At 68.8% G+C, this 461373-nt stretch carries 419 protein-coding genes, 1 tRNA gene, 6 pseudogenes and 1 riboswitch (2 of these 427 running past the window's edge); of the genes and pseudogenes, 187 read left to right on the plus strand and 239 right to left on the minus strand.

Features of this window, described 5'->3' with window-relative positions; translation table 11 throughout:
• The 7 genes from ABTV10_RS20345 to ABTV10_RS20375 form a co-directional block, all read right to left on the minus strand.
• Positions 1-785: the 5' portion of a sensor histidine kinase gene (locus ABTV10_RS20345; protein ID WP_433606935.1), read on the minus strand. 424 nt of this gene lie to the left of the window's left edge; 785 of the gene's 1209 nt are visible here — the first part of the coding sequence; it begins with the start codon at positions 783-785; its stop codon lies off the left edge, out of view.
• Positions 786-977: 192 nt separating this feature from the next.
• Positions 978-1724: a phosphoglyceromutase gene (locus tag ABTV10_RS20350; protein ID WP_433606937.1), complete on the minus strand. Its 747-nt coding sequence runs from the start codon at positions 1722-1724 to the stop codon at positions 978-980.
• 163 nt (positions 1725-1887) lie between these two features.
• Complete coding sequence (locus tag ABTV10_RS20355) at positions 1888-2217, minus strand: transglycosylase family protein (RefSeq protein WP_433606939.1); 330 nt, start codon at positions 2215-2217, stop codon at positions 1888-1890.
• 412 nt (positions 2218-2629) lie between these two features.
• A complete protein-coding gene (locus ABTV10_RS20360) occupies positions 2630-3184 on the minus strand; it encodes a type III secretion system chaperone family protein (protein ID WP_433606941.1) in 555 nt (184 codons plus the stop codon).
• On the minus strand, positions 3181-4521 hold the full coding sequence (gene mshA, locus ABTV10_RS20365) for a D-inositol-3-phosphate glycosyltransferase (RefSeq protein ID WP_499029758.1): 1341 nt from the start codon (positions 4519-4521) through the stop codon (positions 3181-3183). The genes ABTV10_RS20360 and mshA overlap by 4 nt, the downstream gene beginning before the upstream one ends.
• Positions 4522-4546: 25 nt before the next feature.
• Entirely contained in the window at positions 4547-5440 is an 894-nt protein-coding gene (locus ABTV10_RS20370) for an alpha/beta fold hydrolase (protein ID WP_499029761.1), read from the minus strand.
• 22 nt (positions 5441-5462) lie between these two features.
• The gene (locus ABTV10_RS20375; protein ID WP_499029763.1) at positions 5463-6650 is read right to left on the minus strand and encodes an MFS transporter; all 1188 of its coding nucleotides are present in this window, start codon (positions 6648-6650) and stop codon (positions 5463-5465) included.
• Between the two features lie 121 nt (positions 6651-6771).
• Between ABTV10_RS20375 and ABTV10_RS20380 the strand changes: the two genes are divergently transcribed.
• Both ABTV10_RS20380 and ABTV10_RS20385 read left to right on the plus strand, forming a co-directional pair.
• Positions 6772-7545 (plus strand): PIG-L family deacetylase, encoded by a 774-nt coding sequence (locus ABTV10_RS20380; protein WP_499029765.1) that lies wholly within the window; start codon positions 6772-6774, stop codon positions 7543-7545.
• 54 nt (positions 7546-7599) lie between these two features.
• Positions 7600-8619 (plus strand): tocopherol cyclase family protein, encoded by a 1020-nt coding sequence (locus ABTV10_RS20385; protein WP_499029767.1) that lies wholly within the window; start codon positions 7600-7602, stop codon positions 8617-8619.
• 23 nt (positions 8620-8642) lie between these two features.
• On the opposite strand, the gene ABTV10_RS20390 is transcribed toward ABTV10_RS20385, so the two are convergent.
• The gene (locus ABTV10_RS20390; RefSeq protein ID WP_499029769.1) at positions 8643-9893 is read right to left on the minus strand and encodes an ROK family protein; all 1251 of its coding nucleotides are present in this window, start codon (positions 9891-9893) and stop codon (positions 8643-8645) included.
• Positions 9894-10280: 387 nt separating this feature from the next.
• On the opposite strand from ABTV10_RS20390, the gene ABTV10_RS20395 reads away from it, so the two are divergent.
• The gene (locus ABTV10_RS20395; protein ID WP_499029771.1) at positions 10281-11030 is read left to right on the plus strand and encodes an SDR family NAD(P)-dependent oxidoreductase; all 750 of its coding nucleotides are present in this window, start codon (positions 10281-10283) and stop codon (positions 11028-11030) included.
• A 9-nt stretch (positions 11031-11039) separates the two neighbouring features.
• A complete protein-coding gene (locus ABTV10_RS20400; protein WP_499029774.1) occupies positions 11040-12059 on the plus strand; it encodes a DUF2804 domain-containing protein in 1020 nt (339 codons plus the stop codon).
• Positions 12060-12069: 10 nt separating this feature from the next.
• Here ABTV10_RS20400 and ABTV10_RS20405 read toward each other — a convergent pair whose 3' ends face one another.
• The 8 genes from ABTV10_RS20405 to ABTV10_RS20440 form a co-directional block, all read right to left on the minus strand.
• Entirely contained in the window at positions 12070-12216 is a 147-nt protein-coding gene (locus tag ABTV10_RS20405; RefSeq protein ID WP_433606959.1) for a hypothetical protein, read from the minus strand.
• A gap of 11 nt (positions 12217-12227) precedes the next feature.
• Positions 12228-13124 carry a WXG100-like domain-containing protein gene (locus tag ABTV10_RS20410; protein ID WP_499029776.1) on the minus strand — a complete coding sequence of 299 codons (897 nt, stop codon included), beginning with the start codon at positions 13122-13124 and terminating at the stop codon, positions 12228-12230.
• Positions 13124-13438, minus strand: a complete 315-nt coding sequence (locus ABTV10_RS20415; protein ID WP_499029778.1) for a WXG100 family type VII secretion target — start codon at positions 13436-13438, stop codon at positions 13124-13126. The genes ABTV10_RS20410 and ABTV10_RS20415 overlap by 1 nt, the downstream gene beginning before the upstream one ends.
• Positions 13431-13955, minus strand: coding sequence for a YbaB/EbfC family nucleoid-associated protein (locus ABTV10_RS20420; protein WP_499029781.1), 525 nt, complete (start codon positions 13953-13955; stop codon positions 13431-13433). The genes ABTV10_RS20415 and ABTV10_RS20420 overlap by 8 nt, the downstream gene beginning before the upstream one ends.
• 76 nt (positions 13956-14031) lie before the next feature.
• Entirely contained in the window at positions 14032-14790 is a 759-nt protein-coding gene (locus tag ABTV10_RS20425) for an ESX secretion-associated protein EspG (RefSeq protein WP_499029783.1), read from the minus strand.
• Between the two features lie 186 nt (positions 14791-14976).
• The gene (locus ABTV10_RS20430) at positions 14977-15792 is read right to left on the minus strand and encodes an alpha/beta fold hydrolase (RefSeq protein ID WP_499029785.1); all 816 of its coding nucleotides are present in this window, start codon (positions 15790-15792) and stop codon (positions 14977-14979) included.
• Positions 15793-15893: 101 nt separating this feature from the next.
• On the minus strand, positions 15894-17081 hold the full coding sequence (locus ABTV10_RS20435) for a L,D-transpeptidase (RefSeq protein WP_499029787.1): 1188 nt from the start codon (positions 17079-17081) through the stop codon (positions 15894-15896).
• A gap of 83 nt (positions 17082-17164) precedes the next feature.
• Positions 17165-18259: a UDP-N-acetylmuramate dehydrogenase gene (locus tag ABTV10_RS20440; RefSeq protein ID WP_499029789.1), complete on the minus strand. Its 1095-nt coding sequence runs from the start codon at positions 18257-18259 to the stop codon at positions 17165-17167.
• A 23-nt stretch (positions 18260-18282) separates the two neighbouring features.
• Here ABTV10_RS20440 and ABTV10_RS20445 point away from each other — a divergent pair, with 23 nt between their 5' ends.
• From ABTV10_RS20445 to ABTV10_RS20455, 3 genes are read left to right on the plus strand one after another with little or no spacing between them, the layout of a single operon-like run.
• A complete protein-coding gene (locus tag ABTV10_RS20445; protein ID WP_499029791.1) occupies positions 18283-18783 on the plus strand; it encodes a DUF2505 domain-containing protein in 501 nt (166 codons plus the stop codon).
• A 48-nt stretch (positions 18784-18831) separates the two neighbouring features.
• Positions 18832-19338, plus strand: coding sequence for a DUF2505 domain-containing protein (locus ABTV10_RS20450; RefSeq protein WP_499029793.1), 507 nt, complete (start codon positions 18832-18834; stop codon positions 19336-19338).
• Between the two features lie 5 nt (positions 19339-19343).
• On the plus strand, positions 19344-20123 hold the full coding sequence (locus ABTV10_RS20455) for a hypothetical protein (protein ID WP_499029795.1): 780 nt from the start codon (positions 19344-19346) through the stop codon (positions 20121-20123).
• Between the two features lie 7 nt (positions 20124-20130).
• On the opposite strand, the gene ABTV10_RS20460 is transcribed toward ABTV10_RS20455, so the two are convergent.
• Entirely contained in the window at positions 20131-20742 is a 612-nt protein-coding gene (locus tag ABTV10_RS20460) for a type IV toxin-antitoxin system AbiEi family antitoxin domain-containing protein (RefSeq protein ID WP_433606981.1), read from the minus strand.
• A gap of 113 nt (positions 20743-20855) precedes the next feature.
• Here ABTV10_RS20460 and ABTV10_RS20465 point away from each other — a divergent pair, with 113 nt between their 5' ends.
• Complete coding sequence (locus ABTV10_RS20465) at positions 20856-21629, plus strand: LmeA family phospholipid-binding protein (protein WP_499029797.1); 774 nt, start codon at positions 20856-20858, stop codon at positions 21627-21629.
• A 28-nt stretch (positions 21630-21657) separates the two neighbouring features.
• Here ABTV10_RS20465 and deoC read toward each other — a convergent pair whose 3' ends face one another.
• Positions 21658-22338, minus strand: a complete 681-nt coding sequence (gene deoC / locus ABTV10_RS20470; RefSeq protein ID WP_499029799.1) for a deoxyribose-phosphate aldolase — start codon at positions 22336-22338, stop codon at positions 21658-21660.
• Positions 22339-22538: 200 nt separating this feature from the next.
• Here deoC and ABTV10_RS20475 point away from each other — a divergent pair, with 200 nt between their 5' ends.
• The 3 genes from ABTV10_RS20475 to purU all read left to right on the plus strand — a co-directional run bounded on the left by ABTV10_RS20475 (position 22539) and on the right by purU (position 25270).
• Positions 22539-23411, plus strand: coding sequence for a TIGR03619 family F420-dependent LLM class oxidoreductase (locus ABTV10_RS20475; protein WP_499029802.1), 873 nt, complete (start codon positions 22539-22541; stop codon positions 23409-23411).
• A 111-nt stretch (positions 23412-23522) separates the two neighbouring features.
• Positions 23523-24365, plus strand: a complete 843-nt coding sequence (locus ABTV10_RS20480; protein WP_499029804.1) for a class I SAM-dependent methyltransferase — start codon at positions 23523-23525, stop codon at positions 24363-24365.
• A gap of 17 nt (positions 24366-24382) precedes the next feature.
• Positions 24383-25270, plus strand: a complete 888-nt coding sequence (gene purU / locus ABTV10_RS20485) for a formyltetrahydrofolate deformylase (RefSeq protein ID WP_499029806.1) — start codon at positions 24383-24385, stop codon at positions 25268-25270.
• A gap of 15 nt (positions 25271-25285) precedes the next feature.
• Here the strand turns inward: purU and ABTV10_RS20490 are convergent, their stop codons facing one another.
• From ABTV10_RS20490 to ABTV10_RS20500, 3 genes are all read right to left on the minus strand, one after another.
• On the minus strand, positions 25286-26317 hold the full coding sequence (locus ABTV10_RS20490) for an alpha/beta fold hydrolase (protein WP_499029810.1): 1032 nt from the start codon (positions 26315-26317) through the stop codon (positions 25286-25288).
• Between the two features lie 16 nt (positions 26318-26333).
• Positions 26334-27095, minus strand: coding sequence for a MerR family transcriptional regulator (locus ABTV10_RS20495; RefSeq protein WP_499029812.1), 762 nt, complete (start codon positions 27093-27095; stop codon positions 26334-26336).
• An 89-nt stretch (positions 27096-27184) separates the two neighbouring features.
• Positions 27185-28135: an AurF N-oxygenase family protein gene (locus tag ABTV10_RS20500; protein ID WP_499029813.1), complete on the minus strand. Its 951-nt coding sequence runs from the start codon at positions 28133-28135 to the stop codon at positions 27185-27187.
• A gap of 243 nt (positions 28136-28378) precedes the next feature.
• On the opposite strand from ABTV10_RS20500, the gene ABTV10_RS20505 reads away from it, so the two are divergent.
• Positions 28379-28954, plus strand: coding sequence for a DUF7822 domain-containing protein (locus tag ABTV10_RS20505; protein ID WP_499029815.1), 576 nt, complete (start codon positions 28379-28381; stop codon positions 28952-28954).
• Here ABTV10_RS20505 and ABTV10_RS20510 read toward each other — a convergent pair whose 3' ends face one another.
• The 4 genes from ABTV10_RS20510 to ABTV10_RS20525 all read right to left on the minus strand — a co-directional run bounded on the left by ABTV10_RS20510 (position 28955) and on the right by ABTV10_RS20525 (position 32120).
• Positions 28955-29248, minus strand: a complete 294-nt coding sequence (locus ABTV10_RS20510; RefSeq protein ID WP_433606999.1) for a DUF2516 family protein — start codon at positions 29246-29248, stop codon at positions 28955-28957.
• A gap of 101 nt (positions 29249-29349) precedes the next feature.
• Positions 29350-30195 carry a heparin-binding hemagglutinin gene (locus tag ABTV10_RS20515; RefSeq protein ID WP_433607001.1) on the minus strand — a complete coding sequence of 282 codons (846 nt, stop codon included), beginning with the start codon at positions 30193-30195 and terminating at the stop codon, positions 29350-29352.
• Entirely contained in the window at positions 30188-30670 is a 483-nt protein-coding gene (locus ABTV10_RS20520; protein WP_499029818.1) for a helix-turn-helix domain-containing protein, read from the minus strand. Before ABTV10_RS20520 ends, ABTV10_RS20515 begins: the two co-directional genes overlap by 8 nt.
• 103 nt (positions 30671-30773) lie before the next feature.
• Entirely contained in the window at positions 30774-32120 is a 1347-nt protein-coding gene (locus ABTV10_RS20525; protein WP_499029821.1) for a DUF445 domain-containing protein, read from the minus strand.
• 116 nt (positions 32121-32236) lie between these two features.
• Between ABTV10_RS20525 and ABTV10_RS20530 the strand changes: the two genes are divergently transcribed.
• The 4 genes from ABTV10_RS20530 (at position 32237) to ABTV10_RS20545 (ending at position 35711) form a co-directional block, all read left to right on the plus strand.
• The gene (locus ABTV10_RS20530) at positions 32237-32965 is read left to right on the plus strand and encodes a TetR/AcrR family transcriptional regulator (protein ID WP_499029823.1); all 729 of its coding nucleotides are present in this window, start codon (positions 32237-32239) and stop codon (positions 32963-32965) included.
• Positions 32966-33016: 51 nt separating this feature from the next.
• Positions 33017-33361 (plus strand): DUF4873 domain-containing protein, encoded by a 345-nt coding sequence (locus tag ABTV10_RS20535; RefSeq protein ID WP_499029825.1) that lies wholly within the window; start codon positions 33017-33019, stop codon positions 33359-33361.
• A 73-nt stretch (positions 33362-33434) separates the two neighbouring features.
• Complete coding sequence (locus tag ABTV10_RS20540) at positions 33435-34808, plus strand: ABC1 kinase family protein (protein WP_499029827.1); 1374 nt, start codon at positions 33435-33437, stop codon at positions 34806-34808.
• Positions 34809-34847: 39 nt separating this feature from the next.
• Positions 34848-35711 carry a polyphosphate kinase 2 family protein gene (locus ABTV10_RS20545; protein WP_499029829.1) on the plus strand — a complete coding sequence of 288 codons (864 nt, stop codon included), beginning with the start codon at positions 34848-34850 and terminating at the stop codon, positions 35709-35711.
• Between the two features lie 16 nt (positions 35712-35727).
• On the opposite strand, the gene ABTV10_RS20550 is transcribed toward ABTV10_RS20545, so the two are convergent.
• Positions 35728-35949: a hypothetical protein gene (locus tag ABTV10_RS20550; RefSeq protein ID WP_499029831.1), complete on the minus strand. Its 222-nt coding sequence runs from the start codon at positions 35947-35949 to the stop codon at positions 35728-35730.
• Between the two features lie 99 nt (positions 35950-36048).
• Positions 36049-37089, minus strand: a complete 1041-nt coding sequence (locus tag ABTV10_RS20555) for an NAD(P)-dependent alcohol dehydrogenase (RefSeq protein WP_499029833.1) — start codon at positions 37087-37089, stop codon at positions 36049-36051.
• A 186-nt stretch (positions 37090-37275) separates the two neighbouring features.
• On the opposite strand from ABTV10_RS20555, the gene ABTV10_RS20560 reads away from it, so the two are divergent.
• The gene (locus ABTV10_RS20560; RefSeq protein WP_499029835.1) at positions 37276-38766 is read left to right on the plus strand and encodes an endoglycoceramidase I; all 1491 of its coding nucleotides are present in this window, start codon (positions 37276-37278) and stop codon (positions 38764-38766) included.
• A gap of 73 nt (positions 38767-38839) precedes the next feature.
• On the opposite strand, the gene metE is transcribed toward ABTV10_RS20560, so the two are convergent.
• The 5 genes from metE to ABTV10_RS20585 form a co-directional block, all read right to left on the minus strand.
• Positions 38840-41128: a 5-methyltetrahydropteroyltriglutamate--homocysteine S-methyltransferase gene (metE, locus tag ABTV10_RS20565; RefSeq protein WP_499029837.1), complete on the minus strand. Its 2289-nt coding sequence runs from the start codon at positions 41126-41128 to the stop codon at positions 38840-38842.
• A 115-nt stretch (positions 41129-41243) separates the two neighbouring features.
• Entirely contained in the window at positions 41244-42140 is an 897-nt protein-coding gene (locus ABTV10_RS20570; protein WP_499029839.1) for a 3-hydroxybutyryl-CoA dehydrogenase, read from the minus strand.
• Between the two features lie 91 nt (positions 42141-42231).
• The gene (gene aceA, locus ABTV10_RS20575) at positions 42232-43521 is read right to left on the minus strand and encodes an isocitrate lyase (RefSeq protein WP_433607023.1); all 1290 of its coding nucleotides are present in this window, start codon (positions 43519-43521) and stop codon (positions 42232-42234) included.
• A 437-nt stretch (positions 43522-43958) separates the two neighbouring features.
• Positions 43959-44759 carry a hypothetical protein gene (locus tag ABTV10_RS20580; RefSeq protein ID WP_499029841.1) on the minus strand — a complete coding sequence of 267 codons (801 nt, stop codon included), beginning with the start codon at positions 44757-44759 and terminating at the stop codon, positions 43959-43961.
• 352 nt (positions 44760-45111) lie between these two features.
• The gene (locus ABTV10_RS20585) at positions 45112-45750 is read right to left on the minus strand and encodes a hypothetical protein (protein WP_499029843.1); all 639 of its coding nucleotides are present in this window, start codon (positions 45748-45750) and stop codon (positions 45112-45114) included.
• A gap of 180 nt (positions 45751-45930) precedes the next feature.
• Between ABTV10_RS20585 and ramB the strand changes: the two genes are divergently transcribed.
• The 7 genes from ramB to uca all read left to right on the plus strand — a co-directional run bounded on the left by ramB (position 45931) and on the right by uca (position 55958).
• Complete coding sequence (gene ramB, locus ABTV10_RS20590; RefSeq protein WP_433607029.1) at positions 45931-47340, plus strand: acetate metabolism transcriptional regulator RamB; 1410 nt, start codon at positions 45931-45933, stop codon at positions 47338-47340.
• Between the two features lie 208 nt (positions 47341-47548).
• On the plus strand, positions 47549-48817 hold the full coding sequence (urtA, locus tag ABTV10_RS20595) for an urea ABC transporter substrate-binding protein (RefSeq protein WP_499029845.1): 1269 nt from the start codon (positions 47549-47551) through the stop codon (positions 48815-48817).
• A 34-nt stretch (positions 48818-48851) separates the two neighbouring features.
• Positions 48852-49736, plus strand: coding sequence for an urea ABC transporter permease subunit UrtB (urtB, locus tag ABTV10_RS20600; protein ID WP_499029848.1), 885 nt, complete (start codon positions 48852-48854; stop codon positions 49734-49736).
• On the plus strand, positions 49733-50824 hold the full coding sequence (urtC, locus tag ABTV10_RS20605; protein WP_499029850.1) for an urea ABC transporter permease subunit UrtC: 1092 nt from the start codon (positions 49733-49735) through the stop codon (positions 50822-50824). Before urtB ends, urtC begins: the two co-directional genes overlap by 4 nt.
• Positions 50821-51624 (plus strand): urea ABC transporter ATP-binding protein UrtD, encoded by an 804-nt coding sequence (urtD, locus tag ABTV10_RS20610; protein ID WP_499029852.1) that lies wholly within the window; start codon positions 50821-50823, stop codon positions 51622-51624. Before urtC ends, urtD begins: the two co-directional genes overlap by 4 nt.
• A gap of 2 nt (positions 51625-51626) precedes the next feature.
• Positions 51627-52319: an urea ABC transporter ATP-binding subunit UrtE gene (gene urtE / locus ABTV10_RS20615; RefSeq protein ID WP_499029854.1), complete on the plus strand. Its 693-nt coding sequence runs from the start codon at positions 51627-51629 to the stop codon at positions 52317-52319.
• Between the two features lie 39 nt (positions 52320-52358).
• Complete coding sequence (gene uca, locus ABTV10_RS20620) at positions 52359-55958, plus strand: urea carboxylase (RefSeq protein WP_499029857.1); 3600 nt, start codon at positions 52359-52361, stop codon at positions 55956-55958.
• Here uca and ABTV10_RS20625 read toward each other — a convergent pair.
• Positions 55948-57594, minus strand: coding sequence for a class I adenylate-forming enzyme family protein (locus ABTV10_RS20625; protein WP_499029859.1), 1647 nt, complete (start codon positions 57592-57594; stop codon positions 55948-55950). The genes uca and ABTV10_RS20625 overlap by 11 nt on opposite strands.
• Positions 57595-57726: 132 nt before the next feature.
• Positions 57727-58470 carry a TetR/AcrR family transcriptional regulator gene (locus ABTV10_RS20630; protein ID WP_499029861.1) on the minus strand — a complete coding sequence of 248 codons (744 nt, stop codon included), beginning with the start codon at positions 58468-58470 and terminating at the stop codon, positions 57727-57729.
• A gap of 151 nt (positions 58471-58621) precedes the next feature.
• Here ABTV10_RS20630 and ABTV10_RS20635 point away from each other — a divergent pair, with 151 nt between their 5' ends.
• The 3 genes from ABTV10_RS20635 to ABTV10_RS20645 all read left to right on the plus strand — a co-directional run bounded on the left by ABTV10_RS20635 (position 58622) and on the right by ABTV10_RS20645 (position 61606).
• Positions 58622-59224, plus strand: coding sequence for a carboxymuconolactone decarboxylase family protein (locus tag ABTV10_RS20635; RefSeq protein WP_499029863.1), 603 nt, complete (start codon positions 58622-58624; stop codon positions 59222-59224).
• 27 nt (positions 59225-59251) lie between these two features.
• Positions 59252-59953, plus strand: a complete 702-nt coding sequence (locus ABTV10_RS20640) for a GTP pyrophosphokinase (protein WP_499029865.1) — start codon at positions 59252-59254, stop codon at positions 59951-59953.
• A 366-nt stretch (positions 59954-60319) separates the two neighbouring features.
• Positions 60320-61606, plus strand: coding sequence for a trypsin-like serine peptidase (locus ABTV10_RS20645; protein WP_499029868.1), 1287 nt, complete (start codon positions 60320-60322; stop codon positions 61604-61606).
• A gap of 630 nt (positions 61607-62236) precedes the next feature.
• Here ABTV10_RS20645 and ABTV10_RS20650 read toward each other — a convergent pair.
• Entirely contained in the window at positions 62237-63094 is an 858-nt protein-coding gene (locus tag ABTV10_RS20650; protein ID WP_499029870.1) for an SDR family oxidoreductase, read from the minus strand.
• Between the two features lie 118 nt (positions 63095-63212).
• On the opposite strand from ABTV10_RS20650, the gene ABTV10_RS20655 reads away from it, so the two are divergent.
• Both ABTV10_RS20655 and ABTV10_RS20660 read left to right on the plus strand, forming a co-directional pair.
• On the plus strand, positions 63213-63602 hold the full coding sequence (locus tag ABTV10_RS20655; RefSeq protein ID WP_499029873.1) for a winged helix-turn-helix transcriptional regulator: 390 nt from the start codon (positions 63213-63215) through the stop codon (positions 63600-63602).
• A 20-nt stretch (positions 63603-63622) separates the two neighbouring features.
• Entirely contained in the window at positions 63623-63877 is a 255-nt protein-coding gene (locus ABTV10_RS20660) for a hypothetical protein (protein WP_499029875.1), read from the plus strand.
• Positions 63878-64120: 243 nt separating this feature from the next.
• Here ABTV10_RS20660 and lpdA read toward each other — a convergent pair whose 3' ends face one another.
• A complete protein-coding gene (gene lpdA, locus ABTV10_RS20665) occupies positions 64121-65521 on the minus strand; it encodes a dihydrolipoyl dehydrogenase (protein ID WP_433607059.1) in 1401 nt (466 codons plus the stop codon).
• 150 nt (positions 65522-65671) lie between these two features.
• Positions 65672-65824, minus strand: a complete 153-nt coding sequence (locus ABTV10_RS20670; protein ID WP_499029877.1) for a hypothetical protein — start codon at positions 65822-65824, stop codon at positions 65672-65674.
• Between the two features lie 802 nt (positions 65825-66626).
• On the opposite strand from ABTV10_RS20670, the gene ABTV10_RS20675 reads away from it, so the two are divergent.
• Complete coding sequence (locus ABTV10_RS20675) at positions 66627-68672, plus strand: prolyl oligopeptidase family serine peptidase (protein ID WP_499029879.1); 2046 nt, start codon at positions 66627-66629, stop codon at positions 68670-68672.
• 65 nt (positions 68673-68737) lie between these two features.
• Positions 68738-69799: an alpha/beta hydrolase gene (locus tag ABTV10_RS20680; protein ID WP_499029882.1), complete on the plus strand. Its 1062-nt coding sequence runs from the start codon at positions 68738-68740 to the stop codon at positions 69797-69799.
• Between the two features lie 85 nt (positions 69800-69884).
• Here the strand turns inward: ABTV10_RS20680 and ABTV10_RS20685 are convergent, their stop codons facing one another.
• Both ABTV10_RS20685 and ABTV10_RS20690 read right to left on the minus strand, forming a co-directional pair.
• The gene (locus ABTV10_RS20685; RefSeq protein ID WP_433607067.1) at positions 69885-70007 is read right to left on the minus strand and encodes a hypothetical protein; all 123 of its coding nucleotides are present in this window, start codon (positions 70005-70007) and stop codon (positions 69885-69887) included.
• 127 nt (positions 70008-70134) lie between these two features.
• The gene (locus ABTV10_RS20690; RefSeq protein ID WP_499029885.1) at positions 70135-70971 is read right to left on the minus strand and encodes an alpha/beta hydrolase family protein; all 837 of its coding nucleotides are present in this window, start codon (positions 70969-70971) and stop codon (positions 70135-70137) included.
• An 81-nt stretch (positions 70972-71052) separates the two neighbouring features.
• Here ABTV10_RS20690 and ABTV10_RS20695 point away from each other — a divergent pair, with 81 nt between their 5' ends.
• Together ABTV10_RS20695 and ABTV10_RS20700 are read left to right on the plus strand one after the other, a co-directional pair.
• Complete coding sequence (locus ABTV10_RS20695; protein WP_499029889.1) at positions 71053-72003, plus strand: TIGR03621 family F420-dependent LLM class oxidoreductase; 951 nt, start codon at positions 71053-71055, stop codon at positions 72001-72003.
• Positions 72004-72082: 79 nt separating this feature from the next.
• Positions 72083-72283 carry a PspC domain-containing protein gene (locus tag ABTV10_RS20700; RefSeq protein WP_127915458.1) on the plus strand — a complete coding sequence of 67 codons (201 nt, stop codon included), beginning with the start codon at positions 72083-72085 and terminating at the stop codon, positions 72281-72283.
• 123 nt (positions 72284-72406) lie between these two features.
• Here the strand turns inward: ABTV10_RS20700 and ABTV10_RS20705 are convergent, their stop codons facing one another.
• The 4 genes from ABTV10_RS20705 to ABTV10_RS20720 all read right to left on the minus strand — a co-directional run bounded on the left by ABTV10_RS20705 (position 72407) and on the right by ABTV10_RS20720 (position 78876).
• The gene (locus tag ABTV10_RS20705; protein ID WP_499029892.1) at positions 72407-75448 is read right to left on the minus strand and encodes an NACHT domain-containing protein; all 3042 of its coding nucleotides are present in this window, start codon (positions 75446-75448) and stop codon (positions 72407-72409) included.
• A gap of 129 nt (positions 75449-75577) precedes the next feature.
• Positions 75578-77203 (minus strand): chaperonin GroEL, encoded by a 1626-nt coding sequence (gene groL, locus ABTV10_RS20710; RefSeq protein WP_433607072.1) that lies wholly within the window; start codon positions 77201-77203, stop codon positions 75578-75580.
• A 260-nt stretch (positions 77204-77463) separates the two neighbouring features.
• Entirely contained in the window at positions 77464-77985 is a 522-nt protein-coding gene (locus tag ABTV10_RS20715) for a DUF6764 family protein (protein ID WP_433607074.1), read from the minus strand.
• Positions 77986-78096: 111 nt separating this feature from the next.
• Complete coding sequence (locus ABTV10_RS20720; protein WP_433607076.1) at positions 78097-78876, minus strand: HAD-IIA family hydrolase; 780 nt, start codon at positions 78874-78876, stop codon at positions 78097-78099.
• Positions 78877-79071: 195 nt separating this feature from the next.
• Here ABTV10_RS20720 and ABTV10_RS20725 point away from each other — a divergent pair, with 195 nt between their 5' ends.
• The 3 genes from ABTV10_RS20725 (at position 79072) to ABTV10_RS20735 (ending at position 81185) form a co-directional block, all read left to right on the plus strand.
• Positions 79072-79539 carry an SRPBCC family protein gene (locus ABTV10_RS20725; protein ID WP_499029897.1) on the plus strand — a complete coding sequence of 156 codons (468 nt, stop codon included), beginning with the start codon at positions 79072-79074 and terminating at the stop codon, positions 79537-79539.
• Positions 79540-79632: 93 nt separating this feature from the next.
• On the plus strand, positions 79633-80346 hold the full coding sequence (locus ABTV10_RS20730) for a phosphatidylserine decarboxylase (protein ID WP_499029900.1): 714 nt from the start codon (positions 79633-79635) through the stop codon (positions 80344-80346).
• Positions 80347-80393: 47 nt separating this feature from the next.
• Positions 80394-81185, plus strand: a complete 792-nt coding sequence (locus ABTV10_RS20735; protein WP_499029904.1) for a CDP-alcohol phosphatidyltransferase family protein — start codon at positions 80394-80396, stop codon at positions 81183-81185.
• Between the two features lie 78 nt (positions 81186-81263).
• Here the strand turns inward: ABTV10_RS20735 and ABTV10_RS20740 are convergent, their stop codons facing one another.
• The gene (locus ABTV10_RS20740) at positions 81264-82136 is read right to left on the minus strand and encodes an endonuclease domain-containing protein (RefSeq protein WP_499029907.1); all 873 of its coding nucleotides are present in this window, start codon (positions 82134-82136) and stop codon (positions 81264-81266) included.
• 166 nt (positions 82137-82302) lie between these two features.
• Between ABTV10_RS20740 and ABTV10_RS20745 the strand changes: the two genes are divergently transcribed.
• From ABTV10_RS20745 to ABTV10_RS20755, 3 genes are read left to right on the plus strand one after another with little or no spacing between them, the layout of a single operon-like run.
• On the plus strand, positions 82303-84477 hold the full coding sequence (locus tag ABTV10_RS20745) for an AAA family ATPase (protein WP_499029910.1): 2175 nt from the start codon (positions 82303-82305) through the stop codon (positions 84475-84477).
• 21 nt (positions 84478-84498) lie between these two features.
• Positions 84499-85839 carry a hypothetical protein gene (locus tag ABTV10_RS20750; RefSeq protein ID WP_499029913.1) on the plus strand — a complete coding sequence of 447 codons (1341 nt, stop codon included), beginning with the start codon at positions 84499-84501 and terminating at the stop codon, positions 85837-85839.
• Between the two features lie 10 nt (positions 85840-85849).
• On the plus strand, positions 85850-87205 hold the full coding sequence (locus tag ABTV10_RS20755; RefSeq protein ID WP_499029915.1) for a hypothetical protein: 1356 nt from the start codon (positions 85850-85852) through the stop codon (positions 87203-87205).
• A gap of 60 nt (positions 87206-87265) precedes the next feature.
• Here ABTV10_RS20755 and ABTV10_RS20760 read toward each other — a convergent pair whose 3' ends face one another.
• Positions 87266-87688: an NUDIX hydrolase gene (locus tag ABTV10_RS20760; protein ID WP_499029918.1), complete on the minus strand. Its 423-nt coding sequence runs from the start codon at positions 87686-87688 to the stop codon at positions 87266-87268.
• Between the two features lie 211 nt (positions 87689-87899).
• Between ABTV10_RS20760 and ABTV10_RS20765 the strand changes: the two genes are divergently transcribed.
• From ABTV10_RS20765 to mnhG, 6 genes are read left to right on the plus strand one after another with little or no spacing between them, the layout of a single operon-like run.
• On the plus strand, positions 87900-90719 hold the full coding sequence (locus ABTV10_RS20765) for a Na+/H+ antiporter subunit A (RefSeq protein ID WP_499035227.1): 2820 nt from the start codon (positions 87900-87902) through the stop codon (positions 90717-90719).
• The gene (locus ABTV10_RS20770) at positions 90719-91276 is read left to right on the plus strand and encodes a Na(+)/H(+) antiporter subunit C (RefSeq protein WP_433607096.1); all 558 of its coding nucleotides are present in this window, start codon (positions 90719-90721) and stop codon (positions 91274-91276) included. Before ABTV10_RS20765 ends, ABTV10_RS20770 begins: the two co-directional genes overlap by 1 nt.
• Positions 91273-92874 carry a Na+/H+ antiporter subunit D gene (locus ABTV10_RS20775; RefSeq protein WP_499029921.1) on the plus strand — a complete coding sequence of 534 codons (1602 nt, stop codon included), beginning with the start codon at positions 91273-91275 and terminating at the stop codon, positions 92872-92874. Before ABTV10_RS20770 ends, ABTV10_RS20775 begins: the two co-directional genes overlap by 4 nt.
• Positions 92871-93443 (plus strand): Na+/H+ antiporter subunit E, encoded by a 573-nt coding sequence (locus ABTV10_RS20780; RefSeq protein WP_499029924.1) that lies wholly within the window; start codon positions 92871-92873, stop codon positions 93441-93443. Before ABTV10_RS20775 ends, ABTV10_RS20780 begins: the two co-directional genes overlap by 4 nt.
• Positions 93440-93700, plus strand: coding sequence for a monovalent cation/H+ antiporter complex subunit F (locus tag ABTV10_RS20785; protein WP_433607102.1), 261 nt, complete (start codon positions 93440-93442; stop codon positions 93698-93700). The genes ABTV10_RS20780 and ABTV10_RS20785 overlap by 4 nt, the downstream gene beginning before the upstream one ends.
• Positions 93697-94038 (plus strand): monovalent cation/H(+) antiporter subunit G, encoded by a 342-nt coding sequence (gene mnhG / locus ABTV10_RS20790; protein WP_127915443.1) that lies wholly within the window; start codon positions 93697-93699, stop codon positions 94036-94038. The genes ABTV10_RS20785 and mnhG overlap by 4 nt, the downstream gene beginning before the upstream one ends.
• Before the next feature lie 19 nt (positions 94039-94057).
• Here mnhG and ABTV10_RS20795 read toward each other — a convergent pair whose 3' ends face one another.
• The 5 genes from ABTV10_RS20795 to napA all read right to left on the minus strand — a co-directional run bounded on the left by ABTV10_RS20795 (position 94058) and on the right by napA (position 98423).
• Positions 94058-95377 carry a phosphatase PAP2 family protein gene (locus tag ABTV10_RS20795; protein ID WP_499029927.1) on the minus strand — a complete coding sequence of 440 codons (1320 nt, stop codon included), beginning with the start codon at positions 95375-95377 and terminating at the stop codon, positions 94058-94060.
• 33 nt (positions 95378-95410) lie between these two features.
• Positions 95411-96529: a glutamate--cysteine ligase gene (locus ABTV10_RS20800; protein WP_433607107.1), complete on the minus strand. Its 1119-nt coding sequence runs from the start codon at positions 96527-96529 to the stop codon at positions 95411-95413.
• A gap of 128 nt (positions 96530-96657) precedes the next feature.
• Positions 96658-97365, minus strand: a complete 708-nt coding sequence (gene sodC, locus ABTV10_RS20805) for a superoxide dismutase[Cu-Zn] (protein WP_499029930.1) — start codon at positions 97363-97365, stop codon at positions 96658-96660.
• Positions 97366-97427: 62 nt separating this feature from the next.
• Entirely contained in the window at positions 97428-98012 is a 585-nt protein-coding gene (locus ABTV10_RS20810; RefSeq protein WP_499029933.1) for a LytR C-terminal domain-containing protein, read from the minus strand.
• A gap of 84 nt (positions 98013-98096) precedes the next feature.
• A complete protein-coding gene (gene napA, locus ABTV10_RS20815; protein ID WP_433607113.1) occupies positions 98097-98423 on the minus strand; it encodes a nucleoid-associated protein NapA in 327 nt (108 codons plus the stop codon).
• Between the two features lie 244 nt (positions 98424-98667).
• Here napA and ABTV10_RS20820 point away from each other — a divergent pair, with 244 nt between their 5' ends.
• The 3 genes from ABTV10_RS20820 to ABTV10_RS20830 are packed head-to-tail and all read left to right on the plus strand — an operon-like array spanning position 98668 to position 100320.
• On the plus strand, positions 98668-99273 hold the full coding sequence (locus ABTV10_RS20820) for a peptide deformylase (RefSeq protein WP_499029936.1): 606 nt from the start codon (positions 98668-98670) through the stop codon (positions 99271-99273).
• Entirely contained in the window at positions 99260-99505 is a 246-nt protein-coding gene (locus ABTV10_RS20825) for a putative acetyltransferase (protein WP_499029939.1), read from the plus strand. The genes ABTV10_RS20820 and ABTV10_RS20825 overlap by 14 nt, the downstream gene beginning before the upstream one ends.
• 14 nt (positions 99506-99519) lie before the next feature.
• Positions 99520-100320 carry an exodeoxyribonuclease III gene (locus tag ABTV10_RS20830; RefSeq protein WP_499029941.1) on the plus strand — a complete coding sequence of 267 codons (801 nt, stop codon included), beginning with the start codon at positions 99520-99522 and terminating at the stop codon, positions 100318-100320.
• 11 nt (positions 100321-100331) lie between these two features.
• Here the strand turns inward: ABTV10_RS20830 and ABTV10_RS20835 are convergent, their stop codons facing one another.
• From ABTV10_RS20835 to ABTV10_RS20845, 3 genes are all read right to left on the minus strand, one after another.
• Positions 100332-100667 (minus strand): GNAT family N-acetyltransferase, encoded by a 336-nt coding sequence (locus ABTV10_RS20835; RefSeq protein ID WP_499029944.1) that lies wholly within the window; start codon positions 100665-100667, stop codon positions 100332-100334.
• A gap of 99 nt (positions 100668-100766) precedes the next feature.
• Positions 100767-101126 carry a GNAT family N-acetyltransferase gene (locus ABTV10_RS20840; protein WP_499029947.1) on the minus strand — a complete coding sequence of 120 codons (360 nt, stop codon included), beginning with the start codon at positions 101124-101126 and terminating at the stop codon, positions 100767-100769.
• Positions 101127-101472: 346 nt separating this feature from the next.
• Positions 101473-101655, minus strand: coding sequence for a hypothetical protein (locus ABTV10_RS20845; protein WP_499029950.1), 183 nt, complete (start codon positions 101653-101655; stop codon positions 101473-101475).
• Between the two features lie 231 nt (positions 101656-101886).
• Between ABTV10_RS20845 and thiD the strand changes: the two genes are divergently transcribed.
• Positions 101887-102738 carry a bifunctional hydroxymethylpyrimidine kinase/phosphomethylpyrimidine kinase gene (gene thiD, locus ABTV10_RS20850; protein ID WP_499029953.1) on the plus strand — a complete coding sequence of 284 codons (852 nt, stop codon included), beginning with the start codon at positions 101887-101889 and terminating at the stop codon, positions 102736-102738.
• Positions 102739-102747: 9 nt separating this feature from the next.
• On the opposite strand, the gene ABTV10_RS20855 is transcribed toward thiD, so the two are convergent.
• The 9 genes from ABTV10_RS20855 to thiO form a co-directional block, all read right to left on the minus strand.
• Positions 102748-102933, minus strand: a complete 186-nt coding sequence (locus ABTV10_RS20855; RefSeq protein ID WP_433607128.1) for a hypothetical protein — start codon at positions 102931-102933, stop codon at positions 102748-102750.
• A 73-nt stretch (positions 102934-103006) separates the two neighbouring features.
• Positions 103007-103876: an adenylate/guanylate cyclase domain-containing protein gene (locus ABTV10_RS20860; protein WP_499029956.1), complete on the minus strand. Its 870-nt coding sequence runs from the start codon at positions 103874-103876 to the stop codon at positions 103007-103009.
• Between the two features lie 52 nt (positions 103877-103928).
• On the minus strand, positions 103929-105386 hold the full coding sequence (locus ABTV10_RS20865) for a M20/M25/M40 family metallo-hydrolase (RefSeq protein ID WP_499029959.1): 1458 nt from the start codon (positions 105384-105386) through the stop codon (positions 103929-103931).
• Between the two features lie 103 nt (positions 105387-105489).
• The gene (locus tag ABTV10_RS20870) at positions 105490-106242 is read right to left on the minus strand and encodes an ABC-2 transporter permease (protein WP_433607134.1); all 753 of its coding nucleotides are present in this window, start codon (positions 106240-106242) and stop codon (positions 105490-105492) included.
• Complete coding sequence (locus ABTV10_RS20875; protein ID WP_433607136.1) at positions 106239-107195, minus strand: ABC transporter ATP-binding protein; 957 nt, start codon at positions 107193-107195, stop codon at positions 106239-106241. The genes ABTV10_RS20870 and ABTV10_RS20875 overlap by 4 nt, the downstream gene beginning before the upstream one ends.
• A gap of 110 nt (positions 107196-107305) precedes the next feature.
• Positions 107306-107848: a pentapeptide repeat-containing protein gene (locus ABTV10_RS20880; protein WP_433607138.1), complete on the minus strand. Its 543-nt coding sequence runs from the start codon at positions 107846-107848 to the stop codon at positions 107306-107308.
• A gap of 157 nt (positions 107849-108005) precedes the next feature.
• The gene (locus ABTV10_RS20885; protein WP_499029964.1) at positions 108006-108755 is read right to left on the minus strand and encodes a thiazole synthase; all 750 of its coding nucleotides are present in this window, start codon (positions 108753-108755) and stop codon (positions 108006-108008) included.
• A gap of 1 nt (position 108756) precedes the next feature.
• On the minus strand, positions 108757-108966 hold the full coding sequence (gene thiS / locus ABTV10_RS20890; protein WP_499029967.1) for a sulfur carrier protein ThiS: 210 nt from the start codon (positions 108964-108966) through the stop codon (positions 108757-108759).
• Between the two features lie 11 nt (positions 108967-108977).
• Positions 108978-110045, minus strand: a complete 1068-nt coding sequence (gene thiO / locus ABTV10_RS20895) for a glycine oxidase ThiO (protein ID WP_499029970.1) — start codon at positions 110043-110045, stop codon at positions 108978-108980.
• Positions 110044-110166, minus strand: a riboswitch (TPP riboswitch). It overlaps the preceding gene by 2 nt.
• A 26-nt stretch (positions 110167-110192) precedes the next feature.
• Between thiO and thiE the strand changes: the two genes are divergently transcribed.
• Complete coding sequence (gene thiE, locus ABTV10_RS20900; RefSeq protein ID WP_499029973.1) at positions 110193-110885, plus strand: thiamine phosphate synthase; 693 nt, start codon at positions 110193-110195, stop codon at positions 110883-110885.
• A gap of 20 nt (positions 110886-110905) precedes the next feature.
• On the opposite strand, the gene ABTV10_RS20905 is transcribed toward thiE, so the two are convergent.
• Positions 110906-111322, minus strand: a complete 417-nt coding sequence (locus tag ABTV10_RS20905; RefSeq protein WP_499029976.1) for a hypothetical protein — start codon at positions 111320-111322, stop codon at positions 110906-110908.
• 26 nt (positions 111323-111348) lie between these two features.
• Entirely contained in the window at positions 111349-112590 is a 1242-nt protein-coding gene (locus ABTV10_RS20910) for a glycosyltransferase 87 family protein (RefSeq protein ID WP_499029979.1), read from the minus strand.
• 240 nt (positions 112591-112830) lie between these two features.
• On the opposite strand from ABTV10_RS20910, the gene ABTV10_RS20915 reads away from it, so the two are divergent.
• Together ABTV10_RS20915 and ABTV10_RS20920 are read left to right on the plus strand one after the other, a co-directional pair.
• Positions 112831-113232: a hypothetical protein gene (locus ABTV10_RS20915; protein ID WP_499029982.1), complete on the plus strand. Its 402-nt coding sequence runs from the start codon at positions 112831-112833 to the stop codon at positions 113230-113232.
• 177 nt (positions 113233-113409) lie between these two features.
• Positions 113410-113820: a pyridoxamine 5'-phosphate oxidase family protein gene (locus ABTV10_RS20920; protein ID WP_499029985.1), complete on the plus strand. Its 411-nt coding sequence runs from the start codon at positions 113410-113412 to the stop codon at positions 113818-113820.
• A gap of 39 nt (positions 113821-113859) precedes the next feature.
• Here ABTV10_RS20920 and ABTV10_RS20925 read toward each other — a convergent pair whose 3' ends face one another.
• A complete protein-coding gene (locus ABTV10_RS20925; RefSeq protein WP_499029988.1) occupies positions 113860-114699 on the minus strand; it encodes an NUDIX hydrolase in 840 nt (279 codons plus the stop codon).
• Between the two features lie 155 nt (positions 114700-114854).
• On the opposite strand from ABTV10_RS20925, the gene ABTV10_RS20930 reads away from it, so the two are divergent.
• Genes ABTV10_RS20930 through ABTV10_RS20940 form a run of 3 tightly spaced genes read left to right on the plus strand, consistent with a single transcriptional unit; the run spans position 114855 to position 119460 of the window.
• Entirely contained in the window at positions 114855-116210 is a 1356-nt protein-coding gene (locus ABTV10_RS20930; RefSeq protein ID WP_499029991.1) for a GlnX family signal transduction membrane protein, read from the plus strand.
• Positions 116207-117187 (plus strand): glutamate ABC transporter substrate-binding protein, encoded by a 981-nt coding sequence (locus ABTV10_RS20935; RefSeq protein ID WP_499029994.1) that lies wholly within the window; start codon positions 116207-116209, stop codon positions 117185-117187. The genes ABTV10_RS20930 and ABTV10_RS20935 overlap by 4 nt, the downstream gene beginning before the upstream one ends.
• A gap of 23 nt (positions 117188-117210) precedes the next feature.
• Complete coding sequence (locus ABTV10_RS20940; RefSeq protein ID WP_499029997.1) at positions 117211-119460, plus strand: serine/threonine-protein kinase; 2250 nt, start codon at positions 117211-117213, stop codon at positions 119458-119460.
• A 228-nt stretch (positions 119461-119688) separates the two neighbouring features.
• Here the strand turns inward: ABTV10_RS20940 and ctaD are convergent, their stop codons facing one another.
• From ctaD to pta, 3 genes are all read right to left on the minus strand, one after another.
• Positions 119689-121437 (minus strand): aa3-type cytochrome oxidase subunit I, encoded by a 1749-nt coding sequence (ctaD, locus tag ABTV10_RS20945; RefSeq protein WP_499030000.1) that lies wholly within the window; start codon positions 121435-121437, stop codon positions 119689-119691.
• Positions 121438-121521: 84 nt separating this feature from the next.
• Complete coding sequence (locus ABTV10_RS20950) at positions 121522-122712, minus strand: acetate/propionate family kinase (protein WP_499030003.1); 1191 nt, start codon at positions 122710-122712, stop codon at positions 121522-121524.
• The gene (gene pta, locus ABTV10_RS20955; protein ID WP_499030006.1) at positions 122709-124805 is read right to left on the minus strand and encodes a phosphate acetyltransferase; all 2097 of its coding nucleotides are present in this window, start codon (positions 124803-124805) and stop codon (positions 122709-122711) included. The genes ABTV10_RS20950 and pta overlap by 4 nt, the downstream gene beginning before the upstream one ends.
• Positions 124806-124844: 39 nt before the next feature.
• Between pta and ABTV10_RS20960 the strand changes: the two genes are divergently transcribed.
• Positions 124845-125354, plus strand: coding sequence for a nitroreductase/quinone reductase family protein (locus tag ABTV10_RS20960; RefSeq protein WP_499030008.1), 510 nt, complete (start codon positions 124845-124847; stop codon positions 125352-125354).
• Between the two features lie 6 nt (positions 125355-125360).
• Here ABTV10_RS20960 and ABTV10_RS20965 read toward each other — a convergent pair whose 3' ends face one another.
• From ABTV10_RS20965 to ABTV10_RS20980, 4 genes are all read right to left on the minus strand, one after another.
• The gene (locus ABTV10_RS20965) at positions 125361-125963 is read right to left on the minus strand and encodes a suppressor of fused domain protein (RefSeq protein ID WP_499030010.1); all 603 of its coding nucleotides are present in this window, start codon (positions 125961-125963) and stop codon (positions 125361-125363) included.
• Positions 125964-126011: 48 nt separating this feature from the next.
• Positions 126012-127007 carry a glucose-6-phosphate dehydrogenase (coenzyme-F420) gene (gene fgd / locus ABTV10_RS20970; RefSeq protein ID WP_499030012.1) on the minus strand — a complete coding sequence of 332 codons (996 nt, stop codon included), beginning with the start codon at positions 127005-127007 and terminating at the stop codon, positions 126012-126014.
• Between the two features lie 92 nt (positions 127008-127099).
• Positions 127100-127600, minus strand: a complete 501-nt coding sequence (locus ABTV10_RS20975) for an RDD family protein (protein ID WP_433607173.1) — start codon at positions 127598-127600, stop codon at positions 127100-127102.
• Positions 127597-128325: a hypothetical protein gene (locus ABTV10_RS20980; RefSeq protein ID WP_499030015.1), complete on the minus strand. Its 729-nt coding sequence runs from the start codon at positions 128323-128325 to the stop codon at positions 127597-127599. Before ABTV10_RS20980 ends, ABTV10_RS20975 begins: the two co-directional genes overlap by 4 nt.
• A gap of 149 nt (positions 128326-128474) precedes the next feature.
• Here ABTV10_RS20980 and ABTV10_RS20985 point away from each other — a divergent pair, with 149 nt between their 5' ends.
• Both ABTV10_RS20985 and ABTV10_RS20990 read left to right on the plus strand, forming a co-directional pair.
• Positions 128475-129473 carry an alpha/beta hydrolase gene (locus ABTV10_RS20985; protein ID WP_499030018.1) on the plus strand — a complete coding sequence of 333 codons (999 nt, stop codon included), beginning with the start codon at positions 128475-128477 and terminating at the stop codon, positions 129471-129473.
• 14 nt (positions 129474-129487) lie between these two features.
• Positions 129488-130285, plus strand: a complete 798-nt coding sequence (locus ABTV10_RS20990; protein ID WP_499030020.1) for an HAD-IIA family hydrolase — start codon at positions 129488-129490, stop codon at positions 130283-130285.
• 11 nt (positions 130286-130296) lie between these two features.
• Here the strand turns inward: ABTV10_RS20990 and ABTV10_RS20995 are convergent, their stop codons facing one another.
• The 5 genes from ABTV10_RS20995 to ABTV10_RS21015 form a co-directional block, all read right to left on the minus strand.
• Positions 130297-131439 carry a serine hydrolase domain-containing protein gene (locus ABTV10_RS20995; protein WP_499030022.1) on the minus strand — a complete coding sequence of 381 codons (1143 nt, stop codon included), beginning with the start codon at positions 131437-131439 and terminating at the stop codon, positions 130297-130299.
• Positions 131440-131583: 144 nt separating this feature from the next.
• Positions 131584-132879 carry a bifunctional adenosylcobinamide kinase/adenosylcobinamide-phosphate guanylyltransferase gene (locus tag ABTV10_RS21000; protein WP_499030024.1) on the minus strand — a complete coding sequence of 432 codons (1296 nt, stop codon included), beginning with the start codon at positions 132877-132879 and terminating at the stop codon, positions 131584-131586.
• 79 nt (positions 132880-132958) lie between these two features.
• On the minus strand, positions 132959-134182 hold the full coding sequence (locus tag ABTV10_RS21005; RefSeq protein WP_499030026.1) for an O-succinylhomoserine sulfhydrylase: 1224 nt from the start codon (positions 134180-134182) through the stop codon (positions 132959-132961).
• Entirely contained in the window at positions 134179-134625 is a 447-nt protein-coding gene (locus ABTV10_RS21010) for a rhodanese-like domain-containing protein (RefSeq protein ID WP_433607183.1), read from the minus strand. Before ABTV10_RS21010 ends, ABTV10_RS21005 begins: the two co-directional genes overlap by 4 nt.
• A 98-nt stretch (positions 134626-134723) precedes the next feature.
• On the minus strand, positions 134724-135146 hold the full coding sequence (locus ABTV10_RS21015; protein WP_499030028.1) for an Rv0361 family membrane protein: 423 nt from the start codon (positions 135144-135146) through the stop codon (positions 134724-134726).
• Between the two features lie 312 nt (positions 135147-135458).
• Here ABTV10_RS21015 and ABTV10_RS21020 point away from each other — a divergent pair, with 312 nt between their 5' ends.
• Complete coding sequence (locus ABTV10_RS21020; RefSeq protein WP_499030030.1) at positions 135459-136823, plus strand: FAD-dependent oxidoreductase; 1365 nt, start codon at positions 135459-135461, stop codon at positions 136821-136823.
• Between the two features lie 88 nt (positions 136824-136911).
• Here the strand turns inward: ABTV10_RS21020 and ABTV10_RS21025 are convergent, their stop codons facing one another.
• The 3 genes and pseudogenes from ABTV10_RS21025 to ABTV10_RS21035 form a co-directional block, all read right to left on the minus strand.
• Positions 136912-137766: an IS3 family transposase gene (locus ABTV10_RS21025; protein ID WP_499028888.1), complete on the minus strand. Its 855-nt coding sequence runs from the start codon at positions 137764-137766 to the stop codon at positions 136912-136914.
• On the minus strand, positions 137763-138092 hold the full coding sequence (locus ABTV10_RS21030) for a transposase (RefSeq protein ID WP_499035126.1): 330 nt from the start codon (positions 138090-138092) through the stop codon (positions 137763-137765). Before ABTV10_RS21030 ends, ABTV10_RS21025 begins: the two co-directional genes overlap by 4 nt.
• Before the next feature lie 33 nt (positions 138093-138125).
• Positions 138126-138254 (minus strand): annotated as a pseudogene (locus ABTV10_RS21035) (hypothetical protein); the annotation flags it as partial.
• A 101-nt stretch (positions 138255-138355) separates the two neighbouring features.
• On the opposite strand from ABTV10_RS21035, the gene ABTV10_RS21040 reads away from it, so the two are divergent.
• Complete coding sequence (locus tag ABTV10_RS21040; RefSeq protein WP_499030032.1) at positions 138356-139099, plus strand: amidohydrolase family protein; 744 nt, start codon at positions 138356-138358, stop codon at positions 139097-139099.
• 6 nt (positions 139100-139105) lie between these two features.
• Here the strand turns inward: ABTV10_RS21040 and ABTV10_RS21045 are convergent, their stop codons facing one another.
• Together ABTV10_RS21045 and ABTV10_RS21050 are read right to left on the minus strand one after the other, a co-directional pair.
• Entirely contained in the window at positions 139106-139816 is a 711-nt protein-coding gene (locus tag ABTV10_RS21045) for a GAP family protein (protein WP_499030035.1), read from the minus strand.
• A complete protein-coding gene (locus ABTV10_RS21050) occupies positions 139806-139988 on the minus strand; it encodes a hypothetical protein (RefSeq protein WP_499030037.1) in 183 nt (60 codons plus the stop codon). The genes ABTV10_RS21045 and ABTV10_RS21050 overlap by 11 nt, the downstream gene beginning before the upstream one ends.
• A gap of 109 nt (positions 139989-140097) precedes the next feature.
• Here ABTV10_RS21050 and ABTV10_RS21055 point away from each other — a divergent pair, with 109 nt between their 5' ends.
• Together ABTV10_RS21055 and ABTV10_RS21060 are read left to right on the plus strand one after the other, a co-directional pair.
• Complete coding sequence (locus ABTV10_RS21055) at positions 140098-141330, plus strand: sensor histidine kinase (RefSeq protein ID WP_499030039.1); 1233 nt, start codon at positions 140098-140100, stop codon at positions 141328-141330.
• Positions 141327-141983 (plus strand): response regulator, encoded by a 657-nt coding sequence (locus tag ABTV10_RS21060; RefSeq protein WP_499030041.1) that lies wholly within the window; start codon positions 141327-141329, stop codon positions 141981-141983. The genes ABTV10_RS21055 and ABTV10_RS21060 overlap by 4 nt, the downstream gene beginning before the upstream one ends.
• A gap of 18 nt (positions 141984-142001) precedes the next feature.
• Here the strand turns inward: ABTV10_RS21060 and ABTV10_RS21065 are convergent, their stop codons facing one another.
• Together ABTV10_RS21065 and purT are read right to left on the minus strand one after the other, a co-directional pair.
• On the minus strand, positions 142002-142484 hold the full coding sequence (locus tag ABTV10_RS21065) for a DUF456 domain-containing protein (protein WP_499030044.1): 483 nt from the start codon (positions 142482-142484) through the stop codon (positions 142002-142004).
• Entirely contained in the window at positions 142481-143695 is a 1215-nt protein-coding gene (gene purT, locus ABTV10_RS21070; protein WP_499030047.1) for a formate-dependent phosphoribosylglycinamide formyltransferase, read from the minus strand. The genes ABTV10_RS21065 and purT overlap by 4 nt, the downstream gene beginning before the upstream one ends.
• Before the next feature lie 41 nt (positions 143696-143736).
• Between purT and ABTV10_RS21075 the strand changes: the two genes are divergently transcribed.
• Positions 143737-144162, plus strand: coding sequence for a hypothetical protein (locus ABTV10_RS21075; RefSeq protein ID WP_499030049.1), 426 nt, complete (start codon positions 143737-143739; stop codon positions 144160-144162).
• Here ABTV10_RS21075 and ABTV10_RS21080 read toward each other — a convergent pair.
• Both ABTV10_RS21080 and ABTV10_RS21085 read right to left on the minus strand, forming a co-directional pair.
• Positions 144159-144875, minus strand: a complete 717-nt coding sequence (locus ABTV10_RS21080; RefSeq protein WP_499030051.1) for an alpha/beta fold hydrolase — start codon at positions 144873-144875, stop codon at positions 144159-144161. The two genes, ABTV10_RS21075 and ABTV10_RS21080, sit on opposite strands and share 4 nt — an antisense overlap.
• A gap of 4 nt (positions 144876-144879) precedes the next feature.
• Positions 144880-145260: a VOC family protein gene (locus tag ABTV10_RS21085; protein WP_433607203.1), complete on the minus strand. Its 381-nt coding sequence runs from the start codon at positions 145258-145260 to the stop codon at positions 144880-144882.
• Between the two features lie 128 nt (positions 145261-145388).
• Between ABTV10_RS21085 and ABTV10_RS21090 the strand changes: the two genes are divergently transcribed.
• Positions 145389-146489: a CaiB/BaiF CoA transferase family protein gene (locus ABTV10_RS21090; protein WP_433607205.1), complete on the plus strand. Its 1101-nt coding sequence runs from the start codon at positions 145389-145391 to the stop codon at positions 146487-146489.
• Positions 146490-146558: 69 nt separating this feature from the next.
• Here ABTV10_RS21090 and yczR read toward each other — a convergent pair whose 3' ends face one another.
• Positions 146559-148049, minus strand: coding sequence for a MocR-like transcription factor YczR (yczR, locus tag ABTV10_RS21095; RefSeq protein WP_499030054.1), 1491 nt, complete (start codon positions 148047-148049; stop codon positions 146559-146561).
• Positions 148050-148085: 36 nt separating this feature from the next.
• On the opposite strand from yczR, the gene ABTV10_RS21100 reads away from it, so the two are divergent.
• The 4 genes from ABTV10_RS21100 to ABTV10_RS21115 all read left to right on the plus strand — a co-directional run bounded on the left by ABTV10_RS21100 (position 148086) and on the right by ABTV10_RS21115 (position 151566).
• A complete protein-coding gene (locus tag ABTV10_RS21100) occupies positions 148086-148316 on the plus strand; it encodes a hypothetical protein (protein WP_499030056.1) in 231 nt (76 codons plus the stop codon).
• Between the two features lie 131 nt (positions 148317-148447).
• Positions 148448-149710: a helix-turn-helix transcriptional regulator gene (locus ABTV10_RS21105; protein WP_499030059.1), complete on the plus strand. Its 1263-nt coding sequence runs from the start codon at positions 148448-148450 to the stop codon at positions 149708-149710.
• 138 nt (positions 149711-149848) lie between these two features.
• A complete protein-coding gene (locus ABTV10_RS21110) occupies positions 149849-150937 on the plus strand; it encodes an S-(hydroxymethyl)mycothiol dehydrogenase (RefSeq protein WP_499030061.1) in 1089 nt (362 codons plus the stop codon).
• Positions 150934-151566 carry an MBL fold metallo-hydrolase gene (locus ABTV10_RS21115; RefSeq protein ID WP_499030064.1) on the plus strand — a complete coding sequence of 211 codons (633 nt, stop codon included), beginning with the start codon at positions 150934-150936 and terminating at the stop codon, positions 151564-151566. Before ABTV10_RS21110 ends, ABTV10_RS21115 begins: the two co-directional genes overlap by 4 nt.
• Before the next feature lie 63 nt (positions 151567-151629).
• Here the strand turns inward: ABTV10_RS21115 and ABTV10_RS21120 are convergent, their stop codons facing one another.
• A complete protein-coding gene (locus tag ABTV10_RS21120; RefSeq protein WP_499030066.1) occupies positions 151630-152241 on the minus strand; it encodes a CG0192-related protein in 612 nt (203 codons plus the stop codon).
• Between the two features lie 358 nt (positions 152242-152599).
• Here ABTV10_RS21120 and ABTV10_RS21125 point away from each other — a divergent pair, with 358 nt between their 5' ends.
• Complete coding sequence (locus tag ABTV10_RS21125) at positions 152600-154108, plus strand: TROVE domain-containing protein (protein WP_499030069.1); 1509 nt, start codon at positions 152600-152602, stop codon at positions 154106-154108.
• A 78-nt stretch (positions 154109-154186) separates the two neighbouring features.
• Here the strand turns inward: ABTV10_RS21125 and ABTV10_RS21130 are convergent, their stop codons facing one another.
• The gene (locus tag ABTV10_RS21130) at positions 154187-155476 is read right to left on the minus strand and encodes an adenylosuccinate synthase (RefSeq protein WP_433607221.1); all 1290 of its coding nucleotides are present in this window, start codon (positions 155474-155476) and stop codon (positions 154187-154189) included.
• Between the two features lie 297 nt (positions 155477-155773).
• Here ABTV10_RS21130 and ABTV10_RS21135 point away from each other — a divergent pair, with 297 nt between their 5' ends.
• The gene (locus tag ABTV10_RS21135; protein WP_499030072.1) at positions 155774-156448 is read left to right on the plus strand and encodes a hypothetical protein; all 675 of its coding nucleotides are present in this window, start codon (positions 155774-155776) and stop codon (positions 156446-156448) included.
• A 26-nt stretch (positions 156449-156474) separates the two neighbouring features.
• A complete protein-coding gene (locus ABTV10_RS21140; RefSeq protein WP_499030074.1) occupies positions 156475-157251 on the plus strand; it encodes a site-2 protease family protein in 777 nt (258 codons plus the stop codon).
• Positions 157252-157313: 62 nt separating this feature from the next.
• Here the strand turns inward: ABTV10_RS21140 and ABTV10_RS21145 are convergent, their stop codons facing one another.
• From ABTV10_RS21145 to ABTV10_RS21160, 4 genes are all read right to left on the minus strand, one after another.
• Entirely contained in the window at positions 157314-157619 is a 306-nt protein-coding gene (locus ABTV10_RS21145) for a chorismate mutase (RefSeq protein ID WP_499030076.1), read from the minus strand.
• 60 nt (positions 157620-157679) lie between these two features.
• Entirely contained in the window at positions 157680-158594 is a 915-nt protein-coding gene (locus tag ABTV10_RS21150; protein ID WP_499030078.1) for an aminotransferase class IV, read from the minus strand.
• Positions 158587-159717, minus strand: a complete 1131-nt coding sequence (locus ABTV10_RS21155; protein ID WP_499030081.1) for a VanZ family protein — start codon at positions 159715-159717, stop codon at positions 158587-158589. The genes ABTV10_RS21150 and ABTV10_RS21155 overlap by 8 nt, the downstream gene beginning before the upstream one ends.
• 109 nt (positions 159718-159826) lie before the next feature.
• The gene (locus tag ABTV10_RS21160) at positions 159827-160783 is read right to left on the minus strand and encodes a helix-turn-helix transcriptional regulator (RefSeq protein WP_499030083.1); all 957 of its coding nucleotides are present in this window, start codon (positions 160781-160783) and stop codon (positions 159827-159829) included.
• Between the two features lie 62 nt (positions 160784-160845).
• Between ABTV10_RS21160 and ABTV10_RS21165 the strand changes: the two genes are divergently transcribed.
• Positions 160846-161310: a pyridoxamine 5'-phosphate oxidase family protein gene (locus ABTV10_RS21165; protein WP_499030086.1), complete on the plus strand. Its 465-nt coding sequence runs from the start codon at positions 160846-160848 to the stop codon at positions 161308-161310.
• Positions 161307-162230 (plus strand): SDR family oxidoreductase, encoded by a 924-nt coding sequence (locus ABTV10_RS21170; protein ID WP_499030088.1) that lies wholly within the window; start codon positions 161307-161309, stop codon positions 162228-162230. The genes ABTV10_RS21165 and ABTV10_RS21170 overlap by 4 nt, the downstream gene beginning before the upstream one ends.
• A gap of 7 nt (positions 162231-162237) precedes the next feature.
• On the opposite strand, the gene ABTV10_RS21175 is transcribed toward ABTV10_RS21170, so the two are convergent.
• The 3 genes from ABTV10_RS21175 to ABTV10_RS21185 form a co-directional block, all read right to left on the minus strand.
• Positions 162238-163173: a cation diffusion facilitator family transporter gene (locus ABTV10_RS21175; protein ID WP_499030091.1), complete on the minus strand. Its 936-nt coding sequence runs from the start codon at positions 163171-163173 to the stop codon at positions 162238-162240.
• A 61-nt stretch (positions 163174-163234) separates the two neighbouring features.
• Positions 163235-164380, minus strand: coding sequence for an FUSC family protein (locus ABTV10_RS21180; RefSeq protein WP_499030093.1), 1146 nt, complete (start codon positions 164378-164380; stop codon positions 163235-163237).
• A complete protein-coding gene (locus ABTV10_RS21185; protein WP_433607241.1) occupies positions 164367-164783 on the minus strand; it encodes a DUF3151 domain-containing protein in 417 nt (138 codons plus the stop codon). The genes ABTV10_RS21180 and ABTV10_RS21185 overlap by 14 nt, the downstream gene beginning before the upstream one ends.
• A 92-nt stretch (positions 164784-164875) precedes the next feature.
• On the opposite strand from ABTV10_RS21185, the gene ABTV10_RS21190 reads away from it, so the two are divergent.
• Positions 164876-165412, plus strand: coding sequence for an Rv0361 family membrane protein (locus ABTV10_RS21190; RefSeq protein WP_499030096.1), 537 nt, complete (start codon positions 164876-164878; stop codon positions 165410-165412).
• A 107-nt stretch (positions 165413-165519) separates the two neighbouring features.
• Here ABTV10_RS21190 and fbaA read toward each other — a convergent pair whose 3' ends face one another.
• On the minus strand, positions 165520-166557 hold the full coding sequence (gene fbaA / locus ABTV10_RS21195; RefSeq protein ID WP_499030099.1) for a class II fructose-bisphosphate aldolase: 1038 nt from the start codon (positions 166555-166557) through the stop codon (positions 165520-165522).
• A 177-nt stretch (positions 166558-166734) separates the two neighbouring features.
• Here fbaA and ABTV10_RS21200 point away from each other — a divergent pair, with 177 nt between their 5' ends.
• Positions 166735-167472, plus strand: a complete 738-nt coding sequence (locus ABTV10_RS21200; RefSeq protein ID WP_499030101.1) for a VTT domain-containing protein — start codon at positions 166735-166737, stop codon at positions 167470-167472.
• A gap of 2 nt (positions 167473-167474) precedes the next feature.
• Positions 167475-168137: a DedA family protein gene (locus ABTV10_RS21205; protein ID WP_499030103.1), complete on the plus strand. Its 663-nt coding sequence runs from the start codon at positions 167475-167477 to the stop codon at positions 168135-168137.
• Between the two features lie 7 nt (positions 168138-168144).
• On the opposite strand, the gene ABTV10_RS21210 is transcribed toward ABTV10_RS21205, so the two are convergent.
• The 5 genes from ABTV10_RS21210 to ABTV10_RS21230 all read right to left on the minus strand — a co-directional run bounded on the left by ABTV10_RS21210 (position 168145) and on the right by ABTV10_RS21230 (position 173537).
• Complete coding sequence (locus ABTV10_RS21210) at positions 168145-169266, minus strand: glycoside hydrolase family 76 protein (RefSeq protein WP_499030105.1); 1122 nt, start codon at positions 169264-169266, stop codon at positions 168145-168147.
• Between the two features lie 34 nt (positions 169267-169300).
• Entirely contained in the window at positions 169301-170008 is a 708-nt protein-coding gene (locus tag ABTV10_RS21215) for a TrmH family RNA methyltransferase (protein ID WP_499030107.1), read from the minus strand.
• 581 nt (positions 170009-170589) lie between these two features.
• Entirely contained in the window at positions 170590-171396 is an 807-nt protein-coding gene (locus ABTV10_RS21220; protein WP_499030109.1) for an SDR family oxidoreductase, read from the minus strand.
• 54 nt (positions 171397-171450) lie between these two features.
• Positions 171451-172608 carry a hypothetical protein gene (locus ABTV10_RS21225; RefSeq protein ID WP_499030111.1) on the minus strand — a complete coding sequence of 386 codons (1158 nt, stop codon included), beginning with the start codon at positions 172606-172608 and terminating at the stop codon, positions 171451-171453.
• A complete protein-coding gene (locus tag ABTV10_RS21230; RefSeq protein WP_499030113.1) occupies positions 172608-173537 on the minus strand; it encodes a metal-dependent hydrolase in 930 nt (309 codons plus the stop codon). Before ABTV10_RS21230 ends, ABTV10_RS21225 begins: the two co-directional genes overlap by 1 nt.
• A 158-nt stretch (positions 173538-173695) precedes the next feature.
• Between ABTV10_RS21230 and ABTV10_RS21235 the strand changes: the two genes are divergently transcribed.
• The gene (locus tag ABTV10_RS21235; protein WP_499030116.1) at positions 173696-174337 is read left to right on the plus strand and encodes a TetR/AcrR family transcriptional regulator; all 642 of its coding nucleotides are present in this window, start codon (positions 173696-173698) and stop codon (positions 174335-174337) included.
• A 26-nt stretch (positions 174338-174363) separates the two neighbouring features.
• Positions 174364-174810, plus strand: a complete 447-nt coding sequence (locus ABTV10_RS21240) for a hypothetical protein (protein ID WP_499030118.1) — start codon at positions 174364-174366, stop codon at positions 174808-174810.
• On the opposite strand, the gene ABTV10_RS21245 is transcribed toward ABTV10_RS21240, so the two are convergent.
• Positions 174807-175544, minus strand: a complete 738-nt coding sequence (locus tag ABTV10_RS21245; protein WP_499030120.1) for a lysoplasmalogenase family protein — start codon at positions 175542-175544, stop codon at positions 174807-174809. The two genes, ABTV10_RS21240 and ABTV10_RS21245, sit on opposite strands and share 4 nt — an antisense overlap.
• Before the next feature lie 189 nt (positions 175545-175733).
• Here ABTV10_RS21245 and ABTV10_RS21250 point away from each other — a divergent pair, with 189 nt between their 5' ends.
• On the plus strand, positions 175734-176180 hold the full coding sequence (locus ABTV10_RS21250; RefSeq protein WP_499030122.1) for a MarR family winged helix-turn-helix transcriptional regulator: 447 nt from the start codon (positions 175734-175736) through the stop codon (positions 176178-176180).
• 28 nt (positions 176181-176208) lie between these two features.
• On the plus strand, positions 176209-177456 hold the full coding sequence (locus ABTV10_RS21255; protein WP_499030124.1) for an MFS transporter: 1248 nt from the start codon (positions 176209-176211) through the stop codon (positions 177454-177456).
• An 82-nt stretch (positions 177457-177538) separates the two neighbouring features.
• Here the strand turns inward: ABTV10_RS21255 and ABTV10_RS21260 are convergent, their stop codons facing one another.
• The 4 genes from ABTV10_RS21260 to galT form a co-directional block, all read right to left on the minus strand.
• Positions 177539-178093, minus strand: coding sequence for a nuclear transport factor 2 family protein (locus ABTV10_RS21260; protein ID WP_499030126.1), 555 nt, complete (start codon positions 178091-178093; stop codon positions 177539-177541).
• A gap of 114 nt (positions 178094-178207) precedes the next feature.
• Positions 178208-179359 carry a PucR family transcriptional regulator gene (locus ABTV10_RS21265; RefSeq protein ID WP_499030129.1) on the minus strand — a complete coding sequence of 384 codons (1152 nt, stop codon included), beginning with the start codon at positions 179357-179359 and terminating at the stop codon, positions 178208-178210.
• A 154-nt stretch (positions 179360-179513) separates the two neighbouring features.
• Positions 179514-180692, minus strand: coding sequence for a galactokinase (gene galK, locus ABTV10_RS21270; protein WP_499030131.1), 1179 nt, complete (start codon positions 180690-180692; stop codon positions 179514-179516).
• Positions 180689-181804, minus strand: a complete 1116-nt coding sequence (gene galT, locus ABTV10_RS21275) for a galactose-1-phosphate uridylyltransferase (protein ID WP_499030132.1) — start codon at positions 181802-181804, stop codon at positions 180689-180691. Before galT ends, galK begins: the two co-directional genes overlap by 4 nt.
• A 152-nt stretch (positions 181805-181956) precedes the next feature.
• Here galT and ABTV10_RS21280 point away from each other — a divergent pair, with 152 nt between their 5' ends.
• Entirely contained in the window at positions 181957-182478 is a 522-nt protein-coding gene (locus ABTV10_RS21280) for a hypothetical protein (protein WP_499030134.1), read from the plus strand.
• A 92-nt stretch (positions 182479-182570) separates the two neighbouring features.
• On the opposite strand, the gene pyrE is transcribed toward ABTV10_RS21280, so the two are convergent.
• From pyrE to ABTV10_RS21325, 9 genes are all read right to left on the minus strand, one after another.
• The gene (gene pyrE / locus ABTV10_RS21285; RefSeq protein ID WP_499030136.1) at positions 182571-183104 is read right to left on the minus strand and encodes an orotate phosphoribosyltransferase; all 534 of its coding nucleotides are present in this window, start codon (positions 183102-183104) and stop codon (positions 182571-182573) included.
• A gap of 91 nt (positions 183105-183195) precedes the next feature.
• Positions 183196-183708, minus strand: a complete 513-nt coding sequence (locus tag ABTV10_RS21290; protein ID WP_499030138.1) for a LemA family protein — start codon at positions 183706-183708, stop codon at positions 183196-183198.
• Between the two features lie 153 nt (positions 183709-183861).
• Positions 183862-184566, minus strand: a complete 705-nt coding sequence (locus ABTV10_RS21295) for a TtfA family protein (RefSeq protein WP_499030140.1) — start codon at positions 184564-184566, stop codon at positions 183862-183864.
• A 53-nt stretch (positions 184567-184619) separates the two neighbouring features.
• Positions 184620-185477 carry a DUF5666 domain-containing protein gene (locus tag ABTV10_RS21300; protein WP_499030142.1) on the minus strand — a complete coding sequence of 286 codons (858 nt, stop codon included), beginning with the start codon at positions 185475-185477 and terminating at the stop codon, positions 184620-184622.
• A 93-nt stretch (positions 185478-185570) separates the two neighbouring features.
• Positions 185571-186155 carry a TetR family transcriptional regulator gene (locus tag ABTV10_RS21305; RefSeq protein ID WP_433607284.1) on the minus strand — a complete coding sequence of 195 codons (585 nt, stop codon included), beginning with the start codon at positions 186153-186155 and terminating at the stop codon, positions 185571-185573.
• Positions 186139-187722, minus strand: a complete 1584-nt coding sequence (locus ABTV10_RS21310) for a DHA2 family efflux MFS transporter permease subunit (RefSeq protein WP_499030144.1) — start codon at positions 187720-187722, stop codon at positions 186139-186141. Before ABTV10_RS21310 ends, ABTV10_RS21305 begins: the two co-directional genes overlap by 17 nt.
• 157 nt (positions 187723-187879) lie before the next feature.
• The gene (locus tag ABTV10_RS21315) at positions 187880-188290 is read right to left on the minus strand and encodes an SgcJ/EcaC family oxidoreductase (RefSeq protein WP_499030147.1); all 411 of its coding nucleotides are present in this window, start codon (positions 188288-188290) and stop codon (positions 187880-187882) included.
• A gap of 114 nt (positions 188291-188404) precedes the next feature.
• Positions 188405-189439: a sigma-70 family RNA polymerase sigma factor gene (locus ABTV10_RS21320; protein WP_499030150.1), complete on the minus strand. Its 1035-nt coding sequence runs from the start codon at positions 189437-189439 to the stop codon at positions 188405-188407.
• A gap of 13 nt (positions 189440-189452) precedes the next feature.
• Positions 189453-189839 (minus strand): RNA-binding S4 domain-containing protein, encoded by a 387-nt coding sequence (locus tag ABTV10_RS21325; RefSeq protein WP_499030153.1) that lies wholly within the window; start codon positions 189837-189839, stop codon positions 189453-189455.
• Positions 189840-190108: 269 nt separating this feature from the next.
• On the opposite strand from ABTV10_RS21325, the gene ABTV10_RS21330 reads away from it, so the two are divergent.
• Positions 190109-191743, plus strand: coding sequence for a flavin-containing monooxygenase (locus tag ABTV10_RS21330; RefSeq protein ID WP_499030155.1), 1635 nt, complete (start codon positions 190109-190111; stop codon positions 191741-191743).
• Positions 191744-191801: 58 nt separating this feature from the next.
• On the opposite strand, the gene ABTV10_RS21335 is transcribed toward ABTV10_RS21330, so the two are convergent.
• Both ABTV10_RS21335 and clpB read right to left on the minus strand, forming a co-directional pair.
• On the minus strand, positions 191802-192644 hold the full coding sequence (locus ABTV10_RS21335) for an aldolase/citrate lyase family protein (RefSeq protein ID WP_499030157.1): 843 nt from the start codon (positions 192642-192644) through the stop codon (positions 191802-191804).
• Between the two features lie 133 nt (positions 192645-192777).
• On the minus strand, positions 192778-195330 hold the full coding sequence (clpB, locus tag ABTV10_RS21340) for an ATP-dependent chaperone ClpB (RefSeq protein ID WP_499030160.1): 2553 nt from the start codon (positions 195328-195330) through the stop codon (positions 192778-192780).
• 301 nt (positions 195331-195631) lie between these two features.
• Between clpB and ABTV10_RS21345 the strand changes: the two genes are divergently transcribed.
• From ABTV10_RS21345 to ABTV10_RS21360, 4 genes are all read left to right on the plus strand, one after another.
• Positions 195632-196795: an FAD-binding oxidoreductase gene (locus ABTV10_RS21345; RefSeq protein ID WP_499030162.1), complete on the plus strand. Its 1164-nt coding sequence runs from the start codon at positions 195632-195634 to the stop codon at positions 196793-196795.
• A gap of 203 nt (positions 196796-196998) precedes the next feature.
• Entirely contained in the window at positions 196999-198216 is a 1218-nt protein-coding gene (locus ABTV10_RS21350) for an ABC transporter substrate-binding protein (RefSeq protein WP_499030164.1), read from the plus strand.
• A gap of 159 nt (positions 198217-198375) precedes the next feature.
• A complete protein-coding gene (locus ABTV10_RS21355) occupies positions 198376-199143 on the plus strand; it encodes an FAD-binding oxidoreductase (protein WP_499030165.1) in 768 nt (255 codons plus the stop codon).
• Positions 199144-199267: 124 nt separating this feature from the next.
• On the plus strand, positions 199268-202669 hold the full coding sequence (locus ABTV10_RS21360) for a protein kinase domain-containing protein (RefSeq protein WP_499030167.1): 3402 nt from the start codon (positions 199268-199270) through the stop codon (positions 202667-202669).
• Positions 202670-202679: 10 nt separating this feature from the next.
• Here the strand turns inward: ABTV10_RS21360 and ABTV10_RS21365 are convergent, their stop codons facing one another.
• The 4 genes from ABTV10_RS21365 to ABTV10_RS21380 form a co-directional block, all read right to left on the minus strand.
• A complete protein-coding gene (locus ABTV10_RS21365) occupies positions 202680-204257 on the minus strand; it encodes an AMP-binding protein (protein WP_499030169.1) in 1578 nt (525 codons plus the stop codon).
• A 138-nt stretch (positions 204258-204395) separates the two neighbouring features.
• Positions 204396-205220 (minus strand): SDR family NAD(P)-dependent oxidoreductase, encoded by an 825-nt coding sequence (locus ABTV10_RS21370; RefSeq protein WP_499030171.1) that lies wholly within the window; start codon positions 205218-205220, stop codon positions 204396-204398.
• Positions 205221-205228: 8 nt separating this feature from the next.
• The gene (locus ABTV10_RS21375) at positions 205229-206062 is read right to left on the minus strand and encodes a mycofactocin-coupled SDR family oxidoreductase (protein WP_499030174.1); all 834 of its coding nucleotides are present in this window, start codon (positions 206060-206062) and stop codon (positions 205229-205231) included.
• The gene (locus tag ABTV10_RS21380; protein ID WP_499030176.1) at positions 206062-206862 is read right to left on the minus strand and encodes a mycofactocin-coupled SDR family oxidoreductase; all 801 of its coding nucleotides are present in this window, start codon (positions 206860-206862) and stop codon (positions 206062-206064) included. Before ABTV10_RS21380 ends, ABTV10_RS21375 begins: the two co-directional genes overlap by 1 nt.
• Before the next feature lie 292 nt (positions 206863-207154).
• Between ABTV10_RS21380 and ABTV10_RS21385 the strand changes: the two genes are divergently transcribed.
• From ABTV10_RS21385 to lipP1, 5 genes are all read left to right on the plus strand, one after another.
• Complete coding sequence (locus ABTV10_RS21385; protein ID WP_499030179.1) at positions 207155-208336, plus strand: 3-ketosteroid-9-alpha-monooxygenase, oxygenase component; 1182 nt, start codon at positions 207155-207157, stop codon at positions 208334-208336.
• A gap of 34 nt (positions 208337-208370) precedes the next feature.
• Positions 208371-209552, plus strand: a complete 1182-nt coding sequence (locus ABTV10_RS21390) for an acyl-CoA dehydrogenase family protein (protein WP_499030182.1) — start codon at positions 208371-208373, stop codon at positions 209550-209552.
• Between the two features lie 44 nt (positions 209553-209596).
• Positions 209597-210529, plus strand: a complete 933-nt coding sequence (gene bphC / locus ABTV10_RS21395) for a biphenyl-2,3-diol 1,2-dioxygenase (protein ID WP_433607323.1) — start codon at positions 209597-209599, stop codon at positions 210527-210529.
• 200 nt (positions 210530-210729) lie between these two features.
• On the plus strand, positions 210730-211521 hold the full coding sequence (locus tag ABTV10_RS21400; RefSeq protein WP_433607325.1) for an IclR family transcriptional regulator: 792 nt from the start codon (positions 210730-210732) through the stop codon (positions 211519-211521).
• A gap of 23 nt (positions 211522-211544) precedes the next feature.
• Positions 211545-212480: a LipP1 family hormone-sensitive lipase gene (gene lipP1, locus ABTV10_RS21405; protein ID WP_499030186.1), complete on the plus strand. Its 936-nt coding sequence runs from the start codon at positions 211545-211547 to the stop codon at positions 212478-212480.
• Between the two features lie 29 nt (positions 212481-212509).
• On the opposite strand, the gene ABTV10_RS21410 is transcribed toward lipP1, so the two are convergent.
• Positions 212510-213214: a PadR family transcriptional regulator gene (locus tag ABTV10_RS21410; protein ID WP_499030188.1), complete on the minus strand. Its 705-nt coding sequence runs from the start codon at positions 213212-213214 to the stop codon at positions 212510-212512.
• A gap of 150 nt (positions 213215-213364) precedes the next feature.
• Between ABTV10_RS21410 and ABTV10_RS21415 the strand changes: the two genes are divergently transcribed.
• Positions 213365-213616, plus strand: coding sequence for a hypothetical protein (locus ABTV10_RS21415; protein ID WP_280759874.1), 252 nt, complete (start codon positions 213365-213367; stop codon positions 213614-213616).
• 122 nt (positions 213617-213738) lie between these two features.
• Here ABTV10_RS21415 and ABTV10_RS21420 read toward each other — a convergent pair whose 3' ends face one another.
• From ABTV10_RS21420 to dnaK, 10 genes are all read right to left on the minus strand, one after another.
• A complete protein-coding gene (locus ABTV10_RS21420) occupies positions 213739-214443 on the minus strand; it encodes an IclR family transcriptional regulator (protein WP_499030190.1) in 705 nt (234 codons plus the stop codon).
• Complete coding sequence (locus ABTV10_RS21425) at positions 214440-214583, minus strand: hypothetical protein (RefSeq protein WP_499030192.1); 144 nt, start codon at positions 214581-214583, stop codon at positions 214440-214442. Before ABTV10_RS21425 ends, ABTV10_RS21420 begins: the two co-directional genes overlap by 4 nt.
• 99 nt (positions 214584-214682) lie before the next feature.
• Positions 214683-215402 carry an ABC transporter ATP-binding protein gene (locus tag ABTV10_RS21430; protein WP_499030194.1) on the minus strand — a complete coding sequence of 240 codons (720 nt, stop codon included), beginning with the start codon at positions 215400-215402 and terminating at the stop codon, positions 214683-214685.
• Positions 215402-217225: a branched-chain amino acid ABC transporter ATP-binding protein/permease gene (locus tag ABTV10_RS21435; protein ID WP_499030197.1), complete on the minus strand. Its 1824-nt coding sequence runs from the start codon at positions 217223-217225 to the stop codon at positions 215402-215404. Before ABTV10_RS21435 ends, ABTV10_RS21430 begins: the two co-directional genes overlap by 1 nt.
• A 2-nt stretch (positions 217226-217227) precedes the next feature.
• A complete protein-coding gene (locus ABTV10_RS21440; protein ID WP_433607337.1) occupies positions 217228-218085 on the minus strand; it encodes a branched-chain amino acid ABC transporter permease in 858 nt (285 codons plus the stop codon).
• Positions 218086-218128: 43 nt separating this feature from the next.
• Positions 218129-219346, minus strand: coding sequence for an ABC transporter substrate-binding protein (locus tag ABTV10_RS21445; protein ID WP_499030199.1), 1218 nt, complete (start codon positions 219344-219346; stop codon positions 218129-218131).
• Between the two features lie 974 nt (positions 219347-220320).
• A complete protein-coding gene (locus tag ABTV10_RS21450; RefSeq protein ID WP_433607341.1) occupies positions 220321-220728 on the minus strand; it encodes a heat shock protein transcriptional repressor HspR in 408 nt (135 codons plus the stop codon).
• Between the two features lie 33 nt (positions 220729-220761).
• Positions 220762-221928, minus strand: coding sequence for a molecular chaperone DnaJ (gene dnaJ / locus ABTV10_RS21455; protein WP_433607343.1), 1167 nt, complete (start codon positions 221926-221928; stop codon positions 220762-220764).
• Positions 221929-221962: 34 nt separating this feature from the next.
• On the minus strand, positions 221963-222535 hold the full coding sequence (gene grpE / locus ABTV10_RS21460) for a nucleotide exchange factor GrpE (protein WP_499030201.1): 573 nt from the start codon (positions 222533-222535) through the stop codon (positions 221963-221965).
• Positions 222532-224373 (minus strand): molecular chaperone DnaK, encoded by a 1842-nt coding sequence (dnaK, locus tag ABTV10_RS21465; RefSeq protein ID WP_499030203.1) that lies wholly within the window; start codon positions 224371-224373, stop codon positions 222532-222534. The genes grpE and dnaK overlap by 4 nt, the downstream gene beginning before the upstream one ends.
• A gap of 249 nt (positions 224374-224622) precedes the next feature.
• Here dnaK and ABTV10_RS21470 point away from each other — a divergent pair, with 249 nt between their 5' ends.
• Positions 224623-225225, plus strand: coding sequence for a hypothetical protein (locus tag ABTV10_RS21470; protein ID WP_499030206.1), 603 nt, complete (start codon positions 224623-224625; stop codon positions 225223-225225).
• On the plus strand, positions 225198-226637 hold the full coding sequence (locus ABTV10_RS21475) for a phytoene desaturase family protein (protein ID WP_499030208.1): 1440 nt from the start codon (positions 225198-225200) through the stop codon (positions 226635-226637). The genes ABTV10_RS21470 and ABTV10_RS21475 overlap by 28 nt, the downstream gene beginning before the upstream one ends.
• Here the strand turns inward: ABTV10_RS21475 and ABTV10_RS21480 are convergent.
• From ABTV10_RS21480 to ABTV10_RS21515, 8 genes are all read right to left on the minus strand, one after another.
• The gene (locus ABTV10_RS21480) at positions 226634-227536 is read right to left on the minus strand and encodes an STM4011 family radical SAM protein (protein ID WP_499030210.1); all 903 of its coding nucleotides are present in this window, start codon (positions 227534-227536) and stop codon (positions 226634-226636) included. The two genes, ABTV10_RS21475 and ABTV10_RS21480, sit on opposite strands and share 4 nt — an antisense overlap.
• Positions 227537-227538: 2 nt before the next feature.
• Entirely contained in the window at positions 227539-228906 is a 1368-nt protein-coding gene (locus tag ABTV10_RS21485; RefSeq protein ID WP_499030211.1) for an STM4012 family radical SAM protein, read from the minus strand.
• Positions 228903-229727, minus strand: coding sequence for an STM4013/SEN3800 family hydrolase (locus tag ABTV10_RS21490; protein ID WP_499030213.1), 825 nt, complete (start codon positions 229725-229727; stop codon positions 228903-228905). Before ABTV10_RS21490 ends, ABTV10_RS21485 begins: the two co-directional genes overlap by 4 nt.
• Positions 229711-230805 carry an STM4014 family protein gene (locus ABTV10_RS21495; RefSeq protein WP_499030216.1) on the minus strand — a complete coding sequence of 365 codons (1095 nt, stop codon included), beginning with the start codon at positions 230803-230805 and terminating at the stop codon, positions 229711-229713. Before ABTV10_RS21495 ends, ABTV10_RS21490 begins: the two co-directional genes overlap by 17 nt.
• Positions 230802-231758: an STM4015 family protein gene (locus ABTV10_RS21500; RefSeq protein WP_499030218.1), complete on the minus strand. Its 957-nt coding sequence runs from the start codon at positions 231756-231758 to the stop codon at positions 230802-230804. Before ABTV10_RS21500 ends, ABTV10_RS21495 begins: the two co-directional genes overlap by 4 nt.
• 36 nt (positions 231759-231794) lie before the next feature.
• On the minus strand, positions 231795-233345 hold the full coding sequence (locus ABTV10_RS21505) for a dynamin family protein (protein ID WP_499030221.1): 1551 nt from the start codon (positions 233343-233345) through the stop codon (positions 231795-231797).
• A complete protein-coding gene (locus ABTV10_RS21510) occupies positions 233342-235162 on the minus strand; it encodes a dynamin family protein (RefSeq protein ID WP_499030223.1) in 1821 nt (606 codons plus the stop codon). Before ABTV10_RS21510 ends, ABTV10_RS21505 begins: the two co-directional genes overlap by 4 nt.
• Positions 235163-235310: 148 nt before the next feature.
• Positions 235311-237884, minus strand: coding sequence for an IniB N-terminal domain-containing protein (locus ABTV10_RS21515; RefSeq protein ID WP_499030225.1), 2574 nt, complete (start codon positions 237882-237884; stop codon positions 235311-235313).
• Between the two features lie 295 nt (positions 237885-238179).
• Between ABTV10_RS21515 and ABTV10_RS21520 the strand changes: the two genes are divergently transcribed.
• The 4 genes from ABTV10_RS21520 (at position 238180) to ABTV10_RS21535 (ending at position 245442) form a co-directional block, all read left to right on the plus strand.
• On the plus strand, positions 238180-239952 hold the full coding sequence (locus tag ABTV10_RS21520) for an Hsp70 family protein (RefSeq protein ID WP_499030227.1): 1773 nt from the start codon (positions 238180-238182) through the stop codon (positions 239950-239952).
• 3 nt (positions 239953-239955) lie between these two features.
• Positions 239956-242490 (plus strand): LuxR C-terminal-related transcriptional regulator, encoded by a 2535-nt coding sequence (locus ABTV10_RS21525; RefSeq protein WP_499030229.1) that lies wholly within the window; start codon positions 239956-239958, stop codon positions 242488-242490.
• Positions 242491-242572: 82 nt separating this feature from the next.
• Positions 242573-243955 carry a S1 family peptidase gene (locus ABTV10_RS21530; RefSeq protein ID WP_499030231.1) on the plus strand — a complete coding sequence of 461 codons (1383 nt, stop codon included), beginning with the start codon at positions 242573-242575 and terminating at the stop codon, positions 243953-243955.
• A 152-nt stretch (positions 243956-244107) separates the two neighbouring features.
• Complete coding sequence (locus tag ABTV10_RS21535; RefSeq protein WP_499030233.1) at positions 244108-245442, plus strand: S1 family peptidase; 1335 nt, start codon at positions 244108-244110, stop codon at positions 245440-245442.
• An 81-nt stretch (positions 245443-245523) separates the two neighbouring features.
• Here the strand turns inward: ABTV10_RS21535 and ABTV10_RS21540 are convergent, their stop codons facing one another.
• Entirely contained in the window at positions 245524-245934 is a 411-nt protein-coding gene (locus tag ABTV10_RS21540; protein WP_499030235.1) for a hypothetical protein, read from the minus strand.
• A 479-nt stretch (positions 245935-246413) separates the two neighbouring features.
• Here ABTV10_RS21540 and ABTV10_RS21545 point away from each other — a divergent pair, with 479 nt between their 5' ends.
• On the plus strand, positions 246414-249404 hold the full coding sequence (locus ABTV10_RS21545) for a heterodisulfide reductase-related iron-sulfur binding cluster (protein WP_499030237.1): 2991 nt from the start codon (positions 246414-246416) through the stop codon (positions 249402-249404).
• Between the two features lie 119 nt (positions 249405-249523).
• On the opposite strand, the gene ABTV10_RS21550 is transcribed toward ABTV10_RS21545, so the two are convergent.
• The 4 genes from ABTV10_RS21550 to ABTV10_RS21565 all read right to left on the minus strand — a co-directional run bounded on the left by ABTV10_RS21550 (position 249524) and on the right by ABTV10_RS21565 (position 253394).
• Positions 249524-249787, minus strand: a complete 264-nt coding sequence (locus ABTV10_RS21550; RefSeq protein ID WP_433607380.1) for a DUF1876 domain-containing protein — start codon at positions 249785-249787, stop codon at positions 249524-249526.
• 141 nt (positions 249788-249928) lie between these two features.
• Complete coding sequence (locus tag ABTV10_RS21555; RefSeq protein ID WP_499030239.1) at positions 249929-250960, minus strand: aldo/keto reductase; 1032 nt, start codon at positions 250958-250960, stop codon at positions 249929-249931.
• A 1-nt stretch (position 250961) separates the two neighbouring features.
• The gene (locus ABTV10_RS21560) at positions 250962-251402 is read right to left on the minus strand and encodes a MerR family transcriptional regulator (RefSeq protein ID WP_499030242.1); all 441 of its coding nucleotides are present in this window, start codon (positions 251400-251402) and stop codon (positions 250962-250964) included.
• 42 nt (positions 251403-251444) lie between these two features.
• Positions 251445-253394: a S9 family peptidase gene (locus ABTV10_RS21565; RefSeq protein WP_499030245.1), complete on the minus strand. Its 1950-nt coding sequence runs from the start codon at positions 253392-253394 to the stop codon at positions 251445-251447.
• 48 nt (positions 253395-253442) lie between these two features.
• On the opposite strand from ABTV10_RS21565, the gene ABTV10_RS21570 reads away from it, so the two are divergent.
• The 3 genes from ABTV10_RS21570 to ABTV10_RS21580 all read left to right on the plus strand — a co-directional run bounded on the left by ABTV10_RS21570 (position 253443) and on the right by ABTV10_RS21580 (position 256839).
• Complete coding sequence (locus ABTV10_RS21570) at positions 253443-253853, plus strand: TIGR03668 family PPOX class F420-dependent oxidoreductase (protein WP_499030247.1); 411 nt, start codon at positions 253443-253445, stop codon at positions 253851-253853.
• Positions 253854-254024: 171 nt separating this feature from the next.
• Entirely contained in the window at positions 254025-255278 is a 1254-nt protein-coding gene (locus tag ABTV10_RS21575) for a pyridoxal phosphate-dependent aminotransferase (RefSeq protein WP_499030249.1), read from the plus strand.
• Positions 255279-255516: 238 nt separating this feature from the next.
• Positions 255517-256839, plus strand: a complete 1323-nt coding sequence (locus ABTV10_RS21580; RefSeq protein WP_499030253.1) for a YibE/F family protein — start codon at positions 255517-255519, stop codon at positions 256837-256839.
• A 9-nt stretch (positions 256840-256848) separates the two neighbouring features.
• Here the strand turns inward: ABTV10_RS21580 and ABTV10_RS21585 are convergent, their stop codons facing one another.
• The gene (locus ABTV10_RS21585) at positions 256849-257997 is read right to left on the minus strand and encodes a DUF7159 family protein (RefSeq protein ID WP_499030255.1); all 1149 of its coding nucleotides are present in this window, start codon (positions 257995-257997) and stop codon (positions 256849-256851) included.
• 95 nt (positions 257998-258092) lie between these two features.
• Between ABTV10_RS21585 and ABTV10_RS21590 the strand changes: the two genes are divergently transcribed.
• A complete protein-coding gene (locus tag ABTV10_RS21590; protein ID WP_499030258.1) occupies positions 258093-258608 on the plus strand; it encodes an arsenate reductase/protein-tyrosine-phosphatase family protein in 516 nt (171 codons plus the stop codon).
• A gap of 184 nt (positions 258609-258792) precedes the next feature.
• Complete coding sequence (locus ABTV10_RS21595; RefSeq protein WP_499030260.1) at positions 258793-259827, plus strand: alpha/beta hydrolase; 1035 nt, start codon at positions 258793-258795, stop codon at positions 259825-259827.
• A gap of 87 nt (positions 259828-259914) precedes the next feature.
• Here the strand turns inward: ABTV10_RS21595 and ABTV10_RS21600 are convergent, their stop codons facing one another.
• Together ABTV10_RS21600 and ABTV10_RS21605 are read right to left on the minus strand one after the other, a co-directional pair.
• Positions 259915-261327, minus strand: a complete 1413-nt coding sequence (locus tag ABTV10_RS21600; protein ID WP_499030261.1) for a tyrosine-protein kinase domain-containing protein — start codon at positions 261325-261327, stop codon at positions 259915-259917.
• 58 nt (positions 261328-261385) lie between these two features.
• Complete coding sequence (locus ABTV10_RS21605) at positions 261386-280117, minus strand: non-ribosomal peptide synthetase (protein ID WP_499030264.1); 18732 nt, start codon at positions 280115-280117, stop codon at positions 261386-261388.
• A gap of 582 nt (positions 280118-280699) precedes the next feature.
• Between ABTV10_RS21605 and ABTV10_RS21610 the strand changes: the two genes are divergently transcribed.
• Positions 280700-282097 carry a DUF4012 domain-containing protein gene (locus ABTV10_RS21610; RefSeq protein WP_499030267.1) on the plus strand — a complete coding sequence of 466 codons (1398 nt, stop codon included), beginning with the start codon at positions 280700-280702 and terminating at the stop codon, positions 282095-282097.
• 45 nt (positions 282098-282142) lie between these two features.
• Here ABTV10_RS21610 and ABTV10_RS21615 read toward each other — a convergent pair whose 3' ends face one another.
• The 10 genes from ABTV10_RS21615 to dcd form a co-directional block, all read right to left on the minus strand.
• The gene (locus ABTV10_RS21615; RefSeq protein WP_499030269.1) at positions 282143-282931 is read right to left on the minus strand and encodes a polysaccharide pyruvyl transferase family protein; all 789 of its coding nucleotides are present in this window, start codon (positions 282929-282931) and stop codon (positions 282143-282145) included.
• A 39-nt stretch (positions 282932-282970) separates the two neighbouring features.
• Positions 282971-284233, minus strand: a complete 1263-nt coding sequence (locus ABTV10_RS21620; RefSeq protein WP_499030271.1) for an O-antigen ligase family protein — start codon at positions 284231-284233, stop codon at positions 282971-282973.
• Positions 284234-284344: 111 nt separating this feature from the next.
• Positions 284345-285571 carry a glycosyltransferase gene (locus ABTV10_RS21625; RefSeq protein ID WP_433607406.1) on the minus strand — a complete coding sequence of 409 codons (1227 nt, stop codon included), beginning with the start codon at positions 285569-285571 and terminating at the stop codon, positions 284345-284347.
• Complete coding sequence (locus tag ABTV10_RS21630) at positions 285568-286608, minus strand: polysaccharide pyruvyl transferase family protein (RefSeq protein ID WP_499030274.1); 1041 nt, start codon at positions 286606-286608, stop codon at positions 285568-285570. Before ABTV10_RS21630 ends, ABTV10_RS21625 begins: the two co-directional genes overlap by 4 nt.
• 49 nt (positions 286609-286657) lie before the next feature.
• Positions 286658-288148 (minus strand): lipopolysaccharide biosynthesis protein, encoded by a 1491-nt coding sequence (locus ABTV10_RS21635; RefSeq protein WP_499030277.1) that lies wholly within the window; start codon positions 288146-288148, stop codon positions 286658-286660.
• Between the two features lie 2 nt (positions 288149-288150).
• Positions 288151-289260, minus strand: coding sequence for a glycosyltransferase (locus ABTV10_RS21640; RefSeq protein WP_499030279.1), 1110 nt, complete (start codon positions 289258-289260; stop codon positions 288151-288153).
• Positions 289196-289672: a glycosyltransferase gene (locus ABTV10_RS21645; RefSeq protein ID WP_499030281.1), complete on the minus strand. Its 477-nt coding sequence runs from the start codon at positions 289670-289672 to the stop codon at positions 289196-289198. The genes ABTV10_RS21640 and ABTV10_RS21645 overlap by 65 nt, the downstream gene beginning before the upstream one ends.
• Before the next feature lie 595 nt (positions 289673-290267).
• A complete protein-coding gene (locus ABTV10_RS21650) occupies positions 290268-291593 on the minus strand; it encodes a UDP-glucose dehydrogenase family protein (protein WP_499030283.1) in 1326 nt (441 codons plus the stop codon).
• Positions 291594-291697: 104 nt separating this feature from the next.
• The gene (locus tag ABTV10_RS21655) at positions 291698-293158 is read right to left on the minus strand and encodes a sugar transferase (RefSeq protein ID WP_499030285.1); all 1461 of its coding nucleotides are present in this window, start codon (positions 293156-293158) and stop codon (positions 291698-291700) included.
• 811 nt (positions 293159-293969) lie between these two features.
• On the minus strand, positions 293970-294557 hold the full coding sequence (gene dcd, locus ABTV10_RS21660; RefSeq protein WP_433607420.1) for a dCTP deaminase: 588 nt from the start codon (positions 294555-294557) through the stop codon (positions 293970-293972).
• Between the two features lie 139 nt (positions 294558-294696).
• Here dcd and ABTV10_RS21665 point away from each other — a divergent pair.
• Positions 294697-294770 (plus strand) — tRNA-Gly (locus tag ABTV10_RS21665).
• Between the two features lie 103 nt (positions 294771-294873).
• Here the strand turns inward: ABTV10_RS21665 and ABTV10_RS21670 are convergent.
• The gene (locus ABTV10_RS21670; protein WP_499030288.1) at positions 294874-295734 is read right to left on the minus strand and encodes a haloalkane dehalogenase; all 861 of its coding nucleotides are present in this window, start codon (positions 295732-295734) and stop codon (positions 294874-294876) included.
• Positions 295735-295943: 209 nt separating this feature from the next.
• On the opposite strand from ABTV10_RS21670, the gene ABTV10_RS21675 reads away from it, so the two are divergent.
• Entirely contained in the window at positions 295944-296567 is a 624-nt protein-coding gene (locus ABTV10_RS21675; RefSeq protein WP_499030290.1) for a TetR/AcrR family transcriptional regulator, read from the plus strand.
• 265 nt (positions 296568-296832) lie between these two features.
• Here ABTV10_RS21675 and ABTV10_RS21680 read toward each other — a convergent pair whose 3' ends face one another.
• Positions 296833-297849, minus strand: coding sequence for a barstar family protein (locus tag ABTV10_RS21680; protein ID WP_499030292.1), 1017 nt, complete (start codon positions 297847-297849; stop codon positions 296833-296835).
• A gap of 645 nt (positions 297850-298494) precedes the next feature.
• Between ABTV10_RS21680 and ABTV10_RS21685 the strand changes: the two genes are divergently transcribed.
• The 5 genes and pseudogenes from ABTV10_RS21685 to ABTV10_RS21705 all read left to right on the plus strand — a co-directional run bounded on the left by ABTV10_RS21685 (position 298495) and on the right by ABTV10_RS21705 (position 303346).
• On the plus strand, positions 298495-298716 hold the full coding sequence (locus ABTV10_RS21685) for a hypothetical protein (protein ID WP_499030294.1): 222 nt from the start codon (positions 298495-298497) through the stop codon (positions 298714-298716).
• A gap of 1305 nt (positions 298717-300021) precedes the next feature.
• On the plus strand, positions 300022-300150 hold the full coding sequence (locus ABTV10_RS21690; protein WP_499030296.1) for a hypothetical protein: 129 nt from the start codon (positions 300022-300024) through the stop codon (positions 300148-300150).
• A 964-nt stretch (positions 300151-301114) separates the two neighbouring features.
• On the plus strand, positions 301115-301717 hold the full coding sequence (locus ABTV10_RS21695; RefSeq protein ID WP_499030299.1) for a hypothetical protein: 603 nt from the start codon (positions 301115-301117) through the stop codon (positions 301715-301717).
• A gap of 297 nt (positions 301718-302014) precedes the next feature.
• Entirely contained in the window at positions 302015-302230 is a 216-nt protein-coding gene (gene rpmE, locus ABTV10_RS21700) for a 50S ribosomal protein L31 (protein WP_499030301.1), read from the plus strand.
• Between the two features lie 116 nt (positions 302231-302346).
• Positions 302347-303346 (plus strand): annotated as a pseudogene (locus tag ABTV10_RS21705) (IS481 family transposase).
• Positions 303347-303421: 75 nt separating this feature from the next.
• On the opposite strand, the gene ABTV10_RS21710 reads toward ABTV10_RS21705, so the two are convergent.
• Positions 303422-304171, minus strand: a complete 750-nt coding sequence (locus ABTV10_RS21710) for a phosphotransferase family protein (protein ID WP_499030304.1) — start codon at positions 304169-304171, stop codon at positions 303422-303424.
• A gap of 277 nt (positions 304172-304448) precedes the next feature.
• Here ABTV10_RS21710 and ABTV10_RS21715 point away from each other — a divergent pair, with 277 nt between their 5' ends.
• Together ABTV10_RS21715 and ABTV10_RS21720 are read left to right on the plus strand one after the other, a co-directional pair.
• A complete protein-coding gene (locus ABTV10_RS21715) occupies positions 304449-304775 on the plus strand; it encodes an SdpI family protein (protein WP_499035228.1) in 327 nt (108 codons plus the stop codon).
• 658 nt (positions 304776-305433) lie between these two features.
• Positions 305434-305982: a GNAT family N-acetyltransferase gene (locus ABTV10_RS21720; protein ID WP_499030306.1), complete on the plus strand. Its 549-nt coding sequence runs from the start codon at positions 305434-305436 to the stop codon at positions 305980-305982.
• Between the two features lie 24 nt (positions 305983-306006).
• Here ABTV10_RS21720 and ABTV10_RS21725 read toward each other — a convergent pair whose 3' ends face one another.
• Positions 306007-306474 carry a CGNR zinc finger domain-containing protein gene (locus ABTV10_RS21725; protein ID WP_499030308.1) on the minus strand — a complete coding sequence of 156 codons (468 nt, stop codon included), beginning with the start codon at positions 306472-306474 and terminating at the stop codon, positions 306007-306009.
• Here ABTV10_RS21725 and ABTV10_RS21730 point away from each other — a divergent pair.
• The 6 genes and pseudogenes from ABTV10_RS21730 to ABTV10_RS21755 all read left to right on the plus strand — a co-directional run.
• A pseudogene (locus tag ABTV10_RS21730) lies at positions 306461-306640 on the plus strand (VOC family protein); the annotation flags it as partial. The gene ABTV10_RS21725 and the pseudogene ABTV10_RS21730 overlap by 14 nt on opposite strands.
• Positions 306641-306796: 156 nt before the next feature.
• Positions 306797-306955, plus strand: a complete 159-nt coding sequence (locus ABTV10_RS21735; protein WP_499035247.1) for an SRPBCC family protein — start codon at positions 306797-306799, stop codon at positions 306953-306955.
• Between the two features lie 292 nt (positions 306956-307247).
• Positions 307248-308033, plus strand: coding sequence for a class I SAM-dependent methyltransferase (locus tag ABTV10_RS21740; RefSeq protein ID WP_499030310.1), 786 nt, complete (start codon positions 307248-307250; stop codon positions 308031-308033).
• 649 nt (positions 308034-308682) lie between these two features.
• Entirely contained in the window at positions 308683-309621 is a 939-nt protein-coding gene (locus ABTV10_RS21745) for a hypothetical protein (protein WP_499030312.1), read from the plus strand.
• 265 nt (positions 309622-309886) lie between these two features.
• On the plus strand, positions 309887-310012 hold the full coding sequence (locus ABTV10_RS21750) for a hypothetical protein (RefSeq protein WP_499030315.1): 126 nt from the start codon (positions 309887-309889) through the stop codon (positions 310010-310012).
• Between the two features lie 292 nt (positions 310013-310304).
• A pseudogene (locus ABTV10_RS21755) lies at positions 310305-310507 on the plus strand (integrase core domain-containing protein); the annotation flags it as partial.
• A gap of 305 nt (positions 310508-310812) precedes the next feature.
• Here the strand turns inward: ABTV10_RS21755 and ABTV10_RS21760 are convergent.
• Positions 310813-311871, minus strand: coding sequence for an IS110 family RNA-guided transposase (locus ABTV10_RS21760; protein ID WP_499030318.1), 1059 nt, complete (start codon positions 311869-311871; stop codon positions 310813-310815).
• A 333-nt stretch (positions 311872-312204) separates the two neighbouring features.
• Entirely contained in the window at positions 312205-312591 is a 387-nt protein-coding gene (locus ABTV10_RS21765; RefSeq protein WP_499030320.1) for an HsmA family protein, read from the minus strand.
• Between the two features lie 1148 nt (positions 312592-313739).
• On the opposite strand from ABTV10_RS21765, the gene ABTV10_RS21770 reads away from it, so the two are divergent.
• Positions 313740-314132, plus strand: coding sequence for a hypothetical protein (locus ABTV10_RS21770; RefSeq protein WP_499030323.1), 393 nt, complete (start codon positions 313740-313742; stop codon positions 314130-314132).
• Between the two features lie 172 nt (positions 314133-314304).
• Here ABTV10_RS21770 and ABTV10_RS21775 read toward each other — a convergent pair whose 3' ends face one another.
• Positions 314305-314751: a MarR family transcriptional regulator gene (locus tag ABTV10_RS21775; protein ID WP_499030325.1), complete on the minus strand. Its 447-nt coding sequence runs from the start codon at positions 314749-314751 to the stop codon at positions 314305-314307.
• A gap of 107 nt (positions 314752-314858) precedes the next feature.
• Between ABTV10_RS21775 and ABTV10_RS21780 the strand changes: the two genes are divergently transcribed.
• From ABTV10_RS21780 to ABTV10_RS21795, 4 genes are all read left to right on the plus strand, one after another.
• Complete coding sequence (locus ABTV10_RS21780) at positions 314859-315926, plus strand: substrate-binding domain-containing protein (protein ID WP_499030327.1); 1068 nt, start codon at positions 314859-314861, stop codon at positions 315924-315926.
• A gap of 81 nt (positions 315927-316007) precedes the next feature.
• Positions 316008-316643, plus strand: coding sequence for an AmiS/UreI family transporter (locus tag ABTV10_RS21785; protein WP_499030329.1), 636 nt, complete (start codon positions 316008-316010; stop codon positions 316641-316643).
• A 39-nt stretch (positions 316644-316682) separates the two neighbouring features.
• Positions 316683-317720 (plus strand): aliphatic amidase, encoded by a 1038-nt coding sequence (locus ABTV10_RS21790; protein WP_499030331.1) that lies wholly within the window; start codon positions 316683-316685, stop codon positions 317718-317720.
• Positions 317721-317734: 14 nt separating this feature from the next.
• On the plus strand, positions 317735-318787 hold the full coding sequence (locus ABTV10_RS21795; RefSeq protein WP_499030333.1) for an AAA family ATPase: 1053 nt from the start codon (positions 317735-317737) through the stop codon (positions 318785-318787).
• A 91-nt stretch (positions 318788-318878) separates the two neighbouring features.
• On the opposite strand, the gene ABTV10_RS21800 is transcribed toward ABTV10_RS21795, so the two are convergent.
• Positions 318879-319736 carry a hypothetical protein gene (locus ABTV10_RS21800; RefSeq protein ID WP_499030336.1) on the minus strand — a complete coding sequence of 286 codons (858 nt, stop codon included), beginning with the start codon at positions 319734-319736 and terminating at the stop codon, positions 318879-318881.
• A 117-nt stretch (positions 319737-319853) separates the two neighbouring features.
• Positions 319854-320870: a UdgX family uracil-DNA binding protein gene (locus ABTV10_RS21805; protein ID WP_499030338.1), complete on the minus strand. Its 1017-nt coding sequence runs from the start codon at positions 320868-320870 to the stop codon at positions 319854-319856.
• On the opposite strand from ABTV10_RS21805, the gene ABTV10_RS21810 reads away from it, so the two are divergent.
• On the plus strand, positions 320801-323131 hold the full coding sequence (locus tag ABTV10_RS21810; protein ID WP_499030341.1) for an arylsulfatase: 2331 nt from the start codon (positions 320801-320803) through the stop codon (positions 323129-323131). The two genes, ABTV10_RS21805 and ABTV10_RS21810, sit on opposite strands and share 70 nt — an antisense overlap.
• A 77-nt stretch (positions 323132-323208) precedes the next feature.
• On the opposite strand, the gene ABTV10_RS21815 is transcribed toward ABTV10_RS21810, so the two are convergent.
• A complete protein-coding gene (locus ABTV10_RS21815) occupies positions 323209-323817 on the minus strand; it encodes a TetR/AcrR family transcriptional regulator (protein ID WP_499030343.1) in 609 nt (202 codons plus the stop codon).
• A gap of 92 nt (positions 323818-323909) precedes the next feature.
• Here ABTV10_RS21815 and ABTV10_RS21820 point away from each other — a divergent pair, with 92 nt between their 5' ends.
• Both ABTV10_RS21820 and ABTV10_RS21825 read left to right on the plus strand, forming a co-directional pair.
• Positions 323910-325112, plus strand: a complete 1203-nt coding sequence (locus tag ABTV10_RS21820) for an MFS transporter (protein ID WP_499030346.1) — start codon at positions 323910-323912, stop codon at positions 325110-325112.
• Positions 325113-325238: 126 nt separating this feature from the next.
• Positions 325239-325673: a hypothetical protein gene (locus ABTV10_RS21825; protein ID WP_499030348.1), complete on the plus strand. Its 435-nt coding sequence runs from the start codon at positions 325239-325241 to the stop codon at positions 325671-325673.
• Between the two features lie 11 nt (positions 325674-325684).
• Here the strand turns inward: ABTV10_RS21825 and ABTV10_RS21830 are convergent, their stop codons facing one another.
• The gene (locus ABTV10_RS21830; protein WP_499030350.1) at positions 325685-326068 is read right to left on the minus strand and encodes a winged helix-turn-helix transcriptional regulator; all 384 of its coding nucleotides are present in this window, start codon (positions 326066-326068) and stop codon (positions 325685-325687) included.
• An 83-nt stretch (positions 326069-326151) separates the two neighbouring features.
• On the opposite strand from ABTV10_RS21830, the gene ABTV10_RS21835 reads away from it, so the two are divergent.
• Positions 326152-326562, plus strand: a complete 411-nt coding sequence (locus ABTV10_RS21835; protein ID WP_433607476.1) for a RidA family protein — start codon at positions 326152-326154, stop codon at positions 326560-326562.
• Between the two features lie 43 nt (positions 326563-326605).
• Here ABTV10_RS21835 and ABTV10_RS21840 read toward each other — a convergent pair whose 3' ends face one another.
• Together ABTV10_RS21840 and ABTV10_RS21845 are read right to left on the minus strand one after the other, a co-directional pair.
• Positions 326606-327010: a DUF1801 domain-containing protein gene (locus tag ABTV10_RS21840; protein ID WP_499030354.1), complete on the minus strand. Its 405-nt coding sequence runs from the start codon at positions 327008-327010 to the stop codon at positions 326606-326608.
• Between the two features lie 130 nt (positions 327011-327140).
• Positions 327141-328391 (minus strand): S1 family peptidase, encoded by a 1251-nt coding sequence (locus ABTV10_RS21845; RefSeq protein ID WP_499030356.1) that lies wholly within the window; start codon positions 328389-328391, stop codon positions 327141-327143.
• 336 nt (positions 328392-328727) lie between these two features.
• Here ABTV10_RS21845 and ABTV10_RS21850 point away from each other — a divergent pair, with 336 nt between their 5' ends.
• The 3 genes from ABTV10_RS21850 (at position 328728) to ABTV10_RS21860 (ending at position 331038) form a co-directional block, all read left to right on the plus strand.
• Entirely contained in the window at positions 328728-329033 is a 306-nt protein-coding gene (locus tag ABTV10_RS21850) for a hypothetical protein (RefSeq protein WP_499030359.1), read from the plus strand.
• Between the two features lie 57 nt (positions 329034-329090).
• The gene (locus ABTV10_RS21855; protein WP_433607484.1) at positions 329091-329258 is read left to right on the plus strand and encodes a hypothetical protein; all 168 of its coding nucleotides are present in this window, start codon (positions 329091-329093) and stop codon (positions 329256-329258) included.
• A 385-nt stretch (positions 329259-329643) separates the two neighbouring features.
• Positions 329644-331038: a WS/DGAT/MGAT family O-acyltransferase gene (locus tag ABTV10_RS21860; RefSeq protein WP_499030361.1), complete on the plus strand. Its 1395-nt coding sequence runs from the start codon at positions 329644-329646 to the stop codon at positions 331036-331038.
• Positions 331039-331053: 15 nt separating this feature from the next.
• Here ABTV10_RS21860 and ABTV10_RS21865 read toward each other — a convergent pair whose 3' ends face one another.
• Together ABTV10_RS21865 and ABTV10_RS21870 are read right to left on the minus strand one after the other, a co-directional pair.
• Complete coding sequence (locus ABTV10_RS21865; protein ID WP_499030363.1) at positions 331054-331278, minus strand: hypothetical protein; 225 nt, start codon at positions 331276-331278, stop codon at positions 331054-331056.
• Positions 331279-331313: 35 nt separating this feature from the next.
• Positions 331314-332069, minus strand: a complete 756-nt coding sequence (locus ABTV10_RS21870; protein WP_499030366.1) for an HNH endonuclease family protein — start codon at positions 332067-332069, stop codon at positions 331314-331316.
• 176 nt (positions 332070-332245) lie between these two features.
• Between ABTV10_RS21870 and ABTV10_RS21875 the strand changes: the two genes are divergently transcribed.
• On the plus strand, positions 332246-333190 hold the full coding sequence (locus tag ABTV10_RS21875; RefSeq protein WP_499030368.1) for an aldo/keto reductase: 945 nt from the start codon (positions 332246-332248) through the stop codon (positions 333188-333190).
• 61 nt (positions 333191-333251) lie between these two features.
• Here ABTV10_RS21875 and ABTV10_RS21880 read toward each other — a convergent pair whose 3' ends face one another.
• On the minus strand, positions 333252-334268 hold the full coding sequence (locus tag ABTV10_RS21880) for a beta-ketoacyl-ACP synthase III (protein WP_499030371.1): 1017 nt from the start codon (positions 334266-334268) through the stop codon (positions 333252-333254).
• Between the two features lie 354 nt (positions 334269-334622).
• On the opposite strand from ABTV10_RS21880, the gene ABTV10_RS21885 reads away from it, so the two are divergent.
• The 6 genes from ABTV10_RS21885 (at position 334623) to ABTV10_RS21910 (ending at position 341728) form a co-directional block, all read left to right on the plus strand.
• Positions 334623-335741: a glycoside hydrolase family 183 protein gene (locus tag ABTV10_RS21885; RefSeq protein WP_499030374.1), complete on the plus strand. Its 1119-nt coding sequence runs from the start codon at positions 334623-334625 to the stop codon at positions 335739-335741.
• Between the two features lie 90 nt (positions 335742-335831).
• The gene (locus ABTV10_RS21890) at positions 335832-336266 is read left to right on the plus strand and encodes a nuclear transport factor 2 family protein (protein ID WP_499030377.1); all 435 of its coding nucleotides are present in this window, start codon (positions 335832-335834) and stop codon (positions 336264-336266) included.
• A gap of 150 nt (positions 336267-336416) precedes the next feature.
• Positions 336417-337034: a class I SAM-dependent methyltransferase gene (locus ABTV10_RS21895; RefSeq protein ID WP_499030379.1), complete on the plus strand. Its 618-nt coding sequence runs from the start codon at positions 336417-336419 to the stop codon at positions 337032-337034.
• A 104-nt stretch (positions 337035-337138) separates the two neighbouring features.
• A complete protein-coding gene (locus ABTV10_RS21900; protein WP_499030381.1) occupies positions 337139-338974 on the plus strand; it encodes an acyl-CoA dehydrogenase in 1836 nt (611 codons plus the stop codon).
• A 166-nt stretch (positions 338975-339140) separates the two neighbouring features.
• Complete coding sequence (locus tag ABTV10_RS21905; protein ID WP_499030383.1) at positions 339141-339833, plus strand: hypothetical protein; 693 nt, start codon at positions 339141-339143, stop codon at positions 339831-339833.
• A gap of 2 nt (positions 339834-339835) precedes the next feature.
• On the plus strand, positions 339836-341728 hold the full coding sequence (locus ABTV10_RS21910) for a YhgE/Pip family protein (RefSeq protein ID WP_499030385.1): 1893 nt from the start codon (positions 339836-339838) through the stop codon (positions 341726-341728).
• A gap of 5 nt (positions 341729-341733) precedes the next feature.
• Here ABTV10_RS21910 and ABTV10_RS21915 read toward each other — a convergent pair whose 3' ends face one another.
• Both ABTV10_RS21915 and ABTV10_RS21920 read right to left on the minus strand, forming a co-directional pair.
• On the minus strand, positions 341734-343818 hold the full coding sequence (locus ABTV10_RS21915; RefSeq protein WP_499030387.1) for a VanW family protein: 2085 nt from the start codon (positions 343816-343818) through the stop codon (positions 341734-341736).
• Between the two features lie 276 nt (positions 343819-344094).
• Positions 344095-345432, minus strand: coding sequence for an acetyl-CoA C-acetyltransferase (locus ABTV10_RS21920; RefSeq protein WP_499030389.1), 1338 nt, complete (start codon positions 345430-345432; stop codon positions 344095-344097).
• Between the two features lie 167 nt (positions 345433-345599).
• Between ABTV10_RS21920 and ABTV10_RS21925 the strand changes: the two genes are divergently transcribed.
• Positions 345600-346946: a 3-oxoacyl-ACP reductase gene (locus ABTV10_RS21925; RefSeq protein ID WP_499030391.1), complete on the plus strand. Its 1347-nt coding sequence runs from the start codon at positions 345600-345602 to the stop codon at positions 346944-346946.
• On the plus strand, positions 346946-347818 hold the full coding sequence (locus ABTV10_RS21930) for a MaoC/PaaZ C-terminal domain-containing protein (RefSeq protein WP_499030393.1): 873 nt from the start codon (positions 346946-346948) through the stop codon (positions 347816-347818). Before ABTV10_RS21925 ends, ABTV10_RS21930 begins: the two co-directional genes overlap by 1 nt.
• 47 nt (positions 347819-347865) lie before the next feature.
• On the opposite strand, the gene ABTV10_RS21935 is transcribed toward ABTV10_RS21930, so the two are convergent.
• Positions 347866-348183 (minus strand): MerR family transcriptional regulator, encoded by a 318-nt coding sequence (locus tag ABTV10_RS21935; protein ID WP_499030395.1) that lies wholly within the window; start codon positions 348181-348183, stop codon positions 347866-347868.
• Positions 348184-348371: 188 nt separating this feature from the next.
• Positions 348372-348746 (minus strand): hypothetical protein, encoded by a 375-nt coding sequence (locus tag ABTV10_RS21940; RefSeq protein WP_499030397.1) that lies wholly within the window; start codon positions 348744-348746, stop codon positions 348372-348374.
• 411 nt (positions 348747-349157) lie between these two features.
• Between ABTV10_RS21940 and ABTV10_RS21945 the strand changes: the two genes are divergently transcribed.
• Both ABTV10_RS21945 and ABTV10_RS21950 read left to right on the plus strand, forming a co-directional pair.
• Positions 349158-349304, plus strand: a complete 147-nt coding sequence (locus ABTV10_RS21945; RefSeq protein WP_499030399.1) for a hypothetical protein — start codon at positions 349158-349160, stop codon at positions 349302-349304.
• 73 nt (positions 349305-349377) lie between these two features.
• Positions 349378-349677 carry a WhiB family transcriptional regulator gene (locus ABTV10_RS21950; RefSeq protein WP_433607517.1) on the plus strand — a complete coding sequence of 100 codons (300 nt, stop codon included), beginning with the start codon at positions 349378-349380 and terminating at the stop codon, positions 349675-349677.
• Between the two features lie 62 nt (positions 349678-349739).
• Here ABTV10_RS21950 and ABTV10_RS21955 read toward each other — a convergent pair whose 3' ends face one another.
• Both ABTV10_RS21955 and ABTV10_RS21960 read right to left on the minus strand, forming a co-directional pair.
• Positions 349740-350336, minus strand: a complete 597-nt coding sequence (locus tag ABTV10_RS21955; protein ID WP_433607519.1) for a TetR/AcrR family transcriptional regulator — start codon at positions 350334-350336, stop codon at positions 349740-349742.
• Between the two features lie 86 nt (positions 350337-350422).
• Positions 350423-351604: a glycoside hydrolase family 3 N-terminal domain-containing protein gene (locus tag ABTV10_RS21960; RefSeq protein WP_499030402.1), complete on the minus strand. Its 1182-nt coding sequence runs from the start codon at positions 351602-351604 to the stop codon at positions 350423-350425.
• 131 nt (positions 351605-351735) lie between these two features.
• On the opposite strand from ABTV10_RS21960, the gene ABTV10_RS21965 reads away from it, so the two are divergent.
• The 4 genes and pseudogenes from ABTV10_RS21965 to ABTV10_RS21980 form a co-directional block, all read left to right on the plus strand.
• A complete protein-coding gene (locus tag ABTV10_RS21965) occupies positions 351736-352203 on the plus strand; it encodes a universal stress protein (protein WP_499030405.1) in 468 nt (155 codons plus the stop codon).
• A 55-nt stretch (positions 352204-352258) separates the two neighbouring features.
• Positions 352259-353398, plus strand: a complete 1140-nt coding sequence (locus tag ABTV10_RS21970) for an isochorismate synthase (RefSeq protein ID WP_499030407.1) — start codon at positions 352259-352261, stop codon at positions 353396-353398.
• Positions 353399-353436: 38 nt separating this feature from the next.
• Positions 353437-353610, plus strand: a complete 174-nt coding sequence (locus ABTV10_RS21975; RefSeq protein WP_499030409.1) for a DUF2613 domain-containing protein — start codon at positions 353437-353439, stop codon at positions 353608-353610.
• 127 nt (positions 353611-353737) lie between these two features.
• Positions 353738-356983, plus strand: a pseudogene (locus tag ABTV10_RS21980) (alpha-(1->3)-arabinofuranosyltransferase domain-containing protein); the annotation flags it as partial.
• An 863-nt stretch (positions 356984-357846) separates the two neighbouring features.
• Here the strand turns inward: ABTV10_RS21980 and ABTV10_RS21985 are convergent.
• Positions 357847-359046, minus strand: coding sequence for an acyltransferase family protein (locus ABTV10_RS21985; protein WP_499030412.1), 1200 nt, complete (start codon positions 359044-359046; stop codon positions 357847-357849).
• A gap of 205 nt (positions 359047-359251) precedes the next feature.
• Between ABTV10_RS21985 and pgfA the strand changes: the two genes are divergently transcribed.
• The gene (gene pgfA / locus ABTV10_RS21990) at positions 359252-360394 is read left to right on the plus strand and encodes a cell envelope lipid trafficking protein PgfA (RefSeq protein WP_499030415.1); all 1143 of its coding nucleotides are present in this window, start codon (positions 359252-359254) and stop codon (positions 360392-360394) included.
• Between the two features lie 153 nt (positions 360395-360547).
• On the opposite strand, the gene ABTV10_RS21995 is transcribed toward pgfA, so the two are convergent.
• Positions 360548-361759 carry a polysaccharide biosynthesis protein gene (locus tag ABTV10_RS21995; protein WP_499030417.1) on the minus strand — a complete coding sequence of 404 codons (1212 nt, stop codon included), beginning with the start codon at positions 361757-361759 and terminating at the stop codon, positions 360548-360550.
• A 32-nt stretch (positions 361760-361791) separates the two neighbouring features.
• Here ABTV10_RS21995 and ABTV10_RS22000 point away from each other — a divergent pair, with 32 nt between their 5' ends.
• The gene (locus tag ABTV10_RS22000) at positions 361792-363567 is read left to right on the plus strand and encodes an MmpA family trehalose lipid delivery protein (protein ID WP_499030420.1); all 1776 of its coding nucleotides are present in this window, start codon (positions 361792-361794) and stop codon (positions 363565-363567) included.
• Here ABTV10_RS22000 and ABTV10_RS22005 read toward each other — a convergent pair.
• Entirely contained in the window at positions 363484-364722 is a 1239-nt protein-coding gene (locus ABTV10_RS22005; RefSeq protein WP_499030423.1) for a glycosyltransferase family 4 protein, read from the minus strand. The genes ABTV10_RS22000 and ABTV10_RS22005 overlap by 84 nt on opposite strands.
• 137 nt (positions 364723-364859) lie before the next feature.
• Here ABTV10_RS22005 and ABTV10_RS22010 point away from each other — a divergent pair, with 137 nt between their 5' ends.
• The 3 genes from ABTV10_RS22010 (at position 364860) to ABTV10_RS22020 (ending at position 368169) form a co-directional block, all read left to right on the plus strand.
• The gene (locus tag ABTV10_RS22010) at positions 364860-365639 is read left to right on the plus strand and encodes a class I SAM-dependent methyltransferase (RefSeq protein WP_499030425.1); all 780 of its coding nucleotides are present in this window, start codon (positions 364860-364862) and stop codon (positions 365637-365639) included.
• A 108-nt stretch (positions 365640-365747) separates the two neighbouring features.
• Positions 365748-366635, plus strand: coding sequence for an ROK family protein (locus ABTV10_RS22015; protein WP_499030427.1), 888 nt, complete (start codon positions 365748-365750; stop codon positions 366633-366635).
• 85 nt (positions 366636-366720) lie between these two features.
• A complete protein-coding gene (locus tag ABTV10_RS22020; RefSeq protein ID WP_499030430.1) occupies positions 366721-368169 on the plus strand; it encodes an aldehyde dehydrogenase in 1449 nt (482 codons plus the stop codon).
• A 105-nt stretch (positions 368170-368274) separates the two neighbouring features.
• Here the strand turns inward: ABTV10_RS22020 and ABTV10_RS22025 are convergent, their stop codons facing one another.
• The 6 genes from ABTV10_RS22025 to ABTV10_RS22050 all read right to left on the minus strand — a co-directional run bounded on the left by ABTV10_RS22025 (position 368275) and on the right by ABTV10_RS22050 (position 374302).
• Positions 368275-369723 carry an aldehyde dehydrogenase family protein gene (locus ABTV10_RS22025; protein WP_499030432.1) on the minus strand — a complete coding sequence of 483 codons (1449 nt, stop codon included), beginning with the start codon at positions 369721-369723 and terminating at the stop codon, positions 368275-368277.
• A 110-nt stretch (positions 369724-369833) separates the two neighbouring features.
• On the minus strand, positions 369834-370355 hold the full coding sequence (locus ABTV10_RS22030) for a flavin reductase family protein (RefSeq protein ID WP_499030434.1): 522 nt from the start codon (positions 370353-370355) through the stop codon (positions 369834-369836).
• A 13-nt stretch (positions 370356-370368) separates the two neighbouring features.
• On the minus strand, positions 370369-370677 hold the full coding sequence (locus ABTV10_RS22035; RefSeq protein WP_433607547.1) for an EthD family reductase: 309 nt from the start codon (positions 370675-370677) through the stop codon (positions 370369-370371).
• Between the two features lie 13 nt (positions 370678-370690).
• Complete coding sequence (locus ABTV10_RS22040) at positions 370691-371920, minus strand: styrene monooxygenase/indole monooxygenase family protein (protein ID WP_433607549.1); 1230 nt, start codon at positions 371918-371920, stop codon at positions 370691-370693.
• Between the two features lie 163 nt (positions 371921-372083).
• Positions 372084-372998 carry an AraC-like ligand-binding domain-containing protein gene (locus ABTV10_RS22045; RefSeq protein ID WP_499030436.1) on the minus strand — a complete coding sequence of 305 codons (915 nt, stop codon included), beginning with the start codon at positions 372996-372998 and terminating at the stop codon, positions 372084-372086.
• Positions 372999-373063: 65 nt separating this feature from the next.
• Positions 373064-374302, minus strand: coding sequence for a styrene monooxygenase/indole monooxygenase family protein (locus ABTV10_RS22050; RefSeq protein ID WP_499030438.1), 1239 nt, complete (start codon positions 374300-374302; stop codon positions 373064-373066).
• A gap of 100 nt (positions 374303-374402) precedes the next feature.
• On the opposite strand from ABTV10_RS22050, the gene ABTV10_RS22055 reads away from it, so the two are divergent.
• From ABTV10_RS22055 to ABTV10_RS22065, 3 genes are all read left to right on the plus strand, one after another.
• Entirely contained in the window at positions 374403-375098 is a 696-nt protein-coding gene (locus tag ABTV10_RS22055) for an IclR family transcriptional regulator (protein ID WP_499030440.1), read from the plus strand.
• 53 nt (positions 375099-375151) lie between these two features.
• The gene (locus ABTV10_RS22060; RefSeq protein WP_499030442.1) at positions 375152-376111 is read left to right on the plus strand and encodes a cation diffusion facilitator family transporter; all 960 of its coding nucleotides are present in this window, start codon (positions 375152-375154) and stop codon (positions 376109-376111) included.
• 70 nt (positions 376112-376181) lie between these two features.
• Entirely contained in the window at positions 376182-378185 is a 2004-nt protein-coding gene (locus ABTV10_RS22065; RefSeq protein ID WP_499030444.1) for an APC family permease, read from the plus strand.
• A 42-nt stretch (positions 378186-378227) separates the two neighbouring features.
• On the opposite strand, the gene ABTV10_RS22070 is transcribed toward ABTV10_RS22065, so the two are convergent.
• Positions 378228-378899, minus strand: a complete 672-nt coding sequence (locus ABTV10_RS22070) for a hypothetical protein (protein WP_499030446.1) — start codon at positions 378897-378899, stop codon at positions 378228-378230.
• A gap of 110 nt (positions 378900-379009) precedes the next feature.
• Entirely contained in the window at positions 379010-379864 is an 855-nt protein-coding gene (locus tag ABTV10_RS22075) for an SDR family oxidoreductase (RefSeq protein ID WP_499030449.1), read from the minus strand.
• 104 nt (positions 379865-379968) lie between these two features.
• Between ABTV10_RS22075 and ABTV10_RS22080 the strand changes: the two genes are divergently transcribed.
• Positions 379969-380610, plus strand: a complete 642-nt coding sequence (locus tag ABTV10_RS22080; RefSeq protein WP_499030452.1) for a TetR/AcrR family transcriptional regulator — start codon at positions 379969-379971, stop codon at positions 380608-380610.
• A gap of 117 nt (positions 380611-380727) precedes the next feature.
• Here the strand turns inward: ABTV10_RS22080 and epsC are convergent.
• The 6 genes and pseudogenes from epsC to ABTV10_RS22110 form a co-directional block, all read right to left on the minus strand.
• A pseudogene (epsC, locus tag ABTV10_RS22085) lies at positions 380728-381237 on the minus strand (serine O-acetyltransferase EpsC); the annotation flags it as partial.
• A gap of 14 nt (positions 381238-381251) precedes the next feature.
• Positions 381252-382184, minus strand: a complete 933-nt coding sequence (cysK, locus tag ABTV10_RS22090) for a cysteine synthase A (protein ID WP_499030455.1) — start codon at positions 382182-382184, stop codon at positions 381252-381254.
• Between the two features lie 227 nt (positions 382185-382411).
• Positions 382412-384241, minus strand: coding sequence for a phosphoenolpyruvate carboxykinase (GTP) (locus tag ABTV10_RS22095; protein ID WP_499030457.1), 1830 nt, complete (start codon positions 384239-384241; stop codon positions 382412-382414).
• 290 nt (positions 384242-384531) lie between these two features.
• Complete coding sequence (locus tag ABTV10_RS22100; RefSeq protein ID WP_499030460.1) at positions 384532-384837, minus strand: DUF6802 family protein; 306 nt, start codon at positions 384835-384837, stop codon at positions 384532-384534.
• Positions 384838-384869: 32 nt separating this feature from the next.
• Positions 384870-386303 (minus strand): hypothetical protein, encoded by a 1434-nt coding sequence (locus ABTV10_RS22105; RefSeq protein WP_499030463.1) that lies wholly within the window; start codon positions 386301-386303, stop codon positions 384870-384872.
• The gene (locus tag ABTV10_RS22110) at positions 386300-387001 is read right to left on the minus strand and encodes a hypothetical protein (protein ID WP_499030465.1); all 702 of its coding nucleotides are present in this window, start codon (positions 386999-387001) and stop codon (positions 386300-386302) included. Before ABTV10_RS22110 ends, ABTV10_RS22105 begins: the two co-directional genes overlap by 4 nt.
• A 216-nt stretch (positions 387002-387217) precedes the next feature.
• Between ABTV10_RS22110 and trmB the strand changes: the two genes are divergently transcribed.
• Genes trmB through ABTV10_RS22125 form a run of 3 tightly spaced genes read left to right on the plus strand, consistent with a single transcriptional unit; the run spans position 387218 to position 391352 of the window.
• On the plus strand, positions 387218-387994 hold the full coding sequence (trmB, locus tag ABTV10_RS22115; RefSeq protein WP_499030467.1) for a tRNA (guanosine(46)-N7)-methyltransferase TrmB: 777 nt from the start codon (positions 387218-387220) through the stop codon (positions 387992-387994).
• Positions 387991-388683 (plus strand): NYN domain-containing protein, encoded by a 693-nt coding sequence (locus tag ABTV10_RS22120; protein WP_433607576.1) that lies wholly within the window; start codon positions 387991-387993, stop codon positions 388681-388683. Before trmB ends, ABTV10_RS22120 begins: the two co-directional genes overlap by 4 nt.
• 11 nt (positions 388684-388694) lie before the next feature.
• Complete coding sequence (locus tag ABTV10_RS22125; RefSeq protein WP_499030469.1) at positions 388695-391352, plus strand: MMPL family transporter; 2658 nt, start codon at positions 388695-388697, stop codon at positions 391350-391352.
• Positions 391353-391355: 3 nt separating this feature from the next.
• Here ABTV10_RS22125 and ABTV10_RS22130 read toward each other — a convergent pair whose 3' ends face one another.
• Both ABTV10_RS22130 and ABTV10_RS22135 read right to left on the minus strand, forming a co-directional pair.
• A complete protein-coding gene (locus tag ABTV10_RS22130; RefSeq protein WP_499030472.1) occupies positions 391356-392033 on the minus strand; it encodes a DUF1707 SHOCT-like domain-containing protein in 678 nt (225 codons plus the stop codon).
• A gap of 15 nt (positions 392034-392048) precedes the next feature.
• Positions 392049-393281 (minus strand): AI-2E family transporter, encoded by a 1233-nt coding sequence (locus tag ABTV10_RS22135; RefSeq protein ID WP_499030474.1) that lies wholly within the window; start codon positions 393279-393281, stop codon positions 392049-392051.
• A 131-nt stretch (positions 393282-393412) separates the two neighbouring features.
• Between ABTV10_RS22135 and ABTV10_RS22140 the strand changes: the two genes are divergently transcribed.
• Both ABTV10_RS22140 and ABTV10_RS22145 read left to right on the plus strand, forming a co-directional pair.
• A complete protein-coding gene (locus ABTV10_RS22140; protein WP_499030477.1) occupies positions 393413-394906 on the plus strand; it encodes an adenylate/guanylate cyclase domain-containing protein in 1494 nt (497 codons plus the stop codon).
• A 28-nt stretch (positions 394907-394934) separates the two neighbouring features.
• Complete coding sequence (locus ABTV10_RS22145; RefSeq protein WP_499030479.1) at positions 394935-396050, plus strand: lysylphosphatidylglycerol synthase transmembrane domain-containing protein; 1116 nt, start codon at positions 394935-394937, stop codon at positions 396048-396050.
• Between the two features lie 12 nt (positions 396051-396062).
• Here the strand turns inward: ABTV10_RS22145 and ABTV10_RS22150 are convergent, their stop codons facing one another.
• A complete protein-coding gene (locus ABTV10_RS22150) occupies positions 396063-396746 on the minus strand; it encodes a FadR/GntR family transcriptional regulator (protein ID WP_499030481.1) in 684 nt (227 codons plus the stop codon).
• Positions 396747-396914: 168 nt separating this feature from the next.
• Between ABTV10_RS22150 and ABTV10_RS22155 the strand changes: the two genes are divergently transcribed.
• Positions 396915-398639, plus strand: coding sequence for a 2-isopropylmalate synthase (locus tag ABTV10_RS22155; protein ID WP_499030483.1), 1725 nt, complete (start codon positions 396915-396917; stop codon positions 398637-398639).
• Positions 398640-398777: 138 nt separating this feature from the next.
• Here ABTV10_RS22155 and paaI read toward each other — a convergent pair whose 3' ends face one another.
• Together paaI and paaZ are read right to left on the minus strand one after the other, a co-directional pair.
• Positions 398778-399239: a hydroxyphenylacetyl-CoA thioesterase PaaI gene (paaI, locus tag ABTV10_RS22160; RefSeq protein WP_499030486.1), complete on the minus strand. Its 462-nt coding sequence runs from the start codon at positions 399237-399239 to the stop codon at positions 398778-398780.
• Positions 399226-401265, minus strand: a complete 2040-nt coding sequence (gene paaZ / locus ABTV10_RS22165) for a phenylacetic acid degradation bifunctional protein PaaZ (RefSeq protein WP_499030488.1) — start codon at positions 401263-401265, stop codon at positions 399226-399228. The genes paaI and paaZ overlap by 14 nt, the downstream gene beginning before the upstream one ends.
• 286 nt (positions 401266-401551) lie before the next feature.
• Here paaZ and ABTV10_RS22170 point away from each other — a divergent pair, with 286 nt between their 5' ends.
• The 9 genes from ABTV10_RS22170 (at position 401552) to paaK (ending at position 409245) form a co-directional block, all read left to right on the plus strand.
• Positions 401552-402280, plus strand: coding sequence for an enoyl-CoA hydratase/isomerase family protein (locus tag ABTV10_RS22170; protein WP_499030492.1), 729 nt, complete (start codon positions 401552-401554; stop codon positions 402278-402280).
• Complete coding sequence (locus tag ABTV10_RS22175; protein WP_499030494.1) at positions 402277-403131, plus strand: 3-hydroxyacyl-CoA dehydrogenase family protein; 855 nt, start codon at positions 402277-402279, stop codon at positions 403129-403131. The genes ABTV10_RS22170 and ABTV10_RS22175 overlap by 4 nt, the downstream gene beginning before the upstream one ends.
• A gap of 43 nt (positions 403132-403174) precedes the next feature.
• Positions 403175-403966: an enoyl-CoA hydratase-related protein gene (locus tag ABTV10_RS22180; protein ID WP_499030496.1), complete on the plus strand. Its 792-nt coding sequence runs from the start codon at positions 403175-403177 to the stop codon at positions 403964-403966.
• Positions 403967-404047: 81 nt separating this feature from the next.
• Positions 404048-405001 (plus strand): 1,2-phenylacetyl-CoA epoxidase subunit PaaA, encoded by a 954-nt coding sequence (gene paaA, locus ABTV10_RS22185; RefSeq protein WP_499030498.1) that lies wholly within the window; start codon positions 404048-404050, stop codon positions 404999-405001.
• A complete protein-coding gene (gene paaB / locus ABTV10_RS22190; protein ID WP_499030500.1) occupies positions 404998-405303 on the plus strand; it encodes a 1,2-phenylacetyl-CoA epoxidase subunit PaaB in 306 nt (101 codons plus the stop codon). The genes paaA and paaB overlap by 4 nt, the downstream gene beginning before the upstream one ends.
• Positions 405304-405345: 42 nt before the next feature.
• Entirely contained in the window at positions 405346-406263 is a 918-nt protein-coding gene (gene paaC / locus ABTV10_RS22195) for a 1,2-phenylacetyl-CoA epoxidase subunit PaaC (RefSeq protein WP_433607602.1), read from the plus strand.
• Between the two features lies 1 nt (position 406264).
• Entirely contained in the window at positions 406265-406789 is a 525-nt protein-coding gene (gene paaD / locus ABTV10_RS22200) for a 1,2-phenylacetyl-CoA epoxidase subunit PaaD (RefSeq protein WP_499030502.1), read from the plus strand.
• Positions 406790-406791: 2 nt separating this feature from the next.
• Positions 406792-407889, plus strand: a complete 1098-nt coding sequence (gene paaE, locus ABTV10_RS22205) for a 1,2-phenylacetyl-CoA epoxidase subunit PaaE (RefSeq protein WP_499030504.1) — start codon at positions 406792-406794, stop codon at positions 407887-407889.
• A 60-nt stretch (positions 407890-407949) separates the two neighbouring features.
• Positions 407950-409245, plus strand: a complete 1296-nt coding sequence (gene paaK / locus ABTV10_RS22210) for a phenylacetate--CoA ligase PaaK (RefSeq protein ID WP_433607608.1) — start codon at positions 407950-407952, stop codon at positions 409243-409245.
• Positions 409246-409320: 75 nt separating this feature from the next.
• Here the strand turns inward: paaK and ABTV10_RS22215 are convergent, their stop codons facing one another.
• The 3 genes from ABTV10_RS22215 to ABTV10_RS22225 all read right to left on the minus strand — a co-directional run bounded on the left by ABTV10_RS22215 (position 409321) and on the right by ABTV10_RS22225 (position 411479).
• Positions 409321-409863: a TetR/AcrR family transcriptional regulator gene (locus ABTV10_RS22215; RefSeq protein WP_499030506.1), complete on the minus strand. Its 543-nt coding sequence runs from the start codon at positions 409861-409863 to the stop codon at positions 409321-409323.
• Positions 409864-410111: 248 nt separating this feature from the next.
• Entirely contained in the window at positions 410112-410894 is a 783-nt protein-coding gene (locus ABTV10_RS22220) for an SDR family NAD(P)-dependent oxidoreductase (RefSeq protein ID WP_433607612.1), read from the minus strand.
• Positions 410895-411479, minus strand: a complete 585-nt coding sequence (locus tag ABTV10_RS22225) for a cupin domain-containing protein (protein ID WP_433607614.1) — start codon at positions 411477-411479, stop codon at positions 410895-410897.
• A gap of 108 nt (positions 411480-411587) precedes the next feature.
• On the opposite strand from ABTV10_RS22225, the gene ABTV10_RS22230 reads away from it, so the two are divergent.
• The gene (locus tag ABTV10_RS22230) at positions 411588-412490 is read left to right on the plus strand and encodes a LysR family transcriptional regulator (protein ID WP_433607616.1); all 903 of its coding nucleotides are present in this window, start codon (positions 411588-411590) and stop codon (positions 412488-412490) included.
• Positions 412491-412518: 28 nt separating this feature from the next.
• On the opposite strand, the gene ABTV10_RS22235 is transcribed toward ABTV10_RS22230, so the two are convergent.
• From ABTV10_RS22235 to ABTV10_RS22245, 3 genes are read right to left on the minus strand one after another with little or no spacing between them, the layout of a single operon-like run.
• Positions 412519-413427 (minus strand): LysR family transcriptional regulator, encoded by a 909-nt coding sequence (locus tag ABTV10_RS22235; protein ID WP_433607618.1) that lies wholly within the window; start codon positions 413425-413427, stop codon positions 412519-412521.
• A 57-nt stretch (positions 413428-413484) separates the two neighbouring features.
• Positions 413485-414018 (minus strand): 2,4'-dihydroxyacetophenone dioxygenase family protein, encoded by a 534-nt coding sequence (locus tag ABTV10_RS22240; protein WP_499030511.1) that lies wholly within the window; start codon positions 414016-414018, stop codon positions 413485-413487.
• A 43-nt stretch (positions 414019-414061) separates the two neighbouring features.
• Positions 414062-415120 carry a 2,3-butanediol dehydrogenase gene (locus tag ABTV10_RS22245; protein ID WP_499030514.1) on the minus strand — a complete coding sequence of 353 codons (1059 nt, stop codon included), beginning with the start codon at positions 415118-415120 and terminating at the stop codon, positions 414062-414064.
• Between the two features lie 314 nt (positions 415121-415434).
• Between ABTV10_RS22245 and ABTV10_RS22250 the strand changes: the two genes are divergently transcribed.
• Positions 415435-415989: a YceI family protein gene (locus ABTV10_RS22250; protein ID WP_433607624.1), complete on the plus strand. Its 555-nt coding sequence runs from the start codon at positions 415435-415437 to the stop codon at positions 415987-415989.
• Between the two features lie 71 nt (positions 415990-416060).
• Here ABTV10_RS22250 and ABTV10_RS22255 read toward each other — a convergent pair whose 3' ends face one another.
• From ABTV10_RS22255 to ABTV10_RS22275, 5 genes are all read right to left on the minus strand, one after another.
• Positions 416061-416816 carry a GntR family transcriptional regulator gene (locus ABTV10_RS22255; RefSeq protein WP_499030517.1) on the minus strand — a complete coding sequence of 252 codons (756 nt, stop codon included), beginning with the start codon at positions 416814-416816 and terminating at the stop codon, positions 416061-416063.
• Positions 416813-417592, minus strand: coding sequence for a tryptophan synthase subunit alpha (gene trpA, locus ABTV10_RS22260; protein WP_499030520.1), 780 nt, complete (start codon positions 417590-417592; stop codon positions 416813-416815). Before trpA ends, ABTV10_RS22255 begins: the two co-directional genes overlap by 4 nt.
• Positions 417579-418757 carry a tryptophan synthase subunit beta gene (gene trpB / locus ABTV10_RS22265; RefSeq protein ID WP_499030523.1) on the minus strand — a complete coding sequence of 393 codons (1179 nt, stop codon included), beginning with the start codon at positions 418755-418757 and terminating at the stop codon, positions 417579-417581. Before trpB ends, trpA begins: the two co-directional genes overlap by 14 nt.
• 35 nt (positions 418758-418792) lie before the next feature.
• Positions 418793-420247, minus strand: a complete 1455-nt coding sequence (rox, locus tag ABTV10_RS22270; protein WP_499030525.1) for a rifampin monooxygenase — start codon at positions 420245-420247, stop codon at positions 418793-418795.
• A gap of 105 nt (positions 420248-420352) precedes the next feature.
• Complete coding sequence (locus ABTV10_RS22275; RefSeq protein ID WP_499030527.1) at positions 420353-422527, minus strand: phosphocholine-specific phospholipase C; 2175 nt, start codon at positions 422525-422527, stop codon at positions 420353-420355.
• 178 nt (positions 422528-422705) lie between these two features.
• Here ABTV10_RS22275 and ABTV10_RS22280 point away from each other — a divergent pair, with 178 nt between their 5' ends.
• The 4 genes from ABTV10_RS22280 to ABTV10_RS22295 all read left to right on the plus strand — a co-directional run bounded on the left by ABTV10_RS22280 (position 422706) and on the right by ABTV10_RS22295 (position 425551).
• The gene (locus ABTV10_RS22280) at positions 422706-423170 is read left to right on the plus strand and encodes a DoxX family protein (RefSeq protein WP_499030530.1); all 465 of its coding nucleotides are present in this window, start codon (positions 422706-422708) and stop codon (positions 423168-423170) included.
• 10 nt (positions 423171-423180) lie between these two features.
• Positions 423181-423558 carry a DUF3054 domain-containing protein gene (locus ABTV10_RS22285; protein ID WP_499030532.1) on the plus strand — a complete coding sequence of 126 codons (378 nt, stop codon included), beginning with the start codon at positions 423181-423183 and terminating at the stop codon, positions 423556-423558.
• Between the two features lie 78 nt (positions 423559-423636).
• On the plus strand, positions 423637-425109 hold the full coding sequence (locus tag ABTV10_RS22290; RefSeq protein ID WP_499030534.1) for a peptide MFS transporter: 1473 nt from the start codon (positions 423637-423639) through the stop codon (positions 425107-425109).
• Between the two features lie 37 nt (positions 425110-425146).
• Positions 425147-425551: a PaaI family thioesterase gene (locus tag ABTV10_RS22295; protein WP_499030536.1), complete on the plus strand. Its 405-nt coding sequence runs from the start codon at positions 425147-425149 to the stop codon at positions 425549-425551.
• Positions 425552-425599: 48 nt separating this feature from the next.
• Here the strand turns inward: ABTV10_RS22295 and ABTV10_RS22300 are convergent, their stop codons facing one another.
• Genes ABTV10_RS22300 through ABTV10_RS22335 form a run of 8 tightly spaced genes read right to left on the minus strand, consistent with a single transcriptional unit; the run spans position 425600 to position 435644 of the window.
• A complete protein-coding gene (locus ABTV10_RS22300) occupies positions 425600-426835 on the minus strand; it encodes a lipase family protein (RefSeq protein ID WP_499030538.1) in 1236 nt (411 codons plus the stop codon).
• Positions 426836-426894: 59 nt separating this feature from the next.
• Positions 426895-428055: an acyl-CoA dehydrogenase family protein gene (locus ABTV10_RS22305; RefSeq protein ID WP_433607647.1), complete on the minus strand. Its 1161-nt coding sequence runs from the start codon at positions 428053-428055 to the stop codon at positions 426895-426897.
• 7 nt (positions 428056-428062) lie between these two features.
• Positions 428063-428947 (minus strand): amidohydrolase family protein, encoded by an 885-nt coding sequence (locus ABTV10_RS22310; protein ID WP_499035230.1) that lies wholly within the window; start codon positions 428945-428947, stop codon positions 428063-428065.
• 48 nt (positions 428948-428995) lie between these two features.
• Entirely contained in the window at positions 428996-429952 is a 957-nt protein-coding gene (locus tag ABTV10_RS22315) for a 3-hydroxyacyl-CoA dehydrogenase NAD-binding domain-containing protein (protein ID WP_499030541.1), read from the minus strand.
• Entirely contained in the window at positions 429949-431922 is a 1974-nt protein-coding gene (locus tag ABTV10_RS22320) for an acetoacetate--CoA ligase (RefSeq protein ID WP_433607651.1), read from the minus strand. The genes ABTV10_RS22315 and ABTV10_RS22320 overlap by 4 nt, the downstream gene beginning before the upstream one ends.
• Complete coding sequence (locus ABTV10_RS22325) at positions 431922-432719, minus strand: crotonase/enoyl-CoA hydratase family protein (RefSeq protein WP_499030545.1); 798 nt, start codon at positions 432717-432719, stop codon at positions 431922-431924. The genes ABTV10_RS22320 and ABTV10_RS22325 overlap by 1 nt, the downstream gene beginning before the upstream one ends.
• 1 nt (position 432720) lies before the next feature.
• On the minus strand, positions 432721-434277 hold the full coding sequence (locus tag ABTV10_RS22330; RefSeq protein ID WP_499030547.1) for an acyl-CoA synthetase: 1557 nt from the start codon (positions 434275-434277) through the stop codon (positions 432721-432723).
• Complete coding sequence (locus ABTV10_RS22335; RefSeq protein ID WP_499030549.1) at positions 434277-435644, minus strand: MFS transporter; 1368 nt, start codon at positions 435642-435644, stop codon at positions 434277-434279. Before ABTV10_RS22335 ends, ABTV10_RS22330 begins: the two co-directional genes overlap by 1 nt.
• Before the next feature lie 172 nt (positions 435645-435816).
• Here ABTV10_RS22335 and ABTV10_RS22340 point away from each other — a divergent pair, with 172 nt between their 5' ends.
• Entirely contained in the window at positions 435817-436659 is an 843-nt protein-coding gene (locus ABTV10_RS22340) for a PaaX family transcriptional regulator (protein ID WP_499030551.1), read from the plus strand.
• 18 nt (positions 436660-436677) lie between these two features.
• On the opposite strand, the gene ABTV10_RS22345 is transcribed toward ABTV10_RS22340, so the two are convergent.
• The 4 genes from ABTV10_RS22345 to ABTV10_RS22360 all read right to left on the minus strand — a co-directional run bounded on the left by ABTV10_RS22345 (position 436678) and on the right by ABTV10_RS22360 (position 440382).
• A complete protein-coding gene (locus ABTV10_RS22345) occupies positions 436678-437277 on the minus strand; it encodes a histidine phosphatase family protein (protein WP_499030553.1) in 600 nt (199 codons plus the stop codon).
• 128 nt (positions 437278-437405) lie between these two features.
• Entirely contained in the window at positions 437406-438143 is a 738-nt protein-coding gene (locus ABTV10_RS22350; RefSeq protein WP_499030555.1) for an SDR family NAD(P)-dependent oxidoreductase, read from the minus strand.
• Entirely contained in the window at positions 438140-439171 is a 1032-nt protein-coding gene (locus ABTV10_RS22355) for a phosphotransferase family protein (protein ID WP_499030557.1), read from the minus strand. The genes ABTV10_RS22350 and ABTV10_RS22355 overlap by 4 nt, the downstream gene beginning before the upstream one ends.
• Complete coding sequence (locus ABTV10_RS22360) at positions 439168-440382, minus strand: acyl-CoA dehydrogenase family protein (protein WP_499030559.1); 1215 nt, start codon at positions 440380-440382, stop codon at positions 439168-439170. The genes ABTV10_RS22355 and ABTV10_RS22360 overlap by 4 nt, the downstream gene beginning before the upstream one ends.
• Positions 440383-440575: 193 nt before the next feature.
• On the opposite strand from ABTV10_RS22360, the gene ABTV10_RS22365 reads away from it, so the two are divergent.
• A complete protein-coding gene (locus ABTV10_RS22365; RefSeq protein WP_499030561.1) occupies positions 440576-441634 on the plus strand; it encodes a M48 family metallopeptidase in 1059 nt (352 codons plus the stop codon).
• Between the two features lie 16 nt (positions 441635-441650).
• On the opposite strand, the gene ABTV10_RS22370 is transcribed toward ABTV10_RS22365, so the two are convergent.
• Positions 441651-442262, minus strand: coding sequence for a TetR/AcrR family transcriptional regulator (locus ABTV10_RS22370; RefSeq protein ID WP_433607671.1), 612 nt, complete (start codon positions 442260-442262; stop codon positions 441651-441653).
• 143 nt (positions 442263-442405) lie between these two features.
• Between ABTV10_RS22370 and ABTV10_RS22375 the strand changes: the two genes are divergently transcribed.
• Positions 442406-443335: a VOC family protein gene (locus tag ABTV10_RS22375; RefSeq protein ID WP_499030562.1), complete on the plus strand. Its 930-nt coding sequence runs from the start codon at positions 442406-442408 to the stop codon at positions 443333-443335.
• A 16-nt stretch (positions 443336-443351) separates the two neighbouring features.
• Here ABTV10_RS22375 and ABTV10_RS22380 read toward each other — a convergent pair whose 3' ends face one another.
• The 4 genes from ABTV10_RS22380 to ABTV10_RS22395 form a co-directional block, all read right to left on the minus strand.
• A complete protein-coding gene (locus tag ABTV10_RS22380; protein WP_499030563.1) occupies positions 443352-443816 on the minus strand; it encodes a MarR family winged helix-turn-helix transcriptional regulator in 465 nt (154 codons plus the stop codon).
• A 67-nt stretch (positions 443817-443883) separates the two neighbouring features.
• On the minus strand, positions 443884-445566 hold the full coding sequence (locus ABTV10_RS22385; protein WP_499030565.1) for an NTF2-like N-terminal transpeptidase domain-containing protein: 1683 nt from the start codon (positions 445564-445566) through the stop codon (positions 443884-443886).
• Positions 445567-445698: 132 nt separating this feature from the next.
• A complete protein-coding gene (locus ABTV10_RS22390; protein WP_499030567.1) occupies positions 445699-447447 on the minus strand; it encodes a penicillin-binding transpeptidase domain-containing protein in 1749 nt (582 codons plus the stop codon).
• A 47-nt stretch (positions 447448-447494) separates the two neighbouring features.
• Positions 447495-448523 (minus strand): beta-ketoacyl-ACP synthase III, encoded by a 1029-nt coding sequence (locus tag ABTV10_RS22395; RefSeq protein ID WP_499030569.1) that lies wholly within the window; start codon positions 448521-448523, stop codon positions 447495-447497.
• An 87-nt stretch (positions 448524-448610) separates the two neighbouring features.
• Between ABTV10_RS22395 and ABTV10_RS22400 the strand changes: the two genes are divergently transcribed.
• Both ABTV10_RS22400 and abmR read left to right on the plus strand, forming a co-directional pair.
• Complete coding sequence (locus ABTV10_RS22400; protein WP_499030572.1) at positions 448611-449231, plus strand: TetR/AcrR family transcriptional regulator; 621 nt, start codon at positions 448611-448613, stop codon at positions 449229-449231.
• Positions 449232-449273: 42 nt separating this feature from the next.
• Positions 449274-449846, plus strand: a complete 573-nt coding sequence (abmR, locus tag ABTV10_RS22405; RefSeq protein ID WP_499030574.1) for an ATP-binding transcription factor AbmR — start codon at positions 449274-449276, stop codon at positions 449844-449846.
• Positions 449847-449912: 66 nt separating this feature from the next.
• Here abmR and ABTV10_RS22410 read toward each other — a convergent pair whose 3' ends face one another.
• Complete coding sequence (locus ABTV10_RS22410; protein WP_499030576.1) at positions 449913-450419, minus strand: beta-class carbonic anhydrase; 507 nt, start codon at positions 450417-450419, stop codon at positions 449913-449915.
• 260 nt (positions 450420-450679) lie between these two features.
• Between ABTV10_RS22410 and ABTV10_RS22415 the strand changes: the two genes are divergently transcribed.
• From ABTV10_RS22415 to ABTV10_RS22435, 5 genes are all read left to right on the plus strand, one after another.
• Positions 450680-452287, plus strand: a complete 1608-nt coding sequence (locus tag ABTV10_RS22415) for an ABC-F family ATP-binding cassette domain-containing protein (protein WP_499030578.1) — start codon at positions 450680-450682, stop codon at positions 452285-452287.
• 113 nt (positions 452288-452400) lie between these two features.
• The gene (locus ABTV10_RS22420) at positions 452401-453126 is read left to right on the plus strand and encodes an energy-coupling factor ABC transporter permease (RefSeq protein ID WP_499030580.1); all 726 of its coding nucleotides are present in this window, start codon (positions 452401-452403) and stop codon (positions 453124-453126) included.
• Positions 453123-453470, plus strand: a complete 348-nt coding sequence (locus tag ABTV10_RS22425; RefSeq protein ID WP_499030582.1) for a PDGLE domain-containing protein — start codon at positions 453123-453125, stop codon at positions 453468-453470. Before ABTV10_RS22420 ends, ABTV10_RS22425 begins: the two co-directional genes overlap by 4 nt.
• Position 453471: 1 nt before the next feature.
• On the plus strand, positions 453472-454233 hold the full coding sequence (cbiQ, locus tag ABTV10_RS22430) for a cobalt ECF transporter T component CbiQ (protein ID WP_499030583.1): 762 nt from the start codon (positions 453472-453474) through the stop codon (positions 454231-454233).
• Complete coding sequence (locus tag ABTV10_RS22435) at positions 454230-455000, plus strand: energy-coupling factor ABC transporter ATP-binding protein (protein ID WP_499030586.1); 771 nt, start codon at positions 454230-454232, stop codon at positions 454998-455000. Before cbiQ ends, ABTV10_RS22435 begins: the two co-directional genes overlap by 4 nt.
• On the opposite strand, the gene ABTV10_RS22440 is transcribed toward ABTV10_RS22435, so the two are convergent.
• The 7 genes in view from ABTV10_RS22440 to hypF are tightly spaced (at most 25 nt apart) and all read right to left on the minus strand, a layout consistent with a single transcriptional unit that may run on beyond the window.
• A complete protein-coding gene (locus tag ABTV10_RS22440; RefSeq protein WP_499030589.1) occupies positions 454951-455748 on the minus strand; it encodes a DUF6390 family protein in 798 nt (265 codons plus the stop codon). The two genes, ABTV10_RS22435 and ABTV10_RS22440, sit on opposite strands and share 50 nt — an antisense overlap.
• Entirely contained in the window at positions 455745-456875 is a 1131-nt protein-coding gene (hypD, locus tag ABTV10_RS22445) for a hydrogenase formation protein HypD (RefSeq protein WP_499030591.1), read from the minus strand. The genes ABTV10_RS22440 and hypD overlap by 4 nt, the downstream gene beginning before the upstream one ends.
• A gap of 25 nt (positions 456876-456900) precedes the next feature.
• Positions 456901-457173 (minus strand): HypC/HybG/HupF family hydrogenase formation chaperone, encoded by a 273-nt coding sequence (locus tag ABTV10_RS22450; RefSeq protein ID WP_433607701.1) that lies wholly within the window; start codon positions 457171-457173, stop codon positions 456901-456903.
• 18 nt (positions 457174-457191) lie between these two features.
• Positions 457192-458283, minus strand: a complete 1092-nt coding sequence (gene hypE, locus ABTV10_RS22455; protein ID WP_499030594.1) for a hydrogenase expression/formation protein HypE — start codon at positions 458281-458283, stop codon at positions 457192-457194.
• A 3-nt stretch (positions 458284-458286) separates the two neighbouring features.
• On the minus strand, positions 458287-458991 hold the full coding sequence (locus ABTV10_RS22460; RefSeq protein WP_499030596.1) for a D-sedoheptulose-7-phosphate isomerase: 705 nt from the start codon (positions 458989-458991) through the stop codon (positions 458287-458289).
• Positions 458988-459740: a hypothetical protein gene (locus ABTV10_RS22465; protein ID WP_499030598.1), complete on the minus strand. Its 753-nt coding sequence runs from the start codon at positions 459738-459740 to the stop codon at positions 458988-458990. The genes ABTV10_RS22460 and ABTV10_RS22465 overlap by 4 nt, the downstream gene beginning before the upstream one ends.
• Positions 459737-461373, minus strand: the 3' portion of a protein-coding gene (gene hypF, locus ABTV10_RS22470; protein ID WP_499030600.1) for a carbamoyltransferase HypF. The gene runs 733 nt beyond the window's last position; the window shows 1637 of its 2370 coding nt (coding positions 734-2370); the start codon falls outside the window, past its right edge; it ends in the stop codon at positions 459737-459739. Before hypF ends, ABTV10_RS22465 begins: the two co-directional genes overlap by 4 nt.

A 461373-nucleotide genomic window follows, 5' to 3' on the forward strand; every position in this document is an offset into this window, starting at 1 on the left:
ACCTCGAGCCCGCTCGGGGCGTCGGCGTGGACGGTGATCTCGGCGGCCTCGGCGGCCACCGTGGAGCGGCGCAGCGCCTCGGCGACGACGTCGTCGACCTCGACCACGTCGAGGTCCGGCAGCTTCTCCGCGCCCTGCAGTCGCGACAGCGCGATCAGTTCGGTGACCATGTTGCCCAGCCGGTGCGACTCGCTGAGCACGCGCTGACCGAAGTAGCGCACCGACTCCGGGTCGTCGGCGGACTCGAGCAGCGCCTCCGCGAGCAGGCCCATCGCCCCGACCGGCGTCTTGAGTTCGTGGCTGACGTTGGCGACGAAGTCGCGGCGCGTGGCCTCCATGCGGACCTGCTCGGAGTCGTCGTCGGCGAACACCACGACGAACCGGCGGTCCTCCTCGCTCAGCAGTCGCGCGACGCCGCGGACGGCCATCTTGTCGCGCCCGCGCTGCGACGTGCGCAGCGTGAGGTCCACCTCGACCGGCTCACCGGTCTCGAACACCTCGGTGGCCGCGACCCACGCCCGGTCGTCGATCATCCGGTTGCGCACCAGACCCAGTTCCTCCGCGCGCGGGTTGACCAGGACGACGTCGTTGAACGTGTCGACGACGGCGATCCCGCTGTCGGAGGTGCGCACGATCAGGTCGAGGACCTGCGAGAGGGTCAACCCGGCCTGGGACTGCTGGCGTCGTGCCCGACGGGCGACGAGGCGGGGAACGAGAACCGCACCGACGAGGAGGCCGGCGACAGCGGTCGCGACGGCCAACAGCACGGCCTGAACAACAGTCACACGAGAATCGTACGTTCGACCAACCCTGACCCGAAGCCGGGTGTGACCGTTTTCCCGCACGTCACAGGCCCGAGAACTGGAGTTTTCCGCTCGTTCACCATCTGTTTGCGATATCCGTCGAACCCCCGGAAACGGCGAAGGCCGGCACGGATCGGCGATCCGTACCGGCCTTCGAGCCGCGCAGGCGAGGGACTACTTGGCGCCCTGGTTCGCCACGGCGGCGGCACCGGCCGCGGCGGCCGCCGGGTCCAGGTACGTGCCACCGGGGTTCAGCGGCTTGAGGTTCTCGTCCAGGTCGTAGCGCAGCGGGATACCCGTCGGGATGTTCAGGCCGGCGATGTCCTCGTCGGAGATGCCGTCGAGGTGCTTGACCAGTGCGCGCAGCGAGTTGCCGTGCGCGGTGACCAGGACGGTCTTGCCCGCCTTGAGATCGGCCGCGATGGTGTCCTCCCAGTACGGGACGAGGCGCTTGACGACGTCGAGCAGGCACTCGGTCAGCGGGACCTCGGGCAGATCGGCGTAGCGCGCGTCCTGGTCCTGGCTGTACTCGCTGCCGGCCTCGATCGGCGGCGGCGGGGTGTCGTAGCTGCGACGCCACAGCATGAACTGGTCCTCACCGAACTCGGCCTTGGTCTGGGCCTTGTTCTTGCCCTGCAGCGCACCGTAGTGACGCTCGTTGAGGCGCCAGTCCCGCACGACCGGGATCCAGTGCCGATCGCACGCGTCGAGGGCGAGGTTCGCGGTGCTGATCGCCCGACGCAGCAGCGAGGTGTAGAGAACGTCCGGGAGCAGGTTGTGCTCGGCGAGCAGTTCACCGGCACGCTTGCCCTCGGCCATGCCCTTGTCGGTCAGGTGCACGTCCACCCAGCCGGTGAACAGATTCAGCGCGTTCCATTCGCTCTCGCCGTGGCGGAGCAGCACAAGTGTTCCGGTACTCATGGGGTCAATCCTGGCATGTGCGACTCGCTCGCGGTCCACCCACTCCGACCCTGTGCCCGGCACAACTCCGGCGGAACAGCTGAAGGGACCCTCCGTGCGCTCGGAGCGCTCGAAGGGTCCCTTCAGCTGTCGACGGGGGCTCAGCCGAGCCCGGCCGTCAGGCTCAGAGGTACTGGCCACACACCGGCCACGCACCGCGGCCCTGGCCGGCCAGCACGTTCTCGGCGACGCGGATCTGCTCGGCGCGGGAGTTCTCGTGCGCCATGCCGGAGCCGCCGTAGGCCTGCCAGGTGCTGGCGGTGAACTGGAGACCGCCGTAGAAGCCGTTGCCGGTGTTCGCGGCCCAGTTGCCGCTGCTCTCGCACTGCGCGACGGCGTCCCAGTTGCCGGACGCGGCGCTGGCGGTGCCGGTGCTCAGCGCGAGCGGTGCGGCGACGAGGGCGGCGGTGGCGGCGACGGTACCGATGGTGCGCTTGACGTTGAACTTGGCCATGTGGGGATGGATCCTCTCCGTGTCGGCGACGAGGCGGCCGGCGGACGACGTGACGGTCGATCCGGGCTCTGGATGGGCCTCGCCTCTGCCCCTCATAGGTCTTGCAAATTCCGATCCCGCGGGGCAGATCAGCGGTGGCGGGTCGGCGTCTTACGTGTCTTGCTCCCGATGTCGTGTGTCTCGGGCTGGTTACAACCGTAGGAGCCCATCACGGAAAGGTCACGGGTGGATTTTCTGAGACGGCCGTACGCGAAAATGGCCATGAGCAGGTAAAATCGGCAGCTCAGTGGTGATGAATCGCGGAAGGCTACCCGCGTCGTTGCATATCCGTTACGTGACCCGGATCACACCGAATGAGTGAACGCGCTCACGAAATCTCGGCCGGATAACGCCGCTACCGACTCGTGCGACGTCAGCGAGACCCGGCGGGAGGACCCCACGTCGGGGCGCCGGAAGTCTCGTCGAGCTCGTCGACGAGGTGCTTGAACGGCTCGAGATTCGTCAGCGACTCGCCGCGCGAGACCCGCCACGCCCACTCCCGCTTGATGGCGGTCGCGAAGCCGAGCTCGAGCAGCACGTTGAAGTCGCCGTCCGCGGCCTCGAGGACCTGCCCGAGGACACGGTCCAGCTCGTCTCCGGTCACGGCGTGCGTGGAGATGCGCCCCACCAGGTAGATGTCACCGATCTTGTCGATCGTGTAGTGCACGCCGTACAGCCTGCGGTTGCGGCGCAGCAGGTACTTGTAGACGCCCTCGAAGTTCTCGTCGGGCTTGCGGCACACGAACGCCTCGACGCGGACGCCGTGATTGCCGACCGTGAGCAGCGTCGAGGTCTTGAGCTTGTGCTCGCCCGGCAGCTCGACGACGAACTGGTTCTCGCCCCGGCGGCTGTACTCGAGTTCCCGCTCCTTCAGCGCCGCGTCGATGACGTCCGCGATGCCGTTCGGGGTCCGGTCCGGTTCGCTCATGCCCGCACTCCGCTCGTCCGGCGCAGCTTCCACAGCCCGCGCGACCTGCGCGGCGAGAACTCGCCGCTCTCCCCCGACACCCGCTGGTACCTGGCGGTGGCGGCCCGGTAGCTGGCGAGCAGCGCGTCCGCGGTGTGTTCCCACGAGAAGTTCTCGGCGTGCCGGGTGGCCCGGGCCGCCAGTTCGTCGAGCCGATCCGGCGCCGTCACCAGGGACTGCAGCGCCGACGCCCAGTCGTCGGTGCGGTGGCCCTGCACCAGCAGACCGGTCTGCCCGTCCCGGACGGCCACGCCGAGCCCGCCCACGTCGGCGGCGATCACCGGCGTTCCGCACGCCTGCGCCTCGATCGCGACCAGGCCGAAGGATTCCGAGTAGCTGGGCACCGCGACCAGATCGGAGGCCCGATAGACGTCGGCCAACCGGTCCGGCGGCTGCGGCGGCAGGAACGTCACGCGTGCACGGATGCCGAGCGTGTCAGCCAGTTCGATCAGCGACTCGGGGCGCTCGAGGCCCGTGCCGGACGGGCCGCCGACCACCAGCACGCGCAGCGGCAGCCCCGATTCCCGCGCCATCACCTCCGCCGCCGCCCGCAGCAGGACGTCGGGGGCCTTGAGCGGCTGGATCCGGCCGACGAACGTCACGATGGTCTCGGACGGGTCCAGACCGAGCGCGGCGCGGGCCTCGAGCCGGTCACCGGGCCGGTACCGGGCGAGGTCGGCGCCCGGTGCGACGACGTCGATCTTGCTCGGCGAGGCGCCGTAGATGGAGGTGAGCTGCGCGGCCTCGTCGGTGGTGTTGGCGGTGAGCCGGTCGGCCTCCGCGACCACCTGCTGCTCGCCGATCTGCCGGGCCGCCGGCTCCGGGGTGTCGCCGTCGGCGAGGGACGCGTTCTTCACGGCCGCGAGCGTGTGCGCGGTGTGGACGAGCGGCACGCCCCACCGGTCCCGGGCGAGCCAGCCGACCTGACCCGACAGCCAGTAGTGCGAGTGCACGAGGTCGTAGTAGCCGGGCTCGTGCCGGACCTCCTCGCGCAGCACACCCGCCGCGAACGCGCACAGCTGCGTGGGCAATTCGTGCTTGTCGAGGCCCTCGTACGGGCCGGCGGCGATGTTGCGGACGCGGACACCCGGCGCCGCCTCCTGGACCACCGGGGTGGCCGACGACGTCGCCCGGGTGAAGATGTCGACCTCCACGCCACGACGCGCGAGTTGGATCGCGGTCTGCAGCACGTACACGTTCATTCCGCCCGCGTCACCCGTGCCAGGCTGTGCCAGCGGCGACGTGTGTACGGAGAGAACGGCGACCCGTCGGGGTCCCGCGCTGTGCTTGGGTGTCACGCGTCCATACTGCCCTGTCGCTCGGTCAGGGGGTAATTGCGGCCGACACGTTCTCGCCGACCGGGACACCGTCGCCGATGCCGGCCCCGACCCCGTCGACGAAGGCCCGCACCTCGCCGACGAACCGCTGCGGATCCTCGACGAACGGGCCGTGCCCGCACCCCTCCCAGTACGACGCGGTCGCGCCGGGGACGAGCGCCGCAGCGTGCTCACCTGCGGCGACGTCGACGACGGTGTCGGCGGTGCCGTGCAGCACCAGCGTGGGGACGTCCAGCGAGCGCAGCAGGTCGTCGTGGCTGGCGGCACGGGAGAACAGTGCCGCCCGAACCCGCGGCGGAGTCGACAGGCTGGCACCTAACAGCGCCTGCGACCACGCGCCCTTGCCGGACGCGTCGTCGATCGGGCCGGTGAGGGCGGACCCGAAGCTTCCGAGCGCCGCGATCGCGGTGGACGGGTCCTCGGCCATCGCGGCGGGGATGGCGGCCCGCATCGCCGAGCCCACCTTGCCGCCCGCCTCGCCGCGGCCGATGCTCGTGATGGCACCGACGAACACGACGCCGTCGACCGCCGCCGTGCCGTGCGCGGCCAGGTAGTCGCAGATCACCAGGCCGCCGTAGGACCAGCCCAGCAGGACCGCCCCGGAGGTGACGCCCTCGGCCGCCAGGACCGCGTCGACGTCGGCGGCCCAGTTCGCCGGATCGTCGTAGCCGGACGCCGGGGCGTCCGAGTAGCCGTGCCCGCGCAGGTCGACGGCGATCACCCGGTGGTGCTCCGCCAGGTCGGCGAGCACGCCCTCACCCCAGCAGCGCGACGACTGCGCCCAGCCGTGGATCAGGACGAGCGGACGCGCCTGCGCACTGCCGAACGTTCGATAGACGAGGGTGGTGCCGTCGGCACTGGGGGTTTCGCGAATCGCCATGCGGTCACCCTAGGGGGATCCGTCACTCGGTACCGCGCGAGCGGTGCGCCACGTACGCCCCGCCTGCGACGATGCACGCGGTGAGCCCGGCGGCCACGGCCACGGCGAAGCCCGCGCGGGTCCCGAACGCGTCGATCATCTGACCCGCGACCGCCGACCCGACGGCCACGCCGACCCCGAGCCCGGTGACGGTCCACGTGATGCCCTCGGTCAGCTTGGCGTGCGGAACCACCGATTCCACCAGCGTCGTCGCGACGATCATCGTCGGCGCCACCGAGATGCCGGCGAGCGCGAGCACCCCCGTCAGGGTGAGGATCGAGTCGACCAGCAGCAGCGGCCAGAGCAGGACCGCGACTGCGCCGGTCGCGAACACCAACTGGCGGCGCAGCGCCGCCCCCGGACGCAGCGCACCGAACACCACGCCCGCGACGGCGGACGCACTCGCGAACAGCGCGAGCGCGATCGTCGCGGCGGCCGCGGCGCCACGCTCGGTCGCGAACGCGATGCTCGTGACGTCGACGGAGCCGAAGATCGTGCCCATCGCGAGCATCACCGCGACCAGCACCCACATCGCCGGGATGCGGACGACGGATCCGCCGCTGTGTTCGGTGCGGTCGAGCACGGCGGGTTCGGTGCCGCGCTGCGCGACCAACGCGAAGGTGCCGACCACGAGGAGGATCAGTGCCAGCAGCGGTCCTGCCTCCGGGAACACCGACACCGACAGGCCCACCGAGATCACGGGGCCGGCAATGAAGCAGACCTCGTCGAGCACGGACTCGAACGCGAACGCCGTGCGCAACTGCGGCTGTCCGCGGTACAGCGCCGTCCAGCGAGCGCGGACCATCGCGCCGATCGTCGGCATGCACCCGGCTGGGATTGCGAGCAGGAACAGCACGACATCGGGGGTGCCGAGCCGCACGCACAGCAGCAGTGCGGCCAGGGCGCACGCGCTGACCGCCGACGCCGCCGGCAGGACCCTGCGCTGGCCGTAGCGGTCGACGGCCCGCGAGACGATCGGGGTGATCGCCGCGTACGCGAGCGCGAACACCGCCGACAACGCGCCGGCCAACCCGTAGTCGCCGCGCAGCTGCGACAGCATCGTCACGATGCCGATGCCGACCATCGCGATCGGGAGGCGCGCGACGAAGCCGGCCGCGGAGAAGGCGGCGGCGCCGCGGGCGGAGAAGATCTCCCGATAGGTGCCGATCATCGGCGGTCCAGACTCCTCACGCGTCCTCGAAGGGGCGCGGATGCCGTCCTCCTGTGGCCAGATGTGCGAACAGTTTCGCACCCTTGCTCGACGGCGGTGTCCGCGTGTAAGGATTCAGCTCATGAGCGTTCTGGTCTGTTTCCACGCCCACCCCGACGACGAGGTGTTCGTGACGGGCGGGGTGATGCGTCAGGCCGCCGACGCCGGACACCGCGTCGTCGTGGTCACCGCCACGGACGGCGCTCTGGGCGAGGTGCCCGACGGCCTGCTCGTCGACGGCGAGACCCTCGCGCAGCGCCGTCGACGCGAACTCGAGGCGTCGACGAGCGTGCTCGGCGCGCACCGCGTGGTGATGCTGCACTACGCAGACTCCGGCATGGCCGGGACGCCGGAGAATGCGAACCCGGCCGCGTTCTGCAACGCCGACGTCGAGGCCGCCGCGGAGCGGCTCGCGGCGGTCCTGCGCGAGGAGGCCGCGGACGTGCTGACCATCTACGACCCCAACGGCGGCTACGGGCACCCCGATCACGTCCAGGTCCACCACGTCGGGGTGCGGGCGGCCGAACTGGCCGGAACCCCGCACGTGTACGAGGCCGCGCTCAGCCGCGACCACATCCGCCGCCTGATGCAGGCCAACCCCGAGTGGTCGGAGGACGCCGCGCCGCCGGATCTCGACTCGATCGGGCTGTCGGACGCGGAGATCACCACGATCATCGACGTCAGCGCCGTGATCCCCGCCAAACGCGCCGCGATGTTCGCGCACGAGACGCAGATCGGCGATTTCGGCCCGTTCCTGCAGATGCCCGAGGAGATGTTGCAGGCGGCGTTCGGGGTGGAGTGGTTCCGGCGCCGCGGCGCCCCGGACGGACTGGCCGAGACCACGCTCCCGCTGTAGCCGATTACCACCGACCGCCTGCGGATTCGTCGGGCGGGGGCCTAGCATCGCGACATGCCCGGCCTCCTCGCCCGCTACCGGCGGACCGGCGCCGACCTGCCGTTCGGCGATCCGCTCGCGGCGCACGGCGTCGCGATGGAGGGGTACTTCTGGCGGTTCACGCAGCGCGACACGGGGCGCGTGCTGATCGCACTCGCGGGCATCAATCGCGCCGACGACGGCTGCTGGGCCACGCTCGGACTGGCCGCTCATCCCGGCGGATTCCTGCGCACGGCAGCGCATCCGGTCGCGGGCGCCGCCACCGACCGACTCGGCGCGTTCGCGGGCGACGCCTTCCGCGGCACCGCGGACCACCTGCGCGTCGACCTCGGTCCGGGTGCCCGGCTGGAGGTGCAGATCAGTGATCCCGCACCGTGGCCGCGGCGACGCCTGGGCGGGTCGGGCCTGTTCCACGTCGTGCCGGGACTCAACCAGTACTGGCATCCGTGGCTGCTGGGCGGGCGCGCCCGGGGGTGGGCCGACGTGGACGGTGACCGGTGGGACCTCGACGGCGCCCAGGTGTACGGCGAAAAGAACTGGGGCAAGGCCGGTTTCCCGGACTCGTGGTGGTGGGGCCAGGCGCAGGGCTTCGACGATCCCCGCGTGTGCGTGGCGTTCGCCGGCGGCGACGTCACGGCGGGACCGCTCAGAACCGAGGTCACCTCGGTGGTCGTCGCGCTGCCGGACGGCACCGTGGTGCGACTGGCCAACCCGATCACCGCGCCGATCCGCGCGCGGGTGGAAGACGGGACCTGGCGGCTCGGCGGCGGCAGTCGCCGGTGGTCGGTCGACATCGAGGGCCACGCCCCGCTGTCCGGTGCGCGCGTCCTGCCGGTGCCGCTGCCCGCGCAGCGCCGGAACATTCCGGGCGCGTTGGAGCACCTCGCCGGGACGCTACGCGTCACGGTGCGCCGCGACGACCGGTGCGTACTGTCCGGCGAATCCCACCTGGCCGGGCTCGAGTGGGGCGGGATTACGCGGGCACACGACGAACTCCGTCGGCGGGAGACCCGCGGCGGGGGCGCGCAGAACTGAAGGCCCGCCCCGGCCGCGTGGGCTCACACCAGGACGGTCGCCTTCCGCATGGCCACCAACGGATTCGAGTACAGCGAGCTGAGCGAGACGACCGCGGCCGCGTGCTCCTGAACCCGGTTGCCGAACCCCGTGATGCGCACGTCGGAGCTGCCCGCCCGGGACGCGCTCGACAACGCCTGCGCCACATGCGGAACGGCCTCGGGGTAGTCGGTGAACGCCTGCCCGCCGAGGATCACGCGGTCGGGGTTGAACAGGTCGCGCAGCATCGCCACCGCCCGCCCCAGGGTCCGCGCCCGGTCAGCGAGGATGTCCTGTGCCGCAGCCGATCCCGCACGTGCTTCCCGGTACAGCGCGGCGATCGGCGGCAGATCGTCGCCCGCCGGCAGCACACCCGCCCGCTGCGCCGCACGCAGCACACCCCGGTCGCTCACCGCGGCCTCGAGGCACCCCGTGGCACCGCAATCGCACGGCACCGTCGAATCGGTGGGCAGGTGCGCGACGGAGCCGGGACCGGCCGCGGGTGTGTGCACCTTCCCGTCGAGTGTCAGTGCGAGACCGACCGTTTCACGCGCATAGAAGTACAGGCCACTGCCGCGCGCCTCCGCGTTGTCGGCGCGTTGCGGGGTGAGCAGCAGTTCGGAGGCGGCCATCGCCTCGACGTGCGCCGCCACCGATACCGGCAGTCCGAAGCCGCCGCCGACGACGTCACCGACACGGGCCCCGGTCCACCCGAGGCGCGCGTGGTCGACCACACCGGAGTCGGGGTCGACCCGGCCGCCGAGCGCGACACCCACCCACAGGGGGCGTCGACGGTGCCAGCGGGCCGCGAAGCCGCGCGCGCTGGCGGTGATCGTCGCGAGCGCCGCGTCCGACGCGCCGCGCGGGGTCGGGATCTCCACCGCACCGAGGACTCGTCCCCGCAGGTCGGAGGCGATCACGCTGGTGACGATCGCCCCGATGTGGATGCCGACGGTCAGGTGCTGCTCGTGGTCGACCTCGAACGGTATGCGGGGGCGGCCGATCGCCCCGGAGACGGCCAGGTCGGGACGTTCGCGCAGCAACCCGGCGGACAGCATCGCCGACACATGCCGGTTGACGGTCGCGATGCTCGCCCCGGATGCCCGGGTGGCGTCGTCGCGGTAGATGGGTCCGCCCGCGGCCGCTGCCCGGAACACCGCGGCGGCCGGGCCGTCGGCGATGCCCAGGGTGGGAGGGACGATGCGCGGTCGGACGGTGGGACGCGCGGGTCTCGCGGTGGAGGTACGAGCGGTCACGGATCTCGTTCGGGGTGCGTGGGGTGCTGCGGTGAGCATGCGATGGTCCTTGCCTCGTCCCGCTGGGGGACGGCTGTCGACGCGGTCGGGGGACGCGCTGCCGACGGGAGATCGACTCCGACGCGGAGATCGGGCGATCAGGGTGATACAGGGTGTGAGCAGCGCAGAATCAGCGGCGAGAGATACGGCAGGGACAACAGAGTTCCCGCGGGTGCGGCAGCCGAGAACCCAACGCGGCGGTCACATAGGTGACCCGCGGGGCGGAGGTGGCGCCGGACGACATGTCGATCAAGCTAGCATCCGCTTGCCCCGTCCACCCAGCCCGCGCCCAGTGACGCGGCCGGGTCGGCCCCCGTACGGCCGCCATGCCGGCACTACGATCAGCCCATGAGCCTGTCACCGGACACCCGCGTCGCCGTCGTCACCGGAGCCAGCTCCGGCATCGGGGAAGCCACCGCCCGCACCCTCGCCACGCAGGGATTCCACGTCGTTCTCGGCGCCCGCCGACTCGACCGCCTCGAGGAGATCGCCGCGGAGATCGGGGGGACGGCACTCGAGCTGGACGTGACCGACGACGATTCGGTGGACGCGTTCTGCGCGGTCCTCCCCCGCGTCGACGTGCTCGTCAACAACGCCGGCGGCGCGAAGGGGCTGGCCCCGGTCCTGGAGGCGGATCTCGACGACTGGCGGTGGATGTGGGAAACCAACGTCCTCGGCACCCTGCGGATGACGAAGACGCTGCTGCCCAAGCTCATCGAGTCCGGTGACGGGCTGATCGTCACGGTCACGTCGGTCGCGGCGTTCACCGCCTACGACAACGGCTCGGGTTACACCTCCGCCAAGCACGCACAGGCGGTGCTGCACCGCACGCTGCGCGGCGAACTGCTCGGCAAGCCGGTTCGCCTCACCGAGATCGCCCCCGGCGCGGTGGAGACCGAGTTCTCCCTGGTGCGCTTCGACGGCGACGAGGAGCGGGCCGCGAAGGTGTACGAGGGCATCACGCCACTGCTCGCGCAGGACATCGCCGAGATCGTCGGCTTCGTCGCGTCCCGCCCGCCGCACGTGAACCTGGACCAGATCATCGTCAAGCCGCGCGATCAGGCCGATTCGGGACGTTTCCACCGGACCACCGGCTAGCCTCGCGGCATGCAGCACCGATTGCAGCCGGGAGAACTCCTCGACGCGAACGGCCGCCTCGCCGAGGCCGGTTGGGCGACCGCCGAGGTCCGCCGGTACGACCGGGCAGCGATCGCGGCACCGTCGTGGCGGGTGAAGGAGTGGGACTACTACTGCGTCCTCACCCCGGACCACGGGCTGGCGCTGACGGTCGCGGACAACGGCTACATGGGTCTGCTGGGAGTCTCGTGGCTCGACTTCGGGTCCCGGCGGGAGGTCACCGAGAACGTGCTGCTGCCGTTCCCGATGGGCCGGATGGGCCTGCCTTCCAGTGCGGATCGCGGCGACGTCGTCGTCGACCATCGGAAGGTGCGAATCGCGTTCCGGCACGTCGCCGGCGGCCGTGTCCTGACAGTCGACTACCCGGGTTTCGACGGCGGCCGCGGACTGCGCGGTGAACTGCATCTCGCGCAGCCACAGACGGATCGCATGGTGATCGCGACTCCGTTCCCGAAGGCCCCCAAGGCGTTCTACTACAACCAGAAGATCAACTGTCTTCCGGCGAGCGGCGAGATCACCGTCGGGACGGACACTGTCGCGTTCGATCCGGACTCCGCGTCGGGGGTATTCGACTGGGGTCGGGGTGTGTGGACGTACGACAACGTCTGGTACTGGGGGTCGGCGTCGGGTGTCGTCGACGGTCGGCCGTTCGGCTTCAACATCGGATACGGGTTCGGCGACACGTCCGCGGCGAGCGAGAACACGGTGTTCGTCGACGGCGTCGCGCACAAGCTCGATCAGGTGACGTTCCACCTCCCCGACGGGACCTACGACGGCGCGCCGTGGAAGTTCAGCAGCAACGACGGCCGGTTCGAGATGACGTTCGAGCCGATCCTAGATCGTTGCGCCGCAGTGGATTTCACGGTCCTGCGGTCCATTCAGCACCAGGTGTTCGGACGCTTCACCGGGCACGTGGTCCTCGACGACGGCAGCCGGGTCACGGTCACCGACCTCCTCGGGTTCGCCGAGGAGGTCCGCAACCGCTGGTGATCGGGCGGGCTCACCACTCCTGGACGGTGGAGGTGGGTTCGGGGTCACCGGCGAGTTTCGCCGCGTGCTCCCGGTTCGCCTGACGCACCCGGTACACCGAGTGCCCGACCAGCGCGACGGACAGGGGCAGGCAAACGAGCAGGACAGCCTGAATCACGGGAATCCCTCCTAGTTCATGTTGAGCGAGCTGGGGGGTGCGGCGCTCGGTTCCGGGCGCCGGACGCCGTCCCGCGCGCCGTCGACGGCCTCGGTGACCGCCCCCTTCAGCACACCCTCCACCGTCACGTCCTCGCCCTTGGCGGCGTCGCCGGCAGCGGTGCCGATCCCGCCCACGCCGAGATCCACGGCCACCCCGGCCGCGGCCTTGCCCCCGGTGTTCCCGATACGGTCGAGGAGCAGTCCTCCCGCCCCGTCCTTGCCGATCAGTCCACCGACGGCGCCCTCGGCCGCGGCACCCAAGGCTTCCTTCCCGAGCGCTCCGAGGTCGAGGCCGTCCCGGTTCCCCTCCATGACCTGCAGCAGCTGGACACCGCCCGCGATCGCCACCTCCTTCACGACGCCGATCAGGACCTCCTCGGCGACGTTCTGCAGGAGCTTCATCAGGATCTGCCGGACCGCGAGCTGGGTGGCCAACTCGGCGGCCGGAATGGCGGCGGCGCTGGTGCCGAACGTCGCCACCGCCGTCGCGGCCAGCGCCGCAATCTCCGTGGCCAGGCTGACGAGCGCGCCGATGATCATCAGCTTCGCGTGTTCCACCTCGGCCGCTGTCGCCTCGCAGGCGTCGGCGAGCTGTCGACACACCTCGGCGAGCTGCTCTACGACACCGTCGCTGCCGCCGACCGTCTGCCAGTGCGAGGCCATCGCCTCGTTCACCGCGCCGCCCAGGCCCGCACGAGCCAGTTCCATCGCATGGGAACCGGTGGCACCGATCTGCTGGACGTCGACCGCGGTGACCGCCCAGGCATCCGAGAGCCGACGCAGTGACGTCTCGTCGGCTTCGGGCCAGTCCTGCCCCACCACGACGGACGCGACCGTCCGCAGCGGACCCGGAATCTCGATGCCCATCAGCGGCCGCCGCCGAGCGTCCGGGAGAATCCGCTGTCCGTCATATCGAAAGCCGTTGCGGTACTGCGCAGTCCCCCGGCGATTCCGGCAAGGACATCGGTGAGGTTCCGCATCGCGGCGAGGGCTCCGTCCATGCCGGGGAGGTACTGGGCCGCGAACGTGGCTCCGGTCGAGTCGGATCCCCAACTCGCACCCTCCGCGTCGAGGACCGCCGCCAGTTGACGCTGCCGGTCGACGAGATCGTCGACAGCGCGATCGAATAGCGGTGCTGCCGAACGGACCTGGTCCACCTCGATCCACATCGAATCACCCACGATGCGCCTCCCGCATGATCGGAGCCCGCCAGTCGTGCAGGTCGTCGGAGTCCGACACCTCCGGAGATGTGGGGGCGGGGGTGAAATGAGTCGCGACCGTCGGCATGAGGTGGCGGATGCTCGGGGAGCCGGGCACCAGGTCCGGAAGATCCGGGATGCCTGCGGCCAGCGCGGTGACCGGTGCCATCAGTTCCGCGACCCGGGCACGGACATCGGCGGTCGCCGCACGCGCGGCCGCGCTGAACGATTCGCCGAGTCGGTCGGGGGTGGTGCGGGTGAAAGCGGCGGGCCCCACCCGCACCGACACGACCGCGCCCGCCGCGTCGACCGTCACCCGGACCAGACCGTCCGGAGATTCAGCCTCCGCCGTGGTGTGCGCGACGGCCCCCTGCGCCGCCGCGAGCGCCGCGCTCTGCGCCTGGAACCCCTCGAGCATCGCGTCCACCTGCGCACGCAGCGCGGAGTTGCTGTGCCGGAGTTGCCGACGCGCTTCCTCTCGAATGCCGTTGTCGGTCATCGATCCCCCTCCCGTTCGTCCCCTTCGCTGGAGTAGACGCGGGCGGGAGGGATTCGGTTCCATCGAATTCGAGGGGTCAGTAAGCCTTCTCGCGCGCACGAATTCCAGCGACGAGCCGCGAGATCTCGACCGCGAGCTCGGAACCGGATACCGGCGTCACCACGACACCGGCCGTCTCGCGGAGGCAGTAGCGGCCGTCCCCGTCGAAGTCGAGCCAGTGCAGTCCGATGCCGTCGGTCGTGGGCCGACTGTCGTACGCGACGCCGGCGAACGCGGTGATCTCGCCGATTCCGGTGCGCGGCCGCCGCAGCAGGCCCAGTGCGTCGTCCCGGATGCGGGTGGAGCCGGCGGAGACGAGGAGCGGACCGGTGCCCGACTCCAGATCGCTGCGACGGAACCGGATCGCGGGACGCGCCCCGGCGGGCACCACGGGTAGGGCGGCCGCGATCGCGTTCGGTATCCGCGCCGGATCCATGCCGTGTACCAGCACGTCGCCTCCGGTGTCGACGTCGGGCCCCGACAACTGGATCGCGAGTGTCCCGGTGGCTCCGCGGATTCCGGCGTGCATGCGGATCATGCTGCCGCTCGCCGCGCCGACCAACCCGGACACCTCGATCCGGACGTCGGGTTCGGCGAGGACCGAGAGATGGCGGTGCAGCGACTCGGTCATCCGCGGCACCCACGACTCGGCCGCCGCCCGACGCTGCCGGTCCAGGTCGTCCTGCGTGTCCGCGACCGGACGGAAGCGCAGCGGGTACGGCAGGCGGTCGCGGCCGAGTCGGGTCCACAGGACCTCGAACTCGAGTCCGGTGAACCGCCAGCTGGCGCCGCTCATCGCCCGATCACCGGCGGTATCCCGTCAAGGCGCACTTCATCCCCCATCACTCCTCCCCGAGTGCACGACATCGGCCACTGACAATAGACGCGCCGAGTCGGCGAACGGTTCCGTCGGCCTGAGCGCCCATTCCTTCGAACTCGACGCGGGATTCCGCCGCCGCGGAAGAAGAATGGGCGCCCAGGCTCACACCACCTCGGACGCGGCCCGCCCGATCACGTCCGCGACCGGCCCGGGACGGGACACCAGGACGGCGTGCGAGGCGCCGGGAATGTCGGTGATCTGCGCGCCCGCCCGCTCGGCCATGAACCGCTCCGACGCCGGCGGGATCACCCGGTCCTCGCCGGGGATCACCGCCCACGTCGGTAGGTTCCGCCACGACGGATCCTGCGTCGGTTCGAGGTTCGCGACCACCGCGATCGAGCGCTGGTGCGCGAGCATCTCGGCGGCCGTCGCGTCCGAGACGTCCTGGCAGAACGCCGCATGGAAGCGGCTCGATTCGATGTAGCCGTCGAGGTTCTTGCCGACCGGATTGGTCGGGTCGTCGACGACCGCCACCTGCAGTGTCGGCGGCACCAACTGGCTGCCGGGGAACGTGAGCGGGTTCAGCGCCGCCATCGCGGGCTCACCCTGATCGGGCGCGAACGACGCAACGTAGACCATGCCGACCACGTTGGGCGCATGGGTATTGGTGATGACGACACCGCCGTACGAATGCGCGACCAGCAGCACCGGCCCCGGGATGTCGGCGAGTACCTTCTCGATCGCCGCCGAGTCATAGGCCGGTCCGCGCAACGGATTCGACGGCACCACGACGTCGTAGCCGCGGCCACGCAGTTCGGCGGCCACCGGGTCCCAACTGGTGGTGTCGGCGAACGCGCCGTGCACGAGCACGAGCGTCGGCATCGATTGCGCGGCGGCCGGCGACACTCCCACCGACAGCACCGCTGCGAGTGCGAGCACGCACATCGCCGTCAACGTCCGAATCGTGCGCATTCCCATGATGGGCTCCTCGCGTCGGAAGTCCTCGGATACTCCCACGCGGGCCCGAGGGGTCAGTTCCGTTCGGGGCCGTCGAGACTCAGCTGTGCCTCACTCGAGACTCACGCGAGCGCCGACATCGACAGCCACGTCGGCCAGTCGACGGCCCAGTCGTAGACGTCGCCGTCCGCCGCGGACAGGTCGATGCGGGTGCCGGTGACCTCCACCGGATCGCCATAGATCGCGGTGCCGAAGTACTCCTCGGCGTCCGACAGCGACAGGTTGATGCACCCGTTCGTCACGTTCGACGCGCCCTGCACTCCGACCGTCGCGGGGTTGGCGTGGATGAACTCGCCGTTGTTGGAGATGCGGACCGCCCACCGCTCGCGCACGTTCTCGTAGTACGGCGGGTTCGACATCAGGAAGTCCTCGTGCTTCTCGGACACGACGTGAATGCCGCTGCGGGTGACATTGCGGTTCTCGTTGCCCTCGCCGTAGCTGACGGGGATGTCCATGATCGTGACACCGTCGCGGACCACCTGCATGCGGTGGCTGGGGGCGTTGGCCTTGACGATCTGGCTGCGTCCGATCGTGAAGTTCAGCGACACGTCACTCGCGCCGTAGGCGCCGTCACCGAAGTCGACGCCGTACAGCTTGGCGTCGACGGCGACGGTTGTGCCGGGCGCCCAGTAGTTCTGGGGCCGCCAGTGCGCGCGGGCGCCGTTGTCGTCGGGCAGCCACGCCCACGCCCCCGGCGTCGGCGGGTTCGTCGTGACCGTCAGCGCCTTCTCGACGGCGGCCTTGTCGGCGATCGGTCCGTCGAACTGCAGGATGATCGGGGCCGCGATGCCGACCACCTGGCCGTCGGCGATATTGGTGCGCGCCGACGTCGTGGTGACGGGGTCGACGGTGGAGAATGTGCCCGCGATAGGCACGGACTTGCCGTCGGCGCCGACGGCGTTGCCCGACCACGTGTACTTCGCGTCGTAGCCGAGCGGTTCGGTGACGGTGAACGACGTCCGGTCGGGGCTCAGCTCACCCTGGACCGGTTTGCCGGCGGCGTTGGTGAGCGCGACGTTCTCGAGTGTGCCCTGGCTCACTCGGACCGAGATCGGTTCGACCGGATTGACGTGCTCCGCCCCGGGACCCGGCGTCTGGACCACCTGCACCACGGGCTCCGCCGCGACGGCCTTGCCGTCACCGGCGCCTCCGGTTGCGATGGTGCACCCCGCCAGCAGGGACATGCCCAGCAGCGCGGCCACCACCATCAGCAGCCGCGTCCGATTTACCCGAATCCCCTGTTCACGCACGGAAACCACGGTACTCGCAGTGCGACAGTGGCTTTCGTCACACAGCGACGATCGGGGAACGATCAGGGAACGATCGGGCCCGCTCAGACAGTGCAGCCGACGGTGACCGGCTCCGGTTCGAGCCGCACCCCGAACGTCGCCGCGACGCCGTCGCGGACGGTGCGCGCCAGCTCGATCAGGTCCTGCGTACTCGCCTGTCCCCGATTGGTCAGCGCCAGGGTGTGCTTGGTGGACAAGCTGACCCGCGACCCGTCACCCGGGTAGCCCTTGTCGAACCCGGCGCGCTCGATGAGCCAGCCGGCCGACAGCTTGGTGCCGGCCTCGCCCGGGAACTGCGGGATCCGCACGTCGGCACCGACCTTCGCCCGGATCGCGTCGAGGATCGCGGGCAGGTCCGTGTCCGCCACCACCGGATTGGTGAAGAACGAGCCCGCGCTCCACGTGTCGTGGTCGTCGGCGTCGAGCACCATGCCCTTGCCGCGGCGCAGCCCGAGGACCGTGTCGCGCACGTCCGCGGTGGGCCGACGCTCACCCTCCTGCGCACCCAGCGCCGCCGCGAGCTCGCGGTACGCGAGCGGCGCACTGGACCCGTCCGGTCGCACCGTCATCTCCACGGCCAGCACCAGCGCATCGCTGCGGTGCTTGAGGACGCTGGTGCGGTATCCGAGGCCCAGTTCGGACGGCTCGACCCAGCGCACCTCGCCGGTGGTGCGGTCGAGCAACTGGACCCGACGCAGCAGCGATCCCACCTCGACGCCGTACGCGCCGACGTTCTGCACCGGCGTCGCACCGGTCGAGCCGGGAATCCCGGACAGGCACTCGAGGCCGCCGAGGCCGGCCGCGACGGTCTTGGCGACGACGTCGTCCCACACCGCCCCGGACTGCGCCAGCACGGTGTCCTCGCCGAGTTCGACGCCGGCGTCGGCGACCCGCACCACCACGCCGTCGAAGCCGTCGTCGGAGATCACCAGGTTGGATCCGCCGCCGAGGATCAGGGTCGGGACGCGGGCGTCGTCGAGGAGGCGGACGACATCGACGAGGACCGGGGTGGACGCGCATTCGGCCAGTACCGCGGCGGGGCCGCCGAGCCGCAGGGTCGTCAGGGTCGCCAGCGGCACCTGCTCGGACAACAGTGCACCGGCCTGCTCGAGGCGCCCCCGGATGAGTGGATCCAACACGTGCAAACGGTAGCGTGCCGTCCATGGCCCGACACATCGAGCATTCCGCGCAATACCCCCATTCCGTCGCGACGCTGCACGGCGCGCTCACCGACGAGCGCTACTGGCACGCCCGCCTGCAGGAAGTCGGCGGGCCCGGCGCGAAGCTCGACAAGGTGACCCTCGGCGACGGCACGGTCGACGTCGCGATGACGCAGTCCGTTCCCGCCGAGCACCTGCCGGCGATGGTCACCAAGATCCGCCCGGGTGACCTGATCATCAAGCGCACCGAATCGTGGGGTGCGCTACAGGGCGACCGCGCCGAGGGCACGTTCTCGGCGGAGGTCGAGGGCGCCCCCGGGCAGCTGCGCGGGACCATGACCCTGACCGCCGACGGCGACGGATCGCTGCTGGTCATGGAGGGTGAGGTGGAGGTCAAGCTGCCGCTGATCGGCGGCAAGGTCGAGTCCGTCATCGCCGGGCAGGTCCTCGAGCTGCTCGACGCCGAGGAAGACTTCACCGGCCAGTGGACGGCGACGAAGTAGTCGCCGCTTTCGACAACGGGCGGGCCACCGACCGGTAATCTGCCGGTCATGGCCCGTCGCATCGACTATTCCGCCAGGTTCGACCACCCTGCCGAGAAGGTGTACGCCGCGCTGCGCGACCGGGACTACTGGGAGGCGCGGATGGCGGAGATGCGCAAGTTCAGCGAGAACGCAGGGAACATCGCCTCGTTCGATGTCACCGACAACGGGATCGATCTGGTGCTGCACCATGTGCTGCCACGCAAGGACCTGCCGGAGATCGCGCAGACCGTGCTGAAGAAGGACCTGATCATCACCCGTAAGGAGAAGTACACGTCGTTCGGGGAACCGGTGACCGGCACCTACGAGGCGTCCATCCCGGCCGGGCCGGGCAGCCTCACCGGGACGATCGAGCTGTTCACCACCGACACGGGGTGCACGCTGCGCACGTCGTCGGAGGCGAAGGTGTTCCTCCCGTTCGTCGGGGGCAAGCTCGAGCAGCTCATGCTGGTGAACCTGGTCGATCTGTTCCGGACCGAGGCCGAGGTCACCGCCGCCTGGCTCGCGCAGCAGTAACCGGCGTGCGTGAGGGCAAACCCGACGGCGTCATCACCCGCGGAACCACAGGCATCAACCGACTGCGCCGCAGCGACCGCTGGCTCGTCCACAGCCCGGTCGTGGCGCGCACCCTGCGCGATGCACCCGACCCGCTGATCGTCGATCTCGGCTACGGCGCGATGCCGGTCACGACGTACGAGCTGGCCGCCCGGCTGCGCACGGTCCGCCGCGACGTCCGCGTCGTCGGCCTCGAGATCGATCCGGACCGGGTGGTCGAGGGACGCGACGGTGTCAGCTTCGCGCGGGGCGGCTTCGAACTCGCCGGTCTGCGCCCCACCCTGATCCGCGCGTTCAACGTGCTGCGGCAGTACCCGGAGGACGCCGTCGACCACGCGTGGGGACGGCTCCGCGACGGGCTTGCACCCGGTGGTCTCATCGTCGACGGGACGTGTGACGAACTCGGTCGACGGTGCGCATGGGTGCTGCTCGATCGCCACGGACCGCGGTCGCTGACGCTCGCGTGGGATCCGTTCGCCGCGGATCGGCCCAGCGACATCGCCGAACGGCTCCCCAAGGCCCTCATCCACCGGAACGTGCCGGGCGAACGCATCCACGACCTGCTGGTGACCGCCGACCGGGCGTGGGCGACCGCGGCGGGGCTCGCCCCGTTCGGTCCGCGTGTCCGCTGGCGCGAGGCGTTGCGGCAACTCGCCGAGCAGGGTGTGCCGGTCGCGCCGCAGCGGCGCCGCATCCGCGACTGCGTCCTGACGGTGCCGTGGAGTTACGTCGAGCCCGGGCGCTAGACCGCGGCTACCGGCACGACCCCAGCGCGTGCTCGATGCGCTCGGCGACCTGCTGCGGTCGGCCCTCGCACTGGGCGCGCAGTTCTGCGGGGTCGATGCGGCCGATCGCGACGCCGTCGCTGACGACCTCGTCGAACAGGTCTTGCGCGATGCCGCCCGACGCGAGATCCACCGCGGTGCACAGCGGCGTGGTGATACCGAACGTCCCGACCAGCTCGTAGTCCTGGGCACGGATCTCCCGGCGGTGCAGCGCGAGGCGGCGGGTGGGCGCGGGCGCGCATCCCGCCGTCGACAGGTGCACGAAGCTGGGATGCAGGTGGCCGAGTCCGTGCAGTTCGGCCGCGCTCTGGTGGGACACCACGGCGGCTCCTTCGAACCACGCGCACCACTTGGCGTACTCCTCGAGGTCGCTGCGCGGGAACGAGGCGAGGCGGAACAGATCCCGTTCGATCCGCAACCAGGACCCCTCGGCCAGGCGGCCGCCGATATCCTCGGCGGTACAACCGAGACGCAGCGCCTGCCCGGTCGTGAAATACCCCGCTTGCCGGAGCGCAAGACGGCGCAGGTCCTCCCCCGCTGCCGGAGTGGGTTCGCGCCGCGGATCTGTCCAGCCCGCCATGCAGCCACCCTACTGCCGCGCTGTGCGGCCGATCACACTTTTGGGTGTCGAGGTATCCATACCGAGTCCTCATTCACAGAAACCGCTCAGAGTATTGCTGGAGAATCTGTGCCATGTCGGCACCAGTGAACGCACCCCAGACGCCCGCGGCACCGAAGCCCACACGGCGCAAGGCACTCGTGATCTCGCTGCTCGTGGTCGCGGCACTCGTCGTCGCATCGATCGGCGGGGAGCTCTTCGTCCGCCAGCGCGCGACCAACTGCATGGAGTCGCAGCTGCAGAGCCAACTCGGCTCCCCAGTGGACGTGGGTCTGAGCTGGAAGCCGGTCCTGCTGCAGATGACGAGCAAGAAGATCCCGTACGTGACGATCGACAGCACCGGCTCGTCGTTCGGTCCGGCGCAGGGCATGCAGGTCCACGCCCGCGCCAACGACATCGCGGTGACCGATTCCCCCGACAGCAGCGGCACCATCGGCAGTTCGACGGCGGACGCCACCTGGAAGACCGCCGGCATCCTCGCGACGGTGCAGTCGCAGACGATGGGCAACCTCGTGAGCTCGGTGACCCCCGACCCTGCCGCCGGCACGCTGAAGTTCGCCGTCGGCCCGGCGGGACTGGCCGACCTGACGGTTCGGCCGACGGCGCAGGACGGTCAGATCAAGGTCGAGACCGTGGGCGCCGAGATCCTCGGCCTCGGCTTGCCGACGGCACTGGTCGACGGCATCGTCCAGACCCTCACCGAGAGCCTGCAGCAGTACCCGCTGGGCATGGCGCCGACGACGCTGACCGTCACGGACGACGCGCTGGAGGTGCACCTCGAGGGCGGTCAGTACGTGATGCCGCCGCAGGACCCGAACGCGCCGCAGGCCGGCTGCAGCCTCCTCTGACGCGACCGCGCCGGGTGGGACGAAGCGGTCAAGACTGGTCGGCGAGCTCGTCCAGGACGGCGCGCGTGCGGGACAGGCCCAGCCGGGTGGCGCCGGCGTCGATCATCGCCAGTGCGTCGTCCGCGGTGCGGATGCCGCCGCTGGCCTTGATCCCCAGGCGCCCGCCCACGGCCTGTGCCATCAGCCGCACCGCCCGGGTGCTCGCGCCGCCCGCCGGGTGGAAGCCGGTCGATGTCTTCACGAAGTTCGCGCCGGCCCCGTCGGCGGCACGGCACGTTTCGACGATCGCGTCGTCGGAGAGCGCCGCCGACTCGATGATCACCTTGAGCACCGGCTTCGCCCCGATCGCCTCCCGCACCGTCAGGACGTCGGCGAGTACCGCGTTGTACTCGCCGGCGACGGCGGCGCCGATGTCGATCACCATGTCGATCTCGGCGGCGCCCTGGTCGACGGCGAGCCGGGCCTCGGCGGCCTTGACGAGCGAATGGTGCTTGCCCGACGGGAAGCCCACGACGGTCGCGAGCACCGGTCCGCGCGGGTCGTCGAGCCGCAGCGGCAGCATCGACGGCGACACGCACACCGCGTAGACGCCCAGCTCCCGGGCCTCGTCGACGAGGGCTCGGGCGTCGGCGTCCGAGGCGGTCGGATCGAGCAGCGTGTGGTCGATCATGGCGGCCACGCGGGAACGACTGAGCGCGATGTCGGGCATGTCTCGAAGCTTGGCACAGCTCGCGCGGCGGCGCGGAGATCGCCGGCGCCGCGTTTCTCACTGAGCGGAAGCCCGACTGGGCGATCCGCCGTCGGGGAACTTGAATGACCCCGAACGAGGTGACCGGCGTCACTCCGCGTCGCCCTGCGGTGGTGTGCCGTCCGGTCCCCCGATGTCCACCGACCGACAGGAGCTGATCGATGCGATTCACCTATGCCGAGGCGATGACGAATCCCGACTACTACCTCCCGCTGGCTCGCGCCGCGGAAAAGGTCGGGTTCCACAGCATGACCGTCCCCGACAGCATCTGCTACCCGCAGGAATCCGATTCGGTCTACCCCTACAACGCGGACGGCAGCCGAGAGTTCCTCGAGGACAAGGCCTTTCCGGAGGCATTCATCCTCACCTCGGCAATGGGTGCGGTGACGAGCACACTGCGCTTCACGCCGTTCGTGCTCAAGCTTCCGGTGCGCCCGCCGGTGCTGGTCGCCAAACAGGCGGCGACCATCGCGCACATGACGAACAACCGACTCGGTCTCGGCGTCGGTGTCAGCCCCTGGCGCGAGGACTTCGAGGTGATGGGCGTGCCTTTCGCCAAGCGCGGCAAGCGGATGGACGAAGCGATCGACATCGTGCGCGGTCTCACCCGGGGCGACTACTTCGAATTCCACGGCGAGTTCTACGACGTGCCGTCGATCAAGATCAACCCTGTTCCGACCGAGCCGATCCCGATTCTCGTCGGCGGGCACAGCGACGCCGCACTGCGCCGCGCGGCGGTGCGCGGGGACGGCTGGATGCACGCGGGCGGCGACCCCGACGAACTGGACCGCCTGCTCGGCGTGCTGCAGGGGTACCGGGAGGAAGCGGGAACCGCGGATCGCCCATTCGAGATCCACGTGATCTCGCTGGACGCCTACACACCGGACGGAATCCGACGACTCGAGGACAAGGGCGTCACCGATGTCGTCGTCGGGTTCCGCAACTCGTACGCCGAGGGGCCGGACCTGGAGCCGCTGGAGGAGAAGCTGGCGAAGCTCGAGGGGTACGCAGAATCGGTCATCGCCCGCGCGTGACGTTCGGCCTGAGCGCCCATTCCTTGCCGATCTCCGCGGAATCCCGCGGATCGGGTCGAGGAATGGGCGTTCAGGCTCGACGGTCCAGCTCGGCTCACTAGCATCGGTCACATGGCCGACCCGAGCGCCGAGGAGATCGCCGCGACCTTCGACGCGGCAGCCGCCGACTTCGACCGGGTCTCCGCCGACGTGTGGGGCCCGACCGGTCAGTGCCTGGTGTTCCAGGCGGGGCTGCGGCCCGGGGACGCCGTCCTCGACGTCGGCAGCGGGACCGGGGCGTCGGCGCTGCCCGCCGCGGCCGCGGTCGGTCCGACCGGTCTGGTGCACGCGATCGACCTGTCCGACGCGATGCTCGAGCGCGGCCGTGTCAAGGCGTCGGACCGGGCGCTGCTCAACATCGAGTTCGTGTGCGCAGACGCCACCACGTGGGAGGCACCCAGCACCGTGCCTGACGTCGGCTACGACGCGCTGATCAGCTCGTACGCGGTGTTCTTCCTGCCGGAGATGGACGACGCGTTCGCGCGTCTGCTGCGGCTGGTCCGCCCCGGCGGCACCGTCGGGGTCACCGCGTGGCAGCAGACGGCGCTGCGCGAGTACGCGACGACGTACCTCGACGCCGTCGGCCCGCATCTGCCGCAGCCGCTGCCCGACCGGACCCACGAGATGGAACCGGCGCAGCGCATCGACACCCCCGACAAGCTGCGCGCGTGGCTCGGCGCGGCCGGCACCGAGGCGGTGGAGGTGCGCGAACTGCCGCTACTGATCCCGGCGACGGAGGAGTTCTGCTGGAACTTCGTGCTGGGCAGCGGCTTGCGCGGGACCCTGTCGGGGCTGGGGCCGGACGTCGTCGAACGGGTCCGGGCCGATTTCATGGCTCTGATCACCGACCGCGGGCTGCACACCGTCGACGCGACGACGCTCGTCGGCACGGCGAAGGTCATCGGATTTCCGTGACCTGAGAGACTAGGAGCATGAGTTCCGCTGCCTCGACCGACGACCGTCGTTACGTTCTGTCTCTGGGTTGCCCCGACCGCACCGGCATCGTGGCCCGCATTTCCGCGTTTCTCGCCGAGATCGGCGGTTGGATCGTCGAGGCCGCGTACCACGCCGACGCCGACACCGGCTGGTTCTTCACCCGGCAGGCGGTGCGGGCGTCGTCGATCAGCCTGAGCCTCGAGGAGATGCGGGAGAGGTTCGCGGCGGTCGCGGAGGAGCTGGGCCCCGAGACCGAGTGGACGCTCACCGACACCGGCGAGCGCAAGCGTGTCGTGCTGCTGGTCAGCAAGGAAGGCCACTGCCTGCACGACATCCTCGGCCGCGTCGCCGCCGGCGAACTGCAGTGCGAGATCGCCGCCGTCATCGGCAACCATCCCGACCTCGAGCGCGTGACGAAGCGCCACGGCGTCGACTTCCACTACGTCTCGTTCCCGAAGGATCCGGCCGAGCGCGGCCCGGCGTTCGAGCAGGTCCGCAAGCTCGTCGACGCCCACGATCCGCATGCCGTGGTGCTGGCCCGCTTCATGCAGGTCCTGCCGCCCGAGCTGTGCGACCACTGGGCCGGCCGGGCGATCAACATCCACCACAGTTTCCTGCCGTCGTTCGTCGGCGCCCGCCCGTACCACCAGGCGTTCACGCGCGGCGTGAAGCTGATCGGCGCCACGTGCCACTACGTGACCGCCGAACTCGACGCCGGCCCGATCATCGAGCAGGACGTCATCCGCGTCGACCACACGGACGAGGTCGCCGACATGGTCCGTCAGGGCCGGGACATCGAGAAGCTGGTGCTGGCGCGCGGCCTGCGGTGGCACCTGGAGGACCGCGTCCAGGTGCACGGCCGCAAGACCGTCGTGTTCAGCTGAGCCGGGAGTCGCCCGTCAGTTCAGGCCGCGCAGCCGCTCGACCTCGGCGTTGAAGTCGTCGATCGCCTCGACCGAAGTCATGTGGCCGATGCCGCGGAGCACGATCAGCCGCTCCAGGTTGTCGGCGTCGTCGAGAACCTGCGCGAGCCGGCGCGCGTGCGACGGCGGCGTGAGGCGGTCGGCGGTACCCACCATCACGGTGGTCGGCACCGTGAGGTTCTTCAGTCCGTCTCTGATGTCGAGGGTGCTGAGCGCAGCGCCCCAGCCGCCGCGGGTGCGCGGGTGGCACTCCATCACAATGCGCTCACAGAACGCGACCTCGGCAGGTGTCGCGCTGGGCGCCATCGTGATGTACCTGATCGCGCGGGTGGTGACCGGCGACGCGACCATCGGCATCGCGGACCCGAGGATCGCTCGACCCACCGGCACAGGAACCCGCGGAAAGCGTTGCGGCAGTGGGATGACCGTCGTCTCGGCGACGAGGTTGTCGGTGCCGGTGCTCGCCAGCAGCACCGACTGCGCGTACTGCTGAACCTGTTCCGGGTACCGGCCAGCCCACGCGACGATGCTCATGCCACCCATGCTGTGGCCGACGATCTCCGCCTTCCGCCCGTCGCGCAGGGTCGCGGCGAGGACGGCGGCCAGGTCGTCGGCGAGGACGTCGGGGGTCAGCGTGGTGGGGCCGATGTCGCTGCGGCCGTGTCCACGCTGATCGTAGGTGATGACCCGGTACTTGTCGGCGAGCGCGTTGACCTGCGGGTTCCAGAAGTCGGCCGAACACGTCCACCCGTGGCTGAGCACGATCGGCGGGGCGTCGGGGGATCCGTAGGCGCGCACGTGCAGCTCGGCGCCGTCGGCCGAGGCGACGGGGATGATCTCCGGCTCGAGTCGTGGGGTCGCGAACACCGCAGACGATTCGGACTGGTCCTCGTGCGTGACCCCGGTGCCGGCCGCGGATCGACGCCGCGCCACGACCACGGCCGCACCGGCGAGACCGGCGACACCGATCAACGTCCACAGCCCCTTGCGAGACTTCCGTTCGCTCACTTCCACTCCCCTGTTCCTAGCCGGCGCGCGTCGAGTCCGTCTCGGGCGCAACCTGTTCCAGCTGACTCGCGGCCTTCCTGAGCGCCTTCGAGATCTGTTCCTCCATCGCCTCCGCGAAGAGGGCGTGCACCGCGTCGTGCGCGAGCGGGCGCACCTGGTTCACCAGGGCCGCGACCTCCGACACCTTCGCCTCGTCGAGTTCGAGGGTTCCGCCCTCGGGGGCGAGGTAACGGTCGGACACGAGTTCGACGAAGCGGGCGGCGACGTCACCGAGATCGCGGCGCACCGCCTCGGTCTGCTCGAGGATGTCGGACAGCGGCACGCCCGCGTCGACGAGCACCTGCGCGGCCTCCATGAGCCGCGGATTGGCCACCGAGTAGTCCTTACCGGCCTTCGCGAGGACTCCGAGCCGGGTCCCGAGGGCGATGTTGGCCTCGGTGGTCTGGTCGCCGAACATGCGGCGCAGCTCCGCCAGGGTGAGCTTCGCGGCGCGGCGGTACTTCTTCCAGCGCCCGCCCGGGTCGTCGGTTTCGAGGACGTCGCGCACCTGCAGCCCGTACTGGGCGGCGGTCAGCAGCTCACTGATCGTGGCGAAGGTGTAGCCGCGGTCGAGCATCCGGCCGATCAGGTTGAGCCGCGCGAGATGCGATTCGTTGTACCAACCGGCCCGGCCCTCTCGGCGCGGCGGCGGAAGCAGGCCCCGATCCTGGTAGACCCGCACGTTCCGCACACTGACGCCGGCCTCGCGTGCGAGGTCGTCGATGCGGTACTCCTTCATGTTCCGCCTTCCCCACTGGAACCGCGCCGGCGTCAGCGGTTCCGGCGCGGTCGACGGCGTGGGAAATTCTATCGCGGTGAGGGTGGGCACTAGATGATGTGCGCTCGGCGCAACAGCAGCTTCGACGGCCCGCCGATCAGGCCGCACTCGTCGAGGAACTCGATCGTCTTGCGGGAGCCTTCGCGGATCATCGCGTGGTAGTGCTCGTTGGTCTTCGCCGCCCGCTTGGCCTCCTCGACGTCCAGGCCGGCGGCGGCGTAGACCTGCTCGTTCACCAGGCACGTGACGATGAAGTACGCGGACGATCCGAGGACGAGCCGCTGGTAGGCGAGCTTGCGCCGCGAGAGGTTCTGCACGCGGCGCACCGTCTCCTCGCGGGCGAACTTGATGTGCCGCGCCTCCTCGAGGACGTGGATCTTGCTGACGGTGCGGGTGATCGGCTGGACGCGCTCGTCCTTCATGAAGTCGCGCTGCATCATGTCGAGGATCTCCTCGGCGAACAGCGTGCCGCCGTATGCGAGGGAGCCCGACGCGGTGGCCTTGAACAGGCGGGCGGCGTTCAGGATCCACTTCCTGGGCCGGTATGACGGGATCCCGAACCGCTGCGCCGAGCGAGCGAACATCGTCGAGTGCCGGCACTCGTCGGCGATCTCGGTCAGCGCGAACTGCACATGCGGCGTCGACGGATCGTGCGAGTAGATGTCGCGCAGCAGCATCTGCATGAGGATCATCTCGAACCAGATGCCGGTGCCGGCGATACTCGCGGCCTCGTGCTTGGTGAGCGTGATCCGCTGCTCCTCGGTCATCCGATCCCACAGTTCGGTTCCGTACAGGCTGCACCACTCCGGGGTCATGCCGTACCGGTCCTCGGGAATCGGGGCCTCCCAGTCGACCTCGACGAGCGGGTCGTACGACTTGCGGGCCGCGGAGGCGAGCAGGCGCGACGCGGTGTCCTGCCGGTCGCCCACCCGCGTGTGCCGAGACGGTCGGAGCGCCGCGCCGGGCTCCCCGCGATGGGCGTTCGGATGCGTGATCGACATCGTCAACTCCTGCTCGGCCGGACACTCGACGTATCGCGTTCACCACAGGTCAAGGCCCGAAAATCGGAGGCAGATCGGGCCCGTTCCAAGCCCGAATCGACGATAACACTGTCACAATGACCGTTGTCAAGGTTTATCTGTAACTTCGCGTCACGCCACAGGGCCGATCGGCATCCGGGCGGCACCGATGGCAGTCTCGGTCACGACCGGGTCAGCCCGGCCCCCTCGACAGGAGAGACGAACGTGGCCAACCGCAGCTACCTCTACACCACTTCCTTCGCCCCGGACTCCGATGCGGCGCGCACCCCCACCGACCGCATCTCCGGCATCTCGGAGTGGGCCTACGCGATTCCGTTGGTCTTCCGGATTCTGGTTTCGGTGGACCCGCGCCCCTGCCGGTCGCTCATCTGGGACCACCCCGACGCGATGGCGATCAGCGGACGATGCGGCCCGGGGATCGCACGGCTCGAGCAGTTCCTGGCGCGCATCGACCACCCGGCGCTCGGCTCGGCGGCGGACGACGCCGTCGCCTTCCTGCATGCCCACGCCGAACCCGACGGCTACTTCGTCCTCGAGTGCGCCGAGATCTTCGACATGGACGACGAGCCTCTCGACGAGAGGAACGCGCGAGAGATCGACAAGCTCGGCGAGATCGACACGGAGATCGAGGCGGCCCTGGCCTGCCTCGCACCCGCCAAGCCGAACTTCTGGCAACGGCTCTTCAAGCCCGCACCCGCGAGCATCGAGGCCCCCATCCGGGAACTCGGCCTGGGCTACTGGTCCGACACCCTCTACTTCGACCTCGGCAACCGGCGCTAGCTACCAGCGCGGTCCGCGCTGGATGTCGTCGACCCGCGGGCGGACGTCGACGAGGTAGACACACACCGCCACCACCGCGATGAGCCCGAGCATGTGGACCGGCCCGAACAGGAAGATCACCAGCAGGGACGCGACGAGGATGCCGAGCCAGATCGGCTTGGTCAGCTTGTCCACGGCCGTGAACGCGTCCTTGCGCTGGCGCACCGCATGGAAGACCGCGAACACTGCCGCAGCGAGTGCGAGCAGCTGCAGCGCGAACATGATCAGACCGGTGATGCCGTGAACGTTGAACACGTCTCCATCCTACGAACCCGATGGCGGAACGCGCAGGCCCCCGCGCAACGGAGTGCGCGGGGGCCTGTCCCCGATGGTGGGTGCGTGCGATCAGTTCCCGATCAGCTGGTGGCCTTCTTCGCCGGGGCCTTCTTCGCGGCGGGGGCCTTCTTGGCCGCCGCAGCCGTGGTCGTACCGGCGGGTGCAGCCTTCTTCGCGGGGGCCTTCTTGGCGGCCGGCTTCGCGGCCGGCGTGGCCTTGGGGGCGGCGGCTTCGACGCGGCCGGCGGCGGCCTCGGAGGTCGCCTCCGCCCGCTCGCCGGCGGCCTCGACCCGGCTGGCGACGGTGTCGCCGGTCTCGGACAGGCGCTCGGCGACGTTGTCGCTGGTCTCCGACAGCACGACGGCGGCCTCGTCGGCGACGTCGCTGATGCGGCCGGCGGCGCGACCGGCGAGCTTCGCAGCCTGCTCCCCGACGGCACGCGTCTGACGCGCGACGGTGCCGAGGGCCTCCTCGGTCAGCTCGACGGCGTCGCCGAACGCGGCCTCGGCGCGCTCGATCTGCTCCTCGACGGCGGGCTGTCGGCGGATGCGCTCGACGGCCTCCTCGCCGCGCTCGGCGAGTGCGACGTACAGGTCGGACGCGACCTTGAGGTAGGCCTCGGCGACCTTGCGGAGCTCCTCGGCGGTGAACCGCTCACGCAGCTCGGCGAGCTCCTCGGGAAGCTCGGACGGCAGCGCGGCGAGCCGCTCGCGCAGCTGCTCGACGCCCTCGGACACCTCGCCCGGCAGGTTCGCCCAGCGCTCGCGGGCCTCGTCGATGCGACCGGACACGTCGGTGTTGGCGCTCTCCGTGCGTGCCCGCACCTGGGAGACGACGTCGGCGACGGCCTGGACGACCAGGTCACCGGTGCCGACGGCGGCGTAGAACGGGGTTTTCACGTTCTCGATGAACTTCGGATCAGTCATTCTCGGATCTCCTGTCGAGTAGATCTGTGATCTCGTGCTCTTCTTCGTCCGAGGCGGCCGTACCCCCCGGGGCCTGATCGGCGGTTTCGGACTGTTTCGGGTCGTTCTCCCGACGGAACGACTCGTAGATCTCGAGCAGCACCTGCTTCTGGCGTTCGGTGATGGCACCGTCGGCCAGCAGAGCGTCCCGGACCGGGCTGTGCGGGCGCTTCTCGAGGATCCCGGCCTGCATGTACAGAACCTCGGACGAGACCCGGAGCCCCTTCGCGATCTGCGCGAGGACGTCGGCGGACGGCTTGCGCAGCCCCCGTTCGATCTGACTCAGGTAGGGATTGCTGACACCGGCGAGTTGAGCGAGCTGACGCAGTGACACCTGCGCCGCTTCCCGCTGGGAACGAATGAAACTGCCGATGTCCTGGGCGGCGCCGGCGACAACTCGTGCCGCACCGCTCATGTCGTCGGGCTCGTCGACCATCAGTACTCCCTGTTCTGTACGCAAATCCCACGGTAGAACAGGGTGCTAACTATTGCAAGCACTCTTGTTAGCGCGTGACCGGGGCCACGCGGAACCGGCCCGATCAGGCGAACAGCAGCTCCGAGATCGTGTAGATCGCCAGGCCGGCGAGGGCGCCCACAACGGTGCCGTTGATGCGGATGAACTGCAGGTCCCGACCCACCTGGAGCTCGATCTTGCGGCTCGCCTCCTCGGCGTCCCAGCGCTGCACCGTCTCGGTGATGACCGCGGTGATCTCGTCGGTGTAGTTCTCGGCGACGTACCGCGTGCCCGACAGCAGCCAGCCGTCGACCTTGCCGCGCAGGTCGGCGTCGTCACGCAGCCGCACCCCGAGGTGCACGACGTTCTCGGCGATCTTGCGGCGCAACGTGCTGCTCGGGTCGTCGACCGATTCCATGATGAGCCGCTTGGCCACCCGCCACGTCGCGGCGGCGAGCCCGGTGATCTCCTCGCGTCCCATGATCTCGGCCTTGATCGCCTCGGCCTTCGCGATGGTCGCCGGATCGTTCTGCAGGTCGTCGGCGAAATCGATCAGGAACCGGTTCGCGGCGAGCCGCACCTCGTGCTCGGGGTTGGACCGAACCTTCCACGTGAACTCGACCAGTTCGCGATAGATCTTCTCGCCCAGCATCGCGTCGACGAACTTGGGCGACCACGACGGCGAGTCCCGGGTGATGATGCGGTCGATCGTGTCCTGGCTGTTCAGGGCCCACTGGTGGGCGCGCTCGGCGAGCAGGTCCAGCAGCGGCAGCTGACGGTTCTCGCGGAGCAGTTCGGCCAGCACCTTACCGATCGGCGGACCCCAGTCCGGCTCCGCGATCCGCCGGACGATGGTGTTGTCGATGATCGCGGTGATGTCGTCGTCCTCGAGGACCTCGACGACGCCCCGCAGCAGCGTCGAGGTTTCCGCGGCGACGCGCTGCGCGTGTGCGGGTTCGGCCAGCCAGGTCCCCACCCGCAGCGGGATCTGCGCGTTCTCGACCTTGGCCGAGACGACGTCGGGGGCGAGGAAGTTGTCGCCGACGAAGCTGCTCAGGCTCTCGCCCAGCTGGTCCTTCTTGCGCTTGATGATTGCGGTGTGCGGGATCTTGAGCCCGAGCGGATGCCGAAACAGTGCGGTGACCGCGAACCAGTCGGCGAGCGCGCCGACCATGCCGGCCTCCGACGCGGCGCGGACGTACCCCACCCACGCCCCGGCGCCGCGGGTCTCCTGCCACCGGCAGAACAGGTAGACGACGGTCGCGAAGACCAGGAATCCGGTCGCGACCGCCTTCATCCTCCGCAGCTCGCGGCGCTTGGTGGCGTCGTCGAAGACGCCGGCGAACGCCGAGGGGCCGGCGGGCCCCGACGACCATGGCCGGGTCCGGCGCGTGGGCTGCACGGGTGACTGTTCGGACTGCACGGGCTGCACACCCGACATTGTGCCGAAATCCGTGATCGGACCGCGGAGATAGACCTCACTCCCGCCCGGCGCGCCGATTAAGCTGATCTTCTGGATCAACACCGAACGGATGTGGCGAAAACACAGTGCCGAAGCAAAGCGCAGATCTGCAGCAGACAACCGAAGAGACGACCGCCAAGAGCGAGAAGCCCGACGGCCGCAAGCGTCGCTGGCGCGAGCACAAGATCGCCCGCCGCGAGGAGCTCGTCGATGGCACCATCGCCGCCATCCGCGCGCGTGGCCGCGACGTCGGAATGGACGACATCGCGTCGGAGATCGGCGTCTCCAAGACGGTGCTGTACCGGTACTTCACCGACAAGAACGACCTCACGAGCGCGACGATGATGCGCTACGTCGAGACGATCCTGGCGCCACGCATGTACGAGGCGATCGGCGAGGATCTCGACGAGTACGACCTCACCCGCGTCGCGATCTCCGCGTACGTCGAGACCGTCGCGGCGGATCCCGAGGTGTACCTGTACGTGATGGCGAACAGTTCGGGCCCGAACCGCGACGTGGTCGCCGACTCCGAGCGCATGATCGCCGAACTACTGGCGACGGTCCTCGGCGAGCGGCTGCGCGGCATGGACATGGACTCGGGCGGCTCGGTGCCGTGGGCGTACGGCGTCGTGGGCGCGGTGCAGTTGGCGACGCACTGGTGGATCTCGAATCAGTCGATGTCCACGGATGACCTCATCGACTACCTGGTGATGATGACGTGGGGCGGCATCTCCGGCATCGCAGCCTCCAACGGTTCGCCGTCGCGGTTCAAGTCGGTGCCGCACCCGCTGCGCGAGCAGCCCACCGCAGACTGAACCCACCGGCACAACTCTTGTGTAACTGTTCGTAACAGGTATTCTGGTGGTGTGACTGACTTCACCGACGAGCGCGACGAACCGGACGGATATCGGGGCCCCGCCCACGTCACCGTCGGGCAGCAGCCGCCGGTGATCGTCGACGTCGAACTGTCCGGCAACTTCGAGCCGATCAGCGGCCGTTTCGTGTGGCGCGGACGAGTACGGGAGCTGACCCGGGCCCTCGGCGGTGGCGTCGACCCGACCGCGGGCGCCGAACTGACCGTCACGACCCCGCACGGCTCCGGAGTGGCACGGGTGAGCGGCACCGACCTGTGGGGCAGCCACATGGTCGACGGCGTGACCCGTCCACCGTTCCGGACGCTGGAGGACCCAGAGGACCTGGGGCTCATCTAGTGTGACCCGCGGCACGCAGCCGCAGCCCAGCCCACGCCGCAGTCGTCGTCACTGCCCGCACCGGAGGTCCTCGTTGGCCGACAAGGTTCCCACCTCCCGCCTCGTGCGCGGTTCCAAGCTCGGACAGGTCGCCGCGGGCCGGGCCATCCGCAATGCCGGCACCAGGGTGTCGATGATCGGTCGCTCGGAACAGGTCCGGGCCCGGCTGGCGGAGAAATCGGCGATCGCCGCTGCCGACCAACTGGTCACCGTCCTGGGCGGCATGAAGGGCGTGGCGATGAAGCTGGGCCAGATGCTGTCGATCCTCGACCTCGACCTGGTGCCCGACGAGCATCGAGAGGACTTCCAGCGCAAGCTGGCCGCGCTGCGCGACCAGGCGCCGACGACATCGTTCGACACGATGCGCGGCGTCATCGAGGCCGACTACGGACGCCCGCTCTCGGAGGTGTTCGCGGAGTTCGATCCCGAGGCTGTCGCGGCCGCGTCGATCGGCCAGGTGTACCGGGCCCGGCTGCACGACGGTCGTGATGTCGCGGTCAAGGTGCAGTACCCGGGCATCGACGCCGCGATCCGCGCCGACATGAAGAACCTGACAATGTTCCTGAAGATCTGGAAGTCGACGGTTCCGACGCTGTCCACCCCGGCGCTACTGGGCGAACTGCGGCTGAACTTCGAGGGCGAACTCGACTACGAGCGCGAGGCCCGCACCCAGCACGAGATCGCGCGACTGTATGCCGACCATCCCTTCATCGCGGTCCCCGACAGCCTCCCGCAGCTGAGCACCCGGCGGGTGCTGGTGAGCGAGTTCTTCGACGGCACCGGGTTCGCCGGGATCCGCGCGCTCCCCCAGCCGGAGCGAAACCGCATCGGCGAGATCATCTTCCGCTTCTACATCGGGTCGCTGTACCGATACCACGAGTTCTGCGGGGATCCGCACCCCGGCAACGTGCTGCTCGGTGCCGACGGCCGCGTCGGCTTCGTCGACTTCGGGCTGTTCAACCGGATGGACCCACAGCACGTCGAGTTCGAGAAGCTGTGCCTGCGCGCGGCGACCGAGGGGCGCCGGGACGACCTGTACGCGCTCATGGTGCGGCGCGGCGTCATCGCCCCCGACGCCGACGTGACACCCGACGAGTGCCTGGAGTACGTCTACGCCGCGGCCGAGTGGAATCTGGTGGACGAGGAGATCACGATCACCCCCGACATGGCCAGCACCGGATTCCTGCTCGCGATCGATCCGCGGGCGTCGGACTTCTCGGGCATGAAGGGCCAGAACCTGCCGCCCGAGCATCTGTTCTCCCGCCGGGCCGATTTCCTCACGTTCGGCGTGCTGGGGCAACTGGACGCCGGCGCCAACTGGCACCGCATCGGTCGGGAGTGGGTGTACGGAGAGCCGCCGGCGACCGAACTCGGTGTCGCCGAGGAACACTGGCGCCGCGCCCGCTGAATGCTTCCCGGCCCCCGACCGCTGTGGCACAGTCGGTGCATGGCAGCGGACGGGCACGACGAACTGTGGAAGACGCCGGCGGTCGAGGCACTGCGCGCCGGACCGCACACGAAGGTCGCGAAGATCGATCCCAAGGCGACGCCCGGATTCGTCGGCAACAAGGCCGACGGTGAGCGTCTGCTCGAGGAGCGCGGCGCGGCGCTGTCCGCGCTGCAGGAGAAGCTCTACGCGAACGGCCGCTCGGGCGACAAGCGTTCGGTGCTGCTGATCCTGCAGGGCATGGACACCGCCGGCAAGGGCGGCATGGTGCGGCACGTGATCGGACACGTCGATCCGCAGGGCGTCGACCACGCCGCGTTCGGGGTGCCGACGCCCGAGGAGAAGCGTCACCACTACCTGTGGCGCATCAACAAGGCGCTGCCCCGCGGCGGCCAGCTCGGCGTCTTCGACCGGTCGCACTACGAGGACGTCCTGGTCGTGCGGGTGCACAATCTGGTGCCGCCGGACGTGTGGAACGGCCGCTACGAGGAGATCAACCAGTTCGAGCGCGAACTGGTCAACAACGGGACGACCCTGGTGAAGGTCGCGATGTTCGTCTCGCTCGACGAGCAGAAGCAGCGGTTGGCGGAGCGGCTCGAGCGTCGCGACAAGTTCTGGAAGTACAACCCCGGCGACGTCTCGGAGCGGGCCCTGTGGCCGCAGTACCAGGAGGCGTATCAGGCCATGCTGGACAAGACGTCCACCACGCATGCGCCGTGGTACGTCGTGCCGTGTGATCGCAAGTGGTACAGCCGAATCGCGGTGACGGAGCTGTTGATCGACGCGCTCGAGCAGCTCGACCTGGACTGGCCACCGGCCGAGTTCGACATCGAGGTCGAGAAGGAGCGCCTGGCCCGGTCGTGACCTCGACGTCGGCGGCTCAGAGCATGTGCGGCGTGCTGTGGTGCACCTTGTGATCGTGGTGGGTGACGCCGCCGAAGATCGCTGCGGCCAACGCGAACGAGCCCAGCGACACGAGCCCGGCGATCACCGCCCAGCCGGCGAAGCCGCCACCGGCGGCCACCAGGAACAGTCCGAGCGTGGTAATGCCGACGAGGGCCAATCCGTATCCGGCCCATCCGGCGAAGTCGTTGACGGTCATTGCGACTCCCTCCTCGAACGCGACGCGTAGAGGTCCGTGCCCTGACGCTACGCCGCACATGCCTGGTACGCGAGAAACCGACCGGTCGAGGCCGCCCGGTCAGAACGTGGCGGCGTCGATCACGAACCGGTAGCGCACGTCGCTGTCGACGACGCGGTCGTAGGCGTCGTTGATCCGGTCCGCGGGGATCAGTTCGATCTCGGCCCCGATGCCGTGCTCGGCGCAGAAGTCCAGCATCTCCTGGGTCTGCGGGATGCCGCCGACCAGCGATCCGGCGAGGCTGCGGCGGTTCTTGAGCAGCGAGAATCCGCGCACGCTGATGGGGTTCTCGGGCAGGCCCAGTTCCACCAGGGTGCCGTTCACGGCGAGCATCGACAGGTACCGGTCCATGTCGAGGTTGACGGAGACGGTGTTGAGGATCAGGTCGAACGCGCCGCGCAGCGCCTTGAATGTCTCCTTCTCGGAGGTGGCGTAGTAGTGGTCGGCGCCGAAGCGCAGGCCGTCGTCCTTCTTGCTCAGCGACTGGCTCAGCACGGTCACCTCGGCGCCCATCGCGTGCGCGATCTTGACGCCGACGTGGCCGAGGCCGCCCATCCCGACGATCGCGACCTTCTTGCCGGGCCCGGCGCCCCAGTGCGCGAGCGGCGAATACAGGGTGATGCCGGCGCACAGCAGCGGTGCCGCGACGTCGAGGTCGAGGCCGTCGGGCACCGACAGCACGAATTCCTCGTCCACCACGATGTGCGTGGAATAGCCACCGGCCGTGCGCTTTCCGTCACGTCCGACGGTGTTGTAGGTGTCGACGACGCCGTTCTCGCAGTACTGCTCCTCACCGGCCTCGCAACTCGGGCAGGTGCGGCACGAGTCGACGAAGCAGCCGACGCCCACCCGGTCCCCTACCGCGTGCCGGGTGACCTCGGAGCCGACCTCGGCGACGATTCCGGTGATCTCGTGGCCCGGCACCACCGGATACGAGGTGCCGCCCCACTCGTTGCGGGCGGTGTGGATGTCGGAGTGGCAGATGCCCGCGTACTTGATCTCGATGAGCACGTCGTGGGGGCGGACTGCACGGCGTTCGATGGTGGTCTTCACGAGGGGTGCGTCGGCGGAGGTCGCCGCGTAGGCGGAAGCGGTAAGCATGCGTCCATGCCTACCCGGTACCCCGGAACACACGCAACGGAGGGGCCGCGAACTCCACGGACGAATCGGACCGTTCCACCCGAAATCGCCCGCCCGCTCGATTCGTCCGCCTAACATCGCCGCAACTGAACACATGTCCACATTTCTGCCCGGATCTTGCTCACACGACGCGAACCGAGGGATCGAATGTGTCAACACCGTGTCTTGCTCGCCGCCGCGATTGCCGCGTTCTCACTCGTTGCCCTGCCGACCGCAGCAGCAGCACCGCCGCCCGCCCCGATCACGGCGCTGCGCGCCGATGGCACCAGCCTCGTCGACGGCTACGGCCGCACGGTGCTGCTGCACGGGGTGAACAACGTCGACAAGGAACCGCCGTATCTCCAACCGGGAGACGGGCTGACGGTCACCGCGGCGGACGCCGATCTGCTGGCAGGACACGGCTTCAACACCGTCCGCCTCGGGGTCTCGTTCGACGCCCTGATGCCGGACCGTGGCGTCGTCGACACCGCATACCTCGACCGGGTCGCCGGCGTCGTCGACGTGCTGGCCGCCCGGGGCATCCACGTGCTGCTCGACAATCACCAGGACGGTCTCTCGAAGCCGTGGGGCGGCAACGGTTTCCCGGCGTGGGCGATCGAATCGCGACCCCAGTCGTGGGAACCGAATCCCGGGTTCCCGATGTACTACCTCGTGCCGAGCATGAACGCCGGCTGGGACGAGGTGTGGGACAACACGCACGGCGCGCTCGACTACCTCGGCACCGCGCTGGCGGCGCTGGCCGAGCGGGTGGAGGGAAAGCCGGGCGTCTTGGGCATCGAGCTGATGAACGAGCCGTGGCCCGGGTCGATGTTCTTGTCGTGCTTCCCGAACGGCTGCCCCGAGTTCGACGCGAAGTACCAGGCGGCGCTGCAGAAGCTGACCGACCGCATCCGCCAGGCCGATCCGAACATCCCGGTCTTCTGGGAGCCGAACGTGACGTGGAACGAGACGATGCCGACGCACCTGGGTCAGCCGCCGCGCACCCCGGCGATCACCGGCCCGAACATCGGCTTCGCTCCGCACGACTACTGCATCCCGAGCCAGCTCGCGATCTACCTGGGCCTGCCCCGGGAACTGCGCTCCTCGTGCACGGCGCAGCAGGCGCGCACATGGGACCATGTCGACTCGTTCACCGGGCGGGCCGGGATCCCCACGTTGGTCACCGAGTTCGGCGACGGTGACGCCACCGTCCTCGCCACTACCCTCGCCCGCGCCGACGAGCGCTTCATCGGCTGGCAGTACTGGCACTACTCGTCGACGCCGGGATCGGATCCCTTCCTCGGCGACGTCGGCCGCCAACTCGTCCGCACGTTCCCGCAGGCCACCGCGGGCCAGCCCGGGCGCATGATCTTCGATTCCGGCAACGGAGACTTCGCGTACCGCTACACGCCGCGGGCCGCGACCAGGCCGACCGAGATCTTCGTCTCCGACCTGCACTACCCGGACGGCTACGAGGTGCGGGTGGAGGGAGGCCACATCACGTCGGCGCCGGGCGCCCGGATCGTGACGGTCGTCGCCGACGGCAGCAATCCCGTCACCCTCAAGATCAACCGGCCCGGATCACCGGGAGTCGACGTGCCCGACGGGCCGATCGGCACCGGCTCGGCCGCCGGGTCCACCGGGTCTCTCGGGTCCTGACGCACCTGAAAACAGCTCACCGGGACCGGATCCGCAGACGATCCGATCCCGGTGAGCCGGTCGACCGGCGTGCCTACCCCTGCGCGGCACGCCGCCGCAGTCGCCGAGCCGCCGCGACCAGGTTGCGCAGTGACGGCTCGAGCTGCCAGTAGTGGCGGGTCTTGAGTCCACCGTCGGGGTTCGCCCACAGGCGGTCGAGGTCCACCGATTCGGCGGCCTCGGTCAGCAGGGCGTCGAGTTCGTCGATGTCGGGGATCCGCGCCGAACGGCTCTCGTACACACCGGGTCCGACGCCGTGGGTGAGCGCCTTCTCCTTGATCGCGTCGAGCACCCAGCCGATCGATCGGGTGGCGACGATCGCCGTGACGTCGGCGTCGAGCCGCTCGATCGCGTCGACCACCGACCGCTTGCCCGAGTACGTCAGATGCGTGTGGATCTGGGTCTGCGGCTTCGCACCGCCCGTGGCCAGTCGGAACGCGTCGACCGCCCAGTCCAGGTATTCCTTGTGCCCGGTCTCGCGCAGCGGCAACAGTTCCCGGATCGCGGGCTCGTCGACCTGGATGATCGCGATGCCCGCGGCCTCGAGGTCGGCGATCTCGTCGCGGATCGCGAGCGCGAGCTGGTCGGCGGTCTCGTGCAGCGGCTGATCCTGGCGCACGAACGAGCGCGCCAGCATCGTCACCGGACCGGTGAGCATGCCCTTGACCGGCTTGTCCGTGAGCGACTGCGCGTACGCGATCCACTCGACCGTCATCGGCTTGGGACGACGGATGTCGCCGTACAGCACCGGCGGACGCGTGCACCGCGAGCCGTACGCCTGCACCCAGCCGTTGTGGGTGAACGCGTACCCCTCGAGCAGTTCCGCGAAGTACTGCACCATGTCGTTGCGCTCGTGCTCGCCGTGGACGAACACGTCGAGGCCGATGTCCTCCTGCAGCGCAATGGTCTTCGCGATCTCGTCCTGGATGCGCTTGTAGTACTCGTCCCAGTCGAGCCGCCCCTCGCCCAGATCGTAACGGGCCTGCCGGATCTCGTTCGTCTGCGGGAACGATCCGAGCGTGGTCGCCGGCACGGGAGGCAGGTTCAGCCGCGCCTGCTGCGCGATGCGCCGCTCCTCGTACGGTGCGCGGACCCGATCGGATGGGGTGATCGCGTTGACGCGTGCCCGGACGTCGTGCTTCTGCTTGAAATGCACCGACGTCGGCTTCTTGCGCCAGCGCTCGGACGGCCCCTCGGTGAGCGCCTTCGCCAGCGAGACCACCTCGCCGACCTTCTGCTTCGCGAACGCGAGGCGGTCGGCGACGTCGCCGGGCATGTCGTACTCCATGAGCACGTCGTACGGGACGTGCAGCAGCGAGCACGACGTCGACACGACCAGGTCGGGGGTGACGTCCTTGATCTGGTTCAGGTAGGTGAGCGTGTTGAACCGGTCCACCCGCCACACGTTGCGGCCGTCGACGATGCCGGCGTAGATCCGCTTGCGCCTGATGCCGGGGATCTTCGCGAGTTCCTCGGCCGTGATGCGGCCGTTGACCAAGTCCAGACCCAGCGCCTCGACCGGCGTCGCGGCGAGGATCGGGAGCGCCTCGCCGAGATGGCCGTACGGCCCGGTCACGAGAATGCGCGGACGCAACGGGGCGTGTGCGAGCTTCTGGTACGCACGCCCGAGTGCCTCGAGTTCCTCGGGGGCGCGGTCCTCGGTAAAGCACGGCTCGTCGAGCTGCACGCACGTCGCGCCGGCCTTGGCGAGCTGCGCGAACAGCTTCTCGTACTCCGGCAGCAGCTTGTCGAGCAGGTCGAGCGTCGCGAATCCCTCCTGTGTGGAGCCGGGGGCGATCTTCGACAGCAGCAGCAGCGAGACCGGTCCGAGCACCACCGGACGCAGTTCGATGCCCATCGCCTTCGCGCGCTCGAACTCGTCGAGCAGCGTGTCCGAAGACAATTCGAACGTGGAGGTCTCGGACAGCTCGGGCTGGCGGTAGTAGTAGTTGGTGCCGAAGAACCGCACCAGCTCGAGCGGCGGGAAGTCGGGCCGGCCGCGAGCCATCGTGAAGTAGAAGTCGAGCGGGTCGAGCTCGCTCTCGAGTGGGGTGAACCGCTCCGGGACCGCGCCGAACAGCAGCGCGTTGTCGAGGACGTGGTCGTAGTACGAAAACGTGTTGCCGGGGACCTGTGTCAACCCGGTGGCGGCCAGCTCGCTCCAGGTCTGCTCCTGCAATTCCTGTGCGACGGAGACGAGTTCGGCCTTGGTGCCCGTCCCGTGCCAGTAGGCCTCGAGGGCCCGCTTGAGTTCGCGACGGGGCCCGATGCGCGGGTAACCGAGGACGCTGGATCCGTACCCGGCGGTGTTTGCGGCGGACATTCGGATCGACCTTTCGCTTCAGCGCCTGGAGCCCGTGCGCCTTTTCCGCAGCCGAGAGCGCGGAGAAGGCGCACGGGCGCCGAGGAGCGGGCTTGGTGTTGCCGTGAAGTGCCGGCTAGCTTGCCTTCTTGGTGACACGGCCGTTGTCGGCATATTCGTAGAAGCCGGCACCCGACTTCTTGCCGACGAGCCCTGCCTCGACCATCCGCAGCAGCAGTGGCGGCGCCGAGTACAGCGGCTCCTTGAACTCCTCGTACATCGAGTCGGCGATCGACTTGACGGTGTCAAGTCCCACCAGATCGGTCAGCGCGAGCGGACCCATCGGGTGCGCACATCCGAGCACCATCGCCTTGTCGATGTCGTCCTTGGTGGCGAACCCGGATTCCACCATGCGAATCGCCGAGAGCAGGTACGGCACCAGGAGGGCGTTGACGACGAAACCGGAACGGTCCGCCGAACGCACGACCTGCTTGCCGAGCACCTCGCTCGCGAAGGTCTCCGCCCGCTCGGACACGGCCGGGCTGGTCTTGAGAGTGGTGACCAGCTCGACGAGCGGGAGGACGGGCACCGGGTTGAAGAAGTGCATGCCGATCACGCGCTCAGGCGCCTTGGTGGCGATGCCCAACTTCATGATCGGGATGGACGAAGTGTTCGATGCGAGCACCGCGTCCGGATCCGTCACGATCTGGTCGAGTTCGGCGAAGATCTCACTCTTGATCTTCTCGTCCTCGACGACGGCCTCCACTACGAGCTGCCGGTCTGCGAAGTCGCCGAGATCGGAGGTGAAGCGCAGCCGCCAGGCCGCCTGCTCCCGCTCACGCTCGGTGATCTTGCCGCTGCTCACGCCGCGATCGAGCGAGCGGAGGATGCGCGAACGTCCCGCCGCCGCAAGCTCGCGGGTCTGCTCGAACACCAGCACGTCGACGTGTGCACGAGCGCACACCTCGGCGATTCCCGAACCCATGATGCCGGCGCCGATCACGCCGACGCGCTGAATCTTTTCGCTGGTCACGTCAGCTCCTTTTCGGAAGTGGAGGTCGGATCCCCGGGAGGGATCAGCGTGGAGGACACCCCGCCGATCCCTCCCCGAGAGGTCGAGGGGACTAGTGGAACTGGCCCTCTTCGGTGGAGCCCTTGAGGGCAGCCGTGGAGGTGTTGGGGTCGACGGTGGTGGCGATGCTGTCGAAGTAGCCGGCGCCGACCTCACGCTGGTGCTTGATGGCGGTGAAGCCGCGCTCCTCGGCAGCCTTGAACTCGCGCTCCTGCAGGTCGACGAAGGCGGTCATGCCCTCGCGGGCGTAGCCGTGCGCCAGGTCGAACATGCCGTAGTTGAGCGAGTGGAAGCCGGCCAGGGTGATGAACTGGAACTTGAAGCCCATCGCGCCGAGCTCCTTCTGGAACTTCGCGATGGTCGCGTCGTCCAGGTGCGCCTTCCAGTTGAAGGACGGCGAGCAGTTGTACGCCAGCAGCTGGTCCGGGAACTCGCTGCGGACGGCCTCGGCGAACTTCTTGGCGACCTCGAGGTCCGGCACACCGGTCTCCATCCAGATGAGGTCGGAGTACGGCGCGTAGGCCTTGGCGCGGGCGATGCAGGGCTCGATGCCGTTCTTGACGCCGTAGAAGCCCTCGGCGGTGCGGGTGCCGTCGAGGAACTCACGGTCACGCTCGTCGACGTCGGAGGTCAGCAGCGTGGCGGCCTCGGCGTCGGTGCGGGCGATGACGACCGTCGGGACGTCGGCGACGTCGGCCGCGAGGCGAGCCGAGGTCAGGGTGCGGATGTGCTGCTGGGTGGGGATGAGCACCTTGCCACCGAGGTGGCCGCACTTCTTCTCCGACGCGAGCTGGTCCTCCCAGTGCGAACCGGCGACGCCGGCCGCGATCATGGCCTTCTGCAGCTCGTAGACGTTGAGCGCGCCACCGAAGCCGGCCTCACCGTCGGCGACGATCGGGGCGAGCCAGTTGTCGACGGAGGTGTCGCCCTCGACCTTGGCGATCTCGTCGGCACGCAGCAGCGCGTTGTTGATGCGGCGCACGACCTGCGGCACCGAGTTGGCCGGGTAGAGGCTCTGGTCCGGGTAGGTGTGACCGGAGAGGTTCGCGTCGCCGGCGACCTGCCAGCCGGACAGGTAGATGGCCTTGAGGCCCGCGCGGACCTGCTGCACGGCCTGGTTGCCGGTGAGGGCGCCCAGCGAGTTGATGTAGTCCTCGTTGTTCACGAGATCCCACAGGATCTCGGAGCCGCGGCGGGCGAGGGTAGCTTCCTCGACCACGGTGCCCTGCAGCTTGACGACCTGCTCGGCCGTGTAGTTACGGGTGATGCCCTTCCAGCGCGGGTTGGTGTCCCAATCCTTCTGGATCTGCTCTGCGGTCCTCGGGGTGCCGGTGGTCGACATCGAAAGCTCCACTTCTTCTCTGCTGCTTCGACCGGTACGGCTGTACTGCTTCACACCGTTGCCAGGCCGATCGGATGTACATGCCGACAATGGCACACGTGAAAACCCGCGTCTACCTGTAGCTAATGCCAACCTTCGCTATGTTTTCAGATCAATCTGCAAAGCTTGCAAATTATTTGACAGCCAAGCAGTTGCTTGGGCTACTGATCAGTAGGGCGGTTAAGTTACCCGCAAGTAGGCCTCTACCTCGGGGTTAGCGTGAAATCCGGACACGCCCGCCGAACGTGAATCGGACACGTGACGAGGGTCTCGACGGGGCGCGCCTTCACACGCCGTGGACATGCCTGTGAGGGCAATCACACAAATTGGACAGCGTTCCGCGCAACGGAACGGACGCGAACACGGGTTACAGACACCTTCGAGTGGCCGTTCGAGAGCTACGCGCGCTGCTGTCGGCCGAGGATCGCGACTCGTGCGAAGCCGTAGCGGGCCTCGAGCGAGGCGGCCGACGACAGGTCGTACGCGCGCGGCCCGAACTCGGCGCATTCGACGACGGCCGAGCCGGTGACGATCGGCGACAGCCGGGTGAGCTCCCACTGGGTGTGGACGATGTCCCCGTAGTCCCGGGTGCTCGCGACACCGACAGGCTCGACGAGGTCCGTCCGCCACGACTGGCAGGCGAGCCAGTCCGGCGTCAGCTGCACCTGCTCGGATCCGGATTCCGACAGCTCCACTCGCCCCACCAATCCCCGTCCACCGCCGTCCGCCGGGGGGATCGAGAATCCCATCCCACCGACACCGTTGACGAGGCTGAGCTCCGCCTGGGGCAGCTCCGGCAGCGCGAAGGGGTTGCGGTCCCCGTCCTCGATCGGGGCGCCCACCAGTAGATCGGACGTGAACGCGCTCTCGTCCTGCTCGCCGGGCAACAGGCACGAGCACGACATCCCGGCGAACAGCCGGCCTTGCGGCACCCCCACCTCGTCGGAGTCCGCAGACAGCGGCTCGACGATCCACACCGCGATGCTCGGACGTTCGGGCACCTCGAACGACTCCGGCAGGAGCGCACGGCTGAAGGGCCGGCTGATGTCGGTCGTGAGGATCAGCCAGCGTGCGGTCACGGATATCGCGTCGAGATCCTTGGGCTCCTCGACGACGGACCCGTCGGCGTCGGCGCCCGCCGTCGCGACGCCGGATCCTGTGGCCGGGTGGTCCGCCGCCGGGGCGGACGGAAAGAGCATGGGAGGCTGGAGCCCGCTCCGCGAGCGACGCGTGAAGATCATCGGGACCTCTGACGAACCTGGTCGAGAGTCGGCCGCAGCCGCGGGCGACCACCGGGACAGGGGACGGACCACGCCCAGTTCAGCGGGCGAGCGTGGACCGGAGACACCCGCCCGTCGGCGAGCGTCCACGTCTGTTCGCTCGAGACGCGCGGGCCCTCACTGCGCGCCCCGAACTGTCTCGACATCAATGCTTTACACATATGAGCATCGACCGTTGCCCAGCTTTTGCCACCGTCAACGAGATGTCAAGACTTGTTCCGAAAACGTCATGTTCGGTCTGGTAGCCCTCGCGGTTCCGCCTTCCAGGAGCTCATTCCCTCGTCACCGCGCGCTGCGCATCGGTGAAACCGTGGACGGGCACCCCCGCATCCGCTCGGCGCTTCCGGCTCACGTAGTCGGAGGTCACGAAGTACGCGGCCTCGACGTATTCGCCCTTCGCGTCGTAGGTGATGGACTTGTCGGCCGCGAACCCCATGTGCCGGCCGACGGACACGGCGTCCATGTTGGCGCCGAGGAACACGTAGTCCCAGCCGTAGACCTGTTCCTGCCGTGCGATCACGTCCTTCACCGCCGGGAGAGTCCAGTCGCGGCTCGCGTTCTCGTGACCGTCGGTGACGACGACGATGATCACGTGCCCGGGCCGTTCGGACTCCGCTCGCGCCGCCAACTCCTCCCCGATCTCCGTCGTGAACCGGCCGATGCCGTCGAGTAGTGCGGTACTCCCCCGCGGACGCAGCTCGAGCGGCGGCACCTCGGCGATGGGCCGGGCGGTGTAGACGCGCTCGTACTCGCGGTCGAACTGCGCCAGCGTGACTTCCGCGGCACCGGGCTGCGCGCGCTGCTCGGCGATGAAGGCGTCGAAACCGCCTTCGGTGTCCGATTTGATCGAATGCATCGAACCCGAGCGGTCCAGCAGCACGGCGATGAGGGTGAGATCCGGATTGGTCATGCGAACTCCAACTGGTGCGTGAAGGACGTTCCGGCCGAACGCCGCCGACCGGTGGCCAGCATCGCAGTATGCGGAAAGGTACCGACAAGTTCGGTTGTATCCGCGGGTCGGGAGCCCGTTGTCAGCCGAGTGCTAACGCAGTCCTTTGCACGGTTAGCAACACGCTCGTACCCTGACGTCATGTCCAAGACCTTCGTCGGCGCCCGGCTGCGACAGCTGCGGACGGAGCGCGGCCTCAGCCAGGCGGCCCTGGCGAAGACGCTGGAGATCTCGGCCAGCTACCTCAACCAGATCGAGCACGACGTCCGCCCGCTGACGGTGCCGGTGCTGCTGCGGATCAGCGAGGTGTTCGGCGTCGACACGACGTTCTTCTCCTCGCAGGACGACACCCGGCTGATCGCCGAGCTGCGCGAGGTCGCGCTCGACAAGGACATGGGCATCGACGCCGACGCGCAGGAGATCGCGGAGATGGTGTCGTCGCATCCGGGTCTGGCGAAGGCGATGGTCAACATGCACCGCCGCTACCGCAACACGTCCGCGCAATTGGCCGCCGCCACCGAGGACCGGTACAGCGACGGCAGCGGCAGCGGGTCGATCACGATGCCGCACGAGGAGGTTCGCGACTACTTCTATCAGCGGCAGAACTACATCCACGATCTCGACACCGCGGCCGAGGAGCTCACCGCGCGGCTGCGCTTCCACCGCGGTGACATCGCGGACGGCATCGCGCGACGGCTGGAGAACCTGCACGACGTCCAGATCGTGCGCCGCATCGATCTGGGCGAGAACGTCCTGCACCGGTACGACCCCGAGACCCGGGTACTGGAGATCTCGCCGGCACTGTCGGGCGGGCAACAGGTGTTCAAGTTCGCCACCGAACTCGCCTACCTCGAGTGCGGGGACCTGTTGCGCAAGCTCGTCGACGAGGGCAACTTCACCTCCGACGAGGCCCGCTCGCTCGCGATGCTCGGCCTCGCCAACTACTTCGCGGCCGCGACGGTGCTGCCCTACGGCCAGTTCCACGAAATCGCCGAGGACTTCCGCTACGACATCGAGCGACTGTCGGCGTTCTACGCGATCAGTTACGAGACGATCTGCCACCGCCTGTCGACGCTGCAGCGTCCGAAGCAGCGCGGGGTGCCGTGGTCGTTCGTCCGCGTGGATCGCGCGGGCAACATGTCGAAGCGCCAGTCCGCCACCGGGTTCCACTTCTCGTCGAGCGGCGGCACGTGCCCACTGTGGAACGTGTACGAGACGTTCGCGTACCCGGGCAAGATCATGACGCAGATCGCGCAGATGCCCGACGGCCGCAACTATCTGTGGGTCGCACGGACCGTGGAGCGCCGCGCTCAGCGCTACGGCCAGCCGGGCAAGACGTTCGCGATCGGCCTCGGTTGCGAACTGCGGCACGCACCGCGCGTCGTGTACGCCGACGGTCTGGACCTCGGCGGCAGCACCGCCACGCCGATCGGCGCCGGCTGCCGCGTGTGCGAGCGGATGAACTGTCCGCAGCGCGCCTTCCCGCCCTTGGGCAAGGATCTCGACATCAACGAGCACCGCAGCTCGGTGTCGCCCTACACGATTCGCTGATCCACCAGCGCCTTCCCCGCTGATCGAGCCTCGTCCGTCGAGGTCGTGTGAGCTCCCGTTCACGTGTGCGTAATGCGCGACACGAACTCGTGACCCACAGACATTCCGGCGCAACAACTTCCGCCTACTGTCTCGGATCACGGATACAGCGTCGTATACGTACCTCGCCGCAGCTCAGCGTCATTCCTCTCGACGGAAAGGCTCGTCCATGCCCACGTTCTCGAAGCGTGCTCTCACCGCCCCGGCTGCACTCGCCGCACTCGGCCTGGTCCTCACCGCCTGCGGCAGCAAGGCGTCGGACACCTCGGCCTCCGGTACGACGTCCGCGACCTCCTGCGTCGACACGTCCGGAGACACCGTCAAGGTCGGCTCGCTCAACTCGCTGTCCGGCACGATGGCGATCAGCGAGGTCACCGTGCGCGACTCGATCGCGCTGGCGGTCGAGGAGATCAACAACGCCGGCGGCGTGCTCGGCAAGAAGATCCAGATCGTCGCCGAGGACGGCGCATCGGAGCCGACCGTCTTCGCGGAGAAGGCCGAGAAGCTCATCAGCAGCGACTGTGTCGCAGCGGTTTTCGGCGGCTGGACGTCGTCGAGCCGCAAGGCGATGCTGCCGGTGTTCGAGGACGCGGGCGCGCTACTGTACTACCCCGTCCAGTACGAGGGCCTCGAGGATTCGCCCAACATCTTCTACACCGGCGCGACCACCAACCAGCAGATCGTCCCGGCGCTCGACTACCTGAAGGAGAAGGGCGTCAAGTCGCTCTACCTGGTGGGCAGCGACTACGTGTTCCCGCAGACGGCGAACCGCATCATCAAGGCGTACGCCGCGGCCAACGGCATCGAGATCAAGGGCGAGGACTACACCCCGCTCGGATCGACCGACTTCTCGACCATCGTCAACAAGGTCCGCACTGCGGACGCCGACGCGGTGTTCAACACCCTCAACGGTGACTCCAACGTCGCGTTCTTCCGCGAGTACTCCAACGTGAGCCTGAAAGCCGCTGACATGCCCGTCGTTTCGGTGTCGATCGCGGAGGAGGAGGTGGGTGGCATCGGCGTGCAGAACGTCGCCGGCCAGCTCACCGCATGGAACTACTACGAGACCGTCGACAACCCGGAGAACAGGAAGTTCGTCGACGCGTACAAGGCGAAGTACGGCGCGGACAAGCCGACGTCGGATCCGATGGAGGCCGCCTACACCTCGGTCTACCTGTGGAAGAACACTGTGGAGAAGGCGAACTCGTTCGCCGTCTCGGACATCCAGGCCGCGGCCGACGGCGTCTCCTTCCAGGCGCCAGAGGGCCTGGTCACGATCGACGGCGACAACCACCACATCACCAAGACCGCCCGCATCGGCGAGATCCGCGGCGACGGACTGATCTACACGATCTGGGAGTCCGACGGCCCGATCCAGCCGGACCCGTACCTCGAGAACTACGACTGGGCGAACGGCCTGTCCGGCTCCGGTAGCTGACCCGAGCCCCTACGACGAGGAAGGGCGGGCACCGATGGATGTGGTTGTCGGGCAGCTGTTCACCGGCCTGAGTATCGGGTCGATCCTGTTGTTGGCGGCACTGGGCCTGTCGCTGACGTTCGGGCAGATGGGTGTGATCAACATGGCCCACGGCGAGTTCATCATGGCCGGTTCGTACACCGCGTACGTGGTGCAGCAGGTCGTGTCGAGTGCCGGCGCGTCACTGCTGATCTCGCTGGTGGTGGGATTCCTGGTGGGCGGCCTGATGGGCGCAGCGCTCGAGTCCACGCTGATCCGCCGGATGTACCACCGGCCACTCGACACCCTGCTGGTGACGTTCGGCGTGGGCCTGGTGCTGCAGCAGTTGGCCCGCGACATCTTCGGTGCCCCCGCCGTCAACGTCGTTGCACCGTCGTGGCTCTCGGGTGGCGTGGAGATCCTCGGCGCCGTCGTGCCGAAGACCCGCATCTTCATCCTGATCCTGGCGATCGCGGCGGTCGCGGTGCTGTCGTTCGCCCTCGCGAGGACGCCGATGGGCCGCCGCATCCGGGCAGTGGTGCAGAACCGAGACCTCGCGGAGACCAGCGGGATCTCCTCGCGGCGGTCCGATGTGATGACGTTCTTCATCGGCTCTGGCCTGGCCGGCGTGGCCGGCGTGGCGCTGACTCTGATCGGGTCCACGAGCCCGACCGTCGGGCAGTCGTATCTGATCGACGCGTTCCTCGTGGTCGTCGTCGGTGGCCTGGGCCGGCTCTCGGGTGCGGTGGTCGCGGCGTTCGCGCTCGGCATCCTCAACTCGTTCATCGAGTACTCGACCACCGCATCGATCGCGAAGGTGATCGTGTTCGTGCTCATCGTCGTTTTCCTGCAGGTCCGCCCGCAGGGGCTGTTCGTCGCGAAGACAAGGAGCCTGGCATGACCGTGCTCAGTCGGTACCGGGCCTGGGCCGGTTTCGCCGTCGCCGCGCTCGTGTTGTTCGGGATCGCCCCGGCCCTGTTGTCAGACTTCCGACTCAATCTCCTGGCGAAGTTCCTGTGCTTCGCGATCGTCGCGGTCGGCATCGGATTGGCTTGGGGCCGTGGAGGGATGCTCACGCTGGGACAGGGTGTGTTCTTCGGCCTCGGCGCCTACATCATGGCGATGCACCTCAAGATCGCCGACGCGGAACTCCGCGGCGACGCGGTGCCGGACTTCATGCAGATCGCCGGGATCCGCGAACTACCCGCCTACTGGACGCCGTTCGCCAACCCGATCACGACCATCGTCGCGATCCTCGTCGTCCCCGCGCTGGTCGCGTTCCTGCTGGGGCTCGGCGTCTTCAAGCGCCGCGTCAAGGGCGCGTACTTCGCGATCCTGTCGCAGGCCCTCGCCGCGGCGTTCGCGATCCTGCTCGTCGGCCAGCAGTCGATCGGCGGTTCCAACGGCCTCAACCGGTTCCGCACGTTCTTCGGGTTCAACCTGTCCGACCCGGCGAACAAGCGGATGCTGTTCTTCATCGCCGCGGCGGTCCTGCTGCTGGTGGTCGCCGCGACCCGGCAGTTGATGAACTCCCGCTACGGCGAACTGCTCGTCGCGGTACGCGACCAGGAGGAGCGGGTCCGGTTCCTCGGCTACGATCCCGCCACCGTCAAGGTCGTCGCGTACACGGTGGCAGCCTTCTTCGCGGGTATCGCCGGTGCGCTGTTCGTCCCGATCGTCGGCATCATCTCCCCCGCCGACGTCGGCATCGTCCCCTCGATCGCGTTCCTCATCGGGGTGGCGATCGGCGGTCGCACGACGCTGCTCGGCCCGGTGCTGGGGGCCATCGGTGTCGCGTGGGCGCAGACGACGCTGTCGGAGAACTTCCCGTCGGCGTGGACGTACGCGCAGGGCCTGCTGTTCATCGTCGTGATCGGCTTCTTCCCGGCCGGCATCGCGGGGCTGGCCAAGCTCTTCGGACGTCGTCGACGCGCCACTCCCCTCGAAAGCGAACCGGAACCCGCCCGCGAAATGGAGGTCGCGCGATGAACGGTGCCCACACGCAACCGACCCTCGGCGGCAACGCCGGCATGTCGAGCGAATACCTCGAGATCCGCGACCTGCGGGTCACGTTCGACGGCTTCACCGCCGTCGACGGCGTCGATCTCACCCTGTTCCAGGGCGATCTGCGTTTCCTCATCGGCCCCAACGGCGCCGGCAAGACCACGCTGGTCGACGCGGTCACGGGCCTGGTCCCCGCCACCGGATCGGTCACCAAGTCCGGCGTGGAACTGTTGGGGCAGAAGGTCCACCGGATCGCCCGGACCGGCGTGGGCCGCACATTCCAGACGGCGTCGGTGTTCGAGGAACTGACGGTCCTGCAGAACCTCGACATCGCGGCCGGCTCCGGCCGGTCCCCGCTGACGATGCTGCGTCGCCGCCGGAGCGTCCTGCCACAGATCGAGGAGGCGCTCGAGACCACCGGGCTCGCGCACCTGCGGGACCGGCCGGCCGGGATCCTGGCGCACGGCCAGAAGCAGTGGCTCGAGATCGGGATGCTGCTGGTGCAGGACGCCGACGTGCTGCTGCTCGACGAACCGGTGGCCGGCATGAGCCACGACGAGCGCGAGGAGACCGGAAACCTGCTGCGGCGCATCGGCGCCGAACGCACCGTCGTGGTCGTCGAGCACGACATGGACTTCATGCGGGCGTTCGCGACGTCGGTGACGGTCCTGGCCCGCGGCAAGGTGATCGCCGACGGCAGCGTCGAGGAGATACAGGCCGACCCGACGGTGCAGCAGGTGTACCTGGGCACCGCCGCCGCCGCAGACGTACTCGAGGAGAACTGACCATGCTGGAACTCGTCGACATCCACACCGGGTACGGCCGCACCGAGATCATCCACGGCGCCTCGGTCGTCGTCCCCGCCGACGGCGTCGCCGCCGTCATGGGACACAACGGCGCCGGCAAGACGACGCTGCTGCGTGCGGCCGTCGGGCTGGCGAAGACGACGTCGGGCAGCGTCCTGCTCGACGGGGAGGACGTCACCCGGCTGCGGCCCAGCGCCCGCGTGGCCCGGGGGCTCGCGTACGTACCGCAGGGCCAGCAGTCCTTCGGGCAGCTCACGTGCCTCGAGAACCTGCAGGTGGTCGCGGACGGGCGCCGCCGCGGCAAGACCCTCATCGACGAGCAACTCGCTCTGTTCCCGGCCCTCGGGTCACTGCTCGACCGCCGCGCGGGTCTGCTGTCCGGCGGCCAGCGCCAGCAGCTGGCGATCGCGCGAGCGCTGATCACCGAGCCCCGGGTGCTCGTGCTCGACGAACCGACGGAGGGCATCCAACCGTCCGTCGTGGCCGAGATCGAGTCCGCGATCGTGAAACTCACCCGACGCGGCAATCTCGGGGTGCTCCTGGTGGAGCAGCACATCGGTTTCGCGCTCCAGTCCGCGCAGCGCTACTACGTCCTCGAGTCGGGCCGGATCACCTCCACCGGGTCCGGTGGCGCCGACGCCGAGTCCGTCGTGCGGACCGCCCTCACCATCTGACCGGCCGTCCGACACACCCTCCCACCGAAGGAGACCTCCGTGTCCCCCGCTTTCGACACTGGTTTCGACACCCTCCTCGTCGCCAATCGCGGCGAGATCGCCTGCCGCATCATGCGGTCGGCCCGCGCGCTCGGCCTCAAGGCGGTCGCGGTGTACTCGGACGCCGACGCGTCGGCCATGCACGTCGAGATGGCCGACGCCGCCGTCCGACTGGGTCCCGCACCCGCGGCCGAGTCGTACCTGTGCGCCGAGAAGGTCGTCGAGGCCGCCCTCACGACCGGCGCGGGTGCGATCCACCCGGGATACGGATTCCTCTCCGAGAACGCCGAATTCGCGGCCGCTACCGAGCGGGCCGGGATCGCGTTCGTCGGCCCCACCGCGGAACAGTTGCGGGTGTTCGGCAACAAGCACACCGCACGTGAGGCCGCGCGGGCGGTGGGGGTGCCGCTCGTCCCCGGCAGCGGCCTGCTGGCCTCCGTCGAGGCGGCGGCGGCCGAGGCCGAGCGCATCGGCTACCCGGTGATGCTCAAGGCGGTCGGCGGGGGCGGCGGCATCGGCATGCAGGCGTGCTTCACCCCGGCCGCGTTGCGCGGCGCGTACGAGACCGTGCAGCGACTGGCGGCAGCCAACTTCTCCTCGTCCGGGGTGTTCCTGGAGCGCTTCGTCGCCCGCGCCCGCCACATCGAAGTGCAGGTGTTCGGCGACGGGACCGGCCGCACGGTCAGTCTCGGCACCCGCGACTGTTCGCTACAGCGGCGTAACCAGAAGGTGGTCGAGGAGGCGCCGGCGTCCGGCCTCCCCGACGCGGTGGTCGAGCAGTTGCTGAGCGCCTCGAGGAGGCTGGCGTCGTCGGTGGACTACCGGTCGGCGGGCACGGTCGAGTTCGTGTACGACGTGGACCGTGCGGAGGCGTCGTTCCTTGAGATGAACACCCGCCTGCAGGTGGAGCATCCGGTGACCGAGGAGGTGACGGGCGTCGACCTGGTGGCGTGGATGCTGCGCCTGGCGGGCGGGGACGCGTCGATGCTCGACGGCCTGGCCGACACCGGTCCCGCGATCACCGGGCACGCCGTCGAGGCCCGCGTGTACGCGGAGGATCCGGGCCGCGACTACCGGCCGAGCGCCGGCACCCTCACCGCCGTGCAGTTCCCGCCGGACGCCCGGGTGGAGACGTGGGTGGACACCGGCACCGAGGTCAGTGCCCACTACGACCCGATGCTCGCGAAGATCGTCACGCGCGGCGCCACCCGGGCGGAGGCCCTGGCGCGGCTGGGCGAGGCGCTCACCGGGACCCGTCTCTACGGGGTGCAGACCAATCTTCCTCAGCTCCGGCACATCTGCGCGCAGCCGATCGCCGAGCACACGACGGGGTCGCTCGCCGACATTCCGGCCACCGGGCCGCAGATCGACGTGCTGCGCGCCGGCACGATGACGACGGTGCAGGATCTGCCGGGCCGGATCGGGCTGTGGGAGGTCGGCATTCCGCCGTCCGGACCGATGGACGACCTGTCGTTCCGGCTGGCCAACACCGCGGTCGGCAATCCCGTCGAGGCGCCGGGCCTCGAGTGCACGCTGCAGGGTCCGCGGCTGGAGTTCTCGTCGCCCGCGGTCGTGTGCGTGACGGGCGCCGCCGTCCCGGTCACCGTCGACGGTCTCGCCGCCCCGATGTGGGAGCCGATCGAGGTGGCCGCGGGCGCGGTCCTCGACATCGGCTCCCCCGCCGACGCCGGCCTGCGCACGTATCTGGCGGTGCGCGGCGGCCTGGACGTTCCGCTGTTCCATGGCAGCGCTTCGACGTTCACGCTCGGCGGGTTCGGCGGCGTCACCGGCCGGGCCGTCGCGACCGGTGACGTGCTCGGGATAGCGCCGGAGACCGAGGCGCTGGGCGATCCCGCGCCGGTCCCCGTCGACGCCCGCCCGGAGTTCACCCACACGTGGCATCTCGCGGTCGCGGAGGGGCCGCAACCGGCGCCCTCGTACTTCACCGACGCCGACATGGCGCAGTTCTACGAGACCACCTGGATCACGGCGAGCCACGCCAACCGCACCGGTATCCGACTCGACGGACCCAAGCCGGCCTGGTCCCGTCCCGACGGCGGGGAGGCCGGACTGCACCCGTCGAACCTGCACGACAACCCGTACAGCGTGGGCGCGCTGAACGTCTCGGGCGACACCCCGATCCTGCTCGGTCCGGACGGGCCGAGCCTGGGCGGATTCGCGTGCGCGCTGACGGTGGTGAGCGCGCACCGTTGGAAGATGGGGCAGATCCGCCCCGGCGACGCGGTCCGCTTCGTTCCCGTGCCGGACGCCGACGCCGACGCGCTGCGGCGATCCGACATCGACCGCGCGAAGGACGTTCCGGCGGTGCGGGTCTCACGCGGAGACGGCGGCGTGCTGGGCCGTGTCCCGGCCGGCGACGATCGACCGGCGGTGGCCTACCTACGCGGCGGCGACGACAACATCCTCGTCGAGTACGGGCCGATGGCGCTCGATCTGGGCCTGCGGATGCGGGTGCACGCGCTGTCGGAGGCGTTGGCGCAGCTGAAGGTGTCGGGCCTGGTGGACATCACCCCCGGCGTGCGGTCGCTGCACCTGCACTTCGATCCGGATGTCCTGCCCCAGCGGCGCCTGCTCGGACTGCTGCTGGAACTCGAGGAGGACCTGCCCGCGACGCACGATCTCGTCGTTCCGAGCCGGACCGTCCGACTGCCGCTGTCGTTCGACGACCCGTCGATCTCCGACGCCCTGGACCGCTATCGCAGCGGTGTCCGGGACACCGCGCCGTGGCTACCGTCGAACATCGAGTTCGTCCGCCGCGTCAACGGACTGGGCAGCATCGACGACGTCCGCGACACGGTGTTCGACGCCGAGTACCTCGTCCTGGGTCTGGGCGACGTGTATCTCGGCGCCCCGCTGGCGGTTCCGCTCGATCCACGACACCGACTGGTCACCACGAAGTACAACCCGGCGCGCACGTGGACGCCGTCCGACGCGGTGGGGATCGGCGGCAAGTACCTGTGCGTGTACGGAATGGAGTCGCCCGGGGGCTACCAGTTGATCGGGCGCACGGTGCCGATCTGGTCGGGCTACCGACAGCGACCGCCGTTCGAGGCGGGCAAGCCGTGGCTGCTCCGGTTCTTCGACCGAATCGTGTGGGAACCGGTGACTGCCGAGCAACTCCAGGAAGCGCGGGCGCAGTCCCGTGCCGGCCGGTTCGACGTCGACATCAGCGCGGGGACGTTCGCGCTCGCCGACCACCTGCGGTTCCTCGCCGACAACGCCGCCTCGATCGCGGCGTTCGAGGAACGGCAGACCGCCGCGTTCGAGGCGGAGAAGCGGGCGTGGCACGCGGCCGGCGAATTCGACCGAGCCGAGGCCGAGCCGGAACCGGAGTTCGCCCCCGAGTCCCTGGACGTCCCGCCGGGTGCGGTGGTGATCGAGGCCCCGATGGTCGGCAACGTGTGGCGGGTGGAACTGGAACCCGGACAGCGGGTCTCGGCCGGCGACCCGGCGGTGATCCTGGAGGCGATGAAGCTGGAGATGCCGGTCCCGTGTCCCGAGTCGGGGACGGTGCTCCGGGTCCTCGCGGAGCCGGGCGCCAAGGTCGCGCCCGGAACTCCGCTGGCCGTCATCGGCTGAGGCGCTCCTCGGCGAGCACCTTGACCGACCCCTTGGCGACCTTGCCGCCGGGCGCCAAGGGGAGTTCGTCGACAGTGACGACGTGCTCGGGGATGTACTCGCGGGTGACGCCCTGCCCGGCGAGCCACGTGGAGAGTTCGCCGGCGGCCAGTTCGGTGCCGTCGGACGTCACTACGACCGCACACACCTTCTCGCCGAACAGCTCGTCGCGGACGCCGACGACCGCCACCATGGCGACGGCCGGATGGGCGCGCACGAACTCCTCGACCTCGACGGCCGAGATGTTCTTGCCGCCGCGAATGATGATGTCCGCCTTACGCCCCACGACGCGGACCCGTCCGGCGGCGTCGATCTCGACGATGTCGCCCAGCAGCATCCAGCCGTCGTCGGTGTACAACTCGGCGTTCGCGCTCTCGTCGTCCCAGTAGCCGTGACACATGAGCGGCCCGTTGACACCCGGCTGACCGCGGCGCTCGTCGCCGACAACCTCGACGCCGGCGTCGTCGAACACCCGCACACGCATGTCCCCGAGAAGGTGGCCACACGTCTGCAGCCGGGTGTCGGGGTCGTCGTCGACGGTGGTGACGCTCACCGCGCCGGTCTCGTTGGAACCGTAGAACTGCAGCACGGCGGCGCCGGTGCGCCGCTCGAACTCGAGGGCCTCCGAGTACGGCACGGCCTCGCCACCGGTGAACATCGCACGCAGGGTGGTCAGGTCGGCGGTGCGGGCGCGCTCGGACCGCAGCAGCATCTTGAACTGTGTGCTCACGCAGTGCAGTACGGTCACCCGCTCGCGCTCGAGCAGGTCGATCATGGTGTCGGCGCTGAACCGTTCGAGCACCACGGTGGGGGCACCGAGGAACGCGGGCAGAAAGTGCGCGGTCCACAGCCCGAAGCCGAACGGGGCCGGCACCGCGCCGAGGAAGACGTCGTCGCCGGTGATGCGTCCGGCGCGGACGGCCACCGCGGAGAACGCGATCCACCGGTGCTCGGTCTGGGTCACGAGCTTGGGCAGGCCGGTGGTGCCCGACGTGGAATTGAGCATCGACACGTCGTCGATGCCGAAGCGCGGACTCGTGGCGTCGAACCGGCGCTCGGCGACGGGCACCGGCCGGCCGTCGGCGTCCTCGACGGTCACCGAGCCCCGGTCGTCGACGTAGAGCACGTACCGGGGTCCGCCGCCACCGGCGCGCAGCTCCGCGACCTCCGCGGCGGTGTCCTCGCCTCGGAGGTTGCGCGTGGTGATCAGCGTGCGGGCACCGGCGCGGTTCATCAGATGCGCCACTTCCCGTACGCCCGAGCGGGATCCGATGCCGACGGCGATGCGGCCCGTGCGGTACGCGCCGCACAGCGCGGCGTGGAAGATCATCGTGTCCGGCAGGTACAGCGCGACGGCGCCGGGCTCGCTCTCGCCCAGCGCGTCCAGTGCGGACGCGATCCGGTCGGCGGCAGCGTCGTACTCGGCCCACGAGACCCGCGCGTCGGGGGTGACGAACGCGGTCCGGTCCGGCGCGGTGAGTGCCCAGTGCCGCACCATCTCGCTGACGCTCAGGTCGGTGAACTTCTCGGGTGCGGTGGCGAAGTCGCCCACAGCGATGTCCAGTGCCCCCGCCGCGGCGTTGCTCCCGCTCCCCACAACCGACTCCTGTCCCGCACCGTCCGACTCGTGGGCGATCAAGCAATTGCTTGATCGACGATGCCGGGCCAGAGTATGCCCCCGGTCACACGCCCGGTCAACGCGGTGGCCGGGGACCGCCGGACGCGCCGATCAGCCGCCGCCCCCGCGGAGCGCCCGCAGTTCGCGGATCGCCTCCTCGAGTGCGCGGACGTCGCGGCGCAACTCGCCGATCTCCGAAACGTCGACGGCATCAAGCCCCTCGTCGACCGAGTCCGCTCCGGACGGCGCCGCCGCCGGGATCGGCGCCGACGCCCCCCGCGGGCCCGTCGCACAGCCGTCGAGGAACACGGCGATCAGGTCGTGACGCAGGCGTTCCGCGTCGGCGGCGAGCGTCGCACGGTTGAAGCGCACGGTGGACCACACCGACTCGCGGAGCATGCGATGGAACTGCCGAGGATCGAGGTCATCGCGGAACTCGCCCGAGGCGATGCCGGCGTCGATCGCGTCGGCCCAGTAGTCGTTGGCGCGGCGCACCGCCTTCTCGATCCGCCCGTCCCCGAACTGAGCCCCGAGCGCACTCTCGTTCTGATAGATCTCGGTCGCGAAGGGGTGGTCGACGGCCGCGTCGAACGCGACCGCGACCATGCGGTCGAGGCGTTCGCGGCCGGATTCCCCCGGAACCCGCGAGGTCTCGTAGCGCTCGTTGAGGTCGTCGACGTACGCGATCACGATCTCGAAGACGATCGCGTCCTTGGACCCGAAATAGTGATAGAGGCTGCCGGAGAGGATGCCGACCTCGTCGGCGATGTCCCGCACGGTGGTCCCCGCGACGCCCTTTTCGCTGAACAGCTTGGCGGCGTGGAACAGAATCTCTTCTCGCCGGGTCGATGCCACCTCGGGAACTCCCCTGCTCGTGCCTACCCGAAACCAATCTAACGATTGCTAGAGGTCGGTATGCTACACGGACCCTCGCTTTCCCCGACAGATCCGACCGGCGATGTTAGCGTCCCTCCTACCGCTCGGTAGCCGAGGGTGGGCAGTCTCGATGACCGGAACGAACGGATGGGTGGAGTCCGAGGTGACCGCATACGACGCGAAGACGGGCAACGGCACCGAGCCACGGATCGCCCCCGGACGGTTCCGGGAGCTCGGCCTGGTCAACTGGGCCACGTGGCGAGTCCTGTCGATCGGGTCCCGCACGAGGGACGCCCAGCTGTTCAGCACCCTGGGCCGCACCGGCGGCCTGTTCCGCGGCTGGCTGCACTACGCCGGTGTGCTGATGCTGCTGCCGGGCACCAAGCTGTCCCGCTTCGAGATCGAACTGGTCGTGCTGCGCGTCGCGCACCTGCGCGAGTGCCGGTACGAGATGGAACACCACGTCCGGCTCGGCCGGCGCGCCGGCGTGACCGCGCAGATCCTCGACCGCGTGCTGACCGGACCCGACCACCCCGACTGGAGCCCGCGGCACCGCGCGATGATGGCGGCAACGGACCAGCTGGTCACGACCGACGACATCGACGATGTGACGTGGTCGACACTCGCGGCGCACCTCGACGATCGACGCCTGGTCGAGTTCTGTCTGCTGGTCACGCAGTACGACGGTTTGGCCACCACGATCGGGACCCTGAGAATCCGGTCCGACTTCTGATCAGGAAGCGATGGCACACTGGAGGCCGTGGATCCTGAGCAACTTCGAACCGACTTCTCCCGTTTCATGATGTCGTACCGGTTCGGAATCACTCAGCTGCTGACGAAGGTGAACATCCTCAAGGACGAGTTCACGCACATCAATCTCTACAGCCCCATCGAGCACGTGGCCTCCCGACTGAAGTCGCCGGAGAGCATCCTCCGCAAGGCCCACCGCATCGGCTGCCCGCTCACGCTCGACGACGTCAGCGAGCAGATCCTCGACATCGCCGGGGTGCGGATCACGTGCAGCTTCATCTCCGACACCTACCGCATCGCCGAGATGATCACGAGCCAGCCGGACATCGAGGTCCGCGAGGTCGAGGACTACATCGCGAACCCGAAGCCGAACGGCTACAAGAGCCTGCACCTGATCGTCGAGGTGCCCGTGTACCTGAGCGACCGCGTGCAGCGCGTGCCGATCGAACTCCAGATCCGCACCATCGCAATGGATTTCTGGGCCAGCCTCGAGCACAAGATCTACTACAAGTTCAACCGGGAGGTGCCGGCCGAGCTGCTGGCCGAACTCACCGAGGCCGCGGAGACCGCGCACCGGCTGGACGTGAAGATGGAGCGGCTCAACGACGAGTTCGCGAAGATCAAGGCGCGACCGGGCACGGCCGACGACGCCGCCGAGGTGACCCTCCCGCCGCAACTGCTCGACGCGTTGCGGATGCGGCTGCCGGAGTAGGGCATCCGCACGACACGACAGGCGCGGATCGCGGAACGGCGGCGTTGACGCAGCGCGACGGGGCATGCCGTCGGCGACCTTCACCCAGTTGGCCAGGCAGGCTTCGCTGATCCCGAAACCCGCGGCAATCTGCTTCAGCTGCTGGACCGGCTCACAGCCTCGTGCCACACGGACGACGTTGTCACGGAATTCCTTGGGATACGGCGTCGCCAAGGGGAACTTCCCTCCTCCAGTGGGCCTTGCAGAACCACAGGTCAAATGTCACCCATCGGCAGCCGTCCCTCCCTCACACTCCTTCACCATGGTCACGCACGTTCAGGATTGCGAACCATCGCACCCCCGCAACCGGTCCAACATTCGGAAGGGATGGCGGAACAAGCATTCGGAAGGGAATGCCATTCAGCTTCAGCGGGACGAGAAACCAAGACGGACTGTGTGCATTCGAAAATTGAGACAAGTCGGTCATCAACTGGTACGTTGCGACCGTCCAAATCCGAAACAGGGGGTTTTCAGATGTTCAGAACAAAAATAACGACGCTCATATCGGGACTGGTGATCGCTTCCGTTGCCGTGACACTCGGTCCGTCGACCGTCAACGCCCAGAGCCCGGCAGCGAACAGCGTCCCCGATGGCATCGTTTCAGGCCTGCCGCAGATCTTCATCCCCGAGGACGCGGCTGCTCAAATGTCTGATCTCGATGTCCCGGTAGGGACGCAGGTAGATGCAACTGGCGTGAGCACAGCACTGGACGAGTACTGGACACCGGAGCGTATGGCAAATGCAATTCCGATGGATACACCGACCATCGACATTTCTACACAACCAGCCACTGCAGCCCCCCAACCCAGGCGGTCCGCCTTGGACGGCCTCGCGGAGACCGCCGCGTCGAATCCGGTAAACCTATTAGGGCAGGTAGCTGATGTAGAACCAAGCCCTGCTCCTTTGTCCATCACTTCGGTGGCGCGAGCTAACGGCAAGATCTTTTTCACTGATCCAGACACCGGGCTGAACGGGTCATGCAGTGGGACGGCGGTAAACAGTCCGTCGAAGAATTTGGTTGCCACCGCTGCGCACTGCGTGCACGGCGGGCAAGGGAAGAGCTTCTATCAGAACTGGGTATTTGTTCCGGGCTATTTGCAGGGCATCGGTCTCGACCAATTCCAGGCCAAGAAGTTTTACATACTCGACGGCTGGGAAACGAGCGCTAATACCTCCACCGCCAACGCCGCCCTGGCCGATATGGACATCGCTTTTGTTGCAACCAATAACCTTCCAGTCAGCGGCAAGAGGCTCGTTGACCGCGTAGGTGGGCAAGGCCTGCGCACATCCGGCCCCCTTGCGTTCTCAGCGACCATCTTCGGCTATCCGAGCAACTTGGACGGCGGTGCAGTGCAGAAGAGGTGCTCGGTGAACACCACGGAATCGACAATAGAAGGCTACACATTGGCTACGGGTGATTGTCCGTGGGGTCCCGGCGCCTCAGGAGGTCCATGGCTAGCAGACATGAATGCCACAAGTGGTTATGGATACATCCGAACTGTCACCTCAGTCTCCGCCCACAGTGACGACGATCCGACTCATAAATACATCATTGGCGCCAGCCTCGATAGCCGCGCTTTGTCTTTGTATCAGACCGCAAACAGTGGACTTTAACCGCGAGGACAACGAGGCGAATGCAGAATGCGCGAACCGGGGTTCAGCTTGGAGCCAATCGTTAGCGGCCATTTCGCTTTCCCTCCTCCGGGGATAATCGGCTCCTTGTGGCCCATTTTCCTCCAGTGGTTCCGCACCGACGACGCGACCGGGGACGCGGACACCGTGCTGGTTACGGTGGCCGCGGCCCCCGCGAGAACTGACACGGGGCGTCCCTTCGGAAGACGCGGGCCAGCGGCATGCACGGACCGGGATACGAGTGATGCTCAGACACCGCGCGGCACCTCAGCCACCGCCGCAGACTTCGTGGCTACTACGTCGCGACTCTCGATCCCGGCCAGCCACAACCGATCTAGCTAAGCATGAGCTAGATCCACTGAATCTCGTCGCAGAAGTCGACGACGAACAGCCGGCCCCCGCTCCCCCGGATCCGCGAGCTGAATGCGCCGGCGGGTCACCGAGGCCCTGCCGGCTCTCGTGGTTGTCATGGTCACTGCTCTTCCGACACCGCCGGATACCATTGCCGCGGTTAGACGTTGAACCGCATACAGTGATGGTTCTGGCCCATGCCGAGAAGGGCGATCTGCCCGACGAAGGCGAGGTCGGCATGCACTGACCGCCTCCACGCCGTCAGAGCGCGGCGCGCAGCACCGTCTCGACCGGGGTGGACGGGCGTCCGATGAGCCGCTGCAGATCCCCGCTGGTGACGTCGAGGACACCGGTCGCGACGCCGGCGTCGGCATCGGCGAGGACCGCGGCGACCGGGGCGGGCAGACCGACGGACTCGAGCACGCCCTGGTACTCCGCGACGGGCAGATCCCGATACTCGACCGTCTTGCCGGTGACCTTCGAGATAGCCTGGGCGAGTTCGGGATACGTCAGGTGCTCGTCGCCGCCCAGTTCGTACACCCTGCCGGCCTGGTCCTCGGCGGAGGTGAGGACCGCGGCGGCCGCCTCCGCGTAGTCGGCGCGCGCCGCGCCCGCGACCCTGCCTTCGCCGGCGCTGCCGACGAGGACGCCGCGCTCGGCGGTGCCGGCCAGGTCGCCCGTGTAGTTTTCCCAGTACCAGCCGTTGCGGAGCAGCGCGTGGTCGATGCCGGACTCGGCGAGCAGACGCTCGGTGACCTGATGCTCCTGCGCCAGCTGGAGCGTGTTGTTCGGCGCGTCCGGGATGGACGTGTACGCGACGAACCCGACGCCCGCGGACTTCGCCGCCTCGATGATGTTGGCGTGCTGCGGCACGCGGCCGCCCACCTCGCTGCCCGAGATAAGCAGCAGCTTGTCCACGCCCGCGAGCGCGGTCTCGAGCGCGGCGCGGTCGGCGTAGTCGGCGGTGCGGACCTGGACACCCCGCTCCGCAAGGTCGGCGGCCTTCTCGGGGTTGCGGACGACGGCGACGACGTCGGATGCGGGGACGCCGCGGCGCACCAGGGCGTCGACGGCCAGACGGCCGAGGTGGCCGGCGGCGCCGGTGACTGCGATGGTCATGAGTACTCCCAAGGTTGAACCTTCAATACTTCGTTCACCCTCCATGATGCACTTATTTTTCGTAAGTGCAAGCGTTCGAGTCAGCACTGATCGTTCAGTCGGTAGTAACCTCGAGTGCGTGAGCAGCCCGGACCGGCACTTCGACGACCCGACCCTCGAGGCCGACGTCTTCGCACGCGACTGCCATTCGCGGGGCGCGCTGCTCAACATCACCGGGCGGTGGGGCACGCTCGCGCTGGCGGCTCTCGCGGAGGGCCCGTACCGGTTCGGTGCGCTGCGCCGCCGCGTGGATGGGGTGAGCGAACGCATGCTGGCGCAGACGCTGCAGCAACTCGAGCGGGACGGCCTGGTGCATCGCGAGGTCCGCGAGACCATCCCGCCGAACGTCGAGTACAGCCTCACGCCGATCGGCGAGGAGATCGCCGAGCGCCTCACCGGGCTGATCGATCTGCTCGAATCGCGCATGCCGGACATCACCGCGGCCCAGAATCGGTACGACGCGCGCTGATCGAGACGACTGAGGTGGCCATGCCGAGCCTGAACAGTCGGGCCATGCCGCTGGCGATCGCACTGTTGGGCCGACGGCGACCGAGCGCCGACGACATCCGGGAGATCACGCGTCATCACTGGAAGCTGGTGGGGCAGTTGGCATCCGCGGGCGCGTCGGTGACAGTGCCGATCTATCCGGTGGCGCCCCGCGGGATCCGTGGCTGCACCTGGGCGGCCTCGCAGTCGCGGCGGACGCCTACCGCGGTGAGCTGGATCGGGAGCATCCGTGGGTGAGCCCGCTGAACGGTAACCTCACCGGCCTCGGGCCCGATCACCCTGTTCGCCGGCACCCGCGACATCCTCAACGTCGACGCCCACCGCCTCCGCCCCCTCGCGCCGACGCCGGAGTGGCGCTCGACTTCCACGAGGAGTCGGACATGATCCACGTCTACCCGCTGCTCCCGATCCCGGAAGGCAAGAAAGCCCGCACAAACCTGTGCGGGCTTCTCGCGAACTAGCGCTTCGGGCGGCGAACCGTCAGAAGTTGATCATGTGACCGGCGAGGCCGTGGATGGCCTCCTGCAGCGCCTCGCTGAGCGTCGGGTGCGTGTGGACGTTTCGCGCGAGCTCGTTGACGGTGAGGTCCCACTTCTGGGCCAGAGTCAGCTCGGGCAGCAGCTCGGAGACGTCGGGGCCGATGAGGTGGCCGCCGAGCAGCTCACCGTACTTCTTGTCGGCGATCAGCTTGACGAAGCCGTTCGGGTCGTTCAGGCCGTGGGCCTTGCCGTTCGCGGTGAACGGGAAGGTGGCGACCTTCACGTCGTAGCCCTCGGCCTTGGCCTGCGCCTCGGTGAGACCGAAGCTCGCGACCTGCGGCTGGCAGAACGTGGCGCGCGGCATCATCCGGTAGTCGCCCAGCTCCATGGTCTCGGCGCCACCGATGGTCTCGGCGGCGACGACGCCCTGCGCCTCGGCGACGTGCGCGAGCTGCAGCTTGGCGGTGACGTCACCGATGGCGTAGATGCCGGGGACGTTGGTGCGCATGCGCTCGTCGATCGCGATGGCGCCACGGTCGAGCTCGACACCGGTGTTCTCCAGGCCGTAGCCCTGGACGCGCGGCGCGAAGCCGACGGACTGCAGAACCTTGTCGACGGTGACCGTCTCGATCTCGCCGGACTTGTTGTCCTTGATGGTGACGGTGACGTCGGAGCCGTTGTCGACGATCGACTGGACCGCGGCACCGGTCTTGATCTTGACGCCGAGTTTCTTGTAGTGCTTGGCGATCTCCTTGGAGACGTCCTCGTCCTCGTTGGGGAGGGCGCGGTCCAGGAACTCGACGATGGTGACGTCGACACCGTAGTTGGAGAGGACGTAGCCGAACTCCATGCCGATGGCGCCGGCGCCGACGATGACGATCGAGCCCGGCAGGTCGCGGGTGAGGATCTGCTCCTCGTAGGTGACGACGTTCGGGCTGAGCGAGGTACCCGGCAGCAGCTTGGTCACCGAACCGGTCGCGATGATGACGTTGTCGAAGGTCACCGTGTCGGTCCCACCGGAGGTGAGGGCGACCGAGATGGTCTTGGCATCGACGAACGTGCCCCGACCGTCGTACTCGGTGATCTTGTTCTTCTTCATGAGGAAGTGCACGCCCTTGACGCGGCCGTCCGCGACCTTGCGGCTGCGGTCGAACGCTGCGCCGAAGTCGAAGGACACGTCTCCCGACATGCCGAACGCCTTGGCTTCCTTGTGGAAGATGTGCGCGAGTTCGGCATTGCGGAGAAGCGCCTTCGAGGGGATGCAGCCCACGTTCAGGCAGACACCGCCCCAGTACTTCTCTTCGATGATGGCGGTCTTGAGGCCCAGCTGTGCCGCGCGGATAGCAGCGACGTACCCACCGGGACCGGCTCCGAGGACAACGACGTCATAGTGTGAGGTCACGAGCGCCTAGCCTAGTCCCGCCGCGATTTCGTGTCCCGGGTTGGTCCCTACTCGAAAGTAAGGTCAAGGCGCCGTCGCGGCGTACTACAACGTCCCTGCACACACCTGTAACCCCAGCCGCTGCGCGACTGGGGTCCAGGTGCGAATGCTTTAGCTGAACGAGATGGTGCTCCCGAGATCCCCGATGGTGCTTCCGCCGAAGACGCTGCCCCGGCTGAGGCTGAGGAAGATGTCGAGCAGGCCCGACATGGAGCCCGTTGCGGCCCCGGCCAGCGAGCCGAGGTCGATGGCGTCCAGATTCATAGCAGTCGCCTTTCTTTAGCTCTCGCCGAACTTCAGGGGTCAGGAGATGTCGGTGACCGAACCGAAGTTCACGACGTTGCCGATGTAGAGGGTGATGAGCGAGATGATCTGATCGAGGTTCACTGCGCTTCCCTACTTTCGTGGTGGTTGTGTGACAGCTAGTGCGACGAACTAGCTGATGTCGGTGACCGAGCCGGCGTTGAAGACGTTGCCGATGAAGCCAACCAGGAGGGCGAGGATCTGATCGAGGTTCATTGTGTTTCCTAACTTCTTGGTGGTGGTGGTTGTGTGACAGCTAGTGCGACGAACTAGCTGATGTCGGTGACCGAGCCGGCGTTGAAGACGTTGCCGATGAAGCCAACCAGAGCGGCAAGGATCTGATCGAGGTTCATTTTCTCTGCCTTTCGAGGGAGATTGAGTGGTGCCTTGTGATTGCTGCGTGATTTCTCCCGCAGCGTGGTCCGGAGTGTGGCCGACCGGGGGACCCCGCTACCCCGGATTCGTCTACTCCCTGTACATCCCAGCCATTTGGCGTTTGCTGCGGCGTGACCGTGGTGTGCCACCCCGCTGCCTCCTGGCCGGGAAGTCGGTCGGGGTTATTCGACCGTGATCGAAAGGTAGTCCAGATCACATCGACTTGTCAGCGGTTTCGTTACCAAAACTGGGCGGCTGTCCAGGATGCCGAGAAATTCACCCCGGCCCTCACCCTCGAACGCACCCGAGCATCACCCAGGACCCGCACCGAGGAATCACCACCGCACGGGCAGCGGCGGCGTCCGCCACGACCGACCACAATGAACCCATGACGCACACCTCCCCCTCCCCCACGCCGGCCGACGACCCGAACCTGTGGCTCGAGGACGTCACCGGCGACGAGGCGCTCACCTGGGTCCGTGAGCGCAACGACAAGACGGTCGCGGAGTTCGCCGGCACCACCGCGTTCGACCAGCTCGAGGCGACCATCCGCTCGATCCTCGACACCGACGCGCGCATCCCCTACTCGCGGCGACGCGGGAAGTACCTCTACAACTTCTGGCGTGACGCCCAGCACGTCCGCGGCCTGTGGCGCCGTACCACGATGGACGAATACCGAAGTGACACAACGGAATGGGAGATCCTCGTCGACGTCGACGAGCTCGCCGAGCGGGAGGGTGAGAACTGGGTGTGGTCCGGCGCGCAGGTGCTGCGTCCGGAGCAGGGCCTCGCACTCATCAGCCTCTCCCGCGGCGGCGCGGACGCCGTCGTGGTCCGGGAGTTCGACCTCGGGTCCCTCACGTTCAAGGACTCTGCCGACGGATTCCGCGTCGAGGAGGCCAAGACCGACATCGGGTGGATCGACTCCGAAAGCGTCTACATCGGAACAGATTTCGGCGACGGAACGCTCACCGATTCCGGCTACCCGCGCCTGGCCAAGCGGTGGCGTCGCGGCACCCCGCTGACCGACGCCGTCACCGTGTTCGAGGGCGAGCAGACCGACGTCGCGATCTCCGCCTGGCACGACGACACCCCGGGCTTCGAACGCAGCTTCGTCGAACGCGCCGTCGACTTCTACACCTCGCAGCGCTTCCAGCTCCTGAGCGACGACACGCTCGTCCGCATCGACACCCCCGAGGACGCGCGGATCTCCGTCTACCGGGAGTGGCTGCTGATCCGTCCCCGCTCGCCATGGACCGTCGGCGACACCACCTACCCGGCCGGTGCGCTGCTGGCCGCCAGGTACGACAACTACCTCGCCGGCTCACGCGAGCTCACCACTCTGTTCCAGCCCGACGAGCACACGTCGCTCGAGCAGTACTCGTGGACGCGCAATCACCTGCTGATGGTGACGCTCTCCGATGTCCGGTCCCACGTGTACGTCGTCACCCCGGGCGACAACGGTTGGGAGACCACTCCGCTCGCGGGCCTCCCCGAGCTGACGGCCACCGAGATCATCGACACCGATCCGCGCGAGAGCGACGACTTCTTCCTCAACTCCAGCGGCTACCTCACCCCCGCCACCCTGTTCTCCGGCACGGTCGGCGGCCCGCTCGAGGCGCTCAAGTCCGCACCGGCGTTCTTCGACACCACCGGACTCGCCGTCGCACAGCACTTCGCCGAGTCCGTCGACGGCACCCGCATCCCGTACTTCGTGGTGCGCCGCGAGGGTGCGCCGGCCGGCCCGACGCTGCTGTACGGCTACGGCGGATTCGAGAATTCCCTCACCCCCGCCTACAGCGGCATCAACGGCACCGCGTGGCTGCAGCGGGGCGGCACGTACGTCGTGGCGAACATCCGCGGCGGCGGGGAGTACGGACCGCAGTGGCACACCCAGGCGGTCCGCGACGGCCGGCACAAGGTGCACGAGGACTTCGCCGCCGTGGCCCGCGACCTCGTCGCCCGCGGCATCACCACCCCGGCGCAACTCGGCGCGCAGGGCGGGAGCAACGGCGGCCTGCTGATGGGCATCATGCTCACCAAGTACCCGGACCTGTTCGGCGCCATAGTCTGCCAGGTGCCGCTACTCGACATGAAGCGCTACCACCTACTGCTCGCCGGGGCGTCGTGGATGGCCGAGTACGGCGATCCGGACAACCCCGACGACTGGGCGTTCATCTCCGAGTACTCGCCCTATCAGAACACCGACGCCGACGGGTCGTACCCGCCGATCCTCATCGCGACCTCCACCCGCGACGACCGCGTCCATCCCGGCCATGCCCGCAAGATGACGGCGCGGCTCGAGGAAGAGGGCCACACCGTCTATTACTACGAGAACATCGAAGGCGGCCACGGCGGCGCGGCCGACAACGCGCAGGCCGCGTTCAAGTCGGCGCTCACGTACACCTTCCTGTGGGATCAGCTGGCCGGATGACCTCGGGAGGTCACCTTCCTGGGCTACCATGCGCCGGAATCGACCGACCGGAAGTGAGCTGCCCCATGAGATTCGATGCGACCACACGCCGTTCGGTGCGCGGCCTGCGAGCCGGCGCCCTCGTCACCGCCACCGCGGTCGGCGCTCTGCTGAGCGTCGCGCCGACCGCGGTGGCCGGGGGCATCCCGAACTCGGCACAGGGTGCGCCGGCGCACCCGGCCCCTGTCTCCGCCGATCGGTCCGACGGCGCGCACATCACCCGGGTCGAGAACATCACCGACCGGTGGCTGCGGGTGTTCGTGTACTCCCCAGCAATGGGATCGGAGCAGGAGGTGCAGGTGCTGCTGCCCCGCGACACCTCCGCGCCGCGCCCCACGCTGTACATGCTCGACGGGCGCTCCGCGGCGCCGGGCATGAGCAACTGGACTACCCAGGGCGGTGCGGTCGAGTTCTTCGAGGACAAGCCCGTCAACGTCGTCATGACCACCGGCGGCCGCGCCAGCTACTTCACCGACTGGGACCGCCCCGACCCGACGCTCGGCAACTACAAGTGGGAGACGTTCCTGACCGAGGAGCTTCCCCCGTTGATCGACGACCGGTTCGACGGCAACGGAATCCAGTCCATCGCCGGCCTGTCGATGGGCGCCCAGTCGGCGATGATGCTCGCGATGCGCTCACCCGGGCTGTATCGCGGCGTGGCCGCCTACAGCGGCTGCTACCAGACCACCGGTGAGCTGGGTCAGACACAGATGAACGTGGTGGTCTCGAGCTACGGCGGCGACATCGAGAACATGTGGGGCCCGTTCACCGATCCCCAGTGGGCCGAGCACGACGTCGTCCTGGGAGCCGAGAAGCTCCGGGGCACCGCGATGTACATCTCGACGGCCACCGGGCTGCCCGGCCCCAACGAGCACCTCGGTAACCCCGACCTCATTCCGCTGGTGACACAGGGCGGCCCGATCGAGGCCGTCACCAACTACTGCACCCACCAACTCGACGACCGGCTGCGGTCGCTCGGCATTCCGGCGACCGTCGTCTACAACCCGGTGGGTGTCCACACGTGGGCGTACTGGCGCGAGGAACTGCCCAAGTCGTGGCCGACACTTGCCGCGTCCCTCGGCGTCTGAAGCGGGACCGCACCGAACATGACAAAGGGGCGGTGACAGTGCAATTGCACCGTCACCGCCCCTTCGAACGCTACGAGGCGGCGTCTCAGCTGAGCGAGCTCAGCGAGCCGGAGTCGGAGGCGCCGGAGCTGGCGGTACCCAGGGTGTTGAGCGCATTGACGAGGGACGAAAGAGCGCTGAGGACGGAGAGGATCTGTGCAGAACCCATGGAAAGCTCCCTGTATTCGGTGTGGTGTAGCGCCCCGAAGCGAAAGCGCCTGCGGTCAATATAACGGTGCGGACACGACCCTGCACCGGATTGGCGATGAACGGCGGGATGAAAGCAAGGGTGAATGTCACGCGTGGTCATGGATCCAGTCGGCGATCCGGTCGACCGTACTGTCGGGTGTCCGAATCCAGCCGTTGTGCCCCAACGCCTCCGGCTGGTGCCACATCGTCACGTCGGACCCGGACAACTTACCCAGAAGGTTGCCCGCCGCGCTGCGCGGCGCGAGGTCGTCACCCTCGATCGAGACCGACAGCACCGGAAGCTTCAGCCGGCCGATGCGTTCCTCGTAGTCGATGTCGGCCCCCGACGGTTCGATGCGCCCGCTGCGGGCGAACCGTGACCAGTCGGAGATCAGAACCCGTGACTGGCGGCCGAACCCACCCACGTCCAGGCGATCTCCGGGCCAGAAGCCCGCGACGCTCGCCGTGATCGACATCGCCGTCGACCCCAGCAGCACGCCCGGCGACCGCGGGCCGGGGAAACCTCGGTAGTACGGCGAACCGGACGCCACCAGGACGAGTCCACCGAGCCGGCCCCGGATCCGCGCCGCGTACATCACCCCGAGCTGTCCACCCATGCTGTGCCCCAACAGGAACGGGGTGCTCGCGTCGAACCGCTCGCGCACCACCTCGAACATCGCGGGCAGGTCGACCGACACCAACTCCTGGTAGCCGAACGTGCTCGACGCGCTCGGCCGGGGACGGCTGTCCCCCTGTCCGCGCAGCTCGCACGTCGCAGCACAGAAACCGTGCTCGACAATCGAATTCGCAAACCTGTCGTAGAACGCGGCGGGAATCCCGAGCCCCGGGACGGTCACCACCACCGGCGCGCCCTCCGGTCCGGGAAACAGCCGCACCGGCGTCGTCGTCCCGTCGGGCATCTGGATCGGCACCGTCTCCACCACGACTTCGAGCCTATGCCCACACAGTCCACGAGGCTCGGCAATCGACACTCCGACCGCGATGGAACGGGGCATCCTGACGTCATGACCGGGTTTCGGTTTTCGCACAACATCTTCGGCATCACGACGTCGGCCGGCTTCGCGCGGACGTGTCGCCGTGCCGAGCTGGCCGGCTACGACGCCGTCTACGCCGCCGATCATCTCGGCACCGCGTCACCGTTCCCGCTGCTCGTCGCGGCCGCCGCCGCCACCGAGCGGCTGCGGATGGGGACGCTGGTCCTCAATGTCGGCTTCTGGAATCCGGCCCTGCTCGCGCGGGAGATCGCCACCACCGACGTCCTCACCGACGGCCGGCTCGAGATCGGGCTCGGGGCCGGCCACATGAAGTGGGAGTTCGACGAGGCCCGCATCGCCTGGGAGCCGTTCGGGGCCCGCGTGGGACGGCTCGGCGCCACCGTCGACGAACTCCGGAGACAGTTCCGCTCCGACGGCTTCCAGCAGCAGGCCGCGCTGCGGGAGAACTTCGGGATGCCGGTGCTGCGGCCGGTGCAGCGCGCGGGGTTCGACGGCTCCGGTCCCCCACTGTTGATCGGCGGCACCGGTGAACGCGTCCTGCGGCTCGCCGCCCGGGTCGCCGACATCGTCGGGATCGCCGGCGCCGTCCAACTCCCCGGGCGGCCGCCCGGCACCATGCGACTGGCCACCGCCGCCGAAACGGAGGAACGCATCAGGTTCACCCGCGCCGAGGCCGGTGGGCGTGCCGACGATCTGGAATGGCAGGCCCTCGTCCAGGCCGTGATCGAGACCGACGACCGCCGCGCGTCCGCCGTCGAACTCTCCGCGACCTTCGGGGGCGTGATGTCCGCGGAGGATCTGCTCGCCACCCCGTTCGTCCTGCTCGGCACGGTCGACGAGATGGCCCGTCAGATCCTCGTGAACCGTGCACGTTTCGGCTTCACCCACTACACCGTCCACGAACCGCACGCCGATGCGTTCGCACCGGTCATCGCCAGAGTTCGGACGCTCGAGGGGTGACCCCGAGGGCAAAGATCAGGGTGCAGATCCGGGGGAATCCCGATGGTCTCCCGCGCCGTCGGAAACCAGAATCGATGTCATGACCTACAGCGACTCGCCCCGACCGTTCGTCCGTTCCCGCAACCAGCGCATGCTCTCCGGGGTGTGCGGCGGCGTCGCCGAGTACTTCGGCATCGACGTCAACCTCGTCCGCGTCGCCGCCGTGATCGGCGCGTTCGTCTCGTTCGGCACCGTCGCGCTGATCTACCTCGCGGCGTGGATGCTCATGCCCAGCGAGTGATCCGCACAGCGAGAAGCCCGGGACACCTCGAAGGTGTCCCGGGCTTCTTCGTCTTACCTGAGCTCAGGCTTTCCGATCGTCAGATCAGAAGTCCATGCCGCCCATGCCACCGGTCGAGCTGCTCTACAACTCCACGCTTGAAAGGAGGTCCGAGATGAAGTCCACTTCACCATTCATCCAGTCTCCTAGCCACACACCAATATGGGGTTCTAGTGGCAGTTGCCGAAGCGCGGCATTGGCGCCATACCACCAGTCCGCGTTGCCTCGGCATGCCACGATAGCGCCGAAATCCCATCTTCGACCCAACCTCAATTCAGAACGCCCGCCAGATTCAAGCTGCAGCGCATGAGCCTCGGCAAGGACACAACATATCAATACGCACCCGACGGTAGTGCCATCTGAAGACCGCTGACCTGATTTAGCCGAATCGAACTTCCGATTCGCATCCTCCTCCAAGTAGTCAATATTTGACATCCCCGCAGACTCCCGCGCAACGGTCGCTATCGATGGGGAATGTCTACCATCACTAAAAACACTGAAATCCACCGACCCCGAATTGATCATACGGTGCCCGATTTGCGATATGATTTCTTCCGCATCGACGTCATCAAGACCAGTCGGAACGTCAACATCACAGGTGGAAAGAACAGCCAGTTCCGCAATCGATGTACCGGAAAAGCTACCGGTGAACGGGTGAACCTCGCAGAACCATGATTCGACGCAGAAAGAACCGATAGCCGACGAAAGAGGAATTATTCCAGCTCGATGCGCCAGGAGCGGAACCCAAGCGACTACCTTTGATATAGCTTCGAACCTAGACCCAATGGAGGACCATACGCGCCGTTCATCGCACAGCTTTCGGGCTAGATCAAGAGAGTCCTCGGACGATCTTCCCCCAAAAAGAAACGATACAAAATCGTCGACTGCGAGAGCCATTAGGGCGGCGATTCCTGCAAGCTCGACATCCGCGGATGAAATTTCCCGCTCGACGACTTCAAATATCTCGCGGAACACGACAGACAGATGTCGCTCATCACTACGACTGACTACCACCTGCAACGGAACAAGCTCTGGACCGAATAGCTCCAGATCTAGCCATCTCGCCGGGCCCTCGCCCACCACTAACCGCACCTGACTTGCTAGCTCGCGGATGAACAGCTCTGAACAGATCCGCACCACCGCACGAATAGAACTTGCCGAAAGGTCGAATGTGTCCAGATTCTTCGAGGCAAACTGAATTAGGTTTAACGATTCTTCGGCTTCGGTTGTCGAGGCTGCATCGCAGAGTCTCGAAACGATCTGATCGGCCGCGCCTTCAGTACGCTCCTCAATCTCCTGAATCGCGACCTGCGCGACAACCTCCCATCCTCCGAGTTCGATTTGAGGACGTAGTTCTTTCCAAAGCTCATCCGGATCGCTGTTTTTGCGCACCAATTCCAGTGCGGCAAAGTACTCAAGGAAGGTTTGGTGAGTAAACTTATAAATAGGCTCCGCCATGGCATGATCGACCCCTACGTCAGTTAGGATCCATGCCCGCCCTCTACACAAATTCAACAAATCGTTCGCCTCACTGTCAGCAGCGTCCTCATCGTCAATTCTCTTCATAAAGAAGTTCGAGAGCCTCCGTCGAAGCTTGCGTTCAGGGACTCCGCTCGCGAGGCTCTCAGTGGTGTACATCCACAGTGCGATATCACGAATTGCGCCACGCAACGTTGATCGCTTCGGCCCCTCGTGAGTAATTCCGCGAATAGAGTCCCAGCGCTCAAACATCAAATTGGCACACTGCTCGTACAGCTCAGCTCGACTACGAGGAATGGTTCTCGACCCTCGGTACACGGTGCACAACAAGCTGAGCATCAACGGGTTCGCCCGGATGTCGGGAACTTCGGCAGATTCATTATAGAAGTCACTGGCAAGTTTGGCGGATTCAAATGGCTCCAACTCTACCTGAAGTGAAAACCACTTACCAGCATAGTTCCGAATATCATCCTCAGTAAACTGGCGCAAATAGGCTTTCTTAAAGTCGGTCGCAAGTGGCGCCTCCGTATACCCCACCACCCGGGAAGTCACGATAATAATTGCTCGAGAGTAAACCGACGAGAACGACTCTACGTCCGATACAATATCTCGCCTATCCGCGAGTGTGGACAGCTCGTCCAATCCATCAAATATTACAGAAGCCTGTCCGGTCACAAGGAGAAATTCAATGACGGCCGGCTGGCATCTAAGCTGAAGCGACTCGTTGCAGAACTCACTTATGTAGTCTACGACAGAGAATGAACCCGACTTTCTCTTGGATTCAAACTTTCGCAATTCAACGATGAACGGGGTCGAAATCCGGTGGTTATCCTGGCTACATGCACTGTAAGAAATCCATCGAGAAAACGTAGACTTACCTGCTCCAGGATCTCCTAGAATTACGTTTCGGTAGGCGCGCGCGAGTACGTAATCCAGATCACTAGTCGGACCGTCATCCTCCTCACTAAATCGAGGAGGTACATAGATCGACTCGATGCTCACCCGTTTGCTTTCTTGAACATACGCAGGCGTCACATCAGAGAGCCTCTCCCGTAGTACGCTTCGATATTTCGCCAAGAAGTCCTCAGAAATCTTGACCATTCCCGGACTGTAGCCCGAGAGAGAATTTCGGGTTCTTTCGAATGAATCAAAAAGACCGCTCGATCGTTCGAGCATCAACCGCCCCGAAATTCCTGAGACTATTGCTGGATCAATATCACCCAGCTTCTTGGCACAGAAGGATAGTTCTTCTTGCAGTGCCGCGAGGATGATCTTCGCGGCCGTTCGGGAGTCAGAATCGCCTACATCTTCGAGGAGGAAGTGCTGGGTAAGTTCCAGCTCGTAGTCCTCGTAATATGCCTCAGCAACGTCAGCCAGAACTGCGCAGAATAGGTGTCTGGTGAACGCGAACCCAGTCTCATTGGCCATGAATCTGCAGACTTTGCCGGTCGCAGAATGACCTATTTGAGATTCGAGTTCATTGATGGCCCGTACGAGCACGACGCGTTGAGTATCTCGAACCCGCCCGAGCCAATCCGCAGCCTTCCGTTGAAGTCTGGCATGCACGCCCTTTTCGCGGGCTCTGATTGTTAGATCGACAACTTGGTAAAGGCTTGACGAAACCAATGACGCGAGGGCAACATCCACGATTGAAGCCTATAACAGGGCAGGTGGTCGGTAAAGTACTCAACGGCGCAATGCGAAGAAGCCCGGGACACCTCGAAGGTGTCCCGGGCTTCTTCGTCTTACCTGAGCTCAGGCTTTCCGATCGTCAGATCAGAAGTCCATGCCGCCCATGCCACCGGTCGGGTCGCCCATCGGAGCAGCGGCCTTCTCCGGCTTGTCGGCGACGACAGCCTCGGTGGTCAGGAACAGAGCCGCGATGGACGCAGCGTTCTGCAGCGCCGAGCGGGTGACCTTGACCGGGTCGTTGATGCCCGCAGCGAGCAGGTCCTCGTACTCACCGGTGGCGGCGTTCAGGCCGCTGCCGGCGGGCAGGTTGCGAACCTTCTCCGCGACGACGCCGGGCTCGAGGCCGGCGTTGAACGCGATCTGCTTGAGCGGAGCCTCGAGGGCAACCTTGACGATGTTGGCACCGGTGGCCTCGTCGCCCTCCAGCTTCAGGTCGTCCAGGACCGGAGCGGACTGCAGCAGAGCCACGCCACCACCGGCGACGATGCCCTCCTCGACGGCAGCCTTCGCGTTACGGACGGCGTCCTCGATGCGGTGCTTGCGCTCCTTGAGCTCGACCTCGGTCGCAGCGCCGGCCTTGATGACGGCGACGCCACCGGCCAGCTTGGCCAGGCGCTCCTGCAGCTTCTCGCGGTCGTAGTCCGAATCCGACGCCTCGATCTCGGCGCGGATCTGGTTGACGCGACCGGCGATGGCGTCGGCGTCGCCGGCACCCTCGACGATGGTGGTCTCGTCCTTGGTGACGACGACCTTGCGGGCGCGGCCCAGCAGCTCGATGCCGGCGGTCTCGAGGGACAGGCCGACCTCTTCGCTGACGACCTCGCCACCGGTGAGGATGGCGATGTCGGCGAGCTGCGCCTTGCGGCGGTCACCGAAGCCCGGAGCCTTGACGGCGACGGACTTGAAGGTGCCACGGATCTTGTTGACGACCAGGGTGGACAGCGCCTCGCCCTCGACGTCCTCGGCGATGATCAGCAGCGGCTTGCCGGCCTGGATGACCTTCTCCAGCAGCGGCAGCAGGTCCTTGACCGTCGAGATCTTGGAGCTGACCAGCAGGATGTACGGATCCTCGAGCACGGCCTCCTGACGCTCGGCGTCGGTGGCGAAGTACAGCGAGATGTAGCCCTTGTCGAAGCGCATACCCTCGGTGAGCTCGAGCTGCAGGCCGAAGGAGTTGGACTCCTCGACGGTGATGACGCCTTCCTTGCCGACCTTGTCCATGGCCTCGGCGATGAGCTCACCGATGGTCGGGTCACCGGCCGAGATACCGGCGGTAGCAGCGATCTGCTCCTTGGTCTCGACCTCCTTGGCGGTGTCGAGCAGCTTGGCGGTGACGGCCTCGACGGCCTTCTCGATGCCGCGCTTCAGACCCAGCGGGTTGGCGCCGGCAGCGACGTTGCGCAGGCCCTCACGGACGAGCGCCTGAGCCAGGACCGTAGCCGTCGTGGTGCCGTCACCAGCGACGTCGTCGGTCTTCTTGGCGACCTCCTTGACCAGCTCGGCGCCGATCTTCTCGTAGGGGTCCTCGAGCTCGATCTCCTTGGCGATGGAAACACCGTCGTTGGTGATCGTGGGGGCGCCCCACTTCTTCTCCAGCACGACGTTGCGACCCTTGGGTCCCAGCGTCACCTTGACGGCGTCAGCGAGGCTGTTCAGGCCACGCTCGAGGCCGCGACGTGCCTCTTCGTCGAACGCGATGATCTTGGCCATTGCGAAGTGATCCTCCGGATTGGGGGTGACACACGGAGGCGATCGTCTTGTCGGATCGCCCCATTTACGCTTCCGGCCAGGCTCGGTGCCCGCGACGGACGACCAGGGGTGTCTAGGTTCCCAGTCTCACCGTCCCGACCTGGCACTCACGAGTCGCGAGTGCCAAGTGCATTCTTAGCACTCGAGGGGGGTGAGTGCAACGTCGCGGCGGGGGTCTCCGCCCATGGCGAACACCCCCGCCGCGCGGCCCTGTTCGATTCCTAGCCGAGGCAGGTCTGGCCGGTCTTCAGATTCCACGCGAACGACAGCGGACCCATGCAGTTGACGCCGCCCGACTCGGCCGTCGCGCCCGAGCCCCAGCCGGCGATCGCGAACGTCGCATTTCCGTCGTCGGCCCACGAGTGCGCGATGCCGCCACCGATCGCCAGTGCGAGCGACTGACCGTTGCCGCGCGACGCGCTCAGCGCCGTGCCGAAGCCCGTCGCGAGGCTGTTCGACGACCCGAAGCCCTGCGCGACCGACACGGCCGTGCCGCTGTCCGTCGCGGCCGAGCGCGACACACCCTGTTCGAAGGCCTGCGCACCGCAGCTCGCGTACCCCGAGATCTGGATGTCGTTGGGCGCGGTCGGCGACACGCACATCACCGGCGCGGCCGACGCCGCGCCGGCGCCGAACAGCGAAACACCTGCTGCCACACCGATTCCCGCAGCAGCAACCATCGCAGTCCGTGTCATTCGTCGACCGAGGCTCGAGATCGCACGCAGACGGGAAAAGGTCGACATTCGGACTCCTTCACGGACAAAGGGGAGAAGTAGGGAGAAGCGCCCGCGAGAGTACCCGTTCACCCCGTCGGAGCGAGGCATTTCGATAGCGGCCCGAAGTAGCTCGGCGCGTCACCCGCGATCGGCCAACAACCCGGGCAGATCGGCCACCGAATCGACCACATGATCGGGCCGGTCCACCGCCAGATCGAGGATCGGCTGACGGAACTTTCCCGTCCGCACCAACACCCCCGTCATGCCCACCCGCTGCGCCGGCAGGACGTCGCTGCGGAAGTCGTCACCGACCATCACCGTCGCCGCCGGATCGACACCCATCAACTCGGCCGCCGTGAGGAACCCCGCGAGCGACGGCTTGCCGACCGACACGATCCGCGAACCCGACGCGTCCTCGAGACCCGGCAGATACGCGCCCGTGTCCAGACGCAGGCCGTCGGACTCCGACCACATCAGCGCCCGGTGCATCGCGACCGTGGGCACGCCCGCGACCATCAGATCCAGCACCCGACTGAGCGCGTCGTGCGTGAACTCCGGGCCCGCACCCCCGATCACCACCACCTCGGGGTCGACGTCGTCGAACTCGATGCCATCCATGTCGGCGCGGATGTCGCCGTGATTGAGCAGCATCACCCGCGCGCCCGGATACGTCGACCGCAGGTACTCGGTGGTGAGTCGCACCGCGGTGACGATCTCCTCGGGCCGGATGTCGAACCCCGCATCCTCGAGCGCCGAAGCGATCGCGCCGCACGTCCGGGACGTCGTGTTGGTCAGAAACGCCCGCACACCCCCGCGGCGGCGCATCTCCTCGAGGGCCTCCACCGCCCCGGGGACCGGCCGCCACGACGTCACCAGCACCCCGTCGATGTCGAACAGCACGCCCTCGACCCGGGTCATGGATTCGAGGGTATCCGCCGTCACCCGCCGCTGCTGGGCTATCCGACCGGAAGCACCGGCGCATTCGGCGGACCCGACGCGTCGACCTTCGGCGCCGAATCGTGACCTGCCGCACACGGAACCGGCGCGCGGGCCTACGATGACCCGGTACGCGTGACCTCCTGTACCACCTAATTCGAACCGGAGAGCCGACCCGTGACCAACACCCTCGAAGCCAGCATCGAGATCGCCGCCACCCCGCAGGACGTGTGGACGATCGTGTCCGACCTCGAGCGGATGGGCGAGTGGAGCCCGCAGTGCCGCAAGATGCGCGTCTCCGGTGAGGTCCGCGAGGGCACCAAGACCTTCAACATCAACCGCAAGGGCCTGCTCGTGTGGCCCACCACCTCCAAGGTCATCCGATTCGAACCGAACAAGGCGATCGCGTTCCGCATCAACGAGAACCGCTCCATCTGGTCGTACACGCTCGAGCCGACCGAGACCGGCACCCGCGTCGTCGAACGTCGCGAGGCCCCCACCGGAACCAGCCAGCTGTCGCAGTTCCTGATCAAGACCGTCCTCGGCGGCGCCGACGCCTTCGAGACCGAGATGATCGCCGGCATGAACGCCACCCTCACGCGCATCAAGAGCGAGGCCGAAGCGCTCGCCGTCGGCCCCCGGTAGCACATGGCGACCCGACGGTTCTCGGCAGTCACGTAGCCTGTGATAGCTCGAGCGGCGAACACCGCCGCCCCATTCGACCGGTAAGAGGAGCTCGTGGCACGCCGACCGACACCCCCTGGTACCCCCCAGCCCACCGGCGTCGGCCACGTCATCGGCCTCGTCAAGGCTGCCGTCCCGCCGCTGCACCCCGCAGGTCTGCCGTTCGTGCTGACCCCGCTCGCGGTCGCCGCCGTGGGACGCAACCACAAGTGGGTGCGTCGGGCCGGGCTCGCGTCCGCAGCCGCCTGCGCGACGTTCTTCCGCCACCCCCACCGGGTGCCGCCGAACCGCGCCGGCGTCGTCGTGGCGCCCGCCGACGGTGAGGTCGCGCTCGTCGATACCGCCGTCCCGCCCGCCGAACTCGGGATGGGCGACCAGCCGCTGCCGCGCGTGAGCATCTTCCTGTCCGTGCTCGACGTCCACGTCCAGCGCGTCCCGGTCGCCGGGCTGGTCCGGCAGGTCGTGCACCAGCCGGGGCAGTTCCTGTCCGCCGACCTGGCCGACGCCAGCGAGGTCAACGAGCGCAACAGCATGCTCATCGAGACCGCCGACGGCCGCGAGGTGGCCGTCGTGCAGATCGCCGGCCTCCTCGCGCGCCGCATCGTGTGCGACGCCAAGGAAGGCGACAAGCTCACCATCGGCGACACCTACGGCCTCATTCGCTTCGGTTCCCGGGTCGACACGTACTTCCCGGCCGGCACCTCGCTGCTCGTCGAGCGCGGCCAGCGCACCATCGGTGCCGAAACCGTCATCGCACAGCTGTCGTGAGGCCGCCCCGCCCCAGCCGGCAGCACGCGGTCCGATTACTGCCGAGCATGATCACGATCCTCGCGCTGTGCGGTGGCCTGTCCGCCGTCAAGTTCGCGCTCGACGGCGAGCTCGGCACCGCCCTCGCGATGATCGGTGCGGCCGCCGTCCTCGACGCGCTCGACGGCCGCCTCGCCCGGATGCTCGACGCCACCAGCAAGATGGGCGCCGAACTCGACTCGCTCGCCGACGCCATCTCGTTCGGCGTCGCGCCGGCCCTCGTGCTGTACGTGACACTGCTCGACGGCAGCAGCTTCGGCTGGATCATCGCGCTGCTGTACGCGGTGAGCATCGTGCTGCGGCTCGCGCGGTTCAACACGCTGCTCGACGACGACACCGCCCCCGCGTACGCCAAGGACTTCTTCGTCGGCGTGCCCGCACCGGCCGGGGCCCTGATCGCGCTCATCCCGATCGCCGCCTACGTCCAGTGGGGTGACGGCTGGTGGTCGTCGCTGGCCGTGGTCACCGCGTGGACCCTGTTCTCGGCCGCGCTCATCGTCAGCCGCATCCCCACCTTCGCGATGAAGACCGTGTCGGTGCCGCCGCGCATGGCCGCCACGCTGCTCGCGCTCGTCGCCCTCGCGGCCGCGGCCCTCGTCACCTACCCGTACGTGCTGCTGATCGTCCTGGTGTTCGCGTACCTCTCGCACATCCCCTTCGCGATCCGGTCGAAGCGCTGGGTGGCGGCCCGCCCCGAAACCTGGGACATCAAGCCGTCCGAGCGCCGCGCCATCCGCCGCTCCCCCAACGGCAACCGCCGCTCGTCCGCGGCACGGCTGGGCCTGCGCCGCCCGCACTGATTCCACTCCCCCGTTTCGCGCACTTATCGGTGGCGCCGGGACCTTCCCGCCACCGATAAGTGCGCGAAACGCGGGCAATCAGCGGCGCCGCCGCCGCGCGCGGCGCAGCGCTCCCTCCACGAGGTCCACGACCGCTCGCGGATCGGCGAGCATCTCCGCCGTGACGAAAACGATCTCCCACCCCGCAGCGCGGAGACGATTCTGACGATCGCGATCGCGGGCGAGAGCGAACGTCTCGCCGTGCCAGCGCCCGTCGTACTCGACGGCCACCCGCTCCTCCTCGAAGCCGAGGTCGACGCGGGCGACGAACGTGCCGTCGACGTGAATGTTCACCTGCGGGGTCGGGGTGAGGCCAGCGAGATGCAGGACGACGCGCAACTCCGATTCCTTGGGTGATTCGGCCCGCGCGTCGACGAGCGCCAGCGCCGCACGCGCCCGAACGACGCCGTGGTCGCGTCGTGCTTCGAGGTAGCGCTCCACGCTCGCGCGCGTGGTGAGTCCGCCGCGCAGGATCCGGTCGGCGTCGGCCACCGCCCGGACGAGCGGGCCCGTCGCGAGAACGTCGAAGGTCATCCGCTCGGGCCGGGCGATCGCGATGCGCTCCCACGGTTCGTGGTCCGCCGGATCGATTGCGACCCGGCGCACCTGCAGTCCGGGACGGCGGTTGACGCGGTGGCCGGGCCGGGCGATCACCTCCACGGCGTCCGACGTCGATGCGAGCGGCACCCCGCGCACCACCGCGGCCGACCGTCCGGTGAGCACCAATGCACCTTCTCCGGTGAGTGCGGCCGCACGGCAGCGCAACTCGTGGCTGTCGCGCACAACGCTCGGGCAGTAGACGCCGCGGAACAGTCGGCGCACCCGCGGTCCGCGAAGCTCCATCGCCGTCAGCGCGCCGTCCCGGACCGCGTCCACGCCCAGGAACACCTCGGGCAGTTCCGGTCTCCTCATGTCCCGACACGATGCCGCACGGATCGGACCCGCATCCCCCGACAGCGTCAGTTATCCACAACCTCGGCCACCCCGATTTGCGCACTTACCGGTGTTCCCGGGGCCCACCCAAGACCGATAAGTGCGCGAAACGTGGGTGCGGGACACCCATCACTAGGCTGGCGGCGTGACTTCACCCGAACTGACGCTCACGGTCCGGCTCAACACGTCCGCCGCGGATGCCCGACGCGGAGTCGTGCGGCTGCACCCCGAGGCGCTCGCGGCGCTGGGGCTGCGGGAGTGGGACGCGATTGCCCTGATCGGCGCCCGCCGCACCGCTGCGGTCGCGGGTCTCGCACCGGTCGGCACCCCCACCGGCACCGCCCTGCTCGACGACGTCACCCTCTCCAACGCCGGTCTGCGCGAGAACGCGACCGTGGTGATCACACCCGTCACCGTGTACGGCGCCCGCGCAGTCACGGTGAGCGGGTCGGCGATGGCACAGCAGTCAATCTCGGACACGACGCTGCGGCAGGCGCTGCTCGGCAAGGTCCTCACCGTGGGCGACGCGGTGTCCCTGCTGCCCCGTGACCTGGGCCCGGGCACCAGCACCGCATCGGCGACGCAGGCACTGTCCCGGACGTTCGGTGTCACGTGGACGTCGGAGTTGCTCACCGTCACGGGCGTCGACCCGTCGAACGGGCCGGTGAGCGTGCAGCCGAACTCCGCGGTGAGCTGGGGATCCGGTGTGGCACATGCCAGCCCCGCACCGACGGTGACCGCGCCGACAGTGACCGAGCCGCGCACGTCCGATGTGGTCCCGGTCGAGGACCTGGTGGGCGCGCACGCGCAGGCCGCGAAGCTCTCGGAGTGGCTCACGCTCGCCCTCGACGAACCCGAGCTGCTGCAGAAGCTCGGCGCCTCACCACATCTGGGGGTGCTCGTCACCGGTCCGGCCGGCGTCGGCAAGTCGATGCTGGCCCGATCGGTTCTCGCGCAGCGTCGGGTCGTCGAACTGGACGGCCCGGGCGTGGGTGCGTCCGAGGCGCAGTCGCGGCTCGAGCGGGTCACCGCCGCCGTCGACACCGTCCGCTCCGGCGGGGTGCTGCTCGTCACCGACATCGACGCGCTGCTGCCCGCCGTCCGCGAACCGGTCTCGACGCTCATCCTCGACCAGCTGCGTCGTGCCGTGGACACCGAATCGGTGGCGTTCGTCGCGACCACCGCCCATCCCGAGGAGCTCGACGACCGCCTGCGCGGCCAGGACCTGTGCGACCGCGAACTGTCGCTGTCGCTGCCCGACGGCGCCGGACGGCGTCAGCTGCTGGAACTGCTGCTACGCAAAGTTCCCACCGCGGATCTCGACGTCAGCGAGATCGCCTCGCGGACGCCCGGATTCGTCGTCGCCGACCTGGCGGCGCTGTGCCGCGAGGCCGCGCTGCGGGCCGCGTCGCGGGCGAGCAGCGCCAAGTCGGAGCCGCAGCTCACCCAGGAGGACCTGCTGGGCGCGCTCGAGGTGATCCGCCCGCTGTCGCGTTCGGGCACCGAGGAACTCGCCATCGGCAGCGTCACCCTCGACGACGTCGGCGACATGGTCGAGACCAAGCAGGCGCTCACCGAGGCCGTGCTGTGGCCGCTGCAGCACCCGGATTCGTTTGCGCGCCTGGGCGTCGATCCGCCGCGCGGCGTCCTGCTGTACGGTCCGCCCGGCTGCGGCAAGACCTATCTCGTTCGTGCCCTGGCCAGTTCCGGTCAGCTCAGCGTGCACGCCGTCAAGGGCGCCGAACTGATGGACAAGTGGGTGGGCGCGTCCGAGAAGGCGGTGCGCGAGCTGTTCCAGCGCGCCCGCGACTCGGCGCCGTCACTGATCTTCCTCGACGAGGTGGACGCCCTCGCCCCGCGCCGCGGGCAGAGTTCCGACTCCGGTGTCTCCGACCGGGTCGTGGCCGCGCTGCTCACCGAACTGGACGGCGTCGAACCCCTGCGCGACGTCGTCGTGCTCGGCGCCACCAACCGGCCCGACCTGATCGATCCCGCGCTGCTGCGGCCCGGCCGCCTCGAGCGCCTGGTGTTCGTGCCGCCGCCGGACGCGGACGCCCGCAGGGAGGTCCTGCGGACGTCGGGCAGGTCGGTGCCGCTTGCCGAGGACGTGGACATCGCTGCCCTCGCGGCCGATTTGGACGGCTACTCCGCCGCCGACTGCTCCGCCCTGCTCCGGGAGGCCGCGCTCGCGGCGATGCGCCGCAGCGTCGACGCCGCCGATGTGACCGCGGAAGACGTCGCCGCGGCGCGCGAGAAGGTGCGACCGTCGCTGGACCCCGACCAGGTGGCGCACCTGAAGGCGTATGCCGAGAACCGGTGATCGGCGGGTAGCGTCGGGGCAGTGACCCCGACCGTCCGTGGGGCGGTGTACACCGCGGCCGCCTGGTTCGCGGGCACCCTGGCCACGTTCGTGCTCGCCAACCCGCCCGAGTGGCGCGGGACGATCAGCGTGACCGGCCGCCAGCTCGAGTGGTGGTTGGACGCCCTGCCCACCGGATCCGTGATCGGCGCGGCCCTCGCGGTTCCGGCGTGCGTGGCGCTACGACGTGCGTCCTCGCTGCGGCCGGCCTGGATCGCGGCCGTCGTCGCGTCGAGCGTGCTGATCGTGGCCCGGATCGCGGTCCCGGGCGTACGCGGGCTGGTCGAGGTGACCACCCTGCACTACGCCAAGTGCGTGGCCGCCGGGGTGCTGCTCGGTGCGGCCGTCGCTGCAGTGTGGCTGCGGCCGTTCGCGCGATTCGTCCTCGTCACCGCTGTCGGCTCGACGTTCGTCGTCGCGCACACCGCGCACGCCGGTAACGAACCGAGCGTGTCGACGTTGGGTCCGCCGTTCTGGTGGTTGTTGATCCCGTCGCTGGTGCTTGCCGCGGTGTGCGCGGTGATCGATACGGCGCAGGTCACGACCGCCGCACCCGACCGGATCGTGCTCCAGGCGATCGCGGCCGCCGCCACCCTCGCTTTCGCCCACCGGACGCTGGGCGCGTGGATCGACGGACAGACCGCCGACTCCGAACTGCTGGTGTGGGTCTTCATCGGCGTCTGCCTGGTGCTGGTGACGGCCCTCACCGACTTCTGGGCACGACGCCTCGACAGCCCGTTCCTGCCCGCGGCCACTGCGGTGGCCGCTGCCGCCGCGCTCGTCACACCGCAAATCGCCCGCCAGTTCGCGCTCGCGCCGTGGCTGATGGTCGCGGTCGGCGTCGCTGCGGTCGCCGCCGGACTGTCGGTCGCGGTGCGACGCCCGTCGCCCCCGCTCGGGTTCGCACTGCTCGCGCTGATTCCCCTGACCACGGCGATCGACCCGAACCTCGGCGACGGCCGCACGTGGCTCCTGGCACGACTCGCGGTTCTCGGGCTCGGCATCGGCCTCACGTTCGGTTCGACCCTGCCCGACGACGGTGTGCTCGCATCGCTCGGCCTCGCGGTGCCCATGTTGTCGCTGGTCTTCACGTACGTCGCCCAATCGGACGGAGCGATCGCCATCTACGGCGGCGCGCACGAGCGCCCCCCGCACACCCCGCCCAGCGAGGGTGGTCTGTTCGGGGCCGTCGAGCCCTACGCACCCGTCAGCCACCTCGCCGGAGTCGCGCTCCTGCTCGTCGTGCTCTACTGCGCCGTGGCCGTCCACAGATTGCGCACCGGTCCGGACGGCGTGAGCCGAAAGACGATCAGCGACAGGTAGCGTCGGTGCAGTGACCCCGACCGACCGCTCGGCCCTGTCGACCGTCACCGCCGTGTTCGCCGGCGCGCTCGGTACGTTCGTGCTCATCAGCCGCCCCCAATGGGAACCGCTGTTCAGCGCATCCGAGCGCCAGCTGGACGACTGGAATGCCGCCCTGCCGACCGGTGTCGCCGTCGGCGGCGTCGTTGCCGTGCTCGCGTACGCAGCGCTCCAGCGCGCCGCTTCGGCTCGACCCGCATGGACCACGGCGGTCGTCGCGACCGCCGCCCTGCTCGCGGCCCGCCTGGCGGTGTCGGGCGTGAGCGATATCGGACAACTGACACTGCTGCACTACGCCAAGTGCTTGGCCGGTGGCGTCCTGCTCGGCGCGGCCGTGGCCGCGGCGTGGTCGCGGGCCGTCCCCCGCCTCGCCCTCGTCGGCGCGGCTGCCGCGACGTTCGTCGTCGCCGACACCGCCCACGGAGTCGCACCCACCACCTCCGCGCTCGGCGAGCCGTTCTGGTGGTTGCTGGTTCCCACGCTCGTCCTCGCGGCCGCCTGCGCCGTGATCGACACCGGCGCACCCACGCGCGCCGACGCCGGGACGGTGCGCGAGGTGATCGCGGCCGTGCTGACGCTCGCCGTCGCGCACCGCCTGCTCGGCGCGTGGATCGACGGTCAGACCGGGTCCACGTTCCGGCTGTGGGTGATCGTCGGCCTGTGCCTGGTCCTCGTCGTCACCCTCACCGAGTTCTGGGCTCGCCGCCTCGACGCCCCGATCCTGCTCGCGGCGACAGCGGTGGCGGCGGCCGCAGCGCCCATGAGGCCACTGCTCGCCCAGGAGCACCTGCGACTCGAGCCGTGGATCCTGGTCACCGTCGGCGTCGCAGCGGTCGCCGTGGGACTGGCCGCGGCGCTGCGGCTTCCGTCGCCCGTCGTCGGCGTCGCCGCGCTGGCCGCCCTGCCACTGTGGATCGCGATCGATCCGACTGCCGGCGGCCGTAGTGCAGTCCTGCTCGTCCAGCTCGCGGTGCTGGGCGTGGGCATCGGACTCGCCCTCGGCTCGACCCTGCCCGACAGCGGCGCCGTCGCCGCACTGGGACTGGTCGTGCCGTTGCTGTCGTTGGCGTTCACCGCGCTGGTCGGTGCGACTACGTCGTTCGTGGTCTACAGCGGGAGCTACGAACCCCTGCCCGACGTCCCGTTCGCCATGCCGTCCGAGCCAGCCGCGTCAGACGAGGTCATCGCCTACGTCGTCGACGTTCCGTTTCCGCCGCCCATCTCCTTCGACCGTGGCACCGGCGTCGCGCTGCTGCTGGTCGTGGCGTTCTGCGCGCTCGCGGTCCGCGGAGTGCGTCCCCGCCCCACCGTCCCGCGCCCGAACTGACCTCCGGCTCGGCGCGATCGCGTCGGCGGGAGATCCGCACGGGAGCGGCGTCAGCCGGTGTCAGTCCACGAGGTCCAACTCTCGCAACCGTGCGAAGACGAGCCGCGACCCGGGAGCGGTCTCGGGCATGGCGGCGTACTCGGCCTCGGTGAAGTAGCGGATCTCGGCGACCTCGCTGGTGGCCTGGGGCTCGTCGACGAGGTCGGCGAGGTAGCACGTCATGTGCAGCCGGGTGCCGGGGCGGTGCCCGAAGGCCGGTGCCTCGAAGATGCCGAGCTCGCGGACGCTGCCCGGCGCGATGTCGGTGTCGAGTTCCTCGCGGATCTCCCGATGGAGCGCTTGTTCAGGCGTTTCGCCCGGATCGATCTTGCCGCCCGCCATGTAGAAAGCGGTCTTGCCGGCGGACCGGGCCTGCAGCATGCGACGGTCGCGAATGTGGGCGAGGGCGGCGGTTCGGATCACGATGGGGTTCTCGTCGGACACCCGTCGAAACGTACTCCCACCGCCACGGCGCCGCCGAGCCAACCACAAATGTCCGGTTTGCGCCGATTGAGACCAGCTTCGAGGCACTCAGTAAGATGTAGCCCGTAGTCCGGTTTGCTAGTTAAGCGAAGGGTCTACGCGACTCTCGGTTTCGCGCCGATTCGTCACCCCGCCGCCCCACAACCCGACGGAGTGCCATTTGCTTGTCATATTGATCGCTCACGCGATAGCCGCCGTTATGGCCCCGCTCGTCGTGCGATCAATAGGGCGCAACGCGTTCTTCCCGCTCGCACTCGTGCCGCTCGCCAGCCTCGGCTGGGTGATCGCGAACTGGGGCACCGAGCAGGAACTGCACATTCAGTGGGCGCCGGGGCTGTCGATGGACATCGACATGCGGTTCGATTCGCTCGCCGCGATCATGTCCGTGCTGATCCTGGGCGTCGGCACGCTGATCCTCGTCTACTGCGCGCGGTACTTCACCGACGACGAACCCCGCCTCGGCATCTTCGCCGCCGAGATGGTCGCGTTCGCGGGCGCCATGTTCGGCCTCGTGACCAGCGACAACATGATCATCCTCTACACGTTCTGGGAACTGACGACGATCCTGTCGTTCCTGCTCGTGGGCCACTACGCCGAACGCGCCACCAGCCGTCGCGCGGCGACGCAGGCGCTGCTGGTGACCACCGCCGGCGGCCTGGCGATGCTGGTCGGCATCATCATGCTCGGCCAGTTGGTCGGCAGCTACAACCTGTCGGACGTCGTCGCGAACCCGCCGAGCGGGTGGCTCGCGAGCGTCGCGATCGTGCTGGTACTGATCGGCGCACTCTCGAAGTCGGCGATCGTGCCGCTGCACTTCTGGCTGCCTGGCGCGATGGCCGCCCCCACCCCGGTCAGCGGCTACCTGCACGCCGCCGCGATGGTCAAAGCCGGCATCTACCTCGTCGCCCGGATGGCGCCCGGCTTCGCCGACTCCCCACCCTGGCGGGTCACGATCATCACGCTCGGACTGGCGTCGATGTTGCTCGCCGGCTGGCGCGCGCTCCGCTCGTTCGACCTCAAACTCGTCCTCGCGTTCGGCACCGTCAGCCAGCTCGGGTTCCTCATGGTGCTCGTCGGCGTCGGCTCCCGCGACGCCGCCCTCGCCGGCATGACGATGATCGTCGCGCACGCGATGTTCAAGGCCGCGCTATTCATGGTGGTCGGCATCATCGATCACAGCACCGGCACCCGCGACATCCGCAAGCTCGCGCGCCTCGGCCCCAATGCGCCGTGGTTGGCCACGATCGCGGCGCTCGCGGCCGCGTCGATGGCCGGCCTGCCGCCGTTCCTCGGGTTCGTCGGCAAGGAGGCCGCGCTCGAATCGATCCTCGACGCGACCGTGCTCGAGCCGTGGGCACGGACCGTCGTCGCCGCCATCGCGCTCGGCTCGATTCTCACCGTCGCGTACAGCATCCGGTTCGTGTGGGGCGCGTTCGGCCGCAAGCGACAGCGCACCCCCAGTGCCGCCGTCGCGAACATGCACGCCCCGAGCGTGCTGTTCCTGGCCCCGCCGGCGCTGCTCGCGGTCGGCGGCCTGGTCGCCGGGCCGCTGTCGCCGCAGCTCGAGAAGCTGCTCACCCCGTACTCGACGACGCTGCCCGCCGGCCCGCAGCCCGACTACCACCTGGCACTGTGGCACGGGATCAACACGCCGCTGCTGCTCACCGGCGTGATCGTCGGCCTCGGCACGCTGCTGTTCGTCGCGCACCGCTGGGCCGTGCAGCGCCTGCGCTTCCAGAACCCGCCGCTCGGCAACGCCGACCGCGCCTACGACGCCACGCTGCGCGCGATGGACACGCTGTCGATGCGCCTGACGGGTTTCACCCAGCGCGGATCGCTGCCGCTGACGCAGTCGACGATCCTCGCCACACTGGTGCTGCTGCCGGTGATCCTGCTGGCGCTGCGCACCGACGTGTGGGCCGAGATCCGGCTGTGGGAGTCGCCGCTGCAGTTCACGGTGGGACTGATGATGATCGTGTCCGCGCTGGCCGCCACGGTGATGCGCAACCGCCTGGCCGCGGTGATCCTCGTCGGCCTCAGCGGATACGGCTGCGGTGTCATCTTCGCGCTGCACGGCGCCCCCGACCTGGCACTGACCCAGTTCCTCGTCGAGACACTCACCCTGGTGATCTTCGTGCTGGTCCTGCGGAAGCTGCCCGCCGAGGTGGACGAGCGGCAGGCCATCGGGTTCAAGCTGCCGCGCGCAATCCTCGCGGTCGGCGTCGGAGCGGCGGTCACCACCCTCGCCGCGTACGCCATGAACGCCCGCACCACGACACCGATCTACCACCAACTACCGGAGGCCGCCTACGTCCTCGGCAACGGCCGCAACGTGGTGAACGTCCTGCTCGTCGACATCCGCGCGTGGGACACCCTCGGCGAGATCTCGGTGCTGCTGGTCGCGGCCACCGGTGTCGCGAGCCTGGTCTTCCGGCACCGCCGGTTCGGGACCGCCCCGCGCGTCGCCGACGCGCCGGCCATCGTGCTCGACGCGGCGTCGTCGAGCACGGAGACTACGTGGCTGCGCGGCGGCGACCTCATCGACCCGCGGCACCGGTCGCTGGTGCTCGAGGTGACCACGCGGCTGATCTTCCCCACCATGATGGTGCTGTCGGTGTACTTCTTCTTCTCCGGCCACAACGCACCCGGCGGTGGTTTCGCCGGCGGCCTCACGGCCGGCCTGGCACTGGTGCTGCGCTATCTCGCCGGCGGCCGGTACGAACTCGGCGAGGCCGTCCCGATCGACGCCGGCAAGATCCTCGGCCTGGGGCTGCTGCTCGCCGCGGGCACCGCCGTGACGTCGTTGTTCCTCGGCGCCCCGCCGCTCTCGTCGGCGGTGTTCGAGGTGACGCTGCCGCTGCTCGGACACATCAAAGTCGTCACCGCACTGTTCTTCGACCTGGGGGTGTACCTGATCGTGGTGGGCCTCGTGCTCGACGTGCTCCGCAGTCTCGGGGCCCGACTCGACGCACAAGAGGAGGTGAACGCCTGATGAGTGCCGACCTCGCGTCCCTGATCCTCATCGGAGTACTCACCGCGGCGGGTGTCTACCTGCTGATCGAACGCAGCATCACCCGGATGCTGCTGGGCCTGCTGCTCATCGGTAACGCCGTCAACCTGCTGATCCTCTCCGTCGGCGGACGCTCCGGCAACCCGCCGATCGTGGGCCGCGAATCGGTGCACGAGGAGATGGCCGATCCGCTGGCGCAGGCGATGATCCTCACCGCGATCGTGATCACGATGGGCATCGCCGCGTTCGTGCTGGCCCTCGCCTACCGCTCCTACAAGATCACCACCGCGGACCGGGTCGAGGACGACACGGAGGACACCAAGGTCTACAAGCGGCGCACCGCCGCCGAGGCCCCGGACCGCGACCGGTCCGACGACCCCATCACCGGTGCGCCGTCCAAGAGCGGCGACGCCTTCGACTCCGCCGGCAACCCGATCCCCGTCGACCTCCTCGAGGACCCCGAGGACTACCAGTCCTACGAGGACCTGCACGAGGGACACGAGGAGATCGAGTCCGAGACGCCGGGAGGCCGACGATGACGCTCTCCCCCGATCTCATCGGCACCCTCGCCCCGCTGCCCGTCCTGATCCCGATGATCGCCGCAGCGGTCACGCTGTTCGTGGGTCGCCGGCCCACCGTGCAGCGATGGATCACCCTCGTCGCGCTCGTCGCCGTCACCGCCATCTCGGCGATGCTGCTGTACCTCGCAGACCAGCACGGCACCACCGCGATCCAGGTGGGCGGCTGGGACACCCCGATCGGCATCACCCTGGTCGTCGACCGGCTGTCGGCGCTGATGCTGCTGGTGTCGTCGACCGTGCTGCTCGCCGTCATGGTCTACGCCGTAGGCCAAGGCATCCGCGACGGTCAGGAACACCAGCCGGTGTCGATCTTCCTGCCCACGTACCTGGCGCTGACGGCCGGCGTGTGCAACGCGTTCCTCGCCGGCGACCTGTTCAACCTGTACGTCGGGTTCGAGGTGCTGCTGGCCGCGAGCTTCGTGTTGCTCACCCTGGGGGCGAGCGCCGACCGGGTCCGGGCCGGCGTCTCGTACGTCATGGTGTCGATGGTGTCGTCGCTGATCTTCCTGTGCGGCATCGCGTTCGCGTACGCCGCGACCGGCACGCTCAACCTCGCGCAGATGGCGCTGCGGTTCGACGACGTCCCCGTCGGCACCCGCATGGCGATCTTCGGTGTGCTGCTGGTGGCGTTCGGGATCAAGGCGGCGGTCTTCCCGCTGTCGACCTGGCTGCCCGACTCCTACCCCACCGCACCGGCCCCGGTCACCGCGGTCTTCGCGGGCCTGCTCACCAAGGTCGGCGTGTACGCGATCATCCGCGCGCACACGCTGCTGTTCCCGCAGGGCGAACTCGACAACGTCCTCATGGTGTGCGGCCTGCTGACGATGATCGTCGGCATCCTCGGTGCGATCGCGCAGAGCGACATCAAACGACTGCTGTCGTTCACGCTGGTCAGCCACATCGGCTACATGATCTTCGGTGTCGCGTTGTCGACGCAGTCCGGTCTCTCCGGCGCCGTGTACTACGTGGCGCACCACATCATCGTGCAGACGACGCTGTTCCTCGTGGTCGGCCTGATCGAGCGGCAGGCCGGGTCGTCGTCGCTGCGCCGGCTCGGCGGTCTCGCGGCGGCCAGCCCGCTGCTCGCGATCGTGTTCCTGGTCCCGGCGCTGAACCTCGGCGGCATCCCGCCGTTCTCCGGGTTCATCGGCAAGATCGCGCTGCTGCAGGCCGGTGTCGCGCACCCCAGCGCACTGTCGTGGATCCTCGTCGCCGGTGGCACCGTCACGAGCCTGCTGACGCTGTACGTGGTGGCCCGCGTCTGGACCAAGGCGTTCTGGCGGGCCCGTGCCGACGCCCCCGAGGGCGAACTCGCGGACGTGAGCCCGTCGGCGCTGATCGACGAATCCGAGGAGGACATCGCGTTCGTCGACCGCGAGGACGTCGGAAAGATGCCCGTGTTCATGCTGCTGCCGACGATCGGCCTCGTCGCCGTCGGCCTGGCGCTGACGATCTTCGCGGGCCCGATGATCGGGATCAGTGACCGCGCGGCTCAGGACCTGCAGAATCGGGACGTCTACATCACCGCCGTGCTGGGCGAGGGAGGTGACCGATGACCCGCGAACGCGTACTGCGCGTCGGCGTCCTCGCGTGGCTGACGCTGGTGTGGATCTTGCTGTGGGGCACCTTCAGCTTCGCGAACCTCGCGGGCGGCCTGGTGGTCGGCGTGCTGATCATGTGGCTGCTGCCACTGCCGCGGGTCCCGGTCGAGGGCCGGGTGCACCTGCTCTCGATGGTCAAGCTCGTCTGGATGATCATCTTCTACGCCGCGCAGTCGAGCGCCCAGGTGGCGTGGCTGGCGGTCCGTCCGGGTCCGCCGCCGGTCACCGGTGTGCTGCGTTGCAAGCTCGGCATCAAGTCCGATCTGGTGCTCACCCTGTGCATCGACGTGCTGAACCTGATCCCCGGCACCATGGTGCTCGAGGTCGACCAGGCCCGGCGCGCGGTGTATGTGCACGTCCTCGATGTCGGGACGACCAAGTCCGTGGACCAGTTCTACCGTTCGGTGCGGCAGCTGGAGCGGCTGTTCATCGCGTCGTTCGAGCGCGATTCGGAGTGGCAGCCGGCGCCGTGGCATCTGCGCGACTACGAGTACCACGAAGAGGGCAGGGAGGACCGAGCATGACAGCCGTGATGATCATCGCCGGAGCGATGCTGGTGGTGGCGGCGCTGCTCACCACCTACCGACTGCTGGCCGGGCCCGGCAGTCTCGACCGACTGGTCGCGATGGACACCCTCGTCGCGACCGCGATCTGTGGGCTGTCCATCTGGGCCGCCTACAGCGGCGACACGACGATCGTGCCCGCCATCGTCGCGCTCGCCCTCGTCGGCTTCGTCGGCTCGGTGAGCGTGGCCCGATTCCGGGTGAGTGACGACTCGTGAACACCTTCCTCGACGTCCTCGCCGCAATCTGCATCCTCACCGGGTCGTTCCTGGCGCTGACCGCCGCGATCGGCATCGTCCGGTTCCCCGACACCCTCTCCCGCATGCACGCCGCCACCAAGCCGCAGGTCGTCGGCCTGGTGCTGGTGCTGGTGGGCGCGGTGATCCGCCTGCACGGCAACGTCGACATCTGGATGCTCGTGCTCATCGGCCTGTTCACGCTGCTGACCGCGCCGGTCATCGCGCACAGCGTCGGCCGCGTCGCCTACCGCGAACAGCGCGGGCGCGACGGGCTGCTCATGGACCAGCACGACGACACCCCCGGCACGTTCCGCTAGGTCGCCGCGTTTCGCGCACTTATCGGTGTTCCGGGACCTCGTCGGACACCGACAAGTGCGCAAATCGCGGAGCGTTCGAGCGGTAGAACGTGGTCCAGTACGCGTACGCGAACAGGGCCGGGACGCCGAGGAGCAGCGGCGTCGCCACGATCGGATACTCGGCGATCTGCACGGCCAGGTAGCGGTAGCTCAGCAGCAGCGCGGCCAGCAGGACGGCGCCGCCGGCGACGAGCCGGATCCGGAACCAGCCCCAGCCCCGCTCCGGGGCACGCAGCGCCGACTCGAGCGTCAGCGTCAGCACGACGCCCGCGACCAGGTCGACACCGTAGTGGTAGCCGAACCCGAGGGTCGCCGTCAGCGTGCACACGAACCAGAACGTGCCGCCCCAGCGCAGCCACCACGGCCCCTGCCGCGAGTGGATGAACAGGGCCAGCGACCACGCCGTGTGCAGGCTGGGCATGCAGTTGCGGGGGGTGGCGTCGTCGAACGGCATCGCCGACGGCGTCGGGTCGAACGGCACGACATCGGGCCAGAAGTCGCCGACCTGGAAGCCGTTGCCGTCGGCGCCGAACGCGAAGATCGGCCCGACCACCGGGAACAGGATGTAGAAGACCGGCCCGATCAGCCCGATCAGGAGGAAGGTGCGCACAAGGTGGTGCGAGGGCCAGCCCTTGCGCAGTTGGTACAGCGCGACGACGATCGCCGCGACCGGCAGTTCGATGTACACCCAGTGCAGGACGCCGTAGCCGACGGAGCCGAGGGCGTCGACCACGTTCCCCATCACCCACGACGGGTTGCCGAGGGCGTGGTCGGCGAGCTGGACGTACTGGTCGAGGACCATCGGCCGGGTGATGACGGTGATCTGCAGCCACACGTCGCCGAACTTGGTGGCGACGATCAGGAGCGCACCGAGCCCCACGCCCATGAGCGCGCTGCGCCGCTGCTCGCCTTGCCATTTCACGCCGGCGTACACGCCGATCGAGGTCAGGACGATCACGGCGCCGTTGCCGACGGTCAGCGGTCCGCCGGCGAGGTAGCGGATCGCGGCGATGACGACGTCGATTCCGGCCGCGCTCGACAACGCGATGACGCGCTGCCGGTTGGTGAGACCCACCATCGCGAGGGCGAGTCCGGCCCACGGCACGGACGCCGACTTGGGGGTGCCGACGACATCGTCGAGGAGGCTCTCGAGCGGTCCTGGGAAACCGCGGGACGACGCGAAGATCTGGAGCGCGGTGAGGACGAGGACGACGGCGGCAACTGCGCCACCGAGCAGGACATTTCGGGTTCGACCGGTGAGCCGCACCGGCTCTGTACGCGCGCCACCGTCCACCAACACGCCGTCCATAGTAAACGGCGGGTGAATGTGACCTTACGTGTCGAGTTCGTCGACGAGCGAGTTGACGACGGCGCGCACGTCTCCGCCAGTGGCGGCGGCGACCTTGCGTTGGCGTTGGTACGACGCCCCCCGCCGCGGAATGTCTGCGACACGGGCCAGTTCGTCGGCGCACCCGAGCCGCGCGGCGGTGGGGGTGAGTTTGTCGAGCAGGTCGTCGAGGTCGTCGGTCACGAGCCGTTCGCTGTTGTCGGCGCCGAGGATGACTTCGGCGTCGAGCCCGTATCGCGCTGCGCGCCACTTGTTCTCCTGCACGTGCCACGGCGGCATGGACGGCAGCGTCTCCCCCGCCTCGAGCCGGGTGTCGAGGTCGACGACGAGGCAGTGGACGAGGGCGACAAGCGCGCTGAGTTCGCTGCGGGTGGAGATGCCGTCGCACACGCGGACCTCGATGGTGCCCCAGCGGGGTGCGGGGCGGATGTCCCAGTGCAGGCCACCGAGATCCCCGATGACGCCGGTGGTGAGCTGGTCGTGGACATACCCCTCGAACTGCGTCCAGTTCTCGAACTGGAACGGCAGCCCGGCTGTGGGCAACTGCTGGAACATCAGCGCGCGATTGCTGGCGTACCCGGTGTCGACGCCCGCCCACATCGGCGACGATGCCGAAAGAGCAAGCAGGTGAGGATATTTCAGCAAAAGAGCGTTGAGGATCGGGAACACCTTCTCCTTGGCGGAGATCCCGACATGCACGTGCACACCCCAGATGAGCATCTGCCGCCCCCACCACTGGGTGCGTTCGATCAGCTCGTCGTAGTGCGGCGTCCGGGTGAGCAACTGGGTGGACCACTGCGCGAACGGGTGAGTGCCCGCGCACATGAGGTCGACACCGAGCGGATCGGCGGCCCGACGCACCAGCGCCATCGTCTCGGAGAGGTCGTCGACGGCCTCGCCGACGTTGTCGCAGATGCCGGTGACGAACTCGACGGTGTTGCGCAGCAACTCCTTGGTGACCCGCGGTTGGTCGGCCAGTTCACCCACCGCGTCGAAGACGGCGGCGGCAGTGTTGGACAGATCGCGGGTGGTCCTGTCGACCAGCGCGATCTCCCATTCCACCCCGAGGGTCGGACGCGGTGAACCGGCGAACGGGACTCCCACGATTCCGATCCAACCACAGCGTCCGAGCGCGCGCAGGACGCCCGACGGCACAGCGTCCGGAAGCCCGCAGAACGCGGAACGGCGGGGCCGTGATGGCCCCGCCGTTCCGGTACAGCTGTGTAACGTCGTCAGCCCTCGATGACGCCGCAGGCGACGCGGCCGCCGGCGTCGCCGGTGCTCAGCGTCTGCTGGTCCGGCACGGGCGCGTTGTCGGGCAGCGTGTACCGGTTGGGGATGTTGGCGAAGTTGTCGGAGCCCGCGTGGATCATCAGCGCGGTGCCCTTGCCGCCGTTCTTCAGGTCCTCGAGGGTGAAGGCGTCGGTGGTGGTGACGAGGTAGGCCTTGCCGTCCTCGCGCACCTCGAGGGAGGTGAGGTCGCCGCTCGAGGGGTGCCCGGTGTGGCCCTCGACCTGGTAGTGGCCGCCGGCGGAGAGGAAGTTGCCGGGCTCGCCGCCGGTGGGGGCGACGGAGTTGGGCTCGCACTTGCCGAAGGAGTGGACGTGCAGGCCGTGGAAGCCGGGCTTCAGGCCCTGTGCGTTGACGGTGATCTGGACGAAGCCGCCCGTCTCCGTGAGGGACGCGGTGCCGACCTGCGCACCCTGGGCATCCTTGAGCTGCACCGAGACGGATTCCGCGGTGGTCGTGGTGGCGTGCTCCGAGCCACTTTCGCCGTGCCCTTCCGCGGGAGCCGGGGATCCGGTCCACACCGGCGGGGTGGTGCCGGGCTGGTCGCTGGGCTCCTCGTTGTTCGAGCACGCGGTGAGGCCCAGCGCGGCGATCGCGACCAACGGGGTCACGACGCGCCAGGACTTGCGACGGGAGAATTGCGAGGCCATCGAACCGCTCCTTCGAGGTGGTTGAAATCTGCCGATGATCATAACGAGCAGGTCCGGCGGACTCACTTGGAGGTGACGATCACGATCACTCCCGGCGAGGCGCTGGCGATGCCGGTGAAGCGCGGTTCGGCCGGGACGCCCAGTTCCGCCGCGATGGCCTGCGCGGCCTGCTTCTCGGCGGCGGTGTTGCCGTAGTAGACGGTGGTGGTCTGGATCAGACCGTAGCTGTAGTTGCCCGTCTCGGAGACGTTCCAGCCGCTGGAGGTCAGCTCGTTCGCGGTCTCGGCGGCGAGACCCGACACGTTGCTGTTGTTGAACACGCGCACCGGCACCGACTTGTCGACCGCGCCCGCGCCCGTGGCCGCGGCGGCGCCGGTGGTGGTCGTCGGCGCAGCGGCCGAGGTGGTGGTCGTCACCGGCGGAGCTGCAGTCGTGGTGGTCCGTGCGGCCTGCGCGGCCGCGGACGTCGTGGTGGTGGCCGTGGTCGTCGGCGCGGCGGTGGTCTCCGCGACGGGCGCCGATTCGCTGGAATCCGAGCCGCCCAGCGAGGCCGCGCCCAGTCCGGCGAAGAGGATCGCGAGGGCGATCAGCACCATCGCGATCGCGCGCAACGGGGGGCCAGACGACTCGGGATTCGGGGTGGTCACGGCTTACGACCTTAATCGGCGCGTCGGACGCTTCCGGTAACGAGGTGACGACGGCCGGGGTTCGGTGACGGCTGGGGAAGCGGACTACGTGGAGATGTCGAAGCCGAGTCGGCGCGCGGCGCGGGCCTTCTGCCGACTGGCCCGCAGCCGACGCAACCGCTTGACCAGCATCGGGTCGGCGGCCAGCGCCTCGGGTCGGTCGACGAGAGCGTTCAACACCTGGTAGTACCGAGTGGCCGACATGGAGAACAGTTCCTTGATGGCCTCTTCCTTCGCGCCGGCGTACTTCCACCACTGACGCTCGAAGGAGAGGATGTCGTGCTCGCGGCGGGTGAGTCCGTCCTGGCCTACCTCGTTCGCCGACGCGCTGTCGCTGTGTTCGGATTGGTTCCGCGCTGCTGCGCCGTCCATCTCACTCCTCGACTGCTCGATGATTTCTCGATCCCGCTCGACCTCAGCGAAACCTCCGCGCCCCAGTGGACCCACGGCCCGACAGGATCAGGCCGAGCGGTGTGCTCGGACACTGAGACATCGCTCGGGACCGAGCACGAATTACACCGATGTTCTTCCTGGTCATTGAATCACGATCCGGGGGTTCGGCACCGGGTTCCGGCGGGGCGCGCCGCGAATATCACGCCCATTATCCTTGGTGACCATGGCAATTCTTCCGATCCGGATCGTCGGCGACCCGGTCCTGCACGAGCCGACCAAGCAGGTGACCGAGTCACCGGCCGAACTCGCCGATCTGATCCGCGACATGTACGAGACGATGGACGCCGCGAACGGTGTCGGTCTGGCAGCGAACCAGGTGGGTGTCGCGAAGCGCCTGTTCGTCTACGACTGCCCGGACGTCGACGAGAAGGGCAAGTCGGTCCGCCGCCGCGGCTGCGTGGTCAACCCGGTGCTCGAGACGTCGGAGATCCCGGAGACCATGCCGGACGAGGACGACGACGTCGAGGGCTGCCTGTCGGTGCCCGGCGAGCAGTTCCCGACGGGCCGCGCCGACTGGGCGAAGGTCACCGGTACGGACGAGGACGGCAACCCGGTCGAGATCGAGGGCCACGGCTTCTTCGCGCGCATGCTGCAGCACGAGACGGGACACCTGGACGGGTTCCTGTACGTGGACGTGCTGATCGGCCGCAACGCGCGCGCCGCGAAGAAGACGATCAAGCGGTCGGGCTGGGGCGTGCCGGGCTTGAGCTGGACGCCGGGCACGGTCGACGACCCGTTCGGTCACGACGAGGACGATGACGAGGACTGAGCCGACGCTCGGCGACCGGGTGGTGGTGCGGTATCGCCTGCCACCCGGTGGCTCCCACCCGCTCACCGACGTGATCGGCACGCTCGAGCAGCTCGAGCCGTCGGTGCTGGTCCGCACCGCCGACGGCCGGGTCGTCGAAGTGGAGCGCGCCGACGTGGTGCGGCTCAAGGTGCTCGGCCCCAAGCCGGTGCGCCGGGCCGGTACCGGGTCCGGTGACTGTCCGAGTAGCTGACTACCCTCTCGGGTGTGCGACTCGCGACGTGGAATGTGAACTCGGTCCGTGCCCGAACCGACCGGATCCTGGACTGGCTGGCCCGCACCGACACCGACGTGTTGGCGATGCAGGAAACCAAGTGCAAGGACGAGCAGTTCCCGTACGAGCGGTTCACCGAGGCCGGGTACGAGGTGGCGCACGTCGGCCTGAGCCAGTGGAACGGCGTGGCGATCGCGTCGCGCATCGGGCTCGACGACGTGCAGGTCGGGTTCGCCGACCAGCCTGGGTTCGACAAGGATCCGGAGGCGGAGGCCAAGCAGGAGGCCCGCGCGATCGGCGCGACGGTCGGTGGGGTGCGGGTGTGGAGCCTGTACGTGCCCAACGGCCGGGAGCTGACGGATCCGCACTACGTCTACAAGCTGGAGTGGCTGGCCAAGCTGCGCGCGGACGCGGAGGGCTGGCTGCTCGGGAACCCGGACGCGCAGATCGCACTGGTGGGTGACTGGAACGTCGCACCCACCGACGAGGACGTGTGGGATCCGTCCTTCTTCGAGGGCAAGACGCACACGTCGCAGCCGGAGCGGGACGCGTTCGACGCCTTCGCCGAGGCCGGTTTCGCCGACGTGGTGCGCCCGCACGCGCCGGGTCCGGGTGTCTACACCTACTGGGACTACACGCAGCTGCGGTTCCCCAAGAAGCAGGGCATGCGCATCGACTACGTGCTGGGCTCGCCCGCGTTCGCGGCACGGGTGACGGCCGCGCACATCGACCGGGACGAGCGCAAGGGCAAGGGTGCGAGCGATCACGCGCCGGTGGTCGTCGACCTGGCATAGCGGCAGCGGATCTAGTCGCCGAGAAGGTCCAGGTACTCGGTGTGGGTGCCGAGGTAGCGCTGGACGTAGGTGCAGACCGGACGGATCCGGGTGCCCTCGCGGTGGGCCCGGTCGAGGACGTCGCGGACCAGCACGGCGGCCCACCCTCGGCCACCACGGTCCTCCCGCACCACGGTGTGCAGCAGTGTCAGCACGTCACCCAACGCGCCGGTGGTGTCGCGCCGATAGCCGAGGATGCCGACGAGCTCGCCGCGAACCCACAGTTCGTAGCGTTCGTGGGGCGGGCTGTCGACGACGCGGACCGAGGCGTCGACCGAACCGGAGGCTCCCGGGGATGCGGAGTTCACGTTTCCCATGAAACCGGGCGAACCGCCGGCGGGGGCCGGATTCGTGGCCGGTGATGCGGTTCGATGCCGATCCTTGACCACGGCGTGGCCGCGCGTCGATCAGTTGAGCGATATCGCGTCGGCCGGCTCGATCGGCGCCATGAGGTCCAGATACTCCGGGTGTGCCTCGACGAAGCGCTGGACGTAGGTGCACACGGGACGGACCTTCCAGCCGTACTCGCGCGCCTGATCGAGCGCACGACGCACCATCACCGCGGCGAGCCCGCGGTGCCCGAAGTCTTCGACGACGACGGTGTGCATGAAGGAGACGACCGGGACGGGTTTCCGCGCGCCACGCTTCGTGGCCGGCGAGGTGTCGTAGTAGCCGACGATTCCCACCAGGTCCCCGTTGAGCCACAGCTCGAAGCGGTTCTGGTCGGTGTTGTCGGTCACGTCTGCACTGGGCGAATCGGCGAACACGACACCTCCTCGGGACGCTCTCATTACATCAATGTGATCCACGCCACTATTAGTACAGGCGCCCAGTGTCGCCTGTCAGGCATTTGACCGAATGCTCTGCATTCGATTTCCGCACGACGAAACGGGACGACCAACCGGTTCGCGCCGGCGACACCCTCCCGGACACCGATACACCAATCTTCAGCTCCCCCAAAACCGTTCCGATGCCGCTGGATTCGAAACCATGTCCCGAAGCCTCTTACCGCAGCACACGTTTCACACCGCAGTGATCGAGAATCGAACGACAAGTGGACCGGTCACCCGGCAGCCGAATCACCCGGGGCCGCGACGATTTCGGGTCGAGACTTCATACTCGGAACGGTTCCGCGTACCGCACCGTGCCCGTCGGCAGATCGGCGTCGCCCAGTCCGCTGTTCTGGTACGCGGGGAGCACCGACACGGGCGCCAGCGCCAGCGAGGCCGCGCCGTCGACATGACAGCGCGTGCACAGCGCGTGCGCGACCACGGAGCCGTCGCCCAGAACGGCCACCCAGGACAGTCGTCCGTCGATCCATGCCGGATCGGAGCGCAGGTTGCCACCAGGTCGGCCTCGTCCGGCTCCGGGAACGCCGCGAGGACGACGGCCCGGACCGCGTCGGCGTCGTCGGGTCGTTCCGGGCGCAGGTGGTACTCGGGTGCGGCGCTGTCGCTCATGAGGCGAGCACACCACGACCCGAGCGCGGCGACAGTCGAGTTTCCACGGCTGGGTAGGCTCGAGGCCGTGGACTACCTGCCCTTGACGCCGACCGGCCAGACCCCGATCCGCGCGCTCACCATCGCCGGCACCGATTCCGGTGGCGGCGCAGGCATCCAGGCCGATTCTCGCACCATGGCGATGTGCGGTGTGCACGCGTGCGTCGCGGTCGCCGCGGTGACGGTGCAGAACTCGGTGGGCGTCAGCGGATTCCACGAGATCCCGCCGGAGACGGTGGCCGCGCAGGTGCGCTGTGTGGTCGAGGACATCGGTGTGTCGGCCGCCAAGACCGGCATGCTCGCGTCCACCGCGATCATCGAGGCCGTAGCGCAGGTGTGCACCGAGGTCGGGATCGGCCGTGACCAGGCGGTGCCGCTCGTGGTGGATCCGGTGTGCGCGTCGATGCACGGCGATCCGCTGCTGCACGCCGAGGCGCTCGACGCCGTCCGGAACACGCTCATCCCCATCGCCTCGCTGGTGACGCCGAACCTCGACGAGGTGCGCCTGATCACCGGCATCGAGGTGGTCGACGACGCCAGCGCCCGCCGCGCCGCCGAGGCCCTGCACGCGTTGGGCGCGCAGTGGTCGCTGGTCAAGGGCGGGCACCTGCGCTCGTCCACGTCCAGCACCGACCTGCTCTTCGACGGCGACACGTTCCACGAGTTCACCAGCCCGCGTATCGACACCGGCAACGATCACGGCGGCGGCGACACCCTGGCCGCGGCCGTCGCGTGCGCGCTCGCCAACGGCTACGCGATGCCCGACGCGGTCGCGTTCGGCAAGCAATGGGTCACCCGCTGCCTGGAGGCGTCGTACGACCTCGGTGCCGGTCACGGCCCGGTGTCGCCGCTGTGGCGACTGGATCCGAAGAACGCGTAACCGGCGTGGTCAGCGCGAATAGTCGCGCAGCGTCATAACGAAGCCGACGGCCACCACCGGGACCGCGATGATGTAGACGGCGACGCGAAACCACGTGGGCCCGTAGTAGCTCACCGCGATCGCCGCCGCCAGCGCCGCGATGATCATCAACACCCCGTAGAACGGCGTGCGTTGTGGATGCTCGGACTCGGCCACGTCCTCAGTGTGCGCGCCGCGCGTCGGCCGCGGCAACCGTTGCCCGAACTGGTCCGTTCGTCCGCGCGGACCGTCAGCGCGGGGCGGGTGCCGGCCGCAGCAGGTAGATCCGCAGGTCCTCGGGCACACCGCGCTGCGGCGCCGCCAGCAGCCCGCGCCGGTACCGCTTCGCCGCCAATCCCAGCTCCGCGAGCCGCTCCCCGCCGATCGCGTCGTGTGTGTTGCCGGACATCACGACGTGACCGTTGCCGCCGAGTTCCATCATCCGGGCGGCGACGTTGACGTCCACGCCGAACCAGTCCGCCCCGATGGGCTGCGGCGCCCCGGTGTGCAGGCCGACGCGCATGCGCGGGCGGTAGCCGTCGTGCTCGACGGTGGCGAGCGCCGCGCGCGCCGCGAACACCGCCTCCGCCGCGTTGTCGGGGTGGTCGAACACCACCATCAGCCCGTCGCCCAGCCGCTTGACCACCTGTCCGCCGCGTTCGATCATCGGCGGCTCGATCGTGGCCGCGACCTCTCGCAGCAGGCCGAGGGTCGGACCGTCGCCCACCTGCAGCGACCAGCTCGAGAAGCCCACCAGATCGGTGAACACGATCGTGACCTCGCCGTTCGCGGGGCTCCCCCACGTCTTCTCGAGCACCGCCTGCAGCACCTGCAGTGCTGCCATGCTCACCTCGCGGGAGGCGCCCGAACCGGTGTCGATCATGCGTGCGGCCGCCCGCGCCCCGCCCGGGCCGGTCGTCGACAGCGGATCACCGAACGCTGGATCCCCCGGCAGTGCCCGTCGGATGCGCCGAACGGCGTCGACGAGGTACGGCTGGCGGTCCGCGTCGCGCATCCACTTCGCGACCGATCCCGTGACCTTGGTAGGCGCACTCTCGGCACTGGAACACGCCTGAGGCAGTTCCGGGGTGGCGCCGTCGCCCTGCGGGTCGTCACTCACCCCGGCAAGAGTAATCGCGGGTGCGGTATCTCGCAGAAGTGCCGGTGCGCGCCTACTTCCCGGTTTCGGCGCGCGCCCCGGAGCGGGCGTCACCCGCCGCCGGCACCCCGTTGGGACCCTCGATCGACTGCGCGTAATGCCCGATTCCGTACCCCACCGCCTCGGCGTTCAGCGCCAGCGCCGCGCGGTCCACGTTCGCCAGGGTGTCCTGCGCGGTGTGGTAATTCGGATCGAACCCGGCGCCGGCTTCCCCGCCCCACTTGCCGGCCTGAACTGGGGTTTTGATCTCCTCCGCGCCGGTGAACAGCCCGCCCGCCGGAATACCGCGGGCGATGAACGGCCCGTAGTCCGAACGCCCGTCGAAGTCGGTGCCGTCCGGGGAGACGCCCAGTTGCAGCAGGATCGCGTCGAACGTGCGCTCGATTCCCGCCGACCCCTCCGGCCCTGGACCCTCCCCCACCCGGTCCGAATCGTCCCCGTCGTAGACGAAGTAGCCGGAGTTGTGCGAGCCGACCATGTCGAAGTTCAGATACATCGCGATGTCGGCGCGGGCGTCGTCGTCGAGTCCGTCCACGTACGCCCCGGAACCGTCGAGTCCCACCTCCTCGGCGCCCCAGAACGCGAACCGCACCGCGTTGGTCACGTTCGGTGCCGCGCCGAGTTGCCGGGCCGCCTCGAGCAGCGTCGCCACCCCCGAGCCGTCGTCGTTGACACCCGGCCCCTCCGGCACCGAGTCGAGGTGGGCGCCGACCATGACTACGTTGTCCGATGCTCCCGTCCGTGTCTGCGCAATCACGTTGCGGGACTTCGTCGATTCGACGGTCGTGTCGAACGTGAGCGTCGCGTCGCCCCCCTGCCGCAACGCCGCCCCGTCCGCCTTGCCGACGCCCCCGGTGGGGATCCGGGCGTCGTCCTTGCTGCCCAACGTGCCACCGGTCAGGTCCTCGTCCACATTGTTCGCGACGAGGATCGCCGCGGCGCCGTGATCGGCCGCCACCCGCTGCTTCTGCGCGAACGGGCAGACGCCGCGATCGACCAGCACCACCGCGCCGGTCACGTCGAGTCCGTCGTAGTCGGTGTCGTCGCAGCCCGGGGTGTCGTCCGACGGCACCGGCACCAGCGGAGCGGTCAGCCCACCCGCCGGCGTGGACGGCGAATACGTCAGCGCCTTCACCGGCACCTCGTGCCCCGACACCCGCAGCGTCTGCGTCGTCGCATGAAAGAGATCGACCGCGAATTCCGGTGTGTCGACGTCGAATCCGGCCTGCTCGAGCTGGTCGACCACGTAGTCGACGCTCGCGTCGTAGCCGGAGGTGCCGGCCGCGCGGTTGCCACCGTTGTCGTGCGCGATGCGCTCGAGTTGCTCGAGGTCGCCGATCACGGCGTCGGTGTCGATGGCCGCGGCCAGGCCCGGGCCGTCCACCGGCGGGCCGACGTCGTCGGGATCACTGCACCCCGACAGCAGCAGCGCCCCGGCGATCGCGGTGACGAAACCCACCGTCATGCGCATGTGCCGAAGCGTAACCGATCACGGCCCCCGTGACCGGGACACCGAGAACGCCGAGGGTCCCGCACCGTCGATACGGTGCGGGACCCTCACAGGCGGACGACGCTCAGGCGTCGCGCTTGTTCACCGCGAACAGAGCGGCGCCGAACACGATCGCGACGAACGCCGCGAAGTAGAGCAGCGACCCCCACGGACCCCAGTGGAAGTCGAAGCCTGCGCCCGACCCGAGGAAGTGGCTCACATTGTTGAAGGGGCCGAACTCGCCGATGTACTTGCCCACCTTGGGGATCATCGTCGCGAAGCCCTCGATGACCAGCGGCCACATCAGCAGCAGCGAGATCGCACCCGCCGACTGGCGGATCAGCGTGCCGACACCGACCGCGAGGACCGCCAGGAGCGCGTAGTAGATCGGGATACCGAAGAGTTCACGCGCGTTGCTGTCCGCGCCGAGGTCCAGCGTCACACCGGCCGTCGCCTGCGCCACGAAGTACGACGCCAGCGCGATGACCAGCCCGAGGACGCCGCCGATGATCGCCAGGAGCAGCGCCTTACCGGCGATCACCTGGCTGCGGTTGGGGATCGCCTGGAACGTCGTGCGGATAACGCCGAAGCGGTACTCGGTGGTCACGGCGAGCGCCGACATGATCATCACGAGCATCGACCCGAACTGGACGGCACCGAGCTGGGTGTACGCCGCCGTGAACTCGCCCATCACGTTGTCGCCGGACGACACCATCGACTTGTAGGACAGACCCATCACAGCCGCGAGCCCGACACTGGCTCCGACGGCGATCAGGCTGCACCACATCGGCGACTTGGTGGACGTGAGCTTGATGCGCTCTGCATTCAACACGCTCATCGGAGCGCACCTCCCATGTTCTGCCCGGCTGCGCCGGCGATCTGAGCGTGGTACTGCACGTCGTCACCGGTGAGCTTCATGAACGCGTCCTCGAGCGAGCCCCGCTGAGACGACAACTCGTGCAGCACGATTCCGTTGGCACCGGCGAGCACGCCGATGTCGTCGGTCTTGACGCCGGACACGACCAGTGCCGACTGATGATCGGTGCCCGCGTCGTCGCGGACCGCGAAGCCCTGCGCGGTGAGCACGCTGCGCAGGGCGTCGAGCTGGGGGCTACGCACCCGCACCGACGACTCCGACGCGCGGTCGACGAAGTCCTTGACGCTCGTGTCCGCAATCAACCGGCCGCGACCGATCACGATGAGATGCTCTGCGGTCAGCGACATCTCCGACAGCAGATGGCTCGAGACCAGGACCGTGCGGCCCTCCGCGGCCAGGCTCTGCATGAATTTGCGGATCCATACGATGCCCTCGGGATCGAGACCGTTGACCGGCTCGTCGAACAGCAGCACCTTGGGATCGCCCAGCAGCGCCCCGGCCAGGCCGAGTCGCTGCGACATGCCCAGCGAGAAACCGCCGGCCTTCTTGCCCGCGACCTCCGTCAGGCCGACGAGGCGCAGCACCTCGTCGACGCGCGACATGGGCAGCGAGTTGGCCGCCGCCATCCACTGCAGGTGCGCCTTGGCCGAGCGGTTCGGGTGCACCCACTTGGCGTCGAGCAGCGCGCCGACCGTGCGCAGCGGCTGCTTGAGCTGGTGGTACGGCACGCCTTCGATCAATGCGGTGCCCGACGTCGGCTTGTCGAGGCCGAGGATCATCCGCATGGTCGTCGACTTGCCGGCACCGTTCGGGCCGAGGAAGCCCGTGACGATTCCGGGCTTCACGGAGAACGTGAGATCGTCCACCGCTCTCGTCGACCCGTAGGTCTTCGTCAGTCCCCTCACTTCAATCATGAGCAACACTCTGCCCGAAACGTCCCTACCTGCGCATCGGTCTCGGGTCTACAACCGAGTCATACCCAGGGATGACGTACACCCCGAGAGAGTGTCGGGGATCACCCCGGTCAGGCCCGGACGGCGCCGTCCGGCATCGTCACATCGGTCAGATCGGCACCACTCACGTCGGCCGTCGAGAGCAACGCGCCCGTCAGATCGGCGTGTGCGAGGTACGCGCCCGCCAACCGCGCCCCGGTCAGGTCGGCGTCCTCGAGATGCGCACCCGTCATGTACGCACCCGACAGATCGGCCCCGGCCAGGTTCGCGTGCGCCAGGTAGGTCGACGTCAGGAACGACAACGTGAGTACCGCACCGGTCAGCTTCGCGTTCGTCAGGTACGCCTTGCTGAAGTCGGCGTCCGCGGCGACCGCCCCGGACAGGTTGGCTCCGGTCATGTCGGCTCCGCCGAACTCGGCAGCCGTCAGGTCCGCGCCCGAGAGGTCGGCGCCGACCAGATTCGCACCGGTGAGATTGGCCCCGGCGAGGTCCGCTCCCGACAGGTCCAGACCGTGAAGGTCCGGGGCATCGGGCAACTCGTCACGTCGGGCGTTCCACGCCACGACATCCGAGCGGAGGAGACGGAGGAGATCTGCGTTCAGCATCGTCGACATGGCACGTCCTATCGCAGCAGCGAAACCGACCTGGCCTCACCCAGCCTAGGGCGCAACGCCCGGACCTCCGGGATTTTGGATCATTCCGTTATCGGCGTGGCGCGGACGGACCTCCCGAAACGCGCGGTGCGCGCCCGCGCGACACAGGGGACCGTCGTCACATCGGCGACGACGCCTGCGCCCAGAACCGCTTCGGGATGCGCCCGGCGTGCCGCGCCTCGAAGCCGGCGGTCACCGCGCCGCGCATCGCCGACGCCATGAGCGCCGGGTCCTTCGCGCGGGTGACGGCCGTCGCGAGCAGCACTGCGTCGCAGCCCAACTCCATCGCCAGCGTCGCATCGCTCGCGGTGCCGATGCCGGCGTCGAGGATGACGGGAACGTTCGCGGCGTCGACGATCATCTCGATGTTGTGCGGGTTCGAGATGCCCAGGCCGGTGCCGATCGGCGAACCCAGCGGCATCACCGCGGCGCAGCCGACGTCCTCGAGCCGCTTGGCGAGCACCGGATCGTCGGTGGTGTACGGCAGGACGGTGAACCCATCGTCCACCAACTGCTCTGCCGCGCTGACCAATTCGATCGCGTCGGGGAGCAGTGTGCGCTCGTCCGCGATGACCTCGAGCTTGACCCAGTCGGTCTCGAGCGCCTCCCGCGCGAGCTGCGCGGTGAGGACCGCCTCCGCCGCACCGCGGCACCCGGCGGTGTTCGGCAGCGGGGCGATGTCCAGCCTGCGCAGCAGGTCCAGCACACCCGTGCCGCCCGCGGCGTCGACCCGGCGCATCGCGACGGTGGTCAGTTCGGTGCCCGACGCGACGAGAGCCTCCTCGAGCACCGCGAGGTTCGCGGCGCCTCCGGTGCCCATGATCAGGCGTGAGCCGAAGGTCCGGTCGGCGATCGTCAGCTTGTCCATCTCAGCCACCCTGCACCGCCGTGAGGATCTCGATTTCCCACCCGCGGCCCACGGATTCGGACCAACGACCGCGCGGGAACACCGCGCCGTCGACCGCGACGGCGATGCCGCGCTGCGGCAGGTCCAACCGCTCGAGCAGCTGCGTGACCGTCAGCGGTCCGTCGAACTCGCGGTCCTCACCGTTGACGGTGATCCCGATCAACTCACTCATCCAAACCTCACTCATGCCTTCGCGGGTGAAAATCGTTCGGCGGTGGCACTTTCCGCCTCGGCCAATGGTGTGCCGTCCAGGATCGCGACCGTCGCGTCCGCGGTCACCGGGGTCATCAGGATGCCGTTGCGCCCGTGCCCGGTCGCCAGTACCACCCGGTCCGAGACGCGGCCGATGATCGGCAGGTTGTCCGGACTCATCGGGCGCAGACCGGCTTTCGCCTCGTACAGCTCGTACTCGCCGATCGCGGGCATCAACGCCTCGGCGTCGGCGATGAGGTCCCGCACGCCCGCGACGGTGACCTGCGTGTCATGTCCCGACTCGTACTGCGTTGCGCCGACGACGATTCCGTCGGCGCGCGGGACGAGGTACGACGGCCGCCCGTGCACGCTGCCGCGGATGGTGCGCAGCGGAGCGGGCGTCACCCCGGGTCGCGCCCGCAGCCGCAGGATCTCACCCTTGACGGGCCGCACCGGCAGATCCGGCCACAGCTGCGCGGAGTTCGATCCCGCCGCCAGCACCACCTGGTCGGTGGCGAGCTTGTCCAGATCGGTCACCGCCTGCTCGATCAGCTCGACGCCCGCCTCGACCGCTGCGGTCCGCAGCGCCCGCACCAGGAGCCGGTTGTCGACGGCCAGCTCGGTGGGCGCCTGCAGTGCCAGTCGGATTCCGCGGCCGAGCGACGGCTCGAGTTCCCGGATCTGGGCGCGGTTCAGGATGCGCAGCTCGTGCCCCTGCTCGGCCACCCAGTCGGCGATCGTGTGCAGGTCGGCGGCGTCGGCGGCGTCCAGCGCGACGGTCAGCGAGTCGTCCGAGGTGAACAGCGTCACGCCTGCGATGCGCTCGAGCTCGGCACCGAAGTCCGGCCACCGCTGCAACGACGCCGCCCCGAGCGCGAGGGCCTTCTCCTCACCGGGCCAGCCCTCCGACAGCGGCGCGAGCATCCCGCCCGCGACCCACGACGCGCCCGAACCGGGCGCCGGGTCGTACAACCGAACCGTCCAACCGCGCTGTGCGGCGCGCCACGCGACGGACAGGCCGATGACACCGCCTCCGACGACGGATACCGATCGGGTCACCTTTTTCCACCTCACTCCCTGCGCCGGCATGATCCGGGTCAGGTATGACGGTCGGGGCCGGCAGGCCCCCTCTCAGCCCCTTGCACAGTGCTGTGCTCCTGGGACTCCCGTGTTGATTAGTCCGCAGTAGAGACTACCGTTCCAAGTGTGCACGCCTCCCAAACCGTCAAGCACCCCACACCGCGCGAACGCCTCGCCGACGCGCGCCTCTACCTCTGCACCGACGCCCGCCGGGACAAGGGCGATCTGGCGCACTTCGTGGAGGCCGCACTGGCCGGCGGCGTCGACATCGTCCAGCTCCGCGACAAGGGCTCGGCCGGCGAGCGGGAGTTCGGGCCGCTCGAGGTGAAGGAGGAGCTCGCTGCCCTCGCGGTACTGGGTGCCGCCGCGCGCCGCCACGGCGCGCTGCTCGCCGTCAACGACCGGGCCGATCTCGCGCTCGCCGCGGGCGCGGACGTGCTGCACCTGGGCCAGAACGATCTGCCCGTGCACTACGCCCGCCGGATCGTCGGCCCCGACGTCGTGATCGGCCGCTCCACGAACAACCGCGCACAGGCCAGCCTCGCGGCGATCGAGGAGGACGTCGATTACTTCTGCACCGGTCCGGTGTGGGCCACACCCACCAAGCCGGGGCGGACGGCGTCCGGCATCGAACTGGTGCGCAGCACCGCCGAGGCCGCGCCCGCCCGCCCGTGGTTCGCGATCGGCGGCGTCGACCAGGAGCGGCTGCCGCAGATCCTCGAGGCCGGCGCCACCCGCGTCGTCGTCGTGCGTGCGATCACCGAGGCCGACGACCCCGAGGCCGCCGCGCGGGCGCTGTCCGACACCCTGCGCGGCTGACCTCGGCCGCTCTCCTCGGATCAGCAGGTGCCGGAGACGCCCGACTGCACGGACTTCTCGATCATGGCGCGGCTGTCTGCGGGCATGTCCTCCCACGTCGCGGTCGCCGGGTCCAACAGCGGCTGTCCCGCCGCCTCGGCCTGCGCGTTGTAGGCACCCACCCACGCGCCCGAGCTCGTCTTCAGCAGCCCCAGGAACTCTTCGCCCTTCGCGGCGCGGTCGAAGGGCTGCCCGGCGGCCTGGGCGGCCTGCTCGGACGAGTCGATGAAGACCGCGACCTGGCCGCACATCTCCTTGACGGCGGCGTCGACGAGGTTTGCGGTGGCGGCGGAGGTCTCGGTCGAGGGCGATGCGGCCGTGTCCGCGTCGCTGTCGCTGCAGCCGGTGAGGACGAGCAGAGCGACGGGTGCGGCGGCGATCAGGTGTCGAAGTTTCATGCCGGAATGGTGACAGGATGCCCGGATCACGCTGCCACTGGGTGCTGACCAGACGGTTCCGTGCCGCGGAAGGCGACGACCCCGGCCCCGGTCAGAACCACCGCGTACAGCAACAGATAGATGTTCATCAGAATGTCGGCGACGGACCACTGCGGCGGGAACAGGAACAGACCGACCACCACGACGCGCTCGTCCCACCGGTACGGCCACGCGCCGGCCCCGAGGTAGATCACCGCCGCCCCGAGCCACCACCAGGGGTTCGTCAGCGCCCGGTGCACGATGTAGACCAGCAGCGGCACGAACCACACCCAGTGGTGGCTCCACGAGAACGGCGACACCGCCGCGGCGCTCAGACCCGCCACCGTGATCGCGAGCAGGCGCTCGCCGTCGCGGTGCAGGCGCACCACGATCCACATGCTCACCGCCACGACGAGCGCGGCCAGCACGAGCCACACCGCGACCGGCGTCGCCTGCCCGGTCAGGTGCGCGACGACCCCGCGGATCGACTGGTTCGACGGGTGCTGATCCTCCGCGATCCGCGTGGACTCGAAGAAGGTGTCGGTCCAGTACTGCCGCGAATCGTCCGGCAGCACGAGCCAACTCACGCCGATCGTGGCCACGATCGTCCCGATCGCCACGGCGGCCGCCCGCCACTGGCGAAGCACCAGGTAGTAGAGCACGAAGTATGCGGGGGTGAGCTTGATGCCGGCCGCGATCCCCACGCCGATGCCCCTGATCCGGCTCCGCTCGTCGCGGGAGACGTCCCACAGCACCAGCGCCATGAGGACCAGGTTGATCTGCCCGTAGAACAGTGTCGTGCGGACGGGTTCGAGGAACGTGCACACCACCGCCAGCAGGGTCGAGATTCCGACGAGGCGAGGCGTGATCCGGTAACCGAGCATCCGCCAGCACAGTGCGACGATCCCGACCAGCAACGCCAGGTTGACCGCCATCCAGATGTACTTGTCGTAGCCGAGCGGTAGCAGACCGAACGGCACGAACACCAGCGTCGAGAACGGCGTGTACGTGTACAGCAGGCCGTGGATGACGGGCTGGGTGTAGAGCGGCAGATCCTCCATGACGTGCCGCGCGCCGTCGCGGTAGACGTCGAGGTCGGCGCCGCCGGCGAAGAGGCCGATTTCCGGCATCCACGGGCGCACCGTCGTGAGGACGAGGATCGCCGACGTCAGCGCCCACAATCCGAGCGCGACGAGGTGCCCTGCCCGGAAAGACGTTTCGTTTTCTTGTGCCTCACCGCTGCGCAACACCTGCCAGCCCCCTTGTCGATCGTCCCCGGCCGGATCTACATACAAAGCCTAAGCAACAATGTCGATCCCCACCGAACGGGCACCGCCGAGCACCACTCCCCTGTCCGGGAGTTCGCGCTCGCGCGCGGCGGTGTTACGCGCCACCCGCCACTCCGAGGGGTAAGCTCGCCCGAAATCGACCACCCGGTTCGCGGGTTGTACAACCGCGCGCCGGGACGGTCTACGTGGAAGGGCCGGAACATGATTCGCTTTCTCATACGGTGCGCGATCTTCCTGGGGTCGGCCGCGCTCGGGATCCTCGCAGCGGTGTGGCTGATTCCCGAGGTATCCGTCACCGCGGCCGGATTCATCACCGCAGTGGTCCTGTTCGCCGTTGCCCAGACCGTACTGTCGCCGTTCATCACCCGACTCGCCGAACGCAACGCGCCCGCCTTCCTGGGCGGCATCGGACTGGTGTCCACGTTCGTCTCCCTCGCCATCGCCTCCACGTTCGGCGGGCTGTCGATTTCGGGTTGGCGCAGCTGGATCCTCGCGACCATCGTGGTGTGGCTCGTCACCGCACTCGCCACCGTACTACTGCCGCTGGTCGTCCTCCGCAACCGGCGCGAGGAGAACAACTCCGGGAAGAAGTCCGACGCCTGATCGCGTTTCGCGCACTTATCGGTCCCGGACCCACGCGAGCGAGACCGATAAGTGCGCAAATTGCTTTGCTGCGCAGTAGTTCTCGCATGCAATGCAGCTCACATCACGATGCCCTGGCACTCGGATGCGAGAGGGGGCAGAGTCGGAGGTGAACACTCGCCGACGATCGGAGGAGACATGCCGGACCGGACCACCCCCGTCACCGCGCTCACCGAGCAGGAGGCGCTGGATCTGCTGGCGACCGAGCGGCTCGGACGGCTCATCCTCGTCACCGGCGACCAGCCCGACGTCTACCCCGTCAACTACGCGGTGAACGACGGCAAGCTCTACTTCCGCAGCGCCGAGGGCGACAAGCTCACCGAACTGACGCTCAAGCCGATGGTCACCTTTCAGGTGGACCGCGCCGACGCCACGTCCGCGTGGAGCATCCTGGTCCGCGGCATCGCACGCACGCTCGTCCGCTTCGACGAGATCAACGCGGCCGAAGAACTCGACCTGCGGTCGTGGGTACCGACCGAGAAGTACAACTTCGTGGAGATCCGGCCCACCGAGGTGATCGGCCGGCGCTTCCTCCTCGAACGCGGCTGACCTCCGGCTCGGTCCGGTCGACGCTCGGTCCGGCCGCCCTCAGTCCAGCCACCACAGCACCGTCGACGGCGACAGCGTCAGCACCGACTCCGGCAGCCGGGCACGCAGTCCGCGGTCGGCGGTCACGACGGCGGTGAGGGCGCCGTCGGTCGCGGCCAGCCGGGCCACCTCGTCGTCGCCGCTGCCGGACGCGGTGTGCACCGGGACGCGCGCGTCCCCGTGCCGGGCGTCGCGGGCCCGGCCCTCGAGCACTGCCTCGATGCGCGGCAGCCAGCCGAATCCGCCGTCCGGCAGTTCGATGGTCCGCGGCAGCACCTGCGCGAGCCGGTCCAGCAGTTCCGTCGTCGCGCCCGCCCGATCGCGCCACCACCCGTCGGGGCGCGAACCGAGCACGTTGGCGGTGTCGAGCAGCACCCGCACCTCGGTGGTCCGCAGGCTGGGCCACGCGGCCGCGAACCCGGGATGCAGCGGCATGTGCTCCACCTCGGTCTCGGGTACCCAGCGCAGTTCGGTGCTCTCCCCGTTCGGGACCAGCGCCAGCGGCTTGTCGGCGTCGGCGACGACGGTCGTGTAGGTCCAGCCGCCGGCGACGGTGGCCGTCACCCGTTCCGTGCGCACGTGCACCGAACCGGCGTCGATTCCGGTTTCCTCCTGGGCCTCGCGGACCGCGGCGTGGACGGTCGTCTCGTGGCTGTCACGCGCTCCACCGGGCAGCGCCCACGTGCCACCCTGGTGGCTCCATGCGGCCCGATGCTGCAGCAGGACCGCGGCCGAGCCGTCCGCCAGCGGGGCGCGCAGCAACAGACCCGCCGCGCCGTGCCGGCCCCAATGCCGAACTCCGTCGGGGGTCGTCGCCCAACCGTCTCCGTCACCGCGCATGGAGTGCCTCTCACCTGCCCTGTCCGCCGAGCCGCTCACCTGTCCCCACAGTATTCCCCGCGACAACACGAATCGGAGGAACAACCTGCCGCTGCGGCTTATGCTCGGCAGTACGGAGGCCGCGAACCACACGGACGGCGAACCGAGGACATGCCGTGGCAGTGCCGGAAACGAAGACGTCGGGGGATACCACTGCGCGCGCACCCGAGCGGACCAGCGGGATGGCAGCAACGCCGTTCGGGGTCGCCCGTGCTCGGCAGATCGCCCCGCGTGACCTGCTGCGATCGACACCCGCGCGGCTGCTCGCGGTGGGTGTCGCGCTGCTGCTCGGCACGCTGGCCGCGGGCCTGATCACGTCGGCGGTCGCGAGCGACCGGAAGCACGAGATCGACGTGCTGCTGTCCACGACGGAACCGCTCGCCCGGTCGTCCCAGAATCTGTATTCGTCGCTGTCCGTCGCCGACGCCGCCGCCGCCACCGCGTTCCTGTCCGGCGGCGTCGAACCGAACGAGGTCCGGGACCGCTACTCGCAGGCGATCGGGACTGCGGCCGCCGAACTGGTCGCCACGTCCGACGGGCTGCCCAGTGACGACGAGGGACGACGGCTCATCACCCAGATCGCGACACAGCTGCCGGTGTACACGGGCCTGGTGGAGACCGCACGCGCCAACAACCGCAGCGGCAACCCCGTCGGGTCCGCCTACCTCGCCGAGGCGTCGTCGCTGATGCAGACGAATCTGTTGCCGCTCGCACAGGCGCTGCACACCGAGCGTTCCGCCGCCGCGCTCGCCCCGCAGTCCGAGTTCGCCCGGCCGCCGTGGTTCGCGATCGGACTTCTCGTGGCGCTGCTGATCGCGCTGGTCGCGACGCAGGTGGTGATGGCCAGACGGACCCGGCGCACGTTCAACGCCGGTCTGCTGTTCACGACCGCCGCGATGACCGCGCTGCTCGTGTGGATGCTCGTGGCCGGCATCGTGTCGGCGACGTCGGCGCACAGTGCGGTGCGGCAAGGGTCGACGCCGTTGTCGACGTTCGCGTCGGCACGCATTCTCGCGCAGCAGGCCCGTACCCAGGAGATCCTGCAGCTGGTCCGACGCGACGAGAAGGAGCAGCACGCGCAGGTCTTCCTCGACGACACCGACCAGCTGCGCATCCTGCTCGACGACTACTCGGGCACCGTCGGCGCGGACGACGCACACGAGGCCTCCCAGGCCCTGGACGCGTGGACGGCGTCGCATCAGCGGATGACGGACTCCCTCGAGACCGGCGACTGGATGGCGGCGGCGATGACGACGATGGGCTCCGAGGCCGACTCGAGCGCGACGCAGTTCGACGCCGTCGACCAGGCGCTGTCCGACGGTTCCGACAGTGCTCGCACCGAACTGCGCGACGATATCTCGCGATCGTCCAGGGTGCTGTCCGCGCTCGGCCCCGGCGCGGTGGTGATCACGATCGTCGCCGCCGTCGGCATCCCGCTGGGCCTGTGGCCCCGGCTGCGGGAGTACCAGTGATCGGAAGCCGGCTGCTCGCGACGGCCGCGGTGGCTGTCGGCACCGTCGGTGCAGCCGTGTCGGGCTGCACGGAGCCGCCGGCGCCGTACACGCTGCCGCCGAGCGAGACGTACAGCGTGGCGCCACTGCCGCAGGGCGCGTCGGTCGTGACGTCGGCACCCCTCCCCGCACCTCCGGACTGCGGTGACCCCACCGCCAGTCTCCACCCGTTCCCGCCCGGTGAGGTGCCGACCGGCGCGTCACTCGACGCGATCCGGTCTCGTGGTCGGCTCGTCGTCGGGCTGGACACCGGCAGCAATCTCATGAGCTTCCGGAACCCGGCCACCGGCGGCATCGAGGGCTTCGACGTCGACATCGCCCGAGAAGTCGCGCGCGACCTGCTGGGCAGCCCCGACAAGGTGGAGTACCGGGTCCTCACCTCGGCGGAACGCGAGCAGGCGTTGGCGGACGGGAAGGTGGACATCGTCGCCCACACCATGAGCATCACGTGCGAGCGGCGGCAGCGCGTGGACTTCTCCACCGAGTACTACGAGGCGCGACAGCGGATCCTGGTCATGGCCGGCTCCCCCATCGAAGGCATCGACGACCTCGCCGGCAAGAAGCTGTGCATGACGAAGGGGACGCGGTCCCTCGACCGCATCCTCGAGCTCGCTCCCGACGCCACGGTGATCGCAGTGCCCACGTGGTCCGACTGCCTCGTGATGCTGCAGCAGCGCCAGGTCGACGCGACCAGCGCCGACGACACTCTGCTCGCGGGCATGACCACGCAGGACCCCTACCTGAGGATCGTCGGCCCCAGCCTGGGACCCGAACCGTACGGAATCGGCATCACCAAGGGCAAGGACGATCTGGTGCGGTTCGTGAACGGCACCCTCGAACGGATCCGTCGGGACGGCACGTGGGAGAGGATCTACGACCGATGGCTCGCCGAACTGGGCCCCTCACCAGGACCGCCGCCGGCGACGTATCGGGACTGACGTGCGGATGGAACGGAGGATGCATGACGGGTAAGGACGCCGAGGAACGCCACCCTGCCGACGGCGGTGACATCGCCCGTACCCGGGCCGTGACGCCGGACGACGACCCGATGGCGACCGCGGCCCAGGAGGTCGCGCCCACCACCGGACGCCGTGCACGCACCCAGCGCATCCGCACCCGCCGTGTGCTCGGTGGCGGGTTGGTCGAGGTGCCACCGGTTCCGGTGCGGTCCCCCCAGTCGGTCATTCTCGAGAATCCGCAGGTAGCCGAACGCAAGCGGTTCTGCTGGAGGTGCAACAAGCCGGTCGGCCGATCGACGAAGGACCGCCCCGGCGCCACCTCGGGGATCTGCCCGCACTGCGGGGCCCGGTTCGAGTTCTCCCCGCTGCTGTCCCCCGGCACGGTGATCGCCGGCCAGTACGAGGTGCAGGGGTGTATCGCGCACGGGGGTCTGGGCTGGATCTACCTGGCGATCGACCGCAACGTCGACAACCGCTGGGTGGTCCTCAAGGGTCTGATGCAACTCGGCGACGCCGAGGCGCGGGCGATCGCTGCTGCGGAACGTCAGTTCCTCGCCGAGGTGCGCCACCCGGGCATCGTGGAGATCTACAACTTCGTCGAGTACCAGAAGGAAGGTTCCCCTGCCGCCGGCTACCTGGTGATGGAGTACGTGGGCGGAAGCTCCCTGCGCGACATCCTCGCCGCGTACAAGCGTCCCGAGCGCCTGCCGGTCGAACAGGCCATCGCCTACATTCTCGAGATCCTGCCCGCCCTGGAGTACCTGCACTCGATGGGCCTGGCCTACAACGACCTCAAGCCCGACAACATCATGGTCACCGACGTTCAACTCAAGCTGATCGACCTGGGTGCCGTGGCACCGCTCGAGAGCTACGGCTACCTGTACGGCACCCCCGGGTTCCAGGCGCCGGAGATCACCGAGACCGGTCCCACCGTCGCGTCCGACATCTACACCGTCGGAAGAACTCTCGCGGTTCTCACGCTCGACCTGCCGAGCGCGAACGGGCGCTACGTCGACGGGCTGCCGACGCCGGCGCAGGCGCCGTTGCTCGCCCGGTACGACTCCTACCGCCGGCTGCTGCTTCGGGCCACCGCCTCCGACCCGGACCGGCGGTTCCGATCTGCAACCGAGATGGCGGGACAGCTCAGTGGCGTACTGCGCGAGATCGTTTCGCTCCAGACCGACGAGGAACACCCGATTCTCTCGACCGTCTTCACCCGCCAACGCGCGGTCTTCGGAGCGGACGAGTTCGTCGAGCAGACCGACGTTTTCGCCGACGGTATCGAACGCGACCGGACCCTGAATCCGCAGAAGGTGGCCCTGGCCCTCGCGGTGCCGCTGGTCGACCCGGACGATCCCGGAGCGCCGGTGGTGAACTCGGCCGCACACAGCGACCCGCAGCTGATGCTCGACGTGCTCAACCGGGCCCGTGAGAGTCGCGACCAGGACACCCCGGAATCGCTGGAACTGCTTCTCGCCGAGGTACGGGCGCACCTCGATCTCGGAGACGCGGACGCTGCGCGTCGACTGCTGCGCCCGTTGGCGGCGGCCAATCCGAACGACTGGCGAATCGAATGGTACCGGGGCATAGCCGCACTGATCGTCAACGAGTTGGCCGCCGCCTACATGTCGTTCGACAACGTCCACACGGCCCTGCCGGGCGAGGTCTCCCCGCAGCTGGCGATGGCCGCCGCCGCCGAACTGCTCCTCGAGCACAGCACGGAACCCGGCATCGACCGTTGGCGCCTGCCGGCGCTCGAGTTCTACCGGCGGGTGTGGCGGATGGACCGGAACATCGTGAGCGCCGCGTTCGGGCTGGCCCGCCGGCTCGCCGCCGACGGGGACGTCCACGGCGCCGTCGCCGCCCTGGACCAGGTCCCGGTCGCCTCCCGCAGCTACGCCGCCGCCCGCATGACCGCGGTCCTGACGTACCTATCGGTGCGGCCGATCGGCGACATCACCGAGGAGACGATTCGCGAGTGTGCCCGGCGGGTAGAAGCACTGCCCCGTACCGAGATCCGCGGACCGCAGATGCGGACGGTGGTTCTCGGAACGGCACTGCAGTGGCTACTCGCCGGGCACGCCCCCACCACTGCACGCGAGCCGCTGCTCGGTGTCCCCTTCACCGAGCGCGGCCTGCGCGCGGGCACCGAGTCCGCGCTACGAGCGATGGCGCGCGGCGCGCCTACCGCGACCCACCGCTACACGCTCGTGGACCTCGCGAACGCGGTGCGTCCGCGTAGCCTGTTCTGAGTGTCGCACCGCGACGACTCCCGCTGCCGGGCTCCTGGATTCGCGCTCCGAGCCACGCGAGGGCCGCGAGGATCAACACGGCCGCCACCGGGATCGACAGCACCAACGGTGTCGCCAGCGTCAGCGCCACGGTGAGCAGTGGCGCCAGCATCCGTCCAGGCTCGGGGCGGGCGGCCCCGCTCGGGGCGTGGGTCATCCAGTCGCGGTACCGCGTGCCGTCGTCCATCGTCACACCTTGGTGGTCTGCTCGAGCTCGACGGCCTTGGCGTCGCGGTGTCCGAGGCCCACGTGCGCCTCGGCGCGCATGCGCTCGACCATGTGCGGGTAGTGCAGCTCGAATGCCGGACGCTCCGAACGGATCCGGGGCAGCTCGGTGAAGTTGTGGCGCGGCGGCGGGCAGCTGGTGGCCCACTCGAGCGAGTTGCCGTAGCCCCACGGGTCGTCGACCTTGACGACCTCGCCGTAGCGGTAGCTCTTGAAGACGTTCCACAGGAACGGCAGCGTCGAGGCACCGAGCAGGAACGAGCCGACCGTCGAGATCGTGTTCAGCGTGGTGAACCCGTCGGTGGGCAGGTAGTCCGCGTACCGGCGCGGCATGCCCGACGCACCGAGCCAGTGCTGGACCAGGAACGTCATGTGGAAGCCGATGAGCGTGGTCCAGAAGTGCCACCGCGCCAGGCGCTCGTCCATCATGCGTCCGGTCATCTTCGGGAACCAGAAGTAGATGCCCGCGTAGGTGGCGAACACGATGGTGCCGAAGAGCACGTAGTGGAAGTGCGCCACCACGAAATAGGTGTCGGTGACGTGGAAGTCGAGCGGCGGGCTCGCCAGCAGCACACCGGACAGGCCGCCGAAGAGGAACGTCACGAGGAAGCCGACTGCGAACAGCATCGGCGATTCGAACGTGAGCTGGCCGCGCCACATCGTGCCGATCCAGTTGAAGAACTTCACACCGGTCGGGACCGCGATGAGGAACGTCATGAAGGAGAAGAACGGCAGCAGAACCGCACCGGTGGCGTACATGTGGTGCGCCCACACGGCGATCGACAGGGCCGCGATGCCCATGGTGGCGTAGACCAGGCCGCTGTAGCCGAAGATCGGCTTACGCGAGAAGACCGGGAAGATCTCCGAGACGATGCCGAAGAACGGCAGCGCGATGACGTACACCTCGGGGTGACCGAAGAACCAGAACAGGTGCTGCCACAACATGACTCCACCGGTCGCCGGGTCGAACAGGTGCGCACCCAGGTGTCGGTCCACCCACAGACCGATCAACGCGGCAGCCAGCAGCGGGAACACCAGCAGGATCAACAGCGACGTGATGAGGATGTTCCACGTGAAGATCGGCATCCGGAACATGGTCATGCCGGGCGCACGCAGGCACACGATGGTGGTGATGAAGTTGACCGCACCGAGGATCGTGCCGACACCGCCGAGCGCCAACCCGATGATCCAGAGGTCCGCACCCACGCCCGGGGCGTGCACGCTGTTCGACAACGGCACGTAGGCGGTCCACCCGAAGTCGGCGGCACCACCGGGGGTGATGAAGCCGGCCGTCGCGATGAGGCCACCGAACAGGTACATCCAGTAGCTCAGGGAGTTCAGCCGCGGGAAGCTGACGTCCGGCGCCCCGATCTGCAGCGGCACCAGGAAGTTCGCGAAGCCGAACACGACCGGGGTCGCGTACAGCAGCAGCATGATCGTGCCGTGCATCGTGAACAGCTGGTTGAACTGCTCGTTCGACAGGAACTGCAGCCCCGGGATGGCCAACTCGGTCCGCATCAGCAGCGCCATGAGGCCGCCGATGAGGAAGAACGCGAACGCGGTCACCAGGTACATGACCCCGAGCACCTTGGGATCGGTGGTCGTGACCATCTTGTAGATGAACGACCCCTTCAGGCCGCGGCGGGCGGGCGCCGGCCGCGACGGCGTCAGCGTTCTTGGTGGAGCGAGATCGATCTCGGGGTTGGCAACCATACCCGGAATAGTCGGACTTCCGAGGGTTCCGCGACGAGGGCCTAAGGTCCCGACCCTCCGCGCCGAGTGACACCTCTTCGCGAATCAGACCAGAGCGATCGCCTTGCGTGCTATGGCGAGCTCCTCGTTGGTCGGCACCACCAGGACCTCCACGGTGGAATCGTCGGCGCTGATCCGCCGCTCACCGGTCTCCGGCGACGCGTTGCGTGTGTCGTCGACCACGATACCGAGACGGCCCAGTCCGGCAAGGGCATCGCGCCGCAGGTCCACATCGTGTTCCCCTACCCCGCCGGTGAAGGTGATGACGTCCACGCCGCCCAACTCCACCAGATAGGCACCGATGTACCGCCGCAGTCGGTGCACGTAGACGTCGTACGCGAGCTTGGCCGCAGGGTCCCCGTCGGCGACCATCTGCCGAAGTGCCCGGAAGTCGTTCTCCCCGCACAGTCCCTTGAGCCCGGAGTGCCGGTTGAGGAGATCGTCGAGGTCGTCGCCCTTCATGCCGGCGTTGCGGTTGAGGTGCAGGATTACGCCGGGATCCAGGTCCCCGCTGCGGGTGCCCATCACCAGCCCCTCGAGCGGGGTCATCCCCATCGACGTGTCGACGGCGCGTCCGCCCCGGATCGCCGCGGCCGACGCCCCGTTCCCGAGGTGGAGAACGATCTGGTTCAGCTCGGCGTAGTCGCGGTCCAGGAAGGCGGCGGACCGCTCGCTGACGTACTCGTGCGACGTGCCGTGGAAACCGTAGCGGCGCACACCGTTCGCGCGCGCCACCTCCGCGTCGATCGCGTAGGTCGCGGCAGCCTCCGGGAGCGTGTGGAAGTAGGCGGTGTCGAACACCGCGACGTGCGGCACGTCCGGCAGCAGTCGACGCGCCACCTCGATCCCCACCACGTTCGGCGGATTGTGCAGCGGGGCCAGCGGCGACAGCCGGCGCAGTTCGGTGACGACCTCGTCGTCGACGACGGTCGGCTCCCGGAACACCGGCCCGCCGTGCACGACGCGGTGGCCCACCGCCGCAACGCCCCACTCGCTCAGGGAGCGTCCGGCCTCGGCGATGACGTCCTCCGCGGCGTGCAGGCCCGCCGTGTGATCGGGGATGACCAGTTCGCGCTCGACGACGCCGCCCGGATGGTGGTAGACGATGCGGCCCGACGACTCTCCGATCCGTTCGACCAGCCCCGACCCGACAGCGTCGCCCGCGCGCGGATGGACCAGCTGGAACTTGATCGACGACGACCCCGAATTAATCACCAGCACAACCGGTTCGATCACTTCTGGACCACCTTCACGGGAACGTCCTGGGCCTGGATCGCGGTGATGGCGACGGTGTTGACGATGTCCTGCACCAGCGCACCGCGGGACAGGTCGTTCACCGGTTTGTTCAACCCCTGGAGCACCGGGCCGACGGCGACCGCGCCGGCGCTGCGCTGCACCGCCTTGTACGTGTTGTTGCCGGTGTTGAGGTCTGGGAACACGAACACCGTCGCCCGCCCCGCCACCTGCGAGTCCGGGAGTTTGGTGTGCGCGACCGTCGGCTCGACGGCCGCGTCGTACTGGATCGGCCCTTCCACCAACAGATCCGGTCGTCGCTCGTGCACCAGCGCGGTCGCGGTGCGCACCTTGTCGACACCGATGCCCGTGCCGGAGTCACCCGTCGAGTAGGAGAGCATCGCGATCCGCGGATCGATTCCGAACCGGGCCGCGGTCTCGGCCGACGAGATCGCGATGTCGGCGAGCTGCTCGGCCGACGGATCCGGTACGACCGCGCAGTCCCCGTAGGCCAGCACGCGGTCGGCGAGACACATCAGGAACACGCTCGACACGGTCGACACCCCCGGCTGCGTCTTGATGATCTCGAGCGAAGGCCGGATCGTGTGCGCGGTGGTGTGCGCGGCTCCGGACACCATACCGTCCGCGATCCCCTTGAACACCATCATCGTTCCGAAGTACGAGATGTCGCCCATGATCTCGCGGGCCCGCTCGATCGTCATGCCGCGATGGGCCCGGATCCTCGCGTACTCGGCCGCGAACTCCGACAGGTAGTCCGACCGCTTCGGGTCCAGGACGGTCGCCGACGACAGGTCCACACCGAGCTCGGCGGCGCGGGCGCGGACGCTGGTCTCGTCGCCGAGGATCGTCAGGTCGACCACCCGGCGACGCAGCAGGCGCCCTGCCGCGCGCAGGATCCGGTCGTCGTCCCCCTCCGGCAGTACGATCCGCTTGCGTTCGGCCCGAGCCCGATCGAGCAACTGGTACTCGAACATCTGCGGCGTGACCACCGACGGCAACTCCACGCGCAGCCGTTCGATGAGCGTCGGCGCGTGCACCCTCCGCTCCATGAGAGCGAGCGCGGTGTCGATCTTGCGCAGCGAGCCCACCGAGAGGCGGCCGCGAGTCTGCGCCGCGATGTTGGCGGTGTCGAAGGAATCGAAGTGCGTGGCCAGCATCGGCAGCCGCGGGCTCAGACCGGCGATCAGACGCGCCACCGATCGGTGCGGCTCGATCCCGCCGCTCATGACGATGCCCGACAGCGACGGGAAGCCCTGCGCATCATGCGCGTTGACGAGGGCGAGCAGAACGTCGGACCGGTCTCCCGGCACGATCACGAGCGACCCCTCGGTGATCCGTTCGAGGATGTGCTCGGCGGTCATCGCGCCGACGGTCACGTCCAGCGCCTCACGCTGCAGCAACGCCGTGTCACCGCAGTACAGTTCGCCGTCGACAGCCGCCAGCAACTCGGCGATCGTCGGCGCGATCAGCAGCGGGATCTCCGGCAGGCTCCATACCGGCACTCCGGCCGCTTCCGGTGCGGCGGCGTATTCCTCCAGCCGATCCGGATCACAGCGGTTCACCACGATCGCGACCAGATGTGCGTGCTGCGCAGCGAGTTCCGCGATGCACAGGTTCGCGAGCTGGGTCACCTCACGGGGGCTGCGGTGGGCGCCGCGCAACGTCAGCAGCACCGGAGCCTCGAGGTTGGCGGCGATGCGCGCGTTGTAGCCCAGTTCGCTGGGGCTGGCAACGTCGGTGTAGTCGCTGCCGACGATGACGACGGCGTCGCACTCCTCGGCCACCTGGTGGTACCGGGACACGATCTCGCTGAGCGCCCCGTCCGGGTCGGCGTGCACCTGCTCGTACGTCACGCCCATGCACTGGTCGTAGCTGAGGTCGGCGGTGGTGTGGTCGATCAGCAGTTCCAGGATGTGGTCGGTCTCGTCGGTCGACCGCGCGATGGGGCGGAACACCCCCACCCGGGCGGTCGACGCGCACAGCATCTGCAACACGCCCAGGGCCACCGTGGACTTGCCGGTGTCCCCCTCGGGTGAGGCGATGTAGACGCTCGACACGCTCCCCGAATCCACCATGAGCGACAGCCTAGTGACGATCGCGCATAATCGGCGTCCATGAGCGAATCGTCATTCCCGGACGTCCGCTGGGGTTCGGAGAACAGCGTTCTGCGCCGGCCCGGCATCGCGTTCGCGTCGACCAGGCTGGGTTCGTGGACCATCCGCCGGCTCGCGGGCGTGGACCGGCGACTCCTCGAGCGCAGCAAGGGCCGGTTCACGGTGCTCGGCCCGATCGGGGCACCGACCGTCCTGCTCAACACCGTCGGCCGCAAGTCCGGGCAGCGTCGCACCAGCCCGCTGCTGTACCTCCGCGACGGGGATCGCCTGGTGGTCGTGGGCAGCAACTTCGGCCAGGATCATCACCCGGCGTGGACGTCGAACCTGCTGGCGCAGCCCGAGGCGAGCGTGACGATGGCCGGACGCGACATCCCGGTCCTGGCCACCCAGGTCACCGGCGAGGAGAAGGAACGGCTGTACAAGCAGTTCGTCGAGCTGGCCGGCGCCTACGCCGTCTACCAGGGACGCACTGACCGGGAGATCCGGATGTTCGCGCTCGCCCGCCGCTGAGCCGGATCAGACCACCGAGGCGCGGTCGATGTCGGACACGTCGGCGCCCGCCGACTCGAGTCGCGTAAACAGCTCGTCGGTGCCGAACCGGGAAGCGAACTGCAGCTCGGAGTCGGTGATCGGCACCGCCTGCAACCAGGTGCTCACGTCCTCGTCCCGTTCGACGAGGATCTCGAGTGTGGACCAGATGAACGGGACCACCAGCAGCACGTGCCGGGTGGACCGGCCCGGATCGACCGCGTGAACGGCGTTGGGAACGATCGTGTTCGGGGTGACGTGCAGCGATCCGGACGCGACCTGGAACGCGCACTGGGCCAGGACGTCGGAGAGCAGCCGGTAGCCGGCCCGCCCGACGGTGATCAGCTCGGTGCGGATCGGCCGTCCGTCCTCGGTGGTGACGTTCGTCGGGAACCGGGCCATGTCCAGGGTCGCGTAGGACGCGTAGCCCGGGCCGGGGCAGCCGTCGCCGACCGCGATCGACACCTCGTGCGGCTCCTCACCGTCCCCGTCTGCGTCGACCGCCGCACGGAACCGCAACACCTGCGGCGGCACACCGAATACCTCGCCGATTCGGCGTGCCGCGGCCCGGACTTCCTCGCTGGCTTCCATGGGAACGAGCCTAGATGGAGGTCCCGCGCGAACAGGCGTCGGCCGCCGTCAGGCCAGCGCGCGCAGGCGCGGCGCGAGGTCGCGCTCGAAGAGGTCGAGGAACCGCTTCTGGTCGTGACCGGGCGCGTGGAACACCAGGTGGTTGAGGCCCGCGTCGAGGTACGGCTTGATCATCGCGACGGCCTCGTCCGGATCGGACGAGACGATCCAGCGCTTGGCGACCTGCTCGATGGGCAACGCGTCGGCCGCGGCCTCCATCTCGATCGGGTCCTCGATGCTGTGTTTCTGCTCAGGCGTCAGCGACAGCGGCGCCCAGAACCGGGTGTTCTCCAGCGCCGCCTCGGGGTCGGTGTCGTACGAGATCTTGATCTCGATCATCCGGTCGATGTCGGCGAAGTTCCGCGCCGTCTTCTCGGCGCCCTCCTTCACCGCCGGGATCAGCTTCTCGGTGTACAGGTCCATGCCCTTGCCGGACGTGCAGATGAAGCCGTCACCCGCGCGGCCCGCGTAGCGGGCGACGACGGGCCCGCCGGCTGCGATGTAGACCGGGATGCCGCCCTCGGGGACGTCGTAGATCGACGCGCCCTTGGTGCTGTAGTACTCGCCCTCGAAATCCACCCGGTCGCCGGTCCACAGGTCACGCATCAGCTGCACCGACTCGCGCAGCCGCGCGAACCGCTCCTTGAACTCCGGCCATTCGCCCTGGAAACCGGTCGCGATCTCGTTGAGCGCCTCGCCGGTGCCGACACCGAGCATGACGCGTCCCGGGTACAAGCAGCCCATCGTCGCGAACGCCTGCGCCACCACCGCCGGGTTGTAGCGGAACGTCGGGGTCATCACCGACGTGCCGAGCTGCAGCCGCTGGGTGCGCTCCCCGACCGCCGTCATCCACGCGATCGAGAACGGTGCGTGGCCGCCGTTGTGCCGCCAGGGCTGGAAGTGGTCGCTGACGGTGACGCTGTCGAGGCCGTGCTCCTCGGCCATCACGCCCAGCTCGACCAGGTCGCGCGGTCCGAACTGCTCCGCGGACGCCTTCAATCCCAACTTCAGTCCCTGTACCACCGGTTCTCCGATCGTCTACCTGATTCGATTGGCTTCGAGTATGCCCCGCGTCACTCGCGGGCTGTAGCCCCGTCTCAGCGGTCGAGGTCGGTGGGATGCACGAGATCGTGTTCGACGAGATCCGGGGCGGGAGTCCAGTCGTAGACGACGGACGTTCGCAGCAGGATGTCCTGCAGGGATCTGCGGCGTGCATCGACAGCGGCCCAGAACAGTCCGAATCCGAAGAGCACACAGAGCACCGCACGAACCGCGCACCGCGGCAGCCGGACCAGTCGTCCGTCGCGACTGACCAGACGCAGCCCCATCGCGACGGCGCCGACCGATCGTCCGCTGGTGGCCCAGCACACCGTCAGGTAGAGCACCGACAGCCCGAGGAAGGTGGTGACCGACAGCAGAAGCTGCGTGTGCGGGAAGCGAAACTCCTGCGGCGAGAACAACAACCGACCGAAGACGAGCCCCGCGTAGATCATGCCCATCAGGAACAGCACGACACCGATGTCGATGAGTGCCGCGAGACCGCGGGTGACGATCCCGGCGGGACGGCGAGCCGGGCGCGACTGCCGAAGATCGGTCATGAGTCACCGCCGTCGCGACCGAACAGACGCCCGACGAAGCCCGCGACGGCGTCGTCGGCCGCCATGCCCTGCGTGCGCGCGCCTCGCACCGCCTCGGTCGACATCGAACTGGTGGATTCCCGGATGATCCGGGGCAGATCGACGCCGTCGATGACCTCGTTGGACAGCCCCACCAGGTCGATCCGTTCGATTACCGCGTCCACGTCCACCTTCGCGGCGATCGCGTCGATATCGACCCGGTCGACGATCCGCCCGATATCGACCCGGTCGACGATCCGCTCGACGTCCACTCGGCCGGCGACGTCGTTGACGTCCACGCGATCGAGGATCGGCGCGATGTCCACCCGGGCCGCGATCGCATCCACGTCGACCCGGTCGACGATGTGCTCGACGTCCACCCGGTCGACGATCCGCTCGACGTCGATGCCCTCGGCAATCGCATCGAGGTCGACGTGATCGCGCACCACCGTCGTGATGTCGACCTCCGCCAATGCGGCCGCCACCACGCGGCGAACGACCGCCCGCAGCAGCCGATCGGTGACGGCGTCGGCCACCCGCAGCGTCTCGGCACCTCGCGCATCGAGCGCCGCAAGGCCGTCCCCGACGACGGGCAACCGCGACGCCACGTCCAGCGTCGTGGTCGCCACGAGCCGCGCGCCGTCGCCGAGCAGCGCGACGAATCCGGCCATCACACGTACCGGATCCGGGATTCGATTGCCATCCATACAGACATCCAAGACTCAACGGGCTGGATTGTCGACACACGGGGCCGCCGCGTGCGCGATCCGCTCCCCGCCCAACGGCCCGCGGATATGCTGTGCTGAGCTTCACTCAGCCGGAAAGCAATTCAGGCCAACTCGGCCGGAGGTGCGCGATGAGAAGCTCCGGAACGACGGTCGGTGGGGCGGCACGCCGGATCCTCCGTTCGCTCGTCCTCGTCGGGATGACCGTGGCCTCGATGGTCGGTACCGCGCTCACCGCGCATGCCGCACCGTCGAACGTCGCGGGCATCGTCCAGGTGAGCGACCGCGTGACCCGGATATCGGTGTACTCGCCGTCCATGGATCGGGTGGTCACCAGCGACGTCATCCACCCGGTAGGCGGGGGCCCCGCACCCACGTTCTACCTCCTCACCGGGATCGGCGGCGGCGAGGACGGTATCTCGTGGTTCAACAACACGAAGGTCGCGCAGTTCTTCGCGGACAAGCACGTCAACGTGGTACTGCCGGTGGGCGGCCGATTCTCGATGTACACCGACTGGGTGGCCGACGACCCGGTCCTGGGCCGCAACAAGTGGCAGACCTTCCTCACCCGCGAACTGCCGCCCGTGATCGACCGGCAGTTCGGCACCACCGGCGTCAACGCGATCGGCGGCGTGTCGATGGGCGCCGGGCCGGTGCTCGACCTCGCGATCCAGGCGCCCGACGCCTACCGTGCCGTCGGCTCGTACAGCGGGTGCGCGCAGACCAGTGACCCCAACGGGCAGGCCATCGTCCGCTCGATGGTCGAACTGCGCGGCGGGGCCAACGCGGCCAACATGTGGGGGCCGGGCGGCGGTCCGCTGTGGGTCCAGCACGATCCGGTCGTGCAGGCGGAACGGTTGCGCGGCAAGGCGTTGTACCTGTCCGCTGCGTCCGGTGTGCCCGGACCGATCGACGACCACAATCCGCTCCTGACCATCCCGCAGGCGATCGGCGGCGGAGTGGTCGAGGCGATCACGCAGGGCTGCACCGCAGTGATGGACGCGCGCCTGCGCTCGCTCGGGATCCCCGCCACGGTCGTCTACCGCAATCAGGGCAGCCACTCGTGGGGCCTGTTCGAGGCGGAGATGCGGGATTCGTGGGCGGTGATCGGGCCGGCGATCGGCGCGTGACGGATACTGGGGTCGTGAGTACCGACGCGCAGAACCCCGGCTGGGCCTATCTCATGGACATGGACGGGGTGCTGGTCCACGAGGAACACATCATTCCCGGCGCCGACGCCTTCCTGTCCGAATTGCAGGAGGCCGGCACCCCCTTCATCGTGTTGACGAACAACTCCATCCGCACGCCGCGGGACCTGCGCGCCCGACTGCTGCGCAGCGGTCTCGACATCCCCGAACAGGCGATCTGGACGTCGGCGCTCGCCACCGCGACGTTCCTGAAGAACCAGCGCCCCGGCGGAAGTGCGTACGTGGTGGGCGAATCCGGCCTGACGACGGCGCTGCACGAGATCGGCTACGTCCTCACCGACAACGACCCGGACTACGTCGTGCTCGGCGAGACCCGCACCTACTCGTTCGAGGCGATCACCACGGCGATCCGACTGGTCGAGCGGGGCGCGCGGTTCATCGCCACCAACCCGGACGCGACCGGACCGTCCCGTGAGGGGTCGTTGCCCGCCACGGGTTCGGTTGCCGCACTCATCACCCGGGCCACCGGCCGCGAACCGTACTACGTGGGCAAGCCGAACCCGCTGATGATGCGATCGGCGCTGCGTGCGATCGGAGCGCACTCGGAGAACACCCTGATGATCGGCGACCGGATGGACACCGACGTCGTGTCGGGGCTCGAGGCCGGCCTGCAGACCATCCTGGTGCTCAGCGGTATCTCCACCCGCGAGACCGTCGAGACGTTTCCCTACCGACCGACGCTCGTGCTCGAGTCGGTCGCCGACCTGGTGGGACGGGCCGCGAACCCGTTCTGAAACAGGCCGTTTCACCCGATCGCGGCGTAGGCCGCCTCGATCAGGCGATAGGCGCGACGGTCACCGGCGAAGTAGTCGCGCTTGAGATTCGGGACGAACGCGAACGCGAGGCCGTGCGCCAGATCGCCCAATCCGACGGCGCCACCGGCACCCGGATGTCCGAACGCGGTCGCACGGGCCACCTCCGGTAGCTCGAAACTCTGTGCGGGGAGCATGAATCCGAGGCCGTACGCGCTGTCGGTCAGCAGCACCCGGTCCGGCCCTCGGCCGCGTTCGCGCAGCGCGCTGCGCAGCGTCACACCTCGCAGCGTCACCCCGTGCACCAGGTCACGGTAGAACTGGGCCAGCCCGCGAGCCGTCGTGACCATGCCCGCCGCCGGCCAGCCGCCACCGAGCAGCGCCGGATCGTTGTATGACGCAGCCGGATTGGTGGTCGCCCGGAACAGCAGCGAACCCGCCTGCGCGTACGCGGCACCGATGCGAGTCTGGGTCGCGATGTCGGTGAGCGGCGACGCCGGCTCCCCGCGCCGCGGGACGGCGATCCGCGCCGCCCGCGCGATCGTCCCGGGCGGCGCCCCGATCCACAGGTCCGAGCCGAACTCCTGGCGCACGAACCGTCCCACCGTCATCCCGGTGTGCCGCCGCACCAGTTCGCCTACCAGCCACCCGAATGTGAGCGCGTGATACCCGTGCGCCGTCCCGGGTTCCCACTCCGGGGCCTGGCGGGCGAGCCGCTCCGCCATCGCCACCGGATCGGCCGCCTCCGCCACTGACACCGGACCGTCGAACGCCGGTAGCCCGGCTTGGTGGGCGAGCACATGCTCGACGGTGACGTCGGCCTTGCCGTTCTCCGCGAACTCCGGCCACCACCAGGCGACGGGCTCGTCGAGCGTGACGTAGCCGCGCTCGGCCAGCAGCAGCGCCGCCGCCGTCGTCACCGCCTTGGTGCACGAGAACACCACGCACGGGGTGTCCCACGCCCACTCACGTCCGGTCTTCCGGTCGGCGACCCCGCCCCACAGGTCCACGACGGGGCGGCCGTCGGCGAACACCGCCACCGCGGCGCCCAGGTTCTGCCCGTCCCCGAAGCTCTCCTCGAACACCTCGCGGACACCGTCGAACGCCGAATCACAATGACCCTGTACAGATGTCATGAACACCTCGAATCGGGCGTGCCGTCGGAGTGGTCCCGACTGCAAGGCTAGGCCGCGTGGTCCGGGCGTGCGGGGAATCGGCCTCAGCTCCCATTCCTCGAGTGTGCGCGCGGGATTCCGCGCGAGGTCGGCAGGAATGGGCGATCAGTACGACCGCAGCGGCGTCGGCACCCCGGCCACCACCAGCATGACGGACTCGCACTCGGCCGCGACCGCGGAGTTCACCCGCCCCAGCAGGTCGCGGAAGCGCCGGCCCGCCGCCGTCGGCGGCACCACCCCGCTGCCCACCTCGTTGCTCACCGCCACCACCGGCACACGCGCGGATCGCCACGCCGCGACGAGATCGGCGATGTCGGCGTCGACCGCGGCCCAGTCGCCGCCGCTCCACACCCCGTGGTGGTCGAGGCGGCCGGTGAGCCACGTGCCGAGGCAGTCCAGCAGCACGGGTTCGCGCGCGTCCGCCAGCGCCGCCGCGGCGTCGGTGGTCTCGACGGTGGTCCACCCCGATGGGCGCCGCGCGCGGTGCAGCGCGACCCGTTCGGCCCACTCCCGGTCCCCCTCCTGCACCCCGCCCGTCGCGAGGTAGGTGACGCGCGGTTCGGCGGCCAGCAGGGCCTCGGCGTACGTCGACTTGCCGGCTCGGGCGCCGCCGAGGACGAGGGTGCGCGACGACGCCCCTCGGCGCGGCACGGCTTCCCCGACCCGCACCACCGCGCCGTCGTCGACGACCCGCGCGCCCCACGGCCGCAGGCGCTCCGCGAGTTCGGACGTCGGCGGGTTGTAGTGGCTCAGGTGCACCGCGACGACGTCGGTGGTCTCGATGATCGCACCGCCGTCGCGCAGTGCGGCGAGGGTGCGCGGAAAGGTGGTCAGGTCGTGGTGTCCGGCACCGAGATCGGTGCGGGTACCGAACGTCTCCTCGAGAAACACCGCGTCGTAGCGGGCACCCCGGACGGCGTCGAGCGTGGACGACGGCAGCGGACCGGTGTCGGTGGCCCACAGCAGCCTTCCGCCGTCGGACGCGCAGATGTCGTAGAGCACGCTGTCGCCGTCCCGGATCGCGGTGTGCGCCGCCTCGAGCACACGGATCGTGTAACCGCTCAAGGCAATCCGGTCACCGGCGGCCACCGGGACGAACCGCACCGGGTCGTCGGGGCCCACCCAGTCGCGGCACAGGTCGAGGGCCTCGGGCGGGCCGATCACGTCGAGCGGCCGCTCGCGCTGCACCCAGGCACGGAAGAGCAGCGCCGCGGGGCCCACGTGGTCGGGGTGGGCATGGGTGAAGAGGATGTGCCGGACGCCGTCGAGGGGACGCCCGGCGCGGACGGCCGCCCGCGGGACCTCCGGGCCGCAGTCGAGGAGGAGCACGTCGTCCACCAGCGCGGCTGTCTGACCGCGGATCTCACCGCGTGCGGCGGCGGCGCGGCACGAGGCGCACACGCAGAAGGGGTTGGGCCATCCGTCGGCGCTGCCGGTGCCCAGCAGTGCTACGTCGATGGCGCAACCCCTCCCGTGAGCGTCAGCGCAGCGCCTGCGCCAGATCCTCGAGCAGGTCCTCCGGATCCTCCAGGCCCACCGACAGGCGCACGACGCCGTCGGACAGGCCGATCGCGGCGCGCCCCTCCGGGCCCATCGCGCGGTGCGTGGTGGTGGCCGGGTGCGTGATGAGCGACTTCGAGTCGCCGAGGTTGTTGGAGATGTCGACGACCTGCAGCTTGTTCAGCAGCTCGAAGGCGCGCTTCTTGCCCTCACCGTCGGCCGAGTCCAGCTCGAACGTGACGACGGTGCCGCCACCACTCATCTGCGACTTCGCCAGTTCGTGCTGCGGATGCGACTCGAGGTACGGGTACTTGACCCAGCGCACCGACGGATCGGCCTCGAGGAACTGCGCGATCCGCAGCGCGCTGTCCACCGAGTGACGCACGCGCAGCGGCATCGTCTCGAGACCCTTGAGCAGGGTGTGCGCGTTGAACGGGCTCAGCGCCGGACCGGTGTGCCGGATCAGCTGCTGCACCGGCCCGTCGATGTAGTCCTTGGGGCCCAGGATCGCGCCGCCGAGGACGCGGCCCTGCCCGTCGATGTGCTTGGTGCCCGAGTAGACGATCACGTCGGCACCGAGGTCGAGGCTGCGCTGCAGCAGCGGGGTGGCAAAGACGTTGTCGAGCACCACCTTCGCGCCGGCCGCGTGCGCCATCTCGGACACCTTGCGGACGTCGACGAGGGTCTGCATCGGGTTGGACGGGGTCTCGAAGAACACGGCCGTGGTCGGCACCGACAGCGCCTGCTCCCACTGGTCGAGGTCCTCACCGTCGACGAACACGGTCTCGACGCCCCAGCGCGGCAGGATCTCGTTGCACACCACGAAGCACGAACCGAACAGGCTGCGCGCGGCGACCAGGCGGTCGCCCTGGCCGAGCAGCGCGCCGAGGGCGGTGAACACCGCGGACATGCCGGACGCGGTGGCGTAGCAGCCCTCGGCGCCGTCGAGCAGCCGCAACCGCTCCTCGAACATCTTGACGGTGGGATTGCCGTAGCGGGAGTAGACGAAGTGGTCGACCTCGCCGGTGAACGCCTGCTCGGCGGCCTCCGCGGACTCGTAGACGAAGCCCGAGTTGAGGTAGATCGCCTCGGACGTCTCCTCGAAGCCGGAGCGCAGCGTGCCGCCGCGGACGCCCAGCGTGGCCGGGCGGGCGGACGCGGGAAGCTGCTTACGGAAGGCCCCGCCCTGCGGGATGGCGCTCACGACTGCGTCCAGGGCAGGCCCACGGCCCGCCAGCCCGACGTGCCGCGGCGTCCGTCGCCGCCGAGGGCGCCCTCGAACCCGTCGAGCACGTTGTAGGACGGTCCGATGCCTGCGGCGGTCGCGGCCTCGGCCGCCCCGATCGAGCGCTGGCCGGAGCGACACAGGAAGATCACCGGTCGCGCGTCGGCGGTGCCGACAGTTCCATCCTGGGCGCCACCGACGATGCCGGCCTCGACGAGCTGGTCGACGAAGGACTCGTTGCGTGCACCCGTGGGGTAGCTCACCCATTCGATGAGCACGGTCCGGCGGTCGATCGACGACGTGTCGGGGACACCGACATATCGCCATTCCGCGTCGGTCCGCACATCCACGAGCACGGCGTCCGGATGCTCGCGCAGCAGCTCCCAGGCTTGCTGCGGCGTAATGTCTCCTGCGTAGCTCACCGCTCCAGCTTTCCACAGCGGGCGAAGGGGCGTAGCACGTGGATGGCCGGAAAGGCGAGATCCGGGCAACCCGGGCGCGTCAGGCGCGTCGGTTCGCGTCAGTTGCAGACGATCCAGCGGTCGTCGCCCTGGACGAACTGCCACGTCGACGACGTCGCACCCTTGCCGTCGTTCGCGTTGATGCGCACATCCGCGGTGGCGTTGTTACCGTTGACCTGGGCGTTCGATACCTCCTCGACCGTCACCTCCCCCTCGCGGCCGGCGAGCGGCGAGCGGTCGTCGGCGAAGGTGTCGCACACCATCCGGTCGACGCCCTCGGCATCGTCGTTGTTGGCCGCGCGGACGAAGTCGGTGGCCGACGCGTTCAGCCGATCGGCCTCGGTCCGGTTCTCGTCGGCCGGGGAGACCAGCGCCGAGACGATAATTCCGATCATCACGATCGCGACTATTGACACGGCGAGGAGGAACGGCTTCATCGTCGTGCGCGAAGGGTCTTCGACGGGTTCGTGCTGGTCGGTCATACCTGCGATTTTCTCCTGTACGTGCGGGTCGGCCTCGACCGGGTCCCGAACAGCCGAAGGCACAAACCGTGTTTGTGACCCCCCAAACGAGAGCGTGGTACCCAGGGGTAGCTCACACCTCGACTCGGCGGTGCCGCCGCAGCGCGGGTTCTAGCATGAAGGCAGGGACGCGGTATCCCTGCGGAATCCGCCACCCGCGACAGCCGGGCCACGACCGGATGTTAGGTAGGGCTCAGTTCGACCCCGGTCCGCACGTACGCTGTCACACAAGCACATGCACGTCCGTCCAATCGAAAAGGTAGTTCGCCTCAGATGACTGACCAGACTCGTCCACTGCGCGTGGCCATCGTCGGCGCCGGCCCGGCCGGTATCTACGCCGCCGATGCGCTCATGAAGTCCGACACCGAGGTGAGCATCGACCTGTTCGAGCGGATGCCGGCACCGTTCGGCCTGATCCGGTACGGCGTCGCACCGGACCACCCGCGCATCAAGGGCATCATCACCGCGCTGCACAAGGTCCTCGACAAGGATGCCGTCCGCCTGCTCGGCAACATCGACTACGGCACCGACATCACCCTCGAGGACCTGCGCCGCTTCTACGACGCGGTGATCTTCTCCACCGGCGCCAATGCCGACCGCGCCCTGAACATCCCGGGCATCGATCTCGACGGCAGCTACGGCGCCGCGGACTTCGTCTCCTGGTACGACGGCCACCCGGACGTGCCGCGCACGTGGCCGCTCGAGGCGGAGAAGGTGGCCGTGCTGGGCGTCGGCAACGTCGCGCTCGACATCGCCCGCGTGCTCGCCAAGACCGGCGACGAGCTGCTGCCCACCGAGATCCCCGCGAACGTCTACGAGGGCCTCAAGAACAACAAGGCCGTCGAGGTGCACGTGTTCGGCCGCCGCGGTCCCGCGCAGGCCAAGTTCACGCCGCTCGAGCTGCGCGAGCTGGACCACTCCCCCACCATCGAGGTCATCGTCGACCCCGAGGACATCGACTACGACGAGGGCTCCGAGATCGCGCGCCGCAGCTCCAAGCAGGTCGACATGGTCGCGAACACCCTGCAGGACTGGGCCATCCGCGACCAGGGCGATCGCCCGCACAAGCTGTTCCTGCACTTCTTCGAATCCCCCCACGAGGTGCTCGGCGAGGACGGCAAGGTCGTCGGCCTGCGCACCGAGCGCACCGAGCTGGACGGCACCGGCAACGTCCGCGGCACCGGCAAGTTCAACGACTGGGACGTCCAGGCCGTCTACCGCGCTGTCGGCTACCTGTCGCAGAACATTCCGTCGATCCCGTTCGACGACCAGGCCGGCACCGTGCCCAACGAGGCCGGACGTGTCCTCGACGAGAGCGGCAAGCACATGGACGCCACCTACGTCACCGGCTGGATCAAGCGCGGCCCGGTCGGCCTGATCGGCCACACCAAGGGCGACGCCAACGAGACCATCGCGTGCCTGCTCGAGGACGCCCCGAACTTCGCGGGCGCCGCCGAGCCGGGCGAGGACGCGGTCATCGAGTTCCTCGAGGGCAAGGGTGTCCCGTACACCACGTGGCAGGGCTGGTACCGCCTCGACGCCCACGAGCGTTCCCTCGGCGAGCCCGAGGGCCGCGAGCGCATCAAGGTCGTCGAGCGCGAAGACATGCTCCGCGCCAGCGAGCCGCACAAGGCCTGATCTTCCGGGCCTCCAGCTGAAGGGTCCCTTCGTGCGCTGTCAGCGTATGTGAACTGGTCCCCGATTGTTGGACTGGCTAAGTGGGAGCCTAAGCCGCGAGGGCCTGGGTCCGGTATTGCACCGGGCTCAGGCCCTCGAGTTTTGTGGAGATCCGTTCGGTGTTGTACCAGTCGATGTAGTCGTCGATCGCGGTGGTCAGCGCCTCGGTGTCGGGGTATCGGGTGTGGTCGAAGAGCTCGGCTTTGAGGTGGCCGAAGAAGTTCTCCATCACGGCGTTGTCGTAGCAGTTGGCCTTGCGCGACATCGATTGGGTCGCAGCGGCTTCAGCGAGCAGCCGTCGCCAGGACGAGTGCTGGTACTGGAATCCCTGATCCGAGTGCACGAGCGGGGCCTGCCCGTCGTCGAGGGTCGCGAGCGCGGCTTGCAGCGAACTGTTGGTCAGTTGCAGCGTCGGTGACGGGCCGATCGAGTGGGCGACGATCTGCCGGTCGAACAGGTCCATGACCGGTGACAGATACAGCTTGTCGTCGCCGATGCGGAACTCGGTCACGTCGGTGACCCACTTGCGGTTCGGGGCGTCGGCGGTGAAGTCGCGGTCGAGCAGGTTCGCCGCGATCGTGCCGACCTGGCCCTGATAGGCGACGTACTTGCGCTTGCGTCGGACCCGGCAGGCCAGCCCGAGCGTGCGCATCAGCGTCAGCACCGTCTTCTTCGCCACCCGCCAGCCGGCACGGGTCAGTGCGTGGTGGATGCGACGGTGCCCGTAGCGGCCGCGGCTGCGCACGAACGCCTCGGTGATCGCGGCCTTCAACTCGGCGTTCGGGTCCGGTGCCCGCAGACGCGCCTGGTGATAGAAGAACGTCGACCGGGCCACCCCGGTGGCCTCGAGCAGCACATCGATGCGGTGTTCGGCCTTGAGGGAGACGACGGCAGCGACCTTCACCGTCGTTGTTGCGCCCTCAAGGCCCGTAATTTTCCCAGGTAGGCGACCTGCGCCCGCAGCACCTCGTTCTCGCGGCGCAGCTGCTCGAGCTCACTGACCTCGTCCGGCCCGGGATCGGCGGGTTTCGGGGGACGCCCGGCCCGCTTCGGGCGCAGCCCGTCCTCGCCCTCGTTGCGGTACTTGCGCACCCACGTCTCGATCAGTTTCGGCGAGGACAGGTCGAACTCGCGGGCGAGGTCGACCTTCGCCTCGCCGGCGATAGCGCGGCGCACTACGTCGAGTTTCAACTCGAACGAGAACGACCGTCTGTCCCGAGGTTTGGCCACCAGAACTCCTCTTCCGCGAACCCGCCACCGGTCATACAACCGTCTGACGGCTGGCCGACCCACGCCCAACCTCGTCGCGACCGTGCGGTCACCCACACCGACCTCGAACAACGCTACAGCCACCACCCGCTGATCCTCGGACAGTGAACTTCGTGCACGCATAAAACTGCTCCCCGGACATCGGAACCGAATTTCTCAGTCCAACTTCCGGGGAGCAGTTCAATGAAGGGACCTTTCAGCTTTTCGCGGGGCATGATGAACACGTGTTTGACGCGCACGTGCACATCATCGACCCGCGGTTCCCGCTGGTGGAGAACAACGGCTACCTGCCCGATCCGTTCACGATCACCGACTACCGCGCCCGCATGGCGGGGTTCGGGGTGGACGGCGGGGCCGTGGTGACCGCGTCGTACCAGGGTGCCCTCGGCCGACCCCAACTGCTGGCCGCGCTGAAGGAACTCGGCGAGGGCTGGGTGGGCGTCACCCACCTCGACCCGGACGCCACCGACGAGGACATCCTCGCGCTGGACCGGGCCGGGGTGCGCGGGATGCGGTTCAACCTGCGGCGCAGCGCCACCGATGTGCGGATCCTGACGACGCAGGCGCTGCGCGCCCACGAGCTGGTGGGCTGGCACGCCGAGTTCTACGTGGACGCGACGCTGCTGCTGTCGCTCGAACCGGTGTTCGCGAAGCTGCCGGCCGTCAGCATCGACCACCTCGGGATGTCGACGCGCGGGCTGCGGTACCTGCTCAACCTCGTCGACCGCGGCGCCAAGGTGAAGGCCACCGGCTTCGGGCGCACGTCGATCGACGACGTCGGCGACGTCGTCCGCCAGATCCACGCCGTCAACCCGAAGGCGCTCATGTTCGGCACCGATCTGCCCGGCACCCGCGCCCGCCGCGCGTTCGAGGCTGCGGACGTCGACATCATCGCCGACGCCGTCGGGGACGACCTCGAGGCCGTCCTCGGCGGCAACGCGCGCGAGTGGTACCGCTGTCCGGCCTGAGCGGGATCACAGCGCGAACAGCGCACTCGCGGCGTCCGCTGCCAGCAGGAAGCCCGCGATGCTCAGCGCCCACCCCACTGCGCTGTCCGCGTTGCGGGTGAAGAACTCGTCGATCCGGTTCAGGACGCCGTCGGCCCGCCGCCCGACCAGCATCCGCAGCCCCAGCAGGGCGACGGCGGGGAGGACCATCACCAGGCAGTAGACAGCGAGCAACGGAATCGACACGGCGGTGGGCGCGCCCACCGAGATGAGCAGCGCGATTGCGGCAAGGTAGGGGACCATCGTCACCAGTTCGAGAATTCCCGCGGAGAGCGCCAACGTGGTGACACCGCCTGACCTGCCCCCGGAGAGGGCACGATCACGCCAGCGAACGACCCGGCTCGGCTGGCCGCGTTCGCGGCGCTTCTTCGAGTCGAAACGGAAGCTCAGCGCAAACAACGCTCCTCCCGCGGCCAACTGGACCACCTTTGCCGCGGGGAAATCCAGCATCCCGGCGCCGACGTCGAGACCTGCGCGCGCCGTAGCCAGCAGGCCCGCGCCGACGATGAGGTAGAACGCGGCGATCGCGACCAGGTAGCGGACGATGCGTCCGACGGGCGGGCGTCCGGGCGCGAGCAGCATCCATACCGGCAGCACCAGCGTTCCGATGCTCGTGCTGTCCACGAGCGCCAGGCCCGCCAACGACGCGAGCAGCGCCACACTCACGTCAACGGTCACTGCCCTCGGACCTCCACGCGCCGACGACGTCGATCATCCCGACCACGACGAGCACGACGCCGAGCGGTCCGCCTCGGAACCAGAAGAACTCGGTGTCACGCGCGAACAACCACAATGTTGCCCCCGCGACGACGAGGAGCACTCCGAACACTGCCGCAAGCCGTAACTTCATGCCGTGAATCCTGCTGGCGCCCATGGACCCGACACATCCACCTTCGGGCGGCAGCGACGTCATCACTTGGTATGACGGGCCCGGCGCACTGCTGTGATGTGATGGAGCGATGGGGCATCCGATGAAGACGCGCGGCGGCCTGTGGTGGCGTCGACGCGTGTGCACCGGCCGTTCCCGCCGCTGGGAGGACGTCCTGTTCGCAGGCGGGATGCTTGTCATCGGACTGGTGCTGTATGCCGTCGGCGTCTTCCAACTCGGAGCCGGGCCGAGTTCCACTCCCACAGGTGTACGGGTCGCATTGCTCGTCGCGATCGCCGCCGCGGATACCTTCCGTCGGACGTATCCAGCGTCCGCCCTGACCGCGGGGGCGGTGCTGGCCGCCATCGATCTCGCGCTCGATCCCACTCTCCCGGTGTGGCTGGTCCTCTCGGACCTCGTGTACGCCGCGGTGCTCTACGGGCGGCCCCGTGTCAGCCGGGCGGTCTGCTACTCCACCGGGGCGGCGGCCGTCGTCCTGACGGCCGCCGCCTACCTCGCGTGGAAGGACATTCGAGCGGCTGCCACGGCCGGGATCGTCCTCGCGCTGTTCTTCGCGACGCCCGTGTGGTGGGCGCTCGCGATCCGTCGGCATCAGGAGGTCGCGGCCGCCGAACGGGAACGGGCAGAGACGGTGCGGGCGCTCGCGGAAGCAGATCGGGCAGCCGCCGTGGCCCACGAACGCAATCGTATGGCTCGAGATCTGCACGATGTGATCGCGAGTCACCTCTCGGCGATCGCGATCCAGTCGGAGGCCGCGCTGTCACGGCGGGCCACACCGACCGACCCGGCTCTCGACAACGTTCTGACCGCCATCCGGGCAGGCAGTGTGGCCGCGCTGGACGAGATGCGCTCGATGATCGACCTGCTCCGCGCCGAGTCCGATCCGGACGACCGCGGCGCCCCACCACGTCTGAGCGATCTCGACTCCTTGATCGCCGGTGCGCGCGCCGCCGGAAGCGCGGTCGACGCGCACGTCGCCACGAATCCCGACACGCTGACCAGTGTCGTGGACCACGCCGCCTACCGAATAGTGCAGGAGTCGATCACCAATGCGGTCAAACATGCCCCTGGTCAACAGATCTCGCTCACGATCCAGCAGGACTCCGACGCCGTGCGACTGCGCGTGCACAATCCGATCCGGCGCGGCCCGAGCACCGCATCCTCGCCCGCATCCGGCAGCCAGGGCCTGCGCAACATGACAGAACGTGCCCTACTCCTCGGTGGCCGACTCCACGCCGGCGCCACCCGGGACGGCTGGATCGTCGATTCCGTCCTTCCGCTCGAGCGAAGAGCGGCCGAGTGAACGAGCGGAGCGGAGCGCCCATCCGGGTAGTGCTGGCGGACGACCACGCAGCCATCCGTGCCGGGCTCGCGATGATCCTCGACGGCCAACCCGACATCGACGTGGTGGCCGAAGCAGATTCGGGGACATCGGCGGTGACACTTGCCCGAACCCATCGACCGGACGTCGTCTTGATGGACGTGCGCATGCCCGGCATGGACGGCATCACCGCGACGCGGGAGATCACCGCTACCACCGACAGCCGGGTCGTTGTACTCACCACGTTCGACCTCGACGAGTACGTGTTCGGTGCGCTGCGTGCCGGCGCGGCGGGGTTTCTCGTGAAGACCGCGTCCGCGGGCGAACTGACCTCGGCGGTGCGCACGGTCGCGGCCGGCGAGTCCGTGCTCGCTCCCAGCGCCGCGTCCGCGTTGATCGACCAGTTCGTTCGCGCCCCCGCGCGCCGCACCCGACCGACGGCGCTCGCCGAACTGACCGAGCGGGAGCTGGAAGTGCTGCGCCTGTTGGGGCAGGGCCTGTCCAACGCCGAGTTGTCCCGGACGCTGGGGGTGGGAGCGCCCACGGTCAAGACGCACGTGTCGCGGGTGCTGTCCAAGCTCGGACTGGCGTCGCGGGTCCAGGCCGCGCTGCTCGCTCGCGAACTGGACATGTAACGCGCCACCACCGGGCCGTCAGGCGAACAGCACCGCTCCCAGCCACAGCCCGACGGCGAGCAGCGCCCCGAACAGTTCGACGAGGATCGACAGCCCGACGGCCTTGGTGGCGTGCACGGTCGAGGCCCACGCGTCGCGGTGGGTGCGGTGCCGCGCGGCCTCGGCGACGTACGTGCCGAGCAGGAACCCGAGGAAGAGACCGATGACGGGGACGACGAAGAAGCCGACGATCCCCACCAGGCCACCGAACACGATGGACCGGTTCGGGACGCCAGCGTCGCGTATCCGCCGGCCCGGCCAGGTGTACTTGACGACCCCCGAGGCCACGAGCAGCAGCGTGGCCACCGCGAACACCACCCACCCGGTGGCCGTGGCGTCGAGGATCGCCCACACCAGCAGCGCCCCGGCGATCAGCAGCGTGCCGGGCAGGATCGGCACCACGATGCCGACCAGCCCGACCAGCATCAGCAGGCCGAGCAGGACCAGGGCGCCGGTGCTCACTCCGGAACGACGACGCGCACCCGCGAGGCGGCCTCGCGGGCCCGTTCGCGCGCGGTCTCGACGTCCGGCCCGGTGGACACCGCGACACCCATGCGACGGCGGGTGAACGCCTCGGGCTTGCCGAACAGGCGCAGGTCGGTCTCTGGCACCGCCAGGGCGTCGGCGACGCCCTCGAACGCGACGCCGACGGACTCGACGCCGCCGTAGATCACCGCGGATGCACCCGGTGCGGCGAGCGTGGTGTCGACGGGCAGGCCGAGGATCGCGCGGGCGTGCAGTTCGAACTCCGAGAACCGCTGCGAGCGCAGCGTCACCAGGCCGGTGTCGTGCGGGCGGGGGCTGACCTCGGAGAAGTACACGTCGTCGCCCTTGACGAACAGTTCGACGCCGAAGATGCCGCGGCCACCGAGCGCGGTGGTGACCTTCTCGGCGACCTCACGGGCCGCGGCGAGCGCGGCCGGGCTCATCGGCTGCGGCTGCCACGACTCGATGTAGTCGCCGGCGTCCTGCAGGTGCCCGATCGGCTCGCAGAAGTGCGTGCCGTCGACGGCGCGGACGGTGAGCTGGGTGATCTCGTAGTCGAAGTCGACGAAGCCCTCGACGATCACCCGCCCCTTGTTCACCCGACCACCGGAAAGCGCATAATCCCAAGACTTTTCGAGGTCGTCGGCGCTGCGGGCCACGGACTGCCCCTTGCCGGACGACGACATCACCGGCTTGATGACGCACGGGAACCCGATGCGTTCGGCCGCGGCCCGGACCTCGTCGAGGGAGTCGGCGAACGCGTACGGCGACGTCGGCAGCCCCAGTTCCTCGGCGGCGAGGCGGCGGATGCCCTCGCGGTTCATCGTCAGCTGCGTCGCGCGCGCGGTCGGGATGACGACGGCGAGACCGCGCTCCTCGACCTCGGCCAGCGCCTCGGTGGCGATGGCCTCGATCTCGGGCACCACGAAGTGCGGCCGCTCGTCCTCGATCAGGCGCAGCAACTGCTCGCGGTCACCCATGTCGATGGTGTGCGCACGGTGGGCCACCTGATGTCCCGGGGCGTCGGCGTAGCGATCGACCGCGACCACCTCGACACCGAGGCGCTGCAGCGCGATGATCACCTCCTTGCCCAGTTCGCCGGAGCCCAGCAGCATCACGCGGGTGGCGCTCGGGCTCAGGGGGGTACCGATCCGGGAAGGGACGTCTGCGGAAGTCTCGGGGCGCATGCGTCGGACTATATGCGGTCGCCGATCGGCATACTGTCACGATGGCCCTGGGGATCGACACTCGCCTGACCCTGCTCGCCGCCGGACTGATCTTCCTGCTCGCCCTGGTGCTCGGGGCGTGGAAGTACCACGGCATGCGGACGTCGCCCGATCATCTCGCGCACCCCTACGTGGACATCGCGCACCGGTCCGCGTTGATGTACTCGTTTGCGGCGCTTCTCGTTTCGGTGTTCGTCGAGTTGAGCGACTGGCCCACCCCGGTGAACGCGACGTGCGCGGGGATCCTGGTGTTCTTCTTCGTGGTCGCCATCGGCAGCTACATCGTGCATGGCGCTCGGCGCGACACCACGAACCAGTTCGAACGTCCGAACGCGGTGCTGCGTGTGTCGATGATCGCACTCGTGGTCGGCGAGATCGGGGCGTTCGCGGTGCTGCTCGCGGGCTTCGCGTCGGCGCAGCTCCTCTAGCTGCGCGTCTCCGCACGGGCCAGGAAGTCGAGCACGACGGCGTTGAAGACGTCGGGGCGCTCCGCGGCACACGCATGCCCCGCGTCCGGGACGATCGTGAGCTCCGCGCCGGGCACGGAGCGGGCGATCAGTTCGGTGTGCCGACGCGGGATCGGGTCGTGCTCGCCCACGACCACGACCGTCGGGACCGTGATCGCGGCCAGGTCGGCGGGCGGAATGTGTGGGTGCAGCACCATGAGCCCGAGCAGTTCCCGCTTGCGCGCGAGCGCCTCCGACACCAGTGCGAACGGTGCGCCGACGAGCCACGCGAGAGTGACCGGGATCCGGAACTTCCAACCGAGCCCGCCGGGATCGAGGTTGGCGCCGTTGACGATCAGCGACCTCACCCGCTCGGGTCGGCGCAGCGCCAACGTCAGCGCTGTGTTGCCGCCGTCGCTGTAGCCGAGGACGTGGGCGCTGTCGACGTCGAGCGCGTCGAGCACCGCGCACACGTCGTCGGCAAGACGGGCGAAGTCGAGCGGTCCGTCACCGCGCGTCGACTCCCCGTGCGCGCGGGTGTCGAGCGCGATCACCCGGTAGCGCTCGGCGAAGGCCGGCACCTGGGCGGCGAAGTACCCGAGGTTCTCACTGTTTCCGTGGAGCAGGACCAGCGGTTCACCCTCGCCGGACACCTCGTAGTGCAGGCGCGCCCCGCCCGTGTCGACGAATCCCATCAGCTCAGCTCGGCGGCTGGTGCAGCGACAGCACGTTGCCGTGCGGATCGTGGAACCACGCGACGCGGGTGCCGTCGGGCGCCGTCCACGCGGCGTGCTCGTCCTGGTCCATCCCCTGGTAGCGCAAGAACTCCACGCCCTTGCCACGCAGCTCGTCGACCATGGCGGACAGGTCCTTCGTACGCCAGCCCAGCACCGTGTAGCCGGTGTCGACCTTCGACTGGACGAGCGTGATCCTCAGTTCGGTGCCTCCCCCGCCGTCGACGACGAGCGCGAACGGTGTCCGCTCGGTGACCGCCAGGCCGAGGGTGTCGACGTAGAACATCGACGACACGTCCAGATCGGTGCTGGCCAGGAACGCGACGAGTTCTCCGGGGAAGGCCATGCAATCCACTGTGCCCCCCGATCGCCGTCCGAGACAAGTGGTCGGTTCCTCGTGACCCGGGCCACACCGGGGCGCCCGGAGGGGTTACCGTCACAGAAACGGAGGTCGACCATCCAGGAGGAAACAGCGTGACTGATGCAGGTGCCGCACGGAAGGGCCCGCTGGCGGGTATCCGTGTCGTCGAGTTCGCCGGGATCGGACCGGGCCCGCACGCCGCGACCCTGCTCGCCGACCTGGGCGCGGACGTGGTCCGGGTCCAGCGCGCGGGACAGATCCCGCCGGAGGGCAAGGTGGGCGACCAGACCGCACGCGACCGGCGGATCGTCGAGGCCGACCTGAAGAGTCCCGACGACGTCGAGAAGATCCTCGACCTGCTCGGCCGCGCCGACATCCTCATCGAGGGCTTCCGCCCCGGTGTCATGGAACGCATGGGCCTGGGCCCCGACGTCGTCCTCGAGCGCTGCCCGCGCGTGGTGTACGGCCGCATGACCGGGTGGGGCCAGGAGGGGCCGCTCGCGCATTCCGCCGGCCACGACATCAACTACATCTCGCTGACCGGCGTGCTGCACGCGATCGGCCGCAAGGGCGAGCGCCCGGTGCCCCCGCTGAACATGGTCGGCGACTTCGGCGGCGGATCGATGTTCCTGCTGTTCGGCCTGCTCGCGGCCCTCGTCGAGCGGCAGTCGTCGGGCCGGGGCCAGGTGGTGGACGCCGCGATGGTCGACGGCACGCTCGCGCTGTCGCACATCATCTGGAACTTCCGTCGCAGCGGCATGTGGTCGGACGTGCGCGGCGTGAACATGCTCGACGGCGGCGCGCCCTACTACGACACCTACGAGACGTCCGACGGCAAGTACATGGCGGTCGGCGCGATCGAGCCCCAGTTCTACGCCGAACTGTTGAAGGGACTCGAACTCGACCCGGCCGAGCTGCCCGGCCAGCATGACGCCTCCCGCTGGTCCGAGCTGCGCCAGATCCTCACCGATCGGTTCCTGAGCAAGACGCGGGACGAGTGGACCAAGATCTTCGACGGCACCGACGCGTGCACCACCCCCGTCCTGACGTTCGCCGAGGCGCCGCACGACCCGCACATCGCGGCCCGCGGCGGCATCATCGAGCTCGAGGGCGTCCCGCAGCACGCCCCGGCACCGCGCTTCTCGCGCACCCCCACCGCGACGCCCGAGCCGCCCGCGCACACCGCGACCGACGTCGACACCCTCTGGCGTTAGGCGCTCCGCGCCCCGTGCGCCTTTGCGGTGGTTGCCGCCACCGCAAAGGCGCACGGGCGGCGCAGCCGCCTACACCACGAGGGCCGGTTCGACGGTGACGCCGAGCGCGTCGTACGCCGCGGCGACTCCGGCGACCGCCCGCCGCAGCTCGTCCACGGGCCGCGCATACGGCAGCCGGAGGTACCGCTCGAACGCCCCCTCGATGCCGAACCGCGGGCCGGCCGCGAGCACCACACCGTGACTGGGGGCGGTCGCCGCCAGCGCCGTCGACACCGGCGCCGGCATCTTCAGCCACAGCGACATGCCACCGGTCCCGACGGTGGGCACCCAGTCCGGTAGCCGCGCGGACAACTCGTCGAGCAGCACGGACCGCTGGGCGCGCAGCAGCGCACGGCGTTCCTCGACCGGTTCGTCACCGGCATTCAGCAGGTGCACAGCGGCCAACTGGTCCATCACCGGGGTCCCGAGGTCGCTGGCGGACCGGGAGCCGACGAGACGGGTGATCAGCTCCGGATCGGCCCGGATCCAGCCGATGCGCAGACCTCCCCAGTGCGACTTCGACACCGAGCCGATCGTCACGACGTCCGCGTCGGTGATGCCCCGCGCGTGGGAAGCGACCGGGGCCGGCGGCGGTGCGTCGAGCCACAGGTCGACCATCGTCTCGTCGACCACGAGCGTCATCCGGGTGTCGCGTGCGATGCGCGCCAGTTCGGCGCGTCCCGACTCGTCCAGGCACAGCCCCGTCGGATTGTGGAAGTCCGGAATGAGGTACGCCATCCGGGCCGCGGTCTGCCGTGCCGCACTGCGAATCCCACCCAAATCCCAGGCACGCGACGCACCCCCTTCGGGCCGCACCGGCACGGGAACCGGCCGTCCACCCACGCGGCGGATCGCCGCGAGTGCGTTGGGGTAGGTCGGGTGGTCGACGAGTACCCGCTCGCCGGGCGCCGCAAGGACCCCGAGGAGCAACCGGAGCGCATGCTGGGCGCCGGAGGTGACCATGATCTGCGCCGCCGACGTCTCGAGCCCACGCGCCCGGTATCGCTCGGCGATCGCCTCCCGCAGCACCGCGATGCCGTGCGGTTCCATGCCGTGCGTGTCGAGGAACGGCGGGAGTGCTTGCAGTGCAGCACCGTACGCGTCCTGCACCTCGACGACCGGCGCGACCATCGCCGCGTAGCTGAGGTCGACGACGTCGCCGGCCGAGGGCGCCCTCCGGGGAGCCGTGACGTGTCCGCGCCCGCGCGACGTCGCGGGAATCGTGACCGTGCTGCGCGATCCCTGCCGACTGGACAGGAAGCCCTCCTCCCGCAGCACCGAGTACGCGGTCGTGACCGTGGTTCGGCTGACGCTCAGCTCCGCCGCGAGTTCCCGCTCGCCGGGCAGTGCCGCGCCCAGCGGGATTCGGCCGTCGTGGACGAGCAGGCGGATTCCGTCGGCCAGCGCCCGGTACGCGGGGCGGCGCCCGGCGTCGTCTCGCCACCCACCGAGGTCGCGCGACACCGCCCGTGCTCCCATCGCATGCATCATCATGCGGTCCAGTATTCGGATTCTGGCCATTTATCTCAAGGCTACTTGCTCGCCAGACTGGCCGTCATGAGCACCGTGATCACCCTCGCCTGCATGGCCGCGCTGGCCGGATTCGTGTACTGGTACATGCCCCGCGATCGTCCACGGAAGCGGTTTCGGCTCGAACAGTTCCGTCCGACAGCACCTTTGGTCGGAATCCTCGACGAGAACCGGGGGCGAGGCGGCGCCGTCGACGCCGTCGACGACCCCGACACGCCGCCCTCCAGCGACCGGTCCAGTGTCGAAGCGCTGGACTGATCGAGCGCAGCCCCGGCCTCGCGACAGGAAAGGGCGGAACCGGTCGACGCGTTCGGCGAACGGCGGGTGCCGCCGGCGAGATCACCGACGGCGACCCACCCGCCGTGTCGTCGTACCGATATCGTGACCTCGTGAACGACGCGGGACCCGAGGTGCTTCTGGACGGACTGCGCGACGTCCTCGTGGGGCGACTGTCCGACATCGGCCGGCGCTTCTCGGCTCTCCTCGCCGACACCGTCCCGCACACCGCGTTGGTGATCTTCACGCGCGAGTGCACGGGCCGGCCCCGCAAGGTCGCGGGCGACGCGGACATCGTCGACCGCGTGACGATCGCCGAACTGGATTCGCTCCGATCCGATCTCGCCCACGGCCAGATCTTCCGCGGGCGCGCCGCGATCGCCGGTCGTCCGCGTGAGGTGTACGCGATTCTGGACCACACCGACACCCTGCTCGTGGTCGTTCCGGCGGGATCGACGTCGCGGTCACTCCCGTTGGACACCGTCCGGTCGATGTTCGGGATCGTCGCTACCGGCATCCAGTTGCAGGTGCAGGGCGCGAGTCCGGCGTACCTCGCGGAGTCCCGTGCCGCATCCGCCGAGCGGGCGCGCACCATCGCCGAGCTCACCGAGGTCCACGCGACGACGCTCGAGACGCTGCTGTCGACGCTGCGTTCTGGAGACCTCGACGACACCCGTGCCCGGTCCGCGGCCCGCGAGACCGCGTCGGCCGCGTTGATCGGACTGCGCACCGCAGTCGACACGCACCGCGAATTCGCCGAGGAGTCCGTGGTGACCGCCTTCGCGCGACTGCGCGGTGAACTGCGCGGACTGCTGCGGCACCGCGACCTCGAACTGGACCTCGTCGAACCCGCGGCGGCCGGACGCGCGGTGCCCGGCGAGGTGGCGCACGCCGCACGGGCCGTCGTCCGCGGCGCTGTGCTCGCGCTGTGCGGGCGGCCCGACGTCACCCGCATCCGCGTCGCCTGGACCTGCCCGGAAGGGGAGCTGGTCGTCGACATCCGCGACGACGGCCGCGGCCTCGCCGACGCCGCCGACCTCGACCAGCAGCTACGACCACGCGTCGAAACACTGTCGGGCACAGTCGCAATCGAATCCACGGCGGGCTGGGGCTCGCGCGTCGTCGCGACCCTGCCGCTGCAGGCCCCGACCGCGCCGACCACCCATCACGCCCTCACCGACCTCGGCCCCCGCGAACTCGAAGTCCTGGGCCATCTGGTCGCCGGCCGCCGCAACCGCGCGATCGCCGAACGGCTCGGGGTCAGCGAGAGCACCGTGAAATTCCACGTCGCGGGCGTACTGCGCAAGCTGGACGTCGCGACCCGCGCGGAGGCGGCGGCGCTGGGCAGCGAGGCCGGGATTCGCCCCACCGTCTGACCGTTCGGCCAGGTCCACCTCTCCGGTCGACCAGTCCCTGCGGCGCCCGCCGGTGACTAGCCTCGTAGTCGGATGCGCACCCCACCATGTGTGTGCGCGCCCGTGCGTTCACGTCGACCGAATTGGAGTGGAGAAACCATGCCGCAGCAGGTACGGGGCGTCATCGCCCGCTCGAAGGACGCCCCCGTCGAACTGGTCACCATCAACATCCCCGATCCGGGCCCGGGCGAGGCCGTCGTCGCGATCGCGGCCTGCGGCGTCTGCCACACCGACCTCACCTACCGTGACGGCGGCATCAACGACGAGTTCCCGTTCCTCCTGGGCCACGAGGCCGCGGGCATCGTCGAGGCCGTCGGCGAGGGCGTGGACACCGTCGAGGTCGGCGACTTCGTCGTCCTCAACTGGCGCGCGGTGTGCGGAAAGTGCCGCGCCTGCAAGCGGGGTCGCCCGCAGTACTGCTTCGACACCCACAACGCCAAGCAGAAGATGACGCTCGAGGACGGCACCGAACTGACCCCTGCCCTGGGCATCGGCGCGTTCGCCGACAAGACCCTGGTCGCCGCCGGCCAGTGCACCAAGGTCGACCCCACCGCCGATCCCGCCGTCGTCGGACTGCTCGGCTGCGGCGTCATGGCCGGCATGGGCGCCGCGATGAACACCGGCAACGTCACCCGCGGCGACTCGGTCGCAGTCATCGGCTGCGGCGGCGTCGGCGACGCCGCGATCATGGGCTCGCGCCTGGCCGGCGCCAACAAGATCATCGCCATCGACCGGGACCCCAAGAAGCTCGAGTGGGCCGTCGACCTGGGCGCCACCCACACCATCGACGCATCGAAGGTCGAGGACGTCGTCGAGGCGATCCAGGAGCTCACCGACGGCTTCGGCACCGACGTCGTGGTCGACGCCGTGGGCCGCCCGGAGACGTGGAAGCAGGCGTTCTACGCCCGCGACCTCGCCGGCACCGTGGTCCTCGTCGGCGTCCCCACCCCGGACATGACCCTGGAGATGCCGCTGGTCGACTTCTTCTCGCGCGGTGGCTCGCTCAAGTCGTCGTGGTACGGCGACTGCCTGCCCGAGCGCGACTTCCCGATGCTCGTCGACCTGTACCAGCAGGGCCGGCTGCCGCTCGAGAAGTTCGTGACCGAGCGCATCAAGCTCGAGGACGTCGAGCAGGCGTTCGAGACCATGCACCGCGGCGAGGTGCTGCGCTCGGTGGTGGTCCTGTGAGCGGGGCCCTCAGAGTCGACCGGGTCGTCACGTCGGGCACGTTCGAGCTCGACGGCGGCACGTGGGACGTCGACAACAACATCTGGCTCGTCGGTGACGACGACGAGGTCCTGGTGATCGACGCCGCGCACACCGCGCAGCCGATCATCGACGCCGTCGGCGGCCGCAAGGTGGTCGGCATCGTGTGCACGCACGGCCACAACGACCACGTCACCGTCGCACCGGAGCTGTCCGAGAAGCTGGACGCCCCGATCTACCTGAACCCGGCCGACGACGTGCTGTGGCAGATGACCCACCCGGGCGTCCGCCACCAGGCGCTCGAGGACGGTCAGCGGATCTCGGTGGCGGGCACCGACATCCAGGCCATCCACACCCCGGGCCACTCCCCCGGCTCGACCTGCCTGTACCTGCCCGAGGCGGGTGAGCTGTTCTCCGGCGACACCCTCTTCTCGGGTGGCCCGGGCGCCACCGGGCGCTCGTTCTCGGACTTCCCGACGATCATCGGGTCGATCCGCGACAAGCTGTTCGCGCTGCCGGCCGAGACCCGCGTCCACACCGGCCACGGCGACGACACCGCCCTGGGCACCGAGGCACCGCACCTCGAGGAGTGGATCGCCCGCGGGCACTGATTCCCTCTTCGGCCGAATGTCACATGCGTTCAGTTCAACCGAACGTGTGTGACATTCGGCCGTTCAGCGCATCGAGGCGAGAACGCCTCGGCCACCGTCCCATTCACCACGGAGGACGGCTCCGGGCGGCTCGCCCTCGAGTGGACGGTGGTGTAAGACGACGGTCACCCCACCGGCCGCGATCACGGTGTCGGTGCCGTCCGCGACCGCACGAACGTCGGTGACGGCCGGCGTCTCGACGCCGGTCACCCCACTCCCGCGAGCGCGCGCGGTGTTCTCGATCCGCTGCGGTTCGCCGCCGTCGACGTGGACGAACTGTTCTACCTCACAGCCGCCGTTGTAGATCGTCGCCAACAGTTGCTGCACGTAGACGGGGTCGGTGGTCGCGTCGTAGACGTAGCGGCGCCCGAGCACCGAGTGCTCCATCTCGCCGACCAGCGTGGCCGCGTCGAGTGGCGCCGAACGGTAGGTCAGCGGAACCTGACAGATCTCGCCGTCGGCGTCGCGCACCAGATGCGTCTCGATGCCGACCTCTCCAGCGGGGTCGTCGAACCGGTACGCACCGACCCGGTCCACCGCCGCCGGCGCGCCCGCACAATAGGGCGCCCGCGGCAGCCAGTCCGCGATCAGTTCGGGCTTGGTGGGCGACAACTGCGCGGCATACAGAATGGCCATGCGGCCGATCGTAACGTCGCCCGCCCGGCCGCCGGACTGGACGTCCCTGGCGCTTTCGGATTTCGGGGCAATCTGCTCGATTCGCCTGAGGATCGCCGGGGGCTCCTCTACATTGAGCGAGCACTTCCGGTGCGGAGCAGACGGGTGGTTCTCCTGGACGAACATCCGGCTGGGTCAGTGAACTCGGAAGGCACTTCTCAGCGCGGCGCCGATGCGCGGACGGCGGCTCCTTCGAACGACGAGGCGGCGGGTTCCCTGCCCTCTGTCCTCCCCTCGGGGTGGGGTGCGACTCGACGGTAGAGCCTTCCGATCCCGGTGCCGCGGTGCGGAATTCGCCTTCCTGCCGAGGGGGGACGAGATGAGCAGGTTCGACACGGAGACCGCACAACCACAGGGGTTCGCTCGGTTGCAGACCGAGGTGGCACCCGGTGAGCGCACCGACGAGCACGGATCCGGCTGCGCACGCGACGCCAGGACCGAACTGTTCCTGCTGGCCGTCACGAGCCTGGTTCACGGTGGGGCTCGCGACGACCGCTACCGCCGCCTCGTCCGACAGCTCGCCGTCAGCGACCCCGAGTGGACCGCCGGATTCCTCCGCTGGCTGCGGACCGACGCGAAGATGCGCTGGGCAGCCCTCGTCGGCGCCGCCGAGTTCACCCGTGCCCGGCTCGACGCGGGCGAGCACGGGTACAGCCGTCAGGTCGTGAGCAGCGTCCTGCAACGCGCGGACGAACCGGGCGAGATGCTCGCCTACTGGCGCGCCACCTACGGGCGCAAGCTCGCCCAACCGATCAAGCGCGGCGTGGCGGACGCGGTCGCGCGGCTGTACACCGAGCGGGCGCTGCTCAAGTACGACACCCCGTCCCTCGACTATCGGTTCGGTGACGTCCTCGACCTGGTGCACCCGTCACCGCGGTCCGAACGTCAGGGCGACCTGTTCGAGCACGCGCTGGACCGTCGGCACAGGCGGGACAGACCGATTCCCCCGAGTCTCGAGTCGGTGCGAGCGCGCGCCGACCTGATGGCGGTGCCGGTGCCCGAACGCCCGCTCCTACTCACCGCTCCCGACGGCGTCGCGCGCCTCGGACCGGCGGCGATGACGTGGGAGTCGGTGGCGGACTGGCTGCAGGCGCCCCTGGACCGGCACTCGTGGGAAGCCCTCATCCCCCGGATGGGATACCTGGGGCTGCTCAACAACCTCCGCAACTTCGACGACACCGGGGTCTCGGACGCTGTGGCAGCGAAAGTGGCCGACCGGCTGCAGGATCCGGAGCAGGTGGCCCGATCACGCCAGCTGCCGCTGCGCTTCTTCTCCGCCCTCGAGTCGGTGGAGTCCCCGCGTTGGTCCGCGGCCCTCGATCGGGCCGTCGAGTGGTCGCTCGACCGTGTCCCGCGACTGTCCGGGCGAACCCTGGTGCTCGTCGACACGGCAGAGCCGACGGCCACTGTCTTCGGTCTCGCGCTCGCGCGCCGCGCCGAACGCGCCGACGTCGTCACGACCGGCACGGCCGGTGGAGTGCTGTTCCCGATGCGCCCGGGCGAATCCCTGCTGGGTGCGGTCGGCCGCTGGAACACGACCGGACACGTCCGCGGCGGCACGAACACCGCGTCGGCGGCCGCGGAGTACTTCGACGGTCACGACCGCGTCGTGATCCTGACCGATGCGCGGGCAGCCGATTCGGCACCACATGTTCCCGGTGACGTTGTCCCCGAGCATGTTCCGGTGCACACCTTCGATCCGGTCGGGCGTACCGGCGACGGATCGAACCGATTCACGTTCGGGAGCCCGACCGACGCCTGCTTCGCCATGCTGCCGATCGTCGAGTCCGGCCGTCATGCCGCCTGGCCGTGGCTCGGCCGGTACTGACGGGACCCCGAAACGCCGAATGTCACATGCGTTCAGTCGAACTGAACGCATGTGACATTCGGTCACACTGCGGGTGGCTCAGGCCAGGATGTCGCGGCGGACGATGGTCTCGTCACGGCCCGGGCCGACGCCGATGCACGACATGAACGCGCCCGACAGCTCCTCGAGCCGCAGCACGTAGTTCTGCGCGTTGACCGGCAGTTCCTCGAACGTGCGGCAGTGCGAGATGTCCTCCCACCAGCCCGGCATCTCCTCGTAGATCGGCTTGGCGTGGTGGATGTCGGTCTGCGTCATCGGCATCTCGTCGACACGCACCCCGTCCACCTCGTAGGCGACGCAGATCGGGATGGTGTCCAGGCTCGACAGCACGTCCAGCTTGGTGAGGAAGTAGTCGGTGATGCCGTTGACGCGGGTCGCGTAGCGGGCGATGACGGCGTCGAACCAGCCGGTGCGGCGGGCACGACCAGTGGTGACGCCCACCTCGCCGCCCTGCTTGGCCAGGTACTCGCCGTGGTTGTCGAACAGCTCCGTCGGGAACGGGCCCGAGCCGACGCGGGTGGTGTAGGCCTTGAGGATGCCGAGCACCGTCGTGATCTTGGTGGGGCCGATGCCCGAACCGACCGCGGCGCCGCCGGACGTCGGGTTGGACGACGTCACGTACGGGTACGTGCCGTGGTCGACGTCGAGCAACGTGCCCTGGGAACCCTCGAGCAGGACGGTCTCGCCGCGCTCGAGCGCCAGGTTGAGCTCGAGGCGTGTGTCGGAGATGCGGTGCTTGAAACCCGCCGCCTGCGTGAGCACCTCGTCGACGACCTGCTGCGGGTCGAGGGCCTTGCGGTTGTAGATCTTGACGAGCACCTGGTTCTTGAACTCCAGGGCGGCCTCGACCTTCTGGGTGAGGATCTTCTCGTCCAGGACGTCGGCCACGCGGACGCCGACACGCGCGATCTTGTCCTGGTAGCAGGGGCCGATGCCGCGACCCGTGGTGCCGATCTTCTTGGCGCCCAGGAAGCGTTCGGTGACCTTGTCGATGGCCACGTGGTACGGCATGATCAGGTGCGCGTCGGCCGAGATCAGCAGGCCCGTCGTGTCGACGTCCCGCGCCTCCAGGCCCGCCAGCTCGTCGAGCAGCACGCCCGGGTCCACCACGACACCGTTGCCGATCACGTTCTTGACACCGGGCGTGAGGATGCCCGACGGGATCAGGTGCAGCGCAAACTTGTCACCGTTCGGCAGGACCACCGTGTGTCCGGCGTTGTTGCCGCCCTGGTACCGAACGACCCACTGCAGGCTTCCGCCCAGTAGATCGGTAGCTTTGCCCTTACCTTCGTCGCCCCACTGGGCACCGATGAGGACGATTGCCGGCATGTCCCTGTCTCCTACGGTCGACGTGCAGTCGTATCCGACTGCATGGTCCTGCCGTGGTGTAGGCAGTGGCCGGAGGCACAGTCTAGCCGAGCCCGACCGTCGTCCAGCCGCCCAGCCCTCCGAACCCGCCCGAAACGGACATCCGACCGGTCGACCGTTTGCGACGCCGACCCGGGTTCGGGTAGACATCGAACTGCCCTTGCGTGCGACGGCGCTCATGTCGCCGTGCCGTGGCATGGCGTGGCGACGAGCGTGATCGTCGGAGATCAGCAGCGTCGGATATCAGCAAGGAGTGTCATGACCCCGATAGTGCTCAAGTGCGGCGATGCCCCGTTGCCGCTGGCGCTGCGGTCGCTCGACCTCTTCAACGTCCCCGCACTCCCCGAGAAGGACGACTTCGACGAGGCATTCGCCAAGCTCGAGACCGTCGAGAAGCCGCGGCTCGTGGTCGTCGGCGACGACGCCGCGTTCGCGGCCGCACTGACCCGGCTGATGCGCACCGAACGACTGCACATCGAACTCGCGTACGTCCCCGAGGAGCGAACCGACGCCACCCACGCGTACGGGCTCCGAACCGGCTCCAAGGCCGCCGCGATCGCCGTCTCGGGCGTCGCCCGACCGATGCCGCTGATCCGCGACGACGCCGGCATCGCCCTCGTCGGCGAGGCCCGCATCTACGGGTCCGAGCACGCGGGCGAACTGACCGGTGAGGCGTACGTCGACAACGACCGCCTGTTCTCGGGCACGGTTCCCGGCATGCGCATCGTGCCGATTCCCGAACTTCCGGGACTGCGTGCCACCGTCGACAAGCGCCGCTGGTTCGGTGGCCATCGGTGGCTGACCGGCCGCGCGGTCCAACTCGGTGCGCCCTCGGCCGTTCTGACCCGTGACGGCGTCCGGACGCCGCGCGCGGTCAAGCGCTCCACGTTCTACCGCCACGACCAGGACTGGCTTCTCGTCTACGGGGCCTGAATCCGGTACGCCTGGATACTGGACTCATGTATCCGGATTCGCGCACCCGGGCGTCGGCCGTCCGGCCGAGCCCCGTGTTCCTCGGCATCGTGGCGATCGCCGTGCTGGGCGGGGTGCTCGCGTGGCGGTCCACCGGCGAGGCCACGTCGGGCCGGATCGGGGTGTTCCTGCTCGTGGTCGCGGGCTGGGTCGTCACCCTGTGCCTGCACGAATTCGCGCACGCAGTAGTGGCGTGGCGGAACGGAGACCACGACGTCGTCCTCCGCGGATACCTGACGCTCGATCCGCGCAAGTACACCCAACCGTTGCTCTCGATCGGGCTGCCCGTGCTGTTCCTCGCGCTCGGTGGCATCGGCCTGCCGGGCGGGGCCGTGTACCTGCGGACCTGGGCGATGCCGCCGCGCGTACAGACGCGTGTCGCGCTCGCCGGACCCGCCGTCAACGCGCTCGCCGCCGTGATCCTGCTCGTGGTGATCCGGCTGTTCGGGGTCGAGGGCGACCACCGGGTGTTCTGGTACGGCCTGAGCTTCCTGGCGTTCCTGCAGGTGATGGCCACGATTTTGAATCTGCTTCCGGTCCCCGGCCTCGACGGTTACGGCGCGCTGGAGCCGCACCTGACGGCGAGTACGCGCGCATCACTCGACAAGATCAAGCCGTACGGGCTGCTGCTGCTGATCGCGCTGCTGTTCGTGCCGCAGATCAACGCCGCGTTCTTCGACACGATCTACTGGATCTTCGGGCTCTCCGGCGTCCCCGACGTCTACGCGGCGTTCGGCAACTACCTCATGCAGTTCTGGCGCTGAGCACCGAAAAGTGACCGCGCCGGCCCCGACCGGTGCCGTGTCGTGCAGCCGGGGCCGACCGATCACATGGTATGGCCTAGACGCCCCCGCCCGAGCCTGAGCAGCAACAACGCAAGCGTGTGCCCCTCCGGCCCCAGGTCGTCGAAACGCGACAGCACCCTCATTTCTCGGGTGTGCACCAAACGAGTGCCGCCGCCGAGCATGCGTACCTCACCGATCAGGCGGGAGAGCTCGGTACGCCGCTGGATCGCCGCGAGGATCTGTCCATCCAGGCGGTCGATCTCACCACGGAGTTGCTCGATGTCGACGTCCGGTTGACGGTCGGTCTCGTGTCTCGTCGACATGCTCGTCACCTGTGCGCTGGCCATGTCCTCAACGCTAGGTAGGCGGCTACGTGGGGGCGTAGGTAGTTCACTACCCGATCTGCGTCACCCCAGGTCGGTGACCCAGCCGTGCAGTTCGTCGGACCGCAGCGCAGACGCGTGCCGCTTACGGAGAACCTCGCATATCGGGCCCTGTGTCCCGTCGCCGACCACCCGGCCGTCGACCTCCGTCACCGGTGCGACGCCCGCCGACGTGCCGGTGACGAATACCTCGTCGGCGATGTACAGCTCGGTGAGGTCCACGGCCCGCTCGACGACCGGGATGCCTTCCTCCCCGGCGAGGGTGAGCAGTGTGCGCCGATTGATGCCGTCGAGGATGTCGCACGACGCGTCGGGGGTGATCAGTGCGCCGCCGCGCACCAGGAAGATGTTCGCGGCACTCAACTCGCACACGTGCCCGGCGCCGTCCAGGAAGATCGCGTCGTCGTAGCCGGCGTCGATCGCATCCTGCTTGGCCAGTACCGAGTTGACGTACGCGCCGTTGACCTTGGCCCGCGACGGGATCGCGAAGTCGGGGATGCGGCGCCACGTGCTGGTCTTCAGCCGCATGCCGTCCTGCGGGACGATCGGTACCGCGTCGTAGACGAACATCGACACGGCGGTGCGGAGGCCGCGGACGCGGGTCCCGGGGATCGACTCGTCGACGTGCACGGTGGCCCGCACGAAGACGTCGGAACCGGGCGCGTTCGCGTCCACGAGTTCGGTTGCGGCCGAGACGAACCGATCGAAACTCCACTCGTCGGCCAATCGGTCGATGCCGATGATCTTGCACGACTCCACGAGCCGGCGGTAGTGGTCCGCCAGCCGGAACGCCGTGCGCGTGCCGCCGTCGACGTGGACCGGGAACACCGTGTACACGCTCAGGCCGTACAGCACGGCGGACGTCGCGACGCCGAGCGTCGCCTCGTGCGCGGGGACGATGCGGTCGCGGTAGTACACGTGGGGATGCGGATCAGCCATGGCGCGATCGTAGAGAAGCATGCTCGGAGGGGACAGCGGATTTCTCCGCAGCGGTCGCGGCGCGCTCCGATGGCGTTCGTGCATCGACGATTTCGGATCCGGTCAACACGCCCGACAGCCCACGACGGTCCCCGGTGAACAGAACGGATACGCCGGCCGCCCACAGCCACAGCACCGCCAATGGTGCGGCGCCGACCACGACCAGCACCGCACACGTCCCGGGAACCGCGAGCGCGCGGGCCAGCCGCCGCGCAACCCCGGGAGGGGTCGTCCACCGCGGCTCCAGCCACACCGCCCGCTGCCCGAACGACGCGCCCGACCCGATCAGCGCGGGCACGACCACAACCGCACCCGAGACCAGGACGCCGGCGAGATTGCCGACCACGAAACCGTCGGACCGCGCGCCCAGGAGGTCGAGCACGACATGCACCGCGACCACCGTCGACGCGTACGCGAAACCCACGGCGGCGACGTCGACGATCATGCCGATCCAGCGGCGCCACACCGTCACCGGCCGCGGGACGCTCCGCCCCGCCGCCAGCCGCTCACGGCTGGGGACCAGTCGCACAGCCACCCCGGCCACCACGACACCGAGCGCGGCGCCGGTGATGTTGAGCATCAGGTCGTCCACGTCGGCGATCCGATACGCGCACGGGAAGATCCCCCACACCGCCGTGTACTGCGTGAGCTCGATCCCCAGCGACACCACCGCCGCGGCCACCACGGTCACGGTGCGCGACCACTCGAACAGGACCCGTCCGAGGACCCCGAACGGCACGAACAGCACCACGTTGAGCACCACCTGCATCACGGCGGTGCTGGTGAGGGTCGCGACCAGGCTCATGCCCGCGGTGTCGCGGCGGATGTCCGAGACGAACGTCAAGGGACGCAGCACCGGATCGCTCGCGGCGAACGCATCGCACCAGGCCGGAGTGAGATCCGGCAGCGGGAACATCGTGAACGCGACGACGCCCGCACCGTAGGTGACCGCGGCGCCGACGAGCACCATCCGCGACGCCGACACCCGCCCGAACCGCCGGTAGTGCCACACCACGAGCGGCAGCGAGATCGCGGACGACACCGCGATCCCCACGAGCAACGAATACAAGACCTGTTCACGCACGGTACGAGTTCACCACCGCGGGGGTGTGCACGACATCCACTCGGCGGGCGATGTTTCGACGACCGGACGTCATACCGCGGGATGACCCGACCCGAGCGCCGGTCGGGGATCACCCGTTGAGTCGCGCCACCCGCAGCGCCGACTCCCGCAGCGCGACCCGCAACGACGACGGTTCCAGGACCTCGATGCCCGGCCCCAGCGCGCAGAACTGATCGAGCGCCACCTCCTCGGCCTCGAGCATCAGATCGACCGTCACCCAACCCTGTTCGTCGATCGAGGTCGGTGTCACCTTCGCGGCCTCCTCCCCCACCACCGACGGCAGCCGCCGCCACGCGTACGTCGACAGCCGCACCCGGCACGGGAAGCGCAGCAGCGAGCGATCGAACTCCGCCGTCGACGCGGCCCACCAGGAGGCCAGGTCGAACGAGTCCGGACGCCGGGCCGGCTCGTCCAGGACGCGCGCGGTCTCGATTCGCGAGACCCGGTACGACAGCGTCCGGTCCCGGTGCCGCGCAACGAGATACCAGGTTCCGGCCTTCGCGACCAGGCCGAGCGGATCGAGGGTGCGCGACGTCTCCCGCGCACCCCGACGGTAGCGGATCCGCAGCCGTCGGCCCTCGAGCACCGCCGCCGCCACCGACGCCAACTCGCCTGTGTCCGACGGCTTCGCGAACCAGCCCGGAGCGTCGATGTGCAGGCGCTCACGCCACAGCAACGCACCGGCCCGCAGCGGAAGCGGCAGCGCGCCCAGCAGTTTCGACTCCGCGCGCGCCGTGACGTCGGCCAGGCCCAGGTCGTCGGCGAGCCCGGGGATACCGAGCAGCATGAGTGCCGACGTCTCCGCGCCGGTCATGCCGCTGAGCTTGGACTGCCAGCCGTCGAGCAGGCGGATGCCACCACCCGGACCGCTCTCGGTCCACACCGGCACGCCCGCCGCCTGCAGCGCGGCGACGTCCCGGTAGATCGTCCGCACCGAGACCCCCAACCGGTCGGCCAGACGCGTGGCCGTCATGCCGGGGCCGCCCTGCAGTCGCAGCATCAGGTCGAGGAGCCGGCTCGAACGCATGTCCGGATCCTACGGAAAATCACTGACACTAGATGTCAGTGATGCGGCCGCACACTGAAGACATGGCAACCTGGCAGGAGTTCACCGAAGCGGCGCCGGCACTGGCCGACGCCGTCCGCGCGCGGCTCACCGCGCACAAGCACCACGTCCTGGCAACGCTGCGCGCCGACGGCTCGCCGCGCGTGAGCGGCACCGAGGTCGAGACCTTCCGCGGCCTGCTGGTACTCGGATCGATGCCCGGCGCGCGGAAGGTCCGGGATCTGCAACGAGATCCGCGGTACGCGCTGCACTCGAATCCCGGCCACCACACGATGGAGGGCGGCGACGCCAAGATCTCCGGCCGGGCCCGCGAGCTGACCGGCGAAGAGAAGCAAGCGATCCTCGACTCCTATCCGGAGAACCCCGGCAACGACGCACAGATCTTCGAACTAGGCATCGACGACGTCGTGCTCACCACCGTCTCGGACGACCGCCTGCACGTCGACCTCTGGCGCCCCGGCGCCGACGTCGTGAGGACCAGCCGATGAGCGCGCCGGATCTCACCGGGAAGGTCGCGCTGGTCGCCGGCGCGACACGCGGCGCGGGCCGGGCCATCGCCGTCGAACTGGCACGCGCGGGCGCCACCGTCTACGCGACGGGACGCAGCAGCCGGGTCGACGGCCGGTCCGAGATCGACCGACCCGAGACCATCGAGGAGACCGGCGAACTCATCGCGGCCGCCGGCGGGAACGGCGTCGCGCTGCGCGTCGACCATCTCGAACCCGATCAGGTACGTGCCCTGATCGACCGCATCGACGCCGACCGCGGCCGCCTCGACATCCTGGTCAACGACATCTTCGGCGGCGACAGATACGCCCAGTTCGGCACCACGCTGTGGGAGCACGACCTGGACGGCGGTCTGCGGATGCTACGGATGGGGATCGACACCCACGTGATCACGAGTCACTTCGCGCTGCCGCTGCTGATCCGCCGGCCGGGAGGACTGGTCGTCGAGATGACCGACGGCACCGCCGAATACAACGTCGCCTACCGGCACCAGGTCGGCTTCTACTACGACCTCGTCAAGGCGGCGGTGCAGCGGATGACCACCGCGCAGGCGTACGAGCTGGCCCCGCACGGCGGCGCGGCGGTCGCGGTGACGCCGGGCTGGCTGCGGTCGGAGAACATGCTCGACGCCTTCGGCGTCACCGAGGACAACTGGCGCGACGCCCTCGAAAAGGTGCCGCACTTCGCGATCTCCGAGACGCCGACGTTCGTCGGGCGGGCGGTGACCGCGCTGGCCGGGGATCCGGATGCCGGCGAGTTCAGCGGCCGGGTCGTCTCGAGCGGGCAACTGGCGCAGCGGTACGGCGTCACCGACGTCGACGGCTCCCGGCCCGACTGTTGGCGGTACCTCGTCGAGGTGCAGGACCCCGACCTGCCGGCGAACACCGACGGCTACCGCTGAGCGTGCCTCACCACGTGAGGTCCTCCTGGCACCGCGAGCCCTCGACGCCGGTCTCGACCTGAACGGTGGCGTGGCTCAGGCCGTGCGCGTCGAGCACGGTCTTGGCCGACGCCAGCACCTGCTGCGAGTCGGTGCCCTCGCTGTCCATGGTCAGGTGGACCGTCGCGACGTCCATGCCGGTGGTCAGCGTCCACACGTGCAGGTCGTGCACGTCCGACACCCCGGGCACCGCGGACAGATCGGCGCGGACGGCGTCGACGTCGACGTTGGCCGGCGAGGCCTGCGTGAGGATGCGCAGCGCCGACCCGGCCAGCTTGAGCGCCCGGGGCACCACCCACAGCGAGATCAGCACACCGACGACGACGTCGGCGTACGTCCAATCGAACAGGACCAGGGCGGCACCGGCGAAGAGCACGCCGACGCTCCCGACGGCGTCGGCCAGCACCTCGAGGTAGGCGCCGCGAACCGCGATGGAGTCCTTGGCGTCGGCCCGCAGCATCAGCATCACGACGATGTTGGCGGCAAGGCCGGCGAGCGCGGTGGCCATCAGCGGGAGGCCGGGGATCTCGGGCGCGTCGCCGATCCGGCCGATCGCCTCGTACATGACGAACGCGGCGACACCGAGCAGCAGGACCGCGTTGGCCATCGCGGTCAGGACCTCGGCGCGGTGCCAGCCGAAGGTGCGGGCGGCGGCCTTGGATCCCTGCTTGGCCAGCAGCAGCGCGACGAGGCCCATCGACATGCCGACGACGTCGGTGAGCATGTGCCCGGCGTCCGCGAGCAGCGCGAGGGATCCGATGGCCAGGCCGACGACCACCTCGAGGACCAGGAACGCGAGCAGGATGCCGAGCGCGATCACCATCTTCCGGATCCGCGCGTGCGACGGACCGGCGCCGCCGGCGCTCGCAGTGTTGCCGTGGCTGTGCCCGTGACCTGCTCCCATGATCACCCTCCTCGTAGATCGGGCCCATCATATGCATACATTCGCATATATGAAAAGGTGATCAGAGGTCGGGCCGGTAGGCGGGCTTGGGAACCGTCGGGGGCAGCGTCGCGATCGCCGAGATCCGACCGAGCCCCGCGACCTGCAACAGATCCACGATCAGGGAACGAATCTGCGCGAACACGACCGTCGCGGAGATGCCGGCGCTCTCGACCAATTCGGGCTTCATCCCGGACGAGACCGTGCGCAGCACCCGGGCCGCCTCGGCCTGATCCGGCTGCTGCCCCGGTTCGGCGAGAATCATCCGCCGCAGCACGTCCAGCGCATGCGAGAGCTTCTCGATCTGGTCGACCAGGCGCGGATCGAGGATCTCGTCGTCCCGCACCAGCGAGAGCGATCGGCGCGACAGCACGCGGATGTTGCGCATCGCGTTGTCGATCGGATCGGCCGTCGCGGTGAGCCGGGCAAGCCGGGCACGGCTGCCCCAGTACAGCGGCGAGATCCGGCTGATCTCCTTGCCGCCCGAGAGGTTGCTGCGCAGGGAATCGATGGCCGACTGCGTCGCGCGCGCCTTGCGCAGCGCCTTCTCGATCGGCTTGGGATCGTTCTCGATGAGCCCGTCGGCCACGAGTTGCAGCACCTCGCCCGCGGTCGCGAGGATCCCGGCGGCGTCACGCCGGGCCCGGCGCACGGGGTGGGTCGGGACGATCGCGACGACCGCGATCCCGACGAGACCACCGACGAGCGCGTCGACCATCCGCTCGAACCCGGCCGCGTCCCCGGGTGGCAGCAGCGTCGCCACCAGCACCGCCGACGTGCCGGCCTGCATCGAGAAGATGGGCCCCGAACCGATCAGGACGGCCGTCCCCATCGCCAACGTGACGACCAGCGTGATCTGCCAGGCGCCGGTGCCGATCACGGAGATCAGCAGATCACCGACGCCGATGCCGACGGTCACGCCGCACACCAGCTCCACCGAGCGACGCAGCCGGGCGCCCAGCGACAGCCCGAGCGAGACCACCGCCGCGATGGGCGCGAAGAACGGGCGGGGGTGGCCGACGACCGTCGTCGCGACGAACCATGCGATGCCGGCCGCCAGACCACACTGCAGCACCGGCAGCGCCGAAACCTTCAGGCGGTGGATGCCCGCCGCGACCCGGTCCCGGCCCGCGGCCGGTCGTGGAACGAAGCGGCTAGCCGAGACCAAGTGCTTCGGCGGCCCGCGGGTCGCTGTCCTCGAGCAGGTCCAGGCAGCGCGCGTACTCGTCGTTCTCGCCGATCGCCTGGGCAGCCTTGGCGAGCACCGCGACGCAGCGCAGGAAGCCGCGGTTGGGCTCGTGGCTGTACGGGACGGCGCCGAAGCCCTTCCATCCGTTGCGGCGCAGCTGGTCGAGACCGCGGTGGTAACCGGTGCGGGCGTACGCGTACGCCGTGATGGTCTGCCCCTGCTCGAGCGCCGCCTCCGCCAGGTACGCCCACGCGATCGACGCGGTGGGGTGCTCGGCGGCGACCTTCGCCGGGTCCTCATGGTTCAGCAGGGCCGACTCCGCCTCGTCGTCACCGGGAAGCAGGGTGGGCTGCGGGCCGAGAAGATCACCGAAAGACGTCATGCCGTCCAGGTTACGTCCACGGTGCCCGACGTCGTGCAGGGGCCGATAGGCTGCCCACGAGTTGATCACGCTCCCGCACCGAGAGGCGTCACGTGCCCGACACCGACGACAACCAGCCCCGTCCCACGCCGACCGCCGCCGGTCCACAGCGCATCGCACCGGCCGCCCCGGCCACCGAGTCGGGTGGTCGGCGCGGCGCCAAGCGCGGCTGGGTGATCGCGTCGACCGTCGCGGTGGTCGGTGTCCTGGCGGCGCTCGGTGTCGCCGGCTTCGTCATCGCCCGGGGCGGAGCCGAGAACGCAGCCGAGCGGCAGGTACGCGACGCCGTCGACTCGTTCGTGACCGCCCTGGAGTCGGGCGACCTGACGACACTCCAGTCGTCGACGTGCGGCACCCTCGCCGACTTCTACCGCGACATCCCGCCGGCCGAGTTCGCCGACGTCCACCGCGACGCCGTCACTCACGGCAGCGTCCCCGTCGTCACGAGCATCGACGCCGTCCAGATCGACGGGGACTCGGCGATCGCCCAGGTCACCGCGCACACGCAGGCGAACCCGTCGGACGCCTCGCCGCGCACGTTCGACCTGTCGCGCATCGACGGCGACTGGAAGGTGTGCAACCCCGACTAGCCCCCGAAACGCGTTTTGCGCACTTACCGCTGTCCCCGGATAGGGAGACGCAGCGGCAAGTGCGCAAAACGTGAGTGCGTGTGAGGGAAACCCTCGCCGGACCTCGCCTAGCCGGCGGAGACCGAGCGGCCCGCGGACTTGAGGTCGTTGCAGGCCTCGATGACGCGAGCGGTCATGCCCGCCTCGGCCTTCTTGAGGTAGCTGCGCGGGTCGTAGACCTTCTTGTTGCCGACCTCGCCGTCGACCTTCAGGACGCCGTCGTAGTTGGTGAAGAAGTGGCCGGCGATCGGACGCGAGAACGCGTACTGCGTGTCGGTGTCGACGTTCATCTTGACGACGCCGTAGCGCAGCGAGTCCTCGATCTCCGACTTCAGCGAGCCCGAACCACCGTGGAAGACGAAGTCGAACGGCTGGGAGCCGGCAGCCAGACCGAGCTTGGCGGTCGCGGCCTCCTGGCCCTCCTTGAGCACCTCGGGCTTGAGGACGACGTTGCCCGGCTTGTACACGCCGTGGACGTTGCCGAACGTCGCGGCCAGCAGGTACTTGCCGTTCTCGCCGACACCGAGCGCGTCGACGGTCTTCTCGAAGTCCTCGCGCGACGTGTACAGCTTGTCGTTGATCTCGGCCTCGACGCCGTCCTCTTCACCGCCGACGACGCCGATCTCGACCTCGAGGATGATGTTCGCGGCCTTCGACAGCTTCAGCAGCTCCTGCGCGATCGCGAGGTTCTCGTCGATCGGCACGGCCGAGCCGTCCCACATGTGCGACTGGAACAGCGGGTTCCGGCCGGCATCAACACGGTCGCGCGAAATCTTCAGCAGCGGGCGGACGAAGGTGTCCAGCTTGTCCTTGGGGCAGTGGTCGGTGTGCAGCGCGATCGTGACGTCGTACTTGGCGGCGACGACGTGCGCGAACTCGGCGAGCGCGACCGCACCGGTCACCATGTCCTTGACGCCCAGGCCCGAGCCGAACTCCGCGCCGCCGGTCGAGAACTGGATGATGCCGTCACTGCCGGCGTCCGCGAAACCCTTGATCGCGGCGTTGATCGTCTCCGACGACGTGCAGTTGATGGCGGGGAAGGCGAAGGAGTGCTCCTTGGCCCGACCGAGCATCTCGGCGTAGACCTCGGGAGTTGCGATAGGCACGGCGGCTGTCCTCCATGTGACGGGTTCGGGGCGCGGCCGACTGTCGCGGCGCGCAGGTTGTCTATGCAGTATGGCAACCCGGACGCGCCACCGCCTCCCCTGGTGTCGGCTCGGTGTCGGCTCACCGGACCCGGTGGACTCAGCAGGCTCTCAGCAGTCGCCGGTACTCTGGTGCGCGTGAATGTGCTGGCAGCCTCGGAGTCCGTGACCACGAATCTGGCATTGCTGCCGGGATTTCTCGATCCAGTCAACCTGCTGAATTCTTTCGGCGCGTGGATGCTGATCGGACTCCTCGTCGTCGTCTTCATCGAGTCGGGTCTGTTGTTCCCGCTCCTGCCGGGCGATTCGCTGCTGTTCACCGCCGGTCTGATCGCGGCGTCCAAGTCCGCGGAGGTCGAGCCGTTCGCCCCGCTCTGGGTGCTGATGGTGACCATCCCGATCGCCGCGGTCCTCGGCGACCAGGTGGGTTACTTCATCGGCGCGAAGGGTGGTGCGTCGCTGTTCAAGTCGGACGACGCCAAGCTCTTCAAGAAGAGCTACATCGACGAATCCCAGGCGTTCTTCGCGAAGCACGGCCCCATCACGATCTTCCTGGCCCGCTTCGTGCCGATCGTGCGCACGTACGCGCCACTGGTCGCGGGCGCGTCGAAGATGAAGTACTCCGTCTTCATCACCTACAACATCATCGGCGGCATCGTGTGGGGTGCCGGCGTGACGCTGCTCGGCTACTTCCTCGGCCAGATCCAGTTCATCGCCGACAACATCGACCTGATCTTCATCCTCATCGTCCTGGTGTCGGTGATCCCGATCATCGTCGAGGTCGGCAAGCGGTACCTCAGCTCGCGTAAGGCGAGCGGAACCGCGAACGCGGACAACGCCGAACCGGTCACCACGCCCCACGACCCGACCGTGTGACGATGACCCTCGCGGCCGGCACCTTCGGACCACTCGAGTCCGCCGGTCCCGCGCTGGTGTGGCTGGTCGTACTCACCTTCGTGTTCCTCGAGTGCGCGCTGATCATCGGGCTGTTCCTGCCCGGCGATTCGATGCTCGTCACCGCGGGGATCGTGATGGCCGCCCACGGGGCGGGTCCGGGGCACATCTGGGCGCTCTCCGCGGGCGCGATGGGCGCGGCCGTCGTGGGAAACCAGGTCGGTTACGCCATCGGCAAGCGCGGCGGGCACCACCTCGTCGCCCGCCGCAACGGCAAGTACGTCAACACCGAGAACCTCCACAAGGTCAACGTCCTGCTCGACCGGCACGGGTTCTGGGCGGTCCTCATGGCGCGCTGGATTCCGTGGGTCCGCACGCTGTGTCCGATGGTCGCCGGTGCCGCGGAGATGAACCACCGCCGGTTCACGATCGCGAGCACCGTCGGCGCCGTGGTGTGGGCGCCCGTCCTGCTGCTCGTCGGCTTCTACTGCGGCTCACTGCTCGAGCGCGTGCCGTGGCTGCTGCCCGTCGTGCTCGGGGTCATGGTGACGGCGCTGCTGGTCGGGACGCTGCTGGGCATGCGGAGCTACCGCCGCGAGATGGCGCGGCCGGCGCAGGACATGCTCGTCGACGAGGTCGTCGACTGACCGCGCGTCACCGACGTTTCGGATAGCCCGCCGCCGACACCAGGTAGGCCGACTCCATCAGCCACCAGCCGCTGAGCTGGACCGACAGGTCCCGCTCGGCGATCTCGGACGGGCGCACCGACCCTCCCGAGACGGTCGCGATCTCCCCGCCCAGTCCCGGAAGCTGCGCCGGCAGGCTCCAGTCCCGCCCGAACAGCGGCAGCTCCTCGACCTGCAGCCGGTTCTCCCACGCCGCCTCGGCCGAGCCGAGCACCAGCTGCGCCGCGATCCGCCGCGCCCGGACGTCCTCCGGGGCGTCGCCGGGCAGCATCAACGCGACGAGGGCGAGGTGCCGGGCGAGCAGACCGTTGAACAATCCGCCGTCGCCGCCACCGCCACCGCGGATCACGCCGCCCTTCGCGAGGCGCTCGTCGACGGCATCGACCAGGCGATGGACCCGCAGACGATGCCGCTCGTCACCGATCCGGACCGCAAGTTCCGTCTCGAGCGCGAGCACGACGCCCTGGCAGTACGAGTAGATGTTGCGCTCGATGGTCCCGTCCCGCCGGATGCCGTCGAAGATGAGGCCGGTGTCCGGGTCGCGGAGGGTGTCGTCGATCCAGTCCGCCATCGCCTGTGCGCGCCACAGTCGCCCGATCCGTGCCAGCACGAGACCGGCCGGGCCGTTGGCAGGGGTGTTGAAGAAGTCGGAGTGCTTGCGCCACGGGATGCCGCCACCGGACTCCGGCGACCACGCATCGAACAGCTGGGCCTCGAGCGCCGCGAGCGCCTTACGGTTACCGATCAGCTGCATCCGCTGGGCCCGCTCGAGAGCCAGACCGAGCCATGCCATGTCGTCGTAGTAGCTGTTGGTCCAGCCCGAGATGTTCCGGAACCGATGGCCGCGAATGAGTTTCACGAGCCGGCGACGCCGTTTCGCGGTGGGATTGCGTTCGGCGGCGTCGACGGTGCAGTTGATGAGATTCGCCTGCCACCAGTAGTGCCAGTTCAGGAACACCCGTTCCCGCCGCACCGCGGGCCAGGCGACAACTGCCAGAGCAGTGCCGGGCGCCCCCCAGACGCGGCGAATGTGCCGAGTGATGACCGCGTTCTCGGCGGCATCCGCTCGGGCAGACCATTCGCGCTGCATGCCTACCGATCTTGCCTGGGTGCGAGTGCTTCCGCTACCAGGCGCGGCCGAGATCGGCGTGTTGCCGCACCCACGCGTGCATCGCGATCCCCGCCGCGACACCGGCGTTGATGCTGCGGGTGGACCCGAACTGGGCGATGGACACCGTCATCGACGCGACCGCGTGCCCCTGCTCGGTCACACCCGGGCCCTCCTGCCCGAACAGCAGGAGGCAGTCGCGCGGCAGGTCCACGGTCTCGATCGGGACCGACCCCGGCGTGTTGTCGACGGCGACGACCGTCAGCGCATTCTCCCGCGCGAACGCCGCGAGCTCGTCGAGATCGGCGTGGTGCATCAGGTGCTGGTAGCGGTCGGTGACCATGGCGCCGCGGCGGTTCCATCGACGCCGGCCCACGATGTGCACCGCGGCCGCCGCGAACGCGTTCGCGGTCCGCACCACCGTGCCGATGTTCGAGTCGTGGCCGAAGTTCTCGATCGCGACGTGCAGCGGGTGCCGGCGGCTGTCGATGTCGGCGACGATCGCCTCGCGCGTCCAGTAGCGGTACGCGTCGACGACGTTGCGACGGTCCCCCTCCGCCAGGAGCTGCGGGTCGTAGCGGGGATCGTCGGGCAGCGGCGTGCCGTGCTCCTCGGCCCACGGCCCGGCGCCGTACGGGTGCTCGCCCCACTCGGTGGGTCCGGGGGCGTCGACGGCGTCCGCGTCCTCCACATCGGCGACGTCGTCCATCGGTCCCGACACCACAGCCCATTCCTCCACATCACACGTCGACAGGTCGACGTGTGCACTCTAGTCGCCGCAGACTCTGCCGAATCCTGGGGCGTGGGAAGTCACGTCAGTATCGGGATCGCTGTACTGGGGTCACGACTGATCGCGTCGAGGTCTGCGCGGAGCAAGGTAGCGCGCTCGGGGACGTCCGGGAGGGCCTTGTCGGCGAGAACGTGCCGGACTGACGCGGCCATTCCGAGACGAGGAAGTCGATCTGCTCGGCCGTCGCCTCTGCGGTTTCCAGATAGGGCCAGCCGTTCGTGTGATCGTTGACGAATCCCGGGACGATGGACGCGGTCCACGCGCAGTCGGGCTCACGGATCTTGGTGAGGTCGATGTGGTGGCCGAAGAAGTCCCCCGAGCATCGCGAGGTGTACGCCGAGTCGGACCGTGAACTCACGGGATCGGGCGGAGTGGACAACCTCGACGACGTGCGCCACAGGATGTGACACCCGGCGCGCGACATCGCCTCGTCTGACGAAGCCTTCCCGCCTGAGCAGCGGATAGAAGTCACTCCGCAATGCGGCGACGGTTGCAGTCTTCTCCACTGCCGAAGCCTATGGGGCACGCCTGCCGCTGCGGCTGAGCAGCCGGTTCGTGGTTCGCGCGAGCCACGCCGGGGTGACGCCTGCGACCGTCGCGAGCACCCGCGCCTGCACCCCCACCGGTAAGTGCACCTTCGGGATGCGGCCCCGGTGCCCGGTCGCCGCGACGATCGCGGCCGCCACGTCCTGCGCGGTGAGACGGATACCGAGCGACCGGGTGCTGCCGGTCGACATGCCCCGGACCATCCCGGTGCGCACGAACAGCGGCCACATGTCGATCACCCGGATGTCGTGCACGCTCCATTCGAGATCGAGCGCCTCGGTGAGTCCGCGCACCGCGAACTTGGTGGCGCCGTACGTCGCGAGTTCCGGTTGGCCGTAGATCGCCGACGCCGACCCCAGGTTCACCACCTGCGCCCCCGGCGTCTCCTTCAGGTAGGGGAACGCCGCGAGCAGACCGTTGATGGTGCCGCCCACATTGATGTCGAGCATCCTTCGGTGGGCGTCGGCCGGGATGTCCTCGAAGCGCCCGGACGACAGCACGCCGGCGTTGTTGACCAGGACGTCGAGTCGGCCGCCGCCGGCGGTGAACTCCGCCAACCGGGCCTCCCATCGGCCGAGATCGGTGACGTCGAGCAGGCCGGTCCGGACCCGTCCGCCGCGGGCGACGATCTCCTCGCGCAGCGTCTCGAGGCCTTCCTCCTCGATGTCGTAGGCGCCGACGACACAGCCGCGGGCGGCGAATGCCAGAGCGGTCTCACGGCCGATTCCCGCGGCCGCGCCGGTGATGAACACAGTGGATCCGGGTCTCAGCGCCATGTCGGTCAGGCTAGGCGCCGGGCGATCCAGACGGCGGCATTCGGCGAGACGGCGTCAGGCCGAGTTGGTTGCCGCACGATCACCGGACACCGGCTCGCGGCCCTCCTCCGGTCCCCGCGGCACGGTGAAGGTGGCGGCCACCGACAGGATCGCGACCGCGAAGCAGGCGATCGTGTACCAGAGATTGCCGATCGGATCACCGTTGTCGGTGACCCCGTCCGCGGCGGAGAGGAAGGCGGGCAGCGCGCTCGCCCACAGCACCGCCATCACGGCCAGGTACACCACGCCGAAGTAGCGGACGAAGTCGTCCGAGTAGGCCGGAACGTCGGACGTTCCCGCACGCAGCCGGGACCACTGCTTGACCAGGAGCGGGATCGCGACCACCGTGACGGCGACGAGTTCGGCCGCATAGAGGAATCCTCGGGCCGTGTCGCTGCCCATGCCGAGGACCGTCGCCGGGAGCGGTAGAACGAACACACCGACCGACGCCGTGAGCCCGACCACGACGGTGCGCCAGACCAATTCGAACCCGGAGAAGTGGCGCCCCCCGTCCACGTGACGTCCGACGAAGAACTGGACGCACAGCGCCAACGACATCGGCCACAGCGCGGCGAACACCACGACACTCGGCAGCGGCACCGAGTCGAAGAACGGCTGGTTGACCTTGTTGTCGAGCGTCCACTCCCACCACCGCAACTGCGGCCCGAGCTGGTCGAAGATCTCGTAGAACGCGTGGTGGACGAAGCCGACGCACACCGCGCCGAGGAATACCCCGTAGCGCCGGAACACGCCGAGCATGCGGACGATCCCGAACGCCAGCGTCGCCATCAGCGGGTAGATCGCGATGATGTACAGCGGGAGACGACCCCACAGGAAATCCACGGTGAACACGTTGTGCGCGAACATCGTGCCCAGGTATTCCTCGGTGCCGAACGTCGCCGGGAAGTAGATGGGCGGTTCGATCACGAACAGGAACGCGGTGGCGCCGAACCACAGCACGAGGTTGGTGGGGTCGCCGTGCCGACGCAGACGCAGGATCGCGTACACGAGCGCGAGCACCGAGCCGAGCACGATGGTGAGCTCGAGGACCGGCAGGGTCCAGTTCTCCAGCGCCGTCGGACTGCGCAGTTCGAAGAATCCGCCGGCCTCCTCGCACGAGAAGCCGAGCCGGGTGGCGAGGTCCTCGAAGGTGGGGGTGCACAGATCCGACATCAGTTCACCCCCGACGACACCGGCTCGGCCGAGTACCAGCGGGTGCAGTCGTAGCCGTCGTCGTAGCGGGTGAACCACTCGTCGGCGAGCACCGGCAGCTTCTCGTGGGTGGGATTGTGCCCGGGCATCTGGGAGCGGACGGCCCCGCGCAGCGCGGTGAGCTGCTCGCCGATCGGGAGACCGTCGAACGCACGCGGCATCGGCCCCTTGGTCAGGTACGGCGCGAACGCGGTGAGCACCCGCTGCTTGGCCCGGTGCCGCGCGAACATCGACAGCGAGTCGACCTTCCGCTCGGACAGCGGAACGTGCTGGTTGAAGCCGGCGCACGCGATCCGGATCGACTTCAGCACGTGCGCGAAGACCGACGGCGCCATCCGCATCCGGTACAGCTCGTTGCCGACCACGGAGTTGTAGATGACCAGCGCGGAACTGCGGTGCTCGACCTCCTCGACGAAGTGCCACAGGAACAGGGACGCGACCCGGTCGTCGCCGGGCGCGAACAACGTCGCCTCGTTGTCGAGCATGAGCTTGAAGACCGGTGTGAACGTGGCCTCGAGGTCGGCGGTGTACGCCAGCCGGTAGTTGATCGAGGTGCGCTCGGTCAGCAAGTCGAACTCGCCGACCACCGCGTCGAGGGTGTTCTGCAGGCCAGGGTAGCTGCGGATCAGCCCGTTCACGTGCTGGCGATGCGCGGTCGAGTGATGCCCCTCCTGCCGCATGAACGCGACCGCCTCCTCCGCGACCTCGGGGTCGGTGATGAGGGGCTTGGCCTGCAGGATCAGCTTCACGATCATCTTCTCGAAGCCGATGGCCAGGAACGACACCGCGTTCGACATGCTCGACCATGCCGGGTTGTCAGGGTTCCACAGGAACGGGACGTCCCCGTCGTCGAACCCGAAGTCCATCTTCCGGGGCTTGAGATCGGTCATGCGCACTTACCTCGTTCGTCGTCGGTCCGGGGCCGTCCGGGCAGGAAGGGGCCACGATCGCGGCAATCATACGATCGAGTTTTCGTTTGTATGATTGGTTTCGACGAAATCGCCGCCACCTGCGCGGAGAGCGGCCGCGCTGCTGGTACGGTCCGCCCGTGGCACGCAGACGCGGATGGGGCGGCAAGCCGCCGGTCGACGACGAAGAGGCCGCGCGACGCATCGTCGCCGCCGCGGTCGAGGCGATCGCGCGCACCGGAACGGCGGTCAGCATCGCGGACGTCGCCGACTCCCTCGGCGTGATCCGACAGACGGTGTACCGCTACTTCCCCAGCGCGGACGCGCTGATGCGCGCGTCCGCGATCGCGTCGGTCGGCGCGTTCCTCGACCGTCTGACGCAGCATGTCCGGGGACTGGAAGATCCCGCCGAGGCGCTGGTCGAGGGCGTGATCTACACGCTCGACGACGTGCGCCGCACCCCGCACCTGGGCATCATGCTCTCGGGGGCGCATTCCCACACCGAAGGAATCACCTCGGACGAGGCACTGGTCTTCGGCATGACGATGATCCGCCGCTTCGACGTCGACTGGGAGCGACACGGCTACGACGAGGCAGCCCTGCGCGAACTCGTCGAGTACCTGCTGCGGACGATGCAATCCTTCTTCGTCTCGCCCGGGGACCCGCCGCGCAGCGAGGACGAACTGCGCGCCTACCTGCGACGTTGGATGGGAACTTCCATCGCCGCCCAGGTCGATCGAGGTCCCGGAGCGATGCCGTCCGACCGGGCGCGGGACGACTAGGCTGGGGGCGTCACAAGAAGAAGGCCATGAATCATCCCCGCATCGTTCGCACCGTCTGCTTCATCAGCGTCGGCTACGTCATCGTTCTGTCGATCTGGCTCGGCTGGTTGATCGAGCACACCCCCGAGGCCACCATCCCGTACCAGATCGGCGGGCTGCTCGCCGCCTATGGTTCCGTGCTCGGGCTCGGCATGATGTGGGCCGACCGACCCACCCGCGCCGAACGCAAACTCGCCAAGCACGGAATCGAGGGATGGGCGACGATCCGGGACGCCCAGCCGATCCGGCGGACGGTCGACAACGGCGAACTCACCGAACTCGACCTCGCGCTCACGGTGCCGGGGTCGGAGTCGTACTCGGGCCGGGTCCTGTACGAGGTGCTGCCGGAGAATCGGTCGCGGTTCATCGTCGGCGAGACCATCTCCATCCGCGTCGACCCGCGCAACCGCGACCGAATCCTGATCTGCCCCTAGTCGTTCCGCGTCTTCGCGACGCCTCCCAGCGCGATCATCCCCTCGACCAGCAACAGCTGCGCGGCGGCGTACGACGCCAGGATGGCGCCCTCCGCCACGGCGCGCGCCTTCTCCCCCCGCAGGAACAGCTTGCGCACCACGATCGTCCCGTCCGATCCGGTGAACAGCAGCCCGCCCAGACCGAGCCAGCTGCGTCGGTCGCGGCGGTTCGGCATCGGCAGCCCGGCGACCTCGGCCGCGCCGGGCGCGAGCGCCGGGTCGGCCGCGAGCGTCGCGGTGGTCCCGAGCAGCGCACCGTACCCGGTCAGCGTCTTCGCGACCGTCGGCGCCTTGGCGTGCAGCAGACCCGACGCCCCCGCCCACGCCCCCAGCCGCGGCAGGGCCGCCGCGAGGCGGGGCCGCGCGCCGCGGCGGGTGAGGAGCGACGAGTACGCCACCTGCATGACGCCGAAGGAGGTGGCGCCGCGCTTCAGCCGGCTGTCGACGTCGGGGTCGATCATGAAGACGTCGCCGACGGTGGCGGCCGCGAGGCCGGCGACGAGCAGTGCGGTGTCCGCGGTGTCGAGGTCGTCGCGGCGGCGGAGCACGCGGGTCGCGAGGGCCGGTGCGATGAGCGGCTTGGCGACCTGCTGGATCCGCTCGCTGCCGATGACGGCGCCGTAGACGGTCGCCGCCGTCGCGCCGAGGAACACCGCGTGCTCGAGTCCCCACTTCTTGCCGCTCGCGAATGCCATACCCAACTCCCTCGTGTCCGATTCGGCCCGGCCGCTTGCCGGCGTCCGATTCGGCACGACCGTACCGCCGCCGCCCTCCCCTCCTCTCGTTTTGCGCACTTGGCGCGTCCGGGACCGACCGTTTCGTCGCGACAAGTGCGCAAAAAAACGAGGGTTTACATAGATAGTTAGCTTATGTAATTATTGGCCATGAGTTCGACCGATCCCCAGTTCCGCGACCTACTCGTCGACCTGGTGAGCAATGCCCACCGCTTCACCCGCCTCGCGTCGACGCTCGCCACCGACGACCGCCCCCGGTCGTGGATGCGGGCGCTCTCGCTGCTCGAGGAGCAGGGCCCGCTGCGGGTCAGTACCTTCGCCCGGCTCGACAGCTCGTCGCAGCCATCCGCGACGGCACTGCTCAAGAAGCTGGGCCGAGAGGGGTTCGTCACGCGGGAACCGGACCCCGACGACTGTCGTGCCGTCCTCGTCGGCATCACCGACAAGGGCCGCGACTGGCTCGCCGAGGGCCGACGCAACCTCGCCGACGTCCTCACGCCGCTCTTCACGCACCTCGAACCCGAGCAGATCGCCCTGCTCGCCGAGGGACTCGGGGAACTCCGGGCGATCATCCGGACCGCCGTCACCGACAACTGATCACCACGACACCTTCAGGGAGGGATACGTGAGCACCACGACCGCCACCGACACGAGCGCGAAGCAAAGCATCCTGCATCACCCGAAATCGGTGTGGGCCGTCGCCTTCGCCAGCGTCATCGCGTTCATGGGCATCGGCCTCGTCGACCCGATCCTCAAGCCGATCGCCGAGCAGCTCGACGCCACCCCGTCCCAGGTGTCGCTGCTGTTCACCAGCTACATGCTGGTCACCGGCGTGGCGATGCTGTTCACCGGCATGATCTCGAGCCGCATCGGCGCGAAGAAGACGCTGCTGTGGGGCCTGGCGATCATCGTGGTGTTCGCGGCCGCCGCCGGCGCGTCGAACACGATCGACCAGATCGTCGGCTTCCGCGCCGGCTGGGGCCTGGGCAACGCGCTGTTCATCGCGACCGCGCTGGCCGCGATCGTCGGCGCCGCCAGCGGCGGTGTGGCCCGCGCGATCATCCTGTACGAGGCAGCGCTCGGCATCGGCATCGCCGTCGGCCCGCTCGTCGGCGGCGTCCTCGGCAACATCAGTTGGCGTGCACCGTTCTTCGGCGTCGCGACGCTCATGGCCGTCGCGTTCATCCTCATCATGGTGATGCTGCCGAAGGCGCCCAAGCCGCAGCACCGCACGTCGCTGGCCGCCCCGTTCCTGGCCCTGCGCCACCGCGGTCTGCTGACGGTCGCGATCACCGCGCTGCTCTACAACTACGGCTTTTTCACGCTGCTCGCGTACACCCCGTTCCCGCTCGACCTGGGCACGTACTCGATCGGCTTCATCTTCTTCGGCTGGGGCCTGATGCTGGCGATCTCGTCGGTGTTCCTCGCGCCGCGCCTGCAGCGCGCCTTCGGCACCCTGCCGATGATGATCGCGGCGCTCACGCTGTTCGCCCTCGACCTGGGCGCGATGGCGTTGTTCACCGAGTCCAAGCCGGTGCTCATCGTGTGCGTCGTCCTCGCGGGCTTGTTCCTGGGCGTCAACAACACGCTCATCACCGAGACCGTGATGATCTCGGCGCCGGTCGAGCGTTCGACGGCGTCGGCCGCCTACAGCTTCGTCCGGTTCGTCGGCGGCGCCGCCGCCCCGTACGTCGCCGGCAAGCTCGGCGAGCACAACGTCCACCTGCCGTTCTGGGTGGGCGCGGCGTGCACCGTCGCCGGCATCCTCGTGCTCGCGTCCGGCCGCAGGATCCTCGCCCATGTCGACGAGCACGAGCCGGAGCCGCACAGCGTCGACGAGGCCGTCGCCGTCACCGTCGGCGACGCCGACTGAGCCCCTCCCTTTTTGCGCACTTATCGGTGATCTCCCCCGCGTCCGACCACCGACAAGTGCGCAAATCGCTGTTCGGCGTAGATCAGTGGGCGGGGGTGTGAACCAGGTCGATGTACTCCTGCGGTAGCTCCTCGAACGACAGCCTGGTGACGCTCGACGGCCCCGAGTGGTACGAGTCCTCGCCCTGGATCAGACCGTTCTCGTCCACCGGCCACAGGATCAGCTGACGGAACACGACCAGGTAGTCGGCGGACTCGTCGTCGACCGGAATCCCGATCTGCGCGGCGTACGAGCCCGGGTAGATCTGCTTCAGGAAGCCCTCGGTGACCAGGCAGTGGTCGTCGACGACGAGCCGGTCGAGGGTGTACTCGAGGATGTTGGTGCGCGTCGCGAGGAAGTCCGTGTAGTAGGTCTTCACGCCCTCGGTGCCCTTGGGCCCGACGTCCTGGCCGCCGTTCCAGAAGTGGTAGTCGGGGGTGGGGCTCAGGGTGGCCATCAGGCGGTCGAGATCCGGTGCGGCCTCCGCCCTCATGTGCTCGATCACGGCGCCGAGGACGACGCGGTGGCGGGCGTTGGTCGTGGCGGCGAGGCGCTGCTCGAGCAGTTCCCACGTGCGGCTGGGGTCGATGACGGCCATGTGCGAATTCCTTTCCGGTGAAACGAGCTTCGCAACGATGGTGTCCCAGCTCAGGCAGCTCGGTCATCCGACAAGCGTCGGCCGGTTCCGGCCGGGTCCCCGACGCGTGTCGGGTCATCGGTATCCGGGGCCGAACACCTCCGACGACGCCAGGTCCGTCGACGACAACGCCATCCGACGGATCATCAACACCAGCGTCGCCATGAACCGGTCCATCGAATCCTCCAGGTCCCAACCCATCTCGGACTCCAGGCGGGCCAGCCTGGCGGCGACGGTGCTGTGGTGGACGTGCAGTTCGGCGGCGGTTCGCCGCAGCGACCCGAACACGCAGAACGCCTCGAGTGTCGCCACCTCCTGGGCTCCGGTCGCCGACGTCGCGATCGCGTTGATCCGCGCGACGTCTCGATCGTGGAGGATGCGTTCGAGCGGCAACTCGGCCAGCAGCTCGAGCGAACTGAGCCGCCCATACGCGACTGCGCGGCGCCCGTAACCGGTCGACGACGCGAAGCGCAGCGCCCGTCGGGCCTGCTTCCACGACGTGGGTGCCGCGTACACGCTCAGTCGCTCGCCGATCCCCACCCACGGGCCGCGATCGCCGCTCGGGTTCGTCGGCCGCGGGTGTTCGGCCACGATCGCGGCGTGCAGTTGCTCGGCGAGCGCGCGACCGCCCGAGCCGTCCTGCAGGAGCAGCGCGGTCAGGTTGCCGACGGCGACCGAATGCACCAGCCGCCCGGAACACGTTCGCGAGATCAGTTCGACCGCAGACACACTCGATGCCGACGAGACCGCCAGCACCCGAATCTCCCGCGCCGGGTCCAGCCCCAGCAGGCCTACCGCGCGGAGCCGGTCCTCGCGGCGTTCCTTGTCCGAGAGCACCACCTCGAGCAGCGCGGGGTCGCCCAGGCGCGGTCCGTCGGTCGCTCCGGACCGCGCGGCCGCGACCCGGAGCGTGTGGCGGAGGCGGTCCAGCAGCACCGAGTCGAGTGGGCGTTCGGCACCGCCCCGCTCGAGCCACACCTCCGGTTCCCGTCGGACCGACTCCACCGGACGTGACTCGTCGAGCGGATCCCCCAGCGCGTCGTACCGGATCACCGGGCCCGCGGCCCACCGCGCGCCCACGGGGCACTCCGCGAGCAGGGCCGCCGAGCGGACGACGGTGTCCGCGTTGGCCGCCGACTCCCCAAGTTCGTCGAAGTAGGCGATGATCCGCAGCACCGAGACCGAGTCGGAGCCCAGCTCCGACATCCGCACACGCTCCTGGCTCATTGCGGCTCCGTTCCTCGTCGCCCTCCGAGGATGACGCAACGCCGTCGGGAAGGAATCCCGCCCTCCCGATCCCCGGGAACCCGCCCCGCGTTTCGCGCACTTATCGGTCCCCCGGAGGCGCTCTCAGCACCGATAAGTGCGCGAAACGCGAGAGTCAGCGCAGGCGGCGGGCGGGGACCGACGCGGCGACGACGGCGAAAGCCGGTTCGGGCAGACGACGCTCCGCCGCGTGCCGGCGCGCGGTCTCGATCGCCTCGTCGACCCGGCCGGCCGGGACCAGCGCAATCGCCGAGCCGCCGAAGCCGCCGCCGGTCATCCGGGCGCCCAGCGCCCCGGCGATCATCGTGGCCTCGACGGCGTTGTCGAGTTCGGGGCACGAGACCTCGAAGTCGCGGCTGAGCGACATGTGCGACGCGTACAGCAGCCGGCCGAACTCGGCGAAGTTGCTGGACTCCAACGCCCGCACCGCCAGCCGGACGCGGGCGATCTCACTGATCACATGCCACGCGCGGCGGCGCAGAACGTCGTCCTTGAGCGACCGCACCGCATCCATGCCGTCGCGTCCGCGGTCGGCGAGTTCACGCAGCGACACGACACCGAGCCGGCGGGCCGCGCGCTCCACCGCGGCCCGCCGCTTCGCGTACTGCCCGTCCACCAGCCGGTGCGGGGCGCGGGTGTCGATCACCAGCAGCGACAATCCCTCCGGCGCGAACGGCACCTGCGTCACCGCGCCGGACGACGTATCCAGCAGCAGCGCATGACCATCCGACGCCCGCAGTGACGCCGCCTGATCCATGCCGCCGGTGGGGGCGAGTGCCACCTCGTTCTCGGCCCGCACACACGCCGCGGCCAGCGCCGTCCGGTCCGCGTCCGGGGCGAGCGCGAGCGCCAACGAGCACTCGAGCGCCGCCGAACTCGACAGCCCCGCCCCGATGGGCACCGTCGACGCGAACGCCGCGTCGACGCCCCCGAAATCGTCCGCGAGCAAGCCGTTCTCGTGCAGCGCCCAGATCACGCCGGCCGGGTACGACGCCCAGCCCTCGGGCCGGCCGGGACCGATGTCGCCCAGGCGGCCGTCCCACGGTGTCCCGTCCGTCGACCGCAGCCGGATCAGTCCGTCCGTGCGCGGCGACACCGCGACAACCGTGCTGTGCGGCAACGCGATCGGCAGGCACAGTCCACCCGCGTAGTCGACGTGCTCGCCGATCAGGTTGACCCGTCCGGGCGCCGCCCACACACCGTCGGGGTCGGCGTCGAACGCGCGGCGGAAGACGTCGGCCGCGGTGTCCGCGAGGTCGGCGTCGGGCACGGGCCGGAACCACTGCGCGGTCACGGCGCCACCTCCCGGAACCGCGCGGCGATCCGCTCCGGTGTGGTGTCGCCGATCCACGCCCCCATCCCCGACTCGGACCCCGCCAGGAACTTCATCCGGTGCGGCGAGCGCATCAGCGAAAACACTTGCAGGTACAGCCTTCCCAGTTCACGTCCGTCCCCGACCGGGGCCTGGTGCCAGCCGGCGATGTACGGCAGCCGGTCGACGCCGTCGAAGAAGCGGTCCAGCCGCCCCAGCACGTCCAGGTACAGGTGGGACAGCTCGTCGAGTTCGGCCTCGTCCAGTTCCGTGAGGTCGGCGACGTCGCGGTGCGGGGCGACGTGCAGTTCGACGGGCCAGCGGGCCGCCGCCGGCACGTACGCCGTCCAGTGCTCGCCCTCGACGACCACCCGGGTGCCGGCGCGGCGCTCGGCGTCGAGGACGTCACGCAGGAGGGAGCGCCCGGTGCGGTCGCGGTGCCGTTCGGCCTGCCGCAGCAGCGCGGCGGTGCGCGGCGGCAGCGTCGGGTACGCGTAGATCTGGCCGTGCGGATGGGACAGCGTCACCCCGATCTCCTCGCCGCGGTTCTCGAAGCAGAACACCTGCGCCACGGACGGCAGCGCCGACAGCTCGCGGGTCCGGTCCCGCAGCGCCTCGAGCACCGTCCGCACCCGCGTGGGCGACAGCTGGGCGAAGCTGCGGTCGTGGTCGCTGGTGAAGCACACCACCTCGCACCGGCCGTCGGCGGCGCGCTGCGGCCAAAGATCCTCACCATCAACGAGTTCGGCGATCGCACCGTCAACCGACCCGAGCGACGGGAAGCGGTTCTCGAACACCGCGACGTCGTAGTCATCCGCGGGTATCTCGGTCGCGGGTCGTTCCGCCCGGGTGGGGCACAGCGGGCACTCGTCGGCCGCGGGAAGGAAGGTGCGGTTCATCCGGTGCGCCGCCAGCGTCACCCACTCCCCCGTCAGGACGTCGTAGCGCATCGTCGACGCCGCCTCGACCGGCGCCAGGTCGCGGCCATCGTGCAGTTCGCGCGTCGCCGCACCGCCCGCATACGGTTCGGTGTCGTCGAAGTAGAACAACTCGCGCCCGTCGGACAGGTGTGTCCGCGTCTTCCGGATCGGCATCGGAACACGATATGCGACGACCCGGATCCGTCGGGTACCACCCGGTTTGGTTCGGGCGGACGTTCTGTGTGAGCATGCTCGAGGCTGTTGCTCCGTCACCGGAATCGCGACGGCCGGGGGTACGAAACACATCAAAACAACGGGGGATTCACATGAAGCTTCGTAGCTTTGCCGTGCGCGCATTCGGCGCCGCGGCCATCGCGACCGCGCTCGTCACGGGCGTTGCGGGCACCGCGAGCGCCGCGCCTGCGCCGGCGCCGGCGCTGTTCCCGACCATCAATGGGCCAGCGATGCCGACGGTCGGTCAGAACGATTTCTGCAGCGGGATCATCGACACCGCAATCGAGTCCGATCCCGCGCGGCCGGGCCTGGCGACCATCGCGCTGACACCGCGCGGCATGCACGGCATCGGCCCTGGCTGGGCCCAGAACCCCGTCTGCAAGGTGAAGGTCACCATCAAGTGGAATCTCGACGTGTACGGCTTCCCCGCCGGTCAGGTCCGCGAGGTCGAACTTCTCGCGGGGGAGGGACCCGGGCAGACCGTTCGTACCGAGATCAACCCCGGATCGGGTGTCGCAGTGATGCACGTCGCTGCCACCTGGCTCAGCCCCTGGTACAACGAGGTGCGCCCCCAGATCTCCTACCCGGTCATCGGCTACTTCCTCGTCCCCTGACCGGACGCTCCAACAGCTGAAGGGACCGTTCATGCGCTGGCAGCGCATGAACGGTCCCTTCAGCTCGAAAACCTGGGGAGAAGACCCCCGGGTCAGTTCAGCCCGAGGTCGTCGAGCCCCAGCAGCGAGCGGTACTCGAGCCCCTCGGCGGCGATGACGGCGTCGGCGCCGGTGGCGCGGTCGACGACGGTGGCGACGCCGACGACGATGGCGCCCACGTCGCGCAGGGCCTTGACGGCGGTGAGCGGCGAGTTGCCGGTGGTGGTGGTGTCCTCGACGACGAGGACGCGCTTGCCGACGACGTCGGGACCCTCGATCTGGCGCTGCATGCCGTGCGCCTTGGCGGCCTTGCGGACGACGAACGCGTCGATGGGGCGGCCCTCGGCGTGCATGACGGCCATCGCGACGGGGTCGGCGCCCATGGTGAGTCCACCGACGGCGTCGAAGTCCCAGTCGGCGACCAGCTCGCGCAGCAGCTTGCCGATCAGCGGGCCGGCGCGGTGGTGCAGCGTCGCGCGGCGCAGGTCCACGTAGTAGTCGGCCTCCTTGCCCGAGGACAAGGTCACCTTTCCGTGCACCACCGCCAGCTCGCGCACCAGCGCCGCAAGCTCGTCGCGATCCGTCATCGGCCGCTCTCCCATCACCAAGTCAGACAACAATTCGTCATGTCGAGCCTAGCGAGGAAGCCAGGTCACAGCGTCCACGCCCCCACAACCCTCACGCGGCGGCGTCGGCGATGTCGCCGTCGCCGGCTGTCTCGGACGACGGCACCGCCAGGATCGTCGCCTCGAAGAGTTGCGCCTTCCCGATGCCGAGGCGGCTCGCGACGACGCTCCCGGGAAACGCCCGGATCGCGCGGTTCAGGGTTCGGGCCTGCTCGTTGTACACCCGGACCGCACCGGCGAGGCGCTGCTCGGTGACCTCGATTTCGTGCGCCGGGTGCACGAACGCCCAGTCGTGCGCGAGTTGCGGGTAGCAGCGGCCGGACTCGACGACCGCACGCAGGGCCTCGGACAGCGCCTTCTCCGCACCGGCCTGTCGGCGCAGGTCGAGGTCCTCTTCGCGGACGCGCATGGCGAGGGACCGCGCCCCGGTGACGGGCGCCACCAGGTCGCTTCCGACAGTCTCGGAGGCGGCCAGCACCAGAGCGGGCACGTATTCGTAGCGGCGATCCAGTTCCACGTGGACGAGCGCGAGGGCGGAGTCGACGCTCGATGCGATCCCGCGCAACCGCCGGATACTCGACGCCACCCAGGCCGCACACGCCACAAAAATCACAACAAGAACAAAAACAACACCCGACACAGCAACCACAGCTGCGGAATCTACTGGGGTCTCGCCGACACCGCTATTCGAGTGCGCGGCGGCGCTCGGTGCGCAGATCTACCGGGCGGATTCCGGCTCGTCGTACATGTCGTAGGGGCCGTGCGCGATCGGGCGGCCGGGATCGTGCGCGATCTGCTCCATCGCGTCCGGCGCGGTGGCGGGCGGCAGCACCCGCAGCATGCCGGACAGCCGGGCCACCGTCTCGATCGCGGCGTCCCAGTCTCGGCCGGCGCTGCCCACGGGGAGCGAGCCGAGGGTCCACTCGCCCTCGCTCCACAGCATCTGCAGCTGCGGCGGCACCGACTCGGTGAACGCGACCATGCGCTGATCGCACACGCGTCGGGCGATCTCCAGGTCGGTTGCGAAGACCACGCGCGGGCCGATCGCACCGAGCAGGTTCAGGTCGGGGTCACGCGGTGGCGGCGTCGACTTGAGCCGCAGGTCGATGTCGACGTCCGACCCCACCTCACGGTGGACGGCGACGATCGTCGCGGTCTCCTCGAGGTCGAAGAGCACGAACTCCTCCCCACGACGGACGCCTCGCACGACGTCGACCGCACCCAGGTAGTCCTGTTTGGCGAGGGCCGCCCGGTGCCACAGCGACGGCAGCTGCTCGTCCGCGGTGTTGTACGTGTATCCCTGCGCCTTCGCCCAGATCTGCCGGACGCGTCCCGTCTGGTCGCGTCGCGTGCGATCGACATAGAGCAGGGCGACAGCACCCGCGAGCGCTATCACTGCCAATCCGAACCACATAGCCGTCATCGAGGCTCAGCCTAGCCACTATCGGGCCCGATCCGGGCATCCGGTGCCGCGCGTCAGTTACCGAAGTCGGGGAGCGACGTACCGATGATCAGCTTTGCCGTGACTGTCCCGTTCTTGACCTTGTCGCCCTGGACCAGGACGGACTCGCCGGGCTTCAGGTCGGCGACGCTGCGCGCGGTCAGCGAGATGAACGAGGTGTCCGGCGTGGTGTGCACGGTGATCGTGGAACCGCCCAGAGCGTCGAGGGTCAGCGTCCCGCCGTCGTTGGTGGTGATGGTCCCCATCGCGGTCCCGGCCTTGCCGATCAGATCCCCGACACCGCCCGGGATGCTCTCGAGCGGCGACGTCGCGTCGGGGGCCGTCTGCGACGGAGGGGCGCTGGTCCGCGGCGGTACCGCAGGGGCCGCGGTGCGGGTGGACGGGGCCGTGGCCGTGGTGGCGTTGTCCGGACCGCCGCTGTTCAACATGAAACCGACGATCAGGCCCAGCGCCAACAGCAGGATGCCCGCGGCGGCTGCCGCCCACAGGCCCACCTTGCGCGCGGGCTTGTGCCCGGGCGTGTCCTCGATGGCCGGGGCCTCGCCGATCGGAGGCTGCCCGGGCGGCGGATAGCCGCCCGCGCCGTAGTACGTCGGATAGGCCTGCGTCGGGTTCGCCTGCGTGACCTGCGGATCGAAGCGCGGGTCGTACGTGGGGAAGGCCTGCGTCGGGTTGGGCGGCGGCGAACCGTACGCCTGGTACGGGTCGGCCGTGTAGTACTGCTCGGTGGGCTGGTTCGACGCTGCGGCCGGGGGGATCTGCTCGGTGGGGCCGTCGGCAGGACGAGCCCACTGGACGGTCTCGTCGGACGCCTGCTCGGCAGGGTCGTACGCGCGCTCCTGCGGGGTGCGGGGATCGTCGGGGTTCGTCATGATGCGAGCCTGCTCTCTCCGTCGGCGGTGCGGACAGTTCAGTCGGGCCGACAGTTCAGGGTAGAGCCGGATTCTGAGATCCGTCTGAAATCGTCAGCCGAGCGGCATCCCTCGCTCGAGGAAGTCGATGGCCTTGACGAAGGTGGCGAGCTCCGGCGGGTCCTCGCCGACAGCGCCGAGGACCGCCCCCGCGAGGACGCCGGCGAACACGCGCACCTCGAAGTCGTCGGCGGGGCGGCCGACGCGCGCACCGATCGCGTCCGCCAGGATCCCGACCGACCGGGTGAGCTCCCCCAGCATCGCCGAGCGCAGTTCGGGGACACCGAAGAGCAACCGCTGCCGGGTGCGCTCGGCCTCGATCTCCGCGGGCGTCAGCGACGACAGCACCTCCTCGAAGGCGCGGCGGCAGGCGGTCAGCGGCGGCACGTCGCGCGGCTGGGCGGCGATCGCCTCGAGCATCGGCGCGTCGAGGTCGTCGATGAGGATGAGCTGTTCCTTGCTCGGGAAGTAGCGGAAGAACGTGCTCGGTGAGACGTCCGCGGCGGCCGCGATCTGGTCGACGGTGGTCTGCGCGTACCCCTGCTCGGTGAACAGTCGCATCGCGTGTTCGCGGATCTGCGCCCGCGTCCGCCGCTTCTTACGTTCCCGCAGGCCCATCGGCTCAGTCGACGTGCTCATGGGCACAGTGTTCCTCATCGCCGGACTCGGCCGCACCGGGCTCCGCAGGGTCGGGGCGACGCCGGAGCGGGAGGACGACGACCGCGATCACCGCGCCGACGACCGCGAGGGCCCCGCTGACCCACAGCGCCGACACCATGCCGTGCACGAACGCCGACTGCAACTGGTCCTCGAGCGCGGGCAGGCCGAGTTGTCGGGCCACCGCGACGCCGCTGCTCACGGAGTCGGACACGGCGGACGCGGCGGGATCCGGCAGCTGCATGCTCGGCAGGTGCGCGTGGTAGCCGGCGGTCAGCACCGTCCCCAGCACCGCGACGCCGATCGTTCCACCGGCCTGCCGAAGTGCTTGCACCAGAGCGGATCCCGCACCGGATCGCTCCGGGGTGAGCGCGCCGATCGCGGCGGCCATCGCGGTCGGCATCACGAGCCCGAGCCCCAGTCCGGCGATGATGAGCCAGGTGGCGAGCAGGCCGTACCCGGTGTCGGCGGTCATCGTCACCCCGAGCAGGCACGCCGCCACGATCGCCGAGAACCCCAGCGCGATCAGCGCCCCAGGACCGATCACACGCGCGAGCACGTCGGCGAGGCGCGTCCCCACGACGAGGCCGGCGATCATCGGCAGCAGTCGCACCCCGATGCCGAGGGCATCCGCACCGAGCACCGCCCCGAGATACAGCGGCAGCGTGAACAGCAGGCCGAACATCACGAGGTTGACCAGCGTCGACAGGCCGGCGCCCGACGCGTAGCCACGATCGGCGAGTAACCCCAGGTCGATGAGCGGATGCTCGGATCGCTTCTCCCACAACAGGAAAACGGCGAGCAGCGCGACGCCCGCCGCGAGCGAGGCCAGCACGTGTGCGGCACCCCAGCCGTCGGTGCCCGCGGCGATGAAGCCGTAGGTCAGCGCGAGCAGGCCGGTCGAGGCGAGGACGGCGCCCGGGACGTCGAACCGCCCGGGATGGTCGCTGCGGGACTCGGGGACCAGGAGCGCGACCGCGATCAGCCCGGCGCACACGAGCGGAACGTTGACGAGAAACACCGAGCCCCACCAGAAGTGGCCCAGCAGCCAGCCGCCGAGGATCGGCCCCAGGGGTAGCCCGAGCGCGGTCGCCGTGACCCAGATGGTGAGCGCCCGCTGCTGCTCGCCGCGCTCGGGAAACAGGATCGGGAGCACGGCCATCGACATCGGCATGATCGCGGCCGCAGCCAATCCCAGCACGGCGCGGGCACCGATCAACTGTGCGGCGGTCTGCGAGTACGCACACGCGATCGACGCGATCCCGAACAGCGCCATCGCCGTCAGCAGCAGTCTGCGCCGGCCGATCCGGTCGCCGAAGCTGCCGGCCGGCAGCAGCGCAGCGGCGAGCACGAGGGTGTAGGACGTCGAGAACCACTGCAACGCGGACGTCGTCGCGTCGAGGTCGCGGGCGAGGGTGGGCAGCGCGACCGTCAGCACCATCACGTCGATGCCGATCGCGAAGACCGCGATGGACAGGGCGGTCAGCGCCCACCAGCGCCGGGACGTCGTCGACACCGTCGCCGCGTCGGTACGAGGAGGCAAGATCATGAGAGAACCTCCAAATTGATACCTCATGCCTTTTGACAGCTTCTTCCACTTTTGCGGAGACGTCAACGGTCGACGCGGTAACGATTCGGGAGCACCGGTCCCCGTCCTGCCCGACAGGACGGGGACCGGTGCTCGAGCCGAACCCGCGGGCCGGGCGTCAGCTCGGCGGCAGCACCGGGCTGTTGTGGTAGGCCGCGATCAGCCACCGGCCGTCCCGCTTCTCGAAGACCCAGGTCGCGTTGACCTTGCGCCGGTCGTCCGGCACCTCGGTCTCACCGGCGAACAGGATGGCGGATTCGCTGATGACGATCGCGCCGTCCCGGCCGACGAAGCGGATGCCGAGCTGCTTGTTCACGGTCGAACTGCCCCTGAGCGGCCCCTCGAAACCCAGCGCCATGTTCCGACGGATCACGTCACGGCCGTCGCGGAGCGAACCCGGCATGATCGCGGTCGCGTCCGGGGTGTAGTCGGCGACCATGCCGTCGGCGTCGCCGGCCGCCCACGCCTTGTAGGAATCGGCCAGCACGGCCTGGATTGCGGCCACATCGTCCGCACGATTGTTCGACATCAGATCCTCCCTCGTCATCGGCCCGCCCGGGGATTCCGGCGAGCTCGCGAGTACATACCGGCCGAGGGGTCGTAACTCATCGCGCCGGCGGCGAGCAGATCTCGGGGCGTGCCCTCATCGAGCCCGGCGGGCCGCCAGACCGAAAGCCGCGAATACGTCGGGTTCCTGGAACACCGAGTTCCGGCTGATGCCCTCGGCCGTGACGGTGAAGATCTGGAGCGTGTGCAGCTCGTATCCGTCGCCGACGCGTCGATAGGCGGCGAATCCGGGCTGGCCGCCGTTGGCCGCAACCTGCTCTAGCAGCCAGTCCGTCCCCGCATTCGCGAAGACCCACTCCATGAACACGCCGTAGTTGCTGCGACCGGCGAACCAGTTGAGCATCGGCGGCATCTCCATCAGCACGTCCTCGGTGAGCAGCCGCGTGATGGCGTCGACGTCGGCGAGTTCGAACGCCGTCATGTAGCGCTGGACCCAGGCGCGCTGCTCGGCGGCGGTCGGCTCGGCGACCCCGTCCTGCCGAACGCCGACCTCCTTCATCCGGAGACGGGCCCGCTGCAGGGAACTGTTCACCGCCGCGACGGTGGTGCCGAGGATGTCCGCGGTCTCGGACGCCGAGAAGCGGAGCACGTCACGCAGGATCAGCGCACCGCGTTGACGCGCCGACAGGTGCTGGAGGGATGCGGCGAACGCCAACCGCAGGCTGCTGCGATCGATCACTTCCCCGGCCGGATCGCCGGCATTCGTCGACGCGTCCGGAAACGGCTGGAGCCATGTGGCGTGCTCTCGCTGGACGAACGGATCGAGCGGTTCCGACGCGGCCACGAGGCCCGACGGCAACGGGCGTCGGCCGCGAACTTCCAGGGCGGTCAGGCAGACGTTCGTCGCGATCCGATAGAGCCAGGTGCGCGGCGAGCTGCGGGTCTCGTCGTACTGGTCCCGCGCCCGCCACGCCCGCAGGTACGTGTCCTGGACCAAGTCTTCCGCGTCGTGCGTCGAGCCGAGCATCCGGTAGCAGTACGCCAACAGTTCCGCCCGGAACGGCTCGATCCGACGATCGAAGCCCTCCACCTTCGTCACGTCCACGCCCCTCCCCTGGTCCTGTCGGGAGAACGTACTCGACGGGGACGACACCCAGGACGCTTCCGGCACCGAGGCCGGTGACCTACCCCTGCGGCGCGCGGAACCTGTCCATCTCGCGGCGCTCGCGCTTCGTCGGACGCCCGGCGCCTCGGTCGCGCCGCGGGATCGACGCCATCAACTCGGGCGAAGGCGGCGGGCTGTTGTCCTGCATGCACTCGGCCGCAACCGGTGCGCCGACCCGCTTGGCGATCGGGCGCACCACCACGACGATTCGTTCGAGCCCGGCCACCCGCACCCGGACCTCGTCGCCGGGCTTGACCTGCACCGACGCCTTCGCGGCGGCACCGTTCACCCGCACGTGACCGGACCGGCACGCCGACGCGGACTGCGAGCGGGTCTTGAACAGGCGCACGGCCCACATCCAGCTGTCGAGGCGGGCGCTCGTCGGATCGGGTGTCGGGGTTGGCACGACGCCCAGGCTACCGAGGCCGTCGGCGTCCAGAATCGTCCCTCGTGGTGGGAGCCCGCCGAGCGACGGTCGCGGACCCATCCGCCCTGCAAGTCCCCGGTTTCGGCGCGCGCCGAAAGTCCCTCGTCCACCGAAACGACCCGCTGGGCGGGACGGTCCGCTGTCGCGCGGTTCACACCGCCATAGCGTGAATTCATCGCAAGAACCGTGAGGTCCGGTCCGGTCCGATTCCAGACCGGGACCGCTCGCGCTCGTGGAAGGACATCAAGTTGAACGGACAGGATTCGGCGCCCGACAGCACCGCTGCAACCGCCTCGTACGACGTCGTCGTGGTCGGCGCGGGTATCGCCGGCGTGTACGCAGTGCACCGGTTTCGGCAGCAGGGGCTGACGGTCCGCGCGTTCGAGGCCGCCAGCGGAGTGGGCGGCGTGTGGTACTGGAACCGCTACCCGGGTGCCCGCTGCGACGTCGAGTCCGTCGACTACTCGTACTCCTTCTCCCCCGAACTCGAGCAGGAATGGGACTGGAGCGAGAAGTACGCGACGCAGCCGGAGATCCTCCGCTACATCAACCACGTCGCCGATCGCTTCGACCTGCGCCGCGATATCCAGTTCGACACCCGCGTCACCTCGGCGACGCTCGACGAGGACGCGCTGCGGTGGACGGTGCGCACCGACCGCGGCGACGTGGTCTCCACCCGCTTCTTCGTCGTCGCCGCGGGACCGCTGTCGAACGCGAACACTCCCGCGTTCGACGGTCTCGACACCTTCGCCGGCGACGTCTTCCACACCGCGCGGTGGCCGCACGAGGGCGTCGACTTCACCGGCAAGCGCGTCGGCGTGATCGGTACGGGGTCGTCGGGCATCCAGTCGATCCCGTTCATCGCCGAGCAGGCCGACAAGCTGTTCGTCTTCCAGCGGTCCGCGAACTACAGCGTCCCCGCCGGCAACGCCCCGCTCGACGACGCGACCCGCGCCGAGCAGAAGGCCACCTACGCCGAGCGGCGCCGCCTCTCGCGCGAGTCCGGCGGCGGCTCCCCGCACCGCGCCTACCCCAAGAGCGCGCTCGAGGCGTCCGAGGAGGAGCGGCGCGCCGTGTACGAGGAGCGCTGGAAGCTCGGCGGCGTCCTGTACTCCAAGGCCTTCCCCGACCAGCTGACCGATCAGGCGGCGAACGACACCGCGCGCGAGTTCTGGGAGGAGAAGGTGCGGGCCGTCATCGACGACCCGGCGATCGCCGAACTGCTCATCCCGACCGATCACGCGATCGGCGCCAAGCGCATCGTCACCGACAGCGGCTACTACGAGACCTACAACCGCGACAACGTCGAACTGGTCGACCTCAAGGCCGCGCCGATCGTCGGGATGGACGAGGCCGGGATCAACACCACCGCCGCGCACTACGATCTGGACGCGATCGTCCTCGCCACCGGATTCGACGCGATGACCGGCTCACTCGAGAAGCTCGACATCGTCGGACGCGGCGGCCAGAGCCTCAAGGACAAGTGGGCCGCGGGCCCGGAGACCTACCTCGGCCTCGGCATCGACGGCTTCCCCAACTTCTTCAACCTCACCGGCCCCGGCAGCCCGTCGGTGCTGGCGAACATGGTGCTGCACTCCGAACTGCACGTCGACTGGGTGGCCGACGCCATCGCCTACCTCGACGCCCGCGGCGCCGCCGCCATCGAGGGCACCCCCAACGCCGTGGCGGAGTGGGTCGACGAGTGCCGCACCCGCGCCGAGGCATCGCTGCTGAACACCGCGAACTCGTGGTACCTCGGCGCCAACATCCCGGGCCGCCCACGGGTTTTCATGCCGTTCCTCGGCGGCTTCGCGGCCTACCGCGAGATCCTCGAAGAGGTCGCCGAGTCCGGTTACAAGGGATTCGCGATTCTCGAATCCTGAACTGCCACAAGGTGACGTCGGCCCGGTACCGCCGCGGCGGCTCCGGGCCGATGTCGCCTCAGTACGCGGTGGCGGCCGGACCTGCGTCACCGGCCGGACGGAACCGGCTCAGGAGGTCGTCCGCGGCGCGGACCAGGAGCGAGGAGTCGACGCCGACGCCGGCGAAGGTGACGCCCTGGCGCAGCCACTGCTGGGTGGCCTCGACGTCGGTGAGCATGATCCCGGCAGGTTTCCCGGCAGCGCGGATCGCGTCGACGGCGCGGCGGAGCGCCTGCGTGACCTCCGGGTGGTCCCGCTCGTCCCGGTGGCCGAGGTCGGCGGCGAGGTCGGCGGGTCCGAGCAGGATGCCGTCGACGCCGTCCAGCGCCGCGATGGCCTCGATGTTCTCGAGCGCCTTCCGGGTCTCGACCTGCAGGATGAGACACACGTTGTCGTCGGACATTTCGACGTAGTCCGTCAGCCGTCCCCAGCGGGACGAGCGACCGAGGGCACTGCCCATCCCGCGTACGCCGCGCGGGGGATAGCGGACCGCCCGGACCAGCGCGGCCGCCTGCTCCGGGGTGTCGACCATCGGGATCATGAGGTTGCGGACCCCGATCTCGAGGTACTGCTTGATGAGCACGGTGTCGCCGTGCGGCAGCCGGACGACCGGCTGCGACAGCTCCGCGATGTCGGCGCCCAGCACCGCCCCCGCGGCGGCGATGCCCTGCAGCTGCTCGAGAACCGAGCGCAGGTCGTTCGGTCCGTGCTCGGCGTCGATGAGCAGCCAGTCGTAGCCGCTGCCGGCCAACAGTTCTGCGGTGTAGCCGTTCGCCAGAACCGACCACAGTCCTATCTGTTGCTCGCCGGCCATGAGCCGCTGCTTGAAAAGGTTGGGGGGCGTCGTCCGGGTGCTGGACATCGGATTCCTCGTTTCGGGCCGATAGGGCGGGCCAACTGAAAGGCCAGGGTACCGAAGGGAGCCCCACGCAGACGAAACGTGCCCCGCACCGGAAATCCGGTGCGGGGCACGGTGATACCACTGGCCCTGCCGCCTATCCGAGGACCAGGTGATCCCCGTCCTCGGAGACGGTCACCGGCACGGTGTCGCCGTCGCGGACAGTGCCCGCGAGCAGCAGCTTGGCCAGCTGGTCCCCGATCGCCTGCTGGATGAGGCGACGCAGCGGCCGCGCACCGTACAGCGGGTCGTAGCCGCGCACGGCGAGCCAGAACCGTGCCGAGTCCGACACCTCCAGCGTGAGGCGACGTGCCGCGAGCCGGGTCGCCAGCTGGCCCAGCTGGATGTCGACGATCGACTCGAGCTGCTCCTCCGACAGCGGATCGAAGATGACGACGTCGTCGAGCCGGTTGATGAACTCCGGCTTGAACTTCGCCCGCACCGCCGCCATCACCTGGTCCCGATCGCCGCCCGAACCGAGGTTCGAGGTGAGGATGAGGATCGTGTTCCGGAAGTCGACCGTGCGGCCCTGCCCGTCGGTGAGCCGGCCGTCGTCGAGCACCTGCAGCAGGATGTCGAACACGTCCGGGTGCGCCTTCTCGACCTCGTCGAACAGCACGACAGTGTACGGCCGGCGCCGCACCGCCTCGGTGAGCTGTCCGCCCGACTCGTAGCCGACGTAGCCCGGAGGGGCACCGACGAGCCGCGCCACCGAGTGCTTCTCGCTGTACTCGGACATGTCGATCCGCACCATCGCGCGCTCGTCGTCGAACAGGAAGTCCGCCAACCCCTTCGCGAGCTCGGTCTTGCCGACGCCGGTGGGGCCGAGGAACAGGAACGAGCCGGTGGGCCGGTTGGGGTCGGCGACGCCGGCCCGCGCACGGCGCACCGCGTCCGACACCGCCTGCACGGCTTCGGTCTGCCCGACGACCCGCTTGCCGAGTTCGGTCTCCATCCGCAGCAGCTTGGCGGTCTCACCCTCCATCATGCGGCCGGCGGGGATGCCGGTCCACGCGGCGACGACGTCGGCGACGTCGTCCGGTCCGACCTCCTCCTTGAGCATGACGGCGCCGTCGGACGCGCCGTCCGACACGGCCGCGGCGGCCTCGAGCTGCTTCTCCAGCTCGGGGATCCGGCCGTACCGCAGCTCGGCGACCTTCCCGAGGTCGCCGTCGCGTTCGGCGCGCTCCTCCTCGCCGCGCAGCGTCTCGAGCTGCTCCTTGACCTCGCGTACCGAGTCGATGGCGTTCTTCTCGTTCTGCCACCGGGCGGTGAGCTGACGCAGCTTCTCGCGGTCGTCGGCGAGTTCCTCACGCAGCTTCGCCAACCGATCCTTGGATGCGGCGTCGGTCTCCTTCTCGAGCGCCATCTCCTCGATTTCGAGGCGACGCACGGTGCGCTCCACCTCGTCGATCTCGACGGGCCGCGAGTCGATCTCCATCCGCAGGCGCGACGCGGCCTCGTCGACGAGGTCGATCGCCTTGTCCGGCAGGAAGCGCGAGGTGATGTAGCGGTCCGACAGGGCCGCGGCGGCGACGAGCGCGGAGTCGGTGATGCGCACGCCGTGGTGCACCTCGTACCGCTCCTTGAGGCCGCGGAGGATGCCGACGGTGTCCTCGACGGACGGCTCGCCGACGAGCACCTGCTGGAAGCGACGCTCGAGCGCGGCGTCCTTCTCGATGTACTGGCGGTACTCCTCGAGCGTGGTGGCGCCGACGAGCCGCAGCTCGCCGCGCGCGAGCATCGGCTTGATCATGTTGCCGGCGTCCATCGCCGACTCACCGGTCGCACCGGCACCGACGATGGTGTGCAGCTCGTCGATGAACGTGATGACCTGGCCGGCCGAGTTCTTGATGTCATCGAGCACGGCCTTGAGGCGTTCCTCGAACTCGCCGCGGTACTTCGCGCCGGCCACCATCGATCCGAGGTCGAGCGAGATGACGCTCTTGCCGCGCAGCGACTCCGGGACGTCGCCGGCGACGATGCGCTGCGCGAGTCCCTCGACGATGGCGGTCTTGCCGACGCCGGGTTCGCCGATGAGTACCGGGTTGTTCTTGGTGCGCCGGCTCAGCACCTGCACGACCCGGCGGATCTCGGTGTCGCGACCGATCACCGGGTCGAGCTTGCCCTCGCGGGCCCGTGCGGTGAGGTCGGTCGAGTACTTCTCGAGCGCCTGGTAGCTGCCCTCCGGGTCGGGGCTGGTGACGCGGGCGCTGCCGCGCACCGCGGTGAACGCGTCGCGCAGCGCCTCGGGGGTGGCGCCGTGGCCGACGAGCAGCTTGGCGACGTCGGAGTCGCCCGACGCCAAACCCACCATGACGTGCTCGGTGGAGACGTACTCGTCGTCGAGTTCGGTGGCCAGGTGCTGGGCCGCGGTGATCGCGGCGATCGCCTCGCGGCCGAGCTGCGGCTGGGTGGTGGCGCCGGTGGCACGCGGCAGCCGGTCGACCACGACCTGCGCCTCCCGCCGCACCACGGTGGGATCCACCCCGACTGCCTTGAGCAGCGGCGCGGCGATGCCGTCGGTCTGGTCCAGCAGGGCAACCAGCAGGTGGGCGGGGCGGATGTCGGGGTTGCCCGCAGCGGACGCCGACTGCAGCGCAGCCGTCAGCGCGGCCTGGGTCTTGGTGGTGGGAGAGAACGAGTCCACTGGTCACCTTCCTTGCGACGAACGAACGTAAGTATTGTGCCGCGACGGTCGGATCCGCGCGGGCGTCGTACTCCATAACGAACGAAAGGTTGAGTCTGTTCCACTCAACTTGGGCCGGCAAGTGTTATCCCCACCACCCCGAGCGATCCCGCGGGCACCGCAACGCCCGAGGTCGACGCCCCCCGGACTTGCGCACGCCGGCAACCCCTGAACAGGACGGTCGGACTTTCGGTGCACACTTGTTGGTGGCCCCGGCACGATTCGCTGGCCGGGGACTGCAGAACACGCGAGGGAGGACGTCGTGGACACGGCCGAGATCAGGCTCATCCGCTCACATTTCGCTGCCGTCACCGCGTCGGACGACCACCGCGACCGCTTCGCCCACACCTTCTACGCCCAGTTCTTCGCGCGGCTGCCCCAGTGCCGTTCGTTGTTCCCGGCCGGCATGGACAGCCAGCGCGCCAAGCTGGTCGCCGCCGTCGAGTTCATCGTGCGCGGGCTCGACGACATAGACCGGCTGCTGCCGTTCCTCGCCCAGCTCGGCCGGGACCACCGCAAGTACGGAGTCGAGCGCGACCACTACGCGGCCGCCGGAAACGCTCTGCTCGACGCGCTCCGGGACGCCGACAGCGACGGACCGTGGAGCCCGCAGGCCGACGCCGCGTGGCGGGAACTGGTCGCGCTGGTCACCACCACGATGTCCGACGCCGCCGAGGCGGACGACTACCCCGCGCTGTGGGAGGCCACGGTCGTCAGCCACGAGCGGGTGTTGCGCGATCTCGCGGTCATCCGCCTCGAGAGCGACTCGCCCATCCCGTACGCCGCGGGCCAGTACGTGAGCGTGCAGATCCCGCAGCGTCCGCAGATGTGGCGCTACCTGTCTCCCGCGATCCCGACCAACCCGTTCGGCCAGCTCGAGTTCCACGTCCGCCGGGTCTCCGGCGGATGGGTCAGCCCGGCGATGGTCAACGAGACCGCCGTCGGCGACCGCTGGCAGATCAGCTCGCCGCTCGGCGGCCTGCACGTGGACCTCGACAGCGGGAAGGACGTGTTGATGATCGCGGGCGGCACCGGTCTGGCGCCGCTGCGCGCCCAGGTGATGGACATGGCCCACCGCGGCATCAACCCGCGGGTCCACCTGTTCGTCGGCGGCGTGTACCCGTGCGACCTGTACGACATCGAGACCCTGTGGCATCTGTCGCTGAGCAATCCGTGGCTCACCGTCGTCCCGATCACCACCGAGGACGAGAACCCGTGGTGGCACCCGTATCCCGAGCTCGAACCGCCGCACGGCATGCATCAGCGACTGCTCGGGCCGATCGGCACGGTGGTGAGCCGGTTCGGGTCGTGGGCCGACCGTCAGGTGCAGATCTGCGGATCGCCGTCGATGGTGAAGACCACCGCGTACGCGCTGCAACTGGCGGGCACGCCGGTCGAGTCGATCTCCTACGATCCCCTGCGCTGACGAAAACCGACCGCTCAGCGGGAGCGGCTGTGGACTCCGGCGAACAATCCGCCTATTGCTTCGAATTTCTTTGCCGCGCAGATTCATTCACGACACGCGGGCAATCGAACGAAACCGTTGACGTAACCCGCGTCACGGCCATAGTGTCGGCGCACCCAAGCACCTGCTTGTCATCCGTCGCGTCTCCGTTGGAGGGAACTGGCATGAAGATTCGGCATTCTGCGCTCGTGACGTCACTGGCCGTGTGCGCCCTCGCCGCCGCGGGCTGTTCGGGATCGGCGTCCGGCGAGGAAGGCTCGGACAGCGGCCCGTACCGCGTACTCGTCACCGGCGCGATCAGCGGGCAGGGCTCGCTGGCAGCCAATGCCCAGACCTCGATCCTCGCGGCGAAAGCGGGCGCCGACGAGGTCAACAGGAACGGTGGAATCGGCGGTCGCCAAGTGGAACTCACGGTCGTCGACGACGGCGGCGACGCCACCAAGGCGGTCTCGAACCTGCGAGACGCGATCAACTCCGGTAAGAAGCCGGACCTGTACCTCAACTCGGGTCCGTCGACGGTCTCGGCCGCGACGCTGCCGATCCTGAAGCAGAACGACATCCTGTCGTTCAACGTCGGCCCCACCGACAACTCGTCCGACCCGGAGCAGTTCCCGCTGAACTTCGACCTGTCGCCGTCGCCGACCGAGTACGCGGTCTCCCTGTCTCGGTATGCGAAGAGCAAGGGCTACCAGCAGGTCGGCGTCATCCACGGCAGCAGCGCGTACGGCGAGGCGTTCGGCAAGGCGATGGACTCGGCCCTGTCGGCCGAGGGCGTCAGCAAGTCCGGCAGCGAGGAGTACGACGTGGCCGCGCTGGACATGACCGCCCAGCTGCAGGCGCTGAAGAACAAGGGCACGCAGGCGCTCGTCATCGACGCCTACGGTGCACCCCTGGGCTACCTGCTCGGCAGCCTCGAGCGCCTCGACTGGAACATCCCGCTGATCGGCAACACCTCCGTCTCGGGCACCGCGTTGATCGCGAAGCCGGCACCGGAGGGCGCCCTCGGCACCCGCGCCGCGTCCAACCTCGTCATGCAGGTGTTCCCGAGCACGGTCTACGATCCCGCCGACTCGGCGGTCAACACGATGGTGAACACGATGGCGTCGATGGGCTCGATCCCGTCGACGCTGATCCTGGCCGACAACTACGACCCGTTCGGCCTGATCGCCGCCGCCGCCGACAAGGTGGGGTCGACGTCGGACCCGGAGAAGCTCGCCGAGGCGCTCGAGGACCAGCAGGTGCTCGACAACGCCCAGACGGCGTTCTTGCCCCGCTACCACTACTCGGCGGAGTCGCACGCACCCAACCTCGCGGACGACGGGTATCGGTTCGTGCCGCCGAGCAAGCTGCTCAACGGCCAGTACGGCAATCCGGCCGCCTGATCGCAGGGGCGGACGACACGTCGGGCATCGCCGTACGCCCGACGGATGGCGGATCGCTCACCGCAGGGAGGTCGCGGTCGGGCGGAAGCATCCACCGACGTCACCGACTGGATCGGGGCAGTGACAGCGGCGGAACAGCCCACCGGTAACAATGACGGCATGGAGCAGCAGACCTGGACCGCGACGGTCGTCGAACACCACCGCCTACGTAGGGATCTCGCGGTGGTGCGCCTGATCGGAGAGCCAGTCCCGTTCCACCCCGGCCAGTACGTCGACGTCACCGTTCCCCGGCACCCGCGGCTGCCACGACGCCTATCGCCGGCACTGCCCCCGTCGCTCGACGGCAAGATGGAGTTCCACGTGCGGGCGGTACCCGGCGGCTGGGTGAGCGGCAGCATCGTCGCCGACACCCTGCCCGGTGACCAGTGGCGGATCTCGTCGCCGCGCGGCGCACTCGCCGTCGACGAGAACGGGCCGACGGTCGTGATGGTCGCCGGCGGAACGGGTCTGGCCCCGCTGCGTTCGATCCTCCTCGACCTCACCCGGGTGGAGAACCCGCCGCAGGTGTACCTGTTCGTGGGCGGCCGGACGGTCCAGGACCTGTACGCCGCGGACATGCTGTGGATCCTGACGCAGCAGTTGCCTTGGCTCACAACTATTCCCGTCGTCGAGGACGTCACCGACCCGGGTGCGCCCGACGAGTGGTACGAGCGGATCCGCGCCGAGATCGGGGACGATGCGCTCACCGCGTTCGACGACGACTACCTGCTCGAGGGCACGCTCGGCGACGTCGTCGCGGCCCACGGCGCGTTCGTCGACCATCAGGTGTTGGTGTGCGGGTCACCCGCCATGGTGCGCAGCACGCGAGACCGACTGGTCGCAACCGGAACTCCCGCCGAGGCGATCCGGTTCGACCCGCTCGGGTGAGCACCGATTTCGGACGGTTCGGTCTGCGACCGCCGACCTAGTATTGGATGCGCAACGCATCGTGCCAGGCACGATGCCGTCGCAGACCGGACACGGGTCAGTGGGACTACCGAGGTGATTCGGCATGGACGACGAGCCGACCCAGGCGACTGGGGATCCCCGGCCGACGCAGCGCGGTGGACCGGGCGCGATCGAGACCGAACTCGCGATGGAAGGCTTCGACGACGCGGTCGAGATCGGCCGTGGCGGGTACGGCGTCGTCTACCGGTGCACGGAGTCGTCGCTCGACCGGACGGTCGCGGTCAAGATCGCACGCACCGAAGTCGGCGGCGAGGCTCGCGAACGGTTCCTCCGTGAACAGCGCGCACTCGGGAAACTGACGGGGCACCCGCACGTCATCGAGGTGCTGCAGGTCGGGGTCACCACCACCGGACGTCCGTACATCGTGATGCCGTTCCGACGCCTGGGCTCGCTCGACACGGCGATCCGGCGGGACGGTCCGTTCCAGTGGCAGGAGGCCGTCCGCCTGGCCGTCCAGTTGACGGACGCCCTCGACACCGCACATCGGCTCGGCATCCTGCACCGCGACATCAAGCCCGCGAACATCCTGATCACCGACTACGACGCTACGGAACTGAGCGACTTCGGGATCGCGCGCGTGCCCGGCGCGTTCGAGTCCCGCGCCGGCGACGTGGCCGGGACGCCGGACTTCACCGCACCGGAGATCCTCGTCGGCGCCGCTCCCACGCCCGCCTCCGACGTCTACAGCATGGCGGGAACGATCTTCTATCTACTCACCGGCCATGCCGCCTTCCAACTGCGGCGTGGCGAGAAGCCGTCCACCCAGTTGCGACGGATCGCCACCGAGAAGATTCCTGACCTGCGACCGGCCGGGGTGCCGGACGACCTGTGTGCGGTGCTCGAGCGGGCGATGAGCGTGGATTCGGCCGACCGTCCCGCCACCGCAGCCGACCTCGCCGACCAGCTTCGCGCCGTCCAACGCGGCCACGAGCTGACCGCCGACATGCCGACACCGCGCCCGAGCGGGCCGGTTCGGCGGACGGGACCACCGCAACCGCCCACCCCGGTGACGAAGTTCCGGCCGCCGACCGCCGAACACACGTTCGTCGAGCGGGCCCGGCTGGTGCGGATGCTCGGCGACTCCCGGCCACGCCTGTTGAGCGTGATCCACGCCCCGGCCGGATTCGGCAAGACCGTGCTCGCCGCACAGTGGCGTGACGTCCTGGTGCACGACGGCGTCTCGGTGGCCTGGTTGAGCGTGGACTCCCACGACGACAACGTCTCCTGGTTCCTCGGGCATCTGATCGAGTCGGTGCGGCAGGTGCGACCCGACCTGACCGACGAACTGGGGCAGGCGATCGAGGAATTCGGGGCCGAGGCCGAGCGGTTCGTGCTGACGTCGCTCATCAACCGGGTGCACGACAGCGACGCCCGGCTGGTCGTCGTCATCGACGACTGGCATTTCGTCACCGACGCCGCGACCGTCGCCGCGTTGAACTTCCTGCTCGACAACGCCTGTCACCACCTCGGTTTCGTCGTGACGACGCGGACCCGGTCGGGTCTGCCGCTCGGATCGATGCGCGTTCGCGACGAACTGGTCGAGATCGACGAGTGCGACCTCCGCTTCGACACCGAGGAGTCGCGCAGGTTCTTGGTCGACCGGGCAGCGCTGGATCTGGACCGGCAGACGGTGCAGTCGTTGCGGGACACCACGGACGGGTGGGCGGCCGCGCTGCAGCTCGCGTCGTTGTCGCTTCGCGGCCGGGAGGATCCTGTCGACGTCATCGCCCAGCTGTCGGGCCGCAGCCGGGCCATCGGCGAGTACCTCGCCGACAACGTGGTCGGGGCGCTCGACCCGCACCTGCTCGACTTCCTGCTGTGCACGTCCGTTCCCGAACGGGTGTCGGGACCCCTCGCGTCACGGCTGGCCGACGTACCCGACGGGCAGTCGCTGCTCGAGGAGGTCGAGGAACGTGATCTGTTCCTGCGCGCCGAGGACGCCGACCGCTCGTGGTTCCGGTATCACCAACTGTTCGCCGACTATCTGCGGCGACGCCTCGAACGCGATCCGGACCGCGTCGCCGACCTGCACCGCCGCGCCTCGAGCTGGTTCCTCGACCATGCCATGTTCCGGGAGGCGGTCGACCACGCCCTCGCGGCGGGAGAGACGGAGCAGGCGACCGACCTCGTCGAGCGCCACGGCATGGGTCTGGTTGAGCACTCCCTGATGGCGACAGTTCTCGGACTGGTCGACAAGCTCCCGCCGCAGATCGCGACCACGCGGCCGCGCCTGCTGCTCACCCAAGCCTGGGCGCACGTGCTGCTGCACCACTCCCCGAAATCCGTGAGACGGCTTCTGGAACAGATCCGCTCGCTGCTGGCGCACGATTCCAGCGCGGCGGCGGCCGACCTGCTCGCCGAGACCGCGCTCGTCGACGGAGTGTGCGACCTGTTCGCGGATCACGTCTATCGACTGGCCGACTACGCGGACGCGTGCCTGACCCGTCGGGACACACTGAGCCCGTTCGTCTTGGCCGGCGCCGTGAATCTCGCGGAGTTCGCTGCCTTGTACCGCTTCGACTTCGACTCGGTCCTGCGTTGGCAGGAACATCAGTCGGTGAATTTCCCGATCTCGGAGTCCGGTCCGTTCGTCTCGATCTACGGCCACTGCTTCGCCGGTATCGCTGCCGGGGAGCAACTCGACTACGCGGCCGCCGACGACCTGTACCGGCGGGCCGGAAAGCTCGCCCGCGAACACGGAGGACGGCACTCGTATGCGGCGCGACTGGTGGGCGCACTCACCGGCGACCGCCTCTACCAGCAGGGGCATCTCGATGAGGCCGATCAGCTGTTCGACGACTGCCACCTGCTCGGCGCGGAGGGCGGCGCGGTGGACTTCATGCTGCTCACGTACGGGACCGGCGCTCGCGTCAAGGCTCTGCGGGGCGACGCACGCGGAGCCGCGGCCCGGCTGTCCGAGGGCGCCGCGATCGCCCGCGCCCTCGGGCTCTCCCGGCTCGCGGCTCGGGTCGAGAACGAGCGGGCGCGGTGCGGACTCCCCCACGAGAAGGTCGAAACGACAGCACATCTCCGCTGGCCCGAGGACGACGGAATCGCCATCATCACCGCGGATCTCCTCGAGGACACGGCCATCCGCGATCTGCTGGCGCAGGAGACGTCCGATGCACGGGACGAAGCGGTGCGGCTGGCACGGGCACGGGTCGATCGCATCGCCCGCCAGCACCGGCCGCTGCAGCACCTGCGGGCCCAGCTGCTGCACGCCGCCTGCCTGTTCTCCGCCGGGGATCAGCCGGCCGCGTTCGCGGCGCTCGAACCCCCGCTGCTGCGGTGCGCCGACCTCGGACTCCCCCGGACAGCGGTCGATGTGGCCCCGTGCATGGCGGACCTGATCGACGGCTACCTGCAGAACGTAGGCCCGGAACGACTCGACGCGCACGACGAGTTCCTACGAACCGTCGTGCGCGCCGAGACACTGTCCGGCTGACACCGTCGGGCTACACCGAGCGGGCGGCGCCCTCCCAGAACTGGGCGCGCAGGGCCTTCTTGTCGAGCTTGCCGAGCGGCGTGAGCGGCAGCGCCTCGACGAAGTCGACGGACTTGGGCGCGTGCACCGAACCCTTTGCGGCACGGACACGTTCGACGAGGTCGGCGGCGTCGACGGTCTGGCCGTCGCGCAGCACGACGCACGCCTTGACGGCCTCGCCCCACTTCTCGTCGGGCACACCGACGACCGCGACCGACGCCACCGCGGGGTGCCCGGAGATGACGTCCTCGATCTCGCGGGGGAACACGTTGAAGCCGCCGGTGACGATCATGTCCTTCTTGCGGTCGACGATGTAGAGGAAGCCGTCCGTGTCGGCGCGGGCGATGTCGCCGGTGTGCAGCCAGCCGCCGCGCAGCGCCTCGGCCGTCTCCTGCGGCTTGCGCCAGTACTCCTTCATCACGAGCGGGCCGCGGACGCAGATCTCGCCGAGTTCGCCCTGCGCCACCTCGTTCAGGTCGTCGTCGAGCAGGCGCACGTCGAGCCACGGCACCGGGCGCCCGCACGACGCGAGCCGCTCGACGTTCTCCGGGTCGTGCTCCTCCTTGCGCATGACGGTGATGGTCATGCCGCACTCGCTCTGACCGAAGTACTGGAAGAAGATCGGGCCGAGCTTGGCGATCCCCTCCTGCAGCCGCGTGGGCGACATCGCGGCCGCACCGTAGAACAGCGTCTGCAGGCTCGACACGTCGCGGGTCTTCAGGTCCGGATGGTCGAGCAGCATGTAGATCATCGTGGGCACCAGCATGGTCGAGGTGATCTTGTACTTCTCGATCGCCTCGAGGACGGCGCCAGGCTCGAAGGCCGGCAGCACCACCAGCGAGCCACCGCGCATCAGCGTCGGCACGAAGAACGCCATGCCCGCGTGTGACAGCGGAGTGCAGGCGAGGAACCGCATCTCGTCCGGGAACTGCCACTCGGCCATCTGGATCTGCGGCAGCGTCACGCCGGAGCGGAAGGTGTTGACCACGCCCTTCGGCTTGCCGGTGGTGCCGCCGGTGTAGACCATGCTCGACGGGTCGTCGCCATCGACGTCCGCGGCCACCAGACGCGCCGGGGTGAACTTCTGCGCCAGTTCGAGGATGTCGACGCCCACCTCGGACGGGCCCAGCGAGAACAGGTTCTTCAGCGTCGGCACCGCGGCCTTCAGTTCCGCGGCCCGGCCCTCGAACGCGGTCGGGTCGAAGATCAGCGTCTCGATCTCGGCGTCCCCGAGGATGTAGCTGTGGTCGTCGAGCGAGCCCATCGGGGCCAACGCGGTGTTGCGGCAGCCGAGGATCATCTGCGAGCCGACGCTGATGAGTACCTCGGGGCGGTTCTTCGACAGCATCGCGACGGTCGAGCCCTTGCCGACGCCGAGCGATTCGAGGGCCTGCCCGAAACAGCTGATCTGGTCGCGCATCTGACCGCCGGTGAGCACCACATCGCCGAGGTAGAGCGCCGGCCGGTCCGCGTTGCGTTCGAGTGCGGTGATCAGCAGGTCCGCCAGGAAACGCGGGCGGTGGAGAAGGTCGTCGAGCGCGTCGGTCATGTGTGTTCCTTCTGCGTGCGCGGGACGCGAAGGCACGCTGTGCGCGCCCGTCGCGCCGGGTCGGCCAGTGTGGTCCGGGTCACCGACACGATAACCGGATTTCCGCAGAACTGGAACCTGTTACACCCAGGCGATCGGTCAGTTCCGCCCGTCGAACAGCGTGTCCGGGCGCAGCTTCTCGCTCAGGACCCGGGCGCGTTTGGATGCGAGGCGCTCGAACGCGTCCGGGTGCGTGAGGATCCAGAAGTCGTCGCGTGCGATGCCCTCGAACAGCAGTTTCGCGGCCGTGTCGGGGGTCATGCCTTCGCGGATCTGGTCGCGCCAGAACCCGGCATCGGCGGCGGTCGCGTCGTGGACGGGGGCGTCCTCGAAGATGCGGGTAGCGACCTGGCCGGGGCTGAAGACGGACACCGCGATCTGCGGGAACACCTCGGCGCATTCGAGGTAGAGACTCTCGGTGAGCGCCTGGACGCCGTGCTTCGATGCTGCGTACGCCGTCATCCGCGGCGTGATCGCGATGCCGCCCACCGAACACGTGTTGACGATGTGCGACGGGCGCGGATCGGCGCCCATCCGCGGCACGAACGACCGGATGCCGTGGAAGACGCCCAGCAGGTTGACGTCGATCACCCGTCGCCACTCGTCGGCCGGCACCTCCCACGTGTGGCCGAGCAATTCGAGGCCGGCGTTGTTCAGCAGCACCGTCACCGCACCGAACTCGGCGTACACGGCGTCGGCGAGCGCATCCACCGCGGCCGCGTCCCGGACGTCGGTGGGCACCGCGAGCACCGACCCGCCGCCCGCGCGCAGGTCGGCGGCGACGGCGTCGATCCGCTCGGCGGAGACGTCGGCGAGCACGACGTTCATACCCAGTTCGGCGGCGCGGCGGGCCGCGCCCTCCCCGATACCGCTGCCGGCGCCGGTCACGACGGCGGTGCCGCCCGTCAGATCCTCGAATCGCACGGTGCCTCCTACTTGACGCAGTGGCCGGCGTCGACGGGCAACGTGACGCCGGTGATGTAGCGGGATTCGTCGGACGCGAGGAACAGGCTCGCGTTCGCGATGTCTTCGGGTTCGATCATCGCGACCGGCAGCAGGTGCATCGACCGGGTTCCCGTCTCGAACTGCTCCTGCGTCGGCTCCTCGACACCGGGGCAGAACGTCCGCATGGTGGACGGGTTCTGGATCATCGGGGTCCGCGTGTTCGCGGGATGGATGGTGTTCACCCGCACGCTGTGCGGCGCAAGCTCGTTGGCGAGGGACTTCATCAGCCCGACGACCCCGTGCTTGGCGGCCGTGTAGTGCCCGACGCTGACCAGCCCGCGCAGGCCGGCGATGGAACTGATCAACACGATCGAGCCGCCGCGGCCGCCGTCGACGATGTGCGGGATGCCGGCTTTGCACGTGCGCCACACACCGGTGAGGTTGACGTCGAGCATGGTCTGCCAGCGATCGGCATCCATCTCGATCGCGGGTCCCGACGAACTGATACCGGCGGTGGCACAGATGACGTCGAGACGCCCAAGCGCCTCGACGCCGGCGTCGACGGCGGCCGAGAGCGCCTGCTGGTCACGGACATCGGCCTCGAACGCGCAGATCTTGCGGCCCAGCGCCTCCACCTGGTGCACCGTCTCCGCGAGGTCCTCCGACGACGCCCCGGGCGTGGTCGAATGTTCGACGGGCGCGCACACGTCGACGGCGATGACGTCGGCGCCCTCCTGCGCGAACCGCACGGCCTGCGCCCGGCCCATGCCGCGGGCCGCGCCGGTGATCAGTGCAACCTTGCCTTCGAGACGCCCGCTCATCACGCCACCTTCTGGGTCTGGCCGGCGTCGATGACCATCTGCAGGCCTGTGACGTACCGGGATTCGTCCGATGCCAGGAACAGCACCGCATTGCTCACATCGATCGATTCCACCCACGGCACCGGCAGCAGCATCCGCTGCGAGAGCACCTCCGCGACGTCAGCCTCGGTGGGGTTCTCCAGGTCCGGCCGCAGGCGGGCGAACGTCGTCGGGTTGATCGTCATCGGCGTCGCGACGGCGCCGGGATGGATCGTGTTGACCCGGATCGACTGCTTGCCGAGCTCGTTCGCGAGGGTCTTGGCCAGTCCGGTGATCGCGTGCTTGGCCGCCGAGTAGTGCGACGCCCCGGGCACCGCCTTGATGGCGGCCGTGGAGCTGACGATGACGACCGAGCCGCCCGCCGGATTCAGTTCGGCGACACCGGCCTTGACCGTGTTCCACGTGCCGGTGATGTTCACGTCGATCGACCGGTTCCAGATGTCGTCGTCGATGGTCCACGACGGGCCGGGGTTGTCGCAGATGCCGGCGTTGGCGACGACGGTGTCGAGCGGGCCCAACTCGCGCACGCCGGCCTGCACCGCCGCGGTGAGCGCGTCGAAGTCCCGGATATCGGCGGTGCCGGTCGCCGCGCGGCGGCCCAACTCCCGCACGAGGCGGGCGGTCTCGGCCAGGTCGGCCTCCGACTGCTCCCCAGGCAGGTCGATCGCGAGGATGTCGGCGCCCTCCTCCGCGAGACGGACCGCGTGCGTGCGCCCCATGCCCTTACCCGCGCCCGTGATGAGCACAGCCTTGTCGGTCATCCGTGTCATGGTCTTCCCTCGGTCATCCGCGCCATCGTCATTGCTTTCACCGTGACGCGACGCTAGCCAGCCAGGAGACGGCGCCGGGAGTGATCTTCCCGCGTGGTGGGAGGGACGGTCGGCGGCCAGGTGTCGGGGCGGGTCCGGACGTCGCGCCCCCGCGCCGAACAGGGGCTATACCACACACTCCGGGGTGTTCCATCCAGCGGGAGAGTCCCTTCACACGCGACACGCCGCCGAGTTCTATGAGGCGCATCACAGGTCCCCCACCCCTGATGGCACGGAGGAATTCATGTCAATCGACACCGCCCACACCAACGGCTCATCGGACGACACCGACGAGATCCGCGAGATCGAGGCCGCAGCGGCACCCACTCGGTTCGCGCGCGGCTGGCACTGCATCGGACTCCTCCGGGATTTCCAGGACGGGAAGCCGCACTCCATCGAGGCCTTCGGCACCAAGCTCGTCGTGTTCGCCGACAGCAAGGGCAAGCTCAACGTCCTCGACGCGTACTGCCGGCACATGGGCGGCGACCTGAGCCAGGGCGAGGTCAAGGGTGACTCGATCGCGTGTCCGTTCCACGACTGGCGCTGGGGCGGCAACGGCAAGTGCACCGACATCCCGTACGCCCGCCGCGTGCCCCCGCTCGCGAAGACGCGCGCATGGACGACGCTCGAGAAGAACGGCCAGCTGTACGTGTGGAACGACCCGCAGGGCAACAAGCCGCCGGCGGACGTGACCATCCCGGACATCGCCGGCTACGGCTCGGACGAGTGGACGGACTGGAGCTGGAAGACCCTGCGCATCAAGGGTTCGCACTGCCGCGAGATCGTGGACAACGTCGTCGACATGGCGCACTTCTTCTACATCCACTACTCGTTCCCGCGTTACTTCAAGAACGTCTTCGAGGGTCACGTCGCGACCCAGTTCATGAAGTCCACCGGTCGCGAGGACATCATCACCGGCACCAACTACGGCGACCCCAACGCCGAGCTGCGTTCGGAGGCCTCGTACTTCGGCCCGTCGTACATGATCGACTGGCTCGAATCGGACGCCAACGGCCAGACCATCGAGACGGTCCTCATCAACTGCCACTACCCGGTCAGCAACAACGAGTTCGTGCTGCAGTACGGGGCCATCGTCAAGAAGCTGCCGGGTCTGTCGGACGAGGATGCCGAGAGCATGGCCGCCCAGTTCGCCGAGGGCGTGGAGATGGGCTTCGAGCAGGACGTCGAGATCTGGAAGAACAAGGCGCCCATCGACAACCCGCTGCTGTCCGAGGAGGACGGCCCTGTCTACCAGCTGCGCCGCTGGTACCAGCAGTTCTACGTCGACGTCGAGGACATCACCGAGGACATGACCAAGCGCTTCGAGTTCGAGATCGACACCACGCGGGCGGTCGCGAGCTGGCAGCAGGAAGTGGCCGAGAACCTCGCGAACCGGACCGAGGGCTCGGTCGAGGCCGGCTCCTGAGCCGCGAACCACACCCGACGAGAAGGAAGCAACAATGAGCTACGAAGTCCTTGGCCACATCGAGGCCGCCGCCGACGAGATCTTCGTCGAGGGCATCGAGGCCGAGCGGATCGGCAAGGTCGCCGATGCCACCGCGAAGCGGATGAAGGAGGCCGGCTCCATCCGGATGCTCCAGCCCAAGGAGCACGGCGGCCTCGAGGTCCATCCGCGCGAGTTCGCGGAGACCGTCATGCGCATGGCGTCGCTGAACCCGTCGGCCGGCTGGGTCCACGGCATCGTCGGCGTGCACCCGTGGCAGCTGGCGTTCGCCGACCCCAAGGTCCAGCAGGAGGTCTGGGGCGAGGACCAGGACACGTGGCTCGCGTCGCCGTACATGCCCGGCGGCATGTGCGTGCCGGTGGACGGTGGCTACAAGTTCTCCGGCAAGTGGTCGTTCTCGTCCGGAACCGACCACTGCGACTGGGCGTTCCTCGGCGCGATGGCGTGCAACCCGGACGGCAGCATGGAGATGCCGCCCCGCATGCTGCACGTGATCATCCCGCGCACCGACTACGAGATCATCGAGGACTCGTGGGATGTCGTCGGCCTGCGCGGCACCGGTTCCAAGGACGTCGTCGTCAAGGACGCGTTCGTGCCGGACTACCGGGTCATGGACTGCGACGAGGTCATCGACGGCACCGCCGTCCGTAAGTACGGCCGCACCGAGACCCTGTACCTGATGCCGTGGTCCAACATGTTCCCGCTCGGCATCACGTCGGCCACGATCGGCATCTGCGAGGGCGTGCTGCACCACGCCAACGAGTACCAGCGTGAGCGGATCAACCCGCAGGGCACCGCGGTCAAGGACGACCCGTACACGATGTTCGCGGTCGGCGAGGCCACCGCGAAGCTGCGTGCGGCCCGGGACTCGCTGCTGGCCAACGTCGATCGCATGTGGGATCTGGTCGACGCGGGCAAGACCCCGGCGTTCGAGCAGCGCGCCCTCGGTCGCGAGACCCAGGTCAACGCCGCCTGGCAGGCCGTCACCGCGATCGACCAGGTCTACGCCCGCTGCGGCGGCAACGCGCTGCGGATGGACAAGCCGATGCAGCGGTTCTGGCGCGACGCGCACGCCGGCCTGCACCACGCGATCCACGTCCCCGGCACCGTGTACCACGCCGCGACGCTGAGCGGCCTGGGCGTCGACCCGCAGGGCCCGCTGCGCGCAATGATCTGATCCGCCGGATCCCCGCACCTTCGAATCCACAACGGAGACAAACCATGACGAACCCCAATGTCGGTGGCTTCGGCACCGACATCCGCGCACTGGGCTATGTGAAGGTCCAGACCAACGACATCGAGCGCTGGCGCACGTTCGCGTTCGACGTGCTCGGTTTCGCGGAGGGCTCCGGCCCCGACCCTGACGCCCTGTACCTGCGCATGGACGAGCGTGCCGCCCGCATCGTCGTCGTCCCCGGTGAGACCGACGAGGTCGTCACCGTCGGCTGGGAGGTCCGCGACCACGCCGCACTGGTGCGGGTCACCGAGGCCGTCGAGCGTGCCGGCATTCCGGTCAAGCCGCTCTCGCTCGAGGAGGCGGACGCCCGCCGCGTCGAGGAGGTCGTGACCTTCCAGGATCCGGCCGGCACGACCCTCGAGGTCTTCCACGGCGCGGTCCTCGACCACAGCCCCGTCGTCACGCCCCACGGCGCCAAGTTCGTCACCGGCGCACAGGGCCTGGGCCACGTGGTGCTGCCGACGATGGACCCGAACGGCACGTTCGATTTCTACACCGAGGTGCTCGGCTTCCTGCCGCGCGGCGCCTTCCGGATCCCGGCCCCGCCGGAGTTCGGCCCGCTGCGGGTGCGCTTCCTGGGGGTCAACCAGCGCCACCACAGCCTCGCGCTGTGCCCGGCCCCGCACGGCGGTGCGCCCGGCCTGGTCCACATCATGGTCGAGGTCGACACGCTCGACGCCGTCGGCCAGGCTCTCGACCGCGTCGTGAAGGACGGCTTCTCGGTGTCCTCGACGCTGGGCCGCCACACCAACGACAAGATGGTGTCCTTCTACGTCCGCGCCCCCGGCGGCTGGGACGTCGAGTTCGGCACCGACGGGCATCTGGTCGACGAGACGTTCTACACGTCCGAGGAGATCACCGCCGACAGCTACTGGGGCCACGACTGGTCCGGCAGCGAACCGCTCGCCGCGATGTAGCGACGCACTCCACAACCGAATTCTCCGCTCCCGTCAGGGGGAACCCCGTCCTACCAGGACTGTTGGGTTCCCCCTTTCGGCATATCTCGATCTTGGTGACCTACTTCACAAACGTCGATCCGTGTGTCATTATTTCTAATCGAAATACCCACGTCAGATGGGTCTCACCGCGATGCTCGACAGAAGTGAGGGAGACATCGATGACTGCACCAGCCGCAGCAGACTCCACCCCGACCGCGATCCTCGAACGGGTTTCACTGGTTCTCGACACCTTCGACGGCCCCGGTCGTCTCACCCTCGCGCAGGTCGTCAAGCGGACGGGGCTGCCGCGGTCGTCGGCGCATCGGATGCTCGAACGCCTCGTCGAGATGCGGTGGCTGCGCCGCGACGGCCGTGACTACGAGCTCGGCACCCGCCTGATGGAACTCGGCTCGCTCGCGGTCCACCAGAACCGCCTGCACAGCGCCGCCGCCCCGATCCTGCAGGAACTGCACCGCGTCACCGGGTACGTCGTGCACCTCGGCGTCCTGGACGGAACCGACGTGCTGTACCTCGACAAGATCGGCGGCCGGCTCGCGGCCGAGTTACCGACGCGCGTCGGCAGCCGGTACCCGGCCCGCAATTCGGCGATCGGCAAGGCGCTGCTCGCGTACACGCCGAACGGCACCGACAACCTCGCCGAGTTCACCCCCGAGCTGCACAAGGTTCGTGAGATGGGCGTCGCCTACGAGGTCAGCCAGATCTCCGGCGGCATCGGTATGATCGCGGTCCCGATCGGGCCGGTCGGTGGCGTTGTGGCAGGCCTGTCCATCACCGGCCCGACCAGCCACCTGAAGTTCGATCACCGCCACGCCGCGCCGGTCCGGATGGCCGCCAACGCAATCCTGCAGTCCCTCACCGGACGCGGCAGCGGCGCCGCCCCGATCGCGCACCGCAACCGACTCCAGAGCCTGCCCACCGCGACGCCGCGCGCGCGCCTTCAGTACGCCTGAGCCCCCACACGCCGAGGAGCACCATGCAGATCGATCCCGAGGTCCAGTCGATGCTCGAGATTCTCGAAGCGGGATTCCCGCGCGTCGAGAACATGTCAGGTCCCGAGGCCCGCGCCGCGATCCGGGCCCGACTCCAGCCCGTCGCGAACCCCGAACAGGTGGCATCGGTCCGGAACCTCGAGATCGAGGGGCCCGCGGGGCCGATCCCGATCCGGGTGTACGAACCGGCGACGGACGCCACCGCCGCGCGCCCCGTGGTGGTGTTCGCGCACGGCGGCGGCTTCGTCTTCTGCGACCTCGACACACACGATGGGCTGTGCCGGGCGATGTCGAACGGCGTCGGCGCCGTGGTGGTCTCCGTCGACTACCGACTCGCGCCCGAGCACCGGGCCCCGGCCGCGCTCGAGGACGTCTACGCCGCGCTGGTGTGGGCCGACGCGAACTGCCCCGAACTGGGCGGCGACCGATCCCGCCTCGTCGTGGCGGGAGACAGCGCCGGTGGCAACCTCGCCGCGACGGTCGCGCTGGCCGCGCGGGACCGGCACGGTCCGGCGCTCGCCGCACAGGCCCTGCTCTACCCCGTCGTCGACGACGACTTCGAAACCGATTCGTACCGCACCTATTCGGAGGGCTACTACAACACCCGTGCGGCGATGCGGTGGTACTGGCGGCAGTACGCGCCGGGCGGAGCCGACAGCCCGCTCGTCTCCCCCAACCGCGCCGAGACCCTCGCCGGGCTACCTCCGGCCGTCGTCGTCACCGCGGGTTGCGATCCCCTCTGTTCCGAGGGCGACGCCTACGCGGTCCGGCTCGCGTCGGACGGGGTGCCCACCATCCACCGCAGCTACGACGGACTCTTCCACGGCTTCCTGACGATCGCGGCGCTCTCGATCACGCAGGTGGCACGAAAGCAGTTGTGGGAGGACCTCTCCGCGCTCCTCGGCACCGACGCTCGCTGACTCGACCGGTCTCGAGCGGCGTCAGGCGCTCAGTTTCGCTCGCGCCGCTCGAGGCCTTCGACGAAATCCTCGACATCACGCCAGGAACCGGCCACCTCCGGAATCGGGTTGCCCAGTTCGTCACGCTCCCGCACATGGGAAAACGTCTCGGCCGCGACGTCGATGTCGTCGAGGATCTGCCGCGCCAGGTCCATCTCCGCCTGGAAGTAACGCTCCGCCCAGATCAGGCTCATCTTCGAAAACGCCCACGCCGGTTCACGTGTCGCGTGGTCGGCGTGCAGCTTCGCGCGCTCGCGCATCGACTCCATGTTCTCGATGTGCGACTGCACGAGCTCCCTGAGCTGTTGGGGCTCGTTGAGGTGTCCCATCCACAGCCGCAGCATCAGTCCGTGCTTGAGGACGGGCTGCTCCACCGGCGCGTGCAGCGACCAGTTCCGTACCGCGCGGGTTCCGCGGCCGGTGATGCGGTACACCCGGCGACCGCGCTCCCCCGGCTCGGACACCATCTCCGACTCGACCAGTCCGACAGCCTCGAGCTTCTTGAGTTCGGCGTAGATCTGGCTGATCGACGGGCTCCAGTAGAAGAACCCGATGCTCCAGTCGGCCCACTTCTTGAGGTCGTATCCGGTGAGCCCCTCCCCGAGGGTCAGCATGCCGAGAACCGCCCAACTGGTGGCGGGGAGCGACGGGTAGCCGTTGTCGTCGGCGTCGGTGACGGGCTCGGTTCCGGACATGGCCGAAGCCTAACAGCCCAGGTAGAAGGTGGTTACAGTCCGGTAGCAGACGTCCACTCACCGGGAGGGAAGCTCCCGCTCCGTGGGAGGTCGGGGGCGCGAGCGACCGAGAGTGACTACCGTCACCAGTGGAATCAGGGAGGTCCGAAGATGGAAAGCGTGCGCTGCAACAGCTGCGGCAACCGAGTCCTCGTCGAGAAGTACAGCGAGGCCCACACCAGCATCCAGTGGCTCGACGACGCCGACAACGCGTGCCCGGAGTTCGCCGAGGCGCGGACCAAGGACGGCCGCGCGTGGGTCCCCACGTGCCACAAGCTGCAGGAGTCGATCGACGACCTGATCCTGTCCGGGCAGATCGGCCTCTCCCTGCGCAGTTACCCGGTTCCCGGCCGCCTGGAGTGAATCGCCGGCGGGTTTGCCGGGATCGCGATCGCCTGCACACACTTTCGCCGCTGCGTTCAGGCGAGGCGATCCACCGACGCCGGCCTTGGCCCGAACTCCTCGACCGAAGTCCATGATTCCGTTCAGGCGGATTCGCGGACCACATCGATGAGATCCAGCAACTGCCCGATGGCGACAGCCGCCAATCGCACCGGGGCGGCGTCCCGGTCATCGAATCTCACACGACTCAGCGGACCACTGATCGACAGCCCCATCTCGACCCCGTCGAGCGATCCGACACGGACGCCTATGCAGCCCATCCCTGACGGGCAGGTACCGAACGCGACACCGAGCCGACCGCGGGCCGTTCGCGGAGCCGTCGTCAGGAGCGCCTTGCCGATCGTCGACGACCGCGCCGGGATCCGCGTTCCGACCCGCGTCGGGAGTTCGGGCGCGGATCGGCCGCCCACTTTCTCCATGTAGACGACGTCGGATCCGTCGAGTGCCCCCAAATGCACGACATGCCCGGTGGCATGGTGAAGTTCGCGCAGAAGCGGGTCAACGGCACGGTCCAACCGATTCCGATACAGGGCCCGGACACCGACCTCGACGAGCCTGGATCCCAATTCGTACTCGGCGCCGATTCGGCTCAGCCACCCCGTTCTCACCAGGTGGTCGAGCATCCTGTGTGTGCTGGTTCTCGGAATGCCTGTGCGACGCGACAGTTCGGTCAACGTCAGCCGGGCGGTGCCGTGAAAACTGTCGAGCAGCAACGAGAGCCGGTCGAGCGTCGACGCGGGGAGATCCTTGACGCCATTGCCTGCACGGTCTCCGACCGAACGTGTCATCCGTCCTCCAGCGATGCCTTCACGATGGGCCACTCCCACGCCACCTTCGCCGACGCGGTCATCGCGTCGAGGTCCGGCACCCCGCGGTGGTCGCCGCCGTAGAACCGTTCGGCGCCGAAGACGTCCAGTCCGATCCCCACGTTTCCCTCTTCTCTTCCTGTCCACAAAGCACTGAACGGGAGTTCACGGCACGGGTTCGCGAATGAAGTGTGCCGTGAACTCCCGTTCAGGGTTGCCGGTCAGACGCGACCGAAGTACGCGTCCTCGAGCACTGCTATGTCGTCGATCTCCGATGCCGGTGAGTCCATGACGACCTTGCCGATGTCGAGGACGGTGACGTGGTCGGCGACGCTCATCGCCGCCTCGACGGCCTGCTCGACGAGGAGGACGGCCAGGCCGGTCTCCTTGAGCAACTGCACCCGCTCCATCACCTCGTTGACGATGACCGGCGCCAGGCCGCCGGACGGTTCGTCGAGCAGCAGCAGCGTCGGGTTCGACATCAGCGCCGCGCCGATCGCCAGCATCTGCTGCTGGCCACCGGACATCGAGCCCGCCAACAGGTTCCGCTTCTCGCGGAGGATCGGGAACATCTCGTAGATGCGCTCGACGTCCGGCTCGAGCGCGCTGCGCCGCATCTTCCGGGTGTAACCGCCGAGCAGCAGGTTCTGCTCGATGGTCTGCTTGTGGAAGACGCGCTTGCCCTCCTGCACGTACGCCATCCCGCGACGCACCCGCTGGTGGGCGGCGACACCGGAGATGTCCTGGCCGTCCATCTCGATGGTGCCGCCGTGGACCTTGTTCAGGCCGGAGATCGCGCGCAGCGTGCTGGTCTTGCCGGCGCCGTTGCGGCCCAGCAGCGCCGTGACCTGGCCCGGGTAGACGTCGAACGAGACGTCCCACACCACCCGCAGGTCGCCGTAACCGGACTGCAGATTCTTCACGCTCAGAACCGGTTCCATCACTCCACCTTCTCCAGCTCGGCCGCCGTACCACTGTCGGGATCGACTCCGAGGTACTCGCTCAGTACCCGCGGGTGGTGCTCGATCTCCTCCGGTGGACCGGACGCGATGACCTGTCCCTGTGCCAGCACCACGATGGTGTCGGCGAGCGAGAGGACCAGACGGAAATTGTGCTCCACCAACAGGACCGTGGCCCCGGCGTCGCGCAGCGCCCGGATCAGGACCGACAGCCGGACGAGTTCGTCCTCGTCCATACCGGAGGCGATCTCGTCGAGCAGCAGCACCCGCGGCTCGGCGATCACCGCGCGGGCGACCTCGAGCATGCGCCGCATGCCCAGCGGCAGCGACGTCGCGACCTCGTTACGCAGGTGCGACATCCCGACCAGCTCGAGCACCCGCTCGGCCTCGGCGATGTCCGCCTTCGCGACCCTACGGAAGCCCGGCAGCCGCAGCACCGCCGAGAGCATCGAGGCACGGTCGGTCATGTACCGACCCGACGCGACCGCTTCGAGCACGGTGACGTTGTCGGGGATGTTCGGCGTCTGGAACGTGCGGGCCACGCCCTCCCGCGCCACCCGATGCGACGAAAACGTCTGGACCTCGGTGTCGCCGATGACGATGCGTCCCGCGTCCGCGGTGTAGAAGCCGCAGATCATGTTCAGCATCGTCGTCTTGCCGGAACCGTTGGGTCCGATCAGCGCGGTGACCTTGCCCGCCTCGGCACGCAGCGTCGCCGTCTTCAGGGCCTGGTTGCCGCCGAACGCCTTCGAGATGCCGTCGACCTCGAGCGCGGAGCCGGCGATCGGCGCCACGACGGGCACCTCCCCCGGATCGCGTGGTGCCGGCCGCGGCGCCACCCCGATGCCCGCCTTGCGGTCCAGCTTGGTCGCCAGGTTGCGGAACACCTTCGTCAGACCGCCGGAGAGCAGGACGCCGCCGAGGATGAGGAAGCCGCCGTAGAACAGCAGCGAGTACTCCTGGAACGCGGTGGACTGGTTCGGGCCGAACTGCATGATGGCCGCACCGATCACCGCACCGTAGACGCTCGCCGAACCGCCGAGGATCGACGCCGCCAGCACCGCGGTCGCGAACGTGAACCCGAACGCCTCCGGGGAGATGAACAGGTCGGTGTTCGCGAACAGCGCGCCGGCGAGGCCGGCGGGCAGTGCACCGATCGCGTAGCCCAGCAGTTTCATCCGGAACACCGACACGCCCTGGGACTGCGCGAGCACCGGCGACTGCTTGAGCGTGCGGAACGCGATGCCGTGACGGGAGACCACCAGGTTACGCATCACCACGAACCACAGGATCGTGACCGCGACGACGACGTAGTAGAAGTCCTTGTCGATGTCCTGTCCGAACAGTGTCGGCGGCTCCATGCCGGACAGTCCGTTCCGGCCGCCGGTCTTGCCACCGAAGATGGCGAGGATGTCGGGCACCAACAGGATCAGGAAGAACGACGTCATGGCCAGCGACCAACTGCCCAGCCGCAGACCGGGAATGCCGGTGACGATGCCGACCACGAGCGCAACCGCGCCCGCCGCGACCAACTGCAGCAGGATCTCGGTATGCCCGGCCTGCGACATCAGGCCGGCGGTGTAGGCACCGGCCGCATACATCGCGGCCTGGCCCAGCGCGAGTTCACCCGCGTAGCCGAGACTGAGGTTCAGACCACTGACGACGAGCGCCAGGATGCACGCGAGTTGGAGTTGGCGCGTGTTGGCCGCGTCCAGGCCGAGCATCGGCGCGACGAAGACCGCGGCGCCGAACACGAGCGCGAAGATCCAGCTGGGGATCGCGCGGAGAGTTCGCCAGAGCTGCATGGCTACACCACCCGTTCCTTGACCGTGCCGAACAGTCCGGCCGGCTTGACCATCAAGATGACGATCAGCACCACGAACACCGCGATGTTGCTGTACTGACTACCGGCCCACAGCGCGGTGAACGATTCGACCAGGCCGACGGTGAGACCGCCGATCAGCGCGCCCGGCAGCGAACCGAAGCCGCCGATGGCCAGCGCCACGAAGCCCTTGAGGGCCAGCGCGGCACCGAGCGTCGCGACCGCGAACGTCTTGGGGCCGACGAACAGTCCGAGGACGCCGGCGAGCGCACCGGAGAACGCGAACGCGCCCATCGCGATTCGACGCACGTTCACGCCGCGCAGCATCGCGGCCTCGCGGTCCTCCGAGACACCCATGAGCGCGAGACCGGTCATGGTGCGCTTGCTGAGCTGACCCAGCCCGATCACGAGCACGATCGACAGCACCAGCAGCGCGATCTCCACCGGATACGTCCGGCCACCGAGCAACGTGATCGGATCGTTGGATCCGAAGAACGGCACCGTGAGCGGCTCACTGCCCCAGATCAGCTGGGTCGCACCGTTGAGCAGCGTCGCCGCACCCAAGGTCGTGACCAGTTGGTTCTGGTGGTCGGCGACCGGTCTGATCGCCACCAGTTCCTCGACCGCAGCGAGGATCATCACCGTCACCGTCGCCATGACGGCGACCACGAGCACCGGGAGCTTCAACGTCACCAGGCCCGTGTACGCGACGAACGTTCCGACCATCATCAACTGCGCCTGCGCGAAGTTGAACGTGTTCGACGAGACGAACACGATGTTGTACCCGATGGCCACGAGCACATACACAGCGCCGAGGGCAAGCCCCGACCACAGAATGGTCATCGCGGGTCCCTCCTCCGAGTCCGGGGAACGAGGTTCATGGAAGTCATGCCTGCGGGTTGCCGAACTGCCCGTTGACGACCTTGGTGGGCGCGATGAACTGCATCTCGTCCTGCGTCGGGTTCGGGCCGTGGTTGTCGGCGGTGAAGTTGTAACGCGACAGGAAGGCCGTCTGGGCGTTCTTCTGGACCTCTTCGGTCTCGAGCGCCTCGGCCAGCTTCTCGGCGTCGGTGGTGGTGCCGGCCTTCTCGGCGGCCGCGGCGACCAGCGGGAAAGCGTCGTAGTTGTCGGCGATGATCAGCGTCGACGAGATGGTGCCCAGCGACGCCATGGTGTCGACCATCTTGTTCACCGTCGCGTTGTTCGGGTCGTAGACGGTGCTCGTGAACACCTGCGAGACAAGGTTCTTCACCTCGGGGGTGCCCAGAACGCCGTTCGGCGGCTCGTTCGCGACCAGGCTGGTGCTCGACACCGACGTGTTGCCGATCAGCGGCACGTCCCACCCCAGACGCTGCATGCTCTGCAGGACGTACCCGAGCGGGGCGCCGTAGGCGTCGAGCGCGAGGGCCTTGGCGCCGGCGTTCTTGAGCGACTGCAGCTGCGCGGTCATGTCGAGCGCGGTGGACTCGTACTCCTCGTTGCCGGCCTGCTTCAGGCCCGCCGTCTCGAGCGCCGAGGTCATCTCCTTGCCGAACAGCTCGCCATAGGCGGTGCTGCCGTGGATGACGCCGATGTCGTTGTAGCCCTTCTCCTTCGCGTATCCGACGATGCCGCGGGCGTTGTCGGCGGCACCGGGCGCGAGGTCGAAGTTGAGCGGGAACTTCGACGGGTCCGTCGAATCCGGAGTCGGCGCGACGTTGAACGACAGAATGTCGTTCTGCTTCAGGATCGGCAGCACCGCGGCACCGACGGACGACGGGCCGGAGTTGAGGACCAGGTCGGGCTTCTGCTTGTTGATGGCCTCGCGCACCTTGGTGACCGCGATCGTGGCGTCACCGGCGTCGTCGACGACCGTCAGCTCGATCTGTCGGCCGCCGATGCCGCCGACCTGGTTCTGCACCTCGACGCCGGCCTTGGTCGCGAGGATCGACGTCTGCGCGTTGGCCGCGAGCACACCCTGCGCGCTGATGCCGCCTGTGACGAGCACCCGATACGGCTGATCGGCGCCGCCGGCCTCGGCGGAGTCCGCACTGCTGCAACCTGCAAGAGCCAGGACGGACGTAGCGGCTACCGCTGCAACGACAACTGGACGCCGACTTCCCATGACTGCCCTCCTAGGACACCCGAAACACACCGAACCAAGCGCTCGCTTGGTTCGATCGGACACAAGAAGGCCCGGACCACGTGCGGCAACCTGAGGTTCCGACCTGCCGGGCACATCTCACCAAGCAAGTGCTCGATTCACCAAGCACCTGCTCGATCGGAGCATAGGAGTGTGACGTAGATAACGTCAAACGGGCATACCGCGAGGCGGGAAACTCGGTGGAACTTTTTCGCGGCTGTTAACTTGCCGCCCGCCGCACCCGCGAAGCCCTGAACGGGAGTTCACGGCACACTTTCGGCGTCGAAGCGTGCGATGAACTCGCGTTCACCGGCTGGTGCGCGCGAGTTGTCCACAGGCGAGCGGTTTCCACAGGTGCGTTCGACCCGAGGCTTCGGGGACGGTTCGTGTCGGGAGGCAGCACGAGCGTGAGGCCATGACTGCACTACTCGTACCGTTCCGTGGCACCCGAGCGCTCGATCGAGGACTGGTGAGCCGGCGCGGACTCCGACGTCACTACACCCGCGTCTACCCGGACACCTACGTGCACAACGACGTCGAGGTCAACGCCCGGATCCGCGCTCTCGCGGTATGGCACTGGTCGGGCGGGCGCGGGGTACTCGCCGGCACGTCCGCCGCCGCTATGCGGGGCACCGAATGGATCGACGGCGCAGCGCCCGGTGTACTCGCGTCAACCGACCATCTGCGCCCACCGCCCGGGATCACTCGACCGCGCCGTGGAGGCCGTCGATGCCCTCTACCTGCGCAGTGTGATCGAGGACTCCGACGAGGGAGCTGAGTCCCCGTGGGAGACGCGGACCCGGCTGGCGCTCGTCCGCGCCGGGCTGCCCCGCCCCGACACGCAACGGACGATCCGCGACGGCGGTCGCTTCGTCGGTCGTGTCGACATGGTGTGGGAAAGGTGGCGGGTGATCCGGGTGAGGGCCCGGCAACCGGGCGTGGCCGTGGAGACGCGGTCAGCGCTCGTTGCGCGGCTTCCAGACGACGATGGCGTTGCTGCGCGGAATGGGGACGAGGTCGCGTCGGTAGCTGGCGTGGACGCGTGCGATCTCGGCGGCGAGTTCGTCCACACGGTTCTGCAGGGCCTCGACCTGGTTGGTCAGTTCGATGATGCGCTTGATGCCGGCGAGGTTGACGCCCTCGTCCTGGGACAGGCGCTGCACCTCACGCAGCAGCGCCACGTCCCGCGGCGAATACCGGCGTCCGCCACCGGTTGTACGGTGCGGAATGACCAGCCCGAGCCGGTCGTAGTTGCGCAGAGTCTGCGCGTGCATGCCGGCCAATTCGGCGGCCACCGAGATGACGAACACCCGAGCATCGGGGTCCGGTGGGACCTCCGACTGCTTGCGTGGCTTGTCGCTCATGATGGTTCACCCGTTCGATCGGTTCGACGCCCGTCAGGCGCCGGCCCATCCTGCCCGCGGATCGAATCCACTGGCCTTCTCCGCCTCCAGGTACGCCTGGAGCGCCTCTCTGGCGGGATCGTCGAGCTTCTGCGGCACCGCTACCTTCACGGTGACGAGCAGATCTCCGGATCCTCCGCCGCGCTTGGGCACACCGCGCCCTCGCACCCTCAGAATACGTCCGTCCGCCGTTCCTGCCGGAACCTTCACGCCCACATGGCCTTCCAGCGTCGGCACCGACACCGTGGTGCCGAGCACGAGTTCGCCGTAGCTGACGGGCACGACGACCGTCAGGTCGTCGCCGTTGCGCCCGAAGACCTTGTCGGGGCGCACGTGCACGGTGACGTACAGGTCGCCCGACGGTGCACCGCGCAGCCCGGCCTCGCCTTGGCCGGCGAGCCGGATCTTGGTGCCATCGCTGACGCCGGACGGCACGCGGACGGTGATGGTCCGGGTGCGGTTCGTGACGCCGTTGCCGTGGCAGTCGGTGCACGGATCGTCGATGATCGACCCGGTGCCGCGACAGTCGTCGCACGGCTCGCTGAACCCGAACGCCCCCTGGTTGCGGCTGACCACACCGGTTCCGTTGCAGCGCGGGCACACCCGCGGGCTGGTACCGGGATTCGCGCCGCTGCCGTGACACGTCGTGCACGGTGACGGGCTGGTCAGGCGCAGCGGGACGGTGACGCCCTGCGCCGCCTCCCGGAACTCGAGCGTGGTCTCGGTCTCGACGTCGCTGCCCCGCCGGGGACGCGAACTCGCCGTGGTCCGACCCCCACCGCGGTTGAACAGGCCCCCGAAGATGTCGCCCAGGCCGCCGTCGCCGCCGACACCGCCACCGAACAGGTCGTTGATGTCGAAGCTGCCGCCGCCGAATCCACCACCGCCGGTGGAGTATCCGGCGCCGGGGCCGAAGCCGCCGCTCGCGAACAAGCGGCGGGCCTCGTCGTACTCCTTGCGCTTCGCGGGATCGGTGAGAACCGCATTGGCCTCGCTGACCGCCTTGAAACGCTCCTCCGCCTTGGCGTCACCTGGGTTGGCGTCGGGATGCAGATCCCGGGCCAGCTTGCGGTACGCCTTCTTGATCTCGTCGGCGGAGGCGTCGGAAGAGACACCCAGCTCCTTGTAGAAGTCCTTCTCGATCCACTCCCGTTGGCTCACTGGGTGCCTCCTCCTTTCGTCGTTTCCTGTCTAGCTACTCGGCCACCGCATCGGACGCAGGCTCGCCGTTCGTGACGGTCACCATCGCCGTCCGGAGAACCCGGTCACCGAGGCGGTAACCCTTACGCAGCACGGCACCGAGGACGGGGTTGTCGCCGTCACCCTCCATCTGCACGGCCTCGTGCAGATCCGGGGAGAACGCCTCGCCCTCCTCGCCGAAGCCGGCGAGGCCGAGACCTTCGAGGACTCCGGAGAGCTTGTCCGACAGCGCCTTCAGCGGTCCGGTCTCGAGATCCCCGTGTGCGCGAGCGCGGTCGAGGTCGTCGACCAGGTCGAGGAACTTGCTCACCACAGAGGCTCGCTCGTCCTCGACGGCCCGGTCGATCCGGGCCAGCGAGTTGCGGCGGATGTTGGCGATCTCCGCCTTCGCGTAGCCCAGCTCGGTGCTGGCCTTCTCGAGTTCGGCGGTGATCGCGGTCAGCTCGTCCGTCTCCGGCGTCTCGGCCGCGCCGGCCCCGGCCGCCTCCTGTGAGGCGGCCTGGGCGGTGGCGCCCGCGACCTGATCGTCGACCGTCACCGGTTCACGCTCGGGGTTCTCGGCGGTCACTTCTTGTCCTGATCGCTCGGCTCGTCGACGACCTCGGCGTCGACGACGTTGTCGTCGGCCGGGCCGGAGCCATTACCGGACGCGGCGGCGTCGGCGGCCTGCGCGTCGTAGATCGCCTGGCCCAGGGCCTGCGACTCGGTCGACAGCTTCTCGACCGCGGCCTTGACGGCGGCGAGGTCGGTGCCGGCCAGTGCCGTCTTGACCTCGGTGATCGCGGCCTCGACCTTCTCCTTGACGTCGGCCGGAACCTTGTCCTCCGAGTCCTTGATGAACTTCTCGGTCTGGTGCACCAGCGAATCGGCCTGGTTGCGGACCTCGGCCTCCTCGCGGCGGGCCTTGTCCTCCTCGGCGTGCGCCTCGGCGTCCTTGACCATCCGGTCGATCTCCTCCTTGGACAGGCCGGAGCCGTCCTGGATCTTGATCGTGTTCTCCTTGCCGGTGCCCTTGTCCTTCGCGGTGACGTGCACGATGCCGTTGGCGTCGATGTCGAAGGTGACCTCGATCTGCGGCACACCGCGCGGGGCCGGCGGGATACCGGACAGCTCGAACGATCCGAGCAGCTTGTTGTGCGAGGCGATCTCGCGCTCACCCTGGAACACCTGGATCTGCACCGACGGCTGGTTGTCGTCGGCGGTGGTGAACGTCTCGCTGCGCTTGGTCGGGATCGTGGTGTTGCGCTCGATCAGCTTGGTCATCACACCACCCTTGGTCTCGATACCCAGGGACAGCGGCGTGACGTCGAGCAGCAGCACGTCCTTGACCTCGCCCTTGAGGACACCGGCCTGCAGGGCGGCGCCGACCGCGACGACCTCGTCCGGGTTCACGCCCTTGTTGGGCTCGCGGCCACCGGTCAGCTCACGCACCAGATCCGAAACGGCGGGCATACGGGTCGAGCCACCGACGAGCACGACGTGGTCGATGTCCCCGACGTTGATGCCGGCGTCCTTGATGACCTGCTGGAACGGGTTGCGGGTGCGATCGAGCAGATCCGAGGTGATCTTCTGGAACTCGCTGCGGGTGAGCTGCTCGTCGAGGAACAGCGGGTTCTTGTCCGCGTCGACCGTGATGTAGGGCAGGTTGATCGAGGTGCTCTGCGAGCTCGACAGCTCGATCTTCGCCTTCTCCGCCGCCTCACGCAGACGCTGCAGGGCCATCTTGTCCTTGGTCAGGTCGATGCCGTTCTGCGCCTTGAACTTCTCGACCAGCCACGACACGACACGCTCGTCCCAGTCGTCGCCACCGAGGTGGTTGTCACCCGAGGTCGCACGGACCTCGACGACACCGTCACCGATCTCGAGCAGCGACACGTCGAAGGTGCCACCACCGAGGTCGAAGACCAGGATGGTCTGCTCCTTCTCGCCCTTGTCCAGGCCGTACGCCAGCGCGGCCGCCGTCGGCTCGTTGACGATGCGCAGCACGTTCAGACCCGCGATCTGCCCGGCCTCCTTGGTGGCCTGACGCTGCGAATCCTCGAAGTACGCCGGCACGGTGATCACGGCGTCGGTGATCTCCTCACCCAGGTACGCCTCCGCGTCACGCTTGAGCTTCATCAGCGTGCGGGCGCTGATCTCCTGCGGCGTGTACTTCTTGTCGTCGATCTCCACGGTCCAGTCGGTGCCGATGTGGCGCTTGACCGAGCGGATGGTGCGGTCGACGTTGGTGACCGCCTGGTTCTTGGCGGGCTGACCGACGAGCACTTCACCGTTCTTGGCGAAGGCGACGATCGACGGGGTGGTGCGCGAGCCCTCGGAGTTGGCGACCACTACGGGCTCGCCGCCTTCGAGCACAGACACGACCGAGTTGGTGGTCCCGAGGTCGATTCCGACCGCACGAGCCATAGTGATCCTCACTTCCCTCTTTGCAGCTTCGTGAGCTGCAGTTTTACTTCCCTACGCTGAACTGATGAACCTCAGGTGAGCGCATCCGGCTCAAGTTTGCATCCGACCCCGGTCGAAGTCAATTCCAAACTTGAGTCACTCTCACTCAGGTTCTCGAAAGGCTCAACGGGCCGGGATGCGAGTTTGTTCCCGAGTCGTCGATCCCCCGGAACTCGTGGCCGCGGCACGCACACTCGATACGATCGCGGCGTGGACACCACCGGCGAATCCGAGGCATCCGAGGCGCCGGGCGCGTCGGCACCGCCCCGCCCCCGGGCACCACAACCACCGCGCCCCGACGTCGTCGTCACCCCTCTGCACGCCCTCGGCATCGGCCCGGGGCCCGCACCGCACGCCCTCACCGCGGCGTTCACCGCGTGGGCGGCGTCGTTCGCGGTGTTCGCGGCCGTCGTCGGTGTCCTCGCCGTCGACTACGGGGCGGTGACCGACGCGCTCGCCGCGGGTCTGTCGGCCCGGAACCCGACGGCTGATCCCACCGCGGTGGACCAGGCCGCGGCGCTCAGCATGCTGGCGGTCGGCGGCATCGGCATGCTCCTCGTGCTGGCGGCGCTGTTCGCACTGGTGCGCCTGCGGACCGGACGTGGCCGGGCCCGCGTGTGGCTCACGCTCGTCGGCGCGCTCACGGCCATCGCATCCGTGACCGCGTGGAACCTGCTGGCCGATGCCGGGGACGTCTCGTTCATGACGCTCACGTGGGCGCCGCTGCTGCAGGCCGCCCTCGCGGTCGCCGGCACCGCGCTGCTGTTCGCGCCCTCGGTGTCGGCGTGGCTGCGCCACCGGAGCATCTCGTGACCCACGCCGTCGTCGTCGGCGCCGGCCCCAACGGACTGGCCGCGGCGGTGACGCTCGCGCTCCGCGGCGTCGCGGTCACCGTTTACGAGGCCACCGACACCATCGGTGGCGGCACCCGGACCACCGAACGGATCCTGCCGGGCCTGCTGCACGACGACTGCTCCGCCGTGCACCCAATGGGCGTGGCGTCGCCGTTCTTCCGATCGGTCGACCTGACGACACACGGACTCGAATGGCGGTACCCCGAGGTCGATCTCGCGCATCCGCTCGACGACGCCGTCGCGGGCGTGTTCACCCGGTCGCTCGGGCTGACAGTCGACCGACTCGGCCCCGACGGCCCGGCGTGGCGACGGTTGTTCGCACCGCTCACCGCGCACTTCGACGACCTCGCCGAGGAGGTGCTGCGTCCCATCGCGCATCTACCGGGACACCCGATCACCCTGGCGCGCTTCGGTGTCGACGCCCTGATGCCGGCGACCCTGACGGGGCGACGCTGGCAAACCGAGCAGGCACGCGCCCTGTTCGGCGGCGTCGCGGCGCACGGCTACTACCCGTTGACCAGACCGACGACCTCGGCGGCGGGGCTGCTCATGCTCGCGGCAGGGCACCGTTACGGATGGCCCGTCGCGCGCGGTGGTTCTCGTTCGATCACCGATGCACTCGCGTCGCTGCTGCGCGCGCACGGCGGTCGGATCGAGACCGGCCGCCGGGTCCGATCGCTCGGGGAACTCCCGCGCGCCGACGTCACGATGCTCGACCTCTCCCCGACCGGCGTCGCCGACCTGGCCGGAACCCGATTGCCGGCCGGGGTGTCCCGCGCATACCGGCGATACCGGTACGGCCCGGCCGCGTTCAAGCTCGACCTGGCCGTCGAGGACGGCATCCCGTGGCGCGACGACGCGTGCCGCCGAGCCGGCACCGTCCATCTGGGCGGCACCCTCGACGAGATCGCCGCATCCGAACGGGATCTGCACCGCGGCCGCATGCCGGCACGTCCCTTCGTGCTGCTCGGCCAGCAGTACCTGGCCGATCCGTCGCGCTCGGCGGGCAACGTGCATCCGGTGTGGGCGTATGCCCATGTGCCGCATGGCTACACGGGCGACGCCACGGAGGCGATCCTGAACCAGATCGAGCGCTTCGCCCCGCGGACGCGCGAACGCATCGTCGGCAGCTTCAGCCGCTCGGCGGCCGAGATGCCGCTCTACAACCCCAACTACGTGGGCGGCGACATCGCGTCCGGCGCCAACGACCCCGTGCAGCTGCTCACCCGGCCGCGGATCGCGCTCGACCCGTACTCGACCGGCATCCCCGGCGTCTACATCTGTTCCGCCTCGACGCCGCCCGGCGGCGGTGTGCACGGCATGGGCGGATACAACGCGGCCCGCTCGGCACTGCGGCGGCTCGAGCGCTAGACCGTGGCCTCGGCGGCGGGCGGCGACTGCCGCGGTCGCCGCGCGGGGAGCGGCAGCCAGACCGGTTCCGCCGGAATCCGTTCCAGCACGCCGCCGGCGAAGACGTCGTACAGCGGAAGCTGCTCGGCGTGCACATAGCCGATGTGGCAGTCGCACACGTCCAACGGGCAGGGGCGCGGCCGCAGTGCCTCGAGGTAGGAGCCGTCGTACAGGTTGCCCAGCTCCTCGGGGACGAAGTGACAGCGTCGGACCGTGCCGGCACCGTCGACGGAGACCACCGAGTCCCCCGTGCGGCATGCACGCCCCCGCGTCCGATGCGGATGCCGGCTGTACTCGAAGAGCGGATCGATCCCCATCCAGTCGGCCGCGTCTGCATCGGTATACCGGTACCCCTCGGCGGCGTTGACCCAGAGATACACCGAATCCGGGAGTTCCGCGCGCAGCCGACGGGCGGCCGCCAGATGCTCCGGCAGCCCGACCACACCCACGCTGAACCGCACGCCGAGCGCGGTCAGTTCGGCGGTCTTGGTCAGGAACCGGTCGTGCGGCGTCTGACCGGGGTGGTACGTGCACCACAGCGCGACCGCGTCGCGGTCGGCGTCGTCGAGCCAGCCGGTGCGGCAGCTGAGGTTGGTCTGGATCGCCACCCTGCGCACGTGCGGCAGCCGGGAGAGAGTCACCAGGGCCCGGCGGTACCAGGACCGCACCAGTCCCTCCCCCCAGGGGGTGAACAGGATCGACAGCTCCCGATCCTGGTCCTCCGCCCACGCACAGAATCTCTCGAGCGCGGCCCGGTCGGCGCGCAGCTGCTCGGGGGTGTCCCGGCGCTTGGCGAACGGGCAGTACGGGCAGTCGTAGTCGCAGGACGCCAGCGGCCCCCGGTACAGGATGGTCAGCATCGTCAGCGGCCTTCGTACTCCGCCATGGCGGCCCGCACCTGCGGCGAGAAGAGCTCCGGCCCGAGGGCGTCGGAGTACGCCAGACCCAGCTCGGTCAGCCGCATTCGGCCGCTGTCGGCGAGGAGCCATCCGCGCTCGGACCACCGCTGCAGCTCGACGCCGAAATGTTCGTGCGGATCGGCACCGAAGCGGGAACGATAGTCCGCCACCGGCATTCCCGCGGCCTGTAGCACCGACTGCAGCAGGTGCCGGCGTCGGGCCTCGTCGTCGGTCATCGCGTGACCGACGACGGCGTGTCGGAAGTCCTCGACCGTGCACGCCACGTAGTCGTCGATGATGGCGCGCACCTCGTGCGCACCGACCGCGTAGTCGAACGAGTAGTGCAACTCCCGGGTGTACGACCTTGCGCCGCAACCGAGGCCGATCATCCCGTCGGTCTGGCACGCGTAGTCGTTCGGACCGCAATCGGGCGCGTCGGCGCGGCGGAACATGCGCATCGACTCCTGGACGTAGCCCGAGGCGATCAGATGATCGCGCCCGCGGCGGTAGAGGTCCAGTCGGTGCGCATCCCATTCCGGATCGGGCCCGGCGCCGCGGCGGGCCAGACCCGTCAGCGGCCGCACGTACAGCGGGTACAGGTACAGCTCCTCGGGACGCCAGGCCAGCGCAGCGTCGAGGGAGGCGATCCAGGAATCCGGTGTCTGGCCGTCGATTCCGTAGATCAGATCGATGTTCAGGACCTCGATCGCGGCGTCCCGGATGCGGCCGAGGGCCGCCTCGACGTCCGCGCGCCGTTGCGGCCGGACCGCGGCCCGGGCCTCGGTGTCGTCGAAGCTCTGCACGCCGAGGCTGAGCCGGGTGACACCGCGCTCGGCCAGCACGGCGAGCCGATCGGCGGTGGCGGTGGCCGGTGACGCCTCCACTGACAGCGGGATCGCCTTCAAATCGGCGCCCATGCCGCTCTCGGCGATGTTGCACAACCGGTTCAGCTCGGCCGCGGTCAGGTAGGTGGGGGTCCCGCCGCCGAACGCCGCCGTCGCGAATCCGGCGGACGGTGCCAGCGCCTCACGCACCGCCTCGGACTGCCGCTCGAGGGCGTCGAGGTAGCGGGTGGTCAGCTCGTCCGGCGCGCCGACGCGGGTGAACAGATTGCAGAAGCCGCAGCGCACCTCGCAGAACGGGACGTGCAGGTACAGCGACAGCGCGTCCTGCGGTTCGTCCGCCCACAGCTCGGTCAGGGCCGGGCGCGGATCCAGCGCGCGGTACGCGGTCTTGTGCGGATACGCGTACACGTAGTTCTGATACGGCGCAACGTAATCCGCGGCGACGGCGGCCGGTCGCGCGGCCAGGGGCAGGTCAACGGCGGTCATCGCGGTCCCTCGAGGAAGAAGTGGGCGTAGGGCACCGTCCACACCACGGGGTGCCCCAGTCGATGTCCGGTGTAGCCGTCCTCGCCGTACGCGGTGCCGTGGTCGGAGCACACGATCGCGAAACAGCGGCGTCTGCGCGACACCGCCTCGAACAGCCGCCCGATGTGCCGGTCCACGTACTCCAGGGCCGCCGCGTGCGTCGCCCGACTGTCCCCGTGATCCGCGGTGGCGCCCTCGGCGAAGAACCAGTTCGGTTGGTGCAGCGCCGAGACGTTGACGAACAGGAACAGCCGACGCTCAGCGGGTAGCTCGGACACCACCCGCGCCGCCAGATCCACCTGCGCCTCGAACGAGGTCGGCGAGGTCACCCCCAGTTCGGGAGACCAGTGCGCCTCGTCGAACAGGTCGGGCAGCACCGAGCCCAGCGCGCCACGGCGGTTGAAGAAGCCGACACCGCCGATGCACGCCGTGTGGTAGCCGGCGGCCGCGAGGCCCGCGACCAGATTCGGCTCCGCGAACACGAAGGTGCCGTCCGCGGTGGACTCGCTGCCACCGAACTCGGCCGCGAACAGGCGCGGGTGCGGCCCCTGCCCCACCGGAGTGGGCAGGAATCCGGCGAACATCGCCTGGTGCGAGGCGTAGGTGAAGCTGCCGGGGGCGTGGCGTTCCTCCCACCGCCCGCCGGGCAGGTGCCGCGCCAGGTTCGGGATCCGACCGGCGGCCGCGAGTTCGCAGGCCACGTCGTAGCGCAGGGTGTCGAGCGTGATCAGCAGGATGTCGTCGAAGCCGACAACGGTGTTCATGTCAGGCTGCTGCAGCATCGGCCCATCCTTCGATCGCGGCCAATTGCGCTGCGTAGGTGTCGAGCCCGTCGGCGCGGCCGGGAAGTCCGGTCAGGCCCGGGAGCAGGTCGCCGAACGCATTCACCTCACCGACCGCGGCATCGCGCCAGTTCGCGGCGGGCAGCAGGTCCACACCGACGCACAGGGTGCGCGGGAAGCAGGCGGCGGCCCGTTCCGCCACGGCGAGCGCCCTGTCCCAGCCGAATCCGGCCGAGTCGAACGCAGCCCGCGCGGTCTGCAGATCACCGCGCTGCCCGCCGAGGTGCAGGTTGGTCATGGGGTGGGCGCTGGTGCGCAGCACCGCGTGGGTCGCCCGCCCGGCGACCACCACCACCCGCAGGTCGGCGGTGCGCCCCCGCCGCGACGGCTTCGGCAACCAGGCCTCGATGTGCAGGCGTTCGCCGGCCAGCGCGTCGATCAGGGCGCCCACCTCGGCCTCGTCGGTGAGTCGGCGCACGCGCAGCGAGTTGTAGACCCCGTCCGCCGTGATCTCCACGCTGCTGCGCGCCTGGACCCGGCCACCGGAAGCCGTCTCGACGGCAACCACCCCGGCCGCGGACGATCCGTGCGCGGGTTTGACGAAGAACCGCCGCAACCCGGCGGCCGTGGCCAACTCGCGTACCTCCGGCCAGCTCCGCGGCGCGGGTGCGTCGCCGCCCGAAGTGGGTGAGATCGGCACCGGCACAGCATTACTCGCGAGGGCGGCGTGACACCGCCGCTTGTCGAACAGCACCGCCAGATCGTCCGGATCGGTCAGCCGGCGCCCGCCGCGCAGCGTGCCGACCGCGGCGAGCAGCGACGCGTACCACCGCGGGCCGTCGGCGATCCGGGTCGGGTCCCCGGGCCCGCGCAGCAGTGCGTCCACCTCGGGATCCTCGCCGGGCGAGTCGAGGCGCACCCATTCGTCGGCGTCGAACCGGGCCCCGCCGCCGGTGAGTACCTCGCGCCAGGACACCACCCGCGGGGCGGGCAGTCCGGAGCGGGCCGCGGCGTCGAGCAGCATCGTCACGCGGCGGTTGTCCGGGTTACCCACCACCGCCAGGCGGGGACGGATCATTCGCTGACCGCGACCGACCGGTAGATGGTGCCGCCGTACTCCTCCTCCTCGGCGTCCTCGCCGTCGAGGTTCAGTTGCACGCCGGCCGGTTCGAGAACCGCCCGGACGCGTTCGCGCACACCGCCCGTCAGGTAGTTGTGGTGCAGGTCGAGCGATTCGAGGTGGGTGAGCGACTGCCCCGCGAGCAGTGCCTCGACGCCCGCATCCGACAGCGCGCCCTTGGACAGGTCCAGGACCCGCAGCCGCGGAACGATCGCCGCGGTCGCGACAGCGGCCGCGATGTCGTCCTCGTATTCGCTGTTCGCGAGTGCGAGGCGCGTCAGCTGCGGCAGCTTCTCCCCGACGAGGATCGGGGCGAGATCGTCGACGGTCGAATCGGCGCCGTAGTTCTCGTCGCCCAGCCACAATTCCAGGTCGGTCAGCGCCGGGAGATCCGACGCGGCCACCGCCCGGACCACGTCGGCGGACAGGCCGCCGGTTTCGATCACCAGGCGGCGCAGGTGCTCGTGCCGGACCGGGGTCAGCGCCAGCTGGGTGCCGCCGCGCACCCCCAGATGCTCGAGCCGGGGAAACGCGGTCAGCAGGGCGGTGACGTCCGACTGCACGATCCACGAGATCTCGCAGTCCTCGAAGGTCATGTCCCCGAGGAACAGCGCCCGCAGCGCCGGCAGTTCCCCGGCAGCCTCGACGAGCGCCTTCACGACGTCGGCGGAGCTCTCCTCGTACGGATCGGCCCAGCTTCCGACGACGATCGCCTGCACGGTCGACGGGTCCACCGCGGCACGGAACTTCTCGAACGCCTCCGGCCACGACATCTCGGCGTCGTACGTGGGAACCGAGATACGCCAGGCGACCGGGCCCTGCCCGGGCACGGCGGGGGCAGCATCGGTGTCGATGGGGAACTCCACAACCGGGAGGCCGTGGAACTCGTTCTGCAGGTCATTGATGGTCACCGGGGCGCTCCTGGTCTCGGGTGGTTGCGATGGGCATTATGCCCGATTCCGGACGATCACCCGGACCGACCCGGTGTCGAGGTCCAGCCGCATGGCCCCCTCGAACCCGTCGGTGCCACCGGAGCCGCCCAGGTCGGCGAGCACACCCTCGGCGCTGCGGGCGCCGACCCGGCAGGCCCGCGCGGTGAACTGGTCGACCAGCGGATGCGCGGCGCGTTCGCGCCACTTCCGCACCGCACCCAACGCCACGGCCCGACCCTCCTCGACCGACGAGTCCGGCGTCAGTCCGAGCCGCTGGGCGATACCGATCCCGAATCCGCCCATGAGCCTCTGCAATTCGGCCAGGTCGCCGGGAGACAGGCTGGTCTCGGTGCCACGCAGCCGGCCCAGCATCCGCAACTCCTGGAACCCGTGCACGTCGGCCAGCAGCCTCCGGACCTCGCCCAGCAATCGCGGCGTCTCCGACCCGGGATGCGCCTCGAGGACACGTTCGAGCGCGACCAGCGCCGAGTGGGTCTTGAGCTGGTCCGCACGCTGCCCGAACTGGACGTCGATCACCTGACGCAGCTCATCGAGCCCGCTGCGCGCCACCAACTCCGATGCGAGAGTGGGTGAATCCTGAACGCCCAGACGGATCAGCATGACCGCGAGCCGAATCCCGAAGAGCCCGAAGCGTTCCACCAGCTGCCGGCGCGTCGCGGCGTCCACCGGCAACGAGACGTCCTCGCGCGCGAAGCGGTCGGCCGACAGCATGGCCAGCTGCAGATCCTCCGCCGACACCGTGGCGAGCGCCTCGAACGCCGCGAACTCGCTCTGCCGCAACGTCCGCGCCCCCAACGCCAGCAAACCGGCGACGGGCACGACGGCCTGGCACAGCCCGGTGAGCTCGAGTTCCGACGCGAACCGTGCGGCCATGTCCTTCGCGGACATCATCGCGTCGGCCCGGCCGGCACCGACCTCGTCGGCCCGGGAGACCACCCCGATCACCCCGAGCGGCCCCGACTCGCCGCCCACATGCGCACCGATGCGGCCGAGGAACTGGACGTCCGACGCGCCGAGGCTGCGCAGCAGGTACACCACCGCGTCGGCACCGGACACCGCGTTCTCGGGCGTCAGCATCTCGAACGTGCGCGCCGAGACGTCCTTCGACAGCGACGACGTGCCGGGGGTGTCGATGATGGTCGTCTGCGCGAGCGCACTCGCGGGCCACTCGACGTCCAACCGGTCGACCCGGTCCGCGGTGAGGTCGCCGAGGTCGAACGTCAGACGCCCGGCGCGGCGCTGCACCGCGACGTTCGCCGACCGCTCGCCGTCGTACCGCGCGGTGACTGTGGGGGTGGAACCGCTGCGGTACCACGTGACGACACGGGTGCACTCGGTCGCGTCCGTGGGCGCGATGTCCTGTCCCACGAACGCGTTGAGCAGCGTCGACTTGCCGGCCTTGAGCGAGCCGGCCAGGGCTACACGGAGTGGCTGCTCGAGCCGGGCCGCGCACTCCGCGAGTTGCGCTCGTGCCGCAGCATTTCCCGTATAGGCATCGCGCGCGGCGGCGATCAGCGCCCGGGCGCGATCGAGTGATGCCGTCATGCGGGTGCTCCCTCGCTCGCGGCGGCCTCCACCGGGAAAAGCTGCGCGGCCTGCTCCTTCAGCTCGGCGAGGGCATTCAGCTGCCGCTCCACGTCGGCGGCGCGGCGCGCCCGTTCGGTCGACTCGACCGTGGCCGCCTCCTGCGCCGCCCGCAGCGAATCGGCGAGCGACCGCAGCGTCTGCTCGGCGATGGTCGTGAAGTGATCGCGCAGCAGACGTTGGATCAGCCGGAGCCGGTCCTTCGATTCCTTGCCGACCTGGAAGCTGACGTCGTCGGTGAAGCGTCGGATGGCGACCTTGGCGTCGGCCCGACGCTTGACGACCCGCGCGTCGCGGTCGTCGCGGTATGCCTTGGTGCCCAGCAGGACCCCTGCACCTACCGAGATGGGGTTGACGAGCGCCATGCCCATCAGGGTGGTGACCAGACCGAACATCAGCACGCCGCCGTACGATCCGCGCATGCCGACCAGCACCTTCTGTGTGATGCCGATCCGGCCGGACTCGAGATCGGCCAACTCCGCGACCGGTTCGAGGACGCCGTCCAAGTCGGCGACGTCGAGCTGCGGCAACTCCACCGAGCCGGCGTCCGCGAAGTGCTCGGCCACCACCTCGGCGAGCCACAGCGCACGGTCGTGCGCCCACACGAAGTTGTCGCCCACCGACTGCGCGATCTGCTGCTCGAGCCACTCCCCCAGCTCGGCCCACTCCTTGCCGGGATCGCCCTCGTCGACGGCGTGTTCGGCCTCCCGGGTCACCTGCCGCAGCCGGTCACGCAGATCGTGATCGATGTCGGAGGCCAGGTCGGCGATGCCGTCGGCCAGCGTCTGCTGCCAGCGCGCGGTCTTCTTCTGCAGTTCTTCGGTGACCGCTTTGGCCCGCTGCAATTCGGCCACCGCGGCCGCGCCCTTCTCCGGATCGCGCAGCGCGGCAAGCTCACTGGCGAGCGCCAGCTGGAGATGCTCGACGACGGAGTGGACGTCGAGCGACACCGTCCGCCGGAGGCCGCCGCGCGCGTACTCGATCACCCGGGTGCGCAGGAAGTCGTACAGCGCGTCGAATCCGGATTCCTCGTGCAGTGCCCGGTCGTCGAGGCGCAGGGCGTGCGACCGCAGGACCGACGAGATCGGCAGCAGCGGAACGTCGAGTCCGGCTCGATGCAAGTGCTCTCGGTCGGCGTCGACGATCTGCCGCCAGTGCGGATAGAGGTCGGTCTTGGTGATCAGACACCCTGCCGCGGGGCACAACAGCGTCGCCTGCCGGAGGAACGCGAGTTCCGGTTCGGTGAACTCCTGGCTGGCGTCCGACACGACCAACACCGCGTCCGCGGCCGCGAGCACGGCGAGAGTGGCTGCCGCATGCGGATTTCCGTGCCCGCCCACACCCGGCGTGTCGACGAACACGAGACCGTCCGCGAGCAGGGCGCTCGGCACGTTGACCTCGATCCGCACTACCTCGCGCCCCTCGGCACGCGGCGTCTTCGGCGTCACCGCATCGAGTTCGTCGAGCGGCAGGTCCACCCTGAGCGGCTCGCCACCGGGCTCGGCGAGAACCAGCTCCGCGAAGGCTCGCTCCGAGTTCTGCACCACGGTGGGAACGGCGGTGGTCTCGTCGTCGCCGACCGAGCACACCGCCAGGTTGAGCAGGGAATTGACGAACTGGCTCTTGCCCTGTTTGAGCTGGCCGACCACGACGACGCGGAACCGGGGATCGACCGTCCGGGTGCGGACCAGGGCCAGCCGCTCCAAAAGATCGCCGCGGCCCGCCGAGGTGGCGATCGTCGTCGTTCGATCGAGCAGATCCGTCATCGCGTCGTTCATGAGTCCCGCTGCCCCGCTTCTCTGTTCCGACCTGCGCCCGTATCCACCTACGCGCGCCGACTGATCCGCCGCTCCGCTGGATACGAATCGGGGCCCCGCTCGCATTAGCGCGCCCGGGGCCCCGTTCGTTACAAGCTCGACCGGGTCGTCACGGCAGCAGGTCGTGTCCGAGATCCGGCTGGGTGGGGGCCGGATCGAGAATCGACGAACCCGCCTGCCCCAGGGCATCGGCGATGCCGTCGGCGAACAGACCCGCATCCGAATGCGCGGAACCGAACGCGTCGCCGTCGATCGACGACCAGGCGTTTCCGCCCGTCAGCCCACCGGTGAGGTCGGCGGTCGCATCGACCGCGCCCTGCCACGCCGAGGTCAGGCCGCTCGTGAGGTCGGCCGCGATGTCGCCGGCTCCCGCGACGCCGGCGCCGAGCCCGCCGTCGATGTTGCCGCTGGATCCGAAGCCGCCGCCGAGCTCCCCGCCCACGCCTGCGTCGACCGATCCGGACGATCCGGCACCGGTCTGCAGGCTGCCCGCGGCGGCCGTCGCGGCATCGACCACGCCGCCGAGCGCACCGGTCAGGTCTGCGCCGAGCTGACCACCGAGATCCCCGGTCGAGCCGAGACCGCCGCCCAGCTGACCACCGAGATCGCCCGCCGAACCGAGTCCGCCGCCGGCGCCGAGCGCCGCGTCGAGCGCCGCACCGAGGTCACCGCCGGCCGAGCTGCCCGCCCCCAGCACACCGCCGAGCGCACCGCCGAGCTCGGCGCCGAATCCGCCGTCACCGGCGAGCAGGCCACCGAGGTCGAGCGAGCCGTCCGATGCGAGGCCGCCACCGAGGACACCGCCGAGGGCCGTACCGAGGTCCACTCCGGCCGAGCCACCGACACCGAACGCGGATTCGAGCAGCCCGCCGAGGTTCGCGTCGGCGCTCGCCTCGACGCTGCCGGCGAGCGCGAGGGCGTTGTCGATGGCCGCGCCGAACGCGGCGGTGAGCGCGCCGTCCACGTCGAGCGCACCACCGAGCGCGCCGCTGACCACGGTGCCCAGATCGCCGCCGGCGATGCTGCCCAGGTCCAGCCCGCCGCCGAGCCCGCCGGACAGCGCCCCGCCGAGAGCCGCGCCCAGCTCGGCTCCGATCGAGCCCCCCGCCGCGAGAGCGGACCCGAGGGCGCCGCTGAGCGCTGCCGTCAGATCGGCATCGACGTTGCCGGCCAGATCCGTGCCGACGCTGCCGCCGACGGCCAGCGCCGATTCGAGGGCACCGGTGAGCGCGGCCGACAGGTCACCGCCCGCCCCCAGCGCACCCGCGAGGACCGCCTCGAGCGAGCCGCCCAGTCCACCGGCCGCCTCGACGGCGCCGTCGAGCACGCCACCGAACGCGGCGCCCAACGCGCCGCCCAGGTCGCCGCCGATTCCGAACGCGCTCTCCAGGGCCGCGGTCACACCACCACCGGCCTGCAGCAGGCCACCCAGATCGAGACTGTGCACGCCCTCGAGCGCGGCCCCCAGCGCAGCACCGAGCTGTGCGGTGAGCGCCCCGTCGACGCCGAGCGAGCCACCGATCAGGCTGCCGAGCGACGCCCCCAGATCCAGCGCGGTGTCGATCTCGAGCAGGTTCGCGATGTCCAAGGCACCGCCGAGTTCGAGGGCTCCCCCCAGCGCGGCACCGAGATCGGCGCCGACGGATCCACCGATCGACAGCGCCGATTCGAGCAGGCCGCTGAGGCTCGTGCCGATCTGGCCGAGGATGTCGGCGTCCAGTCCACCCCCGAGGCTGCCGCCGAGCGACAGTGCGGACTCGAGCGCGCCGCTCAGTGCCGCGGTGAGGTCCGTGCCGATCCCGAGACCACCGCCGAGCGCCGCACCGAGCGAGCCGGCCGACGCGAGCAGCCCCTCGAGGCCGGCGCCGAGCCCCCCATCGAGCCCGGCGCCGGCTTCGATCGCCGCACCGAAGAGCGCACCCAGCGCGGCGCCGAGCTCGGCTCCCAGCTCACCGCCGATGCCGAACGCGCTCTCCAGAGCAGCAGTCAATCCGCCGTCCACCGACAGCAGTCCATCCAGGTCGAGGCTGCTCACGCCCGCGAACGCGGCGTTCAGCGCGGCACCGAGGTCGGTGACGAAGGAGCCGTCGACGTCCAGCGCGCCGCCGAGCGCCGCGGCGAGCGCCCCACCGAGATCGAGCGAGCCACCGATGTCGGTCAGGCTGCCGAGATCGAGGCCGCCGCCGAGTCCGACCGCGGCCTCGATCGCGCCGCCGATGGCCGCGCCGAGCTGCGCGCCGATCGCACCACCGGTCGCGAGGGCGGCTCCCAGAGCGGCCGCCAGATCCGCACCGACGTCCAGACCGCCACCGAAGTCGAAGCCGCCGCCGAGCCCGCCGCCTATGGCGGCGCCCAGCCCCAGGCCCGCACCGGCACCGAGGCCGGCGCTGCCCCCGAGGCCCACACCGCCACCGAGCCCCAGGCCACCGCCCAAACCGCCGGCGGCGCCGACCGATCCCGCCGCTCCGGTGCCGGCCGCCAGGATCGCGCCCAGATCGCCCGCGGCGGATCCGAACAACCCGGACTCGGCGACCATCGGTGCCACCGCGACGATGTCGGCGTGGCAGACGTCGCCCAGCCCGGCCGCACCGAGCGCGGCCTGCGGGTTCGCACAGTACGCGGCGGCCGCGTCCTCGTCGCGGAGGAGCCGGAGGATGAAGTCGAGAACTGCGTTGCTGGCCATGGGAACGCTCCTGACAGTCTGGAGGCTGCTGCCGCAAGATCCGACCGGGACACTGCGGCGAGATTGGTTTCCACGCTACGAATCCGGGGCGTCGGCGGTAACGGGGCGGATCCCCCCGAAAACCGACAGGGGGATTCTCGCCCTCCCCTATAGGGGAACGGGCCCGATTAGGGGGATCGCCCCCAAACCCGCACCGCTCGTCGTCCGTTCCCGTAACGCACGACGGCGACACACCGACAATCGCCATACCACCGGCGGTCACGCAAACCCGCCCCAGAACGGACGGGAGAAGGGCATGACCGCAGGGCTCGGAATTGCTGTCGGAACCGCCAATTCGCGCACCGCGGTCGTGACGGAGGCCGGATCGGCGACCGACGAGCCGGCATTCGTCACCACTTCCCGCCCGTCGGTTCTGTACGTTTCGCCCGACGGATCCGTCGCGTTCCCCGACGCGTCCACCGACCCCGTCGGCACACCCCTCGCGGGGTTCGTCGAACGCGTCGGGGATCCGGTGGGCCTGCTCGACGACGCCGGTCGCGTCCACCTCGGCGAGGACCTGTTCGCCACCGTCGCGGCCGGATTGCGTGACGCCGCACCGAGCACCGGCACCGTTGTCGTCACCCACCCGACCGCATGGAACGCCTACACCGTCCACGCCCTCGAAGCTGCACTGACTCGTGCCGGGATCTCGACGCCGCGGGTCGTGCCCGAGGCCGTCGCGTGCGTGCGCTGGCTCGCATCGTCTCGGGACCTGCAGGGCGACGGCGTCGCGGTCGTCTACGACCTCGGCGCCTCCGGGCTCGACGTCACCGTGGTCCGCACCGGCGGCGAACCGTCGATCATCGGCAAGCCGATCCGTTCCGAGGACTTCGGTGGTGCGCACTTCGACCACCTGGTCACCCGGTACGTGCTCGACACCGTCTCGGACAGAACCGGCGATCTCGATCCCTTCGACACCGCCACGACGACCGCGCTCGCGGACCTGCGCCGGAACTGCGCGGCGGCCAAGGAGTCGCTGTCCACCGAGACCGAGACCGTCATCCCGGTCGCCCTGCCCGGGTACGCCGCGGACGTGCGCCTCGTCCGGTCCGAACTCGAGGACCTGATCCGGCCGGGACTCGTGAACTCGCTCGAACTGGTCCGAGAAGCGTTGCGTTCGGCCGAGATCGAGATGTCCGACGCCGGGTGCGTGCTGCTGGCGGGCGGCGGCGGGGCGATCCCTCTGGTGGCCGAGCTCGTCTCGTCGGAACTCGGCCTCACGGTGGTGGCCGCACCGGATCCGGCGCTCACCGCCGCGTCGGGGGCGGCCCACCTGGCCGTCGACGAACCGGCGTCCACCGCCGCCACGACCGTCTTCCCGGAATACGAGCACACCGACGACGGCACCACCGCCGTCGCACCCGTCGTACCCAGCTTCCCGTCGCGGATGCGCTCACCACGGAGCGAGTCCACGACCCGCCGCCGAATCGCGATCGTCGTGTCCGCCGCGGCCGCGATCGGCGTGCTCACGGCGGGCGGGCTCTCCATCGGAACGGCGTCGAGGAACGAACCGGCACAGACGAGTCCATCCGTCACCGGTACCACCCCGGCGCCTTCCACCGATGCGACGACGGCCGGCTCGGTGAATGGCGGGGCGGCACCGGTCGGGACCGCGGAGACGGTCACCGTCGGACGCGGCGGCACGGCCACGGCGGTGGACGGCGGACTCGTCCGGACCGCCGGCTCCGGACGCGTCACCACCGCGCAGGGTGCGGCGCCCGGCGTACCCGGCGCCGCGCCGGTCACCCCGGAGAGCGCCCCCACGGCCCCAGCCGCGCCCGGCCCGGGAGCCGAGGCGCCCGGCGGCGTGGTCGCACCGCCCGCGTACACCCCGCCCGCCCCCGCCGCCGGCGCGCCGAACCCGTTGCCGCCCGGTCCCTCCGCGGCGGATGTCGGCGAGGGCATCGGCAACGCCGCCACTGGAGTGGGTGCCGGCCTCGGTGCCGCGGTCACCGGTATCGGGACCGGCGTCGGCAACATCGTCGGGGCGGTGGTCGACCCGGTGACCGGACTGCTGATCGGGAAGTAGTCGATGCGGACCGTAGGAACAGGCGCGTCGGCGGCACCGTTCGACGACTCACCACCGGACCCCGCTCTTGCGGGCGTGCCCGGCGTCCGCGAGCTCGTCGAGGCGCTCACCTCACGCGCCGACGGTTGTGTGCTGGTACGCGGCAACTCCGGCAGCGGAAAATCGCTGCTGCTCACCTCTGCACGAAACATGTTGAGCACGAGAGAAGGTCGGGTGCATGCCACCGTCGACGCCGCGCTCCTCGACTCCGGTCCGCTGATCCTCGACGGCGCGCACGCCCTGGCCGACGCCGAACTCGCCGCCCTGTACCGACTGGTGCAGCGCGGGAACCGCACCGTGGTGGTGGCCACCGAACCTCGACCGCACCGCACACCGTTGTGCGACCTCGTCGCGGGCATGCAGGCCCGCGGGCCGGTGATCGATCTCCGTCCCCTGACCCCGACCGAGGTCGGCGAACGTGCACGTCGGCGCGGAATCGCGCTGACGCCGGGCGTCGTTCGGACGCTCCACGAATCGACCGCAGGCGTGCTCGCGTCCATCGACGCCGGCCTCGACGCCGCGGCGGCCTCGAACAGCGACGAGAGCGCGATCCACGCCGCAGTGGCATCGCATCTGCACGACACACTGCGTCACCTCGACACGGACATGCTCGCGGCACTGTCGTTGTGCGCATACGGGTTCGGGATGGACTCGACCGACCTGGCGACCGTCCTGGGGCTCACCCCGGAGGCCGGGCGCGACCTCACCGACCGGGTCCGCGCGAGCGCCTTCGTCCCGCGCGCGAACACCGCGGCGCCGGCGGTGCGGCCACTGGTGGGCGCCGCGATCGGCGTCACGCGACTGCGAGAACTCCAGGTGGGCGTGCTCACCGCCCGACTCGACGCCGGGACACTCGACGCGCAGACCGCGCTGGCGCTCGCCGATGCCGGGCTCGAGGATCCGCGGCTCGCCCGGTTCCTCTGCACGTGCGCGGAATCGGAGAACCCGGTACGCGCGGCCGAACTCCTGGCCGCGGCGGTACGGGCCGGCGCCGACGCCGACTGCGTCGCCCTACGGCGGTCCGAGGCGAGCGCGCTCGCCGGCGACCTCGACACCGCCGAAGCGCTCACCGACTCGATACTCGACCGCGCCGCCGCCCTCGAATCCGTGGAATTGGCGTCCGCCGTGCGTATCTCGGCCTGCATCGCGGCATGTCGGGGAGCGATCGAACGCAGCGCCGACCTGTACGAGTGGCTCGGCCCCCAACGCATCGGCGCGGACGCCGCGATCGCCGCCACCGTCCTGCTCGCCGCCGGACGGCCCGACACAGCCGCCGGATTCCTCGCGGCGGGTCGACAGGGCCCCCCGACATCGGGTGCGGCGGGTGTCGCACTGCTGGCCGAGGGGCTCACCCAGTCGATCGCTGATTCCGGTGCGCTCGCGATGAACTCGCTCACCCGCGCGATGTCGCTGCTGAGCACCAGTGCGCACGTCCGCCTGCTACCGGACAGCGCCACCGCGGTCACCGCACTGCTCTGTCTGCACTCCGGCGAACTCGCGCACGCGGATTCGATGCTCCGCCGAGCCCTCGAGTCCGATCCGCCGTCGAGCATCGCCCGCACCCGGCACCTCGTGCTGTCGGCGTGGACCGCGATGATCGGCGGCGACCTCACCGCCACGGCGGCGATCATCGACACCCTCCCCACCGACAGTCCCCTGCACGCCCGCGAAGCCCTGTTCATCCACGGGCTGCGGGTGGGGCTGGCCCGGCGTAACGGCGACGTCGGTGCGCTGCAACGCGAGTGGGCCGCCGCCCAACCCGTGGTCGCCGGATACTCGGTGGACCTGTTCAGCCTGCTGCCGCTCGGGGAGCTCTGGCTGGCCGCGGTGCGCGTCGGCGACGCCCCGCGGATCGCGCACCTGGTCGCGCAGGCGCAGGACCTGCTGGCCCGGCTCGGCGAACCGGCGTTGTGGGGTGCGTCGTTGCACTGGTACGGCGTGCAGGCGGCGATCCTCGGCGAGAACCCGGCGCAGCTGCTGCCACACGCCCGGGCGCTCGCCGCCGCCGCGGCGGTGAGCGCGTACTCCGCCGGGCTGGCCGCCGCCGGACGCGTCTGGTTGCGAGTGCTCCGGGAGGAGGCGGACGCGTCGGAGGTGGAGTCCGCGGCACGGGAACTCGAGCGCATCGGCCTTCCGTGGGACGGCGCGCGGCTGGCCGGCGAAGCCGCGCTTCGCGTCTCGGACACGCGTGGAGCCACGACGCTTCTCCAGGTCGCCCGGTCGCTGCGCGACACAACGGTGCCGCAACCCACCGGCGGCGAATCCGCCGCACCCGATCCGAGCGGAGGAACCCTCACCGAGCGCGAAGCCGACGTGGCCGGGCTGCTGCTCCTCGGGCTCACCCACCGCGAGATCGGCGCCCGCCTCTACATCGCACCCAAGACCGTCGAGCATCACGTGGCGCGGATCCGGCGGCGGCTAGGCGCCAACTCCCGGTCGGAGCTGTTGTCGATGCTGCGGGCGCTCGGCTACGGAAGCACCGAATCGTCCGCCTCGTGAACTTCGGGCGAAATTCCCCGAGCCGGAGTCGGTACCGTGGCCTATTGTTGGTGGCCGATCCCGAAGACACCGAAGGAACTCCATGCGTACCTCGCTGGCGCCGCGCGCCGCAGTGCAGTCGTTCGCCCGCCGCGCCGCTGTCGTCGGATCGTCGGCGCTCCTGCTCGCCGCACCGTTGACCGCGTCCGCGCACGCCGAGCCGACCGCCCCGGCGCCCGAAGCGGGCGTCACCCAGCTCTCGGCCGACGAGCTGCCCGGCGAACTGGTCGAGGCGATCACCCGGGACCTGCAGATCAGCCCGCAGGAGTACCTGGACCGTGCCGCGCGCGCACAGGAACTCGGCTCGTACGCGGCGGAGTTCAGGACCGAACGTCCCGAGGAGTTCGCCGGCGCGTGGATGGGTCTCGACGGTCACCCCGTCGTCGCCGTGACGACGACGGAGGCGGCACAGGTCGCGTCCCGCGACGGATACCGCACCCACATGGCACCGGTCTCCCTCGAGGGCCTCGAGCAGTCCGTCGCCGACTTCAACCGCTGGGTGTCGGACCTGCCGCGCGAGATCGCGTCGCAGGTCGGGTCCGCATCGATCGACGTCCTGAACAACCAGATCGTCGTCGACATCGCGAACAGCCCCGCCGGACGCGCCCTCGACCTGCCCACCCTGCTCGCAAACGTCAAGGTCCAGCTCTCGAACCTCGGACCGGCCCCCGTGGAAGGGACGCCGATGGGCGGCGACACCTACGTGACGTCGGCCCAGCCGCTGGCCGGCACGCCCCGCAGCGAGGTCGGTGTCTGCTCCTTCGGGTTCAACGGCGTCGACCGGAACGGCACCGCCGTCAACATCAGTGCGGGTCACTGCGATCCCGCGCCCGGCGCGAACGCGGGCGTGTACCTGCCGAACCGCGCCAACCTCGGCGACAGCCTCGAGGTGGGCCGGTTCGCACGCTCGGAGATCGGCGGCGACGACACCATCGACTACTCGCTGATCCGCATCAACGATGCGGGCCTGCGTGTCGGACTCGACCGCCCCGTGATCCGTGGCGCCGGCGGCAGCACCCTCACCGTGACCGGCACCGCCGTCCCCGTCGTCGGAGCCCCGATCTGCAAGTCCGGGCAGACGTCGTCGTTCACGTGCGGTGTCGTGTCCGCCGACCGCGTCGAGGCCCAGCTCGTGACGTTCGACGGCGCCAGTCACACGGTTCGCGGATTCGCCGGGACCGCATGCACTCTCGCGGGCGACAGCGGAGGTGCGATCGTCACCGGCACGCTGGCCCTCGGCATCACCAGCGGATCCAACAGCAGCGACGCGCCCAGCTGCGCCGAGGCCAACGTGGTCCTCGCATTCGACGGCGGAACCTCCAACCTGGGCATTCCGATCCGCAACATCCTGGGCGCCGCCGACGCGTCCTCGGGAGGCGGTCTCGGTGCCGGTCTCTCCGTGCGCACCGGCACCGCCGGCGCCTGACCGATCGTTCACGCGGAATTACGCAGAACGGGTGGGCATCGGGGTACCGAACCCATATAGTCGAACGCGACTCGGAGCACCCGCGATGCCGGGTGCTCCTCTCTGCGCGCCTCGGGGTCCATGGGCGCAGGGCGGACAATAGAAAGGCCCTCATGCGAAGCTCGCTCGCACGTCGTGCCGCGGTATTCGGCTCGACCGCGCTCCTGCTCCTCGGCCCCGTGACCGCCGTCGCACAGGCCGAACCCGCCGAATCGCCCGCGGTATCCGAGTCGGGTGTCTCCGACCAGGCGGCGCATCTGCCGATCGAGCTCGTCGACGCGTTGCAGCGGGATCTGCAGCTCTCTCCGGACCAGTACCTGGAACGGTCGGCACTGGGCCAGAAGCTGGCGGAGTTCGCGGAGATCGCACGCGTCCAGTTCCCCGACGCGTTCGCGGGCGCGTGGATCGACCCGTCCGGGACGCCGATCGTCGGGCTGGCCGGGAACGACCGCGAGGCCGCCCGGGCAGCCGTCGAGCAGGCCGGGTTCACGAGCAAGGACGTCGAGCGGAGCCAGAGCCAGCTCGAGTCCGCCCGCACCGCGCTGACCGACTGGATCGGCACCCTGCCGCCGGAGATCGGGAAGCTCGTGCGTGGGGTCGCCATCGACATCACCACCAACAACGTGGTCCTGCGGGCCGACGACGCCGCCGGCGACCTGCTCGAGCTGCTGCCGCCGTTCCTCCAGGGAGCGGCCCGCCTCGTGCTCGGCCCCGCCCTCGCACCGCTGCAGCCCGTCGCCCAGGGCCCCGAGTCCGCGTACTACGCGGCCGACGCCTTCCTCGGTGGCGACCCGTACGCCGCGGTCGGCGGAGGCATCGGCCTACGCTGCTCGCTCGGGTTCAACGCGACCGACGGCAACGGCGCACCGGTCAATATCAGCGCGGGCCACTGCGACCCCAACCGGACCTTCGCCGGCACCGAGAACGCCTCCAAGGCGTACTCCATGGTGGGTGAGCTGTCCGGGCCGATGATCGGCACCTTCGAGAAGACCAGCCTCGACGGGTACGACTACTCGATCATCCGGCCCACGCCCGAGTCCGCGCCGCGCTTCGCGAACAACGGCATCCGGGTGCCGGGCGCCGCACCGCTCGGGATCACCGGCACCGCCGACCCCGTCGTCGGCGCGCCCGTCTGCAAGGCCGGCAACACGTCGGGCTTCAACTGCGGTGTCGTGACCGCCGTCGGCCAAACCGTTCCCGTCGGCCAGCGCGTGCTCGCCGACGGCTTCGCCACCAACCTGTGCGCGCTGCAGGGCGACAGCGGCGGCACCATCGTCACCGGCACGCTCGCCCTCGGCATCTCGAGTGCATCCAACGTCGGCGACCTCGGCATGTGCGAGGTTGCGAACTTCGTCGGATCCGTCACGGGCAGCGCCCCGGAACTGTTCGCCACCCCGATCAACACGATCCTGCGGCAGAACCCCGGACTGGCGCTCCGGACGTCGTAGACCCCGTCGACGGCCCACACGAGAACGGGCCCAGCTTCCTTCCGGAAGCTGGGCCCGTTCTCGTCGATCCGATGCGACGGCCTACGCAGGCGCGTTCATCATCTGGGAACCGTTGTTCGTCAGCACGGCACCGCCTGCGACGATCGTGCCGAGCACGCCCCCGATCCCGGCGCCCGTGGCAATGCCGGCCGGACATGTCGCAGCCAACCCCGGCCCCGTGGAACCGCCCGCAACACAGCCGATGATCGCGCCAGCGATGGTGCCGATCAACGTGCCGATCGTCACCGCATCGTCGACACCGTCGGCGAGCTTGGCCAGGGTTTCGGGACTGAAGTCGAGTGGTACGGCTGCGACCGGGGCACCAACGGACCCCGGAGCCGGAGCTGCAGACGCCGTGCCGGCCGCGACACCCACTGCTGCGATAACGAGCGCCGACGTCACGGCGAATTTCTTGAGCTTCATAAGGCTGTCATTCCGTTCTGTGACTGCCACGCGTGGCCCCCCGACCGAATGTTGTCCGAATGATCCGAAGCTCCGAGGGCTCCTCACCTGCGCGAACGATCTCGAAAATAGCTCCGATTCGCGGCGAAGCATAACCCAGCCGAACTCGAAATCATCATCAATTGCATTTCGGGCGATTAATGGACAAATGTCCAAGTAATGAATGCATCCCGTCGGCCGGGGCGGAGTTAGGTCTACCTACGCGACGGCAGTCACACGGGCACCGCATACCGTTAACTGAATACGACCCGACTCGCGAGGTTCAGCCCTCCTCGCAACCCCCTCGCCGGAGCCTCTCGCGACGCCCACCGCCTCGCATCCGAGAGTCGAAGATGCAGGAAACCGCGCTGCGCGCTATGTTACCGGTTAGTAGAACTACCAAGTTACCGGCCGGTAACTTAGGAGCGGTTAGGATCTGTGGGCTGACCCACAGGCGGCACGTGTGCTGCCCCGAAACGAAAGGCTTCGACATGAATGCCCTGACGATTACGTTGGGCACCGTCGGCGCACTGCTGAGCCTTGTCTGTTGGGCCTCATTCCTCAGTGGGGCCTGGCGGATGGCGAAGACCGTGCAGATCGGGCAGTCCGCGCCCGACCGCTGGCGCCCGTTCTTCCCGCGCTTCAAGCAGATGATCGTCGAGTTCATCGCGCACACCCGGATGCAGAAGTTCCGCACCGTGGGCTGGGCGCACTGGCTCGTCATGATCGGCTTCCTCGGCGGTTTCCTGCTGTGGTTCGAGGCCTACGGCCAGACGTTCAACCCGGAGTTCCACTGGCCGCTGTTCGGTAACACGTGGGTCTGGCACCTGTGGGACGAGATCCTGGGCATCGGCACCGTCGTCGGCATCCTGACGCTGATCGTCATCCGTCAGCTCAACCACCCGCGCATCCCCGAGCGGCTGTCCCGCTTCGGCGGCTCCAAGTTCGGCCCCGCGTACTTCGTCGAGATCGTCGTCCTCGTCGAGGGCCTCGGCATGATCATGGTGAAGGCCGGCCGCATCGCGATGACCGGTCACTCCAACCCGTGGACCGACTTCTTCACCATGCAGGTCGCCAAACTGCTGCCGGCCAGCGCCGTGATGGTCTCGATCTTCGCGTTCGTCAAGCTGATGTCCGGCATGATCTGGCTGTACGTGGTCGGCCGCAACATCACGTGGGGTGTCGCGTGGCACCGCTTCTCGGCATTCCCGAACATCTACTTCAAGCGTGAGGACGACGGCGGCGTCGCCCTCGGTGCCGCCAAGCCGATGATGTCGAAGGGCCGCGCCCTCGACATGGAGAACGTCGACCCCGACACCGACACCCTCGGTGCCGGCCGGATCGAGGACTTCTCGTGGAAGGGCTGGCTGGACTTCACCACGTGTACCGAGTGTGGCCGGTGCCAGTCGCAGTGCCCCGCGTGGAACACCGGCAAGCCGCTGTCGCCGAAGCTGCTCATCATGTCGCTGCGCGACCACGGCTACGCCAAGGCGCCGTACCTGTTGGCCGGTGGCCGCAAGGACATGGGCGGCGACGAGGTCGGCCTGGTCGACGCTGAGGGCAACGTTCTCGAGAACAAGCTCGCTTCCATCCCGGAGGCCGCGCGCGCCGAGGCCGAGCGTCCGCTCGTCGGCGAGTCCATCGAGGGTGAGCTGGGCGGCATCATCGACCCCGAGACGCTGTGGTCGTGCACCACGTGTGGCGCGTGTGTCGAGCAGTGCCCCGTCGACATCGAGCACGTCGACCACATCATCGACATGCGCCGCTACCAGGTGCTCATCGAGTCGGAGTTCCCGTCCGAGCTCGCGGGTCTGTTCAAGAACCTCGAGAACAAGGGCAACCCCTGGGGCCAGAACTCCAAGGACCGGCTCAACTGGATCAACGAGATGGACTTCGACATCCCGGTCTACGGCCAGGATGCGGACTCCTTCGAGGACTACGAGTACCTGTTCTGGGTCGGCTGTGCCGGCGCCTACGAGGACCGCGCGAAGAAGACCACCAAGGCCGTCGCCGAGCTGCTCGCGACCGCCGGCGTGAAGTTCATGGTCCTCGGCGCCGAGGAGACCTGCACCGGCGACTCGGCTCGCCGCGCGGGCAACGAGTTCCTGTTCCAGCAGCTGGCGATGCAGAACATCGAGCTGCTGAACACGGTGTTCGACGGCACCCCGGACAACAAGCGCAAGATCGTCGTCACGTGTGCGCACTGCTTCAACGCCCTCGGCAACGAGTACCCCCAGGTGGGCGGCGTCTACGAGGTGGTCCACCACACTCAGCTGCTCAACCGCCTCGTGCGCGCCAAGAAGCTGGTCCCGGTGGCCAAGCTCGAGGAGGACGTCACCTACCACGACCCGTGCTACCTGGGCCGTCACAACAAGGTGTACGACGCTCCGCGTGAACTCATGGAGGCGTCGGGCGCCAAGCTCAACGAGATGCCGCGTCACGGCGAGCGGTCCATGTGCTGTGGTGCCGGTGGTGCCCGCATGTGGATGGAGGAGCAGCTCGGCAAGCGCATCAACATCGATCGCGTCGACGAGGCCCTCACGACCTCGCCGAAGAAGATCGCGACGGGCTGCCCGTTCTGCCGCGTCATGCTTACCGACGGCGTCACCGCTCGTCAGGAGCAGGGCCAGGGCGAGGGCGTCGAGGTCGTCGATGTCGCGCAGATGATGCTCGACACCGTCACGCGTCTCGATCCCGCGCAGCTGACCGCGAACCTGAAGGTCGAGCCGCGCGAGAAGGTCGCCGTCGCCGCTGCACCGGCCGCGGCCGAGGCCGTCGCCGAGGTCAAGGAGGCAGAGCGCGTCCAGGAGGTCGAGGAGGCCGCCGCCACCCCGGCCGCCCAGACGGCACCCGCCGGTAAGGGTCTTCAGATGAAGGGGCTGGCCAAGGCACCCGGTGCAAAGGCGCCGGGCGGCAAGGGCCTGCAGATGAAGGGCGCCGCCAAGGCACCGGGCGCCAAGGCTGAGGCGGCTCCGGCCGCCGAGGCACCGGCCGCTCCCGCCGCCGAGGCACCGGCGGCGAAGCCGGGCGGACTCGCCATGAAGGGTGGAGCGAAGGCGCCCGGTGGCAAGGGCCTGCAGATGAAGGGCGGAGCGAAGGCTCCCGGCGCCAAGGCTGCCGCACCGGCCGCACCGGCGGCGGAAGCTCCGGCGGCAGCTGCTGCTGAGGCACCGGCGGCTCCGGCCGCACCCGCCGCCGAGGCCAAGCCGGCACCGCAGCCCAAGGCCGGCGGCCTGGGCTTCAAGGCCGGCGCGAAGGCACCGGGCGCACGCAAGGCCGCCCCTGCTGCCGCCGCTCCGGCACCTGCCGACCCGGCACCCGAGGTCGAAAAGCCGGCCGAGCCGCAGGCCGAGGCCGCACCGGCCGAGGCCCCGGCGCCTGCTGCGCCCCAGCAGGAAGTGTCGACCCCGGCACCGCCGCAGGCCAAGCCCGGCGCGCTGGGCTTCAAGGCCGGCGCCAAGGCACCGGGCCGCAAGAAGTAGGAACACACGACAGCGCCCCCACCGTCCGCGGTGGGGGCGCTGTCGTGTTGCGGGGTGTCCGGCTCCCGCGCACAGGTGAGCGCCCGGGCGGGGTCCCCGGCTCGGTGAGCCACCGGCGCCTACTCGCTCAGATGTGCAGGGGTGTGGGTGACGCCCTCGATGTCACCGACCGTCGCGTCGATCAGCTGATGCGCCAGATCTGCCAGGGCGCGCGCCGTCGCAAGCTCGTCACCGATCATCGGAACGTTCCGGTCCACGGGGTTGCGTCGGGCCAGTCCGACGCCGACCAGCGTCGTCTCCTTGGTGTGCAGGCGCGCGGTCGAGCGAGTCCGACTCTCGTGCTCGTCGATGGTGATGTCCACGCTCCACTGTTCCGTGTCCATGTCCGAGTTCCTCTCGCGTCCCTTCCCGGCGAAGCACACTCGCCGGGCGTACACGAGCAAGTCAACCGTCTCCGGACGCGATCCGGTAGGGCCATGCAGCCCTCGTCCGGCTCGACGACTGCCCCACCGCCGTCGTGCCCCTCACTCCCGTCCGGAGGAGATCCATTCGGGGCCGTTGAAGGTCAGGTTGCGCCCGCCGGTGACCAGGTCGGCGACGCCGTCGAGCCGCTCGAGCTGAGGTTCCGACAGCTGCAGCGACGCCGCCGCCGCGTTCTCGTCCACTCGCGTGCTGCGCCGGGTTCCCGGAATCGGCGCGACCGGCACGCCCAGGCGCGCGCCCTGCGCGAGCAGCCAGGCGAGGGCCACCTGCGCGGGGGTGGCCGCCACCTCCGCGGCCACCGACCGGACGCATTCCACCACGACCTGGTTCGCGTCGAAGTGCTGGTCGAACCGGTGCTGGCCCTGCAGGATCGAGCCCGACACCGTCTCCCGGGTGAGCGTCCCGGTCAGGAACCCCCGCCCGAGCGGGGAGTACGGGACGAATCCTGCCCCGACCTCGACCGCGGCGGGCACGACGTGCCGTTCGACGTCACGCGACCAGAGGCTCCACTCGCTCTGGACGGCAGTGATCGGATGCACCGCGGCTGCCGCCCTGAGCTCGTCGCCGGTCACCTCCGACAGTCCGAGGTGCCGCACCTTGCCCGCGCGCACCAACTCGGCCATGGCCGCGACGGTCTCCTCGATCGGACGGCCGATCTCTCGCCGGTGCATGTAGTAGAGGTCGATCACGTCGGTCCCCAGCCGCCGCAGCGACGCCTCGCAGGCCGACCGGACGTAGTCCCGGTCGCCGCGGGTCGGCGTGCCGCCGCGATCGTCGCCGATCACGCCGGTGATGCCGAACTTGGTGGCCAGCTGCACCTCGCCGCGGCGGGTGCGCAGCACCTGCGCGACGAGTTCCTCGTTGGTGCCGGCGGGCCCGCGGGTGCCCGGCCGCGGTGTGCCGTAGACGTCGGCGGTGTCGATGAACGTGACGCCCACATCGATCGCATGGTTCAGGGTCCGCACCGCCTCCTCGTGGTCGGTGGGTCCGTAGACGTCGCTCAGGGCCATGCCGCCCAGGCCGATGCGGCTCACGCGCAGTCCGTGTCCGAGTTCGATGGTCGGTACCGTCATGTCAGTTCTCCTCTGTCTGCTGTTGCCGCAGCCGGGTCGTCTCGTCGCCGATCGGCCGGTTCTCGCAATCGAGTCCGCGTTCGACGAGGTCGCGGTAGTGCTCGATCTTGGCGTCGAGCGCGCCGAGGTCCTGACGGAGTCGGTCCAGTTGACCGAGCACCCGTTGGCGGTGCTCGCGCAGCAGCGTCATCCGCCGCCCGTGGCTGGCGGCCCCCTCCTCGTACATCGCGAGGAAGGATCGGATCTCGGCGACGGGCATCCCGGTGCGGCGCAGCCGGACGATGAGTTCGATCATGCGTACCGACGCGTCGTCGTAGATTCGGCGCCCGTCACTGCCGCGCTCGACGCGGGGGATGAGCCCCTCCCGCTCGTACCAGCGAAGCGTGTCCTGCGTCAGGCCCGTCGTCACGGACACCTCTGCGATTCCCAGCCTTGCCGTCATGGGTCCCGACGGTAGGCGCTGGAGTGCACTCCAGCGCAACTGTTACGGCTGCGACAGCTCCAGCTGCGGGACGCCGGGCGTCTCGAATCCCAGGACCTGCCCGTAGAACGACAGTTCGGCCTCGCGGGCGCTGACGATCGTCTCGACGCGGCGGAATCCGTGGGCCTCGCCCTGGTAGGCGAGGTAGGCGTGCGGGATCCGTTTCTGCACGAGTGCGGCGCGGAACCGTTCCGCCTGCGACGGCGGGACGATCGGATCCGACAGACCCTGGAGCAGCAGCACCGGGCAGGACAGGCCGTCGACGTTGTTCACCGGTGCCCGCCGCGCGTACAGGTCGGCAGCCTCGGGCAGCGGACCGATCAATCCGTCGATGTACCGGGACTCGAAATCGTGTGTCTCCTTGACGAACTCGACCAGCTCGGCCACGCCGTAGTACGAGACACCGCACGCGAACACGTCCGACGTCGTCAGTGCCGACAGCACGGTCCAGCCACCGGCCGAACCACCCTCGATGGCAAGACGATCGGGGTCGGCGAGACCGGCGTCGGCGAGTCCGCGCACGGCGGCGACGGTGTCCTCGACGTCCACGACGCCCCACTGCCCGCGCAGCCGGTTGCGGTACTCGCGACCGTATCCGCTCGAGCCGCCGTAGTTGACGTCGACGACGCCGATGCCGCGGCTCGTGAAGTACGCGTACACGAGGTTCACCGCGGGTGCGACGTGCGCGGTCGGGCCGCCGTGCACGAACGCGACGTACGGCGGCAGTTCGCCGTCGGGGGCACGGTAGTCGGGACTGCGGGGCGGATAGACGATCGCGTGCACCTCGCGCTCCGGCCCGTCGAAGGTGAGGGCCCGCGCCTCGGGGAGGTACGCGACGTCGGGCAGGTCGTCGACCGCCAGCCGCACGTCGGCGAGCGCTCCGGTGTCGAGGTCGAGCATGCGCAGCCCGGACGCAACCCGAGCACCGCCGCAGCGCAACAGGACCCGGCGGTCGTCCACATCGCAGATCTGCACCGACGAGATGCCTGCGAGGTCGACGTCCCGCAGCGTGCCGGTGCCCGGATCGAGGACCGCCAGGGTGTCGGTTCCGACGGTTCGCGTGGTCAGCAGCGTGCCGTCCCCGAGGGCCGCGTACCAGCCGGCCCCGAGCTGCCACAGCGGCGCGCCGAAATCGGCGCTGAGCGGGCAGATCGGTTGCACGAGACCGCCATCCACCGAGACACGATGGAGATTCCACCAGCCACTGCGGTCGGTGATCACGTGCAGCGTCGACGCGTCGATCCAATCGGGTTGGAGCACCGACTCGTCGGGGCCGCCGAGCACCGTCTCGACGACACCCGTCCGGAGGTCGAGAACCCGCAGTTCGGTTCCGTCCCACGGCATCTGCGGATGGTTCCACGCAATCCATGCGACCCGGGCACCGTCCGGCGAGAGCCGCGGGTAGGCCAGGAAGTCGGAACCGCCGACCACCGAGCGGATCGCGGAAGGGTCGTCGGCGCCCGAACCGTCGAGCGGGACCACGCAGATGTCCCGGACCACCTCGCCACCCGCGTGACGCTCGCGGACGCACCACATGTCCCGTCCCAGGACGACGAGGTCGGCGTAGCGAATCGCGGCCGCCGTCAACGGGATCGGCGTGAGCGGGACGGGTGCGATGTCGACCGACGCGTCGAACCGGTACAACCGCTGGTCGCTGAACTCCGCGAACACCAGCACCGCGTCGTCGGCGACGGTCCATGCTCCGCCGCCGTACTCCTGTACGCGGGTGCGCGCGTTCCACGGCAGCGGCAGCACGTCGACGGGCTCGCCGCCGCGGCCGAGGCACCGGATCGCCGTCCGCCCGCCCTCGGTGGGCCGCTGCTCGGACCACCACACCCGACCGTCGACGAACCGCGCACCCTCCACCGGGTGCCCACTCGCGGCGAGGTGGGTGGCGGTGATCGGCGAGATCCACGACCCGTGGGGCGCGACGGTCGGAGCAACGTTCGTCATGCAGCACACCCTAGCCACGGACACCGGTCGTCGACGTAGTGTTTCCCCATGTCCGCGCAGGTGCCGCAGCGCTTCGCCGACGCCGCCGTCGCGCGGATGGCGACGGTGTCGTCGGACGGCGATCCGCACCTGGTGCCGGTGGTGTTCGCGGTCGTCGACGACACGATCTACACCGCCGTCGACGACAAGCCCAAGACCACCCGGCGTCTGCGACGTCTCGCGAACATCGCCGCGACGGGCCGCGTGAGCCTGCTGGTCGACCACTACGACGACGACTGGGCGCAACTGTGGTGGGTGCGGGTGGACGGGTCGGCGCAGGTGATCTCCCCGGAGGACGACGAGGGCAGAGTCGCCGTGGATGCGCTGGTCGCGAAGTATCCGCAGTACCGGGCGATGCGTCCGTCCGGTCCGGTGGTCGCCGTGCGCGACCTCCGGTGTCGATGGTGGTCGGCCGCCTGACCCGCGCGACGTGCGTCACATCCGCCTCCGGCGGCACGGCGCCGACGACCCACCGGGGCGCCCGCGAATCGGCGCCTTACCTGGACCGATGCCTACCTGGCCGCGCCCTGTCCGGGGCCCGCGCCCGAAGGCGGCCGATTTCCGTTTGCGCCCGAGTGGAATCATGGTTGCGTGAGCACTCCAGATTCCGTCCGCCATCATCGGCCGCAGCGCGCTCTCGAGCAGTCCACCAAACTGCAGAACGTGCTGTACGAGATCCGGGGGCCGGTGCACGCGCACGCGGCGCGCCTGGAGGCCGAGGGCCATCGGATCCTCAAGCTCAACATCGGCAACCCCGCCCCGTTCGGGTTCGAGGCGCCCGACGTGATCATGCGCGACATGATCGCGGCTCTGCCCTACGCGCAGGGCTATTCGGAGTCCAAGGGCATCCTGTCCGCGCGCCGCGCGATCGTCACCCGGTACGAACTGGTGCCCGGGTTCCCCGAACTCGACGTCGACGACATCTACCTCGGCAACGGCGTCTCCGAGCTCATCACGATGACGATGCAGGCGCTGCTCGACGACGGTGACGAGGTGCTCATCCCGGCGCCGGACTACCCGCTGTGGACGGCGATGACGAGCCTGTCGGGCGGCACCCCGGTGCACTACCTGTGCGACGAGCAGAACGACTGGAACCCGGACATCGCGGACATCGAGTCCAAGATCACCGACAAGACCAAGGCGCTGCTGGTCATCAACCCGAACAACCCGACGGGCGCCGTGTACTCGGCCGAGGTGCTCACGCAGCTCGTCGACCTGGCCCGCAGGCACCACCTGCTGCTGCTCGCGGACGAGATCTACGACAAGATCCTCTACGACGACGCCAAGCACATCTCGCTGGCCTCGCTCGCGCCCGACCTGCTGTGCCTCACGTTCAACGGCCTGTCGAAGGCGTACCGGGTCGCCGGCTACCGCTCCGGGTGGGTCGCCATCACCGGACCGAAGGATCACGCGGCCGGCTTCCTCGAGGGACTCGATCTGCTCGCGTCCACCCGCCTCTGCCCGAACGTCCCCGGCCAGCACGCCATCCAGGTGGCGCTCGGCGGACACCAGAGCATCGACGATCTGGTCCTGCCCGGCGGCCGCCTGCTCGAGCAGCGTGACGTCGCGTGGGAACGGCTCAACATGATTCCGGGTGTCTCGTGTGTCAAGCCGCGCGGCGCGCTGTACGCCTTCCCCCGCCTGGATCCGAACGTCTACGAGATCCACGACGACGAGAAGCTGGTGCAGGACCTGTTGCTGCAGGAGAAGATCCTCATGGTCCAGGGCACCGGTTTCAACTGGCCCGACCACGATCACCTGCGCATCGTGACGCTGCCATGGGCGCGTGATCTGGCGGTCGCGATCGAGCGATTCGGTAACTTCCTGTCGAGCTACAAGCAGTAACGACGGCCGCCGCCGTCACGGCCGAGGCGCGACACGGAATCGACCCCAATCCAGCATGATCGCTCCGATATGGGTAGATTCACCGTTTGGCACCATTGTGTGCTGTAAGCGCCTCGTCCTGCCCCTCCCCCCCTGGGCGACGAGGTAATCGGTGGCGGGGACGACCCCCCCTGCTCCCCGCCACCGTCGCTTACCTGTCCGTGCCCGTCTAATCTGATCCGGTGCGGAGAGCCATCCGATGACGTCCGAGTTGTCGACCGATCGTGAGCAGAACCCCAGTCGAGTCCACGGACATGGCCACGGGCATGGGCATTTCGAGGGGCCCGCCCCGGTAGGCCCCACCGCTGCCCGGGTCGTCGTGGGTCTGCTCGTCGCGATCGCCGCCGCCGTCGTCGTCGGCGCCGTCATTCTCTGGCCGAACAAACAGCAGATCGAGATCCCGCTGCCGTTCCAGAATGCCGGCGGCGGTGCCGTCACCACCGAGGCGGGGACGATCGTCGCGCAGGACATCGCCCCGTGCGGCAGTCCGTCTGCGGGACGGGCGTTCTCGGGCGAGGCCGCCCCGTCCTCGTCGACGGGCAGCGAGATCGACTGTCGCCGCAGCCTGGTCGCCATCGAATCCGGGCCCAACGCGGGGACGCGGACGCTGCTCGAGATCGTCCCGGGCCCCGGGCAGCCGGTGCTCGGCCTCGGCGAGCACATTCGACTTGTCAGGCAGACCGATTCGACCGGCACCCCGATCTACTCGTTCAACGACTATTCACGGGGCGTGCCGCTGGCACTGATCGTCGCGGCGTTCGCGGTGGCCATCATCGCCGTCGCCCGATGGCGCGGCGTGCGCGCACTGCTGGGGCTCGGGATCGCGTTCGCGGTCCTGGTCGTGTTCACGCTGCCCGCGCTCCTGGACGGCCAACCCGCGATGCCCGTCGCGCTCGTCTCCGGCGCGGCGATCCTGTTCGCGGTGCTGTACCTGGCGCACGGAGTGAACCTGCGGACCAGTTCCGCCCTGCTCGGAACCCTCGCGTCGATGCTCGTGGCGGCGGCGCTGTCCGCCATCGCGATTCGGATGACACACCTCACCGGACTGTCCGAGGAGCAGAACACAAATGTGCAGGCGTACATCCAGCACGTGAGCATCACCGGACTCCTGCTGGCCGGTTTCATCATCGGATCCTTGGGCGTCCTCAACGACGTCACGATCACCCAGGCGTCGGCCGCGTTCGAGCTGGCGTCGATCGACGAATCGGCCACCCGCCGGACCATCTTCACGTCGGCGATGCGGGTGGGGCGCGACCACATCGCCAGCACCGTCTACACCCTCGTGCTGGCCTACGCCGGCGGCGCGCTTCCGCTGCTGCTCCTCTTCAGCGTCGCGGGAGGCCCTATCGGCGACGTCCTGACCGGCGACGCCGTCGCGATCGAGATCGTGCGCTCGTCCGTGGGTGGCATCGCGCTGGCCCTCTCGGTTCCGCTCACGACCGCCATCGCGGCGCTGCTGGCCCGCCCGCGTGCGGGGGCACCCACCCGGCAGCGACGACGTGGCGGACGCCACTCCCGCTGACCGGGGCGGTCACAGGTTCGGCAGTGGCGGTATCCCGGGGAGGACCGGCATCGGCGGCAGCTGGATCTGCGGCAGTGGCGGCAGCTGGATTCCCAGGCCGGGGAACAGCGGGGCCGGCGCGGGCGCGGGCGTCGGGGCGGGCACCGCACGGTATCCGGGATCCGATGCCGGTTGCTGCGCAATCTCCGTCGTGGTGACGGGCGGTTCCGACGACGGCGGCGGCGGAGGTGGCGTGGTGGGCTGCTGCGACGATCGCGCACCGATCGACGGAACCGTCGAGGTCGAGGTCTCCGTGGACGCCCCCGCTTCCGACCCGAAAACCGTTCGGCCGTAGCCGAGCCCGAATCCGGTGACCGCGATGACCACGAGCGCGGCGCCCGCCAGACCGGCACCGCTCACCTGCCGTCGGGAGACCGCCCGATGGGCCGCAGGCGTCGACCGGCGCGGTGTCGCGACCCCCGACGCCAGGAACGCCGCGCCGCCGGCCACCACGAACTCGGGGTGCTCCGGCAGCACGATCGGCACCGCCGACCGCTCCGCGAGCACGGCCTGCACCTCGGGGATGCGGGCACCTCCTCCGAGCAGCACCACGGCCTCGGGCAGCAGGTCGACCTGCGCCACCAGGTCACCGATCAGGTCGATCGATTCCTCGATCGCCGGAACGACGGCACTGGCGAATGTTTCACGTGGTGTTCGTTCGAGTCGATCGCAGCGCAGGATCTCACTGCGCTCGGACGCCGCGACCGAGCCCGTGTACCGGTCGGCCACGCTCACCGTCAGGCCCGTGCTCCCCAGGTCGTACAGCACGATCGTCCGCACACCCGAGAGTCGGCCGTCACGGTCCAGGCGCTCGAGCACCGCGGCCGGTTCGGGGATGAGCCGGTAGCCGGCGATGCCCGCGCCGCGCATCGCCGCGTCGAGCGCGGCGGCCTGCGCCTCGTCGCCGTATGCGACGCTCACGGCGACAGCTGCCCCCGACTCCGCCATCTCCGCGAGGGCCGCACCCACGGCGTCCGCGGCGGCCTCCTCCGGGATCCGGCCCGCGACGGCGACTGTCCGGCGCTCGAACGCAGCTGGTTTCCCCGCAGTATCGGCTCCCCGGGATCGCACCAAGCGCACGAATCCGGACCCGACCGAAACTCCTAGAACACCACCCATGAGCCGCCTTCGATCGAGGGCACTCCCGGTCGACGCTCGAACCGGTCGCGTACTGGACCAGCCGAGTCTATACAGCAGTGCCTACACTCACCGTTATGCAGTTGCTGTTCGTGTGCACCGGCAACATCTGCCGTTCCCCCACCGCCGAGCGTCTCACCACCGCCTGGGCGGCCCGCAACGGCACCGCCGATCTGACCGCATCCAGCGCCGGCACTCGCGCCGTCGCGAGCTCCGGACTGGAACCCACTGCAGCACATGTCCTTTCGACGCTCGGTGGTGACCCCGACGGGTTCGCAGCACGTCAGCTCACCCCGGCGATCGCGGGCGCCGCCGATCTGATCCTCACGATGACCGAGTCGCATCGCGACACGGTTCTGCGCATCGCTCCGCGCCAGCTCAAACGGACGTTCACCCTGCTCGAGGCCGCACACCTGGCATCGGCGACCGGTCCGGCCACCGTCGCCGAGCTGGCGGCCGCGCGCGGCACCGTCGCCCGCCCCGCAAGCGTCGATGTCCCCGATCCGATCGGGCGAAGCGCGACCATGTTCGAGGACGTGGGCGGTCTGATCGACAGCGCCCTCCACGAGCTGCTCACACGCCTGCGCCGCTAGCGGCGCACTGGCCCCGAGACAACGCCGCCCGTGGCGTGCCGTCGACGCAGGATGAAACGGCGGGTGAATGGCGCCCCCGACGTGCCAATCGGGACATTTGCGACTTCTTCGACCGGTAGTCTGCTGCCGCCAATGCCCCTCCGGCATTGCGTGAGGTCTCGAGTTTCACAGTGAGGATTTTCGGATGGGGAGTTCGCGGATGGGCCGCGCCCGGGTCGTCGCCGCCGCCGTGGCCGTGTCCGCAGCATCGCTGCTGACGGCGCCTGCCACGGCATCCGCCGACAGCGGAGTGACCGCCGCGGCGAACGCCTCCGAGGCCTACCTGGTGAGCACCACGAAGAACTCCGACCGCAAGGTCACCATCTCGGTGTACTCGCCGTCGATGGACCGGAACATCCCTCTCGAGGTCATCCTCCCCGCCGACCGCAGCCGGCCCCGCCCCACGCTGTACCTCCTCAACGGTGCCGGCGGCGGCGAGGACTCGGCCACCTGGCAGCGCAGAACCGACGTCATGGACTTCTTCGCAGACAAGAACGTCAACGTCGTCACCCCACTCGAGGGTGCCTTCAGCTACTACACCGACTGGCAGAAGGACGACCCCACGCTCGGCCGGCAGAAGTGGCAGACCTTCCTCCTCGAGGAACTCCCACCCGTCATCGACGCCCAGTTCGGCACCAACGGGGTGCAGTCCATAGCCGCGATCTCCATGACCGCCACCTCGGTGCTGAACCTGGCGATCGCGAAGCCCGGCTTCTACAAGAGCGTCGGCTCGTACAGCGGCTGCGCCGAGACCAGCACGTGGGCCGGCCAGAGCGCCATCCAGGCGGTCACCGGCATCCGCGGAGGTGCCGACATCACCAACATGTGGGGCCCACTCGACGGACCCGGCTGGGCCCAGAACGACCCCGTCGTCAACGCCGAAAAGCTCCGCGGCACAGAGCTCTACATCACCTCCGCCTCCGGCCTACCCGGCCCGCACGAGACACTCGACGGCCCGGGCATCGACGGCGATCCGAACGTCCTCGCCGACCGCGTGATGGGTGGCGGTGTGATCGAGTTGGTCACCAACTACTGCACCCACAACCTCGCGTACCGACTCGCCGATCTGAAGATCCCCGCCACCTTCGACTTCAAGCCCACAGGCACCCACACCTGGGGCTACTGGCAGGACGACCTGCACAACTCCTGGCCGATGATCGCCCGTTCCATGGGGATCTAGGCCGACTCGAGCCGACTACGACGAATCGACCCGCTCGGCGATCGGGGAAGTGATCGCCGAACGGGTCGAGTCCCGAATCACTGCAGGCTAGCTGCGGACGGGAGTCGGGGGCTCCACGGTCTTCGGCACGTCAGCGACGCTTCCGCCGTCGGATTCGTAGTAGTACTGGTACTCGTACCTACCCTTGCCCTTGGACGGCGCCATGGTCAGGATCGTGCCGAGCACGGTGGCCCCGACGCTCCGCAGATTGCCGATCGCACGCGACACCTGCTCACGCTTCGTCTTACCGTGCCTCACCACCACGAGCGAGCCGTCGACCTTGGCCGCCAGCACCGCCGCGTCCGTCACCGGCAACAGCGGCGACGCATCGATGACGACGAAATCGAACTTCGACCGCAGGTCGGCGAGCAGCTTCTCCGCGTGCGTCGAACCCAGCAGCTCGCTCGGGTTCGGCGGCAACGGACCCGACGCCAGCACCGACACATTGGTGAACGACGTCGACTGCAGGACGTCGTCCAAGTCCGCCTGTCCCGCCAGGACGGTGCTCATACCGACCGACCCGATCAGATCCAGGTACTTCGCAACACGAGGCCGCCGCAGATCGGCGTCGACCAGGCACACCGAGAAGCCGGCCTCGGCGATCGCCAGCGACAGATTGATCGCCGTGGTCGTCTTGCCCTCGCCCGGAAGCGAACTCGTGATCGAGATGACCCTCGGCGGATTGTCGACCTCGAGGAACTGCAGATTCGTCCGCAGCTCCCGGAACGCCTCGGCGCTGCCCGAGTACCCGTCATGGAAGGCGATGGCAGGCTTCTGTTCGCGCTCCTTGTCGAACGGCACCGTCCCCACCAGGCCGACGCCGGCGAGCTCGTCGAGCACCTCCCGGCTCTTGACCGTGTTGTCGAGGCGGTCGCGGAGGATCGCGAGAGCGATCCCGCCCAGGAGGCCGACGACGAACCCGAGCAGCAGGTTGCGCTTGGTCTGGGGGCTCACCGGGTCCGTCGGCGTCCCGGCGTGCTGCTCGACCACCACCCGCGCCGTCGGAGGCGCACCGGGCTCGAGAGTCTCGAGTTCCTCTGCCATGATCACGAATTCGTCCGCGAGGGCGTTCGCCAGATCACGGGCACGCTCAGGAGACGCATCGGTGAGCTTCAGATCGATCAGCACCGTGTCGGGTGTCGACGTCGCCTTGACCTCCTTCGACAGCTCCGCCGCGGTCATGCCCGGGACATCGACCTTGTCGAGTGTGCGCTGCGCGAGCGTCGTACCGGTCAAAAGCTTGGTATACGACGCGACACGCTGCTGGGAGAAGAGGTTGCCCTGGTAGACCTCGTTGACCGACGCCCCCGAGGATGTGGAGACGAAGAGTCGGGCCGACGCCTGGTACATCGGCGTCGCGACCAGCGATGCCCCCAACGCGACGAGCACCCCGACGAGCGTTGCCAGCGCAATGATCTTCCAGCGCGTCTGCACGACACGTAGGTAGTCCTGAACTTCCATATCCCCGATCCCCGTCTCTTTCTGTAACGATTGCAAACACCCTATGCGCGAATCGGTCTCACGGCTCACCTTCGTTCGATTCGTCGAGAACTCTTCCGACCGCCCGCATAACCTCGCCGGAAACCATCTCCTCGTGCGAGCACTGGAAGCTCACTCCCACGACCTCACCGGCGACGTGGCGTCGCCACAGATCCGCCAGCCCGCTCCGGTCCTGCTCGGCGCCCGCGACGAACAGCACAGCGTCGCCGTCGAACACGCGCGGTACATGCGTGCGCGCGGCGGCCTCGAGGGCCGCGCCTACGTCCAGCACACGGCGCACTGTCTCGGGATCGAGACCGTGCAGGTCCTGACTTTGTTGTCGGATCCCGGCCTCCGGCACGCCGTCCGGAACGGCGTCCGGCGGCAGCGAGTCGAGCAGCACCAAGGAAGCGACCTCGTGTCCAGCCGCCCGCAACTGGACAGCCATCTCGTGAGCGACATTGCCGCCCAGGGACCACCCCAGGAGGTGGTACGGGCCGTCCGACTGGACGGACGTCACGTGCTCGACATATCGACTTGCCAACTCTGCCAAGGTTTTCGGCACCGATGGCAAACCGGTCGCCTGGATACCGTACAGCGGTCTCGTCCCGATGTGGTCGGCAAGTCCGCTGTAGCACCAGGCCAGTCCGCCGACCGGGTGAATGCAGAACAACGGGGCGCCGGATCCTGCCTCACCGAGCCGTACCAGTGTCGCCAGGGGGTCTGTGGTCACGCCCGCGGTGACGATCCGTCGGGCGATGCCGGCCACCGTGTCATCGTCGACCAGCCAGCCGACCGAGGCCGTGTAGCCGTGCTCGTCGCGCAGTGCACTCACGAACCGAACCGCCCCCATCGACGTCCCGCCGAGTTCGAAGAAGCCGACGTCGCGTGGCACCTCGTCGCAGCCGACGACGTGTGCCATCGCCTCCGCGACCGCTCGTTCGACGGGTCCGTGGGGCGCAGCACCGGTTCCCGTCGTGACCGCGAGCGACGGCATCGGCAGCGCCGACCGATCGAGTTTTCCGCTCGGTGTCAACGGAATTCGATCGATCACGCACACCGCCGCCGGCACGAGGTGCCGCGGCAGGGACGTCCTCGCGCGGCGTCGAAGCCGGTCCACGTCGATCGACCTCCCGGGCCTCGGCACCACGTAGCATACGAGCGCCGGGTCCCCCGACGGCCGCATGCCCGGCACCGTCACGGACGCGTCGACATCGTCGTCGGACGACAGCACGGCGTCCACCTCGGCAGGCTCGACCCGGACCCCGTTGATCTGCACCTGTTCGTCGGCGCGTCCGATGTAGTCGAAAGTGCCGTCTTCCCGCTCACGTACCACGTCACCGGTCCGATACAACCGGGCTCCCGGTGCGCCGTACGGATCCGCGACGAACCGCTCCGCCGTCAGACCCGGTTGCCGATGGTATCCCCGGGCGATCCCGGGACCACCGACGTAGAGTTCGCCGACCACGCCCACCGGCGTCGAGTGCAGCCGCCCGTCGAGTACTCGCGCGACCACACCGGCCAAGGGCGAGCCGATCGTCACCGGCCCGCGCCCGACGACATCACTGCAAGTGACCCCGACGGTGCACTCGGTGGGCCCGTACCCGTTGTGAAGTCGGTGATCCGCCCATGCTCGCGACACGTCCGGGGACAACGGCTCCCCCGCAGCAACGACGGTCAAGGTGCGAGAGAAGTCGCGAGGATCCAGCGTCCGCAGCACACTGGGCGTCAAGTTGGCGTGCGTGATCTCTCGGCTCTCGATGAGCATCTGCAGATCCGCTCCGGCGTACGCATTCCCGGTCGCACATACCAACTCGCCGCCGTGCGCGTGTGCGGCGAGCAACTCGAAGACGGCCGCATCGAAGGTGGGCGAAGCGACCTGCAGTACGACGGATTCGTGAGTGACTCCCAGCGTGCGTGACTGGAGATCCACGAGTGACGTCAATCCTGCGTGGGTCACCGCTACTCCCTTGGGGTGGCCCGTCGTCCCCGAGGTGAAGAGGAGGTACGCGAGGTCTGCTCCCGAACGGCGGCACCGATCGGCAGCAGCACCCATGGCATCCTCGAGCAGGCGTCGGCGACGCTCCGCCGGTTGTTGCGGATCGATCGGAACCCACGCGGCGCCGATCCGAGTCAGCGCCCACACATCGAGCACCCAGTCCGGGCCGCGCACCGCATCGACGGGTACGACATCACCGACGTCGACTCCCCGTCCGAGGAATCCGGCCGCACGGCGGTCTGCTTCCGCGTCGAGCTCCGCGTACGTCCACTGCCGGTTCCCCGCACGCAGCGCCACACGGTCCGGGTGGCGCCGCACGGACTCCATCAGGATCTGCGGCAGCCGCCTGGGTTCGACCGCGGGCAGCGCCGGATGCCCTGGACGTTGCTCGGCGACCCGCAAGTCTCCGACAGGAATCGACGGGTCGGCGCACACCTGCTGGAGAAGATCGGTCCACACGGCCAGGAGCCGTTCGGCGGTCTTCGCCTCGAAGAGGTCCCGGGCATGGACGACTCGGACGTCGATGCCGGTTCCGTCGGGGTGCTCGGTGACGTCCCAGGCCAGGTCGAACTGGGCCGGCGGTACCCCGTCGCTGTGGTCGGAGATCTCTACGCCCGGCAGGCCGAGCGGCATCCGTCCCGTGGCAGTGTGTGCAATCAGCACCTGGAAGATGGGATGGTGCGACGGATTTCGATCCGGGGCGACGCGGGCCACCACATCGTCGAACGGGACGTCCGCGTTCGCGAACGCTCCCAGGTCGACGTCACGGACACGCCGGAGCAGGCCGGTGAACCGCTCCGCCGGGTCGACCGGTGTCCGCAGGGCGACCGTGCCCACGAACATCCCCACCAACTCACGCAGGCGGGTGTCGGGACGCCCGTCCACGACGGTCCCCACGGTGATGTCGTTACGGTCGCCGAACCGCGCCAGCAGGACGGCCAGAGCGGCGTGCAAGACCATGAAAGACGAGACTCCCTGGCTGCGAGCGAGTTCGAGCAGGGCGGCGTGGACATCGGGGCCGATGCGGGTGAGCGCGACGCCACCACGGTGTGTCGGCCGCGCCGGACGCGGCCGATCGGTGGGCAGGTCCAGAGGACCGGCCGGCATGTCTGCCAGCACGTGAGACCAGTAGTCGAGCTGCCGGCCACCGACGCTCGACGGATCGTCAAGGTTGCCCAGCAGCTCGGCCTGCCACGACGCGAAGTCGCCGTAGTGCAGCGAGATCGGCTCGAATTGCGGTGCCGCGGAACGCAATCGTGCCACGTATGCGTTCTCGAGATCACTGAGCAGCGGGGCAACGGATCCGCCGTCGAATGCGATGTGGTGGATCACCACCACGAGCGTCCACGAGGTGTCCGCGGTGCGGAACAGGCCCACCCGCACCGGCGGTCGGGCAGCGAGGTCGAACGGTCGGTCGACGAGCTCACGTACGCGTACACCGACCGTGTACTCCGTGGACGGTTCCGTCTCCACGTGCAGTTCGACTGCTCCCGCATCCACGATCTGCACGCGCTCGCTGTCGGGGTGGACCGTCCGCAACGGCCGATGACGTTCGACCACGTCGGTGAGCGCCGTAACGAAGGCGTCCGCGTCGAGAGTCCCGCGCAGTTTCGACACGAACGGCACGTTGTACGCCGACGACTCCGGGTCGACGGCCTGCATCAGCCACAGGCGACGCTGTGCGGGGGCCATCGGACTCGGACTCGGCGTGCCGCCGCGCAGCAAGGGACGGGAGTCGGGCACTTCGTCGAGGCGCCGTGCGAGGGCCGCCAGGGTCGGAGCTTCCAGGACCGACCGGGGCGAGACGTCCCGTCGGAGCACCGCCGTCAGGCGAGCTGCCACCTCGACGGCCGCCAGGGAGTGACCGCCGACCGTGAAGAAGCCCGCGTCGACGTCGACATCATGCCCGAGCACGTCCCGCACCGAGCCGACGACAATCTCCTCGGATCCCGTGAGCTCTCGTGCGGATCCGGCCGCCGCGAACTCGTCCGCGAGGTCCGCCAGACGCCTTGCGTCGATCTTGCCGTTCGGGGTGGTCGGGATGCGTTCGAGGACATGCACGTTGGCGGGGACCAGCGCCGGGGGCAATTCCCGCGCGGCATGCGCCGACACGTCGGCGGCCGAGATGTCGGTACCGCTCACGAAGGCGACCAACGCACCGCCACGTACGGTCACGGCGGCTTGCCGAACCGACCCACAGCGGAGCAGCACGGTCTCCACCTGTCCGGGTTCGACCCGCATTCCACGGATCTTCAACTGGCGGTCGGTCCGGCCCAGGAAGGTCATGTGCCCGTCCGGCAACACCTGAACCCGGTCGCCCGTGCGGTACATCCGTCCGGCGCCGTGCAGCCCCGCGACGAAGTGGGCGGCGGTCTGCGCCGGCGCGCCCAGGTAGCCACGCGCGAGTCCCGCTCCGGCCAGGTACAACTCGCCGACACCGCCGACCGGCACCGGACGCAGGTGTCGGTCGAGCACGAGGACGGTCGTGCCGACAATCGGCGAGCCGATGCCGCCGCCACGCCCGTCCACCTCGCCGACAGTGGCGACGACGGTGGATTCGGTCGGTCCGTACGCGTCGAGCATCAGTCGCCCTGCGCGCCAGGTTGCGGCAAGTTCGGCGGGCAGGCTCTCGCCACCGCTGGCGACCACCCGGAGGACGGGGAGCCCGTCCGGGCTCAGGGTTGACAGCACCGCGGGCGTCGACAGGAAATGGGTGACCTCCGCGTCCCGCAGTAGGGCGTGGAGGTCCGGTCCCGCGAACACGTCGTCCGGTGCGATCACGAGGGTCGCCCCGGAGGTGTGCGCCAGAAGGATCTCGAGCATCGCCGCGTCGAAGGCCGGGTTGTAGCCGTGCAGCACACGGTCGCCTGGTCCGACGCGGTACCGGGAACGCGCCTCGGCCGCGAGGGCCGACAACCCGCGATGTGTCACGCCCACCGACTTCGGCTCGCCCGTCGAACCCGACGTCGCAATGACGTAGGCAAGGGAGTCGACCGACCATTCCGGGCCGTCGGGAGCCGTCACAGAAGCCGCGGACCCCACGGCGCCGAAGGCGCGGCCGGACTTCGCCGCAGCCCAGAGCCTCTCGATACGTCCGAACGAGCGTGTGGCACCGATGTCCGCGATGGGGGCGCCGTCCCCGCCGGACCGTCGTGCCAGTTCGTCGGACCGAGCGTCGAGCTGACGGTACGTCCACTGGTGCTCCCCGTCGACGACCGCGATGCGATCGGGATGAGTTGCCGCGGTCACGCGGAGCAGATCTGCGAGCCGGGCCGGTCGCGGCGGCTCACCGCCGTTCGCCGGTCCGGTCGCCGCCAGCGGCAGGTCACACACCCGCATGTCGGCATCGACGGCCGTCAGGGCCGTGGCGAAGTGGTCGGCCAGTATGCGGGCTACCGCGGAGTCGACCCGCGATGCGTCGAACGTCAGGATCACGCTGTAGCCGCCCTCCGTAGTGCGGGCGATCGCGAACCCGAGCTCGAAATCGGCCGCAGTGCTCCCCAACTCACGGGCGCTGACGTTGAGGTCCCCGATGCGGACCGTCGGCGGGGTGAAGTCCTGGAAAGCGAGCGCTACCTGTGGTGCCGCAGTTCCCGTTGCGTGCAGTACGTCCTCGAACGGAACGCCCGATCGGTCGAGCGCCGAGACGTCGAAGTCACGCACCTGGGCGAGGAGTCCGCCGAACGTCATCGTCGGCGTGAGCCGCGAACGCAGCACCACGGTCTCGACGAACAGGCCGACCACATCAGCCAACTGCGGGTGTCGGCGGGTCGAGACGACGGCTGCGATCCCCACGTCCGGGTGGTCCGTGAGCCTCGAGAGAACTCCCGCCAGCACCGCGTGCAACACCATGAACTCGGTGGCCTGGGACCGCACGGCCATCTGCTCGAGCCTGCGCACGACTCCGGGATCCACGTGGAACTCGATCGTCGCCGCCGAAGCCCGGCCGGGCGCCGGGACCCGTCCGGTCGGCAGAACCGCCGGATCGAAGCCGGCCAGGCTGGTCCGCCACTGGTCGAGCAGTGCATCTGCGCTCCGGTCGCGCTCCCACAGGACGAAGTCGGTGTACTGCAGGGGCAGAGGGTCCCACACCGGCGCCGCGCCACCCAGTCGCGCCTCGTAGGCGGTCACGAGATCGCGGAACAGGACGGCAACCGAACCACCGTCCACGGCAAGGTGATCGAGGCTCAGGTCGAGAAGGTGAACGTCGTCGTCCCCGGTGTGCAGCGACACCCGAACCGCGTCGACCCCGGAAGCGCAGGCGCCGACCACCGCGTGTGGTCCGTCCGCATCGGTCTCGATCCGGGTGCGCAACGCCTCGTGCCGATCCACGACATCTCCGCACGCCGCCCACAACGCATCGGCGTCGAGCGGGCCGCGGAACTCGATGCGGACGGACGGACGGTAGGCCGAGTCATCCCGGGTGCGCCGCAACGCCCACATCCGGTTCTGTGCTCGGCTCAGGGGGATTCGCGCCGGCCGTTGCCGGGCAACGGGACCGGGGACCACACCGGGCAGTGTCCCGTCCGATATCGCCCGTGCCAGGCCTGCGACGGTCGGCTCGGCGAACAGCAACCGCAGTGGGACGTCCCGGTCGACCAACTCGCGGATCCTTGCGACCACCGCCGTCGCGAGCAACGAGTCGCCGCCAGACGCGAAGAAGTCGTCGAATCGGCCCACCGGGTGACCGAGTAGGTCGGAAAACACCCGCGCGACGAGTCCCTCGGACGGGTCCTCGGCGGGCACCGATGCGTCGTAGGCCGGATCGGGCAGGTTTCCGACATCGATCTTGCCGTTGACGGTCAGCGGGATGGACTCGACGGCAACCACCGCGGTCGGCACCATGTACCGCGGCAGACGCGCGGCCAGAAGTCGTTGGAGCGCCGTGACGTCGGCATCCGCGGGCGCGACATACGACACAAGAGCCAAGGTTCCTGCACCGTTGTCACGCATCACGGTTGCCGCCCGTACGACGCCCGGCCCGACGGCGAGGACCGCGTCGATTTCGGCCGGCTCGACCCGCACCCCCCGGATCTTCAGCTGATCATCGTTGCGGCCGTGGAACTCGAGGACGGGACGCGCGTCGCCGCCGACGACCCACCGGGCGAGGTCACCCGTGCGGTACCACCGAGTGCCGCCGTTCCCGGCGACGAACCGCTCTGCGGTACGGGCGGGATCACCGATGTAGCCGGTGGCGATGCGATCCCCGGCAAGATACAACTCCCCCGTCACACCGGGCGGGACCGGGTGCAGCCACGAATCGAGCACGACCGCCTCGACCCCCCGTGCCGGAGTGCCGATCACCACCCGCGTCCCGGACGTCAGCGGCCCGGCGTAAGTCGCGAAGGCCGTGGACTCGGCCGGACCGTAACCGTTGAACAGCCGGCGCCCGGGCGACCATGCGCTCACCAGTTTCGGGGATACGGATTCGCCGCCGAGCATGACGGTGCCGAGCCGCGGAAGCTCACACGGCTCGAGGGTGGCGAGGACCGACGGTGTCAGGCACGCGTGGGTAACCTGCTCGCGTCCGATCACATCCGCCAATTGCATACCGGCGTACGAGTCGGCGTCCGCGACGACCAGCGTCGCGCCGGACGCTCCTGCGAGGACGACCTCGAGCAGTGCCATGTCGAAACCCGAAGACGCCACGTGCAGGACGCGCGTGGCCGGACCTGCGCCGAACACATCGACGAGGTCGGCGGCGAGCGCGCCGAGCCCGGCGGCGGTGAGCACCACGCCCTTGGGCTGTCCGGTGGTCCCGGAGGTGAACACGACATAGGCGGGATGCTCTGGCAGTACCTCCGGTTCAGGAAGGTCACGGGACGCGGTCGCGGTGACATCGACCCAGCTGACGGGCGGGGGGAGATACGGCAGGCGGGCCGTGGAGGTGATACCGATCCGCGCCCGGGACGCCTCCAACATGTGTGCGACACGGCTCACGGGGTTGGCGGGATCGATCATCACCGGTGCGCCGCCGGTTCGGGCGACCGCCCAGACCGCGACAACCGATTCAACGGATCGCTCCAGCACGCAGGCCACCGGATCGCCCGGCCGTGCACCGCCCGCGCACAGAACGGCAGCGAGCGACTCTGCCCGGTGCACCAACTCCCGGTAGGTCAGGGTCTCCGCACCCGAGATCGCCACACCGTCGTGGTTGGCCGCGGCGCCACGCGACAGCAACTGCCACAGGGATTTTGGAGTGGATCGACCACCTCGGGCCGGTACCAGCTCCGCGCGCTCGGCGTCGGTCAGCAGGTCGATGTCGCCGACGGTGCCGGTGGGCTCGCCGGCCACCGCGTCCAGGAATGCGACTGTTCGCTGCGCGAAATCCGCGACGGTGGTGTGCTCGTAGACGTCTCGGTCGTACGTGAATTCGAACTCGAACGATTCAGTCTGCTCCGTCACCGTGAGTTGCAGGTCGTACTGGACGGTCTCAGTGGGACGCGGTGAGACGGATACCGTGAGTCCGGGCATCTCCATCCGTGTTCGGGTCGGCCGACGCATGGACAACGCCACCTGGAACAGCGGATGAGACAGGGCATCCCGGGTGGGCAGGATCTTGTCGACGATCGTCTCGAACGGTGTGTCGGCGTGGGCGAACGCCGCCACGTCACGCCGGCGGACGTCGTCGAGCAGCTCGGTGACCGAAGCCGTGGGATCCACGTGCGTGCGCAGCACGACGGTCGACGCGAACATTCCGACCGTGGCGTCGAGCGCCGGGTCGCCTCGCCCGGCCACTGCCGTCCCGATGACGATGTCCGCACGGCCGGTGTGTCGGGCCAGGACCGCTGCCAGTGCGGCATGCACGAGCATGAAGGTGGTCACGCGCTGCCGCCGCGCGGTTTCGGCGAACGCCTCGGCCCGTTCGGCGCCGACGGTCAGTAGCACGGTTGCGGCGCGCCCTGGTGCCGACGAGGTGCGCGGGTGGTCGTGAGGGAGGGTGCACAGCTCGTCGATTCCGGCGAGCGCCTCGAGCCAGTACCCGAGGCCGCCGTCGGCCGTTTCGGCGCGCCAACGCGCGTAGTCGACGTACTCGATCGCCGGGGGCGGCAATTCTGCCGGCTCGACGGAGACGCGACAGCCGTAAGCGTGCAGGAGATCTCGCAACAGCGGCGTCAGCGACCAGTCGTCGACCGCGATGTGGTGGACGACCACGGCGAGGTGATGACGGTCCGTCGAGGTCCGGTACAGGCGAGTCCGGATCGGAGGCTCCGAATCCAGACGCAACGGCACCGCGGCCAGCTGGCGGACGAACTCGTCGACCGCGTCCTCGGGTACGTCGACGATCCCCAGATCGAGCTCAGGGGTGTCCATGACGACCTGGATCGGATCGTCACCCGGGTACACCGTCCGCAGCACCCGGTGCCGGACGACCACGTCGTGTAGGGCACCATGCAGAGCCGTCACGTCCAAGGCCCCGTCGAACCTCATCACGAAGGCGAGATTCATTGCGGCCGAGTCAGGATCGAGGCGCTGCAGGAACCACAACCGTCGCTGGGCCGGGGAGAGCGGACCCTGCCTGCTCGCCGGAGTCGACGCGGTGGGCACCACGACCGGTGCCGGCGACCCTGCGCGTAGTTCCAGAAGTCGTGCGAGTTCGTTCACCGACGGGTTCTCGAACACGTCGCGCACATCGATCGGAACCCCGCTCACCGCGCGCAGTCGGCCCGCGAGCTGAGTAGCGAGCAACGAGTTGCCGCCGATGTCGAAGAAGTCGTCGTCGGCGCCGACACGATCGGTCGCAAGCAGATCACGGCAGACGGCGACCACGAGGTCCTCGAGCGGGTTCCGCGGCGATGTGGTCGAGACCTCCTGCACCCGACGAGGATCAGGAAGGGCCGCGACGTCGAGCTTTCCGTTGGGAGTCAGCGGGAGCTCGGGTACGGCCACGACGGCCGCCGGCACCATGTAGTCCGGCAGCAGTCGACGCAACGCCCGGACGACGGTGCGTTCGTCGATGCACTCCCGGGACGCGGCGTACCCGATCAGGCGGCCGTCCCGGACCAGTACAGCGGCGTCGGTCACGGGTGCGATCCCCCGCAGGGCGTCACGTACCTCGCCCGGCTCGACCCGGTGCCCCCGGATCTGCAGCTGTGCATCGGCCCGACCGCGATACTCGAGAGTGCCGTCGTTGCGGATCCGCGCCAGGTCACCGGTGCGGTAGCGGATCGTTCCGTCGTCGGATGCAACGAACCGGGCGGAGGTGAGCCCCGGCCGGCGCAGGTACCCCCGCGCGACCTGCGCGCCGCCGAGGTAGATCTCGCCGATCGACCCCTGCGGGACCGGGCGCAGGCGCCCGTCCAGCAACTCGACCCCGATGCCCGGGAGCGCCGCGCCGATCACGCTGCGCCCGGGAGTATCGGGTCCCACGTCCGCCCACGTCGCGTGGACGGTCGACTCGGTGATGCCGAACATGTTGACCGCCCGTACCTTCGGGTGCTGCGCAAGCCAGGCGCGGATCGGCCCGACGGCGAGTGGCTCACCCCCGAAGATCAGCAACCGCACCGACAGGTCGTCCGGCTCACCCGGAACCGCAGCGAGTTGCGTGAACGCGGTCGGGGTCTGGTTCAGGACCGTGACCCGTTCACGAACGAGCAACTCCCGCAGCTCGTGGGGACTGCGCGCGACCATCGGGTCGACGATCACCACCCGGCCTCCGGTGGCGAGCGGCCCCCACACCTCCCAGACCGAGAAGTCGAAGGCCGGCGAGTGGAACATCGTCCACACGTCGTCCGGGCCGAAGCCGAAGCCCGCGCGGGTGTTCGTCAGCAGCGCGATCACCGCTGCGTGCGGCACCGCCACGCCTTTGGGTGTTCCGGTCGAGCCGCTCGTGAAGATCACGTAGGCGGTCTGGTCCGATCGAATCGGCGCGTCGACGACGCCGGTGCGATCGATGCCCCGACCGGAATCGAGCGATTCGATCCGCAGCGTGGGAAACTCGGTCGCGACCGTACCGTCGGTGAGCACGAGGCCGGGACGGGACTGCGCCAGAACCGCTTCCAGTCGCTGGTCCGGTTGTGTGACGTCGAGCGGCAGATACGCCGCCCCGAGCCGGGCCACCGCCACCATCGCGGCGATCAGGTCGACCGACCGCGGCAACGCGATCGCCACCAGGTCCCCGCCCCCGATGCCGGCATCGATCATCGCCGCGGTCAGGGTGAGCGATCGATCGTCGAGTTCGCGGTAGCTCACGCACCGTGAGCCGAACACGACCGCCGTAGCGTCCGGGCACTCGCGGGCGCGCTGAACGAACAACTCGCCGAGCGAGGTCGCCGCCGTCGTGATCGCGCCGGCGCGGGCGTCGAGGACGCTCGACGGCTCCAGATCGATCGCGCCGAGGGTCGCATACGGATCGTCGGCCACGACCTCCAGAATCCGCAGCAGCCACGACCCCCACCGCGACACCGTCGAACGGTCGAACAGGTCGCACGGGAACGTGAGCACGCCGTCCAGTCCCGCTGTCTCACTCATTTCGGGCTCACGTTCCCGGAACGTCACCTCCAGGTCGAACCGTGTCCGTCCGCTGTGCAGTTCGCGAGTGCGGGCCTCCAGACCGGGGAGCGTGAACTCGGCGGGCACGAAATTCTCGTAGGCGAGCATCACCTGGAACAGCGGATGCTGCGCTCCCGAACGTTCCGGTGCGAGGCACGCGACGATCTCGTCGAACGGCAACTCGGCGTGCGCGAAGGCGTGGATGTCGTTGTGGCGCACGCGGGTGAGAAGATCGGCGAAGGACCGGCCAGGGTCCACCTCGCAGCGCAGCGCCACCGTACCGACGAACATTCCGGCGAGTTCGTCGAGGGCGGGCTCGGTACGGCCGGACACCGGCGTGCCGATCGTCACGTCGGAGGATCCGCCGAGTTTGTGGAGCAGCACCGCGAGTGCGGCGTGCAGCACCATGAAGATCGTCGCGTCGTACTCGCGCGCCAACTTCTCCAGCGCCGAATGGAGATCGACGGGGATCGAGAACTCGGTGGTGCCCGCTGTCCCGTCGCCGTAGCCGTCGCCCCTGCTCCGGTCGGTCGGCAGTGCGACCGGGGCAGGTGCGGGATCGAGCACGGAACGCCAGTACGCAAGATCCGTCCAGGCGCGGCTGCCCGGGACGCCGGCATCACCGAGAACGGCACGGTGCCAGCGGGCGTAATCGGTGAACTCCACCGCGAGCGGTGTCCAAGCGGGGACCACACCGCCGAGACGGGCACGGTAGGCCTCCACGAAGTCCCGGGTGAGGGGCACGGTGGAGAGGCCGTCCAGCGCGATGTGGTGCGCGACCACCGCCAACGTGTGCCGGTGCGGTTCCGAGCGGTACAGCGCGACCCGGATCGGCGGCTCCTGCGCCAGGTCGAAACCTGCCGACGCCATCGCAGCCAACGCCGCGTCCAGGCTGTCGGCGTCGTCGCAGTCGACGATCGGCACTGCCGGTGGCACCGGTCGTACCACCTGCACCGCCCCCTCGGCCTCCTCGACGAAGACGGTGCGCAGGATCGCGTGTCGTGCGGCCACGTCGCGCAGTGCCGCTACGCAGGCAGCCACATCCAGGTCGCCCCGGAGTTCCACCGCGAACGCGATGTTGTCGCCGGCGGACCGATCGGCACGGTTCAGCAACCACATCCGCTGTTGGGCCGGAGAGAGCGGCGCCGGGTCCTCGGACGCCACTGCGGTCAGCGACGGTCGGTCGTCGCGGTCACGTCCCTCGATGGCACGCGCGAGCGCGTCCACCGTCGGATGCTCGAAAACGTCTCGGACATCGACACGTGTGCCCAGCGCACCCTGGACGCGCGAAACCAGTTTGGTTGCCAGCAACGAGTTTCCACCGAGCGCAAAGAAGTCGGAGTCCCGACCGATCGAGTCGACCGAGAGCACGTCCGCGACGAGCCGACCGACGATCTCCTCGCTGTGGGACCGGAAGGCCGAGCCGACGACGGGGCCACCGCTCCGCTTCGGCAGGGCCGATCGATCGATCTTGCCGCCGACGGTCAACGGGAGGTGGTCGAGCACGTCGACGGTGTTCGGAACCATGTGTCGCGGCAACCGTTCCGACGCATACGCCCGCAGCGCATCGACCTCGGCACGGTCCGGGCCGTACACGTACGCGACCAGCACGTCGTCCTGTACCGCCGCGATCGCGGTGCGCACTGCCGGATGGGAGGCGAGCACACCTTCGATCTCTCCCAGCTCGACGCGGATTCCACGGATCTGCACCTGGCGATCGGTGCGACCGACGAACTCGTACTGGCCGTCGGCGCGGCGGCGCACCAGGTCACCGGTCCGATACATCCGTCCCGGCCCGAAGGTCGACGCGACGAAGCGCGACGCCGTCAGTCCCGGTTCACCGAGATATCCCCGGGCCAGACCGGGGCCCGCGAGGTACAGCTCGCCGACTGTCCCGGCCGCGACCGGGCGGAGTCCGCCGTCCAGCACAGCCGCCGACATGCCGTCCACGAGTCTGCCGATCGGCACGGTCCGGTCCGCCCGGATCGGCGTGCTGATCGTCGCCACGACCGATGCCTCGGTGGGTCCGTAAAGGTTCAACAGCGTGCGCCCAGCCGCCCACCGCCCGGCTATTTCGGACGACCACGCCTCGCCACCGAGACCGATCACACGCAGATCGTCCAGACCGTCCGGCCCGAACTGGGCGGGAATTGCCGGTGTCGAGAACCAGTGCGTGATCCGTCGCGCGCGGAGGAACTCGGAAAGCTCCGGGCCGCTGTACATCTCGGCCGGAAGCAGGACCATCGTGGCACCCGACCCGAGCGCGAGCATGTACTCGAGTATCGAGGCGTCGAATGCCGGTGACACGCCGTGCAGGATCCGCGCGTCGGGGCCGACGTCGAACGCCCGTCGCACCGCCGCGGCCAGCGACGCGAGACCACGATGGGTGATTATCACGCCCTTTGGCGCACCCGTGGACCCGGACGTGTAGATCACATAGGCCGGGGTGTCCGGGTGGACCGGCCGTATCGGGGGAAGCGGAACCACCTCTTCGGCAACCGGATCGACTCGACGAACCCCAGGAGGAAGTTCGGTGTCCGCGCCTGCGACGGCGTACCGTGCGCCCACGTCGGCGAGGATCGCAGCAATGCGGGCTGTCGGCTGCGCCGGGTCGAGCGGGACGAAGGCCGCGCCGACGCGGGCGACCGCGGTGGACGCCACGATCGAATCGATCGAGCGCGGGAGGAGCACGGCGACGAAGTCCTCCGGCCCAACCCCCGATCGGGACAGTCGGGCGGCGAGCGCCGCGGCGGCGGGGGCGATGTCGACGGCCGCGCCGGCAGCGTCCTCGATGCGCACCGGGCCGTCGAGGATCTCGGGCAGCGTCGCGACCGCCGGCGCTACCGGCCCACGCTCGATCGTTCCACCGCCCAGGATGTCGACGAGGGGGGCGCCGGGATCCGCGACCGCGCGCGCGAGCGCCTCGCAGACCAGGGACGCCCACGATCGCACCGTGTCCTCGACCAGGACTCCCTCGTCGAATCGGAACTCGAACGCGATAGACCCGCCGTCGCTCTCGCGCGCCTGGATCTCCAGATCGAACCGGGCATCGCGGCCCGGCAACTCCCGGGCGCGGACCCGGAGCCCAGGCAGGTCGATCGGAGGGGCGGCGAAACTCTCGAACGAGAACATCACCTGTATCGGCAATCGTCCGCCGAGGTGGTCGACCACCTCGTCGAACGGGGTGTCGCTGTGCGCGAAGGCCTCGATGTCGACGGCTCGGACGGCTGCCAACAGGTCGGAGAACGGGTCGTTGAGGTCGATCGGTATGCGGAGCGCGAGCGTCCCGACGAACATTCCGACCAGCGGATCGAGATCCGGATGCCGGCGGCCCGAGTCGACGGTGCCCACGACGGTCTCGCGGCTTCCGGTCACCGCCGACGTGACGGCGGCGATCGCCGCGTGCAGGACCATGAACGCGGTGACGTCGTGGGTGCGTGCGATGCGGCGAACATTCCGGGACACGTGCTTGTCGAGCGATCGGACGACACGACCGACACCGCCCGCCGCGCGGCCCCGCGGTCGGTCGAGCGGGAGCAGCAGCACCTCGTCGACACCGTCGAGTGCCGTGCGCCAGTACTCGACATCGCGGTCCCGCACCCCCGTCGCGAGCACGGTCGAGTGCCAGTGTGCGTAGTCCTCGTACCGGATCCGCAGCGGGCTCCAGGACGGGGGTGTCCCCGTGCTCCGAGCCGCGTACGCGTACCCGAGATCGCGCACGAGTGGCCCGAAGGACAGCCCGTCGAGCGCGATGTGGTGGGCCACGACCACGAGTTCGTGCTGGTCGTCGCCGAGCCTGTGGAGCCGGAATCGAATCGGTGGTTCCGCGTCGAGCCGGAACGGTCGCGAAGCGAACTCCTCGGCCCGGCACTGCGACTCCTCGTGGGTCGCGCACTCGTCGACCCGAAACGATGTGATCGCCTCGGCCGCGGGGAGGACATGGCGCTGGATGCCGTCACCGGAGCGCCGGAAGACGCTGCGCAGCAGGCCGTGACGCTCGACGATGTCGCCGAGCGCCGCCCGCAGCGCCGCGGCGGACAGATCGCCGTCGAGTTCGATCACGAACGGCACGTGATAGGCGGTGCTCTCCGGATCGGACTGCGTGTGGAGCCATAGCCGCTGCTGCGCCGGGGCGAGGAAAGCGGGGCCGTCGGCGACCCGATCCAGGGCGGGCAGCCCGGATCCGCTCACCGCGAGGACGGCCAGACGCGCTACGGTTCGTTGCTCGAAGACGTCCTTGACCGAGATCCTGCGCCCCGTGGACGAGGAGATGTGTGCGGCGAGCTGCGAGGCGGCGAGCGAGTCACCTCCGAGGGCGAAGAAGTCGGCGGTCGCGGATACCTCTCGCGTGTCCAACAAGCGAGCGACGACACCGGCGATCAGGATCTCGAGCTGCCCGTACGCGGGGCGCCCGGGGTCGTCGTGGTCATCGGGCGTCACCTCCACCGACGACAGGGCGACTCGATCGATCTTCCCGCCAGGAGTCAGCGGAAACGCCTCCAGGACGACGATGAGATCCGGCACCATATGACGGGGTAGGCTCTCGACCGCCCACTGCCACAGCGCCTTCCGGTCGACGTCCGCACCGGTGACGAACGCGACGATCCGCTCTGCAGTGAGGATCACCGCGGCACCTGTCACGGTCGGGTGCTCGGCGAGGACGGTTTCGATGTCCCCCAGTTCGATTCGGATTCCCCGCACCTGCACCTGACGGTCGGCACGACCGACGAACTCGAGTTGGCCGTCGAAGCGGCGGCGCACCAGGTCACCGGTGCGATACATCCGACCCGGACCGAACACCGACGCGACGAACCGTTTCGCCGTGGTTCCCGGGTCACCCCCGTACCCGCGTGCCAACGACGGCCCGCCGACGTAGAGTTCGCCGACGACCCCGACCGGAACGATCCGCAGTCGGCGATCCAGGACCGCGAGCGTCGTGCCGTCCACGGGACGCCCGACAGGCACCGACTGCGCGCCGTCGAGCGTTCCCATATCGATCGGATCGCTCACCGCGGCAAGGACGGTGGTTTCCGTCGGACCGTAGGCGTTGAGCATGGTCCGACCGGGCATCCACCGCTTCGCCACCGAGACGGGAAGCACCTCGCCACCCGCGTCGAGCACCCGCAGACAAGGGAGTTCCCCGGCCGGCGTCGCAGCGAGCACCGCCGGCGCCGACACAACGTGTGTGATCTCCTCCACCCGCAGGAGCCGAGCCAACGCGTCGCCGCCGACCTCGGTCTCCCCCGCGACGACCAGCGTCGCGCCCGCATCGGCCGCGAGCAGGATCTCCTGGATCGACGCGTCGAAGGACGGCGATGACATGTGCAGGACTCGCTCGGCCGACGCGGCCGCGTACCGGGTCCGTAGCGTCGAGACGAGGCCGGCGACGCCACGATGCGTCACGGCGACCGGCTTGGGTCGACCGGTCGACCCTGACGTGTGGATCACCCAGGCCGTGTTGTCCGGACGGAGTGGACACGAGCGGTCCGAATCTGCGATCGGAGCGGATTCCCAACCGTCGGTGACGAGATCGACCCGTTCCGTCCCGGCGGGAAGTTCGATGTCCGGACCGGCAATCGCCAGCGCGACGCCATCGAGGTGCTGGGCCATCCTGCGGGGAGGAAGATCCGGGTCGACCGGTACGAACATGGCGCCGGTCTTGGCGACGGCCCACAACGCGAGGACCGAGCCCGCCGAGCGCGGGAGCACCACTCCGACACCGACTTCAGGGCCGGCGCCGTGGGCGATCAGTTTGCGCGCGAGCGCGGATGATCGCGCATCCAGTTCGGCGTAGGTGATCTCGCCCTGCCCGCTCCGCACCGCGACTCCCCCGGCGGCCGCACGACGAGTGAGGACATCCGGGAGGAGCAGTGCACCAGGCTCGATCGTCGTCGGCGATCGGACGATCTCGTCCGGGCGATCCAGGTCGACGTCGCCCACACCCCGCTGCACGTCCGACACGAAGTCGGACAGGAAGTCGAGGAATCGCCGATGGTGCCGACCCAGCGACTCTTTCGAGTACCGCGACGGGTTGGCCTCGAAGTCGACACGTGTCGCCCTACTGTCGCCGGCCGGGTAGATCGTCACCGACAGGTCGTCGACCGGTCCGGTCGACAGGATGTGCAGCTCTCCGTCGACGTCACCGAACGACCAGCGCAGCGGGAACTGCATGATGTTGACGACCGGACCGAAGACTCCGCCGACCCCGGACCGCGGCTCGCCGTGCCCGAACTCGCGGAGCATCGCGTCGTAGCGGAACCGCTGATGCCTGAGCGCGCCGGTCAGTTCCACCTGGACGTCGCGGATCAGGTCTCCGACCGACTGCTCGTGGACGACCTGGATCCGGACCGGCACGACGTTCGATACCGACCCGGCGGAGCGGCGCAGCACTGCGGACGTCCGGGCGGAGACCGGCAGGCTCAGCGAAACCGCGTCGGCGCCGGTGGACCGTGCCAGGTAGACCGCGAATGCTGCCAGGATCGAGGGCACTTCAGGCAAGGAGGCATCGGACAGCGATTTCGTCGCGGCGCCGGAGAGAACATCGAGCGACCGGAGCGCCGGCGAGGCGGCGGGACCGGTGCGGTCTGCGAGGGACACCCCGCGCGGCAGTGTTGCGACCTTCTCACGCCAGTAGACGCGGTCGCTGTCCGCCCGCGTGCTGGTCTCGTATGCCTCGACAATCCGCCCGATCTCCTCGACCGACGCGGCACGGTTCGGCGCAGGATCCTCGCCCGCGACCGCAGCCCGGTACAGCTCGGCGATCCGGGCGGTCAGCACCTGCGCCGCGTACCCGTCCATCACGACGTGGTGCGCGAAGCAATGGAGGAAATGACGTTCGTCGGAGATGCGGATCAGAGTCATCTCCGCGAGCCGATCGGAGAATGGGTCGATCGGTCGGGAAGTACGGTGCGTCATCCACTCGATCGCAGCCGACGTCGGGTCATCGGCGCCGCTGAGGTCCAGGAAATGTGGAGCGTCGTCGATGTCCGGGAGATCCGTCTGGTGCGGCTCGCCATCGACATCCACGAGAACCACGGTCCCCGAGCCGATGTCGCGAGCCGCCCGATCGCATGCCGCCAGCATCAGTCCGGCATCGAGAGGACCGCGAAGATCCAGATACTGGGCGACCGTCAGGGCCACGTCGGGAGTCAATTGCTGCGCGAACACGAGCGCCCGCTGGGCAGGCGAAAGAGGGAACGGACGCAATCCGTACCCCCTCGCCTTCGACAGGTGTCCCGACAGCTCCGAGTGAAGCCGACCCTGAGGTCCACCGGAGCCCACCCGAACCAACCTGCATGGACCGGGCAGGAATAACTTACTGTCCGAGTGAACGATTCACCACTTGAACGCTCGACCAATCGAGTTTCGCGTTAGCCTGCCAGGACACGACGACAGAAGGGGGTCTCCGGCGTGGAGCAGATCGGAACGGAACCGGCGTCGCCGACCAGCGAGGACAAGTCGTCGACGGCAGTTCACCGCACCGGCCGCCGCAGAAGCTCGCAACCTGCGTCTCGACGTCGGAAGCGGCGCCGCCGCATCGCAATCGGCGTCGCGGCCGCATCCACTGCTGCGGTGGCCTGGGCGTGCTACGCCGCATACGAAGCCGCCCAGGTCAAGTTGAATCTTGAACGAGCAGCGGACTATTCGCAGCAGGCGAAAGACTCACTACTCGCAGGTAACTCCGATGCCGCCGTGGTCGCAGCGAGCGACGCAGACCGCTACGCCGGACTCGCTCGGGAACGCACCGAATCGCTCGGTTGGCGTGCCGCCGCAGCCCTTCCCGGCTTGGGTGACCCGTTTCACACGACCCGTCAGATCGCAGCCGTAGTCGAGGGACTCACGTCGGAGGTCCTACCCTCGGCCGTGAGCGCGGGATCCGCGGTCGCACCACAACACCTGATCCTCGACGGCGCGCGGGTCAATCTCCAGGCCCTCCGAGACGCATCCCCAACGCTCGCGGACGCAGCGTCCGCGGCACAGGCATGGGCGATGCAGGCGGCCACGATCGACGAGTCGTTTCTCGGCCCGGTCGACAATGCACGTACACAACTCGGGCAGCAGACATCCGAGCTGTCGAAGATGCTCGGCAACATCTCGACCGCCGCCGAGATCGTGCCCGAAATGCTCGGCGCCGATGGCCCCCGCTCCTACTTCATCGGCTTCCAGACGAACGCGGAGGCACGCGGAACCGGCGGGCTGCTCGGCGGTTTCGGCGAACTGCGTGCCACCGATGGTGCCGTCCGCGTGGACGAACTCGCCAGCAACAAGGAACTGAGTCTGACGGGGTTCACCCCTATCGATCTCGGACCGGACTTCGACAAGCACTACGGGCACAGTCGTCCGACAACCGATTTCCGCAACAGCAATGTCAGTTCGCACTTCCCGTACGCAGCGCAGATCTGGCGCTCGATGTGGGGCCAGGAATCGGGTACGCCGGTGGACGGCGCCATCGCGACCGACCCCGTCGCGCTCAGCTACGTCCTCGAGGTGGTCGGCCCCGTGACAATGCCGGACGGCGAGAAGATCACCGCGGACAATGTGGTCGAACTGACCGAGTCGACGGCGTACTCCCGCTTCGGCACCGACAACACCGCGCGCAAGCACTACCTCCAGGCCGTCGCGGCCAAGGTGGTCGAGAAGATGACCGGCAGGATCTCGCACCCGCAGGCGCTCCTGGAGGCACTCGGCCGGGCTGCCGGCGAGGGGCGGATCGCGGTCTGGAGCTCGCGACCTGACGAACAGTCCATTCTGGCCGGAACCCCACTCGGACACACAGTTCCGGACGACGGGGCCCCCTACGCCGGTGTCGTGGTGAACAACCTCGGCGGCAACAAGCTCGACTACTACCTGCGCCGCGAGATCGAGTACACGGCCGGCTCGTGTGCGGCCGACACCCGCGCCGCCACCGTCAAGGTGCGCCTGACGAACACGCTTCCGCCCGGCGACTACACGAACTATGTCGCGGGCATGTTCGACAATCCGATGGGCGCTCCCGTCGGCACCAACCTCACCAATCTGTCGCTCGTCTCCACCCGGGGCGCGAAGCTCGACAAGGTCACCGTCGACGGCAAGCCCGGTTTCGCCTTCACGGGTTCCGAACTCGGGCATCCGGTCTTCGATCTCCAGTTCCCGATCCCGCAGGGAAAGACCGTCGAGGTCGTCTATCAGCTCACCGAGCCGACCGCGTCGGGCGCTCCGGTGGTGCCGATTCAGCCGCTGGTGGACAGTCCGAGCGTCGAAACACACGTGCCCACTTGCTGACCCACGGAGTCCCCTTCGCCGCTCGGCGCGGCGAAGGGGACTCGCTTATGACCAGAGATCCCACGGAAACGCCCGGACCAGATCCTCGGGCGACCACTCCGGTGGCACTTCACTTCCCATCTCGATGGCCTCGTCGATGCCGGAGGCAGCCTCGAAGCTCCCTCGGCCGCTGCCGCGATAGTAGTCCTCGTATTTGAACGGCGGCTCGTGATCCGACCGGATCAGCCTGCTCCCCACCCCGAACGAGTCGGCGAGCACCACGGCATGCAGCGAGCTACCGACCACGAAGTCACTGGTGGCGATTCTCGCTATGGTTTCCGTCAACGGACTGCACGGGTGCCAGAAGCCGGGATGCTCTCTGTATCGCTCCACGTCGTGCAGATTCGGGATGACCGTGAGCGCGCTCCGCTCCATTCTTCCCTCGAATGTCTCTCGGGGCCAAAGCCAACCGACGAGCAAACCTGGATCACCATAGACTTCGGGGACCTCTATGCCCTTCTCTCTCAAGAATTGTGCGGTGAGCGGACCACGTACGGCACGAACGTCGAGTTGCGAGAACTGATGCGGGAGCGATGTGCTCTTGCCGTTGACGCCGGTCCCCCACACCACGTCACCGTCGCGCGCCATCCGCATGATCGAGCCGACCGCCACCAATCGACCCTCGGAGGCGTCCTGTTCGTAGTCCAAACCTCTGCGGCGAAGCATCTCGCGAACGATCGGCGGGCCCAGCAGGTCGCCGAAGTTGTTGACGGGTGGATGTTTCGGAAGCAGCCGGCCCAGCGGACCGCGAACTCGCGGCTTCCGCGGATTCCAGTGGACGATGTCGATGGCCACCAGTGTTCCTTCCTGCAAGCTATTGTGTCTCGGCGTGATTCATCGCTCACCCGACTCGACGTCCTCGATGTCGCGGGACAGAGCTGCGTCCACTGCAAGGACGACTCCGAACAGAACCCAGACGCCGATCGGGAGTCCCCGATTGGTGAACAGCGGAACCGTGAACGACGCCAGTAGTACTGAAACGAGCAGTCCCACCATCGGTAGCTTCCATCGACCGCTCTCCTTGGTGGAACCGCGTGCCACCAGTATCAGGGCGGCCAACAGCGTGGCAGCCAGCATGGCCGTCACGACGATCCCGGAGGAGATCGCACCGCCGAACCACTGGGATTCGGCTGAGCCCCAGACAAGCTGGCGCGGACGGTCCGCACTGTTGTAGACATTGGTTCCCCATCCGCTCCACGGGCGCTCGCGGATCATGGGAATCGTCTGCTCGGTCCAGATCTTCCATCGGTAGGCAATCGTGTTCGGAACCCATGCGGGCACATATTCCGAGCGGTGAGCGGTTTGCTGCTCGAGCCGCTCCGACAAGTAGTCGCCGAACTGGAAGTACACCACGGCAACCAGTCCTAACAACGCCGCAATACGCCCCGCGCGGACTCCCACCACGACGAGCGTCATGATCACCACGACGAGGGCAGTGAGGACGACGGTGATCGTCAGTGACGAGACTGCGCCGAAGACAGCGGCCACAAGCGAGATCATCGTGACCGGCGGGACGCGGAATCCTTGCCGCTTGCAGAGGACCAGTGCAGTACAGGCCGCGGCCAGCGCCGTACAGAAATAGAACCCCGAGCCCGTCCAATGTCCGACCAATCCGGTAGCACGGATCAAGCGCCCGTCCGCCAGTCGGGCCTCAAGCCCCGGACCGGGCGCAATGCGGAGCACCACAGCCGAGAAGGCGGGCGATCCGAGCTGGAGAACCGCCACGACGGCAGCGGGAACCGCCGGCGCAGCGAACCCGGTCAGGAGCCACCGGGCACTCTCGACACCGTCGACCGCGATGCGCGCCGCGTAGAACCCGATCAGGAAGAAGAACGGGCTCAGCGCCGCAACCAGATCGAGGCGAAAGCCCAACTCGGTCGAATTCGAGTACTCGACGAGAACGTATGCGCATGCATACAGCACGACCGCGACGTCGAGCGCCGTGATCTTCACTCTTCGGAGGACCGTGCCCGGCGTCGAGGCGAGAGCCAGAGCCAATGCGCCACATACGAGGATGTGCCACGGACGTATCCCGAACGCAGGAATGAACGAGACGACACCCGGAACGGCGGCGGCGAGTCCGAGCAGTGCACCCACCGCTACCGCCACGCCCTGGTGCGATCGGTGACGAGCGGAGCCGTTCACCATTGCCGCTTCGATCCGCGGCGGCGCAATGACAGTCAACTTGGACAGCCCCTCGACCTGTGCTCACATGCCTGCTCGGCGGAGGACACCCGCCGCCCTACTGCGCCACGAGTGCGCCGCGAGCACGGCAGAACGACTGGCCTCGATCTCTTCGGCGGAGCGCGGAGGTTCCACCAGCATCCGCTGCAGCTGTTCCGCGAATTGCGTCGCGTCCTCGAACAGCCGGACGTCCGCTCCAGCCGACGCGAGCGCGCGCGCGTCATTCGAGTCCGTGCAGAGAATACTGAGCCCGAGCGCGGCGTACTCGTACAACTTCAAAGGGCTGTGGTACATCGAATCACTCGACGACTTCTGATGGCTCGCAATCCCGATGTCCCATCCGGCCATGAGCTCGAAGGCGTCCTCTTGCGCCATCCGCCCCCGCAGACGGACAACCTCTTCCAGGCCCTGCTCGTCGACCAGTGCGCGCAACGACGCGAGTTCGGCTCCATCGCCGATGACCTCGAAGGCGAGCGCGACGTCACTTTTGCGTGACACCTCGGCGACCTCCTCGATGATCCGATCGAGGCCGTGCCATTTCACGACTGAACCGACGAAGCCGGCCACCCGAACCGTGTGGGGCTTCCGGTCGTAGTCGAGAAGTTGATCGGGTACGCCGTTCGGAACGACCATGATCTTGTCCGGATCGAGCGATGCGAATGTGACGAGTTCGTCCTTCAGTCGCGCGCTGACGGCGACCACCAGGTCGGCTCGGCGAAGCACCCTACGCTCGAGGTACGCAGCCAAGCGCTCGGATTTCAGCACATTCCGGTCCTGGGCAGTCTCACGAGAGAGGATCCCGTTCGCTTCCACGACCCGGAACGCCCGGCCCTTCCAGAAGTGAAAACTGGACAGCGACTGCAGAACGGCCAGTCGCTCGTAGATCATCGCAGGTTTCGGGGATGCCGCCGAGCGTACGAAGACGTTCAATCCGCACCATAGCGCCGCTACAACACGGACGATGTCCGCGAGCCAGACTCGTGCATTGCTCACGTCCGCGTAGTCGGTCTGCCTGATCGCAGCGAACCTTCCCATGAACGGGAAGGACGATGCGAGAAAGAGCTTCGACTGCACGCCGTTCTGATCCAGACCGCGAAGGAAGTTCACTATGTGAGTACGCGGACCGGGAGTATCCGTGGAGGGGTCCAGAGAGATACGGAACCCACCCACCAGGTAGTCCACGCGCCGGTTATCCGACGCGGCTTCCGGCGTCGAATCCGTCCGGGTCCGGTATGCCGCAGCAGTGTTCATTTCGCTCCCACAATCATGTCCATGGCGTCTACTCGGGCTCGCGCAAGCCGGCTCGCTGTTTCTACACTTCGCCGATCGTCGAGGATCCTCAGTCCTTGTTGCGCGATCTCCTCAGATGTCCAACCGGAGACGTCCCAGCTGACGGTCTCGAATCCCGCTGCTCGGAAATGACGACCGATCTTGGTGTCTTCGTGCTCCATGAGACCGAGCGGTATCACGCCTTCGGTCAGCGCCATGATCAGGACGTGCAGTCGGTCGCTGACCACCGCCTCCGACTGGCGATATACGTCTCGCAACCGCCGCTCCTGAACATGATGTGTTTCCTCGGTCCAGTCGACGACGCCGCAGTGCAACCGTTCCGCGATTGCCCGCGCCCTCGGCGAGTCCCTTCGAACCTGCACCACCACGATCGGCTCGAGGCCCTTCGCCGAGCTGATCTGCTGCATCGAGGAGAACCACTCGGCACTTGGCTCCGGGCCGTCGGATCGAAGCGAGATCGCCAGCCAACGCCTCGGAACGTCTACGGACTCGCCCGACTCCGCACCCTCGTCGAAGGCCCAGTCCGGCGCCACCGCGCCGACGCCGAACCGATCGCGCGATTCGCGGTCGCGCCAGACGTTTTCCTTGGAGAGCCACACGGTGACGAGGATCGGCAGTTTCCACATCGATTCGTACTCGTGGACGCCTACACCCAGGCGCACGCACCGCCGACCCCGCAGATGAGAGACCACCATCATCGGGATCAGGATCGCGTGCATGATCCCCTGTCGCCGAGTACAGCGGATCTCACCGGGATTGAATGCGAACAGCCATTCCCTACGCAGACTCGCGAGCAGCGCGACCATCACGAACCAGAGAAAGTTCCTGTAGACGACGTCGTCGCGTCGGAGCGATAGCCCTTCGACGAATCCCGGCGTCGCCCGTCCGACGTAGACATGGCAAACACGCCCCGTGTCCTGGACGGCTCGCAACATCCGCCGGCGGAGGATGACATCACCGATGTTGTCGTCCTGGCCCGCACACCAATAGAAGATCACTTCAAGAACACCTCTCGTATGGTCTGGGACCACATCCGAACGACATGATTCACGCGGGTCGCCCCCCACGCGAACGGAGCAGCGCCACAATGCCTCCCAGCGAGCGGAGATCGGCACGGTAGCTCGGGACGATCGCCGCCACGATCCCGGCACACAGAACCATGGTCAACGCGCCGAGTCCGATGTGGAGCAGTGCAGTACCGCCGATGCGTTCGGTCACGAAGAACCCGCACAGCGCACAGACCGCGTAGACGAGCAGCGTTCTCGCGCCGTTGACGAACATGAGCTTCACGGGCGCGTTCGATATCCGGGAGATCCACGCGAGTCCCAGGGGCCACGTCAACGCCACGCCCAGAGCGAACCCCGCGGCCACGCCGATCACACCGAAGAAGGACCCGACAACCAACAGCGAAATGGACAGCGTACGTGCAACGATCGCGTACCGCAGCATCGACGGCGTCAGGCCTTTCGAAAGGAAGACCCAGTATGTCGCGTAGCCTGCGCCCTGGAACGCCGCGCCGATCGCGATGAGCCGGAAGAGATCGGCGGACTGCGTCCACCCGGCTCCGAGCAGTACCTCCACGAACGGCTCCGCCTGGCTGGCCAGGAACAAGAAGCCGGCGACTACCACAGTCATGAGCGCGGTCTGGCCGCGAATGATGAACCTGTCGTATCGGGGCCTGTCGTCTTGCAGCCTCGAGAGAACCGGGATCGCAACGGTGGTAGCGGGGACGTTGAGTTGGTTCAGGGGGCCGTTCACGACTTGAGTCGCGCGGTTGTAGTACCCGAGTGAGGTGGCCCCGAACCGGTTGCCGACGAGGACGGAGTCGATGTTCTTGCTCAGGTACTGCAGCAGCTGGGTGCCCATCAAGTTCCAACCGAAAGACAGGAGCCCGCGCATATCCGCTGCCCGCGTCGGTAGCCCGGGCAACCACCGGCAGAAGACCACTGTCAACAGCAGCGTGAGGAGCGCCTGCGCGATCTGCTGCCAGACGATCGCCCAATACCCGAAGCCTGCTACAGCCAACGCAATGCCGATGAGCAGTCCGCCGGACTGCGCCGTCACGTCCGCGATGGCGAGCTTGCCAAATCTCATCTGCCGCGTCAGATGGGCGCGGAACTGGGTGGAGAGACCATTGATCAGGAAGGTCACGGCCAGAAGGCTCGCGACCTCACGTACGCGCGGCTCGTCGTACAACGAGGCGATCAGTGGAGCACAACACAGCACCACGAGTGCCAGGAAGCCGCCGATCGAGGTGTTGATCCAGAACAGATTGCTCCGCTGTCCGTTCGTCAGGGACTTTGCCTGAACCGCCGCCGACGACAAGCCGAAGTCGCGCAGAACCTCACCGACGCCGACCACCGCTGTGACCATCGCGACCAATCCGAAGGACTCGGGGTCCAAGAGCCGCGCCAGAATCGCGATTCCACCGAACTGGATCGCGAACTTGGCAACCTGGCCGACCATCGTCACGGCGGCGCCTCGTGCCGCGACGGTTCCGAGCGGCGCGGCCGGCTCGGATGCTGCTCGAACAGACACGGTCAAGCCGTCTCACGGACACGAGTGGGTGCCGGGTCGAGCAACGAAGCATACAACTGATAGTGGCGTTCGCCGATCCGATCCCAGTCCCTCTGAGAGAGGTCCGGGCGCGCCGTACGCGCGTCATTCGCGACACGGTCGACGGCGTCGGAGATTGCCTCGGCAGTGATGACCGAACCCTCGTACAGATGAACCCAGTCCTTCCCGACCTCTTCCTGAAGCGCGCGATTCGCCTGGGTTGCGGGAACCAGTACGGGTCGGTCCATGGACAGCGCGAGAATCGCCGCGCCCGAGTTGTGCATCTCTCGGTAGGGAAGCACGACCATCGAAGCGCGTGCGATCTCTGCAGCGAGTTCCGCATCGGGAACGAACGCCAATTTGCATGTCACGGATTCTGATCGCTCGCACGCCGCGAGAACGTCTGCCGCCAGCTTCTCGTCCTGTGGCTTCCCGACAATTCGGAGCGTCAACGTTTCGGACCGAAGCGCCGCGAATGCCGGTAGTAGATCCTCTATTCCCTTGTACGGGCGGATCAACCCGAAGTAGAGGAGCCGTGTCGGATCGGATTCGATCGAGCACTGGTACTCCGGGCGATCCCGGTAGTGTCCGTGGAGAATCGTGCTGCCAGCCTTTTCTGCCGGCAGTTCCGTGGTCACGTTGAGTCGGATGAAGTGGGTGGTCGCCCGGTCGCACAGCTTCAGCAGGGACCGCTCGACGACACTGCCTTCTTCATGGGGTGCAACGTTGTGGACCGTCCGCACAATGGGTCGTCGACTCAGTCGGAGCCTGCCGAGCAAGGTTACGAACATTGCCTTCTTCACAATTCCCGACACGCGGCTCTTTCCACGGATGAGGTTCTCCGGCCAGTGGATGTGGAAGACGTCGTACCGCCCGGTAAGCGCATGTGCCCACGACAAGGTCTCGACCTGCAGCTCCGCCGGAGCGCTGTCGATCATGTGATCGACGTATCGGGTGGTTCCGTCGGGCTTTCCCAGCGAATGCAGCACGGTGATGCGAGGCCGCTCTTCAACTGATGTCATCGTGATCTCATTCTCCGCGGAAGGTGTTGTGGCCGGCAGATGTACCGGGACGGCGATGATCTTCGCCGTCAACGGAAAGGACCTCGAAGGAGCAGGCTCGCTCGAGAGTCTCCCCGGAAGGTCTGTCCAGATCGAGCTCGAAAGCCAGTCCCCTCCTGACCATTTCGTCTGCGATTTGCCGTTGGTGGTCGTCCACGTGTTCGTCGAATCCACTGCTGCGCACGGCAAGCACCGGAAGGAGCCCCAGGTCGAGCAGCTCGAGGATGCTGCCGACACCGGCGTGCGTGACCGTGACGTCCGATTCGGTGGAGAGCCTGCGGAATTCGCTCTGAGAAACCTCGCGGAGAACCGTTCCAGGAAGATCGGCTCTATCCGTGCTACCCACCTGCCACACCACCTCGTCGCCCTGTTCGATCACCGCGAGGACGGCATCGACGGCACGATCGAATCTGTACGGTTGAATCGTGCCGAGGGTGACGAACACCCTGCGAGGGCGGTCCGCGCGCTCCCGCGGCTTGGCAACCCAGCCGTCGAGGATCGAACCCGACCAGCGCCAGCTGGGTGAGGACCAGCCGGCGTGCTGTGTGTAGGTCCGCACGCCAGGAGTCGCCCTCAGCATCCGGCCGGTCAACGAGGGACCCTCGACCCGTGAGATGCTCTCGACGTAGAGCGCCTCGCATCCGTGCGCGGCCGCTACGGGGAGAACCGAAACAGCAAGGGCTGCTCCCGTACTGATGCAAACATCGTACTTCTCGCGACGGAGGTGCCGGATCGCCCACGACCCCGCCTTGACAGCCCGTTTGACGTCGCGCGGCGCGATGTAGTCGACGAAGTGACAACGCTGGCCCTGCAGTGCGCCACGGGTCTGCGGGGTGTCGAAGGTGACCCACTCGGACCGCTCGTCAGCTGACGTTGCGCGAGCGATTCTGGTGAGTTCGTTGAGATGTCCTCCAGAGGACGCAACCCACAACACCCGCGCTCCGGAAGGAACGAGGTCGCGGAACGAGGGTTCTCGGCTCATCCCGTGACCCCTACCATGGGCATTTCACGGCACACCTCAACGGTCCCGCGGAACGCCCTCATCGACCCATCCCGCGATAGACCCAACCCGCACTCCGCCAGGCCACCGGATCGAGGCAGTTGCGGCCGTCGATGATCTTCCGCTGTCGAACCGCATCGTTGATGCGAGCCGGCCGCATGTCCCGGAATTCGCGCCACTCCGTCAGGACCAGTACGACGTCGGCGCCTTCGACCGCCTCTGCCACGCTGGTCGCGTAACCGAGTGTCGGGAAGAGCCGCCGGGAGTTGTCCATCGCCTTGGGGTCGTACACGGTGACGGTCGCGCCCTGGAGCTGGATCTGTCCGGCGACGTTGAGTGCCGGTGAATCGCGCACGTCGTCCGACTCGGGCTTGAAAGCGGCACCGAGCACCGCGACACGGGTACCGAGAAGTGTTCCCCCGCAGGCTTCGCGAGCCATCTCGACCATGCGGGTGCGGCGGCGCATGTTGATTGCATCCACTTCGCGCAGGAACGTCAGCGCCTGATCGGCGCCCAGTTCACCGGCACGGGCCATGAAGGCACGGATGTCCTTCGGCAGGCAGCCGCCTCCGAATCCGACGCCCGCGTTGAGGAACCGACGACCGATCCGGGCGTCGTGCCCGATCGCGTCTGCCAGCGTGGTGACATCCGCACCCGCTGCCTCGCAGACCTCCGCCATCGCGTTGATGAACGAAATCTTCGTGGCCAGAAACGCGTTCGCAGAGGTCTTCACGAGCTCCGCCGTAGCAAGGTCGGTCACGAGGAACGGGATCTCCTCTTCCAGGAGGCGCGCATACACCTCACGGGCCACCTCCTCGGCACGCCCCGGGCGATCCCGATCCACGCCGAGCACGAGCCGATCCGGGTGCAAGGTGTCCTGGACGGCGAAGCCCTCCCTGAGGAACTCCGGGTTCCAGGCCACCTCGACGTCGTCACCGGCCGGAGCGAGTGCTCGCGCCCGCGCGCCCAGCCGCTCGGCGGTGCCCACCGGAACGGTCGACTTGCCGAAGATCACGGCCGGCCGGGTGAGAAGTGGTGCGAGCCGGTCGATCACCGCGTCGACATACGTCAGGTCCGCGGCGAACTCGCCCTTCTTCTGGGGGGTTCCGACACCGATGAAGTGGATATCCGCGAACTCCGCGGCCTCCTCGTAGGACGACGTGAAGCGAAGCCGGCCCGCGGCGATGTTGCGCTGGAGGACCTCGTCGAGGCCGGGTTCGTAGAACGGAACCTCACCGGCCGCGAGCTTGGCGAGCTTCGACTCATCGACGTCCACGCCCAGAACCTGGTGGCCGAGCTCCGCCATGCACGCGGCGTGTGTCGCGCCCAGGTATCCGGTACCGAACACCGCAACGGATGCACTCATTGATCTGCCTCATCTTCGAAATTCGGGGTCGACGAACTCCTGCACCGTGGGGTGCAGTTGTCACTTGTCGTATGGATCGGGGTAGCCGTCGCCGGGCGCGACGGTCAGTACGCTCCGCTGCCGGCGGTGACGGCGCGGACGGTCTTGCCGACGATGAGGATGTCCTGCATCATCGACCAGTTTTCGACGTACGAAAGGTCAAGTCGCACAGTCTCGTCCCACGAAAGGTCGCTGCGGCCGCTGACCTGCCAGAGACCGGTGAGACCGGGCTTGACGAGCATGCGTCGCCGGACGGTACCGTCGTAGGCCTCCACCTCGCGGCGCAGCGGCGGACGCGGTCCGACCACACTCATCTCGCGGCGCAGGACGTTGACGAACTGCGGCAGCTCGTCGAGGCTGTACTTGCGCAGGAACTTTCCGACCGGGGTGATGCGGGGGTCGTCCTTCATCTTGAACAGGACGCCGGCGCCTTCGTTCTGGCCGAGCAGAGCGGCGACCTGCTTGTCGGCGCCGTCGACCATGGTGCGGAACTTGAGCATCGGGAACGGCCTGCCGTTGATCCCGATTCGTTCCGACTTGTAGAGGATCGGTCCCCTGCTGGTCGTCTTGACGGCGATCGCGGCCGCGAGCATAACCGGGGAGACGAGGATCAACGCGGCCAGCGAGAAGCACGTGTCGAAGGCGGTCTTCCCGAAGCGCTTCGCACCGTGGTAGCGGGGCTTTTCGACATGAATGAGCGGGAATCCGGCCACCGGACGCATGACGAGACGCGGGCCGGCGACGTCGACGACACCCGGCGCGACGACGAGATCGACGTTGTGCGGTTCGAGATCCCATACGAGAGAACGAATTCCGTCGTGGCCAAGTTGCTCCGTGGCGGTGACCACCACCGTGTCCGCGCCGCAGGCGCCCAGCGCGCGGATCACGTCGTACTCGTTTCCGAGAACGGGGATCTCGCGTCCGTCGACCACGAGGTGCTCGTCCTCGCGGTAGCCGTAGCCCGGCATGCAGACACCGACGACGCGGTAGCCGGACGCCGAGTCGCGCTCGAAGTTGCGGGTCATCGTGAGCACCGACTGAGGGCTGCCGACCACGAGCACGGACGTGTGGCAGTCGCCCTTCGCCCGCCGCCGCGTGACGACCTTGCGCATCACCCACCGACCGCCGAGTAGTCCGGCGAGACCGAGCGGAAACGCGATCGCGAGGTATCCCCGCGCAAGGTCTGCGCGGACGAGCAGGCTGAGAATTGCGATGAGCCCGAACAACTGGAACGTCGCGGTCACGATGCGGCGGTACTCCTCGGCACCGGCACCGATGACGCGCGTCGAACGCGTGCGGTGAATGGCCAGCATGGCAAGCCACAGGCCGGCCAATGCGACCGACGTCATCGTGTAGCTCAAGCCGGAGATACCGGCCGTAACGGCCTCCGGTGTCGTACCGAACCGGGCGACCTGTGCGGTAGCCACCGCAGCCCCCACGATCACGGTATCGACGATCCGCAGTCGGCTCACATAGCAGTGCTGCCAGAGACTGCGCGAATTCTGTTGCAGAGAAGCTTCATTCACCAGGCGAAGCGGAGATAGCCCATCTTCCTCCACTTCCGCACCTGTTTCCAGGTAACGCGAAGCCGTCACGCCTTCACCTCCATCGACCATTCACATGACATGACCCCCGACGGGTCGATCTGCTGTCGAGCCCGGACGGCAGCGCTCCGAGAGCGGACTGACGTCCGTGTCACCTACCCCAATCCCCCCGGCCCGGCGCACGAAGGCGACGACACCGGCTGGGGTTCGCGTTCGCTCCGGCGGGATCCTCCATCCCGCAAAGCTTTCGATCACCCCTGAGGTAGATGCGCTTCGGACGTCGAAACCGCGTGACGTCCTCCGCTGTACGGAATCGTTCTAGCACGGGCCAATGCCCGCCAAAAGTTGAAACGAACGGCCGAAGGAGTTGGGCGTTCGTCCGATTCGACCGCCCCGAGATATGGACGAACGTCCACAACGATCACCCCGCGGGACCAAAGTCCCTACCCGAAAATAACGGGGAGAGTGACCCTTTAACGACTATCGGTACGGCAGTACTACTCTCCGGTAACCGAATCGACCTGCAGAGACCACGGGCGCCGCGTGGCGATCCCCTCGGGATATCGGCGCCGACAGGACGTCACGCCGCCCGCCACCACCGCAGCGACCGGCGCGAAAGGGGCGAATACCGCTACCTGAATCGATGCACAGAACCGGGCGGAATGCGCAAACGGCGCCACATGTCAATGTGAGACAAAACACATCTCATGGCGCTCGCGTTGCCGCTAGCTGGGATTATGTGAATCTTCAATCAGCCGGCCGCGCGGGACCGACATGGACCGTCACCCGACGGTCAGTGCGCCTGGGTGCTCGGGTGCGTCGCGAAGTTGAGGTACGCCCGCGACGGCGTCGGGCCGCGCTGTCCCTGGTACTTCGAACCGACCGCTGAACTGCCGTACGGATTCTCCGCCGCACTGGTGAGACGCAGAAGGCACAACTGGCCGATCTTCATGCCCGGCCACAGCGTGATGGGCAGGTTCGCGACATTCGACAGCTCGAGGGTGATGTGGCCGCTGAAGCCCGGATCGATGAAGCCTGCGGTCGAGTGCGTCAGAAGGCCGAGACGGCCGAGGCTCGACTTGCCTTCTAGTCGGCCGGCCAGGTCGTCGGGCAGGGTGCACACCTCGAGCGTGGATCCGAGGACGAACTCCCCCGGATGGAGCACGAACGGCTCCCCCGGCACCGGCTCGACCAACGACGTCAGCTCGTCCTGCCGCAGCGCCGGGTCGATGTGGGTGTACTTGGTGTTGTCGAAGACACGGAACAGACTGTCGAGTCGAACATCCACGCTGGACGGCTGCACCATCTCGGAATCGAACGGGTCGATGCCCAGTCGTCCGGAAGAAATCTCGGCACGGATGTCACGATCTGAGAGCAGCACAGCAAGAGGTTACCGGTGCCGTCATTGTGACCCGCGCGGACCTCGGATTTTACCGGCTGCGACACGGACTCCGGTCGGCCTCGAACACACACTCAACGACTTCTGCTACAGTTGCCGCTTGCAGGGCCAAGCCCTGTATGCCGATGTAGTTCAATGGTAGAACATCAGCTTCCCAAGCTGAATACGCGGGTTCGATTCCCGTCATCGGCTCCATTCCTCCACCCACGGTCTGGTCCTCTTGTTCCCATCCATCCAGTCCAGTCGTCCTCTCTGCGCCACCCACTGTCTCTCGCAGTCTCTTCTCCCTCAGCCTGTCTCATGGGAACCGCTTCGTGATTGCCGAGACGATCTCTTCAGGGGCGTGTTCCTGGATGAAGTGCCGCGCATGGGGCAGCTCGACGACGTCGAGATCGGTGAATACGTCACGTATCCGTGGGATACACGATTTCGGGCGGAACACCACGTCCCGCATCCCCCACACCGCGAGAGTCGGCTTGCGCCCCAGTAGAGCAGGAACCTCTCGGGAGAGGTGGTCCAACAGCGGGCGTGCCGCACGAATTTCCCTGGGCGTCACCGCGAGGGCACGTCGCGCTTCTGCTGTGGGTTGGACCATGCGGTAGTGGTCGGCCTCCGCCTTGGTGAGCTTGCTGCCCAGCTCCCCGACCAAGAACCGCTCCACAAGGAGATTCTCCCCGAGTATGCGGCGTTGCATCGGACGGCTGCCCATGATCACGCTGAATGCCCGGTTGGCGAGTGGCTCGATCGGCCAGAACGCCGTGTTGCCCAGCACAATCCCTCTGACGCGATCTGCCCGCACGATGGCTGCGCCCAGCCCGATGGGCCCACCCCAGTCCTGCCCCATCACGACAAAACGGTCCAGCTGCAGATGATCGATCAACTCACTCAGGACCGTCGTGTGCTCGGCGATGCGGTAGCCGAAATCCGCCGGCCGTTCGGACAGTCCGAACCCCAGGTAGTCCGCGGCGATGCACCGGTACCGGTCGCGCAACCCCGACACGATGTGGCGGTAGACGAAGCTCCATGTTGGGGAGCCGTGGCAGAACAGAATCGGCGGACCAACCCCCTCGTCGATGTAGTGAACCCGACCGGCAGATGACTCGAACCAGCGAGATTCGAACGGGAACAGCTTCTCGTCCGGAACGAAATCGATCAGCATTGAGCATCCTCCCCTGGTCGGATCATCTCTCCACACCTCGCGACAGGCCTGGCGTCCGGGCAGACAGTCCGCCCTGCATGGCCGCCATATGAGCACGGTCGATAGCCGAGCCGGGTTACCGAGTCCCACCCTTCCGCGACAACCCACGCAACCGGTCGCTACGTCTGTAGCGGCGAGGTTCCCTCACGCTACACCTGTAGCATCGGTGCGTGTCTACGCGAGCAACCAATCGCTACGAGCGCCGAGAACGCATCACAAGCAGCGGCATCCGCATCATCGCCCGGGACGGCCTTCGCGCGCTCACACACCGAGCCGTTGACCAGGAAGCCGGGATTCCGCAGGGATCGACCTCCCACCATGCAAGAACCCGGATCGCGCTACTCGAACTCATCGTCAACGCACTCGCGGAACGCGCGATTGCTGACGCCGAGCGATTTGCAGACTCCCTGAACGCCACGCCCCAGGCCGAACACCGACTGAGCATCGCTGAGCTCGCGGCCGCGATCGCGGCACTCGTAGACACACTTGCGGAGCGCCGCGACGACATGCGAGCCCGCTACGCACTCATTCTCGAGCTCGATGACGCACCCCTGCTGCGAGGGAAACTGATGAGACAGTCCGAAGTCCACGCCATGACCCGAGAAGTGACCGCGTTGTTCCTTGCCCGAGCAGGCCTTCCCAGTTCCGACGAACGGGTCGAGGAACTGATCTCCCTCACAGACTCCCTGGTGTTCCAACAAGCGATCATCGACGGGCCGACCTCCCCAGCATCGATCCTTAACGCCTACCTCTGGGGAGTCGCCCACCCGTCCAACCCAACCGGGGACACATGACGGGTCGCGCCATCGCGGGATGACGCTGCGGATCGCGCGCTGCAAAGAGGAACGCAACCAGATTCTGCGTAATCAAGAGTCGTCCTCGGTTGTGATCACCGAACGGTCAACCTATCCAATCCGCATGCAGCTCAGCGCGGCCCGGAATTGGTGAACACCCTTCTCCGCGAAGCGTTCAGCGGGTGCGACGAGATCTTCGCGGCGGGCGGCATTCGCGATGCTGTCGCGCGGCGTATGGCCTAGAGTGTGGGCGGATGCTGGCAGGTTACTGATCGTCGGAGCTATCGCGCAGCTCGCTGTATTTACCGAGGACGCACTCCATTTCCGCGCCGAACGGGTAGCCGGCACCAGTGGAAGAACCCACTCTCAGGCCGGCATGACGCAGAGCCCGATAGATGTCCTCGTCGATCTCGCCGAGGTCGCCCACCCCGCGTATTCCCACCGACACGACCACATCGCAACTTTGCTGCTGCTCTACGAGATACTCGGCTGAATCATCAACATCGAGTTGGACCGGGTCGAGGATCTGCCACCTCGCCCATCCGCCAACCCGCTCCTCGAGCGTGGATCCGATGACCTCGATTGCCGCGGCAGCGTCAGCGTTGGTGGTGTCAAACTGGAACTCGACGATCTCTTTCTCGGTGATCGGCCAGGAACTCGGCGGGTTGTCCCAGAGGCTCCCAACTCGGATCGGTCGGCCGTCGACGGGACCGAGGTCCTCGGCGGTCGATTCGACGATGCACAACATCGGGTGCGAGAAGAGCGCCGCCAGGCGCGCATGCTCCGCGAAGATGGTCAGCAGCGCATCTGCCGTGTGACGGTCCAGGTTCACCAGGGTGTCGTAGCCGGCAAGGGCGAGGACCGTGCCGGTGGAATCCGGGTCGCTGCCGTATCGAAACTCGCCGACGTCGTACATCAGGTCGTTGAAGGCATCGAGGTTCTTGCCATCGGAGGAGGGGAACGACAGTGCACCGGCCAACGCCGTGTGCACGTCGGTGACGGTGATGCTGTGCTGCAGATCGATCCGATGGACCAGGTAGCCGAGTTCATCGAGTCGCCCAGAAGCACAGTCGAGCCCGAATCGGGTGTCGTACCTGCACACGGATCCGTTCTGCAACAGGCTCCAGTCGAAGCGCTGCCGTTGCGTGTCGAAGAGCTCTCGATCAAGCGGGTCGAAGACAGGACCGCGAGACATGCACAAATCGTAGATCAGCGGTCGGTCCGACCAAGATGCGTCTTCAAGACGCGGAAGAGGAGAATCTGCACTAGACGACCCGAACACTCGGGATTAGCCGGGAAGACGGAACCTCGGCGGGCCCGCCACCCTCGCTGTTCAAGACTTCGGGATGCGTTCAGCGCCCAACTGTGCGGTGGAACCGCCCCTAGGGGCAACCTGCACGCCACTAACCTGGAACTCATCCAGATTGGTGTGATCGGGAGCCCACCTTAAGTGTGATTACCGACTGGTCAACCTATCCAATCCGCATGCAGGCCAGAATGAACCGGCATTGGTAAACACCCCTCTCTCTCGACGCACGACTTCTTCGAACGCTCTTTCTCCACAGCTGGTCTGCCTGTCGGTTAGATCGGGCCGCGTTCTCACGACGACTTCTACCCGCTGCAAGTCCGAGAACTGGGCGAGACAACACCAGACAATCCCCTGGCTGGCGGCGAGCACTGAAATAGCTGGACACCAGACGAAGTCGGCGAGCGACATCGGAAACAAGAACCCGTCGGGGTCTGTGCGATCTCGGTAGCTCGCCATTCGTCGAGTCTCGGATAAATCCGGGGGATGCGCTCGGGCACGGCGCGGGTACTCCACGCCGGTCACGCGTGAACCGTGCCGGAAGCCGGACGCGGACATCGTGCCGAACAGTCGCAGTCGTTGCCGCGCGTAGCCGAACGACGATCGAGTACGTTGTGGGGCGTGCTGTGGTTGTTGGTGTCGCTCTTCCTGCTGCTCACGGTGGGTGGGTATCTGACGCTCGGCGTACTGACCGCGATCGGCCAGCGTCGACGCGATGCCGGTCTACTCGCCGCTTCCGGTGCCGTCCTGTTCTTCCCGGTCTATTGGGTTGTCTGGTACGTGCACGACACCTGGCCGTCAACCACCCGACAGGCCAACACCTGGAGCCCTGAACCGCGCTGAGGGGCACGCCGTTTCAAACTGATGGAACGGGAAGCGCCTGTCGGCGCATCGACAGGGCGGGAGGTTATTGCCGCGGCGGCCACCAGAGGCAAGGCGCGGGTTGCCCAGCAAACGGATGGTCGCATTGGGTGTGGCAGACGAATCCTCAAGAAATCCGCCGGTACCGCCCTCTATGGCCGACATGTCGGCCGTCTGCGTTGCGTTCACGCGGCCTTCAGCGCGTCACAGGTAGCCAGAGGGAGTCGTTCTAGGAGGCGATCCCCCCATGGACTTCCCGTTCTCGGCGGATACTGCCTGTAGGAGGCGATGACGATGCTCGACTATTCCATGTTCTGGGGGCCGCTCAGCCCGCTGTACGTGGCCGCTATCACCTGGCTCGTCTCGATCGGGGTGCTCTGATGGATTCCTGGATCTGGTTCATCCCGTTTCTCCCAGAGGACACGCGACTGTGGCTCATCAGCGTGCTGCCGTGCTCCCTCGGGGGCCGGTGCAGATGACTGGCCAGTGGTGTACCTGAAGGACCTTCCGCTGGCGTACGGGACTGGATCGCCACCACCACATGGATCCCGTTCTCGGCGGATACTGCCCATAGGAGGAGGTGAGTCGAATGGGAGCAACAGCTTGGGCTTTTTGGGGAAACCTCGCACCGCTCGCCTACGTTCTTTCGTTACTCGGCGTGCCGGTCGACTGACACCAGACGACAGCGGGCCAGCAAATCCGGGGGTTGCTGGCCTCCTTGGAGGTCACCATGATCGACAACACTCCCACGCCGCTTGGCGTCTATTTCGTGCCGAAGTGGTACTACGACATCGTGTACCAGCTCTGGATGTGGGGCATCCCACCGCACTGACTTTGTAGGTGATGACGATGCTCGACTTGTGGTACGTGCCGTTCCTGAATGACCAGACCAGAGGGTGGCTCTTCGACATCTCCTACCAGCTCTGGAAGCTAGGCGTTTTTCCCGGCCCCCCACCGCCGCCGTGAGCTGATCGACAGTGCTGTTCTTGGAGGTCGCCATGATCGATTTCGTTCGCCGATCAGTCGCCGGCGCGGCCATCGTGGCCGGTTCGGTTCTGGCGCCGACGGCCGCCGCCTCCGCCGCGGTCACCGTTCCGTTCCAGATCAACCCGTACGGCAGGTTCGATTTTCCCGCGGTCCGCTGCGTGGCCGTGGTCGGCGAACAGCCCGGGACAGTGACGATCACCGGTCCGGAGGAACGCAAACGAGATGGCAGATCAGGGTGCCTACAACTGTCCGAAGTGCGCTGGCTGAACCTGTCGAGCGGAGTCTCCCGGCTCCACCCCGATGTCGGCCGGAGTGGACGGATACCCGGCAGCGGTCCTGCCGACCGGGACCGCGCAGGTTGTTGTCGTCGTCGTACACGCCGGCAGCTCGTTCGTCACACCGGGCATCGCAACCGTCTACGTCCCGTAGTCGACGGGAGGACAACGCAACACCTTCCGCGTCTGCATCCCGTGTGACCTCGGCGGACACTGCCCCCTGATTGGAGGCGACTGATGAACGACAACTCCCTGGTGCCACTCAACGGCATCCTCATACCGCAGTGGCTCTACGAGGTGCTGTACCAGGCCTGGCTTGTGTGGGAGCCGCTGGTCGGCCCACCGGTAACCCATTGATCGACCGAGACCGACAGTGGGCCAGCATGTTTCGAACTTTGCTGGCCCACTGTCGTGTGTTCAGTTTGTTTTCAGGGATCGGTCGCCGAGACCGCCGTCAGAACGGACACGGGACGAGCGCCACGGCGCGCCGCCAAGCGGCACGCTTCGCCGGACCGCCTCAGCGGGCCGGCGCGCACTCAACCGGCTGTTCCTTCTTGCCTGAGCGGAGCCCAGGATCGCATCGGTACGCTCGCGCGTATGGGGGAATTACTAGTGCTGATCGTCATGATCGGCCCGTTGGTGCTGTTCGGGTGGGGGGCTATTCGGGCGAAGCGCCGCGGGCTTGGGGGGGTCGTTCGTCGGGCCATTTCAGGAGATGTTCGATCCAGGTGCGGCGCGGGCACAGATCGTCATCGAGGCGAGTGCGGAACTGCCCGATCCTGCGGACTCGGGCGACCCGGACAGCAACGACGATGTGCCGTACGCAGTGGTGCATGAAGGTGTTCGGCTCAACATCAACCCTGGTGCTGCTCGGCGGCGCGGAAGTGACGGGACCACCGAGCGAGCGGGGTGAACGTGTAGGCGGGGACTGAGTCTCGGATTCCGCCGTGAACTCGCGGACACGTAACTCTCGGGCGCGGGATGTGCGGCACGGCGCGCATCCCGCGGTCACCCGAGGACAACAGGCGTGCCGCGAGCTCGAGTCGATGTCGCCTGCGGCGAGGCGGGTGTCACCACCCGTCGGAGTGGATATCGTCTGCATGATGCGGCGATGGGATGTGGGTACAGTCATCCTGGTAGCTGGCCTCGCGGCCGCCGGGTTGGTCTACCTGCACGAGCAGCCCCCGGGTCGACCGGACGCGGCGCAGGTGGTGCCGCAGGTGACCTGCCTGGACCCCGGCATGTTCGCCGGCCACTTCCCGCCGCCGTTGCCGCAGAGCTTCACACCACCTCAACCAGGCACGGTCCCCGACGGTTTCGACCCGGTGACCGTCGTGAAATGCGACTCCCTCGGGGGCGGAACCTACTTCGGCCCAGACGGACAGACTCCCGCCGGGGAGACCGCGATAGTGGATGAAGTGCGGCGCGAGGGTGACCTCGGCGAGCTATTGACCGCACTGTCCGACCGCTCGGATCCGCAGGCGTGGTGGATCGAGGCGGCGTGGGGTGGCAAATCAGGCCGAGGATTCACCGACCGCTGCACCCCCGGCGCGACATGTCCGCTGCTGTGGCTGGTCGACCGCGACGGTCGTGCGATCCGCCCGTGGATTCCACTCGACCGTTCCGGCGAGCAGAGGCTCGATGCCCACTATGCAATCGCGCGCTTCCCAGTCGTCGATCGGACAACGCATCAGCTGGATGTGCCCAGCTCCACGCCCTAATCGGGTAGGCCTCTGGCATGGGGAGACGAGCGGCCGAGACCGCCGTCAGACAGGGAACGGGACGGGCGCCACGGCGGGCCGCCCAGCGGCACGCTTCGCCGGACCGGTCACGGGCCGGCGCGCACCTGGCAGTCACCCGAGGGCGCGACAGGCGCGCCACGGCTGAGGGTCGAAGACGGATGGAGTCGTCCGCTGTCGGCCTAGCTCTAAATGACCGGACAGCGGGCTTCCGCGTCCGTTAGCGTCACTAACCGGACACGGCATCGAGACCCGTTGCCACTGCCGAAGGGGGAAGAGATGAAGAGTGCGATCCACCCCGAGTACACCGTCACGGAAGTGACGTGTAGCTGCGGGAACACTCTCAGCACGCGCAGCACAACCGCCGCGGACAAGATGCATGTCGAGCAGTGCTCGCAGTGCCACCCGTTCTACACCGGGAAGCAGCGGATCCTCGATACCGGTGGCAGGGTTGCTCGGTTCGAAGCCCGCTACGGGAAGCGGAAGGTCACCTAGCTGTGATGTCCAGGGAGGTTGGTCCGGACTCTGTCCGGTGAGTCGACCTGACAGGTGAAGGCCTCCGGTTGTGAAGTGGAGCTGTCTAGGAACCGCTGCACAACCAGGAGGCCTTCGTGTCCCACGCTAACGCAACGCTGACCCCGATCACCCGACTCCGCCTGGCACGACTGATCGTCGAGGACGGCTGGACGTACGCATCAGCCGCGAAAATGTTCATGGTCTCGGCACGGACGGCGAAGAAGTGGGCGGACCGCTACCGCACCGAAGGCATCACGGGGATGGCCGACCGCAGCTCACGCCCGAAGTCGAGCCCGAACAAGACGCCCCTCGAGGTGGTTCGGCGGATCGTGCGGCCCGAGGTGGCGCCACAGGCTCGGCCCGGTCCAGATCGCCGGGCGGCTGGCGATGCCGGCGTCGACGGTCCACGCGGTGCTGGTGCGGTGCCGCATCAACCGGCTCTCGCGTATCGACCGGGTCACCGGGGAACCGTTGCGACGCTACGAACACGACCGCCCCGGGTCGCTGATCCATGTCGATGTCACCAAGTTCGGCAACATCCCCGATGGTGGTGGACACCGCTTCGTCGGCCGCCGGCAAGGCGACAAGAACCGAGAAGCCACCGCGAAGAGGACCGGCCGACGCAACAGCCGCTACGAGCCGAGAACCGGCATCGCGTTCGTGCACACCGTCATCGACGACCACTCCCGTCTCGCCTACGCCGAGATCTGCACCGACGAGAAGGCAGACACCGCCATCGGCGTCCTGCAACGCTCGATCACCTGGTTCGCTGACCACGGCGTGCGCGTCTAGCGCGTGCTGTCCGACAACGGCTCGGCCTACAAGTCCTACGCCTGGCGCGACGCCTGCGCCGAACTCGGCATCACGCACAAACGAACTCGCCCCTACCGCCCCCAGACCAACGGGAAGATCGAACGATTCCACCGCACGCTGGCCGACGGTTGGGCATACGCCCGCTTCTACGAATCAACCACGCAACGCAACGCCGCCCTGCCCGGCTGGCTCCACTTCTACAATCACCACCGACCCCACTCCGCCATCGGCGGCCAGCCGCCAGTCACCAGACTGACCAACGTCCCTGGACATCACACCTAGCCGAAGAGGGGTCGGTGACGCCTGCGGTGAGCGGCGCCACCATCCTTTCGGTGGGGGCGTTCCCTCTCGTTGGTGCTACACCGCCTGGTTTATCAGCACATCGACCTCGCAGCCCGGCATGGTCGGGTCGAATCCGTGCTCGACCAGCCAGCGGACTCCCCGCAGGCTTCGTAACGACCACCACGCACGGATCACGTCGAGGTCGACGTCGGTGCCGTAGCCGGCGACGACGTCGCCGAGGTGTTCCGGGTGTCCGAGCGTCAGAGTCGCGAGGTCGTAGAGGGCATCGCCGCAGGCTGCCTCGGACCAGTCGATCACGCCGGTGATCTGGTCACCGTCGGCGAATACGTGGTCGACCTGGAGGTCGCCGTGCGTGAATACCGGTGTCCACGGTCGCAGCGCAGCCTCGGCGATCCGGCGGTTGCGCGTGACCACCTCGCTGGGGAGGACGCCGTTGGTGACGATCCACGCGCATTCGCGGTCGAGCTGGGATGCGATCTCGTCGAGGTCGTGGCCGGGCCATGGCGGCAGTGGCGAGTCGTGCAGCACCCGTATTGTGGCGCCCGCCGCGGCCCACGCCGCCGACGACGCGGTCGAGGGTTCGCCGAGGCGGCCGAGTGCCGTCCCTGGCAGGGCGGCGAGCGCGAGCACGGGCGGTTTGCGCCACAGGATCTGCGGAGTCGGGATCGGTGCCATGGCCATCGCCTCGACCTCGACGTCGGTGTGGGCCTGACCAGCGTCGATCTTCAGGAATATGTCGCCTACGCGTAGGGTCGCACGCTCGTGATGGGCGACGACGACCTCGACTTGTTCCACGTCGGCCATTATCTCCAGGATAACCAGCACCGTCGCCGGAATTATCGACGGCCGGTCCCCGCCAGAACGGGCACGGGACGGCACCACGGCGGGCCGACGCACACCCAACAGTCACCCCACCACGACATGCACACCACTCAAATCAAGGGCGCTCGAACTGTGCACCGGTTCGCATGCAGTCGGGCACCTGGCCAGTAATGTCCGTTCTGGCCGAAATTTTCCAATAAGGGGGGCAGGGCTGGTGGACCCATCAGAGTTACTGGGGCTGACGATCCCGCTGTCAGCGATGACGCTTCTGGTTGCAGTGGTCGCTGGATTGCTACCTCGACTCGTTGGAGATGTACCGAATCTCGTTGTGGGCATACGCACGAACGCGACGATGTCGAGTCCAGAAGCGTGGCAGTTTGCCCATGAGGTTGCGCGGCCTTTCTTCTGCCGGACGGTGTGGACAGCCGTCGTGGGATTGTGCATTCAGGTAGTCATCGGAGTCATGGCCGGTTTCGGATCCGTGGTGTCAGCTGTCGCTGCAGCGATCGTGTGTGCGGCGGCATTCACCGTCCTGATCGCTGGGGCATTAAAGGGCAACGCCGCAGCGAAGACCCTAAGTCGTTAAACCGCCGGTCGGAGGGCGCTGGGTGCGGGCACGGGACGGCCACCCGCGATAGCGACGCCGGACTGTTGAAAGGCGCGTGACGCATCCAGATCTGCGTGATCACAGGCACTCGAACGGTGTGACTACCGACCGGTCAGGCAAACGAGTCCACCTGTGCCCCAGCTCTGCACGTCATTGGTGAACACCCTTCTCTCTCTTCTCTCTCTTGCTTGGTCTCCTCTCTCTTCCTCCCCGGTGGGGGTGTTCACACATCAGATGCCGTTGAGTTCACCAATCGGTGCGTTGTTCGCACGAATCTCGTTTTTCTTGGCACTCTGCGGTGATACGACGCAAACCATTGTTTGGTTCCGTGCGGAAACGGCATGCGGGTTCGGGGTTGGTCCTCGTCGCGGATCGCGACGGTCTTGCAGCACGCGCACGGATCGTCGGCGGTTGCGCTGCGCGGTCGGGTGTTCGTAGCCGAGCTCATCGATCGTGGGCAGTCCCCCAGCCCCTACCCGGCCTGATGGATCGCGAACTTCGCCGTCGTCGCTGGATCGACCCCGCCGGCCGGGCGGGACGGCCCGAGGAAGACGCAACGGGTCGTGCACTTCCTGGCCGCCGACGCCTCCTCCTACATCACCGGACAGGTGTGGAGCGTCAACGGCGGCATGGACATGTGATCCTGACCCAACCCGAATATCCACCCTGGTCTAGCCTCGGTGGGGCGAGGAAAATAGGGACGATGGTCGACATCTATGAGGTACCCGCAGGAGAGCCACGGCTGACGTCATTCCTCCAGGCGCAGCACACCGCCCAGATCGCCCGGCGCGGCGAATTGGTCGACGCACGCGACCGCCCGGCCCTGATCGCATCGGACGACGACGAGACGGTCGGGGTGCTGATCTACGACATCGACGGCACGAACTGCGAAATCGTGAACATGCGCGCATCCGGCCAATGGGGCGGCGTCGGCACCGCACTCATCGAACGCATCGCCCAAGTCGCCCGTGCACAAGGCTGTTCGCGACTGTGGTTGGTCACGACGAACGACAACCTCGACTCGATGCAGTTCTACCAGCGGCGCGGTTTCCGCCTGTCGGCCGTTCGATGCGGCGCAGTGGACGAGGCGAGACGGACCCTGAAGCCGGACATCCCCGACGTGGGCTACTACAAGATCCATATTCGGGATGAAATCGAGTTCGAGCGCGACCTCGAGCCCGCGTAGGCGAACCCGCCCCGAAAGTACCCCTCACGCTGAATCCGAATCAGGGACCAGCCGAGCTGGAACGAGGGCAATGGCTGGCGAAGTCAGCGAGATGATCCGCCGCCGCTCCCTCGACGCTGACGACGAGCCGGCCGAGGAGTACAGCATCGACCGGCTCCATCTGAAAATGCTGGCTGCAAACGGGATTATGACGCTTACGTGCAGTGGCCCAGTTTCCGTCCCACCGGATCGCGAGCTGTCGGCTGTCCGACCCCGATGGTCCCGGCGGCATCCACGCGCCAGCGCAAGCCAGAGCTGACCCCGTGATCTGAGTCCTCTCGAAAAGGGCAAAGGTCCCATATACCCCTGGGCGGGGCGTGAGGCCGGTCGGCCGCCGTGGTTTATCAGTTGATGGCACCAGGTCCGGCGGCGATTGCACGAGTGGTCGTAGTAGGCCCATCGGCAGCTCGGCTCCCGGCAGGCCTTCAGCCGCGTCCACGTGCCTTCGGCCATCCGGCAGGCGGTCACGGGGTACCAGGTCGCGTCCTCGGACGGAGGCACCACCTATCTGGAGGACTCGGACAAGACCGGCCTCGGCCTGTCCCTGCAGGTCGTGCCCAAAGGCCAGGAAGGCAAGAACCGGCTGCACCTGGAACTGTTCACCGATGATCTGGCGGGCGAGGTCGACCGGACCCCTCGGCGCGACCGAAGTGCAGCGACTTCGACGGGTGGGTCGTGCTGGCCGACCCCGAGAGCAACCAGTTCTGCGTCGTCGCCACATAGACGCCCCCGCCAACGCGATCGCGGGTATCCCACCACCTCAGAAGGGACAGATATGGCCTCCGTGCAGAAAGAGATCATCATCGATGCCGACCCCGCGGCCGTGTGGGCGATCATCAGCGACTTCTCCGACGGCCCCATTCGGATGGCACCCGGCTTCGTCACCGACAGCCGGCTCGAGGAAGGCCAGTGCCCGATCGATATCGGTGACTGAGATGTAGACGTGGTCGATCACTGCGCGCTCTCTTTCCATGCCGCGGTGTAGGGAAGCGGATGAATATTCGGCACACGGTCCGCGATCTACACCATTCTCACCGGAAACCGCGAGTTGATCTGCGGGTAATACTGCGCTGCTGCTGTTCTCGCCGATCGAACACGCCCGCGTGTCTAACAGCCGTTTGATCGGCGTAGCGGCCTATGGTCGATTTGTCAGATTCATCTGATTCGCGCGTGTGCCCGCTGGTTGTCGTGTGATGGAGGTCGGGGTTTCTATGGTGGATACGAGCATGTCGAACGGTCGGTACGGCGACGTGGTTTTCGCTCATGCGCGCAGTGACGAGCGTGATCGCTTGGACGCGCTCACCCGTTCACTCGATGAGATCTCGTTCGCGCGGCTCGACGCGCTGCCGATTCGGCCGGACTCGCGGTGTTTGGATATCGGCGCGGGTACCGGCACGGTTGCCGCCTCCCTTGCCGACCGTGCCGCTTCGGGACACGTCATCGCTCTCGATCGCAGTACTGCCCTTCTGGATCCGAATGCTCGCGAGAACCTCGAGGTGGTGGAGGCGGACATCACCACGGCGGAGTTCCCACCCGGAAGTTTCGATGTGATCCATGCGCGCTTGGTCCTCCAGCACATCTCCGATCGGGAAGAGGTCATCAGTCGTGCGGTGTCGTGGTTGGCGCCGGGCGGCTGGATCCTGTTGAGCGAGGGCATCGACCCCTTCAGTGCCACCTCTCCGAACAACCTCTACAGCAGGCTGATGGCGGGGTTCGTGGACGCCCTCTACCGGACGATGGGCACCGATATGAACTGCGCGCGCAGCTACCCGGCCGTGCTTGCCGAACACGGGATCGTGAACATCGGCATTGATGCGCACGTACCGCCGGTCAGTGGCGGCAGCCCGACGGCAGACTTCTTTAGTCTGAGCTGCGGTCAACTGCGTGAGCCGATCATTGCTGCGGGCCACCTCGACAACGACGAGTTCGACGCAGCCATGGCGCTGCTCGACGACCCGACCTTCGTCGATCTCGCGACCGGAATGATGTCGGTGTGGGGACAGCGGGCCTGACCGTCAGCGCGTCGGGGCTGCGGGCGTCGGCCTCGCGCATCGCGCGATAGCCCGCCACCATCACCGACCCTCCGGAACACGAACTGCGGTAACGGTGGGGAGACGGTCTGCGGTGCGTCCGTCGAGGCGCTCAGGGCGCGTTCAGTGGACGCGTGCGTAGCGACGCCCGACTGTTCGAAGAGGAGCGCAACGGCGTCCGGATCTGCGTGATCAGAGGTGCTCGATCGTTCTGATTACCGACCAGTCAGCTAAGCGAGTCCACGGGCGCCCCAACTGGACACGTCATTGGTAAACCACCTATTGGATTCGCGAACAGTTTCGGACGCCGGTTCCCTGTCGACTTGGGCCTCTTCGACCCGATTGCGCGTCGATTGGTATGCAGACTGAGCGAGTTTCGCTCCCACGGCGGCCACGGAGGTCGCTTCCGCGCCGTAGTCGAGGTCGAGCCGCGGCGGCTCGGGAACTCTATGGTGGTCAGCACATGACTACGGCAGAAGCATTGTTGGCTGGCCCACGAGGGCGTCGGATGCTGCTCGCCTACGCAAGGGCGGCCGAACGAATTCTGCAACCCGAGTTTCGGAGCGACTCGTTCGATCACGCGGTATCCCTGGCGTCCTATCACCTCGAGTCCGGTCGAGGAGGCGCACGCGTGATGTACGGTCCCGGCGCGGAAGAGGCTCGGCAGACGATCCTCACTGCAGACGACGTGGCGCACCGCCTGTCCGAGGTGCCGCTTCCCGAGGTGACGGCGGTTGCACTCCGTTCGGCCCTCGCCGATGCCGCGGACACGGCGTGCTACTGGCACGACCCGGCCGGTGAAGACATCCTCGTCGACGCCCAGCCAGTGCAGCGTGAGCTTCGACGGGTCGCCGAGCACGTCGCACGATCCCCGCATGCGCAGTGGTGGACGACCACGCCCGCTGCGACCGACCAGTGGTTGGTGAGCTGGAGTGCGGACGGTACGGATTCCGTTGACTCAACGACCGCAGAGCTGTTGCGTGACTACCGTAATCGGACTGTCGCGGAGGAAGTGCGAGCAGAACGCGATCGTCCAGCGGATCCGTCGGCGAACTGGTCGGGCTGGTGGTGGTCGACTCCACCTACACGGTGTTCGACCCGGCTCTTGTTCGACGGGACCCCGGCCGGCTTGTGGTTCGTCGAGGACAGCATGGGATGGGAGCGCGCCATCACGCGACGAGTGAACATCCCCGACGGCGTCCGCGTGTACGAGGTCGACGGTGCGCAGGCGTGGGCACAACTCTGCAGACAGTTCCCCGTCGAGGTCACCGCGCAGAAGAGACATGACTGGTACCGCACCACCGGACGATCAGGACGATGGGTCATCCCCGACTGGCCGCAGCTGTCCGAACGATACGAAGGTGTCCACCTCACCACGGCGGGATACCTCGCGGCAGCGGGCACCGCGATTGCCGTCGACGCCGAGACCGCAAGTGTCATCGCGGGATGGGCGCCCGACGAAACCTACTGGCTCACAGACTCCGTCAACCTCGACGGCGACACTTCCCGGACCTGGGTGTGCGACACCACTGGGAGGCAACCTTCCTGGAGCGAAGAAGCTCACCGCTGAGGACCGACTGCAATGGCCGCAGAGGCGACGCGGGCGCTGCTTGACCAGGTCTCACACTGACCGCCCCGAGCTGAGGACACCTCGCACCCCGTCCTGCTCCACTCCGTCCGCAGCCGTTCGGGTTCCGCCCGGACCGAGCGGCCAACGGCCGCACCGACCTTTCCCTCCCCATACCTGAGCGTGACACAGCCAGCACTAGCGGCTAGTTTTTTCGGCGTTCGGCGGATGTCGCCGTGACAGCCACTATCACTTGAAGGAGTTAGCTATGGGTTCGTCCCCCGAGTTCACGCTGGTCGACCACATTGCCGGATTTGCCAGCTGGGCTTTCGGAAGTCTCGTCATCCTCGGCGTCGCCGGTGTCGTCGCCGGTGCACTGCGCGCCGCTAGCTGACCGACACGCGAAACGGCCTTCGCGCCGCTCTCACGATGTCTCATCCCGGCGGTGCGATGGTTCGGGGTTCTGGCTTTCCTCGTGCTGCCGAAGGTGCTCGGCGGCTAGTTATAGCCCGGCCAGGACGTTGGTAGAGGGCGTATGGGCTTGATGTGAAGAGAACCTCCGGTCGGGAGTGCTTGTCGAAGGCCCACTTCCAACCGGAGGTTCTCGTGTCCCACCGTAATGGCCGCACCACCCGTCTCGGGAGACTGCTCATCGTCGAGCGCTATCGGGACCGCTGGCCAGAGACCCACATCTGCCCGTGGCAGAACGGGGCGGCAGGGTCGAACGCCTCAACCGGACCCTGCAAATCGAGTGGGCCTACTGACAGGTCTTCACCAGGAACCCCTACACGCCTACGCGCTTGAACCCTGGCTCGAGTACTACAACACTCGACGACGCCACAGCGCACTCGGAGGACTACCACCGATCAGCCGACTGGCACCAACCTGATGGCCGAGTACAGCTGATATGTAGAGAAGCTTTGTCAAGAGGGCATGGTGAGGCGCCGCCGGGGAGCGACCCCGACGGCGCCTCGTTGCTTCCTCGCCCGAGCCGTGTGGTGAGCGTGTCGGTGGGCGACGCGCGGTCAGTCTGATATGCGCGGGTTGGCTACCGCAGGACGGTGTTTCGGCTGGATCGCATCCGCGTGTCTAGAGTCGAGCGTCGACCCGGCAGGGTCTGCTCATAGTTGTGTCGCGGGTCGATCCACGCGCTGCTACCACCGGCCCGGGAAGGAAGCCGATCAGGTTGGACGGTCAGTCGTCCATGACCGCCAACGACCAGCACCAACCGGCCAGCTCGCGGGCGATCGCCACGTTCGCCACCGTCGAGCGCTTGCGGCGTTCGAGGAAACCCACCCAACGCTGGTGCAGGCGACGGTTGCCCTCGTCCCCACGGGCCCGGGCGGCTGCCGGCGCCTGATCCCACCTCGAACGCATCACCGCACCGACGTGATACCGCGGCCGGTGGTGCCAGGCCGCCTCGACCAGCAGCCTGCGGGCGTGGGTGTTCCCGGTCTTGGTGATGGCGCCCTGCACACGTGACGGACCCGACGAGTACTCCGACGGCACCAACCCGACGAAGGATCCGATCGTGTTGCCGGTGAACCGATTCCAGTCCCCGATCTCCACCGCCAACCCGAACCCGGTCAAGGTGCTCACCCCACGCAGACAGCACATCCGGTGGACGGTCGGGGTGAACTCGCTCGCCGTGGCCATCTCCTCGATCGCGGTGTCGAGTCGCCGGCGCCGGGCCTGCATCGTCAAGACGTGGTCGTAATCGGCGTCGAACGCCATCCGCGTCGCGGGTGAGGTCAACTGCGGTGCCGCTTCGGTGCGCAGCCACCGGTCGTGCGCTCCGGTCCAGGCGGCGCCGCCGTAGTAGACGATGCCGTGCCGCAGCAGCAGTTTCGACAGGCGATGCCGCGCCCGCATGAGATCACCGCGGCAGTCTTCACGGGCCCGCACGAGATCGCGGGCCGCTTCCTGATCCGCGGTCGGGATCGACACCGAGGTGATCTCGTCGAGGCGCAGCAACCGTGCCAGATGCACCGCGTCCCGGGCGTCGGTCTTGACCCGGTCCCCGGGCGGTTTCTGCAGCTTCGAGGGTGCGGCGACCTCGCACCGGACCCCGGCGGCGGTCAACGCCCGATACAACCCGAAGCCGGTCGGACCGGCCTCGTAGACCGCCGCTGCCGGTCCCGGCAGGTCCGCGATCCAGGACCGGATGTGCTCGTAGGACGGGGTCAACCGGGCCGAGAACACCTCACCCGTGACACCGTCGATGGCCGCTGCCGCGACCGAACGTGCATGCACGTCCAGTCCAACGCTCGTACGCTCGGTAAACACCGGGGCCTCCCACAATTGTCGGATAGGCCGAACAGACAGGTTCGTCTGCTCGGTAACCCACGAATCTTGTGCGTGAGGCCCCGGCCCGCAAGAGCGGTCCACAGCCGGCCCTTCCGGGGCGTTTCTCGATCACTGCCGACCCGCCCGGCGCAGGCTGTCGATGTCAACGTGGAGCACGCGCAGCGCAGCGAGCATGAACGACGTTGACGTCGGCCCCGTGCCGGGCGCACCCTCACCGATCGAGGGGCGCCGACCTACTCGGGGCGAACTCACGACAAGTCGTGTGTCACTCCATACCGTCTAGCCGGTCATAGCGCCGATGGCCCCGGTGAAGTAGGGCACAAGCCAGATCGTCCACACGACCAGGCTGAACTGGTGGAACTTCGCCTTCTCGGATGGGCGATCGCGGAGCAGGACGATGACGGCCCACACCAGGTGAATGGCCATGAGCACGATCGCCAAGGCTCCGGTGACGATCATGATCTTGTTGAATGTGGATGTTCCGGTGTCCGACGAGTCGTCGGAGATTTGGCTCATCAGGAAGGTGCCGGTTGCGTCGCAGACAAGGCCCAATGTGAAGGCGCCGGCATGCCACCACTTCAGGGTCTTCTGGATGCGTTCCGACCACACGCCGATGGAGTAGAAAGCCAGGGCAAGCGTGATGACGATGATCGCGGTGGCCAGCATGCCCTGAGACTAGCGGGGGCTCTGTCGCCGATCCGCATATGACCCAGTACCACCGCCATTGGTGAACACTCCTCATTTGCGAAAGCCCTGGGCTTTGTTCACGCGGCTCGCCTCCAGGTAAGCCGGTATCGAGGAGCCGCATCTCCGTCCGTGCGAGGTCAGACCTGGGAAAGCTGCAGCTTTCGACTGGTCGGCTCCAGCCGCACGTCCGAGGCGGTAGGCAGGGCCAGGAGGCATTACCCCGTCAGGTTGGCGAACGGACGCTTCGAGTGCTCGGCGACGAACTGGGTGATCATGTCCCGCTCCACGATCCGCGCCACGGCGTCCGGCGTGGACATCCATCCAACGAGAAGGTCTGTGCTGTCAGCGAGCTGCCAGATGTAGCGCCCACCCCAATGCCCTACCGGTTCGCCTGCTCCGTGACGGCGGTACTCATCGAGACGCTTGCGGATGCCCCGCCGGCCAGTGCTGCCGCCACTGGCCTTTCCTACGTAGACCAGAGGTACCCCCGCCACCCAGGACTGCTCGAGGGTCTCCACCGTGACGGACGGGTCTTTCCCCTTGAATCGGCCTGACGGATTCGCCCCGAGAAAGACCGGGTCGGATTGGCTTGGCCTCACCACCACGTACACACCAGGGCCAGCGGGAACGTTGGATGCCGGAAGGTCAGCGAAGGGCACAAATCCGGAGAATCCCCGATCGGCCAGTCCTCTTCGAGTCCATTTCACACAGATGATCTTGGCTGGACATCCCGACATCTGCGATCGCTGCCACATGTTGGGCGAGGGAGTCGCTCACGATGGACCCGAGCACGATGACGTATTCGAGTCGCTGGTCGGCGCTCGCTCCGCGATGCTGCGGATCCTGCGAGCCGCCGCGGTGGCTCGACGCAGCAGGAGACACGCCCAGCGCCCATGGGAAGATCCAGATCCTCACCTGCGCAGCAGTATCCGCACATACCGGCCCTACGTGATGAACACGGCGCATCGTGGGATGCTGGGCGAATGAAAATTTCACATCGATTGACTTCAGCCGCGGGCGCCGGGCTCATGGGCGCTGCGATGGTCGTGGCGGCGCCGGGGACGGCCAGTGCCGACGCTGATCCTTGCCAGCTCGGGTGGTCGAATGTGGGACCACGAACGTGCGCCATGACAGACGTCGGGATGGCCCCGGTGTGGACGCTGGGGAACGGTATCTGCGCCGGCATGCTGACCGCCTCCGGGAATGCGTTCGACGGACCCCTGTGGGAGTACTCCGCCGCTCGGGGCGCTGTCCATTCCGTCGAATTGCGCGTCTCGCAGGGCTTCTCACCGCTGGGCGAGTGGGCGTCGACCGCCCTGGCCTGCGACCTGACCGCGATCATCGATTGGCAGAACCTCGACACCGGTGAAAGCGGCACGGTGAGTCGGTACGTGCCGGCGACCAATACGAGCACCTTCCCGATGTACGTGTATGTGGGCACGGGCCCGGGACGGGTTCGGCTCACGATGCGGACCGACCACCCGAGCATTCCGGTTTCGACGGACGTGGTCGTCCCCTGACGTCGCCGCGCACGCGGTGACGGCCTTCCGGTTCGTCACCGGCACCGGAGTGATGCTGTGCACCAAGTGATCACGGGCACCATCGAATGGTGGGTGCCGACGCGCAGGCCGGGCCCCGCCGGTCCGGCTGCGCAAGCGGCGATCGACATCAGCGGGCCGCTCTCGATGCTCGTCAGGCGTCGAGTCGACCCGCGAGCAAGGCCGCCAGGTTGCCGACCGGGTCGGCGGATCCGGAGCCGGGAACGTTGCCGAGCCATGCCTGCTCGGCGTCGCGAACGGTCGCCGACAGGCGCGCGTGCAACTGCCGGCCCCGCGCACTGGGATGCACGCGCACTTTGCGACGGTCATCGGCGTCGACCTCGCGGTAGACGGCGGCGATCGACACCAGCCGATCGACGACTCGTGTCAGCGTCGGCGCCGGTATCCGCGTACGCTCGCGCAGTTCAGCCATGGTCGCGCCGGGGCGCTCGGCCAGCGTGTCGAGCACCAGGTAATGGTCGACGTTCAGGTTGTCCGCAGCGAGGGCGTCGTCCGCCGCCTGGGCCGCGACCCTCGCCGTCCGGAGAAGCGCGACGGTCACCGAGACGTCATCCAGCGCGATGGCACTCTTGTCCGACACGACCCTCTCCCGAGCTGTTGCGCAGTTCACACTCCACGGGCAATACTTTCAAATGAAATGATAGCGCACCTGCAGTACACCGCATGCGATGCCGCGGAGACGTCGACGTGAGCGTCGCACTCGCCCGCGCCACGCAGTGGCGGGTGGCGATGGTGGTGCCGCTCCAGGGGCCCGCGGGCCTGTTCGGGCCGTCGTGCGAGGCGATCGGCGAATTGGCCGCACACGACATCAACAGTGCGGGAGGCATCCTCGGACGCGAGGCCGCCATCCACGTCGTGGACGGCGGCCGCGCGCCCGAGCTGATCGCGGAGGAGGTGAACCGACTGGTCTCCGCGGGCGCGATCGACGCGGTCAGCGGATGGCACATCTCGTCGGTGCGGCATGCGCTCGCGCCGGTCGTCGCCGGCCGTGTCCCGTACTCCTACACCTCGCTGTACGAGGGCGGCGAGACACGGAACGGCATCTTCTGCTGCGGCGAGACACCGCGTCAGCAGATCGCTCCCGCGCTGAAATGGTTGCGCGACAACGTCGGCACCCGCCGGTGGTTCGTCGTCGGCGACGACTACGTGTGGCCGCACGGGTCGCTCGGCGCCGTCCGCTCGTACGCGCACGAACTGGATCTGCGGATCGTGGGCGAGTCGTTCGTCGACCTCGGCCGCGGCAACATGAACCGGGTCGTCGACACGGTCGCGACGTCGGACTGCGACGGAGTCCTCATGCTCCTGGTCGGGCAGGACGCCGTCGACTTCAATCGAGCCTTCGCGCGACGCGGACTGGACGAGCGCATCCTCCGGTTCAGTCCGCTCATGGAGGAGAACATGCTCCTGGCGAGCGGCCCCCGCGCGACCCGGAACCTGTTCGCGGCGGCCGCCTACTTCCGCTCACTCGTCGACGCCGATTCGATGGACCTCGTCGGCCGCTACGTGGCCCTGCACGGCGCGGCCGCGCCGCCACTCAACAACGCCGCGGAGTCCTGCTACGAGGGCATCCAGACCCTCGCGCACCTCATCCATCGCGCGGGCACCACATCCCCGGACGCGCTCGACGCCGCCGTGGACGGGGCCGCCTACAACGGACCCCGCGGTACGGTCGAGTTCCGAAACCGGGTGGCGCGTCAGCGAATTCATCTCGCCGTGGCGAACGGCCTCGACTTCGACGTCGTCACCACACTCTGATCACCCCCCTCTTGACACTGTGTCGCCCGTCACTTACTTTCATTTGAAATCATTCCATTTGAAAGCGATTCGAGGTGTCCGATGGGCAGTGTCGGTCTGCTCTACGTGGGTGCGGTCCTGTTCGTCAACGGGCTGATGCTGCTCGGTGCGGTGCCGCCGAAGTCGGCGGCGATCCTGAACCTGTTCGTCGGCGCGCTCCAGTGTGTGATTCCGACGGTGATGCTGATCGAGGCCGACGGGGACGCCGGAGCGATCCTGGCCGCGTCCGGTCTCTACCTGTTCGGCTTCACGTACCTGTATGTCGGGATCGGGAACCTCGCGGACCTCGATCCTCGCGGCCTGGGCTGGTTCTCGGCCTTCGTCGCCGCCGCCGCGGTCGTCTACAGCCTCGTGGCGTTCACCGTCGTCCACGACCCGGTGTTCGGCGTCATCTGGCTCGCCTGGGCCGGGCTGTGGACCCTGTTCTTCCTGGTCCTCGGCGCCGGGTGTGAGGACCTCACCCGATTCACGGGATGGACGGCCCTGCTGCTCAGCCAGCCCACCTGCACCCTGCCGGCCTTCCTCGCCCTCACCGGCAATCTCCCCACGTCCCCCGGAGTCGCCGCGCTCTGGGCGGCCGGCCTGGCCGTGCTCGTCGCGCTCGCCGCCGCGCTGGGCCGACCCGCTGTCAGCCACCGGGCGTCCCTCGATCCCGAACTCAGCTCCACCTCCCACTAGCTCTGCCACACAACGCAATCCACGAAAGGAACGAAGAACATGCGACACGGAGACATCTCCTCGAGCAACGACACCGTTGGAGTCGCGGTGGTCAATTACAAGATGCCCCGCCTGCACGACAAGGCGGGCGTCCTCGAGAACGCGCGCCGGATCGCCGACATGATGATCGGCATGAAGTCGGGCCTTCCCGGACTCGATCTGGTCGTGTTTCCCGAGTACTCCACGCAGGGAATCATGTACGACGAACAAGAGATGTACGACACGGCCGCAACGATTCCCGGCGACGAGACCGCCATCTTCTCGGCCGCCTGCCGGGAGGCCGACACGTGGGGCGTCTTCTCGATCACCGGCGAGCAGCACGAGGACCACCCGAACAAGCCGCCCTACAACACGCTGATCCTCGTGAACAACAAGGGCGAGATCGTGCAGAAGTACCGGAAGATCCTCCCGTGGTGCCCGATCGAGGGCTGGTACCCGGGCGACACGACGCACGTCACGGAAGGCCCCAAGGGGCTGAAGATCTCGCTCATCGTGTGCGACGACGGCAACTACCCGGAGATCTGGCGGGACTGCGCGATGAAGGGCGCCGAACTGATCGTCCGCTGCCAGGGGTACATGTACCCGGCGAAGGAGCAGCAGGTTCTCATGTCGAAGGCGATGGCGTGGGCGAACAACTGCTACGTCGCCGTGGCGAATGCCGCCGGATTCGACGGCGTCTACTCGTATTTCGGACACTCGGCGATCATCGGCTTCGACGGGCGCACCCTCGGCGAAACCGGCGAGGAGGAGTACGGGATCCAGTACGCCCAGCTGTCGGTCTCCACGATCCGCGACGCCCGCGAGAACGACCAGTCCCAGAACCACCTGTTCAAGCTGCTGCACCGCGGCTACTCGGGAATCCACGCAGCCGGCGACGGCGACAAGGGCGTCGCCGACTGCCCCTTCGAGTTCTACAAGCTCTGGGTCACCGACGCCGAAGCGGCCCGGGAGCGGGTCGAGTCCATCACCAGAGACACTGTGGGCGTGGCCGATTGCCGGGTCGGCTCCCTTCCCGTCGAACAGACCTCCGAGGCCTGACGAGGAGGTCCGCCGTGCCCTATCTCACGGACATGCTCCACGACCAGGACCGGACTCGACCGGAACCGGCGCGGTCACCGGCGCCGCGCCCCGTCGGCGCGTTCGATCCGATTGCCCTCACCGATCGGTTGAACGCACGGATCGTGGGACAACGCAACGCGATCGACGCGGTCGTGCGTGCAGTGTCGTTGGCCTCGGTGGGGGCGAACGACCCGACCCGCCCGCTCGCGAACGTCCTGCTCGCCGGACCGACCGGTGTCGGCAAGACCGAACTGGTTCGACAGGTCGCCGCGGAACTGCGGTCCGGGCCGGACGACATGTGCCGCATCGACATGAACGCGCTTGCGCAGGAACACTATGCGGCGTCCTTCTCCGGCGCTCCCCCGGGCTACGCCGGCAGCAAGGAGTCGTTCACACTGTTCGACCGCGGCGCCGTCGAGGGCGACCCCTATACCCCGGGCATCGTCCTGTTCGACGAGGTGGAGAAGGCCGACACCACCGTCCTGCGGGCCCTACTGCAGATCCTCGACCACGGCGAACTGCGATTGGCCAACGGGCAGCAGACGATCTCGTTCCGCAACAGCTACGTGTTCCTGACGTCGAATCTCGGTTCGGCCGAACTGGCGGCACAACTGCGGACTCCGTGGGCGCGGCTGGCCCGCCGGTCCGGTCGGGCCGAGCGACGACGGGACGGCGAGACCGTCGTGCGGCGCGCGATCGAGCGGTTCTTCGATCCCGAGTTCTTCAATCGCTTGGACGACACCGTCGTGATGAACGGGTTCGACGACCGGACCGCACGTGAAGTGACCGGGCTCGAGATCGACGTCGTCACCCGCCGGCTGGCTCGCCGGTCCGTCGGCGTCGACGTCGGCCCGGACGTCGTTGCACTGCTCTGCGCACAGGGCTTCGACCCGGCGTACGGCGCCCGCGGGCTCCGGCGCACCGTCCGCACGGTGCTGACCGATCCGATCGCGGCGGCGGTGCTCGAGCACCGCCCGGTGGGGACGGAACCCCTCGCACTCACCGCGCGAGTGGTCGACGGCCGCGTTCGCGTCACCCGCGTGTGATCGATGCGGTGACCCGCACGATCGGCAACAGAACTCGGCCCGGTCCCATCCGTCGAGCCGGACGGGACCGGGCCGGGGGCCCGGAGAGTCGTTACCGTTCGGTTCCGTCGACGGTCGCGCCGCATTCACCACACGCGGGCGACGGCTCGACGCGCCGCTGTCGCTGACCGGCCGACGGCCGCACCGGGAGCAACGGCCGCCACGGCCAGTGCTGACCGAGGCGGCCCCGCGCACGCAGGAAGCCGAGGCCCAGGACGAGCCCGAAGATCAGGTGCCCGATCAGCGACAGCGTGATCGTCGTCGGCGTGAGCGGAAACATGTCGCGCTGACCGCGCGGCGACAGGGCCACCGTGGCAATGAGCCCGGCCCAGACCGGGAACACCGCGCCGGTCACGAATGCCAGGAGGATGGTGCGGCGCGAGCGGTGGTGCAGACCCAGGGCGAGGGCGATGAGGAAGAAGGCGATTCCGATCCCGCCGCCGTCGCCGAGGTAGCGCCACAGGTAGCCGACGATCGCCCCGGTCTGGGCGTCGCTTCCGGAGTGGAGCCACGTGCCCATGTGGGGGATGAAGTCGTCCCAGAGGCCGAGCAGATACACGGTGTCGAGGCGGAAGACGTCGTAGGCGAGACACGCGAACATCCCCCACCCGAGGCCGTACCCGACGATGCGGTCGATCGGGTGCGGAGCGACGACGCAGAAGACGGCGAGGACGGCGGCGAGCGGAATGATCACCAGCGGACCGGTGGCCGTCATCGACACGACACCGAACACGTGCGCCGAGATGGCGAGCAGCGGCAGGGAGGCGAGGAGGAGATACATGCCGATTCGGGCGAAAGCCCAATTGTGACGGGTCGTCTTCGGGACGGATTCGACGCCGGGCACGACTGCTGCCGGCGGCCCGTGTTCGTGCACGTCGCGGACGATGGTGGTGCCGAGGATCGGGGGCATGGCGGGGGGTTCCTTTCGGTCAGGGACCTCTCGACGAGTGGTCGATTTCCGAGATCCCAGCGTCCGTCGAGTACCCGGCCTGCGGATAGGCCCCCGAGGGATGGTGGACGCCACCCCTTACCCGGCGTCGCCAACAGCGCCGGCCGCCGTCCGCAGGTCCTCGACCAGGGCCGCGAAGGCGTCGTGGCGGTCCTCCGCGGGGCCCCGCAGGACCGCCGAGGGGTGGATCGTCGCGTACACGATCGGATCCACTCCCGGCGCCACGTCGTCGCCGAGCTGTAAGGCCTCCCCGCGATGCGCTGTGAGGCGGAAGGAAGGACCGAGGAGCGACTGTGCGGCGGTGGCACCGAGACAGAGCACCACGGTGGGGCGAACCGCCTCGATCTCGGCAATCAGCCACGGTCGGCAGGCGACCACCTCGGTGCGGCCCGGCTTCCGGTGGATCCGCCGCTTCCCGCGTTCCGCCCGGACGAACTTGAAATGTTTGACCGCATTCGTCACGTAGATGCGTCGACTGTCGATCCCCGCCTCGGCGGTCGCCCGCATCAGCAACTTGCCCGCCGGCCCCACGAATGGGGTTCCGGCCCGGTCCTCCACGTCACCCGGCTGCTCGCCCACCAGCATCAGATCGGCGGCCGCGGAGCCTGCCCCGAACACGGTCTGCGTCGCGGCACGATAGAGGCCACACCCGCGGCAATCGCGGGCGGCTTCGCGGAGCCTCGGAACGCCGGCCGACTCCGGCACGAACTCCTGCGCCCCGGTCGGCTCGCGATCGGCCCCGCCCGCGGCTTCGATGTCCTGTTCCTCGTCCATCCTCGGAGAGTTCCCCGGCGCCGTCGCCGAGAAACGCCGGGCGGCCCGCCGAACAACTGCCCGAACGGGACATAGCGGCCACGCGACGACGCCCGAGCCGCGACTCCGTGGTGAGCGCTCACCGGCCGGCTCACCCGCGGCGGGTGATCTCGAGACTTTCCCTTCATCTCCCGATCCTGTCGGAGTATCTTCGCGTTGGACCAGACGGGAGATCCTTTGAGAGACAAGGGTCGCCGACGGAGGGAGCGGGAATGACGGGCAACCGATTCGCGGCCGAGCAGATTCCGGGTGGCGAGACGCTCCCGTTCCCACCGGCCCCATCGGGGAGTATCGCCGGCCGCACGATGCAGGAGTCCGTGTACAGCCCGCACCCGAAAACCCGCCGCCTTCCCGCCGATGCGCCGAACATCGTCGTCGTCCTCATCGACGACGCCGGCCCCGGCCTGCCGAGCGCATTCGGCGGCGAGGTGAACACCCCGACCCTCGAACGGACGCTCGGTGAGGGGATCAGTTACAACCGCTTCCACACCACCGCGATGTGCTCGCCGACCCGCGCCGCGCTGCTGACCGGGCGCAACCATCACCGTGTCGGTAACGGGCAGATCGCCGAACTCGCCAACGACTGGGACGGATACTCCGGCCACATCCCCAAGTCGAGCGCCACCGGCGCCGAGGTCCTGCGCCAGTACGGCTACACCACCGCCGCTTTCGGTAAGTGGCACAACACCCCGGCCGAGGAGACCACCGCCGCCGGCCCGTACGACAACTGGCCCACCGGTGTCGGTTTCGACTACTTCTACGGTTTCCTCGCCGGCGAGGCCTCCCAGTACGAGCCGAACCTGGTGCGCAACACCACCGTCGTCCTGCCCCCGAAGACCCCGGAAGAGGGCTATCACCTCAGCGAGGACCTCGCCGACGACGCGATCGGCTGGCTGCGCCGGCACAAGGCGCTCGACGCCGACCGGCCGTTCTTCATGTACTGGGCCAGCGGCTGCATGCACGGGCCGCACCACATCATGAAGGAATGGGCGGACCGCTACGCCGGCAAGTTCGACGACGGCTGGGACGCCTACCGCGAGCGCGTCTTCGCGCGGGCCAAGGAGAAGGGGTGGATCCCGCAGGACGCCGAACTGACCCCACGCCATCCCACGATGCCGGCGTGGGACGACATCCCCGACGACGAGAAGCCGTTCCAGCGACGACTGATGGAGGTCGCTGCCGGATTCGCCGAGCACTGCGACGTCCAGGTCGGGCGACTGTTCGACGAACTCGACCGCCTCGGCTACCGCGACAACACTCTCGTCCTCTACATCTGGGGCGACAACGGCTCGTCGGGCGAGGGCCAGGACGGCACCATCAGTGAACTCCTCGCGCAGAACGGCATTCCCACCACCACCGCGCAGCACATCGCCGCGCTCGAGGAACTCGGTGGGCTCGATGTCCTCGGCTCCCCGAAGACCGACAACATGTACCACGCCGGGTGGGCGTGGGCGGGCAGCACTCCGTACAAGGGGATGAAGCTGCTCGCCTCACACCTCGGAGGCACCCGTAACCCGATGGTGGCCCGGTGGCCCGCGAAGATTACACCCGACGCGACCCCGCGAACACAGTTCCTGCACTGCAACGACCTCGTGCCGACCTTCTACGACCTGGTCGGCATCACCCCGCCGCGGACCGTGAACGGGATCCCGCAGGACCCGATCGACGGCGCCAGCTTCGCCCCCACCCTGGTCGACCGGGATGCCAAGGCCGGCAAGCTCACTCAGTACTTCGAGATCATGGGTAGCCGCGCGATCTACCACGACGGCTGGATGGCATCGGCGTTCGGCCCGCGCACACCGTGGTTGAAGGGAATACCCGGCGGGATCCGCGACTGGAGCCCCGACGACGACACGTGGGAGCTCTACAACCTCGACGAGGACTGGACCCAGAACCGCGATCTCGCCGAGCAGCATCCCGAGAAACTCGCCCAATTGCGCGAGTTGTTCGCGATCGAGGCGGCCAAGAACAAGGTCCTGCCCGTCGGCGGCGGCCTCTGGGTGGCCGCCATCCATCCCGAACAACGCATCACCACGCCGTACACCAGCTGGGAGTTCACCGGCGACGTCGTCCGGATGCCCGAATTCTGTGCTCCCGCACTGGGAAACAAGAACAACCGCGTCACCATCGAGCTGACCGTCCCGGACGAGGCGCGCGGGGTGCTCTACGCCCTCGGCGGCAACGGCGGCGGACTGACCTGCTACGTCGACGACGGCTACCTCTGCTACGAGTACAACCTCTTCATCCTCATGCGCACCAAGATGCGCTCTGCCGCACCGATACTCCCGGGCACGCACACCATCGAGGTCCTCACCGAATACGCCCAGGAGCGTCCCGGCGGCCCACTGAACGTGAGCATGAGCGTCGACGGACAGACGGTGAGCAAGACGACCGTCCCGGTCAGCGCGCCGCTGCTGTTCACCGCGAACGACTGCCTCGACATCGGGACCTGCCTCGGCTCCCCCGTCTCCCTCGACTACTACGACCGCGCCCCCTTCGCGTTCACCGGATCGATCGACACGGTGACGGTCGAGTACACCTGATATGTAGAGAAGTGTGCGCGAGAGGCCATGGTGAGGCGCCGCCGGGAGCTACCCCGGCGGCGCCTCGACCGGCGCGTCTAGGCGTGGGACTCGCCGTCACCGAGAGGACGCCGCCAACCGTTCAGGAGCCGTTGCGCCCTTCCCGTTAGTTCTGCCCGGTCGGGACGCGGTGCGCCCGCGAGCACCGAGTACAGCACCGGACCGATCAACTCGCTCTGCACACTCGCCGCGTCGGCGTCGCTCGGTAAGTCGCCGCGCTCGACCAGGTACCGAAGCAGGAGATCGGTACTCGGACCGAAGACGTTCACTTGGCGCACCAACGCCATCACGTCCCGGTCGTGCTGCGCCTCCCCCAGCAGAGCGCGGTATGCGATGCCGGCGTGTGCGGACTCGAGAAATCGATGTGCCGCATCGAGAAAGTCGGCGACGGCCTCGGCGCCGGCTACCTGCGAGTCGACCACCAAGTCTGCCGATGCGTCCTCGATGCACGCCTCGATGAGCACTTCGGCCTTGGACGACCACCACCGGTACAGCGTCTGCTTGCCGACGCCCGCACGGGCGGCGATGCCCTTCATGGTCATCGCCGCATAGCCCTCTTCGACCAGGAGGTCGTCGACGGCCGCGAGAATGGCGCGGCGCGACTCCTCGCTACGCGGCCGACCCGTGGTTGCTGGGTTCTTGCTCACAACCCCGACGGTACCCGAAACGAGACACCGAGTTCCGTTTGCGCTATGTTGACTTTCAATTCCTAGTGTCTCGTAACTATTGGACGTACTCCATGACAACCACATCCCAACCCGCCATCCGTCACAGACTTACGCTGGCGGCAACAACTTTCGCGTTCTTCGTCACGATGATGGGGACCACGATCCCCACCCCGCTGTACGCCTTGTACGCGGAACGACTCACCTTCCAGCCATTGACCGTCACCGTACTGTTCGCGGTCTACGCAATCGGCGTCGTCGCCGCGCTCGCGTTGTTCGGTCGACTGTCCGACCAGATCGGTCGGCGACCGGTGCTGTTGATCTCGGCGGGGCTGGCAGCGATCAGCGCTGCCCTGTTTCTGATTGCGACCTCACTCCCACTACTCATCGCTGCACGGGTGATCTCCGGACTCTCGGCCGGACTTATGAGCGGAACCGGCACCGCCGCCGTCATCGATCTGTTTCCCGCCCAACGCAGGAAGACTGCGGGCTCCCTCGCCGTCGCGGCCAACACCGGAGGTCTCGCCGTGGGTACCCTCTTCGCGGGTGTGCTCGCCGACCTTGCGCCCGCTCCGCTACTGCTGCCGTACGTGGCGCACCTCGTTCTGGCGCTCGTCGCGGTGATCGGTCTCGCCGCCTGCACGCCGGCGAGTCCGAGGAGCGGACCATGGCATGCGGTCCGTCCGCAGAGGCTGACGGTTCCCCGCGAGATCCGGAGCGACTTCCTCCGCGCCGTCCTCGCCGGCGGTTCCGCCTTCGCGATGATCGGGGTACTCACCGCAGTGGGAGCCCTGTTCCTCTCGCGCAACCTGCATCTGACCAGCCGCTCACTGGCGGGGTTCCTCGTCTTCCTCGCGTTCGCAGGAATGGCCGTCGGTCAGCTCGCCACCAAAAGACTCGCTCCCACCACGGCGATGTTCCGCGGATGCATCGGATTGGCGGCATCATCCGCTGTGCTGGCGGCCGCGATCGGCCTCACCCATGTCGCGCCGCTGCTGATCTCGGCCGCCATCTTGGGAGTGTCCGGCGGCGCCTGCATGAACGCCGGAATCGCAACGACAGTCGAGCGCACCCGGCCCGAACTGCGCGGCGCCGTGTCCTCGTCGTACTTCGCCGGGCTCTACTCGATGCTCGCCGTCCCCGCGATCGGCGTCGGACTGCTCACCTCCGCCTCCGACCTCGCCACGGCCGGCCTCGTGTTCAGTGCCGGAGTCGGTCTCTTGCCGTTGGCCACCGCGATCCTCGAACTGGCAGCGAGATCGGCAAGACAGAGCTGACCTCTCGTCACCCGGAAACGAGGTCTTGCAACCCCCGACTCGGTCGGGGAGCTCCGATGTTCGCTCGCACCGGCGGCAAGATTCGCGAGGTCGTCCTAGTGGCACGAAGCCCTGTACCGTAGTGCCGTGAATGCGGGATCAGCAGCTGCGCGAAGTCTGATCGGCGACTTCGCGCAGCTGGGTGCCGATGGTCGCTTTGCCGCTCTGCGGTCGTTGATCCCCGAGGACGACGACGGGGCACCGCTGGCCCCGTTTCTACTCCGGGTTGCGAGCGACGTCGCCGAGGACGACCTGGTGAGGATCGAAGCTCTACGGGTCTTCGAGATCCTTCGGGTCGAGGACGATTCACTCGCCGCGCAATGCCGCCGCACGCTGATCCAGCTGGCCCGGACGGACGCCGACTGGGATGTCCGCAACGCCGCGGGCTGCGCGGTGTTCGACCTTCCGGGGGCCGAACGCGAACTCGACACGATGCGCTCCGTGATCGCCTCGGAGCCAGAGCGCTTCGTGCGCGAGAACGTCGCGGCCGCCCTCCAAGGGTTTCTCCGCCGCCGTGGATGACGTGCGGAGCCTCAGGAGGGTTCCGACTCGGTGTCGAAGCGTGCCCGTGCGTTCTCGATCTGGGGCATGTGCGTCTCGGCCCAGCCGAGGAGGACGTCGACCGGGTGGCGAAGGGTCTTTCCGAGCGGGGTGATCCGGTACTCGACCGCGACCGGGCGAGAGCTGAGCACTTCGCGCTCGATGATGCCGTTGCGTTCGAGTCGACGCAGGGTGGCGGTCAGAGACTTCTGTGTCACCGCCGGGATCGCGCGGCGCAGATCGTTGAAGCGGCTGGGCCGCTCGCACAGTTCGCTCAGCACCGCCAACGACCATTTGTCGAGGACCTGGTCGAGCAACTCTCGATGAGGCGGGGTGATCGTGAGTTCGCCGCGGGCGGCCGGGGAAGTATCGCGCACGCTACCTAGTCTCGTTGAAGTGACCTTCGGATACCAAGTATCTATTGGATACCAATTCAGTTCGGCATTCGAGGAGAACTTTCGTGACCGTTCAGTACTTCACTCCCGAGGGCATGACGCAGCCCACCCCGTACCATCACGTCGCCGTCGGCTCCGGTACCCGCCATGTCCACGTCGCCGGTCAGATCGCCCGGCTCGCCGACGGAACACCGGTGGCCGGAGGCGATCTCGCGGGCCAGGTCGCCCAGGCGCTGCGCAACACCGCGACCGGGCTGGCCGGAGCGGGCGCGACCTTCGACGACGTCCTCCGGCTGACCTTCTACGTCACCGCCTGGAAGCCAGAGAAGATCGGTGACTTCATGGCCGGCGTCGAACTGGTCGCCGAGGAGATCGGGCTCGCCCTGCCGCTGCCACCGGCATCACTCATCGGCGTGGACTACCTGTTCGAACCCGATGTGCTCGTCGAAGTCGAGGCGACCGCTCTCGTCGACTGACCCACGGGTCGATCCCCTCGCTCGTCCGCGCCTCTGTCCCGGACTACTTACCGGCCGAGGACGTGTTCAGCGCCACCGCTGCGCGGACGAGCGCGGTGAATGCCTCTGCGTCGATCGCATCGCCCTCGTGGAAGTCGATGGCCCGCCTCGTGCTGCCCTCGAGGCTGGAGTTGAACAGCCCCGACGGATCGTCCAGCGAGGCACCCTTGGCGAAGGTCACCTTCACGGCCTTCTTGTATGTCTCACCGGTGCAGATCATTCCGGCGTGATACCAGACCGGGACCCCTCGCCACTTCCACTCCTCGGTCACGTCGGGTTCGGCCTGCTTGACGAGATCCCGTATCCGGGCCAGCATCTCGCCTCGCCAGTCGCCCAGTTCCCGGATTCGCTCGTCGATCAGCCGAGAGGGGGATTCGGCGTCGTTCGAGTCGCTGTCGCTGTTCGTCATGGGTATCGGTCGCTCTCTCGAGGTGGTCGGCGCTCGCCCGTGACCCGAGTATCGCCGCCGACCGCCTCGTTTGCACCGCAATTCGAGACTCGCCGGGCGGCGGCGCCGCATCCGATCGATTCGCGGTCGGCTACGACCCGGTCGAGCCGAGGCTGCCGAACGCGCTCGGTGCGCCGGTCGTCGGCTCGGGCGTCTCACAGATTCCGGCCGGATCCGCGGCGGTGCGCAGGCCGATACCCGCACCCGTCGGACACGACGAACCGTTCACCCGAGCGAGGATGTCCCGCACCGGAATCCCGAAGCTGAGCATGCCGGCGGGATCGGCGGCGGCCTGTGCGCAGTCGGCGGCGTCGGCCACACTGGACCCGCTGGTGATGCCCAGCGCGCGGGTGCCGGTAATGATCGCACCGCCGCTGTCGCCGGCGAGGGTGCACGCGTTGTCGGTGAAACCGCGCACACTCCACGTCTCCCCATCGTTCCCGTGCAGATCGGTGGTGTAATCGGCGTCCTGCACCGTCCCGCACGTGTAGCCGGACGTCTGACCGGACTTGCACACCGGCGCGCCCGCCACCGGGACCGCGGTACCGGTGATCGTGAGTGGGCTGCCGCCCGTGCCGCGGACGGTGGGTCGGCCCAGACCGCCGGCGGCCGCCTCCGGCGTCAGCGTGATCACCGAGTAGTCGAGGCCGCCGCCCTCGCTGCCGATGCCGGACTCGGTGAAACCGCCGACCCGGGGACTGTTGCGGACGTCGGTGCGGTCGGGCGCGTATACCGGCGCCGCGTTCGGCGTTCCCGCAGTTGCCGGGCTCGGATCGCAGTGCCCCGCGCTGAGCACTAGGGGCGTGCCGGCGCGGTCCGCGGCGGTGAACCCGAACGAGCACACCATGAAGGACGGCGCCGTGGCGATCGGCCCGATGGTCGCGATGTACGCGTCGCCTCCGATCGGGTCGACGCCGGACGCGACCCGAAATCGGGGCAGCGACGACGGGACGGCCCGCTTCCCCTGCGCCAGTGCGCTTTCCAGGAAGGGGACAACCTCGGCACGATAGCCGGCCGCGGCCACACGGGCGGCGGCCTCCGGTGAGGTGACCGCAATGGTGGGCGCGCCGTCGGCGCCGAGCCACGCACCACCGACGGCACCGGGATCGACTCGGCGCTGATCGCTCGCGTACCCGGCCACCTCCTGGGCCGCCTCGGCCCGATCCAGGTACTCCTGCGCGGTCAGGTGCAGGTCGCGCTCGATGGCCGCGACGAGGTCGCCGGGGAGTCCGTCCGCCGCCGGGGCAGTCGGCGCCGCCTCCCCGGTACCGGTCACCGACAACGCGCCCAGCGCGACGGTGGTACCGACGATCGCGGCGCCACGCGCCAGCCTCTTGTGCATCTCGCCCCTCTGACAGGTGCCGTCCGTTTCGCCACCGCACCCACCGTGGGGCGACACCCCGCAGCCGAGGCAGAAGCAAGATACGGCAAACGAACCGTTTCGCACGGTAGTTCTCCGTTACCCGCCCCGCCCGGCACGGCCGAACAGCGCGAACTGTCACAGCGGCGGTTCGAGCCTCGGCACACTTGACCGGTGCAGTGCCGTCCGAACGAGCGGTCTCGCACGCGGCGCTCTACGATTCGAGAGCCCCGCGATCGGCGAGGCCCACTCCAGGCGAGCACGCACACGATGCTCGAACCGGTACTGCACTACCACAAGTCGCAAGCAAGGAGTCTCATGAACCGCGAACTCGGAGATCAGGCGGCCACCTCGACCGTCAAGGGCGACGTAGTGTTCATCGGCAGCTCCGCCGCCCTGGACGAGGCCCGCGAGCTGGCGCGGGAGCTCGGCTACGGCCGAAGCGACGTCGCCGAGGGAGAACTCGACTACGCGGTGGTCGACGACGACGTCCTGGACGGCATCTGCACCGCAGCCGAAGCCGGCCTGCTGGTTCAGGTCCGCGCTCTCGACGTGCCGGTGCTGACCGTGCACGACGCACGCACCCGATTTCGCACCGCCCCGGAGTCTCTCTCGCTGACGTGAGGTTCCTCTCAGCTCAACCATGGCCTTTTCACAGGTTGCGGTGCTAGAAAAATAAACATGTCGTGGTTGTGGATCGCACTGGGGGCGTGGATCGTCATCGCCCTCGGGGCGGCGGTGCTGATCGGTCGCGCCATTCGTCGCGCCGACCGCGAGGAGCTCGGCTCCACGCTCGACTGGAATCCGGCCGGGCTCGAGGCCCAGGACGCCCCCCACCCGCGCGACTGACGCCGGCAAGAGCACCGACCGGCGGTCCCCGCCCGGTGATCCCACGCTGAGGAGCAAAGCCGAACGCGGACAATCCGTTCGCGCTGCTGTCCGGTCCGGCCACTCGCGCCGACGCCGGTTCCACCGAGCGCTCCGCCGCCGAATTCCCCCGACTTTCCGGGACGCGACCACCCGCTTTGTCCGAATGTGGGCGCGGCAATCGGACGAATCGACCGACACTTCCGGCAAACACCCAAAAAGGTGCATTTACCTGGACGTTTGACAAGTAGCGCGGCCGTCGACGATCACGTACAACTGACAACACATTCCGTGATCGACACCACATCCCCGGCCCGGTCTCTTCCGGGCCCACGCCGACCGAAGGGCGATCCGTATGCCGCTCCCCATGTCACCGGCCGACTCAGTCTTCCTCCACGGTGAGTCACGGGAGCATCCGATGCACGTCGGCGGACTCGTCCTGTTGCAGCCACCGGACGGCGCCGACGCACACGACGTCCGCGAGATGCTCGACGCGGCGATCGCCCGCAACCAGGTCACCCCACTGCTCGGCAAGCGCCCCCGGCGGTCGGTTTCGTCACTGGGACAATGGAGTTGGGAACCCGATACCCAGTTCGACATCGGACACCACATCCGACACGACGCCCTTGCCCAGCCCGGCGGGATGCCCCAGTTGTCCGCGCTGGTGTCGCGACTGCACAGCACGCTGCTGGACCGCAACCGCCCCCTCTGGGAGATGCACCTCATCGAAGGACTCGCCAGCGGCCGCTACGCCGTCTACACCAAGATCCACCACAGTGTCGCCGACGGCGTCAGCGCAATGCGTCTGCTGCGCCGTTCGCTGAGCGTCGACTCCGAGAAGCGGGACATGCCCGCGCCGTGGGAACCGCGGGGCCGCACCGAACGTCCCGCCGCCGAGAGCGGACTGCTCGACCTCCCGCTGTCCGCCGTGCGTACCGCCGTCGACGTCGTGGGGGAAGCGACCGGACTCGTCCCGGCGGTGACCGGTTCGCTCGTGCGCGCACTCCGGAACCAGGGCGGGCCGGTTTCGTTCGCTGCCCCTCACTCGGTCCTCAACGTGCCGATCACCGGGGCCCGCCAATTCGCCGCCCGCAGTTGGTCGCTCGATCGGTTGCGCCTGGTCGCCAAGTACGCCGACGCCACGATCAACGACGTCGTCCTGGCGATGTGCTCGGGCGCGCTGCGCCGCTACCTCGAGGAGGACGGGGCGCTGCCGGACCGGTCGCTCGTCGCGATGGTGCCGGTGTCGCTGCGCGGCGAACGTGACCAGCCGCGGCCGATCGGGACCTCGGACGACCAGAGCGGCAACCGGATCGGCACCCTCATGTGCAATCTCGGCACCGACCTCACCGACCCGGCGGAACGGCTCGGTCGGATCCACACGTCCATGGCCGAGGGCAAGGCCGCGCTGCGCGGGATGAGCACCGCGCAGATTCTCGCGACGGCCGCGCTCGGATCCGCACCGCTGGCGCTCGACATGCTGCTGGGACACCACGGCCCGGTGCGTCCGCCCTACAACCTCGTCATCTCGAACGTCCCTGGGCCGAATGCCCCGCTGTACTGGAACGGCGCGCGACTCGAGGCGCTCTACCCGCTCTCGCTCCCGCTCGACGGCCAGGCCCTGAACATCACCTGCACCAGCACAGACGACGCGATCTCGTTCGGGCTCACCGGTTGCCGCCGCGCGGTGCCGGAGCTGGCCCGGATCCTCGGTGGTCTCGACGCCGAACTGGACGCACTCGAGACGGCCGTCGGCATCTGAGTCGGGAACCGTCCGTCACGCCTCGAAGGGGATCACGTTGCCCGCCGCGTCGCGGGCCCCGACGCCGGCTTCGATCGCCTCGGCGAGCTCGGTGACCGTCGCCCACGTGCGGGGCGGCTCGTCGTCGAGGTTGCCGATCGTGAACCAGGATTCGGTGTCGCGGTAGCGCACGAGACCTCGGCCCTCGGCGTCGAGGGTGACGTCGAGGGCTCCGGACACCGTCCCTTCCTCTTCGGTCATGACGGCGGCCGGCACGGGGATCGCGACGATGTCGTTTATCCGGCCCCTCCTTGACGGACACAGTCGTCGACGACAGTCCGCAGAGCGGCCTGCTCCGCGGAGTCGACGGCCAGCCCGTACTTTACCTTCACCTGGAGGTATCGATCGACGTATGTGCACCGGAACTTCCCGGGCGGCAGGTAGTTCGCCGCGTCCTGATCGCCCTTCGACCGGTTGGCCGACGGATCCGCGGCCACGAGATTGATCGCGTCGTTGGCGATGCGGCGGCGCGTGTCCTCGTCCAGCGCAGCGGCACCCGAGCGCCACGCCTCCGCCAATGCGACGATGTGCTCGGCGTCGACCGCCGACGACTCCGTCATCCACTTGTACGGCTTCAGTTCGCCGGTCTTGCGGTCCAGGAAGCCGTACTCGTCCTGCCAACCTCCACCGGAACCGACTGTGAGCGAACACGTTTTCGGATCCAACTGCACCGGGCCGACCGCGTCGCGCAGCATCATCACGTCGCGCGTCGTGCACCGCCCGTACTGCGCGAGCTCGGCGCCGAACCCGTGTTCGGGCTTGTTCAGATCCCAGTGCGGGAACTGCTCGCGGCTGTAGCCCGTCATCGGCAGCTCGGGCGCGACGGTCACCTGCGTGAGCAGGGCGTTGAGTTCACCCGCCGAGACCGTGGGCGGAGTGGAACCGGAATCCTGCCCGCCGTCGACCCCCAGCCACTCGTCGACGAGGACGTAACCGATCGCCATGATCACCGCGATACACACCGACCCGAACACCGCCAGAATCCGACGCACCGAACCCTCATCTCTCGCACATACGTTCGCAGCACGGAATACTATCCGGTCCGAAAAATCACCCTTCCGTGGGTTACCACACACCGGAATTCGGCCTCGCGGGTCCCGCTGCTCCGGACGTACAGTCCGACTCGGGCAGATCGTCCGACCGCCCGTGTGCCAGCGTCAGGAGTCCGATGTCCCCCGCCATGCAGTACGTGGCCCTCCCCGGAACGGACCTCGTCGTCTCCACGGTGTCCCTGGGCTGCAACAACTTCGGTTCACGGATCGACGCCGCGGAGTCCGACGCCGTCGTCGACGCCGCATTCGAGCAGGGCATCACGTTTTTCGACACGGCCGACGTCTACTCCGCCGGGGAGTCGGAGACGATCCTGGGCGCCGCCCTCGCGGGCCGCCGCGACCAGGCCGTCATCGCAACGAAGTTCGGCGCACCCATGAGCGAGACCGACCGCGGTTCGTCGCCCGACTACGTCCACCGCGCGTGCGAGGCCAGCCTGCGACGGCTCGGCGTCGACCACATCGACCTGTACTACCAGCACATGCCCGACCCGACCGTGCCGATCGACGACACGCTCGGTGCGCTCGGCGAACTGGTGCAGGCCGGCAAGGTGCGGTACGTCGCCTGCTCGAACAGTTCGGCGCAGCAGATCGAGCAAGCGGCCGGGACGGCGGGCGAGCGCGGGTTGCCGCGCTTCGTGGCCGCGCAGATCGAGTGGAATCTCCTCGAGCGCAAGGCCGAAGCCGAACTCGTGCCGGCGTGCGAGGAACTCGACCTCACGGTGATCCCCTACTACCCGCTGGCCGCGGGGCTGCTCACCGGCAAGTACCGCCGAAACTCCGCATTCCTCAAGGGCTCGCGCTTCGACAAGTCCGAGTACTTCGCGGCCACCGCCACCGACGAGGCCCTCACCCGCGTCGAGGACCTGCTGACGCTGGCGAGCAAGCTGGATCGTCGACTGTCCGAACTGGCCGTCGCCTGGCTCGACGCCAAGCCGCAGGTCGCGTCCGTCCTGATCGGCTCGGCGACACCCGCGCAGGTCGCCCGCAACACCACGCATCTACGTCGCCCCCTCGATGAGGACGAACTGGCGTTGGTCGACGACTTCCTCACCGGGTACTGACCGGCGAAGATACAGAAACGGTGGGCCCGCACGAGCGGGCCCACCGTTTCGCTCGAGTACGTCAGTCCTGCGCGAGCGGCGGAAGGGTGACGACCTGCCCGGCGTACGACAGCCCGGCGCCGAAGCCGACCAGCAGCGCCAGCTCGCCCGGCTTGGCCTTGCCCGTGCGGATCACTTCCTCCATCGCCAGGGGAATCGAGGCCGCCGACGTGTTGCCGGTCTCGGCGATGTCGTCGGACACCGGAACCGACTCGGGCAGCTTGATCTGACGGGCGATGACCTCGTTGATACGACCGTTCGCCTGGTGCGGGATGAACGCCCCCAGATCCTCGAGCGAGACACCGGCCCGCTCGACGGCCTGCATCGCGATCTTGCCGACCTCGAAGGCTGCCCAGCGGAAGACCGTCGTGCCCTCCATCTTGATCCACGGACGCTGCGCCGGGTTGTTCGCGAACTCGAGCCAGTCCGGCTCCTGTCGGATCGCATTGGCCTGAGAGCCGTCGGAGCCCCACACGACCGGTCCGATACCCGGCGTCCGGCTTGGGCCGACGACGACCGCGCCCGCGCCGTCACCGAAGATGAACCGCACGGTGCGGTCCGTCGGCTCGGTGCTGTCGCTCATCCGCTCGACGCCGACCACGAGGACGTAGTCCTCGGTCCCGACCCGGACCATGTCGGAGGCAACGGACAGCGCGTAGCAGAAGCCCGCGCAGCCGGCCGTCACGTCGAACGCGGCCGAACCGCCCGTGCCGAGCGCCTCGGCAACGAGGGAGGCACACTGCGGCGTCTGCGACGGGTAGGTGGAGGTCGCGACGACGACCGCACCGATCTGCTCGCCCGTCAGGCCGCTGGCCTCGAGCGCCTTGCGACCGGACGCGATGGCCATCGCGAGCACCGACTCGTCGTCATTGGCGAAGCGGCGGTTCTTGATGCCCGACCGCGTCTGGATCCACTCGTCGGTGGAGTCGATCGTCTGGCAGATCTCGTCGTTGCTCACGACCCGCTCCGGGCGGTAAACACCCAACCCGAGGATGGCGGACTGCCGGACCTCGGTGGAGTTCGAGATCTGCGCAACCATGTTTGCTCCTCTACTGACAAATCCAGGGGCTCACGCGGCCCCGCGTACCACGACACGGTACTTCCAGGCGTCGACCTGCACTGTCACTCGGGTATCCCGCACCCACGGTGAGCGGCGTGGGCGTCCGGCCAGATCCGGCGGCGCGCCCGACGCAATTCGCTCCGCCGCCGCACCCGTTTCAAATTCGGACAATTTCATGAATCATGCGATCGGCGATTGTGCCGATGCCGGAATCTTTGTCTCCGAATTCGATTCTCCTGCTAGCCTGTAACGCGCTCACACAACTAGCCAGACGGCCACGATCTGGACATAGCGCCAGGCAGGAGCCCCTTTCCAGCACGGATGGAGACATCGGTGAGGCTGAATCGAGTGCACTGCGCCATCGCATCATTGATATGCACGTCGGCGTCCTTCCTGGCGTTCTCCGCCCCCGCAGGCGCCGACCCGAATTCGGTCAATCCGATTCCCGTACTCAATGGCACGAACGGATTACCGGCCCTGCACGGACGAAGCCAGGCCGTTGCGCAGGCGACCGGACTGCTCAGCGCCAACCGCACCCAGGACTACAACGTGCTCGGCACCGATCTCGGCATCATGTGGGACAACGGCAACGGCCAGGTACTGACCGCGTTCGGCGACACCGCCGGACTGGGGATCCCCAACCTGCTGGTCGGCAGCCTGTGGTCGTGGCGCAGCAACATCCTGGTGCGCAGTTCCGACCGCAGCCTCGCCGACGGCATGACCTTCGACAGCACACCCCGCGACATCGTCGGCCAGTCCAAGGAACTGCTCCCCAGCCCGAAGATCCCGTTCGTCGAGATCAGCCGGATCCCGACCGCCGGCATCGCGGCCGACGGCGCCCAGTACATGAGCATGATGTCCGTCAAGGACTGGGGCGACCCGGGCAGGTGGGACACGAACTACTCCAGCCTGGCGTTCTCCACCGACAACGGCGAAAACTGGATCGAGGCCCCCGAGACCCGCCGCCCACCGGACGGCGGCAACCGCAACTTCCAGATGGGCGCCTTCGTCAAGGCGGACGGGTTCGTCTACCAGTACGGCACCCCCGCCGGTCGCGGCGGCCTGGTCTACCTCGCACGCGTCCCGGAGCAGAAGATCCGCGACCTCGGCGCGTACGAGTACTGGGACGGCGGTAAGTGGGTGCCGAAGAACCCGGACGTCGCGGCACCGATCGTCTTCGGCGGCGTCGGCGAGATCTCGGTGCAGTACAACGACTTCCTGGGCCAGTACCTCATGCTGACGACCGACAACCGCAACTCCGTCGTCATGCGGCGCGCGCCCACCCCCACCGGGCCGTGGGGCGCACCCGAGGTCCTCATCGACGGCAGCGAACTCCCCACCATGTACGGCGCGTACATGCATCCGTGGTCGTCCGGCCCCGACCTCTACTTCCTCACCACGGTGCACACCAACTACAACGTGCTGCTGATGCACACGACGCTGCAGCGCTGACACCCGCGCGGGACATTCCGCCGCACCCGGGGCGCCCCCTGCTACCGTCGCCCCAAGCAAATGATTGGTTTGGGCGATCGGGGAGATGACGTGGCACAGCAGAAGAGCACCGATCCGCGGGGCGAGATCCAGGACCTGCTGGCCCGCATCGCACAGCTCGCCGACGACGGCACCGTCGAGGAGTACCTCGAGCACTTCACCGCCGACGCGATCTGGGAGTCGCAGCCCAACCCCGTGACCGGGATGGCCGCCCAGATGCGTCAGGGCGTCGCACTGATCGAGGAGGGTGTGCGCGAACGCCGTGCCGCCGGCGTCCAGGGGCCGGGCACATCGAGCCGGCACGTCATCACGACCGTCGCGGTGTCGCTGGACTCGGAGACCGAGGCGTCGTCGACGGCGTACTGGCTGTTCTTCCGCGACACCGCCGCCGAGCCGCGGCTGGCCGGCGTGGGCCGCTACGACGACACTCACCGCTACGAGGACGGGCGCTGGAAGCTGGCGCACCGCCGTATCACCGTCGGCTGAGCCGACAATCCGACCCGGTCGGCTGAACCTCCCCGCGTTTTGCGCACTTTTCGGTGGGCGCGGGGCCCGCCGGACACCGATAAGTGCGCAAAACGCGGGAAAGGCGGCGGGGAAGGGCGCGGGATGCGACCCGGCTATACCGTCGCTTCCATGGATGCACAGGACTGGGACGACCGGTACGCACGGGCCGACATGGTGTGGGGCACGCCGCCGAATCCGGTGGTGGTCGAGTTCGCGACATCGCTGCCCGCGGGCCGGGCGCTGGACCTCGCGTGCGGTGAGGGCCGGCACGCGCTGTGGCTCGCGACGCGCGGGTGGCAGACCACCGGGGTGGACTTCTCCTCGGTCGCGATCGACAAGGCCCGTCGGGTCGCCGCGCAGGCACCGCGGAGGGTCCGCGAGCGCCTGACGTACGTCGTCGACGACGTCACGACGACCTCGGCACTGGACGATCCGGCCGGTTATGACCTGGTTCTCATGATCTTCGTGCACCTCGATCGAGCACAGCGCGGCGCGCTTGTGAGCCGAATCATGGACGCGCTGAAACCCGAGGGAACCCTCATGATCCTCGGCCACGACACGATCAACCTCGCAGAGGGTGTCGGCGGCCCGCCGGACGCCGAAATCCTTTACACGCCCGAGGATTTGAAGGACGATCTGAACGGACGCCTCAACGTGACGGTGGCCGAAAGACGCTATCGGGACGTCGAAGGCGGCACCGCGATCGACGCGCTCTTGGTCGCTCGCAGACCTGCCCTTGGCAGCTAACTTAATCACGAGTAACATCGGCTAAGTTACCGACGAGTAGCTACTTGGGCGGTACTCGACGGAAAGACAGACCGCACCACGCAGTGCCACTTCAGGGAGAGAACATGGGCCACTACAAGAGCAACGTCCGCGACCTCGAGTTCAACCTCTTCGAGGTCCTGGGTCTGGACAAGCCGCTGAGTGAGGGCGTGTGGGGTGACCTCGACGCCGACACCGTCAAGGACATGCTGTCCGAGGTCGCGCGTCTGGCCGAGGGCCCGCTCGGTGAGGCCTTCGCCGACGCCGACCGCAACCCGCCGGTGTTCGACCCCGAGAAGCACGAGGCGACGCTGCCGGAGTCCTTCAAGAAGTCGTTCAAGGCGATGTGGGACGCGGAGTGGTACCGGATGGGCCTGAGCGAGGAGATCGGCGGCGTTCCCGTCCCGCGTGCTCTCGTGTGGGCCATCGCCGAGATGCTGCTGGGCGCGCAGCCCGCCGCGTTCATGTACCAGGCCGGCCCGTCCTTCGCGAACGTGCTCTTCAACAACGGCACCGACGAGCAGAAGCAGTGGGCGGCAACCTGTGTCGAGCGCGGCTGGGGCGCCACCATGGTCCTCACCGAGCCGGACGCCGGCTCGGACGTGGGCGCCGGCCGCACCAAGGCCGTCCAGCAGGCCGACGGCACGTGGCACATCGAGGGCGTCAAGCGGTTCATCACGTCCGCGACTTCCGACGACCTGTTCGAGAACATCTTCCACCTGGTCCTCGCCCGCCCCGAGGGCGCCGGCCCGGGCACCAAGGGCCTGTCGCTGTTCTTCGTCCCGAAGTACCACTTCGACTTCGAGAAGAACGAACTCGGGGCGCGTAACGGTGCCTTTGTCACCAACGTCGAGCACAAGATGGGCCTCAAGGCGTCCGCGACGTGTGAGCTCACCTTCGGTGGCCACGGCGTCCCGGCCGTCGGCTGGCTGGTCGGCGAGGTCCACAACGGCATCGCGCAGATGTTCGACGTCATCGAGCACGCCCGCATGATGGTGGGCACCAAGGCCATCTCGACGCTGTCGACCGGCTACCTCAACGCTCTCGACTACGCCAAGCAGCGCGTCCAGGGCTCCGACCTGACACAGATGACGGACAAGACCGCGCCGCGCGTCACCATCACCCACCACCCCGACGTCCGCCGCAGCCTGGCCATGCAGAAGGCGTACGCCGAGGGCATGCGTGCGGTGTACCTGTACACCGCCGCGCACCAGGAGCCGGAGATGGCGCAGCTGGTGTCGGGCGCCGACGAGCAGCTGGCGCACCGCGTCAACGACCTGCTGCTGCCGATCGTCAAGGGTGTCGGCTCGGAGCGGGCCTACCAGTACCTGACCGAGAGCCTGCAGACCCTCGGCGGTTCGGGCTTCCTGCAGGACTACCCGATCGAGCAGTACATCCGCGACTCGAAGATCGACTCGCTGTACGAGGGCACCACCGCCATCCAGGCGCAGGACTTCTTCTTCCGCAAGATCGCCCGTGACCGCGGCGTCGCGCTGGCCCACGTGGCCGGCGAGATCAAGAAGTTCATCGACAGCGAGGACGGCGACGGTCGCCTCAAGACCGAGCGCGCGCTGCTCTCCACCGCACTCGAGGACGTCCAGGGCATGGCCGCGATCCTCACCGGTCACCTCATGGGCGCGCAGGAGCAGCCCACCGAGCTGTACAAGGTGGGTCTGGGTTCGGTCCGCTTCCTCATGTCGGTCGGCGACCTGCTCATCGGCTGGCAGCTGCTGCGCCAGTCCGAGATCGCGCTGAAGACGCTCGACGAGGGCGCCTCCGACAAGGACAAGCCGTTCTACGAGGGCAAGGTCGCGACCGCGTCGTTCTTCGCGAAGAACGTCCTGCCCGAGCTGACCGCGACCCGCAACATCCTGTCGCACCTCGACAACGACATCATGGAGCTGGACGAGGCCGCGTTCTGATCCGCTGAATCACGCAAGCGCCCGGCCGGGGAACCTTCCCCGGCCGGGCGCTTCCGTGTACGTCGAGATTCCGGCGGTGAGTCCGGCGCCGGGCCCCCGGTTGTGTTTGGCTTGAGGATGTCGATCCGTGCCGCCTGATCGAGGTTGGTGAGCCGCTGTGACCAGCATGGACGAACGAACCGGGCACTCCGGGCACTCCGGTACACCGCCGGCCGTCGTCGCGAGGGGACTGACCCGCAGCGGCCCGCTGGGGCCGGTGTTCGGGCCGGTGAATCTGCGCATCCCGTTCGGGGGCCTCGCGGTGATCCAGGGCTTCGCCGGATCGGGCCGGACGTCGCTCCTGCTGACGCTGGGCGGGCGGATGAGACCGTCGTCGGGGCAGCTGAGCGTGCTGGGGCGGACCGACCCGGCGGCCATCCGCGCCGTGTCCGCGATCGCCGGATTCGCGGGCATAGACAACATCTCGGAGTCGGTGACCGTGCGCGACCTTGTCACCGAGCAGATCCGCTGGGACGCAACGTGGTACCGGCTGATCCGGCGCGCCGGACAGCGTGAGCTCGAACAGGTGTGCGCGCCGGTGTTCGGGGACCGGCCGTTGCCGAAGCTCGGCGAGTACGTCAGCGAGCTCGGCGAACTCGACAACCTGCTGCTGCGGATCGCCGTCGCCGACACACAGGTTCCGCCGCTGCTCCTGGTCGACGACCTCGAACAGGTCCGGGAGGAACACCACCGGGCGCAGCTCGTCGAACATCTGGCGGCGCTCGGGGCGCGGCAGACGGTGATCGCGTCCGCCGTCAATCCGCTGCCACCGAATTCGCCCGCCCACGAATTCCATTCGCTGCCCGAAGCCGAGGTGTAGTCATGCTCGCAGGGATGTCGCTCGGGACCGAGCTCAAGCGGTTCTCGCGTGGGCTGATGCCGCGAGTCGCGCTGGTGACGATCGTGCTGATGCCGCTGCTGTACGGCGCGCTGTACCTGTGGGCGTTCTGGGATCCGTTCGCCGCGACAGGCAAGATCCCGGTGGCGCTCGTCGACAACGACCAGGGCACCGTCGTGGACGGCCGACCACTCGACGTCGGCGCACAGGTCGCGCAGGGGCTGAAGGCCTCCGGGGACCTCGACTTCCACGAGGTTACCGCGTACGAGGCGTCGACCGGTGTCGCGTCCGGGCGGTACTACTTCTCGGTGACGCTGCCCAGCGACTTCAGCCGGTCGGTGGCCTCCCCCACCGGATCCGAACCGCGGAAGGCGCGGATCATCTTCTCCTACAACGACGCCAACAACTACCTCGGCACCGTCATCGGGCAGAACGCCGCCCAGCAGATCCTCAATGTCGTGGGCGCACAGGTCGGCGAGCAGTCGGTGGACCAGGTGCTGGTCGGACTCGGCGCCGCCGGGGACGGGCTGCGCAAGGCCGCCGACGGCGCCGGGCAACTCGCGACGGGCGCGCAGGCCGCCGACGCGGGCGCGCAGCAACTCGCGGGGGGATCCCGCACCCTGGCCGACGGCCTGGCCACCGCCCACTCCGGCTCGACGGCGCTGGCGGACGGCACCGCCCAGCTGTCCGGGGGCATCGGCGCGGCCGCCGGCGGGGCGTCGGCGCTCGCCGGCGGGATGGACCAGCTCGCGGGTGCGACGACCGCACTCGGCGACGGCGCCGGACAGCTCAGCACGGGTGTGAACCAGCTCGTCGAGCGGGTGACGGGAGCCCTCGGACCCGCACTCGACGCCGCGACCCTCGACCAGCTCGGCCGGCTGCGGGACGGCGCCCAGCAGCTTGCGTTCCAGCTCGGCGACCCGTCGAGCCCCTACCGGTCGGGCATGGCACAGGCCGTCGCCGGTTCCGGACAACTGCGCGACGGGCTGACGCAGCTGCAGTCCGGCGGGCAGCAGGCCGCCGCCGGCGCGCGCGCCCTCGACGACGGCCTGGCGCAGTTGTCGAGCGGCGGTGAGACGTTGGCGCAGGGCGCGGGGCAACTCGCCGCCGGCACGACCCTGCTGAAGGACGGCTCCGGCGAGCTCGCGTCCCAGCTGAAGGAGGGCAGCGAGCAAGTCCCGCACTGGGATCCGCAGCAGCGCACCGCCGTCGCGCAGACCGTGTCCGCGCCGGTCGCGCTGGACCAGCACCACGACAACCGGGCCAAGACGTTCGGCACCGGATTCGCCCCGTTCTTCCTGCCGCTGGCGCTGTTCGTCGGAGGCATCATCACGTGGATGCTGTTGCGGCCCATCCAGAACAGGCCGATCTCGACCGGGCTCGGCGCGCTGCGGGTCGTGCTCGCGTCGTACTGGCCGGCGGCGCTGATCGCGATCGCGCAGGTGCTGGTGATGTACGTCGTGGTGCACTTCGGCGTCGGCCTGGTGCCGGTCCACGTGTTCGGGACGATCGCGTTCCTGGGTCTGGTCGGCCTCACCTACATGGCGCTGATCCAGGCCTTCAACGCGATCTTCGGGCCCGCCGTCGGGCGTGTCGTCACGCTCGCGTTCCTGATGCTGCAGCTGGTGTCGTCGGGCGGCATCTACCCCGTGGAGACCACGGCGAAACCGTTCCAGATCCTGCACCCGTTCGACCCGATGACCTATGCCGTCAACGGGTTACGCCAGCTCACCGTCGGCGGAATCGACTCCCGGCTGTGGGTGTCGATCGCCGTCCTGCTCGGCCTGCTGGCGGCGTCGCTGGCCGCGAGCGCGCTGTCGGTGCGGCGCGACCGGACGTGGACGCTGATGCGGCTGCACCCGCCGATCGAGGTGTGACGGCGTCAGCGCGTCGGGCTCGACGGCGGTGCGGGCGTCCCGTTCGACGGCGCCGGCTCGTTCGACACGCACTTCACGATCGGCACCGGGTCGTACTTCACCGTCCGGGTGTTGCGCGAGATCTCGCCGCCGCCGTTCGCGTCGGTGATGATCCGCGTGTCGCTGACCGTGAATCCCGGTGCGCCACCGGACGCCACGCAGTGCGGACCGGCCGGGAGCGTGATGGTGGTCGGTGACGTCTGGTTGGACCGGTTGCCCGTCACGGACTCCACGTCGACGGTCTTGGTGCCCCAGATCCGGACCGTGATGTTGGAACCGGTGCCGATCGTCTGGATCATGACGCCGGTCTTCGACGGGTTGCGAAACTTCAGGTCGATCGCCCCCTCGAACACCGTCGCCTCGCGTGCCGCCGGGTAGCGCGAGATGTAGTAGCTGTGCTCGGTGTGCTCGACGTCCTCCATACCCGCGAAGTACGTGGCGTTGTAGAGGGTGGTCGCGAGCTGGCTGATGCCACCGCCGACGGCCTTGTCGGGGCGTCCGTTGTTGATGATGCCGGACTCGACGTACCCCTCCGCCGCGCCGCGCGGACCGGTGTAACCGTTGAGCGAGAAGGTTTCTCCCGGTTTCACGATCGCACCGTCGATCTCGCTCGCGGCGAGCCGGATGTTGACGCCGGACGCGTACTCGAAACCGCCGGTGGTGTACTCGCCGATCACCTCACGGATCCCGAGCGCGTTCGCGCCCTCGGTCGTCAGTGTGGGCTCGGCGGGTTCGTAGACGGCCGGGGTGGTGCGCGCCCCGGACGCGGCGAGCAGCGCCGGCAGCGGCTCGAGCGTCTTGGGCCACTGCACCATGTCGCCCTTCACCGACGGGACCACCTTCGGCGAACCGCCCGCGAGGGAGATCTGCGCGTCCTTGGGCTTGATCTCGGTACTCGCCAGCTGCGGCGCCAGGATCGCGGTCGCCGCCTCGGTGTTGTACTGCGGCGACAGTCCGCCGCCGCCGTCGGGCACGAACGTCAGCACCTTGCCGACCTGATCGCGGGGCAGCGTCGCGGCCGCGCCGTCCTTGCCGGTCACCACGACGTCGGACGCGACCGCGGGAGTCGCGACATCGCGCACAGCCGCATCGACGCCGGCCTGCGTGACCGTGACGTCGACGGTGTCGACCGGCAGATCGACGGTGGTACCGAACGCCCACTCGTCGACGAACGTGTCCTTGGCCGCGTCCACCTCCAGGCTCTGCCCGGGCAGCGGCGCGACGGGGACCACCTGGATGCCCTCGAACACGACGTTGCCCTCACGCGGGGCGCGGTCGGTCTCCTGCTGGACGCCGGCCATCGCCGACGTCAGCGCGGCGTCGTCGACGGTGGACACCACGCCGATCTCCTGGGCGGTGAACAGCGACGCCAGGCGCGTGAACGGATTGATCGGCTGCTCGCCCGCCCGGTCGACGGTGGCGGCCCAGTCGATGCCGACCCCGGCCTGGGCGGGCACGATCGAGCTGTCGGTGTTGCCGGCCCGCACCGGCACCGGACGATCCGCCCGCGGACCCAGCTCGGCCCGCAGCGTCTCCTCCGCCGCCGCCGCGCTCTGGCCGCCGATCTCCACCCCCGCAACGGTGACGCCGCGCGGCACCCGATCGGCAGAGACCACCCAGTCGACCGCGTAGGCGATCACACCGACGGCGACGACACCGCCGGCCACGGCGGCGTACTTCACCCAACGACGGTTCGGCGCCGCCTGGGCCTGCTCCGGCCCGGGCTGCGGGACGGGCACCGGCTGCGCGGCGGACTCGGACTGCGGTTCGGGCAGGGGCTCGGGCGATGGCGCCGGTTCCGGTTCCGGTGCAGGTGCTGGTGCTGGTGCGGGTGCTGGTGCGGGTGCTGGTGCTGGTGCGGGATCCGGCTTCGCCGCGAACACCTCGGTGGGAGCATCGGAGGCGCCGTCGGCCATGGGAGGAACCGAAGGAACCGAAGGAGCCGATGGATCGGACGGGACCACCGGCATGATCTCGGTCGGATTCTCGTCCGGCTCCGGACCGTTCATGCGGTTTTCCTGGTCGTTGGCGCCGTCGCGCTCGTCGCTCATGAAGGGGGCTCCTGCCGAATCGACACCGTGCGGGGCCGTTGCGTTGCGTATTCGTTCCCGTTCAGGGTAGACGGGACGTTCGTAACGACCACTCGGGATTCCCGCCGGCGGCACCACACACCGCCGCGACGGACCCGCAAACGTGGAGCGGCCCCGTGTAGTTGCCAGGTCGGGGGTCAGGCAACAACACGGGGCCGACTGGGATATCGCCCCTCCGCGAGAGGCGTTACATCACCGATTGCCGGACGGCCGGATTTGTCCGTTCCGTCCCGGCCGTCAGACCTCGACGATCGCGGTGACGCCCTGGCCGCCGGCCGCGCAGATCGAGATCAGACCGCGGCCCGAACCCTTCTCTGCCAGCATCTTCGCGAGCGACGCCACGATCCGGCCGCCGGTGGCCGCGAACGGGTGGCCGGCCGCGAGCGACGAGCCGTTGACGTTGAGCTTGGACCGGTCGATACTCCCCAGCGCTCCGTCCAGGCCCAGGCGCTCCTTGCAGTACTCGTCGGACTCGAACGCCTGCAGCGTCGCCAGGACCACCGACGCGAACGCCTCGTGGATCTCGTAGAAATCGAAGTCCTGCAGCGTCAGACTGTTGCGGGCCAGCAGGCGCGGGATCGCGTACGTCGGGGCCATCAGCAGACCGTCACCGCCGTGGACGTAGTCGACGGCCGCGGTCTCGGAGTCCACCAGGTGCGCGAGGACCGGCAGATTGCGCTCGGCCGCCCACTCGTCGGTCGACAGCAGCACCGCGGACGCGCCGTCGGTGAGCGGGGTGGAGTTACCCGCGGTCATCGTCGCCTCGCCCAGCTTGTTGCCGAACACCGGCTTGAGCTTCGCGAGCTTCTCGACCGACGAATCGGGACGCAGGTTGTCGTCGCGGGTGAGGCCCAGGAACGGGGTGACCAGGTCGTCGAAGAAGCCGCGATCGTAGGCGGCGGCCATGTTGCGATGGCTCGCCGCGGCCAGCTCGTCCTGGTCCTCCCGGCGGACGCCGAACTCCTTCGCGGTGATGGCCGCGTGCTCGCCCATCGACAGCCCGGTACGGGGCTCGCCGTTGCGCGGGATCTCGATGCCGAGCATCGACGGACGCACCTGGCCGAGCAGCTTGACGCGGTCGGCGGTGGAGCGCGCGCGGTTCATCGACAGCAGGAACTCGCGCAGCTCGTTGTTGACGCCGATCGGGGCGTCGGACGTGGTGTCGACGCCGCCGCCGACACCCGCGTCGATGCGACCGGACGCGATGGCGTCACCGACCGCGACGATCGACTGCAGGCCGGTGCCGCACGCCTGCTGCAGGTCGTACGCCGGCGTGTAGGCGCTGAGCGCGCTGCCGAGTACGCACTCGCGCATGAGGTTGAAGTCACGGCTGTGCTTGAGCACCGCACCGCCGACCACCATGCCGAGCCGCTCGCCCTGCAGGCCGAAGCGGCTCACCAGACCGTCGAGCGTCGCGGTGAACATGTCCTGGTTGGAGGCACGCGCGTACGCGCGGTCCGAGCGTGCGAACGGAATGCGGTTGCCGCCCACGATGGCGACGGGGCGAAGCTGCCGGCCGCCGGACTGCTCTGCGGGTGCCGGCTTGGGGCTGCGGTTACTGGCTCTGCTGGTCACGTCGGTCTCCATGAGAAGTGGCGGGGTGGGCGATCGGCTTCTGCGCGCGGCAGTGTCATTCACACTCGACATTGAACTTACTCCAGAGTAAGTTCAATGTCGATACCGCACCTGGCGTAGCGGGTGCCCGATCAGCGACAAAACAACCAGACAAAGAAGGTGGACCCGTGGCAGCCAGCAAGGGCGCTCCCGACCTCTACTCACAGTTCCTCTCGTCCGCGCCGGGCGCATTCATCGCCAAGCAGGCCGGGTTGCCGCAGCCGGAGAAGCTGCGCCGCTACAAGGCCGGCGAACCGCCACTGGCCGGCCCGATCCTCATCGGCGGCAAGGGCCGCCTGGTCGAGCCGATCCGGGAACTGCTGTCGGACTACCCGGCCGCGCAGCCGCACGACGACCGCTACGGCGCGCTCGTGTTCGACGCGACCGGGATCGGCCAGGTCACCGAACTGGTCCAGCTGTTCGAGTTCTTCCAGCCCGTCATCCGCAACCTCGCCTCGTGCGCCCGCGTGGTCGTGCTCGGCACCACCCCCGAGCTCACGTCCAGCGTCGACGAGCAGATCGCCCAGCGCGCGCTCGAGGGCTTCACCCGCAGCGTCGGCAAGGAGATCAAGCGCGGCTCGACGGCACAGCTGGTCTACGTCTCCCCCGACGCCGCCCCGGGCCTGTCCGGCCTCGAGTCGACGCTGCGCTTCCTGCTGTCGGCCAAGTCCGCGTTCGTCGACGGTCAGGTCATCCGCGTCGGCGCCGACGGCTCCGTCGCCCCCGCCAGCTGGGACCGCCCGCTCGAGGGCAAGGTCGCCGTCGTCACCGGCGCCGCCCGCGGCATCGGCGCCACCATCGCCGAGGTGCTCTCCCGCGACGGCGCGCACGTCGTGTGCGCCGACATCCCGGCCGCCGGGCAGGCGCTGTCCGAGACCGCGAACAAGGTCGGCGGCACGTCGCTGGCCCTCGACGTCACCGCGTCCGACGCGGCCGACAAGCTCGCCGAGCACCTCACCGAGCGGCACGGCGGCGTCGACATCATCGTCCACAACGCCGGCATCACCCGCGACAAGACGCTCGCGAACATGGACGAGGCCCGCTGGAACAGCGTCCTCGGCGTCAACCTCCTTGCGCCGCAGAAGATCACCGAGGCACTGGTCGCCAAGGGCGTGCTGCGCGAGGGCGGCCGCGTGATCGACGTGTCGTCCATCGCCGGCATCGCCGGCAACCGCGGCCAGACCAACTACGGCACCTCGAAGGCCGGCGTCATCGGGCTGGTTCAGGCCACCGCGCCGGTCCTGGCCGAGAAGAAGATCACCATCAACGCCGTCGCCCCCGGGTTCATCGAGACCGCGATGACCGCGGCCATCCCGTTCGCGACCCGCGAGGCCGGACGCCGCATGAGCTCGCTGCTGCAGGGCGGTCAGACGGTGGACGTCGCCGAACTGGTGTCGTACTTCGCGAGCCCCGCATCCAACGCCGTGACCGGTCAGATCGTCCGGGTGTGCGGCCAGTCCCTGTTGGGCGCGTGATGACCGGCCGCAAGGGCACGCTCGTCCAGCTGCGCGAGCAGCCCGGCACCCTCGACAACTACGCGCGCGCCGCGCTCGGCGTGCTGCCGTTCGCCAAGCCGTCCGGCCGCCGGAGCCTTCCGAAGGAGACCCTGGCGCTGTCCGGCCTGCGCGTCGACCACGACAACCTGGCCGCGTACGCCAAGGTGTGCGGGCTGCGCTTCGGCGACACACTGCCGGTCACGTACCCGTTCACCCTCGTGTTCCCGACCGTGATGCGTCTGCTCACCTCGCGCGAATTCCCTTTCCCGGCAATCGGTTCGGTGCACACCGACAACGTGATCGAGCAGCTGCGCCCGATCTCGGTGAGCGAGCCGCTGGACCTGAAGGTCCACGCCGGTAACCTGCGCCCGCACGCCAAGGGCACACAGGTGGACTTCGTCAGCGAGGTCTCGGTGGGCCGCGAACTCGTCTGGCGTCAGGTCAGCTCGTTCCTCAAGATGCACCCGACGGGCGCGCCGAAGGAGCCCAAGGCCGCGTTCGAGGAGGAGGTGCCGCCGCCGCCCACCCGCACCCTGCGGGTGGACCAGAAGATCATCAGCCGGTACGCGGCGGTGTCGGGCGACCGCAACCCGATCCACGTCTCGTCGCTCGGCGCCAAGGCATTCGGGTTCCCCGGCGCGATCGCGCACGGCATGTGGAGCGCCGCGGCGGTGCTCGCACCCCTCGAGGGACGCCTGCCGGGATCGGTCACGTACAGCGTGCGGTTCGGCAAGCCGATCGTGCTGCCGGCGACGGTGAACCTGTACGCCGACCGGACCCCGGACGGATGGGATCTGGCGCTGAAGAATCCGAAGAAGGGCTACCCGCACCTCACCGCGACGGTGCGGTAAGTGCGGCTCGGGGCGCGGCGGGCGAGCCCACCCGCCGCGTCCCCGCGTCAGCTCTCGTGCGCCGCCAGTTGCTGCCGCAGACGGGCATTCTCGGTTTCGAGTTCCGACTTGGCCGCCTCGAGTTCGAGGATCTGCCGGATGCCCGTGAGATTGACGCCGGCCGCGACCAGTTCCGACACCCGCGACAGCCGGTAGAGGTCTTCCTCGCTGTAGCGCCGCGTGCCGCCGCCCGTGCGCGACGGGGTGATGAGGCCTCGGCGCTCGTAGAGTCGCAGAGTCTGCGGACCTATCCCGGTCAGTTCGGACGTGACCGAGATTCCGTAGACTCCGCGGGTGGAGCGGGGCGGAGACTGTTGCGTCATCATGGCCTTCATATCGCGTCGAGTTCGGTCGCGTGGGGATACGCGCAGACCACTCGCCCCCACCTGCCGCCGTTACGGGCGGCTTCTCGCGAGCATCTGCCGATGCCTCACCGTATCACCGACACCACATCGAATGTGTGCCGGGAGACGAAGATTCCCTGAATACCCGCCGGTCGGCGGAGGACCGATCGTCAGACGTCCCCGGGCGAACTCAGTTCGCCCAGTTTCAGATCCGCCTCGATCCAGTTCCCGGTACGCCCGAGTTCGACCATCGCCAGATCGAACGCGTCGACGAGCCACTCGTGCTCGGCCGTGACGAGCACCTCGGGTTCCGCGTCGGCCGAGTCCTGATAGAAGCGCACCACCCAGTGCGAAGCGGTGGTCGCGGCGCCCGACAGGCCGTCGACGGCGTGATCGGTCGCCAACAGGTAGCGGTTGTATTCGAAGTCCACGCGGATCGCGTAGCCGACGCCGGTGTTCACCACGTTCGCGGGACGGTGGGTCGCCGTGGCGAGCACCGTCAGGGCGTCCGCGTAGCGGTCGGCGTATTCGCGGGTACGTGGCACTGCAGGTCACCTCTGTCCGGGTAGCCGCCACAGGGGTTGCGGCGGCGGGAACACGGGGCGCCGACCCCGGGCACGAGTTCGACGCCATCGCATTCCCACCGCAAACGTTACGCGGCGCACCCGCCGACACGGACCGATCGGGCATTCCTCATCACGCCGTCCGACCAGCGAAGGAGCCCTAGTTCCGTCCGTGAGCGAATTTATCTGCTTCCTCGGATATAGATTTTGTTGTACGGTGCAGTTGTCAAAACTTCCCGATGCAAGAGAAGAAGAGTGAGACGGAGGAGTCAGGCCCGCCTTGCGGCGACGGCCCGGCCCACTCCACCCACCGGTCTTCCGAGCTCGAGCGGTGACCCGACAGGTGTCACCGACTGCGGGTGGGCCGTATCAGAGAAGAAAGGATGACCACACGTGAGTGCGCACCTTGCGGTCGACACCGGCCGCGACGCGGCTGTGACATGGTCGCTCAGCACCGAGGAACTCAAACACCGACTCGACCGGATGTACGCCGGCATATCGGACACACGATCAGCCGATCCCGAACCCAGCGGCGTCTGACGCGTCGGCGCGTGCGCCCCGGAGGGCGCCCCGACGAAATCGACAGCCCACGGACATTCACCAGGAGCATTCGATGACCGAGATCCGACCGACCCTCGCACCCCTGGCCGACACCTGGGAATGGCAGCAGCAGGGCCACTGCCAGGGCATGGACGAATCGATCTTCTTTCCCCCCACCGGCGAACGTGGCAACGCCCGGATGATGCGCGAACGGCGCGCCAAGGCGATCTGCGCGTCGTGCCCGGTGCGGACCACCTGCCTCGAGCATTCCCTCGCCGTGCCGGAACCGTTCGGCGTGTGGGGCGGCATCGGCGAGTCCGAGCGCGCGAACATGCTGCGCGGCCGCCGCGGCCGCCAGCGTCGCGCAGCCTGAGCGAACGCGGAGGCCCGGACGGTGACCGTCCGGGCCTCCGCGTCGCTACGCCGTCGTGCCGACTACTTCTTCTTGCCGCCCGCCAGACCCCGCCACGCGAGCTTGTCGAGCAGCTCCACGGCCGCGTCGACGTCGATCTCGCCGCCGGCGACCCGATCCGCTACAGCCTCGCCGGCGCCCACCAGCGCCACCGCCATGATCGAGAAGTCGGTACCAGGTTCCGGTTCCTTGGTGCTCGACTCGAGCAGCTTGGCGGTCAGCTCGATCAGCCGGTCCCGGCTGCTGCCGACCTGCGACGCGAACGCCTGCTGGCCGATCGCCTGCCGATACAGCACCATCCACGAACTGCGGTTCTGGTCGACGAAGCCGAGGAACCCGGTGAGCGCCGCACGCAACTGATCGCGCGGCGGCAGAGTGGGATCACCCGCGGGCGAGATGGCCTCCACGAAGCGCAGCCCCTCGCGGTGAATACACGCCGCGAACAACTCGTCCTTGGAGCCGTAGTACAGGTACAGCATCGGCTTGGAGATGTTCGCCCTCGCCGCGATCGCGTCCATGGAGGCGTCGTGGAACCCGTTGTCGGAGAAGACCTCGACAGCGGCGTCGAGCATCTGCTGTTCGCGCACGGCCCTGGGCAGCCGCTTGGTGCCACCAGCCATAATTCCTCCAACCGCGGGTAAGACTCGTCATCTTACTCGAAGGTAAGAAGGTCAGCGTTCGATGACCATTGTGACCTAGACCCTTCTCAGCAGGTCACAGCCCCCTTCGCGCGCGCCACCGTCAGGACCGACTGGTCGACCTGCGAGGCCGGCAGCCGGCCCGCCGCGACCGCGTCCTCCAGGTGGTCGAGCACGCGCGGGACGTCGTCGGTGGTGAGCCACAGCGCCACCGTCACCCCGGACGTGAGCGCCTGCTCGACGGCCTCCGCGATGTCGAACCGGTCCGTGATCGCCTTCATCCCGCTCAGGTCGTCGGTGAAGATCGGGCCCGTGAACGGCGGCGCGCCGTAGCCGGTGCCCTCCCGCAGCAGCGACACGGCCTGCGGGCTCAGGCTGGCCGGCAGGTTGTCCGTCGTCAGACCGGGAACGCTGAGGTGTCCGAGCATCACCCCGACACCGGTGTCCACCAGCTCCCGGTACGGCACCAGGTCGGTCGTCTGCAGTTGGTCCAGCGGCGGCGTCGTGACCGCACCGGTGTGCGAGTCGCCCGACGCCGAACCGTGGCCCGGGAAGTGCTTGAGCACCGGCATGATTCCGGCATCGCGCATGCCGCGGGCGTACGCGTCCGCGTAGGTCGTCACCACCTGCGGGTCGTCGGAGAAGGACCGGTCGCCGATCACCGACTCGTCCGGCTGGCTGCTCACGTCGACGTCGGGCGCGAAATTGACGGTGATGCCGAGCTTGCGCAGCTGGCGTCCCCGGTCGCGGGCCATCTCGTACGTCTGCTCGGGTGTCATGGTCTGCGCGACCCGACGCGCCGACGGATCCGGCCCGTACAGCTCATCGACGCGCGAGACCCGCCCGCCCTCCTCGTCGATCGTCACCATCAGGGGCACCGAACTGGCCTCCGCGGCCTGGTCGATGCCGCCGTCGGTGAGCATCGCATCGTCGGTCCAGCTGCCGATGAAGATGCCGCCGATCTGCTCGGACTGCACGACGTCGAGCGCGTCCTGGGTGCCGGTGACCCCGACCGTGAGCAGCTGCGCGAGCTTCTGCCGCTCGGTGAGCGAATCCAGGAAGGCCGGCCCGCACACCGCCGAGCCGAACGGCGACGGCGCCTTGGGGGCGCTCGATGTCTTCGACACCGGCTGCGACGTCGACGGCGAGGCCGGGGACTCCGTCGTGGGCGTCTCGGTGCCGTCCCCGGACGAACAGCCGACGGCCAGACCGGCGCACAACGCGACGGCCAACGCATGTCGAATTCGCATATATCCGACGGTAGTCGACATCCGATCGCACCATTTTCCGAGCCGAGCGGAGCAGGTAATGGCAAGGTAATCTCAAGTACGGAAAGCCGAAGACCGCCACCGCCGGTCAACCCGGATTTCAGGAGGTCACAGTGCCTGCAGATCTCATGCTCATCGCCTACGACGGCTCCGACAACGCCAAGCGCGCGATCGAATACGCCGGCCGGTTCCTCGCCGCGAATCGCGCGGTGGTGGCCACCGCGTGGGAGCCGATGGTCCGGCAGGCCGCCCGGATGTCGGGGCTGTCCGGCGTGATGCAGCCCGAGTGGGTTCCCGACGAGGCGTCCGAGGACATCGCGCTGACCGATGCGAAAACCACCAATGACGAGGGCGTCGACCTCGCCCTGGCCGCGGGGCTCAACGCCGAGGGCCGGTGCTGCGAGTCCGCGACCGCGATCTGGGCGACCATCGTCGAGTGCGCGGACGAACTGGACGCCGACATCATCGTCACCGGCACCCGCGGCACCACGGGGCTGCGGTCGCTGCTGCAGTCCAGCGTCGCCGACCACGTGCTGCGGCACAGTCACCGCCCGGTCCTGATCGTCCCGCCGGGCAAGTAGCGGCTCGCACCTCGAGGCGGCCGTCCCCGGTGTCCCGACTATCGTCGGCAGCACCATGGACGGCTTCCTGCTCTCGCGCCCCGATCGCTCTCTCCACACCACCGGCGCGCGGGATCGATTCGACAACGCGACGGCGGCGACCGACGCGCTGTCGGCCGGACAGACAGAACTGATCGTCGGCGCGCTGCCGTTCGATCCGGCCGCCCCGGCCGCGCTCACCGCACCCGAGACCGTGTCGTGGACGCCCGGCCCGTGGCGCCCGGGCGCCGTGGCCGACCTGCCCGACGTCCGGATCGATCGCGAAATCCCCAGTGCGAAAGAACACGTCGAGCGGGTACGCAGCCTGGTGGAGCGACTGGAACACGGCGGGCTCGACAAGGTCGTCGCCGCACGCGCGGTGCGGCTGGTCGCCGACACCCCGATCTCGCCCGAAGCGCTGGCCGCGCGCATGATCGTGCGGCACGAGGCCGCCAACGGGTTCGCCGTCGACCTGACCGCCGCCGGGGACGGCTACGTCGGGCACACCCTGGTCGGCGCCAGCCCGGAGATCCTGCTGAGCCGACGCGGCACCACGGTCACCTGTCGTCCGCTGGCCGGGTCCGCGCCGCGCCGCACCAACCCGGACGCCGACCGCGCCGAAGGCGACCGTCTGCTGGCGTCGGCGAAGAACCTCGCCGAGCACGCGTTCGTCGTCGACTGGATCCGCGACGTCCTGGCGCCGCTGTGCACCGACCTGGACGTGCCGCCGACGCCGCAGCTGACCCGGACCGGCGAGCTGTGGCACCTGGCCAGCCCCATCCGCGGCGAACTGCGCCACACGTCGCTGAGTTCGCTCGCGCTGGCGACCCGCCTGCACCCGACCCCGGCCGTGTGCGGCACCCCCACCGACCGCGCGCTCGCCACGATCCGCGAGATCGAGGGCGACCGCCGCTTCTACGGCGGCGCCGTCGGCTGGAGCGACGCCGCCGGCGACGGCGACTGGGTGGTCGCGATCCGCTGCGCCGAGATCGACGCCGACGGCACCACCGCGCTGGCGTGGGCGGGCGGCGGCATCGTGGCGGCGTCGGACCCCGCCGCGGAACTGGACGAGACGACCACGAAACTCGGCACCCTGCTCGGGGCACTCGGCGTGGACTCGCCCGCCGACCATCCGGCAGGTGATACCTTGGCCCGGATATCGGGTACGCGCGAGTAGGACGGCGTACCGGCGACTCAGACCATGGGAGACCCGAGATGGCGAAGTTCCTTGTCCCCGGCATTGCCAGCGCTGTGATCGGTGCGGTCGTCGGTGCCGGTGCCGTGCTCGGTGTCACCGCCGCCGCCCAGGACAACACGCTTCCCGACATCGACCGCACCGGAAACGCCCCCTCCTCGATCCTGAACCAGGTTGAGTACGGCAGCCGCTGAGCCCGCCCGTATCGCGCGTTCTCGCACCTCCCCCTCGTCCGGCGGCCCCGCCGGTGAGGGGCCTTCCGCCGAACCGTCGACCGAACCACTGACCCGGCGCTGGCTGATCGGCGCCGGGTTCGTCGCGTTGATCCTGTGCCTGGTGCAGTCGCCGGGCAAGATCGTCGCCGACACCAAATACGACCTCACCGAGAACCCGATCGGGTTTCTCTCCCGCGCCGCCCACCAGTGGAGCAGCATCGCGCCGCTGGGCCAGGTGCAGAACCAGGCCTACGGCTACTTCTTCCCGCACGGCGCGGTCTTCGCGTTCGGGGAACTGCTGCACGTCCCGCCGTGGATCACCCAGCGCCTGTGGTGGGCGCTGCTGATCGTCGCCGGATTCTGGGGCGTCATCCGCGTCGCCGAGGCGCTCGGCATCGGCAGCCGCGGCTCCCGGATCATCGCGGCGGTCGCATTCGCGCTCTCGCCGCGCGTGCTCACCACGATCGGCTCGATCTCGTCCGAGTCGCTGCCGATGATGCTGGCGCCGTGGGTGCTGCTGCCGGTGATCCTGGCGACTTCGTCGCCCGTGCGCCTTTCCGGTGGGCCGGGCTACCAGAAAGGCGCACGGGTGCTCGCCGCGCAGTCGGCGCTGGCCGTCGCGCTGATGGGCGCCGTCAACGCCGTCGCCACCGCCGCCGCGTGCCTCGTCGCCGGCCTGTGGTGGATCGCCCACCGACCCAACCGGCGCTGGTGGGTGTTCACCGCGTGGTGGATCCCGTGCCTGCTGCTCGCGACGCTGTGGTGGATCGTCCCGCTGCTGCTGCTCGGCCGGGTGAGCCCGCCGTTCCTCGACTTCATCGAGTCGTCCGGCGTGACGACCCAGTGGACGTCGCTGACCGAGGTGCTGCGCGGCACCGACAGCTGGACACCCTTCGTCTCCCCCGAACGGGTGGCCGGCACCGTGCTCGTCACCCAGCCCGTCGCCGTCGTCGCGACCGGGCTGATCGCCGCAGCCGGGCTGGCCGGGCTGTGCATGCGGAAGATGCCCGCGAAGGGCCGGCTCACCCTGATCCTGATGGTCGGCATCGCCGGTCTCGGCGCCGGCTACATCGGCGAACTGGGATCCCCGATCGCCGAACAGGTTCGCGCGTTCCTCGACGGCACCGGTGCGCCGCTGCGCAACGTCCACAAGCTCGAACCGCTGGTCCGACTGCCGCTGGTCCTCGGACTGGCGCACCTGCTCGCGAAGGTGCCGCTGCCCGGTTCGGTGCCGCTGCGGCGCTGGCGGGGCGCGTTCGCGCACCCGGAGCGCGAGCCGATGGTCGCGGTCACCACGCTGCTGCTGGTCGCCCTCACCCTCACGACGTCCCTCGCGTGGTCCGGCCGGCTCGCCCCGCGCGGCGCCTACGACGAGGTCCCGTCGTACTGGCACGACACGGCGCAGTGGCTGGCCGACAACGCCGCCGGATCGGGCACCGGCGCGGACGCCGAACGCGCGCTGGTGGTGCCCGGGGCCCCCTTCGGCGCCCAGGTGTGGGGCTTGACCCGCGACGAGCCGCTGCAGGCCCTGGCCTCCACGCCGTGGGCGGTGCGCGACGCCGTCCCCCTCGTCCCGCCCGGCGCGATCCGCGCGCTCGACTCGGTGCAGCGCCTCATCTCCGACGGTCGCCCGTCCGCGGGCCTCGCCGACACCCTGCTCGGGCAGGGCATCCGCTACGTCGTCGTGCGCAACGATCTCGACCCGGACACGTCGCGGTCGGCGCGGCCGATCCTGGTGCACCAGAGTGTCGACGGCTCGCCCGGGTTCTCCAAGGTGGCGCAGTTCGGCGAGGACATCGCCCCGCAGGTCGCCGAGAACGTGGTGGTGGACGGCGACCTGCGCCCGGCCTATCCGGCGATCGAGATCTACCGGGTGACCTCGCCGAGCGGTGCGACGCCGCCCGCGGGGCCGTACTCCGTGGACCTGGACACGGTGCCAGTCGTGCAGGGCGGCCCCGAGTCGCTGCAGCGGCTCGCCGAGAGCGGCACCGTCACCGGCCCCGCGCTGCTCGCGTCCGACGCGACCCGGGCCGGGATCGACGTCGGCTCGGTCACCGTCACCGACACCCCCACCGACCGGGAGACCGACTTCGGTCAGGTCGACAACCACAACTCCGCGCTGCGCAGCCCCGACGACCCGCGCCGCACCTACAACGCGGTCCCCGACTACCCGGTGCCGGACGCCCCACTGGTCGAGGGCGAGTGGTCCGGCGCGTCGATCACCGTCTCCAGTTCGGCCTCGGACGCCACCCAGCTCGGCGGGACCGCGCCGGGCAGCGGACCGGCCGCAACCGTCGACGGCGACCCCGCGACCGCATGGCTCAGCAACGGGCTCGAGACGGCGCGCGGGCAGTGGCTGCGCCTGGACCTCGACACCCCCGTCACCCGCGGCATGCTGCATCTCACGACCAGTCCCGCCGCGTTCGGCCCGCCCGTGAAGTGGCTGCGCATCGAGACGCCCAACGGCTCGACGTCGGTGAGGATCGACAAGCCCGGCGAGCCGGTCGACGTGTCGCTGCCGTCCGGCACCACCCCGTGGCTGCGGATCCTCGCGACCCACACCGAGGACGGTTCACCCGGCTTCCAGTTCGGGATCAGCGAACTGTCGGTCGACGACCACTCGTCGGGCAGCCCGGTGCCCGTGCCGATCGTGCACCGCACCGTCCTGCCCCCGACCCCCGACGGCGCGCAAGTGCGCGGCTGGGATCTGGGTCAGGAGTTGCCCGGACGCTCGGGCTGCGCCGACGGCCCGGACCGCGTGCACTGCAGCAGCGCGCTGATCCTGCCGCCCGAGGAGCCGGGCACCTTCACCCGGACGCTGTCCGTGCCCGACGCGACCGCCGTCACCCCGCAGCTGACGCTGCGGCCCCGTCCCGGCGCGGCCCTCGACGCCCTCGTCGCCGACCCGGCGGCGGTCACCGCCCAGGGCGGGTCGGACGGCGTGGACCTGCGGGGCACCGCGAACGCCGCCGTGGACGGGGACGTCGCGACGTCGTGGACGGCGCCGGCGGAGACGGCACAGGGCAAGGGCGGGATGCCGACCCTGACGATCAAGCTTCCGCAGCGGACGCTGGTCACCGGCCTGCAGTTGACGCCCAGCCCCGGGAACCTGCCCGCCGCGCCGACCCGCGTCGCGGTCAACCTCGGCAACGGGCCGCAGACCCGCGACCTCGACGACTCCGACGACGGGGCCCGCACGCCGCAGACGATCTCCCTCGAACCGCACGTCACCGACACCATCGTCGTGTCGCTGGTGAGGTGGACCGACGTCCTCGACCGGACCGGGCTCGGCTTCCTGCAACTGCAGCCGGCGGGCCTGTCGGAGGTCGTCGCGCTCGGGGCGGACGGCAAGCCCGTGCCCGGCACCGCGACCGGGCCGTCCGAGCGCACCGTGACGGTGGGCTGCGACGCCGGACCCACCATCGTGGTCGGCGGAACGACGGTGCGGACGTCGATCTCCGCGACCGCCGAGCAACTGGCGTCCGGGCAGCCGGTGACCGCGACCCCGTGCACGCCGGACGCCGTCCCGCTCGCCGCCGGTCGTCAGGACGTCGTCGTCGCGCCCGGTGCCGCGTTCACCGTCGACGGACTGCAGCTGAACGCGACGCCCGCCCCCACGGCCACCCCGCCGGTCTCCCCCGCCATCGGACGCTGGACCGAGAACCTGCGGGAACTCGACGTGACAGCGTCCGGTGCCGACCGGTTGCTGGTGGTGCCCGAGAGCACCAACGTCGGGTGGGTCGCGACCGCGTCGGACGGCACGGAACTGCAGCCCGTCGTGGTCGGCGGGTGGCAGCAGGGCTGGATCGTGCCCGCCGACACCAGCGGCACCGTCACGCTCACGTTCCCGTCGGATCGCTGGTATCGCGCCGGCTTGGCGTTCGGGCTGCTGCTGTTGATTCCACTCGCGCTGCTGGCCCTGGTCCCCGGTCGGCGCGCCCCAGCACTCGGAGCCGCACCGCGCCCGTACCGCAGCGTCGTGGCCGCCGCCCTCGGGGTGACGGCCGTCGCGACCGTGGTCGCCGGGGCGGTGGGCACGCTCGTCACGGCACTCGTCGCAGCCGGGGCACTGGGCCTGTCACGGTGGCGCGGCCCGGCGTTCGCGTCCCGCTTCCTGGTCGGCACCGCCGGTGTGTCGGTCGTGATCGCCTCGGTGCTGCTGTCCACCGGCCCGTGGCGGGCCGCCGATGGCTACGTGGGGCACTCGTTCCTGATTCAGCTGTTCGCGCTGATCGGCGTCGTCTGCGTCGGCGTCGGCGCGCTGCCGCTGACGCGCTCGCCGATGTGGCGGCGCTTCTCCCAGCGCTTGACGGCGCGGCGGGCGGGCTCCTCCACCAGCGCGTAGCTGGCCGACGCCACCGCGATGCTCAGCACCGAGGTGACCGCGAGGACGAACCAGAAGTCGCCGTTGAACGGGGCGATGCCGAACATCGGGAACACGATCGTCAGCACCGCGAGATGCCAGATGAACAGGCCGTACGACCACCGCCCCACCGCGAGCGCGACGGGGCTCGCCAGGATGCGGTGCCGATGTCCGGCCAGCACCAGCGGCGCGAGCAGCGCGAAGCTCATCACTGCACCGAGAGCGATCTTGGTGGCGTACTGCCACGGCGCAGCGCGGACCAGGCCCTCCGGACCGGCCAGCCACGTCGTCGACAACGCGAACGCGACCACCGCGATCGCCGCCATCCACACCCGGTGCTCGGCCAGGCGGTGCACCCACGTCCCGCCGACCATCGCGAGCTCGGCCAGCAGCATGCCCGCCGCGAACCACGGGAGGTAGCCGGGCAGCCAGTTGTCGTGGTGGATGCCGTCGGGCGCAGGCACCGGCAGGAACGCCCACGTCAGGCTCACCAGCGCCAGCGCGAGCAGTGCCGGCACCCGGAAGCGGGCGGCCAAACCACGCAGCTTGACCAGCGCCAACGCGAGAATCGGCAACACGAGATAGAACGCCACCTCCACCGACAGCGACCACATCTGGGTCAGCCCCTCGGTGAGAGTCAGGGGCACGAACACCTGCACCAACGCCAGGTTCGCCGCCCACACCTTCCACCCGCCGCCGGCCGCGGGCAGGAACGCCAGCACCAGGACCACCAGCACCCAGTAGGCGGGCAGGATGCGGGCCGCCCGGTTGAGCCAGTACTTGGCGACGGTCGGCGGGGTGCCGAGCCCGCGAGCCGCCGCAGCGTGCGGGCGCCACAACAGGAAGCCGGACAGCGCGAAGAAGACGGCCACCGCCAGGTCGAACCGACCCCAGATCCGGCCGATCACCGGATCCCCGGTGGCCCCGGTCTGGAACGCCACGTGCGTCACCAGCACCCCGAATGCCGCGAATCCACGCATCCCCTCGAGCGCCGGCAGGAACGCCCGGGGGTTGCCGACGGGAGCCGGCGCGGCGAGGTGTGAGCTGTTCATCGCCGTCAAGTGTGCCCGGGTCGTTGCGGAACCGAAAGAGCGACGTGAACGATCCGAACCCACGTGCTGACGCAATCAGGACAGCTCGACTGTTAGTGTCTGGGCTCACGTGGTGTCGCAAATGTGGGCACCGTGCGACACCCGTGCAGCGGGCACGCTGCCGGTGGGGGTATCTCAATTCAAGAACATTGAGTTAGGAGACAGCATGGCCGAGCGCTCAGGCCCGAGCCGGATACTTGCGTGCGTCCTGGTAGGCCTCGGGACCTTCCTGCTGGCCGTCGCGATCCTCATTCCCGCGTACACCGTCGACAAGCTGAAAAAGACCCCCCTCGATCTCGAGGTCACCACGGTCGCCACCGGCACCGGCGACGTCCTGGATTCGAAGGCCCTGCTCGCGGGCAAGGCCGAGGTCAACACGAACGTGCCGATCGTCGCGCAGCGCTACGTCATCACGGAGCAGCCGTCCGACGCGGACGTCGTGTCCATCCAGGCCGGCCAGACGCTGATCCGCACCGACAAGCAGGGCGAGACGGGCCTGCTGACGGCGACGGTCGACCGCGTGACCGCGGACCGCGTCAGCTCGATGCCGGTGGAGCCGCCCGTCGGCACCATCCAGACGTCGGCGACCGAGCCGGCGGAGGAGGTCTCCCACACAGGCCTGCAGTACAAGTGGCCGTTCGACGCGGAGAAGAAGAGCTACCCGTACTTCGATCTGAACATCCGCAAGAGCCAGGACATCAATTTCGTTGAGGAAACCGAAATCAACGGAATGAAGGTCTACCACTACAACCAGGTGATCGAGCCGACCGACCTGTCGAAGGCGGCACCCTCGCCCACCAACAAGCTGACGCTGCCGGCCAAGACGTGGGGCGTGCCCGGCGAGGACCAGCCGGTCACGATGACCCGCTGGTACGCCAACGAGCGCGACGTCTGGGTCGACCCGGTCACCGGTGTGGTCATCAAGGGCCAGGAGAAGCTGTACCAGTACTACGCCCGCGACAAGGCCAAGCCGGAGGTCACGGTCCTCAAGGTCACGCTGCCGTTCGACGAGAACACCATCGAGTACCAGCTCGGCCAGGCCAAGGACGGCCAGGACAAGCTGTCGCTGTTCGGCCGCACCCTGCCGATCGTCGCCGGCATCCTCGGCGTGATCGCGCTGATCGCCGGCATCGTCCTCGGCATCCGCGGCGGTCGCGGCGAGAAGGGCGCCACCGCAGGCGGCCCGGAGAATCCGCCCGCCGGATCGGGCCAGGCCCCCGACCACGACTGGACGTCGGACAAGACCGAGGAATTCCCCACGGTCAAGATGGACCAGGGCGGTTTCACGGAGCCGCCGCGCCAGCAGTAGTCGGCGCTCCCTGACGAACCAGAGCCCCCGCACGGATGACCGTGCGGGGGCTCTGTCGTTGTGTCCGCGCCCCCACGATGTGCGCACTTATCGCTCATTTCCGGGCCTGACCGACACCGTTTTGCGCACTTCTCGCGCCGGGGCCGTGTTCCGCTAGCTCGTCGGGATATCGACCGAGCGCGCGCCGCGCACCGCGAGGACCGAGGCGGTCGCGGCGGTCACCGTCGCCACGCAGACGGCGACGGTGATGAACTCGCGGACGGTGTCGGCGACGGTGAACATCAGCGCCGCCTCGACCGCCAGGCCCACCCATGCGACGACCGCGAGGTGGGTGCGCTCGCCGGCGATCGCCGAGAGCAGAGCGCCCTGCAGCACCGCGAGCGCGGCACCGTTCCACGCGAACATCCACAGGATGCCCTGGACCGGGGCGTAGTCGTCGCCGAACAGGATCGGCGCGAGCGGGGCGGCGACGACGGCGCCCCCGACCAGGACGGCGCCCAGCCCGACCAGCACGCCCAGTGCCGACCGGACCGCCGCCACGGACTGTTCGGGGTTCGCCATCTTGGGATAGAGCACGACGCCGATGGCCTGCGGCAGCCAGAACGCCGCCTTGGTCGCGACGGCACCGGCCGCGTACAGGCCGGCGTCGTGGGAGTCGAGCACCGCGCGCGCGATCACCAGGTCGATCGACGTCAGTGCGATGAGCGCGAGCTGGACCTGCGACGCCCGCAGGACCGTGCCGACGCCGATGGTCGGCGCGCCGCCCTGTCCGTCGGCGTCGGAGGCGCGCCGGCCCGCGATCACACGCGCGCCGAACGCCATGACCCCGGTGCCGGCGGCCCCGGCGAGCAGCGTCGGGCCGGGGCCGCCGCCGACGGCCAGCACTGCGACGGCGGGCGCCACCTTGGCGATTCCGGCCCCGGCCAGCACGACGCTCAGTTCCGCGAACCGGCCCGCACCCTGGAGCAGGCCCTGTTCGGCGCCGAGCAGCACCAGCAGCGGTGCCGCCGCGAGCGCGGCGGCCGTCGCGCCCAGGCTGGTGTCGAGCGCCCACGACATGATCGGCACGAGCACCAGCGCGATCACGCCGACGATGGCCGCGCAGCGGTATCCGAGTGCCCGCAGCGCCGCGGTCGGCTTGCCGTGCACCGCCTCGCGGGCGACGACGGTCTGCAGCGCCAGCGCTGGCACCGCGAGCACCAGCTGGGCGGCGAGCAGGCTCGCGAACTCGCCGTATCCGGCGGGGCCGAGCCACCGCAGGGCGGGCAGGGCGAGCAGGTAGGCCGCGATGTTCGCCGTCATCGACCCGACGGTCACCATCGTCATCCCGGCGACGGTGGAGCCGGACAGCGATTGGCGTGGCATCCGCCCATGATCGCACCAGTACAGTGCCCGTCATGACGGCACGGCGCACGACACCCGCGCGGGCGGTGCCGATTGTGTACAGCCTGGGGCTGACGGTGCTGATCCTGGGACCGCTGCTCGGCCCCGGCTATCTGCTGATCCGCGACGCCGTGAGCACCCCTCGCTCGTACGTGACGGACTCGGCGCTGGGCCTGACCGACGCCGCGGCCCGCGCCGTCCCGCAGGACTGGCTGGTCGCGGTGCTCAGCTCCGTCGTCGACGGCGGCCTGGTAGTGAAGGCGATCTTGTTCGCGGCGCTGTGGCTGGCCGGGTGGGGCGCGGCGCGCATGGTCGCGGTGCTGCTGCCGGGTGCCGGGCTCGGGCCGCAGCTGGTGGCGTCGACGGTGATGCTGTGGAACCCGTACGTTGCCGAGCGGCTGTTGCAGGGGCACTGGAGTCTGCTCACCGGGTACGCGGCGTTGCCGTGGATCGTGTGCGCGGGCGTCGCGATCCGGCGCGGACGCGCGGGCGGCTGGCCGGCGCTGACGCTGGGTCTCGCGGCGGCGGCGCTGACCCCGACGGGCGCGCTGCTGGCCACTGTCCTCGCGGCTGCGCTGCTCGTGCGCCCTTGTGGTAGCTGGGACTACCACAAGGGCGCACGGGCAGCTTGCTGCCTCCTGCTGCTGTTCGTGGCGGCGTCGGCGCCGTGGCTGGTGGCGACGGCGTTGTCCGACGGCGGGGGGACGTCCGATCCGGCGGGCGTCGCCGCGTTCGCGTCCCGCGCCGAACCCGGCCTCGGGACGATCGGCAGTGTCGCCGGGCTCGGCGGCATCTGGAATGCCACCGCCGTCCCCGGGTCCCGGACGTCGCTGTGGGCGCTGGCGGGAACGGTGCTGCTGCTCGCGGTGGTGGCCTGCGGTCTGCCGGCGCTGTGGCGCCGCCGGCGCAGTCCGGTGATCGTCGCGCTCGCCGTGCTGGCGGCATCGGCGGTGCTGCTGCCCGCGCTGGGTGCCACCGGGTGGGGACTGGCGGTCGGCGAGTGGGCCGTCGTGCACGTGCCTGGCGCCGGACTGCTGCGCGACACCCAGAAGTGGGTGGCGCTCGCGGCACCGCTGTACGCGCTGGCCGCGGCCGCCGGGGTGCGCGCGCTGGCGTCGCGGGTCTCGCTGCCCGCCGCGGTGCCCGTCGCGGCGGTCGTCGCGGTCGTCCTGGCGCTACCCGACCTCGTGTGGGGCGTCGGCGGTGCGCTGAAACCGGTGCAGTACCCGTCGGCGTGGCAGCGGGTCGCGCACCACCTGGAGCTGTCGAAGGAAGCAGGCGACGTCGCGGTGCTGCCCGCCGGCATGTTCCGCAGGTTCCCCTACAGCGGCGACGCTCCCGTCCTCGATCCGGCGCCGCGGATGCTGCCGGTGGACGTGCTGCAGACCGGACAGCTGGTGGTGGGACGCGCGGCCGCGGTCGGCGGCGAGGGCGCGCGAGCGACGCGCGTCGAACAGCTGCTGCTCGCCGGCGCCGGCGCGGAGGACCTGAACGCGGAACAGGTGCGGTGGGTGCTCGTCGAACGCACCACTCCCGGCCCGCGCGGGGATTCGCAACGCACCCTCGACCAGCTCGAGCCGGTGTTCGGGGACGAGGAACTCGCGCTCTACCGGGTGCCGGGTGCCATCCCGCCGGACCCCCGGGAGGGACGCGGTGAGGCCCTCGCCGCCCACCTCCTCTGGGCGGCACTGCTGGCGGGCAGCGCGCTAGGCGTCCTGCAGACCGGCCGACGCCGCCGTCGGGGCTTCGGTGCCGGCGATCAGCCCCGACACGTGCCGTCCCGCGGCTGACGACGCCAGCACCGCGTGCACCCCGGCCGCGGTCTGCTCCCACGAGAACTCGTTGGCCCGCAGTCGCGCCTTGCGGCCGAGGTCGGCGCGCAGGTCGGCGTCGAGCAGCAGCGTTTCGACGGCGGACGCCAGGGCCGGGACGGCCGCAGCCCGATCGGCTGCAGTGTCGTCGGGGTCGCCGCCCACCAGCAGGCCGGTCACCCCGTCGATGATCGAGTCGGTGAGCCCCTTGGAGCTGCGGTAGCCGACGGTGGGGACCCCGTGCTGCGCGGCCTCGATCACCGCGAGCCCCCAGCCCTCCTTGCGGGACGGCATGACGTGCACCCACGCCCGCGCGAGCAGTTCGTGCTTGCCGTCCTCGGTGACGTGACCGTGGAAGGTGACCGCGTCGCCGATGCCGAGTTCGTGGGCGCGCTCGCGCAGGTTCTGCTCCCACCAGCCGCCCCCGATGACGTCGAGGTGCAGTTCCGGGATCGTGGTGCGTAGCTGCGCGACGGCGGCGAGGGCGTCCTCGATCTGCTTGTGCGGCACCAGCCGCGACAGCACGCACACGCTCGGGTGCGCGGTGCGGGTGTGGTCGCCCCCCGGCTCGACACCGACGGGGATCGCGTCGGCGCCGTTGCGTACCACGGCAATTCGGTCCCGTTCGACGCCGAGATCGGTCAGTTCGTCGGCCGACGGCAGCGACACCGTCAGGTACTGGCTGTCGCGGTGCACGCGCGGCGACAGCCAGGATTCGATCCACCAGCCCACCCGGCCCATGAGCCGGCCGGCGACGGGCCACTGTTCGCGGTGGCAGTGGTGGACCAGCACCGTGACCGGCGCGCCCGCGACCGTGCGGGAGAAGAACGGGATGCCGTTCTGGGTGTCGATGACGGCGTCGGGCCGCAGTCCGGCGAGCGGGCCCAGTCCGAGGCGTCCGGCGACGATCGCGCCGAGCGCCCGCGGATACACCGTCAACCGCCCGCCGCCGCGGACGATCCGGACGCCGTCGACGGTCTCCTCGCGCGGGGCGCCGGGATACCCGGCGGTGCGGAGGGTGACGTCGATGCCGCGGCGGGCGAGTCCGGCACCGACCTCCTCGAGGTACCGCTCGCTGCCACCACCCTGGGGATGCCCGGTGTCGCGCCAGCACAGCAGGAGAACCTCTCGCACGTGCGTGCCCCCTCACTGGCTCGGCTCGGACGGTCGCCTGCGACACACCTTATCGGCTGGACGCGGCTCGCCCTACCGTCAAGTAGGGGAAACCGGCGAACGGGACCGCGATATGTCCGATCGCTAAGGTTCCTCCCGTGATCTTCGCCCGCGCACCGCGCGTGACCCGCCATTTCGCCCGCCGCGCGACCCTGAAGCGGTCGGTCGGACTGCTCAGCGACTTCCGGTACGAGCAGACCGATCCGGAACTGTTCTACGGCGCCCTCGCCCGCGACTCGGTCGAGCTGATCGGCGACCTCCACCGCGGGCTCACCGACCGGGACCTGACCGGGACGACCGTCCTCGACGTCGGCGGCGGCCCCGGCTATTTCGCCGACGCGTTCGGCCGGGCCGGCGCCCGGTACATCCCGGTCGAGCCGGATCCGTCGGAGATGCATGCGGCCGGGCTCAGCGTCGGCGACTCGATCCGCGGCTCCGGTCTGGCGCTGCCGATCCGCACCGACGCTGTGGACGTGTGCTTCTCGTCGAACGTCGCCGAGCACGTGGCGCAGCCGTGGGTGATGGCCGAGGAGATGCTGCGAGTGACCAAGCCCGGCGGGCTGATGGTGCTGTCGTACACGCTGTGGTGGGGGCCGTTCGGCGGCCACGAGACCGGGCCGTGGCATTACCTCGGCGGCGAGTACGCGGCGCGCCGCTACCGGCGCAAGCAGGGCAAGGAACCGAAGAACCGATTCGGGGTGTCGCTGTTCGACATCGGCGCGAAGGACGGGCTGCGGTGGGCGCGGGCCCAGACCGGCGGCGACGTCCTGGCCGCGTTCCCCCGCTACCACCCGCGCTGGGCGTGGTGGATGGTGAAGATCCCGGTGCTGCGGGAGCTGTTGGTGAGCAACCTGGTTCTCGTCGTCCGCAAGCGCTGATCCTTCCCCGCGATTTGCGCACTTATCGCTGGTTTCGAACCCAGAAATCAACGACAGGTGCGCAAATCGCGGCAGGTCCCGGGAATGCGCGGCAACTAATCTCGAACCATGACCGCACTCGCGCTCGACGTCGGCGGCACCAAGATGGCGGCGGCGCTCGTCGGCGCCGACGGTCGACCGCTGGCCCCGCGGACCGTGCCGACGCCCCCGGCCGACGTGTGGGACGCGTGCGCGGCGCTGCTGCGGAAGGTCGCCGGCGATGCGCCGGTGCGGGCGGTCGGGATCGCGTCCGCCGGCCCGGTCGACACCGCCGTCGGCGCGGTCTCCCCGGTCAACATCCGTGAGTGGCGCGGCGGCTTCCCGATCGTCGACGCCGTGCGCGGCCTCTTCCCTGCGGCGACGGTGCCCCTCGCGCTCGACGGGGCAGCGGCCGCCTATGCCGAGCACCGACTGGGCGCGGGCCGCGGCACCGCCGATCTGCTGGGGGTCGTGGTGTCGACCGGGGTTGGGGGCGGGGTGATCCGCGGCGGCGTGATCGCGGGTGGGCGCACCGGGAACGCCGGCCACATCGGGCACGTGGTGGTGCCGGGCGGCGACGAGCGCTGCGGGTGCGGCGCCGTCGGCTGCCTGGAGACCGTCGCGAGCGGCCCGGCGGCGCTGCGCTGGGCGCGGGCCAACGGGTGGAGCGGGTCGACGGGCGCGGACCTGGCCGTCGACGCCGGACTCGGCGAGTCCACCGCCGTCGCAGCCCTCGAACGGGCCGGGACCGCCCTGGGGCAGGCGTTCGCGTCGGCCGCCGCTCTGCTCGACGTGGACCTGGTCGTGGTGGGCGGCGGCTTCGCGCAGGCCGGGGGCGCGCTGTGGGATCCGATGACCGCGGCCGCCGCTCGTCAGGGCCGGCTGCCGTTCCTTCGTGAGCTGCGGCTCGTCCCCGCCGAACTCGGCGTCCTGGGGACGTTGACCGGTGCCGGACTCCTCGCGATCGACGGGCTCTGACCGGTGATCGAGACTCACCCTTCCAAACTCGCTGTAACGTGTTCTAGTGTGACCCGCGGCACTCCACAAGAGCGAGGATGAACTGATGACCGACTACGACAAACTCTTCATCGGCGGCCGATGGGTCGCTCCGGCGACCGACCAGCGGCTGGAGGTGTTCTCCCCCGCGACCGAGGAGCGCGTCGGCAGCGTTCCCGTTGCCGCGCCGGCGGACATCGACGCGGCCGTCGCCGCGGCGCGCGGCGCCTTCGAGTCCGGCCCGTGGGCCGAGAGCACCCCGGCGCAGCGCGGCGAGATCCTCGCCAAGGTCGCCAAGCTCATCGAGGAACGCAGCGCCGAGCTGGTCTCCACCATCTCCGGCGAGATGGGCGCGCCGCCGTCCGGCGTCGAGACGATGCAGAAGATCATGTCGCTGGCGGTGCTCAACTTCTACGCGGGTCTCGCGAACGAGTTCGAGTGGGAGGACACCCGCACGGGCGCGTTCGGACAGACCACCGTCTACCGCGAGCCGGTCGGCGTCGTGGGCGCCGTCATCGCGTGGAACGTGCCGCTGTTCCTCGCCGTGAACAAGCTGGCCCCGGCGCTGCTCGCGGGCTGCACCGTGGTGCTCAAGCCGGCACCGGAGACTCCGCTGAACGCGAACATGCTCGCCGAGATCTTCACCGAGGCCGGCCTGCCCGAGGGCGTGCTGTCCATCGTGCCGGGCGGCGCCGAGACCGGCGAGTACCTCGTCTCGCACCCCGACGTCGACAAGGTCACCTTCACCGGTAGCACCGCCGTCGGCCGCAAGATCGGCGCAATCGCGGCCGAGCAGCTCAAGCGCTGCTCGCTCGAGCTCGGCGGCAAGTCGGCCGCGATCCTGCTCGAGGACATGGACGTCCAGGCGACCATGCCGATGCTGGTCATGTCGGGCCTGATGAACTCCGGCCAGGCGTGTGTCGGCCAGACCCGCATCCTCGCGCCGCGCTCGCGCTACGACGAGATCCTCGAGGCCATGGTGCAGTTCGCCGGGTTCATGCCGGTCGGCATGCCGGACGATCCGGGCGCCCAGCTCGGCCCGCTGATCACCGAGAAGCAGCGCGACAAGGTCCTCGGCTACATCGAGAAGGGCAAGGCGGAGGGCGCGCGCGTCGTCCTCGGCGGCGGCAAGCCCGCCGGCCTGGAGAAGGGCTGGTTCGTCGAGCCGACCATCTTCGCCGACGTCGACAACTCGATGACGATCGCCCGCGAGGAGATCTTCGGCCCCGTCCTGTCGGTGATCCCCTACGACACCGTCGACGAGGCCATCAAGATTGCCAACGACTCGGACTACGGCCTGGCCGGTTCGGTGTACACCACCGACATCGCGAAGGGCGTCGAGATCGCCAAGCAGATCCGCACCGGCACCTACGCCATCAACTGGTACGCCTTCGATCCGGGCGCACCGTTCGGCGGCTACAAGAACTCCGGTATCGGCCGCGAGAGCGGGCCGGAGGGTCTCGAGGCGTACCTCGAACTCAAGTCGGTCCTGATGCCCCCCGGCTACACGGGATAGTTGTCGATCCGACGCTGTCAGGCGCGGTCCCGATCGTGGGACCGCGCCTGACGCGTCTGGGCGGCCGGTCACCCGCGAACGCGGCATCGCCGGACTGCCACGCCGCTACGCCAGGTTGATCCAGACGCCCTTCGTTTCGGTGAATTCGTCGATCGCGTTGGAGCTCATCTCGCGACCCCACCCGCTGGCGCCGAATCCTCCCCACGGGGCGGCGGGGTCCAGGAACGGCAGCATGTTGACGAAGACGCTGCCCGCGTGGATCGACGCAGCCAGGTTGTGGGCGGTGGTCAGATCCTTCGTCCAGATGCACGCCGCGAGACCGTAGTCGGTGTTGTTCGCGCGCGCTGCGAGCTCGTCGGGGTCGTCGTACGACAGGATCGACAGGACAGGTCCGAAGATCTCTTCGCGCGCGATCGTCATCTCGTCGGTGACGCCGGTGAACACGGTAGGGCTGTAGAAGTTTCCGCCGGAGAGCTCACCCTCCAGCCGCGCCCCGCCGGTGACGAGCTGTGCCCCCTCGGCGATACCGGACCGGACCAACCGGTCGACGTGAGCGGTGTGCTCGGGTGACGTCAGGGGCCCGATGACGGTTTCGGGTGACATGCCGGGGCCGACGGGCAGCGCCGCGGCGGCCGCTCCGATCTTCTCCGCGAACTCGTCGACGCGCTTGGAGTCGACGAAGAAGCGGGTGTAGGCCGCACAGACCTGGCCGCTGTTGAGCAGCGCCCCTTGCAGATTCCCGGCGACCGCCGCGTCGATGTCGGCATCGCGCGCGATCACGCTCGGCGCCTTGCCGCCGAGCTCGAGTGTCACGCGCTTGAAGTTCGACGACGCCGCCACGACGATCTTGCGACCGACCTCCGTCGACCCGGTGAAGGACACCTTGTCGACGCCCGCGTGCGCACTGAGCGCCGCACCTGCCTCGGGACCACCCGTCAGGCAGTTCACCACGCCGGGCGGGACACCGGCCTCGACGCAGATTCGGGCCAGCGCCACGGTGGTCAGCGGAGTCTGCTCCGCCGGCTTGAGGATGACGGTGTTCCCGCACGCGAGGGCCGGAGCGAGCTTCCACGCGGCGATCATGAGCGGGAAGTTCCACGGGGTGATCAGCGCACACACGCCGATCGGTTCACGGCGGGTGTAGTGCATCGTGCCCGGGATCGACACCGCGGACGTGTGGCCCTCGATCTTGGTGCACCAGCCCGCGTAGTACCGGAACACGTCGGCGGCCATGGCCAGGCTGACGGTCTTCGCGACCCCGAGCGGCTGCCCCTGATCGCGCGTCTCGAGCTCCGCGAGCGCGTCGGCGTCGCGTTCGATCAGGTCCGCGATCCGCCACAGCAGCCGCCCTCGCTCGGCGGGGGTCATGTTCCGCCAGGCCGGATCGGCGTACGCCTCGCGGGCCGCGTCCACCGCGGCATCCACGTCGCTCGCCCCCGCGTCGGCGACGACGCCCAGCACCTCGCCGGTCGCCGGATCCCGCGTTTCGAACTCGCGGCCGGAATCTGCGTCGACCCATCGGCCGCCGATCAGCAGCCGTTCACGTGTAGTCATGAATCTCCTTGGTAGCAATTCGAATCGATCACGCGACTCGCTCCGGCGGCGCGGTCAGGCGCGGGCGGGGTGCCACCGATCGAGGTGTCACCCCGCTGCGCCGGGCGATGTCAGCAGAAGAACAGGTCGTCGCTGAGGCCGACGTTCAATGCGCGGTAGCCGCCCGTGTAGAACAACAGCGGCGCGCCGTCGCGGTACTCGAGGTGTTCCACCTCCCCGATGTAGAGAGTGTGGTCCCCCGCGCGGTGCCGATCGACGATGCGACACCCGATCTCGGCGAGCCCACCGGGAACGAAGACGTGCTGCCCGTACTCCGCGAACTCGATGTCGAGGCCCGGCTGACGTCGACCCCCGAAGTGTTTGGACGTCGCTTCCTGATTCGCGGCCAGCAGCGTCACGCCGTAGCGGTCCCCTTGCTCGAGATGCCCGGCCATGGCGCAGTCTCCCAGCGAGACCAGGACGAGCGCGGGATCCAGGGATACCGACATGAAGCCGTTCGCCGTCATTCCGCGGATACCGCTCTCGGTCCGGGTGGTGATGACGGTGACGCCGGTGGCGAAGCGCCCCATGGCATCTCGGAACGCCCGCGAATCCGGGGTGGTGCCCGTTCCGGGGTGGGTGGGGGTTGTCACGACACTCTCCCCGTCACCGGTTCGCCTCGACGGCGAAGTGGACCAGGTGCGCCCCGCCGGTGGCGTAATTGGCCGTGTCCTCGCCCACGCGACGACCCACCGGTGAACCGAGCGCCTCCTCCATCGCCTCGCGGGAGTCGAACTCCCCCTCCCACACCCCGAAGTACGGACTGGGCTCGCCGAGTCCGGTGAGGTCGAGGCTGTAGCGCATGCTGCGCAGACCCGGGAGTTGCGCGGCGAGGGGGAGATGATGGGCGATGTAGTACTCGCGGAAGTGTTGCGGATCCTGCGGCTGCGGATACAGCACCATCAGTCGATACATGTCGGTCGTCCCCCTACGCCGTCGGAATTCCGTGTCGGGCCAGGAATCGGTCCGTCCGCTCGGCGGTGGCCAGGATCTGCCACTGCCGGTCGGGGTGGTCGAAGTTGTGCGTGAACTCGTCCGCGATGGCCTTGTCGACGCTCATCGCCTGGAACAGTCGCTGGACATGGTCGGCCGGCGGCGCCAGCATCATGTTCGTCCACTGCGCTGCACCGAGCACGACGTCCGCCCGGCGCGATGCGACCCGCTGGCAGAAGATCTCGTCGAATCCGAGATCTTCGATGATCGCTTCCCCGGCCACCCACGACGAGTGGGACGCCGAGTTGGCGCCCTGCCCGAGCAGAGGGTCGACGACACTGTGCACGTCGCCGATCGCGAGTGCGAACTTGCCGCCGGGCAGTCTCGCGTAGTCGGCGCGAACCGTCGGTACCAGCGCGCCCTGGAGCAGGTCGATCGATCGGTTCAGCCCGAACTGTGCCGGATCGACGCGCTCGAACGTCGTGGGGTGGTGCTGTGCGAGCGCTTCGAGGACGGTCTTGTCGAATGTCGTCGGGTCGTCCTCGTAGGACATCTTCGACAGGACTTCGAGCTCACCGCCCGGCACATTCTCGAACAGCAGCGCCGTGAGGAAGCCGTCCTCGGTGAACATCGGGATCTCGAGCAGATCGCCGTGACCGGGCGAGGAGCTGATGGTCACGCCGCGCGGCTCGGACTGGGCGATACCTCGATACAGGCCGACGCTGAGCAGTCGCTGCGGCTTGTCGTACGGGCTGTACTCGAGCCGGCGCGGGAACATCGACGCGAACGCTCCGCGGCCTGCGGCCACGACGATCAGGTCGTGCCGGTCGGCGATGGGTTCGATGTCCTCGGCCTGCAGCATGCGGACCTCGAGCTTGCCGCCGCGGTTCTCGAATTCCTCGGTGAGCCGGGGAATGTAGAGCCGGTAGTCGATTGCGCTCGACCAGTTGGTGAAGTCGCCGCGGAACGACAGGGGCTGATCACCGCCGACGTAGTGGTGGTGACACGAGTACCCGTACTCCTCGACAGGCCAGTAGTGAACGCCGAGCTGGCGTTCACGCTCGAGTGTCGGACCGTGGTGTGCCACGCTGTTGAGCAGCCGCCCGGACGCGATCTGCTTGGCGGTCTTGTCGGTGTAGATCGTGACCGGGATGTCGTGCTGGCGCAGTTGGAGTCCCAACTGGAGGCCTCCGATACCCGCGCCGATGATTCCGATATTCGGCATACGTGAGTGCTCCTCTGCGAGCTGTTGTCCTGCAGGAGAATTCGAACCCCTACTGGCTTCTACGATCGCAGCGCGAGTGGGGCTGCGTCATGGCGTGCAGGGAACAGTCCTTGACGATTCGCGCACACCGCCTCCGACCGCATCCGGTCGCGGCCGGGGTCGATCAGCTCCTGGACGAGCGGTGCAGTTCACTCGGACTGACACCGAAGTGCCCCTTGAAGACTCGGCTGAAGTGGGCGCTGTCGGGAAGTCCCCAGCGGGCACCGACCGCCCCGACCGAGGAGACATCCCTGTCGGAGACCAGGTCCCGCCGGCACTCCTCGAGGCGGCGCTGTCGAATCCACTTCGCCACCGAGTGTCCGTCCGCCGAGAAGATCTTCTGGAGATAACGGGTGGAAACGTGCACTGCCGCCGCCACGGCATCCGGGCACAGGGCGGGATCGGACAGGTTCTGATCGATGAAGGACTTGGCCTCCAACAGGAGAGCGTCGACTCCGCGGCGTTCACGTTCCCCGAACTGGTCGTTCAGCAATGCCGACAGGAGATCCACCACCGCATCGGCCATCGGAAGTGCAGAGGAGGAACCTTCGTCGCAGAATGTCTGCCGGATCAGCCGGGTCAGCAGCGGACCGATCAGTGTTCCGAGGTCGTCGTCACGGCGGACGCCGCGGGCCGGCATCGTCTCCATCGCCGCACGCGAGAGCCTCAGTCGCTCCCGCGGAAACATGAAGACCGCCATATCGGTCGGCGTGGTGAAGTCGATCGAGTAGGGCTTGTCCGTGTCGTAGAGGGCGAAGTCACCGGGTCGCAGGACGACCTGCCGGCCGTCCTGCGACAGGATGGCGTCCCCCTCGAGCTGCAGGCCGAGTTTGTAGCAACCTCGCTCGCTCGCGGCGATCATGGCCTTGCTGCGATGCACGGTGTGCGGTCCGGCTTCCACCCGAGAGACCACCGTCGCGCCGAGTTTGCTCAGCTGCACGCGGCCACCGAAGTCGGCAGACGTCGTATCCGCGCTGAGCGGGACGTAGAGCTGGGACACCAGCTCCCGCCAGCAGTCGACTCGGAGTTCAGGTGCCACCCCGTCAGTGCCGCGGGTACTTCCTGGGCCGGAAACCGGTAAGCCCGACAATGGAGTTCGTCCCTTCAGATGGCGGGCGGCGCGAGCACGAGCTCGTCCGAGATGAAGCGCTCCGCGCGGCGATCGGTCGCCAGGATCTTCCACTGACGATCGGGGTGGTCGAAGTTGTCGGTGAAGGTGTTGGCCAGCATCGGGTTTCGAGAGGCGGCCCGGAGTACGTCCGAGACACGCGGATGTTGCCGCAACATGAGGTTGGTCCACTGCGATGCGCCGTGCAGCACACCCATGCGCGCACGGGCCACGTCCTCGCAGAACAGTTCGTCGAAGATCCCGCGGCTGTCGAGGACGCGATCCGCGACGACGCCGGCACTGTAGGCGGCAATGTTCGCGCCCAGACCCATGATCGGGTCCACGACGACGTGCGCGTCGCCCAGCGCGAGCGCGAAGACTCCGTCTTCGATTTCGAAGTAGTCCTCGCGAAATGCCGGAATGACCGCGCCCTGCAGGAGATCCCGGGGATCGGTCAATCCGAATTCGGCCTCGTCGACGCGTTCGAGTGTCATCGGGTGGTGGCGGCGGAGCAGATCCAGGACCGCGCGAGTGAACACGCCGCCGCCCTCGCTCGCCGGATCGATGTTCGAGAGGGCGGACGCCTCGGTATGCGGAAGGTTCTCGAACAACAGCGCGGTGACTCGGCCGTGCCGGGTGATGATGGGGATCTCGAGCAACTCGCCGACCCCGGGCGCGATGCTGATCCCGACCCCGTCTTCGATGCGCCGCCGGATGCCCGTGTACAGACCCGCACAGATGCGGCGCTGCGGCGCGTGGAAGGGAGACAGCGTTGCCCGACGGTCGAAGAGCCCGCTGAGTGGGCCCTTGCCCGACGCGATCACCACCAGATCGTGCTGTGCGGCGAGACGGGAGAGATCGCGCGCCCCGATGGCGGCGGTGCGGATGCGCCCTCCTCGATCGGCGAACGTCCCCGCGAGGGCCGGCAGATACAGGCGATGGTCGACGGCCGACGAGGGCCGACTGAACAGTCCCGTGAACTCGACGGGATCGCTCCCGCCCAGGCGATGGAAGTGCCGGCGGTAGCCGTAGCGGTCGGCGGGCCAGTGATCCGCGTCCAGGAACTCGTCCCTGACGATCGTCGGATTGTGATGGACGACCGTGTTGAGAAGGGGTCCGTCGGGTAGCTCGCCGTAGTCCCGAGCGGTGTAGACGACAGCATCGACCTGCCCCTTCTGCAGGGCCAATGCCAGGTGGAGCGCGGCGATGCCTCCGCCGACGATCCCGATGCTCATCAATCACCTCGTGCTCTAATATCGAGCCATAAGACCGAATATCGAGTGCGATGGTACGCCTTCTGTGATGCGGCGCACAACATCGCCCGGAGGGGGCCGCGTGGGAAAGAGCGACAAGTCGGGTGTCACGTCACAGACGCTCGATCGGGGCCTCGCGGTCCTCGAGTGGGTTGCCGACAATGCGCCGTGCACGGCCGGCGACGTGACGGGCTCGCTGGGCCTGCACCGCTCGATCGCCTATCGACTGCTCACGACACTCGAATCCCGGGGCTACCTCCAGCGCGACGACAGCGGCCGGTACGAACTCGGGTGGACGCCGCTCGTCATCGGCGCGGCGTCGAACCGCGGGCTGACCGCGCTGGCGGAGCAGGCGCTGAAGCACATCACCCGGACCGTCTCGGCGAGCGCCTACCTCGCCGTCCGGCGGGACACCGACGCCCTCGTCCTGATGTCGGCGCAGGCGGACCGCCCGGCGACCGTGAGCCTGCAGGACGGGATGCGCCACCCCCTCGACCAGGGCGCGGCCGGGTTGGCGATCCTCGCGGCGCTGCCGCCCGCGCCCGACGAGCGCCCCGAGGTGGGCCTGGCGCGGGAAACCGGCTACGCCAGAACGGTCGGCGAGGTGCTGCCGGGGTTGGGCATGCTCGCGGTCCCCGTCGAGTTCGAGCAGGGACGCGTCGGGAGCCTCTGCGTCGTCTTCGTACCGGGCACGGTGGACCAGCGCGTCGCGCTGAGAGCCCTGGCCGCTGCCGCCGATCAACTCGGGCAACTGGGAATCCGGGGCGTCGACCGGTGAGCGCCCACCGCGTTCGTCCGGCGCCCTCCCGTACCTGCGCCTAGCCTGGGGCGATGGCGACCTCCCCGACGACGCGCACGGAACCCGGCGGCGAGAGCACCGTCACCGTCGTCGTAGCCTTCGTCGCGAACGCCCTGATCGCGCTGGCGAAGTCGGCGGCGGCGGCGATCACCGGTTCCGCGTCGATGGTCGCCGAGGCCGCCCACTCGTGGGCCGACACCGGGAACGAGGTCCTGCTGCTGGTCGCCGACCGCCGCGCACGCAAGGCACCCGACCGCGACCATCCGCTCGGCTTCGGCCGTGAGGCCTACATCTGGTCGCTGTTCGCGGCGCTCGGCCTGTTCGCGGTCGGTGCGGGCGTGTCGATCACGCACGGCATCCAGGAACTGGTGCACGCGGAACCCGCCGGCGACTTCGGTGTCGCGTACACGGTGCTCGGTATCGCGTTCGTCCTCGAGGCGATCTCGTTCCGGCAGGCGTTCAGGCAGTTGCGCGGCGAGGCGAGCACCGCCCACCGCGACGTCCTCGAGCACGCGCTGCTGACTTCGGATCCGACGGTGCGGGCGGTGTTCGCCGAGGACGCGGCCGCCCTGATCGGTCTGGTCATCGCGTTCGCCGGCGTGCTGGCCCACCAGATCACGGGGTCGCCGGTGCCCGACGCGATCGGTTCCATCGCGGTCGGCGTCCTGCTCGGCGTCATCGCCCTCGTGCTGCTCGACCGCAACCGCCGCTTCCTCGTCGGCGAGCCGGGCACCTCGGAACTGCGATCGCAGGCGATCGCGAAACTCCTCGAATACGACGAGGTCAAGCGGGTCACGTACCTGCGTATGGAGTTCCTCGGACCGCACCAGGTGTATCTGGTGGCCAGCGTCGACCTGGTCGGCGACGACACCGAGTCCCGCGTCGCGCACCGACTCCGTGCGCTCGAGGACCGGATCACCAGCGAGACCGCCGCCGTCCGAAAGGCGGTGCTGACACTGTCGACGGCTGAGGAGCCGAGCCTGCCTGTGTGATTCCGGCTGCCGGTCCCGGCGACCACGAGTACAACTGGAGGGAGCGTCCTCCGACCGCTCTGGAGCATCCGTGGATCCTCCCATCAGTTCCGCCTCTCGGGATGTCGCGAGCCGCGGCAGGTTCGATGCTCATCTGCCCGAGAGGCTCGGCTACCGGATCAAGCGCCGACTCCTCGGGCCGCCGCTGACGACCGCGCGCCTGCACCAGGAGCGACTGTCGAAGACGACCGCGCTGGGAGTGCTGTCGCCCGACTGCATCTCGTCGTCCGCGTACGGTCCGGAACAGGTGCTGATCGAACTCCTCCCGTACACCGCGCTCGCCGCGTTCACCCTGCTGCTGCCGATCACCGGCGTCATCCTCGTCATCCTGTTGCTGCTCACGCTGTCGTACCGGCAGGTCGTGATGCTCTACACCCACGCGGGCGGCTCGTACGTCGTCGCGCGGGACAACTTCGGCCCCAAGACCGCCCAGATCGCCGCGGTCGCCCTGCTGATCGACTACGTGGTGACGGTCGCGGTGCAGTCGGCGGCCGGCACCGTCGCGGTGGTGTCGGCGGTCCCCGCCCTGGGCCCGTACAGCCTCGAGATCACCGTCGGCGCGGTGCTGCTGCTCGCGTACGGCAACCTGCGCGGGCTCAAGGAGGCCGGCCACGCGTTCGCGTTCCCGATGTACTTCTTCGCTGGGTCGATCGGGGTCGTCATCGTCGTCGGGTGCGTCCAGGCCCTGCTCGGCAACCTCGGCCGGATCGACCCGACCGCCCTCGACGGCGCCGTTCCGATCGCGCACGGTGACGGTCTGGTGATGGGCGCGACGGTCCTGGTGATCCTGCGCGCGTTCGCGAACGGTGGCACCTCGCTCACCGGACTCGAGGCGATCAGCAACGGCGTCAGCGCGTTCCAGAAGCCCGAGGGCCCCAACGCCCGCCGCGCGCTGGTGATCATGGCGTCGATCCTGGCGTTTCTGGTCAGCGGCGTCTCGCTGCTCGCCTATCTCACGCACGCGACGCCGTACGCGGCCGGCTACCCGTCGGTGATCAGCCAGGAGGCGCGGATCGTCTTCGGCTCGGGCGCGATCGGTGACGTCCTGTTCGTCGTCGTGCAGACGGCGACCGCGCTGATCCTGTTCACCGGCGCCAACACCAGCTTCAACGGCTTCCCCTTCCTCGCGAGCTTCGTGGCCGACGACGCGTTCCTGCCCCGCCAGCTCCGCCGCCGCGGCCACCGCCTGGTGTTCTCCAACGCGATCGTCACCCTCACCGCGATCGCGGTCGTGTTGCTCATCGCCACCGACGCCAAGGTCAACTCGCTGGTGCCGTTCTACGCGATCGGGGTGTTCACCGGGTTCACGATGGCCGGTCTCGGGATGGCGCGGCACCACCAGAAGGCCCGCGGACCACACTGGCGCCGCGGCATGACCCTCAATCTCGCCGCCGGGATCACGTCGGCGATCGTGGTGGCGATCTTCGCGATCGCGAAGTTCACCGAGGGGGCGTGGGTCGTCGTGCTGGTGTTCCCGACACTCGTGCTGGTGCTGATCCGGCTGAATCGGGAGTACCGGGAGGAGGCCGCCGAACTGCGCGAACTCGGCGACGCAGAGGCCGACGCCGAGGCGGTGTACTCGCACCACATCGTCATCGTCCTGGTCGACGCGTACGACCTCGCGACCATCGAGGCCCTGCGGTACGGGCGCAGCCTGCGTCCGAGCGAACTGCGGGCCGTGCACTTCGTCCTCGACAACGCCCACGCCGCACACCTCAAACGCGAGTGGGAGAACAGCGATCTGGAGGTGCCGCTCGAGCTCGTCGAATGCCCGGACCGACGGCTCGGGCACGCGACGCTCGAGCTGATCGCCCGGGCCTCCGCACCCCGCACCGAGATCAGCATCCTGCTGCCTCGGCGCATCTACAGCTCGCTGCTGGGCCGGGTCCTGCACGACCGCACCGCAGACCACATCGCCCGGATCGTCAGCGACGTCCCGCACGCGGTCGCGATCATCGTACCCTTCGACGCGTCCAGCCGCCGGGGCGTGCTGCGGGCCCCGACGACCCCGTCCACGCCGCCGAACCGGCAGTGACGGCGGGGAAACGTTTCGCTCCCCGCCGTCACGCGCTTCGAGCTAGCTCGCGCTGCCGGTGGATCCGCTGGACCCGCTCGACCCGCTCGATCCGCTCGATCCGCTGGACCCGCTCGATCCGCCATCGAGCCCGAGCAGCGGCAGCAGGGTCGAGCTGCCGATTCCGGCGTCGAGCGCGGCGCTGCCGAAGGACACGACCGGGGAGACGCTGCCGAGACCGTCCGGCACGATCACCGGCGACATCGAGACACCGACGTTGCTCGGGTCCAGGATCGAGTTCCACCCGCCGCACGCGCCCAGGTAGATGTAGACACCGGTGTCGACCTGGAGAGTCTTGGTTCCGGTGTTCGGTCCGGGGAAGAGGATGCTGTTGCTCGCCGACGGGCCGAGGCGCAGTCCCGGGGACAGCATGATCTCGACGAGCTTGGCGTAGTCGTTGGCGTTGTACGCGACGAAGGCCTCGAGCGCCTTCTGCCCGTCGAGCAACACCGAGGTGCAGGTGGACTCGCCGAGCAGACCCACGGCCTTCTTCGGGTTGGTCAACGTGAGTTCGAGGTTCTTGCCGCCGAAGGAGCCCTGCTCGGCCGTCAGCGTGGGTCCGTCGAGTCGGTCGGCCGCGGCCGCCGTCCCGGTGCCGGTCAGCGCGAGGCCGACGACCATCGTCGTCGACGCAATCAGCCCCGCAGCAACCCTTTTCGCCTTCCGCAACTTCACGTCTTTCCTCCGTGTCCGATGTGACGGGTGACGCCCGACGCTCTCCGCGACCGGGCACGAACAAGATCAGGCGCCCATCGTCGCATGCCACGGCCCCACCGACGGTCGCTTCACCGGTTTCCGGGAAATCTCAGAAAGCGCCAGGCGTAGGCAGCGAGGCGGGCGACCGGAACCGGCTTCGGCCAGGCGTCGGGACGGAAGTACGCGTCGGACCCACCGTCGACGAAAACAACGCTCCCGCAGAGAAAGTCCGCCGAGTCGGAGAGCATGAACACCACCCAGTCGCCGAGGTGCCCGGCGTCGCCGAAGCCACCGACCGGCACCGGGTAACGCCGGATGGTCTTCGCCTCCCGCGGCGTCGCGAGTTGCTTCTCGAGCAGCGGAGTCATGATCGCGCCCGGAGCGAGGACGTTGAGCCGGATCCCGGCACCGGCCCACTCCTTCGTCGTCGCGTGCCGGCGGGCCCACCGGGTGACCGCGATCTTCGATCCGGCGTACATGATCGGCGCGGCGCCGTTGCCGAACAAGCGCAGCGACCGCACCGCCTTGTCCACGTCGCCGGACAGGAGGGCCCTGACCGTGCGCCGTGGCACCGCCGGGGTCGTGGTCGTCGAATTACTGCCGAAAACAACGACTTTGGCCTTACCGGACGCCGCCAGCGCGGCGCGCCATCCGTCGAGCAACTCGACGACGCCCAGGTAGTCCACCGCGCCGATCAGCGGCAGCCGGTCGGCGCCCGGGACGGGGCCGACGCCCGCGGCGAGCACAGCACCGTCGAGCTTGCCCCCGGCCTGTGAGAGCACCTCCCGCACGGCGTGCCGACGGCCCTCCGCGGTGGACAGGTCGGCGACCACCTCCGCGCCCTGCAGATCGACGCCGATGACGGTGTGTCCCGCCGCCGTCAACTTCTCCACGACCGCGCGCCCCATGCCCGACGCCGAACCGGTGACCGCGTAGACACCCATGAACCACGCCCTCCCCACGATGGCCGACGGGCGCAGAGGACCGTCCCCGGCGAGCCCATGCCGACGAATTTGACACACTACGCCATAAATGTTGTGATCCGCGGATGAACGGCGAACCACTTTCGGCCGCTTCGCGATCGGGCCGCCGGGGGCCGGGCCGGCCGAGCGTGCTCGACGCCGAATCAGTGGCCGAGGCCGCGCTGCGGCTCTGGTCCGAGCGCGGATACGCCGCGACCGGCTGGCACGACCTCGCGGAGGCGACGGGAATCAGCACCCGGACACTGATCCGCCACTTCGCGTCGAAGGCCGCGATCGCATGGGTCGGCGTCGGTGCGGCGACGCAGCGCCTGCGCGCAGGACTCGACGCGGCGGACGACGACGCCCCGCTCGCCCAGGCGATCCGCACCGCCGTCGTGTCCTCGGTCTCGCACCAGCCGCGCATCCGGCACGTCAGTCGCGAGTGGCTGCAACTGATCTCGCACGAGCCGGAGATCGCGGCCATGGCGTCGGTCGCGTATCGACCCTGGATCGACGAACTCGCCGGATACATCCACGGCCGCCTCCCCGAGGCGCCGCCCGCGATCTGCCAGGCACTGGCCACCGCCTACCAGGCCGCTGCAGGCGCCGCGCTGGCCGAGTGGGCACTGTCCGGCGCCGACACCGAACCGGCCGACGCCGTCGACGCCATGCTGCGCTGGATGGACGTGCACGCCCCCATCCCGTCGGCGGACACCCCCGAGAGCTGAATGGTCCCTTCATACGCTGTCAGCGCATGAAGGGACCCTTCAGCTGTTGAACCGAACTCAGATATACATCGCCGGATCGATGTACGACGTCGGGTCGACGAGTTGCTCGTGCCGCTTCCGTGGCCGCACGGCGGCGGGGATGCCGGTCGCGATGGCGTCTGCGGGGACGTCGCGGGTGACGACGGCGTTCGCGCCGATCGCGCTGTCGTCGCCGATCACGAGCGGCCCCAGGACCTTCGCGCCGGCGCCGATCGTGACGCGGTTGCCGATCGTGGGGTGCCGCTTGGCCTTGGCGAGCGACCGGCCGCCGAGGGTGACGCCGTGGTAGATCATGACGTCGTCGCCGATCTCGGCGGTCTCCCCGATCACGACACCCATGCCGTGGTCGATGAAGAACCGCCGGCCGATCGTGGCGCCGGGGTGGATCTCGACGCCGGTGAGAAACCGCGTGAACTGGGCCAGCATCCGAGCCGGTCCGCGCAGCGCGGGCTTGGCCCACATGCGGTGCGCGATCCGGTGCGACCAGATCGCGTGCAGGCCCGAGTACACGACGGCGTTCTCGACGTTGCTGCGCGCGGCCGGATCCTGACCCCTTGCTGCCTGGAGATCCTCCCGGATCGTGCGCAGGACACTCACAATTCTCAGCCTCGGATGTGTTCGAAGAGCGGGGTCGAGATGTAGCGCTCGCCGAAGTCGGGCACCACGACGACGATCAGCTTGCCGGCGTTCTCGGGACGCTTGGCCAGCTCGAGCGCCGCCCACACGTTCGCGCCCGCCGAGATGCCGCCGAGGATGCCCTCGTCGGTGCCGAGGCTGCGGGCGACGCCGATCGCGTCGTCGAACTCGACGTCGATGATCTCGTCGTAGATCTCGCGGTCGAGAACCTCGGGCACGAAGTTCGCGCCGATGCCCTGGATCTTGTGCGGACCGGGCTGGCCGCCGTTGAGGATCGGCGAGTCGGCCGGCTCGACGCCGACGATCGTGACCTCGGGCTTGTACTTGCGCAGCGTGCGACCGGCACCGGTCAGGGTGCCGCCGGTGCCGATGCCGGCGACGAAGATGTCGACGTCGCCGTCGGTGTCGGCCCAGATCTCCTCGCCCGTCGTGCGCGCGTGGATCTCCGGGTTCGCGGCGTTGGCGAACTGACGTGCCAGGACCGCGTTCTCGGTCTGCGCGACGAGCTCCTCGGCCTTCTTCACCGCACCGGCCATGCCCTCGGCGCCCGGCGTCAGGACGATCTCGGCACCGAAGGCGCGCAGCATGACGCGACGCTCGGTGGACATCGTCTCGGGCATCGTGAGGACGACCTTGTAGCCGCGGGCCGCGCCGACCATGGCGAGCGCGATGCCGGTGTTGCCGGACGTGCCCTCGACGATGGTGCCGCCGGGCTTCAGCTCGCCGGACTGCTCGGCGGCGTCGATGATCGCGACACCGATGCGGTCCTTGACGCTGTTGGCCGGGTTGTAGAACTCGAGCTTCGCCACCACCTGGGCGCCCAGGCCCTCGGTCAGCCGGTTCAGGCGCACCAGCGGGGTGCGTCCGACCAGTTCGGTGACGTTGTTGTAGATCCCCATGCCGGATCCTCCTCGTGGCCACGTCGGGCAGCCGGGTCGATGTCAGGTTGCTGCTATTGCACCATCCCGTCGTGAACGGCACGGAGCCGGGTCCGCTTACGTACGAACGTATACGCACGTCGACGCAATTGTGGGCGGGTGCCCCTCCACGATCACCCCCGAAACGACGAATGTCACATCGGTTCAGTAGAACTGAACCGATGTGACATTCGGTCGAAGCAGGGAGATCAGCCCAGGCGCTGCTTCAGGGCCTCGAACTCGTCGCGGACGCCCGACGGCACCTTCTCGCCGAGGAACTCGAGCCACTCCTCGATGAGCGGGATCTCGGCCTTCCACTCGTCGACGCTCACGGCCAGGGCCTCGTCGACATCCGCGGCCTCGACGTCCAGGCCGTCGAGGGTGAGGTCGGCCGCGGTCGGGACGTAGCCGATCGGGGTGCTGACGGCGTCGGCCTTGTGCTCGATGCGGTCGATGATCCACTTGAGCACGCGGGAGTTCTCACCGAAACCGGGCCACAGGAAGCGGCCGTCCGCGCCACGACGGAACCAGTTCACGTAGAAGATCTTGGGGAGCTTCTCCGAGTCGGCGTTCTTGCCGAGGTTGATCCAGTGGTTCAGGTAGTCGCCGGCGTTGTAGCCGAGGAACGGCAGCATCGCCATCGGGTCGCGGCGGACCGAGCCGACCGTGCCCTCTGCGGCGGCGGTCTGCTCGGACGACAGCGTCGCACCGAGGAAGGTGCCGTGCTGCCAGTCGAAGGACTCGCTGACCAGCGGAACCGTGGTCTTGCGGCGGCCACCGAACAGGATCGCCGAGATCGGCACACCCTGCGGGTCGTCCCACTCGGGAGCCAGGATCGGGCACTGCGACATCGGGGTGCAGTAGCGCGAGTTCGGATGGGCGGCGTTAGTGCCGGACTCGGGGGTCCAGTCGTTGCCCTTCCAGTCGATCAGGTGCTGCGGGTCGCCCTCGAGGCCCTCCCACCACACGTCGCCGTCGTCGGTGCGCGCCACGTTGGTGTACAGCGTGTTGCCGGCCTCGACGGTCTTCATGGCGTTGGGGTTGGAGCCATGGTTGGTGCCCGGCGCGACGCCGAAGAAACCGAACTCCGGGTTCACGGCGTACAGGCGGCCGTCCTCACCGAACCGCATCCACGCGATGTCGTCGCCGAGGGTCTCGGCACGCCAGCCCGGGATGGTCGGCTGGATCATCGCGAGGTTGGTCTTGCCGCACGCCGACGGGAACGCGGCCGCGACGTAGTAGTTCTTGTTCTCCGGCGAGATCAGCTTGAGGATCAGCATGTGCTCGGCCAGCCAGCCCTCGTCGTGGGCCATCGCCGACGCGATACGCAGCGAGTAGCACTTCTTGCCCAGCAGGGCGTTTCCGCCGTAACCGGATCCGTAGGACCAGATCTCGCGGTCCTCCGGGAAGTGGGTGATGTACTTGGTGTCGTTGCACGGCCACGCGACGTCCTGCTGACCCGGCTCGAGCGGTGCGCCCACCGAGTGCAGGGCCTTCACGAACGGACGGTCGGTGCCCATCTTCTCCAGGGCGGCGGTGCCCATGCGGGTCATGATGCGCATCGAGACGACGACGTACTCGGAGTCGGTGATCTCGACACCCAGCTTCGGGTCGTCGGCACCGAGCGGGCCCATGCAGAACGGCACCACGTACATGGTGCGACCGCGCATGCTGCCGCGGTACAGGTCCGTCATGAGCGACCGCATCTCGGCCGGGTCCATCCAGTTGTTGGTCGGGCCGGCATCGATCTGCTCCTTCGAGCAGATGTAGGTGCGGGACTCGACACGCGCGACGTCGGAGGGATCCGAGTTGCCGAGGAACGAGTTCGGCTTCTTCTCGTCGTTCAGGCGGGTGAACGTCCCGGCCTCGACGAGCTGATCGGTCAGGCGCTCCCACTCCTCGTCGGAGCCGTCGGCGAAGACGACCCGGTCGGGCTGGGTCAGCTCGGCAACCTCGCGAACCCAGGCGAGCAGCTCGGAGTGCTCAGTGGGGGGCGTGCCGTCAGTTCCGTTCAGACCGGGGATGGTCGCTGAGGTCATCAAACTCTCCTGGGGTGGGGCCGGGAACCGGAACGACCAGATCAGCCCCACGCAGAGCGGGGCTGAGAGGTGAACCGATTTCCCCCTCTCGGCGGGGTGCAGCCCGCCTACTCCGCCAGTCGCCCGCGTACGTCACCGCGGACAACGAACGAAGGACACGGGTGCCGGGTGTCCTAGCTATAGAGGTTAACGCCGCGGGTCGATCTGGGGAGAACCGGGTGTCGTCGGTTAGGTCACAGGAACGATTCAGACGGCACCGGACGTCACCAGCTCCGGCAAACCTCGCATTTTCAGAGGTCGAGGCCGCCCTCGTCGACCAGTTCCCAGTGTTCCCGACCGTCGGCATCGCGGCGGAACTCCCACGCCGAGTACTCGCCGTCACCGTCGACGATCGTCACGTGATCGGCATCGCCGTCGGCGTCCGTGTCGGTCGCGACGACGAGCGCGTCGTCCACGTCGAAGGACTGGGTGTCGAGGATGCCGTCGCCGTCGATGTCGAACGCGGCGCCCGTCAGGGACACCGCGCCCGACTCGGCCCCGAATTCGTCGGGATCGATGTCCGGCCGGTCGGCCGTCAACTCCTCGGTGGTGATCATGGTGCCTCCCGCTGGTTGCCGCGCAACTGTCGTCAAGGAGTTGGACGCGGTTCCACGCCGCCCGGTTCCCACGATTTCTTCGAGTTCTCCAGGGCCTCGAGAACCTCGGCGAGCGCGGCACGATCCCGCTCGCACGACGCGACGCGGCCGCTGCGCTGCGCCGCGAGCCGTCGCGCCTCGCCGTCGACAGCGGCCAGTTCCTCGTCCACCGCGAGGCCCGCCGCACGGCTGTCCGCGATCACGCGGGCGCTCACCGCCGCCTCCGTCTCGAGAATCCGCCCGAGTACCCGCTGCTCGAGCTGCGACCGCAGGTGCGCGGCGGCGTCCGACACCCACTGCCGCAGGTGCACCCGCTCGGCGACCAGCCGCCGCGCCCCCGCCAGCCACCACGCCGCCGCCCCGCCGAGCGCCAGCGTGACCGGGATCGTGGCGATGTCGAGCGCGGGCACCATCGAGATCGGGGCCACCGCGAGCCGGCCCAGACCGACACCCGCCGACGCCCCGACGACCACCATCATCCGGTCCTCGACGCCGCGGTGCCGCGGCTCCGGACCCGGCGGCGGATCGGGCGGCGCCGGGGCCGCCGCCGGCAGATCGGACACTCCGGCTCGGGCGGCGAGTTCCGTGAGCCGACGCCCGACCACCTCGTCCAGGTCGGTCGCCGCGCGGCCCGCCAGCTCACCCATCCGGTCGGGCAGCGTGGACAGCTCGCGGCGGCCGGACCGGTCGATGTCGGCGCGCACGGCCGCCGAGACGGCGCGGACCTCGGTGCCCGCCGCGTGCATCAGGTCGATCCGGGCCCGCTGGACGTCGCCGCGCACCCGGGCCAGCCGTTCCGCCCGCCCGCCGTCGCGCATCGCGACCAGCCGAGCCTTGCGGGCCCGCAGCTCGGCGCCGGCGGCGTCGCTGCCGTCCCGCGTCGCCCGGGCGGTCTCGGTGATCCGGCGGCAGGTCCGTTCGACCAGGGAGTGCGCGCCGCGGCGGGTATTGCGGTCGGCGATCACGCCGGGATCGGCGGCGAGCGCGTCGCCCACCACCGCCGGCAGCGCTTCGGGGCCGGGGAGGACGCGGGCGTCGGCGAAGCGCGCCGCGTGCGCCCGCAGCAGCGCCCCGTCCCGCTCCCGCACCGCGTCCCGGTCCGGGTGCGCGTCACCGCCGGTGAGCACGAAGACCACCCGCTCGACGTCCGCTGCGGCCGCGTCGAGCGCGGACAGTTCGTCGCGTCCGAGCACCGAGGCGCCGTCGAGGACCATCACCACCACGGCGGCCCCGTCCGGCGCACAGGTCACCGGATCGAACGGTGTCAGGGCGTCGAGCACGGATGTCGGGTCGATTCCGCGCACCGCCACGACGTGAACCGCGCAGCCGGACCGGTCCCGGTCGCGCCACCGGCACAGGCCCTCCGGGTCCCACCGTTCGACGATCCGTTGAGCGTCGGGCGGAAACTGGGGCACGTCGGGCGTCACCGCACCTCCTGGAACGCGCGGGCGGACAGGCGTCGACCGGCGAGGTCGCGTCGGCGCCGATCCGCGGCACCATCTCCTGGCACCTCCGCCGCGGCCGCCGCGAGCCGCACGGCCTCGTCGCTGCGCAGATAACTCTCGAGGACATCCCGGTCCGGTCCGCGCGCCGCAGCCTCCGCCAACACCTTCAGGGCCGCCCGGCCGCGACGGGCCTGGGCGATGCGAGCGGCGGCCGCGACGGCGGCGACCACGTCCGCCGCGCCGTCCGGGGTTCCCGGCGCGGGCTCGCGGCCCACCAGCGGCAGGGTCCGCACGCCCGTCTCGGCCTCGCATTCGGCGGCGATCCGCAGCGCAACGCCCCACGACGCCAGCAGATCGGCCTTGTTGACCAGCGCGATCGTCGCGCCTCGCGGCGCCCGGCGCAGGGCGTCGACGTCGGGGGTGCGTAGCGCTCCCGACAGGACGTAGACGACGACGTCACCGTCGAGGACCGGGTCGGCGGCGCCGGGCACGTCCACCGCCGAGGACTCGGTCACGGACCCGAGGCCCGCGCGCGCCAGAACACCCACGACGGCGGTGCGTCCGACGCCCGCGCGGCCGGCGACCTGGATCCGGATCGGCCCGGTCGCCTCGTCCAGCGCCTGCCGGGCCGCGCCGCCGATGTCCGCCGCGATGCGGCCGAGCAGCTCGTATCCGCTCACGACTGTGTCCCCCTGTGTTCCCCCGCCCGACCGGCGACGCCGATTCTGTCAGTGCGGAGAAGAGGAGATCAAGAGCACGTGGGGCCCACGGCGGTCGTCGCTACCAGGCAGAATGCTGGCGAATGGGGACCCGGACCACCGAAATCCGACCAAATTGTCCATATTATCCGCAGACCGTGTCGGCCGACACTCTCGGACATACGTGACAATGGTGCGGTGAACCACGCCGATCAGGACGCACCCGAGACCCCGCGCGACGATGTCGATCCCGTGCCCGCCGACGCTGAGGCAGACCGGCCCGTCGGCGCCGAGAAGGGTTCACGTCTCTACCCGCGGGTGACCAGTTTCCGCTCCCGCCGTGGTTCGCTGACCGATCCGCAGCAGGGTGCGTGGGACCGGATGTGGCCCGCGATCGGCCGGGACGTCGGCGACGATCTGCTCGACACCACGGCGTGGTTCGGCCGCGAAGCTCCGCTGATCATCGAGATCGGCTCCGGAACGGGCACCGCGACGGCCGCGATGGCGAAGGCCGAGCCGCACGTGAACCTGATCGCGATCGAGGTCTACCGGCCCGGCCTCGCTCAACTGCTCCAGCTCGTCGAGCGCGACGACATCCCGAACGTCCGGGTGCTGCGCGGCGACGCCGTCGAGGTCCTCGAGCACATGGTGGCCCCCGAATCGCTGACCGGTGTCCGGGTCTTCTTCCCGGACCCGTGGCCCAAGGCCCGCCACCACAAGCGTCGGCTGTTGCAGGCCCCGACGTTCGCGCTCATCGCGAGCCGGCTGAAGCCGGGCGGTGTGCTGCACGTCGCGACCGACCACGCCGAGTACGCCGAGGCGATCCGCGAGGCCGGTGACGCGGAGCCGCTGCTCACCCAACTCGACTGGGAGTCCCCGATGACGCACGAGCGTCCGGTGACGAAGTTCGAGGACAAGGCACACAAGGTCGGAAGCAGCATCACGGAACTCATCTGGGGGAAGATCAAGTCATGAGTCTCAGCGAAGGCACGCCCGGCACCGGGCTTGCCCACGATTCCCTCGGCGACAACGGACGCGACGCCCGTCAGCACAAGCGCGTGCTGCTGGTCTGGGATGCACCGAACCTCGACATGGGGCTCGGCGCGATTCTGGGCGGACGTCCGACGGCCGCGTACCGGCCCCGTTTCGACGCCCTGGGCCGCTGGCTGCTGTCGCGGACCGCGGAGCTTTCCGCCACCGAGACCGCCACGCTCGAGCCCGAGGCGACGGTGTTCACCAACATCGCCCCTGGTAGCGCCGATGTTGTCCGCCCCTGGGTGGAGGCGCTGCGTAATGTGGGTTTCGCGGTGTTCGCCAAGCCCAAGGTGGAGGAGGACAGCGACGTCGATGCCGACATGCTCCACCACATCGAGCTTCGCCGCGGTGAGGGTCTGGCCGGTGTCATGGTCGCCTCCGCGGACGGGCAGGCGTTCCGTGAGCCTCTGGAGGACATCGCGGCAACCGGCGTGCCGGTGCAGGTTCTCGGGTTCCGCGAGCACGCCAGTTGGGCGGTCTCGTCCGACATCCTGGACTTCGTCGATCTCGAGGACATCCCTGGTGTCTTCCGTGAGCCGCTGCCGCGGGTGAGCCTCGAGTCGCTTCCCGACGAGGGTGCCTGGTTGCAGCCGTTCCGCCCACTGTCCGCCCTGCTCGTCGGGCGCTGAGGAGTCGATTCGTGTTCGCTCGCTGGGGAGATCTCGTCTACCGGGCCCGTTTCACCGTCATCGCGGTGATGGTGGCCGGACTGTTGGCGCTGGGCGCCTACGGTTCCGGTCTCGGGCCTCACCTCAGTCAGAGCGGTTGGGACGATCCGGGGTCGGAGTCGGTGGCCGCGGCCAAGCTCGCGGACGGCACCTTCGGCCGTGACACCGCGGGCGACGTGGTGGCGATGTACACGGCGCCCGACGGCAAGACCGTCGACGACCCGGCCTTCGCGGCGAAGGTCTCCGAGAGCCTGCAGCGGGTGCTGGCCGAACACCCCGACGAGGTCGCGAAGGTCAACGCCAGCTATTTCGCGGTGCCGAACACGCCGCGGGTCGCGTCCCTGGCGGACAAGGACAAGACGCACGCCATCGCGAGTATCGCGCTGAAGGGCGACAACGACACCGCGATCACCAACAACTTCCGCGAGGTGCGGGACGCCTTCGACATCGACGGTGTCGAGGTCCAGCTCGCCGGCATGCAGCCGGTCGCGAGCGCCATCAACGACACGATGGCCAACGACCTCAAACGCATGGAGCTCATCGCGATCCCGGCGGTCGCGGTGCTGCTGTTCTTCGTGTTCGGCGGCGTCGTCGCCGCCGCGCTGCCGCTGATCGTCGGCGGCCTGACGATCCTCGGTGCCAACGGCATCGTGCGGCTGTTCACCCACTTCGCCGAGATCAACGTGTTCGTGATGTCGGTGGTGTCGCTGATCGGCCTGGGTCTGGCGATCGACTACGGCCTGTTCATCGTGAGCCGGTTCCGCGAGGAGTTGGGCGACGGGTACGACACGCGCGCGGCGGTGCGCCGCAGTGTCATGACCGCGGGTCGGACGGTGCTGTTCTCCGCGACCATGATCGCGGTCAGCCTCGGCGGCCTGATCCTGTTCCCGCAGGGCTTCCTCAAATCCGTCGCCTACGGCGCGATCGCGACGGTGCTGTTGGCCGCGTTCACCTCGGTGACGGTCCTGCCGGCGATCCTGAGCATCCTGGGCCGACGCATCGACAAGTTCGGGCTCAAGCGGTTCGGTCAGATCAGGTCGACCGAGGAGATCGAGTCCAGCATCTGGGGCCGGCTCACGCGCTGGGTGATGCGCAACCCGCTCAAGGTCACCATCCCCATCGTCGTCGGCCTCCTGCTGCTCATCATCCCGATGACCGGCATCAAGTTCGGCGGCATCAACGAGGACTATCTGCCGCCGGACAACCCGACGCGTGTCGCGCAGGAGCAGTTCGACGAGCTGTTCCCGGGCAGCCGCACCGAGCCGGTCAAGCTGGTGGTCAGCGGCGCCCAGGGCGCGGAGGTCGGCCAGATCATCAAGAGCGCCAACGAGGCGCCGGGCCTGGTGGAGAAGTTCTCGATCACTGGACCGGCGAAGGACGGCGTCCAGGTCCTCAAGGCCGGTCTGATCGACCGCAACGACTCCGCGGACACCATCGCCTATCTGCGATCGATGGACACCCCGGACGGCGTCCAGGTCCTCGTCGGCGGGACACCCGCGATCGAGCAGGACAGCATCAGCGCCCTGCTCGACAACCTGCCGCTCATGATCGTCTCGGTCCTGGCGGTGACGACGCTGCTGATGTTCCTGGCGTTCGGCTCGATCGTGCTGCCGATCAAGGCGGTGCTGATGAGCGCGCTGGGACTCGGGGCGACGCTCGGCATCCTGACGTGGATCTTCATCGACGGGCACGGATCGAGCGTGCTGAACTTCACCCCGGGGCCGATCACGTCGCCGGTGCTGGTGCTGATCGTCGCGATCATCTACGGCCTGTCCATCGACTACGAGGTGTTCCTGCTCTCCCGCATGGTCGAGGCCCGGTCGCAGGGCGCGAGCACCACCGAGGCCATCCGGGTCGGCACCGCGCACACCGGTCGCATCATCACCGCGGCCGCGTTGATCCTCATCGTGGTCACCGGAGCCTTCGGGTTCTCGGAACTGGTGATGATGAAGTACATCGCCTACGGCATGATCGCGGCGCTCGTCATCGACGCGACGCTGATCCGCATGTTCCTGGTGCCGGCGGTCATGAAGCTGCTCGGCGACGACTGCTGGTGGGCACCGGCGTGGATGAAGCGGATCCAGGAGAAGATCGGGCTGGGCGAGCCGATCCTCGACGACGAACTGAACGCCGCGGAGGTGCCGGTGCTGGCGACTGCGAACACCGCGGTGGCCGCGGCCCCGGCCCCGCCTCTGCCGACCCGCCCGTCGGAACCGCTGACGCAGCCCCTCCCCCGGGTGTCGGCGGCGCCCCGCGCCCGCTCGGCGACGCCGCGGCCCGCCGCGCCCGAACCGGGTCCCACGCCGACGAACGAGGTGCCGAAGCCGGCGCCGGCGGTGGCACCCGAGCCGCGGCCCCGGCCGCAGCCGTCCCGCCCGGACGGCGACGAGGTGGCGTGGCTCGCGGCGCTCCGCGCGCCGCACACCGGCATGATCCCGGCCGTGAAACCGGGACCCGCACCCGAGCCGACACCGGCACCGGAGCCGGAACCCCCGGCCCGGTACGAGGTCGCCGAGGAGTCGTCCGACACGGACACCGGTCGACATCACCGCGTCGACGGTGCCACCGTCAGCGTGAGCGAACTGCTCGCCCGCCACCGGGACGACGACTCGGTCGACGTCACCGACTGATCGTCAGCTGCCGAGCATCCTGCGCAGGGTCGTGCCGTACGGGTACCGCGCGGTGATCGATCCGAAGCGCACCCGGCCGCGGACGACCAGGTGCATGGGGCCGTACGGCGGGCCGGTGCGCACCTTGTTCGACACGGACCCGGCGACGGTGTCGACGTCGTTGAGGTCCGCCGTCGCTTCCGGCGGGAGGACGAGCGTGACGGAGCCGCAGTAGTCGTCGACGGTCAGGTGGACCACCTGGGTCTGCATCACGGCTTCGGTGAAGTCGAGAGTCGAGCTGCCCATCCGGGAGTCGAGGACCAGCGCCGGCGGCACGTTCCAGCGGCCCCTCCGGGTGATCGTCGACATGCGCCCGCGGATGACGAGCGGCTGCTGCGCGGGATGGCCGGCGGCCGGCGGCACGGCACCGGGCACGCCCACGGTCTGTGTCCCGACGGCGGGCCCGGGCGGGACCGCGATGCCCGACGGCTGCACCCCGTTCGTGTAGGCCGGGTCGATCTGCATTCCCGGCAGGTCCACCAGGACGGCGTTGAGTTCGCCGCGGGTCTTCGCGGCGAGGGCCGTGTCCATCCGTTCGGTGAATTCGCCGAGCGAGAGCATGCCCTGTCCCACTGCCCGCTGGAGCAGTCGGCCGACGTGTTCGCGTTCGGCATCGGTCACCCGCAGATCTCGCGCCTCCATGCCGGTAAGGATAGGTCAGTCGCGCGGTCCGTCCGATTTGTCGCCCGGCCGGATATGGGGCTCGTCGGGTGTCGCGGGGAACATCGGGACGGACGGGTCGGCGTTCGCCAGTGACTCGTAGACCCCTTCCTGGTCCGCGGCGCACAGGGACCGGACGGCGGTGTTGAGGAACGCCACGATCGGGACGGCGAGCAGTCCGCCGACGATTCCGGCGAGGACGATGCCGGTGGCGATCGCGAGGACCACGGCGAGCGGGTGCAGCCGGACGGCGCGGCCGAGCAGCAGCGGCTGCAGCACGTGTCCTTCGAGCTGCATGACGCCGATGATGATGCCGAGCACGATCAGCGCGGTGAGCAGGCCCTTCGTCACGAAGGCGACGAGGACCGCGAGGAACCCCGTCACGAAGGCGCCGACGATGGGAATGAACGCGCCGATGAAGACAAGCGACGCGAGCGGCAGCGCCAACGGCACGCCGAGGATGGCGAGGCCGGCGCCGATACCGATCGCGTCGGCCGCGGCCACCGCGACGGTCGCGCGGGTGTAGCCGACGAGGGTGTTGAAGCCCTGTCGGCCCGCCACCCGGACCCGGTTCCGGGTGTTCTTCGGAATGATCCGCGTCACGAACTCCCAGACCTGGTCACCGCCGTAGAGGAAGAACACCAGGGTGAAGAGGGTGAGGAACGCGCCGGCGAAGATCTCGCCGACGACGGTGGCCGTGGTCAGCGCTCCGCTGGTCAGCGCCTCCTGATTGGACTGCAGAGCTTTGACGACGTTGTCGCCGGCGTGCCGGATCTGGTCCTGACTGAAGTGCAGCGGCCCTTCGGTGAGCCACTGCTGTGCCTTGGTGACGCTGGTGGTGAACTGGTCGGTCAGCCCGGGGAGGCCCTCGACGAACTGTTCCACGACGAACGAGAGGATCGCGCCGACCAGTCCTATCGTGCCGACCACGGCGATGATCACGGCGGCGGACCGCGGCACTCCCCGCCCGTGCATCCAGTCGACGGCCGGGATGAGCAGCGCGGCCACCAGGAGCGCCAGCGCCACGGGGATGACGACCGTTTCCAGCTTGGCGATGACGTACCCGAGCGCGACCAGTCCGGCGAAGAGGACGAGCAGGCGCCAGGTCCAGGCGGCGCCGACGCGCACGAGGGGATGCACCGACGCCGACGCGGGCCGTTCGGGCTCGGGGCCCGACTGGTCCGGCGTATCCGCCTGTGCGGGAGCGTCGTCCGGGTCGTTGTCGCCCACGGCGCGAGCCTAACGGCGGGAGGGCCGTCCGCGGCGGAGAATCGACCGCCCGGCGCGGCTGGCGTGTGCGCTGCCAGGCAGCGAAGTATGTCCCGCTAAATTATGAGGTCGTGTGGGCATCGTACCGAGCAGTGACGCTGACGATTCGTAGTCGTTGGCCCCTCTACATGCTCTCGATGCTCGGGGCGAACCTGATCGGCGCCGTGCTGGTCTTCGCCTTCGTCCGCTACGGCATCCCCATCCCGGAGTCCGCGGACATCATCAACGACCACGTCCGCAACTTCGCCGTGTTCAGCGTGTACCTCGTCTTCGCCGGCGTCGTGAGCCTCACGGCCGCGGCGATGATGTTGCGTTCGGTGATCCGGTGGCAGCTGCGGGGCGGCCCGCCGACCCGGGCCGAGCAGATGGCGGCGCTGCACGCGCCGCTGCGACAGGCGATCGTCCACCTGGTTCTGTGGTTCCTCGGTGGCGTGATCTTCGTGCTCCTCACCGTCGAGGAGATGCCGGAGTTGGCGATCGCGGTGGTGGTCACCGTCGGCATGGCCGCCACCACGACGTTCGGTTTCACGTACATGCTCGGTGAGCGGATCCTGCGCCCGGTCGCGGCGCAGGCCCTGAGCGAGGGCCAGTTCGACCGGACGATGGCGCCCGGTGTCGGGACCCGCATGGCGATGACGTGGGGCCTGGGCACGTTGATGCCGGTGATCGGCATCATCCTGCTGTGCGTCACGCAACTCACCACCGACTTCGAGTTCGCACCGAGTGCGCTCGCGTGGGCGATCCTGTTGCTGTCGATCATGGCGATCGGGCAGGCGTTCGCGCTGTCGATGCTGACCGCGAGCCAGATCTCCGACCCCATCCGCCAGCTGCGCCGGGCGATCGAGCGGGCGCAGCGCGGCGAGAGGGAAATCCGCGTCGAGGTCTTCGACGGCTCGGAGATCGGCCGCCTGCAGGTCGGCTTCAACCGGATGATGCGCGAGTCCGACGAACGGAAGCTGCTGCGCGAGCTGTTCGGCCAGCACGTCGGCCAGGACGTGGCTCGCCGCGCGCTGCAGTTCGGCACCGAACTGGGCGGCGAGACGCGGTTCGTCGCGGTCCTGTTCGTCGACATGGTCGGCTCCACCGGCGCGGCGGCCGAACGCCCGCCGGGTGAGGTCGTCGAGCTGCTCAACGAGTTCTTCCGGGTGGTTGTCGACGTCGTCGACCGCCACCACGGGTTCGTCAACAAGTTCATGGGCGATGCGGCGCTCGCGATCTTCGGGGCCCCGCTGGACCGCCCGGACGCACCGACGGCGGCGCTGGCGGCGGCACGGGAGCTGCGGTTCGCGCTCAACGAGATCACCGGCCTCGACATCGGCATCGGCGTGTCGGCGGGGCTGGCGGTCGCGGGCAACATCGGCGCGGCCGAGCGCTTCGAGTACACGGTGATCGGCGACCCGGTGAACGAGGCGTCGCGGCTGACCGAGCTCGCGAAGCTGCGGCCGAGCCGGGTGCTGGCGTCGACGAGTGCGCTGTATTTCGCCGACGACGAGGAACAGGCGCACTGGGAGCTGGGCGAACAGGTGCAGCTGCGGGGCCGGCGCCGCAACACTCATCTCGCCTGGCCTGTGTTGTATCCGGAGTGACGTGAGCAGTTTTGGTTACCCTGGGCTCGTGGCACAGCCTGAGCCCGACCCGCGAGGCGGCGACCCGGATCGGCCGCGCGGTCGTTTCTGGTGGCTCAAGTGGGTCGCCGGCGCCCTCCTCGTGGCGCTGCTGGTCGGCGAAGGTGTCTATCTGTGGCCGCGGCTGCACGAATCGTGGCAGGCGCTCACGGAGATCCACTGGGGCTGGGTGGCGGTGTGCATCGCGGCACAGGCGGTCTCGTTGAGCGGCTACGGCCGTGTCCAGAAGCAGTTGCTGCACGCGGGTGGCGTGTCGGTCACCCAGCGCAAGTCACTCTCGGTGATCTACGGATCGACGGCGATGGCGTTGACGCTGCCGGCCGGTCAGGTGTTCTCGACGGCCTTCACGTACCGCGAGACCCGCCGCTGGGGCGCCACCCCGGTGGTGGCGTCGTGGCAGCTCGCGATCTCGGGCGTGATCGCGGCCGCGGGACTGGCGGCGATCGGGGTGGCCGGGGCGCTGCTGGTGGGCGGGTCGGTGAGCCCGTTCACGCTGCTGTTCTCGGTGGCCGGACTGGTCGCGCTGATGTACGCCGGCCGCTACGTGTCGGCGCATCCCGAATCGATCGAACGAGGCGCGCGCTGGGTGCTGACCCGCGTGAACCGGATGCTGCGCAAGCCGCCGGAGACCGGCATGGACGCGGTGCGGACCACGATCGAACAGCTCGACTCGGTGCAGCTGGGCAAGCGCGACGCGGCAGTGTCGCTGGCCTGGTCGGCTGTGCACCGGGTGGCGGACGTGGTGTGCCTGGGCGCGGCGTGCTTCGCGATCGGCGCCGATCCGGTGCTCGCGGGCGTGCTCATCGCGTTCGCGGCGGGCAAGGCGGTCGCGACGATCCCGGGTGCGCCGGGCGGCCTGGTGTACGTCGACGCGACGCTGATCGCCGCGTTGACGACGGCCGCGAGCATCAGCGCGTCGCAGGCGGTGGCGGCCGCCTTCGTCTACCGCGGCGTGAGTTTCATCCTCGTCGCGATCGTCGGCTGGATCGTGTTCCTCTTTCTGTTCCGTGGTCGCCAGCATGGCGAGCTGGAGTTCGACGTCGAACTCGAGCGGCGCGAGACGACCGCCCTGCAGGAGCACCGGCCGTTGCCGCGGCCGGAGTGACCGCCACCGGCCTCATCCCAGGTCGACGGCCATCGCTTCGAGGTGTGCGCGGCTGACTCGGGCCGCCTCGTCGACGTCGCCGGCCGCGATCGCGTCCACCAGCGCGGCGTGCTCGTCGGCGTCGGGTGCGGTGTCCCGGTCCCGCAGCCCGAGGAGGCCGATCATCTCGACCATCGCGTCGGCGACCCTGGGCACGAACGTCTCGAAGAGCTCCGACAGCACCGGGTTGTGCGCACCGGTGACGATCGCGCGGTGCACCGCGGTATCGGCCTCGACGAACTCCCGGTCCGGCGCGTCTGCCGCGGCCGCGCGCAGTTCGAGGGCTCGTCGCATAGCGGCGACGTCGGCGTCGGTGGCGCGCAGGGCCGCCAACCGCGCGGCCTCGATCTCGATCGCGGCCCGGACCTCGACGACGGCGGCGATCGCGCCGCGATGCAGCACGGCCTCCCAGCCGTCGGCCTCGGGTTCGGTGCGTTCGACGAACACCCCGGCACCCTGCCGCGGCCGCAGCAGACCCTGACCGGCGAGCATCCGCAACGCCTCACGAATCGTCGACCGTCCCACACCGAGTTCGGCGGCCAGCGTCGTCTCGCCCGGCAACTTCGTTCCGATCTCCCACTCCCCCGCCTGTAGACGACGTCGTAGCTGGTCAGCCGCCTGATCGGCGAGCAGGTTCCGGCTGAGCGCGGTGGTCAAGCGATCTCCTCAGGTTGTCAGACAAGTTGTTTTCCTCTAGCTTAACCGGCATGACGTTCCGCGGACTGCTTCTCGGTCGCCGCGGCGGGGTCTGACCGGACCGGCGCCCCGCCGCGGGGTTCCGCTGTGCCGGTCGACCGTTTCGATCCGCACAGGAGTCCGCACGTCATGCACTGGAATCGTCAACGCCCGTCGTCCATGCCCAGCCACCGCTACCGCCCGCACTTCGAGCGGGTCCCGGTGCCGCTCGTCGAACGCTCGTGGCCCACCGCCCATACCACCGTGGCACCGCTGTGGGTGCCGGTCGATCTGCGCGACGGCAATCAGGCCCTCGCCGAACCGATGGATCCCGCCCGCAAGCGCAGGTTCTTCGAGCTGATGATCGCCATGGGGTACAAGGAGATCGAGGTCGGTTACCCGTCGGCCAGCCAGACGGACTTCGACTTCGTCCGCGACCTCGCCGAGCAGGACCTGGTGCCCGACGACGTCACCGTCGTCGTGTTCACCGCGGCCCGAACCGATCTCATCGAGCGCACCTTCGCGTCGGTACGTGGGCTGCCGAACGTCGTGGTGCACATGTACACCGCGACGGCACCGACGTGGCGCGAGGTCGTCCTCGGACACGACCGGGACGCGCTGCACCGCTTGATCTTCGACGCCGCGCAGGACGTCGCGCGTGGCGGCGACGCCCAGCCCGGCGTGCGCTTCGAATTCTCCCCCGAGGTGTTCAACCTGACCGAACCCGACTACGTGCTGCGGGTGTGCGACAGCCTCACCGAACTGTGGGACGCGTCGCCGGACCGTCCGGTGATCCACAATCTGCCTGCAACGGTGGAGATCTCGACGCCGAACGTGTACGCCGATCAGATCGAGTACATGCACCGCCATCTGGCGCGTCGCGAGTCGGTGATCCTGTCGGTGCATCCGCACAACGACCGGGGCACCGGTGTCGCGTGCGCGGAGCTGGCGGTGCTGGCGGGCGCCCAACGCGTGGAGGGTTGCCTGTTCGGCAACGGCGAACGCACCGGCAACGTCGACCTGGTGACGCTCGCGCTGAATCTGCACGCGCAGGGCGTCGATCCGATGATCGACTTCTCCGACATCGACGAGGTTCGGCGAACGGTGGAGTACTGCAACAGGATCGACGTTCACGCCCGCCATCCGTACGGCGGCGACCTGGTATACACGGCGTTCTCCGGCACGCACCAGGACGCGATCAAGAAGGGTTTCGCGCACCACCACGCGGCGGCCGAGGCGGCGGGCGTCGACCCGGGGCAGGCGCGGTGGGACGTGCCGTACCTGCCGATCGACCCGCGGGACGTCGGCCGCGACTACGAGGCCGTGATCCGGGTGAACAGCCAGTCCGGCAAGGGTGGCATCGCCTACCTGTTGCAGACCGGGTACGGCATCGACCTGCCACGGCCGCTGCAGATCGACTTCGCGCGGCGCGTGCAGCGCGCCACCGACGACAGCGGCATCGAGGTCACCGCCGAGCAGCTGCGGGAGCTGCTGTTCGCGGAGTACGGTTTCGACGGCAAGCTGGGCCAGTGGTCGGTCGAGCACCGCGAGGGCGGTGACCATCTGCGCCTGCGGGCCGAGTTCGACGGCGTGGCCGTCGACGGCGGCGCTTTCGCGGGTGGGCCGGTGGAGGCGCTCACCAAGATCCTGGCCGACCACGGGCGGCCGGTGGAGGTGCTCTCGCTGGTGCAGCAGTCGGTGGGCGAGGGCAGCGCCGGCCGGGCGGTCACGTACGCGCTGTGCCGCAGCGGCGACGCCCAGCACTGGGGTGTCGGGTTCGACCAGTCCGTGACGGCGTCGGCCCTGCGCGCCGTGCTGGCGGCGTCGGCCCGCGCCCGCTCCGACGGCAACCCCTCCGGCGATGTGCGCACTTAACGCTTCCCCCACCCGTCCTCGGGCACCGATAAGTGCGCACATCGCGCGGTGACGCCACCTCGCACGGCGCACCCGCCACGGCCCCGTTCGCCGTGGCGGGTGCGCTGCTGTCTCGGAATCCCCGACCGGGGAGCCGACTCACCGAGGGCGCACGAGTGATCGACTGTCGCCCCGGAACTCGGCGACGGACTTACCTCGAACACGCACCGTGACGTCGTAGATACCGTTGCGCCCGTATCGTTCTCGCTCCACCGCCTCGGCGACGAGCTCGTCGCCCAGTCGCGTGGGGGCAAGGAACCGGATGTCCGCCCGTGCGGCGACTGCAGGCTCGTCGTACCCGTTGCACGCGAGCGCAAAGGCCGTGTCCGCCAATGCGAACACGAATCCGCCGTGCGTGATTCCGTGCCCGTTCACCATGGTCGCCCCGACCGTCATCGACGCGACCGCGCGTCCCGGGACCAGTTCGAGCACCTCGATTCCCAATGCCTGCGACGCCACGTCGGCGTCGAACATCTCTCGCGCCGAGCGGCGTTCGACGGTCATTGCTCCCACCGGCCCGAGAGCCGACTTCCCTTCCTTGTCGCCGTCAGAGCGCTCCATCGCCGGACGCCCCCTTGGCGACGAGGGTGAGGACGTCATAGGTCGCCACCGCATCGCCGTCCTGGTTCGCGACCACCGCGTCCCATCGCACCTCGCCGTAGTCGGCACTGCTGCGCGGCGTGATCAGCTTCGCCGTCAACGTCACGGTGAGGCTGTCGTCCGCCTTCACCGGGGTCAGGAAGCGCAGACTGTCGACGCCGAAGTTCGCGAGGACCGGTCCCGGGTTCGGCTCGACGAACAATCCTGCCGCGAGCGAGACCACGAGGTAGCCGTGCGCGACGATGCCACCGAAGAGGGGATTCGCCGCCGCGGCATCGGGATCGGTGTGCGCGTAGAAGGTGTCGCCGGTGAACTCGGCGAAATGGTCGATGTCCGCGCGTGTCACCCGCCGCGGACCTCCGACGACGGTGTCACCGATCCGCAACTCCGCCAGGTTCTTCCGGAACGGATGGATACCGTCGTCGGATCGCCGCGATCCCGGAACCCAACGATTCCCGACTGCGGTGAGGATGTCCGGCGTCGCCTGGATCGCGGTGCGCTGCATGTGGTGCAGGACTCCGCGGATGCCACCGAGCTCCTCACCGCCACCCGCGCGGCCCGGGCCACCGTGCACGAGCACGGGCAGCGGCGAGCCGTGTCCGGTCGATTCTCGAGCGTCGTCCCGGTTGAGAACCAGGACGCGTCCGTGGAAGGGCGCGAGCCCCAGCACGATGTCGCGGGCGAGCCCGGCGTCGCGGGTGACGAGGGAGGCCACGAGGCTGCCCTTGCCACGAGCCGCGAGCTCGATCAGCTCGCCGGTACCGTCGTATCCGATCACCGTGCTCACCGGCCCGAACGCCTCGATGTCGTGCGGCTCGTCGGCTGCCGTGTCGTCGCAACGCAGCAGGATCGGGGGCAGGAACGCACCGGTGGAGCTGTCCGCGCCCACAACGTCGAAGTTCTCCGGGTCGCCCACCACGATCAGCGCCGACTTCGTCAGTCCGCGGATCGCTTTCAGAACCTCGTCGCGCTGTTCGAGGCTCGCCAGGGCGCCCATGGTCACTCCCTCGGCATCGGGGGCCCCGACCACGACCCGCGCCAGGCGGTCCCGCACGGCCTCGACCACGTCGTCGACGAGCCCCGACGGCACGAGGGCACGACGGATCGCGGTGCACTTCTGGCCCGCCTTGACGGTCATCTCCGTGACGAGTTGCTTGACGTAGAGGTCGAACTCCTCGCTACCGGCCTCGACGTCCGCACCGAGGATGGAGGCGTTGAGAGAGTCCGCCTCGGCGTTGAAGCGCACGCCCTCGGCGACGATCCGCGGATGGGCCCGGAGCGTCGCCGCGGTGTCGGCGGATCCGGTGAACGCAACCGAGTCCTGCCCGTCGAGGTGGTCGAGCAGATCCCGAGCGCTACCCGAAAGCAGCTGGACCGACCCCTCCGGCAGCAGTCCGGACTCGATGATGCGGCGGAACACCAGTTCGGTGAGATAGGCCGTCTGACTTGCCGGCTTGACGATCGACGGAACACCGGCGATGAATGCCGGCGCCAGCTTCTCGAGGAAACCCCACACCGGGAAGTTGAACGCGTTGATCTGGACGGCGACGCCACGCCGCGAGGTGTAGACGTGCTGGCCGAGGAAAGTCCCCGCCTTGCCGAGCTGCTCGGGGAGTCCGTCGAGGTGGACGGTGTCGTTGGGTAGCTCGCGCCGCGCCTTGCTCGCGTAGCTCAACAGGGTTCCGAAGCCGCCGTCGATGTCGACGCCGGAGTCGCGCCGCGTCGCGCCGGTGGCCGCGGACAGCGCGTAGAACTCGTCCTTGCCGGCCATGAGCGTCAGGGCCAACGCCTTCAGCGCTGCGGCGCGCTCGTGGAAGGTGAGTTCGGCGAGGGCGGGTCCACCGACCGCACGGGCATGCGCCACCATCCCGGCGATGTCGAGCCCGGTCGACGAGATGCGCGCCACCTCGGAACCATCGACTGCGCTCAGCAGCGGTGTTCCGGCATCGGGTGCCGTGTACCAGCTCCCGGCGACGTAACTTTGCACTAACCTGCTCACGAGAACCTCTTTCCACCGTACGTTCGGTCGGTAATCAGAATCTCCAGTTGATCATGTGATTGTCAAGGTTCGGAGCACATTCCGATGACCATCGCGTTCCCGACGGGAATTCGCCCACCCCTTGCTTCCCGACCGAAGGTTCGGTTATTAATTGAATCCAGCACGCTACGAAGGAGACGAACGTGGTGCAAGCAATCCCGAGGCGCGGAGCCCGCATCCCACACGATCGTTCGGGCCGGGTCCTCGCCCGGCTTCCCTTGTCCAGCGAGGCGCCGTGAACACCCTGACGATCGACGACCGCGCGGACCGGATGGTGGTCACTCTCCATCGCCCGCAGCAACGCAACGCCATCAACGGCGAGATGATCTCGGAACTACACCGGGTGTGCGCGCTCCTCGAGAAAGCGCCGAAGCCGTTGGTGATCAGCGGATCCGGTGACCATTTCGCGGGTGGGGCCGACATCGCGGAACTGCGCGAGCGGGGACGTGACGAGGCGCTGGCGGGGATCAACCGCACGCTCTTCGACCGCGTCGCAGCGTTGCCGATGCCCACCGTTGCGGCAGTGAGCGGCTTCGCGCTCGGCGGCGGCGCGGAACTGGCGTACGCGTGCGACATCCGGGTCGCGACAGAAACTGCGGTGTTCGGGAACCCCGAGCCGGGCCTGGGCATCATGGCCGCCGCCGGCGCCAGCTATCGCCTGCAGGAACTCGTCGGCAGATCGGTCGCCAAGCAGGTGCTCCTCGCCGGCCGAAACCTCGACGCACCAGCGGCCCTGCATTGCGGGCTCGTGATCAGCGTCGTGCCCGCCGGCGAACACGTCGCCGCCGCGCACGACATCGTCGATCGCATCAATCGCTCCGCACCACTCGCGCTCAGGCTCAGCAAGCTGATCGCCGACGCACCGGGAAGCCATGCCTTCGCCGACGACATCGCCCAGGCGGTGTTGTTCGAGAGCCCGGACAAACACGACCGTATGACGGCCTTTCTGGAGAAGAAGAAATGACGAGCACGATCCCTGGCCACGTCGGTGTCGTCGGCGGCGGACGAATGGGCGCCGGCATCGCGCAGGTGTTCGCGACGCTCGGCTCCACCGTCACCATCGCCGAGAGTGGCGATCGACAGGCGGCACTGGCTCGGGTTTCGAACGGGCTGGACCGCGCCCACGAACGCGGAAAGATCGGCGAATCCGATCCGGCGACGGTGCTCGGACGCGTGTCGCTCGTCGACGCACCGGAAGAGCTGCCCGCCGGCCTCGATCTCGTGGTCGAGGCCGTCCCGGAGTCCGTGCAGCTCAAGCTCGGCGTGCTGGCCGTCGTGGAGAAGACCGTCGATCCGACGACGGTGATCGCGACCAACACCAGTTCCATCTCGATCGCCGATCTCGGTGCGGTGCTGGACGATCCCAGCCGATTGATCGGCATGCACTTCTTCAATCCGGTACCGGCGTCGACGCTCGTCGAGATCGTCCGGACTCCCGCGACCGACGCCGACGTCGTGGCACGGGTGTGCGAGTGGGTCTCCCAGCTCGGCAAGTCCCGGGTGCTGGTCAACGATTCGCCCGGGTTCGCCACGAGCAGACTCGGCGTCTGTCTCGGGCTCGAGGCGATCCGCATGCTCGAGGAGGGTGTCGCCGATGCCGAGTCCATCGATCGCGCAATGGAACTGGGATATCGACATCCCATGGGTCCGCTGCGTTCGACCGACCTCGTGGGCCTCGACGTTCGACTCGCCATCGCCGAGCACCTGACGGAGACGCTCGGCGAGCGCTTCCGGCCGCCCGCCCTCCTCCGCGAGAAGGTGGCGCGAGGCGAACTCGGACGCAAGTCGGGCCGAGGCTTCTTCACCTGGTCCTGAGGCGACACTCCGGACCGTATCCCACTGACAGGAGGCGTATTCCATGAGCGGCATCGAGACGGTCGGGCTGGCCACGAGTGCGGGCCTGGCGACGATCACCCTGCGCCGCGCCGGTGCATCCAACGCGCTCGATCGCGCAGTCAAGGAACAGTTGACGGCCGCAGTCGAGGCGGTGGCCGCCGACCGCACGGTGCGCGCGGTCCTCCTCGAGGCCGAGGGCAGGAACTTCTGCGTCGGTCAGGATCTCACCGAACATGCCGCGGGCCTGGCGGCGGACCCGGCACGGGCGATGGACACCGTCGGCGCGCACTACAACCCGTTGCTCACCGCCCTCGCCGCGGTGCGGGTACCGGTGGTCGTCGCGATCAACGGCGCGTGCGTGGGGGCGGGGCTGGGCATCGCGCTGGCAGGAGACATCCGCATCGCCGGGGAGAGCAGCAGGTTCGCCACCGCCTTCACCGGGATCGGGCTCGCGGGCGATTCCGGCTTGAGTCACACCCTGGTCGAGATGCTCGGACCGAGCCGTGCCACGGGCCTGCTGATGCTCGGCGACCGGTTCTCGGCGGCCCAGGCCCTCGAGTGGGGTCTGGTCCACCGGGTCGTGCCCGACGGCGAACTCGCCGATGCGGCCCGGGCGTTGGCCGGTGAGCTCGCAGCCGGACCGACCGCGGCCCACGTGCACGTGAAGCGCCTCGTGTCCGCGTCGTCCGCGGGCCTCGCCGAGGCGCTCGAGCGCGAACGCGAGGCGCAAGAAGACCTGGGCCGCTCGGCGGATCATCGTGCCGCGGTCGACGCCTTCCTCGCCAAACGCACACCGGCCTTCGAAGGCCGCTGACCGCGCCGCGCGAGCTTGTGCCGCGCATCACTTCCATGCATACTCACACCAACCGATCATTCGGTATCAGAGGCAGGACAAATGACCTCGTCCATCACAGAGAATGAGCTTCAGAGCCACTTCGAGGAGACCATCTCGGCCGACCTGAGAGTCGAGCCGCGAGACTGGATGCCCGAGGGTTACCGCAAGACCCTGATCCGGCAGATCGCGCAACACGCACACTCCGAGATCATCGGCATGCAACCCGAGGGCGCATGGCTGACTCGGGCGCCGTCGCTGCGCCGCAAGGCAATCCTGACGGCGAAGGTGCAGGACGAGGCGGGGCATGGCCTGTATCTGTACTCCGCTGCCGAAACACTCGGCGCCGACCGCGGCGACCTCACCGCGAAGCTGCTCGACGGGCGGCAGAAGTACTCGTCGATCTTCAACTACCCCACCCTGACCTTCGCCGATGTCGGAGTGATCGGCTGGCTCGTCGATGGTGCCGCGATCTGCAATCAGGTTCCGTTGTGTCGCAGTTCCTTCGGGCCGTACGCGCGGGCGATGATCCGGGTGTGCAAGGAGGAGTCCTTCCACCAGCGGCAGGGCTACGAGCTGCTCATGACGATGATGCGCGGCACCGACGCCCAACGCGAGATGGTGCAGGAGTCGGTCGACCGCTGGTGGTGGCCGGCGCTGATGATGTTCGGCCCGCCCGACGACCGATCACCGAACTCCGAGCAGTCGATGAAGTGGCGGATCAAACGGCACACGAACGACGAACTCCGTCAGCGGTTCGTCGACATGTCGGTGCCGCAGGCCGAAGCACTGGGCGTGACGTTTCCCGATCCGGATCTGAGATGGAACGCCGAGCGCGCCGCGTACGACTTCGGCGAGCCCGACTGGAGCGAGTTCATGCAGGTGATCAGCGGGAACGGCGCGTCCAGCGTCGAACGCATCGCCAATCGCCGGGCGGCACACGAGAACGGCACCTGGGTGCGTGAGGCCGCGACCGCCTTCGCCCGCCGCGCGAGCACGAAGGAGAACACACGATGAATGCAGCCGACCGAGCCACCAGTGCAGACTGGCCGCTGTACGAGGTATTCCTCCGCGGCAAGCGCGGACTCAATCACGTCCACGTCGGTTCGCTGCACGCCGCCGACGACGAGATGGCGCTCAGGCACGCCCGCGACGTGTACACCAGGCGCAACGAGGGCGTGAGTATCTGGGTGGTGCAGTCGAACTCGATCGTGGCGTCCAGTCCGTCCGAGAAGGATCCGTACTTCGCTCCGAGCGGCGACAAGGTCTACCGCCACCCCACCTTCTACGAAATCCCCGACAACGTTCCCCACATGTGATCCGGCCGGCTCGCGGCCGTCCAGAATTTTCGAGGATGCACGATGACCGACCACGACCATGCCTACGACGGCCTCGTCGACGAGGACAGCCACGGCCAGTGGGCTTTCGGCACCAGTTTCGACGACCCGCTGGCCGGCGTCGACACCACGGTCCCCGACGACGTCGACCTCTCGGCGCTGGCCACCTACTGCCTGATGCTCGGTGACGATGCGCTGATCAGTTCCCAGCGGCTGACCGAGTGGATCACGCGCGCACCGGAACTCGAGGAGGAGGTGGCTCTCGCCAACGTCGGTCTCGACCTGCTCGGCCAGGCGCGCCTCCTCCTGGCGCGGGCGGCTGCGGCCGATCCGGCCGTGGTGCCGCACGTCTCCGACACGGCACAGATTCCCGGCGAGGACGCGCTCGCCTTCTTCCGCGACGAGAACCAGTTTCGCAACGTCCGGCTCGCGGAGATGGACAACGGCGACTTCGCGCACACCGTGACACGTCTGCTGGTGTTCTCCACGTGGCGTCTCGCCCTCCTCGACCGGCTACGGGAGTCACGCGATCCGGTCCTGGCCGCTGTGGCCGCCAAAGGCGTGAAGGAACTGACCTACCACCGCGACTACGCCGCCCGGTGGGCCGTGACACTCGGTTGCGGCACAGCGGAATCGAAGGCGCGGATGCAATCGGCGCTCGACCGCGTCTGGCCGTACGTCGACGAGCTCTTCGTGTCGACCGGCGAGGAACGCGCACTCGCCGCGGTGGGTGTGGCCGTCGATCCCGGCGGACTGCGGGAAGAGTTCGACGCGGTTCTCACCCAGGTGTTGCACGCTGCCGAACTGGCCGCGCCGACCGGCCGCGTCGCCGGCACGGTAGGCGGACGCGCGGGCCGTCAGGGCCTGCACACCGAGGCGCTCGGACTGCTCTTGGCCGAGATGCAGGTGGTCGCCCGGGCACACCCGGAAGGCGTGTGGTGACATGTCCGCGTCCACACACGCCGAACTGCGCGTCCGCGATGCGCGGCGCATCGCGGAGTCGGTTCTCGACCCCGAGATGCCGATGCTGACCCTCGCGGATCTCGGTGTCCTGCGCGGTGTCGAGGTGGGAGCAGACGGTGCCGTCGTCGTGACGATCACCCCCACGTATTCGGGTTGCCCCGCCATGGCGACGATGCGCGACGACATCCAGCACCGTCTACAGCTCGCGGGCTTCCCGTCGGTGGAAGTCAGGACCACGCTCTCGCCTCCGTGGAGCACCGACTGGATCAGCGACGAGGGACGTCGGAAACTGCACGACAGCGGCTACTCCACGCCCGGCCCGGCGCCGCACCGCGGCGCGGGCCCGGTGGCGTTGACGCTGACCGCCGTGCCTCGGACGATCGAGTGCCCGCGGTGCGGCGGCGGCGACACCCGCCTCGACTCCGAATTCGGGGCGACACTGTGCAAGGCCCTCTACCGGTGCCTCGATTGCCTGGAGCCCTTCGATCATGTGAAAGAGATCTGAACATGGACACTGTGGACACCACGAAACCCGCTGTCTCGACGCGCAACAGGACCTTCCACACCCTCACGGTCGCAGATGTGGAGGCGCTGTGCGACGACGCCGCCGCCGTCACCTTCGAGATTCCTGCCGATCTTTCCGGGGAGTTCGCGTTCGGCGCCGGCCAATCCCTCACGCTCCGTCGCACCGTGGACGGCGTCGAGCACCGCCGCTCGTACTCCATCTGCGCCCCCATCGGTTCCAGCCCCCGTATCGGGGTCCGCGAGGTCGCCGACGGGCTCTTCTCGAACTGGTTGGTCCACCAGGTACGCCGGGGCGACAGGATCGATGTCCAGCCCCCTTCCGGATCGTTCGTCGCAGATCCCACCGCCGGTGGCCGGCACGTCCTGATCGCGGCGGGGTCCGGGATCACCCCGATGCTCTCGATCGCCGCGACGATGCTCGCCAACCCCGAAACCGAAGTCGTTCTCCTCTACGGGAACCGGCGCACACGTTCGGTGATGTTCGCCGAGGAGATCGCCGACCTCAAGGATCGGTACGGTGCACGCTTCCACGTCGTCCACGTTCTGTCTCGGGAGCCCCGCGAGGTGGACCTCTTCACCGGCCGTCTCGACGCCGATCGGCTCCGCGCGATCTTCGACGCCCTGGTGCCGATTGCCCGGGTCGATCACTTCTGGTTGTGCGGGCCGTACGGCATGGTCACCGATGCCGAGGCCGTACTCGGCGAGCTGGGCGTCGACCCGAAGCGTGTCCACCACGAACTGTTCTATGTCGACGACGTGCCCCCTCCCCCGGCACGCCACCGTGACGAGGGGGTCACCGGCCCGAGCAGCGAGGTCACCCTCGTCCTCGACGGACGCTCGACGACCGCGACGTTGCCGCGGGACGAGACGATCCTCGACGCAGCAGAGAAGTACCGGTCGGATCTGCCGTTCGCCTGCAAGGGCGGAGTATGCGGAACATGCCGCGCGAAGGTCACCCACGGTGACGTCGACATGCGGCGCAACTACGCGCTCGAGGACTACGAGGTCGATGCCGGCTTCGTCCTCACCTGCCAGAGCTATCCGGACAGCGACGACGTGACCGTCGACTTCGACGCCTGACCGCCCGGCCCCTTCACCACATCGACCCAGTCGCACCCGACCGCGCACCCGGAGACCACTATGACCAGCACCGTCACCCCGTCACAGGACATCGAATTCGCCACGCGCGATCGGATCTCGTCCCTGCAGCTCGAGCGCCTCCAGTGGTCGCTGCGCCACGCCTACGAGAACGTCCCGCACTACCGGAAAGCGTTCGACGACGCCGGGGTCCACCCCAGCGATCTGAAGGACCTCGACGACCTCGCGAAGTTCCCGTTCACCACGAAGGCAGATCTGCGGGACAACTACCCGTTCGGAATGTTCGCAGTGCCACAAGATCGCGTGTCACGTATTCACGCCTCGTCGGGAACGACGGGACGTCCCACCGTGGTCGGGTACACCGCGACGGACCTGGACCACTGGGCAGACCTGATCGCACGGAGCCTTCGCGCCGGTGGCGTGAAGCCATCCGACAAGGTCCACGTCGCGTACGGGTACGGATTGTTCACCGGTGGACTCGGCGCCCACTACGGGGCGGAAAGGCTGGGCTGCACGGTCATTCCGATGTCGGGAGGTATGACCGAGCGTCAGATCCAGCTGATCGAGGACTTCCGCCCGGATGCGATCATGGTCACCCCGTCGTACATGCTCACGATCGTCGACGCGATGCTCGCCCAGGGAGTCGACCCGGCCCGAACGTCGCTGCGCACGGGCGTGTTCGGGGCGGAGCCGTGGACCGAGGAGATGCGCGGCGAACTCGAGCAGCAGTTGGACATGGACGCCGTCGACATCTACGGCCTGTCGGAGGTCATGGGCCCCGGGGTAGCGATGGAGTGCGTGGAAACCAAGGACGGCCTTCATATCTGGGAGGACCACTTCTACCCGGAGGTGATCGATCCCGTCACCGGCGAGGTGCTGCCCGACGGCGAGGAGGGTGAGCTCGTCTTCACCTCGCTCACCAAGGAAGCGATGCCGATCATTCGTTACCGCACCCGTGACCTCACCCGACTGCTGCCGGGAACTGCGCGCACGATGCGCCGCATGCAGAAGGTGACCGGTCGAACCGACGACATGATCATCCTGCGTGGGGTCAATCTCTTTCCGACCCAGATCGAGGAGCTCATTCTCACGGTGCCGGGTCTGGCGCCCCAGTTCCAGTGCGTTCTCGACCGGCCCGGCCGCATGGATGAGCTGACCGTCCGCGTCGAGTCCCGGCCCGACGCCTCCACCGTCGAGAGCGAACCGCAGGCCGCCCGACTGCGACAGCTGGTGAAGGACCGCATCGGTGTCACCGTCGCCGTGGAGGTTCTGGTCCCGGGGAGTCTGGACCGATCGATCGGCAAAGCGCGTCGCCTGATCGACAACAGACCTTCCTGAAAGCGCCTGGGGCGCCTCGGATCCCATCCGAGGCGCCCCACTTCTTCCGGCACGCCCGTCACCGCGCAGCGACCGTCAGGCCCTCATCCCGTCGAACGTGAGCGCCACCACCGCGTCGGCGAGCTCGGACACCGATTCGCCCCCGCGCGGGCGGTACCACTCGATCAACGAGTTCACCATTCCGAACACCAGCCGGCTCGTGAGCGCGGGCGAGATGCCCGACCTGAGATCGCCCTCTTCGGCGGCGGCCACCACCAGGTCACTGACGAACGCATCGAATTCACGCCGGCGCGCGAGCGCACGTCGCTCGACTTCCGTGTTCCCGCGAACCCTGAGAAGCAATGTCACGTAGGGCAGCTCGGTCACGAGCACCTCGACGCTGCGTCGGACGAGGTACTCGAGTCGGTCGATGGACCGACCGCTGGTCACCTGCTCCTCGGTCGTGACCGCGAAGAGCGCGTTGAGCGCACGGGCCAGCGCGAGCTCGAGAAGTTCCGACTTGCCGGATACGTGGTGGTAGATCGAGGACTTCGTGATGCCGAGCCGCTGCGCGAGCGCCTCCATGCTGGTGCCGTCGTACCCCTTGTCGTTGAACACCTTCACCGCAACGGCAAGCAACGAGTCGAGATCGTACCCTGGTCGCCCAGGCGATCCCGCTCTTCGGACTGGACCTGCCGCTGCCATTTCGCGCGTTCCTTCCAGGACGTGGACACCCGCCGCAGAGCGTGCGGCTCGGCATCACCCTACCGAAGGTTCGGTAATCCCCGTGGCCCGGCCACGCGATCGGGAGGCTCCCCGGGTACGACAACGACCACTCCCCTCCACGCACAGCGCGCGGAGGGGAGTGGTCGAATGGGGGCGGGAAGCTACGGGAGCACCGCTCCGCCGTCCACGTGCAGAGACTGCCCGGTGACGTTGACCGCGTCGGCCGAGAGCAGGTACGCGACGGCACCGGCAACGTCCTCGACGGTCTGCGGGCGTTTCATCGGGATGAGCTGGTCGACCATCGCCCCGAAGATCTGCTCGGGCGCTACCCCGGCCAGCGTCGGGTCGTGCTCGGCGAGCCATCCGGCGGACTGCCGCCACATGTCGGTCCAGATCAGTCCGGGCAGAACAGCATTGACGCGAACAGCCGGGGCGAGGGCGCGGGCCAGAGAATTCGTCATCGCCAGCACTGCCGCCTTCGAGGAACCGTAGGCAGTCAACAACTCGTGCCCATTGCGAGCCGCGATCGACGAGAAGTTGACCACTGCCCCTTCCCTGCCCCGCGTGGCCAGTTCGGCTGCGAAGGCCTGGATTGCGAAGAAGACACCCCGAACGTTGACCGCATACGTCTTGTCCCAGGCATCCACGTCGAGAGTGTCGTACTGGAAGAACCCGCCGAGCCCCGCCACGTTGACGAGACCGTCGAGGTCGTCGTGCGCGAGGAAAGCGTGCGCCACGGTCTCCCGCAGCGCGTCCACGTCGCAGATGTCCACGACATGGGTGGTCACCGCGACTCCGCGCGAGGCGACCGCGGCGGCGGTCTCCGACAACCGCTCCTCGTCGATGTCGAGCAGGGCCAGACCCCGGCCTTCTGCGGACATCCGTTCGGCCACACCGCGGCCGAGCCCGCCGCCGGCACCCGTGACGAGGACTGCGCCCGCCATCTAGCGGCCCGTCCGAGCAGGCAGGTGGGCAACCGCGTCGTTCGCCGCGGCGAGGTCGTAGAGCAGGTCGTGCGTGATGACACCGGCGACCGTGCCGTCCTCGTGGTAGCCGACGATCGGACCGTGGAAGATGCCGAACATCAGGGACTCGACCTCCTGCTTGGGCAGGTGCACGATGCCGGCCGGTTCGTAGATGTAGTGGTTGGGGCCGATGGATTCGGCCTCGCCCTCGTACGCCCAGCGGCCGAAGATGTTGAACGCCTCCGCGGCGCCGCAATGCATGTGCAGCGGCGCCTGCGCGTTCTCCGCCACGTACAGCAGAATCGAGGCCGCACCCGTGGTCTCGTTGATGTTCAGAAGCTTGAAGGACGTGCCCGGCATCGGGAACGGGGTCCACGGGATATCGTCGCAGTTGTTGACCCGGGAAGCGAGACTGAGCGTCGGCCCGGTCACCGGCGAGCTCGCGCGAGCGAACACCTCTGCGACCGGGGCGTTGGACTGCGGGTCGATCTCGGGACCGGTCAGTTGCGGGCGGACCGGATCGACCACACGTGCATCGTCGTGGTGAGTGGCGTTGACAGACATCGGATTTCCTCCTGGATTCGGGGACCCACCCATGCTCCGATGTGGCGGCCGTCACGTCCATGACGTATTCTCGCCCGATCGTTAGACGAATACCTAAGGTCGTGCACGATGGATCTGAATCTACGGCTCGTGCGCTACTTCGTGACCGTCGCCGACGCCGGGACCTTCACGAAAGCAGCTGAGCAACTACACATTGCGACCCCGTCGCTGAGTCAACAGGTGCGCAAGCTCGAAGAGACGCTGGGCGTACTGCTACTCGAGCGCGACCACCGCGGAGCTCGTCTCACGGAAGCCGGTCAGGACTTCCTCGAGGAGAGCCGAGTGCTGTTGGTGGCCGCCGAATCTGCGGTGGGCGCGGCCCATCGCCACAAGCGCAGCTCGTCCGGGAAGGTACGCCTCGGATTCCTCGCCGGCGGCGCCGGGGAGCTGACGCGTCCGATCATCGACGAGTTCCATCGACGAGAACCCGAGGTGGAACTGGAACTGACACAACTGGCGTGGGGAGACGAGCTGTCGGCCTTGACCTCCGGTCGGGTCGACATGGTCGTCGCCCGCCCGCCTCTCGAATCGCACCCCCGACTACGCCGCGTCGTTCTGTTCGAGGAACCTCGCGTCCTGTTGATGGCACACGACCACCCGCTGGCCCGCCGACGGAAGCTACGAATCACCGACCTCGCCGACGTCGTTCAGGTGGACACCCGAGAGGGGACCCGAGACTGGCGCAACTGGTGGTCGATCGATCCACGGCCGGACGGCACACGTCCCACTTACGGCCCTATGGTGCACAGCGTCGAGGAGATGGTCCAGGTCGTCGCGACCACCGAAGCGGTTGCGATCACCGGCGCAGGCGTGGCCAGCCTGTTCCGGCGAGCGGACACCACCTCACGACCCATCGTGGACGCGGCACCGTCGACCGTCGAACTCGTCTTCCTGGCCTCGGACACTCCCCGCGCCGTCGAACGTTTCGTTGCGGTTGCGCTCGGGCTGAGTGCAGTCCTCGGCACCCGCTGATCCAGCGGGCAGCACCCCGTATCAGGGTTCACTCCGGCGGCGGACCCAGTGCTACTTGACGAAAGGCGTGACCGATCGCGTCCTGGAGCGTTGCCAACTCCGGCCTGCGGTTGCCTTCCAACGTGCACAGGGTGACCACGCTCGGGCTGATGTCGTCGATGGGCACGAAGCTGACCAGCGGGTGGCGGTAGTAGGTGGGCAGCGACTCCGGCGTGGTGGTGACCCCAGCGCCCGCGGCGACCGCTTCGAGGAGTTCTTCCACGGTCGACACGGCAAGACTCGGTTCGGCTCGGGTGCCGTCCGGCCGCGGGTTCACCATCCAGAAGTCGGTCCATTCCGGCGGCCCCCCGCTGCTGCTGATGAACGGCTCTGACGCGATCTCGGCGAACCGGATCGACTCCCGGGCGGCCAACGGGTGGTCGTGGGCAAGCACGGCCACCCGCCGCTCGGACAGAATTCGCCGGCGCCGGACGCCCTCGGCGGGAAACGGTTCCCGGACGAAGACTGCGTCGATGTCGCCGGCCAGCAGTGGCGCCAGTTGTTCGCTCCACTCGAGGTGGTGCAACTTCACGTGCAGATCCGGATCCGCGGTGCGGAGCCGATCCAGCACGGCAGTCGTGAGCAGACCGGCACCGGTTGCCATGAAGCCGATGTCGATGCTGCGACGGCCCAGGCGGACCGATTCACGCCACCGCAGAAGGGTCTCGTTGGCGGCGACGACTGCGCGTGCCTGCGGGATCAGCGCACGTCCGGCCTCGGTCAGCTCGACGTGTCGAGAGGTGCGTTCGAAGAGCGGGAAACGCAGGTCCTTCTCCAACCGGGACACCTGCTGACTGAGCGCCGGTCCAGTCATGTGGAGCAATGTGGCGGCGCGCCCGAAGTGCAGCTCGTCCGCCACGGCGAGGAAACATCGAAGGGCCTGCGGCGGGACATACATGCTTCACCTCGCACGCCATCGGTTGAGAATTGGGTGTCAGGCTAGCCGATTCGGCGGCTACCCGATCGCCTTGACGTGCATGTCCTGCGACGGATCGGTGGCGTAGTCGACGAGCTGGGTCTGCCCGACGGCGTCGTTGTCCCGCGCCATGTAGTAGTGCAGTCGAGCGTCGGCGACGACCGCGAGTCCGCCATCCGGCAGGTAGCCGGCGATCGGACCCTCGACCATGGCGAACATGACGCAGCCGTCCGGGGCGATCGGCGTGTGCACGGCACCGGCGACCTCGCAGGTGTACATGCCGGCCATGCCGGGGTCGTCCTCCTCGTAGTAGAACCCGCCTTCGAGTAGGTACGCCTGCACATTTCCCATATGCCAATGCGGAGTGGCAACAGTGCCGGGATCGACTTTCAGAATGAGCGTGAAAGCGCCGGACACGAGGTTGCAGTACAACAGCTTGAATTGCGTTCCCGGCATCAGCCAGTCGGTCCACGGAATGTCGTCGGGGTTGACGAATTCCTTTCTTGCACCCTTCGGCGTGACACCGGGGTTGGTCATCCAGAATGTCGGCCCGAGGTTCGAGGCAGCGGTCATGATTTTCTCCTGGTTATTTCGTGTGAGAGGTACTTCGGATCCGTCAGTCGACCGCGGTCATGTCGACGAGGATCTTGATGGCGGTCTGGTCCCGGAGCGGGCCGAATCCGTCGGTGATGAGGTCCTCGAACGCGATCGTCTCCACCCAACTGTCCAGCGGATACGCCCCGCGATCCATGAACTCGATGGCCTCCGGGTAGTCGCGGCAGTATGCAATGGAGCCGACGATCTCGCACTCGCTGAACAGGATCTCGGTCGGATTGAACTCGACCGGCTGCTGGTGCACCGCGACGACCACGACTCGGCCGTGTCCGGCGGTCGAGCGGACCGCATTCAGGAAGGTGGCTGGCACGCCGGCGGTCTCGAAAGACCTCGCGACACCGGCTCCGTCGGTGCTCGCGCGCAATTCCGCGACGACATCCGTCTCCCGGGGATCGATGACCTTCGTCGCTCCGACCGCCTCGATGGCGGCGCGCCGTGCCTCAGACGGCTCGATCACGGTGATGTCCTCGATGCCCTTGGCGCGCAACGCCAGGAACACTCCGATGCCGATGGGGCCGGCCCCGTGGACCGCGACGCTGTCGCCCGGAGCGACATTGCCACGGTGCACGGCGTGCAGGGCCACGGCGAGGGGTTCGATCAACGCTCCCTCACGGGTGCTCATCCCGTCAGGAAGGCGATAGACGTGATCGGCGTCGACGACGGCGTACTGTCCGAGTCCGCCCCCGCCCGCCCAGCTGTAGCCGACTGCGGCGATGCTGCTGCAGAGGTTGTACGAGCCGGCCAGACAGGCCGCGCATCGCCGACAGTTGACGGTCGGTTCTACCGCCACAGCGTCGCCGACCGACAACCCGTCGATGCCCGAACCCATCGCTACGATCTCGCCGGAGAACTCGTGACCGAGGACGACGGGGACGGTCACTCCGGTCAGTGGATGCGGCGTGACCGGCGCCATCATGGGCGCGTGGTAGTACTCGTGGAGATCGCTTCCGCACAGGCCGTTGAAATGAACGCGAACTTTTACCTGACCCGGACCTGCAATAGGTTCCGGGATATCTTCGAAACGAATATCCCCAACTCCGTGGTAGCGCGCTGCCTTCATTCTTGACACTCCTGTGCTCGAGACTCGAATAGGTTGCGACGTGATGCAGACAACAATCGCACCGGTTTCTCGGGGAAGTCCAGGTACTTTCTGCCACGGATCGATAAGCCGCGCTTACCGATCGGAAGGAGTGCGTCCTCGGTCCGCAGATGAGTCGACAGCGCTCGATGCACGCTCGTCACGAGGCGCGGACGCCACCTGCAGGCGCTCACGCGGTGTGAGCGAGGTCACTTCCGGTTGCGGAATGGCGGGGGCGGTGCCACCGTTGTCACCACTGTCTTTGAAGTTTCAACTACTTTCCTCTGGGAGCAGACATGACCACCGCCGCCACCGCCCTTCCGAACCTCACCGCCGGCACCTGGGCCATCGACCCCACCCACTCGACCGTCGGATTCGTGGTCCGGCATCTCGTGGTGAGCAAGGTCCGTGGCACGTTCAACGACTTCACCGGTGCCATCACGGTTGCCGAGGACGGCACCCCGTCCGTGCAGGCCGAGATCCAGGTCGCGTCCATCGACACCAACAACGAGCAGCGCGACGGCCACATCAAGTCGGCCGACTTCTTCGACGTCGAGCAGTTCCCCACGGCCAAGTTCGTCTCCACCGCTGTCCGCCCGGCCGGCTCGAACTTCGTCGTCGAGGGCGAGTTCACGCTGCACGGTGTGACCAAGCCGGTGGAGCTGGCGCTCGAGTTCCTGGGCGTCAACCCGGGCATGGGCAACGGCCCGGTCGCCGGTTTCGAGGCCACCACCACCATCAACCGCAAGGACTTCGGCATCAGCATCGAGATGCCGCTCGAGGGTGGCGGCGCCGTCGTCGGCGACAAGATCACCATCAACCTCGAGATCGAGGCCGGCCTCCAGGCCTGATCCGGTCTCGCACCGACAGCGCACCCGCTGCGGCCACCTCCCCCGGCCGCAGCGGGGGCCGTGTCACATCGTCAGCTGTGCCGGTCGTTGATTCGATAGGTGACGCGGAGTTGCTGGGGTCCGCGGTCGATGCGGATCTCCGCGATGTCGGATGGGATGAGCGCGGTGTCGTGCAATACCGGTGTGCCGTCCTCTGTCACGTTCGTCCGGCGGCTGATCATCGCCGGGCTTCGCCTCGGCCGCGCTAGGAGTTCGGCTTCGACGGCACCGAGCGTAGTGACGGTGATCGACTCGTCCGCCGAGGCGACCGGATAACCATGTTGCGCGAGAACCTGATAGAGCGATGTGTCGGCCAGTTCGTCCGGCGAGATCCCCACACTCCTCGGAATATAGGAGTACTGCAGTACGGAGGGATGCGTGTCGATCACGCGGTGGCGAGTGATCACGAGCACCTGCTCGTCCGGCCCGAGGTTCAGTGCCTGGGCGGCCTCGGATGGCGGGACCTCCACTGCTGACGCCAGGATGTGCGTCTCGACGTTGGCGCCCTGCGCCCTGAGGTCGTCTGCGAATCCCGACAGATGGAGCAGGTTGTAGGTGTACCGCTTGGCCGCCGGGAAGGTTCCGGCGCCCGGACGCATCTCGATGAGCCCGTCGTTTTCGAGCATCTGCAGCGCCTGCCGGAGGGTCATGATGGTGACTCCGTAGGACGCCGCGAGTTCACGCTGCGAGGGTAAGGCGTCCTCGGACTGCCATTCGCCGGTGTCGATTCTGGCCCGCAGATCGTCGTAGATCCCCAGGTACTTGGGCAATCGGGAGTGCCTGGTCACGGAATTGCTGCCTCGTCGAGTCGTTGACGGAAACCTTGGACGGCTTCCATGATCGCGGTAGCGGTCACACCGTCGAGTACCGGGTCCATCAGCGCCGAGGCAACGACGACGCCGTCGGAATGCCGGGCAGCCCGCGCCGCCCGCTCGGGTGAGTCGACTCCGAATCCGATCACGACCGGCGGCCCGTCCTCCGATCGGAGGCGGCGGGCGGACTCCCACCCGCCCTCGCCCTTGCTCCCATTCGGCCCCGTCGGCGCCATTGCGCCCATCGCATAGACGAATCCGCCACTAGCCCGGGCGATGTCCCGCGCAGTGTCCGCCGAAGTCGACGGGGCCGCCATCAGCACCGGGGCCACGCCCACGGTGCGGGCCGCGGTCAGGTACTCAGCCGATTCCTCGAAAGGCAGATCCGCGACGATGGATCCACTGACGCCTGCTGCAGCGATCGCACTCAGGTAGTTTGGAACACCGCGCGAGACCAGATGGTTGGTGTAGGTCATAGCGATCAACGGCGCGGACACGGCCGGGAGTTCGTCGAGGATGCGCTCCACCAGGGCACCCCGCTCCAGAGCCGCGAGGGACGCGCGCTGGATGATCGGCCCGTCCAGCATCGGGTCCGAGAACGGGAGACCGATCTCGACGGCGTCGGCGCCTCCGTCGATCGTGGCCTGCACGAGGTCGGCCCAGTCCCCGCGGACACCGCCCATGACGTATCCGATCAAACACTTGGAGCCGCCATCGCGGATCTTGCGGAGCGTCGTCTCAAGCACGTTCACGGTCGAGTCTCCTGACTTGTTCGGCATCCTTGTCGCCGCGGCCAGACACCGTGACCAGGACAGTGGAGTCGGGGGCGAACTGCCCCTCGCCGGCGGCCTGTACGACCCACGCGAGCGCGTGCGCCGACTCCAGGGCAGGGAAGATGCCTTCGAGTCGCGCAAGTTGTCCGGCCGCGTCCAGGACCTGTCCGTCGGTGACCGTCACGTAGTCCGCGCGACCGAGTTCGGCCAGATGGGCATGTTCGGGCCCCAACCCCGGGTAGTCGAGACCGGCAGCGACGGAATGCGCTTCGAGCACCTGCCCGGCACCGTCCTGCAGATACAACGACATCGCGCCGTGCAGGACACCCACAGCGCCGTTGGTGGCGCCGGCGCCGCCCGCACCCTCGACACCGACGAGCCGCGCGGGTGACGACGCGAACCCGGCGAAGGTTCCCGCCGCGTTGGATCCGCCACCGACACACGCGACGACGACGTCGGGTGCACCGCCGTCGAGCAGTCGGGCACACTGCGCCGCCGCCTCGATCCCGATCACGGACTGGAACTCGCGAACGATCCACGGGTAGGGGTGCGGCCCGAGCACCGAGCCCAAGCAGTAGCGGCTGTCGTCCGCCCGGGTGACCCAGTGCCGAAACGCCTCGCTGGTGGCATCTTTCAGCGTCCGGGCGCCGGAGCGAACCGGGATTACCTCCGCGCCCAGCGTTTCCATCCGGTAGACGTTGAGTTCTTGTCGGGCCATGTCGACCTCGCCCATGTACACGGTGCACTTCATGCCGAGCAGGGCAGCGGCCGTTGCCGTGGCGACACCGTGCTGACCGGCACCCGTCTCCGCCATGAGTTCATGCTTGCCCATCCTGCGGGCCAGAAGTGCCTGCCCCAGCGCATTGTTGAGTTTGTGGCTGCCGGTGTGATTGAGGTCCTCACGCTTGAGCAGAACGCGGGTGCCAAGCGCCTCGGACAGCCGCAGCGCTCGCGTGACGGGTGTCGGCCGTCCGCAGTACTCGGCCAGGAGTCGGCTCAGTTCCGCCCGGAAGTCCAGATCCGCCCAGGCATCCCTGAATCCGGCCTCCACCTCCCGGCATGCCGGCGCGAGTGCCTCCGGGACGTAACGCCCGCCGAATCGGCCGAACCTGCCGGACAGCCCGGGGTCGCCCATCGGTGACATGGCCCCACCACCCTACTTTCGGTCGTTCTAGTGTTCTAGTGTTCTAGAACAGTAGCAAATCCTTCGGGTTCCGGAGACCCGAACCAACACGCCAGGTGGTCGACGAGATCCGCCCGATCGTCCCCGACCCACGCCACGTGCCCGTCCGGACGCAGCAGCACGGCCGGTGCGTCCAGCTCGGCGTCGGCATCGACGACGTGGTCGACCCGATCCGCCCAGCCCGCCACCGACAGTCCGCCCGTGCGGTCGAGCAGCAGGCCGCGGCCGCCGTGCATCAGTTCGTAGAGGCGGCCGTGCCCCCACTGCAGGTCCCGCATCCTCCGACCGAGCAGTTCGTGTCCGTCCCCGAAGTCGTAGCGGACCCTGATTGCGGTGATCTTCTCGATCAGGTACCGGTTCACATCGTCGAACTCGATCAGCTCCGCGAGCAGGCGTCGCACCGCCTGGGCGCCGGGCTCGAGGGACAACAGCTCCATCTGCGCGCGGGTGTTGTCCAGGACCGCAGCGGCCACCGGATGTCGCTCACGGTGGTAGCTGTCGAGCAGTCCTTCCGGCGCCCACCCGCCCACCGCGGCGGCCAGCTTCCAGCCGAGGTTGAACGCGTCCTGGATACCGAGGTTCAGGCCCTGCCCGCCGGTCGGCGGGTGGATGTGCGCCGCGTCGCCGGCGAGCAGCACCCGGTCACAGCGGTAGCGCTCGGCCAGACGGGTGGCGTCGCCGAAGCGGGAGAGCCAGCGCGGTGAATGCACGCCGAAGTCGGTGCCGGCGACCGCGCGCAGTTGCGTCTCGAAGTCCGCGAGCGTCGGCGGGGTGTCGCCGTCCTCGGTGACCCCGGCGGCGGGAACGATGACTCGGTGGATCCCGTCGCCGAGCGGCATGACCCCGAACCGCTTGTGCGTCTTGCGAACTTCGGCCACCACGGCAGTGACCGTCGCCGCGGGCGCGGCCACTTCCATCTCGCCCAGCAGCGTCTCGACCCGGGTCGGCTCGCCGGGAAAGCCGACGCCGAGCAGTTTGCGCACCGTGCTGCGGCCGCCGTCACAGCCGACGAGGTAGCTCGCACGCAGACTCGTCCCGTCGGCCAGCAGGGCGGTCACCCCGTCCTCGTCCTGGCTCAGCCCCACCAGTTCGCAGCCGCGACGGATCTCGGCACCGAGCTCGAAGGCCCGCTCGGTCAGGATGCGGTCGGTGACGGGCTGCGGAATGCCGAGGACGTAGGAGTGGGCGGTGTCCAAACCATCGGGCCACTTGTCGCTCAGTCCCGCGAAGAACCCGCCGACGGTGAACTGCTTGCCGACCGCGAGAAACCGTTCCAGTAGACCGCGCTGGTCCATGATCTCGATACTGCGCACGTGCAGTCCGAGCGCGCGGACGAACGCGGGCGGCTCCGTCTGCTTCTCCAGGACGAGCGTGTGCACGCCGTGCAGCCGCAGCTCGGAGGCCAGCATCAGGCCGGTCGGGCCACCCCCTGCAATGATCACGTCGAACATGAATCTCCTCCACCGATCTCGTTCTCGGCGGACGATTCTGCGACACGACCCGGGCCTTGCCGCAAGGCCCCCACTGCGTTATACGTTGAAAGTGGAGGGGATTCGCTACGACCCGAGGCTTCCGGTCGGCAGCGACAGCGATCCGGCCCCGGAGGGCTGCGGCGGTTGCGGCAGCAGCGTCAGGTCGCCGGTGGCGGCCACTACCACGGCCGGCTGGCTCACGCTCTCCGATCCGTTCTCGACGTGCCCCATCCATCGACGCCGGAAGGCGGGGTCCTCGCCGAGGGTGAGGGCCGCGTCGTACCAACCGTGCTGCGACGGCACGGTCCACGACCGTGCAGCACCGGCCGCGAGCGTCGCCGGGTCCCCGGCCAACTCGGCCGTGACGGCGTCGGACCCGTGGTTGGCCACGGTCACCCGCACCGTCCGACTCGCCGCGTCGACCGTCGTGTCCACCCGTACGGCCGCTCCAGGGCCGGTCGTCGATCCCGCGAACTCGCGACGGAAACCGTTGGGGCCGAGGATCGTCAGGTCGTAGCGCTCCCCAGGTACGGCCACGGTGTCGGCCAGGTCGCCGAGCACGTCGTAGTGCCGCGGCAGCGCGAACTCCCCCGCGTACGGGTACAGCGCCAGGTGGGCGCTCGCGGCCCCCGCGTTGCGCATCCGCACCGCCAGCACGCGGGTTCCGGTGTCGAACGAGACGTCCGCGTCCGGCTGATAGGGCAGTGCGCGTGCGGGACGGGTTCCGCTCTCCTGCACCGGCATCCGCTGCTGCTCCGGCGGCGCGGGCTTCCAGCGCGGGGTCAGCGGCGGCGCCGGCTGCGGCTGGGTGAGCTGCGGCCGGGCTCGTGGGGTGGCGAAGTCGAACGTCGACGTCAGATCGCCCACGACGGTGCGCCGCCACCCACTGATCTCCGGCTGGGTGAACCCGAACCGCTTCTCCAGGAACCGGGTGACCGAGGTGTGGTCGAACACCTGCGAGCACACGTAGCCACCCACGGTCCACGGCGAGATCACCGTCATCGGCACCCGCGGCCCCAGGCCGAGCGGCTCGTCACCGACGTACTCGTCGACGACGTCCCGCGGCGGCAGCGGCGGCGGCATGTGGTCGTAGTAGCCGTCGTTCTCGTCGAAGTTGAGGAAAATGGCTGTCTTCGACCAGATTTCGGGATCGGACGCGACGGCGTCCAGGATCTTGTAGACCAGTGTCGCGCTCGCCGCCGGCGACGACTCCATCGGGTGCTCGGAGTCCGACGAGGACGGGACGATGTACGAGACCTGCGGCAGCGCCCGTGCTTCGATGTCGGCACGGAACGCGTCGGCGAGTGTACCCGGCCGCTCGCGGCGCAGTGCGCGGTCGTAGAGCCGCCGGTCCGGCCCGTCGAGCCGCTGGACGCCCTCGTCGAGTGCGAGCAACAGCGTGTTCTGGATGTCCGCCGGCAGCAGCGGCAGCGCCGTGTAGAACGCTGCCAGCGTCGTGAACTGGTACGGCACCAGTTCCGGGTGCCCGAGCAGCGCGTGGACCACCTGCTTGAACCGGACGAAGTATTCGAGGTTGTTGTCGGTGAAGTTGTCCCACTCCTGGTAGACCCGCCAGCTCACCCCGGCGGTCTCGAGCCGCTCGGCGACGGTGGTCCACGTGTAACCGGGGTGCCACGGCATGTACGCATCGTTGGTGACCACCCGCGAGCCGTCCGGTTCGAAGCCGGTGTAACCGGTGAACCAGTAGTTCCGGTTCGGGGACGTCGACGTGGGCACCGAGCAGTGGTACGCATCACACACCGTGAACGCCTCGGCGAGTTCGAACTGGAACGGGATGTCCTGCCGGTCGTAGTGCGCCATCGTCGCGGCCGTCTTAGCCGGGATCCAGCCGTCGTGCCAGCCGCCGGCGACCGCAGCCTGCCCGCCGACCCACTCGTGATCGAGTGAGTCGACGTTCTGCCTGTCCATCCGCTGCGCGCTCGCGGCCTCCCGGATCGGGTACGGCACGACGACCGATTCCCGGTCCGGCTGCTCGTACACGGTCCGGCCGGTGCGCAGCGTCAGCGCATTGGGGTCGCCGAATCCCCGCACGCCGCGGAGCGTCCCGAAGTAGTGGTCGAAGGCGCGGTTCTCCTGCATCAGCAGCACGACGTGTTCGATCGAGTCGAGCCCGCCCGGCGGCACCGGCGAGGCGAGCGCGGCCTGCAGCGACGGCGGCAGGAGCGATCCGACGGCGGCTGCTCCCACCGCACCCGCACCGAGTGCCATGAACCGGCGTCGGGACATCTCGTACGTCACACTGCGCTCCTCACAGTCGAGTCGCTCACGAATGCGCGGAGGGTATCGAAGGCGCGCGCGGTCCGGAGGCGGATTCCGCACATCGACCTGCGGACGATGAGTTTCGAGTGCACGCCCGGTCTGTACCGCAAAGGCTCCACGCATCGGGCGCGGAGCGACCAACCGAACGGAGCGCGCCATGACCACCGCAGCCCCCCACACCCGCACCGCCCCGACCGCCGCCGTGTCGCCGCGGGCCCGACTCGTCGGGCGCGTCGTCACCGGCCTCGTGGTCGCCTTCCTGCTGTTCGACGCCGGCATCCACCTCGCGAACATCGAACCGGTCCGCGATTCGATGGCGGAGTACGGCTTTCCCGACTACGCGCCGTACATCATGGGTGTGGTGATGCTGGGGTGCCTGGCGCTGTACCTCGTGCCGGTCACGTCGATCCTCGGGGCCGTGCTGCTCACCGGCTATCTCGGCGGGGCGGTCGCGTGCAACATCCTCACCGAGCAGCCGCTGCTGTCGACGATCCTCTCCCCCGTCTACGTCGGCATCTTCGTCTGGGGCGGGCTGTACCTGCGCGACGCCCGGGTCCGCGCGATCATGCCGCTCGTCGCGACTGATCCGGCGCGTCGACGCCCCGCGGCGGGTGCGGCATAGTCTGGTCGTCGTGAAGAAGTACCTGCCCGCCGCCGTAGTCGACATCCTGCTGATCCTTGCTTTCGCCGCGGCGGGCCGGAGCAGCCACGAGGAGGCCGCGAGCATCACCGGTCTGCTGACCACGGCGTGGCCCTTCCTGACCGGCCTCGCGGCGGGCTGGCTCATCACGTCAGGGCTCTACCGCGACAAGTTCGACCCGCGACTGGTGGTTCCGACCGGTGTCGTCGTGTGGGCCTCGAGCCTCGCGCTCGGAATGCTGATCCGGGTGCTCGTCGGCCAGGGCACCGCGTTCTCCTTTATCCTGGTCGCGGCGTCGTTCCTCGCCCTGTTCCTCATCGGATGGCGGGCGTTGTATCAGACCCTCCGGTCGCGTCGGCCCCTCGCCTGACGTTCCCACCCCCTATCGCTACACCTGCAGCGGGCCGCTGCCCGCTGCCTGCACGACACGACAGTCCCCGGAGTACCCATGAGTTCGCGAGTCGAACAACTGCCCGTCACACCTTCTTCCGACCGCGGCTTCTTCGGGCAGCCGTTCGCGCTGGCGAACCTGTTCGGGGTGGAGATGTGGGAACGCTTCTCGTTCTACGGCATGCAGGGCATCCTGCTGTACTACCTGTACTACACCGCCGAGCAGGGCGGACTCGGCCTGGACGTGGTGGCCGCCACGAGCATCGTCGGCGCGTACGGCGGCACCGTCTACCTGTCGACCATCGTCGGCGCGTGGGTAGCGGACCGGCTGCTCGGTTCCGAACGCACCCTCTTCTACAGCGCGTGCCTGGTCATGCTCGGCCACATCTGCCTCGCGCTGATTCCGGGCCTGGCCGGGGTGGGCGTCGGTCTGATCATGATCGCGTTCGGCAGCGGCGGGTTGAAGGCGAACGCCACCTCCCTGGTCGGTGACCTGTATGCACCGGACGACCAGCGACGCGACGCGGGCTTCTCCATCTTCTACATGGGCATCAACCTCGGCGGCCTGCTCGGTCCGTTGCTCACCGGGTGGGCACAGAAGAACTGGGGCTTCCACGTGGGCTTCGGGCTGGCTGCGATCGGAATGGCGCTGGGCCTGATCCAGTACACCCTGGGCCGACGCCGCCTGAACGGGGTCGGCTCGCGTGTGCCCAACCCGCTGCCGGCCGCAGACCGGCCGCGCATCGTGGTGTTGGCTGCCGTCGCCGTCGTCGTGGTCGCCGCGCTGGCACTGACCGGCGTGATCACCGCCGACCATCTGTCCACGATCGTCGTCACACTGACGGTCATCGCCGCGATCGCATACTTCGCGGTCATCCTCACCAGCAGTCGGATCACCGCGCAGGAGCGGAGCCGGGTGCTCGCGTTCATCCCGATGTTCATTGCGAGCGCGGTCTTCTGGTCGCTGTTCCAGCAGCAGTTCACGACGGTCGCGATCTACGCCGACGAGCGCCTCGACCGCAACCTGTTCGGGTGGGACTTCCCGCCCACGTGGGTGCAGTCGATCAACCCGGTGTTCATCATCATCTTCGCCGGTGTGTTCGCGGCCGCGTGGACGAAACTCGGCAAGCGCCAGCCATCGTCGCCGATGAAGTTCGCGCTCGGCACCGGCATCATGGGCGTCGCGTTCCTGTGCTTCATTCCGATGTCCGGCGGCGGCGCCAACAGCGCCCCGCTGCTCGGTCTCGCCGGCATCCTGCTGCTGTTCACGTTCGCCGAACTGCTGCTCTCGCCGGTGGGCCTGTCACTGTCGACCAAGCTGGCGCCGGCCGCCTTCCACACCCAGATGGTGGCGCTGTTCTTCCTGTCCATCGCTCTGGGGTCGAGCCTCGCGGGCACGCTGTCGGGCTACTACAGCCCCGACCACGAGGTGTCGTACTTCGCGACCGTCGGCCTGGCCTCCATCGGCATCGGCGTCGTGATTGCCGTGCTGTCACCGTGGATCCGACGACTCATGCGCGGGGTGCACTGACCGCGAATCACTTCCCCAGGGTCTAGTTTCGATGACCATGACGAATTCTGTGGATCTGGGCGGCGGCTTCGGCGCGCTCATCAGCCTCGAGATGGTCGACTCCGACCGCACCGGCGCGCGCAGTGTCTGCCGGCTCGAGGTCGAGCCCAAGCACCTCAATCCGCACGGTGTGCTCCACGGCGGCGTCATGTACTCCATGGCGGACCACGGCATGGGTGCGGCGGTGTACACGGTGCTCGGCGAGGGCGAGTCCTGCGCCACGATCGAGGTGAAGATCGTCTATCTCTCCGCGGTTCGCGGGGGTGTCGTGGAGTGCGAGTCACGGGTGATCAACCGGGGTAAGCGTGTCGTCACGCTGGAATCCGAGATCCGCACGGCGGACCGTCTGGTCGCGAAGGCGTTGGGGACCTTCGCCGTGTTCCCGGTATCCGGCACCCGCTGACGACGGTCAGCCGGTGCCGGATTCCGGGGAGCCGCTTCCGACGAGAGGTCAGCGCTGCGGGCAGTTGCTCGGTGCCGCGGCACCGGCGAACCGGTCGGCGGCCCACGCCGGGAACCGTTCGGCGGCCTCGGGAACCACGGTCTCGTGTTCGAGCCCGGGGAACTCGTTGTACTGCGATGCCGCCCCGGACGCGCAGATGGCGGTCTGCTCCCGCGACGTCAACGCCGCGGGCGTGGTCTTGTCGTCCGACCCCTGGTAGATGACGAACGGCATCGAGCCCGCGGGCCGGAAGTCGTCGACGGCGGTGAAGGCCTTCCACCAACCGCCGTCCGGCGCCATCGCGCCCGGCTCGTAGGCGTTGCGCACCGACGCGGCGGTGCTCCAGACGTCGAAGCATCCGTCGCTGAGCACCGGCAGCTGCTCCATCGCCTCGTCGGTGAGGAAGTCGCCGTATCGCAGGTCCGGATATCCCGCCTTGATGCCCGGCAACGTCGAGATGACGTAGCCCGCGAGCTCCGGGCTCTGCATCGAGTTGAGGGTCAGCTCGCGAATCCTCACGGCCGGTGCGACGAGTCCCGCGCCAACACCGTCGAATTCGGGCGCGTAGGTCTGCGCGATCGACTCGACGTGCATCGTGGTCTGGCCGCCCTGCGACCAGCCGTACTCGACGAACCGGTTCGAAGCGTCGATCTCCGGAAGGTTGTGCACGGCCCGCAGCATGTCCAGGGAGGCCCGGGCATTGACCTGGCCGGACATGTAGTACGACGGGCCGGGCAGACCCTGGCCGGGGTAGTCGCTCATGGCGACGACATACCCCTGGTCGAGCAGTGCCGCGATTCCCGGGACGCGGGACTGCTCCCCCTCCCCCAGACTGCGCCGGGACGGCGCGCAGTTGTCGGCCAGGCCGGTGGTCTCGTGATTCCACAGCACCATGTCACGGGGCGACTTGGCCTTGCCCTTCGGGACGTAGACCTCACCGGACACGTACTTCTTCACGCCCGGCTGGATCTCGGAGACGTAGACGACGTTCCAGGCCTGACTGCCATCCGGTGCATCGGATCGAGGCTGGACCCAATGGACGTCGCCCGGCTTCGCGTCGGCCGGCGGCTGCTCGGCGACGTCCCAGAACGTCGTGCCGGTCGGCCCCGCGGTGGCGGACAACGAGATCGGCGCGGCCGCCGACGCGTCCGCACTGCCACAGGCGGTGAGTGCCAGTGCCGCCGCCGAAGCGGTGATGACGGCCTTCACCGTCACCGATGGTGCGCGTCGCGCTGTAATCGACATGTAGTTCTCCCTTTCCATGCGAGTCGTCAGCGGGATGGTGCCCACGACATCGTCACCGGTCACCCGTGGAACAGGTGCCGGGCGATGACGATCCGCTGAATCTGGTTGGTTCCCTCGTAGATCTGGGTGATCTTGGCGTCACGCATCATCCGCTCCACCGGATAGTCCTTGACATACCCTGCGCCACCGAGGATTTGAACGGCGTCCGTGGTGACCGCCATGGCCGTGTCGGACGCGAAGCACTTGGCCATGGCGCCCGACGCGCCGATGTCACGGTGCCCGCGGTCGCACGCGATCGCGGCGGACCACGTCAGCAGACGAGACGCCCGCACCTTCGTCGCCATGTCCGCCGCCATGAACTGGATGCCCTGGAACTGCGCGATCGGGGAGCCGAACTGCTCGCGTTCGGCCGCGTAGGCGACGGCCGCGTCGAGGGCTCCCTGGGCGATGCCGACGGCCTGCGCCGCCACGGCGGTCCGGGTCCGGTCGAGGGTCCCGAGCGCGATGCGCAGCCCCGACCCCGGCTCCCCGATCAGCCGGTCACGGGGCACGAACACGTCCTCGAAGGTGATCTCCCGGGTCGGGGAGCCCTTCAGGCCCATCTTCCGTTCCGGGGCACCGAAGACGATCCCCTCGTCGGTGCCCTCGACCACGAACGCGGAGATGCCCTTGGCGCCCGCGGCCGGGTCGGTCGACGCGAAGACGACGTAGACGTCGGCGCGGCCGGCGTTGGTGATCCACCGCTTGGTGCCCTTGAGGAGCCAGCCACCGTCCACCGGCCGGGCCCGAACCTTCATGCTCGCGACGTCGCTGCCGGCCTCCGGTTCGCTCAACGCGAATGCCCCGAGATGCTCGCCGGACGCGATCGCCGGCAGGTACCGCCTCTTGAGGTCCTCCGAACCGGCGAGCAGCAGCGGGATGGCGAAAAGTTCGTTGGCGCCGGCGACCTGCTGCGTGGTCGCGCAGGCGCGGGCGATCTCCTCGGCCACGATCGCCGAGGCCAGGTGGTCGCCGCCCTGCCCGCCGTACGCGTCGGGGATGCCGATCGCGTGCAGACCGGTGGCCGTCAACGCCGCCAGCGATCGCTCCGGGAACTCCCCCGATTCGTCGACGGCGGAGGCGTGCGGTGCCACCTCGCGGTCGGCCACGTCGGCGGCCACCTCGCGAAGCGCGCGGTGCTCGTCGCCCAGGAGCCATTCGGCCTCGGCGGACGTCTTCACGACAGCCTCACCCCTCACGCGATCGGTCGAGGCCGAGCACCCGGATGGCGTTCTCCTTCATCACCAGGGGCAGGACGTCCTCCTTGATGCCCAGCTCGGCGAAGTCGGCCATCCAGCGGTCCGGGGTGAGCACCGGATAGTCGGATCCGAAGAGCGCCTTGTGCTTGAGCAGCGAGTTGACGTTGCGGACGAGCTGGGGCGGGAAGTACTTCGGCGACCAGCCCGACAGGTCGATGTAGACGTTCGCCTTGTGCGTGGCCATGGAGATCGACGAGTCGACCCACGGCACCGAGGGATGGGCGAGGATCATCGTCAACGTCGGAAAGTCGGCCGCGACGTCGTCGAGCAGCATGGGGTCCGAGTACCGCAGCTTGAGGCCGCGGCCGCCGGGCAACCCGGCGCCGATCCCGGTCTGACCGGTGTGGAAGAGCGCCACGAGGCCGTGCTCCGCACACGCCTCGTAGATCGGGTAGTACATCGGGTCGTTGGGCAGGAACCCCTGCAGGGTCGGGTGGAACTTCATGCCCCGGACGCCGTAGTCGCGGGCGAGGATCCGGATGCGAGAGACCGCGGCGTCGACGTCGTGCGGGTCCACCGAGCCGAACGGGATGAGGACGTCGGCGTGCTCGGCGGCCTTCGCGGCGATCTCCTCGCTGGAGACCGGCGGATGCCCGCCGAGGGCGGTCCGGGCGTCGACCGTGAAAACCACTGCGGCCATGTTCCGTTCGCGATAGTACGCGGCGAGGTCGTCGACGGTCGGCGTGCGGTTGACTCCGGGCTTGAAGTACTTGGCGGAGGCGTCGAGCAGCTCCTGGTCGAGTGAGCAGTGGTGTGCACCGTCCGCTTCGACGTGCGTGTGCACGTCGATGGCGGTGACCGTGTCGAGATCGATTGCGGGAGAGTACGTCATTTTCGTTCCTCGTGGATCGGGGTGGGCGCGTCAGGGAAGGTTTCGACCGGTGCGCTTGAGTCGCATGATGTCGACCAGCAACCTGTCCCGGTCCGCGACGAGGCCGGGCTGGTCGATGCCCGCCATCTCGTGGTCGATGCCGGCGACCAGTTTGTCCGCCAGCTCCGGGGTGAGCTGGGGCGTACCGAGGTCGTCCATCCACTTCTGGGTGGGCGGCCCCAGGTGCTCGAGGAGGTGGCGCATGCCACCCGCGCCACCCGACAGGTGCTGCGCCGCAAGTGGTCCGACGATCGCCCAGCGCAGACCGGGGCCGTTGGTGATGGCGGTGTCGATGTCCGCGACGGACACCACACCGCGGTCCACCAGCGAGTAGGCCTCACGCCAGAGGGCGGCCTGCAGTCGGTTGGTGACGTGCCCGGGAATCTCCGCCCGGACGAGGATGGGCTTCTTGCCCACCCGGCGGTAGAAGTCCAGTGCGGCCTGCGCGGTCTCGGACGTCGTGGCCGTGCCGGGGACCACCTCGACGAGCGGGATGATGTGGGCCGGGTTGAAGGGGTGGCCCACGAGCACGCGGCCGGGATCGACCGAACACATGGCCTGCAGGACGCTCGGTTCGATGCCCGACGTCGACGAGGCGATGATGACGCCCGGTCGGGCCTCGGCATCGATCTCCGCGAGCAGGGCGGACTTTGCGTCGAGCCGCTCGGGCCCGTTCTCCTGGACGAAGTCCGCCGCCCGGGCGGCCTCGCCGGCGGTGGCGACGAACCGCAGCACACCGCGATCGGATCGGTCGTGTCCGGTGAATTCTGCGACGACGTCCGCGGTTTCGTCGACGAACGCACGCAGTCGTGCCTCCGCTCCGTCAGCGGGATCGGTCGCGACGACGTCGAGACCGGCCGCGAGGAAGCCGGCGACCCAGGCGGCACCGATGACGCCCGTACCGATGACCGCGACGGTCCGCACCTCGGGTGCGGCCGGCGCGCTCATCGGTTCGTCCCCGCGACGCTCCACGCGACGAACGCGTCGAGTGCGTGCGGCTCCGCCAGCGACCCGGGTGCCGCGACGCTGTCCGGGCTCGCCCCCAGGAGTATCCGCTTGGCCGGGATCTCGAGCTTCTTACCGGTGCGGTTGTAGGGCACGACCGGAATTCGGTGAATCTCGTCGGGGATGTGCCTCGGTGACAACGATGTTCGGAGGGCGATCGAGACGGTTCGCTTCAGCTCGTCGTCGAGGTCGACGCCTGCGGCGGTGACCAGGAACAGGACCAGGCGTCCCATACCGCCCTCGCCGTCCTCGAGGTGGACGACGAGGGAGTCGACGATGCCGGGCAGTTCCTCGACGACGCGGTAGAACTCGGCGGTACCCAGTCGGACCCCGCCACGATTGAGGGTGGCATCGGAGCGGCCGGTGATGATCGCACCGCCTTCGGGGTCGAACCGGATCCAGTCGCCGTGACGCCAGACGCCCGGGTAGGTGTCGAAATAGGTACTGCGGTACCGGGAGCCGTCGTCGTCGCCCCAGAACTTCACCGGCATCGACGGCACCGGCGCGGTGATGACGAGTTCACCGAGCGCGCCGATCACCTCATTGCCGTCCGCGTCGTAGGCGGTGGCCGCGAAACCGAGGCTGGGACCGGACATCTCACCCGCGTAGACCGGTGTCATCGGTGAAGCCTGGATGATGCCGGTGCACACGTCGGTACCGCCGCTGCCGACGTTGAGGAGCACACCGGGGCCGAAGCGGTCGCAGATCCACTCGTAGCCCTCACGCGGCAGCGGACTGCCGGCGGCGCCGAACTGACGGACCGCCGAGAGATCGAACTCCGTCGTGGGCTCGAGTCCTTCGCGACGGCACGTCATGACGACGCCCGGGCTCATGCCCATCACCGTCGCCCCCGTCTCGGCCGCAACCCGCCACTGGTACCGGGAGTCGGGGTACATCGGGTTGCCGTCCATCATGACGATCGCCGACCGTACGAGCAGACCACCGACGAGGGAGTTCCACATCATCCACGCGGTGGTGCTGAACCAGGAGAAGGTGTCACCCGGTCCGAGGTCGAAGTGCAGGGCGTGGTTCTTCAGCGTCTCGAGCAGAAGGCCGCCGTGCCCGTGCACGATTGCCTTGGGCTTGCCGGTGGTGCCGGACGAGAAGAGCACGACGAGCGGATGGTCGAACGGCACGGGGTCGACGGTGGGCATCGATCCCGGCGCTCCCGACTCGTCGCGTCCCAGGTCGTCCCAGGCCACTACGTCGTCGGTGACGACGTGCTCGCCGTAGGCGACCGAGACCACCGCGGTCACCCCGGGCAGGTTCTCGCGGATGTGCGCGACCTCGGCGCGGCGGTCGACGCTCTTGGCGCCGTACGTGTAGCCCCCCACCACGAACAGGACCTTGGGGTCGACCTGACCGAACCTGTCGACCACACTGTGGGCCCCGAACTCCGGGGCGCACGCCGCCCAGATCGCACCGAGGCTCGTGGTGGCGAGGAACGCGACCAGCGCCTCGGGGATGTTGGGCAGGTAGCCGACGACGCGATCGCCGCGGCCGACGCCGAGTTCGACCAGTCCCGCCCGAACCCGGCGAACCTCGTCACGGAGCCGACCGAAGGTCATCTCCACGTCGGGGCGACTCTGGGATCGGGCCTTCACCGCGACGGTGTCCAGATCGGCGTCGGTGCCGAGGGAGTGCTCGACATAGTTGATCAGCGCTCCGCTGAACCAGTGCGCCCCGGGCATCACCCGGGTCTCGAGGACCTGTTCGTAGGGTCGGTGGGTGACGACGCCGAAGTAGTCCCAGATCGCCGCCCAGAATCCCTCGATGTCCGAGGTGGACCAGCGATGCAGGTCGTTCCAGTGCTCGATCCGCAGGCCGCGCTCGGATTCGAGCCAGTCCATGAAGGCCCCCACCCGGGTGGTGTCCCGAGCATCGACGGGTACGGGGCGCAGGATCTCCGCCATCACTTCACCTCGCCGTCGGCGGCCCGGACCTTGGGGCCACGGCCCGTGAGGAATTCGTTCATCTTGTGCTTTGCTTCGACGCTGGACTGCGCGACGGCGGCCATGAGGGACTCCATCATCAGCCCCTCGTCCGGGCCCACCTCGGCGATCCGGGGCAGCGCCTGCAGCACCGAGTAGTTGGTGACCGGGGAGTTCGCGGCGATCTTGCCGGCCAGGTCGAGCGCCAGCGCATCGCCGGCGCCGGTGTCGACCAGGTAGGTCGCCAGGCCCACGCGTTCGCCCTCCTCCGCGCCGAGGACGCGCCCGGTGAGCATCATGTCCTGCATGCGGGCCACGCCGATCAGGCGCGGAACCCGCACGGACGCACCACCACCGACGAACAGACCACGCTGTCCCTCGGGGAGCGCGAAGAAGGTGCTGCGCTCCGCGATCCGGATGTGCGCGGCACTGGCGAGTTCCAGTCCACCGCCCACCACCGCGCCACGCAGCACCGCGACGACCGGCAGCGTGCCGCCCGCCATCTCGCCGAGGGCCTTGTGCCACATGCGGGAGTGGTGCAGCCCTTCGACGGCGTCCCGCTCGGACAGCTCGGACAGGTCCAGACCGGCGCAGAAGTGCTCGCCGGACGAGGTGAGCACCAGGGCCCGCACGCCTTCCGGCGGGGTTCGAAAGAAGTCCCCCAGTGCGAGGATGGTCTTGTCGTCCAGCGCGTTTCGCTTGTGCGGCCGGTTCAGCGTGAGGATGCCGATGTCGCCGCGCTGCTCGAAGGCGAGGGATTCGGAGATGGGAGCGCTCATGTCAGTTCTTCGCCTTGCTGGTAGTGCGGATCAGGTGTTCGGGGTCGAAGTGGGCGCCGAGTGGGGCACCGCCGCGCAGGTCCTGCTTGCGGACCTTGCCGGAGCCGGTGCGCGGCAGGGCCGCGACGAACGACACCAGCCGGGGCACCTTGTACCGGGCCAGGTGCTCGGCGGCGAACGCGAGGAGATCGTGCTGGTTCAGTCCCGAGCCGTCCCGGGTGACGACGAACGCGTGACCGACCTCGCCCCAGCGGTCGTCCGGCGCGCCGACCACGGCGGCCTCGAGAACGTCCGGGTGGCGGAAGAGCACGCTCTCGACCTCGGCCGGGTAGACGTTCTCGCCACCCGAGATGAACATGTCCTTCATCCGGTCGACGATGAAGACGAACCCGTCGTCGTCCATGTAGGCGATGTCGCCGGAGTGGAACCAGCCACCTTCGGTGAACGCCGCGGCGGTGGCCTGGGGGTTGTTCCAGTAGCCGGGGGTGACGTTGGGTCCCCGGATGATCACCTCACCGGCCGTGCCGCGGGGGCACTCGGTGCCGGTCTCGTCGACGATCTTCACCTCGTCGAACATGACCTGCTGCCCCGCCGAGCCGGCCTTGCGCACCGCGTCGGCCGGGCCGAGGAAGGTCGCGCCGGGGGCCGTCTCGGTGAGGCCGTAGCCCTGGCAGAAGGTCACGCCCTTCTCCCGGTAGGTGTCGATGAGGTGCACCGGGATCGGGGCCCCGCCCGACATGACGCTGCGGATCGAGCTCAGGTCCGCGTCCGCCCAGCGCGGCGAGTGCGCCAGGTCGGCGTACATCGTGGTGACGCCGAACATCCACGTGATCCGGTGACGTTCGATGAGGTCGAGGGCGACGTCGACGTCCCACTTCGGGGTGATGACGCTCGTGCCGCCCTTGAGGAACACGGTGAGTACCAGTTGGTCGAGGGCCGCCACGTGGAACAGCGGCGCCGACACGAGCGCCACCTCGTCGGAGGTGACGTCGAGGTCGAGGAGCATGTTGACGCTGTTCCACACCAGGTTCTCGTGGGTGAGGATTGCACCCTTCGGGTGTCCCGTCGTGCCGGACGTGTAGAGCACGAACGCGGGATCGGCGCCGCCCACTTCCGCCGCCCGGAGCAGATCGGCCGGTGGTTCCGTTGGTGCGGGAGACCACGCCAGGTCCTGGACGACCGTCTCGCAGCGGCTGAGTGCGTCTGCGGTCGAACGTGATTCGGGCGCGACGATCAGGACGGCCACCCCGGCATCGGTCAGCTGGTAGTCGAGCTCGGGTGCGGAGAGCCGATGGTTGAGCGGCAGGAACACGGCGCCGAGGCGTACCACCGCGAGCATCGTCTCGACGAGCGCCGGGTGGTTGGGGCCCAGATAGGCGACCCGGTCGCCGGGGCCCACACCCGTCTCCGCGAGCTCCGCGGCCCGGACGAGGACCCGGTTGTGGACCTCCCGGTAGCTCAGCTCGGTGTCGCGGTAGATCATCGCGATCGAGTCACCGCTCATCCGGGCCCGTCGCTCGGACAGCGTGGCCAGCCCGGGTCGGCTGCCGCCGAACATCAGGCCACCCCCGTCGCGGGTGCGTCGACGGCGGCCGGCGTGGCCGCGTCGCCGTCCGCGCCCACCCGAGAGAGCCTGCGGTTCTTGGTCTCACCGAGCTTGGCGATGCACGCGATGCTCACCAGGGAGGTCAGCGCGATGACGGCGGAGAGCCCGAGGGTGCTCGTGCCGCCGTTCGAGCGCATGATTTCGGCGAACAGGACCGGGGAGATGCCCGCGCCGATCCCCGCGAGCTGGTAGCCGAGTGAAGCTCCGGTGTAACGGTATTCGGTGCTGAACAGCTCGGTGTACAGGCCGGCGAGGGGCCCGTAGACCATCGGGTGGACGATCGCCTGACCGACGACCATGGCGAGGACGATGAGCGGGAAGCTCTTCGACCCGATCAGCGGGAACAGCGCGAATCCCCACCCGATGATGCCGACGGAGCCGGCGATCACCATCGGAAGCCGCCCGACCTTGTCGGAGAGCGCCGACCATCCGATGATGCCGAAGATCGACAGGAAGGACGAGATGGTGAGCGCGTTGAGGATCTCCTGACGCGGGACACCGGACTGCACACCGTAGGCGATGGCGTAGGTGGTCAGCGCGCCCTGGAAGACGAAGGCCCCGAGGCCCACTCCGGCCGACAGCAGGAGCGTCTTCGGCTGGTCCTTGAGCACCCGCAACAGCGGGATTCCCTCGTTCGGGGTGCGCTCGGTGGTGGCGGCGACGAACTCGGGCGACTCGTCGACCTTGGCGCGGACCACCAGGCCGAGGACGAGCAACAGCAGGCTGAACAGGAACGGCAGGCGCCAACCCCATTCGACGAAGGCCTCGTTGCCGACGATGGCAATGGTCGAGGTGATGACCACGGTGGAGGTGAGCGTGCCGGTCGGTGCGCCGGCGTTCGTGAAGCTGGCCCAGAACCCGCGGCGCGAGTCGGCGTGTTCCGCCGACATCAGCACCGCGCCGCCCCACTCACCGCCGAGCGCGACACCCTGCACGACGCGCAGGAGCACGAGCAGGATCGGCGCGATGGCGCCGGCCGTGGCGTACGTGGGCAGCACACCGATGAGCGCGCTGGCGATGCCCATGATGGACATCGTCAGCACCAGCATCTTCTTGCGACCGAGGCGGTCTCCGTAGTGGCCGAAGACGACGCCGCCGAGCGGCCGGGCCAGGTAGCCGGCGGCGAAGGTGGCCAAGCTCGCGAGGGTGCCCGCGAGCGGGGACATCTGGGAGAAGAAGACGTCCTTGAAAACCACCGCTGCGCAGGTGGCGTAGACGAAGAAGTCGTAGTACTCGATGACGCTGCCGAGGAAGCTCGACGCGGCGGCGCGTCTGAGCATCGCCGGATCCTTCGCCACCGCGGGGTCGCTCTGGGCCATGGGAGTCCTCACTGGGGAGTGGTCTGGAACGGGTGCAGTCGTGGGTCAGACGTGATCCACCTCACTGATCTGACGGCGCAGATACTATGCATTTTCGTTGCGTGGCGTCAATGGATTGAGCACTAATCGATTTGTGCGAGTATCCGCACCAGCGGCAACTAAACTGGCCGGCATGCGGCATAGCCCCACTGCAGAACCCATCGAACGGTTCGACGTCACCCCCCAGTCGCTGCTGCTCGCGTTTCTCGGAATGCACCTTCTCTGGAAGCCGATCGCCATCAGTGGCGCGTCGGTTGTCGAGGTGTTCGGATGGCTGGACGTCGGGCAGTCGGCCACCCGGTCGCTGCTCGCCCGGATGACGGACCGGGGCATGCTCGAACGGCACAAGATCGGCCGCAAGACGTACTACTCGCTCACCGAGCACGGGACGTCCGTGCTCGAGGGCGGATACAACAAGGTGTGGCGCGGCATGGGCGACGCGGCATGGGACGGCGTGTGGACGACGATCGCGATGTCCGTGCCCGAGGATTCACGTCATCTACGGCACCGCGCGCGCTCGCGGTTGAGTTGGGCCGGGTTCGGCAGCACGGCATCCGGACTCTGGGTGGCGCCGCGGCGACACGAGGTGCTCGAACTCCTCGGCCCCGAGTTCGCGGACATCGAACTCACGGCGATGGTCGGACGAGTCGTGCCGCCCACGACGGACGAATCGCTCGTCATGTCGGCATTCGATCTGGACGAGATCGCGTCCCGCTACACGGGTTTCATCGCACGATGGCACGGCGCGGAGGCCGCCGAACGCAGCCTCGAAGGGGCGTTCGCCACTCGCGTGCGAGTGCAGGCCGAGTGGCTGTCGATCACTCGGGCCGACCCGTTGCTACCGGCGTCGCTTCTCCCGGACGGCTGGCCCGCGGGCGACGCCGAGCGCCTGTTCCGGATCCTCGACGCGACGCTCGACCGCGCGTCCATCGGCATCGAGGCCGGCGGACTGGACGCGATCACACTGTCCCGCTGACTGTTTCGGGTGAGCCGGTCAGCGGATCATCAGGTCGCGCACGTGCCCGGTCTCGTTGACGGACGACACTCGGCGGACACCGTTGCGCGAGATCAGGACCCGGGTGACCGAGACGTACTCCAGCGGGAACGTCAACGGTCGGGGCAGTTCGAGGATCTGCTGCAGGATCAGGTTGACGACGCCGCCGTGCGCGACGACCACGACACTGTCCTCGTGGCTCGCCTGCGCCACCACCTCTTCCGTGGCGTCGAGGACTCGACTCCGAAAGGCGTTCTCGTCGACGAAGTCCGGCAGGAAGCCGGCGCGGATGCGCGCGAAGGCCTCCGGCATCCGCTGCTTGGCCTCGTGGATGGGGACGTAACTGCCCTCATGCCGGTCGTACTCGGCGAATCCCTCGTTCACCTCGAGGTCGAGTCCCGTCGACGCGACGAGCGGCGCGGCGGTCTCGACGGCTCGTCGCATGGGGCTCGCGACCACGCGGGCGACGCGGACATCGGCGAGCGCTCCGGGCAGGCGACGGGCCTGATGATGCCCGAACTCGGTGAGTCCGGGATCGGCCCAGCCTTCCGCCACCGAGATGCTCTCGGGCAGTGCATGTCGGACAAGGATCAACTGCACGATCGATCACCCGGCGCACATGCGCGCCTGCACCTTTCACTACACACGACGATTAGGGGAATGAGTACGGCCGAATGTCACATGCGTTCGGTCGGATCGAACGTGTGTGACATTCGGCCACCGCGCGGTCAGGCCGTGTAGCCCGACGCACCGGCCCGACTGAGCACCAGCTTGGACAATACCGCCCGGTTCGACAGCCGCATCACGGCGTCGACGAGTTCGACGATGTCGTTCACCGTCAGCATCGACTCGGCGGGGATGGCGTCCTTGGTCCACTCGGACATGTCGGTGTCGACGTAGGCGGGCGCGATTGCCGTCGCGGCGATCCCGTTGCCGGACTGTTCCGCGTTGAAGGTCTCCACCAGCGAGATCAGCGCGGCCTTCGTCGCCCCGTACACGGCGAGGTTCGCCTCGGCGTACACGCCGGTGATCGACGAGACCGCAACCACTTTCGCGCCGAGATCCGGGTTGTCCGCGGCGCCCGCGCGCAGCAGCGGCAGCGAGTTCTGCAGCAGCGCGAAGGGTGCGGCGAGGTTCACGGCGACGGTCTTGTCGAACCGGCGCATGGGGAACTCGCCCACGGCTCCCGCGGTGCCCACACCCGCGTTGAGGATCAGGGCCCGCATCGAGCCGAACCGCTCCCGGTGCGCCGCGGTCAACGTCTCGGCGACAGCCGGGTCGGCCATGTCCGCCGCCACCGCGACGACGTCGGGTGCGCCGGCGGCGCGCAGATCCCCGGCGACGGCGTCGAGCCGGGACGCGTCCCGCGCGGTGACGGTGAGGGCGTACCCCTGCGACGCGAGGCGGTGCGCGATGCCCAGGCCGATGCCGCGGGACGCGCCGGTGATCAGTGCACTGTTCGTCATCGGTTTGCCTCTCCCAACGCGGCGAGCCCGGCGGCCACCAGCGGCTCCACAGCCTGGTATGCCTCCGCGAATCCGTCGCCGGTGGTGGCGCCCTCGCGGTGGCGGTGCGTGATGCCCTCGGCGATAACCGCGAGCTTGAAGTTGGCCAGACCCAGGTAGAAGCCCCAGTTGTCGAGGTTCCGGTCGGTCACGGTGGCGTACTTCTGCGCGATCTCGTCCGGGGACGGCAGCCTCGTGCTGGTCCACGCCGCCGGCTCGCCGAGGATGACGTCCAGCGCGGAATGCCGGTAGACGCACATCTGCGCCAGGTCGGTGAGCGGGTCGCCGAGCGTCGACATCTCCCAGTCGACCACCGCGACGACGCGTCCGGGATCGTCGGCGGCGACAAGGGTGTTGTCGATCCGGTAGTCGCCGTGCACGATCGCCGCCTGCGAGCCGGTCGGGATCGCCTCCGCGAGAAGGGCGTGCAGGCGTTCGAGGTCGCGCAGTTCGCGGGTCTTGACGCGTTCCCACTGGCGCGCCCACAGCGCCACCTGACGGGAGAGGTAGCCGTCGGGACGGCCGAACGCCTCGAGTCCCACCTCGCGGTGGTCGACGGCGTGCAGCGCGGCGAGCACGCGCACCAGTTCGTCGACGCACGAGTCGATCTCGGCGCCTGTCAGCGTGTCGAGGTCGTCGACGGTGCGGATCACCCGGCCCGTCACGAACCCGGTGACGGCGAACGGGGCGCCCATCACGGACTCGTCCTCGCACAGCGCCACGGTCGGTGCGACCGGGACCGGGGAGTCCTGCAGCGCGGCGCACACCCGGAACTCGCGGGCGACGTCGTGCGCCGACGGCGTCAGTCCCGCGGTCGGGGGTCGCCGCAGCACCCACTGCGAGGCGTCGTCGAACACCTTGAAGGTGAGGTTGGACTTGCCGCCGGAGATCAGCTCGGCCCGGAGCTCTCCCGCGGTGGGCACGCCGGCAGCGTCGAAGAAGCGCTGCAGCGCAGCCAGATCCAGCCCGTCGAGGCGTGCCGTCGTCACGACCGGCCCTCCTCGCGTGCAGCGCGCTTCGCCTTGCCGACGACGCGCTTGGCCAGCGCCCAGCGGTGCACCTCGGACGGCCCGTCGTACACCCGGAAGGGACGCACCTCCCGGGACAGTCGAGCGAGCGGCAGGTCACCGGAGACACCCATGCCGCCGCACATCTGGATCGACCGGTCGACGATCCGGAAGATCGCCTCGGAACCGAACGCCTTGGCGATCGACGTCGAATCCGAGCCGCTCCGGCCCTCGTCGAGCTCCCAGCAGGCACGGGTCAGCAGCGCCCGGGTGGCCGCGATGTCGATCTCGTTGTCGGCGACCATCTTCTGGATCATGCCCAGGTCACCGAGCCGCGAACCGAAGCCCTCGCGTCGGGCGACGTACTCGACAGCGACGTCGTGGCCGCGGCAGGCCGCGCCGAGCCACCGCATCACGTGCGTCATGCGGGCGGGACCGAGGCGCACCTGTGCGTAGGCGAATCCCTCGTCGACCGCGCCGAGCACGGCCTCGTCGGGCACGAAGAGGTCCTCGAAGAACACCTCGCAGTGGCCGCCGATCATCGCCCGGTCGAGGGTTTCGATGTGCCGGCCCACGCGGATCCCGGGCGCCGACGCGGGCGCGAGGAACATCGTCGCGCCGCCGCGGTCGCCCGGGGCACCGGACGTGCGGGCCATGATGATGAAGAATCCCGCGCCGTCGGCGCCGGTGATGAACCACTTGTGGCCGTTGATTTTCCAGCCACCGGGAGCCTTCTCGGCGCGGGTGGTGAGCGCGGCCGGATCGGAACCGGCACCGGGTGCGGGCTCGGTCATCGCGAACGCCGAGCGCACCTCGCCGCGCGCGAGCGGAGCCAGGAACTGCTCCTTCTGGGCCGCGTCGGCGACATGCGCGAGCAGGTGGACGTTGCCCTCGTCGGGGGCCGCGATGTTCAGCGCGGTCGGGCCGAACAGCGAGTAGCCCGCGGCCTCGAACACCGGGGACCGATCGCTCATGTTCAGGCCCAGGCCACCGAACTCGACGGGCGCGTGCGGCGCGAGCAGTCCCCGATTCGCAGCCTCCGTCTGCATTTCCTTGCGCAGCGCGTCGCCACCGGCGGCGGTGATGTCGCCGGCGTGCGCGTCCTCGATCGGCAGGACCACGTCCCGCACGAACTCCCGGGTGCGCTCGACGAGATTCTCAACCTCGGGCGAGTACGACAGATCCACGGCCACGTCACACCTCCACGTCTCCCGACCGAACGATCGCTCGGTCGCAAGTACCGTCGCACAGTCGCGGTGATCGGTCAAGGGTGGGCGCACAACCAGCGAGGATTCGGACATTCGAAACCAATCGGTCGCTATTGTTCTTGGTGCGGCCGGCCCGATGCCCGTCGCCGACGAACACCGTCCTCGACAAGGAGCCGACGTGACCACCAGTCCGGACCGCACGCGGGTCGAATTTCCCGGGATCAGCTCGCGCGCGTGGGAACACCCCGCCGACCGGGCCGCACTGGTGACCCTGCGCTCGCTCAAGGGATTCGACACCATTCTGCGGACGCTGTCGGGACTGCTGCGGGAACGCCAGCACCGGCTGATGTACCTGGCCACGTCCATCCGGGTCGACGAACGCCAATTCCCCGATCTCGACGAGCTCCGCCGCGACTGCGTCGACATCCTCGACGCCGACGAGACACCCGAGCTGTTCGTCCTGCAGTCGCCCGCGGTCAACTCGTTCACGATCGGGATGGACAAGCCGTTCATCGTCGTGACGACCGGGTTGCTGGACGTCATGAACTACGAGGAGCAGCGCTTCGTCGTCGGCCACGAACTCGGCCACGCCCTGTCCGGGCATGCGGTCTACCGCACCATCCTGCTGCACCTGATGCGACTGGCCGGCACCATCGGCTGGGTCCCGGTCGGCGGGTGGGCGCTGCGCGGAATCATCGCCGGGCTGATGGAGTGGCAGCGCAAGTCCGAGCTGTCCGCCGACCGCGCCGGATTGCTGTGCGGTCAGGACGTCCACACCGCGCTTCGGGTGCAGATGAAACTGGCCGGAGGTGCACGGGTCAGCGAGATCGACCCGGACGCGTTCCTCGCGCAGGCCGCCGAGTACGAGGCCAGCGGCGACCTGCGCGACGGCGTGCTCAAGCTGCTCAACGTCGAACTGATGTCGCATCCGTTCTCGGTCCTGCGAGCGGCGGAGCTGAAGCGCTGGGTCGACGGCGGCGACTACGCGCGGGTGCTGCGCGGCGAGTACCCGCATCGCTCGACCGACGACGACGCCAGCATCCGCGACGAGTTCCGCAACGCAGCAAAGACGTACAAGGACAACTTCGACCAGTCCGACGACCCGCTGATCCGCACGCTGCGGGACGTCGGCGGCGGGCTGGGCGATGCGGTGGGCGCCGTCGGCCAGGGCGTGGGCGACGTCGCAGCCGACGTCAAGGACCGCTTCACGCACTGGCGTAGAAGCTCCCGTAACTGAAGCGGCCCCGCCACGGTCAGTTCGCGCCGACCGCTCCCCGAGCGATCTGGAGGTAGCGCTCCACCAACTCGTCGGGCGTCAGCGGCCCGTCGGGGCGGTACCAACTCGCCACCGCGACGCACATGGTCGTGACGGCCCGGCTCGCGTCGCCGGGATACGGCGTGCGGAAGGAGCCGTCGTCCACCCCGGCCTCCACGATCGTGTCGAGGATCCGCTGCTGCTCGTCGCGCATGCCCACGTACTCGGCGCGGATCTCCGGTTCCATGCTGCGCATCTCGGTCGACGCGACGAACGCCTGCTCGCGCCGGAACATGTGGAACCGCAGCAACGATTCCACGACGGCGTCGAACTGCTCGCTCGGCGAGGGGCCGGCGTCGGCGAGCGCGCGTCGGCTGCGGTCGAGCAGGTCGGACATCACGACGCGCATGAGCCCGGCCAGCAGGGCCTGCTTCGACGGGTAGTGGTGGTACAGCCCGGGTACCGACAGTCCGGCGTGCGCCGCGACCTCCCGAATCGACGCCCCTTCGTACCCGCGCTCGGCGAACATCTCGAGCGCCGCGACCAACGGCCCGGGCAGAGTCGTCGCCTCGTAGTGCCGCCAGGAGCCAGGTACCGAGTCCGAAGTCATACCCACACCGTATTCACGCGGCTACCCGATCGCGCCGAACCACCCTCGTCGGCCGGTGCATTATTAGTAGGTCTTGCCAATGATTGGGTCACCTGTGTAATTTCTCGAACACCCGTCCGCTGCATCACCCGAGGAGGTCGACGATGATCCAGGAACTGTCGTACATCGGAATCGCATCACCGAGATTCGAGGACTGGCGCGCCTACGGCACCGCGCAACTGGGTGCCAAGATGGCCGACGACGGACCCGACGGCGCCGTCCGTCTTGCGGTCGACGACGTCGACTACCGAATCGCCATCCACCCCGGCGAACAGGACGAGTTCCGTTACGCAGGTTGGGGTTTGGCGAACGAGACGGATCTGCAGCAGTTCACTGCCCAGCTCCGAGACAAAGGCGTCGACGTGCACCCGGGCGACGACGCCCTGGCCGCCGAACGCCACGTTGCCGAACTGGTGTGGTTCGAGGATCCGTGGGGCATCCGGCACGAGCTGAGCTGGGGCAAGCGCGCCACTCCACTCTCCTTCACGCCGGGGCGGCCGATGCGCGGCGGATTCGTCACCGGCGAGCAGGGTCTCGGGCACGTCGTGTTCCAGGTACCGGATCTCGTCGAGGCCAACCGCTTCTACGTCGACATCCTCGGATTCCGCCTGTCGGACCGAGTCTCGACCGACCGCTACACCGTTCGCTTCTATCACGTCAACGGCCGCCACCACTCGCTCGCGCTCAGCGAACTGCCCGGATTCGTCGGCTTCAACCACCTCATGCTCGAGGTCGAGCACCTCGACGACCTCGGCACCGCAATGGACCTCGTCCACGAGACCGGCACCGCGATCGTGCAGACGCTGGGCCGACACACCAACGACCTCATGACATCGATCTACATCGACACACCGTCGGGGATGCAGATCGAGTACGGGCACGGCGGACTGGTCGTCGACGACCTCAGCTGGGTGGCGCGGTCCTACGATCGGCCGAGCTACTGGGGCCATCGTCGACCGGCCGGTGCTGCCCGGTCACGGGTTCCTGGAATCGTCCGACCGGTGGAGACGCGCCTCGAGTCGAGCGTCGTCTGACCGGAGGCGCTCCGCGTCAGCCGCCACAGCCCGTGGGCGCCTCGAGCGCGGAGATGGTTGCCGTGACCTCCGTCAGCAGGGCACGACGTTCCGGCGACAGCGCTCCGAACACTGCCGACTCGATGTCGTCCAGCGCACGATCGGCCTCGACGAGCAGCGCGCGGCCTGCATCGGTGATCGACACGATCTGTCGGCGACGGTCTTCCGGGTCGCGGTTGCGTTCGACGTAGCGAGCCTTCTGCAACGAATCGAGGTAGGCGACTATGTCCCCCGGATCCAACACCACCCGGGCCGCGAGTTCCTTCTGGTGGCACGGACCGAGTTCGCTCAGGGTGCTGAGTATTGCGTGCTGATTGGGAAGCAGCCCCACCTCGGAGAGCTTCTCCGCGTAGAACTGCCGAACCTTCCACGCAGCCCTGACGAAGACGTATCCGAGCCGGTCCGCGAGGGGCGTCGTCTCGGAGTCACGGGCGGAACGCATGGAGCGAGTATAGAGAGAACGAGCCGCTCACCGGCCGGTGGAGACCGACCGGCGAGCGGCTCGCCGCTCACCTCTCGACGGGCTTGGCCATCTCCCGCATCAGCAGGTCGGTCATCTTGAGCGCCCGGTCGCCGCCGTCGGCGTCGGCGACGAACACCGCGAAGGCGAGGTCGCCGCGGGAACCGAAGAACCAGCGATCGGTGTCGTTGCCCGACGCGATCCCCATCAGATCGGGGTACTGCTTCAGGAACGACGCCGGACCCCTCTGCACGTTGTCGCGCATCGCGGTGCGCAGCTGTTCGGTGACGTTCGCGGGCAGCGCGTCCTCGACGTTGTCGGCGGTGGCCTGCTGCCCCTCGACGATCATCGGCATCGGGGCGCTGCCGCGCGCGACGGACGCCGCCACCATCGCGAGCCCGAACGGGCTGACCTGCGGCTCGGTTCCGTTCTTGGACTGCATCACCTGGTCGACCCCCGACTGCGACGCGGTCAGCACCGCGGTCTCGGGGTCGAGCCCCGGCATGTCGTAGTCGAGTCCGATGCCGAGCTGCCGTCCGGCACGCTCGAGGTCGTCGTCGCTCACCTTCCCCGGTTCCACGCCGGCCTGCGCGGCCGCCGCCTGCCGCACCAGGTCCAGGGAGTTGCCGGCGGGGTACAAACCGGTGAACGCCACGGGCCCCTGTTCGATGGCCTGATTGTTCTGGGCCGCAACCACTACCGCCCCCGTCGACGGGCGGATCGCCACGATCGCTGCCGGGGTGCCGGCGCTGACGACGGCGTTCTCGGCGGCCAATTGCAGCCCCGAGTCGAGGGTGGCCTTGATGTCCGGCCCGGGCGGCCCCTGGTAGCCCACCTGCTGCTGCACTGCCCCGTCGGGTTCGACGATGTTGACGGCCCAGCCGGCGGTGGCATCACGATTCATCTGCCACACGGTGCGCAGTGGATCGAGCAGCGGCGTGACGATCCGGCGGTCGGTGGTGATGAGCTTCGGCTGCTTGTCGATCACGACACCGGGGATGCCGGCGAGGTCCTTCTCCAGGTACTGGTAGTCCTGGTCGCGCAGCAGGACCGCGACCACCTTCTCCCCCGGCTTCGCGGCCAGCTCCTGGCGCATGGAATCGCCCGTCACGAGCGGCGCGACGGGTTCGAGTGCCTTGGCGACACGGTCGGTGGTGGCCACCGGGTCGGGCATGGACACCGGGTCGAGGGTGATCGCGTTGATCGTCTGCTCCGCCATCAGTGGGTGACCGGTGCCGTCGAACACGCGCGGCGGTGCCGCATCGGTACGGTCGTATCGAACCGTCCGACCGTGGCCGAGTGCCGGCGCGAGCAGGGTGGGGTCCCACGAGATGCGCCAGCCCACCGACAGCTTCTTGACGCCGCCGTCGACGTAGTAGCTCCAGTCCTTCCCTTCGCCGAAGTTCCATGCGGCATCGACGGTGAAAAATCCGGAATCACCGTTGAGTTCCATGAACTGGGCGAGGGTCCACTGGGACTGCTCGGCGTCGAGGCCGTCGAACATCTGCTGGATGGACTCCTCGGCCGCGTTGGGGTACGAGGTGAACGCGGCGGCGGACTCGGCGTCCCGATCGTTGAGTGCCTGAACGAATCCGGAGACCACCGACTCGGCACTCGCATCGGACTTTTGACCCACACAGGACACGAGTGCAGCCGCCAGCACCGCCACGAGGCCGAGGGGCAGGGCAATCGCACGGCTGCGCCGCGCGCGGGGCGACACTCGGAAACCCATGGCCACAATCCTCCCGTTTGTCACTTGCGTAACAAGCACGGATCGCCTACGAAGAAGTCACGATTGCGCCACCGGCGCTGGTTCTCGATACCTCCCCGTTACCACGCGAGCCCGACCCGGAGCCACGCGGACCTACCGCAGGAATCGACCGGCAGCGTCCAGCGCAGGTCCCGAACTGTCCGCTCCCGCAACGAAAACCGCGAAAGCAAGATCGCCGTCGATGCCCACGAACCATCCGTGTGAGTCTTCGCCACCACCGTACTCTGCGGTGCCCGTCTTGCCCGCGAGGTTGGGCAGATCGGCCAGAATCTTCGCGGTCCCGTCCGTTACCGTCTCGCGCATCATCGCGCGCAGATCGTCGTCGACGTCGGCGGGTGCCGGGGCCACGGTCCGGTCCGCCGTACCGGGGCGGCCGGCGATCATCGTCGGCGCCGGGGTCGACCCGTGGGCGATGGACGCCGCGACGAGCGCCATCCCGAACGGCGACGCGGTCACCGCCCCCTGACCGATCGCCGACTCGACGCGCGCGGCGGGTGTCTCTGCGGGAGGGACGGTTCCGGTGACCGTCGTCAGGCCCGGGATCACGTAGTCGACGCCCAGGCCGAACTGCTCGGCGGCCCGTGGCAGCGCGTCGGCGGGCAGCGAGACAGCGAGCCGCGCCATCGTCGTGTTGCACGAGTGCGCGAACGCGGTGTGCAGGGGGACCGAGCCGAGGTCGAAGTTGTCGTCGTTCGGGATCTGCCGGCCCTCTACGTTCTCGGTGCCCGGGCACGGCAGCACGGTGTCGGGTGTGACCTTGCCGGCCTGCAGCGCCGCCGAGGTTGTCACCGTCTTGAACGTGGAGCCGGGTGGATACAGGCCGGTGAGGGCCATCGGCCCCTGCGCGTCGGCGGGGGCGTTCTGCGCGACGGCGAGGACCGCGCCGGTCGACGGCCGCAGCGCCACGATCGCCGCCGGCTGCGGGACGCCCGCGAGCGCGTTCTCGGCGGCCGTCTGCAGCGTCAGGTCCAGTGTGGTGTCGATGTTGGGGGCAGCGGCCGCGTCCTGCCCTGCGAGCCGCTGCGTGCTGCCGTCCGACTCCACCATCTGCACCGCCCACCCGACCGACGCGTCCTGCCCCTCCTGCCAGAGGTTCGCGAGATCGGCGAACACCGGCGACGACAGCGCCTTGTCGACGGTGAGCAGCCGGGCCTGGTCCACGAGTTCCACGCCCGGGATCGCCGCCAACTGCCCTCGGATGGGCGCGATGTCGGATTCGCGCAACGTGACCGCCGTGACAGGCTTGCCGTCCGCCTGCGCGAGGTCGCCGCGCAGCGACTCGGCGGTGATCGTCGGGACGATCGGGGCGAGCACCGGCGCCACGACGGCGGGGTCCACCGGCGGCCGCAGGTTCACCAGGGTGACCACCTGCTGCGTCATGAGCGGCTGACGGTCGCTCGCCCGCACCTGCGGCGGCCGGCCCGTCGTCGGAGTGAACCGCACCATCGAGTCGGCGTCGAGGCCGGGCACGAGCACGGCGGGATCCCACGAAATCCGTTGCTCACCGGAGACGTTCACGACCTCGCCTTCGGTCGAGTACCGCCACTGCTTCCCGTCGCCGAAGTCCCAGTCCGCGTCGAGGGTGAACGAGTCGCCACCCTGCGCGACGGTGAAACTGTGCCCCTGCGCGGCGAGGCCGTCGAACATCGCGGTCATCGCGGCCGACGCGGCGTCCGGGTCCGTCATCAGCGCCGCCGCGGCCTGGACGTCACCGCTCGCGAGGGCGTCGGCGAACCGCTGCTCCGGGGAGGGATCGCCGCCGCCGCACCCGGCCAGCACGAGAGCGGACGCGGTGGCCAGGGCGATCAGATTCGTACGGGACGCAAGACGCGGTGCGGGCATGCCGTCGATGATGCCCGCACCGCGGGCGCTTCGCTGCCCGGGGCGGCTCAGGCGATCGCCGGCAGTCGGACGACCTGTCCGGCATAGGCGAGTCCGGCTCCGAAGCCGAGCAGCAGCGCGGTGTCGCCGGGCTTCGCGCCGCCGGACCTGAGGAGTTGTTCCATCGCCATCGGGATCGACGCCGCGCTGGTGTTGCCGGTCTCGACGATGTCGCGGGCCACCGCGACGGTGTCCGGCAGGCCGAGCGTCCGGATCAGGGCGTCGGTGATGCGACTGTTGGCCTGGTGCGGCACGAAGGCGTCCAGGTCGTCGGCCGTGATTCCGGCCTTGTCCAGAGCGTCACGGCAGGCCTTCTCCAGGAACGTCACCGCCCACCGGAACACGGCCTGACCGTTCATCCGGATGTACGGCCGTTCCGCGTCCGCGCCCTTCTCCTGCACCTCGGCGAAGAACTGCTTGAAGTCCTTGTCCTGCTTGATCGCCGCGGTCTGGCTGCCGTCCGAGCCCCACGCGACCGGACCGATACCCTCCTCCTCGGCGGGACCCACCACGACCGCACCGGCACCGTCGGCGAAGATGAACGCGCAGGTGCGGTCGGTCGGATCGAGGAGGTCGGACAGCCGTTCGACGCCGATCACCAGGACGTGTCGGGCCTGGCCCGCGCGGACGAGGCCGGCGGCGTTGCCGAGCGCGTAGCAGAAGCCCGCGCAGCCGGCGGAGATGTCGTAGGCGGCGGTGTCGTGCATGCCCAGTTCGGTGGCCACCACCGCGCCGGCCGACGGGCCCAGCACCATCTGCGAGGACGTGGCCAGTACGACGGCGTCGATCTGTTCCGCCTCGAGACCGGCTGCGGCGAGGGCGTCGCGGGCGGCGGCGACGCTCATCGAGACGATGGTCTCGTCGGGCTCGGCCCAGCCTCGGGCGGTGATTCCGGAGCGGGTCCGGATCCACTCGTCGGACGAGTCGATGCGGTCGACGATCTCCGAGTTGGGGACGACGCGACGGGGTCGATACGCGCCGAGCCCCAGAAGGGCCGCGTGGGCGACGGGTGGCGCGGTGGCAATGGGGGTGGGCACGGCATCCTCTCCATGTGAACCGATCGGTTCACATGGATCAGATCTAACATGAACCGATCGGTTCACACAAGGTGGAAAGGAGCTCGCATGACCGCGGCACGACCGCGCGCTCGGCTGCTCACGAGCACGATCGCCGTAGTGCAGGAGCACGGCGTGCATGCCGCCGGACTGACCGAGCTGCTCAAGCGGAGCAACGCGTCACGCAACTCCCTGTATCAACACTTCCCGGCAGGCAAGGGGCAACTCGTCGAAACTGCGGCGCGGATCGTGGCGCGAGTGGTGCATTCGCACCTGTCCGCGATGGCGGACAAGCTGCCGAGCACACCCTCGGTGGCGCAGTGGCTGGACGAGCTCTTCGCGTTCTGGCTCGAACCGCTCGAGTCCAGCGACTATCGCCTGGGTTCGTTCATGATGGCCGCCGCGCTGGACGAGCTGGACCCGACAGTGCAGGCCGCCGCCGGCCAGGCGTTCGACGACTGGACCACCCGGCTCGCGGACGGAATGGTGGCGGCCGGAATCGAAGAATCCACCGCGCGCTCCACGGCCGGGATGCTCCTGTCGGTGATCGAGGGCGCCATCGTGCAGAGCCGCGCGCTCGAGTCGAGCCGACCCTTCGCCGACGCGCACGTCCAGCTGTGCGTCCTGCTCGAGCATCATCTCGCGAAAACGAACCCCACGGGCGGTGGCACTCGGCTGCGAACGGAGTAATCATGTAATCAGTGCAAGCAGATCGACCCGAGGAGGACGATCATGAGAAAAGCACACGGCCATGGATACGGCCATGGATTCGGTCGACCCGGGGGCTGGCAGCAGGCCGACGTACCCGATGCCTCGGACGCCGCGGACTGGTTCGCGGGCAGGCTCCCCGACGACTGGTTCGCCGGCCCGGCCACCGTCGAGGTGGATCGCGAGGAGATCGTCGTAACCGGCGAGCTGCCACCGGTCGAAGCCGGAGACACCGAGGACACGGAGGCTGCGGCGGCGGGACGCGTCTCCCGGTTCCGGGAGTCGACCAGACCCGAGCGCATGCAGATCGCCGACGAGGCCGAGGCCCGCTACCGCCGGAAGGTCGCGTGGAGCGTCACGATCGGCGACCGGCGAATCCTGTTCACACACCTCGCCGTTCCCGTCATGACGAGACTGCGCCAACCCGAACGCAAGGTCCTCGACACCCTCGTCGACGCCGGCGTCGCCCGATCCCGGGCCGACGCACTGAACTGGACGGTCAAGCTCGCCGGACAGCACAGCGAGGAATGGCTCACCGAGCTGCGCGAAGCGATGCGCAAGGTCGACGACCTCAGATCGGCGGGGCCGCAGATCTAGGAGCGTCCGTCACCTCGCGATCGACCGAAACGCGTGCTTGGTGCTTCGATGCCGAATTCGTCCATGTCATCGCCTCGCCTGCCAGTCCTCGACTTCCGTCAGCCGACCCGTGGCGACGTCGAACACGAAGCCGCGCAACGACTCCGTGAGCGTGACGAACGGGCTGGCGGCGACCCGGCGCAGCGATTGCCGCAGGTCCTCCTCGACGTCCGGAAACGCCTCAGCGGCCCACGCCGGCTTGATACCGGTCTCGTCCTGAAGGTCACGCTTGAACTCGTCGTCGGTGAATGTCAGCATGCCGCAGTCGGTGTGGTGGATGAGGATGATCTCGCGCGTGCCGAGCAACCGCTGGCTGATCGAGAGGGAACGGATCTCGTCGTCGGTGACGACACCGCCCGCGTTGCGGATCACGTGTGCCTCTCCCGCTCCGAGTCCGAGGATTCGGTAGACGTCCAGGCGCGCGTCCATGCACGCGACGACGGCGACGTGCTTGCTCGGCGGCAGCGGCAGCGGTCCCGCGAAGCTCTCCGCGTAGCGCTTGTTGTTCTCGAGGTACTCGTCGGTGACCGTCATCGATGTCTCCCGGTTCCGTCGGGTCAGGCGCCCGCACCCGGTTCCCATGATCGTCGGGGCAGCGGGCACGCGGAACCCTTCTGCTCCCCGGGAACGGAATAAACGGGTTGCGCGCCGGTTGAACCGGTCATACCGTTGTCGACGTTCGTGTTTCCGATCGATAGGAAGAGCCCTTGCTCCTGTAGAGGTGATCCCGCGCCCGAGCGCGGCGTGTGCCGTAGCACGCGCCCGCGCACAGCACGCAACCTCTCGGAGCATCCATGGCACATCCCTCCACATCGATATCCCTGTCCGACCTCACCTTCTCGTGGCCCGACGGGTCCCCGGTCGTCGACGGCCTCGACGCCGTGTTCGGCTCGGGCCGCACCGGCCTGGTCGGCCTCAACGGTTCCGGCAAGTCCACGCTGTTGCGGCTGATCGCGGGACGACTGCGGCCGTCGCGTGGCTCGGTCTCGACAAACGGTATCGTCGCGTACCTCCCGCAGGACCTGACGCTCGATCCGAGCGTGCGTGTCGACGCGGTACTCGGGATCACCGACATCCGACTGTCGTTGGCGCGCATCGAATCCGGCTCCGGAACGGAGACGGACTTCGACACCGTCGGTTCCGCGTGGGACATCGAGGAACGTGCGGTGTCGACGCTGCACCGACTGGGCCTGCGGCACATCGTCGCCGACGTCGCCGATCTCGACCGCACGGTCGGTGAACTGTCCGGCGGCGAAACGACGTTGCTCGGTCTCACCGCTCAACTGCTGCGCGAGCCGCACATCCTGCTGCTCGACGAGCCGACCAACAACCTGGACGGTGCGAGCCGGGAGCTTCTCGCCGCGGCCGTGCGCCAGTTCCCCGGCACCGTGCTCGTCGTCAGCCACGACCGGGATGTGCTCGAGACGATGGAGTCCATCGCGGAACTGCGCGACGGTCACCTCCGCATGTTCGGCGGCAGCTTCACCGACTATCTGGCGGCGGTCGAGGCCGAGCAGGAGGCCGCGCGGGCCGCTGTCCGCGACGCGCGCAGCGACGTCCGCAAGCAGGGCCGCGAACTGGTCGAGACGCAGATCAAGCTCGATCGCCGCGCCCGGTACGGCCGAAAGATGTTCGAGAACAAGAGAGAACCGAAGATCGTGATGGGCCTACGCAAGCGCGCCGCCCAGGAATCGGCCGGCAAGCTTCGGGGAAACCACCAGGAGAAGCTCGACGACGCCAAGCGCGCCCTGGCCGAGGCACAGGACCGGGTGCGCGACGACCGCGAGATCCGCATCGACCTGCCCGACACCGCGGTGTTCCCCGGACAACAGGTGATCGAGCTGACGGGGGCGCGCCTGCGTAGCGGTCAGACGCTCAATCTCACCGTGACCGGACCCGAGCGGATCGCTCTGACCGGACGCAACGGCGCCGGCAAGACCACCCTGCTCCACCGGATCGCCGAGCACGGCGCGAAGGTCCCGTTCGCCCTCCTCCCCCAGCGACTCGACATCTTCGACGACGCTCGGTCGGTGGCGGAGAACGTCGCCGCCGCGGCGCCGCACGCCACCGCCGAGCAGATCCGCGGCAGTCTGGCCCGGTTCCTGTTCCGTGGTACCGAGGCCGACGCCCCGGCGTCGACGCTGTCCGGCGGCGAACGACTGCGGGCCGCGTTGGCGATGCTCCTCGCGGCCGACCCGCCACCACGACTGCTGATGCTCGACGAGCCGACGAACAACCTCGATCTGCCGAGCCTCGCGCACCTGGTGCAGGCGCTGAACGACTACCGCGGTGCGCTGATCGTGGTCAGTCACGACCGCCGGTTCCTGCGCGACATCGGCATCTCCCGACGACTGTGGATCGACGAGTCGGGCCTCACCGAGCCAGGGGACGAGCGGCCCTGACGCGGCTTCGGGGAAGCGGCCGTCGAACCAGACCATTCCGGAAAGCCTGTTCAGCTGTTCACGTGTCCCGATAGACTTGGGTGCGACGATTCCCCAGCCCTCGGGAGGGCGGCGTGGCTATCGAACCGGCTGTCGACACCGATGTCGTCGCAATGCACATGAGCGACGGGATCATCAATGCCCCCACTTCGGCGCTGTTCTGGGCCGTCGCGGTCGTGGGCGTCGGCGTCGCGATCTGGCGCGCCCGCACCGAACTCGACGAACGGACCGCGCCGATGGCCGGCCTGGTGGCCGCCTTCATCTTCGCCGTCCAGATGATCAACTTCCCGATCCTCCCCGGCGTGAGCGGACACCTCCTGGGCGGCGGACTGGCCGCGATACTCGTCGGGCCGTACACCGGCGCGCTGTGCATCGCGATCGTGCTCACCGTTCAGTCCCTGTTGTTCGCCGACGGCGGCCTCACCGCGCTCGGCGCCAACATCACCAACATGGCACTGGTCGGGACCGCGGTCGGCTACGCCGTCGCGGTGGCCCTGCGCCCGGTGCTGGCCCGCCGGGGAGACGGCGGGATCGGCGTTCTCGCGTTCGTCTCGGCCTGGTGTGCAACGGTTCTCGCGGCATCAATGTTCGTCGTCGAGTACGCGATCGGCGGGTCGGCCATCACGTCGCTGCACACGGTGGCGGCGTACATGCTCGGCACGCACGCCCTCATCGGCATCGGCGAGGGCATCATCACCGCGTTCACCGTCGTCGCGGTGGCGCGGGCCCGGCCCGACCTCATGTACCTGCTGCGCCGGCAACCCGTGCGCGCGCGTGACGCGGGCGTGGTGCCGACATGAGCACCGGCACCCGCAGATGGTCGTGGTTCCTCGTCGGCTTCGCGGTGGCGGCGCTGCTCGTCGCCGGCGTCCTCTCCTACTTCGCCAGCTCCAGTCCGGATGGCCTGGACGCCACGACGCAGCGCGGCTGCGAGGTCGTGGAAACCGATGACGGTGAACAGCTCGACGGCGCGTGCATCGCCCAGGACGCCACCGATCATCACCTGTCGTCGTCGCCGTTGGCCGGCTACTCGATCCGCGGCGACGGCGCGCTCACCGGCGTCGCCGGGGTGATCGGGGTGGTGGCGGTGTTCGTCGTGGCGGGCCTGCTGTTCCGGACGATCGCGCGCCGCCGGGGTCCGTGACGTGTCCGGGTCGCACACCCACCCACTGTTCCTCGAAGGCGCGTCCCCGGTGCATGCGCTGCCGACCGAGGTGAAGATCCTGGCCGCATTCGTCGGGATGTTCGCCGTCGTCGCGACGCCGCGGGAGGCGTTCTGGGCGTTCGGGCTGTATCTTCTCATCCTCGTCGGGGTGTGGCGGATCGCCGGCATCACGCTGCGCTGGCTCGCGCCGCGCATGCTCATCGAGTTGCCGTTCGTCGTGCTCGCCGTCCTGCTGCCGTTCGCGGAGACCGGCGAGCGGGTGGCGGTCGCGGGTCTGTCCCTGTCGGTGCCCGGCCTGCTCGTGGCGTGGAACATCCTGGTCAAAGGCACCCTGGGCGTGCTCGTCTCGCTGACGCTCGCGGCCACCACACCCATGCGGTCCCTGCCGGCGGGACTGTCCCGGCTGCACCTGCCCGGCATCGTCGTCACGGTGGCCACACTCATGCTCCGTTACGTGACTCTGCTTGCAGCAGAGATCGATCGGATGCGCATTGCGCGCGTCTCCCGCGGTGACGACCCGCGCACCCTGCACCTGGTCGGCGCGGCCGCGCGCGGCGTGGGCGGGACGTTCCTGCGCGCCTACGAGCGCGGCGAGCGCGTGCATCTCGCGATGCTCTCGCGCGGATTCACCGGCACCGTACCGCTGTTCGCGCCGCCGGCCCGGGGCCGCGACTGGTGCACCGCGCTCGCGCCCGTCGCGTGCGCGGTGGCGGTCGCGACCGCGGCCTGGGTGATGAGATGACCGCGCCCGCAATCGAAACCAGCGGGTTGGTCTTCGACTATCCGGACGGCCGGCGAGCGCTCGACGGCATCGACGTCTCGATCGCCCGCGGCGAGCGGGTCGCGGTCCTGGGCCCCAACGGCGCCGGCAAGACCACCCTGATCCTCCAACTCAACGCGGTGCTCACCGCGACGGCGGGCTCGGTGCGGATCGGCGGCCTCGCCGTCGGCCGGAAGAACCTGCGCGAGATCCGCCGTCGCGTGGGTGTGGTGTTCCAGGACCCCGACGACCAACTGTTCATGCCCACCGTGGCCGAGGACGTCGCCTTCGGGCCGGCCAACTTCGGGGTCCGCGGAGCGGAACTCGGACGGCGCGTGGCCGACGCGCTCGCGCAGGTCGACATGGCCGAGCACGCGCACCGCAGCGCCGGTCACCTCTCCGGGGGCCAGCGACGCCGGGTCGCGCTCGCGACGGTGCTGGCGTGCCGGCCCGACGTGCTCGTGCTCGACGAGCCGTCGAGCAATCTCGATCCCGTCGCCCGCCGCGAACTCGCCGAGGTGCTCATGCGTGTGGAGGCGACCCTCGTGCTGGTGACCCACGACCTGCCGTACGCCGCGCAACTGTGCCGGCGGGCGGTGGTCCTCGACGCGGGTCGCCTGGTGGCGGACGACGGCATCGATCGGGTCCTCGCGGATGCCGACCTGCTGGCCGCACACCGCCTCGAGTTGCCCTGGGGGTTCACGCTTCCCGAGACGGAGTCACTGCCGGATCGCCTGCGGGACGGATGAACTCGGCGGCCAGGCGCGGATTGGTCTGTGTCAGCTGCCAATCCGTCCAGTATTCGAGGCTGCCGGCCTGATCGGCGTCGAGTCGGTCGCAAACGAGGTCCCAGTGCACGGCCACGCGGTCGCCCAACCGCAGATCCGGCACGAACGGTCCGGCGGCCGTGCGCCGTCGGGCAGGCCGGTCCTCGAGCGGGCCCAGCGTCAGCTTCGAACCGTCGAACTGCAGGCCCCGTGACCGCACCACCGCGGTGTCGGGCCGCAACTCGACGACGACGCCGTTGCGGATGCGGCACGAGTCGAGGACGTGCAAGGGCTGCGGCATCCCGGTGCCGAGCAGTCGCGTCCACGGATACACGCCGAACACGTGGAACGCGTGGGTGGGTGCGACCTCGGGCAGCAGGTCGTCGGTGAGGTACTTCCAGTAGTGCCCGGCGCGCGCGCCGAGGCGGTCGAGCAGTGCCCGGCCGAACCGTTCCCGGTCCACGGCCGCGGTCAGCTCGTTGCCGGTCCAGTAGCCGCGCACCACCGTCTCGTCGAGGGCGTCGTCCACTCCGGACTGTTCGGCGAGCAGTTCCTGGTACGGCCACGCGCCGCTGAACTGTCGGGCCGCCGCGTCCACGCCGCCGACGTCGGCTCCCCCGCCCCCGCACGCGACCGTCTCGAGCACCGATCCGGCGGGACCGCAGTACCCGAGCGCGTTGGGCGCGTACGCGTACCGCGCGAACAGGGCCCGACCGGCCCGGCCGCTCACTCGGGTCTCCGCCCCACCAGCAGCGCGGTCTCCCGGTGCAACCGACCGAAGTTGTAGTACGCGGCGCACGCACCCTCGGGCGAGACCATGCACGTCCCGATCGGGGTCTCGGGCGTGCAGGCGGTGCCGAACACCTTGCACTCCCACGGCTTGATGACCCCCTTGAGGACCTCCCCGCACTGGCACGCCTTGGGGTCGGCCACCCGGACGCCCGGCATCGAGAAGCGTTCCTCCGCGTCGAACTCGACGTAGTCGGGGTGGATCCGCAGTGCGCTCTGCGAGATGAACCCGAGTCCCCGCCACTCGAAATGCGGGCGCAGCGCGAAGGTTTCGCTCATCAGCTTCAGTGCCTGCGGGTTCCCCTCGGGCCGCACGACGCGGATGTACTGGTTCTCCACCTCGCAGCGCCCCTCGCGGATCTGCTGCAACAGCATGTGCACCGACGCGAGGATGTCGAGGGGTTCGAACCCCGCCACCACCATCGGCTTTCCGTACACCTCGGGAACGAACCGGTACGGCCGCAACCCCACCACCGTCGAGACGTGTCCGGGGCCGAGGAAGCCGTCGAGGCGCAGGTCCGGGGACTCGAGGATCGCCTTGATCGGCGGCACGATCGTCACGTGGTTGCAGAAGATGCTGAAGTTCGTCACGCCCATCTGCCGGGCCCGCACCAGCGTCACCGAGGTGGACGGGGCGGTGGTCTCGAAGCCGACCGCGAAGAACACCACCTGTTTGTCGGGGTGATCGACGGCGATCTTGAGGGCGTCGAGCGGCGAGTACACGAATCGCACGTCCGCGCCGCGCGCCTTCGCCTCGATGAGGTTGCCGCGCGATCCGGGCACCCGCATCATGTCGCCGAACGTCGTGAAGATGACGTCGGGCTGTTCGGCGAGGTACATCGCGTCGTCGACGCGGCCCATCGGGATCACGCACACCGGGCACCCCGGACCGTGCACCAGTTCCACGGACGGCGGCAGCAGGTGTTCGATGCCGTGCCGGTAGATGGTGTGGGTGTGGCCGCCGCACACCTCCATGAACTTGAACCCGTCGTCACCGGCGAGTTCGGTGATCGACCGGACCAGCGCGCGGGCCGCCGCCGGGTCGCGGAATTCGTCCACGAATTTCATGCTGCAACCTCCTTGTGCCCCGGCGTCAGTTGATGCGCGAGGAATGGAACGCGTCGATCTCGTTCTCGTAGTCGGCGCCCATCTTCTGGACCTGGTCGAGCGTGAGCGCGGCCTCGGCCTCGTCGATCTTCGCCATGGCGAAGCCGACGTGGACCAGCACCCAGTCGCCCACCACGAGGCCGTCGTCGGCCAGCAGTCGCACGCTGATGGTCCGCTGGACCCCGCCCACGTCCACCTTCGCCAGGTGCTGCTCGGTGTCGACCATCTGCACCACCTGGCCGGGAATGCCCAGACACATGTCGTTTCCTCCTCTCGTTCAACAGATTCGAGGCAGCGGGTCCCCCACCAGCATGTCCACGATCCGGCTGCCGCCGAACGCGGTGCGCAGCGCGACGATGCCCTCCGGTTCGGCGAGCACCTCCCCGACCTCGGCGGCTCGCTCGCCGCCCGGGCACGCCTGGAGGGCTTCCAGCGCCGCGTCGGCCTCCTCCGCGGCGACGACCGCGACGAACTTGCCCTCGTTGGCGACGTACAGCGGGTCGATGCCGAGGAGATCGCACGCGCCCGACACCTGCGGCAGCACCGGCAGCGCCTCCTCGTCGAGCACCACCGCGAGGCCGGTGGACTGGGCCAGCTCGTTGCAGACGGTGCCGACCCCGCCGCGGGTCGCGTCGCGCATCCATCGCGTCGACGGGGCCGCCTCGAGCAGTGCGTGAACCAGACCGTTGACCGGTGCGGTGTCCGATCGGATGTCGGCCTCGATCGCGAGTTCGCCGCGCGCGAGCATCACGGCCATGCCGTGTTCGCCGATCGTGCCCGACAGCAGCACCCGGTCGCCGGGCCGGACGTGCTCGGGTCCGAGCCGGCGCGTCACCGGCAGGGCGCCGACCCCGGCGGTGCAGATGTAGACGCCGTCGGCCGCGCCTCTGCCGACCACCTTGGTGTCGCCGGTGACCACGTGCACCCCGCACTCGGCGGCGGAATCCGCTATGTCCCGGACGATCTCACGCAGCAGCGCGATCTCGAAGCCCTCCTCGATCACGAATGCCGCCGACAGCCACAACGGCCGCGCCCCGGTCACGGCGAGATCGTTGACGGTGCCGTGCACCGCGAGGTTCCCGATCGACCCGCCCGGGAACTGCAGGGGCTGCACCACGAACGAGTCGGTCGAGAACGCGATCCGCTCACCCGCCGGCAGCGTGAGCGCGGCCGCGTCCCCGAGCTGTTCGAGCTGCGGATTGCGCAGCGCCTCCACGAACACCGAATCGACCAGTGCCGCCGACGATTTCCCACCCGCACCGTGGGCGAGTGTCACGACGTCCTCGAGCAACCTGGGCCGGCGCTTGCGGAACGATGCGATGCGGTCGAGGACCCGGTCCTCACGTTCGGTGGCCGTCGTCGGTTCCATCTGTCAATCCTCCCGACTGTCGGTGGTGGCGATCTCCGGTCTGTTCAGGTGTCCCTGTGCGGCACTCCAGAGTCGGTAGCCGACGAGCGCGTGGCTCTCCTGGATCCGGTGGATGCTCTGCGATCGGATCGTGAAGCAGAAGTCCAGGTCGTCGCTCACCGCCATCCGGCCGCCGTCGTGTCCCGCGAATCCGATCGTCAGCAGACCCCGCCGACGCGCCTCGGTGAGTGCGATCATCAAATCGTCGGAGTTCCCGGAGGTGGACAGCGCGATCGCGATGTCGTGCGGGCCCGCGTGCGCGATGATCTGCCGGGAGAAGATCAGGTCGAAGCCGACGTCGTTGCCGAGCGCGGTCACCACCGCCTGGTCGGCGGCGAGCGACCACGCGGCAACGGGCCTGCCCCGCGCCGGACGGCTGAACAGCGACGCGAGAGTGGCCGCGTCGGTGGAACTGCCGCCGTTGCCGAACGTGTAGAGCCGCCCGCCCTGGGCGAACCGCTCCGCTATGAGGCGTCCGGCCGCCTCGATGCCGGGCCCCCATTCCGTGGTCGAGTCCTGCTGCAGCCGAGCGCTTTCGGCGGCCTTGCTGCGGGCCGAGGCGGCCAGGTCGTCGAGCAGGGCAGCGATGTCCGAGGCCCCCACATCGTGGGCGTCGATGAACGGGTACAGGAAGTCCGTTCCCTCGGAGCCGGGGGTAGCGCCGGTCATCGCTGTACCTCCTCGTGCGGGTCGAGCCGGGTGATCGCGGCACCGCCGTGGACCAGCAGCAGGTCGTGGGGGGCGACGGCGCCGACGAGTGTCGTGTCGACCCGCTCCTCCCCGCCGGCCGTCCGGACGAGGGCGTCGGTGAGCGGATCCGCCGGCGCCAGCACCACTTCGGCGAGCCGGCCCTCGTCGCTGCACGTGACGCACGTGTCGTCGGCGCAGTCGCCGCTCGCCCCGGCCGGCGCCTGCAGCAGCCCGGGGTGCTCGAAGCAGACGTGCGTCAGTTCCCACAGCAGGTGGTACATCAGCACGAACCGCCCGGTCGCCGGGACCATCGGATCGTCGGAGTCCACCCACAGGATGTGGGTGGCGGTCCCTGCATCCGGCCGCGGGCCCGAACCGATCCAGATCGTGTCGGCGCCCCACGCCGGCGCCCGGCGCACGATGTCCCGGACCTGGGGCTGGTCGGCGGACGCCACCGCGAGGATCACGTCCCCGGGCCGGGTCGCGACGCGGCACTGCGCCACCGGGTCGGGTTCGACGAGCGAGACCGACGGCAGGGCCCGTTTACCCATGATCACCGGGTGGACGAACTCGACCGCCACGTGATGCGCGTGCGGTTCCCACTGCGGCGAGACCACCCACAGGGTGGCACCCGCCTGGAATCGCCGCGCCAGGGCCAGCGCCGCGGCCGCCAGGTCCGCGGACAGTTCCTGGTCGATCAGTTCCACCGTCGCGTCGCTCGTCGTCATCGTTGCACCTCGTCGATCGGATCGGTCCGGGCGCGACGCGCGAGCGTCGCGAGCCCCAGCGCGGCCTGCCCCAGGGACAGACCGCCGTCGTTGGCGGGCACCGCCCGGTGGGTGAGGACCCGCAGCCCGGCGGACTCCAGGCGAACCCGAACGAGCGCCGTCAACAGCCGGTTCTGGAACACCCCACCGGTCAGCCCCACCGTCGTCACCCCCGCCTGCCGGGCGACGCCGGCCGCGAGACCCGCGGTGGCCGCCGCCAGTGCACAGTGGAATCCGAAGGCCAACTCCGGCACCGGGATCCCCGCGCGCATCCCGGCCACGAGTCCACCCACCAGCTCGGCGAGCTTCAGCTCGCCGTCCTCGATCCGCATCTCGACCTCGGCGGGTGCGCGGGCGGTGCGGGCGAGGGCCTCGAGTTCCACCGCGGCCTGCGCCTCGTAGCTGACCCGGTGCCGCACCCCGAGCATCGACGCGACGCCGTCGAAGAGCCGCCCGACGCTCGTCGTCCGGACGCAGCCGAGCCCGGAGTCGAGTTGCGCGGCGACCAGTGCACGTTCGTTCGACGCCAGCGCGCGCAGGCACGGCAGTTCGGCGGCCGCCGCGGTGTCCAGGCCCACCTCGTGCAGCAACGCCAACGCGACGCGGGCCGGGTTGCGCACCGCGACGTCGCCGCCGGGCAGCGAGAACGACTGCAGGTGCCCGACGCGCCGGGCGTCGAGCAGGTCCTCCCCCACCAGCAGCATCTCCCCGCCCCACACGGTGCGGTCGCAGCCGTAGCCGGTGCCGTCGTATGCGACGCCCAGCACGGGCGTCCCCACCATCCGGTGTTCGGCGACCAGCGCCGCGACGTGGGCGTGGTGGTGCTGGACGGTCCGCAGGTCGATGCCCTCGCGTTCGCTGAACTCCTCGGCCCAGTTCCGCGTCGAGTATCCCGGGTGCTCGTCGGCGACAACCAGTTCGGGCCGGACACCGTGCAGCGCCGACAGTTGCGCAACGGAGTCGTCGAAGACGCGCCGGCTCTCGAGGCTGCCCATGTCGCCGAGATGTCCGGAGCAGAAGGCGAAGTCCTGCCGGGTGAGGCAGAAGGTGTTCTTCACCTCGGCGCCCACCGCGAGCACGGTCGGGCCGGGACGACCCAACAGCACGGGCAGCGGCGCGTACCCGCGGGAACGCCGGATCGGCGAGGCCGCACCGTCGACGACCGTGAGCACCGAGTCCTCGCACGGTACGGCGATGTCGCGGTCGTGCATCAGGAACACGTCGGCGATGCCGGAGAGTCGTTCGCGCGCGTCGTCGTTGTCGAAGCACAGCGGTTCGCCACCGAGGTTGCCGGACGTCATCACCAGCAGCCGCGGCGGCGGCACGTCGCTGCCCGGCACCGGCGCGAACAGCAGGTGGTGGAGCGGCGCGTAGGGCAGCAGGATCCCGATCTCGTCCAGTCCCGGCGCGACGTCGTCCACCACCTCGGATCGGGCCTTCCTGCGCAGCAACACGATCGGACGGGCCGGGCTGCTCAGCACGTCGGCCTCGGCGATTCCGACGTCGCACACCCTCCGCGCGGTGGTGACGTCCGCGGCCATCACCGCGAACGGCTTGGCCGGACGCTGCTTCCGCTCCCGCAACCGTCGCACGG

The organism is Paraburkholderia sp. RHO2, from assembly GCF_050955445.1.
GTDB classification, from domain to species: Bacteria; Actinomycetota; Actinomycetes; order Mycobacteriales; family Mycobacteriaceae; genus Prescottella; species Prescottella agglutinans_A.

What these genes read in the sequence shown, in the direction of transcription:
- ABTV10_RS21900 (WP_499030381.1), top strand. Translation starts at nt 337,139, where the DNA reads ATGGGCCACTACAAGAGCAACGTCCGCGACCTCGAGTTCAACCTCTTC.
- ABTV10_RS22020 (WP_499030430.1), top strand. Translation starts at nt 366,721, where the DNA reads ATGACCGACTACGACAAACTCTTCATCGGCGGCCGATGGGTCGCTCCG.
- urtB (WP_499029848.1), top strand. Translation starts at nt 48,852, where the DNA reads ATGGATGTGGTTGTCGGGCAGCTGTTCACCGGCCTGAGTATCGGGTCG.
- ABTV10_RS21855 (WP_433607484.1), top strand. Translation starts at nt 329,091, where the DNA reads ATGTCGTGGTTGTGGATCGCACTGGGGGCGTGGATCGTCATCGCCCTC.
- ABTV10_RS21930 (WP_499030393.1), top strand. Translation starts at nt 346,946, where the DNA reads ATGACCGGCCGCAAGGGCACGCTCGTCCAGCTGCGCGAGCAGCCCGGC.
- dnaK (WP_499030203.1), bottom strand. Translation starts at nt 224,373, where the DNA reads ATGGCTCGTGCGGTCGGAATCGACCTCGGGACCACCAACTCGGTCGTG.
- hypD (WP_499030591.1), bottom strand. Translation starts at nt 456,875, where the DNA reads ATGAAATTCGTGGACGAATTCCGCGACCCGGCGGCGGCCCGCGCGCTG.
- ABTV10_RS21800 (WP_499030336.1), bottom strand. Translation starts at nt 319,736, where the DNA reads ATGCCCCCGATCCTCGGCACCACCATCGTCCGCGACGTGCACGAACAC.
- ABTV10_RS20400 (WP_499029774.1), top strand. Translation starts at nt 11,040, where the DNA reads ATGCAGCACCGATTGCAGCCGGGAGAACTCCTCGACGCGAACGGCCGC.
- ABTV10_RS20520 (WP_499029818.1), bottom strand. Translation starts at nt 30,670, where the DNA reads ATGGTCGACGAGCCCGACGACATGAGCGGTGCGGCACGAGTTGTCGCC.
- urtD (WP_499029852.1), top strand. Translation starts at nt 50,821, where the DNA reads ATGAACGGTGCCCACACGCAACCGACCCTCGGCGGCAACGCCGGCATG.
- ABTV10_RS20975 (WP_433607173.1), bottom strand. Translation starts at nt 127,600, where the DNA reads ATGACCGATCTTCGGCAGTCGCGCCCGGCTCGCCGTCCCGCCGGGATC.
- ABTV10_RS21545 (WP_499030237.1), top strand. Translation starts at nt 246,414, where the DNA reads ATGAATGCCCTGACGATTACGTTGGGCACCGTCGGCGCACTGCTGAGC.
- yczR (WP_499030054.1), bottom strand. Translation starts at nt 148,049, where the DNA reads ATGGCCAGAATCCGAATACTGGACCGCATGATGATGCATGCGATGGGA.
- ABTV10_RS20380 (WP_499029765.1), top strand. Translation starts at nt 6,772, where the DNA reads ATGAGCGTTCTGGTCTGTTTCCACGCCCACCCCGACGACGAGGTGTTC.
- ABTV10_RS21725 (WP_499030308.1), bottom strand. Translation starts at nt 306,474, where the DNA reads ATGGCCGAAGGCACGTGGACGCGGCTGAAGGCCTGCCGGGAGCCGAGC.
- ABTV10_RS21770 (WP_499030323.1), top strand. Translation starts at nt 313,740, where the DNA reads ATGACAGACGTCGGGATGGCCCCGGTGTGGACGCTGGGGAACGGTATC.
- ABTV10_RS21280 (WP_499030134.1), top strand. Translation starts at nt 181,957, where the DNA reads ATGAAGCTTCGTAGCTTTGCCGTGCGCGCATTCGGCGCCGCGGCCATC.
- ABTV10_RS20670 (WP_499029877.1), bottom strand. Translation starts at nt 65,824, where the DNA reads ATGAATCTGGACGCCATCGACCTCGGCTCGCTGGCCGGGGCCGCAACG.
- ABTV10_RS21185 (WP_433607241.1), bottom strand. Translation starts at nt 164,783, where the DNA reads ATGACGTCTTTCGGTGATCTTCTCGGCCCGCAGCCCACCCTGCTTCCC.
- ABTV10_RS21075 (WP_499030049.1), top strand. Translation starts at nt 143,737, where the DNA reads ATGGCCCTGGGGATCGACACTCGCCTGACCCTGCTCGCCGCCGGACTG.
- ABTV10_RS20450 (WP_499029793.1), top strand. Translation starts at nt 18,832, where the DNA reads ATGGCCCGTCGCATCGACTATTCCGCCAGGTTCGACCACCCTGCCGAG.
- ABTV10_RS21250 (WP_499030122.1), top strand. Translation starts at nt 175,734, where the DNA reads ATGAGTTCGACCGATCCCCAGTTCCGCGACCTACTCGTCGACCTGGTG.
- ABTV10_RS22130 (WP_499030472.1), bottom strand. Translation starts at nt 392,033, where the DNA reads ATGGAGGCGCGAGATCTGCGGGTGACCGATGCCGAACGCGAACACGTC.
- ABTV10_RS22035 (WP_433607547.1), bottom strand. Translation starts at nt 370,677, where the DNA reads ATGTATCGACTGATGGTGCTGTATCCGCAGCCGCAGGATCCGCAACAC.
- hypE (WP_499030594.1), bottom strand. Translation starts at nt 458,283, where the DNA reads ATGGAACCGACGACGGCCACCGAACGTGAGGACCGGGTCCTCGACCGC.
- pyrE (WP_499030136.1), bottom strand. Translation starts at nt 183,104, where the DNA reads ATGACGGATCGCGACGAGCTTGCGGCGCTGGTGCGCGAGCTGGCGGTG.
- ABTV10_RS22155 (WP_499030483.1), top strand. Translation starts at nt 396,915, where the DNA reads ATGCACTGGAATCGTCAACGCCCGTCGTCCATGCCCAGCCACCGCTAC.
- ABTV10_RS20720 (WP_433607076.1), bottom strand. Translation starts at nt 78,876, where the DNA reads ATGACCCGGGTCGAGGGCGTGCTGTTCGACATCGACGGGGTGCTGGTG.
- ABTV10_RS21420 (WP_499030190.1), bottom strand. Translation starts at nt 214,443, where the DNA reads ATGACACGTTCGGTCGGAGACCGTGCAGGCAATGGCGTCAAGGATCTC.
- ABTV10_RS22335 (WP_499030549.1), bottom strand. Translation starts at nt 435,644, where the DNA reads ATGGCCCAGAGCGACCCCGCGGTGGCGAAGGATCCGGCGATGCTCAGA.
- ABTV10_RS22075 (WP_499030449.1), bottom strand. Translation starts at nt 379,864, where the DNA reads ATGGGTGTCTACGCGGTCACCGGTTCGGCGTCGGGCATGGGGCGCGCG.
- ABTV10_RS21205 (WP_499030103.1), top strand. Translation starts at nt 167,475, where the DNA reads ATGACCCTCGCGGCCGGCACCTTCGGACCACTCGAGTCCGCCGGTCCC.
- ABTV10_RS20960 (WP_499030008.1), top strand. Translation starts at nt 124,845, where the DNA reads ATGAGCGAATCGTCATTCCCGGACGTCCGCTGGGGTTCGGAGAACAGC.
- ABTV10_RS21120 (WP_499030066.1), bottom strand. Translation starts at nt 152,241, where the DNA reads ATGGCCATTCTGTATGCCGCGCAGTTGTCGCCCACCAAGCCCGAACTG.
- ABTV10_RS20580 (WP_499029841.1), bottom strand. Translation starts at nt 44,759, where the DNA reads ATGCTCTTTCCGTCCGCCCCGGCGGCGGACCACCCGGCCACAGGATCC.
- ABTV10_RS21110 (WP_499030061.1), top strand. Translation starts at nt 149,849, where the DNA reads ATGCCGCAGCAGGTACGGGGCGTCATCGCCCGCTCGAAGGACGCCCCC.
- ABTV10_RS20820 (WP_499029936.1), top strand. Translation starts at nt 98,668, where the DNA reads ATGGCAATTCTTCCGATCCGGATCGTCGGCGACCCGGTCCTGCACGAG.
- ABTV10_RS21515 (WP_499030225.1), bottom strand. Translation starts at nt 237,884, where the DNA reads ATGGCCAGCAACGCAGTTCTCGACTTCATCCTCCGGCTCCTCCGCGAC.
- ABTV10_RS21750 (WP_499030315.1), top strand. Translation starts at nt 309,887, where the DNA reads ATGGGTTCGTCCCCCGAGTTCACGCTGGTCGACCACATTGCCGGATTT.
- ABTV10_RS21595 (WP_499030260.1), top strand. Translation starts at nt 258,793, where the DNA reads ATGGGGAGTTCGCGGATGGGCCGCGCCCGGGTCGTCGCCGCCGCCGTG.
- ABTV10_RS21175 (WP_499030091.1), bottom strand. Translation starts at nt 163,173, where the DNA reads ATGGGAGCAGGTCACGGGCACAGCCACGGCAACACTGCGAGCGCCGGC.
- pgfA (WP_499030415.1), top strand. Translation starts at nt 359,252, where the DNA reads ATGGCCGAGCGCTCAGGCCCGAGCCGGATACTTGCGTGCGTCCTGGTA.
- deoC (WP_499029799.1), bottom strand. Translation starts at nt 22,338, where the DNA reads ATGCCCGACATCGCGCTCAGTCGTTCCCGCGTGGCCGCCATGATCGAC.
- ABTV10_RS21590 (WP_499030258.1), top strand. Translation starts at nt 258,093, where the DNA reads ATGCAGTTGCTGTTCGTGTGCACCGGCAACATCTGCCGTTCCCCCACC.
- ABTV10_RS22295 (WP_499030536.1), top strand. Translation starts at nt 425,147, where the DNA reads ATGACGAATTCTGTGGATCTGGGCGGCGGCTTCGGCGCGCTCATCAGC.
- ABTV10_RS21140 (WP_499030074.1), top strand. Translation starts at nt 156,475, where the DNA reads ATGTATCCGGATTCGCGCACCCGGGCGTCGGCCGTCCGGCCGAGCCCC.
- ABTV10_RS20880 (WP_433607138.1), bottom strand. Translation starts at nt 107,848, where the DNA reads ATGTCGACGATGCTGAACGCAGATCTCCTCCGTCTCCTCCGCTCGGAT.
- paaA (WP_499030498.1), top strand. Translation starts at nt 404,048, where the DNA reads ATGACCTCGTCCATCACAGAGAATGAGCTTCAGAGCCACTTCGAGGAG.
- metE (WP_499029837.1), bottom strand. Translation starts at nt 41,128, where the DNA reads ATGTCCGCCGCAAACACCGCCGGGTACGGATCCAGCGTCCTCGGTTAC.
- ABTV10_RS20545 (WP_499029829.1), top strand. Translation starts at nt 34,848, where the DNA reads ATGGCAGCGGACGGGCACGACGAACTGTGGAAGACGCCGGCGGTCGAG.
- ABTV10_RS22235 (WP_433607618.1), bottom strand. Translation starts at nt 413,427, where the DNA reads ATGTATGTCCCGCCGCAGGCCCTTCGATGTTTCCTCGCCGTGGCGGAC.
- purU (WP_499029806.1), top strand. Translation starts at nt 24,383, where the DNA reads ATGAGTTCCGCTGCCTCGACCGACGACCGTCGTTACGTTCTGTCTCTG.
- ABTV10_RS21975 (WP_499030409.1), top strand. Translation starts at nt 353,437, where the DNA reads ATGGCGAAGTTCCTTGTCCCCGGCATTGCCAGCGCTGTGATCGGTGCG.
- ABTV10_RS22410 (WP_499030576.1), bottom strand. Translation starts at nt 450,419, where the DNA reads ATGACGGTCACCGACGAGTACCTCGAGAACAACAAGCGCTACGCGGAG.
- trpB (WP_499030523.1), bottom strand. Translation starts at nt 418,757, where the DNA reads ATGTCACCGATGGGCGACCCCGGGCTGTCCGGCAGGTTCGGCCGATTC.
- ABTV10_RS21765 (WP_499030320.1), bottom strand. Translation starts at nt 312,591, where the DNA reads ATGCTGGCCACCGCGATCATCGTCATCACGCTTGCCCTGGCTTTCTAC.
- urtA (WP_499029845.1), top strand. Translation starts at nt 47,549, where the DNA reads ATGCCCACGTTCTCGAAGCGTGCTCTCACCGCCCCGGCTGCACTCGCC.
- groL (WP_433607072.1), bottom strand. Translation starts at nt 77,203, where the DNA reads ATGGCCAAGATCATCGCGTTCGACGAAGAGGCACGTCGCGGCCTCGAG.
- ABTV10_RS21535 (WP_499030233.1), top strand. Translation starts at nt 244,108, where the DNA reads ATGCGAAGCTCGCTCGCACGTCGTGCCGCGGTATTCGGCTCGACCGCG.
- ABTV10_RS22435 (WP_499030586.1), top strand. Translation starts at nt 454,230, where the DNA reads ATGACCGCGCCCGCAATCGAAACCAGCGGGTTGGTCTTCGACTATCCG.
- ABTV10_RS21490 (WP_499030213.1), bottom strand. Translation starts at nt 229,727, where the DNA reads ATGCTGCAGCAGCCTGACATGAACACCGTTGTCGGCTTCGACGACATC.
- ABTV10_RS20980 (WP_499030015.1), bottom strand. Translation starts at nt 128,325, where the DNA reads ATGGATGGCAATCGAATCCCGGATCCGGTACGTGTGATGGCCGGATTC.
- ABTV10_RS21430 (WP_499030194.1), bottom strand. Translation starts at nt 215,402, where the DNA reads ATGGAACCGGTTCTGAGCGTGAAGAATCTGCAGTCCGGTTACGGCGAC.
- ABTV10_RS21905 (WP_499030383.1), top strand. Translation starts at nt 339,141, where the DNA reads ATGGACGAACGAACCGGGCACTCCGGGCACTCCGGTACACCGCCGGCC.
- ABTV10_RS21450 (WP_433607341.1), bottom strand. Translation starts at nt 220,728, where the DNA reads ATGAGCGACAAGCCACGCAAGCAGTCGGAGGTCCCACCGGACCCCGAT.
- abmR (WP_499030574.1), top strand. Translation starts at nt 449,274, where the DNA reads ATGAGAAAAGCACACGGCCATGGATACGGCCATGGATTCGGTCGACCC.
- ABTV10_RS21910 (WP_499030385.1), top strand. Translation starts at nt 339,836, where the DNA reads ATGCTCGCAGGGATGTCGCTCGGGACCGAGCTCAAGCGGTTCTCGCGT.
- ABTV10_RS21335 (WP_499030157.1), bottom strand. Translation starts at nt 192,644, where the DNA reads ATGTCCAGCACCCGGACGACGCCCCCCAACCTTTTCAAGCAGCGGCTC.
- ABTV10_RS21585 (WP_499030255.1), bottom strand. Translation starts at nt 257,997, where the DNA reads ATGGGTGGTGTTCTAGGAGTTTCGGTCGGGTCCGGATTCGTGCGCTTG.
- paaI (WP_499030486.1), bottom strand. Translation starts at nt 399,239, where the DNA reads ATGGAGCGCTCTGACGGCGACAAGGAAGGGAAGTCGGCTCTCGGGCCG.
- ABTV10_RS22385 (WP_499030565.1), bottom strand. Translation starts at nt 445,566, where the DNA reads ATGGGTTTCCGAGTGTCGCCCCGCGCGCGGCGCAGCCGTGCGATTGCC.
- ABTV10_RS21300 (WP_499030142.1), bottom strand. Translation starts at nt 185,477, where the DNA reads ATGACGAACCCCGACGATCCCCGCACCCCGCAGGAGCGCGCGTACGAC.
- ABTV10_RS21670 (WP_499030288.1), bottom strand. Translation starts at nt 295,734, where the DNA reads ATGCTGATCGATTTCGTTCCGGACGAGAAGCTGTTCCCGTTCGAATCT.
- ABTV10_RS22450 (WP_433607701.1), bottom strand. Translation starts at nt 457,173, where the DNA reads ATGTGTCTGGGCATTCCCGGCCAGGTGGTGCAGATGGTCGACACCGAG.
- ABTV10_RS22025 (WP_499030432.1), bottom strand. Translation starts at nt 369,723, where the DNA reads ATGACTACACGTGAACGGCTGCTGATCGGCGGCCGATGGGTCGACGCA.
- ABTV10_RS20735 (WP_499029904.1), top strand. Translation starts at nt 80,394, where the DNA reads ATGATCACGATCCTCGCGCTGTGCGGTGGCCTGTCCGCCGTCAAGTTC.
- ABTV10_RS20740 (WP_499029907.1), bottom strand. Translation starts at nt 82,136, where the DNA reads ATGAGGAGACCGGAACTGCCCGAGGTGTTCCTGGGCGTGGACGCGGTC.
- ABTV10_RS21570 (WP_499030247.1), top strand. Translation starts at nt 253,443, where the DNA reads ATGTCCGCGCAGGTGCCGCAGCGCTTCGCCGACGCCGCCGTCGCGCGG.
- ABTV10_RS22400 (WP_499030572.1), top strand. Translation starts at nt 448,611, where the DNA reads ATGACCGCGGCACGACCGCGCGCTCGGCTGCTCACGAGCACGATCGCC.
- ABTV10_RS22330 (WP_499030547.1), bottom strand. Translation starts at nt 434,277, where the DNA reads ATGTTCGGCGGCAGCCGACCCGGGCTGGCCACGCTGTCCGAGCGACGG.
- ABTV10_RS21505 (WP_499030221.1), bottom strand. Translation starts at nt 233,345, where the DNA reads ATGACGGCATCACTCGATCGCGCCCGGGCGCTGATCGCCGCCGCGCGC.
- ABTV10_RS22350 (WP_499030555.1), bottom strand. Translation starts at nt 438,143, where the DNA reads ATGACGAACAGTGCACTGATCACCGGCGCGTCCCGCGGCATCGGCCTG.
- ABTV10_RS20770 (WP_433607096.1), top strand. Translation starts at nt 90,719, where the DNA reads ATGAGTGCCGACCTCGCGTCCCTGATCCTCATCGGAGTACTCACCGCG.
- ABTV10_RS20475 (WP_499029802.1), top strand. Translation starts at nt 22,539, where the DNA reads ATGCGATTCACCTATGCCGAGGCGATGACGAATCCCGACTACTACCTC.
- ABTV10_RS21580 (WP_499030253.1), top strand. Translation starts at nt 255,517, where the DNA reads ATGACGTCCGAGTTGTCGACCGATCGTGAGCAGAACCCCAGTCGAGTC.
- ABTV10_RS20375 (WP_499029763.1), bottom strand. Translation starts at nt 6,650, where the DNA reads ATGATCGGCACCTATCGGGAGATCTTCTCCGCCCGCGGCGCCGCCGCC.
- ABTV10_RS21600 (WP_499030261.1), bottom strand. Translation starts at nt 261,327, where the DNA reads ATGGAAGTTCAGGACTACCTACGTGTCGTGCAGACGCGCTGGAAGATC.
- ABTV10_RS21950 (WP_433607517.1), top strand. Translation starts at nt 349,378, where the DNA reads ATGACCGAGATCCGACCGACCCTCGCACCCCTGGCCGACACCTGGGAA.
- ABTV10_RS22180 (WP_499030496.1), top strand. Translation starts at nt 403,175, where the DNA reads ATGAGCGGCATCGAGACGGTCGGGCTGGCCACGAGTGCGGGCCTGGCG.
- ABTV10_RS21165 (WP_499030086.1), top strand. Translation starts at nt 160,846, where the DNA reads ATGGCAACCTGGCAGGAGTTCACCGAAGCGGCGCCGGCACTGGCCGAC.
- ABTV10_RS22080 (WP_499030452.1), top strand. Translation starts at nt 379,969, where the DNA reads ATGAACGGCGAACCACTTTCGGCCGCTTCGCGATCGGGCCGCCGGGGG.
- ABTV10_RS22000 (WP_499030420.1), top strand. Translation starts at nt 361,792, where the DNA reads ATGACGGCACGGCGCACGACACCCGCGCGGGCGGTGCCGATTGTGTAC.
- ABTV10_RS20780 (WP_499029924.1), top strand. Translation starts at nt 92,871, where the DNA reads ATGACCCGCGAACGCGTACTGCGCGTCGGCGTCCTCGCGTGGCTGACG.
- ABTV10_RS20395 (WP_499029771.1), top strand. Translation starts at nt 10,281, where the DNA reads ATGAGCCTGTCACCGGACACCCGCGTCGCCGTCGTCACCGGAGCCAGC.
- ABTV10_RS20430 (WP_499029785.1), bottom strand. Translation starts at nt 15,792, where the DNA reads ATGGGAATGCGCACGATTCGGACGTTGACGGCGATGTGCGTGCTCGCA.
- ABTV10_RS20560 (WP_499029835.1), top strand. Translation starts at nt 37,276, where the DNA reads ATGTGTCAACACCGTGTCTTGCTCGCCGCCGCGATTGCCGCGTTCTCA.
- ABTV10_RS21080 (WP_499030051.1), bottom strand. Translation starts at nt 144,875, where the DNA reads ATGGGATTCGTCGACACGGGCGGGGCGCGCCTGCACTACGAGGTGTCC.
- ABTV10_RS21135 (WP_499030072.1), top strand. Translation starts at nt 155,774, where the DNA reads ATGACCCCGATAGTGCTCAAGTGCGGCGATGCCCCGTTGCCGCTGGCG.
- ABTV10_RS21160 (WP_499030083.1), bottom strand. Translation starts at nt 160,783, where the DNA reads ATGCGTTCGAGCCGGCTCCTCGACCTGATGCTGCGACTGCAGGGCGGC.
- ABTV10_RS21445 (WP_499030199.1), bottom strand. Translation starts at nt 219,346, where the DNA reads ATGGGAAGTCGGCGTCCAGTTGTCGTTGCAGCGGTAGCCGCTACGTCC.
- ABTV10_RS21220 (WP_499030109.1), bottom strand. Translation starts at nt 171,396, where the DNA reads ATGGCGCTGAGACCCGGATCCACTGTGTTCATCACCGGCGCGGCCGCG.
- ABTV10_RS21355 (WP_499030165.1), top strand. Translation starts at nt 198,376, where the DNA reads ATGGAGCAGCAGACCTGGACCGCGACGGTCGTCGAACACCACCGCCTA.
- ABTV10_RS21485 (WP_499030211.1), bottom strand. Translation starts at nt 228,906, where the DNA reads ATGACCGCCGTTGACCTGCCCCTGGCCGCGCGACCGGCCGCCGTCGCC.
- ABTV10_RS21260 (WP_499030126.1), bottom strand. Translation starts at nt 178,093, where the DNA reads ATGGCCGTCATCGACCCCAGCCGCACGTGGGAACTGCTCGAGCAGCGC.
- ABTV10_RS21915 (WP_499030387.1), bottom strand. Translation starts at nt 343,818, where the DNA reads ATGAGCGACGAGCGCGACGGCGCCAACGACCAGGAAAACCGCATGAAC.
- ABTV10_RS21995 (WP_499030417.1), bottom strand. Translation starts at nt 361,759, where the DNA reads ATGCCACGCCAATCGCTGTCCGGCTCCACCGTCGCCGGGATGACGATG.
- ABTV10_RS21480 (WP_499030210.1), bottom strand. Translation starts at nt 227,536, where the DNA reads ATGCTGACCATCCTGTACCGGGGGCCGCTGGCGTCCTGCGACTACGAC.
- ABTV10_RS21125 (WP_499030069.1), top strand. Translation starts at nt 152,600, where the DNA reads ATGAGCAGGTTCGACACGGAGACCGCACAACCACAGGGGTTCGCTCGG.
- ABTV10_RS22425 (WP_499030582.1), top strand. Translation starts at nt 453,123, where the DNA reads ATGAGCACCGGCACCCGCAGATGGTCGTGGTTCCTCGTCGGCTTCGCG.
- ABTV10_RS21050 (WP_499030037.1), bottom strand. Translation starts at nt 139,988, where the DNA reads ATGAAGTTACGGCTTGCGGCAGTGTTCGGAGTGCTCCTCGTCGTCGCG.
- ABTV10_RS21710 (WP_499030304.1), bottom strand. Translation starts at nt 304,171, where the DNA reads ATGGCCGACGTGGAACAAGTCGAGGTCGTCGTCGCCCATCACGAGCGT.
- ABTV10_RS20360 (WP_433606941.1), bottom strand. Translation starts at nt 3,184, where the DNA reads ATGAGCGAACCGGACCGGACCCCGAACGGCATCGCGGACGTCATCGAC.
- ABTV10_RS21130 (WP_433607221.1), bottom strand. Translation starts at nt 155,476, where the DNA reads ATGCCGGCAATCGTCCTCATCGGTGCCCAGTGGGGCGACGAAGGTAAG.
- ABTV10_RS21520 (WP_499030227.1), top strand. Translation starts at nt 238,180, where the DNA reads ATGACCGCAGGGCTCGGAATTGCTGTCGGAACCGCCAATTCGCGCACC.
- ABTV10_RS21350 (WP_499030164.1), top strand. Translation starts at nt 196,999, where the DNA reads ATGAAGATTCGGCATTCTGCGCTCGTGACGTCACTGGCCGTGTGCGCC.
- ABTV10_RS20825 (WP_499029939.1), top strand. Translation starts at nt 99,260, where the DNA reads ATGACGAGGACTGAGCCGACGCTCGGCGACCGGGTGGTGGTGCGGTAT.
- ABTV10_RS22390 (WP_499030567.1), bottom strand. Translation starts at nt 447,447, where the DNA reads ATGCCCGCACCGCGTCTTGCGTCCCGTACGAATCTGATCGCCCTGGCC.
- paaE (WP_499030504.1), top strand. Translation starts at nt 406,792, where the DNA reads ATGGACACTGTGGACACCACGAAACCCGCTGTCTCGACGCGCAACAGG.
- ABTV10_RS21690 (WP_499030296.1), top strand. Translation starts at nt 300,022, where the DNA reads ATGTCGGCCGGAGTGGACGGATACCCGGCAGCGGTCCTGCCGACCGGG.
- ABTV10_RS21375 (WP_499030174.1), bottom strand. Translation starts at nt 206,062, where the DNA reads ATGAGCGGGCGTCTCGAAGGCAAGGTTGCACTGATCACCGGCGCGGCC.
- ABTV10_RS20785 (WP_433607102.1), top strand. Translation starts at nt 93,440, where the DNA reads ATGACAGCCGTGATGATCATCGCCGGAGCGATGCTGGTGGTGGCGGCG.
- ABTV10_RS22245 (WP_499030514.1), bottom strand. Translation starts at nt 415,120, where the DNA reads ATGAAGGCAGCGCGCTACCACGGAGTTGGGGATATTCGTTTCGAAGAT.
- ABTV10_RS21530 (WP_499030231.1), top strand. Translation starts at nt 242,573, where the DNA reads ATGCGTACCTCGCTGGCGCCGCGCGCCGCAGTGCAGTCGTTCGCCCGC.
- ABTV10_RS21265 (WP_499030129.1), bottom strand. Translation starts at nt 179,359, where the DNA reads ATGAGCCAGGAGCGTGTGCGGATGTCGGAGCTGGGCTCCGACTCGGTC.
- ABTV10_RS21085 (WP_433607203.1), bottom strand. Translation starts at nt 145,260, where the DNA reads ATGGCCTTCCCCGGAGAACTCGTCGCGTTCCTGGCCAGCACCGATCTG.
- ABTV10_RS21875 (WP_499030368.1), top strand. Translation starts at nt 332,246, where the DNA reads ATGTCCCCCGCCATGCAGTACGTGGCCCTCCCCGGAACGGACCTCGTC.
- ABTV10_RS21805 (WP_499030338.1), bottom strand. Translation starts at nt 320,870, where the DNA reads ATGGGGCCGGTGGGAACGGGAGCGTCTCGCCACCCGGAATCTGCTCGG.
- ABTV10_RS20875 (WP_433607136.1), bottom strand. Translation starts at nt 107,195, where the DNA reads ATGATTGAAGTGAGGGGACTGACGAAGACCTACGGGTCGACGAGAGCG.
- ABTV10_RS22100 (WP_499030460.1), bottom strand. Translation starts at nt 384,837, where the DNA reads ATGATCACCACCGAGGAGTTGACGGCCGACCGGCCGGACATCGATCCC.
- ABTV10_RS20585 (WP_499029843.1), bottom strand. Translation starts at nt 45,750, where the DNA reads ATGACCAATCCGGATCTCACCCTCATCGCCGTGCTGCTGGACCGCTCG.
- ABTV10_RS22240 (WP_499030511.1), bottom strand. Translation starts at nt 414,018, where the DNA reads ATGACCGCTGCCTCGAACCTCGGGCCGACATTCTGGATGACCAACCCC.
- thiS (WP_499029967.1), bottom strand. Translation starts at nt 108,966, where the DNA reads ATGAGTGAGTTGATCGGGATCACCGTCAACGGTGAGGACCGCGAGTTC.
- ABTV10_RS22465 (WP_499030598.1), bottom strand. Translation starts at nt 459,740, where the DNA reads ATGACGACGAGCGACGCGACGGTGGAACTGATCGACCAGGAACTGTCC.
- ABTV10_RS20495 (WP_499029812.1), bottom strand. Translation starts at nt 27,095, where the DNA reads ATGAAGGAGTACCGCATCGACGACCTCGCACGCGAGGCCGGCGTCAGT.
- ABTV10_RS22300 (WP_499030538.1), bottom strand. Translation starts at nt 426,835, where the DNA reads ATGTCGATTACAGCGCGACGCGCACCATCGGTGACGGTGAAGGCCGTC.
- ABTV10_RS21880 (WP_499030371.1), bottom strand. Translation starts at nt 334,268, where the DNA reads ATGGTTGCGCAGATCTCGAACTCCACCGAGGTCCGGCAGTCCGCCATC.
- cysK (WP_499030455.1), bottom strand. Translation starts at nt 382,184, where the DNA reads ATGGGGATCTACAACAACGTCACCGAACTGGTCGGACGCACCCCGCTG.
- ABTV10_RS21865 (WP_499030363.1), bottom strand. Translation starts at nt 331,278, where the DNA reads ATGACCGAAGAGGAAGGGACGGTGTCCGGAGCCCTCGACGTCACCCTC.
- ABTV10_RS20355 (WP_433606939.1), bottom strand. Translation starts at nt 2,217, where the DNA reads ATGGCCAAGTTCAACGTCAAGCGCACCATCGGTACCGTCGCCGCCACC.
- ABTV10_RS21550 (WP_433607380.1), bottom strand. Translation starts at nt 249,787, where the DNA reads ATGGACACGGAACAGTGGAGCGTGGACATCACCATCGACGAGCACGAG.
- sodC (WP_499029930.1), bottom strand. Translation starts at nt 97,365, where the DNA reads ATGGCCTCGCAATTCTCCCGTCGCAAGTCCTGGCGCGTCGTGACCCCG.
- ABTV10_RS21150 (WP_499030078.1), bottom strand. Translation starts at nt 158,594, where the DNA reads ATGGCTGATCCGCATCCCCACGTGTACTACCGCGACCGCATCGTCCCC.
- ABTV10_RS21715 (WP_499035228.1), top strand. Translation starts at nt 304,449, where the DNA reads ATGACGCTTCTGGTTGCAGTGGTCGCTGGATTGCTACCTCGACTCGTT.
- paaD (WP_499030502.1), top strand. Translation starts at nt 406,265, where the DNA reads ATGTCCGCGTCCACACACGCCGAACTGCGCGTCCGCGATGCGCGGCGC.
- ABTV10_RS21935 (WP_499030395.1), bottom strand. Translation starts at nt 348,183, where the DNA reads ATGATGACGCAACAGTCTCCGCCCCGCTCCACCCGCGGAGTCTACGGA.
- ABTV10_RS22375 (WP_499030562.1), top strand. Translation starts at nt 442,406, where the DNA reads ATGATCCAGGAACTGTCGTACATCGGAATCGCATCACCGAGATTCGAG.
- ABTV10_RS20675 (WP_499029879.1), top strand. Translation starts at nt 66,627, where the DNA reads ATGACGCACACCTCCCCCTCCCCCACGCCGGCCGACGACCCGAACCTG.
- ABTV10_RS21555 (WP_499030239.1), bottom strand. Translation starts at nt 250,960, where the DNA reads ATGACGGTACCGACCATCGAACTCGGACACGGACTGCGCGTGAGCCGC.
- ABTV10_RS22120 (WP_433607576.1), top strand. Translation starts at nt 387,991, where the DNA reads ATGAGTCTCAGCGAAGGCACGCCCGGCACCGGGCTTGCCCACGATTCC.
- ABTV10_RS20515 (WP_433607001.1), bottom strand. Translation starts at nt 30,195, where the DNA reads ATGACTGATCCGAAGTTCATCGAGAACGTGAAAACCCCGTTCTACGCC.
- ABTV10_RS20410 (WP_499029776.1), bottom strand. Translation starts at nt 13,124, where the DNA reads ATGGGCATCGAGATTCCGGGTCCGCTGCGGACGGTCGCGTCCGTCGTG.
- bphC (WP_433607323.1), top strand. Translation starts at nt 209,597, where the DNA reads ATGACGAACCCCAATGTCGGTGGCTTCGGCACCGACATCCGCGCACTG.
- ABTV10_RS20885 (WP_499029964.1), bottom strand. Translation starts at nt 108,755, where the DNA reads ATGGACAAGCTGACGATCGCCGACCGGACCTTCGGCTCACGCCTGATC.
- ABTV10_RS20965 (WP_499030010.1), bottom strand. Translation starts at nt 125,963, where the DNA reads ATGGAAGCCAGCGAGGAAGTCCGGGCCGCGGCACGCCGAATCGGCGAG.
- ABTV10_RS22040 (WP_433607549.1), bottom strand. Translation starts at nt 371,920, where the DNA reads ATGCCGAATATCGGAATCATCGGCGCGGGTATCGGAGGCCTCCAGTTG.
- ABTV10_RS21850 (WP_499030359.1), top strand. Translation starts at nt 328,728, where the DNA reads ATGAACCGCGAACTCGGAGATCAGGCGGCCACCTCGACCGTCAAGGGC.
- ABTV10_RS22230 (WP_433607616.1), top strand. Translation starts at nt 411,588, where the DNA reads ATGGATCTGAATCTACGGCTCGTGCGCTACTTCGTGACCGTCGCCGAC.
- ABTV10_RS21020 (WP_499030030.1), top strand. Translation starts at nt 135,459, where the DNA reads ATGACTGACCAGACTCGTCCACTGCGCGTGGCCATCGTCGGCGCCGGC.
- ABTV10_RS20920 (WP_499029985.1), top strand. Translation starts at nt 113,410, where the DNA reads ATGCCGGACCGGACCACCCCCGTCACCGCGCTCACCGAGCAGGAGGCG.
- ABTV10_RS20915 (WP_499029982.1), top strand. Translation starts at nt 112,831, where the DNA reads ATGATTCGCTTTCTCATACGGTGCGCGATCTTCCTGGGGTCGGCCGCG.
- ABTV10_RS21845 (WP_499030356.1), bottom strand. Translation starts at nt 328,391, where the DNA reads ATGCACAAGAGGCTGGCGCGTGGCGCCGCGATCGTCGGTACCACCGTC.
- ABTV10_RS21790 (WP_499030331.1), top strand. Translation starts at nt 316,683, where the DNA reads ATGCGACACGGAGACATCTCCTCGAGCAACGACACCGTTGGAGTCGCG.
- urtC (WP_499029850.1), top strand. Translation starts at nt 49,733, where the DNA reads ATGACCGTGCTCAGTCGGTACCGGGCCTGGGCCGGTTTCGCCGTCGCC.
- ABTV10_RS21525 (WP_499030229.1), top strand. Translation starts at nt 239,956, where the DNA reads ATGCGGACCGTAGGAACAGGCGCGTCGGCGGCACCGTTCGACGACTCA.
- ABTV10_RS20425 (WP_499029783.1), bottom strand. Translation starts at nt 14,790, where the DNA reads ATGAGCGGCGCCAGCTGGCGGTTCACCGGACTCGAGTTCGAGGTCCTG.
- ABTV10_RS21955 (WP_433607519.1), bottom strand. Translation starts at nt 350,336, where the DNA reads ATGGCTGGTGGCACCAAGCGGCTGCCCAGGGCCGTGCGCGAACAGCAG.
- ABTV10_RS20480 (WP_499029804.1), top strand. Translation starts at nt 23,523, where the DNA reads ATGGCCGACCCGAGCGCCGAGGAGATCGCCGCGACCTTCGACGCGGCA.
- ABTV10_RS21740 (WP_499030310.1), top strand. Translation starts at nt 307,248, where the DNA reads ATGTCGAACGGTCGGTACGGCGACGTGGTTTTCGCTCATGCGCGCAGT.
- ABTV10_RS21820 (WP_499030346.1), top strand. Translation starts at nt 323,910, where the DNA reads ATGACAACCACATCCCAACCCGCCATCCGTCACAGACTTACGCTGGCG.
- ABTV10_RS21145 (WP_499030076.1), bottom strand. Translation starts at nt 157,619, where the DNA reads ATGGCCAGCGCACAGGTGACGAGCATGTCGACGAGACACGAGACCGAC.
- galT (WP_499030132.1), bottom strand. Translation starts at nt 181,804, where the DNA reads ATGCCGATCCGGAAGACGCGGACACACCTGTCCGACGGGCGCGAGTTG.
- lipP1 (WP_499030186.1), top strand. Translation starts at nt 211,545, where the DNA reads ATGCAGATCGATCCCGAGGTCCAGTCGATGCTCGAGATTCTCGAAGCG.
- ABTV10_RS21495 (WP_499030216.1), bottom strand. Translation starts at nt 230,805, where the DNA reads ATGATCCGTCCCCGCCTGGCGGTGGTGGGTAACCCGGACAACCGCCGC.
- ABTV10_RS21380 (WP_499030176.1), bottom strand. Translation starts at nt 206,862, where the DNA reads ATGACCGACAAGGCTGTGCTCATCACGGGCGCGGGTAAGGGCATGGGG.
- paaC (WP_433607602.1), top strand. Translation starts at nt 405,346, where the DNA reads ATGACCGACCACGACCATGCCTACGACGGCCTCGTCGACGAGGACAGC.
- ABTV10_RS21860 (WP_499030361.1), top strand. Translation starts at nt 329,644, where the DNA reads ATGTCACCGGCCGACTCAGTCTTCCTCCACGGTGAGTCACGGGAGCAT.
- ABTV10_RS20420 (WP_499029781.1), bottom strand. Translation starts at nt 13,955, where the DNA reads ATGACCGACAACGGCATTCGAGAGGAAGCGCGTCGGCAACTCCGGCAC.
- rox (WP_499030525.1), bottom strand. Translation starts at nt 420,247, where the DNA reads ATGTTCGACGTGATCATTGCAGGGGGTGGCCCGACCGGCCTGATGCTG.
- ABTV10_RS22380 (WP_499030563.1), bottom strand. Translation starts at nt 443,816, where the DNA reads ATGCGTTCCGCCCGTGACTCCGAGACGACGCCCCTCGCGGACCGGCTC.
- pta (WP_499030006.1), bottom strand. Translation starts at nt 124,805, where the DNA reads ATGGTGGATTCGGGGAGCGTGTCGAGCGTCTACATCGCCTCACCCGAG.
- aceA (WP_433607023.1), bottom strand. Translation starts at nt 43,521, where the DNA reads ATGTCGACCACCGGCACCCCGAGGACCGCAGAGCAGATCCAGAAGGAT.
- ABTV10_RS21055 (WP_499030039.1), top strand. Translation starts at nt 140,098, where the DNA reads ATGGGGCATCCGATGAAGACGCGCGGCGGCCTGTGGTGGCGTCGACGC.
- ABTV10_RS20775 (WP_499029921.1), top strand. Translation starts at nt 91,273, where the DNA reads ATGACGCTCTCCCCCGATCTCATCGGCACCCTCGCCCCGCTGCCCGTC.
- ABTV10_RS21565 (WP_499030245.1), bottom strand. Translation starts at nt 253,394, where the DNA reads ATGACGAACGTTGCTCCGACCGTCGCGCCCCACGGGTCGTGGATCTCG.
- ABTV10_RS21295 (WP_499030140.1), bottom strand. Translation starts at nt 184,566, where the DNA reads ATGACGGCTATGTGGTTCGGATTGGCAGTGATAGCGCTCGCGGGTGCT.
- ABTV10_RS20350 (WP_433606937.1), bottom strand. Translation starts at nt 1,724, where the DNA reads ATGAGTACCGGAACACTTGTGCTGCTCCGCCACGGCGAGAGCGAATGG.
- ABTV10_RS22415 (WP_499030578.1), top strand. Translation starts at nt 450,680, where the DNA reads ATGGCACATCCCTCCACATCGATATCCCTGTCCGACCTCACCTTCTCG.
- ABTV10_RS21510 (WP_499030223.1), bottom strand. Translation starts at nt 235,162, where the DNA reads ATGAACGACGCGATGACGGATCTGCTCGATCGAACGACGACGATCGCC.
- ABTV10_RS20870 (WP_433607134.1), bottom strand. Translation starts at nt 106,242, where the DNA reads ATGAGCGTGTTGAATGCAGAGCGCATCAAGCTCACGTCCACCAAGTCG.
- ABTV10_RS21210 (WP_499030105.1), bottom strand. Translation starts at nt 169,266, where the DNA reads ATGCAGCGCGAATGGTCTGCCCGAGCGGATGCCGCCGAGAACGCGGTC.
- ABTV10_RS20925 (WP_499029988.1), bottom strand. Translation starts at nt 114,699, where the DNA reads ATGCGCGGTGACGGAGACGGTTGGGCGACGACCCCCGACGGAGTTCGG.
- ABTV10_RS22325 (WP_499030545.1), bottom strand. Translation starts at nt 432,719, where the DNA reads ATGAGCGCTCCCATCTCCGAATCCCTCGCCTTCGAGCAGCGCGGCGAC.
- ABTV10_RS21410 (WP_499030188.1), bottom strand. Translation starts at nt 213,214, where the DNA reads ATGTCCGGAACCGAGCCCGTCACCGACGCCGACGACAACGGCTACCCG.
- ABTV10_RS21435 (WP_499030197.1), bottom strand. Translation starts at nt 217,225, where the DNA reads ATGCAGCTCTGGCGAACTCTCCGCGCGATCCCCAGCTGGATCTTCGCG.
- ABTV10_RS21650 (WP_499030283.1), bottom strand. Translation starts at nt 291,593, where the DNA reads ATGAGTGCATCCGTTGCGGTGTTCGGTACCGGATACCTGGGCGCGACA.
- ABTV10_RS20695 (WP_499029889.1), top strand. Translation starts at nt 71,053, where the DNA reads ATGACCGGGTTTCGGTTTTCGCACAACATCTTCGGCATCACGACGTCG.
- ABTV10_RS22290 (WP_499030534.1), top strand. Translation starts at nt 423,637, where the DNA reads ATGAGTTCGCGAGTCGAACAACTGCCCGTCACACCTTCTTCCGACCGC.
- ABTV10_RS21625 (WP_433607406.1), bottom strand. Translation starts at nt 285,571, where the DNA reads ATGAACACTGCTGCGGCATACCGGACCCGGACGGATTCGACGCCGGAA.
- ABTV10_RS21895 (WP_499030379.1), top strand. Translation starts at nt 336,417, where the DNA reads ATGGATGCACAGGACTGGGACGACCGGTACGCACGGGCCGACATGGTG.
- ABTV10_RS21315 (WP_499030147.1), bottom strand. Translation starts at nt 188,290, where the DNA reads ATGTCGAACAATCGTGCGGACGATGTGGCCGCAATCCAGGCCGTGCTG.
- ABTV10_RS22225 (WP_433607614.1), bottom strand. Translation starts at nt 411,479, where the DNA reads ATGTCTGTCAACGCCACTCACCACGACGATGCACGTGTGGTCGATCCG.
- paaB (WP_499030500.1), top strand. Translation starts at nt 404,998, where the DNA reads ATGAATGCAGCCGACCGAGCCACCAGTGCAGACTGGCCGCTGTACGAG.
- ABTV10_RS21310 (WP_499030144.1), bottom strand. Translation starts at nt 187,722, where the DNA reads ATGATCTTGCCTCCTCGTACCGACGCGGCGACGGTGTCGACGACGTCC.
- ABTV10_RS22060 (WP_499030442.1), top strand. Translation starts at nt 375,152, where the DNA reads ATGGCGACCTCCCCGACGACGCGCACGGAACCCGGCGGCGAGAGCACC.
- ABTV10_RS21170 (WP_499030088.1), top strand. Translation starts at nt 161,307, where the DNA reads ATGAGCGCGCCGGATCTCACCGGGAAGGTCGCGCTGGTCGCCGGCGCG.
- ABTV10_RS20550 (WP_499029831.1), bottom strand. Translation starts at nt 35,949, where the DNA reads ATGACCGTCAACGACTTCGCCGGATGGGCCGGATACGGATTGGCCCTC.
- ABTV10_RS20940 (WP_499029997.1), top strand. Translation starts at nt 117,211, where the DNA reads ATGACGGGTAAGGACGCCGAGGAACGCCACCCTGCCGACGGCGGTGAC.
- paaK (WP_433607608.1), top strand. Translation starts at nt 407,950, where the DNA reads ATGACCAGCACCGTCACCCCGTCACAGGACATCGAATTCGCCACGCGC.
- ABTV10_RS22250 (WP_433607624.1), top strand. Translation starts at nt 415,435, where the DNA reads ATGACCACCGCCGCCACCGCCCTTCCGAACCTCACCGCCGGCACCTGG.
- ABTV10_RS22095 (WP_499030457.1), bottom strand. Translation starts at nt 384,241, where the DNA reads ATGACCTCAGCGACCATCCCCGGTCTGAACGGAACTGACGGCACGCCC.
- ABTV10_RS22050 (WP_499030438.1), bottom strand. Translation starts at nt 374,302, where the DNA reads ATGAGCATCGGGATCGTCGGCGGAGGCATCGCCGCGCTCCACCTGGCA.
- ABTV10_RS20460 (WP_433606981.1), bottom strand. Translation starts at nt 20,742, where the DNA reads ATGGCGGGCTGGACAGATCCGCGGCGCGAACCCACTCCGGCAGCGGGG.
- ABTV10_RS22175 (WP_499030494.1), top strand. Translation starts at nt 402,277, where the DNA reads ATGACGAGCACGATCCCTGGCCACGTCGGTGTCGTCGGCGGCGGACGA.
- ABTV10_RS22315 (WP_499030541.1), bottom strand. Translation starts at nt 429,952, where the DNA reads ATGAGCGCGCCGGCCGCACCCGAGGTGCGGACCGTCGCGGTCATCGGT.
- ABTV10_RS21365 (WP_499030169.1), bottom strand. Translation starts at nt 204,257, where the DNA reads ATGACCGACGCGCTCGACGACCTTCTCCACCGCCCGCGTTTCCTGGCG.
- ABTV10_RS21735 (WP_499035247.1), top strand. Translation starts at nt 306,797, where the DNA reads ATGGCCTCCGTGCAGAAAGAGATCATCATCGATGCCGACCCCGCGGCC.
- ABTV10_RS20680 (WP_499029882.1), top strand. Translation starts at nt 68,738, where the DNA reads ATGAGATTCGATGCGACCACACGCCGTTCGGTGCGCGGCCTGCGAGCC.
- ABTV10_RS21985 (WP_499030412.1), bottom strand. Translation starts at nt 359,046, where the DNA reads ATGAACAGCTCACACCTCGCCGCGCCGGCTCCCGTCGGCAACCCCCGG.
- ABTV10_RS22370 (WP_433607671.1), bottom strand. Translation starts at nt 442,262, where the DNA reads ATGACTTCGGACTCGGTACCTGGCTCCTGGCGGCACTACGAGGCGACG.
- ABTV10_RS20650 (WP_499029870.1), bottom strand. Translation starts at nt 63,094, where the DNA reads ATGACCATCGCAGTCACCGGCGCCGCCGGCCACCTCGGCCGTCTGGCC.
- ABTV10_RS21785 (WP_499030329.1), top strand. Translation starts at nt 316,008, where the DNA reads ATGGGCAGTGTCGGTCTGCTCTACGTGGGTGCGGTCCTGTTCGTCAAC.
- ABTV10_RS21390 (WP_499030182.1), top strand. Translation starts at nt 208,371, where the DNA reads ATGAGCTACGAAGTCCTTGGCCACATCGAGGCCGCCGCCGACGAGATC.
- ABTV10_RS20445 (WP_499029791.1), top strand. Translation starts at nt 18,283, where the DNA reads ATGGCCCGACACATCGAGCATTCCGCGCAATACCCCCATTCCGTCGCG.
- ctaD (WP_499030000.1), bottom strand. Translation starts at nt 121,437, where the DNA reads ATGGTTGCCAACCCCGAGATCGATCTCGCTCCACCAAGAACGCTGACG.
- ABTV10_RS21100 (WP_499030056.1), top strand. Translation starts at nt 148,086, where the DNA reads ATGAGCACCGTGATCACCCTCGCCTGCATGGCCGCGCTGGCCGGATTC.
- ABTV10_RS20985 (WP_499030018.1), top strand. Translation starts at nt 128,475, where the DNA reads ATGAGAAGCTCCGGAACGACGGTCGGTGGGGCGGCACGCCGGATCCTC.
- ABTV10_RS20660 (WP_499029875.1), top strand. Translation starts at nt 63,623, where the DNA reads ATGCCGAGCCTGAACAGTCGGGCCATGCCGCTGGCGATCGCACTGTTG.
- ABTV10_RS20700 (WP_127915458.1), top strand. Translation starts at nt 72,083, where the DNA reads ATGACCTACAGCGACTCGCCCCGACCGTTCGTCCGTTCCCGCAACCAG.
- ABTV10_RS21960 (WP_499030402.1), bottom strand. Translation starts at nt 351,604, where the DNA reads ATGCGAATTCGACATGCGTTGGCCGTCGCGTTGTGCGCCGGTCTGGCC.
- ABTV10_RS20685 (WP_433607067.1), bottom strand. Translation starts at nt 70,007, where the DNA reads ATGGGTTCTGCACAGATCCTCTCCGTCCTCAGCGCTCTTTCGTCCCTC.
- ABTV10_RS21360 (WP_499030167.1), top strand. Translation starts at nt 199,268, where the DNA reads ATGGACGACGAGCCGACCCAGGCGACTGGGGATCCCCGGCCGACGCAG.
- ramB (WP_433607029.1), top strand. Translation starts at nt 45,931, where the DNA reads ATGTCCAAGACCTTCGTCGGCGCCCGGCTGCGACAGCTGCGGACGGAG.
- ABTV10_RS22340 (WP_499030551.1), top strand. Translation starts at nt 435,817, where the DNA reads ATGCGGCATAGCCCCACTGCAGAACCCATCGAACGGTTCGACGTCACC.
- ABTV10_RS20555 (WP_499029833.1), bottom strand. Translation starts at nt 37,089, where the DNA reads ATGCTTACCGCTTCCGCCTACGCGGCGACCTCCGCCGACGCACCCCTC.
- ABTV10_RS20645 (WP_499029868.1), top strand. Translation starts at nt 60,320, where the DNA reads ATGGCGGAACAAGCATTCGGAAGGGAATGCCATTCAGCTTCAGCGGGA.
- ABTV10_RS20370 (WP_499029761.1), bottom strand. Translation starts at nt 5,440, where the DNA reads ATGGCGATTCGCGAAACCCCCAGTGCCGACGGCACCACCCTCGTCTAT.
- ABTV10_RS20385 (WP_499029767.1), top strand. Translation starts at nt 7,600, where the DNA reads ATGCCCGGCCTCCTCGCCCGCTACCGGCGGACCGGCGCCGACCTGCCG.
- ABTV10_RS20465 (WP_499029797.1), top strand. Translation starts at nt 20,856, where the DNA reads ATGTCGGCACCAGTGAACGCACCCCAGACGCCCGCGGCACCGAAGCCC.
- ABTV10_RS20865 (WP_499029959.1), bottom strand. Translation starts at nt 105,386, where the DNA reads ATGCGCATGACGGTGGGTTTCGTCACCGCGATCGCCGGGGCGCTGCTG.
- ABTV10_RS21015 (WP_499030028.1), bottom strand. Translation starts at nt 135,146, where the DNA reads ATGACCGACCAGCACGAACCCGTCGAAGACCCTTCGCGCACGACGATG.
- purT (WP_499030047.1), bottom strand. Translation starts at nt 143,695, where the DNA reads ATGCGCCCCGAGACTTCCGCAGACGTCCCTTCCCGGATCGGTACCCCC.
- ABTV10_RS21840 (WP_499030354.1), bottom strand. Translation starts at nt 327,010, where the DNA reads ATGACGAACAGCGACAGCGACTCGAACGACGCCGAATCCCCCTCTCGG.
- rpmE (WP_499030301.1), top strand. Translation starts at nt 302,015, where the DNA reads ATGAAGAGTGCGATCCACCCCGAGTACACCGTCACGGAAGTGACGTGT.
- ABTV10_RS21970 (WP_499030407.1), top strand. Translation starts at nt 352,259, where the DNA reads ATGGACGGCTTCCTGCTCTCGCGCCCCGATCGCTCTCTCCACACCACC.
- ABTV10_RS22220 (WP_433607612.1), bottom strand. Translation starts at nt 410,894, where the DNA reads ATGGCGGGCGCAGTCCTCGTCACGGGTGCCGGCGGCGGGCTCGGCCGC.
- ABTV10_RS21240 (WP_499030118.1), top strand. Translation starts at nt 174,364, where the DNA reads ATGAATCATCCCCGCATCGTTCGCACCGTCTGCTTCATCAGCGTCGGC.
- ABTV10_RS21440 (WP_433607337.1), bottom strand. Translation starts at nt 218,085, where the DNA reads ATGACCATTCTGTGGTCGGGGCTTGCCCTCGGCGCTGTGTATGTGCTC.
- ABTV10_RS20995 (WP_499030022.1), bottom strand. Translation starts at nt 131,439, where the DNA reads ATGACATCTGTACAGGGTCATTGTGATTCGGCGTTCGACGGTGTCCGC.
- ABTV10_RS20715 (WP_433607074.1), bottom strand. Translation starts at nt 77,985, where the DNA reads ATGTCGACCTTTTCCCGTCTGCGTGCGATCTCGAGCCTCGGTCGACGA.
- ABTV10_RS20905 (WP_499029976.1), bottom strand. Translation starts at nt 111,322, where the DNA reads ATGAAACTTCGACACCTGATCGCCGCCGCACCCGTCGCTCTGCTCGTC.
- ABTV10_RS22015 (WP_499030427.1), top strand. Translation starts at nt 365,748, where the DNA reads ATGACCGCACTCGCGCTCGACGTCGGCGGCACCAAGATGGCGGCGGCG.
- ABTV10_RS21810 (WP_499030341.1), top strand. Translation starts at nt 320,801, where the DNA reads ATGACGGGCAACCGATTCGCGGCCGAGCAGATTCCGGGTGGCGAGACG.
- ABTV10_RS21305 (WP_433607284.1), bottom strand. Translation starts at nt 186,155, where the DNA reads ATGAGCACGTCGACTGAGCCGATGGGCCTGCGGGAACGTAAGAAGCGG.
- ABTV10_RS21560 (WP_499030242.1), bottom strand. Translation starts at nt 251,402, where the DNA reads ATGACGGCAAGGCTGGGAATCGCAGAGGTGTCCGTGACGACGGGCCTG.
- ABTV10_RS22280 (WP_499030530.1), top strand. Translation starts at nt 422,706, where the DNA reads ATGACCACCGCAGCCCCCCACACCCGCACCGCCCCGACCGCCGCCGTG.
- ABTV10_RS21415 (WP_280759874.1), top strand. Translation starts at nt 213,365, where the DNA reads ATGGAAAGCGTGCGCTGCAACAGCTGCGGCAACCGAGTCCTCGTCGAG.
- ABTV10_RS22320 (WP_433607651.1), bottom strand. Translation starts at nt 431,922, where the DNA reads ATGGCGGAGATCCTGCGCCCCGTACCCGTCGATGCTCGGGACACCACC.
- ABTV10_RS21245 (WP_499030120.1), bottom strand. Translation starts at nt 175,544, where the DNA reads ATGGCATTCGCGAGCGGCAAGAAGTGGGGACTCGAGCACGCGGTGTTC.
- ABTV10_RS20635 (WP_499029863.1), top strand. Translation starts at nt 58,622, where the DNA reads ATGACCGGAACGAACGGATGGGTGGAGTCCGAGGTGACCGCATACGAC.
- ABTV10_RS21225 (WP_499030111.1), bottom strand. Translation starts at nt 172,608, where the DNA reads ATGTCGGATCTGTGCACCCCCACCTTCGAGGACCTCGCCACCCGGCTC.
- ABTV10_RS21385 (WP_499030179.1), top strand. Translation starts at nt 207,155, where the DNA reads ATGTCAATCGACACCGCCCACACCAACGGCTCATCGGACGACACCGAC.
- ABTV10_RS20500 (WP_499029813.1), bottom strand. Translation starts at nt 28,135, where the DNA reads ATGTCGATCACGCATCCGAACGCCCATCGCGGGGAGCCCGGCGCGGCG.
- ABTV10_RS21400 (WP_433607325.1), top strand. Translation starts at nt 210,730, where the DNA reads ATGACTGCACCAGCCGCAGCAGACTCCACCCCGACCGCGATCCTCGAA.
- ABTV10_RS22460 (WP_499030596.1), bottom strand. Translation starts at nt 458,991, where the DNA reads ATGACCGGCGCTACCCCCGGCTCCGAGGGAACGGACTTCCTGTACCCG.
- urtE (WP_499029854.1), top strand. Translation starts at nt 51,627, where the DNA reads ATGCTGGAACTCGTCGACATCCACACCGGGTACGGCCGCACCGAGATC.
- napA (WP_433607113.1), bottom strand. Translation starts at nt 98,423, where the DNA reads ATGGACGGCGCAGCAGCGCGGAACCAATCCGAACACAGCGACAGCGCG.
- ABTV10_RS21230 (WP_499030113.1), bottom strand. Translation starts at nt 173,537, where the DNA reads ATGACCGATCTCAAGCCCCGGAAGATGGACTTCGGGTTCGACGACGGG.